The 461,373-nt window shown below is 57.6% G+C and carries 392 protein-coding genes, 3 tRNA genes, 2 pseudogenes and 1 riboswitch (2 of these 398 only partly in view); of the genes and pseudogenes, 191 read left to right on the top strand and 206 right to left on the bottom strand.

The genetic code is table 11. The annotated features are described in order from the left end of the window. The 3 genes in view from MNODULE_RS09275 to MNODULE_RS09265 are tightly spaced (each overlapping or abutting the next) and all read right to left on the bottom strand, a layout consistent with a single transcriptional unit that may run on beyond the window. Window positions 1-467: the beginning of an ATP-binding protein gene (locus MNODULE_RS09275; protein WP_168059143.1), read on the bottom strand. Its footprint begins 1,027 nt before the window's first position; the window shows 467 of its 1,494 coding nt (coding positions 1-467); its start codon is at window positions 465-467; its stop codon lies beyond the left edge, outside the window. Then, the gene (locus tag MNODULE_RS09270; protein ID WP_168059142.1) at window positions 452-1,717 is read right to left on the bottom strand and encodes a restriction endonuclease subunit S; all 1,266 of its coding nucleotides are present in this window, start codon (window positions 1,715-1,717) and stop codon (window positions 452-454) included. Before MNODULE_RS09270 ends, MNODULE_RS09275 begins: the two co-directional genes overlap by 16 nt. Then, complete coding sequence (locus tag MNODULE_RS09265; RefSeq protein WP_168059141.1) at window positions 1,714-3,333, bottom strand: class I SAM-dependent DNA methyltransferase; 1,620 nt, start codon at window positions 3,331-3,333, stop codon at window positions 1,714-1,716. The genes MNODULE_RS09270 and MNODULE_RS09265 overlap by 4 nt, the downstream gene beginning before the upstream one ends. Before the next feature lie 313 nt (window positions 3,334-3,646). On the opposite strand from MNODULE_RS09265, the gene MNODULE_RS09260 reads away from it, so the two are divergent. Further along, a complete protein-coding gene (locus MNODULE_RS09260; RefSeq protein ID WP_168059140.1) occupies window positions 3,647-5,038 on the top strand; it encodes a diguanylate cyclase in 1,392 nt (463 codons plus the stop codon). A gap of 86 nt (window positions 5,039-5,124) precedes the next feature. On the opposite strand, the gene MNODULE_RS09255 is transcribed toward MNODULE_RS09260, so the two are convergent. From MNODULE_RS09255 to MNODULE_RS09150, 22 genes are all read right to left on the bottom strand, one after another. Next, complete coding sequence (locus tag MNODULE_RS09255; RefSeq protein ID WP_168059139.1) at window positions 5,125-6,381, bottom strand: M16 family metallopeptidase; 1,257 nt, start codon at window positions 6,379-6,381, stop codon at window positions 5,125-5,127. A 91-nt stretch (window positions 6,382-6,472) separates the two neighbouring features. Next, window positions 6,473-8,563, bottom strand: a complete 2,091-nt coding sequence (pnp, locus tag MNODULE_RS09250; RefSeq protein ID WP_168059138.1) for a polyribonucleotide nucleotidyltransferase — start codon at window positions 8,561-8,563, stop codon at window positions 6,473-6,475. Between the two features lie 192 nt (window positions 8,564-8,755). Next, complete coding sequence (rpsO, locus tag MNODULE_RS09245) at window positions 8,756-9,025, bottom strand: 30S ribosomal protein S15 (protein ID WP_168059137.1); 270 nt, start codon at window positions 9,023-9,025, stop codon at window positions 8,756-8,758. A gap of 20 nt (window positions 9,026-9,045) precedes the next feature. Further along, on the bottom strand, window positions 9,046-10,032 hold the full coding sequence (gene truB, locus MNODULE_RS09240) for a tRNA pseudouridine(55) synthase TruB (protein WP_168059136.1): 987 nt from the start codon (window positions 10,030-10,032) through the stop codon (window positions 9,046-9,048). A gap of 3 nt (window positions 10,033-10,035) precedes the next feature. Next, window positions 10,036-11,001: a DHH family phosphoesterase gene (locus tag MNODULE_RS09235; protein WP_168059135.1), complete on the bottom strand. Its 966-nt coding sequence runs from the start codon at window positions 10,999-11,001 to the stop codon at window positions 10,036-10,038. Window positions 11,002-11,073: 72 nt separating this feature from the next. Further along, a complete protein-coding gene (gene rbfA, locus MNODULE_RS09230; RefSeq protein ID WP_168059134.1) occupies window positions 11,074-11,436 on the bottom strand; it encodes a 30S ribosome-binding factor RbfA in 363 nt (120 codons plus the stop codon). 26 nt (window positions 11,437-11,462) lie between these two features. Beyond that, window positions 11,463-11,765 (bottom strand): DUF503 domain-containing protein, encoded by a 303-nt coding sequence (locus tag MNODULE_RS09225; RefSeq protein WP_238339256.1) that lies wholly within the window; start codon window positions 11,763-11,765, stop codon window positions 11,463-11,465. Window positions 11,766-11,806: 41 nt separating this feature from the next. Next, window positions 11,807-14,341 carry a translation initiation factor IF-2 gene (gene infB, locus MNODULE_RS09220; RefSeq protein ID WP_168059133.1) on the bottom strand — a complete coding sequence of 845 codons (2,535 nt, stop codon included), beginning with the start codon at window positions 14,339-14,341 and terminating at the stop codon, window positions 11,807-11,809. Window positions 14,342-14,415: 74 nt separating this feature from the next. Next, window positions 14,416-15,768 (bottom strand): transcription termination factor NusA, encoded by a 1,353-nt coding sequence (gene nusA, locus MNODULE_RS09215; RefSeq protein ID WP_168059132.1) that lies wholly within the window; start codon window positions 15,766-15,768, stop codon window positions 14,416-14,418. Between the two features lie 110 nt (window positions 15,769-15,878). Further along, entirely contained in the window at window positions 15,879-16,349 is a 471-nt protein-coding gene (rimP, locus tag MNODULE_RS09210) for a ribosome maturation factor RimP (protein ID WP_168059131.1), read from the bottom strand. Between the two features lie 131 nt (window positions 16,350-16,480). Then, the gene (dat, locus tag MNODULE_RS09205) at window positions 16,481-17,326 is read right to left on the bottom strand and encodes a D-amino-acid transaminase (RefSeq protein WP_168059130.1); all 846 of its coding nucleotides are present in this window, start codon (window positions 17,324-17,326) and stop codon (window positions 16,481-16,483) included. Between the two features lie 13 nt (window positions 17,327-17,339). Next, entirely contained in the window at window positions 17,340-17,999 is a 660-nt protein-coding gene (locus MNODULE_RS09200) for a methyltransferase domain-containing protein (RefSeq protein ID WP_168059129.1), read from the bottom strand. A 146-nt stretch (window positions 18,000-18,145) separates the two neighbouring features. Then, window positions 18,146-20,677, bottom strand: coding sequence for a LamG-like jellyroll fold domain-containing protein (locus MNODULE_RS09195; protein WP_168059128.1), 2,532 nt, complete (start codon window positions 20,675-20,677; stop codon window positions 18,146-18,148). Next, a complete protein-coding gene (locus tag MNODULE_RS09190; RefSeq protein WP_168059127.1) occupies window positions 20,674-23,388 on the bottom strand; it encodes a hypothetical protein in 2,715 nt (904 codons plus the stop codon). Before MNODULE_RS09190 ends, MNODULE_RS09195 begins: the two co-directional genes overlap by 4 nt. Before the next feature lie 11 nt (window positions 23,389-23,399). After that, window positions 23,400-25,982: a tetratricopeptide repeat protein gene (locus tag MNODULE_RS09185; protein WP_168059126.1), complete on the bottom strand. Its 2,583-nt coding sequence runs from the start codon at window positions 25,980-25,982 to the stop codon at window positions 23,400-23,402. Between the two features lie 119 nt (window positions 25,983-26,101). Then, window positions 26,102-26,926, bottom strand: coding sequence for a hypothetical protein (locus MNODULE_RS09180; protein WP_168059125.1), 825 nt, complete (start codon window positions 26,924-26,926; stop codon window positions 26,102-26,104). An 11-nt stretch (window positions 26,927-26,937) separates the two neighbouring features. Further along, window positions 26,938-28,329 (bottom strand): DUF1302 domain-containing protein, encoded by a 1,392-nt coding sequence (locus MNODULE_RS09175; RefSeq protein ID WP_168059124.1) that lies wholly within the window; start codon window positions 28,327-28,329, stop codon window positions 26,938-26,940. A 106-nt stretch (window positions 28,330-28,435) separates the two neighbouring features. Continuing rightward, window positions 28,436-28,765, bottom strand: coding sequence for a hypothetical protein (locus MNODULE_RS09170; RefSeq protein WP_168059123.1), 330 nt, complete (start codon window positions 28,763-28,765; stop codon window positions 28,436-28,438). Window positions 28,766-29,039: 274 nt separating this feature from the next. Further along, window positions 29,040-29,633 carry a hypothetical protein gene (locus MNODULE_RS09165; protein WP_168059122.1) on the bottom strand — a complete coding sequence of 198 codons (594 nt, stop codon included), beginning with the start codon at window positions 29,631-29,633 and terminating at the stop codon, window positions 29,040-29,042. A gap of 119 nt (window positions 29,634-29,752) precedes the next feature. Then, the gene (locus MNODULE_RS09160; RefSeq protein WP_168059121.1) at window positions 29,753-30,505 is read right to left on the bottom strand and encodes a hypothetical protein; all 753 of its coding nucleotides are present in this window, start codon (window positions 30,503-30,505) and stop codon (window positions 29,753-29,755) included. Window positions 30,506-30,654: 149 nt separating this feature from the next. After that, window positions 30,655-31,788 carry a hypothetical protein gene (locus tag MNODULE_RS09155; RefSeq protein WP_168059120.1) on the bottom strand — a complete coding sequence of 378 codons (1,134 nt, stop codon included), beginning with the start codon at window positions 31,786-31,788 and terminating at the stop codon, window positions 30,655-30,657. A gap of 206 nt (window positions 31,789-31,994) precedes the next feature. Further along, window positions 31,995-33,611 (bottom strand): Ig-like domain-containing protein, encoded by a 1,617-nt coding sequence (locus MNODULE_RS09150; RefSeq protein WP_168059119.1) that lies wholly within the window; start codon window positions 33,609-33,611, stop codon window positions 31,995-31,997. 192 nt (window positions 33,612-33,803) lie between these two features. On the opposite strand from MNODULE_RS09150, the gene rlmN reads away from it, so the two are divergent. Further along, window positions 33,804-34,907 (top strand): dual-specificity RNA methyltransferase RlmN, encoded by a 1,104-nt coding sequence (gene rlmN / locus MNODULE_RS09145; RefSeq protein WP_168059118.1) that lies wholly within the window; start codon window positions 33,804-33,806, stop codon window positions 34,905-34,907. An 80-nt stretch (window positions 34,908-34,987) separates the two neighbouring features. Beyond that, window positions 34,988-35,143 carry a YHS domain-containing protein gene (locus tag MNODULE_RS09140; RefSeq protein ID WP_202882154.1) on the top strand — a complete coding sequence of 52 codons (156 nt, stop codon included), beginning with the start codon at window positions 34,988-34,990 and terminating at the stop codon, window positions 35,141-35,143. Between the two features lie 62 nt (window positions 35,144-35,205). Here MNODULE_RS09140 and MNODULE_RS09135 read toward each other — a convergent pair whose 3' ends face one another. Further along, on the bottom strand, window positions 35,206-35,895 hold the full coding sequence (locus MNODULE_RS09135; RefSeq protein ID WP_168059117.1) for a Spy/CpxP family protein refolding chaperone: 690 nt from the start codon (window positions 35,893-35,895) through the stop codon (window positions 35,206-35,208). A 191-nt stretch (window positions 35,896-36,086) separates the two neighbouring features. On the opposite strand from MNODULE_RS09135, the gene MNODULE_RS09130 reads away from it, so the two are divergent. The 6 genes from MNODULE_RS09130 to MNODULE_RS09105 all read left to right on the top strand — a co-directional run bounded on the left by MNODULE_RS09130 (window position 36,087) and on the right by MNODULE_RS09105 (window position 42,081). Continuing rightward, on the top strand, window positions 36,087-37,484 hold the full coding sequence (locus MNODULE_RS09130) for a M16 family metallopeptidase (protein WP_168059116.1): 1,398 nt from the start codon (window positions 36,087-36,089) through the stop codon (window positions 37,482-37,484). Then, entirely contained in the window at window positions 37,481-38,971 is a 1,491-nt protein-coding gene (locus tag MNODULE_RS09125) for a M16 family metallopeptidase (protein WP_168059115.1), read from the top strand. Before MNODULE_RS09130 ends, MNODULE_RS09125 begins: the two co-directional genes overlap by 4 nt. Next, entirely contained in the window at window positions 38,968-39,813 is an 846-nt protein-coding gene (larE, locus tag MNODULE_RS09120; protein WP_168059114.1) for an ATP-dependent sacrificial sulfur transferase LarE, read from the top strand. Before MNODULE_RS09125 ends, larE begins: the two co-directional genes overlap by 4 nt. Window positions 39,814-39,820: 7 nt before the next feature. Beyond that, window positions 39,821-40,402 (top strand): hypothetical protein, encoded by a 582-nt coding sequence (locus MNODULE_RS09115; protein ID WP_168059113.1) that lies wholly within the window; start codon window positions 39,821-39,823, stop codon window positions 40,400-40,402. A 122-nt stretch (window positions 40,403-40,524) separates the two neighbouring features. Then, window positions 40,525-41,949: a glutamate--tRNA ligase gene (gene gltX / locus MNODULE_RS09110; RefSeq protein WP_168059112.1), complete on the top strand. Its 1,425-nt coding sequence runs from the start codon at window positions 40,525-40,527 to the stop codon at window positions 41,947-41,949. 58 nt (window positions 41,950-42,007) lie between these two features. After that, window positions 42,008-42,081, top strand: a tRNA-Gln gene (locus MNODULE_RS09105). A 227-nt stretch (window positions 42,082-42,308) separates the two neighbouring features. Here the strand turns inward: MNODULE_RS09105 and urtE are convergent. From urtE to MNODULE_RS09065, 8 genes are all read right to left on the bottom strand, one after another. Beyond that, entirely contained in the window at window positions 42,309-42,998 is a 690-nt protein-coding gene (urtE, locus tag MNODULE_RS09100; protein WP_168059111.1) for an urea ABC transporter ATP-binding subunit UrtE, read from the bottom strand. A gap of 33 nt (window positions 42,999-43,031) precedes the next feature. Continuing rightward, window positions 43,032-43,781: an urea ABC transporter ATP-binding protein UrtD gene (urtD, locus tag MNODULE_RS09095; RefSeq protein WP_181070948.1), complete on the bottom strand. Its 750-nt coding sequence runs from the start codon at window positions 43,779-43,781 to the stop codon at window positions 43,032-43,034. A 13-nt stretch (window positions 43,782-43,794) separates the two neighbouring features. Next, window positions 43,795-45,003: an urea ABC transporter permease subunit UrtC gene (urtC, locus tag MNODULE_RS09090; protein ID WP_168059110.1), complete on the bottom strand. Its 1,209-nt coding sequence runs from the start codon at window positions 45,001-45,003 to the stop codon at window positions 43,795-43,797. 17 nt (window positions 45,004-45,020) lie between these two features. Further along, the gene (gene urtB / locus MNODULE_RS09085; protein WP_168059109.1) at window positions 45,021-45,938 is read right to left on the bottom strand and encodes an urea ABC transporter permease subunit UrtB; all 918 of its coding nucleotides are present in this window, start codon (window positions 45,936-45,938) and stop codon (window positions 45,021-45,023) included. Window positions 45,939-46,041: 103 nt separating this feature from the next. Continuing rightward, entirely contained in the window at window positions 46,042-47,229 is a 1,188-nt protein-coding gene (urtA, locus tag MNODULE_RS09080; RefSeq protein ID WP_202882167.1) for an urea ABC transporter substrate-binding protein, read from the bottom strand. 127 nt (window positions 47,230-47,356) lie between these two features. Continuing rightward, on the bottom strand, window positions 47,357-47,671 hold the full coding sequence (locus MNODULE_RS09075) for an FmdB family zinc ribbon protein (protein ID WP_168059107.1): 315 nt from the start codon (window positions 47,669-47,671) through the stop codon (window positions 47,357-47,359). Between the two features lie 28 nt (window positions 47,672-47,699). Continuing rightward, window positions 47,700-48,926 carry a formamidase gene (gene fmdA / locus MNODULE_RS09070; protein WP_168059106.1) on the bottom strand — a complete coding sequence of 409 codons (1,227 nt, stop codon included), beginning with the start codon at window positions 48,924-48,926 and terminating at the stop codon, window positions 47,700-47,702. 885 nt (window positions 48,927-49,811) lie between these two features. Continuing rightward, window positions 49,812-51,269, bottom strand: coding sequence for an MFS transporter (locus tag MNODULE_RS09065; protein WP_168059105.1), 1,458 nt, complete (start codon window positions 51,267-51,269; stop codon window positions 49,812-49,814). 146 nt (window positions 51,270-51,415) lie between these two features. On the opposite strand from MNODULE_RS09065, the gene MNODULE_RS09060 reads away from it, so the two are divergent. Then, the gene (locus MNODULE_RS09060; RefSeq protein ID WP_168059104.1) at window positions 51,416-52,342 is read left to right on the top strand and encodes a LysR family transcriptional regulator; all 927 of its coding nucleotides are present in this window, start codon (window positions 51,416-51,418) and stop codon (window positions 52,340-52,342) included. 133 nt (window positions 52,343-52,475) lie between these two features. Here the strand turns inward: MNODULE_RS09060 and MNODULE_RS09055 are convergent, their stop codons facing one another. The 12 genes from MNODULE_RS09055 to MNODULE_RS09000 form a co-directional block, all read right to left on the bottom strand. Then, on the bottom strand, window positions 52,476-53,801 hold the full coding sequence (locus MNODULE_RS09055) for an alginate export family protein (protein WP_168059103.1): 1,326 nt from the start codon (window positions 53,799-53,801) through the stop codon (window positions 52,476-52,478). A 39-nt stretch (window positions 53,802-53,840) separates the two neighbouring features. Continuing rightward, the gene (locus MNODULE_RS09050; RefSeq protein WP_168059102.1) at window positions 53,841-55,625 is read right to left on the bottom strand and encodes an ABC transporter ATP-binding protein; all 1,785 of its coding nucleotides are present in this window, start codon (window positions 55,623-55,625) and stop codon (window positions 53,841-53,843) included. Window position 55,626: 1 nt separating this feature from the next. Next, window positions 55,627-56,703 (bottom strand): glycosyltransferase, encoded by a 1,077-nt coding sequence (locus MNODULE_RS09045; RefSeq protein WP_168059101.1) that lies wholly within the window; start codon window positions 56,701-56,703, stop codon window positions 55,627-55,629. A gap of 96 nt (window positions 56,704-56,799) precedes the next feature. Continuing rightward, window positions 56,800-57,822, bottom strand: a complete 1,023-nt coding sequence (locus MNODULE_RS09040) for a hypothetical protein (protein WP_168059100.1) — start codon at window positions 57,820-57,822, stop codon at window positions 56,800-56,802. Between the two features lie 270 nt (window positions 57,823-58,092). Then, on the bottom strand, window positions 58,093-60,084 hold the full coding sequence (locus MNODULE_RS09035) for a glycosyltransferase (protein WP_168059099.1): 1,992 nt from the start codon (window positions 60,082-60,084) through the stop codon (window positions 58,093-58,095). Window position 60,085: 1 nt separating this feature from the next. Further along, window positions 60,086-61,456: a phosphotransferase family protein gene (locus MNODULE_RS09030; protein ID WP_168059098.1), complete on the bottom strand. Its 1,371-nt coding sequence runs from the start codon at window positions 61,454-61,456 to the stop codon at window positions 60,086-60,088. Between the two features lie 19 nt (window positions 61,457-61,475). Further along, window positions 61,476-62,801 (bottom strand): aminoglycoside phosphotransferase family protein, encoded by a 1,326-nt coding sequence (locus tag MNODULE_RS09025; RefSeq protein WP_238339253.1) that lies wholly within the window; start codon window positions 62,799-62,801, stop codon window positions 61,476-61,478. A gap of 75 nt (window positions 62,802-62,876) precedes the next feature. After that, window positions 62,877-64,925, bottom strand: coding sequence for an alginate lyase family protein (locus tag MNODULE_RS09020; protein ID WP_168059096.1), 2,049 nt, complete (start codon window positions 64,923-64,925; stop codon window positions 62,877-62,879). Further along, entirely contained in the window at window positions 64,922-66,268 is a 1,347-nt protein-coding gene (locus MNODULE_RS09015) for a glycosyltransferase (protein ID WP_168059095.1), read from the bottom strand. Before MNODULE_RS09015 ends, MNODULE_RS09020 begins: the two co-directional genes overlap by 4 nt. A 3-nt stretch (window positions 66,269-66,271) precedes the next feature. Next, complete coding sequence (locus MNODULE_RS09010) at window positions 66,272-67,549, bottom strand: glycosyltransferase family protein (RefSeq protein WP_168059094.1); 1,278 nt, start codon at window positions 67,547-67,549, stop codon at window positions 66,272-66,274. A gap of 195 nt (window positions 67,550-67,744) precedes the next feature. After that, window positions 67,745-68,845, bottom strand: a complete 1,101-nt coding sequence (locus tag MNODULE_RS09005) for a hypothetical protein (RefSeq protein WP_168059093.1) — start codon at window positions 68,843-68,845, stop codon at window positions 67,745-67,747. Window positions 68,846-69,584: 739 nt separating this feature from the next. Continuing rightward, window positions 69,585-69,743 carry a hypothetical protein gene (locus MNODULE_RS09000; RefSeq protein WP_168059092.1) on the bottom strand — a complete coding sequence of 53 codons (159 nt, stop codon included), beginning with the start codon at window positions 69,741-69,743 and terminating at the stop codon, window positions 69,585-69,587. Window positions 69,744-69,812: 69 nt separating this feature from the next. Here MNODULE_RS09000 and MNODULE_RS08995 point away from each other — a divergent pair, with 69 nt between their 5' ends. The 3 genes from MNODULE_RS08995 to MNODULE_RS08985 all read left to right on the top strand — a co-directional run bounded on the left by MNODULE_RS08995 (window position 69,813) and on the right by MNODULE_RS08985 (window position 71,618). Continuing rightward, on the top strand, window positions 69,813-70,088 hold the full coding sequence (locus MNODULE_RS08995; protein ID WP_181070946.1) for a TMEM165/GDT1 family protein: 276 nt from the start codon (window positions 69,813-69,815) through the stop codon (window positions 70,086-70,088). 121 nt (window positions 70,089-70,209) lie between these two features. Next, window positions 70,210-70,740, top strand: a complete 531-nt coding sequence (locus MNODULE_RS08990; protein WP_168059090.1) for a CDP-alcohol phosphatidyltransferase family protein — start codon at window positions 70,210-70,212, stop codon at window positions 70,738-70,740. Further along, complete coding sequence (locus MNODULE_RS08985) at window positions 70,737-71,618, top strand: NAD-dependent epimerase/dehydratase family protein (RefSeq protein WP_168059089.1); 882 nt, start codon at window positions 70,737-70,739, stop codon at window positions 71,616-71,618. Before MNODULE_RS08990 ends, MNODULE_RS08985 begins: the two co-directional genes overlap by 4 nt. Window positions 71,619-71,710: 92 nt before the next feature. Here the strand turns inward: MNODULE_RS08985 and MNODULE_RS08980 are convergent, their stop codons facing one another. The 5 genes from MNODULE_RS08980 to MNODULE_RS08960 are packed head-to-tail and all read right to left on the bottom strand — an operon-like array spanning window position 71,711 to window position 77,014. Beyond that, complete coding sequence (locus MNODULE_RS08980; protein WP_168059088.1) at window positions 71,711-72,385, bottom strand: tetratricopeptide repeat protein; 675 nt, start codon at window positions 72,383-72,385, stop codon at window positions 71,711-71,713. An 11-nt stretch (window positions 72,386-72,396) separates the two neighbouring features. Continuing rightward, the gene (locus tag MNODULE_RS08975) at window positions 72,397-73,215 is read right to left on the bottom strand and encodes a hypothetical protein (RefSeq protein WP_168059087.1); all 819 of its coding nucleotides are present in this window, start codon (window positions 73,213-73,215) and stop codon (window positions 72,397-72,399) included. A 58-nt stretch (window positions 73,216-73,273) separates the two neighbouring features. Next, complete coding sequence (locus MNODULE_RS08970) at window positions 73,274-74,626, bottom strand: sigma-54-dependent transcriptional regulator (RefSeq protein ID WP_168059086.1); 1,353 nt, start codon at window positions 74,624-74,626, stop codon at window positions 73,274-73,276. An 11-nt stretch (window positions 74,627-74,637) separates the two neighbouring features. Next, window positions 74,638-76,569, bottom strand: coding sequence for a sensor histidine kinase (locus MNODULE_RS08965; RefSeq protein WP_168059085.1), 1,932 nt, complete (start codon window positions 76,567-76,569; stop codon window positions 74,638-74,640). Between the two features lie 52 nt (window positions 76,570-76,621). Next, complete coding sequence (locus MNODULE_RS08960) at window positions 76,622-77,014, bottom strand: response regulator transcription factor (RefSeq protein WP_168059084.1); 393 nt, start codon at window positions 77,012-77,014, stop codon at window positions 76,622-76,624. Window positions 77,015-77,449: 435 nt separating this feature from the next. On the opposite strand from MNODULE_RS08960, the gene MNODULE_RS08955 reads away from it, so the two are divergent. The 5 genes from MNODULE_RS08955 (at window position 77,450) to MNODULE_RS08935 (ending at window position 82,406) form a co-directional block, all read left to right on the top strand. Then, window positions 77,450-78,796 (top strand): sensor histidine kinase, encoded by a 1,347-nt coding sequence (locus tag MNODULE_RS08955; RefSeq protein WP_168059083.1) that lies wholly within the window; start codon window positions 77,450-77,452, stop codon window positions 78,794-78,796. Between the two features lie 4 nt (window positions 78,797-78,800). After that, window positions 78,801-80,213 carry a sigma-54-dependent transcriptional regulator gene (locus MNODULE_RS08950; RefSeq protein WP_168059082.1) on the top strand — a complete coding sequence of 471 codons (1,413 nt, stop codon included), beginning with the start codon at window positions 78,801-78,803 and terminating at the stop codon, window positions 80,211-80,213. A gap of 281 nt (window positions 80,214-80,494) precedes the next feature. After that, window positions 80,495-80,857, top strand: a complete 363-nt coding sequence (locus MNODULE_RS08945; protein ID WP_168059081.1) for a hypothetical protein — start codon at window positions 80,495-80,497, stop codon at window positions 80,855-80,857. Window positions 80,858-81,064: 207 nt separating this feature from the next. Next, window positions 81,065-81,161, top strand: a riboswitch (cyclic di-GMP riboswitch). A gap of 55 nt (window positions 81,162-81,216) precedes the next feature. Next, entirely contained in the window at window positions 81,217-81,561 is a 345-nt protein-coding gene (locus tag MNODULE_RS08940; protein ID WP_320412453.1) for a PilZ domain-containing protein, read from the top strand. A 374-nt stretch (window positions 81,562-81,935) separates the two neighbouring features. Beyond that, entirely contained in the window at window positions 81,936-82,406 is a 471-nt protein-coding gene (locus MNODULE_RS08935) for a DUF3016 domain-containing protein (protein ID WP_168059079.1), read from the top strand. A gap of 449 nt (window positions 82,407-82,855) precedes the next feature. On the opposite strand, the gene MNODULE_RS08930 is transcribed toward MNODULE_RS08935, so the two are convergent. Continuing rightward, window positions 82,856-84,745: a cation:proton antiporter gene (locus MNODULE_RS08930; RefSeq protein WP_168059078.1), complete on the bottom strand. Its 1,890-nt coding sequence runs from the start codon at window positions 84,743-84,745 to the stop codon at window positions 82,856-82,858. A gap of 225 nt (window positions 84,746-84,970) precedes the next feature. After that, entirely contained in the window at window positions 84,971-86,332 is a 1,362-nt protein-coding gene (locus MNODULE_RS08925; RefSeq protein ID WP_168059077.1) for a diguanylate cyclase domain-containing protein, read from the bottom strand. A gap of 245 nt (window positions 86,333-86,577) precedes the next feature. On the opposite strand from MNODULE_RS08925, the gene MNODULE_RS08920 reads away from it, so the two are divergent. From MNODULE_RS08920 to MNODULE_RS08890, 7 genes are all read left to right on the top strand, one after another. After that, on the top strand, window positions 86,578-86,991 hold the full coding sequence (locus MNODULE_RS08920; RefSeq protein ID WP_168059076.1) for an OsmC family protein: 414 nt from the start codon (window positions 86,578-86,580) through the stop codon (window positions 86,989-86,991). A 4-nt stretch (window positions 86,992-86,995) separates the two neighbouring features. Further along, the gene (ppsA, locus tag MNODULE_RS08915) at window positions 86,996-89,443 is read left to right on the top strand and encodes a phosphoenolpyruvate synthase (RefSeq protein WP_422666750.1); all 2,448 of its coding nucleotides are present in this window, start codon (window positions 86,996-86,998) and stop codon (window positions 89,441-89,443) included. A gap of 52 nt (window positions 89,444-89,495) precedes the next feature. Beyond that, window positions 89,496-90,899, top strand: coding sequence for an MBL fold metallo-hydrolase RNA specificity domain-containing protein (locus tag MNODULE_RS08910; protein ID WP_168059259.1), 1,404 nt, complete (start codon window positions 89,496-89,498; stop codon window positions 90,897-90,899). Between the two features lie 314 nt (window positions 90,900-91,213). Further along, complete coding sequence (locus MNODULE_RS08905) at window positions 91,214-91,750, top strand: hypothetical protein (RefSeq protein WP_168059074.1); 537 nt, start codon at window positions 91,214-91,216, stop codon at window positions 91,748-91,750. Window positions 91,751-91,985: 235 nt separating this feature from the next. Then, complete coding sequence (locus MNODULE_RS08900; protein WP_168059073.1) at window positions 91,986-92,429, top strand: CBS domain-containing protein; 444 nt, start codon at window positions 91,986-91,988, stop codon at window positions 92,427-92,429. 78 nt (window positions 92,430-92,507) lie between these two features. Next, window positions 92,508-93,029, top strand: coding sequence for a universal stress protein (locus MNODULE_RS08895; RefSeq protein WP_168059072.1), 522 nt, complete (start codon window positions 92,508-92,510; stop codon window positions 93,027-93,029). Window positions 93,030-93,387: 358 nt separating this feature from the next. Beyond that, window positions 93,388-93,573 carry a hypothetical protein gene (locus MNODULE_RS08890; protein ID WP_168059071.1) on the top strand — a complete coding sequence of 62 codons (186 nt, stop codon included), beginning with the start codon at window positions 93,388-93,390 and terminating at the stop codon, window positions 93,571-93,573. A 12-nt stretch (window positions 93,574-93,585) separates the two neighbouring features. On the opposite strand, the gene MNODULE_RS08885 is transcribed toward MNODULE_RS08890, so the two are convergent. After that, window positions 93,586-94,263: a response regulator transcription factor gene (locus MNODULE_RS08885; protein ID WP_168059070.1), complete on the bottom strand. Its 678-nt coding sequence runs from the start codon at window positions 94,261-94,263 to the stop codon at window positions 93,586-93,588. A 175-nt stretch (window positions 94,264-94,438) separates the two neighbouring features. Between MNODULE_RS08885 and MNODULE_RS08880 the strand changes: the two genes are divergently transcribed. The 18 genes from MNODULE_RS08880 to MNODULE_RS08795 all read left to right on the top strand — a co-directional run bounded on the left by MNODULE_RS08880 (window position 94,439) and on the right by MNODULE_RS08795 (window position 116,428). Then, window positions 94,439-95,608 (top strand): sensor histidine kinase, encoded by a 1,170-nt coding sequence (locus MNODULE_RS08880; protein ID WP_168059069.1) that lies wholly within the window; start codon window positions 94,439-94,441, stop codon window positions 95,606-95,608. Window positions 95,609-95,637: 29 nt separating this feature from the next. Further along, window positions 95,638-96,093 (top strand): response regulator, encoded by a 456-nt coding sequence (locus MNODULE_RS08875; protein WP_168059068.1) that lies wholly within the window; start codon window positions 95,638-95,640, stop codon window positions 96,091-96,093. A gap of 84 nt (window positions 96,094-96,177) precedes the next feature. Further along, the gene (locus tag MNODULE_RS08870) at window positions 96,178-96,630 is read left to right on the top strand and encodes a universal stress protein (protein WP_168059067.1); all 453 of its coding nucleotides are present in this window, start codon (window positions 96,178-96,180) and stop codon (window positions 96,628-96,630) included. Between the two features lie 10 nt (window positions 96,631-96,640). Then, entirely contained in the window at window positions 96,641-98,350 is a 1,710-nt protein-coding gene (locus MNODULE_RS08865) for an ABC1 kinase family protein (RefSeq protein ID WP_168059066.1), read from the top strand. 187 nt (window positions 98,351-98,537) lie between these two features. Further along, the gene (locus MNODULE_RS08860; RefSeq protein ID WP_168059065.1) at window positions 98,538-99,011 is read left to right on the top strand and encodes a universal stress protein; all 474 of its coding nucleotides are present in this window, start codon (window positions 98,538-98,540) and stop codon (window positions 99,009-99,011) included. A 44-nt stretch (window positions 99,012-99,055) separates the two neighbouring features. Next, window positions 99,056-99,469, top strand: coding sequence for a CBS domain-containing protein (locus MNODULE_RS08855; RefSeq protein ID WP_168059064.1), 414 nt, complete (start codon window positions 99,056-99,058; stop codon window positions 99,467-99,469). A gap of 285 nt (window positions 99,470-99,754) precedes the next feature. Beyond that, complete coding sequence (locus MNODULE_RS08850; RefSeq protein WP_168059063.1) at window positions 99,755-102,430, top strand: cation-translocating P-type ATPase; 2,676 nt, start codon at window positions 99,755-99,757, stop codon at window positions 102,428-102,430. Between the two features lie 117 nt (window positions 102,431-102,547). Next, window positions 102,548-103,102 carry a QcrA and Rieske domain-containing protein gene (locus MNODULE_RS08845; RefSeq protein ID WP_168059062.1) on the top strand — a complete coding sequence of 185 codons (555 nt, stop codon included), beginning with the start codon at window positions 102,548-102,550 and terminating at the stop codon, window positions 103,100-103,102. After that, complete coding sequence (locus MNODULE_RS08840) at window positions 103,102-104,418, top strand: cytochrome b N-terminal domain-containing protein (protein ID WP_238339251.1); 1,317 nt, start codon at window positions 103,102-103,104, stop codon at window positions 104,416-104,418. The genes MNODULE_RS08845 and MNODULE_RS08840 overlap by 1 nt, the downstream gene beginning before the upstream one ends. An 88-nt stretch (window positions 104,419-104,506) precedes the next feature. Then, the gene (gene nirK / locus MNODULE_RS08835) at window positions 104,507-105,502 is read left to right on the top strand and encodes a copper-containing nitrite reductase (RefSeq protein WP_168059061.1); all 996 of its coding nucleotides are present in this window, start codon (window positions 104,507-104,509) and stop codon (window positions 105,500-105,502) included. 27 nt (window positions 105,503-105,529) lie between these two features. Next, a complete protein-coding gene (locus tag MNODULE_RS08830; RefSeq protein ID WP_168059060.1) occupies window positions 105,530-105,856 on the top strand; it encodes a c-type cytochrome in 327 nt (108 codons plus the stop codon). Between the two features lie 260 nt (window positions 105,857-106,116). Continuing rightward, on the top strand, window positions 106,117-106,503 hold the full coding sequence (locus tag MNODULE_RS08825; protein WP_168059059.1) for a tetratricopeptide repeat protein: 387 nt from the start codon (window positions 106,117-106,119) through the stop codon (window positions 106,501-106,503). 120 nt (window positions 106,504-106,623) lie between these two features. Next, window positions 106,624-108,003: a sigma-54 interaction domain-containing protein gene (locus MNODULE_RS08820; protein WP_168059058.1), complete on the top strand. Its 1,380-nt coding sequence runs from the start codon at window positions 106,624-106,626 to the stop codon at window positions 108,001-108,003. Window positions 108,004-108,180: 177 nt separating this feature from the next. Beyond that, a complete protein-coding gene (locus tag MNODULE_RS08815) occupies window positions 108,181-108,627 on the top strand; it encodes a DUF4149 domain-containing protein (protein WP_168059057.1) in 447 nt (148 codons plus the stop codon). A 334-nt stretch (window positions 108,628-108,961) separates the two neighbouring features. Then, window positions 108,962-113,854, top strand: coding sequence for a multicopper oxidase domain-containing protein (locus MNODULE_RS08810; protein WP_238339249.1), 4,893 nt, complete (start codon window positions 108,962-108,964; stop codon window positions 113,852-113,854). Window positions 113,855-113,923: 69 nt separating this feature from the next. After that, window positions 113,924-114,853: a carboxypeptidase regulatory-like domain-containing protein gene (locus MNODULE_RS25255; protein ID WP_168059056.1), complete on the top strand. Its 930-nt coding sequence runs from the start codon at window positions 113,924-113,926 to the stop codon at window positions 114,851-114,853. A 43-nt stretch (window positions 114,854-114,896) separates the two neighbouring features. Beyond that, the gene (locus tag MNODULE_RS08800) at window positions 114,897-115,745 is read left to right on the top strand and encodes a carboxypeptidase-like regulatory domain-containing protein (protein ID WP_168059055.1); all 849 of its coding nucleotides are present in this window, start codon (window positions 114,897-114,899) and stop codon (window positions 115,743-115,745) included. 107 nt (window positions 115,746-115,852) lie between these two features. Further along, entirely contained in the window at window positions 115,853-116,428 is a 576-nt protein-coding gene (locus MNODULE_RS08795) for a hemerythrin domain-containing protein (protein ID WP_168059054.1), read from the top strand. Here MNODULE_RS08795 and MNODULE_RS08790 read toward each other — a convergent pair. Continuing rightward, on the bottom strand, window positions 116,425-117,138 hold the full coding sequence (locus MNODULE_RS08790; RefSeq protein ID WP_168059053.1) for a Crp/Fnr family transcriptional regulator: 714 nt from the start codon (window positions 117,136-117,138) through the stop codon (window positions 116,425-116,427). The genes MNODULE_RS08795 and MNODULE_RS08790 overlap by 4 nt on opposite strands. Before the next feature lie 288 nt (window positions 117,139-117,426). On the opposite strand from MNODULE_RS08790, the gene MNODULE_RS08785 reads away from it, so the two are divergent. The 3 genes from MNODULE_RS08785 to MNODULE_RS08775 all read left to right on the top strand — a co-directional run bounded on the left by MNODULE_RS08785 (window position 117,427) and on the right by MNODULE_RS08775 (window position 122,482). Next, window positions 117,427-118,008 (top strand): NAD(P)H-dependent oxidoreductase, encoded by a 582-nt coding sequence (locus MNODULE_RS08785; RefSeq protein WP_168059052.1) that lies wholly within the window; start codon window positions 117,427-117,429, stop codon window positions 118,006-118,008. Between the two features lie 238 nt (window positions 118,009-118,246). Next, on the top strand, window positions 118,247-121,372 hold the full coding sequence (locus tag MNODULE_RS08780; RefSeq protein ID WP_168059051.1) for a PAS domain S-box protein: 3,126 nt from the start codon (window positions 118,247-118,249) through the stop codon (window positions 121,370-121,372). Between the two features lie 312 nt (window positions 121,373-121,684). Beyond that, complete coding sequence (locus MNODULE_RS08775; protein WP_168059050.1) at window positions 121,685-122,482, top strand: outer membrane lipoprotein-sorting protein; 798 nt, start codon at window positions 121,685-121,687, stop codon at window positions 122,480-122,482. Between the two features lie 157 nt (window positions 122,483-122,639). On the opposite strand, the gene MNODULE_RS08770 is transcribed toward MNODULE_RS08775, so the two are convergent. Further along, window positions 122,640-123,185, bottom strand: coding sequence for a hypothetical protein (locus tag MNODULE_RS08770; protein WP_168059049.1), 546 nt, complete (start codon window positions 123,183-123,185; stop codon window positions 122,640-122,642). A gap of 695 nt (window positions 123,186-123,880) precedes the next feature. Here MNODULE_RS08770 and MNODULE_RS08765 point away from each other — a divergent pair. The 5 genes from MNODULE_RS08765 to icd all read left to right on the top strand — a co-directional run bounded on the left by MNODULE_RS08765 (window position 123,881) and on the right by icd (window position 133,977). Continuing rightward, window positions 123,881-125,089, top strand: coding sequence for a putative porin (locus MNODULE_RS08765; RefSeq protein WP_168059048.1), 1,209 nt, complete (start codon window positions 123,881-123,883; stop codon window positions 125,087-125,089). Window positions 125,090-125,266: 177 nt separating this feature from the next. Beyond that, window positions 125,267-126,268, top strand: a complete 1,002-nt coding sequence (locus MNODULE_RS08760; RefSeq protein ID WP_168059047.1) for a PstS family phosphate ABC transporter substrate-binding protein — start codon at window positions 125,267-125,269, stop codon at window positions 126,266-126,268. A gap of 587 nt (window positions 126,269-126,855) precedes the next feature. After that, entirely contained in the window at window positions 126,856-128,562 is a 1,707-nt protein-coding gene (locus MNODULE_RS08755) for a PAS domain-containing sensor histidine kinase (protein ID WP_238339247.1), read from the top strand. A gap of 257 nt (window positions 128,563-128,819) precedes the next feature. Then, complete coding sequence (locus tag MNODULE_RS08750) at window positions 128,820-132,521, top strand: DUF4091 domain-containing protein (protein ID WP_168059045.1); 3,702 nt, start codon at window positions 128,820-128,822, stop codon at window positions 132,519-132,521. 202 nt (window positions 132,522-132,723) lie between these two features. Continuing rightward, window positions 132,724-133,977, top strand: coding sequence for an NADP-dependent isocitrate dehydrogenase (gene icd, locus MNODULE_RS08745; protein WP_168059044.1), 1,254 nt, complete (start codon window positions 132,724-132,726; stop codon window positions 133,975-133,977). Window positions 133,978-134,006: 29 nt separating this feature from the next. Here the strand turns inward: icd and MNODULE_RS08740 are convergent, their stop codons facing one another. The 4 genes from MNODULE_RS08740 to MNODULE_RS08725 form a co-directional block, all read right to left on the bottom strand. Further along, a complete protein-coding gene (locus MNODULE_RS08740; RefSeq protein WP_168059043.1) occupies window positions 134,007-136,139 on the bottom strand; it encodes a tetratricopeptide repeat protein in 2,133 nt (710 codons plus the stop codon). A 152-nt stretch (window positions 136,140-136,291) separates the two neighbouring features. Further along, window positions 136,292-136,444, bottom strand: a complete 153-nt coding sequence (locus MNODULE_RS08735) for a DUF5989 family protein (protein WP_168059042.1) — start codon at window positions 136,442-136,444, stop codon at window positions 136,292-136,294. After that, complete coding sequence (locus MNODULE_RS08730; protein WP_168059041.1) at window positions 136,444-136,887, bottom strand: SxtJ family membrane protein; 444 nt, start codon at window positions 136,885-136,887, stop codon at window positions 136,444-136,446. The genes MNODULE_RS08735 and MNODULE_RS08730 overlap by 1 nt, the downstream gene beginning before the upstream one ends. Beyond that, window positions 136,856-138,700, bottom strand: a complete 1,845-nt coding sequence (locus MNODULE_RS08725; RefSeq protein ID WP_168059040.1) for a carbamoyltransferase family protein — start codon at window positions 138,698-138,700, stop codon at window positions 136,856-136,858. Before MNODULE_RS08725 ends, MNODULE_RS08730 begins: the two co-directional genes overlap by 32 nt. 153 nt (window positions 138,701-138,853) lie before the next feature. Between MNODULE_RS08725 and MNODULE_RS08720 the strand changes: the two genes are divergently transcribed. The 6 genes from MNODULE_RS08720 to MNODULE_RS08695 all read left to right on the top strand — a co-directional run bounded on the left by MNODULE_RS08720 (window position 138,854) and on the right by MNODULE_RS08695 (window position 146,969). Beyond that, window positions 138,854-140,110: a hypothetical protein gene (locus tag MNODULE_RS08720; protein ID WP_168059039.1), complete on the top strand. Its 1,257-nt coding sequence runs from the start codon at window positions 138,854-138,856 to the stop codon at window positions 140,108-140,110. A gap of 363 nt (window positions 140,111-140,473) precedes the next feature. Then, the gene (locus MNODULE_RS08715; RefSeq protein WP_168059038.1) at window positions 140,474-141,610 is read left to right on the top strand and encodes an ABC transporter substrate-binding protein; all 1,137 of its coding nucleotides are present in this window, start codon (window positions 140,474-140,476) and stop codon (window positions 141,608-141,610) included. 122 nt (window positions 141,611-141,732) lie between these two features. After that, window positions 141,733-142,794 carry an ABC transporter substrate-binding protein gene (locus tag MNODULE_RS08710; protein ID WP_168059037.1) on the top strand — a complete coding sequence of 354 codons (1,062 nt, stop codon included), beginning with the start codon at window positions 141,733-141,735 and terminating at the stop codon, window positions 142,792-142,794. 12 nt (window positions 142,795-142,806) lie between these two features. After that, on the top strand, window positions 142,807-144,333 hold the full coding sequence (locus tag MNODULE_RS08705; protein WP_168059036.1) for a sensor histidine kinase: 1,527 nt from the start codon (window positions 142,807-142,809) through the stop codon (window positions 144,331-144,333). Then, window positions 144,306-145,823 (top strand): methyl-accepting chemotaxis protein, encoded by a 1,518-nt coding sequence (locus tag MNODULE_RS08700; RefSeq protein ID WP_168059035.1) that lies wholly within the window; start codon window positions 144,306-144,308, stop codon window positions 145,821-145,823. Before MNODULE_RS08705 ends, MNODULE_RS08700 begins: the two co-directional genes overlap by 28 nt. 9 nt (window positions 145,824-145,832) lie before the next feature. Further along, the gene (locus MNODULE_RS08695; RefSeq protein ID WP_168059034.1) at window positions 145,833-146,969 is read left to right on the top strand and encodes an ABC transporter substrate-binding protein; all 1,137 of its coding nucleotides are present in this window, start codon (window positions 145,833-145,835) and stop codon (window positions 146,967-146,969) included. Window positions 146,970-146,992: 23 nt separating this feature from the next. Here MNODULE_RS08695 and MNODULE_RS08690 read toward each other — a convergent pair whose 3' ends face one another. From MNODULE_RS08690 to MNODULE_RS08665, 6 genes are all read right to left on the bottom strand, one after another. Next, the gene (locus MNODULE_RS08690) at window positions 146,993-148,234 is read right to left on the bottom strand and encodes an aminotransferase class V-fold PLP-dependent enzyme (protein WP_238339245.1); all 1,242 of its coding nucleotides are present in this window, start codon (window positions 148,232-148,234) and stop codon (window positions 146,993-146,995) included. Window position 148,235: 1 nt separating this feature from the next. Beyond that, a complete protein-coding gene (locus MNODULE_RS08685) occupies window positions 148,236-148,601 on the bottom strand; it encodes an iron-sulfur cluster assembly scaffold protein (RefSeq protein WP_320412461.1) in 366 nt (121 codons plus the stop codon). A gap of 36 nt (window positions 148,602-148,637) precedes the next feature. Beyond that, on the bottom strand, window positions 148,638-149,780 hold the full coding sequence (locus tag MNODULE_RS08680) for an XdhC family protein (protein WP_168059033.1): 1,143 nt from the start codon (window positions 149,778-149,780) through the stop codon (window positions 148,638-148,640). A 3-nt stretch (window positions 149,781-149,783) separates the two neighbouring features. Continuing rightward, a complete protein-coding gene (locus MNODULE_RS08675; RefSeq protein ID WP_168059032.1) occupies window positions 149,784-150,392 on the bottom strand; it encodes a nucleotidyltransferase family protein in 609 nt (202 codons plus the stop codon). Between the two features lies 1 nt (window position 150,393). After that, window positions 150,394-152,586, bottom strand: coding sequence for a xanthine dehydrogenase family protein molybdopterin-binding subunit (locus MNODULE_RS08670; RefSeq protein WP_422666749.1), 2,193 nt, complete (start codon window positions 152,584-152,586; stop codon window positions 150,394-150,396). Between the two features lie 133 nt (window positions 152,587-152,719). After that, complete coding sequence (locus MNODULE_RS08665; RefSeq protein WP_168059030.1) at window positions 152,720-153,175, bottom strand: (2Fe-2S)-binding protein; 456 nt, start codon at window positions 153,173-153,175, stop codon at window positions 152,720-152,722. A gap of 343 nt (window positions 153,176-153,518) precedes the next feature. Here MNODULE_RS08665 and MNODULE_RS08660 point away from each other — a divergent pair, with 343 nt between their 5' ends. Beyond that, window positions 153,519-153,656 carry a hypothetical protein gene (locus MNODULE_RS08660; protein ID WP_168059029.1) on the top strand — a complete coding sequence of 46 codons (138 nt, stop codon included), beginning with the start codon at window positions 153,519-153,521 and terminating at the stop codon, window positions 153,654-153,656. A gap of 61 nt (window positions 153,657-153,717) precedes the next feature. Here the strand turns inward: MNODULE_RS08660 and MNODULE_RS08655 are convergent, their stop codons facing one another. Further along, window positions 153,718-153,924 (bottom strand): CsbD family protein, encoded by a 207-nt coding sequence (locus MNODULE_RS08655; RefSeq protein ID WP_168059028.1) that lies wholly within the window; start codon window positions 153,922-153,924, stop codon window positions 153,718-153,720. A gap of 419 nt (window positions 153,925-154,343) precedes the next feature. Here MNODULE_RS08655 and MNODULE_RS08650 point away from each other — a divergent pair, with 419 nt between their 5' ends. Both MNODULE_RS08650 and MNODULE_RS08645 read left to right on the top strand, forming a co-directional pair. Continuing rightward, on the top strand, window positions 154,344-157,025 hold the full coding sequence (locus tag MNODULE_RS08650) for a beta-propeller fold lactonase family protein (protein ID WP_168059027.1): 2,682 nt from the start codon (window positions 154,344-154,346) through the stop codon (window positions 157,023-157,025). 243 nt (window positions 157,026-157,268) lie between these two features. Next, entirely contained in the window at window positions 157,269-159,425 is a 2,157-nt protein-coding gene (locus tag MNODULE_RS08645; protein ID WP_168059026.1) for an ATP-binding protein, read from the top strand. Window positions 159,426-159,445: 20 nt separating this feature from the next. Here the strand turns inward: MNODULE_RS08645 and MNODULE_RS08640 are convergent, their stop codons facing one another. The 6 genes from MNODULE_RS08640 to MNODULE_RS08615 form a co-directional block, all read right to left on the bottom strand. Beyond that, window positions 159,446-161,056 (bottom strand): peptide chain release factor 3, encoded by a 1,611-nt coding sequence (locus tag MNODULE_RS08640; RefSeq protein WP_168059025.1) that lies wholly within the window; start codon window positions 161,054-161,056, stop codon window positions 159,446-159,448. A 353-nt stretch (window positions 161,057-161,409) separates the two neighbouring features. Next, complete coding sequence (locus MNODULE_RS08635) at window positions 161,410-161,898, bottom strand: hypothetical protein (protein WP_168059024.1); 489 nt, start codon at window positions 161,896-161,898, stop codon at window positions 161,410-161,412. A gap of 158 nt (window positions 161,899-162,056) precedes the next feature. Next, on the bottom strand, window positions 162,057-162,695 hold the full coding sequence (locus MNODULE_RS08630) for a hypothetical protein (protein ID WP_202882150.1): 639 nt from the start codon (window positions 162,693-162,695) through the stop codon (window positions 162,057-162,059). A gap of 42 nt (window positions 162,696-162,737) precedes the next feature. Then, the gene (locus MNODULE_RS08625; RefSeq protein WP_168059023.1) at window positions 162,738-163,892 is read right to left on the bottom strand and encodes a zinc-dependent alcohol dehydrogenase; all 1,155 of its coding nucleotides are present in this window, start codon (window positions 163,890-163,892) and stop codon (window positions 162,738-162,740) included. A gap of 363 nt (window positions 163,893-164,255) precedes the next feature. Further along, window positions 164,256-169,763 (bottom strand): excinuclease ABC subunit UvrA, encoded by a 5,508-nt coding sequence (gene uvrA, locus MNODULE_RS08620; RefSeq protein WP_168059022.1) that lies wholly within the window; start codon window positions 169,761-169,763, stop codon window positions 164,256-164,258. 105 nt (window positions 169,764-169,868) lie between these two features. Beyond that, window positions 169,869-171,032 (bottom strand): hypothetical protein, encoded by a 1,164-nt coding sequence (locus MNODULE_RS08615; protein ID WP_168059021.1) that lies wholly within the window; start codon window positions 171,030-171,032, stop codon window positions 169,869-169,871. 262 nt (window positions 171,033-171,294) lie between these two features. On the opposite strand from MNODULE_RS08615, the gene MNODULE_RS08610 reads away from it, so the two are divergent. Further along, window positions 171,295-171,726: a CBS domain-containing protein gene (locus MNODULE_RS08610; protein WP_168059020.1), complete on the top strand. Its 432-nt coding sequence runs from the start codon at window positions 171,295-171,297 to the stop codon at window positions 171,724-171,726. A 109-nt stretch (window positions 171,727-171,835) separates the two neighbouring features. On the opposite strand, the gene MNODULE_RS08605 is transcribed toward MNODULE_RS08610, so the two are convergent. Continuing rightward, on the bottom strand, window positions 171,836-174,778 hold the full coding sequence (locus MNODULE_RS08605) for a PAS domain S-box protein (protein ID WP_168059019.1): 2,943 nt from the start codon (window positions 174,776-174,778) through the stop codon (window positions 171,836-171,838). A 342-nt stretch (window positions 174,779-175,120) separates the two neighbouring features. On the opposite strand from MNODULE_RS08605, the gene MNODULE_RS08600 reads away from it, so the two are divergent. After that, the gene (locus MNODULE_RS08600; RefSeq protein WP_168059018.1) at window positions 175,121-175,363 is read left to right on the top strand and encodes a hypothetical protein; all 243 of its coding nucleotides are present in this window, start codon (window positions 175,121-175,123) and stop codon (window positions 175,361-175,363) included. Between the two features lie 1,183 nt (window positions 175,364-176,546). Here the strand turns inward: MNODULE_RS08600 and MNODULE_RS24450 are convergent. The 7 genes and pseudogenes from MNODULE_RS24450 to MNODULE_RS08575 form a co-directional block, all read right to left on the bottom strand. Next, window positions 176,547-177,173 (bottom strand): hypothetical protein, encoded by a 627-nt coding sequence (locus MNODULE_RS24450; RefSeq protein ID WP_202882149.1) that lies wholly within the window; start codon window positions 177,171-177,173, stop codon window positions 176,547-176,549. A gap of 34 nt (window positions 177,174-177,207) precedes the next feature. Further along, the gene (locus MNODULE_RS24655; protein WP_238339241.1) at window positions 177,208-177,468 is read right to left on the bottom strand and encodes a hypothetical protein; all 261 of its coding nucleotides are present in this window, start codon (window positions 177,466-177,468) and stop codon (window positions 177,208-177,210) included. Window positions 177,469-177,621: 153 nt separating this feature from the next. Beyond that, a pseudogene (locus MNODULE_RS25430) lies at window positions 177,622-177,681 on the bottom strand (hypothetical protein); the annotation flags it as partial. Window positions 177,682-177,887: 206 nt separating this feature from the next. Continuing rightward, window positions 177,888-178,550: a hypothetical protein gene (locus tag MNODULE_RS08590; protein WP_168059017.1), complete on the bottom strand. Its 663-nt coding sequence runs from the start codon at window positions 178,548-178,550 to the stop codon at window positions 177,888-177,890. A gap of 320 nt (window positions 178,551-178,870) precedes the next feature. Then, window positions 178,871-180,052: a tRNA uracil 4-sulfurtransferase ThiI gene (thiI, locus tag MNODULE_RS08585; RefSeq protein ID WP_168059016.1), complete on the bottom strand. Its 1,182-nt coding sequence runs from the start codon at window positions 180,050-180,052 to the stop codon at window positions 178,871-178,873. Window positions 180,053-180,136: 84 nt separating this feature from the next. Then, the gene (locus MNODULE_RS08580; RefSeq protein ID WP_168059015.1) at window positions 180,137-180,589 is read right to left on the bottom strand and encodes a DUF5069 domain-containing protein; all 453 of its coding nucleotides are present in this window, start codon (window positions 180,587-180,589) and stop codon (window positions 180,137-180,139) included. A 15-nt stretch (window positions 180,590-180,604) separates the two neighbouring features. Continuing rightward, window positions 180,605-180,742, bottom strand: a complete 138-nt coding sequence (locus MNODULE_RS08575) for a hypothetical protein (RefSeq protein ID WP_168059014.1) — start codon at window positions 180,740-180,742, stop codon at window positions 180,605-180,607. Window positions 180,743-180,836: 94 nt separating this feature from the next. Between MNODULE_RS08575 and MNODULE_RS08570 the strand changes: the two genes are divergently transcribed. From MNODULE_RS08570 to mnhG, 14 genes are all read left to right on the top strand, one after another. Beyond that, complete coding sequence (locus tag MNODULE_RS08570) at window positions 180,837-181,217, top strand: sensory rhodopsin transducer (protein WP_168059013.1); 381 nt, start codon at window positions 180,837-180,839, stop codon at window positions 181,215-181,217. Between the two features lie 40 nt (window positions 181,218-181,257). After that, window positions 181,258-183,051, top strand: a complete 1,794-nt coding sequence (locus MNODULE_RS08565; RefSeq protein WP_168059012.1) for a thiamine pyrophosphate-requiring protein — start codon at window positions 181,258-181,260, stop codon at window positions 183,049-183,051. Next, entirely contained in the window at window positions 183,051-184,160 is a 1,110-nt protein-coding gene (locus MNODULE_RS08560; protein ID WP_168059254.1) for an enolase C-terminal domain-like protein, read from the top strand. The genes MNODULE_RS08565 and MNODULE_RS08560 overlap by 1 nt, the downstream gene beginning before the upstream one ends. 33 nt (window positions 184,161-184,193) lie before the next feature. Beyond that, window positions 184,194-184,634: a DoxX family protein gene (locus tag MNODULE_RS08555; protein WP_202882146.1), complete on the top strand. Its 441-nt coding sequence runs from the start codon at window positions 184,194-184,196 to the stop codon at window positions 184,632-184,634. 16 nt (window positions 184,635-184,650) lie between these two features. Further along, window positions 184,651-187,680 carry an FAD-binding and (Fe-S)-binding domain-containing protein gene (locus MNODULE_RS08550; RefSeq protein WP_202882145.1) on the top strand — a complete coding sequence of 1,010 codons (3,030 nt, stop codon included), beginning with the start codon at window positions 184,651-184,653 and terminating at the stop codon, window positions 187,678-187,680. Continuing rightward, window positions 187,677-188,108 (top strand): PPC domain-containing DNA-binding protein, encoded by a 432-nt coding sequence (locus MNODULE_RS08545; protein ID WP_168059009.1) that lies wholly within the window; start codon window positions 187,677-187,679, stop codon window positions 188,106-188,108. Before MNODULE_RS08550 ends, MNODULE_RS08545 begins: the two co-directional genes overlap by 4 nt. Window positions 188,109-188,439: 331 nt before the next feature. Continuing rightward, window positions 188,440-190,299: a glycoside hydrolase family 15 protein gene (locus tag MNODULE_RS08540; protein ID WP_168059008.1), complete on the top strand. Its 1,860-nt coding sequence runs from the start codon at window positions 188,440-188,442 to the stop codon at window positions 190,297-190,299. A gap of 100 nt (window positions 190,300-190,399) precedes the next feature. Continuing rightward, window positions 190,400-192,700: a putative monovalent cation/H+ antiporter subunit A gene (locus tag MNODULE_RS08535; protein ID WP_168059007.1), complete on the top strand. Its 2,301-nt coding sequence runs from the start codon at window positions 190,400-190,402 to the stop codon at window positions 192,698-192,700. Continuing rightward, window positions 192,697-193,110: a Na+/H+ antiporter subunit B gene (locus tag MNODULE_RS08530; RefSeq protein ID WP_168059006.1), complete on the top strand. Its 414-nt coding sequence runs from the start codon at window positions 192,697-192,699 to the stop codon at window positions 193,108-193,110. Before MNODULE_RS08535 ends, MNODULE_RS08530 begins: the two co-directional genes overlap by 4 nt. A 2-nt stretch (window positions 193,111-193,112) precedes the next feature. Beyond that, a complete protein-coding gene (locus MNODULE_RS08525; protein ID WP_168059005.1) occupies window positions 193,113-193,460 on the top strand; it encodes a Na+/H+ antiporter subunit C in 348 nt (115 codons plus the stop codon). Then, window positions 193,457-194,965 (top strand): Na+/H+ antiporter subunit D, encoded by a 1,509-nt coding sequence (locus MNODULE_RS08520; RefSeq protein WP_168059004.1) that lies wholly within the window; start codon window positions 193,457-193,459, stop codon window positions 194,963-194,965. The genes MNODULE_RS08525 and MNODULE_RS08520 overlap by 4 nt, the downstream gene beginning before the upstream one ends. Next, a complete protein-coding gene (locus tag MNODULE_RS08515; protein WP_168059003.1) occupies window positions 194,962-195,441 on the top strand; it encodes a Na+/H+ antiporter subunit E in 480 nt (159 codons plus the stop codon). The genes MNODULE_RS08520 and MNODULE_RS08515 overlap by 4 nt, the downstream gene beginning before the upstream one ends. Further along, complete coding sequence (locus MNODULE_RS08510) at window positions 195,441-195,728, top strand: MrpF/PhaF family protein (RefSeq protein WP_168059253.1); 288 nt, start codon at window positions 195,441-195,443, stop codon at window positions 195,726-195,728. The genes MNODULE_RS08515 and MNODULE_RS08510 overlap by 1 nt, the downstream gene beginning before the upstream one ends. After that, window positions 195,718-196,134 (top strand): monovalent cation/H(+) antiporter subunit G, encoded by a 417-nt coding sequence (gene mnhG / locus MNODULE_RS08505; RefSeq protein WP_168059002.1) that lies wholly within the window; start codon window positions 195,718-195,720, stop codon window positions 196,132-196,134. Before MNODULE_RS08510 ends, mnhG begins: the two co-directional genes overlap by 11 nt. A gap of 27 nt (window positions 196,135-196,161) precedes the next feature. On the opposite strand, the gene MNODULE_RS08500 is transcribed toward mnhG, so the two are convergent. Further along, complete coding sequence (locus MNODULE_RS08500; protein WP_168059001.1) at window positions 196,162-196,644, bottom strand: universal stress protein; 483 nt, start codon at window positions 196,642-196,644, stop codon at window positions 196,162-196,164. A 422-nt stretch (window positions 196,645-197,066) separates the two neighbouring features. On the opposite strand from MNODULE_RS08500, the gene MNODULE_RS08495 reads away from it, so the two are divergent. The 4 genes and pseudogenes from MNODULE_RS08495 to MNODULE_RS08485 all read left to right on the top strand — a co-directional run bounded on the left by MNODULE_RS08495 (window position 197,067) and on the right by MNODULE_RS08485 (window position 199,640). Beyond that, on the top strand, window positions 197,067-197,678 hold the full coding sequence (locus MNODULE_RS08495; protein WP_168059000.1) for an outer membrane protein: 612 nt from the start codon (window positions 197,067-197,069) through the stop codon (window positions 197,676-197,678). Between the two features lie 28 nt (window positions 197,679-197,706). Continuing rightward, entirely contained in the window at window positions 197,707-198,279 is a 573-nt protein-coding gene (locus MNODULE_RS08490; protein WP_168058999.1) for a vitamin K epoxide reductase family protein, read from the top strand. Window positions 198,280-198,290: 11 nt separating this feature from the next. Next, window positions 198,291-198,554 (top strand): annotated as a pseudogene (locus MNODULE_RS25425) (SPW repeat domain-containing protein); the annotation flags it as partial. Window positions 198,555-198,629: 75 nt separating this feature from the next. After that, window positions 198,630-199,640, top strand: coding sequence for an SDR family oxidoreductase (locus tag MNODULE_RS08485; RefSeq protein WP_422666748.1), 1,011 nt, complete (start codon window positions 198,630-198,632; stop codon window positions 199,638-199,640). A gap of 50 nt (window positions 199,641-199,690) precedes the next feature. Here the strand turns inward: MNODULE_RS08485 and MNODULE_RS08480 are convergent, their stop codons facing one another. The 8 genes from MNODULE_RS08480 to MNODULE_RS08445 all read right to left on the bottom strand — a co-directional run bounded on the left by MNODULE_RS08480 (window position 199,691) and on the right by MNODULE_RS08445 (window position 208,184). Then, window positions 199,691-201,001, bottom strand: a complete 1,311-nt coding sequence (locus tag MNODULE_RS08480; RefSeq protein ID WP_168058997.1) for a cytochrome ubiquinol oxidase subunit I — start codon at window positions 200,999-201,001, stop codon at window positions 199,691-199,693. Beyond that, a complete protein-coding gene (locus MNODULE_RS08475; RefSeq protein WP_168058996.1) occupies window positions 201,001-202,257 on the bottom strand; it encodes a cytochrome ubiquinol oxidase subunit I in 1,257 nt (418 codons plus the stop codon). The genes MNODULE_RS08480 and MNODULE_RS08475 overlap by 1 nt, the downstream gene beginning before the upstream one ends. Before the next feature lie 9 nt (window positions 202,258-202,266). Next, window positions 202,267-202,740 carry a c-type cytochrome gene (locus MNODULE_RS08470; RefSeq protein WP_168058995.1) on the bottom strand — a complete coding sequence of 158 codons (474 nt, stop codon included), beginning with the start codon at window positions 202,738-202,740 and terminating at the stop codon, window positions 202,267-202,269. Further along, on the bottom strand, window positions 202,737-203,312 hold the full coding sequence (locus MNODULE_RS08465; protein WP_168058994.1) for a quinol:electron acceptor oxidoreductase subunit ActD: 576 nt from the start codon (window positions 203,310-203,312) through the stop codon (window positions 202,737-202,739). The genes MNODULE_RS08470 and MNODULE_RS08465 overlap by 4 nt, the downstream gene beginning before the upstream one ends. Further along, entirely contained in the window at window positions 203,290-204,663 is a 1,374-nt protein-coding gene (gene nrfD, locus MNODULE_RS08460; protein ID WP_168058993.1) for an NrfD/PsrC family molybdoenzyme membrane anchor subunit, read from the bottom strand. Before nrfD ends, MNODULE_RS08465 begins: the two co-directional genes overlap by 23 nt. Before the next feature lie 87 nt (window positions 204,664-204,750). Beyond that, on the bottom strand, window positions 204,751-205,473 hold the full coding sequence (locus MNODULE_RS08455; RefSeq protein WP_168058992.1) for a 4Fe-4S dicluster domain-containing protein: 723 nt from the start codon (window positions 205,471-205,473) through the stop codon (window positions 204,751-204,753). Further along, complete coding sequence (locus MNODULE_RS08450; RefSeq protein WP_168058991.1) at window positions 205,474-207,657, bottom strand: molybdopterin-containing oxidoreductase family protein; 2,184 nt, start codon at window positions 207,655-207,657, stop codon at window positions 205,474-205,476. 14 nt (window positions 207,658-207,671) lie between these two features. Further along, window positions 207,672-208,184, bottom strand: a complete 513-nt coding sequence (locus MNODULE_RS08445) for a cytochrome c3 family protein (RefSeq protein ID WP_168058990.1) — start codon at window positions 208,182-208,184, stop codon at window positions 207,672-207,674. Between the two features lie 393 nt (window positions 208,185-208,577). On the opposite strand from MNODULE_RS08445, the gene MNODULE_RS08440 reads away from it, so the two are divergent. Continuing rightward, window positions 208,578-209,540, top strand: a complete 963-nt coding sequence (locus tag MNODULE_RS08440; protein WP_168058989.1) for a PKD domain-containing protein — start codon at window positions 208,578-208,580, stop codon at window positions 209,538-209,540. Between the two features lie 114 nt (window positions 209,541-209,654). Here MNODULE_RS08440 and MNODULE_RS08435 read toward each other — a convergent pair whose 3' ends face one another. Then, entirely contained in the window at window positions 209,655-211,877 is a 2,223-nt protein-coding gene (locus tag MNODULE_RS08435) for a GAF domain-containing sensor histidine kinase (RefSeq protein WP_168058988.1), read from the bottom strand. A gap of 163 nt (window positions 211,878-212,040) precedes the next feature. On the opposite strand from MNODULE_RS08435, the gene MNODULE_RS08430 reads away from it, so the two are divergent. The 14 genes from MNODULE_RS08430 to MNODULE_RS08365 all read left to right on the top strand — a co-directional run bounded on the left by MNODULE_RS08430 (window position 212,041) and on the right by MNODULE_RS08365 (window position 231,942). Continuing rightward, window positions 212,041-212,448 carry a hypothetical protein gene (locus MNODULE_RS08430; RefSeq protein ID WP_168058987.1) on the top strand — a complete coding sequence of 136 codons (408 nt, stop codon included), beginning with the start codon at window positions 212,041-212,043 and terminating at the stop codon, window positions 212,446-212,448. Between the two features lie 187 nt (window positions 212,449-212,635). Then, a complete protein-coding gene (locus tag MNODULE_RS08425; RefSeq protein ID WP_168058986.1) occupies window positions 212,636-214,708 on the top strand; it encodes a sigma-54 interaction domain-containing protein in 2,073 nt (690 codons plus the stop codon). A 421-nt stretch (window positions 214,709-215,129) separates the two neighbouring features. Continuing rightward, window positions 215,130-215,513, top strand: a complete 384-nt coding sequence (locus tag MNODULE_RS08420; protein WP_168058985.1) for a hypothetical protein — start codon at window positions 215,130-215,132, stop codon at window positions 215,511-215,513. Between the two features lie 97 nt (window positions 215,514-215,610). Next, window positions 215,611-215,988 carry a hypothetical protein gene (locus tag MNODULE_RS08415; RefSeq protein ID WP_168058984.1) on the top strand — a complete coding sequence of 126 codons (378 nt, stop codon included), beginning with the start codon at window positions 215,611-215,613 and terminating at the stop codon, window positions 215,986-215,988. Between the two features lie 58 nt (window positions 215,989-216,046). Continuing rightward, complete coding sequence (locus MNODULE_RS08410; RefSeq protein ID WP_168058983.1) at window positions 216,047-216,523, top strand: hypothetical protein; 477 nt, start codon at window positions 216,047-216,049, stop codon at window positions 216,521-216,523. A 32-nt stretch (window positions 216,524-216,555) separates the two neighbouring features. Further along, entirely contained in the window at window positions 216,556-217,617 is a 1,062-nt protein-coding gene (locus MNODULE_RS08405) for a CsgG/HfaB family protein (RefSeq protein ID WP_168058982.1), read from the top strand. Window positions 217,618-217,629: 12 nt separating this feature from the next. After that, a complete protein-coding gene (locus MNODULE_RS08400) occupies window positions 217,630-219,138 on the top strand; it encodes a S1C family serine protease (protein WP_168058981.1) in 1,509 nt (502 codons plus the stop codon). Window positions 219,139-219,149: 11 nt separating this feature from the next. Continuing rightward, the gene (locus MNODULE_RS08395) at window positions 219,150-220,427 is read left to right on the top strand and encodes a serine/threonine protein kinase (RefSeq protein ID WP_168058980.1); all 1,278 of its coding nucleotides are present in this window, start codon (window positions 219,150-219,152) and stop codon (window positions 220,425-220,427) included. Further along, complete coding sequence (locus MNODULE_RS08390; protein ID WP_168058979.1) at window positions 220,424-222,388, top strand: tetratricopeptide repeat protein; 1,965 nt, start codon at window positions 220,424-220,426, stop codon at window positions 222,386-222,388. Before MNODULE_RS08395 ends, MNODULE_RS08390 begins: the two co-directional genes overlap by 4 nt. After that, window positions 222,372-223,076, top strand: a complete 705-nt coding sequence (locus MNODULE_RS08385; protein ID WP_168058978.1) for a CsgG/HfaB family protein — start codon at window positions 222,372-222,374, stop codon at window positions 223,074-223,076. Before MNODULE_RS08390 ends, MNODULE_RS08385 begins: the two co-directional genes overlap by 17 nt. Next, entirely contained in the window at window positions 223,073-224,278 is a 1,206-nt protein-coding gene (locus MNODULE_RS08380; protein WP_168058977.1) for a CsgG/HfaB family protein, read from the top strand. Before MNODULE_RS08385 ends, MNODULE_RS08380 begins: the two co-directional genes overlap by 4 nt. 91 nt (window positions 224,279-224,369) lie before the next feature. Continuing rightward, window positions 224,370-226,271 (top strand): glycoside hydrolase family 43 protein, encoded by a 1,902-nt coding sequence (locus MNODULE_RS08375; RefSeq protein ID WP_168058976.1) that lies wholly within the window; start codon window positions 224,370-224,372, stop codon window positions 226,269-226,271. Window positions 226,272-226,379: 108 nt separating this feature from the next. Further along, a complete protein-coding gene (locus tag MNODULE_RS08370) occupies window positions 226,380-230,201 on the top strand; it encodes a DUF1565 domain-containing protein (protein ID WP_168058975.1) in 3,822 nt (1,273 codons plus the stop codon). A 199-nt stretch (window positions 230,202-230,400) separates the two neighbouring features. Then, window positions 230,401-231,942, top strand: a complete 1,542-nt coding sequence (locus MNODULE_RS08365) for a tetratricopeptide repeat protein (protein ID WP_168058974.1) — start codon at window positions 230,401-230,403, stop codon at window positions 231,940-231,942. 111 nt (window positions 231,943-232,053) lie between these two features. On the opposite strand, the gene MNODULE_RS08360 is transcribed toward MNODULE_RS08365, so the two are convergent. Further along, window positions 232,054-233,670 (bottom strand): sigma 54-interacting transcriptional regulator, encoded by a 1,617-nt coding sequence (locus MNODULE_RS08360; RefSeq protein WP_168058973.1) that lies wholly within the window; start codon window positions 233,668-233,670, stop codon window positions 232,054-232,056. Between the two features lie 333 nt (window positions 233,671-234,003). Between MNODULE_RS08360 and MNODULE_RS08355 the strand changes: the two genes are divergently transcribed. Together MNODULE_RS08355 and MNODULE_RS08350 are read left to right on the top strand one after the other, a co-directional pair. Further along, complete coding sequence (locus tag MNODULE_RS08355) at window positions 234,004-234,684, top strand: helix-turn-helix transcriptional regulator (RefSeq protein WP_168058972.1); 681 nt, start codon at window positions 234,004-234,006, stop codon at window positions 234,682-234,684. Window positions 234,685-234,898: 214 nt separating this feature from the next. Continuing rightward, the gene (locus tag MNODULE_RS08350) at window positions 234,899-235,492 is read left to right on the top strand and encodes a hypothetical protein (RefSeq protein WP_168058971.1); all 594 of its coding nucleotides are present in this window, start codon (window positions 234,899-234,901) and stop codon (window positions 235,490-235,492) included. A gap of 37 nt (window positions 235,493-235,529) precedes the next feature. Here the strand turns inward: MNODULE_RS08350 and MNODULE_RS08345 are convergent, their stop codons facing one another. The 5 genes from MNODULE_RS08345 to MNODULE_RS08325 all read right to left on the bottom strand — a co-directional run bounded on the left by MNODULE_RS08345 (window position 235,530) and on the right by MNODULE_RS08325 (window position 240,850). Further along, entirely contained in the window at window positions 235,530-235,769 is a 240-nt protein-coding gene (locus MNODULE_RS08345; RefSeq protein ID WP_168058970.1) for a hypothetical protein, read from the bottom strand. A gap of 205 nt (window positions 235,770-235,974) precedes the next feature. Further along, window positions 235,975-237,411 (bottom strand): DUF4382 domain-containing protein, encoded by a 1,437-nt coding sequence (locus tag MNODULE_RS08340; RefSeq protein ID WP_168058969.1) that lies wholly within the window; start codon window positions 237,409-237,411, stop codon window positions 235,975-235,977. A 146-nt stretch (window positions 237,412-237,557) separates the two neighbouring features. Beyond that, window positions 237,558-238,775 (bottom strand): ABC transporter permease, encoded by a 1,218-nt coding sequence (locus MNODULE_RS08335; RefSeq protein WP_168058968.1) that lies wholly within the window; start codon window positions 238,773-238,775, stop codon window positions 237,558-237,560. Between the two features lie 43 nt (window positions 238,776-238,818). Next, complete coding sequence (locus MNODULE_RS08330; RefSeq protein ID WP_272953226.1) at window positions 238,819-239,649, bottom strand: ABC transporter ATP-binding protein; 831 nt, start codon at window positions 239,647-239,649, stop codon at window positions 238,819-238,821. 7 nt (window positions 239,650-239,656) lie between these two features. Then, a complete protein-coding gene (locus tag MNODULE_RS08325) occupies window positions 239,657-240,850 on the bottom strand; it encodes an efflux RND transporter periplasmic adaptor subunit (protein ID WP_168058967.1) in 1,194 nt (397 codons plus the stop codon). Window positions 240,851-241,133: 283 nt separating this feature from the next. On the opposite strand from MNODULE_RS08325, the gene MNODULE_RS08320 reads away from it, so the two are divergent. Continuing rightward, window positions 241,134-242,882, top strand: coding sequence for a cytochrome c biogenesis protein DipZ (locus tag MNODULE_RS08320; protein ID WP_168058966.1), 1,749 nt, complete (start codon window positions 241,134-241,136; stop codon window positions 242,880-242,882). A 16-nt stretch (window positions 242,883-242,898) separates the two neighbouring features. Here MNODULE_RS08320 and MNODULE_RS08315 read toward each other — a convergent pair whose 3' ends face one another. Beyond that, the gene (locus MNODULE_RS08315) at window positions 242,899-244,803 is read right to left on the bottom strand and encodes a sensor histidine kinase (protein WP_168058965.1); all 1,905 of its coding nucleotides are present in this window, start codon (window positions 244,801-244,803) and stop codon (window positions 242,899-242,901) included. Between the two features lie 219 nt (window positions 244,804-245,022). On the opposite strand from MNODULE_RS08315, the gene MNODULE_RS08310 reads away from it, so the two are divergent. Continuing rightward, entirely contained in the window at window positions 245,023-245,625 is a 603-nt protein-coding gene (locus tag MNODULE_RS08310; protein ID WP_168058964.1) for a NifU family protein, read from the top strand. Between the two features lie 264 nt (window positions 245,626-245,889). Further along, on the top strand, window positions 245,890-246,699 hold the full coding sequence (locus MNODULE_RS08305; protein ID WP_168058963.1) for a class I SAM-dependent methyltransferase: 810 nt from the start codon (window positions 245,890-245,892) through the stop codon (window positions 246,697-246,699). A 21-nt stretch (window positions 246,700-246,720) separates the two neighbouring features. Here MNODULE_RS08305 and MNODULE_RS08300 read toward each other — a convergent pair whose 3' ends face one another. From MNODULE_RS08300 to MNODULE_RS08265, 8 genes are all read right to left on the bottom strand, one after another. Next, window positions 246,721-248,097: a dihydrolipoyl dehydrogenase family protein gene (locus MNODULE_RS08300; protein ID WP_168058962.1), complete on the bottom strand. Its 1,377-nt coding sequence runs from the start codon at window positions 248,095-248,097 to the stop codon at window positions 246,721-246,723. A 45-nt stretch (window positions 248,098-248,142) separates the two neighbouring features. Continuing rightward, the gene (locus MNODULE_RS08295) at window positions 248,143-248,994 is read right to left on the bottom strand and encodes an alpha/beta fold hydrolase (protein WP_168058961.1); all 852 of its coding nucleotides are present in this window, start codon (window positions 248,992-248,994) and stop codon (window positions 248,143-248,145) included. Further along, complete coding sequence (locus MNODULE_RS08290; RefSeq protein WP_168058960.1) at window positions 248,991-249,899, bottom strand: halocarboxylic acid dehydrogenase DehI family protein; 909 nt, start codon at window positions 249,897-249,899, stop codon at window positions 248,991-248,993. The genes MNODULE_RS08295 and MNODULE_RS08290 overlap by 4 nt, the downstream gene beginning before the upstream one ends. Window positions 249,900-249,998: 99 nt before the next feature. Further along, window positions 249,999-251,429, bottom strand: coding sequence for a dihydrolipoyl dehydrogenase family protein (locus MNODULE_RS08285; protein ID WP_202882142.1), 1,431 nt, complete (start codon window positions 251,427-251,429; stop codon window positions 249,999-250,001). Next, the gene (locus MNODULE_RS08280; protein WP_168058959.1) at window positions 251,426-252,808 is read right to left on the bottom strand and encodes a DUF3047 domain-containing protein; all 1,383 of its coding nucleotides are present in this window, start codon (window positions 252,806-252,808) and stop codon (window positions 251,426-251,428) included. The genes MNODULE_RS08285 and MNODULE_RS08280 overlap by 4 nt, the downstream gene beginning before the upstream one ends. A gap of 89 nt (window positions 252,809-252,897) precedes the next feature. Beyond that, entirely contained in the window at window positions 252,898-253,626 is a 729-nt protein-coding gene (locus MNODULE_RS08275; RefSeq protein WP_168058958.1) for a hypothetical protein, read from the bottom strand. Window positions 253,627-253,805: 179 nt separating this feature from the next. Next, window positions 253,806-253,979, bottom strand: coding sequence for a C2H2-type zinc finger protein (locus tag MNODULE_RS08270; RefSeq protein ID WP_168059250.1), 174 nt, complete (start codon window positions 253,977-253,979; stop codon window positions 253,806-253,808). A gap of 47 nt (window positions 253,980-254,026) precedes the next feature. Then, window positions 254,027-254,233, bottom strand: a complete 207-nt coding sequence (locus MNODULE_RS08265) for a C2H2-type zinc finger protein (protein WP_168058957.1) — start codon at window positions 254,231-254,233, stop codon at window positions 254,027-254,029. 174 nt (window positions 254,234-254,407) lie between these two features. On the opposite strand from MNODULE_RS08265, the gene MNODULE_RS08260 reads away from it, so the two are divergent. The 5 genes from MNODULE_RS08260 (at window position 254,408) to arsS (ending at window position 258,302) form a co-directional block, all read left to right on the top strand. Next, window positions 254,408-255,034, top strand: a complete 627-nt coding sequence (locus tag MNODULE_RS08260; RefSeq protein ID WP_168058956.1) for a sigma-70 family RNA polymerase sigma factor — start codon at window positions 254,408-254,410, stop codon at window positions 255,032-255,034. Continuing rightward, window positions 255,031-255,318 carry an anti-sigma factor family protein gene (locus MNODULE_RS08255; protein ID WP_168058955.1) on the top strand — a complete coding sequence of 96 codons (288 nt, stop codon included), beginning with the start codon at window positions 255,031-255,033 and terminating at the stop codon, window positions 255,316-255,318. Before MNODULE_RS08260 ends, MNODULE_RS08255 begins: the two co-directional genes overlap by 4 nt. A gap of 191 nt (window positions 255,319-255,509) precedes the next feature. Then, on the top strand, window positions 255,510-256,568 hold the full coding sequence (locus MNODULE_RS08250; RefSeq protein ID WP_168058954.1) for a hypothetical protein: 1,059 nt from the start codon (window positions 255,510-255,512) through the stop codon (window positions 256,566-256,568). A gap of 185 nt (window positions 256,569-256,753) precedes the next feature. Continuing rightward, on the top strand, window positions 256,754-257,086 hold the full coding sequence (locus MNODULE_RS08245; RefSeq protein WP_168058953.1) for an arsenosugar biosynthesis-associated peroxidase-like protein: 333 nt from the start codon (window positions 256,754-256,756) through the stop codon (window positions 257,084-257,086). Window positions 257,087-257,255: 169 nt separating this feature from the next. After that, a complete protein-coding gene (gene arsS / locus MNODULE_RS08240; protein WP_168058952.1) occupies window positions 257,256-258,302 on the top strand; it encodes an arsenosugar biosynthesis radical SAM (seleno)protein ArsS in 1,047 nt (348 codons plus the stop codon). Window positions 258,303-258,421: 119 nt separating this feature from the next. Here arsS and MNODULE_RS08235 read toward each other — a convergent pair whose 3' ends face one another. The 21 genes from MNODULE_RS08235 to MNODULE_RS08135 form a co-directional block, all read right to left on the bottom strand. Then, window positions 258,422-259,036 (bottom strand): carboxypeptidase-like regulatory domain-containing protein, encoded by a 615-nt coding sequence (locus MNODULE_RS08235; protein WP_168058951.1) that lies wholly within the window; start codon window positions 259,034-259,036, stop codon window positions 258,422-258,424. Window positions 259,037-259,809: 773 nt separating this feature from the next. Further along, window positions 259,810-263,505 (bottom strand): glycoside hydrolase domain-containing protein, encoded by a 3,696-nt coding sequence (locus MNODULE_RS08230; protein ID WP_168058950.1) that lies wholly within the window; start codon window positions 263,503-263,505, stop codon window positions 259,810-259,812. Between the two features lie 280 nt (window positions 263,506-263,785). Beyond that, entirely contained in the window at window positions 263,786-265,243 is a 1,458-nt protein-coding gene (locus MNODULE_RS08225) for an MlaD family protein (protein ID WP_168058949.1), read from the bottom strand. A 42-nt stretch (window positions 265,244-265,285) separates the two neighbouring features. Beyond that, on the bottom strand, window positions 265,286-266,080 hold the full coding sequence (locus MNODULE_RS08220) for an ABC transporter ATP-binding protein (protein WP_168058948.1): 795 nt from the start codon (window positions 266,078-266,080) through the stop codon (window positions 265,286-265,288). Window positions 266,081-266,103: 23 nt separating this feature from the next. After that, complete coding sequence (locus MNODULE_RS08215; RefSeq protein ID WP_168058947.1) at window positions 266,104-266,871, bottom strand: MlaE family ABC transporter permease; 768 nt, start codon at window positions 266,869-266,871, stop codon at window positions 266,104-266,106. Between the two features lie 43 nt (window positions 266,872-266,914). Then, window positions 266,915-268,069 (bottom strand): alanine racemase, encoded by a 1,155-nt coding sequence (gene alr / locus MNODULE_RS08210; RefSeq protein WP_168058946.1) that lies wholly within the window; start codon window positions 268,067-268,069, stop codon window positions 266,915-266,917. Continuing rightward, window positions 268,066-268,719, bottom strand: coding sequence for a tetratricopeptide repeat protein (locus MNODULE_RS08205; protein ID WP_168058945.1), 654 nt, complete (start codon window positions 268,717-268,719; stop codon window positions 268,066-268,068). Before MNODULE_RS08205 ends, alr begins: the two co-directional genes overlap by 4 nt. 5 nt (window positions 268,720-268,724) lie before the next feature. Continuing rightward, window positions 268,725-269,201: a C39 family peptidase gene (locus MNODULE_RS08200; RefSeq protein WP_168058944.1), complete on the bottom strand. Its 477-nt coding sequence runs from the start codon at window positions 269,199-269,201 to the stop codon at window positions 268,725-268,727. Window positions 269,202-269,343: 142 nt separating this feature from the next. After that, on the bottom strand, window positions 269,344-269,754 hold the full coding sequence (locus MNODULE_RS08195; protein ID WP_168058943.1) for a PA2779 family protein: 411 nt from the start codon (window positions 269,752-269,754) through the stop codon (window positions 269,344-269,346). A gap of 60 nt (window positions 269,755-269,814) precedes the next feature. After that, window positions 269,815-270,372, bottom strand: a complete 558-nt coding sequence (frr, locus tag MNODULE_RS08190) for a ribosome recycling factor (protein ID WP_168058942.1) — start codon at window positions 270,370-270,372, stop codon at window positions 269,815-269,817. A 54-nt stretch (window positions 270,373-270,426) separates the two neighbouring features. Next, a complete protein-coding gene (gene pyrH / locus MNODULE_RS08185; protein ID WP_168058941.1) occupies window positions 270,427-271,149 on the bottom strand; it encodes a UMP kinase in 723 nt (240 codons plus the stop codon). A gap of 114 nt (window positions 271,150-271,263) precedes the next feature. Continuing rightward, window positions 271,264-271,869 (bottom strand): translation elongation factor Ts, encoded by a 606-nt coding sequence (gene tsf / locus MNODULE_RS08180; RefSeq protein WP_168058940.1) that lies wholly within the window; start codon window positions 271,867-271,869, stop codon window positions 271,264-271,266. 52 nt (window positions 271,870-271,921) lie between these two features. Then, on the bottom strand, window positions 271,922-272,704 hold the full coding sequence (gene rpsB / locus MNODULE_RS08175; RefSeq protein WP_168058939.1) for a 30S ribosomal protein S2: 783 nt from the start codon (window positions 272,702-272,704) through the stop codon (window positions 271,922-271,924). Between the two features lie 253 nt (window positions 272,705-272,957). Continuing rightward, on the bottom strand, window positions 272,958-274,160 hold the full coding sequence (gene argJ / locus MNODULE_RS08170; protein WP_168058938.1) for a bifunctional glutamate N-acetyltransferase/amino-acid acetyltransferase ArgJ: 1,203 nt from the start codon (window positions 274,158-274,160) through the stop codon (window positions 272,958-272,960). A 23-nt stretch (window positions 274,161-274,183) separates the two neighbouring features. Continuing rightward, entirely contained in the window at window positions 274,184-275,221 is a 1,038-nt protein-coding gene (gene argC / locus MNODULE_RS08165; protein WP_168058937.1) for an N-acetyl-gamma-glutamyl-phosphate reductase, read from the bottom strand. 104 nt (window positions 275,222-275,325) lie between these two features. Further along, window positions 275,326-275,718: a 30S ribosomal protein S9 gene (rpsI, locus tag MNODULE_RS08160; RefSeq protein WP_181071007.1), complete on the bottom strand. Its 393-nt coding sequence runs from the start codon at window positions 275,716-275,718 to the stop codon at window positions 275,326-275,328. 2 nt (window positions 275,719-275,720) lie between these two features. After that, window positions 275,721-276,173: a 50S ribosomal protein L13 gene (gene rplM, locus MNODULE_RS08155; RefSeq protein ID WP_168058935.1), complete on the bottom strand. Its 453-nt coding sequence runs from the start codon at window positions 276,171-276,173 to the stop codon at window positions 275,721-275,723. Window positions 276,174-276,285: 112 nt separating this feature from the next. Next, the gene (locus tag MNODULE_RS08150; protein ID WP_168058934.1) at window positions 276,286-276,768 is read right to left on the bottom strand and encodes a bifunctional nuclease family protein; all 483 of its coding nucleotides are present in this window, start codon (window positions 276,766-276,768) and stop codon (window positions 276,286-276,288) included. Between the two features lie 71 nt (window positions 276,769-276,839). Continuing rightward, on the bottom strand, window positions 276,840-277,433 hold the full coding sequence (locus MNODULE_RS08145) for a hypothetical protein (protein WP_168058933.1): 594 nt from the start codon (window positions 277,431-277,433) through the stop codon (window positions 276,840-276,842). Window positions 277,434-277,463: 30 nt separating this feature from the next. Then, window positions 277,464-277,994: an MPN domain-containing protein gene (locus tag MNODULE_RS08140; protein ID WP_168058932.1), complete on the bottom strand. Its 531-nt coding sequence runs from the start codon at window positions 277,992-277,994 to the stop codon at window positions 277,464-277,466. Between the two features lie 83 nt (window positions 277,995-278,077). After that, window positions 278,078-278,533 (bottom strand): bifunctional nuclease family protein, encoded by a 456-nt coding sequence (locus MNODULE_RS08135; protein WP_168058931.1) that lies wholly within the window; start codon window positions 278,531-278,533, stop codon window positions 278,078-278,080. A gap of 183 nt (window positions 278,534-278,716) precedes the next feature. Between MNODULE_RS08135 and ccsA the strand changes: the two genes are divergently transcribed. From ccsA to MNODULE_RS08060, 15 genes are all read left to right on the top strand, one after another. Further along, window positions 278,717-279,583: a cytochrome c biogenesis protein CcsA gene (ccsA, locus tag MNODULE_RS08130; RefSeq protein WP_168058930.1), complete on the top strand. Its 867-nt coding sequence runs from the start codon at window positions 278,717-278,719 to the stop codon at window positions 279,581-279,583. A 59-nt stretch (window positions 279,584-279,642) separates the two neighbouring features. After that, window positions 279,643-280,962 carry a glutamyl-tRNA reductase gene (gene hemA, locus MNODULE_RS08125; RefSeq protein WP_168058929.1) on the top strand — a complete coding sequence of 440 codons (1,320 nt, stop codon included), beginning with the start codon at window positions 279,643-279,645 and terminating at the stop codon, window positions 280,960-280,962. Beyond that, window positions 280,962-282,176, top strand: a complete 1,215-nt coding sequence (locus tag MNODULE_RS08120; protein WP_168058928.1) for a ligand-binding sensor domain-containing protein — start codon at window positions 280,962-280,964, stop codon at window positions 282,174-282,176. The genes hemA and MNODULE_RS08120 overlap by 1 nt, the downstream gene beginning before the upstream one ends. Window positions 282,177-282,179: 3 nt before the next feature. Further along, entirely contained in the window at window positions 282,180-283,130 is a 951-nt protein-coding gene (gene hemC / locus MNODULE_RS08115; RefSeq protein WP_168058927.1) for a hydroxymethylbilane synthase, read from the top strand. Window positions 283,131-283,151: 21 nt separating this feature from the next. Then, window positions 283,152-284,699 carry a uroporphyrinogen-III C-methyltransferase gene (gene cobA / locus MNODULE_RS08110; protein ID WP_168058926.1) on the top strand — a complete coding sequence of 516 codons (1,548 nt, stop codon included), beginning with the start codon at window positions 283,152-283,154 and terminating at the stop codon, window positions 284,697-284,699. A gap of 36 nt (window positions 284,700-284,735) precedes the next feature. After that, window positions 284,736-285,716 (top strand): porphobilinogen synthase, encoded by a 981-nt coding sequence (hemB, locus tag MNODULE_RS08105; protein WP_168058925.1) that lies wholly within the window; start codon window positions 284,736-284,738, stop codon window positions 285,714-285,716. Further along, entirely contained in the window at window positions 285,713-286,666 is a 954-nt protein-coding gene (locus MNODULE_RS08100; protein WP_168058924.1) for a bifunctional riboflavin kinase/FAD synthetase, read from the top strand. Before hemB ends, MNODULE_RS08100 begins: the two co-directional genes overlap by 4 nt. Window positions 286,667-286,673: 7 nt before the next feature. After that, the gene (tilS, locus tag MNODULE_RS08095; protein WP_168058923.1) at window positions 286,674-288,155 is read left to right on the top strand and encodes a tRNA lysidine(34) synthetase TilS; all 1,482 of its coding nucleotides are present in this window, start codon (window positions 286,674-286,676) and stop codon (window positions 288,153-288,155) included. Continuing rightward, entirely contained in the window at window positions 288,156-288,698 is a 543-nt protein-coding gene (gene hpt / locus MNODULE_RS08090) for a hypoxanthine phosphoribosyltransferase (RefSeq protein WP_168058922.1), read from the top strand. Window positions 288,699-288,852: 154 nt separating this feature from the next. Then, on the top strand, window positions 288,853-290,661 hold the full coding sequence (ftsH, locus tag MNODULE_RS08085) for an ATP-dependent zinc metalloprotease FtsH (protein WP_168058921.1): 1,809 nt from the start codon (window positions 288,853-288,855) through the stop codon (window positions 290,659-290,661). Between the two features lie 10 nt (window positions 290,662-290,671). Beyond that, complete coding sequence (folP, locus tag MNODULE_RS08080; RefSeq protein WP_168058920.1) at window positions 290,672-291,640, top strand: dihydropteroate synthase; 969 nt, start codon at window positions 290,672-290,674, stop codon at window positions 291,638-291,640. After that, window positions 291,640-292,023: a PilZ domain-containing protein gene (locus MNODULE_RS08075; protein WP_168058919.1), complete on the top strand. Its 384-nt coding sequence runs from the start codon at window positions 291,640-291,642 to the stop codon at window positions 292,021-292,023. The genes folP and MNODULE_RS08075 overlap by 1 nt, the downstream gene beginning before the upstream one ends. An 18-nt stretch (window positions 292,024-292,041) precedes the next feature. Next, window positions 292,042-292,593, top strand: coding sequence for a DUF309 domain-containing protein (locus tag MNODULE_RS08070; RefSeq protein ID WP_168058918.1), 552 nt, complete (start codon window positions 292,042-292,044; stop codon window positions 292,591-292,593). Between the two features lie 107 nt (window positions 292,594-292,700). Further along, a complete protein-coding gene (locus MNODULE_RS08065; RefSeq protein ID WP_168058917.1) occupies window positions 292,701-293,087 on the top strand; it encodes a tetratricopeptide repeat protein in 387 nt (128 codons plus the stop codon). Window positions 293,088-293,193: 106 nt separating this feature from the next. Beyond that, on the top strand, window positions 293,194-293,556 hold the full coding sequence (locus MNODULE_RS08060) for a hypothetical protein (RefSeq protein ID WP_168058916.1): 363 nt from the start codon (window positions 293,194-293,196) through the stop codon (window positions 293,554-293,556). Between the two features lie 13 nt (window positions 293,557-293,569). Here the strand turns inward: MNODULE_RS08060 and MNODULE_RS08055 are convergent, their stop codons facing one another. The 33 genes from MNODULE_RS08055 to MNODULE_RS07895 form a co-directional block, all read right to left on the bottom strand. Beyond that, the gene (locus MNODULE_RS08055; RefSeq protein ID WP_168058915.1) at window positions 293,570-294,223 is read right to left on the bottom strand and encodes a response regulator; all 654 of its coding nucleotides are present in this window, start codon (window positions 294,221-294,223) and stop codon (window positions 293,570-293,572) included. Between the two features lie 61 nt (window positions 294,224-294,284). Continuing rightward, entirely contained in the window at window positions 294,285-296,450 is a 2,166-nt protein-coding gene (locus MNODULE_RS08050) for a GAF domain-containing protein (protein ID WP_168058914.1), read from the bottom strand. After that, complete coding sequence (locus tag MNODULE_RS08045; RefSeq protein ID WP_168058913.1) at window positions 296,432-297,625, bottom strand: phosphotransferase; 1,194 nt, start codon at window positions 297,623-297,625, stop codon at window positions 296,432-296,434. The genes MNODULE_RS08050 and MNODULE_RS08045 overlap by 19 nt, the downstream gene beginning before the upstream one ends. Next, a complete protein-coding gene (locus MNODULE_RS08040; protein WP_168058912.1) occupies window positions 297,622-298,344 on the bottom strand; it encodes an acyltransferase in 723 nt (240 codons plus the stop codon). Before MNODULE_RS08040 ends, MNODULE_RS08045 begins: the two co-directional genes overlap by 4 nt. A gap of 14 nt (window positions 298,345-298,358) precedes the next feature. Beyond that, complete coding sequence (locus tag MNODULE_RS08035) at window positions 298,359-299,591, bottom strand: glycosyltransferase (protein ID WP_168058911.1); 1,233 nt, start codon at window positions 299,589-299,591, stop codon at window positions 298,359-298,361. Between the two features lie 16 nt (window positions 299,592-299,607). Beyond that, entirely contained in the window at window positions 299,608-300,420 is an 813-nt protein-coding gene (locus MNODULE_RS08030) for a PHP domain-containing protein (protein ID WP_168058910.1), read from the bottom strand. Continuing rightward, window positions 300,404-301,642, bottom strand: a complete 1,239-nt coding sequence (locus MNODULE_RS08025; protein WP_168058909.1) for a carboxylate--amine ligase — start codon at window positions 301,640-301,642, stop codon at window positions 300,404-300,406. Before MNODULE_RS08025 ends, MNODULE_RS08030 begins: the two co-directional genes overlap by 17 nt. Beyond that, window positions 301,639-302,619: a polysaccharide deacetylase family protein gene (locus MNODULE_RS08020; protein ID WP_168058908.1), complete on the bottom strand. Its 981-nt coding sequence runs from the start codon at window positions 302,617-302,619 to the stop codon at window positions 301,639-301,641. Before MNODULE_RS08020 ends, MNODULE_RS08025 begins: the two co-directional genes overlap by 4 nt. Next, the gene (locus MNODULE_RS08015; protein WP_168058907.1) at window positions 302,603-303,343 is read right to left on the bottom strand and encodes a PHP domain-containing protein; all 741 of its coding nucleotides are present in this window, start codon (window positions 303,341-303,343) and stop codon (window positions 302,603-302,605) included. The genes MNODULE_RS08020 and MNODULE_RS08015 overlap by 17 nt, the downstream gene beginning before the upstream one ends. Continuing rightward, window positions 303,327-304,532 (bottom strand): hypothetical protein, encoded by a 1,206-nt coding sequence (locus MNODULE_RS08010; RefSeq protein WP_168058906.1) that lies wholly within the window; start codon window positions 304,530-304,532, stop codon window positions 303,327-303,329. The genes MNODULE_RS08015 and MNODULE_RS08010 overlap by 17 nt, the downstream gene beginning before the upstream one ends. A gap of 4 nt (window positions 304,533-304,536) precedes the next feature. Next, window positions 304,537-306,408: an asparagine synthase (glutamine-hydrolyzing) gene (asnB, locus tag MNODULE_RS08005; protein WP_168058905.1), complete on the bottom strand. Its 1,872-nt coding sequence runs from the start codon at window positions 306,406-306,408 to the stop codon at window positions 304,537-304,539. Window positions 306,409-306,417: 9 nt separating this feature from the next. Then, window positions 306,418-307,377, bottom strand: coding sequence for a hypothetical protein (locus MNODULE_RS08000; RefSeq protein ID WP_168058904.1), 960 nt, complete (start codon window positions 307,375-307,377; stop codon window positions 306,418-306,420). After that, complete coding sequence (locus tag MNODULE_RS07995; protein ID WP_168058903.1) at window positions 307,374-308,420, bottom strand: glycosyltransferase family 4 protein; 1,047 nt, start codon at window positions 308,418-308,420, stop codon at window positions 307,374-307,376. The genes MNODULE_RS08000 and MNODULE_RS07995 overlap by 4 nt, the downstream gene beginning before the upstream one ends. Next, the gene (locus MNODULE_RS07990; RefSeq protein WP_168058902.1) at window positions 308,417-309,628 is read right to left on the bottom strand and encodes a glycosyltransferase; all 1,212 of its coding nucleotides are present in this window, start codon (window positions 309,626-309,628) and stop codon (window positions 308,417-308,419) included. The genes MNODULE_RS07995 and MNODULE_RS07990 overlap by 4 nt, the downstream gene beginning before the upstream one ends. Before the next feature lie 14 nt (window positions 309,629-309,642). After that, the gene (locus MNODULE_RS07985; RefSeq protein WP_168058901.1) at window positions 309,643-311,229 is read right to left on the bottom strand and encodes a lipopolysaccharide biosynthesis protein; all 1,587 of its coding nucleotides are present in this window, start codon (window positions 311,227-311,229) and stop codon (window positions 309,643-309,645) included. Next, window positions 311,226-312,647: an O-antigen ligase family protein gene (locus MNODULE_RS07980; RefSeq protein WP_238339406.1), complete on the bottom strand. Its 1,422-nt coding sequence runs from the start codon at window positions 312,645-312,647 to the stop codon at window positions 311,226-311,228. Before MNODULE_RS07980 ends, MNODULE_RS07985 begins: the two co-directional genes overlap by 4 nt. 22 nt (window positions 312,648-312,669) lie before the next feature. Then, the gene (gene wecB, locus MNODULE_RS07975) at window positions 312,670-313,824 is read right to left on the bottom strand and encodes a non-hydrolyzing UDP-N-acetylglucosamine 2-epimerase (RefSeq protein WP_168058899.1); all 1,155 of its coding nucleotides are present in this window, start codon (window positions 313,822-313,824) and stop codon (window positions 312,670-312,672) included. A gap of 9 nt (window positions 313,825-313,833) precedes the next feature. Continuing rightward, window positions 313,834-314,976: a polysaccharide deacetylase family protein gene (locus tag MNODULE_RS07970; protein ID WP_168058898.1), complete on the bottom strand. Its 1,143-nt coding sequence runs from the start codon at window positions 314,974-314,976 to the stop codon at window positions 313,834-313,836. Next, window positions 314,973-316,253: a GNAT family N-acetyltransferase gene (locus MNODULE_RS07965; RefSeq protein WP_168058897.1), complete on the bottom strand. Its 1,281-nt coding sequence runs from the start codon at window positions 316,251-316,253 to the stop codon at window positions 314,973-314,975. Before MNODULE_RS07965 ends, MNODULE_RS07970 begins: the two co-directional genes overlap by 4 nt. Then, window positions 316,250-317,416 (bottom strand): aminotransferase class V-fold PLP-dependent enzyme, encoded by a 1,167-nt coding sequence (locus MNODULE_RS07960; RefSeq protein ID WP_168058896.1) that lies wholly within the window; start codon window positions 317,414-317,416, stop codon window positions 316,250-316,252. Before MNODULE_RS07960 ends, MNODULE_RS07965 begins: the two co-directional genes overlap by 4 nt. Further along, window positions 317,413-318,657 carry a GNAT family N-acetyltransferase gene (locus MNODULE_RS07955; protein ID WP_168058895.1) on the bottom strand — a complete coding sequence of 415 codons (1,245 nt, stop codon included), beginning with the start codon at window positions 318,655-318,657 and terminating at the stop codon, window positions 317,413-317,415. The genes MNODULE_RS07960 and MNODULE_RS07955 overlap by 4 nt, the downstream gene beginning before the upstream one ends. A gap of 40 nt (window positions 318,658-318,697) precedes the next feature. Next, a complete protein-coding gene (locus tag MNODULE_RS07950) occupies window positions 318,698-319,027 on the bottom strand; it encodes a hypothetical protein (RefSeq protein WP_168058894.1) in 330 nt (109 codons plus the stop codon). After that, window positions 318,999-320,051: a glycosyltransferase gene (locus tag MNODULE_RS07945; RefSeq protein WP_168058893.1), complete on the bottom strand. Its 1,053-nt coding sequence runs from the start codon at window positions 320,049-320,051 to the stop codon at window positions 318,999-319,001. Before MNODULE_RS07945 ends, MNODULE_RS07950 begins: the two co-directional genes overlap by 29 nt. Before the next feature lie 52 nt (window positions 320,052-320,103). Next, the gene (gene glmS / locus MNODULE_RS07940) at window positions 320,104-321,924 is read right to left on the bottom strand and encodes a glutamine--fructose-6-phosphate transaminase (isomerizing) (protein ID WP_168058892.1); all 1,821 of its coding nucleotides are present in this window, start codon (window positions 321,922-321,924) and stop codon (window positions 320,104-320,106) included. Window positions 321,925-321,980: 56 nt separating this feature from the next. Next, window positions 321,981-323,369 carry a TIGR03013 family XrtA/PEP-CTERM system glycosyltransferase gene (locus tag MNODULE_RS07935; protein WP_168058891.1) on the bottom strand — a complete coding sequence of 463 codons (1,389 nt, stop codon included), beginning with the start codon at window positions 323,367-323,369 and terminating at the stop codon, window positions 321,981-321,983. Further along, on the bottom strand, window positions 323,362-324,123 hold the full coding sequence (locus tag MNODULE_RS07930) for a CpsD/CapB family tyrosine-protein kinase (RefSeq protein ID WP_168058890.1): 762 nt from the start codon (window positions 324,121-324,123) through the stop codon (window positions 323,362-323,364). Before MNODULE_RS07930 ends, MNODULE_RS07935 begins: the two co-directional genes overlap by 8 nt. A gap of 10 nt (window positions 324,124-324,133) precedes the next feature. After that, the gene (locus tag MNODULE_RS07925; RefSeq protein WP_168058889.1) at window positions 324,134-325,204 is read right to left on the bottom strand and encodes a GumC family protein; all 1,071 of its coding nucleotides are present in this window, start codon (window positions 325,202-325,204) and stop codon (window positions 324,134-324,136) included. Window positions 325,205-325,266: 62 nt separating this feature from the next. After that, window positions 325,267-325,863 (bottom strand): polysaccharide biosynthesis/export family protein, encoded by a 597-nt coding sequence (locus MNODULE_RS07920; RefSeq protein WP_168058888.1) that lies wholly within the window; start codon window positions 325,861-325,863, stop codon window positions 325,267-325,269. 31 nt (window positions 325,864-325,894) lie between these two features. Then, the gene (locus MNODULE_RS07915; protein ID WP_168058887.1) at window positions 325,895-327,241 is read right to left on the bottom strand and encodes a sigma 54-interacting transcriptional regulator; all 1,347 of its coding nucleotides are present in this window, start codon (window positions 327,239-327,241) and stop codon (window positions 325,895-325,897) included. A gap of 289 nt (window positions 327,242-327,530) precedes the next feature. Then, on the bottom strand, window positions 327,531-328,733 hold the full coding sequence (locus MNODULE_RS07910; protein ID WP_168058886.1) for a porin family protein: 1,203 nt from the start codon (window positions 328,731-328,733) through the stop codon (window positions 327,531-327,533). A 71-nt stretch (window positions 328,734-328,804) separates the two neighbouring features. Further along, on the bottom strand, window positions 328,805-329,419 hold the full coding sequence (locus tag MNODULE_RS07905; RefSeq protein ID WP_168058885.1) for a polysaccharide biosynthesis/export family protein: 615 nt from the start codon (window positions 329,417-329,419) through the stop codon (window positions 328,805-328,807). Window positions 329,420-329,672: 253 nt separating this feature from the next. Next, window positions 329,673-331,058 (bottom strand): sigma-54-dependent transcriptional regulator, encoded by a 1,386-nt coding sequence (locus MNODULE_RS07900; RefSeq protein ID WP_168058884.1) that lies wholly within the window; start codon window positions 331,056-331,058, stop codon window positions 329,673-329,675. Window positions 331,059-331,192: 134 nt separating this feature from the next. Continuing rightward, window positions 331,193-332,842, bottom strand: coding sequence for an ATP-binding response regulator (locus tag MNODULE_RS07895; protein WP_168058883.1), 1,650 nt, complete (start codon window positions 332,840-332,842; stop codon window positions 331,193-331,195). A gap of 532 nt (window positions 332,843-333,374) precedes the next feature. Here MNODULE_RS07895 and MNODULE_RS07890 point away from each other — a divergent pair. From MNODULE_RS07890 to MNODULE_RS07725, 34 genes are all read left to right on the top strand, one after another. Next, window positions 333,375-333,722 (top strand): hypothetical protein, encoded by a 348-nt coding sequence (locus MNODULE_RS07890; protein ID WP_168058882.1) that lies wholly within the window; start codon window positions 333,375-333,377, stop codon window positions 333,720-333,722. 385 nt (window positions 333,723-334,107) lie between these two features. Next, window positions 334,108-335,235, top strand: coding sequence for a sensor domain-containing diguanylate cyclase (locus MNODULE_RS07885; protein ID WP_168058881.1), 1,128 nt, complete (start codon window positions 334,108-334,110; stop codon window positions 335,233-335,235). After that, the gene (locus MNODULE_RS07880; protein ID WP_168058880.1) at window positions 335,225-336,967 is read left to right on the top strand and encodes a hypothetical protein; all 1,743 of its coding nucleotides are present in this window, start codon (window positions 335,225-335,227) and stop codon (window positions 336,965-336,967) included. Before MNODULE_RS07885 ends, MNODULE_RS07880 begins: the two co-directional genes overlap by 11 nt. A gap of 225 nt (window positions 336,968-337,192) precedes the next feature. Next, window positions 337,193-337,561: an NADH-quinone oxidoreductase subunit A gene (locus MNODULE_RS07875; protein WP_168058879.1), complete on the top strand. Its 369-nt coding sequence runs from the start codon at window positions 337,193-337,195 to the stop codon at window positions 337,559-337,561. After that, entirely contained in the window at window positions 337,552-338,028 is a 477-nt protein-coding gene (locus MNODULE_RS07870; protein WP_168058878.1) for an NADH-quinone oxidoreductase subunit B, read from the top strand. The genes MNODULE_RS07875 and MNODULE_RS07870 overlap by 10 nt, the downstream gene beginning before the upstream one ends. A 38-nt stretch (window positions 338,029-338,066) precedes the next feature. Beyond that, window positions 338,067-338,546 (top strand): NADH-quinone oxidoreductase subunit C, encoded by a 480-nt coding sequence (locus tag MNODULE_RS07865; RefSeq protein WP_320412450.1) that lies wholly within the window; start codon window positions 338,067-338,069, stop codon window positions 338,544-338,546. A gap of 34 nt (window positions 338,547-338,580) precedes the next feature. Beyond that, window positions 338,581-339,798: an NADH dehydrogenase (quinone) subunit D gene (gene nuoD, locus MNODULE_RS07860; protein WP_168058877.1), complete on the top strand. Its 1,218-nt coding sequence runs from the start codon at window positions 338,581-338,583 to the stop codon at window positions 339,796-339,798. Between the two features lie 67 nt (window positions 339,799-339,865). After that, the gene (locus MNODULE_RS07855; RefSeq protein WP_168058876.1) at window positions 339,866-342,622 is read left to right on the top strand and encodes a molybdopterin-dependent oxidoreductase; all 2,757 of its coding nucleotides are present in this window, start codon (window positions 339,866-339,868) and stop codon (window positions 342,620-342,622) included. Window positions 342,623-342,708: 86 nt separating this feature from the next. Next, on the top strand, window positions 342,709-343,314 hold the full coding sequence (nuoI, locus tag MNODULE_RS07850; RefSeq protein ID WP_320412449.1) for an NADH-quinone oxidoreductase subunit NuoI: 606 nt from the start codon (window positions 342,709-342,711) through the stop codon (window positions 343,312-343,314). Between the two features lie 95 nt (window positions 343,315-343,409). After that, on the top strand, window positions 343,410-344,051 hold the full coding sequence (locus MNODULE_RS07845; protein ID WP_168058874.1) for an NADH-quinone oxidoreductase subunit J family protein: 642 nt from the start codon (window positions 343,410-343,412) through the stop codon (window positions 344,049-344,051). Next, on the top strand, window positions 344,051-344,353 hold the full coding sequence (gene nuoK / locus MNODULE_RS07840) for an NADH-quinone oxidoreductase subunit NuoK (RefSeq protein WP_168058873.1): 303 nt from the start codon (window positions 344,051-344,053) through the stop codon (window positions 344,351-344,353). Before MNODULE_RS07845 ends, nuoK begins: the two co-directional genes overlap by 1 nt. A gap of 19 nt (window positions 344,354-344,372) precedes the next feature. Continuing rightward, window positions 344,373-345,935 (top strand): monovalent cation/H+ antiporter subunit D family protein, encoded by a 1,563-nt coding sequence (locus tag MNODULE_RS07835; RefSeq protein ID WP_168058872.1) that lies wholly within the window; start codon window positions 344,373-344,375, stop codon window positions 345,933-345,935. Continuing rightward, window positions 345,932-346,192 (top strand): transglutaminase-like cysteine peptidase, encoded by a 261-nt coding sequence (locus tag MNODULE_RS07830; protein WP_168058871.1) that lies wholly within the window; start codon window positions 345,932-345,934, stop codon window positions 346,190-346,192. Before MNODULE_RS07835 ends, MNODULE_RS07830 begins: the two co-directional genes overlap by 4 nt. Then, window positions 346,185-348,050 (top strand): Na(+)/H(+) antiporter subunit D, encoded by a 1,866-nt coding sequence (locus MNODULE_RS07825; protein WP_168058870.1) that lies wholly within the window; start codon window positions 346,185-346,187, stop codon window positions 348,048-348,050. Before MNODULE_RS07830 ends, MNODULE_RS07825 begins: the two co-directional genes overlap by 8 nt. Before the next feature lie 97 nt (window positions 348,051-348,147). Continuing rightward, the gene (locus MNODULE_RS07820) at window positions 348,148-349,833 is read left to right on the top strand and encodes a complex I subunit 4 family protein (RefSeq protein WP_168058869.1); all 1,686 of its coding nucleotides are present in this window, start codon (window positions 348,148-348,150) and stop codon (window positions 349,831-349,833) included. Further along, a complete protein-coding gene (locus tag MNODULE_RS07815; RefSeq protein WP_168058868.1) occupies window positions 349,826-351,496 on the top strand; it encodes a complex I subunit 4 family protein in 1,671 nt (556 codons plus the stop codon). The genes MNODULE_RS07820 and MNODULE_RS07815 overlap by 8 nt, the downstream gene beginning before the upstream one ends. Then, the gene (locus tag MNODULE_RS07810) at window positions 351,497-352,957 is read left to right on the top strand and encodes an NADH-quinone oxidoreductase subunit N (RefSeq protein ID WP_168058867.1); all 1,461 of its coding nucleotides are present in this window, start codon (window positions 351,497-351,499) and stop codon (window positions 352,955-352,957) included. A 179-nt stretch (window positions 352,958-353,136) separates the two neighbouring features. Beyond that, window positions 353,137-353,640 carry a hypothetical protein gene (locus MNODULE_RS07805; RefSeq protein WP_168058866.1) on the top strand — a complete coding sequence of 168 codons (504 nt, stop codon included), beginning with the start codon at window positions 353,137-353,139 and terminating at the stop codon, window positions 353,638-353,640. Further along, a complete protein-coding gene (locus MNODULE_RS07800; RefSeq protein WP_168058865.1) occupies window positions 353,637-354,050 on the top strand; it encodes a hypothetical protein in 414 nt (137 codons plus the stop codon). Before MNODULE_RS07805 ends, MNODULE_RS07800 begins: the two co-directional genes overlap by 4 nt. 254 nt (window positions 354,051-354,304) lie before the next feature. Then, window positions 354,305-355,444, top strand: coding sequence for a restriction endonuclease (locus tag MNODULE_RS07795; protein WP_168058864.1), 1,140 nt, complete (start codon window positions 354,305-354,307; stop codon window positions 355,442-355,444). A gap of 1 nt (window position 355,445) precedes the next feature. Further along, window positions 355,446-356,111 carry a hypothetical protein gene (locus MNODULE_RS07790; RefSeq protein WP_168058863.1) on the top strand — a complete coding sequence of 222 codons (666 nt, stop codon included), beginning with the start codon at window positions 355,446-355,448 and terminating at the stop codon, window positions 356,109-356,111. A gap of 160 nt (window positions 356,112-356,271) precedes the next feature. Next, the gene (locus MNODULE_RS07785; RefSeq protein ID WP_168058862.1) at window positions 356,272-356,472 is read left to right on the top strand and encodes a hypothetical protein; all 201 of its coding nucleotides are present in this window, start codon (window positions 356,272-356,274) and stop codon (window positions 356,470-356,472) included. Between the two features lie 202 nt (window positions 356,473-356,674). Further along, window positions 356,675-357,634 (top strand): YcxB family protein, encoded by a 960-nt coding sequence (locus tag MNODULE_RS07780; RefSeq protein ID WP_168058861.1) that lies wholly within the window; start codon window positions 356,675-356,677, stop codon window positions 357,632-357,634. A gap of 39 nt (window positions 357,635-357,673) precedes the next feature. Next, the gene (locus MNODULE_RS07775) at window positions 357,674-358,006 is read left to right on the top strand and encodes a hypothetical protein (RefSeq protein ID WP_168058860.1); all 333 of its coding nucleotides are present in this window, start codon (window positions 357,674-357,676) and stop codon (window positions 358,004-358,006) included. 360 nt (window positions 358,007-358,366) lie between these two features. After that, entirely contained in the window at window positions 358,367-358,627 is a 261-nt protein-coding gene (locus MNODULE_RS07770; protein ID WP_168058859.1) for a DUF4160 domain-containing protein, read from the top strand. Continuing rightward, complete coding sequence (locus MNODULE_RS07765) at window positions 358,573-358,920, top strand: DUF2442 domain-containing protein (protein ID WP_202882141.1); 348 nt, start codon at window positions 358,573-358,575, stop codon at window positions 358,918-358,920. The genes MNODULE_RS07770 and MNODULE_RS07765 overlap by 55 nt, the downstream gene beginning before the upstream one ends. After that, complete coding sequence (locus MNODULE_RS25420) at window positions 358,895-359,068, top strand: type II toxin-antitoxin system HicB family antitoxin (protein ID WP_168058858.1); 174 nt, start codon at window positions 358,895-358,897, stop codon at window positions 359,066-359,068. Before MNODULE_RS07765 ends, MNODULE_RS25420 begins: the two co-directional genes overlap by 26 nt. A gap of 279 nt (window positions 359,069-359,347) precedes the next feature. Then, complete coding sequence (locus MNODULE_RS07755) at window positions 359,348-359,932, top strand: lambda-exonuclease family protein (protein ID WP_168058857.1); 585 nt, start codon at window positions 359,348-359,350, stop codon at window positions 359,930-359,932. Window positions 359,933-360,059: 127 nt separating this feature from the next. Further along, window positions 360,060-360,506 carry a DUF1801 domain-containing protein gene (locus MNODULE_RS07750; RefSeq protein WP_168058856.1) on the top strand — a complete coding sequence of 149 codons (447 nt, stop codon included), beginning with the start codon at window positions 360,060-360,062 and terminating at the stop codon, window positions 360,504-360,506. Between the two features lie 150 nt (window positions 360,507-360,656). Continuing rightward, complete coding sequence (locus MNODULE_RS07745) at window positions 360,657-360,893, top strand: hypothetical protein (protein WP_202882139.1); 237 nt, start codon at window positions 360,657-360,659, stop codon at window positions 360,891-360,893. A 315-nt stretch (window positions 360,894-361,208) separates the two neighbouring features. After that, the gene (locus MNODULE_RS07740) at window positions 361,209-361,730 is read left to right on the top strand and encodes a hypothetical protein (RefSeq protein WP_168058855.1); all 522 of its coding nucleotides are present in this window, start codon (window positions 361,209-361,211) and stop codon (window positions 361,728-361,730) included. A gap of 30 nt (window positions 361,731-361,760) precedes the next feature. Beyond that, window positions 361,761-362,303, top strand: a complete 543-nt coding sequence (locus MNODULE_RS07735; protein ID WP_168058854.1) for a DUF4123 domain-containing protein — start codon at window positions 361,761-361,763, stop codon at window positions 362,301-362,303. Window positions 362,304-362,317: 14 nt separating this feature from the next. Continuing rightward, on the top strand, window positions 362,318-363,094 hold the full coding sequence (locus tag MNODULE_RS07730) for a hypothetical protein (RefSeq protein ID WP_168058853.1): 777 nt from the start codon (window positions 362,318-362,320) through the stop codon (window positions 363,092-363,094). Between the two features lie 11 nt (window positions 363,095-363,105). Next, entirely contained in the window at window positions 363,106-365,067 is a 1,962-nt protein-coding gene (locus MNODULE_RS07725) for a hypothetical protein (protein ID WP_168058852.1), read from the top strand. Here the strand turns inward: MNODULE_RS07725 and MNODULE_RS07720 are convergent. Both MNODULE_RS07720 and MNODULE_RS07715 read right to left on the bottom strand, forming a co-directional pair. Next, window positions 365,064-366,182 (bottom strand): DUF362 domain-containing protein, encoded by a 1,119-nt coding sequence (locus MNODULE_RS07720; RefSeq protein WP_168058851.1) that lies wholly within the window; start codon window positions 366,180-366,182, stop codon window positions 365,064-365,066. The genes MNODULE_RS07725 and MNODULE_RS07720 overlap by 4 nt on opposite strands. 51 nt (window positions 366,183-366,233) lie before the next feature. Then, complete coding sequence (locus tag MNODULE_RS07715) at window positions 366,234-367,148, bottom strand: tellurite resistance TerB family protein (RefSeq protein WP_168058850.1); 915 nt, start codon at window positions 367,146-367,148, stop codon at window positions 366,234-366,236. 291 nt (window positions 367,149-367,439) lie between these two features. Between MNODULE_RS07715 and MNODULE_RS07710 the strand changes: the two genes are divergently transcribed. The 8 genes from MNODULE_RS07710 (at window position 367,440) to dtd (ending at window position 375,551) form a co-directional block, all read left to right on the top strand. Continuing rightward, a complete protein-coding gene (locus MNODULE_RS07710) occupies window positions 367,440-368,240 on the top strand; it encodes an alpha/beta hydrolase (protein ID WP_168058849.1) in 801 nt (266 codons plus the stop codon). A gap of 71 nt (window positions 368,241-368,311) precedes the next feature. Next, entirely contained in the window at window positions 368,312-369,172 is an 861-nt protein-coding gene (locus MNODULE_RS07705) for an alpha/beta fold hydrolase (protein WP_168058848.1), read from the top strand. Window positions 369,173-369,577: 405 nt separating this feature from the next. Then, entirely contained in the window at window positions 369,578-370,099 is a 522-nt protein-coding gene (locus tag MNODULE_RS07700; RefSeq protein ID WP_168058847.1) for a hypothetical protein, read from the top strand. A gap of 174 nt (window positions 370,100-370,273) precedes the next feature. Next, window positions 370,274-371,107, top strand: a complete 834-nt coding sequence (locus tag MNODULE_RS07695) for a hypothetical protein (protein WP_168058846.1) — start codon at window positions 370,274-370,276, stop codon at window positions 371,105-371,107. Window positions 371,108-371,549: 442 nt separating this feature from the next. Then, window positions 371,550-372,074, top strand: a complete 525-nt coding sequence (locus tag MNODULE_RS07690) for a hypothetical protein (RefSeq protein ID WP_168058845.1) — start codon at window positions 371,550-371,552, stop codon at window positions 372,072-372,074. An 83-nt stretch (window positions 372,075-372,157) separates the two neighbouring features. Then, window positions 372,158-373,705, top strand: coding sequence for an eCIS core domain-containing protein (locus MNODULE_RS07685; protein ID WP_202882138.1), 1,548 nt, complete (start codon window positions 372,158-372,160; stop codon window positions 373,703-373,705). A 183-nt stretch (window positions 373,706-373,888) separates the two neighbouring features. Beyond that, window positions 373,889-375,061, top strand: a complete 1,173-nt coding sequence (locus tag MNODULE_RS07680; protein ID WP_168058844.1) for a hypothetical protein — start codon at window positions 373,889-373,891, stop codon at window positions 375,059-375,061. A 52-nt stretch (window positions 375,062-375,113) separates the two neighbouring features. Further along, on the top strand, window positions 375,114-375,551 hold the full coding sequence (gene dtd, locus MNODULE_RS07675; RefSeq protein WP_168058843.1) for a D-aminoacyl-tRNA deacylase: 438 nt from the start codon (window positions 375,114-375,116) through the stop codon (window positions 375,549-375,551). A 72-nt stretch (window positions 375,552-375,623) separates the two neighbouring features. Here dtd and MNODULE_RS07670 read toward each other — a convergent pair whose 3' ends face one another. From MNODULE_RS07670 to MNODULE_RS07660, 3 genes are all read right to left on the bottom strand, one after another. Then, complete coding sequence (locus MNODULE_RS07670; RefSeq protein WP_168058842.1) at window positions 375,624-376,742, bottom strand: 3-deoxy-7-phosphoheptulonate synthase; 1,119 nt, start codon at window positions 376,740-376,742, stop codon at window positions 375,624-375,626. Window positions 376,743-376,959: 217 nt separating this feature from the next. After that, window positions 376,960-377,838 carry a multicopper oxidase domain-containing protein gene (locus MNODULE_RS07665; RefSeq protein ID WP_202882137.1) on the bottom strand — a complete coding sequence of 293 codons (879 nt, stop codon included), beginning with the start codon at window positions 377,836-377,838 and terminating at the stop codon, window positions 376,960-376,962. 55 nt (window positions 377,839-377,893) lie between these two features. Further along, complete coding sequence (locus MNODULE_RS07660; protein WP_238339239.1) at window positions 377,894-378,511, bottom strand: MarR family winged helix-turn-helix transcriptional regulator; 618 nt, start codon at window positions 378,509-378,511, stop codon at window positions 377,894-377,896. Window positions 378,512-379,103: 592 nt separating this feature from the next. Here MNODULE_RS07660 and MNODULE_RS07655 point away from each other — a divergent pair. The 4 genes from MNODULE_RS07655 (at window position 379,104) to MNODULE_RS07640 (ending at window position 384,351) form a co-directional block, all read left to right on the top strand. After that, complete coding sequence (locus MNODULE_RS07655) at window positions 379,104-381,209, top strand: tetratricopeptide repeat protein (protein WP_168058840.1); 2,106 nt, start codon at window positions 379,104-379,106, stop codon at window positions 381,207-381,209. Window positions 381,210-381,456: 247 nt separating this feature from the next. Next, window positions 381,457-383,187, top strand: a complete 1,731-nt coding sequence (locus MNODULE_RS07650; RefSeq protein WP_168058839.1) for an Eco57I restriction-modification methylase domain-containing protein — start codon at window positions 381,457-381,459, stop codon at window positions 383,185-383,187. Continuing rightward, the gene (locus MNODULE_RS07645; RefSeq protein WP_168058838.1) at window positions 383,184-383,927 is read left to right on the top strand and encodes a PaeR7I family type II restriction endonuclease; all 744 of its coding nucleotides are present in this window, start codon (window positions 383,184-383,186) and stop codon (window positions 383,925-383,927) included. The genes MNODULE_RS07650 and MNODULE_RS07645 overlap by 4 nt, the downstream gene beginning before the upstream one ends. A gap of 181 nt (window positions 383,928-384,108) precedes the next feature. Next, entirely contained in the window at window positions 384,109-384,351 is a 243-nt protein-coding gene (locus MNODULE_RS07640) for a hypothetical protein (RefSeq protein WP_168058837.1), read from the top strand. Between the two features lie 151 nt (window positions 384,352-384,502). Here the strand turns inward: MNODULE_RS07640 and MNODULE_RS07635 are convergent, their stop codons facing one another. After that, window positions 384,503-384,715 (bottom strand): cold-shock protein, encoded by a 213-nt coding sequence (locus MNODULE_RS07635; protein ID WP_168058836.1) that lies wholly within the window; start codon window positions 384,713-384,715, stop codon window positions 384,503-384,505. Between the two features lie 266 nt (window positions 384,716-384,981). Between MNODULE_RS07635 and MNODULE_RS07630 the strand changes: the two genes are divergently transcribed. Then, complete coding sequence (locus MNODULE_RS07630) at window positions 384,982-387,006, top strand: hypothetical protein (RefSeq protein ID WP_168058835.1); 2,025 nt, start codon at window positions 384,982-384,984, stop codon at window positions 387,004-387,006. Between the two features lie 106 nt (window positions 387,007-387,112). Here the strand turns inward: MNODULE_RS07630 and MNODULE_RS07625 are convergent, their stop codons facing one another. The 4 genes from MNODULE_RS07625 to MNODULE_RS07610 all read right to left on the bottom strand — a co-directional run bounded on the left by MNODULE_RS07625 (window position 387,113) and on the right by MNODULE_RS07610 (window position 390,261). Then, complete coding sequence (locus MNODULE_RS07625; protein ID WP_168058834.1) at window positions 387,113-387,628, bottom strand: hypothetical protein; 516 nt, start codon at window positions 387,626-387,628, stop codon at window positions 387,113-387,115. A 161-nt stretch (window positions 387,629-387,789) separates the two neighbouring features. Beyond that, window positions 387,790-388,665 carry an MBL fold metallo-hydrolase gene (locus tag MNODULE_RS07620; protein WP_168058833.1) on the bottom strand — a complete coding sequence of 292 codons (876 nt, stop codon included), beginning with the start codon at window positions 388,663-388,665 and terminating at the stop codon, window positions 387,790-387,792. 154 nt (window positions 388,666-388,819) lie between these two features. Further along, the gene (locus MNODULE_RS07615; RefSeq protein ID WP_168058832.1) at window positions 388,820-389,497 is read right to left on the bottom strand and encodes a peptidoglycan-binding domain-containing protein; all 678 of its coding nucleotides are present in this window, start codon (window positions 389,495-389,497) and stop codon (window positions 388,820-388,822) included. Window positions 389,498-389,874: 377 nt separating this feature from the next. Further along, window positions 389,875-390,261 carry a globin domain-containing protein gene (locus MNODULE_RS07610; protein WP_168058831.1) on the bottom strand — a complete coding sequence of 129 codons (387 nt, stop codon included), beginning with the start codon at window positions 390,259-390,261 and terminating at the stop codon, window positions 389,875-389,877. Between the two features lie 171 nt (window positions 390,262-390,432). On the opposite strand from MNODULE_RS07610, the gene MNODULE_RS07605 reads away from it, so the two are divergent. The 3 genes from MNODULE_RS07605 (at window position 390,433) to MNODULE_RS07595 (ending at window position 393,113) form a co-directional block, all read left to right on the top strand. Further along, window positions 390,433-391,365, top strand: coding sequence for a glutathione S-transferase family protein (locus MNODULE_RS07605; RefSeq protein WP_168058830.1), 933 nt, complete (start codon window positions 390,433-390,435; stop codon window positions 391,363-391,365). 302 nt (window positions 391,366-391,667) lie between these two features. Continuing rightward, the gene (locus MNODULE_RS07600) at window positions 391,668-392,537 is read left to right on the top strand and encodes a hypothetical protein (protein ID WP_168058829.1); all 870 of its coding nucleotides are present in this window, start codon (window positions 391,668-391,670) and stop codon (window positions 392,535-392,537) included. 39 nt (window positions 392,538-392,576) lie between these two features. Then, entirely contained in the window at window positions 392,577-393,113 is a 537-nt protein-coding gene (locus tag MNODULE_RS07595) for a hypothetical protein (protein ID WP_168058828.1), read from the top strand. A gap of 38 nt (window positions 393,114-393,151) precedes the next feature. Here the strand turns inward: MNODULE_RS07595 and MNODULE_RS07590 are convergent, their stop codons facing one another. Next, window positions 393,152-394,759, bottom strand: a complete 1,608-nt coding sequence (locus MNODULE_RS07590) for a cation:proton antiporter domain-containing protein (RefSeq protein ID WP_168058827.1) — start codon at window positions 394,757-394,759, stop codon at window positions 393,152-393,154. A 203-nt stretch (window positions 394,760-394,962) separates the two neighbouring features. Between MNODULE_RS07590 and MNODULE_RS07585 the strand changes: the two genes are divergently transcribed. After that, window positions 394,963-397,698 carry a CHASE domain-containing protein gene (locus MNODULE_RS07585; RefSeq protein ID WP_168058826.1) on the top strand — a complete coding sequence of 912 codons (2,736 nt, stop codon included), beginning with the start codon at window positions 394,963-394,965 and terminating at the stop codon, window positions 397,696-397,698. 157 nt (window positions 397,699-397,855) lie between these two features. Here MNODULE_RS07585 and mddA read toward each other — a convergent pair whose 3' ends face one another. From mddA to MNODULE_RS07530, 11 genes are all read right to left on the bottom strand, one after another. Then, window positions 397,856-398,629 (bottom strand): methanethiol S-methyltransferase, encoded by a 774-nt coding sequence (mddA, locus tag MNODULE_RS07580; protein ID WP_168058825.1) that lies wholly within the window; start codon window positions 398,627-398,629, stop codon window positions 397,856-397,858. 298 nt (window positions 398,630-398,927) lie between these two features. Next, the gene (locus MNODULE_RS07575) at window positions 398,928-399,515 is read right to left on the bottom strand and encodes a DUF2628 domain-containing protein (protein ID WP_168058824.1); all 588 of its coding nucleotides are present in this window, start codon (window positions 399,513-399,515) and stop codon (window positions 398,928-398,930) included. Between the two features lie 177 nt (window positions 399,516-399,692). Further along, window positions 399,693-401,645, bottom strand: a complete 1,953-nt coding sequence (locus MNODULE_RS07570; protein ID WP_168058823.1) for a sigma-54 interaction domain-containing protein — start codon at window positions 401,643-401,645, stop codon at window positions 399,693-399,695. Window positions 401,646-401,712: 67 nt separating this feature from the next. After that, complete coding sequence (locus tag MNODULE_RS07565) at window positions 401,713-402,705, bottom strand: ATP-binding cassette domain-containing protein (RefSeq protein ID WP_168058822.1); 993 nt, start codon at window positions 402,703-402,705, stop codon at window positions 401,713-401,715. A 58-nt stretch (window positions 402,706-402,763) separates the two neighbouring features. Next, window positions 402,764-403,054, bottom strand: a complete 291-nt coding sequence (locus MNODULE_RS07560) for a GIY-YIG nuclease family protein (RefSeq protein ID WP_168058821.1) — start codon at window positions 403,052-403,054, stop codon at window positions 402,764-402,766. Between the two features lie 48 nt (window positions 403,055-403,102). Next, the gene (locus tag MNODULE_RS07555) at window positions 403,103-403,951 is read right to left on the bottom strand and encodes an ABC transporter permease (RefSeq protein WP_168058820.1); all 849 of its coding nucleotides are present in this window, start codon (window positions 403,949-403,951) and stop codon (window positions 403,103-403,105) included. Then, window positions 403,932-404,720: an ABC transporter permease gene (locus MNODULE_RS07550; protein ID WP_168058819.1), complete on the bottom strand. Its 789-nt coding sequence runs from the start codon at window positions 404,718-404,720 to the stop codon at window positions 403,932-403,934. The genes MNODULE_RS07555 and MNODULE_RS07550 overlap by 20 nt, the downstream gene beginning before the upstream one ends. Before the next feature lie 85 nt (window positions 404,721-404,805). Next, window positions 404,806-408,174 carry an InlB B-repeat-containing protein gene (locus MNODULE_RS07545; protein WP_168058818.1) on the bottom strand — a complete coding sequence of 1,123 codons (3,369 nt, stop codon included), beginning with the start codon at window positions 408,172-408,174 and terminating at the stop codon, window positions 404,806-404,808. A gap of 372 nt (window positions 408,175-408,546) precedes the next feature. Beyond that, window positions 408,547-411,303, bottom strand: a complete 2,757-nt coding sequence (locus MNODULE_RS07540) for a PAS domain S-box protein (RefSeq protein ID WP_168058817.1) — start codon at window positions 411,301-411,303, stop codon at window positions 408,547-408,549. A 308-nt stretch (window positions 411,304-411,611) separates the two neighbouring features. Beyond that, window positions 411,612-412,505: an NAD(P)-dependent oxidoreductase gene (locus MNODULE_RS07535; RefSeq protein ID WP_168058816.1), complete on the bottom strand. Its 894-nt coding sequence runs from the start codon at window positions 412,503-412,505 to the stop codon at window positions 411,612-411,614. Window positions 412,506-412,591: 86 nt separating this feature from the next. Beyond that, a complete protein-coding gene (locus MNODULE_RS07530) occupies window positions 412,592-414,739 on the bottom strand; it encodes a carbohydrate binding family 9 domain-containing protein (RefSeq protein WP_168058815.1) in 2,148 nt (715 codons plus the stop codon). A gap of 185 nt (window positions 414,740-414,924) precedes the next feature. On the opposite strand from MNODULE_RS07530, the gene MNODULE_RS07525 reads away from it, so the two are divergent. Next, window positions 414,925-416,748: a patatin-like phospholipase family protein gene (locus tag MNODULE_RS07525; RefSeq protein ID WP_168058814.1), complete on the top strand. Its 1,824-nt coding sequence runs from the start codon at window positions 414,925-414,927 to the stop codon at window positions 416,746-416,748. A gap of 50 nt (window positions 416,749-416,798) precedes the next feature. Here MNODULE_RS07525 and MNODULE_RS07520 read toward each other — a convergent pair whose 3' ends face one another. Further along, complete coding sequence (locus MNODULE_RS07520) at window positions 416,799-417,224, bottom strand: OsmC family protein (protein ID WP_168058813.1); 426 nt, start codon at window positions 417,222-417,224, stop codon at window positions 416,799-416,801. 348 nt (window positions 417,225-417,572) lie between these two features. Here MNODULE_RS07520 and MNODULE_RS07515 point away from each other — a divergent pair, with 348 nt between their 5' ends. After that, window positions 417,573-419,042, top strand: coding sequence for a tetratricopeptide repeat protein (locus MNODULE_RS07515; RefSeq protein ID WP_168058812.1), 1,470 nt, complete (start codon window positions 417,573-417,575; stop codon window positions 419,040-419,042). Beyond that, window positions 419,039-420,211, top strand: coding sequence for a tetratricopeptide repeat protein (locus MNODULE_RS07510; RefSeq protein ID WP_168058811.1), 1,173 nt, complete (start codon window positions 419,039-419,041; stop codon window positions 420,209-420,211). Before MNODULE_RS07515 ends, MNODULE_RS07510 begins: the two co-directional genes overlap by 4 nt. 85 nt (window positions 420,212-420,296) lie before the next feature. Here the strand turns inward: MNODULE_RS07510 and MNODULE_RS07505 are convergent, their stop codons facing one another. The 13 genes from MNODULE_RS07505 to MNODULE_RS07445 all read right to left on the bottom strand — a co-directional run bounded on the left by MNODULE_RS07505 (window position 420,297) and on the right by MNODULE_RS07445 (window position 431,918). Beyond that, complete coding sequence (locus tag MNODULE_RS07505; RefSeq protein WP_168058810.1) at window positions 420,297-420,686, bottom strand: hypothetical protein; 390 nt, start codon at window positions 420,684-420,686, stop codon at window positions 420,297-420,299. A gap of 500 nt (window positions 420,687-421,186) precedes the next feature. After that, complete coding sequence (locus tag MNODULE_RS07500; protein ID WP_168058809.1) at window positions 421,187-421,612, bottom strand: hypothetical protein; 426 nt, start codon at window positions 421,610-421,612, stop codon at window positions 421,187-421,189. Window positions 421,613-421,689: 77 nt separating this feature from the next. Beyond that, window positions 421,690-422,151 carry a hypothetical protein gene (locus tag MNODULE_RS07495; protein WP_168058808.1) on the bottom strand — a complete coding sequence of 154 codons (462 nt, stop codon included), beginning with the start codon at window positions 422,149-422,151 and terminating at the stop codon, window positions 421,690-421,692. A gap of 153 nt (window positions 422,152-422,304) precedes the next feature. Continuing rightward, on the bottom strand, window positions 422,305-422,775 hold the full coding sequence (locus tag MNODULE_RS07490; protein ID WP_168058807.1) for a hypothetical protein: 471 nt from the start codon (window positions 422,773-422,775) through the stop codon (window positions 422,305-422,307). Between the two features lie 143 nt (window positions 422,776-422,918). Then, entirely contained in the window at window positions 422,919-423,848 is a 930-nt protein-coding gene (locus MNODULE_RS07485) for a hypothetical protein (protein ID WP_168058806.1), read from the bottom strand. Window positions 423,849-424,010: 162 nt separating this feature from the next. Beyond that, complete coding sequence (locus MNODULE_RS07480) at window positions 424,011-424,754, bottom strand: hypothetical protein (RefSeq protein ID WP_168058805.1); 744 nt, start codon at window positions 424,752-424,754, stop codon at window positions 424,011-424,013. Window positions 424,755-424,994: 240 nt separating this feature from the next. Continuing rightward, complete coding sequence (locus tag MNODULE_RS07475) at window positions 424,995-425,357, bottom strand: hypothetical protein (RefSeq protein WP_168058804.1); 363 nt, start codon at window positions 425,355-425,357, stop codon at window positions 424,995-424,997. Window positions 425,358-426,049: 692 nt separating this feature from the next. After that, window positions 426,050-426,313, bottom strand: coding sequence for a hypothetical protein (locus MNODULE_RS07470; protein ID WP_168058803.1), 264 nt, complete (start codon window positions 426,311-426,313; stop codon window positions 426,050-426,052). A 372-nt stretch (window positions 426,314-426,685) separates the two neighbouring features. Continuing rightward, a complete protein-coding gene (locus tag MNODULE_RS07465) occupies window positions 426,686-427,621 on the bottom strand; it encodes a CPBP family intramembrane glutamic endopeptidase (protein WP_168058802.1) in 936 nt (311 codons plus the stop codon). A gap of 570 nt (window positions 427,622-428,191) precedes the next feature. After that, window positions 428,192-429,265, bottom strand: a complete 1,074-nt coding sequence (locus tag MNODULE_RS07460) for an Mrp/NBP35 family ATP-binding protein (protein ID WP_168058801.1) — start codon at window positions 429,263-429,265, stop codon at window positions 428,192-428,194. Between the two features lie 192 nt (window positions 429,266-429,457). After that, complete coding sequence (locus tag MNODULE_RS07455) at window positions 429,458-429,547, bottom strand: AURKAIP1/COX24 domain-containing protein (protein WP_168058800.1); 90 nt, start codon at window positions 429,545-429,547, stop codon at window positions 429,458-429,460. Window positions 429,548-429,581: 34 nt separating this feature from the next. Beyond that, entirely contained in the window at window positions 429,582-430,514 is a 933-nt protein-coding gene (locus tag MNODULE_RS07450) for a universal stress protein (RefSeq protein ID WP_168058799.1), read from the bottom strand. A 9-nt stretch (window positions 430,515-430,523) separates the two neighbouring features. After that, window positions 430,524-431,918 (bottom strand): DASS family sodium-coupled anion symporter, encoded by a 1,395-nt coding sequence (locus MNODULE_RS07445; protein ID WP_202882136.1) that lies wholly within the window; start codon window positions 431,916-431,918, stop codon window positions 430,524-430,526. A gap of 378 nt (window positions 431,919-432,296) precedes the next feature. Here MNODULE_RS07445 and MNODULE_RS07440 point away from each other — a divergent pair, with 378 nt between their 5' ends. Both MNODULE_RS07440 and nadB read left to right on the top strand, forming a co-directional pair. Beyond that, complete coding sequence (locus tag MNODULE_RS07440; RefSeq protein ID WP_168058797.1) at window positions 432,297-432,635, top strand: hypothetical protein; 339 nt, start codon at window positions 432,297-432,299, stop codon at window positions 432,633-432,635. 1 nt (window position 432,636) lies between these two features. Next, complete coding sequence (nadB, locus tag MNODULE_RS07435) at window positions 432,637-434,241, top strand: L-aspartate oxidase (protein ID WP_168058796.1); 1,605 nt, start codon at window positions 432,637-432,639, stop codon at window positions 434,239-434,241. Between the two features lie 8 nt (window positions 434,242-434,249). Here the strand turns inward: nadB and MNODULE_RS07430 are convergent, their stop codons facing one another. After that, window positions 434,250-434,927, bottom strand: coding sequence for a transglycosylase SLT domain-containing protein (locus MNODULE_RS07430; RefSeq protein ID WP_168058795.1), 678 nt, complete (start codon window positions 434,925-434,927; stop codon window positions 434,250-434,252). A gap of 135 nt (window positions 434,928-435,062) precedes the next feature. On the opposite strand from MNODULE_RS07430, the gene clpB reads away from it, so the two are divergent. From clpB to rplT, 7 genes are all read left to right on the top strand, one after another. Next, on the top strand, window positions 435,063-437,678 hold the full coding sequence (gene clpB, locus MNODULE_RS07425; protein ID WP_168058794.1) for an ATP-dependent chaperone ClpB: 2,616 nt from the start codon (window positions 435,063-435,065) through the stop codon (window positions 437,676-437,678). Between the two features lie 76 nt (window positions 437,679-437,754). Beyond that, on the top strand, window positions 437,755-438,336 hold the full coding sequence (locus MNODULE_RS07420) for a helix-turn-helix domain-containing protein (RefSeq protein ID WP_168058793.1): 582 nt from the start codon (window positions 437,755-437,757) through the stop codon (window positions 438,334-438,336). A 117-nt stretch (window positions 438,337-438,453) separates the two neighbouring features. Continuing rightward, a tRNA-Val gene (locus MNODULE_RS07415) sits at window positions 438,454-438,528 on the top strand. A 118-nt stretch (window positions 438,529-438,646) separates the two neighbouring features. Beyond that, entirely contained in the window at window positions 438,647-440,554 is a 1,908-nt protein-coding gene (gene thrS, locus MNODULE_RS07410) for a threonine--tRNA ligase (protein WP_168058792.1), read from the top strand. 57 nt (window positions 440,555-440,611) lie between these two features. After that, a complete protein-coding gene (gene infC / locus MNODULE_RS07405; RefSeq protein ID WP_168059244.1) occupies window positions 440,612-441,136 on the top strand; it encodes a translation initiation factor IF-3 in 525 nt (174 codons plus the stop codon). Continuing rightward, a complete protein-coding gene (gene rpmI / locus MNODULE_RS07400; RefSeq protein WP_168058791.1) occupies window positions 441,133-441,336 on the top strand; it encodes a 50S ribosomal protein L35 in 204 nt (67 codons plus the stop codon). The genes infC and rpmI overlap by 4 nt, the downstream gene beginning before the upstream one ends. Window positions 441,337-441,372: 36 nt before the next feature. After that, on the top strand, window positions 441,373-441,732 hold the full coding sequence (gene rplT, locus MNODULE_RS07395; protein WP_168058790.1) for a 50S ribosomal protein L20: 360 nt from the start codon (window positions 441,373-441,375) through the stop codon (window positions 441,730-441,732). 51 nt (window positions 441,733-441,783) lie between these two features. Here the strand turns inward: rplT and pheT are convergent, their stop codons facing one another. From pheT to def, 7 genes are all read right to left on the bottom strand, one after another. After that, entirely contained in the window at window positions 441,784-443,502 is a 1,719-nt protein-coding gene (pheT, locus tag MNODULE_RS07390) for a phenylalanine--tRNA ligase subunit beta (RefSeq protein WP_168058789.1), read from the bottom strand. Window positions 443,503-443,507: 5 nt separating this feature from the next. After that, window positions 443,508-445,079 (bottom strand): phenylalanine--tRNA ligase subunit alpha, encoded by a 1,572-nt coding sequence (pheS, locus tag MNODULE_RS07385; protein WP_168058788.1) that lies wholly within the window; start codon window positions 445,077-445,079, stop codon window positions 443,508-443,510. A gap of 10 nt (window positions 445,080-445,089) precedes the next feature. Continuing rightward, on the bottom strand, window positions 445,090-445,779 hold the full coding sequence (gene rpe / locus MNODULE_RS07380) for a ribulose-phosphate 3-epimerase (protein ID WP_168058787.1): 690 nt from the start codon (window positions 445,777-445,779) through the stop codon (window positions 445,090-445,092). A gap of 9 nt (window positions 445,780-445,788) precedes the next feature. Continuing rightward, window positions 445,789-447,093, bottom strand: a complete 1,305-nt coding sequence (rsmB, locus tag MNODULE_RS07375; RefSeq protein ID WP_272953224.1) for a 16S rRNA (cytosine(967)-C(5))-methyltransferase RsmB — start codon at window positions 447,091-447,093, stop codon at window positions 445,789-445,791. 69 nt (window positions 447,094-447,162) lie between these two features. Further along, on the bottom strand, window positions 447,163-448,023 hold the full coding sequence (gene htpX / locus MNODULE_RS07370) for a zinc metalloprotease HtpX (RefSeq protein ID WP_168058785.1): 861 nt from the start codon (window positions 448,021-448,023) through the stop codon (window positions 447,163-447,165). 12 nt (window positions 448,024-448,035) lie between these two features. Further along, on the bottom strand, window positions 448,036-448,995 hold the full coding sequence (gene fmt / locus MNODULE_RS07365; protein ID WP_168058784.1) for a methionyl-tRNA formyltransferase: 960 nt from the start codon (window positions 448,993-448,995) through the stop codon (window positions 448,036-448,038). A gap of 1 nt (window position 448,996) precedes the next feature. Beyond that, window positions 448,997-449,524, bottom strand: a complete 528-nt coding sequence (gene def, locus MNODULE_RS07360) for a peptide deformylase (protein WP_168058783.1) — start codon at window positions 449,522-449,524, stop codon at window positions 448,997-448,999. A 293-nt stretch (window positions 449,525-449,817) separates the two neighbouring features. On the opposite strand from def, the gene MNODULE_RS07355 reads away from it, so the two are divergent. Then, entirely contained in the window at window positions 449,818-450,429 is a 612-nt protein-coding gene (locus MNODULE_RS07355) for a hypothetical protein (RefSeq protein WP_168058782.1), read from the top strand. A gap of 93 nt (window positions 450,430-450,522) precedes the next feature. Here MNODULE_RS07355 and MNODULE_RS07350 read toward each other — a convergent pair whose 3' ends face one another. Continuing rightward, window positions 450,523-451,899: a glucose-6-phosphate isomerase gene (locus MNODULE_RS07350; RefSeq protein WP_168058781.1), complete on the bottom strand. Its 1,377-nt coding sequence runs from the start codon at window positions 451,897-451,899 to the stop codon at window positions 450,523-450,525. A gap of 57 nt (window positions 451,900-451,956) precedes the next feature. Between MNODULE_RS07350 and MNODULE_RS07345 the strand changes: the two genes are divergently transcribed. The 5 genes from MNODULE_RS07345 to MNODULE_RS07325 all read left to right on the top strand — a co-directional run bounded on the left by MNODULE_RS07345 (window position 451,957) and on the right by MNODULE_RS07325 (window position 456,866). Next, window positions 451,957-452,033 (top strand) — tRNA-Met (locus MNODULE_RS07345). Between the two features lie 474 nt (window positions 452,034-452,507). Then, window positions 452,508-454,520: a diguanylate cyclase gene (locus MNODULE_RS07340; RefSeq protein WP_168058780.1), complete on the top strand. Its 2,013-nt coding sequence runs from the start codon at window positions 452,508-452,510 to the stop codon at window positions 454,518-454,520. Next, complete coding sequence (locus tag MNODULE_RS07335) at window positions 454,517-454,867, top strand: transcriptional regulator (RefSeq protein ID WP_168058779.1); 351 nt, start codon at window positions 454,517-454,519, stop codon at window positions 454,865-454,867. The genes MNODULE_RS07340 and MNODULE_RS07335 overlap by 4 nt, the downstream gene beginning before the upstream one ends. Window positions 454,868-454,923: 56 nt before the next feature. Continuing rightward, window positions 454,924-456,150 carry an EAL and HDOD domain-containing protein gene (locus tag MNODULE_RS07330; protein WP_168058778.1) on the top strand — a complete coding sequence of 409 codons (1,227 nt, stop codon included), beginning with the start codon at window positions 454,924-454,926 and terminating at the stop codon, window positions 456,148-456,150. Window positions 456,151-456,167: 17 nt separating this feature from the next. After that, window positions 456,168-456,866, top strand: coding sequence for a YqgE/AlgH family protein (locus MNODULE_RS07325; RefSeq protein WP_168058777.1), 699 nt, complete (start codon window positions 456,168-456,170; stop codon window positions 456,864-456,866). On the opposite strand, the gene MNODULE_RS24440 is transcribed toward MNODULE_RS07325, so the two are convergent. Continuing rightward, window positions 456,863-459,637: a PKD domain-containing protein gene (locus tag MNODULE_RS24440; RefSeq protein ID WP_202882135.1), complete on the bottom strand. Its 2,775-nt coding sequence runs from the start codon at window positions 459,635-459,637 to the stop codon at window positions 456,863-456,865. The two genes, MNODULE_RS07325 and MNODULE_RS24440, sit on opposite strands and share 4 nt — an antisense overlap. Before the next feature lie 342 nt (window positions 459,638-459,979). On the opposite strand from MNODULE_RS24440, the gene MNODULE_RS07300 reads away from it, so the two are divergent. Beyond that, window positions 459,980-461,167, top strand: a complete 1,188-nt coding sequence (locus MNODULE_RS07300; RefSeq protein WP_168059242.1) for an acetylornithine transaminase — start codon at window positions 459,980-459,982, stop codon at window positions 461,165-461,167. Beyond that, on the top strand, window positions 461,154-461,373 hold the beginning of the coding sequence (gene argF / locus MNODULE_RS07295; RefSeq protein WP_168058776.1) for an ornithine carbamoyltransferase. It continues 704 nt past the right edge of the window; only the first 220 of its 924 coding nucleotides appear in the window; the start codon lies at window positions 461,154-461,156; the stop codon falls past the right edge of the window. The genes MNODULE_RS07300 and argF overlap by 14 nt, the downstream gene beginning before the upstream one ends.

Here is a 461,373-nt window from a genome sequence, read left to right as displayed (position 1 = left end):
GGTTCCTGATCTCGGGCACGGCAAGCACGCTTGAGCACCCGGCCATAGCCAGACTTCCCTGAACCGTTATCTCCGTAAATGATGGTCAGTCCTGTTTCCGAGAAGTTCAGCGTTTGGTCGCTCGCTAGAGCATTAACGTTCTGGACGTATCCAATCGACTTTAGCGCGATTGGACCGGAAGAAGTTACGCTCGCCGGAACATGAGCAGACTCTAACGGCTGGGCAATAAGTGGAGTTTGCCCTTGTTCAAGAAGACCGTGAGACTGGAGGCAAAGCGTGTGAAGTTCGTCAATATCTGTCTGCGACAGATTACATTGTAAGTAAAGGCGCCGCAATGCATCCCGCTGCCAAGTAGGTAGGGTTTCTGACCAAGTCACCAAATCCCTGAGGACTGCTCTTATAGGGTCGGCAGTTTCTTGGTCTGGGGTACTTGTGTTCTCATCTGTAGAAGTCATCCCGTTTGACATCTGAGGCTTGAAGTCTCCCCCGATAGCAACCTTGGCAGCAGCAAATCTCTAGTGTCACGAAGGTTAGTGGTTTGATTTGAAAGGATAGCGATTTGGGCATGAATAGGCACGAAGTGGCTTGTCGCGTCTCGGATGATCGGATCAGGTGGACATATCAACTCGATCCCTTGCATGTCTTCCTTAGTAACGGCCGCAAAGATCGCGCCATTACCCATCATGTCCTCTTTCTGGAAACGGTCTCGCAACTGTTCCCAGAGTAATGCTTGGTAATTATCTTTATGACGTATCGCCGAGAGACCCCGACCAATTATGATTCTTTTATCGGCGATATTCATGCGTCCAACAGGAGCGCGAACGCTGAAAAGAATATCACCAGCCTCGGCTACTCGCCCCTCTGCTGTACAGAAAAGCCGATTTGTCGGGAATCTGTCTCCAAAGTCACTTACGCCTTGGTGGAACGGTTGACCCTTACCAATGTCATTGTAAAATTCTGACTTTGGCGATTGTCCCATTGTGAGGCGACATACATCTTTAAGCCTCTTAACCTCCCATCCTTGGGGAATGGGGCCAATGGGAGAGGAAACAAGTTTCACTTTTTCGTGGCCGGGGAAGCGGAAGTGGACGAACCACTCGCGGTAGAGGGCGCGGGCCATCTCCTCCAAGATCCGGATGCGCCGCTGGTTGTTCTCGATCAACTCGTCATAGGCTGACAGGATGCCCGCGATTCGGCGTTGGATAGGAAGCGAGGGTACACTAACTTTCACTTCCGCAATCCTCGACGGTGACGTATGGCGAACCTTCGTGCCACTAGCAGAACCACGAATCTGCTGCCGGACAGGACGCGAGTTAAATAAGTAGTAAAGGAAGTACTTGTCTACCTTCGAGTCGTCACGGACCTGCACAAGGCCAAGCCGCTGGTTGTGGAGATAAAACCCGCTGCGGGGGATAATTGCGCTGCTCCCGAGAAGCCCTTCACCCTGCTCCGTCATCGCCACAATGAGGTCACCTTGATTCAAAACAAAATCTGGAGGAACAGGTCCGTCATACCATTTTTCTTTATCACTTTTATCCTTGAAGCCACCTTCCTCAAAGAAGTTGCCCGGAGTCAGAACCACGTGAGTCCCAGCACCGGAAAAATATTCTCCTTGGAAGGCATAGCCGTGCTTGATTTCAAGTAGGTCGCTGAGCTTGCACTCCTGCCAGACGGGTGACGACGTTTTTTCACGGGCCGGTTTGGGGGGAGCGCTCATGTATCGAGGATCTCCGAGACATTCTTCGCAATGGTCGCCTCAAAGGCGCGCGCCTGGGCGTTGAGGGTTTCAAGCTCCTCGTTCAGCGTTGCAAGCTTCTCCTTGAAATCTTCATCGCTGACCGATTCTCCGGGAGCGACCCCGACATAACGACCCGGATTGAGCGACCAACCCTGGGCCTCTATCTCTTTGAGCGTCGCCGATTTGCACAAACCGGGCACGTCGGAGAATTTCAGCTTTTTTCCGAAAACTTCTTTCAGCTTCGCTTCGGCTTCTTTCCCGCCGAAAGTAAAATCGGCTGCCTCGCCGCGATAGAGGCGGACAATGTTCGCGAGAAAGCTGATCTGCGCCTCCGTCCAATCGCGGTGGGCGCGGTCGATCTGCCGGTAGATGTGTCGGGCATCGATGAAGAGAACCGTATCGGCCCGCGGCGATTTCTTCTTCCCTCGATCAAGGAACCAGAGGGTGCAAGGAAGGGTGACGGTGTAGAACATGTTCGGACCGACGGCGACCATCACATCCACCGCGCGCGCTTCGATGAGTTTTCGGCGAAGCTCCTGCTCGGAGGCGCGGGCGTCGGAGGCGGAGTTGGCCATCACGAACCCGGCGCGGCCCTGCGGATTCAGCGCCGAATAGAAAAGCTGAATCCAGAGGTAGTTCGCGTTGTCGGTGCGCGGCAGGCCGAAGGGAAAGCGGCGTCCTGCGCCGACTTCATCTTTAATCCGCTCCTTGTCCACCGCATTGACGTTGAACGGCGGATTGGCGAGGACAAAATCGAAGCGGCCGGTCGCCGCGTGGGGATCGTCATAGTAGCTGTTGACGTTGCCGCCGTGCTTGATATCCCCCTCAAGTCCGTGAACCGCCAGGTTCATCCGGCAGAGCCGGCCGGTGTCGTCGGTCTTCTCGACGCCGTGAACGGCCAGCTCGGCGGCGGGGTTCTTCCGGTGTTCGGCGACGAACCGGGCGCTCTGGACGAACATGCCGCCGGAGCCGCACGCCGGATCGAGAATGCGGCCATGATAAGGCTCCAGAACTTCGACCAGGAGGCGGACGATGCTGGAAGGGGTGTAGAACTCGCCCCCTTTCTGGCCTTCGGTGCGGGCGAACTCGCCGAGGAAGTATTCGTAGATCCGGCCGAAAGCATCGTAGTCCAGGCTGGCAGGAATTTCGGAGACCCGCTTGAGCAGCTCTTTCAGCAAAGTGCTTCGGAAGAGCTGGTATGTCTTCGGCAGCACGCCGGCGAGCTTTGGATTGTGTTTCTCGATATCGGCCATCGCGTCGTTCACCGCCTTGCCAGCATCCATCCCTTCGGGCAGACTGAGAAGATGATTGAAGCGGGCATTCGGAGTGAGGTAGAGAACGTTCTCGGCGTCGTAAGCGGTGGGGTCGTCAAGCCGCGAGCCGCGGCGGGAGGAAGCGGCGCTCTTTTCTAATTCATGCCGCCGCTTTACAAAACGGACCTCGGCGAAGCGAAGAAAGATAAGACCGAGAACCGGTTGGGAATATTGCGCCGCGGTGAGGCCAGAGTTGGCCCGAAGTTGGTCGGCCGCAGCCCAGAGGCGCTTCTCCAGCGTGTCGGTGGCGGTGTCTTTCTCCGTCGGGGCAACCCAATGCATAGACAACCCCTTTCTGCGAATCATTAAACCGGGCAGTATTTCTCTTGGAAGGAATGCGCCATCCCGGAAAGCCGCCATATGAAGGCAGGCAAGCTGAATCGAAGGGAATGCCCTTGCCGGGAGGGGAATCCCCCGGAGTATACGTTTTTCTTAGGAAGAGATCAATACCGGAAAAGCCTGGGAGGGTGGATCAATCAGGAACCTCGGGGAGGTCTCGGACAGGTCCGGCCCGGCTTTTCTCCACCTCCCCCGACCCCATTGACATCCGTATTTCCTTTAGGTATGATCCCCCGGTCACTCAGGAGACGCCGGGATGCGGATTGCGATTGTGGGCGCCGGGAAAGGGGGGACCTCCCTTCTGGAAATCCTCTCGGAAGACCCTCTCATTAAAATCACCGGGGTTGCAGACCGGAAAAAAGCCGCCCCCGGCATCCGCCTCGCCAGGGCCCTCCGCATCCCGACCACGGCCGACTTCAAAACCTTACTCAAGAAAAAAAACGACATCATCATCAACGTCACCGGCTCTCCAAAGGTCGAGGCCGCGTTGCAAGCCTCAAAACGGGATGGAATTGAGATCCTCAGCGGCCGGTCGGCGAAACTGGCCTGGACCCTCATCGACGAGCGGCAAAAAAGCCAGCGGGAAGCGGAGCGGCTCCTCTCCGAATACCTCTCCCTCTACGATCTGAGCTTGAAGCTTTCCTCCATCGAGAACATCGCAAAGCTCTATACCACGGTGATCGACTACGCCGCCGAACTGACCCGCACTCCGGCCGGAAGCCTGGCGATGTTCGACGAGGAGCGCGGCGAGATGGTCCTGGTGGCGTCGAAGGGGTTCTCCAGAGAGTTCGCCCGTGTCCGGCGCTGGCGGGTTCGGAAAGGGGGGCTGACGACCTATATTCTGAATCAGAAGGGGGTCGTCGCCATCGAGAGCTTGAAAAAACTTCCCAAGTTCAATAACCCGGTCCTCCTGGAAGAAAAGGTCGAGGCGGTCGCGGCCATCCCCCTTTGGAACGAAGGAAAGATCTTGGGAATTCTCTATGTGAACGATTTCAAGCCGCACCTATTTTCCGAGAAAGAAACCTCTCTCCTCTCCCTCGTCTCGACCATCGCCGCCACCTCCATCGGAAAGGCCAAAATCCTGGAGATGACGCGGCTGATGGCGATCACCGATGAGCTCACCGGCCTCTTCAACCATCGCCACCTCTTGCAGCAGCTCTCCTCGGAGCTCTCCCGGACCCAGCGCTACGGCCGCGCCCTGACGCTGGCGATGCTCGACATCGACCACTTTAAACAGTACAACGACACGCACGGCCATCTGATGGGGAATGAAGTCCTCCGGACCTTGGGAGATCTGATCCGGAGGAATATCCGGGAGACCGACATCGCGGCCCGATACGGGGGGGAAGAGTTCTCGATCATTATGCCGGAGACGAATCGGACGAGAGGGAAGCTCATCGCGGAGCGGCTGAGGAAGGCGATCGCCGACTATCCGTTCAAGAACGGGAAAACGCAGCCGGGCGGCGCCCTCAACGTGAGCATCGGGCTCGCCACCTATCCGGAGAACGCCGCCTCGCCGCACGATCTGATCGAAGCGGCCGACCGCGCCCTCTATCGCGCCAAATCGACCGGCCGGAACCGGGTCTGCCTCTCGACAAAAGACGGGGGCCAGGGGTCGGGGGCCGGGGGCCGGGGAAAAACCAAATAAAAAAGGTCTTTACGAATCCCGTAAAGACCTCCTGTTTGAATCCTCTTTATTCTTTTCTCCGATCCCCGACCCCTGGCCCCCTTCTTTTAAAGGCTCAGATCGTGCGGCAGAAGAGTCGGATCGATTTTTCCGAGGGCGGTCAGGGAGAGATATTTCGAGTCGAAGAGAAGCTTGGCGAGCTGCTGGACCTGATCGAGAGAGACCCGGTTGATCTCGCGGACCACCTCTTCCAGGGAAAAATGCCGGCCGAAGTAAAGCTCATCCTTCGCCAGCTTGCTCATCCGGCTGCTGGTGCTCTCCATGCTGAGCATCAGGCTCCCCTTGATGTGGTTTTTCGCCTTCTCCAGCTCGACCGGATCGACCCCTTTCTCTTTGAGGCGCTTGAACTCTTTCAAGATCAGGCCGATCACCTTCGGCGCGTTTTTGGCGCCGGTCCCGGCGTACACCGTAAAGAGCCCCCCGTCCTGATAAGAAGAGGGATAGGAGTAGATGGAGTAAGCGAGGCCCCGCCGCTCCCGAACCTCTTGAAAAAGACGCGAGCTGACGCTTCCGCCCAGGATCGTATTGAGCACATAGAGCGCATACCGGTCGGGATGGCGGTGCGGCAGCCCCTGTGTCCCGATGCAGAGGTGGACCTGCTCTAAATTCCGCTTCTTCACCTGGAAATGGGGGCTCATCTGGGGCGCCAGCCTCGGATGGAGATCGACTTCTTTTGCGGAATACTTTCCGAAGGCCTTCTCCAGCGCCTTCATCAGCGGCGGGAGATCGAAGTGGCCGGCGACCGAGACGACGATTTGCTTCGGATCGTAGGCGCGCTTGAGAAAACGAAGGATCTTCTTGCGGGTCATGCCGGAGATCGTTTCGACCGTTCCGAGGATCGGCCGACCTAGGGTGTTTCCCTTCCAGATATCTTTCGTATAGAGATCATGGACCAGATCTTCCGGATCATCCTCCACCATTTTGATCTCTTCCATCACGACCTGCTTTTCCTTCTCGATCTCGCGCGGCTCAAAGGTGGAGTGATGGAAGTTGTCGGAGAGAATCTCGACCGCCTTGGAGAGATGGTCGTCGAGGACCTTGGCGTAGAAGGTCGTCGTCTCACGGGAGGTAAAAGCGTTTAACTCGCCGCCGATGGCATCGATCTCCCGGGCAATCTCTTTTGCGCTCCGCTTCTCCGTCCCTTTGAAGAACATATGCTCAAGGAAGTGGGAAATGCCGTGCTCGTGCGCCTCTTCGTCCCGGGAGCCGACATTCACCCACAGACCGATCGAGACCGACTTCACGGAGGCCATCTTTTCCGCGACAATCCGCATTCCGTTATCTAAAACGACTTTCCGAACCATAAGGAGATCCCTCGTTATCCGTTAAGGGTTAAACGTGGAACGGAAGGCCCTGAACCTTCCGTTCTTACGTTTAACGAATAACGATTCACATTTAACTTTCTTTCGCAGGGGGAGGAAGGGTCTCCTTGCGGGAGAGGCGGATCTTTCCCTGTCTGTCGACTTCCAGAACTTTCACCGTGATCTCATCCCCCTCTTTCACCTCATCGGTCACGCTCTTGACCCGATGATGCGCCAGCTGAGAGATGTGGACCAGGCCGTCGACCCCCCGCCGAAGCTCGACGATGGCGCCGAAATCCATGATCCGGGTGACCTTTCCGACATAGACGCGGCCGACTTCGACCTCTTCGACGATCATATTGACCATCTCGATCGCTTCTTTGGCCGCGGCGTCATCCATCGAGGCGATATGGATCGTCCCGTCGTCTTCGATATCGATCTTCACGCCGGTCTTCTCGATGATCCCACGGATGACTTTTCCGCCCGGTCCGATGACTTCGCGGACTTTGTCGGGCTTCACCTTCATCGTGACGATTCGCGGCGCATAGGTGGACAGCTCCGGCCGGGGCGCTGCAAGCGCTTCCAGCATTTTCCCTAAAATATGCTGCCGTCCTTGCCTCGCCTGTTCCAACGCCCGTTTCATGATCTCGATGGTCAACCCGCCGATCTTGATATCGAGCTGAAAGGCGGTGATCCCCTGCGCCGTTCCGGTGACCTTGAAATCCATATCCCCCAGATGATCTTCCAGTCCCAAGATATCGGAGAGGATCTGAACCCGTTTGCCCTCCAGGATCAGCCCCATCGCGATCCCCGCGACCGGACGGACGATCGGCACCCCGGCATCCATCAGGGCGAGGGTTCCGCCGCAGACGGTCGCCATGGAAGAGGAGCCGTTCGACTCCAGGACATCGGAGACGATCCGCAGGGTATAGGGAAAGGCCTCTTTGCTCGGGATGATCGGCTTCAACGCCCGCTCGGCCAAGGCCCCATGACCGATCTCGCGACGGCCGGGTCCCCGAAGCGGCCGGGCCTCGCCGACGGAGAAGGGGGGAAAGTTATAGTGAAGCATGAAGGTCTTCTTCCACTCCCCTTCCAGAGAGTCGATCCGCTGCTCGTCGTCGGAGGTTCCGAGGGTCACCACGGCCAAACTCTGGGTCTCGCCGCGGGTGAAAAGCGCCGACCCGTGTGTGCGGGGGAGAATCCCCACCTCGCAGGTGATCGGGCGGATATCGGCCGGCCCGCGGCCGTCGGCCCGGACCCCTTTGGTCAAAATCATCTCCCGGACCGCTTCCCGCTCCAGCTCGTGAAAGAGCGCTTTGATCTCCCGGGTTCGATCGACCTCGCCGGTATTGATCGACGCGATCTTCTCCTTGAGAATTTGATCGAGACGCTCCTGCCGTTCGGTCTTGTTCGAAATCAGGATCGCTTCTTGAATCGGCCCGACGAGGGTCTCCCTCAATTGTTTCTCAAACGCCTCGTCCCGATCGATCGCCACGGGGGAGCGCTTCTGCCTGCCGACCTTCGCTTGAAGCTCCTTCTGCAGTCCGATCAGCGTCTGGAGCGCTTGATGCCCGAAAGCGACCGCTTCCAAAACCGCCTCTTCGGGGAGCTCTTTGATCTCGCTTTCGACCATCATGACCGCCTCGGCGGTTCCTGCGAGAACGATGTTCATGTCGCTCTTCTCGATCTCCTCCAGGCTCGGCATGGCGACGAGTTTTCCGTCGATCCGGCCGACGCGGATCGCGCCGATCGGGCCGTTGAAGGGGATGTCCGAAATGGTCACCGCCGCGGACGCGCCGACCATCCCGAGAATCTCGGTCGAGGCGGAGAGATCGCTCGAGAGAACAGAGGCGATGATCTGGGTTTCAAAATACCAATGATCGGGGAAGAGCGGCCGCATCGGCCGGTCGATCAACCGGCTGGTCAATGTCTCTTTTTCGCTCAGCCTCCCTTCTCTTTTGAAAAATCCCCCCGGGATCCTTCCGGCGGCATACGCCCGCTCCTGATAGTCGACCGTGAGCGGAAGAAAATCGACATCTTTCGCTTGTTTGGAAGCGACGGCCGTGGCCAGGACGAGGCTGTCGCCATACTGGACAAGAACCGCTCCGTCCGCCTGCCGGGCCATCCGTCCCGTCTCCAGGACGAGCTTTTTCCCTGCAATCTCTGCTTCTACGCGATGAACCATACTCTGTGACTCCTCCACTAGGGCAGCAGGCCACAGAACTACAATGAAAAACCAAGAAAGAGAAGTAACGCGAGGCGCGCGGCGCCTCACTTCATCTCGCCTTATTGGCTCTTCATTGTATTTCTGTGCCGGCTGCGATACGTTATTTAGGCTGGACCTTCACACCGTGGAAGATCCACTGCATTGGCTGAGTTACTTTCTCAGCCCCAACTTCCCGATGATCGCTTGGTACCGGGCAAAATCGTTCTGCTTCAGATAATCGAGCAGCTTCCTCCGACGGCTGACCATGTTGATCAGGCCGCGCCGGGAGTGGTGATCTTTCTTGTGGGTCTGAAAATGCTCCGTCAAATAAGTAATCCGATTCGTCAGAAGGGCGATCTGAACCTCCGGCGAGCCGGTATCGTTCCCATGAATCGCATTTTCCTTGATGACACTTTGCTTCTTTTCCTTAACGAGCGGCACGTGATGTTCCTCCTTATTTGTTAGTATAATGAACTCCGGATCGATCCTTCCACCCCTGCGCCGACTTCCGGTTTGGAGAGGTCGGAAAGAACCGTTTCCGATTTAAAGAAAGACTGTCGATTTTCCCTCACCTCATCTTCATTCATAACGGCGCGGCCGATCGCTAAGAGACGGCCTTCCGGATCGAGAATGCGAAGCGGCTCTCCTTTTTTAAAAGAGGATCGATTCAAGACCCCCTCGGGGCCGATCGGCGCGCCATGCAGAACCTTCTCTCGGTAAGGCTCTTTCACCCAAACCGCGGGAAGATCCTTCAACACCTCGTTCAACGAGTAGACTTCCTTTTCCCAATCCCCCTCGGCGTACAGTTCGCAAAACCGGTTCAGCTCGACCGAATCGACGATGGGGAATTGACCGGCGCGGGTGCGGCGCAGCCGGAGGAGATGTCCCCCCACCCCCAACTTTTCGCCGATGTCGGCGCAGAGGGTCCGGATGTAGGTCCCCTTCGAGCAGACCACGCTGAAGGAGGCGTCCCTTCCCTCAAAACCGTTGAAACGGATCTCCCGGATCGAAACGGTCCGGGCCGTCCGTTCGACCACTTCTCCGGCGCGCGCCGAGCGATAAAGGGGGACCCCCTTCACCTTAATGGCGGAGTACATCGGCGGCATCTGCGCGTAGGTTCCGACGAACGATTCCGCCGTCTCGCGAACCTGCGCCGCCATCCCAGCGGGGATGTCGACCGTCTTGAGAACCTTGCCCGTGGCATCTTGCGTGTCGGTCTCCTCTCCGAGGCGGAGGACCGCATCATACTCCTTCTCGGCGTCCATCAGAAAAGGAACGACCTTCGTCCCCTTTCCGAAGCAGATCGGAAGCACCCCGGTCGCCTCCGGATCGAGGGTCCCCGCATGGCCGACCTTCTTGATCCGCAAGAGGCCGCGAATCTTCGCGACCACATCATGCGAGGTCCACCCGGCCGGTTTATCGATATTGAGAATCCCGTCTCTTATCATGATTTACGAAACCACCGCATAAATCGCTTCCTGCACGGAGGTGAGGACCCGCTCTTTCACCTTCTGCCAGGAACCGCCGAGGGTACATCCGGCCGCATACGTATGTCCCCCTCCTCCCCAGCGTTTCGCCAGGAGGGCAACATCGACCTTTCCCTGCGATCGGAAGCTGATTTTATATTGCTCAGGACCTGTCTCGCGAAAAAAGACAGCCACCTCGACCTTTTCGATCGAGCGGGGGTAGGTCACAAAATCCTCCGTATCTTCGAAGGTGGTCCCTGTTTTTCGAAGCTGTTCATCCGAAACATGGATCCATGCAATCCGCTCGTCTGCGCTGACCTCCATCTTCATCAGCACTTCAGCGAGCAATTTCAACCGCCCCGCCGTGTTCGCCTCAAAGAGGGCGGTGGCGATGCGGAACGGATCGGCCCCCTTCTCGATCATCTCCCCCGCGATCTGAAGCGCCCGGGAGGTGGTGTTGACGAATCGAAACGAGCCTGTCTCCGTAATGAGGGCGGTATAAATGCACGTGGCGATCGGAGGGGTGATGGGGGCCCCGATCGTTTTGAGCAGATCATAAATCATCTCCCCCGTCGCCATCGCCGTCGGCACCACCCAATTGATATTTCCAAATGAAGGATTGGTGATGTGGTGATCGATATTGATCACGGTGGGAATGGAGGTCGGGCGGGTATATCCGGTCCGCTCGAAGCTGCCGGAGTCGACCACAATGAGCGCGTCGGCTGTTTGTGTAATCGCTTTCTGCCGGGTGAAGAGCCCTTCATGGGGGAGAAAAAGAAGTTGCTGCGGAATCGGATCGCGGTTGACCACCTCCGCTTTTTTTCCCATGTCCCGGAGGGCCAGCGCCAGCGCCATGCCGGAACCGATGACATCTCCCTCGGGACTGACATGCCCCGTAATGACAAATGATTTCTTCTCCTGGAGAACCGAAATCACTTCAGCGAGGTTCATTCACTCTCCCAATGCGTACCGTCGTCAAGACAACCTCCCTCCGGAGGGTTTGGTATGCTCCTGCTTGATGCGTCACCGCTTTTCCTTCTCGATTCGGTCGAGAAGATCGAGGATGTGGGAAATCTTTTCGGTCGACTCGTCCGGCAAGAAGGCCACTTCCGGAACGCGCCGAATCTGCAGCCTTCTCGATAATTCCGCCCGAACGAAACCGGTCGCCTTCCGAAGCCCCATGAAGGCCTGCTTCGCATCCTGGTCCTTCTGGACCGTCACAAAAATTTTTGCATGCTTCAAATCATCGGAAACTTCAACGGAGGTGACGGTGACGAACCCGATCCGGGGGTCGCGGATCTTTGTCGTCAAGATGTCGGCCACCTCCATCTTGATTTGATCTCCGATTCGATTCGTTCTCTTGTACTCTTGCACGGCGAAAGACACCTCCGCCCCCCTCTCCAGCGAGAGACTTAAATCAGCTCTAGTTGATGATGAACGATCTGGACCTGCGGAAAGCTCGAGACAAACCCGACGACCTTATCCATCACCTCGTTTACGAAACTTCGATCGTTTGCGACCGTCGTCACACCGAGAATCGCCTTTTGCCAAAGATCCTGCTCGCCCACCTCCGCAACGGCCACATTGAACCGGTTCTTGATCTTCGTTTTAATGCTTTGCAGGACCTGCCGCTTTCCCTTCAGAGAGCCGTTCCGGGGAATGTACAGCTCGATGACGCAAATTCCGACGACCATTTTCGTATCAAGCGACGCCATCTCGCATTAAGCCGCTCGGCCGTAGACCGAGCCCTCCCTCATTACAGTTTTGCCGCAATCTTGTCGTGTGTGTAGACTTCGATCACGTCGCCGACTTTGATGTCGTTGAAATTCTCGATCCCGATACCGCACTCGTATCCGGCCTGGACCTCTTTGACGTCGTCTTTGAACCGGCGCAGCGAACCGATCTTCCCCTCGTAGACGACCGCGCCGTCCCGAATGACGCGGGCCCCGGCGCTGTTTCGGGAGATCAGGCCGCTGCTGACATGGCCTCCGGCGATCACCCCCTGCTTCGGAATCTGGAAGACCTGCCGGACCTCGACCCGTCCGAGCGTTCGCTCTTTCAAGGTCGGCTCCAACAAACCTTCCATGGCGGCCTTCACGTCGGCAATGGCGTCATAAATAATGGTGTAGAGACGGACATCGACATTCTCCCGCTCGGCCAAAATTTCCCCCTTCGTTTCCGGCCGGACGTTGAACCCGATCACAATCGCGTTCGATGCCGAGGCGAGGAGAATATCCGATTCGGTGATGCTCCCGACCCCGCGATGAATCACGCGAAGCTTCACCAACGGGGAGGTCAACTTCTCGAGCGACTCCTTGATTGCTTCCGCGGAGCCCTGGACGTCGGCCTTGACGATGATATTCAGCTCCTTGACCGTTCCTTCCTGAATCTCTTGATAGAGATCGTCGAGGGTGACGCGCCGCGTCTGGGAAAGCTCGGCGAGCCGCTGCCGGTGGGACCGGCCCTGGGCCACTTCTTTGGCGGTCCGCTCATCGGCCACGACCACAAAGGTATCCCCCGCCAAGGGAACGCCGTCCAAACCGATCACCTCCACCGGGGTGGAAGGTCCGGCCTGATCCACTTTTTTCCCTTTATCGCTGATCAGGGCGCGGACTTTTCCGAAATGGGCGCCGGTCACGAAAATATCACCCACTCGCAACGTCCCTTGCTGGACCAAGACGGTCGCGACCGGTCCGCGGCCGCGATCGAGTTTCGCTTCAACAATCGTCCCGAGCATCGGCCGGGTCGGATTCGCCTTGAGCTCAAGCACCTCGGCCTGAAGGAGGATCATCTCAAGCAATTCCTCCAGACCGATCTTCTTTTTCGCGGAGACCTCGGCAAAGATGGTCTTGCCCCCCCACGCCTCCGGAATCAGCTCGTACTCCGCGAGGGCGGTCTTCACCCGATCGGCATTCGCTTCCGGCTTGTCGATCTTGTTAATGGCGACGATAATGGGGACATTGGCCGCTTTGGCATGATTGATCGCCTCGACCGTCTGGGGCATCACCCCGTCGTCGGCCGCAACCACCAGGACAACGATATCGGTCACCTTGGCGCCGCGCGCCCGCATGGCGGTAAAGGCCTCGTGGCCCGGCGTGTCGAGGAAAGTGACCCGTTTTTCGCCGACGGTGACCGTGTAGGCGCCGATATGCTGCGTGATGCCCCCCGCTTCCCCTTCCGTCACCTTCGTCTGCCGGATGGAGTCGAGCAGCGAGGTCTTCCCATGATCGACATGCCCCATGATCGTGATCACCGGAGAACGCGGCAGCAGGTCGTTCGGATCGTCCGGCATCGACGGGCTGAGGATTTCCTCCTCGGTCTTCTCCGAAACCAATTCGGCCTTGACCCCGAATTCCTCCGCAATCAGCGACGCCTCATCGAGCAAGATCGGATGGTTGATCGTCGCCATCTTTCCCATCGACATCAATTTGGAAATAATGGAGGGAACCTTTTGTCCGATCAGCTCGGAGAACTCTTTTACTGTCATTCCTTCGTAAAGCTTGACCACTTTCCTCCGCGGCTTGGTGATATCGGTTGAGACCGCCGGCCCCCTTCGGAGCCCCCTTCGGTCTTCTTTGCGATGGATCGGCTTGAAGTCTTGCCACTTCCTCGCCTCGACCGGGACCTCGGCGATCGCTTCGGGCTCTTCGACAACAACATCCGAATCCCAGCGCTTTTTCGGTCGTTTTGCTTTCTCCTTGAACTTGGAGGCAAAATCTTTCTTCAATTCGGGGCGAAGCTCGATTTTCCCCTTCTTCTTATCTTTATCGGTTTTCTTCTCAGCCGCCTCTTTGGCTCCGCCCGGCGAGGGAACCACCTTGAGGACGCCGGGGGTCGGCGCAGGCTCCGCGGCGGGAGAAACCGGTTTGACCTCTTCGACCGGGGGGGAAACCACATCCGAAGGGGCCGATGTCGCTGCCGCTGCGGGAGCGATCGGCTCCATGGTTGGGCTGAGCGGCGCCTCTGTCTCCGGAGTCTCTACGACCGGCGCTTCCGGCTGGACCGCCACAGGAGGAGGGGCCATCTCTTCCGGCGTCGGCTTTCTCTTAATAAGGACGCGTGATTTCTTTTCGACGACGGGCGGGGGAGGAGGGGCCGCTTTGACAGACTTCGTCCCCTTCGACGTGGTCTTCGTCATCGTCGATTTCTCCATCCCTTTCATGACCGCTTGGATGTCGCTTTCCTCCAAGGCGCTCATATGATTGCTCGCCTTGATTCCCATCCTTTTCAGGAGCGCCATCATCTCCTTGGTCGGGATGCCGATTTTTTTTGCAATCTCAAAAACTCTCATCGTCTACCTTCTTTCTCTGGAAAAGAGATTCGCGGGCGATCCACCCTCCCGAACAACCGGAGTTCTCCGATCGGTCAGGCTCCCTCCCCTTTCTTCTCCATTTTGAGAAGGTCCCTCGCCTCCTCAATAATCTTGGCGGCTGTTTTCATTCCGATCATCGGAAGATCGGAAAGGGCCGCTTCATTTGTCTCAGCTAACTTTTGAACGCTGTCGATTCCTTGCTCCTTGAGCGCTTCGACCATATTCTCTCCCAGACCGGGGACATCGGAGAGGGTATACTCTCGTTTCTCGGCCGCTTGCCGCTGCTCTTCCACAATCTGCGCATCGGCCTGGATTTTCTGCTCATGAGAGATCGCCGCCGCAATTTCCTGCTCGCGCTCCTTGGCCCGCTCTTTCTCGTACTCTCCTTGATTGATGATGTCGATCTTCCAGTCGGTCAACTTGGCGGCCAGCCGGACATTTTGTCCCTTCTTCCCGATCGCCAGCGAAAGCTGTTGATCGGAAACGACGACCAGGGCCGACTTTTCCGCTTCATTGATGCCGACCTTCTCGATGACCGCCGGACTGAGCGCCTCGCCGATAAAGGTCCGCGGATCGTCGCTCCAGGTCACGATATCGATCTTCTCCCCTTTGAGCTCACGGACGACCGCTTGAACCCGCGAGCCGCGAACCCCGACGCAGGCGCCGACCGGATCGACGGCCGAATCTTTGGAGAAGACCGCGATCTTGGTCCGATCGCCCGGCTCCCGGACAACCCCCTTGATGATCACCACCCCTTCGGCGATCTCCGGAACTTCCATCTCGAAGAGCTTTGCGACAAAATTGGGGTGCGTCCGCGACAGAACGATCTGCGGCCCCTTTGCCGAAGGCTTCACCTCCAGCAGATGGGCGCGAATCCGATCGCCGCGGCGGTAACTCTCCCGGGGGACCTGCTCCTGGTAGGGAAGGATCGCCTCGGTTTTACCGAGTTCCACGATGTAATTGCGACGTTCCTGGCCCAAGATCATTCCGCTGATGATCTCCCCCTGCCGAACCGAGTACTCTCGATGGACCGATTCCCACTCCGCCTCACGCACCCGCTGAAAGATCACCTGCTTGGCGGTCTGCGCGGCAATTCGGCCGAAATCTTCCATCTCAAGGAGAGAGCCGATCTCATCGCCCAGTTCCGCAGATTCATCGACCTTCTTGGCCTCCTCCAACGAAACTTCGGCGCGGGGATTGGTGACGGCTTCGACGATCTTCTTCAGGGAGATCACTTCAATCTCTCCGGTTTGAGAGTCGAGCCGCACCTGAATATTCTCGTTTGCGCCGTATCGCTTCTTCGCCGCCGTCAGGAGCGCGGATTCCACCGCCTTGATGATCTTCTGGCTCTCTATTCCCTTCTCTCTCCCAATCTGATCGATGACAGAGAGGAGCTCGCGATTCATTTTCTATCAACCTCCATTTTCCGACGGATCGGGCCAGGATCTTGGCACGGTCCGATCCATGATATCTCTTGAACCCGCCTGGTTTCCAGGAGGATCAGGGGCCTCTTCAGCTAAAACTCGACCTCAAGGCGGGCTTGCGCAATCTGGTCGAAGGGGATCTCGATCGCTTTTCCCTTCCCTTCCTCCAGATATAAAGTCACTTTTTCCTCTTTGAAATCGGCGAGCCGACCGGTGAACACCTTCTGGTTGTCGATTGGAGCGGATGTTTTCACCTTGATCTTCTTCCCGATCGACCGAGAAAAATCGTCTCTCTTTTTTAACGGTCGATCAAGGCCGGGCGAAGAAACTTCAAACGTATAGTGATGCGGAATCGGATCGTCGACATCGAGCGCTTGACTGAGATACCGGCTGACCTTTTCACAATCATCGAGGGTCACCCCCCCTTGTTTGTCGATAAAAACGCGAAGGGTGCCGCTCCTTGCGGAACCGGCATACTCGACCTCAACCAATTCCAATCCCAGCGACCTTAGCATCGGCTCCGCAATTTCTTTGACCCTGTCCACCAGAACCGTTCGATCCATCTGATCCCCATCAGGGCCGATTTCGGTCCCTTAAAACAAAAAAGTGGGCGGAAGACCGTGCCCACTTGAAAAGTAGACCAAATTCAGAAGTGTTTATAGCACAAATAATGACAAAATGCAAGACGAATCCCCTATTTCGAGGCAATCTGTTCTTGAAAGGCGCGGCATAAAAATTTCGTCTTTTCTCCGGGCCGTCCGTCGCCGATCGGCTTGCCGTCCAGGCGGACGACGGGCAAGACTTCCACGGTCGTTCCGGTAAGGAAGAGCTCATCCGCCGAGTAGAGCTGCGAGAGCTTCAGCTCTTTCTCGACCATTTCGAGACCGTTCTCCTTCCCGATCCGGAGAACCACCTCCCGGGTAATACCGGACAGGATGTAAGGGCCCGCCGGCGGGGTAATAATTTTCTTTCCAAGCACGGCAAAGAGGTTGCTCCCCGCCCCCTCCGTGACCTTCCCGTCGCGAATAAAAATCGCCTCAAAGGCCCCTGCACGGAGCGCCTGTTCCCGGCCCATCACGTTCGGCAAGAGGTTGAGCGATTTGACATTACACCGCGCCCATCGGATATCGGGGGTGGAAATAATCGCCACCCCCTCTTCACGGAGTTTCAGTGGAAGCGGCTCGAATTCCCGGAAGGTCATGACCACGGTCGGCTTCACCTTTTTGGGAAAAGAATGAAGGCGGGGGGCGGCGCCGCGCGTCACCTGAATATAAATCTTCACGTCGGTAAAACCGCTCTTGCGGCATCCGAGGCGGATGATCTTCTCCAACCGGCTTCCGGTGTACGGGAGGGTAATTTCAATCTCTTTGGCGCTGGCCTCCAGGCGGGAGAGGTGTTCATCGAGATGGAAGACCTCTCCTTGATAGGTTCGAATCAGCTCATAAACGCCGTCTCCAAATTGAAAACCCCTGTCTTCGACAGAAACTTTCGCCGCTGAAATTGAACTCCACTTCCCGTTCACGAATGCAATATTGGGCATGAACTTTCCTTTTCTAGGAGCGTGTTCCCTTCTCCTTTTTCCGCATCAGAACATGAAAAAATGCGTAGGTCGATTGCCGCTCTTCCTCGACATTCAGGACCTCGAAGTCCCGGCCGAAAATCGACTTAAAATCCCCCTTCCGAAAAAACCGGTCGTAGTGACCGTTGTGCACCATCCAATCCCGCTTTCTCTTTTCATCAGGATGGTGTTTGAAGTGCGTCGAAAAACAGGAAAGGAGAAAGTAGCCCCCCGGCTTGAGAACCGGGCCGACGTTCTCGAGATAGGCGTGGGTATCCCTACGGCGGATGTGATGGAGGCAGCCGTAATCGAGAACGACGTCGAATGTTCCCGGCCGGAAGGGGAGATGGAAAACATCTCCGAGCATGAATCGGAGGTTTGCCCGGGCCGATCCGTTCCCGGAGATCCGGCGCGCCCGCTCTAATGCGAGCGGCTGATAATCGAGACCGACCGTCCGGTAGCCCTCGCGCGCAAAGAGAGCGGAGTGTCTCCCTTCGCCGCAGCCGATATCCAACACGCGGCCTGCGGAGCGCTCTTTCTTAAATCGCGTAACGAAACGGGAAACCGGCAGAGAGGCCCCTTCCACGGGCCAGCCATGCTCGCCGGTCCGGTAGGCCTCCTCAAAATATTTTTTCTGGGAGGGATAGATGCTCACGATAGGCCTTCCGATCTGTTGAGGCGTTTTTAACCTATCATATTTGGAGAAGGCAATCAAGCGAAACGGCGGGCGGTTTCAACGGATTCGATGATGCTCCGGATTGGATTCCTGTCGGGGCGAGGCGCCTCCTCGCCCGGGTTGTTTTACGGGAAAAAAATCTCGATCAACGCTGTCGGCAATCCCGACGCATCCCCGCCGCCTATCAGAAGCACCCCCTCTTTCCCCAAAGCGCTCTCCGTCCACGGCAGGGCGACATGGCCGAATCGGGCCAAACCGAGAGAGTCGGAGAGGGGGGTAAATAGATTTTGGTCCGGATCATAGATCTCGGCCGAGGCAAGGCCCTGCCCCGACTGATCGAACCCGGCGGCGATCAAAATTTTTCCGTCGGGGAGCGGCGTGGCGGTATGTTCCGCCCGCGCCGAGTTCATCCCCGCCTGCAGCAGCGTGAAAAGGCCGGTGACGGGATCATAGATCTCGGCGCTGTCCAGAACACGGCCGCTCGCATCAATCCCCCCTGTTACAAGAATCTTCCCGTCGGGGAGACAGACCAGAGCCTGCCGGACCCGCTCGACCGACATCGATCCGGTCAGAAAGAACCCGCCGTTGGCCCCTCCCGAGTAGATTTCAGCGGTCTTGATCGGACGATTGGTCTCATCGTACCCCCCCACGACGAGGAAGCGATCGTCCTGTGCGTTCTGGTTACACTCTCTGAAAAGAATTGTCCGGTGCAGCTTGCGCCTCTGGACCAGCAGCGGGCCAGGAGTGAAAGCGAGCGTGGCCGGGTTGTAAAACTCCGTCCTTCTCAACGTTTCAATTGTCCCATCCGATAAGTCGGTCTCTCCCCCGACCAGCAGCACCCTCCCATCTGAAAGGAGCTGCGCCGTGTGGAAGCGCCGGGGGTCCTCCATTTCCGTCGTTTCAACGACGGAATTATCGATCGCCGGATCGAAGAGGAGGGCGCGGTCGATCAGATCCTCATCCTTATCGGCGCCGCCTGCAATCAGAACCTGGCCGTCGTCCAGTCTTGTCGCCGTGTGATAGAAAACGCCGGTCCCCCGGTTGTAAAAATAGTTGGCGACAAGCGGCGTCTGGTTGGCAGGAGGGGTTGCGAAAGTCAGCGAGATCGCCCCGGTCTCATAGTCGATCGTTCCCGATTCGGCGTCCCCCGTCCATCCGCCAAGCCCGTTATCGGTCGCGGTCAGATTCCCAGCGGTAATCACGACGCGCCGGTCGTCGCCGGTTTCATCTGGAGAGGGGTCCGACCCAGTATCACTGACGATAGGCGCCAAGGTTGTGCTGAACTCGAAGAGAGTCTTCGACCCGTCGCCTGTTTGTCCCGTATTTTCATTCGTCACCTTCACAATGTTGAGCGGGGCCAGATTATCGAGCTGGTCGTCGTCCCGGATCTGCTCCGTTTCGGAGACGGTGCGGGCGCCGTCGTCGATCCCGCCCGCGATGAGAAGGCTTCCATCCGCCAGCGGCGTGATCGTATGGAACCGCCGCGGGAAATCGAGCCGGCCGAAGGGCTGAAAGCCGACCTCCCCGACCAGGAAGAGATCGTTTCGCCGGAGCGAAAAGTCGGTGAAAAGCTCGGCCCCGGCGAACTCGTCGAAATGCCAGAGACCATGCACCGCAAATCGCGCCCCCGGCACGAAAGGAGAGTCTTGGATGAGACGCTCCACCGGCGGATCAAAGCCCCCTTCAGGGTAGCGGACATCCTGGGTGATCCGAATCTCATCGGCCATCCCCACCAGAAAAGCTTTGTCCGCCCCCCCGCCGATCGTCAGGCGATTTGAGTTATTGTTGAGAAGCAATCCCGTCAAATCGGCCGCGGCGACGGTTGTCCCGTCCACCGCAAGATAGGCGCGATGCTGACTTCTCCCGGCAATTACGGCGGCGATATGATGCCACTGGCCGATGCTGAACGGAGCCGGTCCCAGCGTGACGGTCTGTTCGACCCGTGTGGTTCTATCCAGCATAGTGATCCGCAAGAGAAGATCAGCATTGGAGGTGAGAACGATCTCGAAGAAATCGCTCTTCCGCATCAGTAGCGCCTCCGTCCCCCCCGCCGGCAGCGCGCCGGCGAAGAACCATCCCTCCGCCGTCATCTCGTTCAGCTGGGTATTCGCGCCGATCTGCAACGGATCCCCGATATCCAACACGGTGGTGGAGAGGGCAAAATGGCTTCCATCGAGGATCAGCTTATTCCCGGCATTTTCGAACGCCCCCGGGTCTCCGGCGATCACCATCACCTCGTCCGGCTCGCTGGTCGCGCCGGTATTCTCGATCGGGGCCCCTTCGGGAATATTCTGATCGACTTCTTCAACGACCTGAAGCGCGATCCGGTAGACCCCATCGGTATCGGCGACAAAACCAACCGTTGGAGAAGCGGGGGTGTCGAGCTGGGCGCTGCTCCCCTCCGGCGTCTGAACCATTCGCCATTCATATCGGATTTCATTACCGTCCGGATCGCTGCCGGTTCCCTCCAGTTGGACCCGCGCGCCGCTCGGAACCGTCTGGTCGGGACCGGCATTGGCCACCGGCGGCCGATTCTGATTAAAGAGACTGTCACTGTCCGGCTCGTGATTGACACATCCGCCGAAGAAGACGCCTCCCGCCAGCGTAATAATAAGAAGGAGGAGAAAGCTGCGTCCTCCATTCAAAAACCGGATCATGGTTCCCTCTTTATAGTAAAGCGTGAAACGGCGCTCGCATTGGACACCCGTCGCTGCGCAAGCTGGCGGAAAGTAAACTCTTGAAACGAGAGCCCCCCCGCCTGGATTGCATGCACTCTCCAGATAATCGGCCGCCCGTCCACAAAGGGGTCGAGTTGTTCCGGCGCCTCCTCCGGGAAAGCCGGGAAGGTGATTTCGGTCCGGCTGCCCGGAACCCAGGCCTCCCAGAGCTGCTCTCCCTCCTCCGTTTCAAGGGTCACCCGGTAGAGATCGACCGGCCCCGCATCCGGAGCGGCCCAGACGAGGTGCGGGGTGTTCTCCGAGACCACTGCCTCCTCTTCTGGGGCGGGAGGAACGGGCGAGAGAAGACGAGGCGGATCGGGCAGGGTCAGATCTTGGCGGATCGGGATCCCCGGAAGACCCTGCACCTGAATGAGACTGGATGCTCCGCCGCCGTTCCGAGCAGTCGCCGTCACGAAATAAGAGAGCGCTCCTTCCGGAGGAAGCGAGAGGGCCCGGAAACCGGGGCCGACCTTCCCCGGAAAGAACCCGATGATATCGGCGCCGATAAAAGCCTCTCCCCGAGGCGCGGCCGCTCCGATCAAAACCGCTTCTATATCGGAGTGGGAAAAACCGGGTGGAAGGGTGATCAACCCGGTCGTCTCGACCAGCGACACCGAAGGGGTAAAGCCGATATCAAAAGTCAGACGCCCTCCCACGGCGAGCGGGCCCAAGCCGGCGGCGAACGCCACGTTGTTCAAGGTCCCGTCCGGAGAGAGGCGGAAGGTCGACAATCCCAAAGCGCGCTTGGAGCCGGAAACCGGGACGGAATAATCGCCGCCCCCGGTCCGTTGCTCCATTCGAACGAAGTATTCCCCGGCGGCCGGGAGGGAACAGCCTTCTCCCAATTGGGAACAGTCGGGATTCCCCCCGATCAGAGAGAGCTGGGGGGGGGTGATCGGATTCCCTTCCGGATCGCGGACCGCCCCCAGGACGATCTCTCCGGACGCCTGGACCAACTCAACCAGGTGAACGCCGTTTGCATACACCAGAAGGCTCTTCCGGTCGATCGTCTCATTTGTAATCGGATCGGTCGCAATCACCGTGTAGACCCCCGGCGTGAGGCCAAAGGCGAGGAACGCCCCCTTTGCACCGGTCTGTTGGCGGTCGGGATCGACCTCCCCCTGATCATCAAAATAGGCGCGGGTCAGGATTTCGTCCCCAGAGGCGTCCACGACGGCGATCTCGACATTCGGGATCGGGGCGAGGATCGGATCGCCGTTCGGATCGATCTGGCCGGTCGGCGCCACGATCCGAGCGAGAATCTCCGCCGTGCCGGCCTCCAGGCCGCTGGTGTCGTCCTCTTTTGCCGCGCGCACCATTGCGACCAAATCCCCCAGCGGCACCACGGCCAAAGGATAATTTGTCTTGGAGCGGTTATTGAATTGCAGCTCCTGATAGGTTTGCCGGAAAGTCCGCCCCGCCAAAACAACGGCGATATAGCGGCTGTTCGGGAGGAGATGGCGCACGCTTCGATAATTTCCGCCGATCTCCGCTCCGCTGTCGGTGACGACGATCTCACTCACCGGATCCCCTGAAAAATTGATGAGCACCCCCTCCACCCCGACGTTTTCGCTCGAAAGGAACCCCTTGCGCTCCTCTTCCTGAAAATCGGGCCGATAGACGACGACCCGGCCGGAAAGATCGACCGCCTGCTCGATGATCGGGAGGACCGGGAGGGTGAAGACGGTCGTCCCCGCGGCCGGAAGATGGATATACCGGGCGCCCACTCCCACCCCGATCTGCCGCGCCGAAACAAAAACATCATTGTTCGACGAAAGCCGCAGGAAGAGAAATCGGCCGTCGGCCGTGGTCGCCTCCAAGCTTGGATCGATCCGGCCCGCTTCGTCAAAATAGTAAGGCCGGCCGGCATCGTTTCCACCAAAGTATCGCGCGCCGACCCGGACGCCGGCTTGGGGCTGCTTCGACACGTTGATCGCTTTTCCAATCAGCGCCACCTGATTGAACCCTTGACGTCCGCCGTCCGGATCGGCGGCCGCCCATTCATCCAGATCCCTCGTAAAAACGAACGTCAAATCGATCGGGGGAGGATCGGGATCATTCAGCAGCTGCGACTCGGCCGTCACCCAGTGATAGGTCGTCGAGCCGAGCGGCCCAAGAACTTCAAACACCCCCAGTTCATCAAGGGCGGAGACAAAAACCGATTCGTTCCGCTCCACATCGAAGACTTTCCCTTGAAGGGCGGCCTCCGTGAACGACCGGCTGCCCGGAATGATCGGGATGGAGACCTGGCTCGCGTTCACCTGATAATAAGAGCCGATCCGGTAAAAAACGGGGATCACCGGATTGGCGGCGTCGGCGTCGCATCCTCCGCAAAAGTAGACATGAACGTCCTGCGGCCCGATCACCCCCGTGAAGACGGCGATCCCTTGGTTATCTGTCCGGGTCGTGATTCTGCCAGAATCGCCGAGCGAGACGAGGACGTTCGGAAAAGGATCCCCGGTCATATCATCGAACACCTGCACCTCCAGACGCCCGTCGATCGGCCCCCCGGCGGTTCCCCCCCAATTGGAGGCAAGCAGCGGACGATCGTTCCGCTGCTCCCCGCCGCTGCAGGAGAGAAGGAGCATCATCAGAAGCCCGATCCATCCGCCCGGTGAATTCCAATGGCGATGTCCGTTTCGTTTCACTTTCTTCCTCGTTAAAAGAGCAACCGGATGCCGAATGTCGTGAGCCACTTTGTATATTCGCTCAATGAGTTCACCTTCTCGGCCGTCACGGCGGTCTGACGTTCCGGGGGGATTCCAGGTTGGTTTGACCGATTGGCCAACAAAGAGCCCCGCAGATAGAGCTGGAGTCCCCGCTCCAGCCCCACCGTCACCCCTCCATTGATCGCATGAGCATGGCTGACCCGTTTCTCCCCGAGAACCGAATCGGGATGCAAGTAGTGTAGATAGGAGTAGCTGTAAGAGAGATTCAGAATGACCCCCTGGATCAACGGACGATCAAAAGAGATCGACGGGGAAAAACCGACATAGGCATAGTCGTCCGCGGACTGGGCTGTATCATTGATCTCCTGTGTATTGAGGTTGGCATAAAGCGCCCCCGAGACCGCGAGCCGGCCCCCCAAGATGCCGTCGGTCGAAAAGCTGCTCGAAATCGACGGCTGAATCCCGTCATAAATATCGCTGTCGATCGTGTTGAAGTCGTTATCAACCGAGTCGAAATATCGAAGCCGAATGGAACCGCTGAGCGTCGAAGAGTCCCCCGCCGGGCGGAACCCGTCCAGGAAAAGCTCGTGTGATCGGTCCGAGAGAGAACCCTCGAACAATCCGACGCGAAAATTGTATCCGTATGAAATTCCTCTTTGGAGCCGCCTCCAGTCGCCGAAGAGGCCGACCTGTCCGGTGAAGACCGAGACCTGGTCCCGATGAAACATGGTCAACGAAGGGGTCAGGCGGAAACCGCTTCGCCAGCCCTCCCCGAACAGGAAGAACCGCTGATACTGCGAGAAGATCTCCGTTTTTAAGTCGCTCTCCTCGTTTTCGCTCAAGTTAATATTGCTGTCATACGTCACCTGATAGACGAAAGAAATCGTCCCGAAAAGAACGTTGATCCGCTCCTCGAACTCCTCCACGAGGGACGGGCTCACCCCTTCCTGCTCCAGCCCTCCTTGGTAGAGGTCGAGGGCGTCGTAGGGGCGTCCCAACTCTTCGTAAAGCTTGGCCAGCTGAAATCGAATGACCGTCTGCTTGGGATCGATCTCCAACACCTTTTTGAGATTTTCCGTCGCGGCGTAGGGATCGTTCGTTTTGATCTGAACCAATGCCAAATTGTAGTACCCCCTCATCTCCTGAGGGTCCAGCCGGATCACCGCTTCAAATTCGGCGCGGGCGTCGTCATAGCGAAGCTGCTTTCCGAAAGCGACCCCTTTGAGAAGATGGAGGCCGAGCTTGGCCCGGGTGGCCAAAGGCTCCGGACCGAGCGCGATCAGCCGCTCGTAAGCTTCGATCGCCTCCTGCTCACGGCCGCTCTTTTCAAGAATCTCCGCCAGCGGCAAATAGGCATCCTCTTCGGAAGGATCCAGGGTAATGACTTGATCGAAGGCCTCGGCGGCTTCGGCGAGCTCATTACGCCGAACATGGAGCAAAGCGAGATTGAAATAATTCGCCGGATTCTTCGGCTGCAGCGCCACGGCTTGCTTAAACTCCTCCAGAGCCTCATCCAGTTTTTCAGCCTCGATGGCCCTCTTTCCCCGCACGGTATGAGCGCTGACCGCCGCATTCACCCCGTCCGGGCTCGCCGGTTGGACATCGCGTGCATTCTCGTATGCGCGCAAGGCCTCCTCCAGCTTTCCCTGCCGCTCGTATAAAATACCCAGGTTCAAAAACGCCCCCTGATTTCTCGGATCGACTTCCAGGGTGCGGTTTAAGGCCGCTTCGGCATTCTCGAAGTCTCCGATCCTGAGGTAAACCTGAGCGATATTGAAATAGATCGGCGCCGGATCGGGCGAGATCCGGAGGGCCTGTTGAAACGCCCTCAAAGCCTCCTCCGCCCGTCCGCTCTGGGCCAAAAGGATGCCTTGAAGGAAAGGGATCTTTGCCTGCGCGTTCCTCCCCCCGGGGGTATTCGGGTTGATTTGGGCCGCGGCGATGAAGGCCTGGAGCGCCTCTTGGAATCGCGTTTGCCGCTGGTAGAGATCTCCGAGCTCCAGATAGGCCGGCTGATATTGCGGGGCCAACTCGATCACCTTTTGGAAAGCCTCCTCGGCCTTGGCCTCCTCTCCCTTTCTCTGATAAACCCGGCCGATGTTATAGTGGGGATCCGGGTTGCCGGGATCAATCTCCGCCGCCGACTTAAAAAAGCGGAGAGCGCCGTCAAAATCGCCTGCGCGCGCCGTGAGAATTCCTTGGACGAGGTACTTTTTAAAAAGCCCGATCTGTGCCCCTTCTCCGATCGGATCCACATGGATCACCCGATCGTAGAGATCGAGCGCCTCCTGCAGCCGTTGTGTCTGCTCATAAAGGCCGGCAAGTTGAAAATAAGGGCGGATATCCTCGGGATTGAGGCGGATCGCCCGCTTGAGGGCTTCTTCGGCTTTTGGGAATCTCCCCAGCTCCATGTAACTGACTCCGAGTCGGAAGTAGATCTCCTCCTGCTGTGGAGACTGTTTGATGATCTCCTCAAAAAGGCGGATCGCCTCTTCCCACTTTTTCTCCCGCATCAACCGAATCCCCTCCTCCATCCTTTTTTTCAGCCTCGATTCGGGGATTTTTTCCTTCATCTCTTTTTCCACAGAGGGCGTTTTTTCTTCCTCTGCCGGGGTCTCCTGCGCCCAGGAAAATGGGCTCCAGAGAGAGAGGAGGATCATGATGACGTAGATCTGCTTTATCATAATACCGTTTAAAAGAAAATCCTAATTCCGACGGCCGCCTGCCAGCCGCTCAACTCCATCTCGAGGAACTGCGCCCTGCTATTCCGGTCCACATAGGAAACGGGATCTCCGTCGTCGGGAAGGCGCGTTATTCCGAGGGCCTCCTCGATTGCGTCTTCCTCCAGAAAGGTGTGCCGATACGACTTGTAGTAGAGAGGGACCGCGTTTCCCAGCCGGTAATTCGCCGTCATGCTGATCGCCGCCCAACGGGTGATGTAGTAATCGCCCCCGATTCCCCAGGTGACAAGATAGCCCCCTCGGCTGGAGGCGCGGGAGAGGACATTTCGAAGGAACTGCTGTCCATTCGCCTCGAACACATAATTAAAGTCTTCCCGATAGGTCACCTTAACCTGATTAAAAAAACCAAGCTCGAGGTAAAGCCGATACCGCTGCGGCTCATCTACGAGATAGTATCGCCCCCGGAGGGCATATTCGTTGAATGAAACACGGGTGGTCCGGTCGGCTCGAAAAGGGACGATGCCGAAATCCTGAAAACGCATTTCGCTCGATTCACGCGCGCTGGACTCTCCCTCCCAGAAAGAGGTCAGCGCCACCAACGAGAAGCTGCGCCGCACGCGCCACTCCACCTCAATTCCAAACAGCGGTCCCCCCTCGATCGGAGGGCTTCCCCCCACTCTCGGCGGAAACGGTCCGCTCTGAGTGAGCTTTTCATTGTTGAGCGTCTTTAACAAAGCATCGTTATATCCGGTAAAAAGCTGGACGTTCCAATCGGACGCCCCCCAGGCCGGCTGCGCCGCTCCCAGCAAAAATAGAATCAGGACAAAAACCGGCACCGCTCCTCCCATCAGAAACTGTATTTCAACTCGACGAACACCCGATCATGGCCGACGAAAGTGCTCACGAATTTAAAGAGCCGGTCGCTCGCCGGCGCGGCGATATCGGGAAGAAAGGTCTCCTTTTTGCCGTAAAAAATATCGGCCCCGACCGCGACCTGGAACTGCTCCGAAATCTGGTAGGACACTTTCGGCTTCACCAGAAGTTCGCCGTTGTTGATCAGATAAAGGATAAAGAACTGTGCTTTCACCGAAGCGCTCCGAAACGACTTCTGCCCGAAAAAACTGAGAAAAGTGTCGTAATTGTCCTGAAAGAGGACCTCATCCCAGCCGAGAACGATCCACTGCGACACCGCGAACGAGAGATCCGCCCCCTTGAGGATCGTGTCGACCTCCACCCCCCACCGGATATGGTTCCGCTCCAAGGCGCCGCCGTGATCGAGCAGACCGTCCCCGTCCCGATCGGCCAAGCGCGTTCCAAAATATTTTCCCGTGATATAAGCGGCCTCCCCCTTGAGGATATAGCTCCCCATGTTGAGCACCGCCGAGGCGCCGAAGATATGCATCCGGTTAAAACGCGGGTGAAACACCGGCCCGCAATCGGGATCGGTCACCGGCTGATCGAACCGGACCTCCGTCGGAAGACACTTCGACGGAGGGGCGAAGAATCGAAAACCGGTATATTCCCGAAACGGGGTCGGAAAAGGGTCCCAGACATTGAGGTAGCTGACCGCCAGATCGATTCCGCCGAAGGTCCGGGAGAGCCGCGCGCCATATTCGGAGTTGTCGAGCGTCTTGGGAGGCTCCTCCTGTCCCGGAAGCCGCTGGAAGAGTTCCCACTCCGACCCGGGGGGAGCGGGACGGTGGGGCTCGAAGAACGGAATCCACAACATTTCCAACTGATATTGGCTGAAGTAGTAGTCGGCCTTTACGGTCCAGAGCGGAATTCGGAAATCGATCAGATCGGGAAGGACGAACTCCCGAAAGTCGAGCGGGTTGATTTCATCGATGATGCGAAATCCCAGAAGCTGCTCCCAAACGACGATCTGCTTTCCAACCCGAAGATCGAGGCTCGGAAATAAAAGATCGAAGTAAAGTTCTCGAAGCTCGGAAAAATAGCGGTAATCTTCTCGGTCTCGCTGAGAAAGGAATGGAAGGGGAAGATTCGGATCATTCGGGGGATTGATCGTATCATAATCGGCATAGAGATAAGCGGCGTCGTACCAAGCCCAAAAAGAAGCATAGAGATGGAAATTGGTCCGGGGATCGGCGGAAGCTTCTAAAAAGAGGATGTTTCGAATCTTGGTGAATGCGACCGGCTCTTGGAACCTTAAAGCGGTTTCATTTTTGAGATATCCGCCGAGATGCAGGTTCCCGACGAGTCCCGTTTCTTCGGCTAACACAGGGAGACTAAAAAAAAAGAAAATTAAAAAAGAAAGAATGAGGAGCCTAAGGTGCAATTGAACTTATCCTCTCCCCACTCTTTGAAGAATGCTCCATATATCCTATCTACATCGGCCGACACGAAAGATGATGTTCGTGTTGCCGGAGTAAGCCTATTGCCAGACCCATAAGGGGGCTTCGTGATTGAAGCTTCCCGCAGCTCGCTGCGGGAAATATGCCGGTACGAATTAAACCTAAAGCGCGCACCTTCAGATCGCAAGCAAAGTGAGCCACCTGATCGGCCGCGTGTTCGAGTAGCATCGTTCTTAATAGAAGAACCATCTCCGGATCCTTCTGCGGTGAAACACCTAACCAACAAATTGAGAATATCATAAAATTGTTGTATGGCAACTCTTTTTTGCACCCCCCGCCGACGGGAAAATCGGCGATGATCATCGGGAACGATCTCCGCGCCGAGCAAGAATTCCGTCCCTTCTGTGGCTTCGATCTCTCTTTACACGCGGCATACAGATAGCGACAGCGCCTCATCCCCTCTCGGGTGAGACACTCATCATTCGCGTGATCCATTCATGCATATCCGGTTTTCGGTGCGGAAGAAAAGAGCAGGATGGAAAAGAGGAGTACGGAGGAACGATACGCGAGGTAAAGTGAGGAGGGAGGCGGCGGGCCGCCTCCCTCCCCGTTTCCGTCGACTTCTTAAATTCCTTAACTAAAAGTTCTGATCGACGTTGGCCGGTGACCCGGTTTGGAATGTCATCGTCGATGAGAAACCGGGGGTCGTCGGATCGCTGACGGCCTGGTTGATCGAGGTATTGAAATCACCCAACGCCGGCGTGCTGATGTTCGGCGTGATCGTCACCGTGTTCACGTTAAGCCCCTGCGCCGTGTCGGTGATGCTCTGAGTAATGTTCATCTCGGTGCCGACCATGTTTTCTTGGCCGGTGCCGGTCCCCTTGTTAATGATGTTCAGATTGTCCATCCGGGCCAGCACGCTCACCGTGCCTCCGGTTGCATTCATCGTCTGCTTGAAAGTAAGCTGATCGATCGAGCTGGTATTCGTGGCCCCCTGAATCGCTCCTCCCGGGGTGAAGGTCTCCTGAATGAAGACCGAACCGTCGGCTGGATCGGGCTTGCTCCGAACGATCATGTGATTCATCTGCCGCCCGTTGATGACAATCGCCTCTTGGAAGAAGAAATTGTCGCCGCTGACCTCAGTCAACCGGTTGGTGCCTCCCGCCAATCCGCAGGTGGCCGCCGTGTTACAGGTCGGGCTGGCGAAATTCACGGTCGTTGTCTGAGCCATTGCAAATCCGGCAGAGAGAAGGACTCCTGCCATGGCCAGAGTCGTTTTTTTGTAAATTGATCTCATTTATCTCGTGCCTCCCTAAATTAAATTAAAATTCAATCCACCTTGAGACGCTTTTATGGACCTTGAACGATCGTCGGCAATCCCCCGGTGGTAAAATCCATATCCTGGGTGAAGATCACCGTGGCCCCTTCCGTAACCCTGACCTGCTGATCGATCGTGGTGCAGAAAGTTGCGGTCGTACCGCAGGACGGATCGGAGCCCTCTTGTGGTCCGTTTGGTCCGGTTCTGTTCGGAAGGATGTCGACGTTGCTAAAGGTGAGCCCTCCCGATTGGCCGTTGACCGGATCGGGCGATGCATTCTGCTGGTGGATGTGAATATCTTGTCCGGGATCGAGGCTGGCCGTGGTGGAAAACCCGTTGTCCTTGACCGACTGCCTGAAAGAGATCTGGGTATGGCCCGGCGGAGGAACAATCGGGGACGGGGTGTTGTTCTGGATCGTCGGAGGTCTCTGACCGCTCAGTAGAACGAACGACTCCTGAACAAAAGCTTTTCCGGTGCTGGCCCCTTCCAACATCGTGTGGATCGCCGCTTCGGGCCCGGCCCCTCCGGGTCCGTCCGGATCGATATTCACGAATTCCTGTTGGAAAAAGTTGCCGCTCCCCATGGTTCCTTGGAAGGTAATCAGCTGTCCCCCCGTCAGTTGGGTTCCCGACCCGCCGACTCCGGTATGAACGTACGGGAAGGGCGACGGGTTATCGGTAAAGGTGGGATTTCCCACCTGCGCCAGGGCGACGCCGCTCGCGATCGAGACGATCCCGAGCGCCGACATCATGATCGACCATGTCTTAATTTTGCCATTTCTCATCAATGTTCCCCCCTGTATCTTTATTAATATTCTTGAAGATTGATCGATAACCGGATATTTATGAAACCGGCAATCCGGCGAATGGCCTACTTACCTTTCTTTTTGTTTCCTGTTTCTCTTCCCTTTGCTTACCTTACCGACGTACTAAACTATCTCCGACCGTCACCATCGCCGCCGTTGCTTCCCGAACCGTCCGGGAAGGTGGTATTGATACCGCTGTTCAGCTCCCCGGAGCCGGGGCCGCCCCAGCGATCCCACCAGATCGGGGTCAACTGGAAGCTGTCGGAATCGTGGTTCGGAATCGGAGGTCGGCCCGAACCGCTTGAACGGGTTGCATTACATCCCCCGCGTCGTCCCGCGTCATCCCGAAACTCACCCTCCAACCGCCCGGTCGGATCGCCGAAATCGTTGCATCGGCTGAAGCTGACGATTTGGTTGGTGACCGGATCGACGACTTTAACGACCGTGAGATCGTTCCAGAAATCGATCGGCCCGCCATCGCCGTCGCGGCCGCCAAACCCGCCATCGTCGTCGCCCCCGCTCCCGATCGACCTGGCAATGACATGAGAAAGATCTCCGGCGCCGAGGGTAAAATTCTCGCTCTCGGTAACGTCATCGCCGTGGACCCCGTTGAAACCGGTAATCCAGACCCCGATATCCTGACGGACCCGGACCCTTCCCGTGGCGGTATCGAGAAAAGGCTGCTGTCTGAAAAACATGTCCATCTGGTTGAAGCCGCCGGACAATGCCGCGACCTTCGACTCGACGATATCGAAATGGAGCTGAATCGGCTGTTTGAAGCCGTTGATGAAGCTATGGTCGGTCAGTCCCCAGGCGGGATCTTTCAGGACTTGATTGAAGATGATATTTCCGGTCGGGTCGTTGTTCGCCCCTTCCGTTCTCTTGACATACGAAGCGACGGAGAAATCGGTCGTCGTGATGTTTTGAAAAAAGAAGCTGTTCCCATTCTGAAGCGAAACCGTCTCCTGCAGGAACCCATTTCCTGTAATCGTGTCGGAGATGGTCGCTCCGGGAATGGTCGCCGGATCGGTTCCCCAGGGGGCCGGGGCATCGGAAGGAAGCGGCGTCACGGTCGCCTGTGGAAGAGGACCGGGTTGAGGGGGCTGCGACCCGCTGTCGCCGCCGCCACCGCCGCCGCCGAATTGAGCCCAAACCGGCGAGGAACAAACAATGAGAAGAGCCGTAAAACTTAAGGTGGGAAGAATGTAGCGTATGCTTTTCGAGGATGGCAGTAAAGACTTCGAGCATCCAAGTATCTTCATAACGAATACTCCCGCTCCAAAATGGTGAAGCAACTGCCTTTTTGAATAAAACCGAGACTGTATATCTTATACTGCTATTTACGGAGACTTCACTCTACATAAAAAAAACTAACCTGTCAACAAAAATTTCAAATAAGAATTTAAATTTCATTAAGTATAAAACGAGACTATTACCTACCCGATCAAACCGCTATTTTCTAGAAACCTTAAGGAGTGCCTCGCGCATACCTAAGGTCGTCAGCATCACCCGCGGCCCGGTAGCTGATGTGAACCGTTCCGTTGTCAACTGCAAGGTAGGTGTCCAATCCGACTTCTCCGGGGGCATCAATCGTGTAGGTCGACCAACTCTCCGGGACGAGACAATTTGATGGGCAAACTGCATACTTAAGATCTTTGTTATCATCGTCCCGGTAGCTAACGTGAAGGACATTGCCCACAACTTTGATCTGGCTGCTTCCTCCCGCCGCATCTATCGCAATCGGATCCTCGCAACTCCCCTGGCAACGAGTATATTTTAGAAGACCATTCGTATTGTCTCGATAGGTGAGATGAGCCATTCCATTATTATCGACGGCGAGGGAATTCTCGGTTCCGACATCAAATTGGCCCGCCTCGCCGTCGTCAACGATGATCGGCGTCCAGTCCGCTAACTGAAGACAATCATTAGGTAAGGAGCAGGTTACATATTTTATCATTCCATCTAAGTAATAGCTGATATGGACGGCTGAATTCGTGACAACGATATGGTTTGGAGATCCTGCATGATTTCCGGGCTCGCCGTCGAGTATACCCCACCCTCCCGGAGAGTCACAAGAAGATGAACAGGTGGCATACGCGATGACATCATTACTTGAAACGGCGCCGACCTTCCGATAGCTGATATGGACTGAACCCGCGTGGAAAGCGATGTAGGTATCGGTCACTCCATTTTCGGTGTCGTCGACAATAACGGGAACCGGCGACCAGTCCCAGTCTTCTCCATTTTTTTCTCCTTTGGTGTACTTTAAAACCCCTTTATCGTCACCTAATGTCCCTGGTTTTGGTGGGTCCACGTCTCTGTAACTGACATGGAGGGTGTCGGTAATCATATCAATGGCCAAGTTGATGTCGCGGCCACGTTTTTCATTGGCTAGCGGAGCTTCTATAAATTGGACTGTCCAGTTTCCTGAGATAGTGCAATCCTCACTGTTAGGAGAACAGAAAGCATGTTTTGGAGAACCATCTTCTTCAGAGTAGTAAACGATATGGACCGTCCCGCTGCTGTCAACGGCAATGGCGGTGCATTCACCGGAATTCTTCCCATCGAAACCATCAATGGTGGTTCTGGCAAATGAAAGGTCCGGCACAAAGACTTCGGTTTCAAACGACCACACGTAAGGAGAAGAGAGGAGATTCCCCTCCTGGTCTCTCACCTGAGCTAAGAGTGTCAGTGTATAAGAAAAATCATATTCCAAATTGGTTGTACGGCTCAAGCGAATTATCTTGCAGTCCGCATCGACGCAGACCGCCGCATACCCGATGTTTCCCAAACCTTCCAGGCCCCCCTGAAAAGTAGCGACGTCCATTGATTTGTCGAAGGTGATCTCAATGAAGGCGCTGACTGAAACGGAATTCCCTTGGGGTGCCGCAGAAACGACCGACGGCGGGTCTGTGTTTGGATCTGCTGGATTTCCTCCGCCGGGCGGAGGATTATTCGGAGGAGGATTGGTCCCACCGGAGCCACCCCCACCCCCTCCGCCGCCGCACCCAAACAAGAGGGCAACAAGAAGGGGGAGGATGAAAAGGGTTTGTCCGGGTCTAAAGATGAAAAGACGGCGTTCCACGATCGGAGAATCTCTTTACATAAAGTTAGTGCCCTCTAGAGTGGATTACCTTCTTTTTAATGTCAAGCTTTTTTTACCTTCTGTGACATCCCTGTTCGATGCCTGAACACCCCGGAACGGGGACCCTGTTCGTCCCCGCGTTACACTCTCTCTCATTGCAGAAGAGGGGATCTCTATGATAGGGTAGGCAACATGACAGAGAGCAAAAAGAACATCCTCGCCTTCTCCTTTGAGGAGCTGGAAGCGTGGCTCCTTGACCTCGGCTGGAAAAAATACCGCGCCAAGCAGCTCCTCTCCTGGCTTTATCAGCGGCGGGCCGCCGATTTTGAAGAGATGACCGATCTCTCCAAGGCCGACCGCGCCCTTTTGGCCGAAAAGGCGTCTCTGCGCCACCTCGAGATTGTCACCCGCCGGAAGTCAATCGATGGAACCGAGAAGTTTCTCTTAGGGTTGGAGGATGGAAACCGGATCGAATCGGTTCTCATTCCGGACGACAACCGCCTCACCCTCTGCATCTCCTCACAGGCCGGCTGCACCCTCGACTGCGGCTTCTGCCTCACGGCGCGGGAAAAACTGAAGCGCAACCTGAAGGCCGATGAAATCGTCGGCCAGATCCTCACCGTTCAACGGACCCTGCCTGAAGAGAGCCGAATCACCAATATCGTGATGATGGGAATGGGCGAACCGCTGGCCAATCTCACCCAGGTGGTCGAGGCGCTCAAGCGGATGATCTCGCCGATCGGGCTCGGTTTCTCGCCGCGACGGGTCACCGTCTCGACGGCGGGGATGGTCCCACAGATATTAAAGCTCTGGGAAGAGGTGCCGGTCAACCTCTCAATTTCCTTAAACGCCACCACGAATGAGGTTCGAGACCAAATCATGCCGAAGGTCAACCGGCTCTACCCGATCGAAGAACTTCTGAAGGTCTGCAAAGCCTTCCCCCTTCCGTCTCGCCGGAGGATCACTTTCGAATATGTCCTTCTGGCCGGGGTGAACGACACGCCGGAAGATGCCGCGCGATTGGTTCGTCTGAGCCATGGGATCCGATGCAAGATCAACCTGATTCCTTTTAATGAATTTCTCGGTTCACCGTATCGCCGCCCGGCCGATCAGGATGTTTTGCGCTTCCAGGACATCCTGCACCACGCCGGCCTCACGGCCACCGTCCGGAAGAGCAAAGGGAGAGATATCCTTGCCGCCTGCGGCCAGCTCAACAGTGAAGTCGGCGCCGCATCCCTTCCTTTGGTCCAACCCGTTCGCCGGACGCAAACCCCAACCTCAGCGCTGCCCTGTTAAAACCACCCTCTTGAACCGCGGTTTTCTGAAACGCTACACTGGAATGGTGAGCGATTAGTCTAAAGCGAGGAGAGCGTGATATGGAAAAGTCGATGACCGATCCGGTCTGCGGGATGAAAGTGACGAACGAGAACATCTGCACCGATTTTGAAGGAAAGCACTACTGCTTTTGCTCGGAGGGATGTTTTCAGAAGTTTCAAAAGTCTCCCGAACAGTACGCCCGGAAGGCGGGATAAAGAAAAGGTCTCTGCTTGACCGGAGATCGCACGATCTCCGGTCAAGTCGAATACGAATCTATTTATTCATCGTCGTCTTCGTACGAATCCGACATTCCCATCGATCCGTGCGGGGATCCCATCCCCATGGAGCCGTGCGGCGAGCCTTTACCACCCCCCATCGAACCGTGGGGGGAGCCCTTCATCCCTTTTCCTTTACCCATTTTTCCGTGAGACATTCCGCCCATCATTGAATGCATCCCCCCGCCGCCCATCGACATCCGGCGCTCGATCATCGATCTAAACTTGTCGTATTGGGCGTCGGAGAGGAACTCTTTCGCCTTGGCCATGGAGCGGACCCGGAACATCAGCATATCGGTTTCCAGCCCCTCTTTCTCCTTCGCCTTTTTCTCGATCTTGGATAGATCCAGCTTCGGATCGGCGATCAGCTCCTCCAGCTCAATCTCGGCCACCTGGAGATTGGCCCGCTTTTGGATCGCCCCCTTGCGGTAATCGATAAAAAGATCGTGAAGCTTTTTCGCCTGCTCGTCGGTCAGGTTGAGTCCTTCCTTTAGTCCCTCCGCTGAAAAGAAACTTCCGCCGCGCATCCCGGAAGACGGTGGATGGCCCTTCGGCCGCTCCATCCGCCCCCCCTCCCCGCCGCGATGCGGGCTTTGGCCGGGCGATCCTTGCGCCATCACCGTCGCCGCGGTCAGAGAGACCACCAGCATCCCGATTCCGACTTGCCGGAACAGATTCCGTTTATTCATCATATCCCTCCTCAGATAATTTTTCGACTGGTCATCACAAGTGTCTATGATAAACGAAAATCCTTCATCAGACAACCGGCGGTTCTACCCACGCAAGCGTCGGGGTTCGACAGAGTGAACCCCGACGCTGCCTTGACACACTTTTTAAGCATCTGTTAAGATGGCCGAGTTTAGAAAATCGCTTAGGAGCTAGGATGCATCGAAGAGAAAGCTCGCCCCGCCTGAACGCTTCCCTCCTCTTCCTTCTTTTATTTTTCCTTCTCATCCCCGTCTTCGGCCAGGCCGCCAAGATCGAAGAGGTGATTCTTCCCAACGGCCTCAAGGTGATCTTGCTGGAGGAGCACAAAGCGCCGGTCGTCACCTTCCAGGTCTGGTACAAGGTCGGCTCGCGGAATGAAATCACCGGCAAGACCGGCCTCTCCCATCTCCTCGAGCATATGATGTTCAAGGGAACCCCGAAGTATGGAAAGGGAGAGTTCTCACGGATCGTCGCCAAAAACGGCGGGACGGAGAACGCCTTCACCGGGAACGACTACACCGCCTACTTCGAAAACTTCGCTTCGGACCGAATCGAATTGTCGCTGGAGCTGGAATCGGACCGGATGCAAAACCTCATCATCGATCCGAAAGAGTTCCAACTGGAGGCGGAGGTCGTGAAAGAGGAACGCCGGACCCGAACGGAAGACGACCCCTACTCCTTCCTGATCGAAAAGTTGTACGCCATCGCCTTTTTGGTCCACCCCTACCGTTCGCCGGTCATCGGCTGGATGAGCGATCTCGACCATCTCACGCGCGACGACGCCTTCGACTACTATCAACGTTATTACCAGCCGAACAATGCAACCATTGTCGTCGTCGGTGATTTCAACACCAAAACGCTCCTCCCCAAAATCAAGGCCGCCTTCGAGAAGATCCCCAAAGGACCGGAGCCGCCGAAATACATTCCGCCCGAGCCCCCTCAGCTCGGCGAGCGGCGGACCGTTGTAAAACGGGAGGCGCAGCTTCCGTTTGTCTTCGCCACGTTTCATACCCCCAACTACAAGAGTCCCGACACCTATGCGTTGAAGGTCCTCTCAAATATTCTTTCATCCGGAAAAAGCTCCCGGCTCTACCGCGGCCTCGTTTATCAGCAGCAGATCGCGCTCGATGCCGGCGGACATTACGACGGCCTGACCGCCGATCCGGAACTCTTCTACGTCTACGCGACGGCGCGCCCTCAGGTTTCGCCTGAAGAAATCGAAGAGGCCTTGACCGACGAGATCAGCCGGCTTCAGACGGAGCCGGTCTCCAACCAGGAGTTGCAAAAAGCGAAGAACCAGATCGAAGCCGAATTTATTTTGGGATCCGATTCCAACTTTTATCGCGCCATGCGGATCGGCACGGCGGAGACGGTCGGCGCGGGACATGAATACGTCACCCGGTTCGTCGACAACATCCGAAAAGTCACCGCGCAGGACGTCCTGCGCGTCGCCCGGAAGTACCTGGTCGAGGATCAGCGGAGCGTCGGCACCCTTCTCCCCCCTTCGGCCGACGAAGAAGCCGAAGCGGCGGAAAGCCCCGCTCCCGATGAGCCGGCAAAGGAGTCACGATGAGTTATTCTAGACAGCCGGTTCTCTTCCCGCGGCCTCTCTTTCTCCCGATCCTCGTTCTCCTTTTCGTTTCCATTTTTATGCCGGCCGTCCCTACTTCCGCCGCCGAGATCAAGCCGAAGCGAGTCGTGATGGAGAACGGGATCACCCTCTTGATCCTGGAGCGTTCTTCCCTCCCGATCGTCAGCGTCGAGGCGCTGATTCGGGCCGGCTCCCTCTATGATCCGAACGACAAGGCCGGCCTCGCCAACCTGACCGCTTCGCTCCTCGATGAGGGGACAAAAAAACGGAGCGCCACACAGATCGCCGACGCGGTCGATTTCATCGGGGCCAACCTCGCAGCCGGCGCCAGCGAAGATTATATGACCGCCAGCCTCCGGGTCATCAAGAAGGAGGTGGAGACCGGGTTCGACCTCTTGTCCGATATTCTCATCAACCCCGCTTTCGATCCGAAAGAGGTGGAGCGGGTTCGAAAAAACATCCTCGGCAGCATCCTCTCGGAAAAAGACCAACCCCAGGCGATCGCCGACCGGGCCTTCCGAAGCATCATCTTCGGCGAGCACCCCTATCAACATCCGGTGATCGGCCGGGAGGAGACGATCCCCGGCATCACGCGCGACGACATCGCTTCTTTCCATCAAACCTATTATGCTCCGAACAATTTGATCCTCTCGATCGTCGGCGACGTCACCGAGAGAGAGGCGGTCGCATTGGCCAAGAAGTATTTCGGGAAGTGGGAACGAAAACAGATCCTCTTTCCGAGGATCGGCCCGCCGGCCCCCTTTCAGACCAGAAAGATGGAGCTGATCGACAAGGAGCTGACGCAAGCGAGCGTCGTCCTCGGCCACGTCGGCATCGAGCGGGGGAATCCCGATTATTACGCCGTCACGGTGATGAACTACATTCTCGGCGGCGGCGGATTCTCTTCGCGGATGATGACCGATATCCGGGACAATAAAGGCTTGGTCTACTCGATCTACTCCCTCTTCGACGCCAACCGGTTCCCCGGCGAATTCGCCGTCTCGCTTCAGACAAAATCGAAGAGCGCCAACGAAGCGATCGAAGGGGTCTTGGAAGAAATTCAGAGAATCCGAAGCGCACCGGTCACCGAAACGGAGCTCGCCGAAGCGAAGGCTTACCTCGTCGGAAGCTTCCCGCTGCGGATGGAGACGACTGCCCGCCTTGCCTCCCTCCTCTCGGCGATCGAATATTATCAGCTCGGGCTCGACTACTTCGAGAAGTACCCGAGCTACATCAACAAAGTCACGGATAAAGATGTTCTGCGGGTCGCCAAAAGATATCTCGACCCGGAACACTACGCGCTGGTCGTCGTCGCGAAACAGAGCGAAGCGAACGTGAAAGAGCCTCCCGCTCCTCCGCCGGCGGAGTCGGGGGCGATGAGAAACGCCCCGGAACCGGAAGGGGGGATCCGGACCAGCGACCCGCCCATGATCAACCTCCCTGCTCAAAAAGAGGGAGCGGGCCGGTGAGCGACGCGCAGCCCGCATACAACCGTCTCTTTCAAATTCTACACGAGATGGAATCGGTCGCCGTCGCCTACTCCGGCGGGGTCGACTCCGCCCTCGTCGCGAAGGTTGCTCATGACGCCCTCCCGGAGACCGCCGTCGCCGTCACCTCGATCTCCCCGACGTTTCCTTTATCTCAACTGGAAGAGGCAAAACAGGTCGCGGCCGCCATCGGCATCCGCCAGATCTTCGTTCAATCGGATGAGCTCGAAATTCCCGGCTATGCCGAGAATAATACAAACCGCTGCTACCTCTGTAAGGGCGACCTCTACACCCTCCTGACCGGCGTCGCCGAAAGAGAACGCCTCCGGACGATTGTGGACGGAACCCATCTCGACGATCTGACCGACATCCGTCCCGGCCTGAAGGCCGCGCGGGAACGGGGGGTCCGCAGTCCCTTGGTCGAGGCGGGGTTGGACAAGGAGGGGGTCCGATCGCTCTCGCGGGAGCTGGGGCTCCCGACCTGGGACAAGCCGGCCTCCGCCTGCCTCTCCTCGCGATTCCCGCACGGAACGCCGATCACCTACGAACGTCTCAAACAGGTGGAGGAATCGGAAGAGGTTCTTCGCCGGATCGGATTTCGGCAATTCCGTGTCCGCTACCATGGCGAGACAGCCCGGATCGAAATCGCGGTCGAAGAATTCCCGGCCCTCCTCGATGCCGGGCGGAGAGAGGAGCTGGTCGCCCAGATTCAAGCCTGCGGGTTCAAATGGGTCACCCTCGATCTCGCCGGCTATCGACCGGGAGGCGCCGTCCGGCCGAATGGAAACCTGATCCTGCTGCATCGGTCCGATGATCAGAAATAGCCGATCGTTGTTTTTTTTATCCTTCTTCTTTTTCTTGCTGATCGCTCAGGCCCCCTCACCCCCGCCGATGTGGGTCGCCGACCTGACAGTGACCTTTCACTCCCCCTACCATGCCCCGATCACCGCAAAGGGGGTCTTCCACCAAACCGGATCAAAGATCCGATACGAGCCGGCCGGATCGGAGGAGATCGACCTCTACGACCTCAAAGAAATGGAAGAGCTCCGTCTTTTTCCCGCCGACCGGATTTACTTTAGGGCGAGGCTCGGTCCGGCGCGCATTCTGAAAGCGGTCCGAGAGGGATGGTTGCCCCCCCCGGCGCCACTGGAAGAGAAGCGGATCTTATTGAGGGAGGGAACACTCAAGGGAAGGGAAGCGCGGCTTTATTTTATTATTCTTGAAGAGAAGGGGAAAAAGTGGCACTCCCTTCGATGGACCACCGCCGACGCGTCCGAGTTTCCCCTTCGAGCGATCTACCCGGCAAGCGATTATGAGACGGTCGTCGCCGACTACGATTCCCTCCGGACCGAACCTTCCGACCCCGCCCGGTTCACCCCGCCCGCCGATTTTCTGGGCGTGAATCCGTTTTAAACACCGGCAGAGGATTTTCAGAGAGACAGGGCGGACACAACGGTCCGCCCCTACAACTTTACTTTCGCTCTCAAAGATGCCATAATTTCGCAACGTTTGTAGGTAGAAGGAGATTGCTCGATATGTCGTCCGACGTTCGCGTCCGTTTTGCCCCCAGCCCGACCGGCTACCTTCACATCGGCGGGGCAAGGACCGCTCTTTTCAACTGGCTCTTCGCCCGGCATCACGGCGGAAAATTTTTCCTCCGGATCGAGGACACCGACCGCTCCCGATCGACAGACGAAGCAATCGAGGCGATCATCGACGGGATGCGCTGGTTCGGTCTCGATTGGGACAAATGGGAAGGCTCCGACAAAGATCCGATCCGTCAGACCGACCGGTTTGATCTCTATCGGCAGAAGGTCCGGGAGCTGCTCGACCGCGGACTGGCCTACCACTGCTACTGCACCGCCGAAGAGCTGGACGCGCGACGAAAAGAAGCGATGGCCCAAGGGAAGGTCCCCCGTTATGACGGCCGCTGCCGCCTGCTGACCGCGCCGGTCCCAGGAAAGGAAGCCGCCATCCGGTTTAAGGCCTCCTCCGAGGGGGAAATCGTCATCGACGATATGGTCAAGGGGAAGGTCGTCTTCGATGCCGGCACCGTGGACGATCTGATCATCCTCCGCTCGGACGGAACGCCGACCTACAACTTCTGCGTGGTGGTCGACGACGTCGACATGCAGATCTCCCATGTCATCCGGGGGGACGACCATCTGAACAACACCCCGCGGCAGATCCAGCTTTATCAGGCGCTCGGTTATCCCCTCCCGCGTTTCGGCCATGTCTCGATGATCCTCGGTCCCGACAAGGCGCGTCTTTCGAAACGTCACGGGGCCACCGCCATTCAGCAATACCGCGAGGAGGGATATCTCCCGGAGGCGATGGTCAACTACCTCGTTCGCCTCGGCTGGTCCCACAAAGATCAAGAAATTTTCTCTCTGCCGGAGCTGATCGAGAAGTTTTCGATCGAGCAGGTCGGCGCCTCGGCCGCGGTTTTCAATCCAGAGAAGCTGATCTGGCTGAATGCGCACTACATTAAAACCGGCGATCCGAAGCGGCTCGCGCAGCTTCTGCTCCCCCACCTGGAGCGGCTCGGAGTTGCATCCGACCAGATCGACCTGGCGCGCCTTACGCAGATCGTGGTCGCATTACGCGAGCGCACCCGGACGTTGAAGGAGATGGCGGATTCGGCGGTCTATTTCTTTACGGATGAGATCACGATCGATGAGAAGGCGCAGAAGCTCCTCACGCCGGAAGCGTTGCCGGTTCTTAAGGCGGTTCGCGATCGGCTGGCGGAAACGCCGTTCGAGCATGCGCCATTGGAGGAGGCCTTTCGATCGATCAGCGAGGCGCTTGGGCTGAAGCTGGCCCAGATCGCCCAGCCGGTCCGCGCGGCGGTCACCGGGAAAACGGTCAGCCCGGGTATTTTTGACGTGCTGATGATTCTTGGAAAAGAAAAATCGTTGAAGCGGTTAGACCGGCAGGTGGCTCAATTCACCGCAAAATAGTCGCTTGACAGCAAAAGCGCTTTCCGTTAAATTCTTTCTACCTTCCAACCTTCTCTATTGGGGGATCGTCTAGCGGCAGGACAGCAGACTCTGACTCTGCTTACCGAGGTTCGAATCCTCGTCCCCCAGCCACCTCCAAAACCACGAATTGTAGACTTTAGTTAGTAAAAATAAGGGCTCTGATCCCGGGCGAGTCGTTCGAGAGTGAGGTGTCGGAAGGCAAGCACTTTCACGATATACTTCTGAACACTTGGGATTATATATGATACCCCCTCTTCTGACGTCGACGATACGGTCGTCTGTTATTTCCTTACTCTAACAATCCAACCTCTTTCTCTTTCATCAGACCTTGCGAAGGACTACACAGACAGATATTGCCGAATCTTAGCGGCATCCACCTGTTGGCGCTGATCTTCGTGAATGAACTGACCCGATTCGATCACGATGAGACGATCTGCGATCTCCAAGGTAAAACTGAGCACCTGTTCTGAGACAAGAATGGTGATTTCCCGCATCTTACGGATCTCGTTCAGCGTGCGGGCAATCTCCTTGATGATCGATGGCTGTATCCCCTCAGTCGGCTCATCCAGCAGCAAAACCTTTGGATTCGTCACCAGCGCGCGTGCGATCGCCAGTTGCTGCTGCTGTCCGCCCGAAAGATTTCCCCCCTTGCGGCGGCTCATCTCAAATAAAACCGGAAAGAGGCTATAAATGTCCTCCGGTATCTCCCTGGTTTTCGAATTCTCCAGGCCGGTTTTAATATTTTCCTCCACGGTCATGTTGGGGAAAATCATCCTCCCCTGGGGGACGTAAGCCAAGCCGCTGCTCACCCGTTGATAGCTTTCGAGGTGGGTGAGCTCTTTTCCCTCTAACGTAATCTTGCCGCCTTTACTTGGCAGAATGCCGATCAGCGCCTTGAAGAGCGTCGTTTTTCCCATGCCGTTCCGGCCCATGATCGCCACCGTTTCATTCTTTTTAGCGCTGAAGTTGATCTGATGGATCACTTCACTTTGACCATAACTGACTTGTAAATCGGAAACTTCAAACATCGTCTGCTCTACCTTTCTCTTTCTAATGATGATCTAATGACCTAAATAAACTTCGACAACACGCGGGTCGGACTGAACCTGATCCATCGTCCCTTCCATTAACACCTTGCCCTGATGGAGCACGGTGACCTTATGAGCAATCCGTTTTACAAATTCCATATCATGCTCGATCACGATCACGGAGCGATTGCGTGAAATCCTGTTCAGCAACTCTGCGGTTTGCTCGCGCTCCTTGACACTCATCCCCGCCACCGGTTCATCCAGCATCAACAGCTCCGGATCCTGCATCAGCAGCATGCCGATTTCCAGCCACTGTTTCTGACCATGACTGAGCAGGCCCGCCTCTTCGAGGTGGAGGGAATCGGTGAGCATCACCTGTTCAGCCACTTCATGGACACGATCGAGCACATCGTCGGTGCGGCGAAATGTCAGACAGCCGAATACGCTTCGCCCGCGTGGAAAGGACATTTCCAGGTTTTGAAATACTGAGAGATTTTCGTAAATAGAAGGGGTCTGAAATTTTCGCCCGACCCCCGCGCGGACAATGCCGTGTTCGGGAAGGGTCGTCAGCTCCTTCCCCTTGAACTTGATCGACCCTGACGTGGCCTTGGTCTTACCGCAAATCAGATCGAGCAAGGTGGTCTTGCCCGCGCCGTTGGGGCCGATGATGACGCGCAGTTCGTTTCTATCCATATATAAACAGATCGCATCAACAGCCCTGAACCCATCAAAAGAGACCGTAAGATCTTCGATTGAAAGCATATAATCATTGTTGGTAATCATCCATTCTCCCCGCTCAATGAACCGATTGCTTGCTGATCCCCATCCCTTTTGTCGGCGGGGAAACGGCGTCACCCACCGGCACCAGTTTCGGGTCGGGCAGAGTGCGCGACGGCATCACCGGACCGGAGCCCGTGTACTCTTTTCCGGCAACACGTTTTTTGCCGTACTTTTCATAAATTCCGGCAAGACCATTTGGGAAAAACATCACGACTGCGATGAATAATCCCCCCATGAGGAATAACCAGAGCTCGGGATAGCTTTCTGAAAAGGCGGTTTTTCCATAATTGACCAGCAAGGCGCCATAGACGGCGCCGATCAAAGACATCCGCCCGCCCACCGCCGCAAAGATCACCATTTCAATAGAGGGGACGATGCCGACAAACGAGGGCGACATAAATCCAACCTGCAAGGTAAACATCGCGCCGCCGATCGCAGAAATCATCGCCGCAAGACAGAACATGAAAATCTTGAAATTTGCGACGTCATAGCCGGAGAAACGGACCCGCTCTTCCTTATCCCGCATCGCCAGCATCAGCAGGCCGAACTTGCTGCCGAGGATCACCCGTGAGAGCAAAATCACGCCGACCAGCAACGTGCCGTTTATGAAATACAAAATATATTTTGCGGAATCGCTCCGGATATCCCATCCCCGCAGTGTTTTTAAATCGGTAATGCCGTTCACGCCGCCGATATAACCTTGCTGACCGACAATCAGGATGGTCAGAATCAACGCGACGACCTGGGTGATAATCGCAAAGTAGACCCCCCCGACACGGCGCTTGAACATGGCAGAACCGATGAGGAAGGCGAAGAGCGTCGGCACGAGCAGGATGGCGATGATCGTAAACGTGAGGCTATGGAACGGTTCCCAGAACCAGGGGAGCGCCGTCAGCTGGTTCCAGTCCATAAAGTCAGGAATCCCCGGCGTGGTCTGGATCTTGGTGCTGACCGGGTCGGAGGCTTCCAGCTTGAGAAACATCGCCATGCAATAACCGCCCAAGCCGAAGAAAATCCCTTGACCGAGACTCAGAATCCCCCCATAGCCCCATAACAAGACCAGGCTTACCGCAACAAACGCATAGGTCAAATATTTGCCGACCAGATTCAGGCGAAATAAGTCGAGACCGAGCGGCAAGACCAGGAAAATAATCGCCGCCAAGATCAGCAGGCCGGCCATGCCTGATTTACCACCCAACATCTTTTGAAAGATTGCCTTTATCATTAAAACTCCTTGAATAGTTATCTGCGCACTTTCGCCGCGAACAGCCCTTCGGGACGTATCATCAGAATGGTCACGATCACCAGCAGGGTCGCTACTTTCCCCATCGAGCTGGTAATGAAAAATTGCAGAATCGATTGGGCTTGAGCAATGCCGAATGCCGACACGACCGTCCCCATTAAACTCGCCGCCCCGCCGAAGACCACCACCATAAAACTGTCGACGATGTAAAGGGAGCCGGTGGTGGGGCCGGTTGATGCGATCGTGGTAAAGGCGGCGCCGGCCAAACCGGCAATCCCACACCCTAAAGCGAAGGTGACCCGATCCACTTTTTTGGTGTTGATGCCGACGGCGCCGGCCATCACCCGATTCTGCGTGGTCGCCCGCGCCTGCAAACCCCAACGGGCGCGGAACAGGAAAAGAAATACGCCCAGGCAGACGAACGCCGTTAAGCCCATGACAAAGACGCCGTTGATCGGAATGTCCACTGTTTCCGTCGGCTTGAACGAACCCATCATCCACGGCGGCAGTTCTGCGCTGACCTCTTTTGCGCCGAAGGTGGAGCGAAAGGTCTGCTGCATAATGAGACTGAGACCCCACGTCGCCAGCAGTGTATCGAGAGGCCGTTTGTAGAGATATCGGATGAGCCCGATCTCTACCAAATACCCGGTAAGAAACGCCATGGCAAAGGAGACCGCAATCGCAGGCAAAAAATACAAGTTACCGAAACCGTACTCTACCGCGACTTTCGACAGCATCACGGTGGTGTAGGCCCCGATCGCCATGAATTCGCCGTGCGCCATGTTGATCACGCCCATCTGACCAAAAATAATCGCCAGCCCCAAGGCCATTAAGAGCAACACGCTGAATAAGCTCAGTCCGGAAAACCCTTGCATCACCACAATGGACCATAATTCAGATGCGGAATATTCCCCCATGACCCTGCCTCTCTCAATTAAAAATCAGGTTAGTGTAAGCAATCGGTGGTCCTCCTCTAAACATTTGCGTCCCTGCAATGTTTAGAGGAGACGACGCATCCGTTTATTGGTAACCTTTGGGAAAGGGATCGGGTTCGATCAGTGGGGATTCGTAGACGACATCCGCCTGACCATCGCTGCGCCACTTGCCGACCCGCAGCTTGCTCCATAAGTGGTGATTGTTATGAATTTTGACATACCCTTCCGGTGCTGCCTTAAACTCAAGTCCGGGCGAGGCGGCCACCACTTTGTCGACATCGAAGCTCCCCGCTTTTTCGACGGCGGCTTTCCACAACCAGGGGCCAAGATAGGCCGCTTGGGTGACGTCGCCGACGACACTCTTCGGCCCCCACATTTTCTTGAACTCCTCTACGAAGGCTTTGTTGTTGGCGTTATCGAGGCTATGGAAATATTTCATGGCGGAGTAAAAGCCTTCCAAGTTTTCGCCGCCGATGCCGAGCACTTCGTCTTCGGTGACCGAAATGGTCAACATGGTTTGCGTCTTGGAGGTAATGCCTGCCGCCTTGAGCTGCTTGAACCAGGCGACGTTGCTGCCGCCGACCACCGCAGCATAAATGACATCCGGCTTCTTCAATCGGATTTTGTTGATCACAGAGCCGAACTGCGTATCGCCCAAGGCGACGTATTCCTCGCCGACCACTTTTCCCTTCAGCACATTTTCAATATGCTTCCTTGCAATTTTCATCGAAGTGCGCGGCCAGATATAATCGGAACCGATCAGATAGAACGACTTGGCTCCTTTTTCCTTGGCGATCCAATCGATACCGGCCAAAATTTGCTGTGTGGCTTCTTGTCCGGTATAAATCACATTCTTCGATTGCTCCAAGCCCTCGTAGAAAGTGGGGTAATACAACAAACCGTTTTCTTTCTCAAATACCGGCAACACGGCTTTGCGTGAAGCGGATGTCCAGCATCCCATAACCGCTGCCACCCTATCTTTGACCAATAACTTGCGCGCCTTCTCCGCAAAGGTCGGCCAGTCGCTGGCGCCGTCTTCCTGAATCACTTCGATCTTGCGCCCCAGAACTCCCCCCATGGCATTGATCTGGGCGATCGCCAATTTTTCCGCCTGGATCGATCCTGTCTCACTGATCGCCATCGTTCCGGTCGCGGAATGTAATATCCCGACTTTCACTGTGGTATCCGTCACCGCCAGATTGGTGGTGTTGACTTTCGCCGTCGGATAGTCGGCCGCCATCACGCTGCGAACCACCACGCCGGCTGCCATCATGATGATGCCGATGAAGATCGCGCTGATTTTGAAAAGTTTTTGTCCGTTCAATCTATCCATCGTTCTCCCCCTTACAGTTGTGAATGAAAACGGTTTCAGTCTGGATACAACCAACATATTGATGCTCTTAATGCCCCAACATCCATGGCCGTGCATTGACCTTGGTTTGAGCCTGTAACGCCGGCGTCCCCTTACGTTCAGGATCGGAAGAGACGCCGACAGCGCCACTTCGCCGCGCCATCCCCGGCTCATGGGCGGCCCGCTCATTGCGATGCATCGCTTTCCTGACATCGCCATTCATCCGCGACAGATTCGGCGCTGAGATGATCCGCCGGCCCGGACCGCTGCATCCCGGGCAGGGAAGAGGCTCGGCGGCCCGACTGACCGGCGCGTATCCCGTGAAACTTCCACAATCGCTACACTGATAGTCATACATCGGCATAAAATTCTCCTAATGTTCAGGTGAGCGATTACGACGCTTTCGCCAAATCGACACCCTTCATATTTAGCTTGACCGGCCCGGCGGCAGTCGGCTTGATATCGAAATCAAAGATGCCGGTCGGCAACCAGAGCGTTGCGCACGCATTCGGAATGTCGACGATGCCGCTGATGTGGCCCTCCACCGGCGCCGTGCCGAGAATGGCATAGGCCTGCTCACCGGTATAACCGAATTTTTTCAGATACTCGATGGCATTGAGGCAGGCCATCCGATAAGCGACGTGGGGGTCGAGATAAAACTGCTTTCCTTTTTCATCGACGGAGATCCCTTCGAAGATCAAATAATCGGTGTAGCGCGGCTCCATCGGACTCGGCTGAAAAATCGGGTTTTTGATGCCATATTTCTCCATGCCGCCTTTGATCAGATCCACGCGCAAATCGAGGTAACCGGCCATCTCGATGGCGCCGCAAAAAGTGATCTCGCCGTCCCCTTGTGAAAAATGAATGTCGCCCATCGACAAGCCGGCATTCTTTACATACACCGGGAAATAAACGCGCGAGCCGCGCGACAGATTTTTGATATCGCAATTGCCGCCGTGTTCGCGCGGCGGCACCGTGCGCGCGCCTGTCTTAGCGGCCGTCTCGGCGGCAGTACCGCGCAGCCCCCCCATGACCGCGGATTTCACATTCGGCAACGTGGCTAAGGGGGGAACACGGTCCGGGTCTGTTGCCACCAATGCGGTTTCACGTTTGTTCCATTCCGCCAGCAGCTCTTTCGAGGGCATACAGCCGATCAAACCGGGGTGCATAATGCCTGCGAACTTCACATGGGGAATCTGCCGTGAGGTTGTATAAATTCCATGAAAATCCCAGCAAGCCTTGCGCGCTTCGGGATAGTGATCGACCAGAAACCCGCCGCCATTCTCCCGCGCAAATAAGCCGGTGAAGCCCCACTCCGATTCCGCCAGGGTGCCGACATCGAGAATATCCACAACCAGCAGATCACCCGGTTTCGCCCCTTCCACGCCGACCGGCCCACTGAGGTAATGCACCTGGGTCAGATCAACGTCACGAACATCATTCGCACTGTCATTATTGGCGATCTGTCCACCCGTCCAATCGAGGCATTCGATGCGGAACTCCTCGCCCGGCTTTACCATCACCGCCATCGGGATGTCCGGGTGCCAGCGGTTGTGGATCACTTCCGATTGCTTCTCCGGTGTTTTGCTAAAATCGACTTTGATCAGCGTTTTAGGCATCTCTCCCCCCTTTATGAGCTTAAAATTTTACGCAGGATCATGCGCCGCGGGATGAATCGATGCGGCAGATTCTTTTGCTTGATTTCATCATGTGGTCTTCATAATGCGATTTTCATTTTCCTCCTCCATGTAAATAAAAAAGCGCTCCTTGCCATGAAGAAAATTTCACATCATGGAAGAAAGCGCCTTCGCTGCATTTCAGAATACAACGCTGTATCCTGCTTACACGAAGAGCAAATCAAATGCCATTCCGATATTGGCAATGTAAAACTCTGTAAGAGACCAATTTTCCAATTCATTTTTCAGATTAACGAGTAAAAATGGAAACGGAGCAGCGGAGAGGCTTCGCGACGGAATTGTCTGCTTTCAGACAAGGCCCTGTTTTTTTAACATGTAGACAGAATGAAATATAAAGTGATTCATTCTTGGAGGAGAGAGCAGTATGGAAGAGAGGAAGGTCTGGTTGTTTTTACATCAGAGCACAGGGTTTGAGACTCTAGATGAGATCCAAACATTGGAGCCGTCAAGGAGCATTGAACGAAATCCCGGCTTCAATATTCGATTGATGGAGTATGGACGCGGGAGCTGGAAGGGAGCGTTCCGGCTTCCCTTCTCAGCAACAAGCCGATCACCCCGCGGGCTTAAAGCGACTGGAAGCGGAACATCGGAAAAACTGAAAGAGGTCGTGCTCAATCTGTTCCTAATCATCAATAAGCTAAAAAAGAGACGAACTTGGATGAAGAGAAGAAACCCGATTGATACCCACGCACAAAGAAGAGATCATCCAGATAAAAGTTCTAAGATTGTCCACAAAGGCCAGCCTCCCCTTTTCTTCCCATCCAAAAACAGCGGTCTCGACGCCGGCGCGCGTCGCGTCGAGTAGGATCATGACGCGTATCCGGAGTGCGAAGGGCGTTTTGCGAGAACACGACTTCCAACCGCGATGGCGAGCGCGACGACGACCAGAATGGCCGCGACTGCGAATGTGATCCGCATGCCGCTGGCAACGGCCTCAGGACGCGCCGTGGTGATGTCGATCGTGGCCGATGCGAGCGCGAATACGGCGCCCATCGCGGATGCACCGGTGATGAGCCCGAGATTGCGCGATAGGTTGAGCATGCCGGAAATGACGCCCCGCTGGTCCGCGGGGATCTCTGCCATGACGGCGGTGTTGTTGGCCGTCTGGAACAGCGCATAGCCGACGGTGATGATTATGATGGGCGCGAGATAGCCGATGATGCCGAGCGTCGCCGGCATCATCGAAAGAATGAAGGAACCGGCCGCGATTCCGATGAGCCCGACGAGGGTCATGCGTTGCGCGCCAAAACGATCCGCAATGCGACCGGCCGGCACACCCGTCAGCGCGACGACCAGCGGACCGACCGATAAGACGATTCCAACCCTGGCCGCATCGAGCCCAAGCGCACGAGAGAGATAAAACGGCCCAACCACCAGCGTCACCATCATCACCGTCGAGACGAGCGCGCTCATGGCAAGGCTCGCACTCAGCACCGGATCGCGGAACATCTCCAATCGGATCAAAGGCGATGCGGCTCTCGCCTCGGCGAGCACGAAGAGGCCGGCTCCGAAGAGCGCAGCCGACAGCAATGTAATGTTGAGCGAACCGAAACGGCCGCGCCCCATCGTCATGGCGAGGGCATACGCCGCGAGCGTCAGCGCAAGCAGCAGCGTGCCCACATGGTCGAATCCGGCCCGATCCGCCTTCGGCTCCCGGCGATCAACAGGCAGGGTGCGATGGGCGAGAATGAAAGTCAGGAGTCCCAGCGGTAGGTTGACGAGGAAGATGGCCCGCCAACTGAGTCCTGCGATCAGAACGCCGCCGAGCGATGGACCGAGCGCAGTGCCAATTGCGGACATCGTTCCGAGCAGCCCCATGGCGCTACCGGTCTTTGCCTTCGGAACCGTCTCGCCGACAAAGGCCATGGTGAGGGCCATCATGACGGCTGCTCCCAGGCCCTGCGCCGCCCGGGCGGCAATCAGCATCCGGAGCGTGGGCGCGACGCCGCACAGGACCGAGGCGGCCGTGAACAGGAAGATTCCGGCCAGTAGCAGCCGTCGGCGGCCGGTGAGGTCGCCGAGCCGTCCGACGCTGACGATCAGGGTGGTAATGGCGAGGAGATAAGCGAGAACGACCCACTGGACTTCCTGGAAGGAGGCGTTGAACGCCTCTGCCAACGTCGGCAAACCGACATTGGCGATGCTGGTGCCGAGCGAGGAGAGCAACGTTGAGAGCGAAAGGGTGGCGAGCGCCCACCGAACCGAAGGGGCCCGTTCCGCACCTCCAGCAATGGCCTCATCTCGTTCTGCAATCATCGGCTTCATCTGAACTCCTTTTTCCGGCGGCTCCCGAAGCGGAGCTGTCATAAACAGAGTATAGTCATTTGCTTGATGCGGCGGAAGGCGCGCCACTTACACTTTATTCATGCGTTTGACGCCACATCACGATTAAACTGTGCTATATTCAACCGATGTCGAAACCCGATTTCAACTTACTTATCACCCTGGATGTGCTGCTCGCCGAAGGGAGCGTTGCGCGCGCAGCCCGACGATTGCGCCTGAGCCCGTCGGCGATGAGCCGGGCGCTGGCGCGATTGCGTGAGACGACGGGCGATCCGCTGTTGGTCAGGGCAGGACGCGGTCTCGTTCCCACACCCCGAGCGCTCGAACTTCGCGAGCGGGTCGGTCGGCTCGTGCAGGACGCAGAATCGGTTCTACGCCCTGCCGAGAAGCTCAACCTCAAACAGCTCGTCCGAACGTTCACCCTGCGGACCAGCGAAGGCTTTGTGGAAAACTTCGGAGCGGGCCTCATTGCTCGCGTCGGCGAGGAAGCGCCCGGCGTGCGGCTCTGCTTCGTGCAGAAGCCAAACAAAGAGAGCGCGCCGCTTCGCGACGGGACCGTCGATCTGGAAACAGGCGTTGTGGGGGAGACGACGGGTCCGGAGGTGCGTGCGCAGGCATTGTTCCGAGACCGTTTCATTGGCGTCGTGCGAAAGGGGCACCCGCTGAGCCGGGGCGAGATCACTCTCTCCCGTTATGTGACCGGCAGGCACATCTGCGTCTCGCGGCGTGGGCTCGACCGAGGACCGATTGATGACGCCTTGAAACCGTTCGGACTGCAGCGGGAGATCGTCACGATCGTGGGTGGTTTTTCGACCGCATTGGCGCTTGCTCGGACCTCCGATCTGATCGCCACTGTTCCCGAACGACACACCGGAAACCTGCGCGCCGGAATGCATAGTTTTCCCCTTCCGGTCTCCACGTCGGAGATCACGGTTTCATTGCTCTGGCACCCGCGGCTCGATGCCGATCCGGCGCATCGCTGGCTGCGCGGGTGCGTTCGGGACACTTGCGCGGAGCAACTCACCGAATCATCGACAAAGGGAACTTCTAAATAACCCTATGTCACTGAAACCTCAAAACAAAAAGCTCTAAGATCGTCCACGAAAGCCGGCCACCTCTTATCAACTACTTAATTTTATTTTTCGGGCTGCCAGTTATCTGCGAATTCTCAATGTTCTCAATAAAAATCTAGAATGAAACGCGGATTGTCACCTCCCCGGAATAAGCATTGCCTGCGCCGGGGAACGCCTTACCCGGCACGAAAGCAGCGGTCGAAACCTCCAACAGCATCTCAGGAGTCATCTTAAATCCGACAATCAGATCGACCTCTTTTCCCAGATTTTTCGACGTCCCTGACGGATCCTCCCGGATTCCGGTATCCCTCAACTCCACACCTGAATAGACAAGCGAATAAGAATGGAAAACAACATCGAAAGAGAACTTTTCAAAGGGGATAATTCCGAATCCCAAAGTGCGTATCCTCATGTTGCTTAGCTCCGGATCGAACAACTCACCATAATACTTGAACTTCCTCACACCGTTGAACTTTGCTTCATTGTCTTGAAGGCCGGTCTGCCGAAAATTCCGATCGACCCCGTCCTCCGGTTCCGGGTCGCCGGAGCCGAACGCGTAACCGATGGTAACAGAAGGCTCTAACGGCAAATCAAATTCCGAGGTCCATGCGAAATCGAATGCATACCCGCTAAGCCGCGTCGAATCCTCGCGCCCGGAGAGAGAGGCGATCTCCAGCCAGTATTTCTGATCCTCGATCGCCTTTCCCCGCCACAACAGGCCGACAAAATTCGGGTTCCTTTCCTCATCGGTCGGATCCCTTTGGGCCACCACGTAGACCGAAATCTTCTCCTTCCGGCCGAATTGATACGTCCCATATAAAACATAATTTCGAATTTTCTCCTCAGGCCCCTCGGGATCGAGGAGGTTTGTGCTCGCGGAAAGCTCCAGATCAAACGGCGCTTGGGTGTAAAAGAGCCGGACGGCGTCGAGCTCTTCATCGTAGAGCCATTCCCGCGCATCGTTAAACCGCTGGCGCCCCACCTGCAGGTCGAGAGAAGGGGAGAAAAAACGTTCCCAGAGAAGATACAGCCGATCGAATTGACCCTTTGTTTCTCGTTCCGCTTGCCCCTCACCGTCTCGAAAGAGACGCTCATCGGAAAAATCAAGATCGACAAAAAAGAGAATGTCCTTGGTCAAAATCAACTGCGCCGCCAGATCCAACGACGCCTCCGTGTCGATCCGGTCGTCCTCCTCCGCGCGATCGAGATCCCGATTGATCCTTCTGAGAAAATTGATTTCTATCTTCGCGCCGACCGAGAGCCTCGGCGTAATCTCAAAACTCAACGCGGGAGAGGCATCCGGATCGATCACGGGAGGAACCTCGTTTTTCCCATTCGGCGCCGGCCTCCCCTCCTTTGAAACCTCCTGGCCGTTTTCCAAAGCAAGCAAAGTGGAGCGATCGATCAAAAGAACAATCAAAACCAACAGAATACGTATCAAGATGAGAAACTCCTCTCTGAATGGAGGGGCGGATATCTCTTAGCGGAGCTGAAACTCGAAGAGCTGATGATAATGCCCCTTTTGCTCCAGGAGGGCATCATGGGTTCCCTGCTCGACCACCTCCCCGTCCTTGATCACGAAGATCTGATCGACATGTTTGATGGCTGAAAACTGATGAACGATCACCAGGATCGTCCGCCCCTTTTGGAAATTGATGAGGGCGTCTTGGATCAATGTCGCCGATTCGGCGTCGACCGCGGAGGTCGGCTCGTCGAGGACCAGAATCGACGGCTCCTTGATGAGGGCGCGGGCGAGCGAGATCCGCTGGCGCTGCCCCCCGGAAAGGGTGCTCCCCCGCTCCCCGAGGACGGTGTCGTATCCCTCTGGAAGACTCGTGATAAAATCATGCGCATGAGCCCGCCGCGCCGCGGCTTCGATCTCCTCTTGCGTCGCCTGCGGCTTTCCGTAAGAGATGTTCTCTTTCACTGTCGCGCCGAAGAGGATCGAATCCTGAAGGACAATCCCGATCTCGCGGCGAAGCGACTCTCGCCGGTAGCGTTTAATGTCGATCCCGTCAATCAAAATCGCCCCTCCCTGGGGATCGTAGAGGCGAAGGATCAGGTTGACGATGGTCGATTTGCCGGCCCCGGAGGCGCCGACTAGCGCGACCTTCTGACCCGGAAGGATTGAAAAAGAGACCTTCCTCAAAACATCTCTCCCCCCTCCGTAGTCGAAAGAGACCTCTTTGAAGACAATCTCTCCTTTCAAGTCAGATGCCTCAACCGCGTCCGGACGATCTTGAATCTCCGGCTCGATTTCCAATATTTCAGAAACCCGCTCCGCGCTCACCTTCGCTCTGACAAATTTGGCCGAAAGCCGGGCGAGATTCCGGATCGGTTTGTACATGTTGTTCAAATAAGCGATGAAGACCAATACCTCGCCGGGAGTCATCCGGCCTTGGAGGGCCTGAAAGGAGCCGAAGAAAACCACGGCGCAGACGCCGACCGCGCTGACGATCTCGACGGTCCGGGTGGTGGCCGCCTCCATCCGGGCGGTCCGGATGCTCTCTTCGAACGTTTCGGCGCTCTCGGTCTCGAACCGCTCCTTCTCATATTTCTCCCTGCCGAAGGCCTGAACCAGTGAGACCGATGCCAGGATTTCATTGAGCCGGGAGGCGACTTTTCCCTCCTTTCTCCGCTGCGTCTGGGCCGACGCTTTGATCTTGCCGTAAAGATAAAAGAGGGCGTACGATAAAACCGGAAGGGTCGCCAGGACGATCAGCGTCAATTTCCAGTTCATCGCCAGCATGATGGCGAACATTCCGATAATCGTGAACAGATGGGACGTGAAAGTCAGCGCCGACCCGGCGAAAACATCCTTCAGGATGTTGGTGTCGCTCGTCACCTTGGTCAGAAGCTCGCCCGACCGGGCCCGATTGTGAAAGGAGAGGGAAAGCCGCTGGAGATGGCCGAACAGCTCCCTCCGGAGGGTGTCGACCACCTGGTAGCCGATGCGTGATGTCATATAAATTTGGAGGTAGGAAAAGAGACCTTTGCAGATCGCAATCAGAAAAATCGAAAGAGAAAAGATGACCAGAGAGAAAATCTCTCCGCGCTGGAAAATTCCTTTTAAGAAGGAGAGAGAAGAAGGAAGCGGTTCGACCAACAGAATGTGGTCGAAGATGATCTTGAAGGGCCAGGGTGCGAGGAGCTCGGTCAGCGTGTAACAGATCATGCAAACAGCGGCGACGAAAAGGTTTCCCTTCACCTCGCCCAGTTGATTCAGCACGATCCGGTTAAATTTCGACGGTTCTTTTTTTCTCATCTTAAACGTAGACCGTTTCCAAATGCCGGCAAAAGCGCTCCGTGCAGGCGCCAAGCTCGAAATCACGCTCGACGAGCCGGCGCGCGGCCTTCCCGAATTTCATAGAGAGCCCGGGCGTACGAACCAGCGTTTCGAGCGCGCCGGCCAGCGCCGAGGGGTCGCCCGGAGGAAGGAGCATTCCGGTCTCTCCCTGCGCGACGGCGCTCCCGATCGCCCCGACATCGCTTCCGATGATCGGACGTCCGCTCGCCATCGCCTCGAGAACGACATTGGGCAGACCGTCCCGATCTCCGGCGCCGGTTTGGATCGACGGGACGAGGATGATATCCGCTTTTGCGTATTGGCCCGGAAGGTCGGTATGCGTCATGCCGCCGCAGAGTTCGACGCTCTCCGAAAGACCCGCCTCAAGAATAGCCGCCGCCAGCCGCGTGCGTTCGGGTCCCTCCCCGATGATCCGAAGGTAAAACGGGAACGGAAGCCGGCGGACCGCTTCGATCAGTATGTGAAACCCTTTTTTCTCGACCAGCCGGCCGACCGCCAGCAAACGCACCGGCTCACAAAGGGTCAACGGGGCCGGGCGGAAACGGTCGAGATCGACGCCGTGCGGGAGCAGTTTTACTTTCGCGCCGCGCCTGGAGAGATCGGCCGCGGCATCGGGATTACAGGCGATCACGCAGGCGGCGTTGCCCGCGCGCGCCGCCATTTCCTCACCAGGTACCTTGCGAAGATCGAGCGCATGCGCGCTGAAGCCGTATGGAATACCGATTCGCGCTGAGACATGAGAGGCGACCTCGGCGGGAGTATGGGCAAAGTAGCCGTGGATGCCGGTCACCGTTTTACGATCGAGACGCTGAACCAACGCCTCGGCCTGCTCGACCGAACTTCCGGCCGGAAGAAGCTGAACTTTGTTGAGAATTCTGTGACAATCGGGGTGAAGAGAAGAGCCGTCTCCCGGCTTCGTCGCAAAGATGGCGGCCAACAAACCACACCCGTCGAGAGCGAGCAGCTCCTGCAGCGCAAATGTCTCCGAACGGCGGGGAAAGCCGCTGACAACCATTACAATCCGACTGCGACCCATTTCATCCTCGTATCAGAGGCGGCCTTTTGTGCGTGAGACGGCCCCTCTCTCATCATCCCGGTCATGTCATTACAACAGTGCAGATGAATCCGTTCGCTAAGTCCCCTGCAGATCCGACGCCGAGGGATTGTCATCCGTAACGATCGTGGCGTCGGGGCGGATCGTCGGATCGGCCGAAAAGGTCCCGCCCTGCTGGACAAAGAGCTGCATTCGGGTCGGAAGCGCTACGGCCAATTGGCGGGCCTTCGGCGTGCCGAACCGGTCATCCTTGGTCCGTCCATCCAGGAATCCCGCCCCGAGCGGCTTTTTGGAGGAGGGCTGTCCCACCTCCGCTTCTAACTCCGCGGCCGTAACGCCTGACGATTGGAACGCCCCTTCCAGATCAAAAAAGATCACGGCGTCCACCGTGTTGGGATCGGCCGTCGCACCGCTGGAGAACGGCACCGTCACTTGCCATCGATGGTCGGTCACAAAGGTGAAGGGGGTGCAGCGCGTGAAGCTCCCCGGCGCTCCCAAACCGATGACCCCCTGAATCCAGACGCTCGGCCGCCGGTCGTCGTTGCCGCTGAAACCGAGTTTTTCAAGGAAGGCGGGAAGGTTTGAGACATTCTTCGGTTGTTCGGCGCGATCATCTTCAAGCCGTTTGATCTTGAACTTCACTCCATTGTAATTTTCAGTCGGAACCGAGATGGAGATTGCTTCGGGCACATTCGGATCGGTCCCGGTTAAATCCAATGCAAAAGGGCCGAATTCCGGCGAGGTAAATGACGAGGGTTGCCGCCGGAACTCGACTTCGTCCGCAATGACATACGCCTGAGAGAGCCAGAGGGTCCCATCGATCAGCGTAAATTGATGTTTGAAGTTTTCCGGCGGGCAACTGCTCTGCGCCAAGGCCTGGCCGCCGGCAAAGAAACGCCCGGCCTGAACCAGAACCTTGGAAAAAACGGACGCCGAAGCGCCGGCCGCTTGAGGAACGGCCGTCATCCCGAGCGTCGGCCCGGAAGGATTCTCGCTCCCCGCGGCATTACCCCCTCCTCCAGCCGCTCCGCCGCCTCCGCCACACGCAACCAGACCGAAAAAGAGTGCGACGATCGGCCACAACTTAATTGGATTTTTCATTATTCTCCTCCCTGGTTTCATCTGTTTGACCTCTTCCGATTGCGGCAAAGTCTTCAACATTGTCCTCTTTAGCCTCGCACGCTCTCGTTCAGGGGTCGGGAGCAAATCCCATGCCCCTACAAAAACGGGAGTGAAACTATCCGCCAAGCGGCGCTCCGCCGATTTCGCACCATGAAAAAGACGTTGTTGGCGGCCGTTCCCGATGGAATTCCGGCAGGCGCGCCGGTTTCTCCGCATTGTTCCATCCTCCACTCATTCCATACGGGAAGATCAACATAGGGGGGATAGCCCTTTCCGGTCTGGCAAGGTAGAAGCCGCTTCCGCGAGGCTCTGAAAAGTATGGAATCGGAGATTCGGATACCGACAGAGCGCGCCGAGCAGCGCGTCGAGAAACGCGAATGCCTCCTCGGTCATCACCTTATGGTGGAGGAGGATTCCGATCGGCCCGCTCCCTCTCATCTGGATCGCCAAACTTTCCACGATCTCGTCCGGCGATTTCATCGAGGGCTTTCCCTTCCAGCGATAGAGGTCGAGCGTCGTCGAGATCTCTTTGAAGCTGAATCGGGTGACCGGCCGTTCCCCTTTGTCTTTCGAGAAGACCCGAAAGCCGAGGCGGTCGAGGACGTGATAGGTCTCTTCGGTGCAGCGGTTCCAGGGGGGGGTAAAAACGGGATAGAACTTCTCCCCGAAGATCTTCTCCAGAAGCGCTTTCCCCTTTGAAATATCTTCCCACTGTTGATCGAAAGTGCGGCTGATCCCGAACTCACATTTCTTCCCTTCCATCTCATGGTTCCGATGGAGCCAGCCGTGCTGGTTCAGCTCAAATAGATTCGGGTGAAGATGCTTATGATGATCGAGCAGCTTGATCCCTGAATCGGTGAGCGCGCCCGGAATAATCTCCAGATTCAGAGGAACGTAATGCGCCAAGGTGATATCGAATAGTTGTTGGAGCGTTTCCTCATCCTCATCGACGTCATCGTCCCTTAAGAAGAGATCGATCTTCCTTTTGTCTTCCGCCATCTTATCGAGGAGCGGTCTGAGCGGCCGTTCGAGTGAATCGAATTTCCGCTTCGCCTGATCTTTCCCCCGTTGCCCGGACCGGACCGTTTCCCCAAGAAATCGGGCTGTCTTCTCGGCCCCCTGCATCTCCAAGCGGACCGAAACCGGCTCCGTTTTGAGGGCGCGGATGATCTGATCGGCGAGCGATCGCGGCTGCAGTTCGTCCGGACCAATCATCGCGGCGACACCGAGGGCTGCTAATTTTTCCGCCCGGATGGTTTGCTCCTCGTTTTGATTTCCCGTAAACGGCAAGAGCAACGATTTTGTCCCGGTAATCAAAATATTCATGCAGGTGTTATAGCCGGCCATGCTGATCGAAAGGTCGGCTCGCTTCATATACGAAAGAAAGTCGGTCGTATACCGCCTGATCGTCATATTCGGATTCTTTTCGACCCTCTTCTGAAGCCGCAAAAAGTGATCCTCTGGAAAATAGGGTCCTGTAAAAAGGAGCATCCGATGCGGCACCGTTTCTCCAACGATCGGCCCCGCGCCGATGGCGCACTCCAGCAATTCGATTCCGACGCGCCCGCCTCCGATGCTGACAAGGATCATCTGTTTTTCATCCTCCGCCAGAATCTCTTCGCGCCGATCACCGGAGGGTTGACCGACCTGCTGTGCGACAAAACCGGTATACCAGGTCGCCGCATGAATATCTTCCACCCTGGAAAATGTCTCATCCAATCGCTGAAACCTGGGATCGGAGTGGATCAGGATCAGATCGAAATAGCGGTTCACGATCCGGCAGACCTGATCTTCATGCCGCGCCTGATCCCGCTTGCCCACCAAAATATCTCGAAGACTGCAGACCACCTGGGTCGGATACCCGCCCAAACGAATCCGCGCGAGGAGGGGAACCAGCTCAAAAGCGAATTTTCTCCTTCCAAACGGGAAGAGCTCGACGATGAAAAGATCGGGCTTGAACCGCTCAAATTCCGAGAGGATTTTCAACCGCCGGGTCTCTTTAATCTCTTCGAGAGAATGTGGGCCGCCGGATCGAACCTCCTTGAAGTCCGCATCCGATGTGAGCGGCGGCAAATTCACAACGTCGACCGATGAAGGAAACTGGAATCCCGGGACGATTTCCCCGCCGTTTAAGAAACAGACTTCGAAATCGTTCAGCGCGCGGACGATCTCCATGCTCCGGATAAAGTGACCCATTCCAAGAACATGTTGACAGTAGAAGAGCACCTTTTTTCGGGTCATCTCACACCTTCTCCGAAGTTATTTTTTTCTGCGCGAGCGAGAGGATCGCTTCAATCTCCTTCTCGAGGCCGGGGGCTTGCTGAATGTAGATCCGGTATGCCTTGGTGACAAATTGAACCTGCAAATGCCAATGCAGCCGATCGTCGGAGAGGAGCCGGTCGCTCCGGCGTCGATAGGCGCGCAAGAAGACGACTTTCATCTCCTCCACAAGGCTTCGGTCGAACGGGCGAAAATGCAAATCGACCATGAAATTGGCGACATCCTGAGCGGGGTCTCCGATCGCGAACTCATCAAAGTCAAAAAAAGCGATTCTGCCATCACAAACCAGGAGCTGTTGGACGGTAAAGTCTGCGTGGATGATTCCTTCGAGGACCGGTAACAGTTGGTGAATCCGCTGTGCTAAGTCATGCTCGATCGATTGCAGCCATTCTCTCAAGCCGGGAAAGGCATGAATCAGCTTGGCGATTTTCTTTTTAATCTCTTCCAGGTGATCACCGAGCGTGATCCGAACGTTGCTGGAAAGGCCGCTTTTGTGGAAACAGGCCAGGCCCCCCGCGGCCCGCTCCAGGAGGGACCGGTAATTCGTTTCGTTAATCACGTCGGCGAATGGATCACCGTCCAGGCCGGACTGCCAAACCGTTTTGATTTCCTCGCAGTAGGCCAGCGGCGCTGCAACGATAAAGCGCTCCGTATTGTCGGCGCCGCTCCGCCGGAGGGCATTCATCCGCTGATATATTTCTTCTCCCCGAGCATCATTGAACGTTTTCCCATAGACGACGATCTCTTTCGGATCAGCAGCCGTTCCCGACTGTAGACGGTAACGGGTTGTGCAACGAACCTCCGGACGGTAATGCACTACCTCGCTGGCGAGGCCGGAAATGTCCGCCGGTCCATTGAGCCCGGAAGGAAGCCGGTCGTAAGGAAGATGCCGCTTGACCGCTTCCGGATGAATACACTCGGGCAGGTGAAGCAAAACCGGATCGTTTGGGAAAACCCAGACGATCATATCGAGTTCGGAGAAATGGAGAATCCCCTCTTCGCACGCGCTGGGAATAGACGAAACTCCCTTGATCTTTTGAAATTCGATCCGGCTGCGGTCTCCTAAAAAAGCCTTTGCATAGAGAATTTCTCTCCGGTTTTTCCGGGCCGATGGATCGTGAATTTCCAGGTGATAACAGACCGAGAGAGAGGAGTGACCCCAGGCCGACGGCTTCTTATAAGTCTTATATCGGGTATACCCGATGCGGCAGTCTGAAATCGCAAGGCGGCCCTCGGGAGATTCGAATAATTGCTCCTGGAAAACCATTTTCATCCGGCCCGGATCGAGGAAAATCTCAAATCCGTGTCGATCCGGCTTTAAAGAATTCATCATGAACAACGACCGCTCCCTTCTAGACCTGAACCAAATTCCCGTTTTCACGCGATTCGAAACTGATCCGATCGGCCAGCCGGATCAGCCGGTCCAGGATTTCCCGCCTTCCAGGTTTCAACCGCGTTAAGCAGCGAAAGGCGCGCTCATTGATCAGGGCGGCCGCCGTGTGCCATCCAAGCTCCGACCGGGAGACGGTCCATGGAACACGTTTCTCATAGTGTCGGACGAACAGGTCGCCGATTTTTTCGATTCGTTCGACCGGCGCCTGCGTCAGGATGCCCCGATAAAACAGGCCCGCAAGGAAGCTGCCGATATCCTGGAGCGGCGCCCCGTGACAAAGATTGTCGAGATCGATCAGTGAAACTTTTTCGCCGTCTACCAGGAAGTTTTTAAAGTGAAGGTCTCCATGAAGTGTGACGACCGGATGCGTCTTGAATTGTTTCGACTGGAGAACCAAACGATCGACCAAAGGAGCGAGCATTTCCCGACACGAAGGCCACGCTGTCGGAAGCACTCGCCTCATCTCTTCTAATTTCACGACCCAATCGCTTAAATCGACCGATCTCGAACAGGAAAGCCCGGAGCGATGCAGGGTCGCCACCGCCGCGGCTGCCCCCTCTAAAAGCGCCGGAAAACAAGGAGCGGTCATCTCCTGATCGAGAAGGGTTCCGCCCGGCAAGCCGATTTGCCAGAGGCTCTTTGTCTCCGGGTCATAGCCGAGCGGTTTTGGTATTTTTAAGTCTCCGGCCCGCCGTCTCTCGGAGTCCCACAACTGCGCCATCATCCGATGGGCTTCTCTCCCCTCTTCGTTGTAGTAGGTCTTTCCATAGAGGGTCATCACTTTCGTTCTGTTCGATTCGGAATTCTTCAGACGAAGGGAAACCCGGACGGTGCAGGTGTGTTCCGGAACATAATGGACCACTTCATTCGACAATTCGGAAATGATCCACTCCGGTCCGAGCGCCGAGCGCATCAGGTCCGGAAGCAGCTTCTCTTTCAAATAAATCGAATCGGTGATCTTCGGCAGCCCTTGAAGTTTACGGTCGTTGGGAAAGACCCAGACCACCATATCGAGCGCGGGAAGGTGACTCACCCCCCTTCCGAGAACCGGCATGACCCCGATTTGTAATTGCGCTTTTTTGAACCGGGAGATCGCCCCCCCCTTTTCGAAAATTCGGGTCGAAAGCCGCTGTGTGAAAACTTGTTGTGTCATCCGGTCCCGTATCTCCAATCGATAACAAACCAGGCAATTCTTTCCCGGTTTGTACTTCACCCGTTCGATCGAACACGCTTGAATCTGCAACCGTCCTTCCGGGAAAAATTCATCCTGAAATAACCTCTTCATCTTTGGCCGATTCAACACATCCGCCAATTGAGGGAGCGCTACATCATGTGGAATGTCTTTATTCCGAATCACCGATCACCTCTGATGATCTTCAGGAGAGATCGTTTTTCCCGACACTGATAACATTCGACTCTGTTCGGTATGAACCCTGACGATTCTTCCCTCCGAATCCTTTCTGACAAACGCGAACGTGCCGTTATACTGCAGGTCATCGAAGAGATACTCCAAACCGACCTCATTTCGAGCCGTAAAGTAGTAATCGCAAAACCGCTCGCCGTTTCGGGTCACGGTAATGCAGAGTGCAGATGCTCCCTCCGAGCAATGCCCCCCGGAACCGCCCGTGACAGAGAGCGCTTCCACGGATATCCCCGGCGCTTGATCTTTATAAGGATAGAGAACCGTGTGATAGGAGACATTCGTTCCGTGGCGCATAAACCGGAGGACCGGCGCCGGATGTTTCACCCCATAGGTCCGGGAGAGATATCCCTGTTCGACGTGCAGCTCGGCTTCGGGATCGAGCGCTTGCGCGACGACAAGATGGGGTGAATTCACAAGAAGCGTGCCGAGCTCAACGGAAACGGAGACCTTTTGGTGCGCCTCGTCCGAGAGATGGAACAGAAGGTCATAGTCATGAGGCTGTTGCGCGATGAGAAAATCGGAGACGATCCAGTACTCCGGACAGGCAAAAAAGACCTTCCGCTCATGCACCGCTTCATATTCATGGCTTCGAGCGATCCCGTGGAGATAATCGAACCCGCGGCCGCAGATAAAACGCTTCATCTCCCGATCCGGCGGGGGTCCTTTGATTTTGTATTTCTTTTTGTCGAAGCGATACGCCGTCTGGTTTCTTCCATCGACCATCACCGTGTTGTGATAAGCGGTGCCTCGGAAGCGGGCCCGCCAGTTCGTCTCGCCCGACTCATCATAGGTGTAGCGTCCCGGATCGACGATCAGCGACCGGCCGTACCCCGCGACCTCGATGCTCAGCAGATCGAGATGCCCGTGGTTTCCCTCCCCCAACGGGCCGCAATCGAAGACAAGGTATCGCTCGTCTTCATAAGGCTCCGCCCCGTTTCCCCGGCCGCTTCGGAGGATGTAATAGCCGGCGGCGGGAAATCCTTTTGATCGAAGCGCCGGCGGCCGTCCCCCCTTCCCCTTAGAGGCGGCATAAAGCAGCTCCTCCGAGCCGTAAAGCCGATACCCCTGGGCGAGAAGATCGAGAAAGCTCCGGACATCCCCGTCGCTCAGGGAAGGAATGAATCCATCCGGCTTGTGGACATAAAGGGAAAATGTGAGCGCCTTTTGGACGAGCGAATCGAACTCCCCCGGCATGCCGATCCCGTTCAGGGCCGCCAGCTTTCGAATCCCGAGGTAGTTTTTCAAAACAAGATGATGGTAGTCGGTCGAGAGCTCGCAGTGAACGCCGTCGGGGAGGAGGTCGGTTTGTATGTTCTTCAGCAGCTCGTTTTTAGAAAACGCAAGCCACTCCTCCGCCCCTTTCATCTCCGGAAAAACAACGGCGGCCAAAAAGATCGCGTAGAGCTCGAGCGTCCGGTGATTCCGCGCCGGGGTAAGATGCTCGCGGAGATGGTTCACCTGACGATAGATCGATTCGAGGAATTTTACGTAGAAATCGGGCGAGACGGCGGGGGTCGGACCCGACGTCACGAAATAATAATGCGCAAAGATCCAGTTCTGGATCCGGCGACCGGCGACGTCGCTCGGAAGGAAATCGAGCGGAACGGAGTCGATCCAGGAGGCGGTCAGCGCCATCCACTTCTCGGCGTATCGAGGATCCTGGGTCTCCCGGTAAGCCATGCCAAGGCCGACCGCGTAATAAAACTTGTGGAGGAGGATCAGCCATTCGACATCCCGGCTGGGGTTGGTCTTCCAGTCGATCGGATCGGACAATGGGTGCGACTCGTGATTGAACTCGAACCGGTTTCTCAGGATGTCATCTATTTTTTCCCTCGCCGTTTCATTCTCATCGGCGACCGGAAAATAGTCGATTTCCATCCGTGTTCGATAATAGGTGAGAACCTGTTCGGGCATCTCGAAGCATTGAGACCGGCGGAAAAAGCCGATCCCCTTTTTCGCCGGAGCCTGGTTTCCCCGATGGGTCATAAAGGTCGAAGCCTCCCCCCTTTGATCGACGAGAGAAACAATGCTCTCAGCGCCTGCGTTGTCTTTGTGGAATCAAAGTGTGTGCAGACCCTTCTGCGGGCGGCGGTGCCCAACAGCGTTCTCAGGTCGGGATCTTTGAGGAGCGTTTCAAGCGCCAGGGCCAATTCGGTGGGGTCCTTCTGAGGGACCAACAAGCCGTTGCGCCGATGCTCGATCAGCTCCGGAATCCCCGAGATCATCGTGGAGACGACCGGCCGCCGCATCGACATCGCTTCCACCAGGACATTCGGAATGCCGTCCCGATCGCCGTTCTCAACGATCTGGCAGGGGAGAACGAAGACGGCGCACTCCGCATAAATCCGCTTCAACGCCTCGTGGGTCACCGCCTCTTCCAAGGAAACAATCTTTTCAAGCCCCAAATCCCCGATCAGTTCTTTCAGCAGCGGGCTCTGCTCGTCCGCCTCCCCGATGATCCTGCATCGGAAGGGATGGCCGCGTTCTTTCAGAATCGCACACGCCCTGACCAGATGAACAAAACCTTTCTTCTCGACAAAGCGGCCGACGGAGAGAATCAGCGGCGTGACGAGGGGAGATCCCTTCTCCTCTTCCGGTGAAAAGAGGGTTGTGTCCAATCCATGGTAAATTGTGTGGACCGAGTTGCTCTCCGGAGAGAGACTCTTGAGATAGATCCGATTCGCCTCCGTGCAGGTCACCACAAACTCCGCCTCTTTTATTTTGATTTGCAGAAGGTCTCCCGGATTCAGCTTCTGCAGATAAATATCTTTGGCGTGGGCGGTGAAGCTGAACGGAATCCCGCTGAGCCGGCCGGCGAACATCGCGATGGTCGTTGCACCGTGGCAGAAATGGGCGTGCAGGTGCCGTATATTTCCAGCCTCGATCACCTGCCGCGCGATAAACCCCGCCTGAAGAAATTCTTTGATGAAGACCTTCTTGGGTCGGTCGAAAAACCAGGTCCGGTAGCGGAGGCTCATTTGAACCGCCTCTTTCAACGTCCGAAGATAATGACGCGGACGCAATCTAAAAAGGCGAACGTGGTCTTTGATAAACTTCGGGAAATGGACCCAAAGCCACCGGATAAAATGACTCTCCGAGAGGGAGCTCGCCTCCGGCAGATAAATGATCGGCGATTTAATTCGATCGACCGTTCCGTGATTCTTCCGTATCCCCGGCCTCTTCACCGAGAAGAGTCTCAGCCTCATCCCGATTTGTTCGAGCTGATAAATCTCATTCGAGATAAATGTCTCCGAGAGGCGCGGGAATTCCTTGATGATGTAGGCGATTTCAAATGGGTCGCTTCCATCTTTAGAAACTTTTTTCATCATGGTCTATAGAATCGAAATAGGTTGAACATGATCTCCCGCCTGAGCCGGACCACGACGATCGCGTCGGTATACCGGTCGGTCGGCACTCTCGTCCGATTCGGCTTCGGATAAAAGCCGCATGATCCGTTCCCGGATCTGGGGGAGCGCGTTCATTTCCAGAGGGAATCGGGGGACAGGTCCGGTCCCCTGCAGATCGAGCTCCTCCAAGAGTCCTTGAGCCAGCGATTGCGGCGTAAGGCGATCCGGATGGATTGTCCGAAGAAGTCCCAGTCGCGCCATCCGTTCGGCCCGAAGAAGCTGCTCCTTTACCGGGTGAACCCGGGGGACCACGATCGCCCGCTTCTGCAAAGAAAGGATCTCGCAGACAGTGTTGTATCCGGCCATCGAGAGAACGACGTCGGCCGCTTCCATATAGCTCATCAGGTCGTTTGTAAACTCGGTCATTTGAACCGACGGTCCCCCGGCCGCCGCTTGGAACAGCTGTTTTCGCTGAATCTCCGGCATCTCCGGCCCGCAGATAATCAGACTGCGGATGTTCAGACCGGTGGGGAGGCGCTCCAGAGCGGAGAGGTAGGCCTTTACAAGACGATATCCGTCCTCTCCCCCTCCCGGCGTGACCAGAACCAATCGCTCGTCAGTCAACTGAAGCTCCTTCCGGACGGCATCGCGCCCGGCGAGGCCGGCCTCCCGTCGGATATACCCGCAAAGCTGCACCTTCCCGGACACGGAGGGGGGCATCCGATATTCTTTCCTGGGATCGAAGACCTCGGACGAGCCGACCACCAGGACCAGATCGTAGAAGAGGCGGATCGCCTCTTGATATCGATTCTGCTTCCAGACTTTGATCGTCGCTTCCGGACTGTCGAGAATATCCCGGAGCAAGAGGACCTGTTTGGTTTCGGGAAGATGGATCTTCAAATAGTTGAGCACCCCCTTTAATTCTTTTTTCACGCCGAACGGCTTCTTGTCGACCAGGAGAAGATCGGGCCTGAAGTGGGTGACCGCCGAAAGGATCAGCTCGGACCGAAGCCGCATCGTCTCGGCCATATCGGTGCCGAGATACTTCACCGAATAACCTTCCCGCTCCGTCCGGCGAAGGCAGGGAAGTTTGATGTAGTCGAGCCGTTGCGGGATCCGGAAGGTGTGGACCATCGGAGAGCCGGAGACAATCAGAATCGAGAGATCTGGGATGGAATCGATCAGGTACTTGCAGATCGAGAGCATCCGCCGAATGTTCCCCAGGCCGAAGGTGTCGTGCGAGTAGACCATCAATTTTTTCATTCTCTTCCTACCATGGCTGTTTGGAGCGATGTCATCGCCGATCGGGCAAATAAATCCAAAAGTATTTGTTTGAATGTGAATGGCCGAAAAAAATGAAACTTGAGTCTAAGTAAAATGTGAGGGGAAGATTTTTAGGACCGGTCTGCTTTCCGGCGGCGGGAGAAATTTTCCCGCCGCCGGCTTCAGCAGGATGGATTACCCGGCGGTTTCGGCGAGATCCGAAACCGAGGGATTGTCGTCGCCGCTCACCCGGTTGGCGCTGTCGTCGATGACGGTCGTCCCGGCCGGGGCGGTGCTGTTCACCAGATCGGAAACGGACGGGTTGTCGTCGAATCCCCTTGGAGCGGCCACCGACTGCGAGAAGACCTTCACGTTCCCCGGAAGCGCCGCCGTGATCGCCTTCGCGATCGGGGTGCCGTGGTCTTCATCTTTTGTCCGGCCGTCGAGGTATTGCGCCCCCATGTTGTCTTCGTTCCCCCCGCCGACCTCTCCCGCGAGGCTTTGCGCGGTGGCGCCCGAAGCCGCCATCCCCGCCGTGAATGCCGCTTCAAGATCGAAGAGGAGAACCGCATTGGACGCCGTCGATCCTGCGGAGATACTTTGGAACGGAACCCGGACCTCCCAACGATGATCGGCGACAAAGATAAATTCCCTGCAAGAGGAGAAGCCTTGGGCGTCCGATCCGACGCCGATCACCCCCTCGATCCAGATACTCGGCCGGCGCTTCGGCTCGCCGACGAGTTTACCTCTAAACACGCCGACATCGGCGACGTTTTTAATCGGCTGGTTCAGGTCATCTTCGATCCGTTTGATCCGATACTTCACGCTGCTGTAATTCCCCTCCGGCACATCGACCGTGATCGCCTCTCCGACGTTGGCGTCGGTATTGGTCAGGTCGAGCGCGAAGGGGCCGAACTCGGGGCTCGTCGCGGTCGAAGGCTCCCGGTTGAATTCGACTTCATCGACAATGGCATAGGCTTGGTTGATCCACACCTTGCCGCCGGAAACCACAAAAGAGGTCGGCGCATCGGAAACGCAGGGCGCCGCCTGCGCGAAGGCCTGGCGCGGACCCAAGCGCCATCCCTTTCCGAAAAGATTCGACGCAAAAACCGGTTTCGAAGACACACTCGCATTGGGGATCGCCGTCGCCCCCAATTTTTGAATCGATAAGATTCCCAACGTCGGGTTCCCGGCGCCGCCTCCACTGCCGTCCGATCCCCCCTCGCCGCCCCCGCCGCAAGCGGCGAACGTCAGCCCGATCGTGATCAATAGCCAAGCTCTCAAAACGTTTTTCATTTTATGACTCCTTCTCTTAGGTAAAAGTGAAGTTCTATTCTCCGCCATGATCTGAAATCCTGTTATGCCGTTCATCGATGCTCTCTCATTCGGACCGCCGTCCCCGCATACGGGGCCGTAAAGCAAACAGCATGCCGGTCTCCTAAACGGGATAAATTATCGTCCTAGGGATCGATTACCTCGCTCAAAAAGACCACGCGACATCTTAGTAAAAGAAAGAAAACGCTGATCGTGTGATCCGCTTCAAACGCCGCACCTCCTTTGGCCCGGCCTTCGTCCCCGAATAAACGGATTACCGGCGGGGGGTGCCGGGAATCCGGCAGTGGTCGCACGATTTCACTCCTTCGAAAGCGTGAAGGAACAGATCCATCCTCTTTAGAAACTTAAAAGACCGGTATTCTTCTGGGGCATTTGCCCCAGCACTGGGTGAAAACTCCCACCGACCTCTTGATCCGAAACGATGGATGACAAACGGCCGGGGGATACCATCGTCGTCGTTCCTTTAAAATCGCTGATGGCACTCTGGTTGCACTGCCACTCCATTCAGAGTCAACGCTGAGGATAACGAGAGATGATCAGAATCGCGACATCCACGCTCTTTTCCATCGGTCTTGTGATTTTTTTTGCCGGGTCGGCCCTTTCTTGTTCGGCCATTCTGGACGGCACCTCATCCGGCTCAACACGATGGGGAAGCGGCTTGGTTGACGCCAATCAGTCGCCGTCCGAATCTTCATTGGAGTTAAAGCGCCGAAGGGGTGCCTCTAACGACGATCGTTCGGAGGATCGGCCCATTGAGGAAAATCGAAGGCGCTCTCATCGAAACCGGGGCCGCGACGATCGAGGAATCTTGACCCGGGATGATGACGACCGCGATGACGCTCGCAGTCGAGAGCATCATCGATAATCGAACGGCGCCTGCAGATCTGATTCAACCTTATTGACTTTTGTTAATTGATGCGGAGTGGAGATGCAAAAGCTAATCATCGTCTTTGTGACCGTCTTTTTGGCCGAATTGGGGGATAAGACGCAGCTTGCAACCCTTCTCTACGCGGCCGATCGGAATGCAAGCAAAACCGCGATATTTCTTGCTGCCGCCGGAGCGCTTGTCCTGAGCACCGGCATTGCGGTCGTCGCCGGCGCGAAGCTCGCCTCGATCCTCTCCCCCACGGCGCTGAAAGCCGCCGCGGGATGCGGCTTCATCCTCATCGGCCTTTGGATGGTGGCTCAAACGATTCGGCAATAAACGGATTTTAGAGAAGATGATCAAAACGAAGCATTCTCTTTTACCCCCTTCTCATCGGCAGGTGGTATCCCTGCGCGGACGCATCGCGAGGCTTCCTTTACTTGAGACCGCAATTTCTTCTTTGAAGCGGAGACTCGCCCGGCCCTTCGTCGCCCTGGCAATCTCTCCCAACACCGTCACGGCCGCGGGTCTGGCCTTCCTCGTCGGCGTCGTTTACGCTTTCAGCGTTCATGACTACTATCTCGCCGCAGGCTTCATTATCTTCAACGGGCTCTGCGATTTCATCGACGGCACCGTCGCCCGGGCGTCGAACGTCGAGACGCCGCTTGGTAAACTCTTCGACCGGACCGCCGATAAGATCAGCGACGCGATGATCTTATCGCTCTATCTCCTCTTCACACCCGTCCCTCTTCCCCTGGGAATCTACACGATGGCGACAATGCTGATCTCTACCGGCCTCTCTTCTAATATCGAAGCGATTCTCGGTCAACAGGTCAGCGATGGCCTCTCACTCCGCGCCGCGCGTTATACGCTCCTCGTCACACTGACGCCGTTCCAGCAGTTTCTTCCCCTTTTCGCTCTTCTCTCAATCCTCACCACCTTTGCATTGATGGAAAGACTCATCACTGCATACAGGCTTTCCGTCCGATGAATCGGATTTTTCTGACCGGGGGGACGGGATTCGTCGGATCGCGATTCATCGACCTTTATCAAACCCGCCTCGATATTACCGCATTGACAAGGAATGACCCCTTCGGGAACCAAGTCGGAACCGCAAAGGGGGATCTTCTTGATATCGACGGCTTGCTCCCGGCAACCAAAGGCTGTGATGCGATTCTCCACATCGGGGGGGCAACGCCGAATCGAGCCTACGCGGCGGGAAACTTCGACGCCACAACGGTCGGAACGAGAAACCTCATTGCCGCGGCCCGCGCCAATGGAATTAGACGCTTTATTTTTGTTTCTTCTCTCTGCGTTTTGTTTCCAAAGAAAGGCCCTTATGCTCGCTCCAAGATCGAGGCCGAAGAGGCCGTAATGCACTCCGGCTTAGAGTGGACCATTCTCCGGCCCGATACGATTGTCGGCCCGGGGGCGAAAGACCTCGGGAGAACCTTGCGGATTTGGAGAAGGGCGAGATGCATTCCGGTCATTGGAGATGGAACCTACACCAGCCAGCCGATCCATGTCGATGATGTTTGCGCCGCTCTTTGCAAGGCGCTTGAAACGCCGGCCTCGGCAGGCCGAGCAATCTCGGTGGCAGGCAATGATCTCGTCTCGTTCAACGAATTCGCGCGGCGGTTTTGTCGCTTGATCCGGAAAGATCGATGTCGCTTCGTCCACATTCCGAAGTCAGCCGTCTACCCGCTCGCCTGGATGGCATCGCTTATCCACCCACAATGGGGCCTGAACGCCGAGCGTGTGGACATCATTACCACTTCACATTCGGTCGACCTTTCTCTGATGAGAGATTTGCTCCGGATCAACCCGATGCCGTTCGAAGAAGCGGTCTCCCTCACCACGATGGAATAAGGCGCACCTCAACAGATCCAATGAACATCATTCGATCGGCAGTGAAGTTTCCGGGGCTGGAAAGGCAAGATTTAAAAGGCTGGATTCGGCCCCTACGGGGCGGAGGAGAACTGCTTTAATCGTGTAAGATGTTCCTCAGCCTCTTCTCTCCATCGAGGATCCCGCTGCTGGCCTAGAAATCGCTCTAGCAACGCCACGGCTTCCTTTCCCTTTCCTTCCTGATCATAGAGCAAGGCGAGGTTGTAGAGGGCACGCGGCTGATTCGGATGTGCGTGGAGGACTGCTTCATAAATCTCTTTTGCCTTTGTGGTCTCTCCCCGTTCGATATGCAGATGGGCAAGGTTTAATCGGGTGGGAAGGTGATCCGGGTCGATTTCCAAAGCCTTCTGATAGGCATTGAACTCCTCGTCGAGGAGACCTTTGAAATTATAGACTAATGCAATATTGTAATAAGCCCGGACATACCGGGGATCGGCGGCGAGAACCTTCTGAAATTCCAGAAAGGCGAGATCATACTGCGCGCTCCGAAGATAGGAGACCCCGAGATCGTTTCTGGCGCGGAGATCCTCCGGGTGGTCTTTCAAATGTTCCAGGTAAAAGCGAACCGCGTCGGCATGATCTTCCCGTACGGTCGCCTCCAGCCCCCGCTGGTGCAGGCTGGAAGCGCACGAGGCGAGAACCATACATGAGCAAAACAAAACGGCGGCTTTGCATCTCCCGGAAAAGAGTCCGAATCGTAATATTGTTCGAAGCACGCGCTGAAACATCTTCTTCGCCCTTACTTTAGACGATCTTCTTCCCGTTTCAATTTCTCTAGCATCTCGTCCGATAGCGTGAATAAAGCCCCCACCCGCTCCTTGTAACGCTCCACCGCCTCATCGAGGACCGCCAGGCCCTCTTCCAGGGCTCGAATCTGGCGGTCGATCGGCTCTTTTTCAATTCCTCTGGGGAATCCCTGAACCCGCGCCAGGGTCTGTTTGATCTTGAGCTCCTCCCGAAGAACCCGTCTCTCTTCTTCTATTTCTTTTCTTTTTTTATCGAGTGTTTCCGCATCATTTCGAAGTAAAACCGCCATCTCCCTCATCTCGATCAGGGAGGCTTCCTCCATGTCGGGCAGCTCAATCTTCGGAAGCGCGGTGATATGAAGCGATCGGGGTCGCCGCAGATTCTCTCTCATTTGCATTTTAGCCAGCATCGAGCGATGAATTTCGTCGGCCCGCTCCTGCTCCCCCCGTCGCACGGATGCTTCCGCCTCGCGAAGAAGCGACGCGATCTCCTCTCCGATCAGATCGTAGAGAAGCTGGGCCTTTTTCTCCCGCTCGGATTGGAGCGTCTGCTCCAATTTCTTTAACTCTCGCCGATCAAGGAGCATTTCCCTCAAGCGGGAGAGAAGCGCTTCGAGGCGGATCTGATCGAGAACGCCGGCTCTCCTTTGCGACTTGAGCGCCTGCACTTCACGAGAGATCTCCTCCGATTGCCGCGCCGACCGATCGAGATGATTCAACACCTGCTGGAACGTCGTATCGAGGGCGCGGATCTCCGAGATGAGCGCGTCGGATCGCTCCGCCGCGGCGGAATCTCCGACGGAGATCGTCATGCTCCCCCATATCAGACCAAAAAGAACGCCGCACCGCAGAAGTCCATGAATGGCTCCGCTAATCCAACAGCCCATACTTGCGCATCTTGTACTGGAGCGAGCTGCGGTGCAGGCGGAGCATCCTGGCCGCCTGTGTCTGATTTCCCGCCGTCTCCTCCAGTGTCTTCTTGATGATGTCACGCTCTAGCATCTCCAAGCGCTCGGTCAGGCCCAATTCGGCCCCCTCCCCGTTCGATTCCGTCGGCGTTGAAACCAGCTGGAGTTCCGGGGGAAGATCGCCCGCTCGAATGACCTCCCCCTCCGAAAGAACGGCGGCCCGTTCGATGACGTTCTCCAGCTCCCGCACGTTCCCGGGCCATGGATAGAGGGAGAGCAGATCGAGGGCTTCCGGGGCCATTTCGAGCTTCTTATGAAGCTCACGACTAAACTTTTGCAAGAAGTAAGCCGTCAGTTCCGGTATATCTCCATGCCTTTCTCTGAGCGGCGGGAGATGGATTTCAATCACCCGGATTCGGTAATAGAGATCTTCTCGAAAGCGGTGCGCTTGAATTTCCTCTTTTAAATCGCGGTTCGTCGCGGCGATCAAACGCACATCGACCCGGATGGTTTTTGTTCCCCCCACCCGCTGAATTTCCCGCTCCTGTAAAAACCGCAGGAGCTTGACCTGAAGGGAGAGGGGAAGCTCGCCGATCTCGTCGAGAAATAAGGTCCCCCCCTCGGCCAACTCCAGCCAGCCTTTCTTCTGGGCCGCGGCGCCCGTAAACGCCCCCTTCTCATATCCGAAGAGCTCGCTCTCCAGGAGATTCTCAGGGATCGCCCCGCAATTGACCGCGATGAACGGGCCGGCATGATGCGCGCTCATCCGGTGGGTCTCTCTGGCGACCAGCTCCTTTCCCGTTCCGGTCTCTCCGAGGACCAACACAGGGGAGGGATAGGGAGCGACCTTTTCAATGAGCCGATAGACTTGCTGCATCCGCTCCGAGCGGCCCACCATCCGTCCGACGGTGTGATTGAGTATTTCTTTCAGGTACCGGTTCTCCGTCAGCAGTCTTCGTTGCTCCAACGCCTTCTCCACCCGTGCTTCGATTTCCGTCAGTGAAAATGGCTTGAGGATGTAGTCGAACGCCCCCTGACGCATCGCTTCCACCGCGGTCTCCACCGTTCCGAACGCCGTGACCATCAACACCGGGGTCTGGGGCGACCTTTTTTTGACCTCGCAAAGGACCTGGAGTCCGCCGACCTCCCCCATCTGAAGATCGGTAATCACCAGATCAATCTCCGTCTCGTTGAAGCGCTCCAGCGCCTCCGCGCCGCTCCCCGCTTCGATGACTTCATGTCCTTTTTCAGAGAAAAGACGGACCAACGACCGCCGCATCGCCTCTTTGTCTTCCGCAATCAACATCCGAATCATCGTTCACTCCGCTATGAAATCAGGGTGGGTGTTTCTATCGGTTCCTGCAGAGGGATCTGAACGATGAAGGTCGTCCCCTTCCCTTCGCCGGTTTCAAAGGTCAGGCTTCCGCCGTGCCCGCGGATGATCCGCTCTGAAATCGCGAGGCCCAGCCCCGTTCCCCCCTGCTTTGTCGTAAAAAAAGGACGAAAGATTTTATCCCGGTGCTCCGATGAAATCCCGGGGCCGGTGTCCGAGACGCGCAGGACGAGATACCGATGTACAATTTCGGCATCAATGCCGAGCTCCCCCTCTTCCCCCATCGCCTGGAATGCGTTCTGGATTAAATTGAGGAGGACCCGCCGGAACTCAATCGGATCGACCGGCGCTTCGGGGAAGGAAGGAGGAATGTTATTCCGGACGACGACCCGCTCCGGCCTTCCGGACGGCGCGGCCAGCGAGAGGGCCGCATCGACAATCTCCCGAAGATCGCTCTTTTCAATACGAAGCAGCGGCATTCGCGCATAAATCAGAAATTCGGTGACGAAGCGGTTCAGATGCCTGATCTCGGCGACCAGGTCCCGGCTCAATTCCTCAAGGTCTCCCTCACCGGACGGAACATGACCTTGCTCATCGCGACCGGCCCTCCCCTTCACCCTTCGGCTGAGCAGCTCGCCGAGCGCCTGAATCGCGGCGAGCGGATTTCGGATCTCATGCGCCATCCCCGCCGAGAGCTCGCCGAGAATCGCCATCTGCCGCTTTAACGCGATCTCCTCTTGCAGGTTTTTCACCTCCGTGAGGTCGGCAAAAACCGCGGTGGCGCCGATTTCTCTTCCTCCCCCATTTTTAATCGGCGAAGCCATCGCACCGATCCAACGTTTCCCCCCCGATGGATCTTCGACCGGGGATTCTTCCCAGGCCGCCTCCCTTCCGGTGGTCACCGTGGTCATGATGATTTTCTCCAAAGGAGCGCAGACGCCGAGCGCCCCCTGAACCGGCCGATCAAGCAGGCTCAATGAGGAGAGGCCGAGTATCTTCTCGGCGGCCGGATTACACGAAGTGATCTCTCCTTTCAGGTTCACCCCCAAGACCCCGCTCGGGATGCTTTTCAGGAGCGTTTGGCTGTATCCTTCAAGGACCTCCGCGCGGGTTCGTTCTTCGTCGTACATTCGACGGAGCAATGCGTCTTTTGTCCGGATCTGATCAATCATCCGGTTAAAATGTTTTCCGAGGTCGCCCAGCTCGTCGTTTCGATTTAAATCGACCGTCGGGTAGCCCTCCTCATTTCCAAGCTCCTCGGTCGCGGAAGTCAGTGTCTGTATCGGACGGATGATCGATTGGGAGATCAGAAAACTGATCAGGAGGATCAATCCTCCGCTGGCAAGGGTGATTCCGATGAACTGGCGGCGGACCCGATCCATGATCTGCATGAAATCGACCCCCACTTCGACCCCGACTCCCGCAATGATCGCTCCCTGCTCATCCTTTAAGGGGGCATAACCGGCTTTATAAAACCGCCCGTCCCGTCCCCGGTAGAGAATGGACGAGACCGCCTGTCCGCGCCATACCTGACCAAGCTCATAGGCGTCGATCTGGAGGAGCAGATCCTCTTCTCCGATCGCTTGCGTTCCATCTAAATCGACGATGACCCTGTTTTGACGATTAAAAAGATGGATGTCTTTCACCTGAGCGGCCTCTCGAATCTTTTCCAACTCCCCCAGGATCAGCCGATAAAGAGAAGTGTCTTCATCCCCGGGCTGAATTCTCAAAATGAAAGCGGGATTCACCGTTCTCGAAGTCAGATCAGCCACCCCGATCAAGCGTCGGGACAATTCCGCGTCGAGTGCCTCGCTTGCAGAGGAGAAGAAAAGCCATCCGCTGAGGGAAAAAACGAGCACGATTAAAAAAATATAGGGGATGATGAACTTAAAAAAGAGCCGGCTGCGGAAAATCGGCCGCTTCATCTGAACAGTTCGGGAAAGCGCCGGCATCTTCGGCCCGCAATAAAAGTGTTTGTCATTGTTTGCTTTCCGGTTGTTGGCGATGTTTTTTTTCTTCGATGCTCCGGATCTTGGCTTTTAATACGCGAAGCGCAATCGGCTTTGCCAGAAATGCCGCTGCGCCCCATTTGATTGCCCGGTCTTGTATCTCCGGAGCGTCTCGCGCCGTCATCACAATGGTTGAAAGTCGCGGGTGGATTTCTCGGATCTCTTTCAATAGCTCAAGGCCGTTGTAATCGGGTAAGCCGACATCCAAAATAAGAAAGTCGATTGAAGAAACATCTAATATTCGCCAGGCGTCCGCTCCGCTACCCGCTTCCATCACTTCATACCCTTCGCGGCGAAGGCTGATTGCGATGTTTTTCTGCAAAACCGGTTCATCCTCGACAATTAAGATTTTATTTTTCAAGATGATGTTTCTCTCCCTCACTATCCCAAGGTTCAATGCCCTTTCAGCGCTACAGCGAAGGGCAAATATAATGCCGAAGCGCCGGACGAGGCATATTGATATATTCACCTGTAAATACGCAGAAAAATAATCGTTTACTTTTAGCCGTCGGAATTGTTCCGGGTCAATTCACCCACGATGGGGGATTTGCCCCACGACTTGGGGGAAATGTCCCAATGGTCGATCAACAACAAATCCGGGTGTTACCTTCAGGTTGAATTCGAACGCCCAGAATTGCGATGAATCGATGACCGCTGGAAAAGTCGATCGTGTTTGGAACATAAATTGCTATTCTCATGTTCTTAAGCGCATTGACTCGTTGCCGGCAATGGGCTAGATTAATCGGAGATTTTGAAGTGACTCGGATCTATTTCCTCTACCCGCGTTTAAAGTCTAATGGCGATTGAAAAAAAACGTTCATTTAATCTGCTCCGCCGGTTCGCGCTTCTGAGTTTCCTCTCCATTGGCCTGATCACAGCCGTCTCTTCTTTTCTCCTCTCGAACTTTCTTACGCACAACATGCTCCAGCGCGACGCCGTCGTGACGATGGAGTTTGTCCAGACCATCGCGCAAGCGGAGAACACGCGAAGCTATTTCGAGACGGATGATCCCGGAAAAACGAAAACCGTTTTCGAGGCCTTCTTCAAGCAGATTGCCACCATGCCGGAGGTGGTCCGGGCGAATGTTTACAACAGCAACGGATCGATTCTCTGGTCGGATGACGATCGCTTCATCGGCCATCGTTTCAGCCCCAACCCCCAATTGGAGACGGCGCTTTCGGGAAAACTGGCCGTCACGAGCGGGACTTCCGGGAAATCATCAAAACCGGAGCACGTTTTCGATCAGGAGGTTCCCTTTTTCGCCGAGATTTATATCCCCATTTGGAACATCAGGGAGAACAAAGTCGTCGGAGTGGTAGAAGTTTACAAAGTTCCGCTCACCCTCTTTCATGCCATCAAACAGGGAAACCGGCTGGTCTGGTTGAGCGCCGGTTTAGGAGGCCTCTTTCTCTATGCCTCTCTTTTTTGGATCGTCCGCCGCGCGGCGCAAGTCATTCGGCGTCAGCAGGAGCAGCTCGTCGAATCCGAAACGATGGCCGCCATCGGAGAGATGGCTTCGGCCGTGGCCCACGGCATCCGGAATCCGCTCGCCTCCATCCGCTCCTCCGCGGAGGTGGCATTGGAAGAGAGCCCCCCTTTTCGCGCCACCGCCGAGGAGATCATTCATGAGACGGACCGCATTGAGGATTGGATCCGAGAACTGCTCGTCTACTCCAAGCCGCCGAGCGGGAATCCCGCCTCCATTCAAATCAACGGCCTGATCCAATCGACGCTCGACTCCCTTGATCGGGAGATAAAAAAAAGGAACGTGAAGCTGACGCAAAAGCTCGATCCGGCTTCTCCCCTCGTCCACGCGGATGAGGGATTGATGCGCCACGTCCTCATCAGCCTGATCGCCAATTCACTCGATGCCATGCCGGACGGGGGGGAGCTAACCGTGTCGAGCCGAATCGAGAAAAGCGACAGCCGGGTGGAGGTCGTGATTAAAGACACCGGGTGCGGCATCCCGATCGAGCAGATGGACAAGATTTTTAAACCGTTTTATACGACGAAATCAAAGGGGATGGGGGTTGGACTCTCGCTGGCCAAACGGATCATCGAGCGGCACGGCGGAATCTTGCGGCTGGAAAGCGAAGCGGCGGTTGGAACCACGGTTTTTATGCACATTCCATTAGCGAGGTAGATCGATGTCGTACGCCACGCTCATCATTGAAGATGAAACGACGCTGGCAAGAAACATGAAGACGTATCTGGAACGCTATGGATACGAGGTCCGAATCGCCCAGAGCGCCGAGGAAGGATTCCAGCAGCTCGATTCGTTTAAGCCGGACGTCATCTTACTCGATCTACAGCTGCCGGGAATGAGCGGCCTTGACGCCCTCGCTCGGATAAAGGAACGCGACGCGCAGGTGAAGATCGTCATCATCACCGCACATGGGAACATTGAAACGGCAGTCGACGCGATGAAGGCCGGCGCTTATGACTTTATGAATAAACCACTGGTCCTCGCGAAACTGAAGGTCCTCCTGGACAAGGCGGTCGGCCAGTCCAAGCTGGAAGGGACCCTCTCTTATTACAGAGAAAAAGAAGCGGGTGAAAGCACCCTTTCCGCCCTGATTGGAGAGTCGCCCCCCATGCGCTCCTTGAAACATCAGATCGAGCAAATCATCGATTCGGAGCGGAAGTTGACGGAAGGAGACCCGCCGGCGGTTCTGATCACCGGTGAGACCGGCACGGGAAAAGAGCTGGCGGCCCGGGCGCTTCATTATAACGGTCCGCGAAAAAACGGCCCTTTCATCGAGATTAATTGCGCCTCCATTCCGACCCACCTTTTGGAGGCGGAGCTCTTCGGTTATGAACGAGGCGCCTTCACCGACGCGAAAGAGAAGAAGATCGGCCTTTTCCAGGCGGCGGAAGGAGGAACCCTCTTTTTAGATGAGATCGGGGAAATTGAAATTTCCCTTCAAGCCAAATTGCTCAAAGCGCTTGAAGACAAAGTGATCCGCCGCATCGGGAATATTCGAGAACAGAAGGTCGACGTCCGCATCGTCACCGCGACAAACCAATCACTGGAAGAAGCCGTCCGCCAAGGACGATTCCGCTCCGACCTTTTTTTTCGCCTTCGAATTATCAATCTGGAGCTTCCTCCCCTCCGCAGCCGCGGGAATGACATCCTGCTTCTTGCAGATCATTTTTTAACGATTCAATCGCGGCGCTACGGGAAACAAGGAATGCGCTTTAGCCCCGAAGCGGAAAAAGTGCTCCTCAATTATTCCTGGCCCGGCAACGTGAGAGAACTTCGGAACATGATTGAACAGACTGTCCTCCTCTCCCGTGACAGCGTTATCGCACCGGAGCAGCTCTCGCTCCTTACCGGTCTTATCAAAATGAATCAGGTCGATCGGCAAAAGGAAAATATGGACCGTTTCCCCCTTCCTCTCCAGGGCATTTCATTGGAAAAGGTGGAGCGCGACTTTGTCCTTCAGGCTCTTGAGCAAACTTCCTGGAATGTCACACAGGCAGCAAAGCTCCTGGGACTGACCCGCGATACGCTCCGATACCGGATGGATAAGTATAAACTTGAGCCCTCTTCTTCTTAATAGAACTCCGGTCCACATCTAAGCGGAACCGCCTTGATTCTTTCGCTGAAAAATTTACCAGTCCACCTGGACGGCCCGCACCCCCTGCATCAATAAATGGCTCAGCCGCCTAAAATTCCTCCTCGACGGATGAATTTTAGGCGGCTCCACGCACACAACATTCCTGTGAATGGGGCAATCCCCCCGTTTCGCAGCGATATCACCCAATGCTCCCGAAGAACGCTCCGATACACCCACGAGCGGTATAGTCCTTTTCTTAAAGATTTCAATCGGATCAACAATTGATCTTGATTTTCTCCCATTTTGGCATCCGGTTTGCTCTATACGGCGGCGTGATTGGAGTAATCGTAATTGAACCAAATCCAATCACCAAATCAAAAAACTGTATTCTGAAAAAGAAGGAGAATCCAATGTTCGATCTCTATTTTGGTTTTGGGGCAATTGTGTTGTTCGCGTTTTTCTACGTCAACCTCGCTTGGGCTCTGCTCTCGGCCCATACCCCTCCGCCCGGCATCATCGGGAATGACGGCAAGCCGGAACGGATCATTTCAGAGGTTTACACACGGGAGCAGGGAGTATCTGTTCTCAATGCCACACTTCGAGTTCCAGAGATGAAGAAGCAGACGGCTTCATCGAATCGCTGACGGCAATTCATCGTGAACGAAGGGAATGTAGAGGCAACTCGGCTTGTCGGCCAACGCCGAGGAGGATGGGGCCCCATCCTCCTCCGTTATGAACGGACCACGGAACACAGACGAAACATACAATGCCTAATTCGGCTTCCCTAAATATCAATCGTCATTGACGCTACATGCTTGAGTGGTATTATTTGAATTAACAATTGTATTTTGCTCCGATAATAGCACCCCTGACCGAAAGGCAGGCCCGCAAAGTCATTGGCCTACGTCTTGCCCAAGAAAGCAAGATATGGCATGAAGGACCGCCGAAGAGCTAAAAAGACGATCCCTATGCTCTTATCGGCAGAGTGTAGGGATTTTTATTTGTGGAGGAAGCAAAAGTGACGGACAGACGTTCACACCCGAGAAGGGCCATGACCGGTTGGGTTGAAATATGGGGACAGGGAGCCGATGACACTCTCAGTGGCTATGTAAGCAATGTCAGTTTGGGTGGTATCGCCGTTTACACCAAAGAGATCCTCTCGCCCGGCACCACAGTCCTGATTACAATACATTTTTTCGGCAAGCAGCGCCTAGAATCAGTAAGGGCAATCCGAGGGGAGGTTGTCTCTTCTCTGAAATTGGATAAAAACTTTCAATTAGGCATCCGCTTTCTAGAACCGATCTCAAAAGAAAATGGATCAGCTCTGTTTACATATCTTACTGAATAGTTAAGGCAACGAGATTCGAGGGGGGTTCATAACAGAAGAACATACACATCAGTCAACACGTTTGAGCTTAAAAGGAACTCTCATCTGGAATTACGACGACGGCAGTGATTCTTTTGACGGTCAGATCATCACTTTAACTCCCGCCGGCGTGGGACTTCATGCGACCAGGCCGATCCCGTCTGATACGCGAGTGCAAACCATTCTTACTTTTATGAATTCAGAAGGGAGAGAATACAGCGAATCAGTTTATGCGTGGGTGGTATGGCAACCTGTATTCATTTGGTTGAAGTCCAAGACGACTCACAAAACCATCGGGTCAGCTCTTGTACAGGAAGCGGTCGGTATTACAAACCCCATTGAGTAGGGAGGAAGCGATGCAAGAGATCATCAAACCGTTTCTGTTGTTCTCCGTGATCACGGCATTCTGGGCTTCGACCGCTCAGGCGGCCATCGACATTTCTTTCAAGAATCCGGAACGCTACACCGATGCGGGACGCTACCTGGGCGATCGGGTCTCCGAGCAGGTCATTCAAGAGCTTAAAGAATACCCGGAATCGCTTGGAGAGCGTTATCTCAAACCGAACCAGAGTCTAAAAATCGAAATCCTTGATATCGACCTCGCCGGCTGCTATGAGCCGTTTCACCAGGGCGGGTTTTCGGATGTGCGGATTTTGCGCGAGGTGACCTGGCCGCGGATCAAAGTCCGTTATGCCCTGGAGGAAAACGGCGAGGTCACGCTCCAAAAAAATGTCACTGAAATCTCAAAAACAAAGGTTCTAAGATCGTCCACGAAGGCCAGCCACCACCTTATTCTTGCCATCCAACGGTCGAATTCTACACTTTAATTTAACAATAAATAACGGGATTCTGATTCTCCAAATCCGATGTTGCAATTCGACCGACGATTGAGCCGACGACAGCCAAGATAATAAGACCAGTGAGATATAGTAGAACCAGAGGAAGAGGAATCCGCTCAACGCCCCGTAGAGAACGGTATAGCTTCGCGCCACCGAGATATACCATTCGAAAAACCTCTTCGAGAATTCGAGGAGGATCGATAAGTTGTCGATCATTAGCGGGATTGACCGAAAAATGGAACTGTTAATTTCTCAAAAGATTTTTGAAGATTTTTTCTTTGCAAAAACGATCGCCCTTATTGGTTCTTCCAGTTCGAGGGGTTTTGTGGAGTGACTGGGGATCGGAACATCGGATTGTGAACATGCTGAATAGGATGGGTCATTCGGATCCGATTTTAAGGTCCACAAAAATGATCGAAAATGCGTGTTAACGGAGATTAGACGGTGGAAGGGGTGGGTTCCACCTTGGTTTCGCTCTTCTCCCATCCCCATTCGCCAAGCAGCCGGAGCGCCGCCTCGCGCTCCGGAATGTAGAGGGCCACCGAAGCGATATCCCCATCACGCGGCGTATAGCTCAGAGACATCGGAAAGATCTTCTCTCCCCGCCGGGTCGCCAGGATTACGAACCGCTCGCCGTTCTTAGAGAGCGCGCTCTTGGCCGCAGCGGCCAGATCCTCCGCCTCTCTTGAGGGACGAAAGACCAGCCTCTCCACCACCGCATCCTTGTGCCGGAATCGGACATCCCAGCGCTCCGTTTCGTGGGGGCCGTCAAAAAGGACCTCCGCTCCCTGCCGCTGAACATATTCCGGTGTTTTCCCCCCTTCCAACGCGTCCACGGCGACATATCCTTTCGGAACCTCAAAGAACTCATTGGCTTGCCCGACGAACATGCTGTTGAGGTGTTCGTTCGAGGTAACCCCGACGGCGACGCCGACCAACTCGAATTGAGCCCGAAGCAGCGTCCGCTCCTCGAGCGCGTTCCCGAAAACAACCGGAAAGCCGGCCTCCTCCGCTTGTCGGCAGAATTTCGGATCGGAGTCGAGAAAAACGACCGGCAGTCCCGCGTCTCGAAGCTCGGCGCCGAGCACCAGCCCCAGTCCATGCGCCCCCAGGATGGCAACCCGATCCCTTCCGGGAAGCCGCAGCCCGAGGAGCGTCGCCACCGGTCGCGCGGTGAACCCTGCGAGAAGGACCGTTCCGGCGATGGTCAAGAACACCAGCGCCCGCAGTCCCGTGCTTCCCGGCATCCCGTTGCTCTCCATCGTAGCGGCGGTGAGGGTTGCAAGGGCCGCCGCCACGATGCCGCGGGGCGCGACCCAGGAGATAAAGAATCTCTCTTGCAGAGAGAGATTCGATCCCCTCGTTGAAAACCAGACGCCCAGCGGACGGACGGCAAAAATCAGCGCTCCCAGAACACCGAGACCTTGCCAGCCGAGGCCGCGCACATCCTCCAGACGGATATCCGCGGAAAGGAGAATGAAGAGAAGCCCCACCAGGAGCACGGTTAATTGATCTTTGAATTCGCGCAAGTCCCGGTCAACGGGGATTTGCGAGTTTCCGACGACGACTCCCGCGATCGTGACGGCGAAAATGCCGCTATGGGGAACGACATGGTCGCAGCCGTGAAAGATCAGAACGGCGGAGGCGAGGGCGAAAATATTCTCGTGTCCGTGCGGCACCACGCGCCTAAAGCGAAGCAGCCGGCCGATCAAGAACCCGCCCGCCATCCCGGACAGGACTCCGAAGCCGAGACGGAGAAGGGTGGTGGCCAACCCGCTCATGACGGTTTTCGCCTCCGGTGTCAAGACAATATCGAACACCAGCACCGCCAAGATCACCCCGATCGGGTCGATCAGGACCCCCTCGGCCTCGAGAATGGTTTTGATCTTCGGCCGAAGACGCATCTCGCGGACCAGCGGGGTGACGACAGTCGGACCGGTGACAACGACGAGGCTCCCGAATAAAAAGGCGAGATCCCAGGACCATCCAAGCAGGGCGCGTACGGCGACCGTTCCCCCGATCAGGCTCACCAGCGCGCCCCAGGTGATCAGCCTTCGGATCGGCAGTTCCTCCCGGCGAAGCCGGGAGAAGACCAGATTCAATCCCCCCTCGAAGAGGATGATCGCAACGGCAAAGTCGACGATCCCGAAAAGCCCGGCGCCCAGGGCGCGCGGCTTCACCCAATTGAGCGCCTCCGGTCCGAGAAGAACGCCAAGAGCGAGAAGCAGAACGATTCCGGGAATCCGCAGGTGCCGGCTAACGCTCTGGGCAAAAACACCCGCCGCCAACGCGACGGCAATAATAAGACCGATATGAGCGGTGTCCATGAAAACTTCTCATAAAGATATTGGAACAGATTTTTTCCAAAGAGCGGAGCGCTCTCCATCATATCCCCTCCGGAAGGAAGAGATTAAGGATTTTAGCACAAGCCGAGGGGGTAAGCTTCCCAAAAATGGGCGATTATCGGAAAAATGTTGCGGTTTGGGAACGTGGTGAAGGGAGGGGATGCGCCGTCGGCAGGGGGGAAATCACATTTTGTAAAACAGGCAGACTTACTTTTTTTGGAGGGAAGAATCGATTTCATAGCCGCTTCCGGACTGTTTTGCCCGATACATCGCTTCGTCTGCACGGCGGATGAGGGTCAGGGCCTCTTTGCCATGCTCGGGAAAGAGAACCATCCCGACACTGGCATAAACGAAAAGAGAACCTCCATCCAGGACAAAGGGCTCTTCAAGCGCCGTCCGAATTTTTCGGATCGCGGCGGGTCCCCCTTCACGGTTCACATTCGGCAATATCACGGCAAACTCATCTCCCCCAATCCGCGCGACGGTATCCGAGTCTCGGAGCGCCCGCTTCAGGCGCACTCCGACCTCTTGCAGGACGGCGTCCCCGACCGGATGGCCCAATGAATCATTGATCTCTTTGAATCGATCGAGATCGATGATCAAAAGCCCGAAGGACCCCTTTTCTCTTTGCGCGGCGAGGAGAGTATGGTTGAGCCGATCGAGGAACAGGGTCCGATTCGGAAGATTCGTCAACGGATCGTGCGTGGCAAGGTATTCCAGATTGGCCGTTTGCATTTTGCGATCGCTGATATCCCGGGCGATGGTCGAGAGAAACTCGACCTCTCCCCCCGACGTTCGATGGGCGAGGATCACTTGCGATACAGGCACCTCCCGCCCCGAGCGATCGATCAATGCCGTCTCCCCGCTCCACGATCCATGACGAATGGCCGATGGAATCGCTTCCCCGATAAGAAGCGTTCGGGTCCATTCCGGGACGACATCAGACAATTTAATAACAGGGAGGGGTCCGTCAGACTGAAGCCCAAGCAGCGTTCGACCGGTTTTGTTTAGATAAACGATCTCGCCATCGGCATTGGTAATCGCGACCAAATCGGTGGTCTCTTCCAGCGTTGCGACCAACCGCATCCGCTCCTCCTCTAAGCGCATCCGCGGGGTGATATCTTTTCCCGTGGAAACATAGCGGACAATGGCCCCCTCCGCATTGATAAGCGGCGTGATCGTTTTCTCTTCGTAATAAATCGAGCCGTCTCTTCTCCGGTTAATCAGCACCCCTCGAAACACGCGCCCCGCTCGAATCGTATCCCAGAGCTGCTTGTAAAACGCCGCGTCCTGCTTTCCCGATTTGACCAGTCGCGGCGTTTTTCCGACCGCTTCCTGTTTGCTGAAGCCGGTCTGCTTTTCGAAGGCCGGGTTGACATATTCGATCCGGCCCGCAGGGTCGGTGATGACAACCGAATCGGCGGTCTGCTCCACGACACTCGAGAGGATCTTTCCCTCCTTTTCATCTCGCCATATCGGTTCGATCCCCTTCTGCCCAGCCTGAACAGAAGATTCCTCGATGAGATCAACCTCCTTGAGAAGTCGTTCTCTTTTTGAATGTTTCTTCATGATGCACGATCCTATTTTTTACGCTGATCCGGCACTCATATTGAATATTTTCTCGCACCTCCCTGAAAAAGGGCAACCCCCCATATGGGGTATTGCGATGAAGACACCCCTTCCGTTCTTTGCAATGAAATACCACTTTCGGGGGGTTGTCCCCTTGCCGCCGCCTGGGTCAAAATGGCAAGAGGTGATGGATGATCTATCCTTACGAGCATTAGAATCGTTGAACCTTCGAGAAAGGAAATAACATGAAAGAGCTGCAAAAAGAATCGATGACGATCTCCTGGACCTCCGGCGTCCAACTTACCGTAGCGGTCCGCGGCCACCGGCTGATCATCGATCAGCCGAAGGAGGAGGGGGGCGACGATCAGGGAATCACGCCGGTTGAAATGTTCATCGCCTCGCTCGGTGCCTGCATCGGCTACTTCGCCGTCCGCTTCTGCCGGCGCCACAACCTCCCGACGGAGGGGCTCGCGGTGGCGGTGTCGTGGGATTACGCCGAGCAGCCGCACCGGATCGGGGCGATCAGCACGCGGGTCAATCTGCCGAAGGGGTTTCCCGCGGCAATGAAAGACCGGCTTCAGAAGGTCGTGGAGGGGTGCACCATTCACAACTCGCTGACCCATCCGCCGCAGATCGAAGTTCTGCTTCAGGAAGGTTGACCGGATCGGCAGGGTGATTGAAGCGAACTCGATAAGGGAGGTTAAATTGAACAAAACAGGTTACATCCGATGGTTTAATGAGATCGGGATCAACGATGTCCCCCTCGTCGGCGGGAAAAACGCGTCGCTCGGAGAGATGGTTCGGGAGCTGTCGGCCAAGGGGGTGAAAGTCCCGAACGGATTCGCCGTCACCGCCGAAGCCTACCGTTATTTCTTGCTGGAGGCGAAGCTCGATCAAAAGATCGCGGAGACTCTCCGCGGCCTCGACACCCACAACATCGGCGATCTTCGCCGGAGGGGTCTTCAGATCCGCCAGGCGATCCTCTCGGCCACCCTCCCCGCGGATCTCGAAGAAGAAATGATTGCGGCGTATGACGACCTCAGCGAGGAGGCTCCCCACCCGCTCGACGTCGCCGTCCGAAGCAGCGCGACGGCGGAGGATCTCCCCGACGCCAGCTTCGCCGGCCAGCAGGAGACCTATCTAAATGTGCAGGGGCACGCGGCGCTCCTTGACAGCTGCAAACGCTGCTTCGCTTCCCTTTTTACCGACCGCGCCATCTCCTACCGGGCCGACAAAGGTTTTGATTCGCTGAAGATCGCCCTTTCCATCGGGGTCCAGCGCATGGTCCGCTCCGACCTCGCCGCCTCCGGCGTGATGTTCTCGATCGACACCGAAACCGGCTTCAAAAACGCCGTCCTCATCAACGCCGCCTATGGTCTGGGAGAAAATGTCGTCCAGGGCTCGGTCAATCCCGATGAATACACCGTCTTCAAGCCGACCCTGCTTCACGGTTTCCGACCCATTCTTCAGAAAATCGCCGGAAATAAGGAATTCAAATTGGTATACGACATCGGGGGGGGAAAGATGACGAAGAACATCCCGGTCCCGGCGGACGACCGGATTCGCTTCGCTCTGACCGACGAGGAGATCCTCACCCTCGCCCGCTGGGCCTGCGTGATCGAAGACCATTACAGCGCCAAAGCCGGACGCGAAACCCCGATGGACATGGAGTGGGCGAAAGACGGTTTGACCGGCGAGCTCTTCATCGTCCAGGCCCGCCCGGAGACGGTCCAGTCGCAGCGGGACCGGAATGTCATGGAGATCTACCGGCTCAAGAAACGGGGACAGATCCTCGTCACCGGCCGGAGCGTGGGGGAGAAGATCGCGACCGGCAAAGCGCACGTCATCAAGAATGTGCAACAGCTGCATCAATTCAACGCCGGCGAGATCTTGGTGACCGACAAGACCGATCCCGATTGGGAGCCGATCATGAAGAGGGCGGCGGCGATCATCACCAACCGGGGAGGACGGACGGCGCACGCCGCGATTGTCAGCCGCGAATTGGGGCTCCCCGCCATCGTCGGGGCGGAGCGGGCAACCGAGGTATTAAAGGACGGCCAAGAAATCACCGTCTCCTGCGCCGAGGGAGAAACCGGATTTGTCTATGAGGGAAAACTCCCCTTCGACATCGACCGGATCGATCTCAAAGGAATCGGCCGGCCGAGAACGAAGGTCATGATGAACGTCGCCAATCCCCAGGAGGCGTTCGGCCTCTCGTTCATCCCGAACGACGGCGTCGGGCTGGCGCGGGAAGAGTTCATCATCAGCAACTATATTCAAATCCACCCGATGGCGCTGATCGACTACGACAAACTGGAAGACCCCTCGGTCAAAACCGAAATCGATCGATTGACCGCGGGATATGCCGACAAGCCGCAATTCTTCATCGACAAGCTCGCGCAGGGGGTGGCGATGATCGGGGCGGCCTTCTACCCGAACGACGTCATCGTGCGGCTCAGCGATTTTAAGACGAACGAATATGCCAACCTGATCGGCGGGAAAAAATACGAGCCGACCGAGGAAAACCCGATGCTCGGCTTCCGCGGCGCCTCGCGTTACTATCACCCGAAATACCGGGACGGATTTGCGCTCGAGTGCCGGGCGATGAAAAAGGTTCGGGATGAGATGGGGCTGAAGAATGTGAAGCTGATGGTCCCCTTCTGCAGGACGGTGGAGGAGGGGAAGAAGGTCATCGCCGAGATGCGCAAACACGGCCTCCAGCAAGGCAAGGACGGGCTGGAAATCTACGTCATGTGCGAGATCCCGAGCAATGTTCTCCTCGCCGAGCAGTTCGCCGAGCTCTTCGACGGTTTCTCGATCGGCTCAAACGACCTGACGCAGTTGGTCTTGGGAGTCGATCGCGATTCGGCGATCGTGGCGTCGATCTTCGACGAACGCAATCCGGCGGTCAAAAAAATGATCGCCACGGTCATCCGCGCGGCGAAAGCCAAAGACCGGAAGATCGGCATCTGCGGCCAGGCCCCCAGCGACTATCCGGAGTTCGCCCGGTTTCTGGTCGAGGAAGGGATCGACAGCATCTCGCTGAATCCCGATGCGGTGATGAAAACGACCCTGATGATTCTGGAAACCGAACGGGAAGAGGCCGCCTGACGGTGTAGTTTTTCTTCTTACCGACTGGAGGAATGTGAAACGATACAAACGATTGGATCGCGAGCCTGATTCCGTTTCGCCCGACAAAGAAGCGGCCCCGGCGCTCACTTTCCTGGGGGCGACCGGAACCGTTACCGGGTCGAAGTATCTCTTTTCGGCCGGCTCGAAAAAGATTCTGATCGACTGCGGCCTCTTTCAAGGGTTCAAGCAGCTCCGCCTTCGAAACTGGGAAGCCCTTCCGATCGAGCCGAGGGAAATCGACGCGGTGATCCTCACCCACGCCCATCTTGATCACAGCGGCTATTTGCCGCTTCTGGTCCGGGACGGTTTCGCCGGAAAGGTCTATTCCACCCCGGCGACGCGGGACCTCTGCCGGATTCTCCTCCCCGACAGCGGCTATCTTCAAGAAGAGGATGCGGAGTACGCCAACCGCCATCACTTTTCCAAGCATGCCCCGGCCCTCCCGCTTTACACTCGGGAAGACGCGGAGCGCTCGCTTCATTCGTTTCGGACCGTCGAATTCGGCAAGGCGTTCGATCTGGGAGAAGGATTGACGTTCCAATTCCTTCCGGCCGGACACCTCTTGGGCGCCGCGCTCACCTCCCTTCAGTTCAACGGAACCTCGCTTCTCTTCTCCGGAGACCTGGGACGTCCGAACGATCTGCTGATGGCGCCGCCGTCGGTCATTCGAAAGACCGACTATCTCGTGATCGAATCGACCTATGGAGACCGCAGTCACGATCCGGCCGATCCGCAAAAGATTCTCGCCGAGATCATCAACCGGACCGCCGCGCGGGGCGGGGTGGTCGTAATCCCCGCCTTCGCCGTCGGCCGCGCCCAGACCCTTCTCTACGCCATTCATCTTCTGAAAGAAGCGAAGGCGATCCCCGACCTCCCGGTCTTCCTCAACAGCCCGATGGCGATCGAGGCGACCGGCCTCTATTACGAGCACCTCGGCGAACATCGCCTGAACGAGGCGCAATGCCGGGCGATGGTCCGGACCGCGCACCTGGTCCACAGCGTGGAGGAATCGAAACGGGTAAACGCCCTCCGTGATCCGATGATCTTGATCTCGGCGAGCGGAATGGCGACCGGCGGCCGCGTGCTGCATCACCTGAAGACGTTCGCCCCGGACGAGCGAAATACGATCGTCTTCGCCGGATATCAGGCCGGGGGAACCCGGGGCGCCGCGATGGCGGCGGGGGCGAAGACGATCAAGATCCACGGCGAATATATCCCGATTCGAGCGGAGGTGATCGTCCTCGACCAATTCTCGGCGCACGCCGACGCCGACGAAATCCTCGACTGGCTCGGCCGCTTCGCGGTCCCGCCGAAAGAAACCTTCATCACGCACGGCGAGCCGGAAGCGGCCGACGCGCTCAGACACCGAATCGAAGAGAAGGTGCGATGGCGCTGCCGCGTCCCGGACTATTTGGAGTCGGTGGAATTGGGATAACCCTTCCCTGTGATGACGTGGCCATCCGCCCCTCTCCTTCAACGATTGTCCATTCCGTCTACTCCCTTGAACACCCGGACATCCCTGTCATTTGCCTCTTTACAGCCCCCTTTTTAAACCGCCCGTAATTGCTTGCAAAAAAGAAAAGCCGATGCCGCATCTGCCCGGCATCAATCCTGCTCTATCAAAAGGCAAGGGAGCGAACGGCGGGCAGGAAGACGAACCGATGGAGGGTTGCCCGGAAAGCGAGGGTTTGACAAGGAAAGCTCCCCCTCCATCCCACATCTACAGAAGGAAAGAGAGGAGGCGATAAGGTGAGACCGGCCGTGCGGAAAGGAATTCTGAGAGGGACGGGAATCGCACTTGTGCTGATCTTCCTTGCGACAGACGCAAGCGCTGTCGCGGCGGAGAATGCTCCGCCGTCCATTCACGGCGAAACGGAATATGTGATCCTCCTGGACCAACTCGCCCGGACGAGGCGGGAGGAGGAAACGCTCCTCGGAATGATGAGAGAAACAACAAAGGCGGCATCCCAACCTCATGCCGAATACCTTCTCTACCAGGGGAGTCTTCATTTCGCCGAGCAAGATGCACGGTTGGCTCAAGTAAAAATGGAAAAAAGAAAAATACTCCAAAGACTGGCCCTGCTGCAAGAGGCGACGGGTCGCTCCACCCGCCTCCTCTACGGATGGGCGGACGACTCCGCCGGCCGTGGTTCCCCCCCCTACAGCGGGGCCCCTCTTCTCTCCTTTTATGATGCGACTTATGATGCGACGCGGCCGGCTCCGGGCGCCCTCCCCTACTTCTCTTTGGAATCGCCCTCTTTCGCCTTTTTTTCATCGCCGCTTTGACACTGGCCATCTTTCTCCCCGTGATGGCGATTGAGAAGGGAACCGTCCGCCTGCGCCGCAAGGGGAGGAGATGGATCGCATCGCACTACACCCGAATGAAGCAAGGTCTCCGCGGAGATCCTCCCGGCGAAATCGTCAGGAGACGGATGGGAAGAGGACCCCATGGAAAAACACCCAAAACCGCTTGAGACCTGAAAAGACGATTGATGAAAAGATAAAGATAAGGAGAACGATCATGCGTGGAACAGACTATTGGATTGGGGGCAAAACACTTTGGGAAATGGATGCCTCGCATATGATGGAACGGGAAGTCGTCTCCTTCACATCCGACGCTTCCTGCCATGACCTTTCGGAAGCAATGATCAAAGGACGCTTCGGCGGAATTCCGATCGTCGACACCGAGAGACGGCTCATCGGGATCGTCACCGAATTCGACCTCCTCAACGCCCTGCTCGCCGGATTGGATTTAAGGGAAACCTCGGCGAGAGAGGTGATGTCGGAGCCGATCTGCATCACGGCGGAGATGGCGGCGGAGGAGATGATGGTTCTTTTTCAATCAGGCCATCTCATCCGTGTCCCGGTGGTCGACAAGGAGAACCGTTTAACCGGGATGGTCACCCGCCGGGATCTCCTGGCCGGTTATCTCGAATCGTCCTTGGGACCGCTCCCCGTATTTTAGAAGATTGCGGATCGGGAAAGAGGATAGAGACGTCCCGGCGGGACGTCTCTCATCTGCAATCGAATGGAGGAACCAGCCATGGAAAAGGTGAATAAAATTTTCGTGCCGACCGACTTTTCGTCGTGCTCACAAGCGGCGATCGCTTATGCGGTTTTTCTCGCGCAACAGCTGAACGCGACGCTCCTTCTGACCCATATTTTAACCCCGCTCAGCTACCCGCTCGATTTTGCGCTGATCGAATACTCCGAATTCGATCGGGTGCAGGCCAGCCAGGCGCTCGATCGGATCGCGCGCCCTTGGCAACAGAAGGGGATCCAGATCGAGACCCATCTCTTCAAGGGAGATCCGGCCACGGAGATCGCCGATAAGGCGAAGCGTCTGGAATGCGATCTCATCGTGATGGGAACCCACGGGAGAAGCGGCATGGCCCATTTGATGATGGGAAGCGTGGCCGAGAGGGTCGTCCGAACCGCGTCGATCCCGGTCCTGACCGTCCGGTCGTGGACAGAGAAAGAGGCGGAGAAAGTTCCCCAAGTAGAAAAGCTCGAAGAACAAATGGCGGCAGCCGGTTCCTCGGGCAACTGGGGAATCATGATTTGATTCGAATCGGTTGCCGCAGGGGCGAGGCGGCGCCTCGCCCTGATCCGTCATTAAAAGAAGGGCGACCCATCGGGTCGCCCCGACGATAAATTGTTCTCGCCTTCCTGAAACATCCAACTCATTCCCTTTCATTCCTCTTTCGCCGCATCATCTCATTCGATAGACCCCCCTCTTCTCCTCTACCGAAAACACCCCTTTCGGGCGAAAACACCCCTTTCGGGGCGTTGTGCCCCGCGCGATGATCCGGCAAAATGGCATCATGTTCAACAGAAGTGAAAGACGCTGAACTTCTTCAAGCCGTTTAAGACAAGCGCAAGGAACCGACAACCAGGAATACATCGCCAAGGAGGAGAATCCGATGAGATGTTTGAGATGCCGGGGGATGATGGTGGAAGAGCGGGTCTTTACAATGGAAGGGGGGATCGCCATGGCGCGGTGCGTCTGTTGCGGCGACCTGATCGATCCGGTCGTGATCCGGAATCGATCGGTCCCCTGCTCCGCTGAGGCACGAGGAGGGAGGCACTACCGGCTGGGGATTGCTTAATCGGCCGGAAGGTTATACGCCGAGCATCGGTCCGGACAAGATTTTGGAGACGAGGGTGGCCCGGTTGTGAACGTCCATCTTTTGATAGATCTTCTTGAGATGTCCTTTGACGGTCAGCTCGCTGATGAAGAGCCGGTCGGCGATCTCCTTGTTGGCGTCCCCCCGGCAGAGGCACTTGACGACGTCCACCTCCCGGGTGGAGAGATCGAACGTCTCTTGAACCTTCTTCATGTCGATGACCCGCTCGCTCCCCTCGGCCTGGACCACCCAGCGGCTCTGAAGCTGAAGGGCCCGCTTCTCGATTGCGAGACGGACCGCTTCGATCAGCTGCGGCAGATCGTCCTTTGACTTCTCAAGGTAATCGAAAGCCCCTTCCCGCCTCAAAGACTGGATGGCGGTCTTCATGGAAGCGTGGCTGGTCAGCATGATCGCGATGATATCGGGATCGATCTGTTTGGCCTCGTGCAAAACATCGATGCCGTTGATTTTTGGAAGATGGATATCGAGGATCAGAACGCCCGGGTGGGCAAACCGTTCGTGGAGAAAATCGACCGCCTCCTGACCGTCCCGCGCGATGTGGAGCGGATTCGAGATGCCCCCCTTCTTGAGGGAGCGCCGGATCACTTCGATGTCGGAAGGGCTGTCCTCCACCAGAAAGATCGGAATCGACTCTTTGTTGACGGTACTCATATGAGATATAATCCATTGAGAGGTGAACCGGTCATTCGAGATTATATTCTGGTTGTGAGCCGCTGTCAACGACGCGGGAGGGAGGGAAAAGGCCATTGCCTTCTCCCCTTCCCTCTGCTATCATCCGGGCCGATTCGAGCGGCGCGGCAAACATCAAAGATTAAGCCGGATTCGTATGAACGACAGAGAAAAAACGAAAGAACAACTTCTCGCGGAGATCGACCTCCTCCGTCGCCGACTGGCGCAGGCAGAGGAAACCGAGAGCACCCATCGTAAGGCGGGGTTGAAGTTTCAGCGCCTTTTGGAGGTGGCTCCCGATGGAATCATCATCGTCGATCGGGGCGGATTGATCACGCTGGTGAACGCCCAGGCGGAAAAGCTCTTCGGCTATCTCCGTGAAGAGCTGCTCGGCCAGCCGATCGAGATCCTGGTGCCGGAGCGCTTTCGGGGGGCGCATGTCGGCCACCGGGAAAACTATCACACCCAGCCGCGGACCCGGCCGATGGGGGCCGGCCTCGACCTGGCGGGCCGCCGCAAAGACGGGAGCGAGTTCCCGGTGGAGATCAGCCTGAGCCCGATTGAAACAGAGGAGGGGGCCCGGGTCATCAGCATCGTCCGCGACATCACCGACAAGAAGGGGGCGGAACAGAAGCTGCGCGAGAAAATCCGCGAGATGGACGACTTCGTTCATGTCGTCTCGCACGATCTGAAGGAACCGCTGCGGGGAATCGAGGCGTTCGCCGGATTCCTCGCCGAAGATTACGCTCATCTATTAGACAACGAGGGACGCCGCTATGTTCAATTTCTCAAATCTTCCGCCGTCCGGATGAAAGATTTAATCCACGACCTGCTGACGCTCGCCTCGATTTCTCGAAAGGCCCCCGCGCAGCAGAAGATCGATCTCAACCAGATCTTCAGGAAGGTCGAGGAAGATCTCTCTTATACAATCGAGCAGAAGAAGGTCCGGATCTCCCGGAAACATCTCCTCCCGACGGTCGTTTGCGATCCGACCCGGATGGGAGAGCTCTTCAAGAATCTTCTCTCCAACGCCATTAAATTCAATATGTCGTCCGTTCCGGAGATAGAAATCGACCTCAAAGAGGAGAAGGGGTTTTATCTCTTCTCGGTCAAGGACAACGGCATCGGGATCGATCCCCGCTATCAGGCTCAGATCTTCGGACTCTTCGAGCGGCTCCATCCCCAGGAGGAGTTCGAGGGGACCGGCGCGGGGCTCGCCATCTGCAAGAAGATCATCGAGGACTGCGGCGGGAAAATTTGGGTCGAGTCTGCGCCGGGGAAAGGAAGCACCTTCTTCTTTACCCTTCCCCAAAAGGACTCACGATAACATTCATTTTAAGTGGGAGCTGGAAGGCCATGTCGAGTCAAACGCTTCAACCGGTGAAGATCCTCCTGGTGGAGGACAACCTGCAGGATATCGAGATTACCCGGCGCGCCTTCGCCAGAGGAAAGGTAAAAAATGAGCTGATCGTGGTCAGAGACGGGCAGGAGGCCCTCGACTATCTCTACCATCAGGGAAAATACAGCGATCTCATCGCTTTCCCTCGCCCCGGCATGATCCTGCTCGATCTGAATTTGCCGAAGGTCGGCGGGATGGAGGTGCTCCAGCAGATAAAGAAGGATGAGGGGCTGAAATCGATTCCGGTGATCGTTCTGACCGCCTCCCCCCGAGAGGAGGATGTCGTGCGCACCTACAATTTGGGCGTCAACACCTACATCCAAAAACCGGTCGAGTTCGACAACTTCATGCGGGTCGTCCACGCGGTTCAGGAGTACTGGATCGTCATCGCCTCGCTTCCCCCCTCCGGTTAGTCGTCAAAACCCCCCTTTCGTGGGATTGCCGTCGATCCTTCCTGTAGCACACAATGAGCTAACAATAACGAAAGGAGGATCGCCATGAAGATCAATACCATTCTCGTCCCCACCGATTTTTCAGAGCTCTCCAACGAGGCGGTCGACTACGCCTTTTCGATGGCCAAACGGATCGGCGCAAAGATGGTTTTTATGCACACCCTCGAATGGCCCGATCATCCCGATGAGATGACCCCGATGGCCGATGAGGGATACGCCTTCATGAAAGACCGCGGCAACGCCATGCTCCATGATCTTGTGGAGCAGGCCGAAAAGGAAGGGCTGGAGGCAAGCGCGCTGTTGGCCGACGGGGTCCCCTTCGTAGAGATCATTCAGGGGGCGCGGAAGCACAATGCCGATCTGATCATCATGGGGACACATGGACGGACCGGGTTCTCGCACGTCATGATGGGAAGCCAGGCGGAGAAGGTGGTCCGGCAGGCCCCCTGCCCCGTCCTGACGATCAAGAGCCCGCAGCATGTCTTCACGCCGGCCTGACGGTCGTATAATGAATGACCGATCGCTCCAATTCAAATGGACCGACTTGAATCGCCTGCGGACGATCGTCGGGGTCGTCTTCGAATCGGGGGGGGACCTCCTCATTCAGCGATTGCGGCTGAAATACTTCATCCCCCTTTGGTTTCGGCTCCGGGCCGTTTTCACCCGGCGTCCCCCGGAAGCCCCCCTGATGAAAATCGACGGGAGCGGTCCGATCCTCTCCCCCGCCCTCCTCCGATCGGTCCTGGAGCGATTGGGACCGACCTTCGTCAAGTTGGGACAGGTCTTGAGCATGCGGGCCGATCTCGTCGGCGAGCCCCTCTCCCGGGAGCTCTCCAAGCTGCAAAGCGACGTCGCGCCCTTTCCGTACGAAGCGGTCCGCCGGATCGTCGCGGAAGAATTCGGCGCCCCCCCGGAGGCGCTCTTCAAATCGTTCGAGGAAAAACCGGCGGCGGCCGGATCGCTTGCCCAGGTCCATCGCGCGCTTTTAATCGACGGGACCGAAGTCGCCGTCAAAGTCCAGCGGCCGGAGATCGAGAAAATCATCCGGCAGGACATTCATCTTCTCTATTATTTGTCCCGTCTGGCGGAGCGCTTCATCCCGGAGTGGAACATCTACCGGCCGACCCGGATCGTGAAGGAGTTCGCCGACTGGACCCTGCGGGAGCTCGACTTCGAGGCCGAGGGACATCACGCCGAACGCTTCCGGGCGATCTTCAAGGAGAATCCGAACATCCACATTCCCCGGGTCTACTGGGAGTGGACGACGAAGCGGGTCCTCACGATGACCTTCTCGCATGGGGTCAAGGCCGACGACTTGGCGGGAATGGAGGCATTGGGAATCGATCGAAAACGGCTCGCCTCGATCGGGGTCGATGCTTTCTTCGAGCAGTTTCTGATCGCCGGGTTTTTCCATGCCGATCCGCACCCCGGCAATTTCTTCGCCACGCCGGAGGGGTCGCTCTGCCTGCACGATTTCGGGATGGTCGGTTATTTGGATGAGGAGGCGCGACGCACCCTGCTTCATGCCCTCCTCGCCTTCGTCAAAAAAGACATGGAGGGGTTCACCAAACACTTTCTCCGCCTGGCGTTGATCGACGAACGAAGCGACGTCAGCGGCTTCAAGAAAGATCTCTCCAACATTTTGAGCGAGTTTTTCTACTCGCCCCATCCGCCGAGCGCCGCCCGCGCCTTCTTCCGGGCGATCAATCAGGGAACGCGAAACGGCATCCGGTTCCCCTCCGACCTCGCCCTCTTCGGCAAGGCGATCCTGACCACCGAGGGGATGGGGCTGCTCCTTTATCCCGAATTCGACTTCAACCGGGAGCTGGAGCCGTTCGTCCAAAAAACGTGGCAGGCGTATTGGAGCCCCCGTCGCCTCCTCCGGACCGTTGAAACCGACCTCTTAGATCGCTTGGAGCTTGTCAAGAACCTTCCGGATCGAGTCGAAAAGGTCCTGATCAAGCTGGAGCGGGGGGAGATCGGCGTGAAGCTCGACGCCGGCGACCTCCATGGGATCAAGCAGGAGTTTGATCGGCAAAACGACCTTCGGATCTTGGGACTCGTCCTCACGGCCCTCTCCGTCGTCACCCTCGGCCTTTTCTATCTGGAAGGGAAACGGGTCCTCTTCGGCCTCTCCCTCAGCCACCTGAGCGCGGCAATCTGTGGAGCGCTCTTTCTCTGGTTTCTCTCCCGGCTCAGACAGACGCCCCTGCCGTGAAAAAGATAAACACGTTTATCTCTTCCCTTCCGCCTCCCTCCTCGTGATTGTGCTCTTGCAAAACGCCCCCTTTGGGGTGTTGTCGCCGCTTCTTCATTCGGTCAGAATAGGCTTACAAAGGCGACGATGAACATCACCGCCAAATCAGACAAGACGGAAAGGACCCTTTGCTTCTGGAGGAATCGAAATGAAGAAGATAAAGAGAATTTTCATTGCGACCGATTTCTCGGACACCTCGAAAGAGGCATTTAATCATGCGGTCCAACTCGCCCGGCAAATGGACGCGACCCTTCTTTTAGCCCATGTCATAGAGCCGATCGACATGGCCGCCTCCCACCTCGAACCATTCGGCTTTCATGAACTGAGGCTGCAACAGAGGCTCGATTGGATGGTTCAGCCGGTGAGGGAGGAGGGGCTCTTGGTCGAAACCCACCTTCTCAAGGGAGATCCCGCCGCCGAGATTATCAAAGCGGCGGGGGATCTTCAGTGCGATCTCATCGTGATGGGAACGCACGGCAGAACGGGGGTACCGCGCCTGTTGATGGGGAGCGTGACGGAGCGGGTTCTTCGCGCTTCTCCCGTCCCCATCGTGGCGGTGCGGCAGCCGATAGCGGCCGAGAGGGAAAAAGTAGAGGCGGAAGAGACGACCGAGGCCGCTTGAAAGCTGCCCGGGAAAAACGTCCTTCACATGAAAAGGAGAAAGTGATGATTCCCCTGGTGGAACGATTCATGACAACGAAAATCAACGCGATCGACGCTGAGAAAAACATCGCGGAAGTGGCTAAGGAGATGGCGAATCATCGGATCGGAAGCCTCTTGGTGACGCGAAAAGGGACCTACGTCGGGATCATCACCGAGACCGATATCGTCCGAAAGGTGATCGCAAAACAGCTCGATCCCTCCGGCATTCCGGCCCGGCAGGTGATGCAGTCCCCTCTCATCACCATCGAGGCCGACAGAACGGTGATGGAGGCGAATGACCTGATGGAGGGGAAGGGAATCCGCCACCTTGCCGTGACCCGCGGGGGAGAGGTGGTCGGCGTCTTTTCGGTCCGGGATCTCCTCCGGCCGCTCTACATGGAAGAGATGGCCGGATTTTTCCTCGGCCCGCCGGAATAACATTCCCATTGGGCAACCTCTTCCTGAAAATCGATCGAAGCACTCCCCTCCCCGGCTTCCATCATCGATGGGCCGGGCGGCGCTTCGACCCTCACATTCTTCTTGCCCGACAGCCGGTTTTGTGTTGGGCCGGCGCAAGGGCGTCTCTCCCGGTCGGGGTTGTCTTCCCGTTAAAAATACGCCAGAATCACTTTGCCAGAATTACTTTGATTGATCCAAAAGGCGTTGGGTTGAACCGATCCGGTTCCGTCGCGCTTCAGCTTGCAAATCGATGAGAGAGGGAAAATGGCTTGGTATCAGATCGATGTCGATGAGATTTTCAAAACCCTGAGAGCATCGGAGGAGGGGCTGCTGAATGAAGCGGCCGAGGCCCGTCTTGCGCAATATGGACCCAACCGGCTGGCGGAGGAGGAAAAGATCAGCCGGCTGAAGATCCTGATCCATCAGTTTACCAGCCCGCTTATCTATATCCTCCTGATCGCCGCCGTCGTCACCGCCTTCCTGGGAGAGCACATCGACACGGGGGTGATTCTTGCAGTCGTCCTCCTCAACGCCGTCATCGGCTACATCCAGGAGTACAAGGCGGAGGAGAGTGTCCGATCGCTCAAAAAGATGGTCGTTCCGAAGGCAAGGGTTTTGCGGGGTGGAAAGGAGAAGGAGATCCAGAGCGAGCGGCTGGTCCCCGGCGATATCGTTCTCCTCTCCTCCGGGGCTAAAGTTCCGGCCGATTTGCGGCTCTTTCGGGCGGCGGAGCTGAATGTCGATGAAGCGATGTTGACCGGAGAATCCCTCCCCGTCGCCAAAGCGACCGAGGCCATCCCTGCGGAACGCCTCACCCCCGGCGATCAGGTGAACATGGCCTTCATGGGAACCGTGGTGGTCAGCGGCCGGGGACGGGGGATCGTCGTCGAGACCGGCGCCAAAACCATTCTCGGAACGATCGCCCAGGAGGTGAGGGAGGCCGGCGTGGTCAGGGCCCCCCTTCAGGAGAAGATCGGACAGTTCGCCAAGGCGATCGGGCTGATTGTCCTGGCCGCTTCCGGCCTCCTCTTTCTGATCGGCATCCTGATCGGAGAGAAGATCGACACGATGTTCATGACAGCGGTGGCGGCGGCGGTGGCCGCCATTCCGGAAGGGCTGCCGATCGTCGTCACGATCACCCTGGCGATCGGGGTGGCGCGGATGGCCCGGCGAAACGCGATCATCCGGAATCTTCCGGCGGTCGAAACCCTCGGCGGCACCACGGTCATCGGATCGGACAAGACCGGAACCCTCACCCGGAACGAGATGACCGTCCGCCTGGCCTACGACGGGACGCACACGTATGAATTGACCGGGACCGGATACGCGCCGCGCGGGGAAATTCTGCAGGACGGGCTGCCGATCGAAGCGGGGCCGTTGAATCACCTCCGCCCCGTTTTGAGAATCGGCCTCCTCTGCAGTGAATCGGATCTCTACGAAGAAAATGGGGAATACAAGATCGACGGCGATCCGACCGAAGGGGCGCTGATTGTCGCCGCCATGAAGGGAGGGCTCGACCCGACGCAAGAGCGGGAGCGTTATCCGCTCGTTGCGATGATCCCCTTTGAATCGGAGCTCGGCTACATGGCCACACTACACCGCCGCGAAAATCGAAAATTCATCTTCGCCAAGGGGGCGCCCGAACGAATCCTGGACATGTGCGCCGGCGCTGGAGCGGCGCGCGGCGAGATCATGAAGATCGCCGATCAGTTCGCCGCGGAAGGGCTTCGGGTCCTGGCGATGGCCTCTCGGGAAGCCCCCCCGGATCAGGAGACGCTCACACACGATCATCTCGCTTCCGGGCTTCTCTTCGCCGGGCTGCAGGGGATGATCGACCCTCCCCGGCCCGAAGCGGTCCAGGCCGTCGCGCGGTGCCGGAAGGCCGGAATCCGCACCGTGATGATCACCGGCGATCACGCCGTCACCGCGCGGGCGATCGCGAAGCAGATCGGGATCGTCGAAGAGGGGGCGGAAGTCCTCGGGGGGAAAGCGCTTGAGGCGATGGACGATGAGGCGCTCTTTCAGAAAGTAAAAGGGGTCTCGGTTTATGCGCGGGTCGCGCCGCAGCACAAGCTTCGGATCGTCCAGCAGTTGATCCGGCACGGCGAGATTGTCGCGGTCACCGGCGACGGGGTGAACGATGCCCCGGCGCTGAAGGCGGCCCATATCGGGATCGCCATGGGGAAGAGCGGCACCGACGTGGCGAGGGAGGCGGCCGACATGGTCCTCACCGACGACAACTTCGCCAGCATCGCCCACGCGGTGGAGGAGGGGAGGGTCGTCTTCGACAACATCCGGAAGGTCACCTTCTTTCTCATCCCGACCGGGGTCGCGGCGATCCTCTCGATCCTCGGCGCTGTCCTCATCGGCGTCCCGATCCCGTATGTGCCGGCGCAGCTTTTGTGGATCAACGTGGTGACGAACGGCTTGCAGGACGTCGCCCTGGCCTTCGAGCCGGGAGAGCAGGGGGTCATCGACCGTCCCCCGCGAAACCCGAAAGAAGGGATCATGTCGCGCCTCTTGAAGGAGCGGACCGTTCTGGTCGGCCTGATCATCTCGGCGGGAATCATCTATCGATTTATCGAGACGCTCAACGACGGCGCCTCGCTCGAAAAGGCCCGGTCGGTGGCGGTGACGACGATGGTCTTCTTCCAATTCTTTCAGGCATGGAACAGCCGCTCCGAAACGGAATCGATCTTTCGAATTCCGCTGATGAGCAATCCGTTCCTCTTCTACAGCCTGATCGCCGCCTTCTTCGCCCAGCTGGCGGTCCTCTATGTCCCGGCCTTTCAATGGGTCTTTCGAACCGTTCCTCTCACCCTCACCGATTGGCTGGAGATTGCCGGGACGGCGGCGGTGGTCATCGTCGCCGTGGAGATTGACAAATGGCTTCGGAGAAGAAAGGGGGGTGATGACCTCCTCCAACCCGTCCCCCTTTAAACCCGATATGTCCCTCTTGGGGGTTGCAAATTTCGGTCAATTCCCTCAGAATCGCGGGATCACATCCTAACCTACCGGCTGGGATATCCCGATCAGTGAAGGAGGCTTCGGATCACGATGGTCAACGATAAATCGTCTTCCTCTCGACGAATGGGGGGGAATAAAAAGACGGCGGAGGTGACGCGAAGGGGGTTTTTCGGAAAGACCATCGCGGCGATCATGGGTTTGATCGGATTCGGATTGGGAATTCCCCTCTTCGGATATGCGGTCCTGCCGACGTTGAAGAAGCGGGAAGAGCCCTGGTCGGAGGTCGGACCGCTCGAACTGATCGAGCTTAACCGGCCGAAAGAGCTCGAAGTGGTCCGCTCCTCCTCCAGCGGCTGGATGAAGAGCAACACCGTCCGGTCGTTCTGGGCTTACAAAAAACCGGACGGCGAGGTGGTCGCCTTCTCCCCCATCTGCACCCATCTCGGCTGCGGTTATCGATGGTCCGACGCGGATCAGCAATTCCTCTGCCCCTGTCACAACTCTGTTTTTGACCTGGAAGGGAAGGTCCTCGCCGGTCCCGCCCCCCGTCCGCTCGACACCCTTCCGACGAAAATCGAAGGGGATCGGCTCTTCATTCTCTACCAGGAATTCAAAGCCGGTCTTCCCAAGAAAGAGGCGATCTGATGAATCGCCTCTTCTCCTGGCTCTCCGACCGTCTCAAATTGCCGCCGATCCTTCATCATCTCCTCGACGAGGCGATTCCGGGGGGCGCCAGCTGGATTTATATCTTCGGAAGCGTCACCCTTTTTCTCTTCCTGTTGCAGGCGACGACCGGAACCTTTCTCGCCCTCTATTATGCGCCGACCCCCGACCACGCGTATGAGAGCGTCAAGTTCATCCAAGAGGAGGTGCCGTTCGGCGGCTTCGTCCGGGGGCTGCACCACTGGGGGGCGAGCGCGATGATGGCGGCGATCGGCCTTCACATGCTCCAGGTCTTTCTCTATGGCGCCTATAAACCGCCGCGGGAGCCGATGTGGATCGTCGGTGTTTTTTTATTAATCCTGACGCTGACCTTCGGCTTCACCGGCTATCTCCTCCCGTGGGATCAAAAGGCGTACTGGGCGACCCAGGTCGGGATCAACCTCGTCGGAAGCGTCCCCTGGATCGGCGGAACCCTCGCGCGGATTCTCCGCGGCGGGGCGGAGCTGGGCGCCTTGACCCTCAGCCGGTTCTTCGCCATCCATACCCTCTTTCTTCCCTGGCTGATTATGTTCTTGATCGCCGGACATCTTTTCATCCTTCGAAGGGTCGGTCCAGCCGGGCCGTGGGACAAAGCGCGGGCGAAGCGGATCTCGGAGCCGTTTTATCCAAAGCAGGTCTTCATGGATGCAGTGGCGATGGGAGCGGTTTTTCTGGCGCTGGTCGTCCTGGTCAACCTCTTTCCGGCGCATCTGGGGGACCCCGCCGATCCGACCGACACCACCTTCCGCCCGGTTCCGGAGTGGTATTATCTCTTCTACTATCAGCTCTTGAAATACTCTGAAGGACCGTGGGAGCCGGTCGTCACCTTCGTCCTCCCGGTTCTCTTCTTCGCGATTCTCTTTGCCATCCCCTTTCTCGGCCGAAAGCGGGAGCGGTCGCCAGCGCGGCGTCCGATCGCGATCGGGGCCGGGGCGCTCTTTTTGGTTTTCGTCTTCACCCTTCTCGGCCTGGCGATGAAGGAGACCGCGGCCTTGAAGAAGACCGATCCGGCGGTCGAGCGGGGCCGTGCGATTTACGCCAAGCTCGCCTGCGCGGGATGCCACCGCATCCACGGCCAGGGGGCGCAGGTGGGGCCCGATCTCTCCTTCGTCGGCGATGCGCGCGACCGCGATTGGTTGATCGCTCATTTTAAAGATCCGCAGGCGCTGGTCCCCGGCTCGATCATGCCGCCGACCCGCCTTCCCGAACCGGAGCTGGAGGATTTAACGCGGTATATGCTGAGCCTGAAAAAGGGATAAGGAAAATCCCGAGGACCGGAAAGGTCCGCTCCGACATGTTATACTTCAACATCGTTGATCCGTTTCATGACTGTTGAAGGAGGCAGAGATGCGAATGACTCTTCGAGTAATCCTCTTTGTTTTGTGGGGGACCCTCACCTTATCGGGGCCGGCCGGAGCGAACGAACCGATCAAGATCGACCCGACGTCGCCGCCGAATGTTCCGCCGCCGCTCACCCGGACGATGCCGGCGAATGTCGTTGTTTCGCTTGAAACAACCGAGGAGAAAGGAACCCTGGCCGACGGGGTCGAATACACCTTCTGGACGTTCGGAGGGAGCGTTCCGGGTCCCTTCATCCGGATTCGTGTCGGCGATCAGGTGACGCTTCACCTCAAAAACAGCGAGAAAAGCTTCTTGCCCCATTCGATCGACCTCCATGCAGTCAATGGACCGGGCGGAGGCGCAGAGGCAACGCAGGTCGCCCCCGGAGAGACCAAAACATTCCGCTGGAAGGCGCTCAATCCCGGACTCTATGTTTATCACTGCGCCACACCGCACATCCCGACGCACGTCGCCAACGGAATGTACGGCCTGATCCTGGTCGAGCCGGAGGGGGGACTTCCCAAGGTCGATCAGGAATTCTATCTCCTTCAGAGCGAGTTTTATACCACCGGCGCCTTCGGGGAGAAGGGGCTGCAAGCTTTCGACCTCCGGAACGCCCGCGAAGAGAACCCGCACTATGTGGTCTTTAACGGAAGGGTCGGCGCCTTGAGCGGCGAGCGGGCGCTTAAGGCGAAGGTCGGAGAGACGGTCCGGCTCTTCATCGGAAACGGCGGACCGAACCTGACCTCGGCCTTTCATGTCATCGGAGAGATCTTCGACCGGGTCTATCCCGAAGGGGCGGTTGGAAGCCCCCCTCAGACGAACATTCAGAGCACGCTGATCCCCCCCGGGGGATCGGCCATCGTCGAATTCCGGGTCGATGTCCCCGGCCGATATCTCTTGGTCGATCATGCGATCTTCCGGGCCATCGACAAGGGGGCCGTCGGGGTATTGGAGGTCTCCGGCCCGGAAGTCCCGGAGATCTTCCGTCCGGGGAAATAATCAATTCTATTCGAGTGGAGGAGAAACATGCGAAAACGATCTCTTTTGATCTTCACGTTGCTGGCGCTCTTTTTAACCTTCGCGGAGCGAGCCTCGGCCGCCGACGCGGCGAAAATAAAACAGGGGGAGAAGCTTTTTGCCGAGCGCCAATGCACCGCCTGCCATGCGATTCAGGGGAAAGGAGGACCGGTCGGCCCCGATCTTACCAAGGTCGGAAGCCGCCGGGACGAGGCGTGGCTCAAGAAGTTTCTTCCCGATCCGAAGTCGGTCGCACCGGAGACAATGATGCCCCCCTTCCGCGGAACGAAGGAAGAGCTGGATGCATTGGTGGCTTATCTCCTCTCGTTGAAGTGAGGAGGGAAAGAGGCCGAGCCTGCCTTGAAGATTTCCGCTCCAACTGTTCAGATTGTCCGGCCGGTTAGTCGAATTGGACAACGGCTGCCCCTTTCTCCCAAAATAAAAAAGGGATTCACTCTTCCAGCGCTTTATATTCCTTGAACAATCGGCTTCGGATCGCATCGGACCCGCTCGGCACCTTCTTTGCTTTTTTTATGAGTTAGATGGGATGGAAGGTCCCAGCGTCGATCGGTAGGAGAATAAAGGAGGGAAGGGAGATGAAATCAAAAAGGAGTCATCGGCTCGGCGTGGCGGGATTGGTGATCGTCTCCTTCTTTCTAATCGGCTTTGTGGCTGCGCTTCAGCCGGAACCGGTTCCAGAGGAGGAGGTGGTCTTCGCCCAGGCAGCGCACCTGAACAACCGGGGGGTGGAGCTTTATCGACAAGGAAAAATCCAGGAAGCGCTTTCAAATTTCATCGTCGCCTCGGAGATGGACGATACCTTCTGGCAAGGCCACTACAACTGCGCGGTGGCATTAATTGCGATGAAAAATCCGAGGGAGGCGCTCCATCATCTGGAAATGTCGATCGAGATCGACCCGGAGAATCCGGTCTCCCGGCGTCTCTATGAAGATCTTTACTGGAGAGTCGAAATGACCGTCTAACGGCGGTCGAGGCGATCGGGGCAAGAGTTGATCTAGATCAACTCTTGCCGTGATTTATATCATTGTTACGAAAGGAGGGATCGGATAGTGTGAAATTACCAAAGACACAGGGCCAGCGCCGTGAACGAATCCGACTTCAAGAACGATCCTCACCCCGTTTTAGATGGAATCGCCGATCCGATTATCGTGATCGATCGGGACTTCAACCTGACCTATGCCAATAAGACGGTCCGGGGAAGAACGGCCGGAGCGAGCCCGACCGGTCAGAAGTGTTACGAAGTCCTCCATGGAAGAAACCACCCTTGCGATCCCTGCCCCTGCCTTCAGACATTCGAGACCAACAAACCTTACCGTGTGATCCGCAAAACCGAATCGACGGAAGGGGGAAGCCCCCTCCTCAAAGAATTTCGATCCTACCCTATTTTGGATCAGGAGGGGAAGGTCATCCGCACCATTGAAGTGATTCAGGAGCTCTCCCCTGCCGAAGCGCCCCCCTCCGAAGAGAACACCCCTGCACGAAAACGGAAAGCCTCCCCCGCCGACGAACGCTCCTTCTGCGGCATGATCGGGGGGAGCAAGAAAATCCGCGCCCTCTTTCAGATGATCCGGCTGATCGCCCCCAGTAATGCGACGATCCTGATCTACGGCGAGAGCGGCACCGGCAAAGAGCTCGTCGCCAAAGCGATCCACCAGAGCAGCCCCCGGCGCGACCGGCCCTTCATCGCCATCGACTGCGGCGCCCTTCCCGAGACGTTGCTGGAGAGCGAGCTCTTCGGCCATGTCAAAGGGGCCTTCACCGGCGCCATCCAGAACAAAAAAGGGCTCTTCGAAGAAGCCGAAGGGGGAACCCTCTTCCTCGACGAGATCGCCGACACCAGCTTGGCGTTTCAGTCGAAGCTCCTTCGGGTTTTGCAGGAAGGGGAGGCGCGGCCGGTCGGAGGCAATCGGAGCATCAAGGTGAACGTGCGGGTGGTGGCCGCCACGAACAAGCCGCTGAAGGAGGCGATCGCCCGAAAGAACTTCCGGGAAGATCTCTACTACCGGCTGGCGGTGATGCCGATTGTGATTCCCCCCCTTCGCGAGCGGCCGGATGATATCCCGTTGCTCGCCGAACACTTCATCGAAAAATATGCTCTCCCGAACGGAAGAGGCCCGATGCATCTGTCGGGAGAGGCGTTGAGCCTGTTGATGAAATTTCACTGGCATGGGAACGTCCGGGAACTGGAGAACGTCATCGAGCGCGGCGTCCTCGTCTCCCCCGGCCTCGAAATCCTTCCCGAATCGTTCCTGATCGACGAGGAGATCCCACCCCCCTCTTCCCCATCGATCCCCCTCTCCATCTCCCGCGATGAAGCGGTGCTCAAGGTGGAGAAAGAGCAGATCATCGACGCCATTAAAAGGCACAAAGGAAATAAGTCGCTCGCCGCTCGCTCCCTCGGCATTGCCCGCGCCAGCCTCTATAACAAACTGAAACGCTACCAGATCGAATCGTTAGGATAACTCCCCCAACGCGCATCGGCAACGCACTCATCCACACTTCGGGTATCGGCGCCGTCGCGCAATCGATCGCCCCGTTCCTCTACGCTCAGGCATGTATCTTGCGCGGCTCTCCTTCAAAAGTCCCGAGAAAGACCGGGGGGAGTTCCTCATGAGAAATTAGGAGTGTGTATGCTTTGGATGATCTTAATTTGGATTCATGTGTTGGCGGCGATGTTCTGGGTGGGAGGGATGCTCTTTTTCTCGATCGTCCTCATTCCTTCCCTCCGGAAAATGCCGGTTTTGCAGCGGGCCGAATTGATGAGCGAAATCGGAAGACGTTTTCGGTGGAGCGGATGGATCTCGCTGGGGGTTCTCCTGACAACCGGCCTGCTTCGTCTGTATTCTCTCGAGTTTCAAGAGATACGGATGGGGGGATGGCTCGGGACCAAGCTGGCGCTGATCGCCTTGATGATCGCGCTGACCCTCCTTCATGACATCGTCCTCGGCCCCCGATCAATCCAAATCAGCCGATCCGCCGCCGCCCCTCACCCGCTCCAACGGACCGTCCGCTGGATGGCCCGGCTGAATCTGGTGGTGGGGCTCTTCGTCGTCCTGGCAGCGGTCTACGTCGCCAGAGGATATTAAGGAGGCGCGATCCTGCGGGGCTCACCTGTCCAATCCGGCCCGCCGGTTGTGACCAGGACATTGGACAGTTGGACAGCGCCGCCGGACCACTCCTCTCCTCTGCTTCTCCGAAAAAATTCAAATCCCCCTGCATTCGGGCCTTTTTCAAACGTTTCCGTGGGAGGCATGTCTTTTGCTCTCGGAGAAACATTGTTCCGAACCGCAACAAAGGACAGCCGACGGGGTGTATTCCACCGAGCAATCCACATCCTGCTCAAACGTTGATCCGAAAAGAAAACATACAGGGGGAGAAATGATGAACATTGTACGAAAGGATCTTTGGAGGGCGGCGTCAATGGCCCTCTTGTTGATTCTATCGGGAAAAGAAGGGGCCGTCGCCGGGGGAGATCATACCCACCCCGAGGCGCAACCGGTCGCTTCTTCCGGATGGGAAGAAAAGCTGAAGGAACAGATTGCGCGGGAAGACCAAGCGGAAGGTCGCGCCGGCCATGCCGACCGGGTCGATGCGGCGATGAACAAATTGATGGATGAAATCTCCAAGGGAATGAAACAACATGCGGACCATACGGGGGGCTCGGGACCCTTCGAGGGAATGAGCATGATGCAGCAGATGGACCGAAGCTATTTCCTCGGGCCGGCGAGCACCGGAGAGAGCGTGACCGCCGGCGGCCGCTGCCCGAAGGGGGCGCCGGTAAAGGAGTACGACATCTCCGCGATCAACGTCGAGATCACGCTGAACCAGTGGCTCGACTATCATCCCGGCTACATGTATGTTTTGACCGAGAATATCGATAAGGTCCGGGCCGAAGAAAAAAAGAATGCGGCGGCGCGGGAGGCGGCAGGGTATGATCCGGGCGCCGTCACGACCGGTCTTCAGACCGATATGATCCAGCCGCTGAACATCCGGGGCAACCAGGGCGATTGCGTCATCATCACCCTTCGGAACGCGCTCGACGGGGAAGATGTCGGCCTTCACATCCACGGCTCCAGCACCATCGTGAAATCGACCGGACAGCCCGCGACCGCGGCCAACCCCGACGCAAACGTGACGCCGGGGAAGAGCCAAACCTTCGAGTGGTACATCCGTCACAATGAGCAGGAAGGGGTCCACATGCTCCACAGCCATGTCGGCCGTGAGCAGGCGAGCCTCGGGATGATCGGATCGTTCATCGTCGAGCCGATGGGGTCGAGCTATATCGACCCGCTCACCGGCAAAGAAGCCAAGAGCGGCTGGCAGATGATGATCACCCATCCGAACAAGCCCGATTTTCGGGAGTTCGTGATCTTCTACCATGAGATCGGCGACGAGTCGTTCCGTCCGTTGAACAAAAACGGAGAGATGATCCCGCAGCGCGACCCGAACACCGACGCCTACCGCCCCTCCGCCCGCGCCATCAGCTACCGGAGCGAGCCGTTCGGCGTGAACAATCTCGCCCTCCAGGAGAAATATTTTCACTTCGAGGACGAGTCTCTTTCCTACAGCTCCTACACCTTCGCCGATGTCCCGACGACGATTCCCCGGTCGTATATGGGAGACCCGATCAAATTCCGCCTGGTCCACGGCGGCGGCGAAGTGTTCCACTCGCATCATCCGCACGGCGGCACCATCCGCTGGCTGCGTCAGCCGAAGGCCGACGACAAAGCCGAGTTTCTGCTGAACGCCGCCTCGAACGGGCCGGTGAAATTCCCGGAAGTCCGAACCACCTCCGACCGGGTCGACGTGGAAGTGATCGGGCCTTCCGAGGTTCTCGACCTTCAGACCGAATGCGGCGGCGGGCTCTGCCAGCAACTGGCGGGGGATTTCCTCTTCCACTGTCACGTCGCCCATCACTACGTCGCCGGGATGTGGGGCTACTGGCGGAATTACAACACCCTCCAGACCGGGAATTATCCGTTCGGCAGCACCGATGTGATGCCGCCGCTGATGGAGCTCCCCGACCGGAAGGGGCGGATGAAGCCGGCCGTCACCTCCGACAAGCTCGTCGGCAAGACAATGGACTGGTTTGATAAAAAATGGAATGTGACCTCCAACAAAAGCGACTGGTCGAAGCCGATCCCCGATGTCTCGATCAAAGACTGGGTGAAGATGATGCTTCCCCCGGCGGGCCAGCCGGGTCACACCGCGGACGAGAAGGGGCAGATTCAAGCCTACGACGCCACCGTCTGGGACTGGGCATGGGAAGGCAGCAAGGCGATGGGCGAGCCGGAGGCGACCGGGAAATTCGACTTCCCGAAGTACAAATCGCCGATGCCGGGCAAACGGCCGCCGATTCTCTTCGAGGAGAAGACCGGCAAACTCGCCTGGCCGCATTTCAAACCGCACTTCGGTAAGCGGGTCCCCTTCGCCCGCCATCACGGTCCGGCCCCTTGGCTGGAGCCGATTCATATGGACAAAAACACAGGGTCGGTCGGCGCCGAGCCGGGCGGGTTAGGCGCGCCGGGCGAGGAGACCAACCAACCGGCGAGACCCGGAGAGCAGGGGCGTTGGAGCCTCTGTCCGGAAAGCGCGGGACGGAAACAGTTCACGATCCACTTCATCGAGACCCCGATCCAGCTCAGCAAAGGTCTGGGGAGCATCAAACCGGTCATGGACCAGAAAGGACTTCTCTATGTCCTCCATGAGGACGAGGCGGAGGTCCGGGCCAATCCGGCGGGGGACAAGACCATCCCGCTGGTCTACCGCTACAATGTCTATGATTGCGTCGATGTGATCTTGAAGAGCGAGTGGGAGGATAACGACACCACCAATTTCCAGATGTCGAAGATCAACATCCACCCGCACTTCATCCAGTTCGACAATCAGGCATCGGACGGCGTGATCAGCGGCTTCTCCTATGAGCAGTCGGTCCGGCCCTTCACCCAGATGAAGAAGGACAAACAGAAGGGAATGCCGGTCCCGATGAACTCGATTCTCACCGAAGATGCGAAAGCGGGAGCAACCGCCGTCAAGATCAAGATGCCGGAGGGGGCCACCCCCTTCCACGAAGGAACCGACATCATGATCGGGATGGATGAGGTGAAAACTTCCGAAGTGCGCTGGATCAACAAAATCGAAAAAGGAGCCGGCGCCGGCGAGTATACCCTGATCTTCAAAGAGCCGCTGAAACATGCTCACAAGAAGAAGGAGATCGCCTCGGTCGAATTCATCCGCTACCGCTACTGGGGCGACGCCGATGTGGGGACCGTCTTCTGGCACGATCATGCCTTCGGCGCCACCACCTGGCCGCACGGCGGGGTCGGGGCGATGATCGTCGAGCCGTACGGATCGACTTATCATGATCCGAAAACCGGCGCGCCGATCCGAAGCGGAACGGTGGCCGATATTTACGGCACCGAGCCGATCGGGTACGGGGTCAACGGCAGCTTCAGAGAGTTGGTCGTCATGCCGCACGACACCGTGCCGCATACCGCCCAGGTGGTCACCGAGGGAAATCCTCCCGGCCAGACCATTCAGGTGGCGATCGACGCGGGGCAAACCCTGTCGTTCCAAATGCCTTACGATTTGGATCTGACCGCCGCCAAGATGCTCAACGGCGGCACCCACACCACCGGCGGAGGATTCAACTTCCGGGCGGAATCGGTGGCGCGGCGCCTCAAAAACAATCCCGATCCGGCCTTGATCTTCTCGAGCAAGGCCCACCAGGATCCGAGCACCCCGATGCTTCGGGCGTATCTGGGAGACACCCTCGTCTTCCGACTTCTCCATGTCATGATGAATGAGACCCACGTTTGGCACCTCGGCGGCCACGCGTTCAGAACGGAGCGGTATGCGGAGCATTCCGATCTGAAGAACGCCTGGCATGTCGGGATCGCCGAGCGGTACGATCTCGTCACCAAAGCGGGGGGAGCGCAGCAGATCGCGGGGGACTACCTCCACTACAACGGCCGGCCTTCTCACCTCTCGGAAGGGAGCTGGGGGATCGTCCGGGTGTTGGACGAGGAGGTCAAAGACCTGAGGAGGCTCCCCGGAACGGGGGAGATTCCGAAATCGGCCAAGTCGGTCTGCCCGGCCGATGCCCCGGTGAAAACTTTCAATGTCATCGCGGCCGAGCGGGCCTTGAAATTCAACACCAAGGCCCCCGACTTCATCGAAGTCGACTTCGACCGCAAGCTGCAGGTGGCAAATCCTTCCGGCAAGATCTTCATGCTCGAAGGGGAGAAAACCAAAGTCGCCGACGGCGGTTTCCAGCCGATGCCGTTGACCCTCCATGTCAACGTCGGCGATTGCGTCAAGGTCAACCTGAAGAACGAGATGAAAAAAGACAAGGTCTCGTTCAGCGCCGACATGCTGGCGTTCGACCCGAAAGACTCTCACGGGGTGAACGTCGGGAACAACCCGGGCGATCAGATGGTCGCCCCCGGCAAGAGCCGGACCTACACCTTCTACGCCCATCCGCAATATGGGGAGACGGCGGCGCTAGTGTGGGATTGGGGGAATTTCATCAACAACGTTCGAGACGGCCTCTTCGGGGCGATCGTGGTGGGACCGAGAGGTTCGAAGTACCGCGATCCGGTGACCGGAGAAGATGTGTCGATGAAAAACGCCTGGCAGGTCGATGTGATCGTCGATCGGTCGCTTCCGGAAAATGCGAATCGGTCCGATTTCCGCGATGCGTCGCTCTTCTTCCAGGATGAAGACAACATCATCGGAACCTCCTTTATGCCGTACATTCAGCAGATCGGAGGACTTACCGGGGTCAATTACCGCAACGAGCCCTGGATGTACCGTGAAGAGAACGGGTGCGAGATCGGTCTGATGTTCACCCCCTGTGTTGCAGGGGAATCGGATCCGGCCACCCCGACCATCACGGCGCATGCGGGCGACCCGGTTCGGATTCATGTCTTCGGCGCTTTCAACGAACAGAACCAGGTGTTCAGCGTCGAAGGGCACGAGTGGCCGTTGAAGCCGGACATGGCGGGAGCCGACATGCTCAGCTCCAGCGAGTTCGGCTCCTCCCAAAATCTGGACGTCTTCATCAAGGAGGGCGCCGGCGGTCCGTTCCACCTCCCCGGCGTTTACGTTTGGCAGAATCACCGGATGCCGTACACAGCGGCGGGTCAGTGGGGATATCTGAAAGTCCTCCCCGCCGGGGATCGAAAGATCCAACCGCTGAACGGCGGCGCCGGAGTGGGATCTAAAACGGCGGAGCTTCCCGATCCGGAGGCTCCCGACACCCTCTCTCAACAGGGGGACGTTCCGGGACCGCTCTCCATGCTGGAGCGGTAACCCTCTCCAAAATGGGGCAGGAGGTCAAACCTCCTGCCCCATTCCTTTCTGATGGAGGAATCTGAACCGGTGAGCAAAAAAATTGTGATTGGGCTGTTTCTCTTTTTATTTTTGATCTCCCCCCTCCTCCCTTCGTATGGCTACGACGAGATCGAGGTGAGCAACGGCGGGACCCTTATCGGAAAAGTCACTTTAAACGGCCCGAAACCGCCCGTCCGCGTTTTCCCGCTGGTCCTCTATCCCTTCGGTCCTTTTTGCAAAATGATCTCTGACGGCGAGGGAAATGTCATCGTCCAGGAGTTCATCGTCGGCGCCGGCGGCGGGATGCAGGATGCCGTCGTCGCCGTCGTTGATGTTAAGAAGGGAAAACCTTTCCCCCCGATCCGGCCTCAGTTCGTCGCCGAGAACTGCATGTTTCACCCCCTCGATATCGCCCCCAGCGACCATACTTACCTCGACAAGGAGGGGCGGACCCGTCATGAGCATCCGCTGGTCCGGGTGATCCAAAACAACCAGCCGATCTCGGTCGTCAACCGGGACCCGGTCCTCCACAACGGCCAGCTCTTCCAGAGCGAGCGGGGGAACATCATCCTCAACTTCCCCCTCCCCGTCTCGAATGAGCCGAGGGGGGGGATGATCCGCCTCGACCCCGGAAAACGGATCATTCAGATGATCTGCGGCATGCACGAGTTCATGCAGTCTTGGATGTTTTCGGTCGACAACCCTTATTATGCGATGACGAGGAAAGACGGCGACTTCCAAATCGACCGGCTGCCGCCGGGGCGTTATCGGGTGATCGCCTGGCATCCGCAGATGAAGCCGATTGAAAAGGAGATCACCGTCTCGGCCGATGAAACGATCGTGTTGAACTTCGAATTCGACGCGGCGACGGTGAGGCGGCCCGAATACGAACGGCAGGAAAAGTTCCGAATCGGACCGGAAGCGCTCCCTCACGAACACCTGACCGGCGATAAAGAGAAGCTTTTCATTCAGGAGTGATTCGTCCATGAGCGAACCGACGCGAATAGAAAGAAGTAGATTCTTGGAGATCGTTGTCGCGCTGTTCACTCTTCTCGTCCTTTTCGAGGGAAAAGAAGGGTGGGGGTATGAGGAAAGCCCGGTGACCGAGGGAGGAACCCTCACCGGAAAAGTTCTCCTGAAAGGAACCCCGCCCCCGGCGCGGATCTATCATCTGATCTTCTCCCCGAACATCGATTTCTGCGGAAGGATCTCCGACGGAAAAGGGAACCGGCTGCTCAAAGAGTTTCGCACCGCGCCCGACGGCGGCCTGGAAAATGTAGTGGTCGCCGTGATCGGCGTCGAACGGGGGAAACCGTTCGATTATACCCCCGAGCTGACGATCGAGAACTGCCGGATCGGCCCCTTCGTCACACCGGTCCGGAACCACCATCCGGTCACCCTCATCAACAAAGATTCGATCACGCACGACGTTCAGGGCTACACGCTGAAGGAGGAGTACACCTTCGCGATGTTCAACAAGCCGCTCACCCCCAAGGCGATCGCCGCCAAGGAAATCCGCCTTCGAAAGGGACACTATCTCTTCCGCACCCAGTGCGGGGTGCACGATTTCATGCAGACATGGGGGATCGCGGTCGGCAACCCCTATTTCGCCGTGACCGGCGCCGATGGACGCTTCACGATCCCCGACCTGCCGCCGGGAGAATACGACGTGATCGCCTGGCATCCGCACGCGAAGGTGCGCGCGGGGTCGGTTAGGATCGCGCCGAATGGAAACGCGGAACTCGACTTCACATTCGACGCCGCGGAGATCGACATCCCGCTCCACGATCTTCAGACCCAGTTCCGGTTGGACACGGCGCTTCAGCCGCGCCACCTGACGCCGCCGAGCGTGGAGCTTCAGCGGGACTAAGCACTTTCATACCTTCGCGTCGGCCTTTCGACCGAAGTTGATTCGAATATGACGGGGGCACTCTCAAGATGTTTCAATGTGTCTGGTCCGATGCTAGGAGAGAATGGATGGAAGAGAGCAAACCGAAGAGTCATAGGATCGAAGAGAGCGACGGCCCGACACACCTTTTAAAAGAGGAGCACCGGGCGACGCTGCTGAAACTGGAGCTGATCGAGCGCTCCCTCAGCTACCTTCGCAAGCCGGCCGAAGAGACCCTCCCCGAGGGGGTAGCGGTTAATAAGGCCCTCTTGCGGGACCTGGCCGTCGCCCTGGAGAAGGAGATCGGTCCGCATTTTCGGAAGGAAGAAGAGGCGCTCTTTCCCGTGCTCGCCGAATACATCGGCAAAGAGTACGGCCCGATCGAGGTGATGGTGCGCGAGCATGAGAAGATCCGGGCGGCTTTCTTTACCTGGAAAAAAGCGCTCCCCTCTTTTTGCCGGAGCATCGCGCCGATCGACGAGGGGATCCGCAAAGCGGTCCTCGATCCGGGGCTTCGGATCGTCCACCTGATCCGGCTTCACATCAACAAAGAAAATCAGGTTCTTTTTAAGCTCTCCGAATCCTCTTTGACGGATGAGGAAAAAAAGAAGGTGACGGCCCGGATGCACTCCATCACCGATGCGTTGCGGGGGGAGGAATGTTAATCGGAGAGCTGGATCAGCTTTTCCTCATCGGTGATGTGAATCTTTCTTCCGTCCATCCGGATCAGTTTTTCTTTCTTCAAAAGCGCTAAAAGGCGAACCACCGTCTCGGGCTCTACACCGATCATCTCGGCCAGCTCTTCCCGTTTTAACTCAAGATCAATCGCGATATCCCGGTCGCGCCTCGCCCCATGTTTTTGTCCCAACGTAAGAAGTGTCTCCGCCAGCCGCTCCTTGGCGCTCTTGAAGAGGATCTGCCGGGTCCGCTCCTGGACGTTTTCGACCTCCCGGCTGAGGGTTTTGATCAGGTTCATGGCGAGGTGGTTGTTCGATTTCAACACCTCCATAAACGCGTCCCGGTAAAAGAAGCTGACCTCCGACCGCTCCAGTGTCCGCGCCGTCGTCGAATGCCTCCCGGAATGGAAAAGAAGGCTCTTCTCGATCAACTCTCCCGGAGAAACGACGCTGAGAATTTGCTGCTTCCCGCTTTTGGAAGATTGGCTTAGTTTAACGCTTCCGGAACAGAGGATATAAATCCCGGTGGAAGCGGTTCCCTCATAGAAGAGCGTGTCGTTTTTCTCATAAAGATGCGCTCGCTTCATCTTCATGAAAAGATCAATCTCATGCGACTTCAGCTCCCCGCAAAAAGAGGAAAGGACCCGAACCGCGCAATGGTTGCAATCGGTCTGCGGCATCTTACTGTACGAATCCATGATGACCCTCGTCTGTTTTGGCGAAGACTCCCTTCGGGATCTTTGCTTCGACTCCACTCTGCCAAAGGAAGCCCGTCCGCCGCAACCCCCCAAAAGGGGTAATTTGAGCGGAATCCTCCGTTTGGGGGGTTGTGCTCAAGGTGCGAACCGCTTCAGAATGAAATTGTGCTTCAGGAATGCGATGAAAGAGTCGACGGGGTCACTGAGGGTCGCGCGTCACAATCAGGAAGTCTGGGCCGAAGTAAAAAGATTCATCGAACGGGCCGGTCCATAAAAAGAGGAGCGGAAATGGCAAAACGGATTCTCATTATCCAGGGTCATCCCGACCCGGACGGAAAACGTTTCGGCAACGCACTCGCGGCGTCTTACGCCGAGGGGGCGAGAGAGGGAGAACATGAAGTCCGGCTCATCGACGTGGCGAAGCTCGATTTTCCGATACTGCGCACCAAAGAAGATTTTGAGCGTGGAACACCCCCTGAGTCGATCCGGGAGGCCCAGAATGCGATTACCTGGGCCGATCACCTGGTAATCTTTTTCCCCTTGTGGCACGGGACGATGCCTGCTCTTTTCAAAGCATTCCTCGAACAGGTCTTTCGGTATGGCTTCGCCATCGGCCAGCCAAATGGGGCCAAGATGGGAAAGCTTCTCACCGGAAAGTCGGCCCGCATCGTGGTGACGATGGGGATGCCGGCCTTTTTCTATCGTTTGTATTTCCGCGCACACGGTGTGAAAGGACTGAAGCGAAGCATTCTTGGATTATCGGGGATCAAACCGATTAAAGAAAGCCTGATCGGGATGGTTGAAGGGAGCCAAGCAGGCCGAGAGAAGTGGCTCGCCAAAATGCGCCGCCTCGGTTTGAAGGGAAAGTAAAACTCTCCGGATTCTACAAACGACGCTCCTCTTTCTCTTTTCTTTTCCACGAAGACCCGCCACTTCTTTTCTTCCCGTCCGGCACGACCCACTTTTAATACTTTTGAAGAAAATAATCGTTCCGCTTCAAAGCGGCGGTGGAAGACATTTGGGACCCTCAACCTTAAAGGATGACTTGCATCTAAAAAAGAATCTCTCCTATAATTAAAGAAGTTTTTTTACGCTGGAGGGAGACCTCATGAACGAGTTGACCGAACAGATCGGGAATCTACAGCCGGGAGATCATCTTTGTCTTATTTATGACAAGGATCCGTCCGAACAGATGCCGGCGCTGATCCTGTTTATCAAACAAGGTTTAGAGCAGGGAGAACAATGCGCCTACATCGCGGATGATCAGACCGTCGACCAGGTGACCCGCGCCCTTGAAGAGAGTGGGATCGAAGTTTCCAAGGAATTGAAAAGAGGCGCCCTCCTGCTCTGGACGAGAGCGGAATGGCGTCCGCCGGAAGAATTTGATTCCGACAAGAAAACACTGCAAGTGCGCCATTTCATCGATGCGGCTCTTTCAGCCGGATTTACAGGCATCCGGTTTGCCGTGGAGATGACCTCGGCGTTGGGACCCGATATCAGCGGGGAACGGATAAGAGATTGGGAGGCGACGATCAATCAAATCTTCACTCCCGGCTTCCCGGCGCGAATTATCTGCCAATACAGCCGCAGCCGGCTCACCCCGGATGTCGTGGAGAGTTCGTTGAGCACGCATCCTCTCGCCATCATCGGAAACGATGTTTATCCCAACCATTTTTATGAAACCCCTCCGATTCTTGACGGCAAAACAAAGAGAGGCAAACTTGACTGGATGATCTCTCAGTTCGAAATAATGCGCCGACAGGAAAGAGATCAGCGTTCGGAGCAGACCAGTAAACTGCAACACATCTTTCAACTCAATGATCAGGTTAACCGCGCCGAGGACCTCGAAGAAATTTACAAGACTTCGCTTGATATCATTCTCCGGGCGGCGAAGGCCGACCGTTCTGCCATTCTATTGATGGATGACAATCAAGTCATGCGATTTAAAAACTGGCGCGGGCTTTCGGAAGAATACCGCAGGGCGGTCGAGGGACATTCGCCCTGGCCGACCGACACATCCAATCCACAACCGATCTGCATGAATGATATCGACGCTGCGCCAATGGAATCCTCTCTAAAGGAGGTGGTGCGCCAGGAAGGAATCCATGCGCTCGGTTTTTTCCCATTGGTTTATCAGGGCCGCCTTCTTGGAAAATTCATGGTTTATTATAATCGGCCGCATCCGTTCCTTGAAGACGAAGTGAATCTGATACAAACCATTTCCGGCCATATCGCCTTTTCCATCCAGAGTAAACAGACGGAGGAGGCCTTACGTCAAAAACAGGTGCACTTGAACATCGCCTTGGAAGCAGGCCGGATGGGGACGTGGGAATGGAACATCCGGTCCGGAAAAGCCGCGTGGTCCACGGGGTTGGAAGCGATCCACGGGCTTGAGCCGGGAACTTTCGGCGGGACCTTTGAGGATTTCAAACGCGAGATCCACCCGGACGATCTCGGCCGGGTACTGGATACGATCGCACAGACCCTTGAAGAAAAGAGCGCCTACCATGTCGAGTATCGGATCATCCGACCAAACGAAGAGATCAAATGGCTGGAGGCAAGGGGGCGACTGTTTTTGGACCCATCCGGGAAGCCGGATCGAATGATCGGTGTCTGCACCGATATTACCGACCGGAAGAGCGCGGAGGAGGCCAGTCTGCATCTCTCCTCCATTGTCGAATCTTCGGAGGATGCGATCATCAGCAAGTCACTGAAAGGAGTGATTCAGAGTTGGAACAAGGGAGCCGAGCGAATCTTCGGGTACTCGGCCGAGGAAGCGATTGGACGCCCCATCACCCTCCTGATTCCGGCAGACCGGATCAGTGAAGAGGCAGAAATCCTCAGGCGGATCAACCGGGGAGAACGCATTGAACACTACGAGACGATACGGATTAGAAAAGACGGCAAGACGCTGTCGATCTCTCTTACCGTTTCTCCGGTGAAGGATCATTACGGCAGGATCATCGGGGTTTCTAAGATTGCGCGGGATATTACCCAGCGTAGGGAAGCCGAGAGGGAGCGGGAGGAATCGCTCGCCCGGGAACAGAAGGCGCGATCGGAGGCTCAGGAGGCGAATCGACTCAGAGATGAATTCTTGGCGACCGTCTCCCACGAGTTGCGCACGCCGCTGAATGCGATTTACGGGTGGGCGCGGCTTCTGAGGATGGGGGATGCGGATGATCAAATGTATGAAACTGCGCTTGAGACGATTGAACGAAATGCGCTCCTGCAGGCGAAGTTAATCGATGATTTGCTTGATGTCTCCCGCATTATCGCCGGGAAGTTTAATCTTCAAGTTTCTCCTGTGGACATCCCTCCCGTGATCGCGGCGGTGATCGATACGCTCCGGCCGGCCGCCTCGGCAAAGGGAATTCAGGTCCACACCGTGCTTGACTCCTCGATCGGTCCCGTTCTGGCCGATCCGGACCGGCTACAGCAGGTGATCTGGAACCTCCTTTCAAACGCGATTAAATTCACGCCGGATGCAGGGCAGGTGGAGGTCCGCCTGGAACGGGTCGATCCCTATGTTGAGGTTTCCGTAAAAGACACGGGGATTGGGATCTCCTCCGATTTTCTTCCTTATGTTTTCGATCGCTTCCGCCAGGCCGAGGGGAGCAGCATACGAAGCCAGGGAGGACTCGGCCTGGGTCTTGCGATTGTCCGGCATTTGGTGGAGTTGCATGGGGGAACGGTCTCTGCAGAAAGCCGCGGCAACGGGCAAGGAGCAACCTTCAAAGTAAAGCTTCCGATCCGCGCCGTTCGGATCAGACCCGCCGCGTTACAGCCGCCACATTCTTTAGATCAAATGGAAGGGTCCCGCCGTTATCCGAGGGTATTGGAAGGTCTCCAGGTCCTTCTCGTCGACGATGAATCGGACGCGCGTGACTTATTGACTGCGGTCATTGAACGATATGGCGCAAGGGTCGCTTCGGCCGGATCGGCGGAAGAGGCGCTGGAGAGCGTTATGCAACAGAGACCGGATCTTCTGATCGCCGATATCGGGATGCCGGGAATGGATGGGTATGTCTTCATCGATCGTTTCAGATCTTGGGAGAAATCGCACGGCTTCGAGCAGATTCCCGCGATTGCACTAACGGCTTATGCCGGGCCGGAGGACAGAAGACGCGCACTCTCGGCAGGCTTTCGGATCCATATCGCCAAACCGGTGGAGCCGACTGAGCTGATAACGGTGATGGTAAAGCTCATCCGCCGCTCTGGAGAGCCGGTACTATAAACAATTCCGCTTTCTTCAGCCATATCGAAGCTGGCCGGCATTGATCTGTTGATCGTCACCTTTTTCTTCTTCACATTCGATCATTGAGGTTGTCTTTTCAGTAATTTACTGATGCCGCTCTGCCGGCGCTTCCAGGTTCTGTTTGCGACCCGATCATCCGAATTCAACCGTACCGCTTCGATCGCGTTCTTCCTTTACAGTCGGTTTTTCTTTGTGACTCTCCTCATTCATTGAACCGTTGCATATATCGCTTGCAACTGGAAATCCGGATGGTAAACTAATCTAATCACCTTGTCAGCTTGGAGAAAACATATGACCCAAACAGTCCGTGGAATACTTTTATTCGTATTTATTTTTTCTTTTTCCTCCGTCGCAGCCGAGGAGACTTCCCCTCCGCCGGCTCCCTCGGCCGAAGCGATCCTCAAAGCGTCCATGGAGCGGATGTATCATCTGAAAGATCAGACCTCCAAGGTCACTTTCCGCGTCGTCCCTCCCGATGGAAAAGAAAAGAAGACCGTCTTTCGGCTTTACTGGAAGAACTATTTCGGAAAAGATAATTTAAACAGCAAATCGCTCCTGGTGACGGAGTCGCCGGCCAATAACAAAGGGGAGAAGTTCCTCCTCTGGGAGCGGCCCGAAGAGAAGCAGGCAGACATCTGGCTCTATCTTCCGGAGCTTCGCCAGGTGCGGCGAATCCAGGCGGGGGGACATCAGCACGATAAAGAAGACGACTCGGACCTGCTCTTCGAAGATATGCACCAGCGCCCCATTGAAAAAGACGAACATCAGTTGATGAACGAGGAGGAAGTGCGGGGGGAGGTGTGCTATGTCATCGAGAGCCGGCTGAAAGAGCATCCCGCTTACGGCAAAAAAATCCTCTATATCTCTAAAAACGAAGGGACGATTCGAAAGATCGATTATTTCTCCGACGAGGGAGCCCTGTTGAAGACCCAATGGATCGATTGGCAGCGGATCGGCGAGAGCTTTGTTTGGAAGGTTTCCCAAATAGTGGATGCAGCGTCTTCCCGCAAAACCGTCGTGGAGCTCAGCGAGGTGAAGGTCAATGTCGGCTTAAGAGACGATCAATTCTCCGAGCGGGCGCTCCGCTAAGGTATGGTGTCGCAGTCATACATCAACACAGCGGTCCGGCCTGTCTCCCATCAACAATCGTCTAAAAAATGGAACGGCGAACGGTAACCGATCGGAAACCTTTCGAAGGAAAGTAATGAAATAAGGGGGGGCTCAAAAGCCCCCCCTATTTTTTAGATCAGTGATTGATTCTGGGGGGTTTGTCGGTCATTTCTCGGTAGAGTTGATGAAACTGATCGTCGGTCAGCGACGGATCTGAAATCCGCTTTAGCTCTTCCGGGCTGACCGGGAATTGAAAGGCTTCATCAAAGATCGAAACGCCGATGCCGATATAATGAGCGGCCAGGCGCTTCTCGGGAAGGAGAAATTCGATTCCGTCATTATACTTCAGCGCCAACTGAATCGCCTGCCTCGCCACGTCGGCGGGGATCTCTTTTCCGAAGCCGATATTTCGAGGGGGATGTCCCTTCCGGAAAACCTGCGGGCGCACCTTGGTAATCGAGAGGGCTTCGAATTCCTTCTTAACGGCGGCGGCCTCATTCTTTCGCTCCGGCGCGAGAAAGATTTCAACCAGAATATCGCGGCGACCGGCCGCCTCTTTGGCGGCGGGTGCGGCGGGCGACTCGGACGAGCGGCCCGGCTCCGCGGGGGCCGGAGCGGCAAAAAGGGAGAAGAGCAAAATTCCCCCGGCGAGCCTGAAAAGGAGGGTCGCTTTCTTCATCATCGTTCCTTTTGGTTTGAGGTTCGGTAATCGGTCGGCGCTATTCTAACAAAAGAAACTTCCTTTGAAAAGGATGCTAAAAGAAGGTGACGGCCCGGATGCAGACCCTCACCGAAGCGTTGGGAAGGGGTCTCCGGAAGACGCTTCTCCCTGATTCCACTGCGCACCAGCTTCGCGGGAATCGCCTGCCGGGTCAGCCACACCACCTCCACCCGCTCGTCGACTCATTGGCCGGCATACTTCGCCGCCGGTTGATTCAAGATTGTTGTCTCCCCCCGTTCCTCCAAAACCCGGAAAAGGAACTTCGGCGCTCTTACAGATGAAACGTCGTGTCAAAACGCAGCAACCTTTGACGCGGCGGGTATTTCTGAAATCCATTCTCCCACGTGATTTAACAGCGATTTAACATCTCTGCAACGACACCGTGATTCCGGACCGATACGATGCGATCGTCTTTAAAAAATGTCTCAGGCAAACACCAAAGTCCATTTAAGACGACTCAAGAAAGGAAAGCGCGTCACCGTGGCACAAAATAATAAGAAGAAAAAAATCAGTTTAAGGAAAGCGATCCTCCGTGAGATCTCCCGGGCGATCGGATAATGCATTCCCTCAATCGGCGGGATCTCGAAAAGGGCAAAAAGAGAATCCCTCCTAAACCTAAATAAATCTCAAAAGACGAGCGAAAGGAGAAAGAGAAGATGTCCCGATTCATGGCAATCTTGCTGGTGGCGATCGGACTCGTGGGGCTGTCGAGTATGGAGAGCTTCGCGGACGAGCGTAAAACGTTGGAAGAGCTATTGGTTGATAAAGGAACCATTTCAAAAGAAGAGGCCGCCGCAATCCAGGCGACCCCGTTTTCGAAGTGGGTCGATGAGATCTCCTTTGGAGGCGATCTTCGCCTGCGGCACGAATCGTTCGAGAGAGAGGATCCGAATCGCGACCGCCATCGCCAGCGATTTCGATTGCGGATGGGAAGCAAGATCAAGATCAACAAATTTCTCGTCGGCATCCAGCTCGCCTCCGGAACGGGAGAGCAAGTTTCAAGCAATCAGAGCTTCGACAGTTTGTTCAGCCAGAAAGAAATCTGGATCCAGCAGGCCTATTTGCAATGGAAAGCGGCGTCATGGCTGAAGCTGACCGGCGGGAAGATGTCGAATCCATTCTTTCGGGCCTATACCTCGGATGTTGTTTGGGATGACGACGTGACCCCGGAAGGTTTCGCCCAGAATCTCACCTTCGAGGTGACGGAGATGATCGTTCTTTTCATCAACGCCGGGCAGTTCATCTTGGATGAAGATTCCAGCGACAACAACGACCAGTGGCTCTTCGGCGAGCAGGTCGGCGCTCAGATCGGACTCAGCAAGGAGACGAAGGTCACCTTGGCCGGCGCCTATTATAATTTCAAGAACGCCACGCGGGGGACCTTCGGCCAGCCGGCCGTCCAAAGCGGAAATACACGGGTGGACCTGGCCGGGGGGGATGTGACCCTGGTCAACAACTACCGCGTCCTGGATATTACCTTCGAGTTCGCCACCAAGGTGGGGAGCCTTCCCGTCGCCCTGCAGGGAGATTACGTGAAGAATCTCGCCGATACGACGACTGACAAAGACATGGGTTATCAAGCCGGTTTGAAGCTCGGCAAAGCCTCCAATCCCCGGAGCTGGGAGGTGGCCTACTTCTACAAGCTCGTGGAGACAGACGCCACCGTCGCCGATCTTGCCGATTCGGATTTCGGCGCCGGCGGAGGAACCAACCGGAAGGGGCACATCGTCTGGGTTGCCTACAACCCGATCAAGCCGCTCCAGTTCAAGGTCAAGTACTTTGTGACCGAGGTTGAAGACGAAACGCTTCCGCCGGGAGAAGACGACGTCAACCGGCTCCAGGTCGATATGGCAATGAAATTTTAAACGGTTGGGAAAACCGTTCACGAAAAGGGCGCCTCCTCCTGCCGCGTTCGAACGATGGGAGGGGGCGCCCGCACCTTAAAGGAAGGTGTGTAACAAAAACTTAACATCCTGCTAAAACCGGGGAAATGCGATTCACGTATAAACATCCTTATCAACACTAATATTAGGAGAAATGAGATGAAAAAGAAATGGATTCTCACAGCACTTTTGGGGGTCGGGCTGGCTTCCGTCCAGACATCCTGGGCGGAAACGACCCTGATCAAGGTCGACGGCTCAAGCACCGTCTTCCCGATCACCGAGGCGGTCGCCGAGGAATTTCAGAAGAAAAATCGCAATGTGCGGGTCACCGTCGGCATTTCGGGAAGCGGCGGGGGCTTCAAGAAATTCTGCATCGGCGAGACCGATATCTCCGACGCCTCCCGGCCGATCAAGGCCTCCGAGGTGGAGTTGTGCCGTAAGAACAAAATCGAATATATCGAGCTTCCGGTCGCGTACGACGGCCTCGCCGTGATGGTCAACCCGAAGAACACCTGGGTCGATCACTTCACGGTCAAAGAGCTGAAGAAGATGTGGGAGCCGGCCGCTCAGGGCAAAATCAAAAAGTGGAACCAGATCCGGCCGACCTGGCCCGATAAGGAGATCCATCTCTTCGGCCCCGGCGCCGATTCCGGAACGTATGATTATTTCACCGAGGCGATCGTCGGAAAGGAAGGCGCCAGCCGGGGCGATTTTACGGCGAGCGAGGACGACAACGTTCTCGTCCAGGGGATCGCCTCCGACACGCTGGGGGTCGGCTTCTTCGGCGTCGCCTATTATGAGCATAACAAAGAGCGGCTCAAGCTGATCCCGGTCGACGACGAAAACGACGCCAACGGCAAAGGGCCGATCCTCCCCAAGTACGACAACATCCTGGAGGGGACCTACCAGCCGCTGGCGCGGCCGATTTTCATCTACGTCAGCCGGAAATCGGCGGAGAAACCGGAGGTCCAAGCGTTCATCGATTTCTACATGAAGAACGGGGCAACGCTCTCTAAGGAGGTCGGATACATCGCCCTTCCGGACAAGGCCTACACTTTGGGACTCAAGCGATACCAGCATCGGATGGCCGGATCGGTTTTCGGCGCCGGATCTCAGGTCGGCGTCAGCATTGAAGAGCTGCTTCAAAAGGAAGGGAAATAATCGGACAACTCAGAATAGTATGGATAGGAGGGGGGCACTGCCAAGTGCCCCCCTCCGGTTTTTTTGCGCCTGCTCATTGCGAGAAAGCGGCTCGAATCGCTCAATGGAAGCATTCATATCAGAAGCAAGCCTGTCATGGGCTCCCCCCCACCGTCGGCCCGTCAACTGATGCGATGTAAAGAATAAAACAACGGCAAGCCTCGGTCGGCACTCACAACCCTAAAAAATACTTGCAATGGTCTAGGAAAAATGCTACATGTGCACCAATCATTATCGTGAGATTGTGACACTCCTACAGGAGGGTATCGATCTGATGCTCTCCGCAATCTCCCCTTTAAAATTTACCCTCTCTCATCATCATTGATGACGTAAAGGATCCGCCGATGGCTTGGATAGGGCGTATCCTTCCGACCTTCTGCACTCTCTGCGATTGCAGGACCGCTTTCTCTTTAAGGGAGATCTTCTGATTTTCCCGTCTTCACTTCGACCGGCCATCATTCGTGCCATGGCCCTTTTGATCTTCTCGATTTATCTTTGCCGTTCAGGTGATTTTACCAGCTTTATGGGAGCTTCTTGGAAAAATGGAAATGGAAGAGGAGAGTCGCATTCGAAAACAGGCCGAGGAGGAGGTGAGGGAAAGGAGTCCCTCTCTTCTGTCGCGCCATCTTGAGGAACTGCAGCGCCTGATTCACCAGATGGAGATCCGTGAAGTCGGGCACGCGCTTCAAATCGATGAGATCCGCCGCACCTTTCAGGCCCAACTAGAAGCGTCACGCAATCGGCATGCCGACCTCTACGACTCCGCGCCTGTCGGCTACTTCACTCTCGATCAAGGCGGTTTCATTATCGAGGTGAACCGCACCGGCGCGGATCTCCTGGGGATGGAGAAAGGATACCTTCTTAAAACCCCCTTTTCTCTCTACGTGGCTGACGAAGATCAGCCCCTCTTTCAAGATTACAGAACAAGGCTTTTCAAAACGGAGCGTCATGAGCGCTGTGAGGTCAGGCTCATCAAAGAAGATCGCTCTTTCTTCTATGCTCAAATGGATAGCCTTGTCGCGGTCGAATCCGATGGCACAAGGAGTTGCCGAAGCATCGTCAGCGAGATCGGCGAGCGCAAGCAGACGGAGGAGACGCTTCGGGAGATTGGAAGAAGATACCGGACCATTTTCGAGCGAGCGCCCGTCGGCATTGCGCGCGTCAATCGGGAGGGACGTCTGATCGAGAGCAATCAAGCACTCCAACAGATGCTTGGATACGGCGAGGAGGAGCTGCGCCGTATGGTTTTTACCCAACTGACATACCCTGAGGATGTGTCGAAGGAGTGGCTGCTTTTTCAGGAGCTCATTCAGGGGGGAAAGGATCACTACGAATTGGAGAAGAGATACTACCGAAGAGACGGCAGCGTCATCTGGGGCAACCAAACCGTCTCCCTCGTCCGAGATACGGGCGGAGAGCCGCAATTCGCGATCGCAATGGCACAGGACATTACCCATCAGAAACAGGCGGCGGCGGAAATAACCGCCATTGACGAGGCGTTAAGGGAGAGAACCGCGCGCATCGAGGAGGTCAGCCAAGCGCGAAACCGATTTTTCTCCTACATCTCCCATGAATTGAAAACACCGGTGAACAGCATCGTCGGATTTATACAACTGCTTCGCAATCGGACATACGGCTCATTGACCCCTGAACAATTAAAAACCTTAACCCGCATCCACGGATGCGCGGAAGATTTGGTTCGACTCATCAACAACATCCTGGATCTGGCAAGGGTCGAGTCCGGGAAAATGGACCCGAAGATGATGGAGACGAACCTTCCCGAGCTATTAGAAAGGGTCTCTATCACATTCGAGCCCTTTCTTCGAGAAAAGGGGCTGACCCTTGAGAGAAGGGTCGCCCCTTCATGCCCTCTTCGTTTTCTCACGGATCCCTCTCTCATCCGAAGCATGCTGACCAATCTGTTAAGCAATGCGGTGAAGTTCACCCATCAAGGGGTGATTCGGGTTGAACTCGATCAAACCACAGAAGACAAAGGGGTTCAGATCACGGTTTCCGACACGGGCATCGGAATAGAGCCCCAGCGTTTGGAGCGGATCTTCGAAGAATACCACCAGCTCGAGACGGGGGTAGAGGTTCAAGCCGAGTACGCCAAAGGAAGCGGCCTTGGACTTGCGATTGTCAAGAAGATCGTTGATTCTCTCGACGGGAGAATATCCGTTGAGAGCGCTCCCGGCCGAGGGACCACATTCATCATCCGGATTCCGGCGCCGCCCGCGCAACCGGCGGCCCGCTGACTTCCCGCGGGGGCCGCGACGCGAATCGCCGTTATCCCCTAATTGAAAAAAGTTTTTTCGTCTAGGGCCTTTTCCCCCTTCGATTACGTCGGATTCCCTATAGCCAATCGGAGAAAGATTGGTATACTTCCCAGGTCTTATCCCAGGAAAGTTCTCTCCGGGTAAGAGATACCCTTCTCGTGTCTTCCTTCCGGCGGCGCTAAGAGGCCTTCGTTCAATGCCTCCCTCTTTCAACCCTTTCTGTAGATAGGAAAATAATGGATAAAGGAAAACGATTCGACCTGCCTTCGGCAGGCTGGATAGTATTGGGCTCTTTTTTAATGCTGCTCTGGTCGATCCAGACCGCGGAGGCAATGGTCGTCTGGACCGACCATGCCACGGTCAAAATCCGAAGGGAAATCTCATTAACCGCGCCTAAAACGAATCAAACCTCCGCCGTATTAAAAGCGGCCAAGAATGAATTCGAGGCGTTTCAGCTCATCGTCTCGGCCGACTCGGGAAATCTCTCAGGGGTCGATGTGACCGTCAGCGATCTGGCCGGTCCGAACGGAAGCCTCATTCCGGGCAGCGCGGTCATGATCTACAAAACGGCCTTCATCAACATCACCACCCTCTCCACGACGGAAGGAAGGCTCGGATTCTGGCCCGACGCTCTGATCCCGAAGAGAGACGAATACACCCGGGAAGTCCGGAATGCGTTTCCCTTCTCGGTGACCTCCGGCCGGAACCAGCCGGTCTGGATCGAGATCTATGTCCCTCAGGACGCCGCTCCGGGTCTTTACAGAGGAACGGCGACCGTCACCGCGTCCAATCAGACCCCCGTCGTCGTCCCGATCGAATTGACCGTCTGGAACTTTATCCTCCCGTCGACCTCGACCGTGCGGACGGCCTATACGATCGATTATCATCTGATTCCGATCGGGCACGGGCTCGGCAGCGCCTACCTGAATTATCTCGACCTGATTAAAACCTACGCGAAGGCCAACCTCCTCCACCGGATCACCAACGATTACCTCCCGGGCCCCCACATCGTGCCGGGAGGATGGGACGCCTTTACCGATCGATTCGGCCCCCTCATGGACGGCACGGAGCGATTCCCGGGAGGAAAACTCCCCGGGGCGAAAATGACCAGCTACCGGATGTCGATTTGGGCGCAGGAAACCAATGTCGCCTTTTTAAGAGACATCGCGCAGCGCGCCGCGGCGAGAGGATGGATCGACCGTCTCTTTGCCTATACGTTCGACGAGCCGAAGCCGGATCAGCCGGCGCAGTGGCAGACGATTAAAGACCGGGCTAGGGCGCTTCATCAAGCCGATCCAAGGCTCCGCTCCCTGGTGACCACCAGCATCCAGGGGGCGGGCGATTTCGGCATCACCCAATGCGGTTCGCCCCGCGTCGAGCCGTGCATCGACCTCTTCACCCCGACAATCCGGTATCTAGACAACAAACCGACCGGCCGGGAGCCGGGAAGCGAGGTTCCCGGCGGCGCGGAGACGATCGGAAATCAGCGGAGCAAATACGGTCCGGAGACCTGGTGGTATCAGGCCTGCGGCTCGCACGGCTGCGGCATCATCGGCGGGGGACAATACGATCCGGAAGGGTATCACACCGGTTGGCCCGCCTTCATGATCGACCTTCCGGCGATGTTCAACCGGGTCATGCAGTGGCAGACCTTCAAATACAATCTTCAAGGAGAGCTCTACTTCGACATGGTCTACGCCTACGGCCGGAGAGATCCGTGGGTCGGCCAGTACGACTTCGGCGGCAACGGCGACGGCACCCTCTACTATCCGGGGACGCCGGCGAAAATCGGCGGGACGACCCACATTCCGATCGAGTCGATCCGCTTGAAACTCCTCCGGGAGGGGATGGAAGATTACGAATATATGAACCTGCTGGCGAAGCTGGGAGACGGCGACTATGCGGAAAGGCAGGTCGACACTGTCGCGAACCGGATCTATGATTGGAGCCGAAACCCGGCCGATCTCTACCGGGCGCGGGAAAACATGGCGCTGCAGATCCTCTCTCACGATGCGTCGGGAGGGCCGACGCCGGGGACGGCCGATTTTAAGCTGAGCTACTCCCCCGCTTCGGTCACGATGATCGAGGGGGGCGCCGCGTCGTCGCGGGTGACCCTCTCTTCCCTCTTTGACTTTAACGCGGCGATCGCGTTGACCTGTTCCACCTCCCACCCGAGCGTGACCTGCACAGTGAGCCCCGCGTCGGTCACCCCCCCGGTCAATGGAGATACGATCGCAACCTTAAACATGGCCACCCAAAGCGCAACGCCGCTCGGCGCCCACCCCGTCGTCATCCGGGCTGTTTCAGGCGGCCTGACCCGGGAAGGAACCGTCGCGCTCACTGTCACGGCGCCGACCCCGGTCGGCGAGCCGTTCGATCGCGCCGACGCGACCGATCTGGGACCGAATTGGAACGAGTATTTGACCGACTTCGGGATCAGCGGCAATCAGGTGTTGAACCTGGATGCCGCAAGCCAGGAGGCGCAGTGGACCACAAGCCTCGGACCCGATCAGGATGTCGCGGCCGATTGCAAAGTGGCCGCCGCGGGGAGCAGCTGCGGGGTGATGGCGCGATGGTCGAACGCCGACAATTTCTACTATGCGCGGCTCGACGCCGGGTTTGGGGATATCGCTCTCTTCAAGAAGGTCAACGGCGCCTACACGAAGTTGGGAACGGCGCTACGGCCGATGGGCTACGACACTTATTATCGGCTCCGCCTGGTCGTAGAGGGGAGCACCCTCAGCGTCTACTTCGCCGGAGAGAACACGCCGGCGATCATGTTAAACGATCCCTCCCTGAACACGGGAGATTACGCCGGAATCCGCTCCTATGCCGCGGCCGTGGGGGCGACCTGGTTCGACCGTTTCCATGCGGTCTCTTCGGGGAATTCGGACACGTTTAACCGGGCCGACGATACGAACTTGGGAAGCAATTGGAACGAGTATCTGGCCGACTTCGGGATCAACGGCAACGAGGTCGCCAACCTCGACGCCGCCAGTCAGGAAGCCCGCTGGACCGCTTCGCTCGGTCCGAATCAAGAGGTCTCCGCCGACTGTAAAACGGCCGCCGCCGGAAGCTCCTGCGGGGTGATGGCCCGGTGGGTGGACGACGGCAACTATTACTATTTACGGCTCGATCCCGGCCTGGGGAACATCGTCTTGTTCAAGAAGGTCGACGGCGTCTACACGGCGCTGGGGACCGCCGACCGGACGATGGCGTTTAACACCTTCTATCGCCTCCGGCTGGTGGCGGAGGGGAACACCCTCACCGCCTTTTTCGCCGGAGAGACCGCCCCCGCCATCACAGCAACGGACACTTCGCTGGTAGGCGCTTTTTCCGGAATCCGCTCCTACGCCGCCGCGGTCGGGGCGACAGGGTTCGACCGGTTCAACGCCGTTTCCCTCGGCGGACGCCTCGGCGACCCGTTCAACCGGGCAAACGGCACCGCCCTGGGGGGTGGCTGGAACGAATATCTTCTTGATTTCGAAGTCAACGGCAATCAGCTCCGGAACAGCGACACGGCCGGGCAGGAGGCGCAGTGGACCCCCGCGATCGGCGCGGACCAGGATGTCTCCGCCGACTGCATGGCGACGGCCGCCGGAAACTCTTGCGGCGTGACCGCCCGCTGGTCCGACCCGAACCACTTCTATTATGCGCTGGTCGATCCGGGCCTGGGGAGCGTCGTTCTATTTAAAAGGGTGAACGGCGTTTTCACCCGCCTCGCGATGGCCGGCCGGCCGATGAGCTATAATACCTTTTATCAGATTCGGCTGGTTGTGCAAGGGAGCTCGCTGCGGGTCTTCTTCAACGGAGAGAGCACCGCGGCGATCGACCTGAGTGACACCGGATTGGCGAGCGGGAATTATGCCGGGGTCCGCTCTTACGCCTCGGCGGCCGCCGCCACCTCCTTTGATAATTTCAGCGTCGGCCATCCTTAAGACCCGCCTCTCCTAAGAGAAGCGGACGGTAGCGAACCGGGGCGCCCTTTCTTTCCGAAGCGGGGGCGCCCCGGCCATTTTTCCCCAAAACCTCCCTTCCCCCCTTTTCATTCACCGCCGGACGGGTGGTCTTGATAAGCCCTCCCCGACCCCCTAAACTAAAATGATAGACTGAATAAAGACGGCTGAAGGGGATGAAACCATGCAGAGACGCATCAACGTCCCAAGCAAAGGCAAAAAAATAACGGTCAATTCGGACCACACCCTAAATGTCCCCGACTCCCCGATCATTCCCTTCATCGAGGGGGACGGCATCGGGATCGACATCGCCCCGGCGATGCGGCGCGTGGTCGATGCGGCGGTGGCCGATGCTTACGGGGACAAACGGAAAATAGCGTGGATGGAAGTGTATGCCGGCGAGAAGGCGGTACAAATCTACGGTGGGGAGGCTTGGCTGCCGGATGAAACGGTGGCGGCGATGCGCGATTATGTCGTGTCGATCAAAGGCCCGTTGACCACCCCGGTTTCCGGAGGGATTCGCTCCCTGAATGTGGCGCTGCGGCAGCGGCTCGATCTCTACGTTTGTCTCCGTCCCATCCGCTGGTTTCCGGGTGTGCCGAGCCCGCTGAAAGAGCCGCACAAAGTCGACATGGTCCTCTTCCGCGAAAACATCGAAGATATTTATGCCGGGATAGAATGGGAAGCCGGTTCGCCCGAAGCCGAGAAGCTGATCGCATTCCTGAAAAGTGAAATGGGGGTGACGAAAATCCGCTTTCCCGAATCGGCCGCCGTCGGCATCAAGCCGGTCTCCAGAGAAGGGAGTGAGCGGTTGGTCCGCCGCGCGATCCGGTACGCCGTCGACCATCGGCGCACATCGGTCACCCTGGTCCACAAAGGGAACATCATGAAGTTCACCGAAGGGGGGTTCAAGCGCTGGGGGTATGAAGTGGCCAAACGAGAATTTGGCGGGGTCGACATCAACGGCGGGCCGTGGCTGAAATTGCCGAATGGGATCGTGATCAAAGATGTGATCGCGGACGCCTTCCTCCAACAGATTTTGTTGCGTCCGGAGGAATACGACGTCATCGCGACGCTGAATCTCAACGGCGATTATATTTCCGACGCGCTGGCCGCGCAGGTCGGCGGCATCGGCATTTCACCGGGGGCCAACCTCTCCGACGAAGTGGCCATTTTTGAAGCGACCCATGGCACCGCCCCCGACATCGCCGGGAAAAACATCGCCAACCCCTCCTCGCTCATTCTTTCGGCGGAGATGATGCTGCGTCACATCGGATGGACCGAGGCGGCCGACCTGATGATAAAAGGGATCGGGAAAGCGCTCGAGGCAAGGTGTTTCACCCACGACCTGGCCCGGCTGACGCCCGATTCGAAGGGGGTGACCTGTTCTGAATTCAGCGATGCGATCATCCGTCGGATGCAAATAAAGACGCGATGAACGCCGTTCGTCGGACCTTTCTCGGGCGATTATTTTTTGCGGTCGGCCAGCGCCTCTTCCAGGTTTTTCTTTGCGACCGGGTCGTCCGGTTTCAGCCGCACCGCTTCGGAGAAGTGCTGAATCGCCGCTTCGGTCTTCCCCTGGTTTTTCAAGATCACGCCGGAATAAATGTGCGCCAGGTGCTGGGCGGGGTTCACACGAAGCACCTCCCGGTTGTGGGCCAAAGCCTCCTCGTACCGCCGCTCCTTGGCCAAGAGGATCGCCAGATTTAAATGGGCGAACTCGAAATCGGGCGACAGCTTCAGCGCCGCATCAAAATGGCCCCGCGCCGCCTCGTTCTCTCCCTTCCTTGCAAGCATGACCGCCAGATCGGTATGGACGATATAGTTGTTCGGAAAACGCTGAAGCTCCATTCGATAATGTTCGATCGCTTCCTCGATTCTCCCCTGCTGCGCCAGCAATCTCGCCAATTTGTGATGGATCTCTGGCCGGTCCGGTTCGAGGACGGCCGCCTGGCTGAGATAAAAGATCGCCTCATCGAACGCCCCGCGGCCCATCGCAGAGGTGGTCAGCCGCCGATAGATCTCCGCGTCGGGACCGAGCGCTTCCAAGGCCCGCAAGAAGACCGCGTTGGCCTCCTCAAATTTTCCGGCCCAATCGAACAATTTCCCAAGATTCTTCAGGGCCAACCCGTCGGCGAAGCGGTTGAGGCCCGACATCACCTCTTTCTCCACGGTCCGGATCGTCTCGGCCCCCCACGACGGACCGGGGGTGACGATTTTCTGTCGGGCCATTTGATCGAGCAGCGCCAGACCCAAGAGACGGTAACCCTCGATGTTGGTATGGACATGATCGACGAAATACTCCTTGCCGAAGACGGCGTGGTCGTATTGGCGCAGATAGGCCTCTCTGAGAAGACGGGGGAAATCGACCAGCGGCGCCCCTTCGTCCGCGGCCACCTCCTCGACGACCTGTTGCATCGATCGCAAGATCCGAAGCGGGACGATATCCTCCTCGACGGCGCGCCGGAAGGCTTTTTCCGCCTCGTCGTATTTTTTCATTTCAAAGAGAACCTGTCCGATCCGGTAATGGAGGTCGGCGTAACGATCGTCGATTTGAAGCGCCTCGCGATAAGCGGCCAACGCCTCGTCGAAGCGGCCTTCCTTCTGAAGTTCCCCGCCGCGCCGGTAGCGTTCCTCCCACCGACGGAGCCCCTCTTCGCCGAGCCCCTCCTTGTGCTCGCTCTTGAAAGGGGACATCTCTTTAAGATTGATCGCGGGTTGGACGAAGAGGATCTCCGCGCCGCTCTCCCGGGCAATCTGGACCATCCGGATCAGGTTCAGGCGGAAGTGCGCGATGATCCGCTCTTTGAGGGGATCATTGCGACGATAGGTCGTCGGGCCGAGGGTGTGGGTGAGAATTTCATTCACCTCGCCGCTCAGCTGATAGCGCTCTTTTGCCTTTTTGATCGAGTCGGGCCGGACCGCCTCGAGGGCCTGTTCTATCGCCGCCCAGGTCCGGGTTCGGCTGAGCAGGGCGCTTGCCCGAAGCGCCCAGGGAGGCTGTTCCATCAGGCCGCCGTAGGAGCGTTGTTCGAGGAATTCATTTTGTCCGGAGTAGACGATAAAGAGATCGGGGTGATATTGCGTCAGCTCGTTCATCAGGTGGGCCACGCGGTAGCTGGCGTAGCTGATCCCTCCGGCGTTGATCACCTCCCAGTCGCGCGACGGGTCGGCGGCGCGCAGAAACGCCCGCAGCCATCCGCAAAACGAGACCCGGTCATAATAGGGGTGACCGTAGGTCGTCGATCCCCCCATGCAGAAGATCCGATAGCTGTTTCCCGACTTCTCCTTGGGAAAAGCTTGATCTCGATTGAACCAATCCCACTTGTTCCGGGCCGTTTTGAGGAGAACCGATCCGTCCGGTTGGCGCTCTTCCACGAACAGGGGAATCTCTTCGGCGAATCCGACGAAGGGATCTTCGGTCACGAGAACCGAGCGGACGCCGATCAAGGCCAAGAGGAGTTCAAGGAGGCCGAAAAAAGCGGTGACGATGATGATCGTGAATAAAATGTTTTTCCAGAACGGGCGGGGGCGGCGTAGCGCGTTGCGAGGAATGGTTTCCGTTTCGGTCGGTCTTTCTTTGTGATCTTTCTCATCCATCGTGCTGCCGCATATTATAACATCGAAACATGACTATACAAAGACTTCTTGACTCCGTTCCGATGTTTGCGCGACCGTTACAAGGCTGGGGTTAAAGCGGCGACAGCGTTCTACGGTGATGCCGGGGGAAGGGATCTCTCTGAGGGCCGTTTTCAAAAAAGCGTATAGATAAACGGAGCGACCGCCGAGCTCTGCGTAAAAACGATCAGCGTTCCCAGCAAGACCAAAATCAGAATAATCGGCGCAAGCCAAAACTTTTTGCGTTCCCTCATAAATCCCCAGAGGTCTTTCAAAAATTCGATCATTAGAATGGTCTCTCCATCTGTTTTCGATCAAGCGCTTTGCTTTGGATCCGGTAACTGATCCCCTCCTTCTTCCAGGCGCGCCGCAGCGGGTCCCATCCCCACAGCCGCATGACGCGTCCGAGCGGAAAGAAGAGGAGATAAAAAACCAGCGCGAGAATGATCCGGGTGTTGATCCATCCGAGAATCCCCCCCACGATCATCCAACCCTGAAAAACAGGGGCCAAGGTCGCCGGCAGGGCCGAGGCCCAAAGGACGAAGACGCTTCCAACCACCCAAGGCCAAAGAACGAATTTCAGATTCCACAGCCAGGGAAAGAGCAAGCCGAAGAGCCCGGCGATAAAACACCCCATAAGGAGGCCGAACGAGCGCAGCTCCTTGACCGTCGGCGGGGGGGGAGGCTTTACGATTTGATCAATCCAGCTCGAACGTCTCTTTCCAGCCATCCTCTTTTTCCCAGACAGGTTGTTTCGATTTGGCCAACAAAAAATTTTCCAAAACAAGGTAATCCATTTCGGTCCGCATGAAACAGCGGTAGGCGTCTTCCGGCGTGCAGACGATCGGCTCCCCGCGAACATTGAAGGAGGTGTTCACCAGAACGGGACAGCCGGTCCGTTGCTGAAAGGCCTGAAGGAGTCGGTGATAGCGGGGATTCGTCTCTTTGTGGACCGTTTGAATCCGGGCGGAATAATCGATGTGGGTCACGGCGGGGATCGAAGAGCGCTTGACGTTGAGTTTATCGATGCCGAAAAGGCGTTGCTGCTCGGAGGTCATCGGAAGACGGTGCTCCTCGCGGACCGATGCGGTCAGCAACATATACGGACTCGGACGATCGAGCTCGAAAAACGTGGAGACCGATTCAGAGAGAACCGAGGGGGCGAACGGCCGGAACGATTCCCGGTATTTGATCTTCAGATTCATGACCGATTGCATCTTTTCACTGCGGGGATCGCCGATAATGGAGCGGGCGCCGAGCGCGCGCGGTCCGAATTCCATCCGCCCCTGAAACCACCCGACGACCTGTTCCCGAGCGAGAATCTCCGCGACCGATCCCATCAACGGCTCATCGTCCAGAAACTCATAAACGGCGCCGACGGAGTCGAGATAGCCCTTGATCTCGGAAGCGCTGAACCGGGGCCCCAAATACGCGCCGGCCATCCGATCGGTCCCGGTCGCGGTCCGAGGCTGCCCCTGATATTGGTGCCGGAAGGCGAGGGCCGCGCCGAGCGCGCCGCCGGCGTCGCCGGCCGCCGGTTGAATCCAGATCTCCCGCATCGGGCCTTCCCGAAGGAGCCGTCCGTTGGCGACGCAATTGAGGGCGACGCCGCCGGCCAGACAAAGCGCATCGACCCCCAGCTCGCGATGAATCGTTCTCGCCAGACGCAAGACGACCTCTTCCGTCACCGCCTGGATCGAACGGGCAAGATTCATCTCCCGTTGCGTTAATTTTTCTTCCGGGGCGCGCGGCGGTCCGCCGAAGAGCGCATTGAACTTGGCGTTCGTCATCGTCAGACCGGTGGTGTAGTGAAAGTAGTCCATGTTCAAACGGAAGGTCCCGTCTTCTTTCAGATCCAACAACTGCTTCAGGATCAGATCGACATACGCCGGCTCGCCGTAGGGGGCCAGGCCCATCAATTTATACTCTCCGGAGTTGACCTTGAAGCCGGTGTAATAGGTAAAGGCCGAATAAAGGAGGCCGAGGGAGTGGGGAAAATCGATCTGCCATTGCGGGGTCAGCGTATGGCCCTCCCCCAGCCAGACCGAGGTCGTCGCCCACTCTCCGACCCCGTCCATGCAGAGGACCGCGGCGCGGGAAAAGGGGCTGGGATAAAAGGCGGAGGCGGCGTGGGCCTGATGGTGCTCGGCGAAATAGAGGGGCGGAAGCGCCGGCGCCCCGCATTGTCCAAGGCGGGCCAGCTCCTTTTTCAGTTGGGGTTTCAGGAAGAGCTTTTCCTTCAGCCAGACCGGCATGGCGGCGGCGAAGGAGCGATACCCCCGGGGGGCTTCGGCGAGGTAGGTTTCGAGCAGCCGCTCGAATTTCACCAGAGGCTTATCGTAGAAGACGATCGATTCAAGATCGGTCAGGCGGACGCCCCCCTCCTTCAAACAGTAGGCAATCGCCTGTTCTGGAAACCGGGCGTCGTGCTTCCGCCGGGTGAAGCGTTCCTCCTGGGCGGCGGCGACGATTTCGCCGTCGCGCAGCAAGGCCGCGGCGCTGTCGTGATAATATGCCGAAATCCCTAAAACGGTTGACGCCATTCATCGGTCTTAACATCGATCCTGGTTTCTGTCAAGATAGAGGATCTTACGCTTGGAATATCGGCGGTCGCCTCGGGTGATTTTTATCCGTGAATGAAAACGGCCTGACCTATGATATATTCGTTCTGTTTATTCTTTGAAGAGAAAGCACGTATGAAAACGAAGCCCCGTTCGAAACCGGCTTCGCACCTGAGCCCCTCGCCGCGACTCAGCGGGTCGGAATCGCAGCCGGAGGGATCTGCATCGATCTTCGGGAGCGAAGAAAAACGGCTGACCTTATTGATCAGGCTTCTCGCCGTTTTCGTTTTGCTCTGCCTCGGCTTTTCCTGGAAGCTCTGGACTTCCAGCCGGCTCTATCCTCTGGTTCCCCTCTTTGGGCTCGTTCCGGCTTTTCCCTATCCGTTCGATTATTTGTTTCTCGCTCTCTTCTCCGGCCTCCTTCTCGCCCTGGTCATCCAGCCTCGGTCGAAAATGTGGGTCGGGTTGATCGTTGCGGCTTTTACGATTCTCTTTCTACAGGATCAAAGCCGCATCTGGCCGTCGTTTTATCATTTCTTTTTCTGTTTCCTCCTTCTGCTCACCTACAGAAGGGATGCGGGCGAGGAAGAAGCGCATCGCATTCTCACCGGATTTCGGTTCACCCTCGCCGCGGTTTATTTCTGGGGGGGGGTCCAGAAGCTGAACACCCATTTTTTCAACGAGGAATTCCCCTGGTTCCTCCGGCCGCTGACCGATCTTCTGCCGTTCGACATTCCCACCCTGCCGGCCCTCGGCGTTTTTGCAGCGCTCTTCGAAGTGCTCTTTGCGATCGGACTTCTGACGAAACGGTTTCGCACCTTCGCCCTTTACGAAGCGCTGTTGATGCACGCGCTTATTTTTTTCCTCATCGGACCGTTCAGAAACGACTGGAACAACAGCGCCTGGATCTGGGGCCAGACGATGGCGGCGCAGGCCTGGCTGCTCTTTTACAAAGCGCCGCCATTTGCGTTCAAAAAAATGTTCGGCGCCCCCCGTTTCTACAACCTCCCGCAGGCGCTCGCCGTCCTCTTGATTGGAATCCTCCCGCTTCTGAATAATGTGAACCGCTGGGATTCCGCCCTCTCGTTCAACGTCTATACGGGGAACGTCACCCACGGCCAAATCCGGATGCACCCCGATGCGGCGCCCCGTCTGCCGGCCGAGCTTTCGCCCTTTGTGACCGAGCGCGACGGTTGGGCGGTGCTCGATTTGAATGCCTGGACCCTCCACGAGTTCAACGCCAATCCCTATCCGGAAAAAAGAATCTTCAAAGCGGTGCTCGACACGATCTGTTCTCACGTGCCGGACAGATCGGTCCGCCTTTTCCTGACCGAAAAATCGGGATGGTTCTTCCCGAAATCGACGCATCAATACGGCTGCGGAGAAATATAAGGGCCGATCCGTCCCTCCCCTTTTTTTCCCGAAAAGCATCCATCCGCATCGCAGAGAAAGAACCGTGCGACGCGCCCGGGCGAATCATTTCCACCTCTATCGGGAGCTAATAAATCCGTGGTTGCGGGTATTTAATGTATTTTCCGCCGTCACGATCGATACCGTGCGGAAATATAGACAAGGTCCGTTTCGGTGCTATACTTTCGACTGATTGTCTGTCGACCAAGCCCTCGGAGATTTCCTTTTTTCTCTTGGAAAGGCGACGACAAATGCAACCGCATCAGAAGACGTCTCATTCGACGAGATTCTGAGATTCAGACCCCACTTTTCACAACCGTATGTTCTCTGCATAAGGAGCTTGTCATGTTGAGAGGCAAGGCATGGGGGTTCGTTCTTATTCTGCTTTTATCTGCGTCTTTCTCCCGGGCGGAAGACGGCGTCACGGAAAAAGAGATCCTCCTCGGCATGTCCAACGCCCAGACCGGACCCGTTTATGAGTTGGGTATCGCGATGAAGGAAGGGGCCACGGTTTACTTCAACAAGGTCAACGCCGCCGGAGGGATCCAGGGCCGCAAGATCAAGCTGATCGTCTACGATGATCGTTACGAATTCCCCAAGGTGATCGCCAACACCCGAAAGTTCATCGAGGAGGACAAGGTCTTCGCCTTATTCGGCTACATCGGCTCCGGAATCTCCGCCGCCATCGTGCCGACCATCACGCGCGCCCGCGTCCCCTATCTCTTCCCGCTCACCGGCGCGGAAGTCATCCGAAATCCGGTCAATAAATATATCTTCAACCTTCGGGCCAGCTACGCGGACGAAGCGGAAGTCTTGGTCGATCGGGCGACCCGGGATCTGAAGCTGACCAAGATCGGCGTCTTTGCCCAGGACGACGCCATGGGGGAAGCAGGCCGCGCCGGATTGATCCGGGCCTTGCGCAAGCGAAATCTGCCGCTGGTCGGGGACGGGAAATATGAACGGAATACCGAAGATGTCGAGGCGGCGTTGGAGACGCTCGTGAAAGCCAACCCCGAGGCGGTGATGCTGGCTTGTCCCTATACGCCTTGCGCTGCTTTTCTCAAAAAGGCCAGGGCGCGTGGATTCTCCCCCCTCTTCTTACACCTGGGGGTCGGTACCACCGCCTTAATCCACGAGGCGGGGAAAGCCGCCGACGGGCTCATCGTCACTCAGATTGTGCCGAATCCGAGCGACAGCGCCCTGCCGATTGTGAAGGAATTCGTCTCGGACATGAAAGCCGCCGGATTCACTCCCGATCTGGTGAGTCTGGAGAGTTATCTCGGCGCCAAGGTGTTGGTGGAGGCCTTAAAGAAGACCTCCACCCTGACCCGGGAGGCGCTGATCTCCACGCTGGAGAAGTTCAGCATGGAGGCGGGAGGGCTGGAGATCTCCTTCACCCCCACCGACCATCAAGGCCTCCACCAGGTCTTTCTGACAAAAATTGAAAACGGCAAAGTGGTGACGATCGGGAACCTAAAATAAAGCCTAAGAGAGAGATGACGTCCCGGAAATTTTTCAGATTAAACTCTATTATCAAGAATCCCTTCATCTCCAGCCTGATCCTATTGCTTTTGTCGACTCCCCCTTTATGGGCGGAGGACGGGGTGACGGAGAAAGAGATCCTCCTCGGTATGTCCAACGCTCAGACCGGCCCCCTTTCCGGGGTTGGCATTTTAATTAAGGAAGGAGCCGCCGTTTTTTTCAATAAGGTCAACGCCGCCGAAGGGGTCCATGGCCGCAAGATCAAGCTGATCGTCTCTGATGACGGCTACCAGCCCGCCAAAGCGATCGAGAATACCCGAAAATTCATCGAGGAGGAGAAGGTGTTCGCCTTATTCGGGTATGTCGGCTCACCGATCTCCGCATCGATCGTGCCGATCTTCACAAGAGCCCATGTCCCCTATCTCTTCCCGTTCACGGGGGCTCGATTCCTTCGCAATCCGGTGGATCGATATATCTTCACCCTCCGCGCAAGCTACGCGGACGAGACTGAAGTGATGGTCGAGCGGTTGACCGAGGATCTGAAGATAACCAAGATCGGCGTCTTTTCCCAGGACGACGCCCTGGGTGAAGCAGGCCGCGCCGGGCTGATGCGGGCCTTGCGGAAAAGAAATATGCCGCTGGTCGGGGACGGGAAATTTGAGCGGAATACCATCAATGTCGATGTCGCTTTGGAAGCGCTCGTCAAAGCGAATCCCGAAGCGGTAATTATGTTTTGTCCTTATACCCCCTGTGCGGTTTTTCTCAAAAAGGCCAAAGAGCGTGGATTCAACCCCAAATTTTTCCTCTTTGCGGGGGGCGTCACCCCGCTGGTCCAGGAAGCGGGGAAAGACGCCGACGGGGTCATCATGACCCAGGTTGTTCCGAATCCAAGCGACAGTTCCCTGCCGATTGTAAAGGAATATCTCTCGGATATGAAAGCCGCCGGTCTTGCTCCGGACCCGGTGAGTCTGGAGAGTTACCTCGGCGCCAAGGTATTCGTGGAAGCGCTGAAGAAAACCTCTCCGCTGACCCGGGAGGCGTTTATCTCTACGCTCGAAAAACTGAAGATGAACGCCGGAGGGCTGGAGGTGTGGTTTAGCCCGAACAACCATCAAGGCCTGCACCAGCTCTTTTTGACAAAAATCGAAAACGGAAAAGCAGTCACCATCCAAAACCTCAAATAATTTAAAGAACACATGGCGCTTGAAAAGGTTTTTCGACTGAATTCCATCAGCAAGAAATTCTTGATCTCGAATCTCATTTTCATGGTGATCCTGCTGGGCGGATTGGGCACCCTCATGATCCATCAGAATCATGCCACGATCCGATCCTTGATGGAATCAAAGGGAAACGCCCTGGCCAACAACCTCGCTCAGATCAGCGCCAATTACGTCATGAATTTCGATCTTCAGGCCTTGGAATTGTTCGTCAACGAAGCGTTGAAAGACCCCGATGTTGTTTTTGTTGTTTTCTATGACGCCGACAGGGTGCCGTTGACGGAGAACAGCAAGCCCCCGAGCGACATCTCTTCGCTGTCGATTTATGATCGGGAAATCCACAGCCTCCGGGAAGATCAAACGCCCGTCGGGCACCTTCAGATCGGCTACAGCCAAGAGACCCTCTCGAAAAACCTGCGCAGCGGCATCCAGACGGTGGCCGTGAGCAACCTGGTGGCGCTGATCCTGCTCATTCTCGGGGTGACGATCCTCTTTCGGGGAATCACGCGGCCCTTGACCCACCTGGTCGGGGTGATCGAAAAAGTCGCCCAAGGCGACTTGACCGCCCGCGTCGCCCCCCGCCTGGTCGATCGCCCCGATGAGATGGGGGTTTTGGCCCGCAGCTTCAACCGAATGAGCGAAGAGCTTGCTCGGTCTCACGACCACCTGGAGGAACAGGTGAGGGCGCGCACGGCGGAGTTGGAAGCGTTCATTTATACCGTTTCACACGACTTGAAGTCCCCGGTGGTCTCGATGAATGGAATGGCCGGCATGATGAAAGAAGAGTATGGTCAAGAATTAAACGATCACGCGAGGCATTACCTCGACCGAATCATCGGCAACGCGAACTACATGGAAGAATTGATCCAGGGGCTTTTGACCCTCTCGAGGATTGGAAAGATGCAGGAACGCCAAGAGATGATCGAGGTCAACGATGTCATCCAAAATGTCCTGGACATTCTTCAAAATCAACTCGCAGAGCGCAACATCGCGGTCTCCGTTCAATCTCCTCTCCCACGCATTATGTTCAACCCTGTCCAGCTGGCCCAAATCTTCCAGAACCTGATCTCCAATGCCACAAAGTTCATGGGGGATCAACCCCACCCTCGGATTGAGATCGGGGGGAAAGAGTCGAAGGGGGGGGTGGAGTGCTACGTCAAAGATAATGGAATCGGGATCGATCCGGCCTATCATGAAAAGGTCTTCGCCATTTTCCAGCGGCTGCAGGATGTGAGGGTCGAGGGAACCGGCGTGGGACTCCCCATCGTAAAAAAGATCGTCGATCTGAACGGCGGCAGGATCTGGGTGGAGTCTCAGAAGGGGAAGGGAGCAACATTCTTTTTCTGGCTTCCCCGGAAGAATAAACCTCAACCGACCGGTCGGCAAAACCGGCCGTCGACGGAACATCTCTCCGATACAGGGTCAAAAGGAAAAGCGGCGACCGTTCAAACCCCGCGCGATGAAAGGCGAAAGAACACATGGCGCTTGAAAAAGTTTTTCGGCTGAATTCCATCAGCAAGAAATTCTTGATCCCGAATCTCATTTTCATGGTGATTCTGCTGGGCGGATTGGGCGCCCTCATGATCAATCGAAATCATGCCACGATCCGATCCCTGATGGAATCCAAAGGAAACGCCTTGGCCGATACGCTGGCGCAAATCAGCGCCAGCTACGTCATGAATTTCGATCTTCAGGCCTTGGAGATGTTCGTCAAGGTTGCATTGAAAGATCCCGACGTGGTTTTCGTCGTTTTTTACGATGCCGACAGGGCGCCGTTGACGGAGAACAGCAAGCCCCCGAGCGACATCTCTTCGCTGTCGATTTATGATCGGGAAATCCACAGCCTCCGGGAAGATCAAACGCCCGTCGGGCACCTTCAGATCGGCTACAGCCAAGAGACCCTCTCGAAAAACCTGCGCAGCGGCATCCAGACGGTGGCCGTGGGCAACCTGGTGGCGCTGATCCTGCTCATTCTCGGGGTGACGATCCTCTTTCGGGGAATCACCCGCCCCCTGGCCCACCTGGTCGGGGTGATCGAAAAAGTCGCCCAGGGAGATATGACGGTCGAGGTTGAGCCGAGGCTCCTGCGCGCACAGGATGAAATCGGCATCCTCGCCCGGGCTTTCTCGAAAATGTCGGCCGGCCTTAAAAAGGTGATGCAGGAATTGGTCTATGCCGTTCGCGACAGCTGCAAGCAGATCACCCTCTCCTCCGAAGCGCTCTCGGCCGCCAGCCAGCAGATGAGCGCCAATTCCTCGGAGACGGAGCGTCTGGCCAGCATGGTTTCTTCGACCAGCCAGGAGATCAACAGAATGGTGGGGGATGTCGCGACCGCTTCCGTGGAGATATCGATCTCGCTCAAGGAGACCTCCCGCAACATCGTCAATGCAACGCAGATCACCGCCCAAGCGGTGAAAATGGCCGATTCGACCAACAAAACCATCTCCAAGCTGGGCGAATCGAGCATGGAGATCGGGCAGGTGGTCAAGGTGATCACCGCCATCGCCCAGCAGACCAATCTCCTGGCGCTGAATGCCGCCATCGAGGCGGCGCGCGCGGGGGAGGCCGGAAGAGGATTTGCCGTCGTGGCGAACGAGGTGAAAGATCTCGCCACGAGGACAGCCAAAGCGACCGAGGAGATCACACAAAAGATCGGCGCCATCCAGGGGGATACCAAGGAAGCCGTCTCGGAGATTGGAAAGATTGGGGAGATCATCGATCAGATCAATCAGATCTCGATCGACATTTCGGGGGCGCTGGAAGAGCAGACGGTGACGACAAACGAGATCAGCGGCAGGGTCGCCCAGGCGGCGCACGGAACCAAGGAGGTGAACCAGAGCATCGAAGGGGTGGCCGATGGGTCCAAAAGCACGGCGAAAACGGCCGAGGAGATTCTGGTCGCCTCGAAAAAGCTGGCCCGGATGGGGAGCGATCTGACGGCGCTGATAAACAACTTCCGATTTGAGCTCAACCGATCGGATCAGAATCCCGCCTGAGGGGCTGCCATGATGAAGGGGAAACGAGGATGGGTCGTTCTGGTCTTGCTTTTATCGGCGACCTTTTCCTCGGCGGAAGAGGGGATCACGGAAAAAGAGATCCTCATCGGGATGTCCAACGGCCAAACCGGACCGACTTCCGAGAATGGGAATATGATGAGGGAAGGGGCGGAGGTCTATTTTGATAAGGTCAACGCCGCCGGGGGGGTCCAGGGCCGCAAGATCAAGCTGATCGTCTACGATGACGGCTACCGGCCCGCCCTGACGATCGCGAATACCCGTAAATTGATCGAGGAGGAGAAGGTTTTCGCCCTCTTCGGATACATCGGCTCGCCGAACTCCGCGGCCGTCGTGCCGATCGTCACGCGCGCCCGCGTCCCCTACCTTTTCCCGCTGACGGGGGCGGAGATCATCCGCAATCCGGTGAATAAATATATCTTCAACATCCGCGCCAGCTACGCCGACGAGATTGAAGTGTTGGTCGAACGGCTGACCCGGGATCTGAAGGTGACCCGGATCGGGGTCTTCGCCCAAGACGACGCCATGGGGGAAGCGGGCCGGGCCGGACTGATCCGGGCGTTGCGGAAGCGGAACATGGCCTTGGTCGGGGATGGGAAATATCAACGGAACACCCTCGATGTCGGCGAGGCATTGGAAACGTTGATCAAAGCCGATCCGGAGGCGGTGATTCTCGCCTGTACTTATGAGCCGTGCGCCGCCTTTCTGAAAAAGGCAAGGGCGCGTCGATTCAATCCGAAACTTTTACATATTTCAGCCGGCACCCTCCCCCTGATCCACGAAGCCGGAGAGGCCGCCGACGGGCTTATTGTGACACAGATCGTGCCGAATCCAACCGACAGCTCCTTGCCGATCGTAAAAGAATATCTCTCAGCGATTAAAGCCGCAGGACTCACCCCCAACCCGGTCAGCCTGGAGAGTTATCTCGGCGCCAAGGTGCTGGTGGAAGCGTTGAAGAGAACCGCTCCCCTCACCCGGGAAGCGTTTGTCTCCGCGCTGGAGCATCTTAGCATAGACGCGGGGGGCCTGAAGATACGGTTCACCCCCGCCGACCATCAAGGCCTCCACCAGGTCTTTCTGACAAAAATCGAAAACGGAAAAGTGGTCACGATCGAAAACATTAAATAAATTTGGGATTCTGCCGATCGGCCTTACGACAAAAGCGCAATCGCTCGTTGAACGGACTGAACGAAGGCTTCCACTTCGCTACGGGTATTATAGAGATAAAAACTGGCACGCGCCGTTCCTGCCACGCCGAGGCGCTTCATCAAAGGGTCGGCACAGTGCCGTCCGGCGCGGACGGCGATCCCCTCTTCGTCGAGCGCGGCGGCGAGATCGTGTGGATGGATGCCTTGACAGTTAAAAGAAACCAGCGGAGCCCGCTCTTCCGAAGCGGGCGGACCGTAAACCGTCACCCCTTCCAACGTTGACAGGGCGGTCAACGCCTCGCGGACCAATGCCTGCCCGTGCGTACGGACAGCCTCCATGCCGAGTTGATCGAGATACTTGACAGCGGCGCCGAGGCCGATCGCCGAAGCGATGTTGGGGGTGCCCGCTTCGAACTTCCAGGGAAGCGCGTTCCAACTCGCCCGGTCGGGCCAGACCTCCCGGACCATCTCTCCGCCGGCCAAAAAAGGAGGCATCTTCTCCAGCAGCTCCGGTTTGCCGTAAAGCACGCCGATCCCGGTGGGGCCGAGCATCTTGTGCCCCGAGAAGGCGAAGAAATCACACCCCATTTCCCGAACATTGACCGGAATGTGAGGCGCCATCTGAGCGCCGTCCACGAAAACCGGCGCCCCGGCCGCATGCGCTCGTTCTACAATTCGACGGAGGGGGATGACCGTCCCCATCACGTTCGATGCCGCTGTCACCGCCACCAAACGGGTCCGGTCGGTCAAGAGACGATCGAGCTTGTCTAACCGGAGTCTCCCCTCTTCATCCATATCGAGGAAGACCAATTTCGCCCCTTTCTCTTCAGCGAGGAGTTGCCACGGAATCAGGTTGCCGTGGTGCTCCAAAACGGAGAGAAGGATCTCGTCACCCGGTTGAATGTGGGTTCGCCCCCAACTTGCGGCGACGAGGTTGACCGCTTCGGTCGTCCCCCTTGTGAAGATCACCCCTTCGCGGCTCGGCGCATGGATAAACCGGCAGACCATATCCCGGGCCGCTTCATAAAGGGCGGTCGCTTCTTCACCGAGCGTGTGAACGCTCCGGTGGATATTGGCGTTGGATCGTTCGTAATAAGAGGTGATCTGCTCGATGACCGGATAGGGCTTCTGCGACGTTGCGGCGTTGTCGAGGTAAATCAGCGGCTTTCCCTGGACCGTCCTGCCGAGAATCGGGAAATCCTTTCTGATCGCCTCGCTATTCAATAGCGCGCCGGGAGCAGACATTTTAGGATACCGCGTGAAGGCGCCGATAGGAGGCGACGCCCGATTGGAGGATTTCCAGAGGGAGCAGCGCGCATTTGATGCGGGCCGGACGGAGGGGGGCTTCAAGGGCCTTCAAGAGGTCGGCCTCTTTCAACCGCTCGATCGCCTCGATCGGCCACCCCTTGATCATTTCGGTGAGAATCGAGCCGGCGGCCTGACTGATCATACAGGCGTCTCCGCGAAACCGGATCTCGGCCACTCTCCGATGACAATCCAGGATCGCCTCAATCCGAATCCGGTCACCGCAGAAAGGATTCACCTCTTCATGCCGGATATCGGGATTTTCCAAGGAGCCGACATTCCTCGGCCGACGCGCGTGTTCTTGGATGACCCCTCCGTAAAGAATAAACCGCTCCTTCCCTCTTCAACAGAGAGGGCTCGATTTGACCATTCCCGTCGGGATTCGGTCCGCTTCACTCAGCGATCCGCCGAATCGGCCGTTCCGGACGGCGAGAATTTCTGAAAGGATGCTCAGAGCGATCTCCGGCGCGGTCTGCGCGCCGATATTCAGGCCGACCGGCACCCGCACCCTCTGGAGCCGGCGCTCCTCAACTCCCTGCTCGCGCAGCAGGTCGAGAATCGCCCTTCCCCGCCTTCGGCTGCCGAGCAGACCGATATAGCCGCAATCGGTCGCCAGCGCCCATTTCAACACCGGCACCTCGTATTTATAGTCATGGGTCAGTAGCACGAGGGAGGCCGCGGCATCCAGCGCGAAGCTTTCAACAACCTCGGAAGGAATTCCGATGATGACTTCGTCCGCTTCCGGGAAGCGCTCCCGATTTGCGAAGCGGGGCCGGCCGTCGACCACCACGGTCCGCAAGCCGACGATCTTCGCCATCGATACCAACGGGATCGCCACATGACTTCCGCCGAAAATGAAGAGGGGGAACGGCGGTCCGAAAACTTCGATGAAAACTTCGACCGCCTCCCCTTCAACCCGGTACGATTTCATCCGGGAACTTCCGGACGACATGAGGGTTCGGGCGTCGACGACGAGCCGTTCACGCAGGGTCTCCAGCAGGTTCCCGAGAGTGCCGTGCGCCCTTCCATCACCGCCGATCAGCATCCGCGTCCGGGAAGAGTTCGGGCCGCCCGAAGGGGCGACCAGCGTCACGAGGGCCGACCGTCGTCCCGCCTGCATCTCCTGACGGGCCAGCTCATGCAGCCGGACCACCGGGTCGCCCGGATCGGAGAAATCGATGAAGTCGATGAGGACATCGACATTTCCGCCGCAGGTGAGGCCGAGCTCTCCCGCTTCTTCATCCCCCAGCGCCATCCCGATCCGCTTCGAGACGCGGCGGGTCAGGATCGCTTCGGCTTCTTCAATCACACGGGCATCGACACATCCCCCGATCGTGACCGATCCAAGAATGCGCCCCCCTTCGCCGACGAACATCCGGGCCCCCGCTTTACGCGGGGTGGGGCCTTTGGTATTGATCAGCGTCGCCATGACGGCCCTTCCGCCGACGGCGCTCGCTTTTTCGAAGAGTTCAAGCGACTCGATCATCCTTCATCTCCTTGTCCGGCGGACACTTGCCTGAACGATTTCGTAATCCTCCCAGGTATCGACATCCTGCGGCGCGAGGTCCGATGCAAAGGCGACGGTTTCCACCCGACCGGAATCCCGCATCACCACGTCGCGTCCCCCCCGGTCCCCCTCCACCGTCATCAATTCGGAAAAGAGCGACCGGGAGAAAAGGACCGGGTTTCCCCTCGCCCCGTCATAAACCGGGACGATGATCGGCCTCCCCCTTTTTCTGAAGGCGGTCAGCATCGGCCGGACGACCTCCGCCGAAACGAGCGGCTGATCGCCGAGGAAGATCATCGCCCCTTCTGCTCTCGGAGAGACCGCCTGCAGCCCGGCAATCAGGGAAGCACTCATCCCGGCCGCAAACCGGGGACTGAATGCCGTTCGAACGGCTAATCCCTCCAGTTCCTGCCGAATCCTATCCGCCTCATGACCCAGAACCACCACCACTTCCTTCCATTGACTCTCCCCGGCCGCAATCACCTGCTCCGTGGTCCGCCGAATGAGGCTTCTCCCTTCCAACGGGAGAAGAAGTTTCGGTTGACCGAGCCGGCGGGAGAGTCCGGCGGCCAAAATGACGGCGGCGACCATTTTATACCGTCCTTCTCAGCTCCTCGGGCTTCACCGGTATTTTGCGGAGCCGCTTGCCGGTGGCGGCGAAGATCGCGTTGGTAACCGCCGGCACCACCATCGCCGTTCCGGTTTCGCCGATGCCGCTCGGCGCCTCGCCGCTGTCGATCACGAAAACTTCGATGTCGGGCGTGTCGGACATACGGATCAGCCGGTAATCGTGGAAGTTGGACTGCTCCACACGGCCGTTCTTGATGGTGATGGCGTCGAGAAAGACCGGCGCCAGGCCGAAGATAATGCCGCCTTCGATCTGGCTCTTGACGTGGCCGGGATTGATCGCGATGCCGCAGTCGACCGCGCAGAGGACGCGCTCGACCCGGACGTCGCCGGCTTTGGAAACGGAGACTTCCGCAACCATTCCGAGATAGCTCCCCCAGACACGACTCACCGCGATGCCGCGCCCTTTTCCCGCCGGCATCGGTTTTCCCCATCCGGCCTCTTTGGCGACCCGTTCAAGAACCGCCTTGGCGCGTTTGTCCTTCGAGAGATGCTGCTTTCGGAATTCGACCGGATCTTTTCCCGCGGCGTGGGCCAACTCGTCCATCAAACTCTCCTGGACGAAGGTGTTATGCCCCACACTTACGCCGCGCCAGAATCCGGTCGGCACACCCGGCGGCTCCTTGGCGACATAGTCGACCTTCACGTTCTGAAGGTCGTAGGGATACTGCCGCACCCCATCCATCGCGTCCGGATCGATCTTATCCTCCAAGATCAATACCGGCGCGTAGCGGGCGACGACGCTCGAACCGACCAGCCGGTGGGTCCAGCCGACGATTTTTCCATTTTTGTCGACACCGGCCGAGACCTTGTCGTAATAATAGGGCCGGTAGAGGTCATGCTGGATATCCTCCTCTCGTGTCCAGACCAGTTTTACCGGGCGATCGAAATTTTTTGCGATCAGGATCGCCTGGACCAAAACGTCCATCTCCAGCCGACGGCCGAAGCCGCCGCCGAGCCAATGGTTGTGAACCGTCACCTGTTCCGGCTTCAATCCGGTGACTTGCGCCGCCACGATCTGGGTAATCGATGGGGTCTGGGTGCCGGTCCAGACCTCGCAGTGGTCAGGCCGAACATGAACGGTACAGTTCATCGGCTCCATCGTGGCGTGAGCGAGAAAGGGAAGCTCGTAGGTGGCATCGATCCGTTTGGCCGCCCCTTTTAACCCTTTGGCAGGATCCCCCTCGTTGCGGATCACCAGCCCTTCCGACTCCGCCGCCTTGGCGAGATCACGGACAATGTCGGCGTTGCTTACGTTGGCGTGCGGCCCTTCGTCCCAGGTGATCTCCAGCGCCTGGAGCCCTTGTTTGGCCGCCCAGAAATGATCGGCGACCACCGCCACCGCATTCTCCAGCTTCACTACCTTCTGGACACCCTTGATCTTCATTGCTTTCGCGTCATTCACCGACTTCAGTTTCCCTCCAAAAACCGGAGAGGCCTTCACCGTCGCGACGAGCATCCCGGGAAGACGGACATCGATGCCGTAGAGCGGCGCGCCTTTGACCTTTTCCGTCGCCTCGATTCGGGGGATCGACTTGCCGATGACCTTAAAGTCCTTCGGGTCTTTCAGCTTGACCCCATGACGGACTTCCGTCGGCGGGGTGTTTCCGTCGAAGAGGAAGAAGTATCGGGGGGGCACATCGGCTTTCGGCGGGTCCATCTTCGCGACCGCATCGACAAGCCCGCCGTAGGCGGCCTGGCGCTTGCCGGCATCATGGTAGACGACCCCCTTCTCGGTCCGGAGGGTCGCGGGATTCACTTTCCATTCCTTTGCGGCGGCGGCAACGAGCATCGACCGGGTGATGGCGCCGACCTGTCGCATCGGAAGCCAGAGGCCGGCGATGGAAGACGACGCCCCGGTCAACTGGACGCCCGATGGAATGCCGTAAACCGGATCATTCGGCGGGGCATGCTCTATCTTGAAATCGGCCGGATCGACGTCGAGCTCCTCCGCGACGAGCTGCGCGGTCGACGTATGGATGCCCTGTCCCATGTCGGCCCGCGGCGCGATGAAGGTGATCTTGCCGTCGCGCCCGATCCGAAGATAGGCATTCGGCGTCAGCGGAAGACCCGGGGGCGCCGCTGGCTCCTCCGCCCATGCGGGAAGCTCTCCAAAATGCACGGCGAGAACCAAACCGGCGGCGCTCAGGCCGAACATCTGGAGAAAGACGCGTCTTGATACCTCTTTCGATCCCTCTTTTTCCGAAGCGGTCGCCTTCGGCGGCGACTGGGTCTCTGTCGGTTTGTTCGGCGGTATTGTCATGCCATCTCTCCATATATTAGGTATCTTCTCAGATGCTTTTCCCGGCCTGCTTGATCGCGGCGCGGATTTTTGGATAGGTCCCGCATCGGCAGATATTGCCCGACATCGCCGAATCGATCTCCGCATCCGACGGATTTTTTTTCTGCGTCAAGAGGGAAGCGGCCTGCATGATCTGGCCCGGTTGGCAGTAGCCGCACTGTACGACATCCAAATCGAGCCATGCCTGCTGCACGCGCTGTCCTACATCGGTGCCGCTCATTCCTTCGATCGTGAGAATTTTTTTGCCGGCCGCCTTGGACACGACTGTTTGACAGGAACGGACGGCGGCCCCGTTGAGATGAACGGTGCACGCCCCGCAGAGGCCGGCCCCACAGCCGAATTTCGTGCCGGTCAGACCGAGAACATCCCGAACGACCCAGAGCAGCGGCATGTCACCGGGCACATCCGCTTCAATATTCTTGCCGTTAATATTCAGTGCAACCATTGCCGTCTCCTTTTCTATTCTGTATGGGGATGATCTATTTGTATGTGTTGTATTATGGGAGCCATCTCGCTCGGACGGGAACCGAACAATAAATTCCCTGAAAGTATATCAAAGAAAGTCCAAACCGGCGGCAGCAAAGCAACCAGGAAAACCTGCCTAAATAAAATAGCGCAAACACCGCGGGTCAAAGGGGGCTACTACGCTGGTCGCGTATGATACGGGATCGGGGAATCGGATTGCGACGCTTCAGGATGGACCGTAGGATACCTTGAGAGGGTGGCGGACTTCTCTCCTGTTCCAGGAGATTTTCGTCCGGACGCGGGATCGAAGTTTATGAGAAGAGATGAGATCGCTTGGCAAAAAGATCGAAGTGCATTGGATCGAGGCGGGATATTTCGACGGCGCAGCCCAGGTGAAACAGCTCTGTCAAGAGCGAATGCTTCAATTCGCCCATGCCGCTTTGGGCTCCGCCGAAAGGTAAACCTCTTCGAATGGGGCAAGGGGCCGAAGCCCCTTGCCCTCTCCGCGGGACGGCGATCCGCTTACGCCGCTCGGCTCTGGTCCTCGAAATTCTTCAACTGCTTTTCAGCTTCTTCTTTCGCGATTCCATATTTCTCTTGCAGCTTGCCGATGAGTTTTTCCCGGTTGCCGCCGATGACTTGAACATCATCGTCCGTGAGTTTTCCCCAGTTCTCTTTCACCTTGCCTTTAAACTGCTTCCAATTTCCTTCGATCTGATCCCAGTTCATAAATCCTCCTTTTGGTTTTGAATTGCGTTGCGTGACAACCTATCGATCGCCGATCGGACCTTAGAGGCGCCGCGTCGGGCGTCGGTAATGATCGAGCGGAAAAACCGGTAGGATGATCAAAACGGCATTCGCATTTCCTTCTCTTAATTGTAGCCTTGCAGAACTTTGAAATGCAATTCGTGCAGGCCTTTAAGGAAATCGGGGCCGATCTATTCTGAAGCGGTGTGTGTAAAAATTTCACGGAAATCCGGGGGGCACCCTTTTTGCTCTTCTTATGCTTCCGATGACTATACCTTCCATAAACATGCATCTCTATGGAGGGATATGCTTGAGGAAGCGAAGATAAACCTTCCCCTCACGCGCCCGCCGCAACCTTCCCGGGAAAAAGGCTGCAACTTTATTGCAAAGAGGGACATCCCATGAAATCACATTTTAGAAAATGGGGATGGCTCTTTTTTCTCCTCGGCAGCGCGCTGACACACGAAACGGGCTATGCCGCCGCGCTCTTTAATGATGAATTCAACCGGACCGCCGGGTTGGGCTCTTCGTGGAGGGTGACCGCCGGAAGCTTCGGCACCGACGGCAATGCCGCGCGCTCCCAAGGGAGCGCCAATGCGGCCGCGATCACCCCCGGTTTGGGAACCGATGACTACACCGTCGAATCGGTCATCCTGATTCCGCCCGGCTCGGCCTACTCCGGGATCATCGCCCGGGGGAGAACCGATGCGAACTTCACGTTCGATCTCTATTCGGCTCAGCTCTCGACCACAGGGACGGTCAATCTTTACAGAAGGAATGGAGGCGCCTGGACATTGTTGCGGTCGGCCGCCGCAGGGATTGTCGCCGACAGAGCCTATACGCTCGGATTGAAGGTCGCCGGCGGCAGTCCGGTCGATCTGACCGTCTTCCTGGACGGGGCCTCGCTCTTCACCTTCAGCGACAGCGCCGCTTCGCGAATTACCTCCGGTGTTCCGGGGATCATCAACTACAACGCCGGGGTGCGATACGACCGGTTCACCGTTTCCGACAATGGAGCCTCCCCTCCGGCCAACCGGCCTCCCCTGGCCGCCTTGTCCGCCGGCCCCGGCTCCGGGGCCGCCCCGTTGACGGTGCACTTCGATGGGAGCGGCTCTTCCGATCCGGATGGAAGCATCTCCTCCTACGCCTGGGATTTCGGCGACGGATCGAACGGCGCCGGACCGCTCATCGATCATTCCTATTCAACGGCCGGCACGTTCACCGCCACCCTCACCGTCACCGACAACCAGGGGGCGAGGACCTCCGCGCAGCGGACCCTTTCCGTGACATCGGGGAGCGCAACGCTCTTTTCGGATGAATTCGATCGAACGACCGGCCTCGGCGCAAACTGGCGGCCGGCGGGGGGGAGCATGGCGACCGATGGAAACGTGGCCGTCTCGACGGCGGGAACGAACGCTGCGGCGATCACCCCAAGCTTGGGGAGCAACGATTATATCGTGGAATCGGTCCTGATCGTCCCCGCAGGATCGCTCTACTCGGGAATTGTCGTCCGCGGGAGGAGCGATTCGAACTTTACCGCCGATCTCTATTCGGTTCAGCTCTCCACCAAAGGGACCGCCGCGCTCTATCGTAGAAATGCGGGGGTCTGGACCTTGCTCAGATCGGCCCCGGCCGGCATCGTCGCCGGCAAACCTTACACCGTTCGCGTGAAGGTCGCCGGGAGCAATCCGGTGGTCCTCGACGTCTCCGTCGACGGCGCCCCCCTCTTCAGCTTCAACGACGACGCCTCCGCGCGGATCCTCTCCGGCGTTCCGGGGATCATCAACTACAACGCCGGGGTGAAATATGACCGGTTCACCGTCTATCCCGCCGCCAATGCCTTCCCGACGGCGCGGATGACCGCGACGCCGACCGTCGGCCCTCCCCCGCTGACGGTTCGATTCGACGGTTCAACCTCTTCCGATCCCGATGGGGTCGTTTCAAGTTATCTCTGGAACTTCGGCGACGGCGCAAGCGGCACCGGCGCCGCGATCGAACATACCTATCCCGCCGCCGGGACCTATGTCGCAACGCTCACGGTCACCGACGAGGGGGGGGCGAGCGCGGCCACCCAGAGGAGCATCCTCGTCGGCGCCGACACCTCCACCCTCCCCCGCTTTGCCTACGCCGCCAACTCGGCTTCGAACGATGTCACAATGTACACAGTCGACCCCGCCTCCGGTCTTCTGACGAAAATCGGATCGATCGCCGCCGGGACGGCGCCCTACTCGGTCACGGTCGACCCGAAGGGACGGTTTGTTTATGCGGGCAATTTCGGGTCGAACAATATCTCGATGTATCGGATCGATCCGAACAGCGGCCGCTTGACCGCCATCGGAACCGTACCGACCGGCATCGGGCCTTATTCCGGCGCGGTCGATCCGGCCGGCCGCTATCTCTATGTCGCAAATGAAAACTCGTCGACCGATGTCTGGATCTATCGGATCGATCAAACCAGCGGCGCTTTATCTTTGATCGGAACCGTCAACGCGGGGGTCAGCCCGATCTCCATCACGGTTCACCCTTCGGGCGAGTTCGCCTACGTCGCCAACACCATCTCCGACAATATCTCGATGTACACGCTCGACGGATCGACCGGAGAGCTGACCCTCCTCGGGCATGCCCCGGGGGGATCGGGGGCGAATTCCATCGTCATCCATCCTTCAGGCCGATTCGCCTACGCCGCCAACTACAACGCCAATAATGTCTGGATCTATTCCGTCGACGCAACCACCGGAAGGTTGACCCAAACAGGCGCGATCGCCGCCGGGACCCGTCCCTTCTCCATCACGGTTGATCCCTCCGGCCGATTTGCCTATGTCGCCAACTCCGCCGACACGATTTCGATGTACCGGATCGACGGCACAACTGGCGCGTTGACCGCGCTGGGAACGGTCGGCGGCGGGTCGGGGCCCCGCTCCATCACCGCCGATCCCTCGGGCAAATTCATCTACGTCGCGAATTTGAATTCCAACGACGTCTTTGTCTATTCGATCGGCCCCGACGGACGCTTAACGCCGGAGGGACGGTTCCCGGCCGGGACGACCACTCGATCGATCCGGGTCACCCCCGTCCAGCCGTAACGATCTGACCAACGGCGGATGGCGCTTTATCTTACCCATTCTGAACCGTTTCGTCCTACTTGCGAACGGCGATACACTTCGTTTAGAATAACCTCTGTTTTGATGATGACATAGGAAAGCCGATCCCCACGCCATGGCCAAACGTTCAGATCCGATCCTCCGTTTCGTTCACCATTCCATATTTCCGCACCCTGCCTCCTTTGAGGCCGACCCCCTTTTTATCAGGAGCCGCCCTTTCGGAAGATGAACGCTGAGGAAAAAATAAACATCTTACTTGTGGATGACCGGCCTGAAAACCTTCTCTCTTTGGAGGCGATTCTCGACTCTCCCGATTACCGGATTGTCAAAGCTCAATCGGGCGAAGAGGCATTAAAACAGCTCCTCCTTCATCCCGATTTCGCCGTTATTCTGCTCGACGTCCAAATGCCGGAGCTCGACGGGTTCGAGACGGCGAAATTGATCAAGCGCCGGGCGAGGCTGAAGTACATTCCGATTATTTTTCTGACCGCCATCAGCCACGATGAAGCACATCTTTTCAAAGGCTACTCCGTCGGCGCGGTCGACTATGTTCTCAAGCCGTTCAACGCGCATATTCTCAAATCGAAAGTCTCCGTTTTCGTCGCGCTGTATAAAAAGAATCGGGAGCTGCAACAGGAGCACAAAGCCAGGGTTGACGCCGAGGCGGCCCGGAACTATCTCTCTTTTTTGGTCGATGCAAACAGTCTGCTCGCCTCTTCTTTGGACTATCGAACCACGCTGAGCCGGGTGGCTCAGTTGGCCGTCCCCAAAATTGCGGATTGGTGCGTCGTCGACATCCTCGAAGAGGATCAATCGATTCAACGGCTCGCCACCGCGCACATCGACCCGGCAAAAGTGAAGCTGGCCTATGAGGTCGAACGCCGATATCCCTCCGATCCGAACGCGACACGGGGGATTCCGCAGGTGCTTAGAAGCGGCACACCGGAGATTTATGCTGAGATCAGAGATAATGTATTGGAAGAGAGTGCCCGGGATCCGGAGCATTTACGCATTCTCCGGGAACTCGGCCTTAGGTCGGTGATGATCGTTCCATTGATCGCCCGCGAACGAATCTTCGGCGCTATTACATTCGTCACGGCGGAGTCGGGCCGCCACTATGCGGAAGAAGATCTCCTCTTCGCTCAGGACCTGGCCCGGCGCGCCGCCCTGGCCATCGACAATGCGCGGCTTTACTCGATCTCCCAGCAAGAGCTGGCCGAGCGGGAGCGGGTGGAGCGGGCGCTCCAGCAGCTCAATGAGCGGATTCGCGAACAGGCCGGTACCCTCAATGGGATTCTCTCCGCCTCGGTCGACAATATCTATGTGCTCGATCACGAAGGCCGCTACAAATTCGTCAGCGACGGCGGGGCGGCGGTTTTGGGATTGGACGCATCCGACATGGTCGGAAAGAATTGGCGCGACTTGGGGCTCCCCGCCGAGGTGATGGAACAGTTCGATCGGAAAAGAGAGCAGGTCCTGTCGACCGGCCGGCCGGACAAAAGCGAGGTCCACTTTATGGCGCCGTCGGGGATGCGCTTTTATGAGTATATTCTCTTTCCGATCTCGACCGAAGGGGGACGGCCTCATGACGTTGTGGTGATCTCCCGAGACATCACGGAGCGCCGCGCAGCGGAAGAAGCGCTGAAACGGAAGACCCTTGAAGCCGAAGAGTCGAGCCGCCTCAAATCACAGTTTGTGTCGAATGTCTCCCACGAGCTCAGAACCCCGCTGAATGCCATCTTCGGATACACCGAGCTTTTACTCAATGAAACCTACGGCGCAATCGGCCCTGAACAAAAGGGGCCGCTGAAAGGGGTGGCGCGGAATGCCAAAGAGCTCCTCAGCCTGATCAATCATGTTCTGGATTTGTCGAAAATCGAGTCGGGCAAGGAGACGGTCTCTCCGGAACCGCTCCGGCTGCCCGATTTACTGGAAGAGATCGTAGAAGGGATGAAACCGCTCTTGGAGAAAAAATCGCTCACGCTTCGCTGGGATGGAATCGAATCGCTCCCCCCGATTGTGTCGGACGGGAACAAGGTGAAGCAGATCTTGACCAACCTTCTCTCCAATGCAATCAAATTCACACAGAGGGGAAGCATTACCGTCTCTGGAAAGAATCATCCCGAGGCGGAGACCGTCGAGATCGCCGTTCAGGATACCGGCATCGGGATTCGTCCGGAAGCGCTTCCGAAGCTCTTCACCGCCTTTCACCAGATCGATGCCGATCTGACCCGGGAATACGAAGGGGTCGGCCTCGGTTTAAAAATTGCGAAAGATCTCTCCCTCCTGCTTCATGGAGAAATCCGGGTGGAGAGTCGATACGGCGTCGGCTCCACCTTCACCCTCTCCCTCCCCTACCGATGGCAGGAGAAGAACGGATGATTTTCGCCTTCTGTCGGAAACTACTTTAATTCCTTGAACTCGATTTCCGGATAATGTTTCTGATGGAAAGCGCATTCTCGCTCCGTGGAAAATAGAGCGACCATCTGCCCGTCCCGGTCCTGCAAGTGCATCCCCTCCCATCGGAGCCGAATCATCTTGTCGATCGCATCGGCGTCGCCGCTGATCCATCGGGCGGAGGTATAGGGAAGCCGCTCCACCGATGTCTCGACGTCATATTCATATTGGAGCCGCGCCTGAACCACATCGAATTGGAGATTCCCCACCACCGCCAGAATCGGCTCGCGGCGGGCCCCGTCGGGGGAGAAGAGAACCTGCATCACCCCCTCTTCCTCCAGTTGCTGAAGCCCTTTTTGGAATTGTTTGTTCTTGGACAGGTTCCGATTGATCAGAATGCCGAAACACTCCGGGTGAAACCGGGGAATGCCGTCATACTTGAGCGGCGCCGCGGAGCAGAGGGTGTCGCCGATGGCGAAGAGGCCGGGATTGACCAACCCTACCACATCGCCGGCGAAGGCCTCTTCGATCGTCTCCCGCTCCCGGCCGAAGAGGCGGTGCGGCCGGGTCATCCTGACTTTCCGATCGAGCCGGGAATGGTAGACCAGCATATCTTTTTCGAAGCGCCCGGAGCAGACCCGCAGGAAGGCCATCCGGTCCCGGTGCCGGCGGTCCATGTTGGCCTGGATCTTAAAGATGAATCCGGAGAAGGCCTCGATCCCGGGCGCGACCAATCCATGGCTGCTCATCCGGGCCCCCGGGGGGGGCGCCAGTTCCTTAAGACCGGCGAGGAACGGCTCCACGCCGAAATTGTGGATGGCGCTTCCAAAATAAACCGGCGCCACCTCTCCTTTTAGAAACCGCTCCCGGTCGAACGAAAATCCGGCCCCCGCCAAAAGCGCCACATCTTCGCAAAGCTGCCGGTAGGCCGGCCCGCCGATCTCTTCCGCAAACTGAGGATCGTCGATTTCGCCGACCCAGACCGGCGCCCGCTGCTGACCGCGGACCGTCCTCTGAAAGCGGAGGACCTGTTTCTGCTCCAGATCGTAGACCCCCTGAAAATCGGGTCCCTCTCCGATCGGCCAGTTCTTCGGCACCGCCCCCATCCCGAGGACTTTTTCGATTTCGTCCAGCAGGTCGAGCGGAGGCCGGCCCGGCTGGTCCATCTTGTTGATGAAGATCAGGATCGGGATATGCCGCATCCGGCAGACATCAAAAAGCTTTTTCGTCTGCGGCTCGATCCCCTTGGCGCCGTCGAGCACCATCACGGCGCTGTCGACCGCCATCAAGGTCCGGTAGGTATCCTCGCTGAAATCCTGATGGCCCGGCGTGTCGAGGAGGTTGAATCGGCAACCCTGGTAGTCGAATTGAAGCGCGGTGGAGGTGATGGAGATCCCCCGCGACTGCTCCATCTCCAGCCAGTCGGAGGTGGCATGGCGCTGGTTCTTGCGCGCCTTCACCGCGCCGGCCAGCTCGATCGCCCCCGAGTAAAGCAACAGCTTCTCGGTGAGGGTCGTTTTGCCGGCGTCCGGATGGGAGATGATGGCAAAGGTCCGCCGGCGCGCCACCTCGCGCTTGATTTCTTCTATGACAGCCATCTCGGCCAGTTCAAACATGCGTTCACTCAAACAATATTAAAGGCGAAAGTGAGAAGAGATAAAGAGGATGCGGGGTCCGCCCGGCGCTCTGGTTCTCCCTGCGGAACGGCACTCCAGACAGGAGGAGGACGGGCCCTTCGCTTCAGCAGCGGCCTTTCCCGTCACCCGCGCTTTTCCTTTGCTCATCGGCTCACAAGAGATTAAAAATACAGAATAATTCGACTCCTGTCAACCCGAGGAGGGACTTGGGAATGGGATAGGATACGGAGCGGGATTCCCCCCTCCGCGGGAATGACGGCCCGGAAGGGAGCCCGCGTTGGGCTGGGGCTTTTGCGGACGGTTACGAAATGCTCGCGGGAAAACGGGACCTCTTATCTGAAGACCTCGGTCAGAATTTTAATGATCTTTTTGTGAATGAGCTCCTCGGTCACTTCTGTCAGCGGCGCCTCTCCGGCTGCGCCGGAACGGCCGCTCAGGCCGGGAGAGATCGTGCTTTCGCTAAACCGCGCCCGCTGGGCATGTTTATCGCAGAAAACAGTAAAATTGGGATACTCATGAGAGGGCCGGAGCGGGTCTCGGCCGACGAGAAAACAGATCGAGATCGAGGCGCCCCGGCGTTTCACGTCATGGGTCATTTCGTCTTTGCTCTCGTCAATTCTGTATGAATAGCCTTTTTCTTCTACATACTTTCCGATGACCTCCATCGCCGGCCTGATCGTCGTTTTTTGGTGAAGATAAAACTGGGACAAGAATTCCTCTTCCCGGCGTCCTTTTTCCTCTTCAAGCTTCTGTGCGTTGTCTCTCTTTTCTTGGTGCGTCCGAAAAATCGTATCGAGGTCGGATTTGATGTCGTCCTTCATTCGTCTTCTCCGTTATTGGGGAGCCACCCGCCGATGAGGCAAAATTCCTCTTCAACCCCCGCGGGGAAGGATGAATCTCTGCGGGAGTCGTCGCAGGTGATTCTAAGACCAATGGCGAACAACTGTCAATTACGATTATTAAGAACAGATCCCTCGACCTATTTTGCCGTACGGACGCTTCTCCACAAAGCCCCCAAACCGTTTGATTCAATCTCCTCCGGCTCGCTGCCGGAGCGGCCGTTCCCCGCAATGGCGCGGCCCAGCGCGTAGACGGCGCGCCCAATAATGAGATAAGTAGCGGCAAACAGGAGCAGATCGACCGCCTGGTGCTTTACGTCGGCCCGGCGCCGTCCGAACCGCGCACGGAGGCCGTTCCGTTTGAATTCGCTCAGCACGCCGGTTTCGGTGATCGGATTGTCCGGCCGGCCTCTCAAAAGCGCTCCCAGCCGGCTCTCGATCACATCGACGCGATCGGCGCCGAGGAGAAGAAGCCAATGCGCCGTCCGTCCTTCGCTGAGCGTATAGGCGTATCGCCGGATCGCCCCGGAGAGCCCTTTCGGCGGGCACGCCGTGCCGAACACGGGGGTTAGGAACTTATGCTCGGGCGATTTCTCCCGCGGCCGGCGTTCGACCTGCCGCTCGGGAAAGTCCCAGTGGGCGCCGGTATTCGGGTTGAATTTCTCTTTCGGAACGGCCGGCCGGTCTTTCGGATCGAGATCGACCCCCCAACCGGGAATCCGGTTGCGAAGCGCCTCCGTGTCGTATGCGATTTTCGGTTTTTGCGCGGTATATCCCATGACCCTCTCCTATTTATCTTCTCTATTTTATGCTGCTCGAGTCTATGCTGCTTGAGCGTGAGGTTGAATCAACGGTTTGATGCAGTTGTCGAGCTTGCTCGAGAAAATGTGGTAGCCTTCGGCGATCTCTTCGAGCGGGATGCGGTGCGTCACAATCTCGCTCGGCTTGAGGACGCCGTTCCGGACGTGCTCGAAGAGGCGCGGCCAATGCCGCTTGACGCTGCATTGGTTCGTGCGAATCGTCAGCCCTTTGTTCATCGCATCCCCGAATTTGACCGCGGAGAAAAGCGGGCCGTAGCCCCCGATCGCCGACACGTTGCCGGCTTTTCGTACGGAGTCGATCGCCCAATTGAGCGCCACCGGCGAGCCCCCCTGCAGTTTCATCTTGCTCGACGTCAGCACCTGGAAGAAGCTTCCGTCCGATTCACACCCGACGGCGTCGATGCAGACGTCCGCGCCGAGGAAGTCGGTCATCTTTTTGAGATGCATCACGATGTCGTCGTGCTCGGTGAAATTGATCGTCTCGGCTTGCGCGAAGTCTTTGGCCTTCTCAAGGCGATAATCGAGATGATCGACGACGATCACGCGGCCGGCCCCCATCAGCCATGAAGATTCGGCGGCGAAGAGCCCGACGGGACCGGCGCCGAAGACGACGACCACGTCGCCCTCTTTGATGTCGCCCAGCTCGGCCGCGAAATACCCCGTGGGACAGGCGTCGGTGAGCAGGACCGCGTCTTCTTCATCCATCCACTCCGGAATCTTGCTCGGACCGACGTCGGCGAACGGCACGCGCACATACTCTCCCTGCGCGCCGTCGTACCCTCCCGCGGTATGCGAGTAGCCGTAGATGCCGCCGACGGCGCTCGCGTTCGCGTTCGTGTTGTGGCAGTTGCTGTAGAGCTCTCTGACGCAGAAGAAACAAGAGCCGCAGGAGATGTGGAACGGCACCAGAACGCGATCGCCCCGCTGCAGGTTCTGGACCGACGCGCCGATTTCTTCCACGACGCCGGTGAACTCGTGACCGAACGTCATCCCGACGCGCGTGTCGGGCATCATCCCGTGATAAAGATGAAGATCCGATCCGCAGATCGCCGACAGCGTGACCCGGACGATCGCATCGTTCGGATGCTCGATCGACGGCCTCTCCTTCTCCTCCACGCGCACCCGGTAAGGGCCGCGATAAACCATTGCACGCATCGGTTTCCTCCTTAAGAAAGGGCTTAAACTCAGGACCGGAAGTGATGCAAGAAGGATTGCAAGCGAGATGCCGCCACAGGAACACTGCGGTGAGGGCTTTTTCTCTCTCTGTTTAGACGCTTCGCAATCTCTGATACGTGGGCCGCGTTACCCTACCCAAGATCTTTCCAGGATGCAGTGCAGAGATGCGCCATGATCAAAGAGGGAATTTATAAAAAGCGGGCGAAAAGGGAACAAATTGAATATTTCATCAGAGCGATGCTGAGCAAAATGCGGCGTGGTCTGTTTGCAGAGGTCTTGGAGACGGGTTCGACGTCTCTCGTAAAAGCTCCAAGAGCGAATCGGTCCAAATGCGATCTTGTACTAATTTTTGAGAAACTCCGCCAAGATCTTCGCCGTATGCGATCCGTTGCGGGCGCGGATGATCTTCTCCGGCGGTCCCGCCGCGACGATCCGGCCGCCGCCGTCGCCTCCCTCCGGCCCCAGGTCGATCAGCCAGTCGGCTTCGGCGATGATGTCGAGGTTGTGCTCGATCAGGACGACGGTATTTCCCGCCGCCACCAATCGGTGCAACACCCGGATCAGTTTTTCCACGTCGGCCATGTGCAGGCCGATCGTCGGCTCGTCCAGAACATAGAGCGCGTGGGAAAAGGCCGCCGACTCGGCCTCCACCGGCTTCGCCTTCGCCAGCTCGGTCACCAGCTTGATCCGCTGCGCCTCCCCGCCGGAGAGGGTCGGGCTCTGCTGACCCAGGGTCAAGTAGCCGAGGCCGACATCCTGAAGCAGCCGCAGCGCGTGGTGGATCCGGGCGTGGGCGGTGAAGAATTCAGCCGCTTCATCGACGCTCATGGCGAGCACCTCGCTGATGTTCTTCTCTTTGAAGCGGACCAGCATCGTTTCGGGGGTGAAGCGGGCGCCGGCGCAGACCTCGCAGGCGACCGTCACGTCCGGAAGGAAGCTCATCTCGATCTTCCGCGCCCCCTGCCCCTCGCACGCTTCGCACCGTCCCCCTTTCACGTTGAACGAAAACCGGCTCGGACCGTAGCCGCGCATCCGGGCTTCCGGGGTCGCGGCGAAGAGGCGGCGGATCTCGTCCCAAAATCCGACGTAGGTCGCGGGACAGGAGCGGGGGGTTTTTCCGATCGGGGTTTGGTCGACTTCGAGGACGTTTCGGACCGACTCCCAACCGCGGATCTCATCGCAGCCGACGAGACCCGGCGCGCCGCGGCCCCGCTTGGCGGCGAGAAGGTGTCTCAGACTGTCGTGCAGGACGCTCCGGACCAGGGTGCTCTTGCCGCTGCCGCTCACGCCGGTGACGCAGACGAGCCGCCGGAGCGGAAGATCGATCTTGAGATTTTTCAGATTGTTCAACCGGGCGCCGACGATCGTCAGGCGCGGCTCCCCCGCGTTGAGCGGCGGCCTCCGCTCGATCAACGGATGCCGGAGCGGCTCGGCCAGAAATTTCCCGGTGACCGATTCGGGACGACGTATCAACTCCTTCACCGAGCCCTGGGCCACCACATGCCCGCCGTTGCGTCCGGCGCCGGGACCGAGATCGACCACATACTCCGCGCGGCGGATCGTCTCCTCGTCATGCTCGACCACCACCACGGTATTCCCCTTCGCTTCGAGCTCGTGGAGGGTGTCGAGCAACAGGCGGTTGTCGCGCGGATGGAGGCCGATCGTCGGCTCATCGAGGATGTAGCAGACGCCGCGCAGGTTCGATCCGAGCTGCGAGGCAAGGCGAATCCGCTGGGCCTCGCCGCCGGAGAGGGTCGGCGCCGCCCGGTCGAGCGAAAGATAGCCGAGGCCGACCTGTTTTAAAAAGGCCAGACGGGATCGGATCTCCGCCAGAAGATCCCGGGCGATCTCCGCTTCCCGTCCCTTGAGCTTGAGATCACGGAAAAACCGCTCCGCCGCTTCGACCGGAAGGGCGGCCATCCCGGCGATATTTTCATTTCGGAAACGGACGGCGAGCGCCTCCGGGCAGAGGCGCTTCCCCTCGCAGGCGGGGCAGGTCGCTTCGGCCCCTTCCCACCAGGCGTTCCACCAGATCTCCTCCCCCGTCTGCTCCTGATCGAACCCCGGGAGAACGATTCCCGTTCCATAACAGCGCCCGCACCAGCCGTGCTTCGAGTTGTAGGAAAACAGGCGCGGATCAAGCTCGGCGAAGCTGCGGCCGCAGCGGGCGCAGGCCCGCTCGATCGAGAAAATTTTCTCGGAGGGGGCGATCTGGACGACCCCCTTCCCGAACGCCAACGTGCGGGTCAGCAGCGCGCGCAGCGCCGCCTCCGCCGACGGCTGGACCTTGATCTCGCCGATCGGCAATTCAATGTTGTGCTCCTTGAACCGGTCGAGCCGCGGCCACGGCGCAACCGGCATCATCACCCCGTCGACCCGAAGCTGCGTAAAACCTTTCGCCTCCGCCCACTTCGCCAGGTCGGTGTAATAGCCTTTCCGGGCCACGACGAGCGGCGCCAGCAGACCGATCCGTTTCCCGCGTTCATCGCGCATCAATCGGGCCAGGATCGCTTCGGGCGTCTGCTGCTCGATCTCGATGTCGCAATCGGGACACGATTGCGTCCCGAGCTTCACGAAGAGGAGCCGGAGAAAATGGTAAATCTCGGTCATCGTCGCCACGGTGCTCTTCCGTCCCCCGCGGCTGGTCCGCTGCTCGATCGCCACCGTCGGCGGGATGCCGAAGATCGCATCGACGTCGGGCCGGGAGGAGGGCTGGACGAATTGCCGGGCGTAAGCGTTGAGCGATTCGAGATACCGCCGCTGCCCCTCCCCGAAAAGGATATCGAATGCCAGCGTGCTCTTGCCGCTCCCGCTCACCCCGGTGATGACGGTGAACCGGTCGCGCGGAATTTCGACATCGACCCCCTTCAGGTTGTGCTCCCGCGCGTTATGGATCCGGATCACATCGTTCTTTCCCGATCCATTCGCGCGGCGCGCCGGACGGGCCGGCGGCACGACCAAGCCGACCGCCTGCGCATACGCTTTCAAAGCGACGCCGGTGTGGCTCCGGTCGCACTTGACGACCTCCTCCGGCGTCCCGGCGCAGACGATCTCTCCGCCGGCATCGCCCCCCTCGGGACCGAGATCGATGATCCAATCCGACGCCCCGATCACATCGAGGTTATGCTCGATCACCACCAGCGAATGTCCCTCGGCGAGCAGCCGCCGAAAGGCGCCGAGGAGCTTGGCGATGTCGTGAAAGTGGAGTCCGGTCGTCGGCTCATCGAAAAGGAAGAGAAGGCCTGTTTCACCCGCTTTTCCGCCGTGGGCTTCGGCGAGAAACCCGGCGAGCTTCAGCCGTTGCGCCTCGCCGCCGCTCAGGGTCGGAACCGGCTGGCCGAGCCGAAGGTAATCGAGCCCGACCGCCTGGAGCGGCTCCAACGATCGGGCGACCTCGACATCACCCGCAAAAAAAGCGAGCGCTTCGGAGATGGTCATTTCAAGAACATCGGCAATCGATTTGGGATTTTTCTTCTCTCCATTCGAAGGAGCGAGCTTCACCTCCAACACCTCCGGCCGGTAGCGGCGGCCGTCGCAGTCGGGACAGCGGAGGTAGACATCGCTCAAGAACTGCATCTCGACATGCTCGAAGCCGCACCCGGCGCAGGTGGGACAGCGTCCGGTCCCCGCGTTGAAGCTGAAGGTCGCCGCGGTATAGCCCCGCTCCCGCGAGAGCGGCTCGGCGGCAAAAGCTTTGCGGATCGCCTCAAACGCCCCGACGTAGCTCGCCGGGTTGGAGCGGGTCGTCCGCCCGATCGGCGATTGGTCGACGAGGACCACGTCGCGGATCTGGTCATGGCCCCGGAGCGCCCGATGCCGGCCCGCCGGTTCGGTCGGCTTCCCCTTGATTTTGCGGAGCGCCCGATAACAAACATCCTGCAGGAGGGTCGATTTTCCAGAGCCGCTCACCCCGGTCAGACAAACCAGCCGCCCCAGCGGGATCTTCACATCGACGTTCTTCAGATTGTTTTCGGCAGCGCCGGCGATTTCAAGAAAAGCGGACGCCGGCGGCTTCGGGACGCGATCTGCTTCCGACGCGACGGCGCGTTTTCCGGTGAGGTATTCGGCGGTGAGAGAGCGGCGCGCCCGCAGGAGTTGTCCGGGGGTGCCGAAGAAGACGATCTCTCCGCCCCGCTCCCCCGGCCCCGGACCCAAATCGAGGATCCGATCGGCGGCAAGCATCACCTGCGGGTCGTGCTCCACGACGATCAGCGAATTTCCGGCGTCGCGAAGGCGTTGGAGGACGCCGATCACCCGTCCCATGTCGCGGGGGTGCAGCCCGATGCTCGGCTCGTCGAGGACGAAGAGGGTGTTGACGAGCGACGTGCCGAGGGCAGTCGTCAGATTGATCCGCTGGACTTCGCCGCCGGAGAGGGTCCGCGACTGGCGGTCGAGGGAGAGATAGCCGAGCCCGACCTCGACGAGATAACGGAGGCGTGTCCGGATTTCTTTGAGGAGGAGATCGGTCGCTTCATCCAACGGTGCCGGAAGCTGAAGCCGGTCGAAAAAGCCGGCGCAGCGCTCGATCGGGAGGAGCATGACGTCATGGATCGTCAGCCCCGGAAGCGCGGCGAAGGCGGCGGGATCGATCGAGACGGAGGCCGGCCTGAACCGGCGCTCGGGCGGAAGCGCCCAATCGGCATCTTCCCCGGTCCCGATCCGCCAGAGGAGGGGGTCGGGTTTGAGCCGGGCGCCGAGGCAATCGGCGCAGGGAAGATAGGCGCGGTACTTCGAGAGAAGGACCCGGATGTGCATCTTGTAGCTCTTCGTCTCCAGCCACCGGAAAAACCGGCGCACGCCGTACCACTTTTTATCCTCCCACTCCCCCTCTCCTTCGATCACCCACCGTTTCTCCTCTTCGCCGAGCTGTCTCCAGGGGGTGTCGATCGGAATCCCGCGGCGGCGCGCCAGCCGGATCAGGTCGCTCTGACACTCCCGGTAGCTCTCGGTCTGCCAGGGGCGGACCGCCCCCTGCGCGAGGCTCTTCCCTTCATCGGGGATGACGAGGCCGTCGTCGATCCCCATCGTCCGGCCGAAGCCGCGGCAGGCGTCGCAGGCCCCGATCGGCGAATTGAACGAAAAGAGGCTCGGCGACGGATCGCGATAAACGAGGTCGCAGTCGGGGCAATGGAAGTCGGAAGAAAAGCGACGGGGCGCGCCGGTCTGGCCGGCCTCATCGAGCGGATAAATCGAAACACGGCCCCGTCCCTGGTGAAGGGAGATCTCCAGCGCCTCGACCAGGCGGGGGCGGCGATCGGGAGTGAGCCGGACGCGATCGGAGATCACTTCGAGAAGCCCGTTCCGCTCCCGGTGAATCCGCGTGTAACCCTGTCCGGCGAGCAAGCCCTTCATCTCTTCCGCCGAGAAGTTCTGCGGAATCGGCACGGGGAAAACGATCAACGCCGACCGATCGGCGTCTTTTTCCAGAAGCTGCTCGGCGATGCTGTCGGCCGTGTCGCGCCGGACGATCCGGCCGCAGCCGCGGCAGTAAAGCCGGGCGGCGCGGGCAAAGAGGAGCTTGAGGTGGTCGTTCAGCTCGGTCATGGTTCCAACCGTTGAGCGCGAGGTCCGGACCGGGTTGGTCTGATCGATCGCGATCGCCGGCGGAATCCCTTCGATCCGGTCGGTCCGGGGTTTGTCCATCCGGTCGAGAAACTGCCGGGCGTACGGCGAGAAAGTTTCGACGTAGCGGCGCTGCCCCTCGGCATAAATCGTATCGAACGCGAGCGACGACTTCCCCGAACCGCTCACCCCGGTAACGACGATCAGCTCATTGAGCGGAAGCTCCAGTTGAAGCCCCTTCAGATTGTTCTGCCGGGCCCCTTTGATGGAGATAAAATCTTTCGACATGTGTCATCTTTAATGAAAAGGAGGCGCTGCCATCCGCGCCAAACGAACGTCGCATCTTATCACGATTCGCATCCGGAAACACGGGGGTGGAAGTCATTAGGGCGGTCAGAAGATCCGCCGGACCCGCCCGGTCCCTTCCATCCAAATCCCCGTCAAGCAGCGCTCCAGGGCCGGCTCCTCGACGGTAGTCGCCAGGATCGCGGCCGGAACGTTTTCCCAGTGCCGCAGGTCCGGTTCGATGGTTTTTCGAACCACCCCCGGAGATTCTTTTATCACTTCAAAGCCGGTCCGAACCGAGCCCTCGCAAAACTGACCACTTCCCTTCAGCATTCCATCCAGGAGGCAGCCGCCGACAGCAATGCCGGTCCCAAAAGCAAAAGTCGTCGCGCCGTAAACGAGACCGATCGGAAGCCGAACCCAGCTCTGAAGGTTTAAAAGGGGGTGATAATCGTGATGATACCTCCCTGCAATTTTGTCGAACCAACTCTCAGTGGAGAGCCGGACACCGGTGTCGGAGGCGCATGCTTCAAGGAAGCGCGAGGCCGGTTTGACATCGAAATAACCGCCCGTTGTATCGGCCCACTTCACCTGCCACTCCACCTTCGGGAAGAAGTCGACTGCATAGATCTTCCACTCCGACCGGAGCGCCTCTCTCCGGTCGATCGACTCCATTCGTCCGACGGCAAAGGCGCGGACCGATTCATCAATGTTTGCCTGTCCATGCAGACGGTTCCAATCGACCCGCGATTCCGGGACCTCGCCCAGCCGCTCCCAGAGCACCGCTTGAAGCAAGATGTTCACCGGGTCTTCTCCGAAATTGTAAAGCCGGGTCATCAACTCATGGTCGAGCCGCCTCAGCTCCACTTTGGCCGCTTCGGTTTGGCCGAGCTGCGCGTAGCTGGCCGCAAGAAGGAAAGAGAAAAAAGCGCGCTCGTGACTTTCCAAAACATAGTCGATCAAGATCCCATCGGGGAAAAAAAGATTGCCGGTCTCTCTGACGATCGAAAAGGTCTTTTGGCGATAGGCGCTCTGGGCCTGGGGACCGTACTGAATGACCTTCTCGTAGCAGCGATTGTAGTAGGCCTGCGCGATCAGATTGAGCGTCTCGATCCGGTTTTGGAAGTCGATTCGATGATCGATCTCACGGCATAAAGACGGATCGGCCGATTGAAGCGCGTACAGACCGTTTCCGTGCCGGCTTTGGCAACCGTATCCGACGAATAGGAAGAGGACCAGATAGGAAAGAGCGAATCGACCCCGCTTCAGCAAATAACGGCCTCCCCGTCACATGATTTGGAGAATTCTAGCCGGAGGTGCGCCGAAGTTCAATCTTTATCTACCTCTTTTTTGGAAGGGTAATCCCTTTGAATTATTGACTCGCTGATAGGCCTCCCCTTTATACTGATATTGAAGCGATCATTCGCTATGAAGGCCCATCCTCAACCCTCGCTGATTTACCCGCTTCGTGAGGGTAGATGAAGAGGGCCTTCAATTTTTGAATTCATCTGAGTCTAAATGATAGGAGGAAAAAATGAAGTGTAAAGATATCATGACGCAGAATCCGAGCTACTGTTCACCCGAAGAGATGTCGGTTAAAGCGGCCCGGATCATGCGGGATGAAGATGTCGGGATCGTGCCGGTCTGCGAAGAAGACAAAAAGCTCGTCGGGGTGGTCACCGACCGGGACCTCTGCCTGACCGTCGTGGCCGAAGAGAGACACCCGCGGGAGGTGAAGGTCTTAGAGTGTATGAGCGAAGACCTCGTCACTTGCAAGCCGGAGGACGATGTCCAGAAAGCGGCCGACTTGATGAAGGAGTATCAGGTCCGGCGCATTCCGGTGGTGGACGATCAGGGGCGCATTCTCGGGATGATCGCGCAGGCCGATATTGCCCTCAAGGTCGGAAAACCGGAAGAGGTCACCGAAACCGTTCAAGAGATCTCCAAACCGAGCAAAGCGGCGTAAGTCTTTTAGCTCTAATTTCCCACAAAAGAGGGTGCGGAGAGAACGTCCGCACCCTCTTTGAATGATCTAAGCCGGGCCATCCGGGGATGGAGCGGCCTGGCTCTGTCGATCAATTTTTATCCGAGACGTGCGGCGGAGAATAAAATCGGAAAAGATTTCCCCCTTGTTTTTTAGCGCGGTACATCGCCTGATCGGCTTTTTGCAGCAATGTTTCGGCATCCGTTCCGTCACGCGGGTAAAGAGAAATGCCGATGCTCGCCGTCACTGAAAAAAGATACCCCTCCAGGCTGAACGGCTCGGCCAATGCATTGACGATATTCTGCGCGATGATCGTGACGTTTTGGGCTTCCGACAGATCGGGGATGATCAGGGTGAATTCATCCCCTCCCAGCCGGGCAACCGTATCGCTTCGACGGGTAGAATGGGTCAACCGCTCGGCCATCTCTTTGAGCAATCGATCTCCGATCGCGTGCCCGAATGAATCATTAATTTCCTTAAACCCGTCCAGATCGAGAAAAAAGACGGCGATCAACTTCGGATAACGCCGGGCCCGCTCGACGGCTTGGTTCAGCCGATCGGTAAAAACGACCCGATTCGGCAAGTGGGTCAATGCGTCGTGACTCGCCAAAAACTGAAGGTGATCCTCCATCCGTTTTCGTTCCTTGATCTCCTCTTGAGCCGCCCGATAGAGTCGGGCATTGTCCACCGCCATGCCGACCCGGCGGGCCAAATCTTCCGCCAGCGCCAGATCGGCCGGACAATAGCGACGGCCCGAATCGGTCAACACAAACGAGATGGCGCCGAGCGTCCGCTCCCGGGCTAAAAGCGGCACGATGATCGCCGATGTCAACCCAAGCGATCGGCCGATTTTCAGATGCGCTTCATTCTGCGCGACGGACGCCAACATCGCATCGGTAATCTCCGGGAGGAAGATCGGCTTTCCGGTCCGCAGAACCCGTTGAAGAGGGTGTTTTCCGCCCGGGTCGGGCGGATAGCGGTGGATCAGCTCTTTTCCGATCTTCTCTTTGGAAGGGTCGGTCGCGGCCACGGCCAGACGGCGCACCGTTTGATCTTCTTCCAAAATATCGACCACGCAACCGTCGGCCAGATAGGGGACCGCGAGGCGCGCCACGCTGGAAAGGGTCGCCTCATAATCCAAAGAGGAGGAAAGAAGGGTGCTGGCCTCCGCCAGAAAGGCCATGTGTCGGCGCGCTTCCTCCGCTTGGGCGCGCGCAACTCGCTCTTGAATTAAGAATCGGTCCCGTTCTTCCTCCGTCCGTTTGCGCTCGCTGATATCCCGAATATAGCCGGTGAACAGGGGGGGCCCGTCCAGATGAATGCGGGTAATGGTCAGCTCAACCGGAAACTCGCTCCCGTCGGCCCGCATCGCCGTCATTTCGATCCGGCGGTATAAGACCTTCTTTTCTTTGGCGGCAAGATAGTGGGCCAGACCGGTCCGATGCCGTTCCCGGAGAGAGGGGGGAATGATCAATTCCGCCATCTCCTTTCCGATCACATCGGCGCGGCGATAACCAAACGTGTTCTCGGCGGCCGGGTTGAATTCAACGATCTTCCCCTCATGATCGATGGTGATAATACAATCGAGCGACGATTCCAGAATCGCCCCCTTGCGCGCCTCGCTCTCGCGGAGCGCCTTCTCCATCTCTTTTCGCCCGGTGATATCCCGCTTGATCGACGAGACGCCGACGACCTTTCCCGCGTTGTCTCGAATCGGTGAAATCGTCATGGAGACGTCGATTCGCTTGCCGTCTTTTCTCACCCGTATCGTCTCGTAGTGGGTCACCGATTCCCCCTGCGCGATTCGATCCTGGATCTCCTGAAATTCATTCAGGCGCTCGGGCGGGAAGAGAATCGAGATCGGCTGGCCCAGAACCTCCTCCGAAGAATAACCGAAGATCTTCTCGGCCCCGCTGTTCCAGCTGGTGATGATCCCGTCGAGGGTCTTTCCGATGATGGCGTCTTCGGACGACTCGACAATCGCCGCCCATTGAACGAGGGTCTCCTCGGCCTGTTTCCGCGCCATGAATTGACCGATCTGGCTTCCTACGTTCGACATCATTTCGAGCAAGCTGTCGTCCGGCTTCCTTTTCCCGGAGCAAAAGAACTCCATCACGCCGAGAATTTTATTCTGGCCTCGAACCGGAAATGCGAAGGCCCCATGCAGTCCCTCCTTTGCCGCAAGGGAGGCTCGGGCCAACAGCGGCTCCTCAGCCGCATCGATGATCCAGGCCGGCGCTCCATGGCTCCAGACCTGTCCGGGAAGGCCCTCGTTCGGCTCAAAAATCATCTCTCGACTCAACGCTTCAAAATCGGAGCGATTCGCGGAAGGGGCCTGCCAAGTTTCAACGCAGGTCAGGGCGCTGACCTGATCACTGACTCTCCAGAAAATACCGATCGTCCATCCCAGACTTTCACAGACGATCCGAAGGATTTTCGGAACGGCGTCCGACAGGGTTTTGGACTGGGCCAACACATGTGTGATGGCATGCTCCGCGGCAAGCCGCTCTCTGAACAGCTTGCCTTCTTGGGTGTTCTGTTTTAATTCGGCAAGTTGAATCCTGAGATTAAAACGACAGGTCACCTGCCGAGCCGCTGTTCGCAGGGATTCGATCTGATCGGGATGGAGCACTTTCGGAGACGGACCCATCACACAGAGCGTTCCCACAACCTCTCCCCGGTCGGTCATGAGAGGCACGCCGGCGTAAAAGCGAAGCGGACCGGAGAGGACCCGTGGGTCCGTTGAAAATCGCGGGTCGATCGACACATCCGACACGATAAAAACATCGGATTGCAAAATGGCGTGGGAGAAAAACGGCAGGTCAGGCGGATTCGCTTGCGGCTCCAGGCCGATGCCCGACTTGATGTAGTGTTGGTTGTTCTCGATGACGTGGATAAATGCGATCGGCGCGGAACAGAGTTGAGCGGCAAGACGGGTGAGGTCGTCGAAGGTTTCTTCGGATAATATGTTTACGATCGCCGGTCCATGACGGGCGTTCAACCCCGCGCCCTCTTCCGACCTAGGTCCCTTCATTGTTTCTCCAATAATTTGAACACGCACGCGCGTCGCATTCCTCGCAGCTTGCTGCGAAGGTTAGACGCGCGAATACAAATAGAGTCTTTCCATCCTTTCGGGTCGAAGATTCCCCGCAGCTTGCTGCGGGGAATCTTCAATTTCAAAACACTTGCGCGCACTCATTCAGTCAACTCTTATGGCAAAGGATCAACGATCTTCCAGATCTGCTTCTCATCCAATTCTCATCTAATTATGCCACTTTTTATTCAATCGGTATGACATAAGTCCATGTTTTAATTAATATTTTTCTAAATGATAACGTCTAGGCATAACAGTTGCCGTAAAAAATATGTTACTTTATTGGGGTATGGAAGGAGCGGTCCAAAGGAAAAATTCGGAGACTTCGGAGACGATGGAAGGGAGGAACTTGAAAGGTTATCGCCCGATTTCGCCCTGAAAACGGAACTCTCGGACCACAACCCCCTCTACGCCGAGCTTGATGAGAGCGTCGATGTCGGGCTTCGCCTCGGCTTGATGGATCGCCTCCAGGCGGGCGCGGACGGCGGGGTGCGGCGGAGGATCGGAAGCGCGGCCACTTCCTGAATCACGGCGAGACTAGAAAATGGGAATGAGAAAATGGGGACTGTCCCCATTTTCCAAACAGTTCATGCTTCAATGTCCCCTTAGATCCTTCGTATTCAAGAACATTGGTGGTGCCGGACACTGAGCCTTCACCACTGTTGCCGCATTTCCGGTTCTTTCGCGTATTAGACTCTCGAGTTCATCCATATGTCGCTCAAACTTGCTGCTTTCGAGTGGTATGCCCATTGCGGTGTAACAGACAACGATTGTATCGCCGTATGTAACCGCCCAGATGCGAATGGGCTGCCGCCAGCACTCAATGGGAAGCTGCCCCGTATCTTTACAAGAAATGTCTTTTCGGCCTGCGTACTCCCGGATGGCTGCAAGCACCGCACTGTCACTGTCCTTTGGCAGCGCTACCGCAGCTTCTGGACCGCTTATGTCAATGCGACGATGAAACCAGGAATCGCAACCCGCCACGATCCCTATGAACAACGCTAGTAAGATTGTTCGAATTCTCATAAGTCCCAACGCTCGCGCCGAGCCGCCGCCTCGGAGCGTAGTGACGAGGGAACCGCCAGAAAGAGAAGCGCGCTGGCAGCGGTCGGCTCGAGCGTATTGTTGTGCAGCGGGCACTGGCTAATCAGTGTAGAAGGTCCATGTGACCCGTGACACAATGCCATCTTGTACTTCGAGTTCAAATGCATCTGATTCGCACTGGTACGAAAAGCGGTTGTTGTGGGTGTCGGTTTCCTTTCCGAGTACACGCTGAAATTCTGCAAGGGGGCGACCGACCCGAAGTCCAGATACCAGGGCAACCGTTGACGTTTCGACCACGAGTTCTTGTAGGAGCAGCCGTTCGGGCGAACCTGGGACGATGAGTACTGTGGCGCGTCCGCCTGCAAACTGCGCAGACCGTTTGGTGATGTGGCTACCTGAGAGATGAGGGTTGGGAAATGTCTGGGTGTCTTCGCGGAGGGGTTCACCGAGAGCAGCGTGAATCTGAGCCCACGAGTTAGTAGGAAAGCCCCATCCTCCCGAGCAGAATTGCTCGACCACAGGCACCTGGGCACTCGCAGCACTACCGAGCACTAGAGAAAAGAGCCCGATAACTAGGACCGTCTTCATTTGGCTGCCCAATGACCAAGCTCACGCGCCGGCGTAGCCGGTCGCGTGTAGCACCGTGTTAGGCTTGTTCGTTTTTCTATCCATTCGGACCAAAGGGTTCAACGGGTTTGAAGATACCGGTCTTTGTCATGCTTCTCTTCAGATCAAACTGCGCAAGGACCTCAACAATATCTAAGTTCTGTAAATTGTCAAAGTTTATATGAGACCAAGAGTCCCGGTCTACCCGGACCGAATAAAGATACTCATCCGTTACATGGCCAGTTGCTCGATCCGGGCGTTGCGAATATGCGGAGAGCACCAATTCCTGTGCGTTGGGTAAAGCACTAAATGTCTCTCCAATAATCCTGAATCCAATGCCATGCACATGACGCATGTACAGTCGTTGAATCTGCGTAGCTGACATTTCCTTTACGGACAGCTTATAGCCTCGCTGCGGAGCCGAAGCTGTTTTCCTCGGCATATCTTCTAGTTCCGGAAGATCGACATCGACGAACACTCTTTTTCCGTCATCAAGAATCTCCGTTGATACAATTGTCTCGCGCGGCCAAACAATGCTCTGTAGATTCTCTTCCAGAAAGTCTTTCATCAGTTCCACATTGGAGTAGATGCCTCGTTCGATTACATCCTTGCGACGTTCCTCGGCTTCATCAAACTCGCGTTTGGCCGCTCGCCAATTTTCAAGGTCTTCCTCGAACTGACGCACTCTTTCTTGGTTTTCTCTTTCTATCTTTTCGCGTTTAGAAAGAGCATGCCGATAGCCCAGCTTTCTTTGGAACCGGCTTTGCGGGAGAGGATTCTGGAAACTCTTGAGGTTGATATTGCGGCTTTACATTGGGGTTCGGAGTATCGACATGAATTTCCCCGAGTGCTTCGATTTGTGCATTTATCTCATCACATTTCTTTTGAATAAGATCTCGTATTGCGTCGCCTTGTTGTTTTTTTGCTGCACTGATCAGATGTTCTGCAAGAGGGTTTCCATCTGCATCCCTGAAATACACCGTTCCATCATCTGTTACTCCGATAGTGACAGACATACTTGAGTAGGATGACGCACTTGAGCGACTGCCCGCACGCGAACCTCCTATACGCTCCCGGGCGTGGAATCCTGTTCCGGGAATACCGGAGTTAAGGTATGTGCCTCGCTTCCCAATACCAATAGACGCGCCTCTAGAGCCAAGAGTCCAGCTTACGCCACTGCCGCTGAAGTTCATTCGGATACCGGGGGCGAGCTTTACTGACCTTCGAAAACGGAGCCCCATACTGTTCCTCCCGACTCTGTTGAAAGTCCTCGAACAAGCCTAACGAAAAAGCTGAGCCGCCGCTGAAACGACCCTCACCAAAATAATGCGGGCTCTTTAGCGGTTGGGCTTGGAAGATCATACCAACAGTAAATAGGGATGTGTCCCTCATTTTGTTCCTAACCGTGGAAAGACCACTCAAATTGAATGACGAGATGATCCGTTTGTCCAACAGGCACGTTCTGTGACAGAACACCGTCTTTCTGCATCTTAAGGATCAGGTTTTTCCAGATATTTTGTCGTACTTGCTTAGAAACGTTGACCATGTTCTGAAATGGAAAGACCAGAATCATCGGAAGCCACTGAACTGTTGTCATCGCATCCGTAAGCTCGTATATATGCTCTTTTCCATCCTGTGTTGTCACCTTCGCCGTAACGGTGTAGTGATCTGTCGCCCATGATGGGATAGTGTAAAGACTGAAACCTGTAATCATGGCTGGAATCATTGCGGCAGGTGTTCCGGAGTTGACCAGACGGACTTCTATATTCATTTCAGCTTGTCCTCCGGGAGTCAACGAGGCAAAGTAACCAGATTCCCTGAACACAGAGATAAACTCGTCTTCTAGCTTTTTGCGCACATTTTCTTGGTGTTCTTGCTTCCCAAAAAGGTCAATCCCAGAAGAAAAAGAATACGATGCGGTTGGTTTACTATTATTTTCACTAAGCTGGAGAAGATTTGCCGCATTTGGTAGCTGATTTCTAGAAAATGACGCACATCCTGTGAACAACAGTAACAATATTACTGCCATACTCGCGGACTTTACTTTACTTCGAATATTCATCTTTAATTCTCCATCTATGTCCTCGCCCAAATTATATTAGACAGAATCTCTTCCGCCTTTAATTACAGAAGTTTTTCTGCCTTTCATTGCAGAACAGCTCATAACCTGTTGAGAAGGTTTAACCCCATGAAGTCATGAACCGGGTTAGACGGAAAAGTTTATGTTTTAAAATGATAAACGGATGGGATATATCATAAGGGGAACCCTAAAAGCAATATCATAGGGACAAACCTATTTCAGTCGGCTCATCGGGGGAAGATGATCCAGGCTCGAAGTGGAGGGAGTCGGGTTCCACCGCCCCTTAAAAGAGCGAAGCGTGGCTATCCTTCTCCAAAACGAAACTCCCGCATCACCACCCCTTCCACCCCCATCTTGACCAGCCCGTCGATGTCGAGCTTCGCCTCGGCTTGATGGATCGCCTCCAGGCGGGCGCGGACGGCGGGGTGCGGCGGGATGAAGAGACGGCAGCAGTCTTGATCGGGCTGAATCGAAATCGGATAGGTTCCGATCTCCTGCGCCACGGTAATAATCTCATCTTTGTTGAAGCCGATCAGGGGGCGGAGGATCGGAAGCGCGGCCACTTCCTCAATCACGGCGAGATTCTCCAGCGTCTGCGAGGCGACCTGCCCCACGCTCTCCCCGGTCAAGAGCGCTTTGGCCCCCTCCCGCCGCGCCAATTCCTGGGCGATCCGAACCATGAACCGGCGGTAGAGGACGACCCGAAGGGCCGGGGGGGCGCTCGTGACGATCTGGCGCTGGACCTCTCCGAAGGGAACGGCATAAAGCCGCGAGTGGAACTGATACGCCGTGAGATGCTCCACCAGTTCCTCCGCCTTCTCCCAAGAAGCCTTGGTGACGAAGGGGTAACTATGAAAGTGGATGAAGGAGACGGTGCATCCCCGCTTCATCATCTGGTAGGAGGCGACGGGAGAGTCGATCCCGCCGGAGATCAACGCGGCGACCGGGCCGGAGACGCCGACCGGAAGCCCGCCGGGTCCGCGATGTTTCTCCGTATAGATCAACGCCTCCCTCGGAAGGATTTCGACGTGAAAGGTCCGCTCCGGATTTTCCAGATCGACCCGCGCGCCGCTCTTCTCTTCTACAAATCGGCCCAGTCGCTCATTCAACTCCTGCGACCGGATCGGGTAGCTTTTGTCTCCGCGCCGCGCCGACATTCGAAAGCTCGCAAAGGCTTTTTCGGGAATCAGCGCGGCGATGGTCTCTTCAATCGCTTCGTAACCGGTCGACCGCCGCCAGGCGGGTGAATAGTTGGCGATCCCAAAAACAGATTTAAGCCGTCCGACGATCTCCGTCCAATTCGCCCCCTCCTCCAGGAAAAGGATAATTCTTCCCCGCGGCGCGACGATTTTTTGAACGCCGAGGCGCAAGGTGGCCTGTTGAATGTTTTCGATCAATTGGCGGACAAAGAGCGGACGGTTATCCCCTTTGAGGGCAATCTCGTGGTAGTGAACGACTAAACTGTTGGGTGGCATTTTTGACATAACGGGGCATCATAACATGGGCGGAGAACGAAAACCAGCAAGAGAGTGGCGCACGCTTCACCCCCTACTCTCCACGCTTCGCTCTTAACGCTTCACCGTCCTCTGAGGCACTTCCCTTCCCTCTTCCAGATCGAGCAGATCGATCCAGCTCGTGACGTCGGTCCGGTTGGGGGCGACCCGCTCCCGCGTTTTGAGGAATCGCCAGCGGCTCTCCTCGTCCTGCGGGGTCCGGCTCAAAAACTCCCGATTCCAGGCATCGATCTGCTCGGGCGTATGGACCTTGGCGTTGTGCTGAAACCACTTCAGGAGATCCTGATCCCCCAGCTCGACCGCCGCTTTCTGGAACAGATCTCCGTCGAGGCCGAGAAATTTCAAGAGCGCCTGATCAAGCGGACAGGGATAGAGATACTCTCCCAGGGTGCCCGCCCCCTTCGCCCGCGCCTTGTCGGCCATCCGGGCCAGATGCGCGTAGCCGCCGAGCTTCTCTTTGGGGCTTCTCGGAAACGCTTTCGTCAAATCGGGCGCTTTTTCCTTCATCGCGATCTCCTCCACTCACAGGTGATTGATTTTTCCAGTGTAACCGATCCGATCTTTTGCTTCAATTCGGATCGGCGGCAGGCGGACCCCGAATTGGGCGCCGACGCGCCACACGCTTCCGCGAATGGAGATCATCCGGATGGATGATTGCATCGCCGCCGCCGGTCTCTATACAATTTTTCTTATCGGGAGCCGGGCCGCATAGAATGAAAGCCGGCTTTCACAACAACAAGCGCCTAAGGAAGAGATGCGCTCACCCATCGGAAAAAGACATTGGGCGATTGCGGAGGGGTACATCCCCGGCTGGAGTCACGGGCCGGAGCCGCAGTTCACCAGCCATGAGACGGCCTGTATTCTCAATACCGCCGATCAAGAGGCGCACGTGGAGATCACGATCTATTACGCCGATCGGGAGCCGGTCGGACCCTACCGGGTGACGGTCCCCGCCCGGCGCACCCGGCATCTTCGCTTCAACGACCTGAACGATCCGGAGCCGATCCCGCGCGACACCGACTACGCCAGCGTCTTCGACTCGGACGTCCCGATCGTCGTCCAGCACACCCGGCTCGACTCGCGCCAAGCGGAGAATGCGCTGCTCACGACCATCGCATACGCCGGCAACGAATAATCGACAACATCGTCAATCTCAATGATGAGGAGGGGTTTTCATGGCTGAGACGGTCAGCGATTTTATGGTGAAACGGCTTTTGGACTGGGGGATCAAACGGATCTACGGCTATCCCGGCGATGGCATCAACGGCATCATGGGGGCGCTCAACCGCGCCTCCGATTCGATGGCGTTCGTCCAGGTCCGGCACGAAGAGATGGCCGCCTTCATGGCCTGCGCGCATGCCAAGTTCACCGGCGAGGTCGGCGTCTGTCTCGCCACCTCCGGACCGGGAGCGATCCATCTGCTCAACGGCCTCTACGACGCCCAGCTCGACCACCAGCCGGTGGTGGCGATCGTCGGACAGCAGGCGCGGACCGCCCTCGGCGGGCACTATCAGCAGGAGGTCGATCTGATCACCCTCTTCAAAGATGTGGCGCACGAATATGTCCACATGGCGACCGATCCGGCGCAGGTTCGCCATCTGATCGACCGGGCGATCCGGATCGCCAGGTCCGAGCGCTGCGTCACCTGCGTGATCGTTCCGGCCGACGTTCAGGAATTAGAGGCGGTGCCGAGCCCCGAGCGCAAGCACGGGACGATCTTCTCCGGCATCGGCTACGCCGACCCGCGGGTCGTCCCGGCCGACGCCGATCTGCGCCGGGCCGCCGACGTTCTCAACGCCGGGGAGCGGGTCGCCATCTTGATCGGCGCAGGGGCGATGGGGGCGGCCGACGAGGTGACCGAGGTCGCCGATCTTTTGGGAACCGGCGTCGCCAAAGCGCTCCTCGGGAAGGCGGCCCTCCCCGACGATCTTCCCTTCGTCACCGGTTCGATCGGCCTGCTCGGCACCCGGCCGAGTTGGGAGATGATGGCGAACTGCGACACCCTTCTGATGATCGGAAGCCGCTTTCCCTACTCCGAGTTCCTCCCGAAAGAGGGACAGGCGCGCGGCGTGCAGATCGATCTCGACGGGCGGATGCTGAGCATGCGCTATCCGATGGAGGTCAACCTCGTCGGCGACAGCAAAGAGACCCTCCGGGCGCTGATTCCTTACTTGCAGCGGAAGCGGGACCGGCGATGGCGGGAGTGGATCGAGGGAACCATCGCCGAGTGGTGGCGGGTCCTGGAGGCGCGCGCCATGAACGACGCCGACCCGCTGAATCCCCAGCGGGTCGCCTGGGAGCTCTCGCCGCGCCTGCCGGACAATGCAATCATCGCCTGCGACACCGGCTCGGTCACCAACTGGTATGCCCGCGACATCAAGCTCCGGCGCGGGATGATGGGCTCGGTCTCGGGAACGCTCGCGACGATGGGACCGGGGGTCCCCTACGCCATCGCCGCCAAGTTCGCCTTCCCCGACCGGCCGGTCTTCGCGCTGGTCGGCGACGGATCGATGCAGATGGCCGGGAACAACGAGCTGATCACCGTCGCGAAATATTGGAAGGAGTGGCGCAATCCACAGCTCATCGTTCTGGTTCTCAACAACCACGACCTGAACCAGGTCACCTGGGAGCAGCGGGTCTTGGTCGGCGACACCAAGTTCGAGGCGTCCCAAAACGTTCCCGATTTTCCCTATGCGGGCTACGCGGAGTCGATCGGCCTGAAGGGGATCCGGGTCGATTCGCCCGACGCCGTCGGCCCCGCCTGGGAGGAGGCGCTCGCCGCCGACCGTCCGGTCGTCGTCGAGGCGATCACCGACCCGAACGTGCCGCCGCTGCCGCCGCACATCACCTTCGAGCAGGCAAAGTCGTTCGCGATGTCGCTCTTCAAGGGAGATCCCGACGCGGTCGGCGTGATCCGGCAGTCGTTCAAGGATATGGTGGAGTCGTATCTTCCGCGCCGGGGGAAATGATGGCGACGCGATTCGCCGCCGGCCGCGTCCCCATCGACCGGATCGACGTCTCGGCCTATCGGATCCCGACCGATTTTTCGGAATCGGACGGCACGTTCGAGTGGACCGAAACGACGCTGGTGGTGGTCGAAGCGACGGCGGGAGAGGTCCGCGGCCTCGGATACAGCTACGCCGCCGACGCCGCCGCGCGATTGATCCGGGAGCGCCTTGCCCGGAGCGTTGAAGGGGGCGACGCGATGGCGGTCGCGGGGAGTTGGAGCGAGATGGTCCGGGCGGTCCGCAACCTCGGCCGCCCCGGGATCGCCTCGACGGCGATCGCCGCCGTCGACAACGCCCTCTGGGACCTCAAGGCGCGCCTCCTCGATCTGCCGCTCGTCACCCTGCTGGGGGCGGTCCGCGACGGCGTTCCGGCCTACGCGAGCGGGGGATTCACCTCCTACTCGATCCCGCAGCTTCAAAAACAGCTCGGCGGCTGGATCGCCGAGGGGTTCTCGCGCGTCAAGATGAAGGTCGGCCGGCACCCGGCGGCCGATCTCGACCGGGTCCGGGCCGCCCGGGAAGCGATCGGTCCGGGTCCGGAGCTCTTCGTCGATGCCAACGGCGCCTACGGTCGGAAAGAGGCGCTGGCCATGGCCGAGGCGTTCGCCGAATTCGGCGTCACCTGGTTCGAGGAGCCGGTCTCCTCCGACGATCTGGAAGGGCTCCGCCTGCTGCGCGACCGCGCCCCGGCCGGGATGGCGATCGCCGCCGGGGAATACGGTTATGACCTTCCCTACTTCGCACGGATGCTGGAGGCGGGAGCGGTCGATATCCTTCAGGCCGACGCCACCCGCTGCGGCGGAATCACCGGATTCTTGCAGACCGGACCGCTCTGCGACGCCCGCTCGATGCCGCTCTCGGCTCATACCGCCCCGTCGCTCCACACCCATCCCTGCTGCGCGCTGGCCCGGACGGTTCACGTGGAGTATTTCTATGATCACGCCCGGATCGAGCGGATGCTCTTCGACGGCGCGATCTCCCCGTCGGGCGGAATGCTCAAACCGGACCTCTCGCGTCCCGGATTGGGATTGGAATTGAAGCGGGCAGACGCGGAGAAGTATGCGGTGTGAAGGGATACGACCGCTAAAAAAATGGAGGTTCCCATGAAAACGGATTGGCACGATTATCTGGCGTTATTCGGCCGCATCTTCATTGCGGCGATTTTTTTCATGTCGGGGATCAATAAAATCCTGGCGCCCGGCGCAACGCAGGAGATGATGGCCCAGGCCGGCATGCCGCTCCCCGGCCTCTTTCTCGTCGGGGCGATCGTTCTCGAAATCGGCGGCGCCCTCTCCCTCCTCTTCGGAGCGTTCACCTTCTGGGGGAGCCTCGCCCTTTTGATCTTCATGATTCCGACGACCTTGATCTTTCACACCAACTTCGCCGACCCGAATCAGATGATCCACTTCATGAAAAATCTGGCGATGATCGGCGGCATTCTCTATGTGATGGGGGCGGGTCCGGGACGGATCAGCGTCGACGCCAAGCGGAAACCCGAATCATACCGTCGCACCGAAGCCGATGCGCGCCGGAGGGCCGCTTGATCGAAGAAGGAGAGAAATGCGGATGACAAAAAGGGTCGAGACCGATCACGCAGAAGTCCTGGCCGAAGCGATCCGATCGCGCATCAACGGCGAGGTCCGGTTCGACGCCGGCAGCCGCGCCCTCTACGCGGCCGACGCGTCGAACTACCGGCAGGTGCCGATCGGAGTGGTCATTCCAAAAACGGCCGAGGATGTGATCGAGACGATCGAGATCTGCCGCCGATATGGCGCGCCGATCCTCCCCCGCGGAGCCGGCACCAGTCTTGCCGGGCAGACCTGCAATGTCGCGGTGGTGATCGACTTCAGCAAGTATATGAACCGGATCATCGAGATCGACCCCGATCGGAAACGGGCCCGCGTCGAGCCGGGGGTCGTCCTCGACAACCTTCGGAGCGCCGCCGAGCGATTCGATCTCACCTTCGGCCCCGACCCGGCGACACACCGGTGGTGCACGCTGGGGGGGATGATCGGCAACAACTCCTGCGGCATCCACTCGGTGATGGCGGGGCGGACCGCCGACAATATCGAGACTTTGGAAATCCTCACCCACGACGGCCTTCGGATGCAGGCGGGAAAAACCGGCGACGATGCGCTGCAGAGAATCATTCAGGAGGGGGGGCGGCGGGGAGAAATTTACGCCAAGCTGAAATCGCTGCGGGACCGCCATGCCGGTCTGATCCGAGAGCGCTTTCCGCGGATTCCGCGGCGCGTGTCGGGGTACAGCCTGGAGCAGCTCCTTCCGGAGAACGGCTTCGACGTCGCCCGCGCGCTTGTCGGCTCGGAGGGGACCTGCGTGACCGTCCTGGAGGCGGTGGTTAAGCTCGTCCCGAGTCCCCCCAAGCGGGCCCTCGCCGTCCTCGGTTACCCCGACGTTTTCACCGCGGGGGACCATATCACGGAGGTGATGGCCCACGGGCCGGTCGGCCTGGAGGGGATCGACGACCGTCTGGTCGGCTATATCAGAAAGAAACACCTTCATGCGGAAAATGTCGATCTCCTCCCCGAGGGGGGGGGATGGCTCCTCGTCGAGTTCGGCGGCGAGGATCAAAAAGAGGCGAACGCGCGGGGGCGGGAGATGATGGAGGCGCTCCGGAAGGGGGAACGTCCCCCCGCCATGCATCTGTATGCCGATCCGGAAGATCAGGAGCGGATTTGGGAAATCCGCGAGTCGGGGCTCGGCGCGACGGCGTTTGTCCCCGGCGAGAAAGACTCCTGGCCCGGCTGGGAGGACTCGGCGGTCCATCCGGAGCGGCTCGGCGACTATCTTCGCGACCTGCGCCGGCTGCTGGACCGGCACGGATATCAGTGCGCCCTCTACGGCCACTTCGGACAGGCGTGCGTCCACACCCGGATCGATTTCGATCTGATCACGAAGGAGGGGATCGACCGCTACCGCGCTTTCCTCGACGAGGCGGCAGAGACCGTCCTCCGGTACGGCGGCTCTTTCTCCGGGGAGCACGGCGACGGACAGGCGCGCGGGGAGCTGCTTCAGAAAATGTACGGCCCGGAGCTGACGGCGGCGTTTCGGGAGTTCAAATCGATCTGGGACCCCTCGTGGAAGATGAATCCCGGAAAGGTGATCGAGCCCGATTTGATCACCGAGAACCTTCGGCTCGGAACCGGCTACAACCCGCCGGCGGTTGAGACCTATTTTCAATATCCCGAAGATGGAAGCTTCGCCCACGCGACCCTCCGCTGCGTCGGGGTCGGCAAGTGCCGGCGGGAGAGCGGGGGGACGATGTGCCCCAGCTATATGGTGACCCGGGAGGAAAAAGATACCACCCGGGGGCGGGCCCACGCCCTCTTCGAGATGCTGCAGGGAGACCCGATCACGGAAGGATGGCGGGACGATCATGTGGAGGAGACGCTCGATCTCTGCCTCGCCTGCAAAGGGTGCAAGGGGGACTGCCCGGTCAATGTCGATATCGCCACCTACAAGGCCGAGTTCCGCGCCCACTACTACAAGGGGAGACTCCGTCCGCGCTCCGCCTATTCGATGGGGCTGATCTACGGGTGGTCGCGGCTCGCCTCGACGGCGCCGCGGCTGGCGAACTTCGTCATGCAAACACCCTGGCTGAGCGGTCTGGCGAAAGCGGTCGGGGATATCGCCCCGGAGCGCCGGATCCCCGCTTTTGCCACCGAGACGTTTCGAGATTGGTTCCGCCGTCGGGAGGCCAAAAACGCCGCGGGCCCTCGTGTTCTCCTCTGGCCGGATACCTTCAATAATTTCTTTTATCCCGATACGGCCAAGGCGGCGGTCGAGGTGCTGGAAGGGCTCGGCTATCGGGTCGAGATTCCGCGGCGAATCCTCTGCTGCGGACGGCCGCTGTACGATTTCGGCTTTCTCGATCGGGCCAAAAAACGCTGGCGGCAGACGCTGGCGGCGCTGCAACCTGAAATCGAGGCGGGCATTCCCGTGGTCGGCCTGGAGCCGAGCTGCGTCGCCGCCTTTCGCGACGAGTTGGTGAACCTCTTCCCGCGTGACGAAGACGCGCTCCGCCTCAGCCGCCAGACGTTCATGTTGAGCGAATTTCTCGAAAAGAAAGTCGATCATTTCCAGCCGCCGCGGCTTGCGCGCAAGGCGGTGGTCCACGGGCACTGCCACCACAAGGCGATCATGAAGCTGAACGATGAGGAGAAGATCCTCGCCAAGCTCGGCCTCGATTTCGAAATTCTCGATTCCGGCTGCTGCGGGATGGCCGGGGCGTTCGGCTTCGAGAAGGCGCATTATGATGTCTCAATCGCCTCGGGGGAGCGGGTCCTCCTCCCCGCCGTCCGCGAAGCCGACGCGGAGACGCTGATCCTCTCCGACGGCTTCAGCTGCCGGGAGCAGATCGCCCAGACGACGAACCGGCGGGCGCTCCACCTGGCGGAAGTCCTTCAGATGGCGATGCGCCCCGCGCCGTCCGAGACGCCGAGCGAGAACGGGGGGGGAAAACACCGGCTCCCCGTGCGATTGAAGAAAACGGCCCCCCTTTTGGGGGCGGGCGCCCTGCTCGCCGGGGCCGCCTTGGCCTGGGGGCTGAAGCGAAGGAGCGCCGCATGAAGGAAAAGTTGATCCGAAACCGGGAAGAGCAGGTCTACGTCTTGGTATTCGACAAAGGAGACGCGGTGATGGAGGGGCTCTCGAAATTCGCCGAGACCCACCGGCTCGCCGCCGCCCAATTGACCGGGATCGGCGGGTTTCAAGATGTCTCCCTCGGCTTCTTCGAGCCGGACCGGAAGGGCTACAAGGCCATTCCGGTCCGGGAACAGGTCGAAGTTCTCTCGCTGACCGGCAACATCGCCCTGCATCAAGGCGCCCCCAAGGTCCACGCCCATGTCGTGGTCGGCAAGGCCGACGGCACGGCGCACGGCGGCCACCTTTTGGAAGGACATGTCTGGCCGACCCTGGAGATCGTGGTGACCGAATCCCCCCGCCACCTCCAGCGCCGGACCGATCCGGAGACCGGGCTCCCGTTGATCCGGCTGTAAGCGGCCCGATCGGTCCCCCGGATCGGGGGCCCCTTCCCCTTGGACCAAACGATCCCGGCGCGGCACCTTACCCTCCTGCGGGAAATCCCCACATTGACTTTCTCTCCCGGCTTGTGAAAAGATACGGCTTGATCGTCGCTGTCGTCTTTCGTCTCAAACGTCCTCCTTTCCGCATTAGAATCAATATGCGATCGATGCCCATCCGATGGCATCGCCCGCGCGCTGCGTAGCGAGAGGCCGACCGGTCCGGAAAGGCTCGGCCCGGAACGATCGAAACTTTCTGAAGAGGGGTTCTCCCCTTCTTCCCGTCTTCCGATTTGGAGAATCGAAATTGGGCCCTTATCAGGCAATCTCGGATTACGGTGTCGTCGGCAACCTCCATACGGCGGCGTTGATCTCTTCGGAGGGATCGATCGATTGGGCCTGCTTCCCTCATTTCGACTCCCCCGCCGTCTTCTGCCGGCTCCTCGATATCGGGATCGGCGGCTATTTTCAGATCAATCTGCGCGGTCCCTACAAGGTGGAGCGATCCTATCTGGAGCGAACCAACGTCTTATCCACCACCTTTTCCAACGGCTTTGGGACGATCCGGGTCATCGATCTGATGCCGATTCCGGCAAAAGACGAGCGGCCTGAAGAGATCCTGAGGAAGATCGAAGGGGTCGAAGGGGAGGTCGATGTCGAAATCCGCTTCAAGCCGACGCCCGATTATGCGCGGCGGAACGCCGATCTTCATCCGGACGGGGAAGGGGCCTTAATCGACCGACCGGGATCGCTCATCCTCTTTTCGATCAGCCGGACGGCGACGCTCCGGAAGATCCCCTGGCGGATTGAAAAAGGGAAAGCGGAGGCGGTCATCCGGATCGCGCGAGGGGAAATTCTCTATCTCCTCTTGGATTATACCGAGGAAGCGGACCGGCCGCGCGCGGAAGAGCGCACCCCCGAGGGGATGGAGGCCCGCATCGCCCGGACGGTCGATTACTGGCGGCGCTGGGCCGGAAAGTGCCGGTATGCGGGCCCGTACGAAAAAGAGGTCGTTCGAAGCGCGCTGACATTGAAACTGCTGACCTTTGCGCCGGCCGGCGGGATCGTCGCCGCCGCGACCACCTCGCTTCCCGAGTCGATCGGCGGGGTGCGCAACTGGGATTACCGCTTCTCCTGGTTGAGAGATGCCGTCCTCACCCTCTACGCCCTCCTCGTTCTCGGCTATCGGGAAGAGGCCGCCGCCTTCTTCATCTCGACCTTCTCTTCCTCGACGCGAACACATCGATTTCAGATCATGTACCGGATCGACGGCGGAACCGAGCTTCCGGAGGAGACCCTCCCCCATCTCGAAGGATATCGGCGGTCCCGGCCGGTCCGGGTCGGCAACGCGGCGGCGAAGCAGCTTCAGCTCGACACCTATGGGGCGCTTCTCGACACCCTCTATACCTTCTACAAGCGAAAGGACCATCCGCACGCGGCGGAGCTCCCCCGGGAAGAGCTCCGCGCTTTCCTGAAGGAGGTCTGCGAATTCGTCGTCGCCCATTGGAGAGAGCCCGACCACGGCATCTGGGAGTTCCGGGACAGGAGACGCCATTTCGTCCATTCGAAGGTGATGTGCTGGCTGACGCTCGATCTCTCGATCAAGCTGGCGCGGGAGCAGGCGTTGAAGATCGAGACCCGGGGGTGGGAGCCGGTACGGGATGAAATCCGGGAGACGATTTTGAAGGAAGGTTACGATCCCGAGCTGGGGAGCTTCGTGCAGGCCTTCGGCGAGAAGGCGCTCGACGCATCGGCCCTTCTTTTTCCCATCCTCGGGTTTATCGATCCCGCCGATCCCAGAATGGTCTCGACGGTCCGGGCGATCGAGAAACATCTGATGAGCCGTCATTTCGTCTACCGCTACATCATGGAGGACGGTTTGCCGGACCGGGAGGGGACCTTCCTCCCCTGCTCGTTCTGGCTGGTCGACGCCCTCAGCTTGATGGGGGAGATCGAGGAGGCGGACGCGCGCCTGAAGCACCTTCTCTCCTGCGCGAACGATCTCGGACTTTACGCCGAGGAGATCGATCCGATCACCGAGGAGCATCTCGGCAATTTTCCCCAGGCCTTTACCCATGTGGCGCTGATCAGCGCCGCCGTCGACCTCGAGAAGGCGAAGCGGGGACAGGTTGAGAAAGAAATCGGATCGCGGGCGGAGGAAAGATAACGGAAGATCCGGCCGGTCGAACGGCGCGGGCTCCCCTCCGCGCATTTCAAAAGAACAGGCGACAACAGATGCAACCCCTCGATAAAATCAAAGGATGTGAATGACGGTTGCGGTTTTATCTGGCTTTTTCCTTGCTGCGGCCGCCCCCTGGCTGCACCGCTTCTTAAAAGGCGCGATTGGATGGATCACGGCCCTTCTTCCGATCTCCCTTTTGATCTATTTCCTCTCCCACGCCGGCACCGTCGCCGCGGGGGAGACGGTCATCGTCTCCCACCCGTGGGTCCCGCAGCTCGGTCTCACCCTTTCGTTTTATCTCGACGGATTGAGCCTTCTCTTCGCCCTCCTCATCAGCGGGATCGGCGCCCTGGTCCTGATCTATGCGGGGGGCTACCTCTCGGACCACCCCCAGCTCGGGCGGTTCTACCTTTTCATCTTAATGTTCATGGCCTCGATGCTCGGCGTGGTCCTGGCGGGGAACCTGTTAACCCTTTTCGTATTCTGGGAGCTGACGAGCTTCAGCTCTTATCTTCTGATCGGCTTTGATCACGAACGGGAGGCGGCCCGGTCGGCCGCGCTGCAAGCACTCCTGGTCACCGGCGGAGGGGGGCTCGCACTGATGGCCGGCCTGGTGCTGATCGGCCAGGTGGGGGAGAGCTTCGAATTCTCCGTTCTGCTCCAGAAGGGGGACCTCTTTCGCAGCCATGCGCTTTATCTCCCGATCCTCCTTCTGGTGCTCCTCGGCGCCTTCACCAAATCGGCGCAGGTCCCGTTCCATTTCTGGCTTCCGGGGGCGATGGAAGGGCCGACCCCCGTCAGCGCCTATCTTCACTCGGCGACGATGGTCAAGGCCGGCATCTACTTGATGGCGCGCCTGACGCCGCTCCTCGGAGGAACCGACCCCTGGTTTTACATCGTCTCGACCGTCGGGGCCGCGACGATGCTGATCACCGGGGTCCTGGCCTTTTATCAAAATGACTTGAAACGGGTTCTCGCCTACTCGACCGTTAGCGTCCTGGGAACGCTCACGATGCTCCTCGGGCTCGGAACGGCGGAGGCGATCAAGGCGGCGGTCGTGTACCTCTTCGCCCACGCCCTTTATAAGGGGGCGCTCTTCATGGTCGCCGGAGCGGTCTATCATGAAACCGGCGATCTCGATTTGCGCCGCCTCGGGAACCTCGGCAAGAAGATGCCGATCACCGCCGCGGCCGCCGGGCTGGCGGCGATCTCGATGGCGGGAATTCCCCCCACCTTCGGCTTTATCGGCAAGGAGATGCTTTACGCAGCAGGCTGGGAGGCGCCGTCGGCGCGCCTCCTCTTGATCGGCGTGATGATGTTGGCGAGTCTTTTATTCGTGGCGGTGGGGGGGATGGTCGGCTTCGCGCCGTTCTTTTCCGGGAAACGGAACGGGGCCGAACCGGCGGCGCATGAGGCGCCGGTGAGCCTTTGGCTCGGCCCTGCGTTGCTGGGCGGATTGGGCCTCCTCTTCGGGCTTTTTCCCGGACCCGCCGAGCGCTTCGTTCTTTCTCCGGCCGCCGCGGCCGTTCTCCGTCGGCCGGCCGAGCTTCATCTGGCGCTCTGGCATGGGCTCAATCTGATTCTCGCATTCAGCGCGGCGGCCGTCGCGGCGGGGATCGGCCTCTACGCCGCGCGGGACCGGATTCTTGCCGCCACCCAAGGGCTCAAAGCGCTCTCGCGGTGGGGACCGGCGCGCGGGTACAAGGCCGCCCTCGACGGGATGATAATGCTGGCCAAAACCCAGACCCGCCTTCTTCAGAACGGCCGCCTCCGGATTTATCTGATGATCGTGGCGGTCGCCGCCGTGGGGCTGACCGGTTTTACCCTCTTGAGCAAAGGCGGCTTTCTCCTCCCCGACCGGTTGTCGGAGGTCCGTTTTTACGAAGCGGCCGTCGGCGCAATGATCCTCGCCGCCGCGTTGGTCGCCACGCAGACCTCGTCCCGCCTCGGCGCCGTCACCGCCCTCGGCGTCGTCGGATACGGGGTGGCGCTCATCTATATCCTCTACGGCGCGCCCGATCTTGCGATGACCCAGTTCTTGATCGAGACCTTCACCGTCCTCCTCTTTGTCTTGGTCTTCTACCATCTCCCCCGGTTCACCCCGATCTCCGATTGGAAGGCGAGAGCCCGGGACGGAGTCCTCTCGCTCGGCGTCGGCGCCTTGATGTTTGCGCTGGTTCTGATGGCCTCCCATCCCCGGTTTCATCCGCCGATTTCCGAGTTCTTTGCCGAAAAGAGCGTCCCGATGGCGCACGGCCGGAATATCGTAAATGTCATCCTGGTCGATTTCAGGGGATTCGATACGCTGGGGGAGATCACCGTCTTGGCGGTGGCCGCCTTCGGCGTTTATGCCCTCTTGAAACTGCGCCTGGAGGGAAAGAAATGATTTCTCTCATCCTCCGGACCGCGACAAATTTCCTCCTCACCATCATGCTCCAGTTCTCCATTTTTCTTCTGCTGCGCGGCCACAACGAGCCGGGAGGGGGATTCATCGCCGGATTGATGGCCGCGGGGGCCTTCGCCCTCTACACCATCGCCTACGACGCCGCTTCGACCCGCCGCGCGCTCCGGGTCGATCCGCACACCCTGATCGCCTCCGGGCTGGCGGTCGCCGCCGGAAGCGGGCTCTTTTCCCTCTTTCGAGGAGCGCCGTTCATGACCGGCGCATGGGGACACCTCTCCCTCCCCTATTTCGACCGTCTCGATCTCGGCACGCCGTTGCTGTTCGACGCCGGGGTTTATCTGACCGTCGTCGGGGTCACCCTGATGATCATTCTCTCGCTGGCGGAGGAGTAAGAATGGAGCTGCTCTTGGCGTCGGTGATCGGCGGGCTTTACGCGGCGGGCTTCTATATGATGCTCCGGCGGAGCCTGGCGAAATTGATCCTCGGATTGGCTCTCCTGGGAAACGCGGCCAACCTGTTGATCTTTACCGCCGGGGGATTGACCCGCGCCGAGCCCCCCCTGGTCCCGCCGGGGGCCGGCGCTCCAACCGGCCTGTTCGCCGATCCGCTCCCGCAGGCGATGATTCTCACGGCGATCGTCATCGGATTCGGCGTCCTCGCCTTCGCGTTGGTCCTCGCCTACCGCGCCTATCAGACCGTCGGCAGCGAAGATCTCGATGCCATGAAGGGAACCGACACATGACCCTTTTGCTGATTCTCCCGATCTTGATCCCGTTTCTGGCGGCGATCGCCGCGCTCATGGCCTGGCGGAGACGCGCGCTCCAGCGCGCCTTCGGCGTCGCGGGGAGCATCGGTCTCCTCTTCGCGGCGGTCGGGCTCTTCGAGTCGGTCCGGCGCCACGGGATTCAGTCGGTCCAGATCGGGAACTGGCCCGCCCCTTTCGGGATCACCCTTGTCGCCGACCTTTTCAGCGCGGTGATGGTGGTCGTGGCGGGGGTCGTCGGCGCCGCGGTCATGTTCTATTCGCTCGGGAGCATCGATCCGGAGCGCGAATCGTTCGGATATCACCCGCTCGTCCAGATCCTTCTGATGGGGGTTTGCGGGGCTTTTCTCACGGGAGATATCTTCAATCTCTACGTCTGGTTCGAGGTGTTGTTGATGGCCTCCTTCGTCCTGCTGGCGCTCGGGGGAGAACGGGCGCAGATGGAGGGGGCGATCAAATATGTCACCCTCAACCTGATGTCGTCGGCCTTCTTCCTGGCGGCGATCGGCATTCTCTACGGCGTCGCCGGCACCCTGAACATGGCCGATCTCTCGAGAAAGCTGGCCGGCCTCCCCTCCCCCGGGCTGGCGACGACGCTGGCAATGCTCTTTCTCGTCGCCTTCGGGATCAAGGCGGCGATCTTTCCCCTCTTCTTCTGGCTCCCGGCTTCTTATCATGTTCCGCCGGTGGCGGTCACCGCCCTCTTCTCCGGTCTGCTGACCAAGGTCGGCGTCTATGCGTTGGTCCGGGTCTTCACCCTTCTTTTCGTTCAGGACATCGGCTATACCCACACCCTCCTCCTCGTCGTCGCCGGGCTGACGATGGTCACCGGCGTTTTGGGGGCGGTTGCGCAGATGGAGTTCCGCCGCCTCCTCTCATTTCACATCGTCAGCCAAATCGGCTATCTGTTGATGGGCCTGGGAATCTTTACCCCCTTGGCGCTGGCGGGGACCGTTTTCTTCATGGTCCACGTCATCTTTTCCAAAGCGGCCCTCTTTCTCGTCAGCGGGGTCGCCGATCGGCTGGCCGGGACGACCGATCTGAAGAAGCTCGGGGGCCTCTATCGGGCCGCGCCCGGCCTGTCGATCCTCTTCCTGATCCCGGCCCTCTCCCTCGCCGGATTGCCGCCGCTTTCCGGTTTTTTCGCGAAACTGACCCTCGTCCAAGCCGGTCTCGGAAGCGCGCGGTATCCGATCGTCGCCGTCGCCCTCGGCGTCAGCATCCTGACCCTCTTCTCGATGGTCAAGATCTGGACCGAGGCCTTCTGGAAAGACCCGCAGGCGTCCGCCGAACGAACGGGTCGAGGCGCCGTCGGCGCGCCGCCCGCGCAGCCGCTTCTCTATCTTCCCATGTTGATGTTGGCGATCCTCATCGTTCTGCTGGGGTTGGGGGCGGAGCCGATGATGAACATTGCAATGCGGGCGGCGGAACAGCTGCTCGACCCGTCGGAATATGTCCGATCCGTATTAGGAGGGGAACCATGAACGGCCTTTTATGGAATCTCTTGCTGGCGTTTTCCTGGGCGACGATGACCGCGGAGTTCACGATGGCCAATCTCGCGGTCGGTTTCGTCCTCGGCTTTTTGATCTTGCTCTTCGCCCGGCGAGTCGTCGGCCTGGAGAGCTACGCTCGGAAAGTACGCCAGGCGATCGACCTTTTTTTCTTTTTCATCTGGGAATTGATCCAATCGAATCTCCGGCTGGCCCACGATGTCGTCACGCCGAAGCACTACATGCGTCCGGCGATCGTCGCCGTCCCTCTGGATGTCCGATCCGACCTGGAGATCACCCTGTTGGCGAACCTGGTCTCGTTGACGCCGGGGACGTTGAGCCTCGATGTCTCGACAGACCGCCGCGTCCTCTTCCTCCATGCGATGTACGTCGATAACGACGACATCGAAGCGGTCCGAAGGGGGATCAAAGAGGGGTTCGAGCGAAGGATCTTGGAGCTGTTGCGATGATGGAAACGCCTCTTTCATTCCTGAGCCATCCGGCCAACGGAGTGATGATCATGCTGGTCGTGGCCCTCCTGATCGCCTTTTACCGGCTGGTCCGCGGGCCGAGCCTTCCCGACCGGGTCGTGGCGCTCGATCTAATCGCGATCGTCGCCGTCGGGATTCTCAGCCTCTATGCGATCACCACCGACCATCCGGTTTTCCTCGACGCCGGGATCGTACTCTCCATGGTGGCGTTCCTCGGCACCGTGGCCTTTGCCCGCTACCTGGAGAAGAGGGCGCATGATGAGTGAAGGAATCGCCTGGATCTTGATGTACGCCGGCGCCGGCTTCCTCCTTTTGGCGGCGGTCGGGATTTTCCGCTTCCCCGACCTCTACTCCCGGATGCAGGCGGCGACCAAGGGGGCGACCCTCGGCATCGCCTTGATGCTCCTGGGGGTGGCGGTCTACTTCGCTGAGCTCGGCGTCACGACCCGCGCCCTGTTGGTGATCGTCTTCTTTTTTCTGACCGCGCCGGTCGCGGCGCATATGCTCGGCCGCGCCGCCTACATCCTGGGGGTGCCACTCTGGGAGGGGACGATCGGGGATGAGTTGAAAGGGCGCTACAGTCTCGAAACCCGCGTATTGCGGTCCGAGCAAAACAGCACCTCCGCCTCCTCTTCTTCCGAAGCCGGAAGAGATCCGATCCCACCTCCCTGAGGCTGACGCCTGGGATGTAATCCCCGGCTATGAGCCCATCTTCTTTTTTCTTCCACCCCCCCGGGCTTTCGGTCTGGCGATAAAGACCGGGCACGGAGCGCTTCGCGCCACACGCTCGGCCACGCTTCCCATCATGAAGCGATCCAACCCGGTCCGGCCGTGGGTGCCGAGGACGATCAGATCGGCCGAGATCTCGTCGGCGGCCTTTAAAATCTCACGGAACGGCGTTCCTTCCTTGAAAAAGGAGCGCACTTTTATCCCCTTTTCGCGGACTTCTTTTTCAAGATCGGCCAGTCTTCTGCGTTCTTCCTCTCTGAGATTTTTCATCCACACGTGGACTTCCGGGCCCATCCAGCGCATCACATCCTGATGGTAATAACGGGGCTCGAATACATGGAGCAGAGAGAGCTCTGCCCCCAATGACTTCGCCAAATAGGCTGCGTAATCGAGGGCCTCTTTCGAGTGATCCGAAAAATCGGTCGCCGCCAAGATTCGACGCAACGTCGCCATGTTTCCTCCTTTCCGAAAGTGTCGTTCACATCGGGCTCCGCGCCAAACTTATCCTAATCTCGATCAAGTTGCAATGAAAGAACAAACCTTGTTTTCGCCGCCATCGATAAATCTCCTTCGCTGAACGGCTGGTCTTCTTTTTGCACTTTCAACCTTTCCAGAATCGTTCGCTCCCCACCGGCATCTTCGTGTCCTTGGGACGGGCTGCATTTTCAAATGAAATATCGACCTCCTGAGGCGGGAGATCGATAAGAGGAATATCCTGATCCTAAGAGGGACCGTGATCCGTTGTAGAAAGATTTCACACTCATGCCGTCCCCCTCACACGATTGCTCAGTTTCAGCATGCTTTCGGATCTGTCCGAGGAACGCCGGCGGGGCAGCCGTGAAAACTTTTCACACGTCCGCACGAAAGGAGGAAAAATGAAACGATTTCTTTTTATGTTCCCGCTCATCGCCACCCTTTTTACGGCCGGCCTCGCGGCAGCCGAGATCCGGCCGGGAAGCCGCGAGTTCGGGATTCACGCCGGCGCCTTTTTCGGAGACGACCTGACCGATCAATCGATCCTGGGCAGACGCCCCGAGTTGGATGACGCTTTTGTCCTGGGAGCCCATTATCTCTACCATCCCACCATGGCCTTGGGGGTCGAGGGCCGCTATACGTTTGTTCCGAGCGAGGTGAAGAATGCCCCCGGCGGCGGAAGCGATATGAATGTCCACCTGCTCGATCTGAATCTTCACTGGAACGCCAATCCGCGAGATCCGATCAATTACTACTTGATTACAGGAATCGGCTGGGCACGAGGGGACCTGGACGGCGACATTATCCTCGGATCGGTCGCGGGAGTTCCCGCCAGGATCAGCGATGACAGCGGGTTTACTTACAACGTCGGGCTCGGCGCCGCCACGCAGATGACGGAGCGGATCTCGCTCAAAGCCGAAGGGCGCTACCGCTACATCGACCGGCTGGTCGATCGCTTTGAAGAATCATTGAATACCTGGGAGGCGACGGTCGGCATCGGGTGGGGATTTTAAATACAACCGTGAAAAGAGATCGAATACAGTGAAAAACGATATCCCCCCGGGGTGGGACGACAATCCGTCGAGTTGGCCCCATCGATGGCCGATCATCGCCGTGGCGATGGTCGGCTTCGGCATCGCGACCTATCTGGCGCTCTTTCAATACGGCGTCGTCTCCTCCGTCTGGGAGCCGTTTTTCGGAGGGGGAAGCGAGCGGGTCCTCACCTCCTGGCTCTCCCGCGTCTTTCCGGTGTCGGACGCCGCCCTCGGCGCTTTCGCCTACCTGCTCGACGCCGTGACCGGAGCGATCGGCGGCGCCCGGCGATGGAAAACGATGCCCTGGATGGTGATCCTCTTCGGAATCGCCGTGGGGCCGCTCGGGATCGTCAGCCTCTTTCTGGTGATCGCGCAGCCGGTCCTCCTCGGCGACTGGTGCACCCTCTGCCTCGTCACCGCCTTCATTTCAGTCGTCATGATCGGGCCGGCGATGGACGAAGTCCTCGCCAGCTTGCAGTTCCTGCGGCGCGAGTATGATCGCGGACGATCGCTCTGGCGGGCGTTCTGGGGCCTGGAAGAGCGGGATGAAAAAACAGAGCCGCTTTCGAAAGCGGCTTAAGGGAGAAAACGATGTCGGCCCGAATATTCAATATGCTCCTCGGAGTCTGGCTGACGGCCGCGCCGGCGCTCCTCGGCTACACCGGCGCCGCGCGCACGAACGACTCTATCGTCGGGCCGATCGTCGCCAGCGTCGCCCTCATGGCGATGTGGGAAGTCCTCCGGCCGCTCCGATGGATCAATTTCGCCTTCGGCCTCTGGCTGATCGCGGCGCCGTCGATTTTCGACTATGAAGGGAGCCCCCTCTTCAACAGCCTGATCGTCGGCGCGCTTCTCTCCTCCTTCGCCTTGGTCCGGGGCCGGAGGACAAAGCGGTTCGGCGGGGGGTGGTCGTCGCTCTGGCGGCATGCCATCCCCTCGGAGGATCAGGACGGCCGTCCGGAAGTCGTCGTCGTCACCGGGGCGTCGGCCGGCGTCGGCCGCGCCGTCGTCCGGGAATTCGCCAAGAGAAAGGCGAAGATCGGTCTGCTGGCGCGAGGAGAAGACGGCCTCGCCGGGGCGCGCAAAGAGGTCGAAGCGGCCGGAGGGAAGGCGTTGGTGATCCCGATCGACGTGTCCGACGCCGAACAGGTCGAAGCGGCGGCGGCCGCGGTGGAGGAGGCGTTCGGGCCGATCGACATCTGGGTGAACAACGCGATGGTCTCGGTCCTCTCCCCGGTCAAAGAGATGCCCCCCGAGGAGTTTAAACGGGTGACCGACGTGACCTACCTCAGCTATGTTTACGGGACGCTGGCGGCGCTGCGCCGGATGCTCCCGCGCGACCGGGGGACGATCGTCCAGGTCGGCTCGGCCCTCGCCTACCGCTCGATCCCGCTGCAATCGGCCTACTGCGGCGCCAAACATGCGGTCAAAGGATTCACCGACGCGCTCCGGTCGGAGCTGATCCACGACAAGAGCCGCGTCCGGATCACGATGGTTCAGCTTCCCGCCCATAACACCCCCCAATTCAGCTGGATCAAAACCCGGATGCCGAACCACCCTCAGCCGGTCCCGCCGATCTTCCAGCCGGAGGTCGCGGCGGAGGCGATCTATTGGGCGGCCCACCACAATCGCCGCGAGCTGACCGTCGGATGGCCCGCCGCCAAGGCGATCTGGGGGAACAAGATCATCCCGGGCTTCCTCGATTGGTATCTGGCGCTGAAAGGCTACGGCGGGCAGCAGACCGGCGAGCCGGTCGATCCGAACCGCCCCGATAACCTCTGGCGTCCGGTGCCGGGTGATCACGGCGCGCGGGGGATCTTCAGCCATCGGGCCAAGCCCGACAGCATTCATCTTCGGCTGAATCTCCACCGGGGGACGGTGATCGCGGCGGGGGTGATCGCGCTGATGCTTCTGGCGACCGGAATATTCATCTGGTATTAAGAACGCCTTCTATCAATTCCTGATTCCACATTCCTCATTCCTCATTGAATCTACTCCCCTTGATAGGTCGGCGCTTCGTCTTCGATCGAAACCATTCCATAAATCAGGTAGCCGTTGGCGGCGCGCGCCGTCTCCCGGACCCATCCCATCGAGAGATAAATCATGATCGAGAGAAGGGCGAGGGAGATCAGCAGATAAGGGGCCGGCCGCCCCGCCGGCCCCTCCCATCGGTCCCGCTCCCAAATCCGCCGCCAGGGAAAGGCGCGGATGAAGTAGACGAGGTTGAAGAGGCCGAGGAGGATCAACAGGGCGAGGGCGATGTATTTGTTCGGCTGCATCTTCCCGAGCGGGTTGATCCGAAGATCGGTGAAGAGGGAAGCGTACGGGATGTTCTGAATCTGATACGGCATCGCCAGGAGAACCGCGGCGAAGGCGACCGCCGCGAGCGAGACCGGCATGAAGCTGTCGAACGTGGCGGGGCGCGGCGTCTTCGACCGGACGGTTTGATAGATGTGGAGCGATCCGACGGCGACGAGGAGCCCGTAGAGCAGCGCCACCAGATCGAAGAGAGCGGAGCGATCTCCGAGCATCAGGGTGAAGAAGGCCTGCGGCTGGCTGTACCGGACCTGGCGCAGGTAGAGAAACCCGCTGATCGGCATGATCAGGAGCGCCGCGAATCCAATGACAAAAAGAAGCCGCCCCGCCCACTGATAGTGGGCGCGGTCTTCGGGGGCTTTGGCGCGGAGAAACCCGATCGCCGAAAGACCGGCGAGGGCGAATCCGGCCCAGGCGAGGTTTCCGAAGAAGCGATGGATGTCGAGATGGAGGAAGGTGGGGTTGAAGAGCTTCGCCCAGGTGCTCTCCGGAGGGGCCGGGGTCAACATGAAGGAGGCGGTCATGTCGATCATCACCATGGCGATGAGGGCGAAGAAGGCCCCGGTCCAGACGAACGAGAGATGGGCGCGCCGCCGCCATCCGTCGAGGGCGCTCCAGGCCCAGGTGTAATACCACGCATAGATAAAGACCGCCTCTCCGAGGAAAAAGGTCGCCTCCAGGATGAACGGCCAGAACATGATCCGGAAGATCGTGCTCCAGAAGCGGGGCCAGTAGATATTCAGCATGAAGACGAGGACCACCCCCATGAACGAGACCGTGGCGGTGGTCAGGACCAGCGTAAACGCAAGGGTCCGGGAGAGGCGCATGTAAGGCTCTTTCCGGTTGAAATAGGCGACGGTGGCGATGATCGCCCCGATCAGGGTCGTCCCGACGATAAAGGTGGCGAAGAGCCCGTGCGTCAGGGCGGACGTAGCGATGGCGATCTTCCCGGTCAGGATTGAAACGTTCAACGGCTCTGTTTGCATCAGGGTCCTCCCGCTCCGATCTCTTCAGCATCCGGCGTTGAACCCGGCCGCGCATAGCTCGGCGTCCGGGCCTCGTCGTAGAGGGAGATGATGTCGCGGACGGTGTCGGGCCGCCGGGCCGTCTCCCGGATCGTCCCCATCGTCCAGTAGGTCAAAAGGGAGACGATGCCGAGCCCGATCGCCAGGCGGCGGACCGGCGATCGGTTGAGCTGATCCCCTCCCGCCGCCCGCAGCCCCTCCCGCCACTGATAGAGATAAAAAAAGCTCAGTCCGACCAGCGCAAAGGTAAAGAGGCGGCGAAGGGTCGGCCGCTCGACGAAGAGGACCATCAGAAGCGCGCTGCCGAAGAGAATCCACTCCCCGGGGAGGGTTCTCCCCCGCTCGGTCCGAATCGATCTTAAAACCAGATGGCTTCCGATGAAGAGAAAAGCGATCAGGACGAATTGAAGATAGACCAGCCACCGGTAGCGCCCCCAAATCAGCTGCGCATAAGCCTCCGGGGAGGCGCTCCGGATCTGCGTCGCGTAGAAGAGACCGGTGAACGGCTGAATCAACAGGGCCGCCAGTCCGATCAGAAAACCGATCTTCAACAGAGGCGCATAGTAGGCTTCCCCTTCCGGATCGCCCCGCCTCCTCCCGAGCATCCAGCCGGCGTAAGCCGCGATCGCAAACCCGGCAAAGACGAAGTTGCCGAAGAAGCGATGAATGACCAGCGGCATCCAGGTCGGATTCAACAGGTTCCCCCAGGTCCCCTCGGCGGAGACCGGCGTGAGCATGTACGATCCCATGCCGTCCAAAACCGCCACCCAGACCAACACGAAAAAGGCGGCGAAAAAGCCGAGCGCGCGGTGCAGCGCGGGACTCCGCCGCCGGATCGGCTCCCAGAAATGATAGTACGGATAGAGGGCGAAGAGCTGGATGAAAAAGGCGGCGACGGCGAGATAGATCGGATACCGGAATTGGTTGAACATCCAGGAGTTGGTCCGGGGGAAGAGCCCGACGAAGAGCTCGATCATAAGCACCGCCAAAACCAGGCTCGCGGTGAAGGTGACGAGGGTGAATCGGGTCAAGCCGTGGGCCACCTCCGTGTAAAAGCGATCTCCCCGGTCGATCCCCTCGAAGATCGGGGCGAGAATCATGAAGCCGACCGCCAGGCTCGCGAACGCGATGTGCAAAAGGCTGAAGAGTCCGATGACCAGGCTGTTGCCGATCAGGGGGAAGTTCACCCGGCCGAGCGGTTCGAGAATTTCAGGCAATGTGGTCTCCTATCCTTGATCCCCCCCGAACGATTTCACGAAGTACGCCACCGCCCATCGCTCCTCCGCCGAGAGGACCCCTTTGAAGGCCGGCATCACCACCCGTCCGTCGGTGACGATCTCGTAAATCTCCTTCGCCGGACGCTGCTGCGTCTGATCGGCCTGCAGATTGAAGGGGGGGAGGACGAGATAACGGGCGACCGGGCCGTCTCCCAACCCGACCTTCCCGTGGCAGTGGGCGCAGTTGACGTCGAAGAGGGCCGCTCCCCGCGCGACCCGATCGAGCGTTTCCGCCGGAGGAGAGATCAGCACCGACCGGCTCTTCCGGGGGATGCTCCCCTCCGGGGAGTGGAGGCGGGGGGCCTCCTGCGGCTGAAACGACGGCTGCTCGACCATATCTTCCGAGCATCCCGGCAGGCCCAACATCATCAAAGCGATCCCGGCAAGGAGCGCGGCGCGGGCGGGATTCGAGCGCACGTTCATTCGGTCTCCACCTCCACCGCCCCCGCCTCCTGAAAAAAATCCCGGACCGTCCCGCTTCTCGGATCTTCCCGGTCGATCCGAACCGAGACGCCGACATACCCCTCGTCGATGCGAGGATCGTATCCCGCCCCGGCCCGGCGGCTCCGGACGATCTGGACGGCCATCGTCACAAACGTCGTGACGATGGCAAAAAGCATCATCATCTCATAGGAGATGATCCCGACGATCGAGGGGGAGACGATCGGCTTGCCTCCCGTCCGGAGGGGGTAGAGAAGCGCCGTTCCCCCCGCCAGCAAGATCCCGAAGAGGATCCCGATCGCCCCCGCGATCATCGTCACATGAAAAAGATGGAGCCGCCCCCATCCGACCCCGACCGGTTGGGCCATGATCGGAACCGTCGAGGAGATCTCGACCGCCCCCGCCGGAAATTTCATCTCGTTCAGCCGGTCGATAATCGGGCGCATCGGCGTCTTCGGCTCGAAGAGGCCGAAGATCACCTTCTTTCGTCTTTTCTCGGGGTCGCCCGAAGGCCGCCCCTTCGTTGCCTCTTCATCGCTCCTCGTGTCGGCCATGAAGGATCCCCTCCTTCTCTTCCCAGATCGAAATCATCGGGACGAACTTGATCGCCAAGACATAAAGAAGCAGGAAAAACGCGAACGATCCGACCAGGATCGTCAGTTCCACCCAGGAGGGGAAATACCGCCCCCAGGCGTATTCGAGGCGCGGGTGCGCCAGCGACGGGACGATGATCAAGATCCGCTCGATGTACATGGCGATGTTGATCATCACGCCGATGACGAGCAGCCCGAGCGGCCACCGCCGAAACCGGGGAATGCTCAGGGCGACCAGCGGAATAAGGAAGTTGAAGAGAATCATCACCCAGTGCTGCGGGGCGTAAGAGCCGTAGAGAATGGCATCGAGCACCGTCATTTCATCCGGAATCCCGCCGAACCAGACCACATGCCGCTCGACATAATAGAAATAGCCCCAAAGCAGGGTGATCACCAGCATCAGCTTTCCCATCTTGTCGAAATGCTCCAGACGAATGTAATCGTGAAGCCGGTAGGTCTTTCGGAGAAGATAAAGCCCCATCACCACCGTCGCCATCCCGGAGTGGATCGCCCCCACCACGAAATAGGGGGGGATGATCGTCGAGTGCCAGCCCGGCACGAGCGAAACGGCGAAGTCGAACCCGACGATCGAGTGGACCGAGATCATCACCATGACGATCAAAATCGTGATGATCCGGATCGCCATCCCGAGCCACCGCCACTCGGTCTGCGTCCCGCGCCAGCCGAGCGAGAGGATGCGATAGAACGGCCTTCTCCAGCCGGTCACCCGGTCGCGCATCAGGGCGAAATCGGGAATCAGCGGGATGTAGAGATAGATCAGGCTGGAGGTGGCGTAGGTGAAGATCGCGGCGGCGTCCCACATCAGCGGCGAGCGGAAGTTCGGCCAGATCTCCCGCTGGTTCGGGTAGGGAATCAGATAATAAAACCGCCAGACCCGCCCAAGGTGGACGAAGATGAAGAGGGCGGCGACGATGACCGAGAAGAGGGTCATCAACTCGGCGATTCGGGTGATCGGACGGCGCCATTCGGCCTTTGAAATCCGCAGCACCCCGGAAATGAAGGTGCCGGAGTGGCTGACGCCGACCCAGAAGACGAACGAGGCGATGTAGATCCCCCAGAAGATCGGCGGATGCAGACCGCTCTGCCCGATCCCGGTTTGGATCTGATAGGTCCAGGCCGCCGCGCCCGCCACGACCAGCAGGGCGAGGATCGCAACGACCAGGTAGTAGGCGAGGCCGGTCTGGAGCATCGGGGCGAGGAGATCGCTGTTGGTCTTCTGGATCAGCTCCCAATGGGCCTTCTCGCCCGCCCGCTTCTGTTTTGTCAAAAAGAAATCTTTTCTTGCTTCCATCGGTTTTTAATCACTGGTAGGGGCGGCCCCCCGCATTGATGATTTTGATGATGAAGACAGGGGGCCTGCCCCTACATTGAAAAATTTTTATTTTATCCTCTTCAAATACGTAATCGCCGGCTTCGTTCCGAGCTCTTCCAGCAGGCCGAAGCCGCGGTCGCTCTCGGCGAGCTTGGAGACCCGGCTTTCGGGGTCGTTCCGGTCGCCGAAGACGAGCGCCTCGGTCGGACAGCTCTGGACGCAGGCCGGGGTCACCTCGCCGTCTTTTACCCTTCGACCCTCTTTCTGGGCGGTCTGTTGCGCGCCCCGAATCCGCTGGACGCAGAAGGTGCACTTTTCCATCACGCCGACCGAGCGGACCGTGACGTCGGGATTGAGCTGCTCGTTGAGCGGCTCGTCCCAGTGCGGCTCGAACCAGTTGAAGTAGCGGACGGTGTAGGGGCAATTGTTCCCGCAGTAGCGGACGCCGACGCAGCGGTTGTAGACCTGGGCGTTGAGCCCGTCCGGCGTGTGATACGAGGCGTAGACCGGACAGACCGGCTCGCACGGGGCGTTGCCGCAATGCTGGCAGAGGACCGGCATGAACTTGAGCTGCGCGTTCGGGTACTCCCCCTCCCAGTAGCGCTCGATCCGAATCCAGTAGACCGCCCGCCCCTGGGCCGCTTCGTCCTCCCCGGCGATCCGAATATTGTTCTCCGCTTTGCAGGCGACGACGCACGCTTCGCAGCCGGTGCAGCGGTCCAGGTCGATCACCATTCCCCATTGATACGGTCCTCCCGGCGGCGCATTCTGATCTCGATATTCCACCATTTAAGCCTCTCCTTCTCCTCCTTCGGTATGTCTTCTCGTTCCCTGTCCCGTTTGGTCGACCAGAACCGGCCGCCCCTTTCTTCCGGTCCGCTCGATCCGGACGCGGGTCGCTCCCGTCGCCAGCGCCCCCGACGGAGCATCGATGAGCGGCGCCAACAGGGCGAGCGGATTCACCCCCCGCCCCTCCGCATAACGTCCGTAGGCGCGGTGGCCTTGCCCAATCGGGACGCTGATCAGGTCGGGCGGATTTCCCGGAAAGTAGACCACCGGGGCCTCGATCTCGCCGTAGGGGGAGATCACCCGGACCAGATCCCGCTCGGCCAATCCATACTCCTGCGCGGTCTTCGGGTTGATCTCCACCCAGCTTCCCCAGACGACCGTCGTCATCGGGTCGGGAAGTTCCTGAAGCCAGGGGCGGTTGGCGCCCTGTCCGTAATGGAGTCCCATCGACGGGAAGGGATAGAAGTAAAACGGAAACTCCTTCTCGCTCCCCTCGAACCGGGCCGGCTCCGCCGCGCTCGGCGCCCCCCGTTGAGAAATCGAGACCGGCTTCCCCTCCGGTTTCCACCAGCCTCCTTTTTGAAGCGCCTCGACCCACGCGGCCTCAAACGGCTGCCCCGGTTGCCGGCGGTCGAAGAAATCCCGCCACTGCTCCCGGACCATCGTCCTATAATCGGTCCAGGAAAGCCGCTCCTTCACCCCTCCCCCGAAACGGTTCGCGGCGCCGAGGAAAAGATCGCCGACCGGGCGGGTATCGTAGCGCGGAATCACCACCGGCTGCGCCAGCCCCGCCGCCGGAGCGATCCCCTCGGTGACATGATCCCCCCACGACTCCAAAAAGAAATGGTCGGGGAGAATCAGATCGGCCATGGCGGTCGACTCATCGAGGAACGGGCTGAAGCTGACGACCAAGTCGGCCTCCTCGAAAACCTGCCGGAATTGCGTCGAGGGAGGAAGGGTATAGAGCGGATTCGCCTGATAGAGCATCAAAACGGAGCGCGACGCTTTCTTGGACGGCCCCTTCAGATCGAGAAGCGCCTGCTCCCCGACGACTTCCGCGCTCGAAGCGGGAAAATCGGAAGGCCGGAAGAAACGGATTCCTCCCGGTCGATTGATGTTCCCGACCAGGAGGTTGAGGGCATTGATCGCGACCAGGGTGTCGGTCCCGTTGGTCTGCTCCGAGGCGATTCCCCCGCCGATCGCCAGGGGGGAGGCGGCGGTGTAGAATTCGCGCGCCAGCCGGACGATCTCCTCCTCGGCCACCCCCGTTTCGTTCGCGATCCGGTCGATTGAAAAGGAGGCATAAAACTTTTCAAAACGGCTTCGATCACCCCTCGGCAGATTCGTCCGCCCCTCCTCCAGAATAAGCCGGCCGATCGCGACCGCCAGGAGCCCTTCGGTTCCGGGGCGGATCGGAACCCAGCGGTCGGCGCTGGCGGCGGTCAACGAGAGACGCGGCTCCACCTGAACGAACCGGCCCCGGACCTCAGGCCGGCCCTGGCGCATCCGACCATAGGCCGCGCCGAAATGAACCGGGGAGAGCCAATGAGAGAGAAACGGCGCCCCGAAGGAGAGAAGATAGGTCGTGTTCGCCAGATCGTAGTCGGGAAGAAAATCGATCCCGAAACTTTTCCGATTCGCCGCCCGCAACGGCCGCTCCGCCGACGGTTCATAAAAGAAAACCGTTCCCGAAATTTCCTTCATGAAGGTGGAGAAGAGACCGGCCAGCGTCCCCGGGACCGGCCGGCTGATCAGAACGGCGCCGCCCGGATGTTTTTGAAGCGCCGACACCCAGCGCGACATCGCCTCTTCCCAAGGGATCGGCTTGAAACGCCCCTCCCCCCGTTCGCCGTCGCGCTGAAGGGGGCCGCGGATCCGATCGGGGTTGTAGAGACCTTGCAGGCTCGCCTGCCCCAGGGCGCAGAGCTTTCCCCGATTCAACGGATGGTCGGGATTCCCCTCGATCTTCCTCGCCCGCCCCTCCATCACCCGGACGATGATCCCGCACCCCGCCTCGCATTCCCGGCAGACCGAGGCGTACCAGTTGGCGACCCCCGGAACGATTTCCTCATCCGGCAAGACATAGGGGATCAGCTTCGCCGTCTCTCCCCCGCATCCGGGAAGCATCGACCCCGCCGCCCCCAACCCAACCACCTTCAAGAAGTCACGCCGCTTCAAATCCATCTAGACGATCCGTTCTAATAATGACAGGTAAAACAGTCGAGCGAGGCCCCGTTCCGCTCGTGGCAGTCGATGCACCACCCCATTTCAAAGGTGGCGGCCCGGGGCGTCTGCGACATCCGCTCGACCTCTCCGTGGCAGTCGGCGCATTGAAAGCCGGCGTCCAGGTGCATTTCGTGCGTGAATTGGACAAAATCGGGAAGACGCTGCAGCCGGACCCACGGAATCGGCTCCTTATCGTTCCAATAGGCCAGCAGTTTTTCCGTCTCCGGGGTCTGCTCTTTCAAGGACCGATGACAGGTCATGCAGAGATAAACGGAAGGAACCGATGCGACGGGGGAGATGCGGGCCCCGCGATGGCAGAAGAGGCAGTCGATCTGAAGCTCCCCCGCGTGGCGTTGATGGCTGAAGGCGATCGGCTGGCGATCGTGCCCCATAAAATCGGCGGTCGACTGCGCGTATAAAGCCCCCCAAATAATCGCCACCCCAATTACCAAAAGCGCCAACAGAACTCCAACCCACTTCCGCATGATGGCCGAACCTTCACCTCTATCAATCGATTGCGATGCGCCTCTCCCTTCATCAGTATTACCTTCCACGATACGATGTTGAGTTCTCCGGCAGCAATTCCTCTAATGGGTTAGGCCGCTCTCCTTCCGTTGGGTAATGACGAGAACTGACCAGAGATCGAATGGAAGAATGCGCCCCCCCTTTCTTCTCCGTGAAGCGGTTTGCAATTCGTTTGCAAAAAAGAGGGGATCGACCTTGAAGAGGAACAAACCATCGCTTCTTTTCGGCTTTGATCGGCGGCACCATCCTTGCTCTTTCTCAACCGTAGGCTTTCTCACGGCAGCGCCACGAGCGGATGTAAAACCTTCTTCCAAGGAAGAAAACGCGTGAACCGGTTCGGATTGCTTCACTCGATGAGCTCACCTCGAATGGGTCTGCTGCAACCGCTTCGAACCGCCGTTCCCCTTTTCCTTTTCTTGTTTCTCATCGGCTGCGGCGAGGATTCTTCCCCCCGGCCCGCCCCCCTGCAGGAGCTCGCCCCCCCGGACATTGCGCAGATTCATATTGCGCCGAATTCGGCTATTCTCGGCATCGGCGGCGAGGAGCAATTCGCGGCAACCGTCCTCAACGGCCAGGGGGAGGTGCTGACCGGGATCAACCTGATCTGGAAGATCGACAACCCGACGGCCGCGTCGGTTTCGTCCGACGGTTGGGTAACGGGACTGCAAGAAGGGACGGCGACGCTGACGGCGTCTTTTGGGGACGATGTCAGCAACCCCGCCGCCCTCACGGTCGTCGTCCCGCCCGAAGCCCCCCCCATCGCCTCGATCGATGTGACCGGCACACATCGGATCCTCTTCGTCGGCAACCAGGCCCGGTTCACCGCGACGGCGAAAGATCCCGACGGCAGAACGCTTCACGGCATCCTCTTCTCCTGGAGTTCGAGCGCCCCGGAAATCGTCTCGGTCGATCAGCGCGGGCTCGCCACCGCGCTGGCGCCCGGAGAGGCCGCCGTCACGGTGACGGTCGCGCCTCCCGACCCTCCCGTCTTCACGCCATTGGACGATGCCCCCCCGAGCCAGTCGGCGGTCCTGACCGTCACCGACGACAATTCGCCGCCGATCGCTCAAATGACGACCACCGCGAGAAGAGGGGCCGCGCCGTTTACGGTCGCCTTCAGCGGCACGAGATCGGAGGACCCCGACGGGTGGATTACTTTTTATACTTGGAATTTCGGGGACGGCTCCCCGCCGTTCTACGCGCCGACCGCCCGACACACCTACGAGCGCCCCGGCGAGTTCGTCGCCACGTTGACCGTCACCGACCCGGACGGGGCGACGACGATCGCGTCGGCCGCCATCACGGTCGATCCGTGAGAGGGATCGTGAAACGAAAAAGACGCTATTCGTGAATGGTTATTCGTGACGTAAATCTTTTCCGTTTACGAATAACGAACAACGTATAACGAATAACGTCTTTGGGATTTTTGATTATGCGGCTTGAAGCCGGGGGAAGGAGACGCGGAAGGTGGTTCCGATGCCGACCCGGCTCTCTACGTTGATCTCGCCGTGGTTCGCCTCGATATACTGCTTGGCCAGGGGGAGTCCCAAACCGACCCCGCGCGCTTTGGTGGTGAAGAGGGGCTCGAAGATCCGTCTCATGTTCTCCGGCGCGATCCCCTCTCCGGAATCATGGATGACCACTTCCACCGACTTGCGCGTCAGGTGGGTGGCGACTTCGAGCGTCCCTCCCTGTACCATCGCCTGAATCCCGTTGAGGATAAAATTGCCCAAGGCGCGCGAGACCTGGATCGGGTCGATAAACACCATCGGGATTTTTCGGCTGAAGCGCCGCTTGATCCGGACCGTCTCCGGAACGGGGGCCCGCTGAAGAAGACTCTCCAGGAGCTGGTTCAGATCGACCCGGATCGATACCGCTTCTTTTTTGCGCGTGAAGTCGAGCAGCTCGTTCACCAGATCGGTCGCCGACTGACACTCATCCGAAATAATCGTGAGAAACCGCTCGAACTCTTTTTTGATCGGCCCGATCTCATTCCGGTCGAGCTGCATTTTAAGGTAATAGGCGGCGTTGGTGATCACTTCCAGCGGCTGCCGGAGCTCGTGATTGACATTTCCGACGATCTGCCCCAAGGCGGCCATTTTTTCCTTCCGGGCAAGTTCTTGCTGGAGCAGGTTCAACTCCTCCAGACGCGCCTCCAAATCCCGCCGATACTGTTCTTTCTCGCCGCGAAGCGACTCGAAAAGCGAGACGTTCGCAAGGGCGGGCGCTGCGTGCTGGCAGAGCGCTTCCACCGTTTTACGCGCCTGCTGTGAGATGCGCCGATCCGGGTCCCGCGTGCCGAGACAGAAGGCGCCGAGGATTCTCTTTTTCCAGAGGATGGGGGCCGCGATGACCGATTCCAACGAAAGCTGGCGGGTCGCTTCACAAAGCGGCTCCCCTCCCTGTAGATCGGGATCGACGAAGAGGACCTTCCGTTCCTGAACCGCCCTTCCGACCAGCCCCTCCCCGATCTTGATTTTTTTCCCGAGAAGGGCCGGGGGAAGATGAACCCCCTTCTCGACCTTCAGACATCCCTGCTCCGAATCCCAGAGAGCGATCCAACCGATGTCCAAACCGGAAAGTGATAGAGCCCGATGTAAGATCGTCTCCAAGAGCCGTGAGCGATCCAACCCGGCGCTCAGTTCGATCCCGGTCTTCCGAAGCATCTCCGCCTCGGCCAGTTCCTTTTGATTCAAATCAAGGGACCGCGCATTCTCAACGGCAATGGCCGCCTGATCCGCCAGGGCCTCCAGGAAAAATCGGTCCTGATCCGAAATGCGCTTTGCAGCCGATTTGGCTTGGAGGCTGAGGGATCCGAGGGTGCGTCCTCCGATTCGGAGCGGCGAGGCGACCTTGACTTGATAGGGCGGCGCCTTTGCCCCCTTGGCCGGGGAGGAGGAAGCGCGTTCCCGATGTAAGACAATCGTCCTTCCGGTCCGGGCGGCCATTCCGTTGATCCCTTCTCCCATTCGGAAGGTCGCCTTCTCGGAACCGGCCGGCATGTTCACAGCAGCCTGAACGATGAGGCGGCTCTGGGCCGGATCCCACAGGGCGATTTCGCCCGAATCGAATCCCAAAAACGCAATCCCCTGCCGGACGATCTTTGTAAAAAGGGACGTCGGCTGCCGCTCCGCAGAAATTTCCGCAACGATCCGTCGAAAACGATCCCATCGGAGGAGGGCCCGTTCTTTCTCTCTTAATTGGCGTAGGGTCTGAATCGCCGTCCCGGCCTGCCAGGCGATTTCCGACGCGGCCGCAAAATCGGCGCGATTCCAGACAGCCCGCTCGAGAATGAGGCAGAAAATGCCGAAAGGAACGATTTTTCGGGAAAGTGGAATTAAAACGGAGGGGGCCTTCGGGTCGGCCCGGAAGATCGGCTTTCTTTTCTTTTGGAGTTGATCGATGAGCGACGCGTCGGCCAAGATGCGCTTCGCCGCCCGCCTCGCGTCGAGAGGAGAACCCGACGCAATCCAGAGGGGAGCAGACGATTCGGAATCAAACGTCATAAAAAGCCCGAACGCAACCCCCCATCGTCCATCGGCGACTCTCACCGCTTTCTCCAGGATCTCCTCTTCTGAATACCCTCTTTGAGGAGAGGCTCCCGGGACCAGACTAAAAGCGGAGGTCGATCTGCTCGGATGGGATTTCTTCATCTTTATCAATCACGCCAACCGTTTAAAACGGGCTGACTTTAGCATATCTTCCTCGGAATAACAAGGGAGGAAGCCGATGATAAATTGCGGCCCTTCCTCTTGTCGATCCGCTTTGAAAAGGAGTATATTGAGTTTGACCATGAAAGAATAACGCGAGAGGGCGATGGCTCATTTTCAGCAATTATCTTTCTTCAAGCGTTTTCAAAAATCAAACCGAAGGGCCCTCTTCTTCTTTTTGATCCTCTTCCAAACCGCTTTCCCGGTCTGGGCGGCTCCCCCTTCGGAACCGGAGCCCCCTCCCTCCGAAGCGGAGCGGATCGAGCGGGCGCTGGACGAGGCGTTGAACACCCTTGCCGACGGCATGCAGGCCCTGGTCGGCCTGGCCGAAAAGAGCAAGGAAAAATGGGAGCAGTGCCAATCGGGCGAATCGAAAGAGGAGTGGTGCGTGAAGATGAAAGACGCGCTGGCCCGGCTGGAACGTTTGGATGAAAAAGGATCTCCCGCGCCGCCGGAATCCGAATCGTCCCCCCCTCCCGACCCTGAACCGACGTCGGAAGAAGAGACCCCCTGAACCCTCGCCGATCCGCCCCCCCTTTATCTTTCCTCCCGTCGACCGCGATTTGTTCGTTCGCGGAGAAATAAAAAAAGGGCATCTTATTTCGTTGACAAACGGTCCGATTTTGAGGTAGCTTCACGCCGACATACCTTAAGTATTTCGTAGGTATTTCCCGATCCCCTCAACAGGACCACAGGACCAGATGATGGACCAAGAAACCCCCTGGACGACCTGTCTTCTCACCCGAATGCTCATCCTTCATCTGGAGCGGATCGGGAAAGGGGACGACATCGACTACCACGAGATTTTATCGGGGGAGAACCGCCTCAATCCGATTGTCGACCCAAAGGCGTTTCTGTCTGACCACAACAACTGGGTTCCGCATCACATCCTCAAGAATTTAATTTTCGCCGCCGAAAACGCCGGCGGGACCAAAGAGATCACCTACCTGGCGGCCAAAGAGTATTTCCAATCGGGCTACGGCCCCTCCGTCCTGGAGATTATTGCGAAGCTTCAGAATCAGATGGAGCAGGCGCTCTACTGCTCCAATCTTTGGGCCACCGGCTTCGCCAACTACTTCAAGCTGCAGTGTCTTCCCCCTTCCGAAACCCAGCGCCCCGAGGCGATCTTGCTCTCCCAATTCGGACCGAACGTCGAGCCGATTCTCGGCAACTTCGGGTTTATCCGCGGGAACTATGAGGGGCTCACGAAGCTCTTTCCGGTCGTCGAGGAGGCCCGCTGCACCGAGGAGGTTTCTCAACTCAAGCTCCAGAACCTTGTCCGGGAATTCGGAGGATACCAGATTCAAAAAAGAGACGGCCGGCTCGCCGTCATCGAAAACGTCTCAAAAAGGGAGGTGATCATCGCCAGGCCGGTCTCCCTTCGGACGGAGATTTTCTCAACGCCTCCCGATCACCCCGCGATGATGGAAGGGCTGATTCTCCAGCCCCACGAGGGAGAACTCAAGATCCTCGCCCCTGAAGTGGAGGAGGATCCGGAACGGTATCAAAAGGAAAACAGCGCATATGAAATCGTCAAGGGGGGAACCCTTCAGTCCGGTCCGCTGACCGTCACCCTGGAACGGGGGCAATTCTTCAACGCCCCTTACTCCCGCTACCGCTTCACCTGGAAGTCGAAACCCTCCCGGAGAGAGTCGCCGGAAATCGTCCAGGCGCGACTGGAAATGATTCCGCCTCTGTTCAATCACGTCCGGGAATTACGGGAGACCCATCGGCAGCTCCTCCGCTACACGATGGAGAACAAAGCGCTGGCCCAGGCGAACGAGGAGCTGAAGGGGGCGATCCAAAGAGAATCGGACTTTCACGGCATTATCGGGAAAAGCCCCAAGATGCAGATCCTCTACGAGCAGATCGAGCGGATCGCTCCCGTCGACTCGACCATCCTCATCGTCGGGGAAACCGGGACCGGCAAAGAGCTCTTCGCCAAGGCGATCCATCAATGCAGCCTGCGGCGGGATCAAAAGTTCTACGCCATCAACTGCGCCGCCCTCTCCGAGACCCTTCTGGAGGCCGAACTCTTCGGCTACGAAAAGGGGGCCTTCACCGGCGCCCTCGCTCAGAAGAAGGGGATCTTCGAAACGGCGAGCGGCGGCACCCTCTTTTTAGATGAGATCGGAGAGGTCTCCCCGACGATGCAGGCCAAACTTCTCCGGGTATTGGAGGAGCGGGAGGTGCAACGGGTCGGCGGACGGGAAGCGATTCCGATCGACGTGCGCGTCGTCTCCGCAACCAATCGGGATTTAAAAAAAGAGATCGCATCCGGCAAGTTCCGGAGCGATCTCTTCTATCGCCTCCATGTCATCTCCCTCACGCTTCCACCCCTCTCGGAACGCTTCGACGATCTTCCCCTGCTGGTCGACCACTTCCTCGCTTTCTTCAGCATGAAATGCAAAAAAGAAAAGCCGGCGATCACCCGGGAGGCGATTACCCTCCTGGCCGAATATAGCTGGCCGGGAAACATCCGCGAGTTAAAGAACGTCATCGAGCGGGCGGTCGTCCTGGATCGAGACCGGATCATCACCCCCGACGACATTATTCTGCCGGAGGAGGAATCGACCGCCAAGGTTCTGGTCGGCGGAGAACCGCAGGCCTTTCATGAAGCGCTGGAGCAATACAAACGGTCGGTCATTCAAGACGCCCTTCACAAAACCGGCGGCAATCAGACCAAAGCCGCCGAGATATTGGGACTTCAACGCACCTATCTCGCCCGGCTCATCCGGACCTTGAATTTACGGACCGGGCGCGACATCCGTTAGCCCCATTTAGCAAATCCCAAGGAGACCTTCGGCAGATGAAAGAGGGCCTTCCTTCTTAGGCTCGTGATCGTAATGAGGATGAACATCTTCAGATACACTGTATCTTCCGTGCCAAGTGGAAACCGACGCGCGACCGCTTTCCCTGATCCTCTTCCTCTCCCCTCTCTTCTTTTTTCCGGAATCCATAATTTTTCTTCCAGGAACCAGAAAGTCCAAGCGGGGATGGACGCCATCGATGGAGCCGCAAAATCGAGACGACCCGTTTTTCGCCTCCCTTTCACAAAAAAGCATCTTCAAAGAAATTGGCACACCCCTTGCTATACCCCCTGTCCGTGAACGCAAAAAAGAAAGTGAATGAGGAATCGGCGGATGGGCCGCCGGCGCTCTTCACAAAATCAACATCCACAGGGGGGATACAAAAATGAAGAAGTCAACATTAGTGGCAACCGCGATGGGACTGGCTTTGGTTTTCGGAACCGCGATGGAGAGCAAGGCGATCTGCCTCATCGGATGCGATGACAGCACCACCGTGAATCAGACCGCCAAAGGGGCCGGCCGCGACATTCGCGAAGCAAGCGACAACGTCAACGGCGACCAGGCCAAGGGAATCGGCAACCAGGTGATCAAGGACATCAAAGACAGCGCCGTCGTCACCGGCAACACCACGGTCCAGAGCAACTCGGTCGGCAGCGTCTTCTTCAACAAGGGCGACATCACCCAATCGAACTCCGCCAACATCACCGGCAAAACCGAAATCAACAACAGTGATCTGAGCACGGACAACTTCAACAGCAACAACAAATAGTCCGGCGCGGGACCCGGGCGCGGCGCCCGGGTCTCTCCGATCAAGCGGGAACGACAACCTAAAACAACGACTTCTAAAATAAAAGGGGGAAATGAAAATGAAGACATTCGTAGCGACAGTGATGGGATTGGCCCTGGTTTTCGGGACGGCGATGGAAAGCAAAGCGATCTGCCTCTTCGGCTGCGATGACAGCAAAGAGGTCAATCAAACCGTCAAGGCGGCCGGTAACGACATTCGCGAAGCAAGCGACAACGTCGGAGGCGATCAGGCCAAGGGAGTCGGCAACCAGGTGATCAAGGACATCAAAGACAGCGCCGTCGTCACCGGCAACAAGACTTTCCAGAGGAACTCCGTCGGGAGCGTGGTCGGAAACAGCGGCGATATCGCGCAATCGAACTCGGCGAACATCACCGGCAAGACCGAGATCAACGGCAGCGATCTGAGCACCGTCAACCGCAACAGCAACAACAAGTAGGAACCGGGAGGGGCGTGGGATCATCCTCACGCCCCTCCGGACGCGGGAGGGGAATCTCATGGAAACGAAAAAAATCGTCGCCTCGCTCGGATTCGCGCTGATCGCCCTGCTGCTCGGGGGGAAGATCGGACCGACGCACGGCGCCCCTCCCATCCAGAGCGAGGAGAGGGATCGGGAAGAGGCAAAAAAAGAAGCGGAAGAGAAACAACCGAAAACCCCCGAACAGGAACAAAAAGAAAAGGAAGAAGAAGAGTTGAAGGCAACCATCCGCGACATCAAAAGGCGCCAGCAGCGGGATGAGGAATCGATCCGGGTGCGGGCGAACATCTTCCCGTCGCTTCCGCCCGAGGCGGAGTGCACGGCGGCCGACCGGGCCCGAAGCCGGCTGGAAAAGGTCACCGACGACGGCGGCCTGATCATCGCGGGGGATATCTTGATCGATTCGAGCAACGAAGCGAATGTGGAAAACAACGAGGGGAGCATCAACAGTCAGGTCAATGTCAACATCATCAACGAATCGAATAGACGATGTTAGGCGCTAAGGCGTTTCCAAAGGGAGAGATCATTATGAAGACCCGATACCATTTTAAATCCTTCGTCATCGCCCTCCTCTGCTCTCTCAGCCTGGGGCTTCCGCCGGCCTGGGCCGAGCCGATCGCCGCGGGTCCCGCGGGGAAGGTCCGCGTGGCGGTCGCCCGGTTCGGCGCCACCGACCGGTTCGCTCAGGTCTACGGGGGCTGGGACATCGGCGGAGGGCTGGCCGCCCAGGTCGTCACGGAATTGATCAACACCGGAAAAGTGGTCGTCGTCGAGCGGGCGATCCTCTCCCAGATCATGCGTGAGCAGGAGCTCTCCGCCTCCAAATTGGTGACGAAGGAGACGGCGGCTCAGGTGGGGCAGCTGTTGGGGGTCGATTATCTGATTGTCGGCGAGGTGACCGAGTTCGAGCAGAAAGCGGTCGGGGCCGGCGGACGGGCCGGCTTTTTCACCTGGCTCTTCCCGAAAGCGTCGGCCGAGTTCACCGCCGCACACGTGGCGATCGATCTTCGGATCATCGACACTTCCACCGGGGAGATCCTTCATTCCTACCGCTCGGAAGGGCGGGCCTGGGAGAAAGCGATCGCCGTCGATCTGAATTTTCCCACCCTCACTTTCGGCGGAGACGCCTTTCACAAAACGCCCCTCGGCAAAGCAACCCGGCAGACGATTCAGGATTCCCTCGGCTTTATCATCGGGGCGGTCCAGGAACGGCTCCGGACCCATTCGACCGGATTGGGGAAGGTGATTCACCTGGAAGAGAATTTGGTCTACATCAACGCCGGCGCCAATGCGCAGGTCCACGTGGGCGATCGGCTCTCGCTCTTCTCGGTCAAGAAGGTCCTGACCGATCCGGAGACCAATCAGGTCGTCGGGGTCATCGAGAACCCGATCGGAGAGCTGGCCGTGGTCTTCGTCTCGGAAAAATTCTCGAAGGCGCGCGTCCTGGGAAACACCCTCCCGCACAAGGGGGACATCGTCCGCTTCTCCGATAAGAGCCCCCGTCCGGGGATGAACGGCGAAGGCCCGAGCCCCTACGGCGACGTGAAGGGACTCGCCGTCGCGAAATCGGGTTACCCGATCTTGGATTAGAGAGGTGAATTGATGGAACAACTCTTTAGAAGCATTCTTCTTTTTTTGGCGGCCGGAATTCTCTTTACCGGATGCAGCCGGCAGCTTCGGCCCGACGCGGTCGGACCGACCCACCTCGAAGAGGGATTGATCGCCTACGACCAAAATCGGCTGGACGATGCCCTCCAATCGCTCGACGCCGCCCTCAAGCTCGATCCGCAGAACACCGAGGCGCTTTTCCGGCGGGGGGTCATTCTCCAGAAACAAAACAAGGTTGAAGAGGCGGTCGCCTCCTACCGGGAGGTGGTCCGGATCGATCCGAACCATTTCAAGGCCCATCACAACTTAGCGAACATCTACTCTTATGAGAAGGCCAACAACGTTCAGGCGATCTTTCATTACCGCCGCTTCCTCAGCCTCGCCCCGACCCATCCCCTCGCCCCCCGGGCGCAGATGCGGCTCGCCGAACTGACCGACGTCCCGGGGGACAAGCTGGCCCGGGGAAAAGGAATTGCGGAAGAGGAAGGGGACGGCGACATTCACCTTACCGGAGAACTGGCCGGGCCGCCCCTCCCCGTCCCGATGCCTCCCGCGCCGGTCGCTCCGGCCCTGGCTCTTCCGCCGGGGGGGATCGCTCGGACGGCCCCCCCGGAACCGGTCCTCTCCTTTCCTCAGGTGGTCTGTGTGCAAGGCGAGACGACACAGGGGAAGATCGAAGGAAGCGGCTTTATCGTCGGAGCGGGATATATCCTGGCGAGCGGTCATCAGGCCAATCGGGCAAGCCGCCTGACGGTCCAATTCCAAAACGGCGCGAAATATCCTGCAACGGTTTTATCGGTCAGCAGCGCGCTCGACCTGGCCCTCCTTCAGATTGCGCTTCAAGAAACCGAACCGCTCTCCTTCGCTCAGTCCGACAACTCCAAAGCCGGCGCGTCGGTGATGGCGGTCGGCTGTCCCTTCGGTCTCAGCCACTCGGCCTCGCAAGGGATCATCAGCGCGCCGGAGCGGGTTCTTGGGAATCGCCCGGTCCTTCAGACCGACGTGGCGATCAACCCCGGAAACAGCGGCGGCCCGCTTCTGAATAAACAGGGAGAAGTCGTCGGCGTGGTGTTGGGAACGCTCCAGGACGCGCGGGGAATCGCTTTCGCCGTCCCCAGCCGGGAGGTGAAGCGATTCCTTGGAGAGACCTTCTTTCAGATGGGGACCCTCCTCGCCGAAGCAAAGCGGTATCCCGAGGCGTCCGATCTTCTGGCGGAAAGCATCCGGTTCTGGCCCCAATCGGCGAAGGCCCACAACAACCTCGGTGAAGTCTTTCGGAGGATGAAAGAGATGAAGAAAGCCGAGCAAGCCTACGTCAAGGCATTGGAGGTGAATCCGAAATATGCCGACGCCCACTTTAACATCGGCACTTTTTATGATAGTGTGCTGCGGAATCCTCGAAAAGCGGCGCTGCACTACAAAAGATACCTGGAATTAAAACCGGCCTCCCCGGAGGCGGTCCAGGTGGCGCAATGGCTGAAAGCCATTGAGGGGAAAAAATAACGGATCAAACAATGAAATCACTCGGACGTTACGAAATTTTAATTGAAATCGGACGGGGCGCCATGGGCATCGTCTACCTCGGCAGCGATGCCAAGATCCACCGGCAGGTCGCTCTCAAGTGCCTCCGCCCGGAGCTGTTCGAAGCATCGGAGGAGACCCGCAAGCGCTTCCAGGGGGAGATCCTCGCCTTGGGTAGGCTGGTCCATCCGAACATCGTCACCATCTTCGATACCGGAGAGGACACCGCCACCGGCACCTCCTACATTGTCATGGAATATGTCGAGGGGACTTCGCTCGGCCAGCTTCTCAAAAAAGGGACGCCGCTGACCGTCGATCAGATCGTCCGGATCGGAATCGACATCTGCCGCGCCCTCGACTTCGCCCATTCCAAAGGGGTGATCCATCGGGATATCAAACCGGGAAATATTCTTTTGACTTCGGAGCAGCAGACGGTTAAAGTGACAGACTTCGGGATCGCGCGACTGGACGGAGGGGGCCACACGCAGACCGACCACCTCCTCGGCACGCCGCAGTACATGTCCCCGGAGCAATGCAAGGGAGAGCGGGTCGATGGACGCTCCGATCTTTTCTCCGTCGGCGCCCTCCTTTACGAGCTTCTGACCCGTCAAAAGCCCTTTCCGGGGGACAACGTCGCCGCCATCATGCACCAGGTGTTGACCAAAAACCCCGCTCCGCCGGCGAGCCTCTCCCCCGACATCCCAAAACCGCTCAGCGACATCGTGATGAAAGCGATGGAGAAGGAACCGGGTCAACGCTTCTCCACCGGGGCGGAGATGGCCGATGCGCTTGCCGGGCTGTCGACGCATCGGGAGCAGGCCGCGGAGGAGCGTCCGACCATGGCCCTCTCCGGGAGCCAAGAGGCGCCCCTTCCAACTCCTGCGGGCCGGGGCCGGTATTGGGTTTGGGCGCCCATCGCCGTCATCGGGCTTCTGGCTCTGATCGGTTGGTGGCGTTTGGCTCCCAATCAAGCGCCGGCCGATCCGACGGGCGCCGGCGCCAATAGCCTAGGAAATGGAGCGGCCACCAGGGCGGTCGCCGCCCCTCAGATCGGCCAGGTCGATCTGACGACGACGCCGATCGGCGCGGAGGTGCTCATCGACGGCGAACCGAAGGGGCTCACCCCGCTGATGCTCGATCTCCCCGCCGGCTCGCATGAATTGGTCTTGAGGAAAGAAGGGTACCACCCGCTGGAAGCGACGATCACCGTCGTCTCCGGAGAGAAGGTCCCGGTCGATTTAAAACTCGCAGAAGAGGAGAAGACGCCATGAAGACAATGAGCCGGCCTGGAAAAAAGAGCGGCCACCGGAAGCGCGTCGTATGGGGGATGGTAGCCGCGCTCTTCCTCTTTCTGATCGGGACGGTCGGAACCGCCGAAGCCGCCCTCAAGAAGGGGGAGACCGCCCCGGGCTTCGCCGCGTTGGAATCGGTGAAGAAAAAACCGATGGTCCTGGTTTATTTCTTCAAGCTCGGCTCCAAGCCGGCGCGGGAGGGGCTCGATCACCTCAAGGGGCTCTACGCGCAATACGAGAAGGCGGGGATCGCCATCCTCGCCGTAACGCAAGACAATGCCAAGACGCTCGATCCTTATCTGAAACAACATCCTCTCCCCTTCCCGGTGGTGCGGGATGACGGAAAAGTCTTCGGGGCGTATGAAGTGAAAGTGATCCTCCCGACGACCTATATCCTCGGCCCCGGCGGCCGGATCACCGACGTGTTGGAGGGAGGAGGCCCCTCTTCCGCCCGTTTCATCACCACCGTGGCGCAGCGGGGACTTCAGGCGAAGAAGACCACCCTGGCGAAGGCGCTCTTTGAAAGCGCGCTGAAGTCGAACCCGAAGGATGCGCAGGCGGCAGCCGGCCTCGGACATGTCTTTTTGAAAGAAGGGAAGCTCGACCGCGCCGAATCGGAGTTCTCCAAGATTGCCCAGCTGAAATCGCCCGAGGCGATCCTGGGGAAAGAGGGGCTCGCCGAAGTCCATCTTCAGAAGGGAGAGACCGACAAGGCGCTCTCGATCGCCGAAGCAGTCGAAAAGGAAGATCCGAACAACGGCCTGGTCCATCTGGTAAAGGGGAATGTGCTCGCCATGCAGGGGAATCAGCAGGAGGCGCTGACCGAGTTCACCCGCGCCGCCGAGGGGAAGCTCTCCAGCGACTGGCAACGGGCGACCGCTTTCAACAACGCGGGGCGGATTCACTCCGAACAGGGACAATATGCGATGGCCGAGAAGATGTACCAGGAGGCGGTCGTCCACAACCCCTACTCTCCCGAGATCCTCGCGAACCGCGGCGTTCTTTACGAGAAGCAGGGGCAGCCTCAGAAGGCGCTCGCCCTCTATCAGGAGGCGTTGAGCGTCGATCCGGAAGACGAGATCGCAAAACACCTGATGAAGCGGATGGAGCAACACCTCGCCTTCAAGGAGGATATGGAACGGCAGAAGCGGGTCGACGGTCTGGTCGCCGATCTGGCCGAGCGGTTTAAGAAAGGGAAGGTCTCGGAGGTTCCGCCGACCGATCCCTGGTCGTCCAAGCCGATGACGGTCGCTTTCCTCGGGATGAAGCGGGTGGGAGGGGGGCTCCTCCGCGAGGGGATGACGGAGCTCCTACAAGCCGAGATGACGCAGCGGCTCTCCGCCGGCGGCCGGGTTGCGGTGGTGGAGCGGGAGATGCTCGACAAGCTGCTGACCGAGTTGAATCTCGGCTCCTCCGAACTGGCCGATCCCGAAACGGCCCTCAAGCTCGGGAAGCTCCTTTCGGCCCGTCTGATCGTCACCGGCAGCCTGGTGCAGATTCCGGAGGGGGTCCGGCTGAGCCTTCGGCTGGTCGATCCGGAGACCTCGGCGATCAAGATCACCCATGCCGACGAGATGGGTCCGCAGAAGAATCTGTTGGCCCTCGCCGATCAGACGGCGCAGGCGCTCGGCAAAAAGATCAAGGAGCAATATCCGCTGAAAGGGAAGATCGCCTCCGTCGAGGAGGGGAACCAGGTCATCATCAACCTCGGAGCCCGCCATGGGATCCAACCGGGAACCAGATTGAAGATCATCGATGAAGGGGAAGCGATCGTGGTCGATGGGAAGACGATTGGCCACAAGAAAAAGCGGGTCGGCCTTCTCGAAATCGTGGAGGTGGAGGAAGGACTCTCTTACGGAAAGCTGACGGAGCGCACGTCCGCCGTCCAGAAGGATCAAAAAGTGTTAGAGGAAGTAGGGGGAAATGAAACGGCGTTTTGATTTTCTGATTCCACTCTTGTTTGCGTTCACCGCCTGCGCTTCTCCCTCGGCGCCTCCGGTCCGTCCGGAGGCGCCTCTCCTTCCGGAACGAAACCTGCTGACCGTGGCCGTCCTGGAATTCGAAGACCATGGGATCGGCCAAACCGCCGCGACACAGGGGCTCGGCCGCACCCTGGCCGATCGGATCTCGGAGCAGCTCTCGGGGCGCCCCGACCTTCGCCTGATCGACCGGGAGTCGCTCCAAAAAATCTTGGAAGAGCTCTCCCTCGCCAGCCTCGACATCGCCGACCGGGAAAGCCAGCTTCGCCTCGGGAAATTGCTCGGGGCCCAATACCTGATCATGGGGGGGTATACCTCTTTGGCGGGGGGGCTCCGGATCGACGGCCGGATCGTGGAGGTCGAGCGAGGGATCGCCGAGGGAAGCGCTCTCGAAGGGCGCGCCGCCGAGCGGGCGATTCTTGAGAAAAATTTCTCGAAACAGATGGCCGATTTATTGATTGCCAAAGTCGGCCTCCCCCAGGGGATGCCGAAATCAAGCCACGATTTTTTTCTGCAAGGGTTGGCCCTTGAACAATCCAACAACAACCGGAAGGCCTTGGAGATGTATCAAAAGGCCCTCGCCATCGACGCCCGGCATCAGGAAGCGCGGGAGCGGATGGAGAACCTCCTACTAAAGGAACTGCAATGAGACGACAACTAATCTTGTTCGTGTTTTTCATATGGGTGACGCCGATGCTGGGATGGGCTCAGGAGATCGGCCGGCCGGAGTCGGCGGTGAAGGCCCTCTACCAAGAGGGGCGCTATGCCGAGATCATCCAGGCCTACGAGGGGAAAGAAGCCGGCGCGCAAGAGGCGCTTTATCTCGGTCTCAGCCATCTGCGGGCCGGGGACCCGTCCAAAGCGATCGCCGCCTGGAAACAATATGTCCGGCTCGATCCGGGAAGCGAGGGAAATCGCGAGGTCTCGAAATATCTGACGCTGCTCCTGCAAGAAGAGGCCAAACGGACCGCAAGGGAGATCCTCCAGCAGGAAAAGGAGCTTACCGGAAAGATCGACGCCAGGGCGATTGCGGTCTCCCCCTTTCAGAATTTGGGGCAGCAGACCTACGCCCCTCTTTCGAAGGGACTGGCGGCGATGATCATTACCGATCTCTCGAAGGTCAAGACGCTGAAAGTGGTGGAGCGGGTCCAGCTCAAGGCCCTTCTCGATGAATTGAAGCTCTCGCAATCTGGATTGGTCGATGCCAAGAGCGCCCCCCGCGTCGGGAAACTCCTCGGCGCCGGGAAGATCACCACCGGCAGCTTCCTCGATCTCGATCAGGAGAAGATCCGCCTCGACGCCGCCGTCACGCAGACGGAGAGCGGGAAATCGCTCACCAACTCGGAGGTTCAGGGAGACCTGCCGACCTTCTACCAGCTGGAAAAAGAATTGGTCTTCAAAATCCTCTGCGGGATCGGCCACTGCCCGGAGAGCCTCGACAGCCAGACCCGGGCGGCGGTCGGGACGATCCATACGAAGAACTTCAAAGCGTTTCGTCTCTACTCCCAGGGGCTTGAGTATCTCGACCAGGGCAAGTATCGGGAAGCCTCCCGATCCTTCTTCCTGGCGGTGGAAGAAGATCCCGAATTCGAGCTGGCCCGCAAAGCGCTTCTCGATACTCCCCTCTTTCCGCTCGATCTGACGGCGATGATCTCGGGGGCCGAGGCGATCGGCGACGGCGGCGCGGCGATTCTTTCGACCGGGACGATTTTTGCCGCCCCGCAGATCCCGCAGGGCTCCGCCGGACATCAGGTGATGGCCCCGTCGATGGGAATGTTGGTCCCTCCGACCCCTTCCGGATCTGCGGGCGCGCCGCCCACGGTCCCGGTTCGGATTGATGTGCAGTTTTAGGTAGGGGCGGACCTGCGTGTCCGCCCTGGCCGTCCACAAAATAACAAGGGCGCACACATCGGTGCGCCCCTACAAAACAGGATTATAAAAAATGCGATCAGGAATATCGATTCGGAATCAGATCAGCCTCTTTTCGGTGGCGGCTCTCGTTTTATTCCTCGCCGGCTGTCAGGGCTCGGACACCGCCGGCACCGCGTCGGTTCGGATTACTCTCAACACGAATACCGCGGAAAAAGCGGCGGCGCGACGCGCGGCCCCCGCCCCTTCCGGGATCGTCTCGGTGACCGTGGATGTGTCCGGGCCGGGGATGGAGCCCCTTTCCACCGCGTCCGACGCCAATCACGATGGAGTGACGACCCTCGCGCTGGAGGTTCCCGCGGGGCCCGCGCGGCGCTTCGACGTCACCGCCTTCGACAACACCGGCGCCGCCCGCTATCAAGGAAGCGACACGGTCGATCTCGTCTCCGGCGCCTCGGTGACCCTCACGATTGAGATGGTGGTGATTCAGATCAATCCCTTGCAGATCGACCCGCCCGCAGCGATCCTTACCCGCGGCGCCACTCAAACGTTCACCTTGGGGGAAGATGCCCCTTCTCAGGTTGACTTTTTCGTCAATGGAACTGCGGGGGGGGACGACACCGCCGGCCGGATCGCCCCCGACGGCACCTACACCGCTCCGGCCGTCATTCCGATCGATCGGACCAACCCCAACGACATCGGCGTGCCGACCGCCATCACCGTCGACGCGGTCGATAAAGCCGACCCCGACCGCCGCGACGCGGCGCAGGTGAAGGTGGTGACGGGATTGCAGTTGGAATTTGGACAGAACGTCCCGGTATCCATTCCTGACTCCGTTTCGACTCATTCTTCCGGTCAGCGGAGCGTTGCATATCACAACGGAAAGGTATACGCCGCGTGGGCCGCCGGCTGCTCAGAAGGCTGTTCTCAGATTCTTTTCTCGGAGACTTCGGAGAAAGATCGATGGCCGGAGGAGCCGGTCATCGTCGGCACAAGCGATGGCGGGGTTGCCGATCCGTCGCTGGCGGTCGGGCCGGACGGGAGTGTTTATATCGCCTACGTCGCCTGTTTATTCTGCGACAGCGCGACGATCTGGCTGTATGTTCGGCCTTCCGGAGAAACTGACTTTCAATTCCTTCCCCTCACTATGGTCGGCTCGTTTCCACAAGACCCGACGGTGGCGGTTTCCCCGACCGGTGTCGCATTCGTCGCCTGGTCCGATGTATCATCCATCTCTCCCAATACGGGGACCGATATTTTTCTCCAAAGAGTGCAGGTGGACGAAGAGCCAAAAAGGGTCAATACCGATGACAGCCCTTTCGACCAGACCCGGCCGGCCATCTCGATTGCTGGTTCCGGTGAGGTTTTCGTGGCATGGGAGGTTTCCGGATTTATCAACGACAACTTCTTTCTGAACATCGCCGCCACCGCTTCCACCGATGGGGGGGCGACCTTTCTCCCCGCCGCCCGGGTAGATGATCCGACAGAAGACCCCTTTGACTTCACCTCTTCACCCACGGTCGCTGCGGGTCCTCAAGGAAATGTATATATCGCCTGGGAGCTTGATTGGTGTGGCGACGGCTGCACCCTTGTCTACTTCGCGAAGGGAACCCTGGACGCCGAAGAACTTGTCTTTGGTCAGAACCATTCTTTCGGAGAAATTCGAACGAGTCCCGATCAGGAGAGTCCGAGCATCGCATGGGATGGCGCCAACGGCATTTACGTCGCCTTCCGGGAACTGCCCCGGGGTGAAAATCTGATCAGGCTCGCCAAGAGCATCGATAATGGAAGCCCTTTTACATTTACATTCTCGCAGATTAATTCACTCGCAGGTACATTCGTGAGTCGACTTTCTCCTTCCCTCGCGGTGGACGGCGCGGGCCGTGCTTTCGCGATTTGGACAGACGAAAGAAATCAAGGCCTTCGCACTGTTTTCTTTGCAATGGGAGACGACTTCACAAACGATGACGAGTAGGGGCGGACCTACGTGTCCGCCCCTCTCTGGGCACCTGGATTGCGACAGATACGAATGCGAAAACGGGGCGCACCCGTGGGTGCGCCCCGACATCAACAAAGGCAAACAATGTTCTCTCAAGGCCGCTCATTTTTCTATTTCACGATGCTCTTTCTCCTCGCCGCTTGCAGCGGGGGGGGAGAGACCGGATCGGACGGAACCGCCACGGTCGGGATCACGATGAAGGTCCCCGCGGCTTCCGCCCGCGCGAAAGCCTTCGCGCCGGCCCCCGGCGCGGTCTCCAAAATCGCGATTCGCGTGACCGACGACGCGGGGGCCCCCCTCGCCGAGCAGACGTTGGATGTAACCCCCGGCGAGACCGTCACGATCACCCTCCAACTCCCTGCCGGACGCGCCCGTTATTTTCTCATCGAGGCTTCCGATTCGGAAGGAAATCTTCTTTTCCTCGGCGATGCGCGGGCCGATCTGGAGCCGGGAGGGTTCGCGTCGGTCGTCATCAAGATGGTGCCGGTCGACACCCCCGCCCCGCCGAAGATCACCCTTTCGCCGCCGGCCGCCTCCGTCGCGGCCGGAACCGGGCAGACCTTCACCGCCGAGGTCACCGGCCTCGAAGACCCGACCGTCGTCTGGACCGTCAATGAGGCAGAGGGGGGGAACCCGACCGTCGGAACGATCACCCAAACCAACCCGGCCGTCTACACCGCCCCTCAGAATCTTCCGGCCACGAACCCGGTCACGATTAAAGCGACCAGCGCTTCCAACCCGGCGATCTTTGCCACCGCATCCGTGACCCTTCTTCCACCGCCGACCCTCCGGATCGATCCGGACAACATCCGTGTCCTCACCGGTCGGACACAAATATTTACGGCGACAATCACCGGACTCGACGATCCGTCCGTCACCTGGTCCCTCCTGGGAGACGGCCCTTTCGGAACGATTGAACAGATCGACGCCACCCATGCGGAATATACCGCGCCTGAGGGCGTTCCTTTCCCCAATCAGGTCCGGGTCCAGGCGACCAGCGTTTCCGATCCCGCCCTCTCCGGAACGGCCGCCATCACGATCATTACGCCGCAGACGACCATTTTCGTCGACGCCGCCGGCCGGGACAGCGCCGGCTGCGGAAGCGACACCGACCCCTGCAAAACCGTCACGCAGGGGGTGAATCGTGCAAAGCAGCTCGAAACCGTGACAACCGTTCTGGTCGCTGCCGGAACCTATTCCTTCGGGGGACAAACAGGAGAGCCCGCTCCCCTCGCGATGCCTCAGGGGATCGCCCTTCAGGGGGCGGAGCGAGAATCGATCCTCGATTTCACCAACGCGACCGGCACCGGGATCGTCGGCGCCGACAACGCCTCCTTATCGGGATTCACCGTTCGCGCTCTCGATAGTCTGACAAACCATATCGAGATTACGAATGCGTCGCCGACCATTCAGAACAACCTGTTCGTCGACTGCGGATGCAATACGGGAACCGGGATCTTGATTCGCGGCGCGTCAAAGCCGCTGATCACGAAAAACAGCTTCGGCGCGGCGAAGCAAGGGCTGCTCACCGCAATCCGCATCGAGAACGGCGCCGCGCCGCGGGTGGTCGACAACAGCATCACCGACAACAAAACAGGGCTCGAAATTCTCTCCGGAGCCTCCCCCATCGTCCAGGGGAACATGATTTCTCGAAACAAGACCGGCATTTCGGTGGACGGCCTCTCCAAGCCCGATCTCGGCAGCAGCCAAGGGAGCGCGGGCGGCAACACGATCAGCTGCAACGCAGATGTTGACCTGGTCACCGCCAGCGCTATCAGCGCCCGCGGGAATGCCTGGGATCATGTTCCACCCAAGGAAGGAGCCCTCGTCGGAAGAGGAATCGATCTGGTTCGAGGCCGATCGACCGTCGATACCGTCAACGCCTCGCTCGCCCCCAAGGCGTGCCGGATCACCCTCACCGCCCCCTCGGACGGCGCTCTCGTGAGGGGAAGGGTCACCGTCACATCGGCCGTGGCCGATCTGCCGGCCGCCCTCGGCGTGACCTATTCGGTGGACGACGCCGCGATCGGAAACAGCGATCTTCCCCCCTCCTTCCCGTTCACCTGGGACACGATCGCGCTTCAAGTGGAAGGCCCCCATACCCTGCGGGCCGACCTGATCGATTCTTTGGGCGTCACCGACTCGGATTCGGTCTCCGTCACGGTCGACAACACCCCGCCCGTCGTCGGGATCACCTCTCCGAAGCAGGGCGACCTGCTCGGATGCGGCGGCGTCAGCGTCATCGCTTCGGCCACCGATGCGAACGGGATCAGCCGCGTCGGTTTCTTTGCCTCCGGCGCGCCGATTGGAGAAGATACGATCCCAAGCGGCAATCTCTTCAGCATTTCCTGGTCGCCGCCCGCCAACGGGCCTTATACCCTGACGGCGCAGGCATTCGATCGGGCCGGAAACACCGCACTCTCGGCGGGGATATCTGTTCGGGTTTCCTGCATCACATCGATCCAGGTGAATCCTCCGTCCGTGATTGTTCCGAAGGATCAAAAAACACAACCGTTCACACTCGAGGGCGCCACCAATGCGGATGTCGTTTGGCGGGTGAACGGAGCGCCGGGCGGAGACGATCGGTTCGGGAAAATTTCCCCCGATGGGATCTATGTTCCGCCCAAGACAATCCCCACCGATGACCGCGGCGTCGCGGTCGGAGCAACGGTGGAAGCGGTCGGCCTAACCGACCCCGCAATCTTCGACAGCTCCGACGTGACCTTGGTCACCGGAAAGTCGTTGATCTTCGATCCGAACATACGGGTCACGACCAAGAGCGACTCAATCTCGACCGTGTCGTCCGGTCAGCGGAATGTCGCCTTCTTCAAAGGGAATATTTATGCGGTCTGGTCGACCGGCTCCTTAGTCCTTTTTGCTGAAAGCAAAGATGGCGTAACATGGGCCGAAACGCCCCTTGCCTCAGGGACGGCGGGAACCCTTTCGCAGTCCACTTTGGCGGTCGCCCCCGATGGGACTATCTACGTCGCTTACCGTCAGAGGATACTGCTCGGCCAAGGAGCCGTCCAGACCATCCACCTCACAGTGCGCAGAAAAGAAGGAGAACCGTTCCAGATGATCGACGCGCTAAAGACCGGCACCACCGCTCAGGACCCGACGGTTGCCGTCTCATCCAAAACGGGAAACGTTGTCGTGGCCTGGTCGGAAACGCCCGGAACCGCCGGCAGCGACATATTTCTCCAAAGAATCGATCCAGCCGGAAACCCGATCGATGGCGCACCCCGAAATCTCACTGAAAAAATTGGCGCCTTCAACGACACCCGGCCGACCCTTTCGATCGGCGCTGGAGATGAAATTCTCCTGGTTTGGGAACAGACGGGAAACAGCCTAAATCTCTTGGCAACCGCTTCCCGAGACGGAGGCCAATCGTTCTTCCCTCCGGTTCAGGTAAATGAACCCGATCCTGATCTTCCCCGTGCGGCGGCGAGACGCCCCAGCGCAATCGTCGGTCCGGAGGGATCGGTATATGTCGCCTGGGAACAGGATCAATGCGGAGATGGTTGTACTTTTATCTTCTTTAACGCGGGAGAAATCGGATTGACCGATCTCAAATTTATAGGGGCCAAAGCCCTGAGGGGCGGCGATAAAACGGTCCAGACGCTCCCCAGCGTGGCGCTGGATGAAGCGAACGGTCTTTATATCGCCCTGCACGAGAGGGTCTCTTTGGCCGACCTCCAACACCACATCCTTCTCGCAAAGAGCACGGACCGCGGAAACAGCTTTGTTTTTTCACAAATCAGCAAGGAAGATCCGGCGCCTGTTTCGATCAAATCGGCTCCGTCGATCGCGGTCGATACCGTCGGGAGGGCCTTCGCGATATGGACCGATCAACGCATCACCGGTTCGACCGGCACCGCCGACGTTTTCTTCTCGATGGGAGAATAAGAATGCTGAATGGCCTTCACAAATAGGATTGTTTCTATTATTGAAATCGTAGGGGGGGGTCAAAGCCCGCCCCTACAAGAGACCGCGAATCGTTCCGACCGGCCCGATGGGCGGGGGATGAAGAGAACCCCATGAACCAGTGGCCGCGGAAACATCGCCCCTGCAACCGACCACAACCATACGACCATAGGAGACCGTCTTGAAGAACACGTTCCTTCTCGGCATACTTTTTTTTGCTCTGTTCATCGGAACCGCCACGGCCCGCGCCGAGGAGCCCCAAGGCTATCACGACCTCCTCTCCGCCGGGATCGTCCGGTTGAATCAGAACGATCTCGGCGGCGCGATGAAGCGCTTCAAACAGGCGCTCGACGAGAATCCGCAGGGGGTGGAGGCTTTCTACTACATCGGCGTCACCCAAGCCCGGGCCGGCCGGCTCGACGAGGCGGAGAAAAACTTCAAAGAGGCCCTCGCGCGGGACGCCGCCTTTATCCCAGCCCATTTTGATCTGGGGGTGCTTTATTATCAGCAGGATAAGGATGACGAAGCGTTAGAAAAGTTCGATCTCGTCCAACGGGTCGACCCCAGCCGGGCGCGGGTCTACTACTATCAAGGATTAATCCTGCGGCGGATGGGAAAACCGAAAGAAGCGGCGGCGAAGATGGAAAAGGCCGCCTCGCTCGATCCGGAGATCGCGCTGGAGGCGAACTATCACGCCGGATCGGCCCACTTCGAAGCGGGGGAGATGGGACCGGCCCGGAAGTCGTTTCAAAACGTCCTGACCCTTCTCCCCGAAGGGGAAACGGCCCAATCGGCCAGCGATTATCTGGAGCGGATTGATCAGCAGGCAAGACATCAAAAACGTTGGGACCTCTCTTTCTCCGCCGGGGTTCAGTATGACGACAACGTCATCCTGGAGCCGAGCCGGACGATTCCGTCCTCTCCCCAAGCAATCACCGAAGAGAGCGACCTGCTCGCCCTTTTGTTTCTGCGCGGCCGTTATCAGTGGCTCAACACCCCCGAGTGGACCGGCCGGGCGGAGTACAGCTTTTATCAAAATCTTCATAAAGACGATCTGTTGAACGACTTTAACATCCAGAGCCATAACGTGATCGTGAACGGCGGAAGGCGGTTCGGCGCGGCGGAGATTCTCTTGCAGTATGAATTGCAATTCGCGACGCTGGGAGGAGACCGCTACCTTCTCCGGCAGAACGTCGGACCCCGTTTGATTCTTCAGGAGACCAAACGGAATGTGACCGAGTTTTTATACCAATTCGGGTCGAAAAACTTCGACGATATCGAGCCGCTCTTTCCGGACAATTCCGACCGGGACGTCCACACCCACAAAGCCGGGTTCACCCACTACTTCGTCTTCCGGCCGAAAGCGAACATTCACTTCGGCTACTACTTCGAAAGGGAAGAAGCGGGCGACCGGCCCGCCGAGGATGACTGGACCTTCGACGGCCATCGGCTCGGCGCCGGGGTGGTTCTTCCCCCCTGGAACAAAATCACCCTTGCGGCCGACACCGAGTATGTGATCCGCCGGTTCGACGAAGAGAACCAGCAGCCCCCCGGAGCGAAGCGAGAAGATGATGAATGGCTGGCGATCGTCACCCTCTCCAGGGCGATCACCCGGAATGTCGATTTTGCATTGCAGTACCTGCACCAGCAAAATGACTCGAACATCCCACTCTTCGAGTACAGGAGGAATATTTACGGCGGCATCGTCACAGTGCGCTTTTAACGAATCGTTGACACGCTTCCCCGTTGTTTGATCCTTTTCTCCCCCATGGAATCATTCCCCACGTCGGGGCGCACACGCCGGTGCGCCCCGACGAAAGGAAAGAAAAGAATTCTAATCGGCAATCTGATGGCGTTTGATTTTTTCATAGAGGGTGGAGAGGGCGATCCCGAGGACCTGGGCGGCGGCCTTCTTGTCTCCCTGGTGGGTTTTGAGCGTCCGCTGGATGACCTGCTTTTCGATCTCCTCCAGCGATCCGGTCGGCGGGGTGGTTTTTTGATCCTCCCAAGACATCGGCGGCCCCTCCCGCTCCGGCGCTTGGAGAAAGAGGAGATCCTCCGGGGACAGAAGGCTCCCCTCCATCATGACGACGGCCCGCTCGATGACATTCCTCAGTTCCCGGACGTTGCCGGGCCAAGTATGGGCAAGGAGCTTTTCCATCGCCGAGGGGGCCACCTGCACCGACCTTCCCTTCAGAAAGTGTTCGATGAGAAGCGGGATGTCGTCTTTTCTTTCCCGGAGGGGGGGGAGGAAAATCGGCAAAACATAGAGCCGGAAATAGAGATCCTGCCGGAAACGCCCCTGGAGCACCTCTTGATCGAGCCAACGGTTCGTCGCGGCGATGATCCGGAAATCGGATCGGAGGGTTTCATTGCCGCCGACCCGCTTGAAGGTCCGCTCTTCGAGCACCCGCAGCAGTTTCGGCTGCATTTCCAACGGCAGCTCCCCGATCTCGTCGAGGAAGATCGTCCCGCCGCGGGCCAGCTCGAACGCCCCCTTCCGCTGAGCGACGGCGGTCGTAAAGGCCCCCTTCTCATGTCCGAAGAGCTCCGATTCGATCAGCTCCTTCGGGATGGCGCTGCAGTCGAGGGTGATGAACGGGCCCTGGGCGCGGGGGCTCAAGCGGTGGATCTCCTGTGCGACCAGCTCCTTTCCACAGCCGGTCTCGGCCTGAACGAGGACGGCCACCTCTCCCTTTGCCCCCCGCCGGATCATTCGAAAGACATCCTGCATCTTCGGGCTCTGTCCGATGAGCCGGCCGAGGGAAGGGGGGGCGATCGGTTCGGTCGGCTCCTCCGGGTGAATCTTCAGCTTGGTCTGGCCGACCTGGATCTCGGAGCCGATCTCCGCGACGGAGCTTTGAATCCGCTGCCCGTTGATCCGTGTCCCGTTCGTGCTCCCCAAATCGCGCAGCTGAATCGCAGACGGACCCGCCTCGATCTCCAGATGCAGGCCGGAGACCGACGGATCGGAGAGAACGACATTGTTTCGGCCGCTTCGGCCGATTCGGGTCACCCCTTCCGGAAGGGGAAAGACCTTTCCCTCATCGGGGCCCGATACGATATGGATCTGGCAGCGGACGATCCCCTTCTCTTTTTGCCGCGCCGCGCCGGGAAGATTGAGGGTCGGCTCGCGCGTGATCGTTTCGGTGAACGGCTCTTCGTGCTCGTCCAGCTCATAAATGAGACGATAGGAACCGACCCGAAGGACATCCCCATGACGGAGGGGGGCTTCGGTCACCGTCTGGAAATTGAGGTCGATCCCCCGGCCGCTTTTGTCCTCCACGATGAATTTTTTTCCGTCGCGGCGGAGGAACGCATGCTGGCGCGACACCTCCGGCTGGGGAAGGACGATATGATTCTCATGGCTCCGCCCGATCCGGATCTCCTTCTCCAGGAGGGTAAAGACCCAGCGAAATTCATCTTTAAGGTAGATCCTCAAACTTGGCATCACTCAACTCCCGTGCCGATTGTAATGATAATTTCGAAAAGTTTCAACGTAGAAATGAGTAGGAGGGATCACGCGCGCCCGTTTTTGTTTTTCGTTTTGTGAAGATTGAGACATAAATGAATACATATTTTTGTTCCTCTTTTCCGGGAATCAAAACCGAATTCCGGAAATCGGAAAAACCAGAAGCGCAGATATCGAGTGCATCTTTAAAAAACCGACTTTTCTTTATTAAAAAAGGCCTATGGGCTGTATTCAGAAATATGGCATCCCCTTTGCTTTGTATGGTGGCAGGATTCACGTTGGAGCAAAGCAATCGCAAGAGGGGGGAAAGCAATGGCGCACGAAGTGAAGCATGAGATGGAATATCTGGCCGCATTCCCGTTCAGAGAAGAAACGCCGCCCCAAACCGATGCCCCCGAGATCATGTCGTTGATCAACCGGCGCTCCTCCCCCGGCGTCGTGGTGATGGGACCGAGAGGAGAAATCCTCCTGATGAACCAGCAGGCGGACGAGATTTTGAAAAAGATCCGGGGCGGACGGGGATCCTCTTCCAGAGCGGAAGAGGGAAAACTGGTCAAGCGACTTCACCAGTTCCGAGCCAAGATTCTCGATGCGCTTTCGAAGCCGAACGGTCAAAGCCAGGAAACACCGCTCTGCGAGCTGCTTCCCCTTCGGGGAACGACCTTTTCCCTCCGGGGGATCGTCCTGGAAGGGGCCGGACAGGAAGAGGCGCCGGTGATGATCCTGATTGAGCCGATACAGGAGCGAGCGGGGTCCTCTTCCTCCGCTCCGGCCGATGAAGTCAAATTGACAAAGCGCGAAGAGGAGATCTGCAATCTGATCAGCCGGGGATTGATCAACAAAGAGATCGCATCGGCGCTCGGCATCGGCGTCCATACCGTGAAGGATCACGTCAAAAACATCATGAAGAAGCTGAAGGCGAGCACACGGGCTGGCATTGTTGCAAAGATCGCGGCCGGAAACCGGACGAACGGAAAGGGTCGGGCAAGGTAAGGGCAGGCTCCTGTGTCTTCGCCGCTGCTTCGTTTTTCGCAACGGACCGAACTTCCGAACGGAAAATCGGTTTATCCTACCATAGGATCTCTCCTCCAACAATCCGATTTCGAGGGTTGTCTCGATCTGATTAGCAAAATTCTTTTATCAAACAGGGCCGGGATTGATCGTCGGGGAGAAATCGACTAAGATCTCTCCAAAGAGAGGAGGAACGATGCGTCCGGAGCAAGAAGCGTATCTCATCGGTTTTTTGCATGCCGCGCGGGTTCCCGGTCATCCGACGATCCGCCATCGGGATCGGGAGGTGATGGAAGAGACCGCCGTTCTTCTCGATTTAGCCTGCCGCTACCGAAAGATCCCACATGTCCGGCTCCATCATCCGGAACGACCCCTTCATGGAACACAAACCGAAGTGATCTTGACCCTCCCAGAAGAAATTCTCCGGGAGATCGACCCGCCCCTTCCGGCGGTTTTCGATCGGTATCGACCGGATCAACCCCACCTGGAACGGGGAATTCTGGAGGGATGCGGCACCCTCTGCTACAAAAAATCGACCCGCGGCATCGGAATCAGCTTCACCTCTTTCGATCCGGAATGGCTTTCGGCGCTGCGCGATGAAATCCGGAAGCACCATCCGTGCGGGCCGATCGCGGAAACGGCGCGTGGAAGCCGCTGGTTCAGCATTGAGGATGAAGCGACCCGATCTTACGCCGATCGGCTCTACGGCGATCCGGCCGCCCCGCACTCCAGGACCCGGCGGAGAAAACTCCGCCGGGTCCTGGGGCAGATCGGAGCATCCGCGACGTAACCCCTTCCATGTCATACGGAACCCCGGAAGATCCCGGTTATCCGGATCCGGCCGATGAATAATCCATCGACCAGAGGACCCATCCGAAGTAGGTCAGCGATCCGAACAGAAGCAACGGGAGACCGAGTCGATAGAGAAACTCATAAAACAGATCGAGACCCGTCTTGAAGGGTGACAGGGCTCTCCTCTTTTGGAATGGAGCGGTCCCTGATACCGCCTCTCCAGGACGGCCGGCACGACCGGCGCCGGCAGATGAGGCTGCCATTTTCCGCCACATAACTCTCCCCTCCTTAAAAATGAGGTTAACATCCCTGACCTCGGCGTCTACCGCATGGCTCCGCTTCGGTCAGGCCCCCAATTTTCTTATTCTCCTTCATTCCAGCAATTATTTATGTAAGGAAGCTTACATTCGGAAGCGCTGAACATCGCGGAGGAAAGAGGCGCACCGGCATGAATTTCCATGCCGGTGCGCCAAAGAGAAACTACGAAATGGAAAGGAGAACGACTTCCGCCGCTTCAATCGTCGGCGGGGTGGTCCCGGCATCGAGGGTTCCCTCGACACGAACCCGCTGATTGAGAAGGGCATTCGGCGCAACCGGATCTCCGTTTTGATCCTTGATTTCGGTCTGAGCGTCGATCGCGATGGTATACGACTGGCCGCCGTCGGCCTCCAGAACGAACCCGGTGACCTCGGTCCCCGTCACACTGATCGATTCCACCGTCCCCGCCGCGCGGGTCGGCATGGAAACAGGGGCCTCGGGCAAAAGGGTGATTTCGGCGGCGATGACCTGATTGTTCTCCACCTTCCCCGCCACCTCGATCCGCTTCTGAACCGCTTCGCTCAATCGCTCGCAGACCTCCGCCGCCGGAACCGCTTGGTCGTCGGCCGTAAATAGTTTGGTCTCCGGAAGGAGGGTCACCTCGATCTCCCCGCCGCTGAAGGTGACGCGGAACGTCTGTTGGTCGCAATCGGCCTCCAGGAGGGTTCCGGTGAATTCGAGACGGTGTGAAGCCGGCTCCTCCGTTTTGATCAGCACCACCGAAGCGTGAATCACCCCTTCTTCGTCGCTGCTGCCGACCACTTCCACATTCTGTCCCTCCTGGAGCTGCTGGCAGGAAGCGACTTGCGCCGCCTCTCTTTTCCGTTCGTCATCGTCATCGTCGTCGCCTCCTCTGAAGAAGGAGCCGTCCTTCAGAACGATCAGCGCATCCTCCAGGTTGACGGCAATCGGCTCGCCATGTCGTGGATCGAGCATCAATCGGTTCTCGCTGCAATCGACCGAGACGATTTGCCCCTCGATCTTGACGAACTCCGTGACCTCTTCCCCGAGCACCCGCACGCGGACCACCGGACGGAGGATGAATTTGCCGCTCTTTCCGGCCTCGATCAGATGGATCGATTTTCCGGGAATGAAGTCGAAGAGGACCTCGGTTTCATCATTGGCCCGGATAATGAGGTGGCGCTTGAATTTGATCGTGATCTTCCCCGAAGGAACGATCACATCATGCCGGACCCCTTCCGCATCGACAAACCAAGCGTTTTCGACCTTGATGCGCGCTTTATCATAAGCCCCGACCGGAAGATCGACCACATCGATCAGATCGGCCTTCCCCTGAAGCGCCAACAGATTGACCGAAATATCGGGCGGTCCGTTGAAAACGGAAACCCATGGCCCTTTTACCGGCTTCAACGCCATTTCGCTGAAGGTCACCCCGATCTCCTGGGCCGAGGTGATGACATTCCCCTCGCGATCGGTGATCTTCTCTTCAGCGCGGTCGGTGAGAAGGATGGCGGCCTTTCCCGTGCCGGAATCACCGGAATCTGACGAAGCCCCTCCCCCGCCGCCGCAGGCGGCCGTCAACGACATCAACAGAAAAAGCGACAGAACAAAACGAATCGGTTGCAGCATGTGAAACATCGGAGACAAATACTCCTTTCTTGGATACAGTGCCACACCGGGCCCATCCCGGTCGGCCAATTCATGCTAACCGAAAGCGTCTGAGCAGTTCAAGAACAAAATAGGTATTTTTTGGGACTGTTCATGCATCCGTCCGGAACGATTTCTCAGTCGTACCGCAACGCCTCGATCGGATCGAGCGCGGCCGCCCGGCGGGCGGGATAAAGCCCGAAGAAGATCCCGATGGCGATCGAGAAAACCGAGGCGAGGAAGATCGATTGGAGGGAGACGATCGTCGGCCACTGGACGACGGTGGAGATGATCTTGGAGCCGGCCATCCCGAGGGCGATGCCGAGCAGTCCGCCGGTCAGGGAGAGGACGACCGCCTCCATCAGAAACTGAAGGAGGATGTCGCGCCCGCGCGCGCCGACCGCCATCCGGATGCCGATTTCTCGGGTCCGCTCGGTCACCGAAACGAGCATGATGTTCATAATCCCGATCCCGCCGACGATCAATGAGACCGAGGCGATGCTGCCGAGCAGCAGAGTCATCACCTCCGAGGACGATTCCGCGGCGCTGGCGATCTCGGTCATATTGCGGACGAGGAAATCGTCTTCCTCTCCGGGGAGAATGCGATGGCGCTGCCGGAGCAGAAGGCGGATCCCTTCTTCCGCAACCGCCGTCTCTTCCGGAGAATTCGCGGAGACCAGGATCATCCCGATATGAGTGACCCCCATGATCCGCTTCTGCTGCGTCGAGAGGGGAATCACGACAGTGTCATCCTGATCTTGCCCCTGCGTCGATTGCCCCTTGGGAGAGAGGACGCCGACTACTTTGAACGGAACATTCCCGATTCGGATCGTCTCTCCCACCGGATCTTGCATGCCGAAAAGATTCAGAGCGACTGTCTTTCCGATGACCGCCGCCTTCGCCGCGCCGCTGAGCGCCGATTGGGTAAAAGCGCCCCCCGACTCAAACGACCAATCTCGGATAATAAAGTAGTCGGGGGTGCTCCCGATGATCCCCGTCGACCAGTTCTGGTTTCCGCTGACCACCTGGGCCGAGGTGCGAAGCGACGGGGCGGCCCATCGGACGGCCGACACCTCTTCCGCGATCGCCTTCGCATCCGCTTCGGTGAGGGTCGTCATCGTCCCCGATCCGCCGCGGACCCCGCCTTGCCGCGTGCTTCCGGGAAAGATCATCAGCATATTCGACCCGATCGTGGCGATCTGCGCTTCGACCTGCGCTTTGGCCCCCTGCCCGACGGAAACCATGGTGATCACCGCGCCGACCCCGATGATCATTCCGAGCATCGTGAGCGCCGATCTCATCGTGTTTCGGGCCAGGGCCCGGCCTGCAATCTTCAATGCGCTTGCCGAAGTCATTCAATCTCCCTATGGAATGGAGCCGACCGACGACGGCGCGGCCTCATGCGATATCTCCCGCCATCGACGTTAACGCCTCCCGCGCGCTCGCCCGCCCTTCGACCGGCTGATCGCTCTGAATCTGCCCGTCCCGGAAACGGATGATCCGGGAGGCATATTGCGCGATATCCTGTTCGTGCGTCACCAGAAGAAGGGTCATCCCCGCTTCATTCAGCTCCTGAAAAAGCGACATAATTTCGATCGAGGTGCGGGTATCGAGATTTCCGGTCGGCTCATCGGCCAGGATGAGAGGAGGGCGCATCACCAGCGCCCGGGCGATCGCCACCCGCTGCTGCTGCCCGCCGGAAAGCTGGTTCGGATAGTGATAAAGCCGGTCCGCCAGCCCCACCCGCTCCAACGCCTCCCGCGCTCGCGCGAGCCGCTCTTTTGCGGAAAGAGAGACAAGCGAGTGACTGGCTGTGCCAGCACGAGCGCGGGGCGTGGGGGCATCGGAGGAATTTTCTTTTTCTTCATCCGCACGGGCCCCCACATATGAATAGAGCATGGGGAGTTCGACGTTCTCCAGGGCGGTGGTCCGGGAGAGGAGATTGAATCCTTGAAAGACAAAACCGATTTTCCGGTTTCGAATTCGGGCCAGCTCGTTCGGCTGCAATCCGCCGACCTCCACCCCGTCGAGCAGATAACGCCCCCGGGTCGGGCGATCGAGACAGCCCAACAGATGCATCAAGGTCGATTTCCCCGAGCCCGACGGCCCCATCAACGCGACAAACTCTCCCCGGGAGACGGAGAACGACACCCCCTTCAACGCGGCCAGCTCCATCTCGCCGGTCCGGTAGACCTTCCAGAGAGCATCGATCTGAATCAACGGATCCATCTTCGGATTAAAACCTCATCGAGGGAGCCCTGCGGCCGCCGGGAGCGGAGGTGGCGCCTCCGAGCCTTTCGGTGATCACCCGATCCCCCGGTTTGAGGTCGCCCGAGAGGACCTCGGTAAAACTCCCGTCGCTCAATCCGAGGGTCACCGGCACCGCGAGCTCTTTTCCCTCCCGCAGCACCCAAACGTCGGTCGTTCGCCCTCCCCCCTTTTTTACGGGAACGGACCGGCCCGATTCACCCTCAGGCCGGTAACGAAGGGCCGCGTTCGGCAGCTTGAGCACATTCTCTTTATGCGCGACCCGGATCGTGACGTTGGCGGTCATCCCCGGCCGGAGCTTCAATTCGGGATTCTTTACGCGGATGATGGCGGCATAGGTGACGACGTTTTGGAGCACGACCGGCTGATTGTAGATATCCTGGACCGTCCCGCGGAAGGGGGTGTCGGGGTAGGCATCGACGGTGAACTCCGCCTCCTGTCCGATCGCGACCCTTCCGATGTCGGCTTCATCCACGCTGGTATCCACCTTCATCTCCATCAGGTCCTGGGCGATGGTGAAGAGGGTCGGCGCTTGAAGCGAGGCGGCCACGGTCTGTCCTACGGAGACATTCCGGGAGATGACGATTCCGTCTACCGGTGAAAGAATCGTGGCATAGCGGAGGTTCTCCTCAACAAGTTTGAGAGAGGCCCGGTCTTGCGCGATCTGGGTCTCGGCCGCCTTCAAATTGGCAACGGCCGAATCATGGGCGCTCTGCGCCGCCTCCTTTTCGCTCTCGGAGACGAAGTCGCGGGCGAAAAGGGTCTCCATTCTTTTAAGGGCCCGTTTTGCATCGGCCAGGAGAACGCGCGCCTTTTCTGTATTCGCCTCATCGTTGGCCAGCTTCGCCCGCGCCTGTTCGACCTGCGCCTCAAAAAGGGACGGATCGATTTGAGCGACCACCTGTCCTTTCTCGACGCGCGAGTTAAAATCGGCAAAGAGCTTCTGCACCCTCCCGGAAACCTGGCTCCCCACCTCCACGGTGACGACGGCGTCGACCCTGCCGGTGGCCGAAACGCTGGTCGTGATCTCCCCTTGCTCGACCTTCGCCGTCCTGTACTCCGCTGCTTTTTCCCCCCCGCGGAAAAGGGTCACCCCCGCGATGATCGCGACCAGAGCCGCAACCCCGAGAAGACCTTTTTTCCATTCCCGGAACAACGCCATTGAATCCATCCATATTTAAACGCGAACAATTGATTATAGGGGGAGGGACCCGCTCTGTCAATCAAGCCGGTTCCAGTTCCTTGAGGGCAAGGCGATGAATGGTACGCCGGGGTCTGAATCAAACCGAACGATATAAAGAAATATAAAATTGTGCTAATTTAAAGGGCAAGCGTCCTTAAATCTGATCTGTCATGCTGAGCCGAAGGCGAAGCATCCGCTCTTCAAGGGACAGGGGCAGAGATCCTTCGCGTTGCTTAGGACAGAAGGCCTTATCGGAATTTTTATGAGCTGGACCCTTGGAATTTTAGCGGTCGTCGCGGGCGCCTTAACCGTTTTAAGCCCCTGCATCCTGCCGATTCTTCCCCCGCTCTTAAGCGCCTCGATCTCCGGGGGGGATCGCCGTCGCCCGCTCTGGATTGTCGCCGGTCTTGCAATCAGCTTTACCCTTTTCGGCGTCATCTTTGCGTTCTTCGGAAGCTTCCTCGGTCTCAGTAACAACACCCTTCGACACGCGGCCCTCCTCATTTTATTCTTCCTTGGCCTCAGTCTTCTCTGGCCCTCGCCCTGGGAGCGAATCGGGACGAAAATCAGCGCCCTCACCCGACAGATCCCCGGAATGAATCGATCCTCCATCGAGAAAACGCCCCTCTCCTCCGCCTTCCTCGGCGCGTCGCTCGGACTGATCTGGGCCCCCTGCGCCGGGCCGGTCTTGGGGATCATTTTGACCTTGGCCGCCGCGCAGGCCTCGTTCGGGCCGACCTTGATTTTGATGAGCGCTTACTCCCTCGGCGCCGCGGCGCCGATGCTTTTAATCGGGTACGGCGGGCGACGGATCTCGGACCGGATCACCTCCCTTCGCCGGTGGGGAGCGTTGACACACAAAGCGCTCGGCGCCCTGACCATCGCAACGGTCGTCGCCCTCTTCTTTCAGTTCGATACCCTCCTCCTTGCCAAGCTGCCCGGTTCGCTCTTCGTCGCCAATCAAATCGAGAAGCGGCTGGTCGAAGCCAAACCGCCGTTCGATGCCGGCAACCGCTCCGGCGCCGAGAACGCCCCCGGCGCCGGCAAGAAATCCCCCTACCCTGTCCTCGGAAAGATGCCGGAGTTCACGCAGATCACGACCTGGCTTAATTCATCGCCCCTGACCAAAGAGAGCCTGCGGGGAAAAGTAGTACTGGTCGAATTCTGGACCTACTCCTGCATCAACTGCATCCGGGCGCTGCCGGCGGTCATCCGCTGGGACGCAAAGTACCGCGACCAGGGTCTGGTCATCGTCGGCGTTCACACGCCGGAGTTTCAGTTCGAGAAGGAGATTGAAAACATCAAGCGGGCCATTGCGCGTCACGGGATCAAATATCCGGTCGCCGTCGACAACGACTACGGCACATGGAAAGCCTTCCGCAATCAGTTCTGGCCGGCGAAATATCTGATCGACGCGGAGGGAAGGCTGCGGCTGACGCACTTCGGCGAGGGGGATGAGGATATCTTCGAAGGGGCGATTCAATCGGTCTTGATGGAGGCGAAGCTGCTTCACGCGCCGGTGACGATCGAGAAAGCGGAAAAAACGGTGAACGTCTTCAGAATCCGCTCCCCCGAAACCTACACCGGCTACAACCGCGCCGGCAATTTTTTCTCGAAAGAAAAGATGGTTCCCGACACGACAATTAACTATACCTCGCCTCCTTCCCTTCGACTCAACCAATGGGCCCTCGGCGGCACTTGGAAAGTCATCGGCGAAGCGGCGATCCTCCAGGCCCCCGGAGGCAAAATCCAATTCCGCTTCCAGGCGCCGAAGCTGAATTTGGTGATGAAAGGGACGGAGGAAGGCATTCCGGCGAAGATTCTGATCGACGGCGCGCCGCTCCCGGCGAACATGCGCGGCGTCGATGTCGGAGCGGACGGCAAAGCGATCATCAACGATGCCCGGCTCTACAATCTGGTGACGCTCCCGAAAGAAGATGAGGGAGAGCATCTCTTTGAAATGATTTTTGAAAGGCCGAGCGTGGAGCTGTATGCGTTTACGTTTGGATAAACCAAGATGCGGCGGATCACGAAACGTGGTCATTTACACTCTCTTTCGGTATCCTGAAGAAGAACGTGGCCCCTTCTCCTTTTCTCGATTCCAGCCAGATCTTTCCGCCGGACATTTCCAGGATCTTTTTCACGATCGCCAGCCCCACACCGCACCCTTCCACTTCAACCTCCTTCAACCGTTGAAAGATACCGAAAATCCGTTCGTGATACTCCGGATCAATTCCGATGCCGTTGTCTTTCACGTAGAACTCCACCCATCCGCCCGCCTCTCTCCCGCCGATCTCCAACCGCGGCGCCGCCGGACTCCCGATGAATTTGATTCCGTTTCCGATCAGGTTGAGGAAGATCTGCTTCAAATGGGTCGGATCGAACACCACCGCGGGAAGCGGGGTGAGGACCGCCACCTCCACCCCCCGTTTCCGAATCATCATATCGCACTGCTCCAAGACCGCCCGCACCAACGGCTCGCTCTCCAAATGCTCGGGTCGCTTCTCCCGTCTTCCAACTCTTGACAATTCTAATAAATCGCCGATCAGCTCTTCCATAAAACCGGCGTTGGAGAGGATCCGCTTCAGGTAGTGCCGACCGTTCTCGTCGAGCCTCTCCCCGCACTCCTCCATTAACAACGAGGCCATTCCATGCAGCGACACCACGGGCGCCTTCAAATCGTGGGAAACGGTATACACAAACGCCTCCAACTCCCGGTTCGTCTCCTTCAGCGCCGTCGTCCGAGCCTTTACCCGGTTTTCCAGCTCTTCGGTATAGGCGCGAAGCTGGCCGACCATTTCCCCGACGGCGGCATGCAGCGCCTTGACTTCCCGGGGCGACCAAAAATCGGGTTCGGGCGACGGCATCCCAAAATCGCCCTTGCCGACGGCGATCGTCAGCCTGGCCAATCTTCGGATCGGCCGCGCCAGCCACGACGCGAGGAATCCGGCCAGCAACAGTGCGGCGGAAAAAGCGCCGGTCACGGTGATCAGCGTCTGCCGCTGCGCGACGGCGGCGTGTTGCTCGATGACCGCTTGTGGCCGGCTCACCACAACCGTCCAGTCGAGCCCTTGCGCCGAGATCGGAACCGCTGCCGCCCGTACGGGAACTCCCTCTTCGTCTCGCTCAACACGGATTTCCCCGAGAGATCGGATCGCCGGCTGATAGAGCGGGAGATGCCCCAGCGGGCGCATCTCCCTTCGAAGCGCCGGATTCGGATGGGCGATCACCCGGCCCTCTTTGTCGAGAACCGCCAGCCGCAGATCGGCATCGGACGAAGCGATCTGCTCCGTCAACGATTGGATTTCGGTTAAATCGACCGATCCTTCTGCAAAACCGGCCAACATTTGCTCGGGCCCCCAAATCGGCGTTGCAATCTGTATATTAGGAACGCCCGATCGCCTTCCCAGCTGAACCTGGGAGATCACCGTCTTGCCCGTTCGGAGCAGATCCTTGTAATAATCGCGGTCGCTATAATCGACGCCGGCGTTCGCCCGTCCGTCGGTGAAAGGAGGGTCGGCGACGATCGATCGGCCCTCCGCGTCGGCGACATACATAAACGAAAGCCCTCCGAAGCGGCTGCGCTGCGTGCTGACGAGCGCCTGGAGACGCTCTTTTTCCATCGTCTCCTTCACCTCCACCTGCCCCGCCAAAACCTCCACCCCGCGGAGCTGCATGACAATCGTCTGCCCGATCTCGCGCGCCAGCGCCTGGGCCACCGACATCCCTTCACGGTCGGCCTGTTGCAACTGGACGACCTTCCACTGCCGCGATTGCGTAAGACCGAACATCAAAACGGGAAAGGCGGCCATCACACTCAGGCAGACGAAGAGAATCGCCTGGAGGCCAAACCCGTCCGCAGGTTCGGTCGCTTTTCGGGGCGGGGTCGGCTCCGATCCCTCCTTCTCTCTCCCGAGACCGTTATTCTTCATCGTAAGGTTTCACGCCGCTTCTTTTTCCCCGATCTCCGGCGCAACGCAGGAGTGTTTCTGATCGGCGCGGAGGTCGCTTTCGAGCGCCAACCATGAATCAAGGCTAACATAAGATCCGAACCTGTCAATGAATCTCTCACAAATACAAACAGTTGAAGATCGTTTCCCAGCCGTGTTATCGTAAGGCTTCCAACAACATCCTCCTTGAGGAGATCGCGCATGCCCAATCATCCCATCGCCACCCTCACCGAAAAGGCGGTCCAAAAGGTCCGCCAGGCCCTTCAAGGCCGCAGCGACATCGGCGTGCGGCTAACAGTGATACGCGAAGCAGGCGACTTCAAATACAAGTTCGACTATGTCGCGCCGGGAGGGGCCGATCCGCGGGACTTTGCCCTGCCGTGCGGAGAGTATCAGTTTTTCATCAACCGGGAATCGGAAACACTCATCAAAGGATCGACAATCGATTATTCGAGCACCGGGCTGGCGCAGGCGTGGGTGATCGACAATCCGAATCCGGCGTGGGACAGCGAGTTGGCGCGCGAAATCTCCAAGGTCTTCAACGAAACGATCAACCCCGGCCTTGCCGAGCATGGCGGGCACATCAAACTGGTCGACCTGAAAGAGAACATCGTCTACGTGGAGATGTCGGGCGGCTGTCAGGGATGCGCGATGGCCGGCAAGACCCTCTACCACGGGGTCATCCGAATCCTCTCCGAAAAATTCCCGCAAATCACCGGTCTGGTCGACACCACCAACCACACCGCCGGGGCCGCCCCCTTTTTCACCACCGAAACAGGGACCATCCCCACATTTAAAAACTAATCCGATTCTCAACCTCCCAAAACTGTAATCACCATCACATTACAAACCAATCATCCTTATCAAAGCCGAACGCCGTGCCATGTCTTGTTAAAAAGTGATAGATCCTTGCCTTTTTTTGACATTCACGCCGGTAAGGAAATCTACCTTTATCAGCCGCCAAACAGACACAAAGCCTCCCAAGCGCACTACCCTGCCGGCTAAATAAAGAGGCATAAAACTTGCCCTTTCATCCCGGTCAAACAATGAGGGTGAAAGGAAAAGGCCATGGCTTATGGATGTGAACAAGCACTCATGGAAACCAACCCGGTCAAACGTCTCGCCTTTCGATGGCTGGGAGCCACCCACCTCGGAGACCGATCCCGCAACCATTACCTGATGCGGGCGCTCCGGAAAATTACCCTTCCGGAAGATGCGAACGTCCTGAACGCCGGATGCGCGAACGGCGCCCACTCCTTCTACCTGTCGGAGAGGCACCCCGGCTGGAAGATCACCGGGATCGAAATCGAGCAGGAACCGATCGCGCGGGCGATCGCCATTTCCGAAAAGAAGGGAACCGGGAATCTCTCGTTCCACGCAGGAGACCTCCACCAGATCCGATTTTCCGAGCTGTTCCACCTGATCTTTTCGATGCACGTTCTCACTTACCTTAAAGACGACCTGGAAGTCTTAAAGCGGTTTTCCCGCGCGCTCAAACGGGACGGTTATCTGATCCTCTCCATTCCGACCCCGCCGGCCCCTTCCGCCCTCCCTCGTCCGCTCCAAAGACTCTTCCAACCCGCCGCTCCTCCGGCGGGCGCCCCCCCCATTTCGATCGAGCGGAGCGGCTACTCGAATGAGGAGATCACCCGCAAGCTCAATGAAGCCGGATTCCGCCCCCTCTCCATCACCCATCCGGCGGGACCGCTCTGGCAATCGGCTTGGGAAATTCATACGTTGATCGAGAACAAACGGCTCCTGCGGGCCATGGCCCATCCGTTTCTTCTCTTCCTCGTCGATCTGGACCAGTGGCTTTGTAAAGAGTACCCTTATCCGATGGGGAGAGATTCTTTGATCATTGCGCAGAGATCCGTTTGAAATGTGATCGGAAGGGATGCCTCAAGCCGCCTTGGGGTAGGACTCGGCCGCGCGCAGGATCGATTCGGCCACGGTGGGATAAACATGAATCGTCCGGCAGACATCCTCGACCGTGAGACCGTTCTTGACAATAAAGATCGCCTCATGGATCGCCTCCGCCGCCTTGGCGGCCAGGAGATGGACCCCCAAAATCCGATGGCTCCCCTTCTCCACCACCAGCTTGACCCATCCGCGGTCGGCGATCGCCTTCGGCAGCTCTTCCGGCAGGGAGAGATCGACCTGCCGCAACGCGAAACCGGCGGCGCGCGCATCCGCCTCTTTTAATCCGACGCTCGCCACCTGGGGAGAGGTCAAAATCGCATAGGGGACGCCGAGATATTCCATCGTCTGCCGGCTTCCTCTCAAGGCGTTTTCGGCCGCCAGCTCCCCTTCGCGATCGGCAACGGTCGCAAGCTTGCGGACATGCCCGCGGATATCCCCAGCCGCAAAAATATGGGAATGCGACGTTTCGAAAGAGGGGGTCGTCTCAACCGCGCCGTCCGGACGGCGCTTCACGCCGGCCTCTTCCAGGCCGAGGCCGTCGGTGTTCGGACGCCGTCCGGTGGCGACGAAAACGGCGGACCCTTCCAACAGGAGGGTCTCTCCTCCCTTCCGAGCCGCGACCCGATAGCCCCGCCGGCGGGGGAGCGGCTCGACCGCTTCGATCTCGACGCCGGTATGAATCTCCATCCCTTCTTCTCCCAGGTAACGGCGCAGCGCATTCGAAATCTCCGGCTCCTCCCGCGGCAAAATCCGCGCTTCTTTTTCGAGGACGATCACCCTTGCCCCGAAATGGAGAAAAAGCTGGCCGTATTCGAGGCCGATCTCACCGCCGCCGATCACGATCAGGCTTCGCGGTAAACGGGTGATGACCTGAACGCGGTCGCTGTTCAGAGGGGAAATGTCGGCCAAGCCGGGAATCGGCGGGGTGATCGGTGAAGAGCCGGTCGCAAGAAGCGTTTTATCGGCCGTAACCGGTTGACCGTCGATGGCGACATGATGCGGCGAGACAAGACGGCCCCTCCCCGGGAGAAACGTGATGTTCGGGTGGGCCGCGATCATCCGCTCCTTCTCCTTCCGCGCGTGTTGAACCACCGCTTCTTTCTCCCTCATCACCGCCGCAAAGTTGAGCCGGGCCTTGCGGGGCGTCACCCCCCGGAACGCAACCATCTGTCCGTAATAGTAACGCTCCGCCGCCGTCACCAAATGTTCGGTCGGAAGACAGCCCCGGTTCGGACAGGTTCCGCCGATCTCGCCCCCCTCGACCAGCGCCACCCGGGCGCCGAGCTGCGCGGCCTTGATCGCCCCGTAAAGCCCGGCGGAGCCCGACCCGAGCACCAGGAGATCGTAACGCTCCATTCCCATTCTCCAGCCTCTATAAATATATGGAAATTTAGATCCCGATTACGCCGCCAACCGTTCGACCTTGGCTCCGCCGAGAAAGGGGATCAGATCCCTTTCAACCTCTCCCGGCTGGTCGATCATCACGAAATGGGATGCTTGTTCGATCCGGATCAGCCGGGCTCCGGGGATGTCCCAGGCGAGCCGCTCGCCATAATCGACCGGCTGCAACCGGTCGTCCTCTCCCCAGAGGATCAATGTGGGTGCGGTGATCCGTTGGAGGAGCGGAACGATTTCCATCGTCTGATTCGTGTCGACCGCCACGGCATCCCGGATGAGCGACAGCTTTCCCGTCTCGGTGGCATAGGGGATGAGCAGACTGTCCAATAGATCGTTGGACGGAGAGGAGGTAAATCCCATCTTGAGGCCCTGTTTCATCAGCAGGATCGCAGTCCGGACGGAGAGCCGCCGCCGCGTTTCGGGGTGGCCGAGTTGCAATATCGCTTCCACCGGCCAGGAATCGTAGCAGACCGAGTTCATCAAACAGAGACGGTCAACCCGCCCGGGAAAGAGGGTCGCCAGCCGCAGGGCCACCCCGCCGCCGATGTCGTGCCCGACGAACGTCGCCCGCCTCATTCCAATCTTCTCCATCCAGACATGGATCGCCTCGGCCTGTTTTGCAATGGATCGATCGAACCCATCCCGCTTGTCCGAGTAGCCGTAGCCGATCAGATCGGGAATCAGGACGCGGTGCGATCCGGAAAGAGAAGAACGGAGGGGATGCCAAAGAAACCCCCAGGTCGGCATCCCATGAAGGAGGATCACCGGATCACCCGATCCCTCGTCGACATAGCTGATGAAACGATCTCCGATCTCGGCCACCCTCTGCTTTGCCTGATACTCTCTCCAGTTCACGCCATCCCTCCTGCCGCGACAACCTGTCGCCGGGAAGGGGCGGGAAAAGGGGAGGAAGCCAACGCGTCGGGGTCTCTCCAATCGCATTGGAGAAGGGCGATATTCAGGATGCAGCGGGCGTATGCGCGCTCGAAGTCCGACGTCAGCGCAGTGATTTCTCCAACATCAGGGACAACCCCCTTCACCTCCTCCCTCGGGATCGATACCGGATAGGGAAGGTTGCCCGCCTCTTTTCGCGCCGTCTGCTTCAGGCGCTCTTCGGCCTGTTTATACTCCGGGCCGACGATGATCGGCATCAATCGCTTCCGGGCTTCAAACAAATAGTCGGGCCAGAGCGCCAGGGTACGGATCTCCATGACGACGCTCGGAAGCTTCGAGGTTTTTTTTATCTCTTCAAACAACGCTCGAAGGCGGGGGTCTTGCGGCTCTTCCGGCGCCAGCTCCATCGCAATCATTCCGGCAGGGGCGCCGCGTTCGATCCGCTCCAATTCCCGGTTCTCCTCTTTCCCGATCCGCTCGCCGGCGAGAGCGCGTTGAACGGCCGAAGTCAGCACAAGCAATTTTGGGTAGAGATAGTGATAAAGATCGAGGGAGGCGCGAAGGTGATACGTTTGACTCTCTCCCAGTCGCACGCGCGCAGAAACATCCGGTTTTTCCATCGGCTTGATCAGACGAGCCCCTTCCGCGCGAAGCCGGTCGGATGCTTCTTCATAGAGACGGGTCTCGGCATTCGGCCGAAGGGCGCTCCAGACCAAGGGAAGAAATTTTCCGTAGCCCGCCCAGCTGCAGAACAGTTGAGGAACGCCGGTGGAACGAAGGGTCTGGCGGATCTCATAATAGATCCGCTCGGTCTCTCCGGCGCTCTCCTGTTCCGGAATCGGCTTGGTTTTATTGAAAATCGCCATCCGCGCACTCCAAACCACTTTTTCTATTTTAGAGAGTTCACCCGGCGCGGACAACCTATCCGATAGGATTATCCCGGCAAAAGAAGGGCAACGGGAAAATCAAAAACGAATCAGCCATCGGGCCAGCTTCGGGAACCAGCCGGTGAAGAGTTTTTCGCGGAAGTATTGATCGGCCGCCTTCTTGACCCCCTGGGAGAGGGTCGGATAGACATGGATCGTGGTGGAAAGGGAGGTGATTTTCAGATCGGCCTTCATCGCCAGAACATATTCATGGAGGAGATCTCCGGCGCTCGGGCCGATCAGGTGGGCGCCGACGATCCGGAGCCGCCGGTCGGCGATCAGCTTGATGAAGCCGGCCTCCTCCCCTTCGATGATCGCCCGATCGACCTGCTTGAAGGGAAAGCGGTAGACATGCACCAGACCGGCCTTCTCTCTTGCCTCCGCCTCCGTGAGGCCGACCCGCGCCACCTCCGGATCGGTGAAGGTCACCCGGGGAACGACCCGGTAATCGACCTTCCGGCGGACGAACGGGAAGAGCGCATTGGAGACGACGATCCCCCCCTGGTATTCCGCCATGTGGGTGAACTGATACGGTCCGACCAGATCGCCGCAGGCCCAGATATGCCGCGCCGTCGTCCGGAGGGTCGCATCAACCTTCACCCCCTGCCGGTCATAAACGACCCCGGCCGCGTCGAGCCCCAGCCCTTCGACGTTGGGCGCGCGGCCGACGGCAACCAGGATCTCCTCGGCGGCCATTTTCCGAATCCCCTCTTTACCTCCGACGAGAAGAACTTTTTGATTCCCTTCCCGCCGGACTTCTTGAACCGAAGCGCCGGTCAGAAAATCGATTCCCTCTTTTCGGAAGATTGCTTCGAGCGCTTCAGAAATTTCTTGATCCTCATTCGGCAAGAGATGATCGGCCTTCTCAATGACCGTGATCCGAACCCCCAGCCGGTGGAAGATCTGGGCGAATTCGAGACCGACCGGTCCCCCCCCGATGATCGCCATCGCCTCGGGACGCTGTTTGAGCGCCAGCGCGGTGACGTTCGTCAGAAAACCCGCTTCAATCAAACCGGGAATCGGCGGGACACCGGGTCGCGAGCCGGTGGCGAGAACAAAGCGGCGCCCGGCAATCCTCCGGCCGGCGACTTCGAACGTCTTCGGATCGACAAAACGCCCCTCTCCGAAGAAGAGCCGAATCCCCATCGCCTCAAACCGTTTCGGATCGTCATGCTCGCCGATCCGCGCGACCATCCGCCGCATCCGTTCCATCGCCCCCGTGAAGCTCTCTTCGGGCGGAACCATCCGGCCAAGGCCGAACTCCTCCGACCGCCGGATCAATGAGAGGACCCGCGCGGAATGGACCAGCGTTTTCGTCGGGACACACCCGTAATAAAGGCAATCTCCGCCGAGGCCGCGCTCTTTTTCAACCAGCGCCACCCGCGCCCCGAACTGCGCCGCCCCGCTTGCCACGACAAGCCCGCCGGCGCCCCCTCCGATGATCACGATATCGAATGGGTCAGACATCATTTCGCCTTTAGAGAAATATCCGAATAAAACGCCGTCGCCTCTTCACCGGTATCGTCGGTGTCGGTCATCACGGCGATGCCCGAAAGGCGCGGCGGCTCTTCATCGAAGAGCCATCGATAGTCGGCGTAAAGGCTCCGCGCCTGGCAAACCCATTCGCCGATTCGCTCGGCCCCGCTCTCGACGGCGACCATCCGCGCCCGGTCGGTGTAAGCGTTTGCGATCGCCTCCCCCTTCGGAAGCCGGTTCGCCCAGATGTAGTTGATCGCCGCCTTCGGCGGATACTCCCCGTAGATCCGCTTCAGGACGCTGAACTTAGTCCGCTCCCAAAAGGTCGCCTTGTCCGGATCGAACCGAAACGTGACGTAAACCCGCGCGGCGTAATCATCCCCCTTCTTCTCCGTCTCATCCCCCTTCGAAATGATCCGGTCGACCTTCCAGCACCAAGAGAGGGTTTCGTAGCGGCGAGGGTCAAGATCGAGCGGATGGATCAAACCGGAGGCCGACCGCCGGCTGACCGCCCGGATCACCGGTCTTCCGTCTTCTTCCAAAAGCTGATAGTCGGTGTGGCGGGAGATCCGCTGGAACGTCAGCGGCCGCCATCCCTCCGGAAGGCCGCTCTCACCCTGCCGATTCGTGAGGAGGTCGATCCGCTCCTCCGCATCGGCTTTTTGAATCGCAAGAAACGGCAGAAGGAGCGCCGCCCCCCAGATGATCACTTTTGGAAGGGAGTCTTTCGATCCCTTCCAGCGCCGATAAAAAAAGGGGATAACGGAGAGGGCGACCAGCAGGAGCAGCCCGATGAGAAACGCCGGCGAGAGATCCCCCTTGATCAGATCGAGGAGCGAGCTGGAAAAAATCACATAGGCGGCGGTCCCGGGGAGCATGAAGAGCCAGGAGGTAAAGAGATAAATCGCAAAAGGAATTCGTGTCAGGCCGAAGGCATAGTTGAGAAGATTAAACGGGAAAAGCGGGATCAAGCGGGTAATGGCGACAAAGACCCAGCCCCGCTCGGCCACCCCCGCGTCGATCCGCTTCCATCGCTCCCCGAGCATTTCTGAAACAGCTTCCCGCGCAAAGTAGCGGGCCACCAGGAAAGCGAGCCCCGCCCCCAGCGTCGATCCGATCGAAGCGTAGACCGTCCCCCAGAGGGGGCCGAAGGCCAATCCCCCGGCGACGGTGATCGGGAGGCCCGGCAGAAAGAGGACCGGGGCAATCGCGAAGATCAGAATATAGAGAAGCGGTCCCCAAGCCCCCCATCGATCGATCCCGCTCCGGAGCCGCTCCTGATCGAGCGCGTCGTGCAACCCGAGCAGCCGGACGGCGGCGACTAAGACGATAAGGAGAAGCAAAAATAAAAAGAAGCGTCTCTTCGAGGCCATACCCCTCCTGTTCTTGCAGATTGTATCGAATCCGGCGCGGAAGCGCCAGGGCAAAACAGGGGAATGTCAAACAGGGAGATCGGCTTACCTTAGAAAGATGCCTCGTTGTTTCGATCGGGAGGGGAGGAGAAAAATGCCTCAATGCATCCGAAGAGAAGAAGCAGGTAGCCCAAAAGCTCGCCGCTCTCCTCGACAATTCGAGCGGCCGGCCGGATATAATTCTCCTGGAGCGCCGCCTTCCAGAAACGCTGCTGTCCCAGGAAGGGGGCAAAGAACGTCAAGACCAAGAGTCCGGCCAGGAGCAATCCAAAGGAACGGGAAAAAAGGAGAGACCGAAGCTGCGTCGCGATCTTCCGGCGTTGGGGCCAGGCATAGAGCAATCCGGAGAAGATCAACCCCATGACCGTCAATTGCCAGGCGCCGTCGAAAAGATAACGGTCGAGATTGGCGTCCATTTCGCGAACGGCGACCATCAGGATGAAAAAAATACCGAGACGGAAGATCTCGCGCTGCGAGCCGGAGCGGATCGCGATCGCCTGCAACCAGCCGCAGCAAGTCAGGAGGAGTAGGAATTGGAGCCACTCCACCGGGCCGTTTTCGGAAAAAAGGCGTTTCACTTCGACCGAATAAGACGCGAAGACGAATCCCTGAAAGAGGCCGGCGGTGACCAGACCGTAAAAACCCCAGCGGACCACCGATGAAAGAACCCGGCGATCCTCTCTCCCGGTCCGGTCGGCGCCCCGGCGAGGGTCTCCGCGTCGCTCTCGGCTGTCGGTCCGTCGCTCCCGCGATAAGGGGAGATCGAATACACGCGCCATCGTCTTCTCCGTTTTTCCGGAAGACTGAATTGTGGGACGAAGCCCCTTCCTTTCCTTTCGCCCCGGCGAAGGCCCGATCGGCTTCCTCTTTCTTCTATACGCCAAACGCCCCGCCGATTTCAAGCGATCCCTTTTCCAAGGACTCACCGGCCTGCAGCGCCCGGCAAACCGATCCCCGGTTACGCGGCCGCCTCGTGCTCCTTTTTCTCATGGGCTTTCAACTGTTTCTCGCTCTTGAATTCAGCGCCGCAGGTCGGACATTCGAATTTCGAATGGATCATCTCCCTGTGGTCGATCAGATCGACCTGCGTTTGAAACTTCATCTTACAGATTTCGCATTGTAATTCTTCCATCGCCGTTTACCCCTTACACGCCGTTCGATCGGATGAGAATCAACCCCTCAGGCGGGCCGCTTTACGGGGACCGGGTCGGTGGCCGGAGGCCGCCCATGTTTGCCGACCTCATGGAGGTATGCCTCCTCTTTCGTTTTAAATTCCTCCCCGCAGACGGCGCATTCATAGCGGGGGACATGTTCGAGCTCGTGGGACAGCAGATCTTGCTCCGTTTTGAACACCTTGCCACAGTCCTGACATTTCCACTCGGCCATCTTCATCCCTCCCCTTGTCTTGACGATGCCTATATCGGCTGTTATGAAAAGGATAGTCTGTTAGCGGAATTTTGAAAGTAGCCCCGCTTACACCTGCCGGAGCGCCACCTCAGCAAATATATTTGCAAGAATCAAGGAAACATGCTAAAAAACTGGCCAGGTGAGGGACCTTCTTTGATCAGCGAACCCGCCATTGATCGAAAACCGGACGAGGGGGTTCCATCGTCCGACCCCGAGAAGTGGGTCGAGATGCATGGCGATGCCCTCTATCGGTTTGCGCTTCTCCGGCTCCGCGATCCGAAGCTCGCCGAGGACGCCGTCCAAGAAACCCTTCTCTCCGCGTTTCAGGCCCGGAATCGTTTTTTAGGACAAGCCTCGGAGCGAAGCTGGCTGATCGGGATTCTCAAGCACAAGGTGATCGATTATTTCCGTAAGATCAGCCGGGAAACACCGATCGAGGACCTCTCCCGGTTTGAAGATCAGATGGAAGGAGCGTTCGACGAGAACGGCCATTGGAAGCGGGACGGAACCGGCCCGTGCGAGTGGAACGCCGACCCGGAACGCCTGCTTGAGAGAAAGCAGTTTTGGATCGCATTGGATCGATGCCTTTCCAAGCTTCCTTCCCGAATGGCCCACGTATTCTCGTTAAGAGAAATCGACGGCGTCAGCAGTGAGCAGGTCTGTGAAGTACTGAACCTCACGGCCTCGAACCTCTGGGTGCTGATGCATCGCGCCCGGATGCAACTGAGGCAGTGTCTGGAAATACACTTCTTTGGAAAAGAAAAACAGGTGAAAGAATGACCCGATGGTTCACGAATTTGCTGGCGCGTCATACCCCTTCCTGCAAGGAGATCATTCAGTTGATTTCCAATTCAATGGAACGGCCCCCCTCGCTTCGGCAGCGGCTCTCCATCCGGCTCCATTTTCTGATCTGCAAATGGTGTTTTCGTTATCAAAAACAAATCCGCTTCATCCACAACATCCTGGGCGGTAATCCCGAGAAAGTCGGGGAGACCGCCCCCGGCGCTCTCTCCCCTGAAGCCCAGGAGCGAATCAAACAGGCCCTCCGTCCAAAAAGCAAATAACCTCCGTTCCTTTCCTGAGTATCTTTGTAAGGATTTCATTTTTCCCGACTCATTTTCCCCTGATCATTTCCAAAGCGCTTTCTAAAAACCATTTCTGTTTTTTTCCTATTTGAAATGTAAGGATTTCAAAATGGGGCCGACATACGTCCGTGCAAGCTGTAGATCACCCAACTCAACATAGGAGAAGAACAATGAAGACAACGAGACAAGCACTTGCCGCCTGGACGCTCCTCCTCTCCCTCTCCGCTCTTTCGCCGACAGCGCCGGCGTCGGCGATGGATGGGATGATGAAAGACGACATGATGATGAAGAAGGGACACACCCTTCTTCTCCAGAGCGCGACCGAAAGCGCCGACCTGAGCAGCGTGACCCTGCCGATCTTCGAGGGAAAACGCGGGACGGAGACGGTCTGGTTTGTCGTGACCGAATCATCCAACAAAGAAGACGCCGCGCGGCGGAAGGTTCACTATTCGCCGAAGATGGCGAACGCCAAAGGAACTAACGCCGTCGAGAAGGTAAAAATCGTGAATGGGAGGATCGAGTTTACCGGGAGCGTCATCTTCTCTCCGGTGCGCAGCGTCGTTCCGGGGCCGACCGGCTTTCCTCCGAAAGAGGCGAAGCCGGGGGCAATCGCCGAAGCCGGTTATACTCCGCTCATCGAGCTTCCGGACGGAACGGTCTTGAACGCCCCCCACGTCAAGAACAGCACGGGAGAACATGACCGGACCGTCTCCTTCGATCTTAAAAATAAAAAAGCAACGTTCAAGATGACCCAGGGCTTCTTTGAAGGGAAGGTCGTCCACTACACCTCGTTTAATGCCTCCGACCCCGGCGTCGCCGCGGTGGAAGCGGCCACCTACACTCCCCGTCTGGCGGCGACCCCGATGAAAGGGTCGAGCGGCCCCGGCTCCGCCTTGATCGGACTGATCCCCTTTGCGAACGGCCAGACCGGAAAAATGAACCCCGCCCGCCAGGGGCTCGCCTCGGCGCTGATGGGTGAAGGCGATCCGTTCAACATCGTTCAGGAAATCCCCTTCGGCGCTCGCGCCGAACTTTACACCCCCATGTGGGATGTCCACATCGCCGTCTGGAAAGCGGAGGCGATCGGCGCCAAAACAAACGCCGCCCAGAAGGACTTCAACACGGTCGCCCGACTCGCCGCGGAAGGTCGCGTCACCGGACCGGACGGCATGCCCTGGGGGGCGATCGGGGTCGTCGTGAATTGCCCGATCGTCAGCATCGATCAGTAAGATAAACAAGCTCGCCCCGCCGAGGAAGTGACTTCGTTGCTTCTCCGGCGGGGCTTTCCATTTTCACCTTCCCGAAACGGACACCGAAGAGGATTGCAAGAACGGCCGGGACATGGTACACATCATCAGAATGCATTCTTCATTAGTCCAAATGATCGGACGACATACATCATAAGGGGGAAGAAATGGAGACCTATTATCACCCGGGGGATCTTGGGAAATTTGCAGAGATGGGAAAAGGAAACAAAGAATTGTGGGAGAAGTTCACCAGCTATTACAACGCCGTTTTCGCCGAGGGGGCGCTGACCGAGCGGGAGAAGGCGCTGATTGCCCTGGCGGTCTCCCACGCGGTACAATGTCCCTACTGCATCGATTCCTATACGCAGGCCTGTCTTGAGAAAGGCTCCAACGTCGAGGAGATGACCGAGGCGGTCCATGTCGCCTGCGCGATCCGCGGCGGCGCCTCGCTGGTCCACGGGGTCCAGATGCGGAACGTGGCTCAAAAATTATCGATGTAGGGCGTGTGGGGCATGGCGCACCGGGTGATAACATCAGAAATCAATAGACATCTTCTGGCGCCGGCCCCCACATGCAAGCAGACTGGGGCATGGCGCACCGGGTGTGAAGATCCACAATCAACAGAGTTCTTCCAGCGCCGGCCCCACATACAAAAAATAGGAGAAAAAAGTGTCGGAAACAAAGCTTAGCCTGAAAGCCCGAGGAAGTGTATTGACATCGGAGAACGAGCAGCTCCGGATTCTCTCGGAGATCAAGGGGTGCCCTCCCTTCGAGGCGCCGATGGGACGGATCGGCCTCGATCCCCTCTACGCGACCGGCATTTCGATTTTCCAGATGAATCTCGGAAAGCTCTGCAACCAGGCCTGCCGCCACTGCCACGTCGACGCCGCTCCCGACCGCCGGGAGATGATGACGCGGGAGACCGCTGAGGCCTGTATCGACGCGCTGGCGCAGACCGACATCCCGACCGTCGATATCACCGGCGGCGCCCCGGAGTTGAACCCGCACTTCCGATGGGTCGTCGCAGCGGCGCGCGCCCTGGGCCGGCACGTGATCGACCGATGCAACCTGAGCGTCCTGCTCCTCCCCTCTCAGGCCGATCTTGCGGCGTTCCTGGCCGATCATCAGGTCGAAATCATCGCGTCGCTCCCCTACTATCGCCCCGCACAAACCGACGCGCAGCGGGGAGAGGGGATCTTCGAAAAGTCGATCGCCGCCCTGCGGCTCCTCAATCAAATCGGCTACGGCGTCGAAGGAAGCGGGCTGATTCTGAATCTGGTGCATAATCCGGTCGGCGCGTTTCTTCCCCCCAAACAGGAAGCGATCGAGGCGCAATTCCGGAAGGAGTTGAAACTTCGCTACGGCGTCGTCTTCAACCGGCTCTACACGATCACCAACATGCCGATCAGCCGCTTTCTGGAATTTCTGATCGAGACCGGCAATGTGGGAGGCTACATGGAACGGCTCGCCAACGCCTTCAACCCGGCCGCGGCGGCGGGGGTGATGTGCCGTTATACGCTCTCGGTCGGATGGGACGGCACATTGTACGATTGCGACTTCAACCAAATGCTCGATCTGCCGGTGGACGGCGGCGCGCCCCGGCATCTCTCCGATTTCGATCCGGCGGCGCTTCATCACCGCCGGATCGTCACCGGCAACCATTGCTACGGCTGCACCGCCGGCGCCGGCTCCTCCTGCGGCGGCGCGTTGACCTAATCCCCTTCATTTCAAATCGACCCCGCCAGCAAGCTGCTTGGAATAAGAGAATGGGAATTCGGAAAAAAAAAGGGGGAAGCGTTGACCGCTTCCCCCTTTCGCTTACGCTCCGTCTTTTCTTATTTGGAGAACTCGAAATTCGTCGTTGCCTTTCCGTTGGCCGCCACCTCGACCTGCCCTTTCTGGAAGCCCAAAGCAGGATGGAAGGCTTTGATGGTGTATTTACCCGGCGGGACCTGATCGATGGAAAAGCTTCCATCGTCGCCGACGATCGCATAATAAGGATTGTCGACCGGAAGCGCCCAGGCGTTCATGTAGTTGTGCTGATCGCACTCCACCTTCAAGAAAGATTCCGACTTCTTAAACCATCTCGCTAAAACCTCAAGATCAAGCGTCTGGCCCTTTTTCGGAACAGGCTTGTTGAAGATGGTGGTGTTCATCGAACCTTTCACGTCATAACCGTGCGGGTTGTGGAGCACCCCTTCCGCGGTTTTCGGGTCGCTCGGGTCGGCATCCAGGTTGGTCACTTTCAGAACCCCTTTCTTGCCGCTGTCCTTCGTCAAGATCACGCCGACCGCCTTGGAAGGACCTCCGTCGATCAAGAACCGGCAGTTATCCGAGACCATTTTGGTCTCCTCCGCACCTGCCGGGAACGGCTTTCCTTTTTCGATTTTCTCGATAAATACGACCACGTCGGCCAAGGCGCCGTCTTTTACCTTAACATCCTGTCTCATTCTTTTTCCGTCTTTGGAATCGACCTTGCCGCAAAATTCCGCTTGAGGAAACTTCGCAAGATCAAACATTTCCGGCGGAGGCTGCGGCCCCTTGAAAGTCACCTTTCCGGTGACCGTTCCGCCGCCGGATACGGGCGCTTCCGAGTATGATGCTGCGAAAACGAACGTCGCAGACAACAGACTGACAGCAACTGTGGTACCGAATAGCCTGACAAACCTGTTCATCTGTTTATCTCCTTTTTTTGAAGTATTAATCATCAGAGAGCCCCCCGGCTCCCCTGTTACTTGATTCATATTTATTGACTGTTACCAAGTAACGGTGGGAAACGCTTGAATATTGTTGCTTATTGTGCTTCCACAGTGAAGGGGGATTCTTCCCCATATAAAACAATTCCAAATAAGCCCCACTTCCCCGCCGCCGTGGAAGGCATTTCTAGTGTTGTTGTGGCATGCCTTCTGTCTTGCATCGTACCCTGATGACTCAGGTCGGATGCCGCGTCCGAAGAAGCGCGCGGCCCGAATAAGGGTATGAAGCTGCCCCATCATATTTAAAATGGTTGACACTTGTCAAGAACCTTTTCAAAGATTTCTCGTAAAGGATGCAGACAATCTATCGCTCCTGAGTTCAGCTCAAGCGGAGACCGGAAGGGAAAAAGACCTCCTTGGTAAAGCGATCCGAGAATCTGCATGACGATTGAGAATTGAGTGAAGGGACCGGGAGATGCCGTCGCGAGGGGCATCTCCCGGGATGAGAGGTCCGCTCTTTACAAGGTTCACGGAGCGGCGGTGACTTTAAAGTGATCAAAAGCGGTGGCGAACGCGGAAGCCGCATAGGAACGGATTCCGGCGTGATTTCCGCTACTCAGGGAGGTGTCGGTGAGGGTGATGGCCGGGGCGCTCTCCCCGGCGAAGTAAACCTGAATCGTGCTCCCTTTGGTAACCAGGCGAACCCGATAATACGTATTGAAGCTCATGACCCGATTCGCTGTCGCCAGCCGCGTGAAGACGCCATTCACCTTTTTGAAAAGGGCCGTACTCCCCAGCCCCGGATCGAGCAATGCATAATAAAAATTATTCGCATTCGACCACCGCGCCATCACCCCGCAGCTGCTGCCGGCGGCAGTCGTCTTGCAATCGGCCGAGACATCCTGGTCCGCGCCGATCGAAGGGGTCCAGCGCGCCTCCTGGGCGGCCGTATCTACATTACGGACCTGATTCCCGTTGATCTCGAAATCGACCATATACTCGCTCCAATTCACTCCCAGGCTCGTGCCGTTGGCCCGATCGAACGAATCGCTCAGAGAATTACCTGAGGCGGAGACCACATGGAAATGATCAAACCAGGTGGTCCCGATCGCGGAGGCGTAGGAACGAATCCCGGCATACGCTCCCGTGGCAAGAGAGGAATCGCTGACGGCGATCGCCGGCGCCCCTTCCCCGGCGAAGTAAACATTGATCGTGCTCCCTTTGATCACCAAACGGAGCCGGTAATAGGTGTTGTAGCCGATCGGCCGCGCCGTCATTGCCAGTTTCGTATAGACGCCGTTCACCTTCTTAAAGAGAGCGACATCTCCCATTCCGGCATCGAGTCGAACATAATAAAAATTATTTGCATTCGACCACCGCGCCATCACCCCGCAGCTGCTGCCGGCGGCGGTCGTCTTGCAGTCGGCCGAGACATCCTGATCCGCCCCGATCGATAGGGTCCACCGCGCCTCCTGGCTGGCGGCATCAAGGTTGCGGACCTGATTCCCGTTGATCTCGAAATCGACCATGTACTCGTTCCAGTTCGCCCCCAAGCTCGTGTTGTTGTCCCGATCGAACGAATCGCTGACGTTCGCGGGAGGAGGGGCGGTCACCGTCAGCGCGAGGGTCGCCTGACGGAGCAGGTTCCCGGAGGTTCCTCTCACTGTGATCGAATAACTTCCGGCCGGAAGGGTGGCGCGCGTCCGGAGATTCACCGTGGTCGAGCCCGATCCGTCGGCCGGCGGGGTGACGGCGGCGCCGACATCGCTGCAGGTTACGCCGGGATTGGAGGTCGTGCAGGTCAGGGAGACCGAAGAATTAAAGCTGTTGACGGATGAAACCGTCAGTGTAGAAGCCGCCGTTCCTCCCGCCGTTGTGCTGAGTGAGGCGGGGGAGGCCGCCAACTGAAAATCGGGCGCCGGTTTCACCGTGAGGGTGAACGTCGCCGGGTGGGAGAGATCTCCCGCCGCCCCGTTCACCGTGATCGTATGGTTTCCGATCGGCGTCGTCGCTTGCGTTCTCACCGTCAGGGTGGAAGAGGCGTTGCCGTTGATCGGCGGGAGGATCGAGGCGGGATTGTACCCGCAGGTCACGGTCGGATGGGAAGCATCGCAATCGATTCCGACGGAAGCATTAAAGCCGTCCTTCGAAGAGATCGTCACCGTCGATGTGGCCGTCCCTCCGGCCACCACCGAGGCGGAGGTGGGAGCGGCGGCGATCGTAAAATCGGGCTGTGCGGAGAGGACTTTGGCTAATTCTTCCCTCGCCCGCAGGAGTCCGTTGCTAGATGTAGGGCTGCCCGGATTTTTGTTCCAGACATAGGTGATCAATTTTCTCGCCCCGTCCGCCGGATCGACCGCCGCCATGTAAGGATCGAGGATGTTTTCTTTGATCCAGGCCTTTCCGTCGGCTCCTTCCTCTTCCTTTTTTGTCTCGACGAGGGTGAGATATTCGTAATCCTCGATCCCTTCCCGGAGCATCTTCAGCCGGATGCTCGGGATCGGAATGTGCCTTGTCCCGCCGATCTTGTCGGGACGGCCCGGATAAAAGAAGGTGCCGTCGCCGTTGCCGCTGAAGTAGTAGATGTTTTTCCACGGATCGTTGGCCGGGAATTGATAGGCGTAGACCGTATCGAAATAGAGTTGAGTGCCGGGACCCGGCGCGGCGTAGCCGATTTGGTATTGATAGGTCAGCCACTCAAAGGCGCGGCTGTAGATCGCCGGCAGGTCGGCCATCGGGGTGGGATATCCGGTCTCCGACCCGCCGCAGCCGTGGCTGCCGCAGGCGTGATACCACCAGAGCTCCTTTCCGGGGGCGATGATCGTGTCATAGCTGCGCCGAAGGTTGGTGTTGAAAGGGAAACCGCCGGTCGGTTTTCCATTCATCCAAACGTTGGGGACGGTCCAGATGTCGAGATAACGGGTATAATCGGGAACGTTCAAATAATTCGTAAAGCAATCTTCGCTCGCCTGCCGGCTGCTGGTGATCATGATCGGAATGTCGATGGCGTTGTCCTTGAAAAATTTCGCCTTCTGGTAGACCTCTCTCCAGGCGGTCGAGGCGCCGCCGCTGTAATTCTGGTCGCACCGCCGGACCCCGCTCACCGAGGGATAAGGAGGCTCATCCCAGAGATAATAGAAAAGCTGCGATTTCCATCCCTTGTCGGCGATGTACCGGATGTAATCCCGGTAATAAGCGACCGTTTCCACGCCGGTGGCGCTCAACCCCGTTCCGTCCCGCATCCGGGCCCGGGTCAGCTTCGTCCCCGGGAGCTTTCCGTTCGGAAGGAGGTTGGGATCCCCGCCGCTGAGAAACTCCGGATACCGCTGGTTGCAGGTGGTCGAGATCGCCGGGAGCGACCAATTGATCCCTCCGAGGGAGTTGCTCCAGACCGGCCTCGGCCAGATGGCGTTTTCGTTCGAGACCCGATGGAGCAGCATCTCCTTTGTATAAAGACAGATGATCTCCCAGTACTTGTCGTCCCCGACCTCGGCGGTGCCGTAATGGCCGGTCTTCGCCTCGCCGATTCCGACCGCATAGGCTGTTTTTAAAGTAGGAATGGAGGGAAGGTCAAAATTTCGGACCGTCAGCCGGATCGGAATCGTGGCGGCGACGGCGCTCCCGATCGTCACCTGGGCCGTCCCCCGGTAGAGGCCGGCGGGGCTCCCCTGCGGAACATACAGATCGACCCAGATCCCCTGCTTCTGATTCGCGGCGACGTTAAACGGAAAGGCCGGCGCGGTCTCCCCCGGCATCCGCCGGACCTCGCCGAAATATTCATCGACCTTGGGAACCAAACCGTCCGGCCAGAGTCCTAATTTTCCTTCCGAAGAAGAGGCGGAAGTGACGGGGAGATAATGCTCGCGGTAAATAACGATATTTTTAGGACGGCCGTTGGCAAGCGCGGCAATGACGTTCCCCCGACCGTCGGTGAGGTCGGTGATTGTGACGTTGACTTGAGAGAGCGCGGAAGAGGAGGCGGCAATGAAAATCTGAAAAGGCTCGAACTCGTTTCGCCCGGCGGAGAGGGTCACCCCTCCCTCGCTGCATCCCGCGGCGGCGCAGAGATCGATTCCGGCAGGGACCGGATCTCCCGTCGCGCCGCCGTTGGCTTGGCGGAGCTTGACCATCCCGGTGTCCCACCAGATCGTCTGCGCCTCTGCAACACCGACCGATAGAAAAAAAGAACTGACCAGAATCGCCCATTGCCGCCATCGGTACATGCCGCGCTCCATCCATAAAGGGTCGTGATAAAGACAAAGCGCAAGCATACCAAAACGTGATCCATCGGCCATAGGGCAACCGCTTTAATTCCTTTTGATATTTTCCTTAGATCGGATCAATCGGAACAAAAGAAGGGAGACACTCTAATGGAAAGTCGGACTGGGATGACGGAGATGAATTGAAAAACGTGCCGAAGATTTCCTTTCGCCTTTCGTGTGACCGGAATCACACAAGCCGAAAGTGATTCATCTCTTTTTCGAAGACCGGCGCAGGCGTCCTTTAAAAGGCCGCGGTGGCCATGGAGCCGATGAGATATTTCAGATCATCATCTTCAAACCGAAGCCCGGCGCCGATGAAAAAGGTATTCAGATCATTGTTGAGGATCTGGTCATAGCCGGCTTCGAAAGTGATGTATTTAAAGAGGGTATAGGCGGTGGTCAACTTCAGATGCGCCCGCTCCGACAAGGGATCGTCGCTGTTGAAATCCCAAACGTCGACGCTGACCCGGAAGGCCTCATTAAATAAAAAGTAGTCGGCCCCGGCGCCGAAAGTGTTCTCAACGAGACCGATCCGGAGACCGAGGTTGGAAACCCGCTTTCCGAAGAGGGCGGAGAGCTTTAACCGGCGCTGCGTCTCCAGCTCGGTGACGGTGGTCGGCACCCCGTCGGTGGTGATGACCGTGGTTTTCTCGCGGACGCTCCCCCGCGGATCATCCACAATCTCCACCCGGTAGAATTTGTCGGCGCGGGGTTGAAGTTGGAGCGTGAAATAGCCTTTGTTTTGGCTCTCCTGAAGCTGATATTCGTTTCGGAAGCCGACATAGGTCCGGAATTTTTCGATCCGGCCGACCGCGTTGCCGATCCCTTCCAGGGCGCTGTTAATATTTTCGTAGGCGCTCTCATCGGTGAAGAGCTTTCCGATGGTCCCTTCGCCCCGCTCGACCTTGGCCGTGATCGCCTCCACCCCCTTCAGCGAATCGCCGAGGTCATCCAGGGCGCGGGTCAGCTTCTCATAGGCCTCTTCATCGTTGATCAACTTGCCGAGGGTTCCCTCCCCCCGCTCCATCTTTTGGGCCATCCGGGCGAGGCTCTCCACGAGCTCATTCCCCTCCTCTTTGAGCGACGCGGAGAACGACTCGAAATTAGCGATCGAGCGGCTGAGCGGCTCCTGATTTTTCTGGACCCACTCGTTGATCCCTTTCGTCAGCCCTTTCGCGTTCTCCAAAACTTCTTTCAGGTTCTGTTTTCCCTCCTCGCTCCCGAGAACCTCCCGGAGCGACGTGGTGACCGCTTTCACATCGTCGGCGATGCTGGAGAAGCGGGTCATTAAGTTTTCAAGGTCCGCGGAGGCCTCCTGGACCGGGATCGTCTCCCCGTCCCCCCAAAACGTATTCTCCGTGCCGGGGACGATCTCCACATAGCGATCCCCTAAGAGCCCTTCCGACCGGATTGCGGCGTATCCCCCCTTCCGGATCTTAACCTCCGATTGGATCTTGAGGGTCACCTTCGCGCCCCCGTCCACCAGCTCGATACTCTCCACCTGTCCGACCTCGACCCCCGCCACCCGGACGGGAGCCCGTCGATCAAGACCCGAAGCGGAGCTGAATGTGGCATTGAGGCGATACCCCTCTTCCTGAAGAAAGGCGAATCCGCCGACCTTGAAAGTCATATACGTGAGGAGAAGAAGACCGACAAGGACAGCGATTCCGACCTTTGCTTCAGTGGTGATTCCCTTCAATGGATCTCCTTATCGAAGTAAGTAAAAATGAGAGATAAGTGTTTACGCTTCCTTATCCTCGCTCTTTGGACCGCCGATCCCCTCCCCCACGGTGATCGGGCCGACCGCGCTCCCGGTGATGAACTGTTGGACCACCGGGTTGGGGCTGTTCCGAATCTCCTCGGGGGTGCCGACCTCTAAAATTTTACCCTGATAGAGCATCGCAATCCGATCGGCGATTTTATATGCGCTCTTCATGTCGTGCGTAATCGAAACCGAGGTCACCTGAAGCTGTTTGTTCATCCGGCAGATCAGCTCGTTGATGACGTCGGACATAATCGGATCGAGTCCGGTGGTCGGCTCGTCGTAAAGAATAATTTTCGGATCCATCGCAATCGCCCGCGCCAAGCCGACCCGCTTCTTCATCCCTCCGGAGAGATCGGCCGGCATCCGATCCTCGATCCCCTTCAACCCCACCATTTCCAGTTTCTTGCGGGCGATCTCCCGGATTTTTTCAGCCGGAAAACTGGTATGCTCCCGGAGCCCGAAGCCGACATTCTCCCAAACGCTCAACGAGTCGAAAAGGGCCGCCCCTTGGAAGAGCATCCCGAACCGCTTCCGAAATTCGCTCAGATCTCTCTCGGGGAGGGTCTCGATTTCGACCCCGTCGATGAGAATGCGTCCGGAATCGGGCCTCATCAGGCCGATGATGTGCTTTAGAATAACGCTCTTCCCGGTTCCGCTCCCCCCGATGACAACCATGTTCTCGCCGGCCTCGACCTGGAGGTTCACCCCCCGCAAGACATGGTTGTTGCCGAAACTTTTCTTTACATCGATCAGCTCTATCATCGGTTTCATGACCTTTCCCCTCCTAAATCATTCTAAAAGAGAAAGGCGGTCAGGAAATAGTCGGAGATCAAAATGAGCATCTCCGCGATGACGACGGCCCCGGTGGTCGCCCGCCCGACCCCTTCGGCCCCCCCTTGCGTATTAAATCCCTTATAGCAGCTGATCGTCGCGATGAGGGTGCCGAAAACCATCGCCTTCAAGAGCCCCCCCCAAATATCGTTCGGCTCCAGATACTGAATCGTCCGGCGGATATAGATCCCCGGATTCGCCTCTAGCATCTGCACCGAGATCAGGTATCCTCCGATGATGCCGATGAAATCCGAAAAAACGGTCAGGAGCGGAAGCATCAACATCCCCGCGAGCAATCTCGGCGTAATCAGATATTGGACCGGATCGACCGCCATCGACGCCAGGGCGTCGATCTGCTCGGTCACCTTCATCGTCCCGAGCTCGGCGGCCATCGCCGCCCCCGCGCGCCCCGCCACGATCAGCCCCGTCAGGACCGGCCCGAGCTCCCGCGTCATCGAAAGGGCGACGACCGTCCCGACCAGCCCCTCGGCATTAAACCGCTGGAAACCGGTGTAGCTCTGCAGCGCCAGGACCATCCCGGTGAAGGTGGCGGTGATCAGGACGACCGGGATCGACTCGACCCCCACCGCCTCCATCTGCCGGGCGATGTTCCGAAAACGAAGCGGGGGCCGGAACGTCCAAAGGAACGCCTTGATGAAAAGGAGGGCGATCGCCCCCACCTCCGTCAAAAAGCCAAGAAGCCAGCTCCCTATTTTTTCGAAGTAGCGCATAAGAGTATCGGTCTTATGGGTCTTATACGACCTATATTTTGCCTCACCTCTCCTTGTATATTCTCGGAACCCGCTCCCCGATCCCGCAGAGAATCTCATACGGGATGGTCTCGGCCTGGCGGGCGAGTTCGTCGGCCCAGACCGCTTCGCCACCTTCTTCCCCAATCACTGTGACCCAGTCGCCGACGCTCAGGGAAGGGGCCTCGGTGACATCGAGCATCGTCATGTCCATGCAGACCCGGCCCACCACCGGCGCCCGTTGCCCTTTGGCGATCATTACCCCGCGGTTGGAGAGAAGCCGCGGATAACCGTCTGCATAACCGATCGACACGGTGGCGATGAGGCTCTCCCGCCGGGTGAAGAAGGTGCGCCCGTAGCTGATGGAAGTCCCCGCGGGAACTTTTTTCACTGCGATGACGCGGGCCCGAAGCTGGAGGATCGGCTTCAGCGGGATCTCCGTTTCCTCTTCCAAAGGGGAATACCCGTAGAGCATCAACCCCGGCCGGACCAAGTTAAAGTGCGCCGCGCCGAAGTGCATAATAGCAGCGCTGTTGGCGAGATGGCAATAGCGGACTTTCATTTTCGCCTTCTGAAGCGCGGTCCAGATTTGCTTCAGCGCCTCAAACTGTTTCTTGGCAAAAGAGAGATCCTTCAGATCGGCCTCGGCAAAGTGGGTCAGAATTCCTTCCACCCGAATCCCCTTCTGTTCCATCGCCGTTTGAATGAACGGGAGGGCTTCGGAAACCGGCAGGCCGATGCGTCCCATGCCGGTATCGAGTTTGACATGGACGTTCACCCGCTCCCCCCGCCGCGCGGCATACCGGCTCAGGGCGGCAAGCGACGCCGCGTCGAAGAGAAGAGGGGTGAGCTGATATCGGACGATTTCCGGAATCTGCTCGATCGGGCAGCCGGTCATCAACAATATCGGATGGGTGATCCCGGCCTTTCGAAGCTGGATCGCCTCCTCCAAATAAGCGACCCCGAGCAGGCTGATCTCCATCGACCGTTTCTCTCCCACCAGAAATTGCGCGATCGGGACGGCGCCATGGCCATAGGCGTTCGCCTTGATGACCGCTAAGATCTCCCTCCGGCCGATTCGCTTCTTGACCTGCTGAAGATTGCGGCGCAACGCCGAGAGATCAATCTCCGCCACGCCGGCTGCGCGTCTTCGAACATCCATCTTTATTCCCTCGCTCAATCCTCTTCCTCGTCGGCCCGGCCGTCCGGATTCGATTCCACCGGAGCGGCCGCGCCGTTCGAGTTTTTTTCTTCGAGCAATTCTAGCACATGATTCTGCTGTTCGCTCAGCTGTTTCAGAAGAAGCGGATCGGAGGGAGACAACGCCTTCGCCTCCCGGACCGCGGCGAGGGCCGGTTCGTATTCGGCGCGCGCCAGGTAAATGGCGGCGAGGGTGTCGAGATAGTAGGGCTTTCGCGCCGGGTCGACCTCGATCGCCTGCTGAACCCAGCGCTCCGCTTCGAGCAGATCTCTCTCTTCGATCAGATAAAGCGACGCCAGATTATTGAGAATGGGAGCGTTCCGAGGGTCGAGACGGAGCGACTTTCGATAGGCCTGTTCCGCGGCGGCGTAATTTTTCTTTGCGTAGTAAACGTTTCCCAAGTAGCCCTGGATCACCGAGGGGGATCCTCCCTTGTCGAGCGCCGCTTGATATTCCACGATCGCCAGGTCCCACGCCCCCCGCGCTTCATAAGAAAGCCCGAGTTGAAGATGCTCTTCACCGGAGAGCGGGTCGTTGAGAATGACGACTTTGGGAACGGCGCCGCAGCCGGCGAGCCCGAAAAGGAGCCCAAACCGGAGAAGGAGAAGCAGCGTCCGTGCGAGTCCCATCGGGGTTAACTTGCGCTTCGGGGAACGACTTGAAGCGTCCAATAATTCGTCTTCTCCCAGGCTGCGACAAAGGTTTGATACGGAATCGGTTTGTTCTCTTCTAATCCGGAGTGGACGATCACCTCTTCCCGCGTTTCATCCAGGCCGGTAATGACGACAAAATGACCGACGGGGAAAACGCGTCCCCCCAGATTCAAAAATGCAATCAGGGGAATGCCTTGCGAGAGATGTTTCTTGACATCGGGGAGGCTGCCGGCGTAGCTCTCGGCCCGCATCCCCTTCTTCCGCGCGAAATGGGTGAGATCGATCCCCAACGCCCCGTTTAACTCCGGAAGATAGACGGCGCGCGTCACCTCCTCCACCGAAATCTCCTCCCGCCAGTAGTGCAAGACGGAGGTCAATGACGCCGGACCGCAAAGGCCCACCTGCTGGGGGAAATAAGGAACGTTTAACCGAAGCGCCTCCGGGGAGGGAGAACGCATTTGACCCGCCGGGGCACAGGCTGAAACGAGTGCAAAGAAAAGAATCGCCAGAGAAGATCGCAACAGAACCGGGATCATCCCGGAAGAAATCGGCTGGATCTCATCAACAGGCCCCGTACGATGAAGTCGGCTCACATTCGATCTACTTTGTGATGATGACTTTGTGCCCGGTCAGTTGAAGTAGAATCACCACGAGGATCGCGATCACCAGAAGCGCGATCACCACCCCGAGCCCGTCCCCCCCGGCATAAAGGGAATCGATCTGACCGGCGACTTGATGGACTTCCTGATCGGAGAGCTGCGCCAGCCGGGAAGTGATTTCTTCTTGGCTTAAACCGAGATCGGCCAGGCGTTGGTGAATCATTTTTGATTCGAGAACGGTCTGTATCTTGGAAAGATCCTCTTGGCGGATCGAAGAGGTCTGATTGGAGGGGAGAAACATCGCCCAACCTTCGGAGGTCGGGAAAGCGGAGAGGAGTCCAAGAACCACTGTGGCAATGACCAAATAACCGACTAAGGATCGTTTAAAGAAAAGCTGAACCCGAAAACCCATCGACGACCTCCTATCCGCAACCATGAGAACCGTGAAACGACACGCCGTCTAGACTTTCACTTAAACTTCCAGAATCTCCGCTTCTTTCTTCTTTAAGATTTCATCGACCTTGGTGATCGTTTGGTCGGTCATTTTTTGAACTTCATCCTGCGCTTTGCGGAGCGCATCCTCCGTCAGTGTTCCGTCCTTCTGCAGCGATTTGAGCTCTTCGTTCGTATCGCGCCGGATGTTTCGGATCGCCACCTTCGACTCTTCCCCGATCCTTTTCACCAGCTTCACGAGATCTTTTCTTCGCTCTTCGGTCAGAGGAGGGATGCTGATCCGGATGACCTTTCCATCGTTGGAGGGGGTGAGTCCCAGCCCGGAGCCCAAGATCGCTTTTTCCATCTCGGGAAGCTGGCTGGTATCCCATGGCTGAATGAGGACCGTTCTGCTGTCGGGGATGGAAAGGGTCGCGATCTGCTTTAAAGGAGTGGTTGCTCCATAATAATTGACCTGAACGGAATCGAAGAGGACCAAGGAGGCGCGGCCGGTTCGAACGCCGGAGAGCTCCACCTTCAGGTGTTGGAGGGAAGCCTCCATCTTCTCGAGCATTTTCTTTTTCGCGTCAGAAAACATGAAAATCCTTTTATAGGTCTTATAGGTCCTATAAGTCGTATAGGACCTATAAAATCATCGCGACTTTCTAATAATCGTTCCCACACGCTCGCCGGTGAGGACCTTGCGGATGTTTTCTTTTTCTTTAACGTTGAAGACGATCAGCGGAAGATTATTATCCATGCAAAGAGTCACCGCGGTGGAATCCATGATCTTCAATCCCTTCTCGATCACCTCGAAGAAGGTCAGCTCGGAGAACTTGCGGGCCGCCGGATCTTTCATCGGGTCCCGGTCGAAGACACCGTCGACCTTGGTTCCCTTTAAGATTACTTCGGCGCCGATTTCCATCGCTCGGAGCACCGCCGCCGTATCGGTCGAAAAATAAGGATTGCCGGTCCCGGCCGCGAAGATGACCACCCGTTTTTTTTCCAAATGACGGATTGCCTTTCTTCGAATGTATCCCTCGGCCAGCTCTTTCATCTCGATCGCCGACTGAACGCGGGTGAAGACCCCCTTCTTTTCGAGGATATTCTGGAGAGCAAGCGCATTAAGAACGGTCGCCAACATCCCCATGTAATCGGCCGAGGTCCGCTCCATTCCCGCGGCGCTCCCGGCGATGCCCCGAAAGATGTTTCCGCCGCCGATCACAACCGCCGTCTCAACCCCCATCGAGGCGATTTCTTTGATCTCCTCGGCGATGGTGTCGAGCATCTTGGGATCGATCCCGTACCCCTGGTCACCCGCCAATACCTCCCCGCTGACTTTCAGGAGAACTCTTCGATATTTGGCGTCGGACATGGGCGGCGATCCTATTAGGCGATCCTATTAATAGATGGAAAGGGCAACACCGCCGGAGCGAACGGCAAAGGCGCCGTTGGCTTCGTTCGGCATGGAATGGATGGAGCGGAGGCCCTAAGCCTCCCCTTCACCCAACTGATATCGCGTAAACCGTCGGATGTGCATGTTCTCCCCGACCTTCGCAATCTTCTGTGCCAATAGATCTTTGATCTTGGTCTGAGGATCTTTGATGAACGGCTGCTCCAGCAGGCAGATCTCCTCAAAAAACTTCTCGAGTTTTCCTTCGGCGATTTTAGCGATCACCCCCTCCGGCTTTTTCGTCTCACGCGCCTGAGCGATATAGATGTTCCGCTCCTTCTCGATCACCTCCGCGGGAACCTCCTCGCGCCGGATATACTGAGGCGGGGGGGTCGAGCCGGCGATCTGCATCGCGATATCTCGAACGAACTCCTGGAACTCCGGATTTCGCGCGACGAAATCGGTCTCGCAGCTCACCTCGACCAAAACGCCGATTTTTCCGCCGAAGTGGATGTAGGAGCCGATGCTCCCTTCGCGCGTCTCCCGCCCCGCTTTTTTGGCGGCGGTCGCAAGCCCTTTCTGCCGGAGATAATCAATCGCCTTGGAGAGGTCCCCTTGCGACTGCGCCAGGGCGGCCTTGCAATCCATAATACCGGCCCCTGTCTTCTCGCGTAACTCTTTAATCGTATCGACTGCCGACATTCCGTTTCCTTTCTAAAATATCTCTACAAGAAATCAGAGCCCGAGGTGGCGCTTACGAGGCAGACGCTCCCGGCTCTCCCTCCGCCGCGGCCATCACCGGTTCCGGCTTCACCTCTTGCTGGGAAGCGGAAGCCGGCCGCTCGGTCTGCGTCTTCTCCCGAATACGCCGACCCTCCAAGACCGCATCGGCCATCCGGCTGGTGATCAAACGAATCGCACGGATCGCATCGTCGTTGCCCGGGATGACATAATCGATCTCATCGGGATCACAATTCGTATCGACAATGGCGATGACCGGGATCCCCAGCCGGTTCGCCTCTAACACGGCGGTTCGCTCTTTCATCGTATCGATCACGAAGATCGCCGCCGGAAGGTTCCGCATATCCTTGATTCCGCCGAGATTCCACTCGAGGTGCTCCCGCTCTTTCTCCATCTGGAGCACTTCTTTTTTCGGCAGCCGCTCATGGGTCCCGTCTTCGCGCGCCGATTCGAACTTTTTTAACTTTTCAATACTCTTCCGGATGGTGGCGAAATTGGTCAGCATCCCCCCCAGCCACCGATGGTTCACATAAAACATGCCGCACCGCTTCGTCTCGGCCTCCACGATCTCCTGCGCCTGCCGCTTCGTTCCGACGAAGAGGATCGTCTCTCCATGCGCCACAAGGTCTCGGACGAAATCGGTCGCTTCCGCGAACTTCTTAACGGTTTTCTGAAGATCGATGATATAAATATCATTTCTCTCCCCGAAGATATATTTGGCCATCTTCGGATTCCAACGATTGGTTTGGTGTCCAAAATGAACACCCGCTTCAAGTAATTCTCTCATTTCAGTCATTGCTTCTCCTTATTTTGGTCTGAGCCTCCGCTCCCGCTTTTACGCACTGATTGCCTCATGGACAAAAAGGGCGACCCGACCTGCGCTTTTTTCGGTCGGGGACCGAGCCCCAGCGGGGAGCGTGTGAATTTTGTGTTGATTGTTGAAGGTGTTACACGATCTCGATCACAGGAATTTCAAATGATGAGATTTTAAAAAGTAACATAATTATAGCCGAATTTGCAATAGGAAAAAAGGATCTCTTCTCCTCATCTTAGCTCCGGTACGCCGCATTGATCTTGACATAGTCGAGGCTGAGATCGGATGTCCAGAAGTCGGCGCGACCCCTGCCGGAATGGAGGTGAACCGTCAATTCAATCTCCTTTTGTTTCAAGAGGACCGCCACCTTCGATTCCGCATCCTTTCCTTGGTAGACCCCCTTACGGACGAGCGCCACCGGGCCGAAGGAAAGATCGACCTGCTCCGGATCGACCGGAACTCCGGCATTGCCGATGGCCGCAACAATCCGTCCCCAGTTGGCATCCTCTCCGAAAAAGGCGGTTTTGACCAGACTGGAGCAGGCGATCGACTCGGCAATCCGTCGGGCCGCCGAATCGCTCCGGGCGCCGGTGATCTTAATCTCGATCAGCTTCGTCGCCCCCTCCCCGTCCCGGACGATCATCTTGGCAAGCGAGAGGCAGGCCGCCTCCAACAGGACGACAAACTGGCCGTAGGCCGTCCCCTTGGATCGGATCTCTTTTCCCCGCTGTCCGCTGGCGAAACAGAGGACCATGTCGTTCGTGCTGGTGTCGCCGTCGACGGTGGTGCGGTTGAACGAACGATCGACCGCTTGCCGGAGCGCCTCCTGAAGCAGACGGGGCTCCATCGCTACATCGGTCGCCAAGAAGGCAAGCATCGTCGCCATGTTCGGATGGATCATTCCGGAACCCTTGGCGATCCCACCGACCCGGACCTCTTCTCGACCGACCTTCCCGGTGAAGGCGACCTCTTTCGGAAAGGTATCGGTCGTCATAATCGCTTCCGCCGCCGCGCGGCCGCCGTTTCGCGAAAGCTGCAAGGCCAACCGCGGAACCGCGCCGGTGATCTTCTCGATCGGCAGGAACTCGCCGATGACCCCGGTCGAGGCGACGTAGACCGACGCGATCGGGACATTCAATGCCCGCGCCGCCGCCTCGGCCATCGCTCCTGCATCCCGGCCGCCCCGCGCCCCCGTGAAGGCATTGGCGTTGCCGCTGTTGGCGATGATCACCCGGCCCTTTTTCTTTCGAAGGTGCTTTCGATCGAGCAGAAGCGGGGCGGCTTGGAATCGGTTCTTGGTAAAGACCCCCGCCACGTTGCAGACGCTCTCGGAGAAGATTAATGCGAGATCGGGCTTCTCCATCTTCTTGATCCCGGCAAATGTTCCTGCCGCCGTAAAGCCGTCGACGGCGGTGATCCCCCCTTCAATCTGTTCCATCGTTCATCCAAAATGAAAAGCGTTTAGGGGAAGATCCCCGGCGACATCAGGCCAAGCCGCTCGTCCCATCCCATCATGACATTCATATTCTGAATCGCTTGTCCCGACGCCCCTTTGACCAGGTTATCGATCGCCGACATGAGGATTGCCGTCCGACCGGAGGGGGTCGCAAAGGCGCCGATGTCGCAAAAGTTCGATCCGCGAATCTGACTCAGGTTCGGCGCGCCGTCGAACCTCCGGATAAAGGGCTCGCCCCGATAGAGGTCCAAAACCGAATCGATCTTCTTCTGTGTGAACTTTTCGTTTAACGGAAGATAGATCGTCGTCAATATCCCCCGGTTGACCGGGAGAAGGTACGGGGTGAAGAGAGCGGTCATCTTCTGTTGGCCGATCCGCCGAATCTCCTGTTCGATCTCAGGGAGATGTCGGTGAACACCGACGTTGTACGCCGCCATTCCTTCGTTGACCTCGGTAAAGTGGGCCTTTGCGGAGGGAGTCCGTCCCGCCCCCGAGATTCCCGACTTCGAATCGATGATGATCTCCCGGCTTGGATCGATGCACCCGGCCTTTAAAAAGGGATAGAGGAGCAGCAGCGCCCCGGTCGGATAACAGCCGGGATTCGCGATGAGATGGCTTTTTGCGATCTCGCTTCGGTAGACCTCGGTCAGACCGTACACCGCCTCCTTCAAGAGCTCGGGGCGGGAGTGGGGCAACTGGTACCAGCGCTCATACAGCGGGGCAGATCGGAGGCGAAAATCAGCGGAGAGGTCGATCACCCTTTTGCCGAGATCGATGAGCTGCCGCGCCGGTTCCATTGCTTTTGTGTGGGAGAGAGCGAGGAAGACCAGATCGGCCTTTTCGGCGATCTTCTTCGGATCAAAGGATTCCAGCGTCAGGTCGTAATACCCTTTTAACGAGGGGAGCCGATGAACGAGCGGCTCTCCGGCCGACTGCTCGGAGGTCGCACTGACCACCTCGACATGGGGGTGTTGAGAGAGAAGCCGGAGCAATTCTCCCCCCGTATAACCGGTGGCGCCGGCGATGGCGACTTTGAGGGTCATCTCATCACTTATCTTTATGCAAGGGACCTCTGGTCCCGATGTTTACTTAAAAAAAAGGGAAGGTCTTTCGACCTTCCCGATCAAGTGCGAGGTGAAAAGAACCTTTACCGTTTTGAATATTGGAACCGCTTGCGGGCTCCCTTTTGCCCATACTTTTTTCTCTCTTTGACCCTCGGATCGCGGGTGAGCAATCCTTCTTTCTTTAAAGCGGTCCGTGATTGGGGGATCGCTTCCAAGAGGGCCTTGGAGATGCCGTGACGGAGCGCGCCGGCCTGGCCGGTCAGTCCGCCGCCATGAACCGTGGCAACGGCGTTGTATCGTCCGACCGTCTCCGTCAATTGGAAGGGCTGGATGAGGAGATACTTCCAGGCTTGGCGGGGGAAATACTCATCCGACGGCCTGCCGTTCACCAAGATCTTCCCCTCTCCCGGCTCCAAATAAACCCGCGCGGTGGCGTTCTTTCTCTTTCCTGTGGCAAAATAACGGGTTGCCGCCATGATCATGAACCCCTTTCTTTTTCTTTTACTGCAAAAGCTTGTGGTTGCTGCGCCTGGTGCGGATGGTCGGGCCCGGCATAGACTTTCAATTTCTTCGCCATCGCCTTGCCAAGCTTGGTCTTCGGGAGCATTCCGGCAATCGCGTAGGTGACAAGCCGTTCCGGCTTCTCCCGCAGCATCTTCTCCGCGTTTGTCTCCTTCAGTCCCCCCCGCATATAACCGCTGTGGTGATAATATTTCTTTTTGACCGCTTTGCCGGCGGTCAAAACAACCTTCGCCGCGTTGATGACGACCACATGATCTCCGAGGTCCTGGTTGGGAGTAAAAACCGGCTTATGCTTTCCACGAAGAACCGCCGCAACTTGCGTCGCCATGCGACCCAAGACCTTGCCGTCCGCATCAACGACGAACCACTTTCTCTGAATATCGGACTCTTTCACTGCCGTTGTTTTCATCTTTATCCTTCATTTAAACGCTGTAAAGTAGTGTATTTTTATACAATGATCGGTCTTTTGTCAAGGGGAAAGATTGAAACGGGGGGTATTGGGGGCGACCCGGCGGGTCCCCTCACGCATTGTAGGAGCCGAAATCTTTCGGTTTGAGTCTTTCGAGCCACTCGTCCAAATTTTCCGACGACTTCTTTCGGAGCACCTCTTCGGTGACATAGATCGGAACCCCGGCGCGAAGGGCCAACGCAATGGCGTCGCTCGGTCGGGCATCGATCGTAAACTCTCCGGAGCCTGTTCCCTCTTGCTCCGATGTCCGCCGATGCACCAGATAAAGGGTCGCGAAATAGGTATTGTTGTTGAGATCATGAATGACGATCTTTTCCATCTGAATGCTCAGATGGGTCAACAGGTCTCGCAGAAGATCATGTGTGAGAGGACGCTGCGGGACGATCCCTTCCAGCGCAAATCGGATCGCGTTTCCTTCGGTCGTCCCCACCCAAATCGGAAGAAGCTCCACGTTCTGTTCATCCTTTAAGATGACGATCTGTGCTTCCGTATTCGGATCGGAGACCACCGCGTGCACTTTCAGTGGGATATTCATCTCTGACTCCCTGCCTTCCTAGGTTCTTTGCTCATCGACGTCGCCAACCCGGCGCCTTCCGTAATGATCGCTTACGGCAGCCGCTTAATAAGACCTCGGCTCGCCACCTCCGCCGCTTTTTCGAAACTGGCCGGAATGCGCGGGAAAAAGAGAAAGAGATATCCTCTCGATTCCCCCGTTCCCTCCCAGATGATATCGCCCATTTCAATATCCCACAACCGGCCTTGGAGGCGAACGTGTGTCGCCCCTTCAATCACCTCTACCTGTTGCAATTCGGTCTGCAGGAGAAAGCGCGTTCCGAAGACCTTCTTTAGCTCGGCGACATCCTTCTCTTCGGCGACCTTTTTAAACGACAATTCTTTCTTCAGTCGTTCCAGCAATGGACCGAGATTGCTCGCTTCAACTCTGGCGCGCCCCTCTTCAGGTGAAATCAACTGTGTTTGCTGCCGCATTTCGGTCAGCGCCCGGTAGAAGATCTTCTCGGCCGTTTTCGTATAGTCGCGGTTCGCCCCCCGTCCGACCATCGGCATGACGGCGATCGTTTCCGTTGAAAGACTACTGGTATAAAGAACCCCCCTGCGGTAGTCCTCCCGGGAGAGGTCGTCGATGCCGACGCACCCGAAAAATAAAAAACCAAATATAAAAAAGAGGAATGTTCGTTTCATGATCGGAGGATTTTCCGGTGAAAGTCTCATTTATACCCGCTCTATTCTTGTGGAGAGAGGACCCCATATTTCCGCAAGCCTGGGACGGCTGTTCCCATTCTTGCGGCCGTTTTCAAAATAATAGGCTGCAATCTTAAACTGATACTTGTCGAGCGAGCCCGAGACCGTGTGGTCAAACTGAAAAAGTCTCGACCGCGACCGCTTGTTCTCGTTGATTGCAATGACGATCTGGAGATCATCGTCGGCCATGTATTGGATATCTTCCGAGCTAAGGGTGACGTGCGCCCGGATATCGCGGTACATTGTATGAGAATGGAAGTCCCCGATGACATCCAATTTCGGAAAATTCTTCAGGACCTCCGTAATGATTCGCCACTTTTCAGGCCGCAGCTCCGTCCAGCTATGGCCCCGCTTGACGCTTTGATAGGGGATCGCATGCTCGACAATGAACTTATCGGGGTTACGATAGCCCAAGAGGAGACCGAAGCATTCTTTCTTGTACACTTCCACGGCAGAGAGGATTAAACCGATGAAGACATTTTCGTTGAGATAGACCTGCACCTTTCCCCCCTCTTCCGCTGATCATCATACCACTCTTTATACGATCATACATTTGAATTTGATAGGAGATCGATGCCGCCCGCTTAGGTGTCGTACTTCCCGAAATCTTCAGGCCGGAGATTCTCCAGCCAGCGGTCCAATTCCTCGGAACTCTGCTTTTTGATGACCCCTTCGGTCGCAAAGATCGGGGCATCGACGCGAAGCGCCAGGGCAATGGCATCGCTGGGCCGGGAGTCGATCGTGAATTCAGAATCGCCGTACATGAGATGAATTTTTGAAAAATAGGTATTCTCTTTTAGGTCGGTTACAACGATGCTGATGATCTTCGCATCGAGGGAATCCAAGACATTTTTGATGAGGTCGTGGGTCATCGGGCGGGGGGTAAACACCCCTTCCAACGCCAGGCTGATGGCGTTGGCCTCCGGCTTTCCGACCCAAATCGGCAACACTTCGGTATTCTCTTCGTCTCGAAGAATAATAATATAGGCATTATTATAGGGGTCAAACATGAGACCCCGCACCTTCATCTGGACCAACATGATTGATGTCCTTCCCATCATTACCGAAAGATTTATTTTTAAATCTATCACTTTCACCGATTCTTTGTCAACGAACAACCCGATCCACCGGATACACAAACCCTTGTTCTCTCTTGGAATTAAGCTTGACACCCTTTTGACCAACGGCTATAATGTGTCACCCTTAAAGCGAATCTGATTTCGATGCTAAATGTTTTATTTTTTAAAGTCACCCTCCTTTTTTATTTCCTCGGCACCACCTTTTTCTTGTTTAACCTCTGGGGTCGAAAAGGAGAACGCCTCCCCAAAAAACCGATTTTCGGAAACTCGGAAACCGATTCCGCGACCGGATCGTTTGCCGATGCTTCCTGGAGTCAAAAGCTGGCCGTCGTGGTGACAGGCGCCGGGTTTATCTTCCACACCCTTGCCCTGGTCGCCCAAATCAGGGAGGCCGGGTACATCCCCTTCACCAACCTCCATGAAGCCATTTCCTTTTTTTCCTGGGCGATCGTTCTCGCTTTTTTCCTGGTGGAGTTCCGCTACGGGATCGACATCCTCGGATCTTTTATCCTCCCGCTCGCCTTTCTCTCCCTGGTCTCGGCGGCGGCCCTTCCGGATGAAATCCGCACCCTCGACCCGACGCTGAAGACCATCTGGTTCGGCATCCATACCACCCTTTCTCTGCTCGGCATCGTCGCCTTCGCGATTGCATTCATCGCCGGAATTATGTATCTTCTCCAGGAAAGTTTCCTGAAATCGAAACAATTCAGTCCGCTTTATTATAAGCTCCCCTCCCTCGATCTGCTCGACGAGTGGAACAAGAAAGCCATCCTGCTCGGATTTCCGCTTCTGACCCTCGGCATTATTTCGGGAGCGCTCTGGGCGCAGTATTCGATCGGTTCGTTTTGGATCCAGAACAATCCAAAACAGGCGCTTTCTTTGGGAACCTGGCTTTTTTACTTGATGGTCCTCCACGGCCGGATTACGATTGGATGGAGGGCGAAGAAAGCGGCCCACCTCGCCATCATCGGCTTTGTGGGGGTCGTTTTTATTTTCGTCACCCTGGCTTAAACCGCCTCTGATCGCTTTTGGTCTGATGTTTTGAAGATGGCGCAACGGAAGAAAACGTCATGAATATCGTGATCGTCGGTCTCAACCATCGCACCGCGCCGGTTGAAATTCGGGAGCGCTTTTCGATCTCCGAAAAACAGATCGGAGAGGCCCTCTATCGACTGAAGTCGAATCCCGTCATCGAGGAAGGCCTGATCTTATCCACCTGCAATCGGGTGGAAGTCTGCGCCATGGTCAAGGAGACGACGAAGGGTTTCGAAGCGATCAAAAATTTCCTGATCCATTACCAGCCGGGCATTTCCCCCGACGTCCTCACCCCTTGCCTCTACATGTATGCCGCCGGGGACGGTCTTCGCCACCTCTTCCGCGTCGCCTCCAGCCTCGATTCGATGATCATCGGAGAGCCTCAAATCTTGGGCCAGATCAAAGATGCCTTCGATCAAGCGATCCTCCATAAAACCACCGGGGTCGTTCTGAACAAGGTTTTCAAAAAGGCGATCTCGGTGGCGAAACGGGTCCGGACCGAAACGAAGATCGCCGAGAATGCCGTCTCCATCAGCTTCGCGGCGGTCGAGCTCGCGAGAAAAATTTTCGGGAAACTCGACCGGAAATCGGCCCTTCTGCTTGGCGCCGGTGAGATGGCCGAGTTGGCGGCGCGCCACTTCGTCGGCAACGGCGTCCAGTCGGTCGCCATCGCAAACCGGAGCTACGAGCGCTCCCTGGAGCTGGCGAAAGAGTTCAACGGCGTCCCGGTGAAGTTCGAAGATTTCGTGGCGCAAATGGCCGAATCGGATATTGTCCTCTGTTCCACCGGCGCCCCGCGCTACTTAATCGGGGTTGAAGAGGTCTCGAAGGTGATCGCCATCCGCCAGAACCGGCCGATCTTCTTCATCGATATCTCCGTGCCGAGGAACATCGACCCGGCGATCAACAAATTAGACAACGTCTTTCTCTACGATATCGACGATCTGCAGCTGGCGGTGGAGACCAACCTTCGCGCACGGGAACAAGAAGCGCTCAAGGCGGATCAGATCATCGACGAGGAGATCGAGCGCTTCTCCCGCTGGTTCAAGTCGCTCGATGCCGTTCCGATGATCGTCGCCTTAAGAGACCGGGCCGAAGAGATCCGCAAAGCGGAGATCGAAAAAATCGTCGGAAAGCTCGGACCGTTGACCCCGGCCCAACGAGAGATGCTGGAGGGGCTCACCAGCTCGATCGTCAACAAGCTCCTCCACAGCCCTCTGACCGTGTTGAAGGAAGAGGCCCACTCGACCAACGGCAATATGATTCTGGAGGCGACCCGAAGGCTCTTCCATCTCGAGGAGGTCCTCTCCAAGCTCGATGAGGAGAAGAAGGTCCCCCCCGAGGAACCGTTGTAATGAACCGGGGCATCGGACTTCCCCTGTTGCTCGCCTTTCTGATTCTCTCCCTTATCAGCTGTCGACGCGATCCCAATCAGGTCAACCCAAAACCGACTCTTCCGCAGGCGGCCCCTGTTACGGAAGAGCGGAAAGTCGCTCCGTCGTTTCCTCCGGGAGTTCCGCCGCATGGAAGGGGCGGCCCCTACCTTTTGACGGGGAGTTTCAGCACCGGTGAAGGAAGTTACGTCCGCTCGCTTCTGGCGGACGGTGATTTTCTCTGGGTCGGGACCTCCGAAGGGATCATCAAGGTCGCCCGGCGCACCGGAGAAGCCCTTGGAACCTACACGACGGCGGATGGATTGAAGAGCCCCTATATCTTCACGATGAAGAAAGACCCGAGGGGGGTTCACTGGTTCGGGACCAACAATGGGGGAATCAGCCGCTTTGACGGGAAAGATTGGAAGACCTACCTTCCCTCCGACGGCCTCGCCGACTTCTGGGTCTACGGAATCGACTTCGCCGCGGACGGGACGACCTGGATCGCCACCTGGAACGGGGTCAGCCGGTTTGATGGAACCACGTTCAAAAATTACAACACCAAAGACGGCTTGGCCGATCGATGGGTCTATGCGTTGGCGATCGATCGGGACCAATCGGTCTGGTTCGGAACGGAGGGAGGGGTCAGCCGCCTCGACCCGCAAGGAAACTGGAAGACATGGCGCCACGAGGATGGTCTCGGGGCGCCCAATAAGCTGGGACTGACCCGGAGCGAGAACACCGGTTTCGGCACCCTCTCCAAATCGGAGATGGACGACTACAAACACCGGCACGACCTCTCGATCCTCGATCCGGGCGGCAACGAAACCTACAATGAAAATTATGTCTTCTCGATGGCAATCGACCGCGACGGGAACAAATGGTTCGGAACGTGGGGAGGGGGCGCCGCCCGCTTCGACGGCGCGACCTGGAAGAACTACACGACGGATGACGGTCTCGCCGGCAACATCGTTTATGCGATCACGGTCGATCCGGCCGACGGGGCGATCTGGTTCGGGACCAACCACGGCGTCTCCCGCTTCGACGGCCGAGAGTGGATGAACCTTACCCCCCGCGAGGGGCTGACGAACGAACATGTTTATGCGATCGCCATCGATGCCGACCGGCACCTCTGGCTGGGAGAAAAGGGGGGGGTCGATGAGTGGACACCGAAAATGCAGGGGAGAATGAATTAGACAATGGCGAAGAGCGTTTTAAAAATCGGGAGCCGCGGGAGCCAGTTGGCGCTCTGGCAGGCGAATTGGGTGAAAAGCCAGCTCGAGCAGAAGGGGTTTCAGGTCGAGATCGTAAAGATCAAAACCACCGGCGATAAAATCCTCGACGTCCCCCTCGCCAAAGTGGGAGGGAAGGGACTCTTCGTCAAAGAGATCGAGGAGGCGCTCCTGCGAAACGAAATCGATCTGGCCGTCCACAGCATGAAGGACGTTCCGAGCGAGCTCCCCGAGCCGCTCCACCTGGCAGCCATCCCCAAACGGGAAGACCCGCGGGATGCGTTGATCAGCCGCCGGAGTCTTCGGCTGGCCGATCTCCCCTCCGGGGCGAAGATCGGGACCAGCTCTCTTCGACGCCAGGCGCAGCTCTGGGCCTATCGCTCCGATCTCGATTTCGCCATGCTCCGCGGGAATCTCGACACCCGCCTGCGCAAAGTGGCCGAGGGGGAGTTCGAAGCGATCATCCTCGCCGCCGCCGGTCTTCACCGGATGGGATGGAGCGATCGGATCACGGAGTATCTTTCGACCGACATCAGCCTTCCGGCGATCGGACAGGGGGCGTTGGGAATCGAGTGCCGACGAGAGGACCGGGAGGTCAATCAACAGATCGCTTTTTTGAACGATCCGGAAACCGCCTGCACGGTCACCGCCGAGCGGGCCCTCTTGATCCGGTTGGAGGGGGGCTGTCAGGTTCCGATTGCAGGTTATGCCACCCTCTCTGGGGAAGAGATCACCCTCGAAGGACGGGTCGCCACGCTGGATGGCCGGGAGATGCTCCGGGAGCGGCAACGGGCGCCGATTTCCGAGGCGGCCCGGCTGGGCACGCAGGTCGCCGAATCACTCCTGGGCAAAGGGGCGGACAAAATCCTCAAAGCGGTTTATGAAGGGGGACGACCGCCGGCGCCCGGAACACCCTGACATAATCGATTAGGAAACAACGTGGGACAACATCCCTCCAACAAAAAGAACGGAACCGTCTACCTGGTCGGCGCCGGCCCGGGCGATCCAAAGCTGATCACCCTGCGCGGGAAAGAAATATTGGAACAGGCGGATGTCATTATCTATGACTATCTCGCCAACCCGAAGCTGCTCGAATTCGCAAAAGAGGGGGCGGAGAAGATCTACGTCGGGAAAAAAGGGGGCTCGCGAAGCTCCCTTCATCAAGAGCATATCGATCAGCTGATGATCGAGGCGGCGAAGGCCGGAAAGTGCGTCGTTCGGCTGAAGGGGGGCGACCCGTTTATTTTCGGACGTGGGGGAGAAGAGGCGGAAGCGTTGGTCGCGGCGGGAATCCCCTTTGAAGTGGTCCCCGGCGTCACCTCCGCCGTGAGCGTCCCGACCTATGCCGGCATTCCGTTGACCCACCGCGACAAGGCGTCCACCGTCGCCTTCGTCACCGGCCACGAGGATCCCGCCAAAGAGGGAAGTCTTGTCGACTGGGCCAAGCTCGCCGGCGGACCCGACACCCTCGTCTTCCTGATGGGAATGGGGAACCTCGCCGGAATCGTCTCGGAGCTGGTCCGGCACGGGAAAGACCCGAAGACGCCGATCGCCCTGATCCGGTGGGGAACACATCCCTTTCAGAAAACGCTGGTCGGCCGGCTCGACAATATCGTTGAGAAGGTCGGCATCGAGGGGATGAAGCCGCCGGTGGTGATGGTGATCGGCGAAGTGGTCTCGCTTCGAAACCGGCTCAATTGGTTCGAATCAAAACCGCTTTTTGGAAAACGGATCATCGTCACCCGCGCCAAAGAGCAGGCGCCGGAGTTCATCGATCTTCTTTCTTCTTATGGGGCGGAGGCGGTCTCCTTTCCGACCCTTGAGATCGCGCCGCCGCCGAGCTGGGCCGAAGCGGATGCCGCCATCGAACGGATCGAACGTTACCATTGGATCATTTTCACCTCGGTCAACGGGGTGCAGTCATTCCGGAAACGGCTCGCCGCCCTCCGAAAAGACCTCCGGCTGCTGAAGGGAATTTCGCTCTGCGCCATCGGCCCTCGAACGGCGGCTGAGATTGAGGCGTGGGGGCTGCAGGTCGATCTGGTTCCAGCCGAATTTAAAGCAGAAGGGGTGCTCCAGGCACTGGATGCGCGCGGGATCGCCGGAAAACGCTTCCTGATTCCCCGCGCCATGGAAGCCCGGGAGATCCTACCGGAGGAAATTCAAAAAAAAGGGGGCGAGGTCGATGTCGTCCCCGTCTACCGGTCGGTCCGGCCCACTCCTGTTCCCGCAACCCTGGAGACCATCCTTCATGCGAAACGGGTCGATATGATCACCTTCGCCAGCTCGTCCACCCTTCGCAATTTCATGGAGATCCTCGGCCCGCAGCGGCAATCATGGCTGACCGGGAGCGCCATTGCCTGCATCGGGCCGATCACGGCGGAGACGGCGCGGGAGTTCGGATTGAAGGTCGATGTCATTCCGGGCGAGTATACCCTTCCCGCCCTGGCCGAATCGATTGTAGACTATTTCGGGAAAAAAGAGTAAATTGGAACAGAAAATGACAAGCCTTTAGGAGTTCTTATGGGATTTCCAACGCACCGGCCGAGGCGGCTTCGGGCAAGTGAAGCATTGCGCCGGATGGTCCGCGAGACCGAGCTTTCGGCCGGCCACCTGATTTATCCTCTTTTTGTCACCCAGGAAAAGAAAGGGAAAAGCGAAATCACGTCGATGCCGGGGCAGTATCGCCTGTCGATCCCCGAGCTTCTTAAGGAAACGACGGAGGCGGCCCGGCTGGGCATTCCGGCGGTGATTCTCTTCGGCATCCCGAAGACGAAAGATGACTACGGATCGGCCGCCTGCGACCCGCGCGGCGTGGTCCCGCAGGCGATCCGGGCGATCAAAGAGAAAACGCCCGATCTTCTCGTCATCACCGATGTCTGCATCGATGAATACACTTCTCACGGACATTGCGGCGTGGTGAAGGAGGGGAAAATCCTCAACGACGAAACATTGGAGATCCTCTCCAAGATGGCGCTGGCGCATGCCGAGGCCGGAGCCGACATGATCGCCCCCTCGGACATGATGGATGGCCGGGTCCGGACCCTCCGGAAGACGTTGGATGAAAACGGACAGACCGAGATCCCGATCCTCTCTTACGCCGCCAAATATGCCTCCTGCTTCTACGCCCCTTTTCGGGATGCGGCCCAATCGGCCCCCCAGTTCGGAGATCGGAAGAGCTACCAGATGGATGCGGCCAACCGGCGCGAGGCGATCCGGGAGGTGGCGCTCGATATCGAAGAAGGGGCCGACATCGTGATGGTGAAGCCGGCCCTTCCCTACCTTGATATTATTCGGGAAGTGAAGGATACTTTTAATGTTCCGGTGGCGGCGTATCAGGTCAGCGGGGAGTTTTCGATGATCAAGGCGGCGGCGCAGAAGGGATGGATCGACGAGACGCGCGCCATGATCGAATCGCTCCTCTCGATCCGGCGAGCCGGCGCGGATATGATTTTAACTTATTTTGCAAAAGAAATGGCGCACATTTCGGGGGAAAAGAGATGAGAATGTTTATCGGCTCGGCCAACATTAAACCGATCGAGGCCTATCCGGTGGTTGCCATCGGCAACTTCGACGGACTTCATTTGGGACACCAGGCGATTCTGGCGGAGGCGATCCAGCGGGCCCAGGAAAAAGAGGGAACCTCGGTCATCCTGACCTTTGAGCCGCATCCCGTGAAGGTGTTGCATCCGGAGCGGGACCTTCGATTGTTGAGCACCTTTCAGGTGAAGATGCGGCAGATCGAGGCGACCGGGATCGATGTCGCCTTCAGCGCCGAATTCAACAAAAACTTCGCCGAGTTGAGCCCGTATGATTTCGCCAAGACCTACCTGCACAACAAAATCGGCGCCAAAGAGGTGGTGGTCGGCCGCAACTTCCAATTCGGGAAAGATCGCGCCGGAAAGGTGGAGGATCTGATCCGATTCGGCAAAGAGCTTGGATTCGAGGTGGTGGTGAAAGATCCGGTGACCGTCGACGGCATCCCCGTCAGCTCCACTAAAATCCGTGAGCTGATGAAAGAGGGAAACGTCTACCTGGCCGCTCGAATGATGGGCCGGTATTATACGATGGAAGGAAAAGTCCTTCCCGGAGATGGGATGGGGAAAAAGCTCGGCTTCCCGACCGCCAACTTCCGGCTCCCCAATGAACTGGTGCCGAAGGAGGGGGTCTACGCCGTCCGGGTGGCCACCCTCAAGGCGGAGGGGTATGTCACCCTCGATGGAATTGTTTATATCGGATCGCGGCCGACGTTCGGCGAACATGAAAACCGGATGGAGGTCCATATCTTCGACTTCAATGAAGATATCTACGGCAAGCGTCTGCTCGTCACCTTTATCGACTGGATTCGGGGCGACCAAAAATTCGAATCGTCCGAGGCGCTGGTTCAGCAAATGAAAAAGGATTCCGAGCAGGCACGGGCGGTCTTAAAAGAGAAGGGAGCCACGCCGGGGTAACGTGGAGATGCTCTCAGTTCGTCGGAACCGATCGATTCTTAAATCGTTTGCGTTATCCTTCCAACGATTTCCTCGCCAGCCCGGAGATAAGATCGTCGTCGGCGTTTCCGGCGGGGCTGATTCGGTCTGTCTGCTTCACCTCCTCCGGCAACTCTCTTCGCGTTATCAGTTCACCCTTCATGTGGCCCACTTAAATCACGGCTTTCGAACCGAGGCGGAGAAAGAAGCCGATTTCGTCAAGCGGCTCTGCGCGGATTGGGACATTCCGATGACCCTCTCTTCCCTTCCGGTCCCGCGCATCTGTAAAGAGCGGCATCTCTCAAAACAAGAAGGGGCCCGTGAAGTCCGCTATGCCTTCCTCAAAGAGGTCGCCGGAGCGGTCGGCGCCCGATGGATCGCCTTAGGCCACACGGCCGACGACCAAGCCGAGACTTTTCTCATGCGCCTCCTCCGAGGGGCCGGATCGAAGGGACTCGGCGCGATTCCCCGGATGCGCGACGGCATGATCATTCGTCCTTTGCTGTCCATTTCGCGGAAGCAAATCGTCGATGCGTTATCGCGGGAGCAGATTCCGTATATCGAAGATCCATCCAACCGGCAGGAGATCTATCTCCGGAACCGTGTCCGCCATCGGCTTCTTCCCCTTCTCGAGGAATACAATCCGAACGTAAAGGAGGCGCTCAACAAAGAAGCGGAACTGCTGCAGGAAGAGAATGATTTCTTGACCCGCTACACAGAGGAGATGATTCCGCGCCTCGGCGTCGAAAAAAAGCAGACCTCGGTCTCCTTCAATCTCGAACGCCTCCGGCCGCTTCACCCCGCCCTTCAACGCCGAATCGTCCGGTGGGGGCTCGACCAGCTCCATCCCGGCCTGAAAGGAATCGGTTTTCATCATATTGAAACCGTTTTGTTGAAAGCCCTCGCCGGCCGGACCGGGAAAGCCTATCCGCTTCCGCATCGTCTTTGGGTCGAGAAGGGCTATACCCAACTCGTTCTCCGAAAGGAGCCTTCGAAAGAGGAACAGACGGAGGCCTCTTTTCAATCCGCGCGACCGGAGACGATCCTCTTTCCCTCCCCGGACCCGATCGACCTTCCGGAGTGGGGCTTGCGCCTGAGCGTCTCGCTCCATCGGAACCGAGAAAACCGGCCCGCTTTTTCCACTTGCGCCGCTTCTTTCGATTTTGATAGAATTTCCAATCCTTTCACCCTTCGTAGCTGGCGGGCGGGAGATTCTTTTGTTCCGGCCGGTATGAGGGGCAAACACAAGAAACTTCAAGATCTGTTTGTTGACGCAAAAGTTCCAAAATCGCAAAGGGCCTCAATCCCCCTCCTGACCTGTCCGGAGGGAATCTTGTGGGTCGTCGGCCTGCGGATCGACGACCGGTTTCGGGCGACGGAAAAATCAAAAGAGGTATTGATCGTGGAAGCGCACGCGCTGGATCGACCCGCTTCTCTGCCGGGCGTGAAGCCGTTCCCTGGGGGCACCTGAATGGAAGGACGGATCTTTGGAAAACCGATGATTACCCAAGAGGAGATGCGAAAACGAATCCAGGAGCTCGGCTTGCGTATTGCCCAAGATTATCAGGAGAAAGATCTTCTGATGATCGGCGTTCTAAAAGGGGCCTTCGTCTTTTTTTCCGACTTGGCGCGGGCCGTCCCCCTTCCGCTCCATGTTGATTTCCTGGTCGTTTCAAGTTATGGTGAAAAGAAAAAAAGCAGCGGGGCGGTCAAGGTTATTTCGGATACCACACAAAATCTAAAGGGAAAAGATGTCCTCGTAGTCGAGGATATCGTCGACTCCGGATTGACGCTGACCTTTCTGAAAAAGAAGCTCATGGCGCGAAAGCCGAACTCGCTCCGTTTCTGTACTCTGCTCGATAAGCCGCAGCGCCGGAAAACGGAAGTCACCATCGATTATGTCGGCTTTACCATCCCCAACAAATATGTCGTCGGATACGGGCTCGATTACGAAAACAAGTACCGGAACCTCCCCTATATTGCCGTGCTGGAAAACGTTCGAGAAGATGCATGAAAGATCGGCCCGGCCGGCTGAAACGATCTCTTTGCTCCACGAATTGTATGGAGGCGTTTTCTCAATCAATTCCACCCTTGCAGAATTGATTGTCACCGCCAAAAAACTATGTTAGAATGTGGAGCAATATTTTTTTGATTTTTAGGAGGATTAAATGAACCCTCGTTTCAAGAACTTAGCCCCCTGGATCGTGGTGGCCCTCTTTATGATCCTGCTCTACAACCTCTTCAATACCTCTTCACGGCCGATTGAAGATGAGATCATCTTCTCCGATTTTATGGCGAAGACCGAAAAGGGCGAAGTCTCCGAGGTGACGATCAAGGACAACTACATTTCGGGAATCCTGAAGGACGGAACCAAATTCAAAACCTACTCCGCCGCCTATCCCGACCTCGTTAAAAATCTCCGGGAGAAGAACGTCCGGATCACCGCCAAGCCGCCCGAAGAGCCCCCTTGGTACATGACCTTCCTGATGACATGGGGTCCGTTTATCCTCTTTGTCGGCCTCTGGATCTTTTTCATGCGCCAGATGCAGGTCGGCGGGAACAAGGCCCTCTCCTTTGGAAAGAGCCGCGCGCGCCTTCTTTCGGAAGACCGGAAAAAGATCACCTTCTCGGACGTCGCCGGTATCGATGAAGCAAAAGGAGAGGTGGAGGAGATCATTGAATTCCTGAAAGATCCTCCGAAGTTTCAGAAACTCGGCGGACGGATTCCGAAAGGGGTCCTGGTCGTGGGGCCTCCCGGAACCGGAAAGACGCTCCTCGCCAAGGCGATCGCCGGGGAAGCGGGGGTTCCTTTCTTTTCGATCTCCGGCTCCGATTTCGTTGAAATGTTCGTCGGCGTGGGCGCCTCGCGGGTTCGCGATCTTTTCGAGCAGGGGAAGAAACACGCCCCCTGTATCATCTTTATTGATGAGATTGACGCCGTCGGTCGCCATCGCGGCGCCGGGTTGGGCGGCGGACACGACGAGCGGGAGCAGACCCTCAACCAGCTTCTGGTCGAAATGGACGGTTTTGAAACATCGGAGGGGGTCATCTTGATCGCCGCCACCAACCGGCCCGATGTGCTTGACCCGGCGCTTCTGCGCCCCGGACGGTTTGACCGTCAGATCGTCGTCGGTCGTCCCGATCTGAAAGGGCGGGTTGAAATCCTGAAGGTCCACACGAAGAGAATCCCGATCTCTCCCGATGTGGGGCTCGAAATCATCGCCCGGGGAACACCGGGATTTGCCGGCGCCGATCTTGAGAACTTGGTCAACGAGGCGGCTCTTTTGGCTGCCCGGAGGGGGAAAAAGACGGTCGAGATGAACGATTTTGAAGCGGCCAAAGACAAAGTTTTGATGGGAGTCGAGCGTCGAAGCATGGTCATCTCTGAAGAGGAGAAACGGATCACGGCGGTGCATGAGGCGGGGCATACTCTGATTGCCAAGCTGTTGCCGGGAACCGATCCGATCCACAAGGTCACCATTATCCCGCGCGGTCGAGCCTTGGGTGTGACGATGCAGCTGCCCACCGACGATCGGCACAACTATCACAAAGAATACCTCTACAACACCATCGCCATCATGATGGGGGGCCGCGTCGCCGAGGAGCTGGTGCTCAACAACGTGACCACCGGCGCCGGAAACGACATCGAGAAAGCGACCGATCTGGCCCGGAAGATGGTTTGCGAGTGGGGGATGAGCGAGAAGATGGGCCCGCTGACCTTCGGGAAGAAAGAGCAGGAAATCTTCTTGGGACGGGAGATCAACCAGCACCGCGACTATTCGGAGTATACCGCGATTGAGATCGATAATGAAGTCAGACGCTTGGTCACGGAAAACTACGAACGGGCCAAAACCTTGATCACGAACAATATGAAGGCGCTCAAAGCGTTGGCCGAGGCCCTCCTGGAGAAAGAGTCGTTGGATGCCCCGGAAATCGATCGGATCCTTCAGTCGTCGATTTCTCCCTCTCCAGCTTAACGGTTAAAGCATGTCAAACGAAGAACCCGTCTCATCTCCTAAAACGAAGGGGAGAGACGGGTTCTTCGTTTCTTCCCCGCAAAAAGGGGCTGCTCTCAATCATCGCCGTTCGCCCCGATCCAAAAAACAAGCGGGTATCTGGCACTGCGGCGATTATCGACTGAATTACGCCCGGCGGCCGTTGATCATGGCCGTTTTGAATGTCACTCCCGATTCCTTCTCGGACGGGGGACATTTCTTCGATCCGGATCAGGCGGTCGAGCAAGCGCTCCGGATGGAAGGGGAAGGAGCCGACCTGATCGACATCGGAGGGGAATCGACCCGGCCCGGCGCAACCCCGGTTTCAGTCGAAGAAGAGGCCCGCCGTGTGGTTCCGGTCGTAGAGCGGCTGGCGAAACAACTTGCGATCCCGATCTCGATCGACACGACCAAATCGGAGGTGGCGCGGCGGGCGATTGAGGCGGGGGCTTCGATCATCAACGATGTCAGCGGTTTCATGCGCGACCCCCACATGTTGTCCGTGGCCGCAAGCGGTAAGACCGGTCTCGTCATCATGCATACGAAGGGAACACCGCAGACTATGCAGCGCCGTCCCCGCTACCATGATCTGATCGGGGAGATCCGCCGGTTCTTAAACGAGCGGATCGACGCGGCCGTCTTCCACCGGATTCCACAAAACCGGATCGCCGTCGATCCCGGGATCGGATTCGGGAAGACCGCCAATCACAACCTGAAAATTCTCCATCGCCTCGGCGACTTCGCCGATCTCGGGGTCCCGTTGCTGGTCGGTCCTTCGCGTAAATCGTTCATCGGACGGATTCTCGACCTTCCTCCTTCGGAACGGTTGGAAGGAACCGCCGCCGCCGCCGCGATCGCCGTGTTCCAAGGGGCACGGATCATTCGGGTCCATGACATCAAACCCCTCGCGCGGGTTGTCCAGGTGGCGGAGGCCATCCGCAGGGAGGAAAGGAATCGATAATGGAAAACAGTCCCGACAAAAGAAAATCGACCCGCCTGGAAGGGGTCACCTTGCCTGTGGAGTATGCCTTGTCCAATCAGCACTTCCAGCGAGCCCGCGCAATGGGCATCGGCGAGGCCGGCTTCATGCTCCTGCTTGAAGAGGCGCTTTCGATGGGAACGCCGGTTCAGGTGAAGCTCTATCTTCCGAAAACGCTCTTCCCCTTCTCCAATTGGCAGACGATTCCACTGGAGGCACAGGTCGTTCGGGTCGACAGCCAAACGGACCCGGACGGCTGCTATCGCCACGGGCTGCTCATCACCAAAATTGCGGACCAGGACGGCCTGACGCTGAAGCGGTATGTCCACCTCTCTCACTGGATGAAAGAGAAGATCCAGAGCTAACGGATCGACCCGACAGACATGCCGGCGCTCTCTCCCATTCCCGATCCCCCCCGCATGGAGACCCTTCCCTGGTATGCCAAGGAGCGGACCCTCCCCGCGTATCGATTCGTCCCCGGCCTCCTCCCCCACCCGATCCGCGACCCGAGAGGACATAGCCGCCGCGCCGTCCGCACCCAGGCCCACCCCTTCTGGACGCCCGACCGATGGAGGACGAACGAAGCATACCTGCGCGGCGTCGATCTCTTCAACCGGTTCTACTTTTGGGAAGCGCACGAAGTCTGGGAAGCGCTCTGGAAGAGCCATCCGCCGCAGGACGATCCGGCCCGGTTTATTCAGGGATTGATCAATCTCGCCGCCTCGCTCCTTAAACTTCATATGCGGGAGGCGTCCTCCTCCCGAAAACTCTGGCGCGCCGCATCGGAGCAACTCAGCCCCTTTCGGGATCGACACTGGATGGGGGTTGATGTCGTTCGGCTCCGCAAAGAAGCCGACGACTACCTCCGTCCGATCGATCAGGGAAAGATTCCCATCCTGGGATCCGAAACCCCCACGATCCGCTTGGCGGATTAGAATTTCACGAAGCCGCCCTGTCGGGAACCTCACTTGAATTCGGAACAAAATTGACCTATAGTATCCGGAGATCGTTTACCGCCATCCATCAACCCAGGAGGTGTAAAATGAAGATGAAATCCCTTTCAATCTTATTCGTACTATTGGCTCTCACCGGTTGTTACAGTTCAGGGGGAGGAGGAGGCGCCTCAAGCGCCCAGATTCCGGCGATCATGTCGCCGGCGGACATTGGCAATAAAGACGCGGCGGCCAAGAACAACGAAGGGGTTGATCATCTCGTTCAGGGGCATTACGACGTGGCGGCGCCGCTTTTTCAAGAAGCGCTGGGGATGAAACCCGATTTTGCCGAGGCCCATTTCAACCTGGCCATCGCGCTGGATGGAAAAGGAGATCACGCCGGAGCGACGGAGTCGTTCAAAAAGGCAAAGGAGTTCGGGGGGAGCAACCCGAAGATCGCCGAAAACGACAATCTGAAGAAACATTTGGGAATGTGATGTTAAAGAAAGGTGTCGGGTGTCGGAGGTCGGGGAAAAAACGTTTGTCCTGTGTTTTTATCCGGTCCCTGGCCCCCGGCCCCCGACACCCGTTTTTGGAGGCGCTTTGAAGAATTCGTCTGCGCGGAAGGGGACGCTTCACTTCACCCCGGAAGATCACCAGAAAATCGCATCGTTGAAAAAAACGGCCGAGAGCACCCCCTGTTGGGACGGCGCGCCGCCGGCCGATTGCCATCGCGCCGTCGTCTGCGGGGTCGATATCGCTTTTTTTCTCGCGGTCGATCGGGAAGATGCGTCCGGTCAGTATCAGCTTCATATTACCGGAAAAGAGGGGCAACCGGCCCTCGAGGTGGTTCAGGCGATGGCCGTCCCCTTTTTCGGAGATCAACCATTCCAGATCCTCCCCGATGAGCGCCATCCCGCCCGCATCCGCGTATTAGGATTATTCTTCGATCACGCGGGAAAATGATTCCGAACCCGTATTACACCTTGATGATCTTTCTTCGGATGGCATATTTGATCAGATCGGTGCGGGAGTGGAGTCCCAGCTTCTTCATGAGGTTGGATCGATGCGCGTCGACCGTTTTGGGCTGAATGTTGAGAAGGCGCGAGACCTCTTTTGCGGAATGCCCCTCGGCCAGCAGCCGGAGGATTTCCCGCTCCCGAACGGTCAATTGCTCATAAGGGGTCTTCGGCTCCGGTCGTTTCGTCCGCTGAAGGTAACCGGTCACGATCTTCTTAGAGACGCCGGGAGAGAGATACGTATCCCCCCGGTAAACCGAGCGGATCGCCGCGATCAACTCGTGGGAAGCCGAATCTTTTAGCATGTAGCCCGAGGCCCCCGCGCCGAGCGCCTCTTCGACATATTCCTCGTCGTCATGCATCGTCAGGATGATGAGCTTGGTCTTCGGCTCCATCTGCTTGATTCGAACCGCCGCCTGCGGTCCGGTCAATCCCGGCATGGCGTAGTCGAGGACCACCACGTCGGGGCGAAGCTGCTCCGCCTTGTGAATCGTCTCCAGCCCCTCGCCGGCCTCTCCCACAATTTCGAAATCGTCTTCCGCTTCCAACAATCGCCGCATCCCCTGCCGAAGCAAGGTGTGGTCATCGGCCAACAGAACCCTTATTTTAGCCATTTTTCGTCTCGCATTCTTCGTTAGGAAACATTCTTCAGTGAAACAGATTCCCGCTCCGAAATCAATGGGGCGGGAGCCGCCGCGGCCTGCGGATCGAGAGAGGGCGCTTTGTCGCCTTGGTCGAGATCGGCTCCCTTCGAAGCTCCGGGCCGGAGGGGGGAGGCAGCCACTCCGGTCTCTGAACGGCCGGTTCAAAGGGAAGCTCGACCCGCAACTCCGTCCCCCGCCCTCTGCAAGAGAGGATCTGAAAGACCCCCCCCATTAAGTCGACCCGCTCCTGAATCCCGACCAGCCCAAACCGGCGGGCGCGCCGCCGGGCCAGGGTGGTCGCATCGAACCCCACCCCGTTGTCGATCACCCGGACCCGGACCTGCTCTTCAATCCGCTCCAGCCAGATCGAGACCTGCGTCGCCCGGGCATGTTTGGCGACATTGGTCAGCGCCTCCTGAACGATCCGGTAGATCATCGTCTCCATGTCGGAGGGAAGCCGCCGATATAGCTTCACCCGCTTCAACGTGGTCCGGATCTTAAACTTCCTGGAAAAGTCTTTGATCAGCCCCCGCAGCGTGGGGACCAGTCCGAGATCGTCCAGCTTGAGCGGCCTCAGATCGGCGACCAGCCTTCTGATCTCCTCAATCGTCTGGGTTGCAATGGCGTGGGCCTCCCCGATCTCCTCCCGCTGGCTCGCCATCTCCGGAGGGATCTGGTCGGCCAGGATCTCCAGGTGAAGTTTGAGCGCCAGCAGGCCCTGCCCCATCGCATCGTGCAGCTCCCGCGAGATCCGCCTCCGCTCGTCCTCCTGCGTCGAGAGGACCTTCAGCGAGAGCTGCCGCAGCTCCTCTTGATGCGCCCGGTTCAACTTGTAGAGACGCACATTCTCGATCGTCAGCGCCACCTGGTGCGCGATCGAGTTCATCAACGCGATCTCGCGCGGAACGAAGCTGCGCGGCTGCCGGGTCGCGATCGAGAGAATTCCCCGCGTCGTTCCCTTATAGACCAACGGGACGCCGAGATAGGAGGCCCATCCTTTCAGCCTTCCCCGCTCCGACGGCGGGAGCTTCTTCTCCGATCCGATATTCGGAATCGCCCACGGTTTTTGAGAAAGCGCGATCATCCCTTCCAGCCCCCGCGGGGAGAGCGGCTTCGGCCTCCCGGTCGGCGCCAACGACGGCCCGCGCGAAACCGAAAGGGTCGGGATCCAACGCTCCGGATCGATCAGAAAAACGGTCCCGGCATCCACCCGCATCAGCGAAACGGCCTTCTCAATCGCCAGATTCAGGATCGCTCTCTCCTCGTGCAATTCCGTCCCCGTCGTCGCAATCTCCGCCAGGAGACCGAACTCTTTCGCTTTGTCCCGCTCACGCTGGCAGAATCGTATATTCTCAATGCCGACCGCCGCCTGATCGGCGATAAAGCGGACGAGCTTGACCTCCGATTCGGTAAAACGGTGAGGGGCTTCGCCCGAATCGACCGAAAGGACACCGAGCAAGTTCCCCCGAAGAAGAATCGGAACAATCAGCATCGAGCGGAGATGCAACTTTTTCAATAAAGAAGGAAGCCGTCGATCCTTCTGTGCATCGTCGATGACGACCTCTTTCCCCTCATGAAGAAGGTCGTAGATCACCCCTCTGCGGACCGGAATGCGGACCTCCCGCTCCACCGGAACATTTGAAGCGTTGAGCACCAAGGCCTCCCGCTCCTCGGTCAAAAGAAAGAGCAGACAGCGGGGAAGGGCCAGCACCTCCGAAAGTTTTTCAACCAGATTTTTCAGGAAGGCGTCGGACTCGGTCTCTCCGGTAATGGAGCGGCCGACCTGATAAAGCAGCTCCATTTTTCTTTGAAGCGTCACCGCCTCCGAGATCTTCTTCCGCTCCAGCGCCTGCCGGACCGACCGCTTCAACTCCTCCGGATGGGCCGGTTTGAAAAGATAATCGCTCACCCCGCGTCGAAGCGCCTCGATGGCGGTCTCGATCGAAGCGTAGCCGGTCAGCAGGACCGTGGCGGGAGTGGGCTGGATCTTTTCAATTTCGCTCTGGAGCGAGAGTCCGGTTCCATCCGGGAGATGATGATCGATGATGGCGACGTCATAGGGCGCGTGGCGCAGCTTCTCCAGTGCCTCTTTGCCGGTCCTCGCGGAGTCGACCTCATACCCTTCCTGCCGCAGAATCTCCTCGAGCGTAATGACGAGGTGCGGTTCATCATCGATGATTAAGATTCTTTCCGGCATCGTACCGACATTGCGGCGCTCCCTTCATCCTCAAGGTGCTGGTGAAACCACTCGATCAAGAAGCGGCGGAAGGGAACGGCATAGAGTGATTGATAATAGGAGCCCGCGGGAATACAAAAGATAGATTGCGCAAAGTAGGTCATGTGCATCAATCGAAAAGCCTCAAACAAGGGGAGGGGCTGCTTCAACTCCAGAAAACCGGCTTCTTCATGACCATTGAGATAAGCATCGACTAAAACCGACTGCATCCGGGACAAAAGCGCCCCGTCCACGGTTCGATAACGGTAGAGGAGGTCGAGGGCACAGTAGAAGAACGCCAGATCAAAGGAGGCAAAACCGGGGGTGAAGTTTTGAAAATCGGTCAAATAAAGATGCCGATCCCCCACCATCAGATTCCAGGGGGCGAAATCGGAATGTTGTAAAACGATCGGTGGAAAGGATTGGCTTTCAAGCCGATGGAACACGGCAGATTGGATCCGCCGGATCAGATCCTCCGGGAAACCCCCTTTCCGGCAGATGCCGAGATGACGCAAGAGCTGTTTTTCATAACGCAGTACGATTCCCTCCGCCGTTTCCCTCTCGCCCGCCGGGTGGTGATTGAGCGGAACGCGCTGAAAGTGCGACAGGAGTCGGCCCGCTTCAATCATATATTCGAGCAGTCTCTCACGCTCCCTGCCCAAAAGCAACAGGCGCGAAAAACGAAGCGGCCGGAAAAGCACTTTTTTCAGGCTGACGGAGGGACAATACTCCATAAAAAGGATCTTCTCGTCGAGCCGGCAGCTGTAAGGCTGGGGGGCGCGGAACCGGTCGGTCGGCTGAAGCGCCTGGTGTGTGATCTGAATCCCGCAAAATTCATTCTCCACCATGGCGCTGTCGATCTGCGGATGGTGATACTGCTTCAGAAACACCTTCCGCTGCGGTTTTTCATCTTTTGAGAAAAAGGTTGCAAGATATTTGGCGGCGTTTTCTCCCTCGGCCTCGATCGGCGCGAGGGTGAACGACCACTCGGGCGAGAAACCGAACGCCCCCCATCGGGTCTGTTGCTCCCGGAAAACCATCGCGCGTAGACGCGCGAGGGAATCCCCGTTCGTCTTGCCCTTTAAAAACCGTGAGACGTCCGGCGTGGGGGAGGCGTAAATGATCGGCGCTTGGCGCTTTGACTCCTTACGCCTCACGCCTCACTCCTCACGGCGCTTGAGAGCTGTTTCACCACGCGCGCCGGATTCCCGGCCACCACGGCGTAGGAAGGGACATCGGACGTGACGACCGCGTGCGCGGCGACGATCGCCCCCTCGCCGACGGTGACCCCTTTTAATATCGTCGCGTTCGAGCAGATCCAGGCATTGTCCTCGATGACAATCGGCCGTCCATCCTCCCTCGGCGCGGGCCGGTGGTTTCTCCGCTCGACCGGATCTTGCGGATGGCCGTCATATCCGATCAAGCTGACACGGTCGGCGATCAAGACATGCCGCCCGATCCGAACCCGCGGGCCGACGGTGATCGTCACCTGATAACCGATGTAAGAATCATCGCCGATCTCCAGGGCCGGCTTTTCCCACACGGTCGCCCCGGCGAGCGTCGTGATGCCGTTGAGCGTCACATCCGCCCCGATCCGGATATCGAGATATCCCTCCACCCAGGGGATGCCGCTGACCAGCCGGAACCGCGGTCCGACCTCTCGACAGATGCTCTTGAAGAGCGGCTCCCAATAGAAGACCCGCCGGAGATAATGCCACGCCGATTTCCTTGAGAGCCGTTCATAATAGAGGAACCGGTGCAAAGGGACAAACACCGGACAAGCCAAATGCCGGACCCGGATCGCGAGTTGATAGAGCCCCTTGTAGAAGGTCCCCTCCCTCTTCCTGATTTTCAATGCCAGCTGTTGTAAACCCATGTTCTCCCCCAAACTCACTTCATCGGTCTTATACGACCGATCGGACCTAAATGACTGATAGGACTTATTACTGACGCGCGGGAATGATCTCCCTCCCGGGATAAAGCCCCCTTCTCGATCAGCATCGAGAGAAGCTCCACCTTGTGATCCCAACTCTCCTGCGCCATGCTCTTGGAACGCGCAAGAGAAGGACCCGTCCCTTCTTTCTGAACGAGATCGGCGACCTGCTCGATGAAACCGGAGTGGCTTCGGCCGATCCGGATGTCTCCCCCGAGGCTCCGCACCTCCGGAAGATCGGTCGAGACCACCGGCAGGCCGGCCGCCAGATATTCCCGGAGCTTGAGAGGATTCGCATACAGCGTCAGACGATTCACCACAAAGGGGAGAATCGCCGCATCGAATCCCTTGCAGTAAGAGGGCAAACTCTCATAGGGACGCTTTCCCAGGAGATGGACATTTTTGAATCCGGCGATCTGCGAGAGGTCGGTCGTGGCCGATCCCAAGAGAACAATTGACCACTTGGGATATTGGATCGCCATCTTCCGGATCAGGGGGAGGTCGATCCAGTCGGCCACAAGCCCGTGAAACCCGATGATCGGCCGCGGCAGGGCCGCGAGTTCCGGAGGAATGGCCGTTGCAGGATCGAGCGCCTTTCTGAAGTGATCGTACTCGACGCCATGGCGAACGAGGTGGGTGTTCGGATTCCACCGCCGTTTGCTCTCCTGGAGGGTGCTCGCCGAAACGATCACCACATCGGACTTCTTCAGAAGGGTCTCCTCCATCTTTTGAATCGCCGTTTGAGGCGCATCCGAAAAAGCGGAGAACTCGTCGACGCAATGATAGATCACCTGGGATTCGCCGAGCCGTCCCACCACATCGGCGGAGGAAGGGGCGAAGGTCCAGGTGATCGGCTTGGAGAAACCGAGGCGCTTCAACTGCCGCCGGATCATCGCGGCCAAGAGGAGCTGGTTCGCCTTTCGGAACGCCATCGAATGGTAGAAGGGAATCATCACCGGCGAGAAGACGTAGATATTCTTCTCTACCTCGCGGACCCCCTGGAAAAATTGGTTCGCCTTCCTGAAAATCCGGCCGAGATCTTTTTTATTGATCTTCGGGCTCCGATTTCCGATCGAGTTGACCCAGAGGATGCGATTCTGCTGCGCCAGCCGTTTCATAATATGTTTCTTGCTCAATGGATCGCCGTCCCAATCGTTCGCAAAACAGATGATCTCTTTTCCCTGAAGCATGATAACCCCCTATGAATTAGAGCACTTTCCTTGCCATCGCCTTGAGCCGCTGCGGGATCGGGAGACGAAGGGCCTTGAAGGGGCCCCGCGCGCCGACCACCATCTTTCTCCAGAGCCGATAAAACCGCTCCTTTCTTTCGAAGGAAGACTTCTGATCGGAGGTGAGGGAGCCGTCCGGGGTAAGGCGCATCCCCTCTTTTTCCGCATAGAACTTTCCGTTTCGAAGCGCCGCCAAAAGGGATGCCGGGGTCAGCGCGTCGGCCTCGATCCAGACCGCCAGCCCGGCGTATTGCGTCTTCCAATGAAAGTCGGTGCCGTAGAAACCGAGGACTTCCGGCCGGAGTCTCCTCACCTCCTTCAAGAGCTGGTAATTCCAAAGCGCGGGGGCGATCCGGCCGTTGTACTTCGTGTTCCAGAGCTCGATCCCATCGATCGTCCCTTTCATCGGAGCGATTTGAGGCAACAACGGCGGATAAGGATGGGCTAACACCGCGACCCCTCCCAGTTGATGAATCGTGTTGACCATCTCGACCGGTTCCTCCTCGCGTCGGTGCCGACTGACACCGTAACCGAGCAGGTGAAGACTGCCGCTCTCAAATGGATATGCAAACTCAAGACCTGGGACGATGCAGAATTGATCGTCGGAGAGGGCGCGGCATTGAGCAACATACCTTTCCATCCCTTCCGGCGTCATCGATTCGGCATGATCGCTCATCATCAAGCATTGAAACCCCTCCTTCTGGAACCGGGCTTTCAATTCTTCCAGGGTCAGCTCCCCATCCGAATAAGTAGTATGAAGGTGAAGGGCGGCCTTAAACCGGTTCGGCATGTTTGGCGAGCCTCCTCTTGGAGCTTCGAAAATATCCGGGCGCTTTCGTGAAAGCAAAATAGAGCCACTCGATCAATCCCGGCATCGGATCTTCCCATCGGAAGGTGTCGGAGACGATCCCCCGCCGGTGTGATTTTAAAAAGTCTAAAAGAGTCTTCCCCCGCCCCGGAAAAGGGACTGGCCATCCCGGCGGCGCCCCGCGCAAAACGGAGAAGAGATGGCGGCAGTCGCCGAGAAACCACCGGCAGAGGAGGTCGGTTTGATACGCCGGAAAATCGTCGAACGGCTTTCCTTGGGCCATCTGCAACAACAGCCAGGGGAAGTCGACCCCCGCGGCGATCGCCAGCGGAAGGGAGTTCCAGAAACGCCCGTTGATTTCCATGAGAACCGGCTCGGAGCGCTCCCGCTCCCACTTGAATTCGACCATTGCCACCCCGTGCCACTTCAGCGCTTTGAGGAGCGATACGGCATGCTTCGTCAACAGCGGATCGGGGGGGATGCTCCGCCGCAAGGCGCTCCCCGAGCCGGTCGGCCGGACATCCCGCAGCCGCTCATGGGCGAACAAGACCCGCGGCCGTCCCTCCTCGAAGAGGGCGTAAAGCCCGTATCCTCTTCCGGGAACAAACGACTGGATCAACGGGAACGGAATTTCTTGATGGACGCGCCGGAACTTCTCCACCAACTCCTCCGGCCCGAAGGCATACGCCGCCCCTCCTCCCGACATCATCCGGTCTCCCTTCCAAAAGGAAGACCACTTCGGCTTGATCACGACCGGATAGGGAATCGTTTTCGCAAGCGCCGGCAGCTCCGTCAGCTCCTCCACGAACCAGGTCTGCGGAATCGGAACCCCCTCCTGCTGCGCGAGGGCGAGGGTGTCTGCTTTGTTGCAGGCCTGAAAGATCGCTTCATGCGAGGGGAGCGGAAGACGGACATAAGGAAGAAAACGATCCCGATTCGCCGAGATCGGCAGCAGGCATCCCTCCGTCATCGGCAGGAGGAAATCATACTCCCCTTTTTTCATCTCCTCGACCATCCAGGAGAGAAAGCCGCCGACACTCTCCGCCGGGGAGGGATAGACCCGACGCTGCCGGCAATAGCGGGAGAATCCCCCCTTGGAAAGCACGGAAGACTCCCCGACCACCACCTCGACCCCTTTGGCTCCCAGCGAGCGGGCCACCGCCAAGGCATGGTTCTGTGCGCCGTCGGTCACAAATACCTTCATGACGATCTCTCCGTGTTGATGGAAATCTCTCTTCCCTCTTCTCGGACCGTCGGGATGAACTCGGTTTTATCGTCCCGCCGGAATCTCTTCTGCCAGCCATCCTTCAACCATCCGACCCAATCGGCCGCGCCGACCACCTTGCACTTGAAATCGAAGAGGGTGTCATGGTCATAAACCGGAATTCGCTTGAGCCGATAGCCGTTCTCCCCAGCCAGGTTGGCCCCCCATTTGGTCGTGCAGGCAAAGCGGTATCCCGCCTCTTTCAATGCCTCTTCCGTCCCCTCATTCAAATCGCCATAGACTGCGGAACCAAAAGGATAAGAAAAGAGAGTGATCGCCGTCTGCAGGCCCGACTCCAACTCTTTCTTCGACTGGGCGACTTCGTCCAAAACCTCGCTCCGGGTCAGCCCGGCAAGTGAGCGGTGGGACCGGGTATGGGATCCGATCGCATGGCCCTGCTCTTTCAACCCGCCGAGCATCCCCCAGGTCATCGGGAGCCACGGCTCCGGGTGCGCCGCATGATCGGCCAACGATGATTCATCCCATTGAAGGTGATCGAAAGGGGCATTGCGTCCGATCGCCCCGGTGATCACGAAGAAGGTCGCCGGCAACCGATGCCGCCTCAAAATCGGCGCGGCATAAAGATAGTTATCCTGAAAACCGTCATCAAAGGTGATCACCACTTTTTTCCGTCCCCTTCCGAAAGACCCTCCTTCCAGCCGGCCCCCGAGATCGTCCAATGCGACCACCTCCAACTCGCTCTTCGCCAGAAAACGCATCTGCGCCTCGAAGGAGGCGACCGGGACATTGCAATAGGGAACCTCCCGCTCCGGCGGCAAGTTGGAGACCTTGTGGTACATCAAGATCCGGACCTCTTCTCGTCTCCTGAAAAAATCGATCAGAAGATAGAAGGGATAAAAGAGGCGGACCATCCACTTGATCCCCCGCTGCAATTTTCGCTTAAGAAGAGACCGCATCCGATTCCATCCGCGAAAAAGAGGTTTGAAGCGCGAACTTGATCTGCTCTCCCAGCGAGAGCGACCCGGTCGCAGGGATCGAAACGGGACCCCGTTGGATCGTAAACTGTCCGGCCCGCAGGGCCGCCAGAATGCCGTCCGCCGTTCGGGGCGATTCGACGGCGACGGAAAGCCGCCGGTCTTGCGTCCCTTTGTGAAAATCGATCCCGGCAAAGCCGTGAAAAGCGGGCCGCGTCTCTCGGAGCTGCTCCAGCGCCCGCAACAACCGGAGCGGCAGACGGCTTCCTTTGTGATAGCGGGTGTTCCAAATCTCCATTCCATCGAGCGCTTCGGCCGCGGGATAGATCAGGTTGAGCGCCGCCGGGGTCGGATGGGCCAAGACAGCCACCCCCCCCGCCTCATGGATCTGATCGATCAGCGCTTCGATCGACCTGCCGCGGAGCAACTTCCGGATGCCGAACCCGAGGAGATGGATATTCCGTCCGACCGAGAACTCGAATCCCGGGAGGAGCAGACAGTCCGAATCGGAGAGGCGATCACACGCGTCCAGCCAGGCCGCCACCCGCTCCGAGTCGAGCCCCTCCGCATGTTCGGTCATCGCCAGGAAGTGATACCCCTCCGCTTTGAAGACCGTTTTGCATCGCGCCAGCGGCCACTCGGCGTCATACGAAGTGTCCGAGTGAATATGAAGCGCCCCGATCTGTCGTTCAGACGGCCGGTCCATGGCCCCCCTCTTTTTTCGGCGGAATGTCCGAGAAGGCAAAAAGCAGCCATCCAAGCTCATAGGGGCGGCACTCGCGATCGATCATCATCAGCGACGGGTGATCGAGGGCCGAGATCCAGCCGGTGGGGCCGACGAAGCTTGCGACCTTATTGATGTAGATCGCCTTCGCCATCGGAGATCGCCGCTTCATCGATCGCCAGATCACCGAATGCGCCTCATCGACAAATTGAAACCCGAGGGGATTCTCGCCGAAGAGATACCGAAGCCCCCGGGTGATCTCAACACGGTAATCGCCGGTCGAGATTTCGGAGAGCCCTTTGAGGGCGAGCGGCGCCATCCCATGCTGATGGACGGCGTAGACCGGATAACGGTCGACCATTTTTCCCCGCAGGACATTGTAGTGCCAGGCCCACTCCCCCCGCCCCCCCTGGAAATCGCAAATCCGCTCGGCGCAGCGCTTCGCATGGGAGAGGGCCTCCCCGTCCGAGAAATGCCGCGCATACTGCGCGAAGGAATAAATTCCATAAACCTGCCCGTCGAAAAAGCCGAGCCGGCTCCGAAGGGGCCGCGTCCAGCTGCTGGAGAGTTGCATGGAGAAAGCAAACAGCGAACTCCTCGGATTGAAATTCCGCTTCAGAAGCCGGTAAGCGAGATGGGCCGTCTCTTCAAACCGGCGCCGCTCGGCCCCCGTGGTGACCTCCGCCGCCTCGATCATGGCGATCAACAGCCAGGCGAGCTCGGTCGTTGCATAGACCCCGTTGCCCGCTTCTTGATAAAAGGGGCCATGCGACCGGATCGCCGCCTCGACCTTCGGATCGACCTTTTGCGTCAGAGCCGCCCCCGCCCAGAGGATCAGCGCCAGGGTCCCGATGTTCCGTGTCGTCGGCGCGGCCTCGATCGTCTGACGGAGGATCGACTTCAGATCGAGCGGAACCGGCCAGCCGTTCGTTGCAGCGCGATGCAGGCCGAGAAGAGTGATCGCCGTATAACGGAGGGAGACCCCTTCCGGCGCCGGACCGTTTTGGCCGTCGCGCACCGTAAAGCAGAAGAGTCCTTGATCTTTCATCCACATCCGCTCCAATCCTTTGATCGACAGTTCAATCAAAGGGCGGACGGTCTCCTCCAGGGTTGTGGAGCTGCCCACCTTACCCGACAGATCCGACGGAACACGAACGGCGCTCTCCTTCATTTGTTCAACTCCCTTTTTGTCGAATAAAAATCCGGTGCCAATAATCGAGGATCACCAATGTCCAGATTTCCTTGTGACGGGTGTAAGGATGCGCTTCCTCTTCCGCCAACATCTGCGCCACCTTCTCTTTTCGCATCACCTCGCCGATGAGCGAGCCGCGCTCGGAGAAGAGCGCGCGCGCCGCCGGCAGGACCTCCTTCCGAAACCAGACCGCCGGAATCGGAAATCCTTTTTTGGACCGGGTCAGGATCCGCTCCGGGAGACGATGGGCCATCGCCTCGCGAAGAAGGCGTTTCCCCACCCCCTTGGAAAGCTTCCGGTGGATCGGGAGGGTCGCCGCGAACTCGACCAGTTTGTGATCGAGGAACGGAACCCGCAGCTCCTGCGAATTCGCCATCGTCATCTTGTCGGCCTTCAGCAGGATCTGGTCGGGAAGCCAGACCTTGGTGTCGAGATAGAGCATCCGGTTGAGCGGATCGAGGCCGGCGCTCTTCCGGTAATACGCTTTGAAGAGGGCGGCGACCGATCGACCTGGGTCGGGATGTTGAAGCAGCTCGCGCTTGGCGCTCTCTGTAAAGACCCGCGAGACCCCCCAATACCGATCTTCCAGCGGGCGATCGATCCACTCGGCATATTTCCGCCAGCGGGCCGCCCGCCGTGTTGATAACAACCACGCGGCACCGCCCAGGAGCCACGCGGGCACCTTTTTCTGAACCTGATCGATGAGGCGCATTTTTTGATAAAGTCCATACCCCGCCAGGATCTCATCGGCCCCTTCCCCGGAAAGAACCACCGTCACCGATTTCTTCGCGTATTCCGAAATGAAAAAGAAGGGGACGCAGGAAGGATCGGCCATCGGCTCATCGAGATGCCAGACCATTTTGGGAATGAAATTATGGAACGCATCCCCTTCCAGGAGAAACTCGTGGTGATCGGTTCCAAAATGTTTCGCCACCTCCCGGGCGTAGGCGAACTCGTTCGCCTTCGGATCGTCGTACCCGATCGAAAAGGTCTGGATCGGCCGGTCCCATCCCCCCTCTTTCGAAATCTGGGTCATCTCGGCGACGATGGCGCTGGAGTCGAGTCCCCCCGACAGGAAGACGCCGAGCGGCACCTCGCTCATCAACCGCATTCGGACCGATTCTTTCAGGAGCGCTTCGAACTGCTCCTGCAGATTTTCTCTCCCGTCCCCCTCCTCTCGAAACGCCACATCCCAATAGCTCTGGACCTTCACCTCTCCCTCTTTAAAGAGAAGATAGTGCCCCGGCATCAGCTTGGTGACGTCTTGAAAGAGGGTCATCGGACCGGGAACGTAGCGGAGCGAGAGATAGGGATCGATCGCCTCCCAGTTCACCCCCCGGGTCACCCCCGGCACGGTCAGAAGCGCTTTCACCTCCGAAGCAAAGAGGAGCGCGCCGTCGCGCCGCGTGTAGTAGAGCGGTTTTTTGCCGAGGCGATCGCGCGCCAGAAGAAGCTGCCGTTTGGCGCGGTCCCAGATCGCGAAGGCAAACATTCCCCTCAGCCGCCGGAGACAGTCGGGGCCGAACTCTTCATAGGCATGGAGGATCACCTCGGTGTCGGAGCGGGTGGCGAACCGATGTCCCCGCTGGATCAGCTCGGGACGAAGCTCCTGGAAGTTGTAGATCTCCCCGTTGAAGACGATCCAGACCGATCCGTCTTCGTTGGTCATCGGCTGCCGGCCCCCTTCCCGATCGATGATCGAGAGCCGCCGATGCCCCAGACCGATTCCCGGCTCGGTAAAGAGCCCCCCCGCGTCGGGACCGCGATGCCGGATCAGATCGGTCATTCGCTCAAGCAGACTGCGGTCGACTTCTTGTCTTGGATCTCTTTCAACCCACCCTGCAATGCCGCACATCGTCGCCCCTCAAAAATGGAGAATCAATCGATCCCTGTCCCGCGTGAAATAGCTCTTCTCTCCATTCACATGCACCTCCTCGACCCCGTCGGCATAAAAGGAGATCGGTCCCGAGAGGGTTCCCCGAACGTGCAAAATTTCTCCGCGATAAGAGAGTTCGAGGAAGGGGACCGGCTGCGCGCTCTCGAAAAGGGTTTTTCCTTCCCAGTAACAGAATCGGCCGGAGAGGGCGAAGAGCCGCGCGATCTCCCCGACATAGTCCCGTCGCACAAAGAGCTGCTCCCCTTCGAACCGGACGTTGGAAAGGGCAAGCCGTTTCCGGGCGGGTGCGAAGAGGAACGTATCGGTGTGGGTCGCCGTCAGAACCTCAAAGGCGCTCCCCCCCTCGATCGAAGGAAAGTAGAGCGATTTGAAATCGTACCGGCTCTGCGAGGAAGCATCGTCCGGATAGAGCAGCGTGGTCAGGGAGATCGGGAGCGGCCCCGCGCTCCGAACCACCACCTGCTTTTCCGTCGACTTCAGTCGCGCCTCGACCCCCTTCATGTGCGTTCCGAAGGCGACCAGCCAGAGGCGTCCGTCGGGGGTAGTGATATGGAACCCCTCTGCCAGATTCCCTTCGATCCGCGCCTGCGGCGCGAAGGAATGAAGCCAGTCGATATTCACGACCCCCTCCCCCGAAAAAAGGTCCCGAACAATCGAGTAGTCCGGCTTGACGAACAGGACCGAGCGTTTCTGCCTGCAGGCGGGGGAGGCGCGGTCGATCGGCTCCTCTCGCTCGACATAATCGACCTCCTCCCCCAAGAACGTGCGGGTCCCGGGAGAAGGGGGCGCCCCATTCTTGGAAAAAACGGTCTGAAGCGGCCGGCTTGGACGAAGCGGCTCTTCGCTTTTCTCACGCCGGAGGGTGATCAAAGGGTCCTTAAAGAAGAGGGGTCGCCCCTTTTCTTGTTGCTCTACCGATCGCTTCATCGTCTCTCCTTTACCGCGCGCTCATACACCCCCCGGAGGAGGACCAGATTTTCTGGAATTTCCTCCGCCGCGGCGGGGGGCCGCCCCTCCTGCAGCGCCCGATCGATCTGAAGCGCCAGGTCGGCGACGTCCCCCGGCGTGAAGCGCCGCGTTCCGTGAGGCCGAAACCCGACGTCGCTCGCCACGGTCGGGACACCGAGCGCCAGCGCCTCCCGAACCGAAATCGCATCCCCATCGAAGAGGGTCGGACGGACAAAAAGATCGGACCGCTCCATCAGAGAGAGACAGAGATCATGAGGAACGTTTCCGAGCAGGAAGAGAAAATCTTCCCCTTTTTCCCCCCGGATCTGGGATCGAATGGCTTCTTCCTCCGAACCGGAGCCCATGATGATGCAGCCGAGGCGCGGATATTTTTCCCGAAGCGCCGCGCAGGCGCTCACCAGCAGATCGGTCCCATATTCCTTTTCCAGATACACCGCCGAGGCGATGAGGGGAGAGAACCGTTTTCGATAATCTCCGGCCCACCCCGGCACCACCTCGGCGCGCGGCCCGAGGGCGAAGGCCGGGAGGACCGAGATGCGCGACGGCGGAACACCGATCTCAAGAAGCGCCCGCTCGATCTTTTGATTGACGGCGATCACCCCTCCCAGCGGCCAAACGGCGGCCCGGATCAAAAGTTTGCGGCGCCGACCCCCGGCGGCATATTCGGGCATCAGTCCGGAGTGAACGGTGGCGATGTTCCGTAGGCCGAAGAAAAAACCGACCCAGGCGGTGACCGCGATCGCCAGCCAGCTCTTGAAATTGTGGCCGTTGGTATGGATGTGGCTCACATACCCCCGTCCGGAAAAAAGGATCAACGTCCAGAGGAAACCGAGATACCCATTGAACCGAATCGCTCCCGGTTTGGGATCGGTCCCGCGCTCGATGTCAAGCACGACACACTCGGAACCCTGCCGCCGGAGGAAGTCGGCGAGTTGCTGCACATGCACCGAGATCCCGCCGTAGGGGGGGGGATAATCACCGATCAAGAGGACCTTCATCATGGAGATACCTTCACGCGCGAGAGATCGGCTTCGATTTTCTGACCCTCCGGCCCCCGGCCCCGGGCCCCCGCCCCCCGTTCTTCCAGCAGCCGTTCATAAAAACGCTCCGTCTCGGTCACCATCCGCTGAAGCGAGAAAGTCGTCTCGATCCGCTCCCGCCCCGCTTTTCCCATCCGTTGTCCCCGTTCCCGATCGCCCAGGAGTCGGAGAATCCGGTCGGCCAGCGTCTCCGGATCGCGCGGCGGCACCAGAAAACCGGTCTCCCCTTCCACGATCGCTTCGCGGTTGCCACCGACGTCGGTCGCCACCATCGGAAGGCCGGCCGCCATCGATTCGAGAATCGCATTCGAGAAACCCTCCGCCAGCGAGGGGAGGACCGAAATTTCCATCTGCGGCAAAATCTGAGGAACGTCCTGCCGGGGGCCGAGAAAGAGGACCTGTTTGTCGATCGCGAGTTCCCGCGCCCGCGCTTCGAGAATCGCCCGGCGCGCCGCCCCCGTTCCGACCAGGACGAACTTCGCCGTCGGGTAATAGGCGGTGACCCGAACCGCCGCCTCGAAGAGAATCTCATGCCCCTTCACCGGCCAGAGATTCGCCACCACGACGATCGGCCGGTCCCCCGGCTCAAGGCGGAGATCACGCACAAGGGGGACCGGTCCTTTCTCCTTCGACGGAATCTGGAATTGATCGAGGTTGACCCCGTTGTAGATCAATTCGATCTTCCCCGGATCGATCTTCTCCTCCTCGATCAGCATCGTCCGGACCCCTTCGGAATTGGCCATCACCCGGGTGATCGCGAACGACAGCAGCTTCAGCGCCAAGCGATGCCATCGCTTCATCGTGTGCCCCAAATCGAGCCGGTTCGTGATCACGACCGGCACCCGCGCGATCAACGCGGCGGGGATGCCGACAAGGTGGGAGTAGAGATCCTGCGTATGGACGATCCGCACCCGCTCCCTGCGCATGAACCGGGCCAGACGAAGAATCTCCCGGATCGAGCGGGGGTAGAAGAGCTTCCCGCGGACCGGAAATTCTTCGACGACGATCCCGGCCTCCTCCAGAACGGGAACCAGCTGCCCCTGCTTGCGAAGACAGCCGACCAGCGGGCGAAATTTTTCCCGGTCGATCCGCCGGAGCAGATCGGCCATCTGCATCTCGCCGCCGCCGATAAAGAGGCAATCAATCAGGTGGAGCACGGTCGGTTTCATCAATACAACCCTCACTACGATTTGGACGCCGCCGGAAGAATCGATCCCATCCGCCGGACCATTCGGGCGATCTCTCGCTTCTCATCAAAGGTGATCAGGTGCGAGGTGAAGAGGAAAATCAGATAAAAGAGAGCAAAAACCGCCGCCGACACCCCCAGAAGAAGGAGCGGCGAGGCGATCTCGAAACTTTTGACAAAAAGAACCGGAATCCCGCAGAGGAGCGAAAAAAAGACGATGCTGAAGAGATCGCGCCACGGGAGAAGGGCGGCCAGCGGGAGCGGGATCAGACGCGAGACCTTCCAGAGCATCAACGTCTTCGCCGTCGCCAGCACCACGATCAGCGTGACCACCCCCCCGGAAAGCCCGAACCAGGCCAGAAAGGGGAAGATCAAAATCAAGGTGAGCACCAGCTTCATGAAGGTGGTCTTGAGAATGAACTGGGTTTCCGCGTAGGCGCGAAGCACCCCTTCGGTCAGGATAATGGCGGTCAGCAACGAGAGGAGGGCGACGCGGAAGAGGGGGACGCTGGCAAGATAGGTCGGCGTGAAGAGAAGAACGATCAGCTCGCGGGCCATCAATTGCAAAAAGACAAAGACGGGAAAAAAGACCATCGCCAATTTTCGGGTGATATCGAACCAGAGGGAGATGATCTCTTCCCGGGTCGCCCGCTGCCGGAGCGCCGCCATCCGAACGATCAAGAGCTGCGACATGGGGGTGTAGATCAGCTCGACGATCGGAAGCTGGAACATCCCGACCGAATAGACGGCAAAAACGGCGGCGCTGTAGGAGTAGGCGACGACATATTGATGGAACTGGTCCTGGGAGACCTGGAGAATCACCGCCAGGCCGAACGGAATCGCATAGACCATCTGCTGCCGGAAGGCGGGCCACTGGACGTCCCTCCAGGAGAGGGAATAGCTCCGGAAAACATAGACGAAGACAAAACAGAACCGGCAAAAAGCGAAAAGGTTCATCCCCCACATCAGGTCGGAGAGACGTCCGGTCAGGGTCAACGGGATCAACATGCTCGCCGTTTTGGTCGCTTCCGAGACAAAGCCGAGCAGCGCCGCCTGGCCGATCTTTTGAGAAGAAATCAGAAGGGCTTCGAAATAAGCGGAAGAGAGCATCAAGAAGATGAACACTCCCATCTGGAAGAGATACGGCGCGAGGCCGGGATTGCTGAGCTGTAGGGCGATGCTCTCCCTAAAAAAGGCCAGAAAGAGAAGGGCGATCAGCCCGGACCCCTGCAGGAAAAGAAAGGCCTGGACCAGGTACGCTTTCATCCGCTCCGGCTCCTTCGGCACGAAATAGTAGAGACTCTGGATAATCCCGAACGGAAGGATCGAAAAGAGGCTCGCATAGATCAGGAAAATTTGCTTGTAGGTGCCATATTCGGCCGGGGCCAAATAGCGGGCGAGGATGATCGGAATCAAAAAAGTAAAACTGGAGGAGAGACCCCGCCCGAAAATCAACGTCAGCGCCTGCTTGTTGATCGAAGCCGGTTTGGCTTCTCCTTTCGGAGGCGACGGGGGGAGATCGATCGACTCTCCCGATCCCGCCTCGACCCCTTTTAAGATGTCGTTCTGCCGGGGCGGCTTCATTTGAATTCTCCACGCGCTTCTCTAACGCCGGCCATTCTGAGGGTGTAAAGGGCCACGGCCAGGCCGGCGAAGAGGTAAGGGGGCCAGCTTCGCGCGATCCCGAGCGTCAAGCTGCACGCCAGGAATCCCCAAAGGGCGATCTCCACACCGCGCGCATAAAGCGCCGCCCGCCGATTTGCTTCTGTCACGGAAGGGGCTTCGGCCGGTTCTTTCTTTTCGATGGAGGGGGAGATGAAGAGCGGCCGCGGCGCCGGGCGGGCCAAACGGTTGACTTTCTGCGCCCCCCGCAAGGTCGTTCCGATAAAGGCGCCGAACGCCGCCAGTCCGAGCAGGCCGGTCTCCCCCATGACCGCCACAAAGGTGTTGTGCGCCGCCCGCCACTTCGTCCCCGCTTCGGCGGGGGCGTAGATCGGCCAGCCCATGACAAAACAGCCCAGCCCCACGCCGAGGAGCGGCCGATCGGCCACCATCGACAGCCCCGCTTGCCAGGCATAGACCCGCCCCATCGCCGATTCGTCGTGGCGGAACTTCAAGATCGTCTCGGCCCTCTCCCAATACCGGGCCGGCGCCACCGCCAGGAAGACCATCAAGAGAATCGTTGCGAGCGAAAAATGGAGCATCCGATTCCGGGAGCGGAGGATCTGGAAGAAGAAGACGGCCATCAGCCCGACGAGCCCTCCCCGGGAAAAGGTCACATAAATGGCCACCATAAAGACGGTCAAGATGCCGAAGACAAGACCTCTTTTGACAAACGATCGCTCCGCTTCCAGAAGAGACAGGCCGATCGGAATCAACACGATCAGGTTATAGGCGAGATCGTTCGGATCGGCGTAAACCCCCCGCCAGGCGCCGCGATACCCCTCGACCAGATCGATCTTCAGGAGATAGTGCGCCAGCGTCCCGGCCGCAGGGACCATCCCCGCCCAGAGCATCACCCAGAAGAGGCGGCGGACCCGCTCCAGGCGATCGACGAGATGGAGGACCAGGAGATAGACCAGGATCAGCTTCAAGAGATCGAGAAATGCATTCAAGGAATAGATCCGCCAGAGGGAGGTGGCAATCGACAATCCTCCGATCGCCACAAAGGCGATCAGCCAGAGGGTCGCCGGATCGGAGAGCCTCCAGGAGACCCCCTTCGCTCGCAGGGCGGAGAAGAGAAAGAGAAAAGAGATCACCGCCACCCCTTTGGCGATCGGCACCGCTTCCAGCGGCGGATAAAGGGTCCCGGGGGTAATGTAGATGAGGGCGACAAACAAGAGGAGCGCGCCGTAGGCGATCCGCTCTTGCCGCGAGGGGGCCTCCGTTTCCTGAAACGATCGGCCTCCCGTCGCCGAAACCTCCGCCGTTTTCCTCCAGCCGAGAGCGGTCATCGATCCGCCGAAGCGCCCTTTCGGAAAAGGGGTTCGAGCTGTTTCCATCTGCGCCACGTCACAGTCTCCGCTAAGAACGGGGGAGGGTCGTCGAGAGAGGAACCTCTTGGCTCGGCTCCCGACGCGTCGATTGACCCTGTAAAACCCGGACGATGCGACGGGCCGCCTGGCCGTCCCAGAGGGTCGGGATCTTCCCCCGCTTCCCGCGCCCCTCCAGGATGTCGATCACCGCCGCCAGGACCCGCTCCGGATCGGTTCCGGTCAGGAGATTGGTTCCCTCCGTGATGGTGACCGGCCGCTCCGTATTCTCTCGAAGGGTCAGGCAGGGAATCCCCAACGCGGTCGTCTCCTCCTGGATCCCCCCGGAATCGGTCAATACCATCTTGGCGTCGCGCATCAGCCGGATGAAATCGAGATAACCGACCGGCTCGCAGAGGGTCAGATTTTGAAGGGCCCGGATCTCGGACGCCAGACCGAACTCCTCCATCCGCCCGCGGGTCCGCGGATGGATCGGGAAGAGCACCCGCGTCTGCTTTTCCACCCCCGAGAGAATTCTCAAAATTCGGCCGATCCCCTCCGGAGTGTCGACGTTGGAGGGGCGATGCAGGGTGACCAAGGCATACTGCCGGGGGGCCACGTTCATCTGATTGAGAATCGTCGATCGCTCGGCTTCCTGCGCATGACTGATCAAAGCGTCGATCATCAAGTTCCCCACCCAAAAGATTCGATCTTTCTCGACCCCTTCGTTTAGCAAGTTTTGAACCGCGCTCTCCTCCGTGGCGAAGAGAAGATCGGAGAGCCGGTCGGTGAGGACCCGATTGGTCTCTTCCGGCATCGCCCGGTCAAAACTGCGGAGCCCCGCCTCGACATGCGCGAGCGGGATCCCCATCTTCTCCGTCGCCAGCGCGGCGGCCAACGTGGAGTTGACATCGCCGACCACGACGACCCGGTCGGGTTTCTTCCAAAGGAGGACCTCTTCAAATCGCTGCATGATTTCGGCAATCTGCCGCGTCGCCGTCCCGGAGCCGACGCCGAGGTTCACATCGGGCTGCGGGATGTGAAGCTCTTCGAAGAAGACCTGAGAGAGCTTTTCGTCGTAATGCTGGCCGGTATGGACCAGCGTCGCCTCAAACGTGTCGCTCCATTCTTCCTTGATGTGCCGGACCAACGGGGCGATTTTCACAAAGTTCGGCCTCGCGCCGACCACACAAACGATTCGAATCATCTTTTTCTCCTACCCTGTTTTAAAAAGTCCCTTGATCTGCGACGCCACCATCGCCTTCGAGCAGTTCGACGACCATCCCAACGCGCTGTTTTCCCAGAGCAGCTCCCGTCCGAGGAGATGGAGATTCCCCCCGATCCGGTTGACGCGGTGGGCGGTGGTGCAGGCGGAGCGATAGCCGCAGGCGCGCGCCGCTTCGACGATAAACGGGTTCACCCTCCCGTCGGGGTAGGCGAGATGCTCGATCTTCCGATCGAGCCGCGCCTCCAGCGACGCCTTGGAGCTTCGGAGCTCCTCCATCACCACCTTCGGATCGACTTCGGTCAAAAGACAGTGGCTGGCGGTGTGCGATCCGAAGGTCATTCCCCCCTCCGCCATCTCTTTCACCTCGTCCCATCCGACGATCGCCGCGTCGGACGGAAAATCGGCGCCGCCGACGGCGAGCTTCTCCTGGAGCAGCCGGATGAAACCGTCCAGCTCGGTTTTAGAGCAGATCTCCAGCAGGCGCCGCGTCACCTCCAGCGGGGCGCCGCGCGTGATCGGATTCGCCGAATCGAACGGGACGTCACGTTGAAGCAACAGCCCCTCGATCGGCAGGGAGGCATTCACCGCCCTTTGGATCAGATAAAAAAGCCGGTCATGATCGAACAGAAGGGAGGTGCCGACATAATCGCTGCAAAGATAGAAGATCGCCGGAACCCCCTTTTTCCTCAAAATCGGGTAGGCATGATCGTAGATCCCCCGGTATCCGTCGTCGAAGGTCACCACGACGCTGTCTCGCTTGAGATGGACCTTCCCCTCCAGGAAATCGACCGCCTGATCGATCGAGAGAAAGTCGAACTGCGCGCCGATTTGGTCGATTTCCTTCTCAAAAAGCGATTTGGAAATCAGCTGCTGCGGCATCATTCCCGCGTCGATCGCCCGGTCGGTCTCCTCGACGACGGCGTGATAACCGACGATAAAGAGGCGGCGCTGGGCCGGACATCGATCCCGAAATTGAATATAGAGATCGAGCAGCCCGCTATAATAGGCGGTCCCCGCCACGGTCGATTTCAACAGTCGGCGGAAGCGGGAAGTCCGGGGACGGGGGGAAGCCGCGTCTCCATTCCCGGTGAAGGGATGCCCGTTGCGCTGTTTGAACTTCATTCCATTCATTCCGATTCCTTTTCCTTTGCGTTTTTCTCGATACCTGGCTCGATACCCGGCTCGACACCTGCAACCCGGTTCCCCTTCAGCCGTTCCACCCAGGCGTCCGGAAGGTAGCGCCGCGCCAGACGGCGGCCGGTCTGCGACGAGGCGGCCAGAAACCGGTAGAGGTCATTTTTCATCCCGGGCGGAGAGAGGATCCAATGCTGCGTCTGCCGCCGATCGGAGGTCCAATGGGATTTGTACTCCTCCGGCCCCCTTAAGAAATCGAATTCGCTCCATCCCTGCGAGATCGCCGCCTCGATGCACTTCGCCATCAAGACCATGCCGACGCTCTTCCCCTTCCAAGCGGGATCAAAGCCGGCCTGGTAATAGAAAAACCGCTGTCCTAAGATAAAGCCGTACAGCGCGGCGACCGTTTCGCCGTCGGCCTTGAGAAAGAAGAGGCGGGCCGTTCCTTGTTGGAAAAATGCCTCGGCGGTCTCCCGATGAAAGGGAAGCTTGATTTCGCTGACAAAAGCATCCGATCCCCCGCGATCCCCCCATCGTTTCTGATGAAGGGCGAGCAACCGCTCCATCGCGGGCCGGCCTTCGTTGAAATCATCGATCGCGATGAATTCCACCCGGTGCCCCTTCTCGATATTTCGGATTTTCCGGCGGACGGTGTAGCGCATGCTGGCGCTGAGCCGGTTGAGAAAAGCCTCCCAAGTCGGCGCCAGGGGAAGATAGGGACAGACCTCTCCATCCCGCCGCTGAACGCGCCACCCCCGCTCGGTGAGACGGAGGAACCGGTCCGCGTGAGGCGACTCCTCCGCCATATGCCGGAGGGCGATGAAATCCCAGCCGCGGCGATCGTGCAGCCAGGCTTGAACAACCGCCTCCGCCACCTCGTCCTCACATCCTTTCCGGGAAAGAAAATCGAGGTGGTCCGATCCGACCGCCTCGTCCCCGAGAAACGAGAGGGCGCGGAACGAGATCCCACCCAATCGGATCTCTCTTTGATAGAAGGGGGCGAGGCCGATCAACGCTCCCTGACGCCGGACAAAGAGAAGATGGAGCTTCCCGGCGCCCAAATGACGCCACCAGGCCGCCATCCACTCCCAGCTTAAGAAGGGATTCTGCGCCGACGATTGCGCGAAGAGTCGTTCCCAATCGGCCTTCGATTCGAAAAGCCCCTCGTCAGTGCAGACCCGCTCCACCGCAATCGACCGGTCGGAAAAGACCGTTTCGACCAAACCCTTGTTGAAAGTGGGGGTCATTGGCGAGGGGGCTTCTTTCGAGATCATCGAAGCGTCTCCTTGAGAATCTCGATCATATAATCCAGGTGGCCCTGGTGAAGTCCTTGGTGAATCGGCAGCTCCAGAAGGCGCGCCCGAACGTATTCGACCTCGCCGTAGATTCCTTTTGGGACCGAGGGGTGAGAGATCCCCCAAAAATCGACCGTCTCGATCCCCCGCGCCATCAGATTCCGGCAGACCCGCTCTTTTTCCTCGACCAAAATCGGGAAGAAGAGGGGACAAACCCCCGGCGGGAGGGCGTCGAAGACAAAACGATCTTTACAATCGAGCCGAGCGAGGAGGTAGCTGAAATTCTCCCTCCGCCGCGAGACCACCTCGGCGGGATCGATCGTTTGAAGGATCGCTTTCGACAGCCCCGACATCCCCCAATCGACCTTGTTCAGATTAAATTCCATATTCGCCACGCTGGTCCGATCGACCTTTCCGATCCTCAGAAGGGTCGAGACGAACTCCCGTGAAAAAGCGTGGAGAAACGCGCCGGTGGCGGGATGCGACATCTTCAACCGGTTCATGATTCCGCCGGTCAAATGGCTCAATGTGGAGACGAGCGGCGGTCCGATCCGTTGCGGAGGAAGCGGCCGGTCGGTCCGGTTGACGACCAATCCTCCCCCGTTGGGAAGGGGAAGGGTCTTATGAAAGGAGAAGATGCCGACATCGCCGAAAGAGCCCATCGGCTTTCCGTCAACCTCGCTGAAGAGCGAGAGGGCGCAATCTTCCGCCAGGGCAAGGCCGTGCCGCTTGCAGAGCCGGACGATCTCCTCAACCGGATGGGGAAATCCGATGTAATAAATGAGGTAGATCATCCCGGTCTCCGGGGTGATCTTCTTCTCCAGATCCTCCAGATCGATCTGGAGCTTGAGGTCGACCCGGTAAAAATCGACCTGATAACCGGCCTGCAAAATCGCCTCGACCTCCACCCCGTGGTGGTAGGCGGGGACCAAAATGCGGCGGTTCTCGGGAAGGCCGATCTGCTTCATCCCGTGCCAGACGGCGTTCCGCCCGAAATAATAATCGTAATAGCGCGGATGGCTGAACGGAAACGGAAGCGCCCCCTCCCTCCGCCGGAGAGAGGTCGCCGACGGCGCCGGAAGGACCGGGATGAAATAGCCTTTGGACCGAGATTTTCCTTTGATGACGATCGCCGGATTCATGCTGCTTCTTTCCTCGCCTCTTCGAGCGAATCCTGTTGAGGTAACGCGGTCGATGGGGGCTTCGCGAAATGCTCGGACAGCCCTTTTGCAAAGAGCCTCCGCTGCAACCGATGCACCCAATCGATCTTTTTAAAATAGGGGAACAGTTTGAATTTGATCAAATAGATCATCTCCGGAACGAACCCTCTTTGAAAAAGGTAGACCCAGACATGAGGGCGGACCCCTTTCGCCCAATCTTGCTTCCACGCCATCATCGGCCCCAGGAAGTCGAGCTCGATGAGCTTTTGGTCGAAGGCCGAGGCGAGGATCTCCTGGTGAAGAAGAATGCCGGGAGAATACCTCGCGAACGCGGGATCGTATCCCAATTTCAAGTAGTAGAGCTTCCGCCCATAAACCAGGGTGTAGTAAAAAGCGATCGGCTGATCGTTCAGCTTCAAAAAATAGAGACGCAGCCAGCCCCGCTCCGCCGCCGTGCGGGCCCACTCCTGATAGAAGTCGGCCCAGCCTTCATTTTCGCGAATGGCGGTCCCGGCCGATCCCTTCCAGGCCATCGCCTCGATCCGGAATCCCTCCCGAAGATGATCGGCCAGCCGCGCCGGCCCCCCGGAGATCTCCTCTCCGGTCACGCAGATCACCTCGACCTTTCCTTGCTCCTCCAGCTGTCGCCGGCGGCGGCGCAGGTTGCGCCGCAGATGCCCGGAGATCGATTCGTAATAATCGGGCCATTTTCCTTCGATCGGGATGAACGGCGTTTCCAATTCGGGGCGGAGGCCGACCTTCCGCCCCGACCGGACGACCGTATCAAGAAGAAGGCTCAGGGCCGGAGAGTCGACGGGAAAATCTTGCAACTCCAGAAGATGAACCCGAGGGGTTCGCCGCGATAAGAAGGCGGCCAGCGCCGCGACAATCCGGGCGCGCGCCTCGTCCGATGCCTCACCCATAATAAAATCGAAACGGGAGGAATGGTCGTTGCTCATGGAGGTCCAGATCCGGCAAGGAATCCCTACTCGGAATCCCCGCTCCTCCATGAAGGGGACGATCGCCGCCAGGCGGCCGTCGCCGGATCGGACCGTGAGGATCGCGAGCCGCTTTCCGCCGCCGAACGCCTTCCACCAGACCCGAAACCACTCGTGCCGCAGAAAAGGGGCATTCACCGGCGCCGCGACCAAAAGGGCGTTCCACTCCTTCTCCAATGAGATAAACGCATCAATATCGGAGATCTCTTCCACTTGATAATTCAAATTTCCCCCCCCACGCCTACGCCTCCCGTCCTTTTGCTTTTTAGGCCGCTTTCCTCGCCGAGTGGGGGCGCGCCGTTGACAACGAAACGGTCGGCTCCGGCAGGGTTTCCCATGCCTCCACATCGGCCGTGCGGACCCAGATGTCTTTGCGATTTCGAAGGAAGGCGTAGAGGCCGACCACCGCCGCCCCGTTCATCGCAACGAAGGTGTAGGGGAATTGAACCGCTCCCCTCAGCAAGCGAAGCGCCCGGCCCTGTTTTCGCGCCGGGATTTCGGAGACCGCTTCGGCCGATCGAATCGGAGTCGCGGCGGTCTTCTTTCCCGTGACGTGCCGCGCGCCATCACGTTGTTTTCGGATCGATCTTCCCATTCGACACTCCTCCTAATAACGCCAGTCCGTACCAAGCGAGTTGAAGCCAGAGAAAAATCAAGTAAACCCCCTGCATCAGAAATAAATTCGAGAACAACAGGAGGATCAGCATGAAGGGAACCACCAGCCGCGCCACTTTGTGCGAGAAATACTGGATAAAGACGCGGTTCCTTCGCCACGACCGGAGCGCGTCGGTTCCCCAAAGGAGCTGGTAGTTCCCGGCGAGGGTCCTCACTTTCCGGGCGAATTCGTTTTCCGTCCGCTTGGCGATGAAGTCATAGGCCAAGGCGTTCGGCTCGAAGACGGTCCGATATCCCTTGAAAACCGCCTGCATCGGGATGAGGACATCGTCCAGAATCGTCTCCGCCGGAATCGGATCGTAGAGCGACTTGCGGATCGCGTAAATCGCTCCGGTCGCCCCCAGCATCGAATCGACGTCGCTTTCCATTTTTCGAAGCCACTTCTCGTACCGCCAGTACAAACCGACCCCCGACGCCCCCTCCCCTCCCGGGCGATCGACCAAGATCAACTCTCCGCTGACCGCCCCGACCCGGTCGTCGGCGAAATTGGAAACCAATGCCGCGGCGGCCTTCCGATCGAGCGTTTGCCGCGCGTCCGTGAAGACGAGAATCTCTCCGCGGGCACGGGCGACCGCCCGGTTGAGGGCCGCCGCCTTCCCCACGTGGGCCGGCGCCGTCAGCAGGAGGAGGGAGGGTCCGTTCGGATACTGCTCTTTCCATCGGCTTACCTTCGCTTCCGTTTGATCGGTCGAGCCGTCGGAGGAGACGATGATCTCCATAAGAGAGGCGGGATAGTCGAGGCCGAAGAGGTTTTTCAATTTTCTCTCGATGACCCGCTCCTCGTTATAGGCGGCGACAATCACCGAAACCGAGGGAAGGATCTCTCTTTTATTCACCTTCTGTCTTCTCAGAGAGCGCCAACCGGACAAAACCAGCGGATACCCGATATAGGTATAAAGAATCACGAAAAACGAGAGCCAAAAAACGAATTTAACCAGACTCACTTCACCTTCCTTTATTGTAAAAGAGAGGGGGGATTTTACGCTGTGAGGCCCCTTACTCCACGGTCACGCTCTTAGCGAGATTTCTCGGTTGATCGACGTCGCACCCTTTCTGAAGCGCGACGTGATAAGCCAAAAGCTGCAAGGGAATCGTCATCAACACGGAGTTCAAAAACGTGTCGTTCTTGGGAAGATAAATCACATGATGGGCCTTGGCGGCGATCCGCTCGTCTCCCACCTGCGCCAGGGCGATGATCCTTCCCCCCCGGGCCCGAACCTCTTCGATGTTTCCGAGGACTTTTTCATAAACGGCGTCCTGCGGCGCCAGAAAGACCACCGGCATCTCCGGATCGATGAGGGCGATCGGCCCGTGCTTCATCTCTCCGGCGGGATATCCTTCCGCGTGAATGTAGGAGATCTCCTTCAACTTGAGCGCTCCCTCCAGGGCGATCGGATAATGAATCCCCCGGCCCATGAAGAGGAAGTCCCGTTTTTGATAATATTCAATCGCCAGCGCGCGGATCTCCTCCTCCTTTTGGAGGATCTCCTGAATCTGCTTCGACAGCGCCGAAAGCCGGTTCTTGCGATCTTCCATCGAGGAAGAAACGATCCCCCGCGCCTCCGCGATCCGGCTCGCCAACTGATAAAGCGCGACCAGCTGACAGGTAAACGCCTTGGTCGACGCGACCCCGATCTCCGGACCGGCATGGGTGTAGAAGACCGTCTCCGCAAGCCGGGTCATGCTGCTTCCGGCGACGTTGCAGACCGCCCAGACCGCGCTCCCTTTTTCCGCCGCCAGCTGCAGCGCCGCCAGGGTATCGGCGGTCTCTCCCGATTGGCTGATCCCGATCGTAAGCGTCCCGGCGTCGAAGATCGGCTCCCGATATCGAAACTCGGAGGCGATGTCGACCTCCACCCGTATTCCCGTCATCTTTTCGATCATCCGCTTCCCGACCAGCGCCGCGTGCCAGGAGGTGCCGCAGGCGACAAGATACATCTGCGAGACCGCGCCGGCCCCGGCGAATCGGCGCTCCGGCGGCGCCCCTTGAAAAAGGACCTCCCGCCGCCCCATCTCCATGATGACGTCGGGCTGCTCGTGGATTTCTTTGAGCATGTAGTGCGGAAACCGTCCCTTCTCGACCTGCTGCGCATCCCAGGGAACGGACTGGATTTCTTTCCGAACCGGATTCCCGGAAAGGAGATCGATCACCCGGACCCCCTCCGGACGAACGACCGCCAGCTCTCCCTCCTCCAGCCAAAAAACCTCCCGGGTATAAGAGACGAGCGCCGGGATATCGGAGGCGACAAACTGCTCCCCCCGCCCGGTCCCGATCACCAGGGGGCTTCCCCGTCGGATCGCGACGATTTCGTCGGGCGCGAGGGTGCTCATCACTTCAACGGCGAAGCTCCCCTCCAGGTCGAAAGAGGCCCTGCGGACCGCCGCGGCCAGATCGCCCTGAAAGTATTTCTCGACCAGATGGACGATGACCTCCGTGTCGGTTTCGGAGAGGAAGTGATGCCCTTCTTCTTGTAACCGCTTCTTCAAGATGGTATGGTTCTCGATAATGCCGTTGTGAACGACCGAAAAACGTCCGGAACAATCGCGGTGCGGGTGGGCATTTCCCACGCTGGGCGCCCCATGGGTCGCCCAGCGGGTGTGCCCGATGCCGGCGCCGGACGCGGCGTCCACCTTCTCCTCCGCCAGCCGTTTCTCCAAATGGATCAGCTTTCCCACCTCTTTCGTGACCGCCATCGTCCCTTCGATGAAGTAGCAGATGCCGGCCGAATCATAGCCGCGATACTCCAGCCGTTTCAGCCCTTCCACCAAAATCCGCACCGTATTTCGATTTCCGACATAACCGACAATCCCGCACATACAGACCCCCAAACAACCTGGTATTGATTCCTCATTTCCAGATTCCTTATTGTCCTTTAGCGTCCTCCCCTTCCAAACAGAACGATCTTCACCGTCTGAAAAATGATGGAGAGGTCGAAGAGAAGCGACATGTTCTTGATGTAATAAAGGTCATACCTTAGTTTTTCCCGCGCATCCTCGACCGAGGCGCCGTAGGGGTAGCGGATCTGGGCCCACCCGCTCACCCCCGGCTTTACGGCGAAGCGGAGCGCGTAAAAAGGGATCTGCTCCGAGAGCTGCGCGACGAAGAAGGGTCGCTCCGGCCGCGGGCCGACGAAGCTCATCTCCCCTTTCAAGACATTGAAGATTTGCGGGAGCTCGTCAAGCCGAAGCTTTCGCATGATCCGCCCGATGCGGGTCACGCGGGGATCGTCCTCCACCGCCCAGACCGGCCCGCTCGCCGCCTCGGCGTCCTCCCGCATGGAGCGAAACTTGATCAGCATAAACGGCTTTCCCTCCTCCCCCACCCGCTCCTGCCGAAAGAAGATCGGCCCGGGAGAATCGAGCTTGATCAGAATCGCCAATAACATCATCAGCGGAAAGGTGAGGATCAGGATCGCCGAGGAGGCGAGAATACCGGTCAGCCGTTTGGTCCAACGGGTGATACCCGACTTGTTAAACCCCTCCGCGTAAATGAACCCGCTCGGCTTGGCGTCTTCCAGAAAAACCTTGCCGCTGATCTGCTCATAGAAACGGGTCCCCTCGATGAATTCGACCCCCTGCGCGCGGGCCCCCAGGATCTCTCGAATCGGCAGCCGCCCCCGCCGCTCGAGCGCGGCGATCACCACCTTGTCGACCCGCTCCTTTGCGAGGACCGCCTGGAGCTGCTCATAGGTCCCGATGATTTTCGGATTGATGAGACTCTGTCCGAGGCGGCTTCCGTCTTCATCCAGAAATCCGACCACCTTCATCCCGAGCCCCTTCCGCTTCAAGACCTCCTGCGCCACAAGACGGGCCACATCCTGCGTTCCGAGAATCAAAATCCGGTCTTCCATTTTCTCCAGAATGCGGCTGTAAAAAGTCCGCCAGCCGAAGATCAGAAGGAGGCTCAGAATGACGGAGAGGCGAAAGCTCTTTCCGGGAGGAAACCAGGCCGGGAAAAGAGAGACCATTCCTCCGAAGACGATTAGACCGATTCCCCCGGCCCGGACCAGCCGGATTAGATGGACCCGGTCGGGAGGGAAAAGGGAAAAATCGTACAGGTCGCTGTAGTACAGGGTGAGATGGAAAATGGCGGCCAGGATCAGCCCCTGGATCAGGATCAGCCGCCCTCCCATTTGAAGCGGCTCTCCCGGAAGGGGAAAAATCAGAACACTGACGACCACGGCAAGCCAGATCAGGAGATCTTCCGCCAAGCAGAAGAAGACGCTTCGGGTGGGGAGCGATCTGTTGCAGAACTTAATCATTGATTTCCCCTCTTCCTTCAATCGCGTGGGCCGAGTAGGTCTTTTGGTAGGTGGCGTAGATCCCCCCGTATTGCGAAGAGCGCTCGAAATCGACGCCGTTGAGAATCACGCCGACCCAATTCTGCAGATCGACGCTCTGCATCGCCAAAGAGAGTGTTTCCGTCGACGTCCTCCCGGCGCGGAGGACCAGAAGCGCGCCGTCGACCTTCCCCCCCAACACCGCCGCATCGGCGAGGGGGAGGATCGGCGGGGTGTCGAAGAGGACCAGATCAAACCGCTCCGAGAGGAGGGTGATCAGCTTGTCGGTTTTGGAAGAGCCGAGCCATTCCGGCGAGGCGGCATTCGCTTTCCCCGCCGGAAGAAACGAGAGCGCGCCGGGAGGAAGGAGAGGATGCTCGATCGGAACGAGTGCCGTCTCCAGCGGGGTCCGTTCCTCCAGAACGTCGATGAACCCCTCCCTCATCCGCATGCCGAACAAACGATGAAGCGTCGGACGGCGCAGATCGCAATCAACCAGCGCCACCCGCCGGTCTCTCGACTGGGAGAGGCTGATGGCGAGATTGGCGGTGGTCATCGACTTCCCCTCCCCGACCACCGGGCTGGTGACGATGAAGGTCCGGGCGCCTTTCTCTTGCGACAAATGCTCCATGCGAGACCGGAGAACGCGGTACTGCTCCGCCGCAATCGATTTTGGATCGGTCAATACCACCAGGTGTTCGTCAAAACGGGCGCTTCCAAAAGATTTCCCGCGCATCTCGCTCTCCTCACCTCTCTTGGAAGCCGATCGTCGCCGCATCCAAACGACCGAGGCTCACCGGGTTTTGGTAAAAATAGAACAACGTCAGACAGATCAGGATCAGGCTGACCCCCCAAAGGAGGCGCCGCCGGATCCGGACCCTTCTCAAGTCCCCGGCGGTCTCCACCTGAGGAATGCAGACCAGGACCGGGAGGCCGACATAACTCTGAAGATCGCCCGCATACCGGAAGGTCCGGTCCGAGATCTCCGCCAACACCGCCAGGCCGACGCCGGCGCCGAGGCCGATCAACGACCCGATCAGGACGAAGAGGGTCCGATTCGGCTTGAACGGCTTCATCGGCAGGGTCGCCTCGTCGATGATCCGGGCTTCCGCGCTCTGAAACTCGGCATCGACCGCGGCGCGCGCCTCCTCCACCGCGCTCTCCCGGGCGGCCCGCTTCTCCGCCCTTAGCACCGCTTCCACCTCGGCGATTTTCTTTTTAAGAGCGATCAGCTCCGGATGCACTTTCGTATAGGTCGATTGAAGATCGGCCTGCTCGCCGTAGAGCTCCTTCAGCCGGCCCTCCAGGAATTCGATTTGGGGGTTGACGGGGGTCACGGCGACCTGCTGCTGCAGCAGGGAGATGAACTGTTTCGCGATCCGGTTGGTGGCGTTCATGACCTTTTCCGGCTCCGTTCCCTCATACGAGATGCCGAAGACGTCGTTCGCCGTAATGTCGATCCGAATATCCTTGCGCATCTGCTCGATGATTTCATGCGGGGTCCGCTCCCCCGCCATGTCGGCGTAAAGCGATTCGGCGTCGATGATCGGCTGCAAGAAAGTGCGGCTGTAGATCACCTCGCTGAGCGCCTTGAGGCGATTTTCCATTCTGGACAGATCGAAGGCCCGCCCGATCTGTTCCGGGAAGCGGTGCGGCTGGACAAGAACCATCGAGGTGGCCTGATAGATCTTCGGCATCCGAAGCGCGATCGCCACCGAGGCGGCGGAGATGATCAGCGCCGTCAGCCAGATCCAGTGTTTCCTTCGATGAAACGATTCGAGAAGATAGCCGATTGAAAAGGAGCTCTGTTCACGCATTGTTGTCCCTTATACAAGTTCGGAGCACTGTGAAATGAAACATTCCTCATTCCTCATTTTCTTTACGGCACCACCAACGTGTCTCCGGAGGCGAGAAAGAGCCGATCCTCCGAGATCCTCCCTTGAAGAATCTCGTCGTAGTTGACCTTGATCCAACGGGTTTCGTTTCCGTTTTTTCGAATAATCACCATCCGGTCCGGCGCCGCAAACTCGTTAAATCCCTCCGCCATCGCGATGGCATCGAGGACGGTCAAATCGCTCCGGAGCGGATAAATCCCCGGCTTCCTCACCTGCCCCAGGACGGAGACCTTCGAGCTGTTGATCTCCTTCACAATGACCGTCACTCCCGCCACCTCGACAAACTTTTCCAGCCGCGTCGAGATGACATCGCGAAGATCCGACGGCGTCTTCCCCCCCGCCTGGATATCGTTGATCAGGGGAAGGGTGATCTTCCCGTCCGGACGGACACGGAGTTCCCGGGAAAGCGACTCGTTTTTCCAGACGACGATTTGAAGCAGATCGTCCGGCCCGATCACATAGGAGCGCGCTTCAGAGGTCGGAACCCGTCTGAAATTCGGCACTTCGGTCATCTGATCGGCGCATGCCGTGAAGACCAAAGAAGAGAGCAATAAAGCCGCGATCAACACACCCGCGCGCATTCGAGGAGTCCCCCGGTTGGATGAAAAAAGATTAAGAAGAGGAGGTCTCGAGACCTCCCTCTTTGATTTTATAGAGCAAGGATCGATAGCTGATCTTCAAAATTTCGGCGGCCTTTCGCCGGTTCCAGCGGGTCTGGTTCAACACCTTCCGGATGACCTCGCTCTCCAACTTCTTGGCCACGTCGCGGCTGACCTGCTTGAGGGAGAAGGGAGAGGAGTCGGTCTGTCCGTTCGAGAGGGTCCCTTTCGACAAAAGCAGCGGAAGGTTGCAGTGTTCTTCTCCCAGGATCACTACCCGCTTGATGAAGTTCTCAAGCTCCCGCACATTCCCGGGCCAGTCGTAGTGAATAAAGGCCGCCAGAATCTCCGGCGTGAGCGGCCGATAGGTTTTGTTGTACTCGTGGTGATACTGACGGAGAAAATACTCCGCCAACAACGGGATCTCCTCCTTCCGCTCCCGCAGCGGCGGAATCCGGATGGCGACGACGTTGAGCCGATAGAAGAGGTCATCACGAAAGAGTCCCGATCGGACGGCCGACTCGAGATGGCTGCTCGTGGCGGCGATGATCCGGACATTGACCTTTTCGTTCTCTTCCCCTCCGAGCCGGGAGAACTCGCCGGTCTCCAAGACGTGGAGGAGCTTGGCCTGGAGGGAGGCGTGCATTTCGCTGATTTCATCGAGGAAGATGGTCCCTTCGTGCGCCAGACCGAATTTGCCGGCCTTCCGTTGATAGGCGCCGGTGAAGGCCCCCTTTTCATATCCGAAGAGCTCGCTCTCGAGCAGCTCCTTCGGAAGGGCCGCGCAATTGATTTTGACGAAGGGCATCTCGCGCCGTCTGGAGTGAAGATAAATCGCGCGCGCCACCACCCCTTTGCCGGTTCCGGACTCCCCCCGGATCAGAACGGTCACATCGGTTCCGGCGACCTGTTCGACGATTTTCTTCACTTCATTCATCGCCGGGCTGCTGGAAGAGAGAAGCCAGGAGGGCTGCTCCTTCGCAATTTCGTTCAAGGCGGCGATCTCGGAGACGAGATGATGCTCATCGATGATGTTCATCAACACGCTCTTCAGATCCTGCGCGTCGAACGGCTCGGACATGTAGTTCGACGCCCCCATTTTCATCGCGGTCACGATGGAGTCGATCTTTTTCTCTCCGACCACGATGACCGGGGTTTCGCCCTGCTCCTGTTTCAAGGAATGGAGCCGCTCCCAACAAGGGGGCTCTTCCCCCCGCATATCGAGCAGAACGAGATCGGGCGCTTCGGAATGGATCGCCCGGCCCGATTCCAGGACCGCGTACTTGAGGCGAACCAACATCGACTTAAGCTGGGCCTGTTTTTCCCACGCCCCTCCCAGCAGGAGCACTTTCTTCTTCACGGTCGCCTCGATTCGATCAAACGATGAGAATGGAACGATCCTTAAATTTTCCTACATGAGGAGCAAAAGCCATGCCGCTTGCGCCATCGGAGCGGAACGCGTGAAACCCACCCGACGAATGTTTGCAAAACCGATCGATCCGCCTCTGTTTCATTTCTTGCACATCTTCTGCAAAGAGTTGCGAAGAAGAAAGGAAAACGGAATAGTACGGTCAGAAATCAGAAGCCCACAGGAAAAGAAAAATCCTTCTCTATCTGAATTCCGTTTTCTCTATTTTGTATTCCGGATTTTATGGCGCGGGCGGATAGGTGGTATACGCGGTGAGGCCGATGAAGAAGCGGTTGTCATAGATATCGCGGACCCCCTCTTCATGGAAGTTCTGACGGCGATAGGAGTAACTTGCCACTCCCTTGAGCCAAGAGGTGATATCAACCTGCTCTTCGATCCGCAGCCAGAGGGTGTCGATGTCGGATCGCGTTGAGAGCATCGGCTGCTGGGAGGTCCAGGTCGCCGCGAAGATCGAGTCGAACCACTGCGTCACATGGTAAGTGGCCGAGCCTGATACGGTATCGGAGATGAAGGTTCCGGAGAGGCCGCCGACGACGGAGACGTCGCGAAGATAATCGGCGCGGAAAACCACCGTCGGGCTGTATCGCTGCTCGGCCCCCAAGCCGAGGAGCAGCTCGCTCTGCGCCGTTCCGCGATCGACGATCACCACCCCGCCGACCATCGCGCGTCCTGTCAACGTTTCGGTGAACCGATATTCTTCCCGGAGGCTCACTGTGTGCGCCTCGGTATGTCCCCGGTTCTCGAAGTAGAAATTTCTGTAACGATATTCCGGAAAGAGGGTGACCACCGGCGTGAGACGATAGACCAGGCCGCCGCGAAGCGCATCCTCGGTGACATCGATCAGGGTGGGGTCTTTAAACTGGGTGATCCGGTTGATCGCCTCTCCCTCCATCGTCAATCGTGGCGACAAGCGATACCCCGCTTTCAGCGAGAGGACGTTCGAATAATATTCGCTCCTTCGGAAGAGAAGATCGAGCTGCTCGGTCGGATCGTTCGAGTGGGTGAAGGTGTCGCGGAATTCGAACGTCCAGACGCCGGAGGGCCGGAGGGTCAAATGGGTGTCGATGTTCTGGGCGCGATCGAAGGTCGACAAATCGGGATGGTTGCGATAGAAGGCGAACTCCACCTTCAGATCGGTCACCCATTGCACCCGCTCCTGCTCCACCAGAAGATTGAACCCCGGCCGCACCCGCGTAATATGATCGGAGATCCGGTTCACAGCCCGGAGGAGGATATTGTCGTCGTATTCGTAGGTGACTTCGAGCGAAGGGGTGAACCGAAGCCGCGGCGGCTCCGGGTCGGAGGGGGGAATCGGATCGCTTTCCAGGGAGAGCTGGGCGGCGACCGGATCGGCCTGCAAAAAAAAGATCGGGAGGGAAAAAAGCCGAAGGAAGAGAACCAACGCGGCGCGAGAAAAAATCAATCGCCCACAAAGCCTCCATGCCCCTCTTGAGTGAACGAAGAGAGGCTCATTTCCAGACGGGTTTGCGCTCCTCATCTCACGATGATGGTATCGCCCGGATCGAGATAGACGTTTTGGTCGAGGTTTTCGCCGTTGACAAAGGCCCGGTAGTCGAAACGATACCGCTGGCCGTTTCGCCGTTTCATCAGGAGGATATTGTTGGTCGTGGCAAACTCGGTGAACCCCTCCGCCATGGAGATCGCCTCCAGGACGGTGGTCCTTCCCTTGAGGAGATAGACCCCCGGCTTCTTCACTTCCCCGAGCACGGAGACTTTATAGTTGTTCACCTCCGAAACGATGACCGTGACGATCGGGTTGTCGATGAATTGCCTCAGCCCTTTGGCGATCATTTCTTTTAATTGCGACGGGGTGACCCCCGACGCCTGAAGATCATCGACCAGCGGCAAGGAGATCTTCCCGTCCGGGCGGACCGGAAGGGTCTTCGAGAGATGCTCGTTTCTCCAGACGACGATCTGAATGACATCGCCGGGTCCGAGAACATATTCATCCGATCGCTTGGGGTCCACTTTGTTGGCCCCCATGTCCCCCCCGCGCCCGCCTGGAGACTGCGCAAATGAAGACTGAGCCGTCAGGAGCACTGCGATAAAAAGAAAACACCATCCGTTGATCCGTCTTCGCCCGAACATAAATTCCCCCTCCGTGAGCCCTTTTGTATAGGCTCGGGAAAGAGCAAAAGCTGTGCCTCAACAAAGCGCAATCCTGGATGGCGGAAAAAAGGGAGGGTGAATCGATCGATCCAAATGATGCAGGGAATTCGGAAAGAGGCGCAAAAAGATGCAACAATTTAATTGCTGATTTTTTGAAACCGGGCTGGAAATGTGTAGAGACGTCCCGGCGGGACGTCTCTACCGTGGGAGATCGGCAACCGATCTATCCGCTTTAGCGATCGATGCCGTACTCTTTAATTTTATACTGCAGAGCGCGGTAGCTGATGTTCAGCGTCTCCGCCGCCCGCTTTTTGTTCCAGTTATTTTCGACCAATGCTTTGAAGATAGCGTCGCGCTCGACCTCGACCGTCTTTCGCTTGCTGATCTCTTTGAGGGAGAGCGGTTCGAGGGAAGGGGCTTTTTCCTGCTCGGGCCGGGCCTCCACCGGAAGGACCATCTCCTTGAGGACATATTTTTCATCTCTCAAGACCACCAGCCGGCGCATCATGTTTTCCAACTCCCGGATGTTTCCGGGCCAGGCATAGCTCATGAAAGCTTCGAGAATCGTCTCCGGAACCTTTTCCATATCGCTGTCGTACTGCGCCCGAAATTTTTTGAAGAAGTGCTGGCAGAGGATCGGGATATCCTCCTTCCGCTCCCTGAGCGGCGGAACGAGGATCTTGACCACGTTAAGCCGGTAGTAGAGATCTTCCCGGAAGCGTCCTTCTTTGATCGCCCGCTCCAGATTCTGGTTGGTGGCGGCGACGATCCGGACGTCGACCTTTAAATCTTTTTTTCCTCCGAGCTTCGAGAACTCTCCATCCTGGAGAACATGGAGCAGCTTCGCCTGAAGGCCCGGGCTCATCTCCGCGATTTCGTCGAGAAAGATCGTCCCGCCGTTGGCCAGCTCGAATTTTCCCATTTTCCCCCGCATGGCGCCGGTAAAGGCCCCCCGCTCAAACCCGAACAGCTCGCTTTCGAGCAGCTCCGACGGCAGGGCGGCGCAGTTCACCCGGACCATGATTTTGTCGCGCCGCAGCGATTGATCGTGAATGGCGCGGGCGATCAGCTCCTTTCCGACGCCGCTCTCGCCGAGGACGAGGACCGTCGCATCGGTTCCGGCGATCTTGCGGATCATTTCTTTAATCCGAATCATCTCGTCGTTGATGCTGATAAAATCGCTCGTTTTGTTGAGCTGGTCCCGCAGATCTTCCACTTCCCGGACCAGCGTCATCCGATCAAACACCTTTTCGAGAGTAATCCCGAGCTCTTCATCCTCGAACGGCTTGGTCAGATAATCGGAAGCCCCCATCTTCATCGCCTTGACGATCGTGGCGGTCTGTCCGACCGCCGAGAGCATGATGACCGGCAAGGCCTCGTCCATCTCGCGGATTCTACGGAGGGTCTCCAGCCCGTCGACCTGGGGCATCATGACATCGAGAATGACCGCGGAGGGGGAGAGCTGCTGTTTGATCATGGCGAGCGCCTCCTCTCCTCCTTCCGCGCAAGAGACCTCATATCCCTCCGAGGTCAGGAGGGTCGCGAGATAGCGCCGGACCGACTCCTCATCGTCCACCACCAGAACGTGCTTCTCTTTAGGACCTATTTCGGTGTTCATGGCTTCTCCTTCACACTTTCGCACTTGCACACTTGCTTTGAAGCTCCCCCGCAGGCTGCAAGGAAGCGACCCCCAACGGGAATTCACAACCCGAGCGGAGACGACCGCCTCCCCGGCGCATCCCCCGCAAGGACTCACTCTTGTTTGGGAAGAGAGAAACTGAATTCCGTTCCTCGACCCGATCGACTCGTCACCCGAATTTTGCTTCCGTGGCCTTTTACGATGTCCTGGGCGATCGCCAGCCCAAGACCGAAGCCGCCGTAACGGCGCGATTCGGACGACTCCACCTGATAGAAACGATCGAAAACCTTTCCCTGCTTTTCCGCGGGAATTCCGATCCCGGTGTCGGAGACCGAAATCAGGATTTTCCCTTTCTTCTGATCCTTGAACCGAACGGTAATTTTCCCCCCTTTGGGGGTAAACTTGACGGCATTCGAAAGAAGATTGTCGAACACCTGACCCATTTTTTTCCGGTGGCACCGAACCCAGCAGGGGGCCGGCCCGATCGAGGTCGCGAGGAGGATCCCTTTTTCCTCCGCTTTGGGCCGGATTAATTGCAGGCTTTCATCCAGAATCTCGACCAAATTCATCCGATCGAGCAAGAGGGTCTGCTCGTTTGTCTCCAACTTCGAGAAATCGAGAAGGTCGTCGATCAGATCCAGCTGTTTGTGAATATTCCGGACCGCAATCTCCAAATACTCCTTCTGAAGGGAGGCCAGCGGGCCGGCTTTCCCTTTCAGGACCAGGCTGGTATATCCCTTCACCGCCACCATCGGCGTCTTGAGCTCATGCGAGACGTTCGACAGCAGATTCGTCTTCATCTGATCGAGGCTCTTCAACTCCCGGTTCGCCTCTTCCAAGGCCAGCTTCGTCTTGCGCAGGCTTCGGTTCATCCGTTTCAGCTCTTCGAAGAGGCTGGCGTTTTGGATCGCGAGGGCCGCCAGGTCGGCCAGGCCGACGACCAGCCGGAAATCCCTTTTGGTGAAAGCCTGCGTCGCGATTTGGCTGTCGAGATAAAGCGCCCCGGCCAGTTGTCTCTGATAGGTCACCGGAACGGCCAAGAGCGTTTTGATCCGCAGCCGCTTCAGGATCGGATGCGGCCGGGTTTCTTCCGCCTCGGCGTTCGGCAGGAGAACGATTTCCCCTTTTTCCAGTTGAGACGAAATCTCCTTGTCTTCGTTCAACAGGGCGGTCACGGCGTCGGCCCACTCCGGATCGGCCTCCTTTTCACCGGTCACCCGGTGCGTCTCGCCTCCTTTATAGAGGAGAAAAAGACTCCTTGAAAAGCCGGTCCGGTGCGACGCCTCGCGAAGCACTTCATTGAGAATGGAATCGAGCTGAAGGGTGGAGATGAGCGTTCGGGCGATCTGATAGAGGACTTCGACCTCGGAGAGCCGCCGCTTTTCCAGCCCCTGGCGGATCGACGTCTTCAGTCCCTCGATGCCGAACGGCTTGACGAGATAGGCGTACGCGCCCCGGTTCAACGCCTCCACCGCGGACTCCAGCGAGGCGTAGCCGGTCAGAAGCACCGTCACCGGCCTCGGCCAGAGTTTTTCGGCGTGGGCCAAGACATCCAGGCCGCTCATCCCCTTCATCTTCAGATCGGTCAGGATGAGATCGAAAGAGGTCCGCTCCATCGCCTGAACGGCCTCTTCGCCGCTGGAGACGGTCACCACCCGGTACCCCTCCAGCTCCAAAATGCTCCGGAGGGTTTCCAGAAGGGCCTCTTCATCGTCCACCAGGAGGATCTTCTCGTTGAATTTTGCGGAGGGAGTCTGAATCATACTTCTTTGTCCTTGGATCCCTCGAATTTCTTTCGAAAGAACTTCATGAGCCGGCCCGGACGGCTCCGGATTTCATCCCATCAAGGGATTGAGAGGGGCCGATGCGTAGAGAACAGCGCGGAGCAGGTTCCGATCCGGCCGCGTCGGCTGCACGTAAGTCGATTTTCCTTTGCTTTGAGGGGCGCCCTTGCCGGTTCAGTGGAGGAGAGAAGAAACGGTTCATGGATATCGTGGGACAAGCCCCCTTCCCCTCGAAAAAATCTAAATTTATTCTACTCTAAAGAAAATTTATGAATCAAGTTTTTTCCTGAAAGAGTTTTTGCATGAAACCTGCAAGCTTTTTCGCTCCTTCCTTGGAAGACCTCCGTTGTCGAATGGTAAAGGGAAGACCTGCCGCAACTTCCTCCCCTATTTCCCCCTCTGGCATTTAATTTGCTCCTAGTCACGGCGACGCTTGAAATAAAGGCGAGCGTCTTGCTCCTAAAAATACAAGGCCAAATCTACATTAAAGAAAGAAGGGAGGTGATACGGGATGAAAAAATTACTAATGATCGGAATGCTCTCCATTGCCCTCATCGGAGCGGGCTCACTGACGCCGATTTATGCGGCGGGCGAGCAAGATCAGGGCGCGGCCCAGGGCGACCAGGGCGCCGGCGGAATGGCTCAGGGAGAAAAACTGACCGGGGTCGAGGTCACCGAGATCAACAAGGATCAGGGGACCGTCCAGATCAAGAAACAAGAGGGAGGTCAGGAAACATTGAAGCTTGACCCGAGCCAAGCGGCACAACTAGATCAAATCCAGAAGGGTGACAAAGTGGATATCACAATGGTCGAACGCGGTGGTGAAAAAGTCGCAACCTCAATCTCGAAGAGCGGTTAGACCTTTCTGGTACAAAGGGGAAAGAGAGGAGCGATCCTCTCTTTCCTCTCCGCCTCCAAACGAGGAGAGGACGGGACGCCGAATGGATCGATCCACTCTCTCCCGATTATTTCAATTCCATTGGAAAGGGCGTTCAGCGTCCTTCCCAGTCAGCCGGGGAAAACGTGCTTAAGAAGTTATCCGTTCCATATATGATCGTACTCCCTGTAGGTATCGTCTTATTTTATAGACCGATCTGGGGCCTTTCGGAGACGCTTTTCTTTCTCCTTGCTGGAACGTACCTCCTCATCGCCGCCGAAGTCGCGAGAAAGGGGGGAGCCGGGTGAAACCGGCTCGCCTCCTCCCGAATTCGGGAGACCCCTTCACAACTGATTCCACGAAAACAATGTCGAGAAAACCGCCCCCGAAGGTAGATACGTATTTCGTCAAGAAACCGCCCGAATTCACCAAAGGGATGGCGCAGCAGCACTATCATGCGATGAACGTGCTTCTTCGCGTGCCCCGGATCACCGGCAATCATGCCGACATGGAGATCTCGCTCACCACGCTGATGGATCTGGCCGCGGAGATCGCTCCGTACGATTGGGGGCTCTTTTACCTCTGGGACGACCACAAAAACGCGCTTCAATTGCGGGTCTCGAGAGGTTTCGGGAAAAGCTTCCCCCCTCTCTTGGAAAAGGGGAATCTCATCGCACGGTGGACCTTCCAATATTCCAAGCCGATTTTTATCCGGGAAAACGCCGGCAAGGAGATGGAGCGCTATTTCTCGCTGCTCAAGACCGACTCCGTCATCTCTATCCCCATTCTGGTCAACAACCGGCTGACGGGCATTCTTCAATTGGGGGGATGCCGGCAGCGGCGATTCGCGGAAGAAGATGCGCTGCTGGTCTGGATGCTGGCGATGCAGTCGGAAGCCCTCTTTCATAACAGCCAGACGGAGCGCGAATTCCTCCGCCGGATGGCGATGACCGACGGACTCACCGGCCTCTTCAATCGGCGCTATTTCGACGAGCAGGTCGACCGGGAGATCCAACGCTCTTATCGAACCGGCAAGCCGTTCGTCCTGATGATGATGGATGTCGACTTCTTCAAAAAGTACAACGACCGCTACAGGCATCTCAAAGGAGACCAGGCCCTCCGGGAGATCGCGATGATCCTGAAGACCCGGCTCCGCCAAATCGACACGGTCTCCCGATTCGGAGGGGAAGAGTTTTCGGTCTTGCTTCCGGAGACCGATGAAGCCGGCGGCCTCGCCGTCGCAAAACATATCAGCTGCTCGGTTAAAAATCATTCATTCGCAGGAAAGGAGAAAAAACGCGACGTCAGGATGACCATGAGCATCGGCTGCTCGATCTTCCCCATTGACGGGAAAGAAAAGGAGGAGCTGATTCATCGCGCCGATCTCGCCCTGTACCACGCGAAAGAGTCGGGACGCGACCAGGTCGTTCTCTTTTCGCAACTCAAGGGCAAACCACACGATCAACAACTCAAGGAGGAACAAAATGTCTTCTAAAACCAGCATAAAATGGTTTTGGCACTTCATCCTCCTGTTCGCGATGATCGCGACAGGATTCGGATGCGGAAGTGGAGGGGGGGGAGGCAATTCAGGTGGAAACAATGATCCGGGGCAAAACGATGCAAATCCGCCCCGGTTTGCAGGATTGACCGGAATTGTCAGTCCCAGCAATACCGGTAACGTGGAATTGACCGCCGATGAAGCCTCGGATGGGGAAACTCCCAAGGAACAGTTGGTCTATCTGATCTACGCGTCGACCACTTTTCCTGTAGATCAGGCTGCAATCACCCCGTATACTTTCAACGGAGTCGATAGCTGCAGCGGCGGACAATGCCGCTTTGTGGTGACTGACCTGAACAAGGACGGGAACACGACCTATTATTTCTCCAGCCGCGCAAGGGATGGAGCCGGAAACGTCGACCGGGATCCACATCCAACTGAGGAGAACAGCTCATTTTCAGTAACTCCCTTGAAGTTTTCGGGGATCGGGGATGACGGGGGAAATCCCTTGGGATCGAGTCTGAATGTCGATCCTGCTAGACATGCCGTTCACCCGGCGCTGGCTGTCGTTCAAGGAACGCCTTACGTCATTTGGGAGGAGTGCGCGCCGCCCTCTCAACCCAACCCTTCCGGCCTTGCGTCGGATCATCCCTGCAACCTGGATGAACCGTCCAAGATCTACGTTAAGCGCTGGAACGGGTCTTCTTGGGAATTAGTGACCGAGGGCACCGGCCAGGACGATCTGAACAAAAACGACACCGCCCATAGCCACTCCCCAACGATCACCGCCGATCAAAATGAAATCTACGTCGCTTGGCGCGAGATCGGACAGAATCTCTTTATTCAGAAATTCAATGGAACGCAATGGACTCCCATCAGTACATTGGGGAACACCGGCTTCGGTGGAGATCGTCCGGCACTGACCAGGCACATCGCGATGGGAAGTCTCCTGGGAATCGCCTATGAGTTCTCCCCTCAGACGGTCGATCATCGTCAGATCTTCTTCCGGCAATGGGACGGTTCCGCCTGGACACCGAGCGGAACGACCCTCAACAAAAATCCGGACGAAGCGGGCGAGGCCCCGATTTTTTCTCGGAACGGTCAGGAGCTTTATATGACCTGGAAGGAGTCAACGGTGACGACGCCTCTCGCAACAGGGGGACATAGCCATACGATTCCCAATATTTTTGTGAGGAAATTAAACGGCGCGAATTGGGATCTGATCGGCGACAGCCTCAATATCAATCCGGCCAACGAGGCGAGATACCCTAGCATCGATCTGAGGGACAATGTTCCGTATGTCGCTTGGCATGAATGTCTTCAGGCCTCTTGCAGCGATGAGCATATCTTCGTGAAACATTGGGATGGGGGTCAATGGGTCCAAGACAAAGATACCGGAAACTGCCCCAGCATACCCGACTGCGGGAGCCTAAACCATGTCAGCGACGGAAATAAAATCCCGAGCCGATTCGCTATGACTCCCTCTCTCAGCACCTTTGGAAACCGGATCTTTGTCGCCTGGTCCGAGCGGGATGATGACACCAGCCCGCCGACCTACAAAATTCGGCTAAAGAGCCTCAACGGCGGCGGCAAGTGGGATTTCAACGGAACCCTTTCCAGCCGGAATTCTTATTCTCCGGCCCTCTACTCGGACGGTCAAGGCCTCTTCGTCGCCTGGGTTGAGGAAAACGAAGCGGGTCGGTTGCAATTACACGTTGCACGGAATTAACCCATTTATTCTGCCGGGCCCTATGTACGGGCCCGGCAGAATAGTCCGAAAGACCCATCCCGCCCGACCCATTGGTAGGTCCTTTTATCTATTGAACATCCGACACTCCCCACGTTAAGATGACCACTAATCCTTTGACAAAAAACATAAATTATGAAAGAATAGCGCCTCGCTAACGCGCCAGGGCCCATTAATAACGGCGATTGATTTAGGCTGGTTTATTTGATGATTGAAGCCCCGCCCATCAATTATATTCCGATCTTTCTTTTTATCCTTGCTTCGATCGTCTTTGGGGTCGGAACGCTGGTCATCAGCTATTTTGTCCAGCCGCGGGTCTACAACAAAGAGAAGCTGACCACCTACGAATGCGGCAGCGAGCCGATCTCCGACGCCCGGATGCCCTTCCCCGTTCGCTACTACATCATCGCCATGCTTTTTGTGATCTTCGATATCGAAATCGCCTTCCTCTACCCCTGGGCGGTCGCCTTCAACAAGCTCGGCCTGTTCGGACTCATCGAAATGGTGATTTTCATCGCCCTTTTTCTGATTGGGTATATCTACGCCTGGAGAAAGGGAGGACTGGAATGGGATTAACCGGAAAATTCGAGGCGAACTTCATCACGACGACCCTCGATCAAGCGGTCAACTGGGCCCGAAAAGGCTCCCTCTGGCCGATGACCTTCGGGCTCGCCTGCTGCGCGATCGAGATGATCGCCGCCGTCGCCTCGCGGTACGACATCGACCGCTTCGGAGCGGGCGTTTTTCGCGGCTCTCCCCGGCAGTCGGATCTGATGATCGTCGCCGGAACGGTCTGCCGGCGGATGGCCCCGGTGATTCGGAAAGTCTACGATCAGATGCCGGAGCCGAAATATGTGATTTCGATGGGCTCCTGCGCCACCTCGGGAAATATTTACAATAGCTACAGCGTGGTGCAGGGGGTCGATCGCTTCGTTCCGGTCGATATCTACGTCCCCGGCTGCCCGCCGACCCCGGAAGCCCTCTTAGAGGGCGTTTTGCGTCTCCAGGACCAGATTATGAAGAAGAAGGTCTTCACGAAATGAAAATTCCCTCCGGAATGGAAGAGGGCGGAGAGCACCCGGTGGCCCGGAAAGTCCAGGCGCAGTTTCCCGCCGCGTTTATCGGCGCCGCCCTCTTCCGAGGCGATCTCTCGATCCACCTGAAGAAAGAGGGGTTGTTCGAGGTGGGCCGGCTGCTTCGGGACGATCCGGCGCTCGATTTCGACTATCCGGTTCATGTCTCTTCGGTCGATCATATGGGGGAGCGGGAGCGGTTCGAGGTGGTCTATGAGTTTTTCTCCATTCGGAAAAAACATCAGGTCCGGCTGAAGACGCGCGTTTCGGAAGAAGACTGCACCGTCGACTCGTTGACCCCCCTCTGGGAAGGGCTCAATTTTATGGAGCGGGAGGTTTACGACATGATGGGGATTAAGTTCAACAACCATCCCGATCTCCGCCGGATCCTCCTGCCGGATGAATATGACGAGGGCTATCCCCTTCGAAAGAACTTTCCGATCGAAGGGCGGGGGTGGAGAGACACTTTTGAATTTTTAGAATCATAGGTCCTATAGGACCTATAAGACCTATAGGTTGTACATGGAATTAAAAGAAGCACCGACTACGGAAAACAAAGGCCTTCCCCTTTTGAGGACGGAGGAGCTCCTCCTCAATCTGGGGCCGCAGCACCCGTCGACACATGGGGTGCTGAAGGTCGTCCTCACCCTCGAAGGGGAGAAGATCATCAAGTCGGAGCCGGTCCTCGGCTTTTTGCACCGCGGGGTCGAGAAGATCGCCGAGTCGATCACCTACAACCAGTTCATCCCCCACACCGACCGGCTCGACTACGTCTGCGCGATGTACAACAACTTCGCTTATGTCCGGGCGGTCGAGAAGCTGTTGGGAATCACCATTCCGGAGCGTTCGGAATATCTTCGAACCATCGTCGCCGAGGTGCAGCGGATCATCGGCCATCTCTTCTGGCTGGGGACGCAGGCGCTCGATATCGGCGCGATGACCGTCTTCTTTTATACCTTCCGCGAGCGGGAAATCCTGCTCGACATTTTCGACGAGCTCTGCGGCGCGCGGCTGACGACCAGCTGGTACCGGGTCGGCGGGGTCGAGCGCGATTTTACGACGAAGATCATCGACGACCTCTACCGGTTCATCGCCGATTTTCCATCGAAGATTGTAGACTATGACACCCTGTTGGTGAACAATCGGATCTGGCTCGCCCGGACGCGCGGCATCGCCGTCATCTCGGGAGAAGACGCGGTCCGCTACGGCCTCTCCGGATCGACCCTGCGCGGCTCCGGCGTCGACTACGATCTTCGGAAGATCAGCCCGTACGGGGCCTATGACAAGGTCAAATGGACCGTCCCGATCGGAAAAAACGGCGACACCTACGATCGGTACTGGGTCCGGATGATGGAGCTGCACGAGAGCACCAAGATCATCAAGCAGTGCCTCGATCAGCTTCCGCAGGGAGATTACAAAGCGTATGTCCCGCAGGTGGTCGCCCCGCCGAAGGAGCGGGTCTTCACCGACATGGAGAGCATGATCTACCAGTTCAAGCTCTACAGCAAGGGCTTCAACGCCCCGCCGGGAGACATCTATTGCGGCACCGAAGCCCACAAAGGGGAGCTCGGCTTTTACATCTACAGCAAAGGGGACAGCAAACCCTATCGGATGAAGATCCGGGCCCCATCCTTCATCCACATGGGCGCGTTCGACCACATGGCGAAAGGCTACATGATCGCCGACGTGATTACCATCTTCGGAACCTACGACATCGTGATGGGAGAGTGCGATAGATGACCGTTAAACGGGAATCGTGAATCGTTAAACGTCAATTCTTTTACGATTAACGAATAACGAGGTTTTAATGAGCGACGAAATCAAAGCGAAGATCGAAATCCCGACCGCCCCGGAACCGGAGGCGGCCCCGGCCAAAAAGATGTTGGACGTGACGATCGACGGGAAAAAGATCTCCGTCCCCGAAGGCTCCCTTCTGCTCGATACGATGCGGGGCCTCGGGATGGAAATTCCGGCGATGTGTTATCACTACACCTTCTCCTCGTTCGGCTCCTGCGGCGTCTGTCTGGTGGAAGTCGAGGGGAAGAACAACAACGTCCGCTCCTGCACCGCCAAGATCACCAATGGGATGGTCGTGAAGACCAGCACCGAGAAGATCGTCGATGCCCGGAAAAAGGCGATCGAAAAACATCTGATCGTCCACCCGCTCGACTGCCCCGTCTGCGACGCCGACGGCAAGTGCGAATTGCAGGACATGGCCTACGACCTCGGCGTCTATGACATCAAGAAAGGGACCCGGAAGGAGATCCCGGAAGACACCCGGAGCCTGGTCCTCGACTTCAACATGAACCGCTGCATCCTCTGCGGGCAGTGCATCAACGTCTGCAAAGAGGTCCAACTGGTCGACGCCCTCTGCTTCTACAAGAAGGATGGGAAGACCCACGTCGGCGCGCACGACGGGGTCCCCCTCTACTGCGAATTCTGCGGCGACTGTTTGGCGGTCTGCCCGGTCGGCGCGATCGTCAGCCGCTTCTCCAAGTACGCCTTCAAGCCGTGGCAGCTGAAGAAAACGGTCACCACCTGCGGCTACTGCTCCGACGGCTGCACGCTGCACCTGGAGAGCGAGGCGCAAAAAGTCGTTCGGGTCACCTCCAAGCTGTCGTATCTGAGCAAGTTCGGCAAAGAGGTCGAGCTGGGGGACGATCATGGCGGGACCTGCGTCCGGGGCCGGTTCGGATTCCAGTACACCCAGAGTGAATCGCGCCTCTCACGGCCGCTGATGAAAACCGACGGACAGTGGTCCGAGGTCCCCTGGTTCAAGGCGACGGCGATGATCGGCAAACGGCTGATGGAAATCAAAACGCAGCACGGCGGAGAGGCGATCGCCGGCCTGATCACCGGCCGCTGCACCAATGAAGATGTCTATCTCTTCCAGCGCCTGATGCGGTCGGTGCTGGGGACCAACAACATCGACACCGCCGCCCGCTACGGTCATATGAACTCGGTCACCGCCCTGCAACAGACGATCGGGATCGGCCAGGCGACCACCTCCGACAAGGCGATGACCCTCTCGGATGTGATCCTGGTGATCGGAAACGACATGACCGAGACCAACCCGGTCACCGCGCTCCGCCTCAAAGAGGCCAAATCGAGATTTCAGGCGAAGCTGATGGTCGCCCACAACTTCCAGACCAACCTGATGGCGCTGGCAAGCCATCCGCTGCAGGTTGTGGTGGGTGGCGAGACGGCGTTGATTCAGGGGCTGGTCAAGTCGGTCATCGACAAGGGGCTCGCCTTCCCCGCCTTTGTGCAGAAATACCCTGCCGCTTATGAAGCGCTTCGTCAAGGCGTCGCCGGACTTTCCGAGGAAAACCTGGCCCGGGAAAGCGGATTGCCCTGGGAGAAGATCGCCGAGGCAGCCGAGCTGCTGGCGAAATCGAAGCGGGGAACCTTGATCTGGGGCGAAGGAATCGTCTCCAAAAAAGAGGGCTATCACAATGTGCTCCGGCTGATCGATCTTGCCCTGCTGACCGGCCTTCTGGAAAAAGAAGGGGCCGGGATTCTGCCGATCTGCGAAGAGAACAACGAGCAGGGGGCCGTCGACATGGGAGCGGTTCCCGAATTTCTCCCCGGCCAACGCCCCTACGCGTCGGAGAGCGAACGGGCGCGGTTTCGGTCGGCCTGGAATACGGAGCTCCCCGAAGGAATCGGCGCCACCCTCCCCGAAATTTTGGAGCGGGCCGAACGGGGCGAGATTAAAGCGCTCTATCTCGTTGGAGAAAATCCGCTCGGCACCCTGCCGAATGCGATGCGGGTCCGCCAAGCGCTGGAGAACGTCGATTTTATCGTCTGCCAAGACCCTTTTATGACCGAGACCGGCGAGATGGCCGACTTCGTCCTCCCGGCCGCGGTCGCCGCGGAGAAAGAAGGGACCTTTACCGACGTGGAGGGGAAGATCCGCCGCGTCGCGCAAGCGTTCGATCCGCGCGGCGAAGCGCGCCCCGACTGGAAGATCTTCTGCGATCTCGCGAAGGGGATGAACCACCCGCTCCAATACAAAGGACCGGAGGACATCAATCAGGAGATCGCAAAGCTCGTTCCCGGCTACTTCCGCGATGAGCGCCCGGCCCCCCGTCCGGAGCGTTATTCAGACGGTGCCTTTATCGCCGAGATCGCCGGACGATACCGCGCGACCGAACGGAAAAAAGAAGCCGCCTTCCCCTTCTCGCTCGATCTCATTCAGGTCCTCTACCACTCCGGGAAGCTCTCGACGCGCGACCCCGGCTTGATGAAGATCGAAGACAAGGCGGTTCTATACATCGGCGCGGCCGATGCCGAGGCAATGGGGCTGAAGACAGCCGACACGGTGAAGATCAAATCGTCGCTCGGCCAGGTCGAAGTCCCGGTGGAAGTGTTGGAATCGCTCCCGAAGGGGGTGGTCCACTTCCCGAACCACTTCAACCGGCCCAACGTAAAAGACCTTCTGACCGGCACAATCGATCCGGCGACCCACGTCCCCTATTTCAAACAGGGAGAGGTGGCCCTGGAGAAGGTCTGGAAGATCCAATTGACGGTCATGCCGGCGGCGGCAGAAGAGACGAAATAACGTAGGGGCGCAATTCATTGCGCCCTCCTCTGTCCGAATAAATTCAGGGCGTGATGAATCACGCCCCTACAGCAAGCGGAGAATCCGTGAAATTCACCGAGCTGCTCGACAAAATTATTTTCAAAGAAATTCTGAAAGGGCTGAAACTCACCTTCACCCACATGTTCGTTCGAGAGGTGACGCTCCAATATCCCCATCAGAAGCTCGCCCTGCCCGATACCCACCGGGGCGCCCTTTGTCTGTTGAAGTATGAAGACGGCGCGGAGCGGTGCGTCGGGTGCGATCTCTGCGAGGCGGCCTGCCCCTCCCACTGCATCAAGGTGGTCAGCGCGGAGGTCCAGGACGGTCAGGTGCTTCGGCGGATCGCCACCTCGTTCGACATCGATATCACCAAGTGCGTTTTCTGCGGCTTCTGCGTGGAGGCCTGCCCCGTCAACGCCCTCGGGATGACGAAGCTTTATGAATATTCGACCGACAATAAAAGAAACTTGATCTTCGACAAACCGAAGCTGTATGAGATCGGAGAGAAGTACCACTCCGAGGCGAAGGCGTACCTCGTGGCGCACAATCAGGAGAAAGCCGACGAGACCGCCCGCGAATACCGGTATAAATTTCCGGCCTACGTGAACGGAGAGGCGGTGAAAACGGAGGCAAAAAAGGAACCGGCCGCCGGGACCCCGAAGGCGGAGTAGGGGCGAATCTTGTATTCGCCCTGAAACTGCGATCAAAAAGCCGGGCGATCAAAAGAATCGCCCCGATATCAAGAGATTCAAGGCACAAGGAGTTCATGGCACAGCTTTTATTTTTTCTTTATTTTTCAGGGATGGCCCTCTTCTCGTCCGTCTTGACGATCGGCCTTCGTAATCCGATCTACTGCACCCTCGCCCTCCTTTCTACTTTTCTTCACGTCGCCGGCTTGTTCGTATTGCTCCATGCCGAATTTCTCGCCGCCATTCAAATCATCATCTATGCCGGCGCGGTTCTTATTCTTTATCTATTCGTTCTGATGCTCCTCGACTTGAAAAGCAGCGAAGGGGTCCTTCACCGTCAGACCTGGCTCGCCCTCTTTTTCGGCCTGGTGATCCTGGCGGAAATTTTGATCGTCCTCTTCAAATCGCCGACCCTGGAAGGGAGCGCCCCCGGGGCGGCCGCCCTCCCCGCCGTCGGGAACACCGAGGCGATCGGCCTCTCCCTCTTCAATGAATATCTTCTCCCGTTCGAAATGGTCGGGGTGATCCTCCTCGGCGGCATCATCGGGGCGCTCGTCTTGGCAAAACAGCCCCGTCCCGACGCAAAGATGGGGGGGAACGGCGCGCACGCGCTGGAGGTCCCCCTTCCCCGGACCGGAAACGGCCACCCGGAAGGGACCCCCGACTCGGTTACGGAAGAGGCCCGGCGCGGCGCGCTCGATAAGATAGGATCGTCCTGATGATTCCCCTCTCCTATTATGTGATCGTCTCCACCGTCATGTTCGTCATCGGCCTGATCGGCGTCTTGATCCGGAAGAACTTTTTGATTATCCTCTACGCCATCGAATTGATGCTGAACGCCGCCAACATCAACCTGGTCGCCTTCTCGCGCCATTTCGAATCGGTCAACGGACAAATCATCTCGCTCTTCATCATCACCATCGCCGCCGCGGAAGCCGCCGTCGGCTTGGCGATCATCATCGTCTTCTTCCGGAAAAAGGCGACGACCAACGTCGATGAAATCAGTTTGTTGAAATGGTAAAGAAAGCAAAGAGGTTTCCTTGGAAGCAATGAGCGACATCCGCCCCCTTCTCGCCATCCTTGTTTCAATGGTGGCCGTCGGCCTGATTCTCGCCTCGGACAAAAAACCGAACGTCCGGGAGGGATGGTCGATCGGGGCCGGGATCATCAAGTTTCTGATCGTCCTCTCGATGGCGCCGACGATCCTCTCGGGACAGATTCTCGAATATACCCTCTATACTTTCGTTCCGGGGCTCGACATCAAATTCCGCGTCGATCCGTTCGGGATGGTCTTCGCGACGATCGCCTCGGGGCTCTGGATCGTCACCACCTTCTATTCCATCGGCTACATGCGAGGGACGAATGAGAAGAAGCAGACCCGCTACTTCGCCTGCTTCGCGATCAGCGTCGCCTCGGCCCTCGGCGTCGCCTTCTCCGCGAACCTCCTGACCCTTTTTATCTTCTACGAATTCCTCAGCCTCGCCACCTTCCCGCTGGTCAATCATAAAGAGACGCCGGAGTCGTTCCTGGGGGCCCGGAAATATCTGATCTATCTCGTCGGCGCCTCGAAGACCTTTTTGCTGGCGGCGATCATCCTGACCTACAGCGTCGCCGGAACCCTTGAGTTCTCCAAAGGGGGGCTCTTCGCCGGAAAAGGGGCGCCGTGGATGCTGGTTTTGATCTACCTCTTCTTTATCTATGGTTTTGCCAAAGCGGCGATCATGCCGGTCCACGCCTGGCTGCCGGCCGCGATGGTCGCGCCGACCCCGGTCTCCGCCCTGCTCCATGCGGTGGCGGTCGTGAAGGTCGGCGTCTTCTCGGTCTTGCGGGTGATCTTCCACGTCTTCGGCCCCGAGCTGATGGGCCAGCTTCATCTCGGCGTCATGACCGCCTATCTCGTCTCGTTCACGATCATCATGGCCTCCATCTATGCATTGACGCGGGACAATCTGAAAGCCCGGCTCGCCTACTCGACGGTGAGCCAGCTCTCCTATGTGATTTTAGGGGCGGCGCTTCTCTCCCCGAGCGGGATGACCGCCGGGGTCATTCACATCGCCAATCATGCGATCTCGAAGATCACCCTCTTCTTCTGCGCCGGCTCAATCTATGTCGCCTCGCACAAAACCAACATCAGCCAGATGCGGGGGATCGGGCGGAAGATGCCCTGGACGATGACCGCCTTTTCGATCGGCGCGCTCAGCATGATCGGGGTGCCGCCGGTGGCAGGGTTCGTGACGAAGTGGTATCTCGCCCTCGGGGCGATCGAGGCGGGCCAGATTCCGATCCTCTTCGTTCTGATCGCGAGCACGATCCTGAACGCCGGCTACTTTGTCCCGGTGATCTACACCGCCTTCTTTCATGCGCCGGAGGGGGAGGCGCACGGTCACGGCCCTGCGCTTCACCCGGCGCCCCAGAGCGTCGGGGCGATGGCGGCCCACGACGACCATACCCTAGGACATGGAGCGGGCACCAGTCATGACGAAGATTTCGGCGAGGCCTCCCCTTTCGTTTACGTCCCGTTGATGGTGACGGCGATCCTCTCGGTCCTGGTCGGTCTTTTCCCCGACTATTTTCTGGCATTGGCAAAATTGGTGATTCAATGAAGAAAGAGAAGCTGATCCTTTATACGGCCGTGCTCCTCGTCCTCCTCGCGGCGGTCGAGTTTTTCCTGGTCCACAAACACCACGCGGTTTTCGCGCTGGAGAACTTTCCCGGCTACACCGCGGTTTTTGGATTGCTCGCCACCGTCGTGTTGATTCTCGTCTCGAAAGGAATCGGCCACTCCGTACTGATGGTGCGGGAAGATTATTACGAGAACCCCGCCGAACCGGCCCACGAAGGAGAGGCGCACCATGATTGAGTGGGTTCACCCCGGACTGCTCCTGATCCTCGGCGCCGCCCTGATCCCCTTCCTGAAAGGAAAGGTGAAAGAAGGTTATCTCGTCGCCCTCCCCGCCGCGGCCTTTCTCCTCGTCGTCTTTCTCGATCCCGGCCGCTACGGCGTCTTCAACTTTTTAGGGAACGAGCTGGTGATGGGGCGGGTCGACAAGATGAGCCTCGTCTTCAGCTACATCTTCACATTGATGGCGACGATCGGGATGGTCTACGCCCTCCATGTGAAGAACGACCTGGAGCATATCGCGGCGCTCACCTACGCCGGAAGCGCCTTGGGGGTCGTCTTCTCCGGCGATCTCTTCACCCTCTTTCTTTTCTGGGAGATCATGGCCTTCGCGTCGGTCATGCTCGTCTGGGCCCGGGGAAAAGAAGGGGAGGCGCCCGGCTTCCGGTATCTTCTGGTCCATGTCTTCGGCGGGGTGGCGCTTTTGGCGGGGATCGTCATCCATGCCACCGAGACCAAAACCCTCCTCTTCGACGCCCTCCCGCACGGCGGATGGGGAGGATCGCTCATTCTTCTGGGATTCCTGGTCAACGCCGCCGCCCCCCCGCTCCACGCCTGGCTCCCCGACGCTTATCCGGAGGCGACCGTCACCGGGACCGTCTTCCTCTCGGCCTTCACGACGAAGACGGCGGTTTATGTGCTTGCGCGAGGGTACGCCGGGATGGAGCTGCTGATGTGGCTCGGCGCCTTCATGGCCCTCTACGGCGTCGGCTACGCGATGATCGAAAACAACATCCGCCGGCTCCTCGCCTACCATATCGTCAGCCAGGTCGGCTTCATGGTGGCGGGAATCGGGATCGGAACGCAGCTGGCGATCAACGGCGCGGTGGCGCACGCCTTCGCCCACATCCTCTATAAAGCGCTCCTGATGATGGGGATGGGGTCGGTGATCTTCATGACCGGGAAGCGAAAAGCGACCGAGCTCGGCGGCCTCTATAAAACGATGCCGATCACTTTCGTCCTCTTTATGATCGGCGGCTTTTCGATCTCCGGCGTGCCGCTGATGTCGGGCTTCATCAGCAAATCGATGACGATCTCGGCGGCGGGCGAGGCGCACCGGATCGCAATCTACGTGATGTTGATGCTCGCCTCTTGCGGGACCTTTATCTCGACCACGCTGAAGCTCCCCTACGCCGTCTTCCTCGGCGAGGACAAAAAGATCCCGGCGAAAGACCCTCCGGTCAACATGATCTGGGGGATGGGGCTCGCCGCCTTCTTCTGCATTCTGCTGGGGGTCTGGCCGACGCTGCTCTATCAGCTCCTGCCGAACGCGGTCGAATACCACCCCTACACCCTGGAGCATCTCTTCCAATCGTTCCAGCTCCTCGCGGCGACCGGCCTGGTCTTTCTTCTTTTCTTGAAGAAGCTCCATCCGGAGCCGACGATCTCGCTCGACACCGACATTGTTTACCGGAAGGGGGGAGAGGGCCTCCTGTGGGCCGCGAACAATCCGATCGCCGAATACGAGGCGTTCGTCACCGAGGCGTACAACAACGTCATCATCCAGCCGATGAAGCGTTTCGTCGCCGCCTGCCGGCGGTTCGACGTCGGCGTGATCGACGGCGCGGTGAACGCCATCGGACGCGGGATCTTCGGCGGGAGCTGGTATTCGAACCTGATCGAGAATTATGTCGTCTACGGATTCATCAATATGGTCGGCTACTCCAACCATGTGCTGGCGCGGATCTTCCGCCGGCTGCAGACCGGCTCGGTCCACAATTACGCGATGGTCATCATCGTCGGGATCTTCTTCCTGGTGAACATCTATTGGATGTTCAAAGAGCAGATTAAAGGCCTGATGATGGTGATGTTGCAATGATTTGTAGGCGAATTGCATTCGCCCCTTTTCGGGATTTAAGACAGGGCGATCGGCCGATCGCCCCTACAGGGAACGGATCAAATTAATGATAGGCACGATGGATCAAATCTTCGCAAGCGACCAGATCGGGTTTCCGGTGCTGACGTTGCTCCTTCTTCTCCCGGCGCTCGGGGCGCTGGCGATTGCGTTTTTGAAGGACGAGCGGCAGATGCGGGTGACGGCGCTGGCGACCACGTCGGTCGTCTTCGCCCTCTCGCTCCTCCTTCCGCTGCTCTTCCAGCGGGGAACGCCGAACATGCAGTTCGTCGAGGAGCTGAACTGGATCCGGCCGCTCGGGGCCGCCTATCACCTCGGGGTCGACGGGTTCAGCCTCTTCCTCGTCACCCTCACCACCTTCCTGATGGTTCTTCTGGTCCTCTTCTCCTGGAAAGGGGTCGAGCTGAATCTCAAACAGTACCTGATCTGCCTTCTGGTATTGGAGACGACGGTCGTCGGGGTCTTCATGGCGATCGATCTGCTGCTTTTCTTCCTCTTCTGGGAGATCATGCTGATCCCGATGTATTTCCTGATCAAGATCTGGGGGGGGGCCAACCGCGACTACGCGTCATTAAAGTTCGTCCTCTACACCCTCCTCGGCAGCGTCTTGATGCTGGTCGGCTTCGTGATCCTTTATTTGAATTACCACGACTATGCCTTGGCGCAGAACCTCTCGCAGAGTTACTCGTTCAGCATATTGGATCTGTTGAAGGCGCCGATGTCGGAGACGAAGCAGAACATCGTCTTTCTCCTCCTCTTCTTCGGCTTCGCTTTTAAAGTCCCGATGTTCCCCTTCCACACCTGGCTGCCGGATGCCCACGTCGAAGCGCCGACCGCCGGGAGCGTCCTCCTGGCGGGGGTCCTCTTGAAGATGGGGACCTACGGCTTTGTCCGCTTCTCCCTTCCGCTCCTGCCGGAAGCCTCGATCAACTTCGTTCCGATGATGACGATCCTCTCCGTGATCGGGATCGTCTACGGGGCCCTCCTGGCGCTGGCGCAGGACGACATCAAGAAGCTGATCGCCTATTCTTCGATCAGCCACCTCGGTTTTGTCGTCCTCGGGATCTTCGCGCTGAACCGGACCGGCATCCAGGGGGGGATGATCCAGATGTTGAACCACGGGATCTCGACCGCCGGCCTCTTTTTGGTCGTCGGATTCCTCTATGAGCGGCGCCACACCCGCGCGATCTCCGAATACGGCGGGCTGGGGCGGCGTCTTCCGATTTTCGCCGCGTTCTACATGATCATCTCCCTCTCGTCGATGGCCTTCCCGGGAACAAACGGCTTCGTCGGGGAGTTGCTGATCCTGGTCGGCGCGGCGCAGCTCGACTGGCGGCTGACCGTTACCGCGATCGTCGGCGTCCTTCTCGGCGCCGCCTATCTTCTTTGGCTCTATCAGCGGATCATGATGGGGCAGATCACCAACCCGAAGAACGAGAAGATCCCCGACCTCGACCGGCGGGAGATCGGCATTTGCGTGGCGCTCGCCGTGATGATTTTTTGGGTCGGCATCTATCCGATGCCCTTTTTGAAGGCGATGGACGGCTCGATCGACTTCGTCGCCCAACGGGTCGCGGGCAGCACCCCGGCGGTCACCGAACCGGCGGTCGAAGTCACCCCGGCCGGGCTGTTCCAGTTCGATTCCATCGAAGAGCTTCTCCCCTCCTTCCCCCCTTTCACCAATGAGAACCTCCCTCCGATTGCGGACAAGGTTTCTCTCGCCGGAATGGAGGCGCCGAATGACTAATCATCTCCTCTCCTTCATCCTCTTTACGCCGTTTATCGGGGCGTTCCTTCTCTTCTTCGTCTCCAACAAACAGCGGGAGATTGTCCACGGGATCGCCGCGACCTTCGCCGGCCTCTCGCTCCTCGGATCGGCCTACCTGATGTTTGTTTACGACCATGCCGCCGGCGGCTTCCAGTTCCAGGAGCAGACCGTCTGGTCGTCCGAGCTCGGGATCTCCTTTTTCTTGGGGGTTGACGGGATCGGGGCGCCGATGGTCCTCGCCTCGGCGATGTTGATGTTCGCCGGGATCTTCGTCTCCTGGCACATCAAAGACCGCCTGAAAGAGTTTTACATCAACCTCCTTGTCTTGGGCTCGGCGACGATCGGGGTCTACATGTCGCTCGATCTCTTCTTCCTCTTTTTCTTCTACGAGCTCTCGGTGATCCCGATGTACCTCTTCCTGGTGATCTGGGGACGGCACACCAAGGGCTACCTCGACATGAAAAAAGCGGGCGACCCCCTCAGCGATTCGGTCGCCCACTTCTTCAACTTCAACCGGTCGAGCAAAGAGTACGCCGCGATGAAGCTGACCCTCTACCTCTCCCTCGGCGCGGTCGTCGCCTTGCTGGGGCTCCTGTTGGTCTACGTCGATTCGGGGCTGCGGACCTTCAACATCATCGAGATCGCCGAGAAGGGACATCTTCTGAAGTCGAAGGAGAACCTCTATTTCTGGCTGATCTTCTTGGGCTTCGCGCCGATCGCGGCGATCTTTCCGTTCCACTCCTGGTCGCCGGTCGGCTACGCCGCCGCGCCGGCCGCTGCCAGCATGATGCACGCCGGGGTCTTGAAGAAGCTCGGGCACTTCACGATCATCCGGATCTGCTTCTATCTCTTCCCCACGGCGACGCAGCAGTGGATGCCGATCATCGCCGTCATCTGCGTCATCAACATTTTCTACGGCGGGCTGGTGGCGTTTCTGCAGAAGGACACCAAGTTCGTCGTCGGCTACTCGTCGGTCGCCCACATGGGGTATATCTTCCTCGGGATGGCGTCGTTGAACCAGATCAGTCTGACCGGGGCGGTTTTCTTTCTCTTCGCCGACGCGATGGCGATGGGGCTTCTCTTCGCGCTGGCCGGTTACATCTATTATCAGACCCACACCCTCGATATCCCATCGATGGGAGGGGGGTTGGCGTCGAAGATGCCCTTTATCGCCACTGCTTTTGTGATCGGCTCCGCGGCCTCGTTCGGGATGCCGGGGGCGATGAACTTCATCGGGGAGCTGATGGTCTTTTTGGGAAGCTGGCGGGTCTATCCGGTGCAGACGGTTTTAGCGGCGATGGCGATCACAATCACCTGGGCCTATTATTTCCGGATGATCCGCGACATGTTCTTCGGCGCGCCCGATCCGCGGATGGCGCATGTGGTCGACGCGCGAAGCCTGGTCGACCGTCTTCCGCTGGTCTTGCTGGCGTCGATGACGATTTTCTTCGGGTTGTACCCCGCGCCGTTCATCAATGTAATCCAATCGGGGGTGATGCCGATCCTGGCCCGGATGGAGGCGCCGGCCGCGCCGTCGCTCCCGGCCACCGCCGCGGAGCCGGCTTCGTTTTCGATCGAGATCGATCCGCCGAAAGATGATGACACGAAACCGGCAGCGGACCCTGTTTTAGGAGGAAAGTAAATGCAGCCGTTGAATTGGGATGACCTTAATCTCATCTTGATGGCGCCGGAGCTCTGGATGACGCTCCTTTCCTGCGTCGTCCTCGCGATCGATTTCATCTGGCCGAAGGTCTCCAAAGCCAAGCTCGGCTATCTCTCGATCGCCGGGATGGCTCTGATCACGCTCCAGCTCGTCGGCTTCGCGATTCAGGGTAAGAGCGGCACCCTTTTCAACGCCATGTTCGTCCTCGATCCGCTGGCGATCTTCTTTAAGATTTTTATCCTCGTCTCGACGATTCTGGTGGTCCTCGTTTCCATTAATTATGTCGAGAAACTGCCCCTCTTCAGGGGAGAGTACTACTATCTGGTTCTTTTCGCCGCGCTCGGGATGATGTTCATGGCGTCGGCGAACGACTTCCTCTCCCTCTTCATCACCCTGGAGTTTTCGACCTTCGGCTTCTACATTCTGGTCGCCTATCTGCGCGATAACTTCAAGTCGAACGAGGCGGCGATCAAGTTCTTCATCCTCGGCGTGTTGGCCGCGGCGCTGATCGCCTACGGCATCAGCTTGATTTACGGCGCCACCGGGACGATCTATTTCCGCGAGATCGCCGCGATGCCGAACAAGAACTCGGTCGGCATGATGCTCGGGCTGCTCTTTATCTTCGTGGGGCTCGGCTTCAAGATCGGCGCGGTGCCGTTCCACAACTGGATTCCCGACGTGTACGAAGGGGCCCCGACGCCGGTGACGACCTATCTCTCGATCACCCCGAAGGCGGCGGCCTTCGCCCTGATTCTCCGTGTGATGTTCTCCACCTTCGGCGACCTGCGGGCCGAATGGACCTGGTTCATCGCCGCCCTCTCGGTCCTCTCGATGACCTACGGCAACATCACGGCGATCGCCCAGACGAACATGAAGCGGCTGTTGGCCTACTCGGGGATCGCGCAGATCGGGAATCTTTTGATCGGGATGGCCGCCGGGACGAAGATGGGAAGCGACTCGCTGCTTTTCTACATGCTGACCTATCTCTTCGCCAACCTCGGCGCCTTCGCGGTGGTGATCATCTTCTCGAACCTGACGAACACCGACGACATCGACGACCTCGCCGGACTCAACCGACGCTCCCCGCTCTTGGCTTTTGCGATGTTGGTTTTTCTCCTCTCGCTCGCCGGGGTACCGCCATTGGCAGGCTTCATCGGAAAGGTCTACATCTTTGCCGCCGCCGTCCATCAGAAGATGTTCTTTTTGGTGACGGTCGGCCTGATCAACGTCATCATCTCCTTCTACTACTATCTGATCGTGGTGAAGAAGATCTACACCCTCGAACCAAAAGAGACCACCCCCATTCATCTCTCGATGCCGCTGAAAGTGGTAATCTACGCCGGGATTGCCGGCGTGATCCTCCTCGGCGTCTGGCCCCAGCCGTTTATTGAATTCTCCGTCGCCGCGACAAGTGTGTTCACGGGCTTGGCTGCGCGGTAGAGACTCCATCCTTAATTTTTCGATCCTAAAACATTCCCATACCAGATCTGACTATCTCCATCGTGTGCATTCGTTAGATACTCTAAGAACAATTGCAAATTTTCTCAAGGAAGGGTAACATCCATATCCTGAGCAGTATAGCCATCCAACTCTGATACTGGAAAATTGACGGGGAGAGTATGAACGAAATACCAGAACCGACTGAGACTGGTTCTGCAGGAACTCAACAGCCAGGCATCGAAACGGCAGTCTCCGCCGCTCAAGAAAGCCCACTGGATGGATTACCGATAGCCCGCGCCGTCGAGGGTTTGGCTGCAACCCGTTCTCGAAGCATGGGAGGAGAAGTCGCAGCTAATCTTATTGCCGGATCATTTAGCCAACTCTCATACGATCTTCAAGAAACAAAGCAGGAGCTACGGAGTACTCGCCAAGAATTAGAACGGACAAGAGAAGAGCTATCCGACTATAAAACCAAAGCTGCCGTATTAGAGGAACGCGTTTCTACTTCCTTTAAAGGTAGACACCTTAGAAATTTGAGCATCACCGTAGGAACTTTCATCATTTACCTTGGTATCGAATTATATCGGAATAATATAGACAAATACCCTTATATCCTCGGAGGACTTGGAGCACTCTTGGTTTTGCTCGGTTGGTTCTCAAAGGAAGGAGGACCCGACAAGTGATCGTTAATGACCTTTACGAGCTGACAATTGTCGGGGTTTATGATCGCGGCGTACCGAACCAAGAGCGAATCGTTATTCGTGCCAATCAATCTGTCAACTTGGGGCAATATGGTGTGATGCTTGGCATTCGCGCCGCCGGGAATTCCGCATTTCCAATTCGAGATAACCTACTGTGGTTCGGTGACGCATTGATCAACACCGGTGATTGGATTTTTATTTATACTGGGATAGGAGAAGCGAAGGTAACCACTCTGCCTAATTCACAGGAGCGTTTGTACTCGATCCATTGGGGGCGGGATAAGACTATCCTACACCATCCAGATTTAGTTCCAATTCTCTTTAGAGTGGATGCTGTTCAGGTTCCGTATGAGCTGCCAGCGCTCCCGCAAAAACCAAAAATGAAAGTTTAATAATCAATTCACGTTCGAAAGTGGGTCGGGATCACATCTTTACTTTTGACATTTCGCTTTTTAAGTTGAGCGAGGTAGCGTGGCGCAATCATCGAGGATTGTTATCCGGATACCCTCAATCACGTGACTCGCAAGGCAACGAGTAAAAGCAAAGGGAGCTGGAAATATTTTTGAAAGTCAAAAGTAAAGATGCGACCCCGGCAACCCCTTAAGCGATCCACTCAAAACCTAGCTCGGCTCCGCGACCTCACGAAATGAAAAAGAAAAAAAATAAAAATGTCTCAAATCAAAAAGGCCGAATCGTAGAAGAAATCGTTAGTTTATTACATGAGCAACCGGGAATATCGGTTGAGCGTAATGTATGGTTACCGACATCAGACGGTAAAGATAAACGTGAGATCGATGTACTTATCTCTGGAACAATCGCAGGCTATCCAGTACGTCTTGCCATAGAGTGTAAGAATTATGGACGGAGAATTGAAAAGACAGATATTGATGCATTTATAGGCAAACTATTTGATTTGTCGTTTCCATCGCAATATGGAATATTTGTAAGCACGTCAAAATATACAAAAGGCGCAATTAAACGCGCCGACCACGCAGGCATAAGGGTACTTTCACTGAATGGCTTAACTAAAGATCGTTTAAAGGAAGCCATTTATAATGCGCTTCAATCTGTAGTTTATTTGCTTCCAGTTATCGCCCGTCTGGCAATCTTTAACGAAGTGCCAACTATGACAGCTGAAGATTTCATGAAATTTACAGACGAGTCAGGGCAAAGCTTTATTCTCGTTGATCTGCTTTGGCAAAACTGGTGCAGTGGTAAATACCCGAAAGATGTAGGCGAACATGAAATTCAGGTCGATATCCCGGTTGGATTTACACAAACTTTAAATGGGAGAAGACTTAATCGACCTACTATCGCTTTAACTCTTCATGTATATGCTGTAGTAGTCGAGATTCCAGGCATTGCAAAACAACTCGAACTACATAACTCTTCGACATCGAACATTGAGAAAATCAATATCAAATTGTCATTTGAAACTCCCAATGGTCCACTCCCTCTTCATATATTCAAAACAGAGGATAGTTTAAAGACATTTATGGAATCTAGATCGGAAAAATATAAGCTAACAGTTGGAAGAATCATGATTCCAAGGATTCTTACACCAGGATTAGTTTTTTGGCCTCCTTCTCAAAAGTGGGTCGACAACCTGAACAACTTAATTCGCGAGAAGGGAAACGACTTCAATTCTGAGAAGATTGACCTCTCTTCACTCCAAGGAAATGATTTACTCGGCGCAGCTTATGATGCAATATGGCAGGGACACCCAGCAGCGCGTCAAAAAAGTGATCATTCCGCTACAGACAAAAACAACACTGGTGTAACCTAACATGGGAAAAAATAAACCAGATAAAGAAGTGACTAATATAGACGTCGAGGAGATCAAAAGCCAGTCTGTGGATATTCTCGCGAACTTGGGTGAAGTTGCAATCGACTCTTTCTTAAAGGAGGGCCCCATAAAGGACATTCCGATTATTGGTACTATGGTTAATGTCATGCGGAGTGGCAAAGCAATAAAGGATTTTATCTTTATGAAAAAATTAGAGGAGTTCGTCTTTAATGGCCCAAATATTAACTCTGAAAAGGGCCAGCAATTCCGTGAGAAGATGGAACGAGATCCCGATTTTGCAAAACGCACTGCAACTCACCTTATAGTCATTTTGGATCGCATCGATGAGTTAGAAAAAATACCAATATTTGCAAAAATATTTGGCTCATATATTAATGGAATTATCGATCAAGAACAAATGAGACGTTTTGCTTCTGTAATTAATCGTACTCTGCTGGCGGATATAATTGCTCTAAAAAATCTAAAAATAAATCAACAACCTTTAACTCGAGAGAACTTTTATGGACTTGAAGGTGTAGGGTTAGCTTCGGTTTATCACAGTATTACACGTCCTCTTGAAGCAGAAGACGTCCATGGAGAAATTGGAGAATTACACTTTGTTATTAACCCAACTGCCGTCCAGCTTATCAAGATCGTCTTCGAATAACATCGATATTGTTTTTACTCGATTGTGTAGATAACCACTTGTTAGGACCTTGATCTAAATAGCTTAAAGATCTCAAAGGATCTTACTTTGGGATCGCGGGGATTCGCAAGATCCCGCCGTTGAGCCGAAACAGTAATTCGGCTTGGAAAGATCCAGATCCGTGAAGCCCTTCGCGTTCGACATCGCTCTCCTTTTTCTTTTCGGCCTCCTCGTCCTCGTTCTGCGCTACACCGGGGGAAAAGGGTTCGGGGTGATCTCCGGAGAAGAGCAGAAGCGGGTGGTTCACTGGGCAAGGCTCCTCGTGCTGATCGCTTTTGCAACCGCCTTTTTGATCTTCTTCATTCTCAATAACCGCGACTGATGCGCCGGAATCTCCGGCGTGATCCCTTCCCCTGCAGCCGTCATGGATATTTCCGTCCAAGATCCTCTTCCCAATCGATAAGCATTCATCACCTCAACTCCGCATTTTTCATCTCCAGATGCTATACTTTCCCTACGGAAGCAATACCGCTGTCGGTTTCGTATCGAGGATGAATCCAGGCCGGCGAACCGGATCGAATGACATGGAAAACAGAATCCAGCTATCCTTCCAGTGGACAGAAGAAGAACTCGGACGGGCCGTCCTGCAACAATATACATTCGGCTATCGGAGATATCAGGGGTTAATATTTCTATTTTCACTAATCGCCAGCTTCATCTTTTTCTTCGTTGTTGCTCTCATAGAGATCGAATCCACCTCTAACATGCTATTTAACTTTTCGCTTCTATTCATCGTCGCCTGGTCGGCCATTCAATTAAGTCCGACTTTTCAAGCGAAAAAGCTCAGACGACATCAGAAACATCTTATTGGAATGAATATCGTATGGACCATTTCCGAAGAAGGGTTATCTTTTGAGGACACGACAGGTAATAAGAGCCATTTCCAATGGAGCGCTTTTGTAAAGATAGTCAAAACGTCAGGCGGCTTTTTGTTTTTTCAAACGCCGGCCCTTTACCAATGGCTACCTCTATACGCATTCCCATCCAGGGAAGATATCGATCGATTGATCGAAATGTCCCGAAGGAAAACAGAAAAATATATCGAATTCTCGCCCTCTCCTAATCCCAATATAATTGCTGGCTTTATTATCGCTCCACTCATCGTTCCATTTATTTCTGTTTTATTCACCGTATTCTGGCTTGGCTATCCTCTTGCGTTAGCCGGGCCCTTGTTTATACAAGGATACATGTTAACCGGCCCCCTCTCTTATGGTTTCAGCCTGCTGCTTGGACTCCCTTTTTTCTTGTTCCTTCGAAAATCACGCCGCCTTGAACTCAAGACAATTCTTGCCGGAGGAGCGGCCATTGGAATGGTGCCGCCCCTCCTTTTTTTCGGATGGTCCTTTTATCGAGGAGCCGTTAACAGCCAATCTTTCATTCCATTTACTTATTGGCTCTCCGTATTGGCGCTTTCCGGAATGGCGGCTGCGGCTTTATTTTGGTTTATTGTCGTAAAGATGAATGTAGTCGATCAGTCGCACTGAATTGATCGATTCACTTGCTGTACTCGTTTCGGTAGAGCGATGGAAACAACAATCTGGCAACTGCGATTTGATGTCGCCTGGGTTCACCTCCTTCGCTGGATGATCGATCCGGCAGGACAGCGCGACCTCAATCCGGAATTCCATCTCTACCTTGCAGACCGCTACGCGCGGCTGGCCCAACACTACGACCGTGTCGGCAATCGTAAGAAAAGAACGCGCTTCGAAGAAAAGGCAAAGCACCATTATCGTCTCGGCGGAGGCGGAAACCTACCACCGGCCGTTGCAATGCGCGCTTCGATACCCCAACCTCCAACCTTCACGAAGGCCATCGGGCAACCACCTGAATCGGATGGCCCGGATGATGCGGCTTAAAAATAAAGTTTATAAATGGGGCGGGTAAGAGAAAAGGGACGGATTTATTTATCACACCGGGAGAATAGGGTTCGGGGTGATCTCCGGAGAAGAGGAGAAGCGGGCGGTTCACTGGGCAAGGCTTCTTGTACTGCTCGCCTTTGCATCCGCCTTTCTGACCTTCTTCATCCTCAATAACCGCGAATGACGCGCCGAGGCTGGTGCCGCAGTAAAACTCGTGGCGACTTTTCTTTCTTCATTATTATCATTGATCCTGATCGATACCCCAGTCACACCTGGTAATAATTGCAAAATTCCTCAAAGAAGGGTAAATTTCTATCCAAAGCGGAATAACTTGATCGCAACGATGAGCCCCTAACAATGCCTGAAATCGCCAGATTTTTTGGAATTATCATCAGAATGTTTTACAATGAACATAACCCACCGCATTTTCATGCTGAGTACCAGGGGAACAAAGCGGTTTTTGATTTTCATGGCAATATTATGAAAGGTGATTTGAATTCCAGAACAGCAACGAAACTGATAAGAGAATGGATCGATCTTCACGTGAATGAACTTGAAGAAGATTGGGCATTGGCAAAAGCGGGCAAGGAAATAAAGAAAATCGCCCCTTTGGATTGAGGTCAGTAATGTGGAATATGAATGATGTGAAGCAAATCAAATATAAAGAGAAGTTTATCTATCATATTGTTTTCGATGACGGTAAAAGCGGAGATATCGACTTCTCGGAATATATCGGCAAGGGTCCTATTTTCGAGCCGCTGAAAGATATCGGCTTTTTCAAACAAGCGACGATTGAAGGAGGAACAATCGTTTGGCCGAATGGCGCCGACATCGCCCCGGAAACACTATATGAAAAGATCGCGAATGGAAAAGATCCTTATCAGCATGCGTCGGATAAAAATAATAATTGAAGAACATCCGAACGCCTATGTCGCTTACTCCACAGGGCTCAAAGGAGTTGCTGTCGGAGAGGGAGCCACATATGAAGCGGCGCTTGCAGACGTAAAATCGGCCATTCGGTTTCACTTTGAAAGCTTCGGAGAAGAAACGACCGGTTAGCGTTTGCAAAAGGCTTTTCGATGTACAACGAATTTACTGCAATCGTCGAGCAAGATGGTGAGTGGCACATCGCCTCTTCTCCCGAGATTCCGGGAGCGAACGGTCAAGGGCAAACAAAGGATGACATTCTTCTGCAAAGAAAGGCAACTACCTAAGAAAGAAGCCGCTTTAGAAAGTAGTCATAGGAAAAAAGGGTGGGTAAGAGTACAATGAAGGGCAGTGGCCGAGCCATCAGCCCAAACGTACTCTCACCCATTTTGTTTTTAGAGGAGCCGCTGCATGCCGTATGTGACCATCCACCTTCAACAAGGGACCCCGGAGTGGCTGGAATGGCGCCGCCAGGGAATCGGGGCCTCCGATGCACCGACGATCATGGGGGAGAATCCCTGGAAGAGCGCCGACGACCTGCTGCAGGAAAAATGCAGCGTGGAAACTTCCATCCCCAATGCGGCGATGGCGAGAGGGAACGCGCTGGAGCCGGAGGCGAGAAAACGCTATGAGACCAAGGTGGGGGTCGCCTTCATGCCGGCCTGCCTGCAAAGCGTGAAAGAGGAGTGGCTGCGGGCCAGCGTCGACGGCGTGGCGGCGAACGGAACGGCGGTGGTGGAGATCAAATGCGGAGAGAGCGTCTATCGCAAGGTGGCGGCCACGGGGGATGTCCCCGGTTACTACTATGGCCAATTGCAGCACATCCTCGCCGTCATCCCCCTTGAATCGATCGACTTCTACTGCTATCTGCCGGGGCGGCCGGAGCTTCACCTTAAGGTGGCGCGAAACGAGCGGTACATCGGCCGTCTCCTGGAGACCGAGCACCTCTTCTGGCAGAAGTTATTAAAAATCAGACAAGAAGCGGTGCAACGATAAGGGTTAGGACAATAAATGACAGCGACGACAACGGCAAAGAAAGCTCATCGCCCCTGCCGAGGGTCGGGGCGTTGCGTCGATGGAAATGGAATCACCCTCAATGAGAATTTGATAGGAGTGGGCAAGAATGGTTTCAAGTCAGGCAAAAACGATAGAAGAATATCTCAGTGAACTTCCGGCGGACCGCCGGGCGATTGTAATGAAAGTCAAAAGCGTCATCCTGGAAGCGCTTCCCGAGGGTTATGAAGAAGTGATGAACTGGGGAATGATTGCTTATCAGGTTCCGCTGGAGCGTTATCCCAAAACCTACAACGGACAGCCCCTTCTCTATGCCGGCATCGCGGCGCAGAAAGGGTACTACTCCCTCTACCTGACCAACATCTTTCAGGACGCCAAGCTGGGGGCGAAGCTGCGGGCCGCCTATAAACTCTCCCGAAAAAACCTCGACATGGGAAAGTCGTGCATCCGCTTCATGCGGATCGAGAACCTGCCGCTGGAAGTGATCGGCGAAATCGTCGCGAGTGTGTCGGTGGAAAAGTTCTTGGAAACCTACGAAAAAGCGCGCGACCGCTAATAACCGGCCTCCCCTTTGTTTGGGGCGCGGGGCGAAACCCCATTTCCTGAAATGTAAGCCAGACCCTTGTTGTCCAAATGATGGGGGGCTTAAAGTAGGCAGAAAAGGAACAGTAGGATCATAAGAGAATTTCTCAGGCAAGGAGACCCCATGAAAAACATCCTCCCATTTGCGAAAACGAGCGGTTTGACGAAAATCGATCTCACCTTTCCGGAGATCGGACTGATCAGCGGAACACGCGCCCTCATCGGCGCGGGGGCGGCCTTGTTGCTCGCCGATCGATTCAACCTGAACCAGCGGAAGGCGATCGGATGGACCCTCCTCCTGGTCGGCGCGGCCACCACCATTCCCCTGCTGATGAACGTCTTAAGCAAGCGGCAACCTTGATCGCGCGTTCTCCCCTGTCGTAGGGGCGTATGGCCATACGCCCCTACAGACGACGCGGGAAATGAAAAATCCTCCCTTGACAAAGAAAGAAGAGTGGTCTAAGTTAACGCGACTTCTTTGAGCCGGAACGGGATCTCATCGGACCGCTCGGTCCTTTTCCTGAACGGGATACCGAACAAACAAATTTCATCTCGATTACTGAAACACTTCCAGTTGTGAGAGGCGTCATCCAAGGATGGACAACCGCTTTTCCAATACCGATCTCCCTTCAGCGCTCGAACATAAACCGGCCCTCCTGAAAACCGGGGTCCGCCGATGAAGACCCTCCTCCACGACGGGCAACGGATGATCGAGCTGCGCCGGCGGCAGGACTGCAGCGCGTCGGACAGCGTGATGAACTTCGGCAGCCCCGACCTAGCCCTTCTTTTTCTTCGAAAATGCAAAAGCGACCCCGGCAGCATGGCCTTGTTGCGCCGGTTCGTCGCGTACCATTCCGATCAGGCCGGCCTGAAAAGAATGAGCGATCATCAGGTGCTCCAGCTCCTGGCGCGGAGCATCTCCGACCGACAGGTCAAAGTCGTTCTGCACAAAGGGAGCGCCCCCCTCAAGGGGGGCGCGGCGCAGCCGTCCATTCCGAAACCGGAGCCGCCGCAGCCGAAGGGATCGGCCGCGCGGCCCGCCCCGCCGGAGCCGATCAAACCGGTCGCCGCCCCTCCTCCGATCGAGGAAGCGGTGTTCGCGTCGGTGGATGCCGCGGCGCAGGCCGCGACCCTGAAGTCGGCCGCGCAGTCGGGCGCGCCGTTTTGCGAAGAGTGCGCGAAGACGCGATCGGCCTGACAGGGGTGACCCTCCCGGAGAAAGATTTCGATGCTCGGAATATCGTCTGAAGAGAAGGTGGACCGGCTCTGGAAAACGGTCGCGCCGGGCCGGCATGAGCGGATCTTCGCCCTGCTGGATGCGGCCCGCCACGACAGCATCTTCCCGGCGGTGATGGGGGCCGACTGCCTGATCGCCTGTCTTTATCGGGATGTCCCCGACGCGCTGGTCCGGGTCGCCCCCTACCTGGTGGAGATTCAACCGAAGAGCGCCTTCGCCGATTGGCTCTTCCGGCGGTGGGGCGATCACTGGGGGATTCTTCTCGCCACCCGGGCCCGATTAGACGAGCTCTACCGCCATTTCCGCCGGTTCCTGATCGTCAAAGATCCCGCCGGGCGAAGACTCTATTTCCGCTACTACGATCCGCGGGTCCTCCGGACTTATCTCCCCACCTGCAACGCGGCGGAATTGGAAACCCTCTTCGGGCCGGTCGAGCATTACCTTGTTGAGGACGAGAACGGTTCCGGCCTGCTTCGCTTCTCGCGCGATCAGGGGGCGCTGAAAACAGAAAGAACCCCCCTTCTCCCAGGATAATTACGGAGAAAGCGATGTTGACGATTCGCAAAGAGCAGATGGACGTTTTGAGCGCATCGATGCGGCCCGGTTTGATCGATCCGCTCGCCGCGCATCTGCGCGACCATTTCCCCGGCCAGTGCGAGATTCTCGGCGACGTCCCGCTTCGCAAAACCGTCGCACTGGGGCTGGAGAACGCCGCCGGGTACGGCTTGCTCTCCGAACGGGACGTCTTTCTTTACCTGAGCGTCATGTTCATGCTCGGGAGCTTCTTCGATGCCGACCTTCAGTTCCCTTGGGCCGGCCCGATCCTGAATCGGAACAACTTTCCGGACGGCTACACGAAAGTCCAGGCGCTGTATGACGCCGCGATGGATTATCTGGACCGGACGGTCGGCGAAAACGAGGAAGAGCACCTCAAGGTTCTCCTCCGGGTAAGAAGGCTCGATCCCGACGGCGCGGCGGAGCGGGTCGGACCCGATTTCACGCCGGGAATGATCGGACTGTTCCGGGAGATCCATCCGAGGAAGGCCGCGCATCTCGGAAACGACCTTCTCGAAAAGTTGATCGCCGCCGGCGCCGAATCGGCCTCGAAATATGGAATCACCGGGGAGAGAGGCCGAAAGGTCACCCTGCTTCACATGTTTCTTATCGGGAGCGGCTTCGACAGAGACCCGCAGTTTCCCTGGGCCGAAACGATCCTCAACGACGCGACCCTCTCCGGAGAGGATGAAAAAGCAGACCGCCTCTATCGGGCGGCGATGGATCATTTAAACCGGTCATTGGAATTTTCGGAAATTTCGGAATTATAAGGAAGCGATCGATGTGTTTTCCAAAAACACAAAACCAGCCGGCCGCCCGACCCGCCCCCCCGCAAGGGGGAATTCCCCCTCAGGCGCGGAATCGGCCGGCGCCCCCGCCTGCCCGGCGAAGACTCCCCGACGCCGCGCAGCAGATGAACGGCGCGCCGCCGCACCGGGCCCCCTGCCAACAACAGCAGCAGCGGTTCCGGGTCCGCGTCCGGTTCCACCAGAACCACGGACACCCGATCGGCGGGGCGAACGTGGTGATCGACAACGCGCCGGCGGTCCAGACCAACGCGCAGGGGCTGACCGATTGGAAAGTGAAAGCAGGCGACGGCCGCCACCGGATCCGCGTCACCGCTCCCGCCCCGAACAACGGCCTCTACGTCGAATGCCGATGCCAGCCCTGCACACAGGGAACCCCGCTCCGCTACTGGCCCTGGAACGATCAGGAATATATCGCCGGGCAGATCAACGGGGCCGACCAAACGGTCGACGTTTATGTCGATCAGGTCGTCCGGGTCAAGGTGGGATATCCCGACGAGGATTCGGTCCCCGGTCCGAACACGGTCGACCGGACCTGGGTGATCTTCTACCTCCCCGAAACGAAGGGGGGGGCCCGGAACCAAGGCTCCGGTTTCTGGAGCTGGCTGGGGATGACGACGAACCGGGGGACCGTCGACTACTTCGGAACGGACCCGGCGGGGGCCGCCGTCCAGCAAGGGGGCGCCTTTGATTTCGTCCTCGGCGCGAAGGGGGCCGGCTGGCACTATGCGCGGGTGGTCGGCGGCGGGGCGGGACCGGCGCGGGTGTCGGTCCGGCTTGTCGAGGAGGCCTACGCCCGGGAAGAGCCGGCGTACAATGCGGCGCCGCTCATCCCCTGGACCTTTTACTTCTGGCCGACCGGCACCGGCGCAAACACCACCTCCCTCCAGCCCCGAGCCGACCGCGACGTCTTCTCCCCCCTCTGGGCGTTCGACGTCTGGGCGGGGCGCGACCCGACGGCGGCGAACAGCGCCTTCGGGTGGGAATCGAACCCGGCCAACGCCCACCACGACACCGAAGGGGACTGGTCGGGCCATTGCAACCAGGCCGCCACCGCGACGATCATCTTCAAGGAGCCGCCGGCGAATATCGACTGGCGGTGGGAGGACGCCGCCCGCGGAAACCGCCGGCTTTCGCTCGACAGCGAAGGGCTGAAAGTCCTCGCCACCGAGTTCGCCGGGCACCGGGTCCGGACCGAGACCCTCTTCACCATCTTCCCGGCGATGATTCCGGAGGGGGCCGGGCCGGGGGAGCAGGCGAAGCTGATCCGGGAGCTGAATGGCCTGATCCCCGACCGGGTTCCGCGGAAGTTTCCCGAGCGGGGAACTTACGCGGCGCGGATCTTCAGCGCGATGCAGACCGAGCTCGGCGAAAACGGCCAGCCGCTCCTCACCGACGTCCGCGCGCCGGCAGGGGGCGGGGCGGCGGCGATGAACCAGGTCTGGAACCAGGCGATCTACCTCTACCGCGCCTATTACAGGGAACATCCCCAGGCGCTGCAGACCGACTCGGAAGAGCGCCGGGCGCAGGACATGCAAGTCACGCTCACCGTCTTCTGGAATGAAGATTACCAGCCGACCTATGGGCCCGGCAAGGCGACGGCGGCGGTGGACGACCGCGGGGGCGGGGTCTTCACCGTCACCCCGCGCGACATCGACGGCCGCGGCTTGTCCCTCTGGCGGAAGATGCTGCTCCGATTGCAGTTCAGCAGCGGCGGGCGGTTGAACGCGGCCGATGCGCGCAACAACATCGAGACCTCCACCGGTCTGAACAACTCCCCGTTTTACCTGCTCCGATATTTGCAGCGGATCACCCAGGTCACCGCCAACACCGTTTCGACCGACGGGAACCCCTTCGTCGACGACACCCTCTTCAACCTGGAAGAGCCGGCGGGAACCCAGGTCGTGGAACTTCGCCGGCGATACCCGATCACCTAAGGAGACGGGGGTTTGTCCTTTCCGGGCCCCTCGGCGAGAGCCGATTCGATCTTCGCGATCAATGCCGAGAAAACCGCCTCGTCCCCTTCGAGCCGCTTCGCGATCATCTTCATCGACGCGGCCTCCTTCACCCCCAGCCCAATCGTCTGCGCGTAGCGGATCTGCCGCTGCGCCCAGACGCTGATCTCGCCGACCCCTTTCCAGCGGTTGAAGTGTTTAATCAATCCGAGCCCGACAACGTCGGCGGCGATCCGGTCGCCGCTGGCGAAGATCATGTTCGTCTTCTCCGCCGGCCCTTCTTGCGGGCCGCCGGCGACCATGATCGTCGTGGCATCGACGATGTTCAGGTCGGGATGGGCCGCTAAATTCATCTCCGCCACCACCTCCTCCCACCGCGCCGGATTCACCCGGTAGGGGCGGTTCCGGGGGTGGGTCACCCCGACCAGGTTTTTGAGGCAGATCGAGTAGGTCGCGCTCTGATGGGTCTTCACCACCGGGACGTTGACGAGAAGATCGGCCTCATAAACCGGCCGGGCGACATAAATCTTCCCGCTCAACTGCGCCTGCGGCGGCTTCACCTCGATCCACTCGGCGTCGTCGAAGTCGATCACCTCCGCCCCCGCCTCCCGCGCCGCCGCCTCGATCCCGGTCTCTTTCAGGTTCTTCCGGGTCGGCAGCCGGATCACCCCCGACATATCGCCGACGATCACCTTGCCGGCCCCCCCCTCGTAAAGGAGCTTCACCACGCTCCGGACGACCTCCGGGTTCGTCGTCGCCGGCGGCGGGTTGTGCGAGACGACGTTCGGTTTCACCAGAACGGTCTTCCCTTTCAGATCGAGCCGGTCTATTCCGCCGATCAGATCGACCGCCTCCCGGACCATCCGGTCGATATTCTCCCCCCCAACCACGCCGACCAACGCCTTTCCGTCCTGAACGAACCGGTTCGGTTTGGGACGCGGGACCGGCCGCAGTTCCCCGTCCGGGGAGGTGAGCGAGCGAAAGAGGTTGAACGGGTTGGCGAGGAAGATCGGAAGCAGCGCCCCGGCCATTTGGATGAACGAGCGGCGGGAAGGGGAAATGGGATCTGATTCCTCGTTCAAATTTTCTTCCTTCATTTACAATCCTTCTCACAACGCTTTTTTATTTTGATTCCTCATTCGTCATTCCTAATTGGTCTTTTTTTCGCTCTCCCGCAGATGTTTCACCTTGGCGTTGATGAAGTCCGAATGGGTCAGCCTCAATCCGTATGCGATCGCCCGGACCTCCTCCACCTCGGAATGGGTCAGATCGGTATCGACCCCGGCGATGTCGAAAAGACACTCGATCAGCTGAAAGCGCTGCGCCGGGGCGCTCTTCTCGTAAAATTCCCGGGTCAGCCGGAACCGGTCGAGGCTCCCGGCCGCCTCCCGGATGACCGACTCGATCACCGCCGTCCCTTCATTGTCGAATCCGGCGATCTCTTTCAGATGTTTTTTTAAAACGGCCATTTGGGTCTCGGTGAGCGGCTGGTGGAGCGACGCCACGTAAGCGAGCAGCCCGCCGAAGAGCGACGCATAGGTCAGCGCCTCCGGATCGGCCTCGATCGAGAGCTTATCCCGCTCCAGCTTCCGCCGCACTTTAAACAAAACCCGGTTGTTGAGAAACTCATGCAGCTCCTCGCTCCGCTTCGAGCGGCGCGCCGGTTTGAAGACCGTCTCCTGGAAAAGCCCCCGGATGCGCCCGAACAAGGCGGGAGCCGGCCCCGCTTCATTGATGATTCCGGAAAACCGCTCCAGGAAAGCCTTCTCCTCGGGGGTGGTCACGCCGTCCGCCGCCGTCATCTTTTGAAGCGCCTCGATCACCTGCTGGCGCTCCCGGGCGCCGCCGAGGTGCTGAACGAAATCGTGAATCAGCAACTCCGCCTCCTCCTGGGTGACCGGGTCTTCCATATACATCTCGATCTTGGCCCATTCGTCCCCGGTCAAATCGAACTTGAACATAAAATCCTTCAGAAAATTGAGCTCGTCGTGGCTGATCTCGCCGTCGGCCCAGGCAAGGGCGATCAGCACCCGAACCAAAGAGATTTTCTTTTCGTTTGGCATAAGGGTCTCTCTCCTTTCTCTTTAGGGTCTCTCCGGCTTTTCCGGCTGCATCTCGATCTCTCGGCAAGGTGACAATAACGATCTTTTTTCCGACTGTCAACGGCGACCCCCGCACCTTGCTTTTTTATTCTGAATCGGAAACAGCGTTATCCGCCTTACAGAAGAAATCCCTCACGGAGGGGTAAGATCAGCATTCAGGCGACCCATCTATTTGTAGGGGTTGTAGGGGCGTATTGCAATACGCCCCTACAGCGTCCCCGACACCCGGAAAGAACAAATGGAGAAAAAGAAATGCCGAGCAAAACCATTGTGCTGATCCATGGGAACTTCGTCACCCGACACTGCTGGAATGGATGGGCCGCGCGATACCAGGCCCGCGGGTATAAAACCGTCCAGATTGCCTATCCGGGAAGAGACAAGCCAGTGGAGCTCCTCAAGCAAAACCCATCCGATCCCATCCTGCAGCAGCTCACGATCGGTGAGGTGATCGACCATCACGTCCGGGTCATTCGCTCCCTCCCGGAAAAACCGATCATCATAGGCCACTCGTTCGGCGGGCTGCTGACGCAGCTGATGTTGCAGCGGGATCTGGGGGTGGCGGGCGTCGCCATCGATTCGGTCCCGCCGCAAGGGGTGCTCACCTTGAAGTGGTCCTTCCTCCGCTCTCTCTGGCCGGTGCTCAATCCATTGATCCCCGTGTCGAAGCCGTACTACATGACCTTCGAACAATTTCAATATACCTTCGTGAATACCTTGCCGCCGGCGGAGCAGCGCGCGGCGTATGACGCGCAGGTCGTCCCCGAGTCGCGCCGGCTCGCCCGCGGCGGCCTCTCAAGCGCCGCCCGCGTCGATTTCAAGCGGGCGCGCGCCCCCCTGCTGATGATCGCCGGCGAGAAGGACCACCTCATGCCTGCGGCGCTGAACCGGGCGAATTACGAGCGCTACAAAACGTCCCCCTCCATCACCGAGTTTAAAGAATTTCCGGGGAGAGACCACTACATCATCGGAGAACGGGGCTGGGAAGAGGTTGCCGATCACGCCCTCGATTGGGCGATCCGGGCGCAGGCAAGCCCCGCGGCCCGCGCCGCATAGAGAACCTTCTTCATCAATGTGACCAATCCTCATCAACGCGCATACAAACCGACACGCATAGGAGAATTCAGATGCCGTACATCACCGTCGACAGGGAAAACTCGGGCAACATCGATCTCTATTACGAAGACCACGGTTCGGGCAGGCCGGTGGTGCTGGTTCATGGCTGGCCGCTGAGCGGCGCCTCCTGGGAGAAGCAGGTGCCGGCCCTGCTCGATGCGGCCTGCCGGGTCATCACGTATGACCGCCGGGGCTTCGGAAAGTCGAGTCAGCCGACGTTCGGCTACGATTACGACACGATGGCCGAGGACCTGCACAAGCTGATCACAAAGCTCGACCTGCGCGACATCGCGTTGGTCGGCTTCTCCATGGGGGGAGGCGAGGTGGCCCGCTATCTCGGCGTCCACGGATCCGAACGGGTGAGCAAAGCGGTCTTCATGGCGGCCGTTCCACCCTATATGCTCATGACCACCGACAATCCGGATGGGATCGACGGCGGCGTCTTCGAAGGGATCAAAAAAGCGATCGTTGCCGACCGGCCGGCGCTTCTCTCCAAATTCCTCTCCGATTTCTATAACGTCGATCTCTTGAAGGGGAAAAAGGTAAGCGACGAGGCGGTCCACCTCAACTGGATCGTCGCCGCGGAGGCCTCTCCCAAAGCGACGCTCGATTGCGTTACTGCGTTTTCGTCGACCGACTTCCGAAAAGACCTGAAACGGATCGACATCCCGACGCTGGTGATCCACGGCGATGCCGACCGGATCTGCCCCTTCCCCGCCACCGGAAAGCGCATACGTGAGATTGTCAAAGGAAGCAGGCTGATCGCAGTGGAAGGAGGACCGCACGGCATCAATTGGACCCACGCGGAAGAAGTCAACCGCGGCCTGGTGAATTTTCTCGGGGAGGCGGCCCGGAAGAAGGCCGCCGCATAAAACCGAACCGGGACCATTCGATTGCCTTGATCGTCCTCGTATGACGTTTACGGAAATAATTGTAAACCGCATTACAAAAGCGTAAGATCCTATCCGACACCGGAGCGGCCGCTCCAGGCGCATTGTTGATTATTGCTCCTTCACAGGCACCCACCCTCACATGAAGAACAGGTCGGGATCGAGCTCATTCACCCTGATGGAGTGCGACGAATGCCGCAGGCGGTTCGACACGGCCGCCGGCGGCATCTGCAGCCGATGCCGGCGGCTTCTTTGCAATCGTCATCTGCACGGTTGGTTTCAGGGGTGGAGGGCTTTTAAGGCCGGCGAGACTCTTTGTGTGAATTGCCGGAAGACGGAAGGTGTTCAGAAAAACTAAATGTATCATCCTTGATCATTTCTCAAAACATGCAGCCGGAAGAAAAACGCAAATCATCCTCCTGGCCGAAACGGCTTCTTCCCCCGCTCATCCTGCTCCTCATGGGAATTCTGGTAATCGGCATCGCTCTCACTTTTATCTTCCCGACCGGCGTTCTGACCCCTTCCTCGTTCGTGGCGCTCGATTTGATCCGGGCCGATTATCAAGCGATGCTCGACGAAGCGACACGCGACTTTCCCCCGGAGACGACCGTCTATCGGGAACGGGATGAATGCTGGAAGCCGGGAAAGACCCTCTGCGTCTACGGCTGGTATACCGAATGGAGAGACGGGGTCTATCTCGCCAGTTATACGATGGCGACCCTGGAAGACGAACGAAGCGGCGTCCTGCGGGGATGGTGGTGGGAGGTCGATGTTCCCTCGGAGCAGGTCCGCCCCGTCTGGCTCTCCGAACCGCTCCAAGCATTATATCGACTCCGCCGGTCCGATCCCTTCGCAAAACAGACCCCGCCGCCTCGCCCGACCCTCCCCCCGCTGCTGAAAGCGCCATAGTCGCATCACCGGAGAGAAACGTCGCTCATGAATCGCGTCGACGCGGATCCTTCGACATGCCCCACACCAAGATGGGATAATAAGAGCCGCGCTTCCTTGACCGTTTTCGGACCCTTGGATATACTCCTCATCAGGATGATGATCGGTGATATCAACCGCGTTGAGAGGGGACCTATGCGTCGCTTTTTTTTGTTCCTGTCGCTCCTTGCATTTTATCTTTCATCCACGACTGCCTGGGCGGATCATCACACCGAGTTTGTAAAAACCTCTCCCACGGTATTCGGACCGAGCGGGCTCCTTTTCACCCAATCGGCCGATACGTTGGCGCCGGGACAAATTGAAATAGGGTTCAGCCTCGCCAACGAGCAGAGCGACCGCCCGGACCTCACGTTAAACGAATTGATGCCCACGGTCACCGTCGGCCTTCTCGACCGCCTGGAGTTGTCGGCCCGCGCGGATTATCTGTTCGTGAATGTCGTCGGAATGGAGGAACGGACCCTCCAGGACGTCGATGTTTCCCTGAAGTGGCGTTTCATTGACGAGAACAAAAAAGACAACCTCCCCGCGGCCGGACTTTCCTTCACTTATTTTAAGCCGACCGGCAAGGACGAGCTGCGGCAGTTCGGATCGTGGGGATTGAAGGCGCTGCTCGTTTCGTCTGCGGAGGCCGAACTCGGAAAACCCCATAGCATCCTCGTCGGCTTTTATTTCGACGCCGGAATCATGATCTCCGATTTCGGAAAATCATACGAGGAAAGACACACGCTGATCGACTTCGGCGCCCTCTTCCCCCTGACCGAATCAAAACAGCTGCAGCTCCTCTTAGAGGTAAACACCACCCAAAACAACGACACCCTGCTCGAAGGAGACTACACCGGCCTGACGGCCGCGCTCCGCTATGTCACTTCTCACCTCAACGTCACCGGCGGAATACAGAAACGGATCCGGAGCGAATCAGGCGTCGAAGATACGAATCGACTCGTCTTTCAGGGAAGTCTTCAGTTCTAACCCGGATGAGACTTCTCCGCCGGCCTCCAAGCAAACAAGACCCCGCCCTAAAACGATCGGAAGGCCCCCCGATTTCTATCTTTCCTTTGACAAATGCATGCCGAGGAGCGAAAATAGCCGAAACCGCGAGAAAGGCGATGCGACTCTCTCTCCCGAAACGGAATCCACGGCAAACCACCTCCAGTCCGACCCGCCCGCGTAAACCGCCACAGGCACTCACCCTCACATGAAGAACAGGTCGGGCTCGAGCTCATTCACCCTGATGGAATGCGACCAATGCCGCGGGCGATTCGACACTGCAGACGGCGGGATCTGCAGCCGATGCCGGCGGCTTCTCTGCAACCGGCATCTGCACGGCTGGTTTCAAGGGTGGAGGGCTTTTAAGGCCTGCGAGACTCTATGTGTAAATTGCCGGAAGACAGAAAGTATGCGGAAACATTAAATGTATAATCCCTGGTCATTCGTAAAATATCCTGAAAAAGAAGTGTCTCCCTCTACCGAAGAAGAGGTTATTCGAAAAATCGGCCGACTGACCTCTACGAAAACACAATTGATTATTCTGCGTGAGAACGGTTTCAAAGAAAAATTTCGACTCAACGAAATTACCTCGGTTCGCCTGCATCAAAAATCACGCGTCAAATACCCGGCTTTAGGACTCGCACTGGCGTTGATCCTGATCCTCTCCTTCGGGACTTTCGGCTATTACTTCATTCCCCGCTTGGTCGACACCCAGAATCCGATGGTCATCGGCAGCCAAGGACGGATGGCCGGAATGCTCCTCATTGCCGTCCTTGGTTTCAGCGCCGTCGGCTTTTACTTGCTTTTCACAACGACAATGGGGGGAGAATGGTGGTGGCTTGAGCTGACCGCTTCAGGGCGGACCTACGATTTTCCTCTCGCAAAGACGAAAGCAATCCAAGAACAAGACCTCCTGGCAGCACTTTCCGAGATGCACCTGCCGCTTTGACATGTCATCAAGAGGCGAATGAATCTTTACTTTGACATTCCCCCTGCCGGCAGGCGAAAATATCTCAGGATCAGAGGAAGGCGATGCGCATCTTCACACAGAAACAGAAGCAACCTCCACGGCGAACCTCCAACGACCTCCGATCGCATCATCCGTCTCAACATCCTCATTCCCTGCTCGAGTTACAACGCACCCTCGGAAACCAAGCCGCACAACGCCTGCAGACGAAACTGAACGTCGCCCCCCCGGGAGACCGACACGAACAGGAGGCCGATCGGGTCGCAGCGCAAGTGATGCGCATGCCGGAGCCGAAGAAAGCCGCTCCCTGTTCCTGCGGCGGCGAATGCGCCCCCTGCCGGACGAAACAGGCCGGACAGGCGGATCTGCAAACCCAACGGGCCGAGACGGCCGACGCCACCCAAAGCACCGTTCCCCCCATCGTCCACGAAGCTCTCCGCGCGCCGGGCCACCCGCTCGATTCAGGGACCCGCGCCTTCTTCGAGCCGCGGTTCGGCTACGACTTAAGCCCGGTGCGAGTCCACACCGACCGGCAAGCGGTCACGTCGGCCCGCGCGGTCGATGCGCTCGCCTACACCGTCGGGCGGGATGTCGTCTTCGCCGAAGGGGAATATGCGCCGCACACTTCTCAAGGAAAAAAGCTGCTGGCGCACGAGCTGACCCATGTGGTCCAGCAGGGGGGGGCCGCCTCGGCGCTTCAACGGCAAGCGGGAGGGGGAGGCGCCGCCGCGCCGGCGCCCCGTTATTCGGTCACCACATCATCCGGGTGCAACACCGCCCCTTACAACAAGGCGATCGTCGAAGCGGCGGCCCAAGCCGCCTTCAACCAAGTTCACACGAGCAACTGCGTGAAAACCAAGTCGTTGAAAGAAAACATCCTCGATGAATTCAACGGCCTGACAATCAAATGCAACCAGGGAACGGGCAACCCGTGCGGCCGGGCGAATCGCTTCTTCAGCTCCACCGTCAATCTCTACCCGGATGCGATGAACGCGATCTGCGGTCCGCTCGAATCGACCATCCTTCACGAAGTGATCCATCTGACCGAGTGGGCCCCGTTCGGGCATGGCCCGCTCGCCGCCGGGTGCGAGAAATCGTGTTTCGGCTTCGGCAGCGGAGATGCGGCCAAATGCACCTACGATGCGGGCTTCGTACCGGTGTTGAGCGTGTCGGGCGGAAAAGCATTTCCGGAGGAAGGAACCTCCGCCTCGTACGCGCGCCTCTATCTCGGTCTGGAAAAACGGGGGCCGGTCCTCAGCTTTGTTCACCCCTCTCTCGGGATCGGCGTCGGCCTGATCGGTGAAGCGACGGGAGAAACCGGAGCGGCTCCGGCCGGAACGACCATGCTCGTCTCGTTACTCGGCGGCCTTCGATTCGATCCGAGCAAGCCGGGCGGGGGCTACCTCTCCTTTTCCGGCGGTCCGGCGCTCGCCCTCGGCAGCGGCAAAGAGAAAATCGGCTACGAAGCGGGGGCGGCGCTCGGCTACCGCTGGCGCTGGCTCGATTTCTCGGTGAATGCCGGGCGGACCTATGACCCGACCCGAGAGGCCGGAATGGACCGGCTCTTCACCGTCGGCGCCACCCTCCAAATCGGACCAAGCGTGCCCCGCTGAGGGCGATCATTCGCTTGATCCTTTCAACAAGCCGGCTCTTGAAACATCCCCTTCCTTCTGATATTCTCCCGTTTCATGACGACCGCCAACCGTGGAACATCTAGGCAATATCCATCACCTGAGATGAAAAAAACCCGCCACACCGTTTCTCCACCCGTCGATTTAAGAAGGAATAGATAGCGAATGAAAAAGAAATCGAAATTAAGCAGTCCCCTCTTACACCTGGTTTTGGGCGCATTGCTCCTTTTGGTTTTAATGCTGGTGCGCGAGTTCAGATCGGGGGAGGCTCGGAAGAGACCGGCCGCTCCCTCGCCCACCGCGGCGTCCGCTCCGCTCGCCAAGCGGGCCGAGAACGCCGATCCCTTTTCTCCGGAAAGATTGGTCGATCTGGGAGAGCGGGTTCTCTTCGGGAACAACAATCCCCGCCTCGATTCGGATCAGGGCCTGCCGGTCGGCCCGGGCCAGTGCCCCTCCTGCCACAAGATTCTGCCGGAACAGCCGCCGAATCGCTTCCCGCCGTTGATCGGGGTGATGGCGCGCGCCGGCGAGCGAATCAAAGAAGAGCGCTACCAGGCGTTTGCCCGGCGGCACACCGAGGCCGGGGAGCCGAAAACGGGAATCCGGCCCCATGCGAAAACCGCGGGCGAATATGTCATCGAGTCGATTTATTGCCCCAGCTGTTATGTAGTGGAGGGACTCGGCATTCATGACTCGAACGACACCGTCAGCATGATGCCGCTCATTCCACGCCCGGATCTCGGGCTGAGCGACTATGAGATGGCGGCGGTCGTCGCCTACCTGCAGGCGGTCGAGGCGCAGGGGGATCTTTCGAAGGTGACGGCCAAAGAGGACTGGGAGAACTATTTCGGAAGGCAATTAACCCTCCCCGAAGGAGCCGACAAAAAGCCGCTGTCGGTCGCCGTTCCGCAGGACCTTTCGAAGGTCGGTCTCTCCAAAGAGCCGCCCGATGTGATCATCGAGAAGCTGGCGTGTTATGTCTGTCACAAAATCCCGACGGTCCGGATCGCGCAGGTCGGAACGATCGGTCCCGTGTTGACCCTCAAGACGACCGCCGAGAAGCGGATTCAATCTCCGGAATATCAACGCGCCTTAAGCGAGGGGAAGGTCCGGGCGACGACGCCGAAGCAATATGTGATCGAGTCGATCCTGAACCCAAGCGGGTTCATCGTTCCCGGCTTCGACGACGCCATGCCGAAGAACTTTAAAGAGCGGTTGACCTTCGGCGCGGCGGAAAACCTGGCCGAGTTCCTCCTGACCCTCGACGAGGGGGCGATGGAGAATCAGTTTCAGCCCGCTTCCGACGACGCCGGGAGCGTCTCGAAAATGAGGGACTAAGGGGAAGCCTTTTCGATCGCTTCTCTGCAGTTCATCCGAATCGACTTCATCGATGCGAATTCTCATCCAACGGGTCATCGAAGCCCAGGTCGCTGTCGATCAAGAGGTGATCGGCCGGATCGGTCCCGGCCTGGTCGTCCTCCTCGGCGTCGCGAAGGAAGACACCGCCGCGCAAGCCGTTCGTCTCGCGGAGCGGCTGCTCGCCTACCGGATCTTTGAGGATGAGGAAGGCCGGATGAACCGCTCCATCCAAGAGATCAAAGGCGCTTTCCTCGTCGTCTCGCAATTCACCCTGGTCGCCGACGTCGCCAAAGGAACCCGCCCCGGCTTCTCCACCGCCGCGCCCCCCGATCTCGCCGAAGCCCTCTACCGCACCTTTGTCGACCGCCTCGCCGCCTCCGGCCTCACCGTAGAGACCGGCCGGTTCGGCGCGCACATGGTCGTCTCGCTTCATAATGACGGGCCGGTGACGTTTTTGCTGGAGGGGTGACTTTCCGCCGATCAAGAGACCGGGTGAGATTTGAAAAGGGGAATGCGGCTCGGCTGGAGGGAAAACGATTCGCTAAATTGTCATTGCGGTTTTTGCAAGGCGGCGGCGCTTCTCGTACGCCTCGCGCGCGATCTGCACATCTTCCAGGAAATGCGGCAGCTCCTCCAAACGGAGCGCCTGCGGGCCGTCGACCAGCGCCTTGAGCGGCTCCGGATGGAAATCGACCAGAATCAGGTTGGCTCCCGCGATCACCCCTTGCGCCGTTGCGTGGAAGAGATCGAGCAGTCCGTCGGGGGAGCGGTCGCGGCCGCCGATCGAGTGGGAGGGGTCGATTCCGACCGGCATCCGGGTGAGGCGCTTCACCACCGGGATCTGGGCGAAGTCGACCAGGTTTCGATGCGGCGCGGCGAACGAGCTGTGCATTCCGCGAAGGCAAAAGATCACATTCGCGTTCCCTTCGCTCGCCAGATACTCGGCGGCGTTCAGCGACTCGGTCAGCGGAATGCCGTAGCCCCGCTTGATCAGCACCGGGTATTTCGCCTGCCGGCCGATCGCCTTGAGGAGCTCGAAGTTCTGCGTGTTGCGGGTGCCGATCTGCAGCATCACCCCCGTCGGCCGGCCGGTCTGCTCCAAACAGGTGTCGATCTGCTCGACATGGTCTTCATGCGTCACCTCCATCGCAATCACCTTAATCCCGTATTTCCCCGCCAGCTCGAAGGTATACGGCAGACACCCCTTGCCGTGCCCCTGGAAGGAGTAGGGATTGGTCCGCGGCTTGTAGGCCCCCATCCGCGTGCAGCGCTGGCCCTGCGCGGAGAGCGCCTTCAACATCGCCTCGACGTTCTCCTTCGTGTCGACGGCGCAAAGCCCGGCGAAGATGTGGAGACGGTCCTGGTCGAACTGGATGCCGTTGTATTCGAACCCGATGGCGCGGCGCTCGTCTTTATGCCTTCCCAGGATGCGGTACTCCTCCGAGATCCGGACGACCCGCTCCACCGCCGGGAGGGCTTCGATCAGCTCCCGGTCGATTTTGGCGGTGTCTCCGATCAGATAGATCTCCGTGAGCCGCTGCGCCTTTCCTTGAACGATATGTTTCTGGACGCGAATGTTCGGAAGAGCGGCCAGGTAGGCCCAGGTCTGTTGGAAAGCGGCGCTGTTCTCGTCGATATGGGGGTGTAAAATGAGAAGCATTTGTAGTATTCCTCTTTTATGATCACAATGATTCCGGCGATCCCCGAGCGGGTGGATGACGTCCGGATTCCACGGGCGGTTGATTTTTCCATGAAGGAGGGGGTTCTGTCAATCCCGTCGTCTGATGAAAAGAGGAAAACGGAATCGTTTTGAAAGGTGATCGGCGGCCCCGCGATGGAATACGGGGCCGCCCAAGCCGACTGCAAGTTGGGGAAGGTTACGGCACCAGCTCCGTCTTGCCGTCGGCATCCTTGGAGACGTTGATCACGCCGATGGCGCCGCTCAGCGCGTCGGAAAGGGAGTGGGTGACGATCGGGTAGCTCCCCTCTTCCGGGAAGGTCAATTCGAAGATGGCGCCGCCGGCCGGCGGAATGGTCCAGGTCTGGACCCCGCGGACCGCGTTCGCCGGATTTCCGCTTTCATAAACCGCGTCGAAAATTCCCCCGATCACATGGATCGCCGAGAAATTGTTCGGCCCGATGTTCACGATGTAAAGCCGAACCAGCTCGCCCGGCTTGGCGGTCAACGGCTTTTCGATATATTGATTGGCCCGGCCGTTGAAGACGACATGCTTTCGCCGTTTTTCCATCATGGCGGGGACGTCGGGGTAGAACTCGCTCTGAACGAGGACATATTCTCTCGCCGGCCGCATCGGCTTTTGCGGATCGACGATGACCACCCCGAACATGCCGTTCGCGACATGCTGGATCATCGGCGAGGTCCCGCAGTGGTAGGCGAAGAGACCGGGATATTCAGCCTTCCAGGTAAACGAATTCGTCTCTCCGACCCCGATGCTCCGGTAGGCGACGCCGGGATTGATCCGGGCCGCGTGGAAGTCGATCGAATGGGGCCGGGCCCCTTTGTTCTCCAGCGTAAACTCGACCTGGTCCCCCTGCTTCACGCGAACCACGGGGCCGGGGACTTTTCCGTTGTAGGTCCAGGCTTCATAGGTTTCCTCGGCGGAAATCGGAAGGGTCTTCTCCTCGGCCGTGAGGTGAACTTTCACGGTGGCGGCCGACGTCCCGCCCGGCAGGATCATCCAGCCGATCAAAACGCCCGCGGCGCCGATGGCGGCGGCTTTTTTCAAACGTGTCATGCACTGCTCCTTTGTTTGTATGTTTCATTCCGCCGTAACCTTCCCCATGTTCAATTTAATCTTTCAGCACATTCAGACCGGCCGGCGCCGCGTAGTCGGGGCATTCGATCCGCAGCTCGCGATCGCCGAAAGGGGCCTCCACAAATCCGCAGTGGTGCGGCTTCTTCGAATCCGGATAGGCGTTCGGGGAAAAGAAGCGGCAATTGGTGCACATCCGCGCGATCGGAATCATCCCCCGCTCCTGAAATCCCCGGATTAATTTGATCAGGACGAGGAGGAGCGACTCCTGCTCCCCTTTGGAGAGGGTCCGAATCAAGTCGATCAACTCGTCGGGAACGGTCTGCGACACGGCCAGCCGCTTTCCCCGCGCGCTGAGGGCGAGATGGGCCACCCGTCCGTCTTCGGTTCCCCGTTTCTTGGCGAGCAGTCCCTTTTTGACAAGCGAGGCGACCGCGTCGCTGACCGTCGCGGGGGTTACCGACAGCTCCTCGGCCGTTCCACCGACGGTGTGCTTCGCCCCCGTCTTCAGCAGGGTCAGGAGGATCCGAAGCTGCAGCGGGCTGATCGCCGAATCCCGGCTGCGGCGCTCCAATAAAAACCCAACCGCCTGGACCACCTGCTCCAGGCCGAAGAGAAGCCGCTCTTCGATGGGAAACGATTCGTCGTGCTGCATACTGCTCCGAGTCTTTGTCTGAGATGGCACTGCCATTTAGTTAGGACTCCTAAATATCATGCCGCCTTCCGATCTGTCAACAAAAAAGAATGCTCGCCTTTAAACAAAAAGCAACAGACGGTGAGAATATCGCCCCGAGTTGAGCGGACTCTCTCTATAAAAATAGTGTTTGAACGGATAATGCTTCCCTTTTAATTCCGGCTTGGTTATGATGAGGCCGTTCCATTCCATACGGGTTTATGATGAGGAGATAAGGCCAGGAAGTTACGCGGGTTCAGGGACGGATAAAGGTGTAAACCCGCGGACTGACCAGCCCTTGCCTTCGTAGCTTCGTCGTCGCAAGAATCAACCCGATCCGATTCCGGCCCAAGGACGCGGAGCCGCTTTCATTCAATGAAACGCTGGAGCGGATGAACAAGGCGTTGACGAAGTTTAATCCGGGGAAGATTAAGATGGAGGATTTGGCGAAGACGGGTGGGGTGCTGGAAGAAGGAGAGTAATGCGCTGATTGTAATAGTAATTCGTATCTTAAAGCCTTTTTTTCTTCTGTAGTATTTCGGTTGGTAGTGAATGAAACATAGGAGGTCGCGCTATGCTCGGTGAAATAGTCATATCATATTGTGCCACCAATATTGGCGATGCAATATTAAAGGCTGTTCGCGATCGATATAACCCAATTGTAACAAGTGCAGCTAAGACAACTGCTGAACAGTTGAAACAAAAATACGGCAATGGTTTTGAAGATATTTGGGGAAGTCAGAACTTTATAGAGATGCTTCCTTCTCTGGGTTCTACCGAGTTAGATACTGCAATTGAGTCCACATACCAAGGCAAATGGGATATTGAGGAAGCGAGGGTGGCGCAGGCGATTAGTAATAAGTTAAGTGAAAATATGCCTCAGCTAAAGACTTATGCACTTGAGTTTGTACAGTGTTTCCTTTCTAACCTTACCCATTTATTAAAAGAGAAAGACCATAATGCTCTAACGAAAAGACTTTTTGTTCGGCAGGAAGAAATTGGAATTATGGTGCAGGAGACACATAAGTCCACAAGAAAAATTCTTGAAATGTTCCCAATATTTCAAGCGTCATTACAAAAAATTGATTCATTTATTAGCGATATAGATTTAAAAGATAAATTAACTTTAAGTGAACGAAAGAGATGTGAAGAGGTTCTTAAGAGATGCGATTTACTGATTTCTAGATATCAATTTAATGAGGCGAGAGAGGCGGCATTTGAGATAAAAGAAGTTGTCCATAGAATAGCTGAATTAAAGGTCCTCGGACGATTTTATAATACTCTAGCTCAAATTGAATCATATGGAGGAAATAAATCTTCTCCTGAGGCATTAGATTATCTAAATAGGGCTGCAGAATATTTGCCAGATAACGCAGTTATAAAAACTAATATTGGCGTACATTATTACGCCGCGGGTGAAATTAATAGGGCTCGTGAAATACTATCTTCATTTTCTCCAGATAAAAAAGGTGCGTCAAATTATTATAACCTTGAGGGGCTAATATGTGTTTCTGAGAAGAACTTAACAGGTGCAGAAACAAGCTTCAGACGTGCGATCGAGAATGATGAGACACATTGGGAAGCTCGATTCAATTTAGGCCGCACACTTGCGGAACTTGAGAAGCTACTTGAAGCTGAAACTGTCTTCTCTAATTTACACGAGGCTCACCCGCAATTCCTCCCTGCATATACGGGGTTGTGCAACGTTTTTTTCGAACTGTCTACACGTGAGGTTTACGGGTCTGAACAAGAAAAAAGATATCTGGAAACTGCAAGAAAGTGGATTAGCGATTGTTTGCAGGTTTTGAAGGTACTTAAAATCGATGAACGATACATCATAAATGACATTGGGAATATTTTAGGCAACTTAGGCGCTGTCGAGGCTGCTTTAGGGAACATCTCCGAAGCCCAACGACATCTCTTAAGGAGCATTTCGCTTGTTCCAAGTAGACAGGATCCTCATTATAATCTAGCACTCATTTATCATAAATTAGAGCAATTTGATAAAGCTACCTCCGAGCTTGAAGAAGCAGTAAAGCTGGGGCGCAATGACGAGATGACTGAAACTAACCTAGCCGCAATGTACTTAGCCATGTTTAACCAGAGTAGAAATATAGAGTATCTTCAAAAAGCATTAAATTTATCTAAAGAATTAGTTGATAAAAATGGATGTTCATTAGCACTAAATAATTTATGTATGGTCTATTTTATGATGAAGGAGGAATATAAGGTTAAAGAAGTTTGCGAAAATGTCTTGGCCAAGAACCCAACCTGTCTACAAGCACTTTCAGAACTGGCGCTCTATTATGACCGAACTGATAATGCCGCTGAAGCAATAACGATTCGTGCCAGAATATTAGAGTTTGATCCTGATGATTTCGACACCAACTATGCTTTAGGATCAAAACACTATGAAGCCCAGGAATGGGATAAAGCTATACCGTTATTAATCAAGTGTATTAAGCCTTCTCCGCTGAGTTCTAATTTATTGCCGAATATATATATTATGTTGGCTCGCTGTCATAAAGCCATGGAAGATGATATTAAGCCATTCGACGTCTTACAAGCGGGGCTAAAACGCTATCCTGAAAATATAGAACTTAAGAAAGAGGTTAGCAGATTGGCTGAAGTGAGCCCGGAAAGGTCACCGCGTCTTTTTGTGCCGAAAAAGCCGAGTTAGGCAAAAGGTTCGAATTTAAGTGGCCGTATAGAATAGAAAGCGCGGGGGGTCAAGTCTTTACCTTGTCATTCAGGCAGCTACAATTACTCCATAACTCCTCAATGAATCCAATATCAACACGGTAATGAAATTGATCGCAGCAAGGGGGATTGATCTCAAGCCCCCCAGCATGCTATACCATGGCTCAATCGGTTGAAGTGACCGCTTTTCCGACGATCCGCATGGCTGCTCACCGTCGAAAGCAAAAATGAACATCCGCCCCAACAAAGCAAAACAACTCTCCTTGCCGATCCTCGATTTTTCAGAGGCCGTCAACCGGCTTGCGCAAAGCAGCGTCGAAGAGCGCGGCGCGGTCTTCACGAAGCGCGTTGTCGTTGAGTTTATCCTCGATCTGTCCGGGTACACGATCGATCGACCCTTACACCGGTTCCGGCTCCTCGAACCTTCGTTTGGGGATGGAAGCTTTCTTCTGGTCGTTGTGGAGCGGCTGTTGATCGCCTATACAAATCAGGCTTCGGACCGCGCCAGAATTGTGGAAGATCTCTCGGACGCGATCCGGGCCGTCGAGGTCCACCGCGCCAGCATGGAAAACACTCGCGCCAAACTCCGCGATCTGTTTCAGGCGCATGGAATTTCCGAAACGGACGCGCAGAAACTCCTTACAACGTGGTTCATCGAAGGCGACTTCCTCCTGGTTGATCTTCCCCACTCCTTCACGCATGCCGTCGGAAACCCTCCCTATGTGCGCCAGGAGTTGATCCCCGATGCACTGCTGGCGGAGTACCGGAGCCGCTACGATACGATCTACGACCGGGCCGATTTGTACGTCCCTTTTATTGAGCGGTGTTTGACCGGCCTCGAACCGGGAGGATCGCTCGGCTTCATCTGCGCGGACCGGTGGATGAAAAATAAATATGGCGGGCCGCTTCGAGCGATGGTGGCCGACGATTATCATTTAGCCTACTACATCGACATGGTCGATACCCCCGCCTTCGATTCCGAGGTAAGCGCGTATCCGGCTATCACGATCATCAAGCGGGAGAAACCGGGACCGACCCGGATTGCTCACCCTCCCCAAATTAACTCGGCAGCCCTTTCAAAGCTCGCCCAAGCGATGCAGGCCGATACCCTCCCCAAGGGAAGCGGCGTGTTGGAGACGATGGTAGTCGCTCAAGATCAAGCCCCTTGGATCCTCCAGTCGCTTGACCAACTGGCGGTGATCCGCCGCCTGGAAGCGGAATTCCCCACCCTTGAGGAGGCCGGGTGCAAGGTCGGAATCGGCGTCGCGACGGGGGCCGATGCGGTCTTCATCGGGCCGTTCGAAAGCCTCGACGTGGAGCCGAGCCGGAAGTTGCCTCTGGTCATGACGAAGGATATCGAGGATGGAACCGTGCAATGGCGGGGTCTCGGCGTCATCAACCCGTTCGAAGAAGAGGGCCGCCTGGTTCATCTTGCAGACTATCCCAAGCTTGCACGGCACTTCAAACTGCACGCCGAAGCGATCCGAAACCGCAACTGTGCAAAGAAAAACCCCAAGAGCTGGTATCGGACCATCGACCGCATCTATCCAGACCTGACGCACCGCCCCAAGCTCCTGATTCCGGATATCAAAGGCAAAGCCCACATCGTATATGAAGACGGCCGCCTCTACCCACATCATAACCTCTACTTCATTACAACAGAGGAATGGGACTTGAAGGCCCTTCAGGCAGTGCTCCGCTCCGGTATTGCCAAACTGTTCGTGTCGCTTTACTCGACCCAGATGCGCGGAGGCTATTTAAGATTCCAGGCCCAGTACTTGCGCCGGATCAGACTCCCCCGATGGAACGAGATCCCGGAAGCAATCCGCAAAGCGCTTGTGGACGCGGCCAATACAAGGGATGTTGAGGCATGCAATCGCGCTGCGATGAACGTGTACCGGCTCACCCCCCGAGAGCAAGCCGCCATGGAAGGTGCGGTCAATAAGGATCGCTCGTGAGCATTGACTTAGCCGATTACCAGATCCAGGCGAAAGAAGCTGTCAAAGCATTCTGGGGCAACCGAGAGGCCGCGCGCCGGAAGCAAATCGAGAGCGGTAAAGCAGATCAGGGTGAACGGGCCGGCGTGACCGCCGGGAAGAACATGGACGGCTTCTTGGCTTTAATGAAGGAGATTGTGCGGCGCAATGGCCTGGTGGATGCGGAAATCTGCTTGCAGCGGCAACTTCTCACTCTTCCCGGTTATTTCCGCCCGACCAAGCTGTGGGACATGCTCGTGATGAACCACGGGCGGCTTGTGGCGGCGATGGAGTTGAAGAGCCAAGTGGGACCGTCGTTCGGAAACAATTTCAACAACCGGACAGAAGAAGCAATCGGAACCGCCGTCGACCTCCGGACCGCCTATCGTGAAGGGGCCTTTGGAGAGAGCCCGCGTCCGTTCATCGGCTGGCTCATGCTGGTTGAGGATTGCGCTGCTTCCCGGACCCCAGTCCGGGACAAGTCGCCGCACTTTTCGGTATTTCCGGAGTTCAGCAATGCGTCGTATGCTGATCGGTACAATATCCTTTGTCGGAAGCTTGTACAGGAACAGCTCTATACGACGGCCTCCGTGCTTTTGTCACCCCGTTCCGCGGTCAATAGCGGAGAGTACACCGAACTTTCCGAGTTGACCAGCTTAAAAACTTTCGTCGCCACACTTGCCGGGCATGCGGCTGCAGAAGCGGCAAGATCTAACGGCTAACGGTCGATAAATCAGATTTTTTCAATTGATTCGTCCCGTTCAAATGAGATACGATCCAAAAAGTAAGTCCGAATTTCGAAGATCAAAATCCCTCGACAAAAAACATCAAAACCGTACCGGCCCTCTGCACCGCGCAGAGGCGTTTCGTCCTCAAATCGCTCACGGAAGAGAAGGAGGCACCATGGCCGTCTACACGATCGAAAACTACGTGCTCAGATATGATCTGGATCAGAACCGCCCTTGGGTGATCTTTCACTATCAAGTCGGCGGGAATTGGAAAAATGTAAACTGGTTTCCCCCGAAAGAAGACGCCGTCTATCTCGCCGACATGCTCCGCAACGAAACACCGATCTACTACGTCGAAAGCGGCGGGAAGAAGTGGATTACCACCGGCGCCGAACAGATCGGAGAAGAAGAGTCTTAGACCGATCGATCCGACGGCTCTGAATCTCGGCCGGCCGTTGGCGCGGGCGCGGCCCTGATCGTCGCCGGAGATGAAGGTGACATCCCCGCGCTCCGAACAGGACCGAAGCCCCGCGCGATGCTCCGCCGTTCTTTAAGAAAGCCCGAGCAGCTCAGGCGGCTTTTGAGATCCGCCGGACGTTTGTCGCTTGCAGGCCCTTCACCCCCTGAGTAATGTCGAACTCGACTTCTTCCCCTTCATCGAGATTTTGGTACCCCTCCCCGCTAAGACCGCTGTGATGGACGAAAACATCCTCCCCGTCCTCTTGAGAAATGAAGCCATATCCCTTCTCACGGCTAAACCATTTTACACGTCCCCTTGCCATTGGTTCCTCCTTTGGTAATAAAGTGTCCGCCAAACCGCCCTTCAAACCGGCCTCAACCGCCGGCGTAAAGTCGGAATACAGACACACGCATATCGATACTACTAAGTTAACATTCCAAGGGAGGAAGAATCAATAAACCCCATCCTCTCACGCGCTTTGCATCTTGAAGTCGAAAAAAAGTATCATGGATTATCATGGATAAGGTGGCTTCATTCTAAAACAGCGCAGTGACCCAGGCTTCAAACGCCAATATAAGGAGCAAGCCGATGAGCATTCGGGGGATGCGGTGGGGGGGGTGGCTTCTGTGGGTGATTGGAATCGGGCTGACGGTGGGGGGGTGTAGCGACGAGAACCCCGAGAACAGAAGCGGGGCGGGAAGCCCCGGAGCCGGGATCGCGAACATCGGGGCCGATGGGGGAGCCGTGACGTCGGCGGACGGGATGGTGACGTTGACCGTCCCGGCCGGCGCGCTCGGGAATACGGAGACGATCGTCATCCGATCGATCCACCCGGCCTCCCTCCCTCCTGAATTGGCCGGCGCGGAACTCGCCTGGGAGTTGCGGCCCGACGGCCTCCAGTTCGCGCAGCCGGTGCAGGTGTCGGTCACCCTGCCGGAGTCCCCCGCTCAGGCCGACGGGACCTTGCGCGTTCCCGTCAGCTTCCTCCGCACGCTCGCTGGCGCGGCGCCCGAAGCGATCGGCGATCAAACCCTCACGGTCGACGGCGCGGCAAACAGGGCGGCGATCGACGGCACGCTGACCCATTTCTCCCCCCTGGCGGTGTATTCGAGCCTCACCGATTCGTCTGATGACACCCCCGGAAAAATCTTCGTGGAATTGATCCCCTTGCCGGAAAAAATAACCGTGGGGCAACAATACCAGGCCGGCCTTCAGGTTTCGGTCGACGGATGGGGTGATGAAGCGCCGGTCGCCGGCTCGTTCGACTATCGGGATCGGAGTCCGGCCCCGCTCAAACACCTCCCCCTCGGAGATCCCGATCCCCCCGGCTTTCGAGCGCTCCAAGGCTTTTCTCCGCTGCCGGCGCAGGGCGCCTTTGTTTTGGGCGGGGTCGGGTCGTACCTCTGTGAAGCGGCGGCCCCGGCCGCGATTTTCTCCCTCGATGTCCGCCCGGCGTTGGCGGCTTCCGGCCGCTTTCTCACCCCCGATCTTCTCATCACCTTCCGCACGGCACACACCTGTGCGGCGCCGACCCTCCTCCCGGCGCCGGAAGCGGAGGTCATCGCGGTTCCCTTCTCTCAACCCGAGGCGATCTTTAACCTTTCCCGCGCGATTCCTCCACCCTTCCTCTCCCTCTTCGGCCTGGATGAAAACCGCGCCTACGCCACGGTCGGCCACAATCCCGGCATGAGCATCCTCGACCTCACCACGAACCGGGTGGTCCTCACCAAGACGCTGGCGCCGGACGGCCTGGGGCCGCTGCTCGGGGGGGTGGCTCACCTGCGTGACGGGAGGGGATGCCTCTTCGGATATCGAGAGCGCCGGTTCCTCTCCTGCCGGATTCCGGAGATCAACGACTTCGGGCCGCCGGAGAGCAGCGACGACGGCCCGTATCACGACGCCGGGCTGGTCTCGGAGACGCCGGTCGAGACCCCGTCGGGGACGCGGCATCTGCTCTGGTTCGTCGAAGCCGACCGGGTCCATCAGGAGCATCAACCCGGCGGGTCGGGCTCCCTTATCTTCGAGCGAAAATTGGAGCGGGCCTGGTTCGCGACCGGCGGCCCGCCGACGGGAACCGCCAAAAGCGCCTTCTTCACCGGCGGCGGCGCCCGAACGCTGGCGCTGGTGGCGCGGGGAGAGCCGTCCGGACCGGGGCAGCTTTGGTGGGGGAATCCGGCCGAACTCGGAGGGGGAACTTTCGTCGGGACGCTGGAGAACGACACGCGAAAGATCCGCTGCGTGATTCCGATCTGCGCGGTGAGCCATTTCGGCGGCCGGGTCACAATCCTCGTTTGGGATGGGATCACCGCGCCTCGGATCATCGACGCGATTCCGGAGGCGACCCACGCCGTCGGCATCGACGTGCGGGCGGCGGGGGGAGATCGGGAGATTCTCTCGACCGATTTCGTCAACAACAGCTGGACCTTGACCCGAGTCGGCCGAACCGGCCGGATACTCTCCTCCGCCACGCGACCGGCCCCGGAAGGCTGCGCGAATCCGGGGCATGCCCTCTTCGTGACCGATCCGCAGACCGATCAGCTCTCCGCCGTCCTCTCGTGCAACGGGGTGAACGCGGAGGGAGACAGCGCGATTGCGAAGATCCCGTTGCGGTGAGTTCTCCGCGCCCCCTTTGCTTCCCAATCTCAAAAAGAGGCCGCGGCCGGGTTGGTCCCGGCCGCGGCCATGACGTCAACATGAATCAATGGCGTGATTCTCCGGCCTACATTGCGCCGCCGGAGCCGCCGGTGCCGGAATCTCCCAATCCACCCTCGGGGCTGCCGCCGTGCGGCCCGCCGGTCCCGGTATCTCCGCCCGATTCTCCGCCGGGAGGTGTCCCGGCGCCTTGATCCCCTTGATCGGTCGATCCCGGCGGGCAGGGTTCTGTTCCAAGACCGCCGGCGCCCTGGTCGGAGCCGGAGCCGCTTCCACCGTCGCCTAAGTCTCCGCTACCGGAACCCGAACCGCCTCCGCCCGCGCCCAAATCTCCACCACCCGAGCCGGAGCCGCCTCCGCCGGCACCGAGATCACCCTGGGGCTGCTGTTGGTCTGATGCGCCCGGAGGACAATCGGTCGTTCCTCCCCCTCCCCCTTGATCTCCCATTTCCGGGCTCGTCTCTCCCGGAGGGGTCGAGCCTCCTCCCCCCCCTTCGGCCGTTTGTCCGAAAGCCGATATCCCTCCAAACATCACCAGGGCCGTGATAAAAAACGCCGTTCCGAACAGTTGAACTTTCTTCATTCTACTACCTCCTGATCACAACTCGATTTCTCGGTTGAACGTGTGCATTGCGCATGATAAACAACCCCCTCCCTCGCGATATTTTCTGGGAAACACTTTCATCAACAGATCAGACGCGTCGTCCGACGGATCAACCGATGCGGACCGACGCGGGCCGGCGGCTAAGCGGCCCGTCGAATCCGGTTCTCGGACACTTCAAAATTGTAAAGATGGCCGTGTTCCAAATAAATCACCCGGTCCTCAAATCCGGCATCGGCCGCGGCCTTTTTAAAATCCTCCAGCGGCGACTTGAAAACGGTGTAATCGTTGTAGTGGATCGGAATCACCCGGCGCGGCTGAATGATCCGGACCGCTTCGACCCCCTGCGCAGCGTCCATCGTCAGAAGCATTCCCATGATCCGCGTCCCCCCCAGATGGAAAAGGGCCAGATCGATCTCGGGGAACTTCTTGGGGATTTCCTTCAAGCCGTCAAAGACAAGGGTGTCTCCGGTGATATAGAGCCGCAGAGCGGTTCCTCCCTCTCGCGGCTGAAACTCGAGGAGGCTTCCCATCACCTCGGGCAGAAGCCTTGCGACGACCGGCGGGCCGTGCCGCCCCGGCATCGAGGTAATCTTCACCCGCGCGCCGTCCTTCTCCAGCGTCACCGACTTCCAGGTGTCGAGCGCCCTCGGCGCCGTAAAGCCTTTACCACTGAGCGCGCGGGCGGCTTCTTTCGTGGTGACAATCGTCAGCGCTTTGCTCAGCTTCTCCTCGGCGATCCGGTCGAAGTGATCGCCGTGATAGTGAGAGAGAATGCAGAAGTCGACCGGCGGCAGCGCTTCAATATCGAGGGCGGGTTGGGTCAATCGCTCCGAGGTCAATCCATAGCCGAGATAGACATGCTCCCCGGCGTGCAAAAAATTCGGGTCGGTCAGGATGGTGAAGCCGGCATAACGGAGCAACACCGTCGCGGTGCCGACGAAAAAGACGGAGCCCTGCGCAAAATCGGGGCGGACCGTTTCGAAAGAAGGAAGGTGAATTTCATCGCTATTCGGCATCTCGCCTCTATTTAGAGATTGGATCGTTCGCGAACCGGTGAACTGAAAATCAACCGGATGTAAGAAGAGAAGGCCGAGTGTGAGTTCAGCCTTCTCTTCTTTTTAGGACACAAAAGCGGGTTTCCCTCTTCTGCATCCAACTGATCTCGGATCGCTACTGCTGAAGGGCGCCCGCGTCGGAGCCTTGCTCTTCGGACCCCTGCGCCCCGGCATCCGGCGATTGCGTTCCGGCATCGGGAGAAGCGCCGCCGCCCAGATCCGATCCCGGCTGATCGCTTCCCTCTATACCGGTATCAGGCTGAGGTTGTCCTGCGCCCATGTCGCCCGGCTGGCTTTCCGGGACCCCGGCATCCGGCGGCTGACCGGCGCCCATATCGCCCGGCTGAGCGCCCCCTTCCTCTTGGATACCCAGAGCGGCCATTGTCTGCTGGTCGATTTGACCGGTCGGTTGAACCCCTTTGTCTTCCTGGAATTTACGCAGTGCCTGCTGCGTCTTCGGTCCGAAGATGCCGTCGACCGGGCCCACTTCATACCCTTGCTGGCTCAATTTTTCCTGGACCTGCTTCACCGAGGCCTGGTCTTGCATCCCTCCCTGCATCGCGCCGCCCTGCTGGCTGGTCCCGCTGAGGTCGGAACCCTGCTGCTGTTGGTCCGGGCTTTGGATTCCCCCTTGGGCTCCGCCGGCTCCTTGGTCACCCCCCGGCTGGCCGCTCTGCTGCTGCTCCATCCCCTGCTGGCCGCTTCCACCCTGGCCGACCCCTTCGTCCGCGTGAAGAGAGGAAACCAACAACATCCCTGCGATAACGCTCATTCCGACTGCTTTCAATCTCATTATCTACCTCCTTGACCCTTCTTCATAATCGGGAACCATCTTTATCTTATCGACGCCTTGCTTGCTTCCGAATTCCGCATTCATATTAAATGGATTCGACGCCAACCTGCGGAGCGGCCGCCCGCATCGAAACGGCGGCCTCTTTCTCTCCATTCGGGATTGCATTACAAAGTGTAACAATATGTCTCAGAGGGGATCAATTAACCTGAATGGGGTATAGAAGAAACACTGCGATGGGATTAGATAGGAATGTGGACGAGAGGATGAATGTGTAGATGAATCTTTAATAGAGACGATGGAAGATGTGCCGTCCGGTCGCCGGAAGCGGAAAAGGGGATATCCGCTCTTGAGCCCCGTGAGGCGCGCAGACCGATCCGTTAATACATCCGGGTCATGACATCGAGCCCTTTTTGCAGGGTCTCGCGCCATTGCCGGTCGAGCGCGGGAGAGAATTCGGGATCGAGCTTGGCCAGCGTCTCGACGAGGCAGTTGACCCAGATCGGATAGAGATCGGGGGGCACACTCATCTTTCTCCGACTGTGAAGCTCGCCGAGACGTTTAATCGCCATCTCTCCCAGCGTCTTTCCGTTGGCGTACTCGATCAGCATCAGAACGCCATGGACGAAGAGCTCCCGCTGCCGCTCGAAATTCGTATTTTTAAACATCATCTTGATCCGGGGATCCGCCTGGAGCAAAGCCTCATAAAATTTCTCCGCCAATCCTTGATGACGAACCCGCTGAAAACTCTTGAGCACGTCGCTCATTTCATCTTCCTCCACACCTCGATGTAGTATATCGCGCCCGAAGGACGCGTCAAGAAACCGGAAGGCCGTTTGACTTGGCTCAAGAATCTGGTTATACCTAATCTGACCGTTCTTCGCGGAGATCTGAAAACAACTTTACCATAAGCTGAATCAAACAGAAGGAGGAATCGGATGCCTTTTCCAAAAGAGCAAAGCAAAGAAGGAGAGTTCGTCCGGCAGGAAGATCGATTTCGGGGGTGGGTGACCGCCGACGGTTCCTCCGGTTATCCGGCGGAGCCGGGCCGCTATCATCTCTATGTCTCCCTCGCCTGCCCCTGGGCGCACCGGACGGTAATCCTCCGCAAGCTGAAGCGGCTGGAAAACGTCGTCGGGATGACGGTGGTCGATCCGATCCGCGACGAAAAGGGGTGGGCTTTCCGCAACGGCCCCGGTTATTCGGAAGATCCGATCAACGGCTTTCGCTACCTGAGCGAAGCTTATAAGAAGACCGACCCGACGTTCAACGACCGGGTCACCGTCCCGGTCCTTTGGGACAAGAAAACCGGTCGGATCGTCAGCAACTCCGACGACGATATTATGCGGATGTTGAACAGCGAATTGAACGCCTTGACCGACGTGAAGACCGACTTCTACCCGGCGCCGCTTCGCGCCGAGATCGATGAAATCAACAACTTCATCTATCCGAACATCAACGACGGCGTCTACCGGGCCGGCTTCGCAACCACCCAGGCGTCGTATGAGCAGGCCGTCCGCAACCTCTTCGACGCCCTCGACCGGATCGAAGCGCGCCTCTCAAAGCAGCGTTATCTGGTGGGACAACAGATCACCGAGGCCGACTGGCGGCTCTTTCCGACGCTGATCCGCTTCGACGCCGTCTACCATGGGCACTTCAAGTGCAATATTCGCCGGATCGTCGACTACCCCCACCTCTGGGGATACTTGCGGGAGCTCTATCAGCATGACGGGATTGCCGAAACGGTGAACTTCGATCACATCAAGCGTCATTATTACGTGACGCACGACGACATTAATCCGACACGGATCGTCCCGGTGGGGCCGGCGCTCGATCTGACCTCTCCACACGGCCGGGACCGCCTTAAGTAAAAACAGTCTAATCCAGTCATCCACTCACCCCTTCCGAGTGTGATTCCCCCCACAGACCGCCCTCCCTGTTCGATGCGATAATCATCTCGAAGAGGTCCGGCATTCTTTCGCGCCCTCTTCGATCGGTCGATCAGGCAGCATCAACGTAACCTCGCGAACGTTCGAAGTCTGCCTTGAGAAACCTCCCAATCACCTATAAACGAAATGACTCCCACTCTTATTGGGTAAACCGTGCATGAGAAAGGTCCACGATGAAAAAAAAGAGAGCGACATTCTGGCTTATCCTGTCTATTACAGTTGTTATGGCTTTAGGGTGGGCTTCGCCGATTCTTCGGAGCGAAGCCCAAGACCGGGGGCCGAAAGAGAAGCCGGTCGAGAAGATGGAAGACAAAGCCCCCAAGGAGAAAAAGCCCGCCGGAAAAACGACCCCCGCCATTGAAGAGACCAAGAAAAAGGGGTTCGACGGGGTCGACTTTTATTATGACGTGTTCGGCGCCCCGCCGGGTCAAGACCCGCAGGAAAACTTCCGCAATGTAAAGGAAAAGGATATCGCCGACAAACCGAAGGTGATGGCGCGGCAGAAGAAGCTTCTGAACGATCGCTATCAAACCGACTGTAAAACCGTCTCCGGGATCGTGATGACGAAAGGAAAGCCGCAGCCGATCGGCCCGGCCGTCCGGTTGAAAGAGGGGGTCACCTGGGAGACGCTCGGACAGATGACCCCTGAAGAGATCAAGGAGAAAAATCTTTTCCCGGCCGGCTTCCGCCGTCTCCCCCATGTGAAACACGAGGTGGGAGGAATGGTCTTCCCCCAAATCCAGATCGAGGAATTCCCCCGCCTGGAGCGCTTTGATGTCGACTTCGATCTTCCCGAATGTTTCCTCCCCGAATTTCCTCCCCCGATTTTTCTCACCACCCATCCGGAGCTCGGCGACGTCTCACAGGGAGAGGTCCTGAGTATTGAGAACATCGACCGGCTCTTTCGAGGGCTGGTCACGGCGGCGCAGTTCGATGGCCTTCGGATGCTGGCGACGCAATTCGCGCAAGAGGAGTTCAACGCGACGCACGACCGAAAATCGGACAAGCCGAGTCTGGGGATTACCTGCCTCGATTGCCATGTGAACTTCCACACGACCGGCCAGTTCCATCTCAACCCCGACACCCGCCCTTAAAAAGACCGGCTTCGAATCGAAACACCGAGCCTTCGCGGGATGTTCGCGCAGCAGATCCACGGGTCGAAGCGGAGCATCCGGTCGGTCGAAGACTTTACCGAATTCGAGCAGCGGACCGCTTATTTCAACGGCGACCCGATTCGGGGGATGAAAAAAGGGCTCAATTTAATCGATCGGCTGCTGGTCGCTCACATGGGGCAGATGCAGAGCATGATCGACTTCCCGCCGGCGCCGAAGCTCGATTCCTCCGGACGGCTCGACAAGCGAAAAGCGTCCCCTCAAGAGATCCGAGGAGAGGCCCTCTTCTTCGGAAAGGCCCGCTGCGTCGAGTGCCATTCGCCCCCCGCCTACACAAATCACAACATGCACGATCTTCAATTGGAGCGATTCGGGGCGGAGGCCGACGGTCCGATCAAATCGTTCGCGCTTCGGGGGATCAAAGACTCTCCCCCCTACCTGCACGACGGAAGGCTGCCGACGCTGGAAGATACCGTGGAATTTTTCAACCTGGTCTTGGAGCTGAAATTGAATCAGGAAGAGAAAAAAGAGCTGGCGGCCTTCATGAGGGCATTGTAGTTCGGATGGAGGGATCTCTCGCGATTGGGGAGATCCCTTCACTTGCGTTCCACCGTCGGAAGCCCGCTTTTCTTCCAGGCCTCCCATCCCCCTTCGAGGGCGCGGGCGCGGGGCCATCCCGCCTGCCGAAGCTCCTGCGCCACACGAATGCTGGTTTGATCGTTGGGGCAGGCGCAGAACGGAATCAGCAACGCTTCCCGCGGGAGACCGAGCGCTTTGGCCTGCGGCCCCACCGCTTGTTCGGGTAGAAAACGGATCGTCCCCGCCGCATTTTCATTGTTCCCTTGATAGGATCGTTCCGTCCGGGCATCGAGGATGACCACCGGCCCTCCGGCCTCCTGAATCTGCCGCATCTCCTCGATCGAGATCAGATCCCGACCAGGTTGCTCTTCCAATCCCGCGGAAGGAGGGGGCGCGGGGGCCATCGGTTCGATCGCCGCTTGAGGCGCACGCGACGGGCGCGCCCCCTTCCCAAGCCACATCAACGAGCCGCCGTGCAGGACGATCGACAGCAGCACCACCGCGCAGGTGATGGAAAAGAGTCGATCGCTTCCTGGAAGACCGGCAAACACCGGAAGCAGAACAAGAAGAAGCGAGCTTAACCCCCGCGGCCCGAACCAGGCGATCGTAAGGCGATCTTTCCAAGCCAATCGGAAGCCGGCGAGCGAGGAGAGGAAAGCGACCGGCCGGATCAGAATCGTCAGGGCGGCAAAGACGAGGATTCGCCCATCAAGAACGGTAAAGCCGCTCCAAATCAGCGAGGTTCCAAAGAGGATGAAGGTAAAGAGGAGGGTCATCTCGGCGGTCGTCTCCCCGTATTCCAGAAAGCAGTCGCAGAGCTCGACGTCCAGGGCCGCGATCGTCATTCCGGCGGCGAAGGCCGCAAGAAATCCGCTTCCATGGACCGCTTCGGCCCCGGCGTAAGCCGCAAAAACCACCCCCAACGAATAGATCGATTCGTAGTCGCGCCGGACGCCGAACCGGTTCCGCATCATCACCAACGCGCTGACCGCCAGAAAACCGACCGCCATCCCGGCGACGGGACCGAGCAAGAAAAGCGAGAGGCCGAAACTCGCCCAATCGGACGCGCCCAAAGAACGATCGCCGAGAAAGACCATGCCGATCAACACCACCGGCAAGAGCACCGCATCGTTGAGCCCGCTCTCCAGGCGAAGCGCCTGGCGGACCGGAGCGGGAAGAAACTCCCCTTTGAGCACCCCCCGCAGAAGCACCGGATCAGTCGACGCCAGGGCGGCCCCCAGAATCGCGGCGGCAGCGAAGGGAAGATCGAGCAACCGCCAGGCGGCATAGGCAACGAGGAAGGCGGAGAGCAACGTCCCCGGACCGAGCACCAGCAGGACCAAATTCAGATGGCGCCGGACCTCTTTGAGGTTCAGCGAGACCGCATCGGTAAAAAGAACGAGAACCAGGCTGAGGGTCGCCACGATCTGAAGAAGGGGGGACCCTAATCTTACGTCGAACAAATTCAACCCGCCCGGCCCCAACACCGCCCCCAAGCCGAGAAAGGCGGCCACCTGGGGAAGGCCGCTTCGCTCAATGAGCCCGGAGAGAAGCGCGGCGATGATGATCACCGTCCCCACCAGGGCGAGCATCGCCGTTAACGTCGCATGACTGAAGCCATCCACGCACCTTTCTCCCGTTTGATCGAACCACCCGCCGCTCGATAGAGGCCCAGTATAACACTCCTTTCCACCGATCATCCATAAGGAAGACCGGTTTAACGTAGGGGCGACGCATGCGTCGCCCGGCCGTAGGGCGAGGCACCGCCTCGCCCCTACAGCGTCTGGCTTTACTTCTCTTTCGCACACGTATTATGATGGGGGGTCCGTTGTCGATTAAGAACTTAAACCCCTTATATAAAGTGAACTTAAAAAATCAACTTTATGGCGATCTAAAATCAAAAGAGCTCCCCTCTGATCGCGCGTTCCTTCCCGGGTGCGTCCTCTTTATTTCGCTCGCCTTGACCGGCCTGGCGACATGGTATGTCTTCTCGCTCGCGGAGACCAAAGACCGGGAGCGCTTCCAGAATATCGTTCAACGCTCCCAAAATGCCATCGCCGTCCGGATCGACACCTACATCTCCTCGCTTCGCGGGACGGCGGCGCTTTTCACCGCCACCGGCCGGACCGACCGGGAAACGTTTCACAGCTACATCTCCCGGCTCGAATTACAGAGCCACTATCCCGGCATCCAGGGGATCGGCTTCACAAAAAGGGTCCCGCCCGATCAGGTCGAAAAAACGGTCGCCGAAATCAGACAAGAGATCCCAAGCTTCAAAATCTGGCCGGAGAGCCCCCGCGACGAATACCACACCATTCTCTACCTGGAGCCGCAAGATCGCCGAAACCGGGCGGCGCTCGGTTATGACATGTTCACGGAACCGGTCCGCCGGGCCGCGATGGAGCGCGCCCGCGACACCGGCCTCGCCGCCACCTCCGGAAAAGTGACCCTGGTTCAGGAAATCGATTCCGAAAAACAGGCCGGCTTTTTGATCTATCTTCCGATCTATGAGCCGGGAGCCGCCCCGGAGACGATCAATCAACGGAGAGCGGCGCTGAACGGTTTTGTTTACAGCCCGTTTCGCGCCGGGGATCTGCTGGTCGGCATTTTCGGCGGGGAGACCCGCCCGCGGGTCGACTTCGAGGTCTTCGACGGTCCGGAGCCGCGCCCGGAAAACCGCCTCTACCGCTCCCGCGAAGCCGATCCGGACGAACGCCGCCCCCGCTACAGTACGACCACCCGCCTGAATGTGTGGGGACAGACCTGGACGCTGCTCTTTACGACGCGTCCTGCGTTCGACCTCGGCTCAAACAGAGGGGTGGCCCTCCCTATTTTCATCGTCGGATCGATCGTCAGCTTCACCCTCTTCGGCATCACCCGCTCTCAGGTGAAGGCGCGCGCGGCGGCCGATCGGAACGCAGCCGAATTGGAAACGCTGAACCGGGTGGCGATCAGTCTGTCGGCGGAGACGGATCTGCAAAAACTGGTTCAGATCGTCACCGACGCCGGAACCAAGCTCAGCGGGGCGGCGTTCGGCGCCTTCTTCTACAACCTCATCGACGTAAAGGGGGAGACATACACGCTCTACACCCTCTCCGGCGTCCCGCGAGAGGCCTTCGCCAAATTTCCGATGCCGCGAAACACCGCCGTCTTCGGCCCGACCTTTCGCGGCGAAGGGGTGGTTCGGCTCGACGATGTCACGAAAGACCCCCGCTACGGGAAGAATGCCCCTTACGCCGGCATGCCGGAAGGGCATCTGCCGGTCAAAAGTTATCTCGCCGTTCCGGTCCTCTCCCGTTCCGGGACCGTCCTCGGCGGCCTCTTCTTCGGGCACAGCGCCCCCGGCCGCTTTACGGAGAGACACGAACGTCTCCTTCTCAGCATCGCCTCCCATGCGGCGATCGCCATCGATAAGGCGCGGCTGATCGAAACGGCGGAGCAGGAGCAAAAGAAAGCGGAAGAGAGCGAGCGGCAATACCGGCTCCTGGCCGAGGTGATGCCACAACTGGTCTGGACCTCCACGCCGGAAGGGCGGGTCGATTGGTGCAATCAGAGATGGTACGAGGCGACCGGCTTGACGGCGGAAGAGACGCTCGGGTCGGGCGGGCTTAAAGCGATCCATCCCGACGACCGGCAGAGGACACGGGATCGATGGAGAGCGGCCATTCTGACCGGAACCCCCCATGAAGTCGAGTTCCGCCTTCAAAGCCCGTTCGGCGGATACCGATGGTATCTCTCCCGGGGGCTTCCATTAAAGGACGCGAGCGGCCGGATCATCCGATGGTTCGGCACCTGCACCGACATCGACGACCGGAAACGCGCCGAAGCCGAGGCGCGGGAAGCCAGCCGCGTCAAGTCGGAGTTTGTGTCGAACGTCTCGCATGAACTCCGAACCCCGCTGAACGCCATCATCGGTTATTCGAGCCTTCTGCGGGACGAAACGTTCGGCGCGCTCATCGATGATCAAAAACAGCCGGTGGAGGGGGTCCTTAAAAACGGGAAGGAGCTTCTTAATCTCATCAACAATCTTCTCGATCTGTCGAAAATCGAATCGGGAAAGATGCCGGTCGATCTAGAGAAGATCGACTTGGTCCCCCTGCTGGAGGAGATCGTCTCCGGGATGCAGCCGCTGATCGACGAAAAGTCGCTTTCAGTCGTATATCGGATGACGCCGCTTCCAGAGATCGAATCCGATCCGAATAAGCTGAAGCAGATCTTCGTCAACCTGATCTCGAATGCGATTAAATTCACCGAGAAGGGAGAGATCATCCTTCTGGCGACGGAGAAGCCGGAGGAGGAAGGGATCGAAATCGCCGTCCAGGATACCGGCATCGGCATTCCGCCGGACGAGCTCGCCAGGATCTTCGACGCCTTTCATCAGGCCGACGCGACCTCCACGCGAAAATTCGGGGGGACGGGGCTCGGATTGGCGATCGTGAAAGAATTGACCGGCCTGTTGAACGGCCGGATCGGCGTCGAAAGTGAATTGGACAAGGGAGCAACCTTTACCCTCTTTTTGCCTTATCGCTGGAAAGAGGACGACAAAGACCCACAGAAAGGATAAACGTATCCGCCCTGCGCTTCCTACCCCCCTCCCGGCCCAGTAACGAACCTGCGCCAAGGTTGAATCGGAGAGGCCCAGGAATCCCCGGGCCTCCCCCCTGTTTCGAACTTTTTCTGAAATCATCTTCATGATTCTCTCCTGTTCTATCGGATGCAACTCACGCCGCTCTTTCTTCGGAGGGGGACGCCGCCGCTATCGGCGCCGATTTCTTCATGAACCGGGGGATCAGCATCGGCACCCGCCGCCGGTAGCCGGCGTACTCCCCGTGCGCCGCAACCAGATCGCGCTCTTCCAGCTGAATGGCGATCAGGATATAGGCCGTGGTCGCGAGGGCGAAGACGAGGTGCGCGACAGTCATCGTCGGAGCGGCCCAGAAGGCGAAGAGCCAACCGACGTAGAGCGGGTGGCGGACATGCTTATACGGACCCGGCGTCTTAAATTGGAGCGGCGTATATTCGCGGCCCAATAGATAGAGCGTAACCTGTCTCAGGCCAAAGAGATCGAAGTGATTGATGAGAAATGTCGTCACCAGAACCAGCAGCCATCCGAAGGCAAAAAGTCCGTGAAGGATCGCGCGGCCGGCGGGATCTTCGACATTCCAGATCACCCCCCCCATCGGCTCCCACTGCCAGAACATCAAAATCAGCGCCAGGCTGGAGAAGAGAACATAGGTGCTCCGCTCGACCGGCTTCGGAACAATCCGGGTCCACCACGCCTTGAAGGCCGGCCGGGCCATGACGCTGTGCTGAAAGGCGAAAAGCCCGAGCAATAAGAGATTGATCAGAAGCGCTTGACCGATCGGACGCGTCGGCGCCGAGTCGATCGACTTCGGAACAAAGAGATTCCCGACGAACCCCGCCGCATAAAGAAACGTGACAAAGAAAACCGCATACGCCGCCACGCCATAACCGAATGCAATGATCCTTTTCATGACAACCCCTCCTCTGTGAGATGTTCGTTGATCTGATCGATTTCCGATTGGAGATCCGCTCCAATCAACCTCGCAGAACGCTTTTGCAGAGGCCATGCCGGGAGGTCGGTCTTTTTATTTGATTGAAATGAAAGGAGTTCTATCGGATTTGCCAAGACAGGACGATTTACGAGATTTCGCGATTTACGAGATTTCACAAGCGGCATCGTGAAATTTGGCGATTCCTTCTTGGCGATTCTTCCACGATGGGTGAAATGGGTGAAGAGGAGGCGCTTGCCGATGAGTCGCAACGCGTCGTCTAGGGGATGGCGAATGGGTTCCGGGAATAGGCGGCAGCCAGAATCATCACACCGACCAAAAAGGCAAGAAAGCTGGTCCCCCCTTTTTTTCGGAGGCGCTCTAAATAGGCGGAGCGGTCAGGGACCGTCTCGCGCAGCTTATTGATCGTTGCGAGGGCGCGGCGCAAGTAAAGCCTGTTGGCGGCCACCCCCAACGCAATCTGGACAACCAGCAGCCCCGCCCAGGCGACGTCTGTGACCAGCAACACGGCGCGAGGGTCCTGCGCCGGATTGATGGCCCGGAAGAGATGTGCGAGGAAAAAAGAGACGAGGAGGTACGCGGCGAGAACGGCTGCCCCTACTAAGTAGAGCTTTCGCCAGAAGCACCAAGAGAGGCCGAAGAGGGCGGCCGCCCAGTTGAAGCTGGAGAAACGGGAGGCGCCGTCGAGAATGTGCGTCCAATGGGAGAGGTAATAGTTCTCCTTCGCTTCATCGGTATATCCTTTGCCAACCGCGAACGCGTTCAGCTCTTCGGCGGTGACGGGGGTTTGAGAGGCAACCCCCGGCACGCTCGGCCAGCTTGTTGCCGAGGGGGATTCTTCAGACATCAATTTCTCCTTTTCATATCCTGAATGTTGATCTCCGTATAAAGTATTGAAGATCGACCGATTTGTCAACCGCCGGTCGAAGGAGACCGGTGCAGGAGGGGACGTAGCGTAGGGGTTCAACATGTTGAACCCTATACGAGGGACCCGATGCTTCTGTACGTTCCCTGAGAAATGAACTCACGGCTTTTCTGCGTGCCGGGGGCGGGTAATCCCGAGCGCTTTGATCCGGGAGCTGAGGGTCGAGGGGTTCATTCCAAGGAGTTTTGCCGCGCCGTTGTCGCCGGAGACCCGCCATCCGGTCGCCTCCAGGGCGAGGATCAAGTTCTTTCGTTCCAAATCCTCCAACTCCTGAATGGTCCGGATCTCCGCCAGGCGGTCTTGGATCGAGGCAATTTCAGTCCGCGGCGGCGCTTGCGCCACCTCCGGAAGGGCCCGGTCGAGACTGAGCCGGCCCTCCTGCGCCGTGATGACGGCGCGCTCGATGACATTCGCCAGCTCCCGGACGTTGCCCGGCCAAGGGTAGGCCTTTAACTTCCGGAGGCACTCCTCCGAAAGCGGCTCGATCCTCCGTCCCAACCGTTGCGCGAACCGCTTCGCAAAGGCGGAGGCAAGAAGGACGATATCCTCTCCCCGTTCCCGCAGCGGCGGCAGCTGAATCGGAAAAACATTCAGCCGGTAATAAAGATCCTCCCGGAAGCGGCCTTCCTTCGCCGCTCTCTGAAGATCGCGGTTCGTCGCGGCGATGACCCGCACATTCACCTTTCGGGTCTGCGCGCTTCCCACCGCCTCGAACTCTCCTTCCTGGAGCACCCGGAGCAGCTTCGCCTGAAGATCGAGCGGAAGCTCGCCGATCTCGTCGAGGAAAATCGTCCCGCCGTCGGCCAAAGCAAACCGGCCGTCGCGCCGCTTCAACGCCCCGGTGAAGGCTCCCTTCTCATGGCCGAAGAGCTCGCTCTCGATGAGGGCGGCGGGAAGGGCGGCACAGTTGACCCCGATCAACGGTTTGTCGTTTCGACGGCTCGCGGCATGAATCGCCCGGGCGATCAGCTCCTTCCCCGTTCCGGTCTCTCCAAGGATCAGGACGGTGGCGTCGGTCTCGGCGACCTGTTCGACCTCCCGGAGAACCCGGACGACCGGCGCGCTGCGGCCGACGATTTCATCGAAGTTGTGGAGCGACTTGATCTCTTCCCGGAGATATTCGGCTTCGCCGGTGAGCGAGATAATTTTCCGCTCCGCCTCCAACCGCTCGTTGACATTCCGGAGAATCAGCGTGTGGAAGGTCCGCCGCCGGACCTCATACCGCGACAGTGTCGCCTCGGCCTGGAATCCCTCCCCGTCGGCCCGGACCGCCTTGAGGCCCCCCGGAATCCAGAGGTATTGGTGTCCCTCCGGACGGGCATCGAGCTGCCCGATCAGGCTTCGGAGCGTTTCCTCCTCCCCTTTCGCCAGAAACCGGAAGAACCCCCGCCCGACCACCCGGCTTGCGGGAGAACCGAAGACCTTCTCGGCGGCGGGGTTCAGGCGCGTCACACGGAGCGCTTCATCAAGCTCGATGAACGCGTCCATCGCGCTGTCGAAAAGCCGGCCGAGCTTCTCCTCCCGCTCGCGCACCTCCGATTCGGCGCGAAGCCGCCGGAGCTCGGCCGCCGCGCGGGCGGCGAAGATTTGAAAGAGCGCCATCGCCCGCGGCTCCGCCGGCATCGGCCGCTTATCCATCACCGCCAGGTGTCCGAGAACTTCTCCGCTCACATCGAAGAGCGGCGCCCCCATGTAGCTGACCGCTTCGATTCTTTGGACGTCGGGATCATCCGGGTAGAGCGCCAGCACGTTCTCGGGAAGATGAAGCAGCCGCGCCCCTTCCACCACCGCCTGGCAGGGGGTTCCGTCGATTTTGTGTTCGTAATGCTCGATCCATTGATTCCCCAGCCGGAAGGCGAGGGCGCGAAGGCGGCGCGATTCCGGAAGGTACTCGGTGACCCAGGCGCCGTGCGTCTGGAGCGCTTTGGCGAGATTTTCGACGAGGGAAGAGAAGAAGCGCTCGCCCGTTTCGGTGGCGGTCCCCTCCAGAATCATCCGAAGGGCGGTCGTTTCATCGAATCCTTGCAGCGGTTTTTGATCGGAGGGGTTCATGGCATCCATGAAGGGGGTCGTGTCTGGCCCATTTTACTCATCATGCAGGAAAGGTTCAAGCGCTTCTTTATTCACCCTCCTTCGAAGGCTGCTCGTCGAAGATCCGCCGGATCACCTCCTCCACTTCGACCTCTTCCACCGAGAGGTCGTCGATCGGAAGTTGTCCGAGGAGACGGTGGGTCGTCTGGGCGATCTCCTTCTTCTTGACCTTCAAGACGGCGTGGTGCTCATCGAGCTCCACCACCCCTTCCTCCCCCGAGAGGACGGCGGCCGCTTGGGGAGAGGCGAACCGGATCTTGACCACCTTGTGGTCGATGTAACGCTGGGAGAGGTCATTGAGCAACCCGTCATAGACGATCCGGCCGTGGTTGATCACCAAAACCCGCCGGCAAAGCTGTTCCACGTCGCGCATGTAGTGGCTGGTCAGGAGAACCGTCGTCTTTTTGAGCCGATTGTATTCTTGTATGAAGCTTCGAATCTTCTCCTGAGAGATCACATCAAGCCCGATCGTCGGCTCGTCGAGAAAGAGAACCCGCGGCTGATGAAGCAGCGCCGCGACCAGCTCGCATTTCATCCGCTGCCCCAACGAGAGCTGCCGGACCGGCACATTCAGAAGATCTTTCAGATCGAGCAGCGACACCATCTCGTCGAGCGTTTTCTGGAAGGCCTTCGGATCGACCTCGTAAATATCCCGGTTGAGCGCAAACGACTCCGCCGGCGGCAGGTCCCACCAGAGCTGATTCTTCTGCCCCATGACGATGGCGAACTGCTGTTGATAGGCCCGCTGCCGCTCCCACGGGACAAACCCCATCACCCGCGCCTCGCCGGAGGTCGGGTAGAGAATTCCGGAGAGCATTTTCAGGAGGGTCGTCTTTCCCGCGCCGTTCGGCCCGAGAAAACCGACCAGCTCCCCTTCTTCCAGGGAGAAGGAGACCGACTTGACCGCCTCATTATAAAACGCCTCGCGCCAGAAGAGCCCTTTGATCGACGCGAGCAGGCCCGGCTCCTTGCGGTGCGTCTTGAATGTCTTGGCCAGGTTTTTGACTTCGATGATCGGCACTCTAGATCCTTCCGTCGTTATTCCCGCGAAAGCGGGAATCCAGTCATTTGTCTTCGCATTACGAAACCTCTTCTGACAAATCTCTCCAATCAGAATTCTGTTTCTCAATCATCTCCAACTTCCAGGCTCTCTTCCATTTCTTTATCTGCTTTTCTCTGCTGATCGCTAATTCCATCTCTTCATGCAACTCGTAATAAACCAGATGATGAACACGATATCTGTTCGTGAACCCCTCGACCAAAGCGTTTTTATGCTCCCAAACGCGCTTAGCAAGGTTGCTTGTGACTCCAACGTAAAGAGTCCCGTTTCGCTTGCTGGCAAGGATATAGACCGCCGGCTGTTTAAACATCTCAAACCTCTGGATTCCCGCTTTCGCGGGAATGACGAATCAAAGGTCTTAACTGCTGGCCGAGCTGTAGTGGTGCAGGCTCCAGTTCCAAACGACGAGCGCCAGCGACAACGAGATGACCGTCACGCCGATCGTCAGCCCGATCAGCGCGGCGTCTGCCCGGCCGGTGAGGACCGAGGCGGGGACCGTCGCGATCAGGCTGCTCGGAACGATGAAGGTGAAAAACGCCTTCCCCAAGCCGCGATAAATCTCCCGCGGGTAACGGGCCGTGTCCATGAAGTAATAGACAATCGTATTCAGCTCCTGCGACTTCACCAGCCAGAAGACGGCGCTGTTGATCATCAGGGAGAAGGCGTAGTAGAGCAGAAGCGAGACGGCGATCATCAACAGATAGAGCGGAATGCTGCTCCAGGCCGCGTTCTCAAGATGGGCGAAGCCATACGCCACGAGCGCAAACCCCATCAGCCCCTCTCCCAGGCTCTCGGTCAGCGAAACATGCCGGAAGGCGAGATGGGCGTTCGCCGCCATGGGAGAAGTCAGCATCGCATCGAACCGTCCGGTCCGGACATAATCCCCCAGTTCCAGAAACCCCTGCCGAAAGGTCAGGTAGGCGATCTCGCGGACCACCCCGACGCTCCCGACGAGGACCAGCGTCTGGTGAAAGGTCCATCCCCCGATCGTCTCCACGTTCGCGTAGAGGATCGCGAAGAAGACGACGTTCACCCCCATGAAGAAGAGATCCATGATGACTGCCAAGACGAAATTCGCCCGGTAGATCATCTCGTTCTTCAGGTTGTGGACCAGAAACGACCGATAGAGAAAAAGGTAGCGGCGAAGCGAACGGATTAGACCCCGTTTTGACGGTTGCGTTTTCACTTCAGTGGCCGACCGCTTCATATCGTTTGATCCCCCGATTCAAAACAAACCGCAGAAAGAGGTAGAGGCCGACCGACCAGGCCAGCGCCCCGATCAGCCCCGCGACCGGATGGGCCTCCTTTTCCAGAAAGATCTGGCTGGGAAAGAAGGCGAGATACCGAAACGGCAGAACGTTGGCGATCGCTTCGATCGCCTTCGGAAAAAGATCGAGCGGCAGCAGCGCTCCGGCGAAAAAGAAGACGACGTATTGCAGCATATATTTGAACGCGTTCGCCTGCACCAGCCAAAACGCGAGGAGGGCGATCGCAAAGTCGAACTCGAACGCCAGGACCATCCCGAGCAGCAATGAAAGAAAAAAGAAGAGGTAGGTCGATGGCCGCGACGGGATCGAGATGTAATCGATGAGGATAAACGAGAGCAGACCGACCCCCACCGCCACCATCAGCCCCTCGAAGACCTTCCAGGAGAGGTTGAGGGTGAACCAATAGTGCAGGTAGTTGACCGGCCGGATGAGGAAGCTGGAGAAGGTCCCCTCCCGAATCTGGTCGACGATCTCCCAGCTGGCGTAGGAGAGGACCGCGCTGCCGATGATCAACTGCAGCAGGTAATAGGTAATCAGGTCCGGGAGGGAGTAGTCGCCGAGGCGGCCTTCGCTTTGGTAGATGGCGTTCCAGAGATAAAGGAGGACACCGATCCGAAGGATGTTTCCGAGGACGGAGATAAACGTCGGCCCCCGATATTGCAGGGCGTTCTGCCAATTGACCCAAAAAACCGTCCAGTACTTTCGCATCGGGGCAATTATAACTGATCGAGGGCGGGAGGTCTACGGCTTACACGATAGACGTAGGACAAACAAACGAGGCCGAAAGGTGCGTCTATGGCAGCAGGTCGAAGCGCGCCTGGGCCGACTGATCGGAAATCATCTCCAGAACACAGGTTGGATCAGTTCCCGTGCAGGCCCCGGCGGTCCAACCCGCGAAATGGGATAGGAGACCTTCTGTCGCCGTAAGTGTGACGACGGTGCCGAACGTATAGACTGCCGAGCAGGCGGCTTGACCTGAAGCGGTACAATCAATCCCGGCCGGATTGCTGGTCACCCCTCCCGTGCCGGTCCCTGCCGGATCGACCATCACTGTGAGAGTGAATGTTCTTGTAAACTTCGCCTCCACCGACTGGATGGCATCCATCGTTACCACACAATCCCCGGTAAGATTTGTGCAAGCTCCGGCCCAGCCAGCAAAGACGGCATCTGCGTCCGGTGTTGCGGTCAGGGTCACAACGGTATGGATGGTGTAATCCTGGGAACAATCTGTCCCGCAATCAATCCCTGCAGGACTGCTGACGACGGCGCCGGTCCCCGTTCCCGACTTCATGACGGAAAGGGTAAAGGTCTGCAATGTAAACGTAGCGGTGACCGACTTGGCCGCATCCATGGTGACGACACAATTCCCAGTTGTCGCCGTGCAGGCTCCAGACCAACCTGCAAAGATCGAGCTGTCGTCTGGGGTCGCCGTGAGGGTTACCTGAGTCGTCAAGTTGCTGTATGTCTCTGTGCAGTCGGTCCCACAGCTAATACCCGGTGCGCTAACCGCCCCCCCTCCGCTCCCCTGTTTAGTCACAGTGAGAACCGGCTTCAGGATAAAGGTGGCCGTCACCGACTTAGCAGCGTCCATTGTCACCACACAATTGCCTGTGCCGGAACATTCCTGATTCCACCCGGTAAAAATTGAGTTTGCGGCGGCAGTAGCAGTGAGTGTAACTTGGGTGGAAAAGTTGTTATAAGACTGCGTGCAGTCGGTTCCACAGCTAATGTCGCCGCTGGGAGTGGTGCTCGTAACAGTACCCGTTCCCGTCCCACCTTTGGATACGGTGAGAACCGGCTTAAGGGTGAAAGCAGCCGTTACCGTCTTTGCAGCATCCATCCTCACCACACAGTTACCGGTACCTGCGCAGCTTCCCCCCGACCATCCGGAAAAGATCGAATCTTCCGCGGCGGCAGCCGTGAGGGTCACCTGTGTGGTTAAATTCGTGTAAGAGTGCGTGCAATCAGTCCCGCAATTAATCCCATTTGGGCTGCTTGTTACGGTGCCGGCTCCTGTCCCAGATTTCGTCACGGTAAGAACCGGTCTTCTGGTAAATGTAGCCGTTACCGTTTTGGCAACATCCATAGTGACAACACAGCTTCCTGTTGCGTTGCTGCAGGCCCCGCTCCAACCGGCGAAGAAAGAGGTGGAGTTGGCCGTGGCGGTCAGTGTGACCTCTGTGGTGACATTATCATACGTCTGCGTGCAGTTACTCCCGCAGCTGATATCAGTATTATTCGGAACAGTGCTCCTCACGGTTCCACCGCCGGTCCCCTGCTTGGTCACGGTGAGAATCGGCTTGAGAGTAAAGGTGGCAACGACTGAACTTGCCCCCTCTATGCTGAAATTACAGGCCGCATCGTCTCCCGAACAGGCGCCGCTCCAACCGGTAAAGATCGAATCTGAGTCAGCCACGGCGGTCAGAGTGACGGTGGTATGGGCTTCGTAAGACTCGCCGCAATCAGGACCGCAGTTAATTCCCGGTCCGCTTACCGTTCCACTTCCGGTCCCCGGCTTGCTCACCGTGAGTGCATACGCATTCAGGGTAAAGGTGGCCGTCACCGTTTTGGCAGCGTCCATCGTGGCAACACAGGCATTCATCCCACCGGCAACATTGTCAACAACGACGCAGTCGCCTCCCCAACCTGCAAAGGTAGAGTCGTCATCCATAACCGCCGTCAGCGTAATAGTATCTCCGACCGCAAAAGGAGCCGAGCAAGTTGTGCCGCAGTTGATTCCGGGGAGGTCGCTCGTTATGGTTTCATGGCCGTTCCCCAGCTTCTCAACCTGTAACGTCTCTTCCGCCTGATCCCGCTCCCCATTCTGCGTCGCCACGTAAAAGAGGGCCTCGGGTAAAGCATTCGGGTCCAGCTCTAAAATCTGCGTCGGTGAGCGGTCGCCATCCTTCTGATCGGCTTGATGCCACACCCGGATCTCTGTTCCCGCCACATTGAGGGCCATGAACACATTGCCGGCCAGGGTGACCGCCGCGGTTTGGTCAAGACCGGTCTCGGGCCCGGCCAGCGTCGCGGCAGGCACAACCTCTTCGGAAGCAGTGGAGGCTTCCGCGACCCGATAGATCGTCCCATTCGGATCGCGAGAGGAGATGAAGAGAAGATTTTGACTATAATCGAGGACAAGCCCTGGCTGAGAAAGGCCCTCCCCTGCAATCCGGATCGTCGGGACCGGCGTCACATTTTGAATGTCTCCGGTCAGCCCGCTTAGTTTCTCGAAGACACTGATCTCTCGGCCGTTGGCCACATAAAGGGTATCTCTCTTCACATCGAGAAAAACGGGATGGTCGCCTGCAACCAAACTCCCCGTGAGGACGGCCATGGGTGGGATTTCCCCTTCGAGTGAAGAGAGATTCCAGATAAGGATTTCACCATTGTTGTTGACGACATAGAGGCGGTTGCGAAAAGGATCGACCGCGATCCCGGTTGGGTGGAGCAGCCGGGTTGCCTGTCCCTTTAGGACGAGATCGGGCGGGGTATCCCCATTCACCGTTGCGGCATTGTTCCAGACGCTCACCGAATTGTCCGCCGCGTCGGCGAAGTAAAGGCGGCCGCCGATCGAATCGACAAAGAGACTTCCGGAAGACGGCCCGACGATTCCGGTGTTCTCCCCCCGAAGCGCGCGGGTCGGAACGAGCTGAACGACCCCGCCCTTCAGATTAGAATAGCGATCGAAAATCTGGATCGACGGGTCGGCGGCGTCGGCGACGAAAAGGGTGTCCGAGACCGCCTCGACATACCGGATCGCCGCCGGGGCGATTTCGGCCGGGTTGTTCTGTCCGGGGACGACATCGATACTCAGCGTGACGGCCGCGACCTGAAGCTGGTTGATGAAATACCGGATCTCGACGGTGCGCCGTCCGGCGGGAACCCCCTCGATCGCGCCCGCGACCCGGTTCGTCGAGAGATCGACCGTCAGATCGACCGTTCGTTCTCCGGCCGTCCCCGGGTCGACCACCGCGCGGGCGGTCATCACCAGATCGGAGTCGGGCAGAGGGGCCCACATCCCCTTCGGGAGCGGCATGGAGAAGGCAGGGTCCGATTCGACGGGTGCGGCGGGTCCCTTCGAGTCGCCTCCGCCGCACCCGCCGATGACAAAAAGGATGAGAAGCAGCGCGAAGCGTCCGAGCAGGTAAAAGCTATTCATTTGCGTTGAAGACATCGGAATGATGGGACCGGTCCGAGAGGAACAGCCAGCCGGGCATGGAGCAACGTTCGGGGCAAAAGAAAAAAGGGAAACATAACGATCCAAAAGAAAATCACGGTCTTATTTGCATCAGTTCGCGGAATTTCGAGTCGGTTAGAAACAGATTTCAGAGTGTAACTTTCTGCCGGAGCAGGTGTCAACAAATAATTTCGGTTTTGCCGTCTAGGAATTTTCTATTTCAAATTAGATATGGGCTGATTTGCGAGGTTTGTCGAAAAGCAGGCAAAGGACCGAAGTCGGCCGGCACGGATAGATGAGCCGACAGTCGAGAACAATGCGGTTTGCGAAGCGGAGTATCGCTTCGGGCCGGCGTTAAGGTTGATCTTCCCCTCCTCGGGGCGCTTCGTTCCGGTCCCGTGCCGCCCGACCGGGCCGGGAATTGCTCACCGCCACGCCGACCCACCGGGCCAAGTCCTCGGCGAGCGCCAGATCCGTCGGACGGTAGCGCCGGTTTGAATCGGTCAGCAAAAAAGAGATTGCGCCGAGGATGCGCTCCCCGGCGAGAAGCGGCACGATGATCGCCGATTTCAAACCGAGAGACCGGGCCATTCTGAGATGATCTTCATCTCGTGCGATGGAGACCCGCATCTCATCGGTAATCTCCGGCAGAAAAATCGGTTTCCCGGTCTGTAGAACGCGCTGCAGGGGATGATTCTCGTTTAGATCGGAAGGGTAGCGGCGGAACAGCCCCCTTCCAAGCGCCTCTTCGGCGGGGTCGGCGGCGGCGACCGCCAAACGGCGCACGGTTTGGTCTTCCTCCAGGAGATCCACTACGCAGCCGTCGGCCAGATAGGGAACCGCAAGGCGCGCCAGACTGCAGAGAAGGGTCTCATGGTCAAGCGAGGAGGCAAGAAGCGTGCTGGCCTCCGCCAGGAAGCCCATGTGCTGACGGGCCTCTTCCGCCTCCGCCCGTGCCATCCGCTCTTGAAATGAGAGGCGGTGTCTCTCTTGCTCCGTCCATTTGCGCTCGCTGATATCCCGAAGATAGCCGGTAAAAACCGGAGGCCCGTCCGCAAACGTACGGGTCACTTTGACCTCTACAGGGAACTCGCTCCCGTCCGCCCGCATCGCCGTCATCTCGATCCGGCGATACAAAACCTTGCTTTCCCCGCTGACAAGATAGTGCGCCAGTCCGGCCTGATGTCGCTCCCGAAGAGAGGGGGGAATGATCAGCTCCGCCAGTTTTTTCCCGATCACGTCGAAACGGCGATAACCGAATGTGTTCTCGGCGGCCGGGTTGAACTCCAGGATCTTCCCCTCATGATCGATGGTAATAATGCAGTCGAGAGAAGACTCCAAAATCGCTTCCCGGCGCGCTTCGTTTTCACGAAGCATCTTTTCCATTTTTTTTCGATCGGTGATATCGAGAACAACATAGAGGCCTCGGTCTTTGGAAGACTCGAAAAAAGCCTCCCCGATGAGAATCGAAAGGCGGCTGCCGTCCTTTCGGATGTACTCCTTCTCGTAAGGGGTGCAAACGCCCGTAGTGATCAGATCTTGAAGCGCTTTGTCATCGAGGGGACGATACTCCTCCGGCGTCATGTCGCGCCACCGCAACCCCCCCGAGAGGAGATCTTCCCGCGTGTAGCCTACCATTTTGAGGAAAGTATCGTTGGCATCGGTGATGTTTCCATCCGCATCCCAGAAGATGAATCCCAGAATGCTCGACTCCGCCACCCTCCTAAACCGTGCTTCGCTCTCCGCGAACGGCTCTTCCGCCGATTTTCGATCGTTGATCACCCGCATGACGGAAGAGGCGCCGATGAGTTTTCCCGTGCTCTGCCGAATCGGAGAAAGCGTCACCGAAAGATCGACGCGCTCGCCGTTTGCTCTGACATGGACGGTTTCATACCGATCGACTCGTTCCCCTCGCTTCATTTTCTCGAGAACGTCCGAAAACGCGCCGAGGCGATCGCGCGGAAAGAGAATCCAGATCGGTTTGCCGAGCATCTCCTCGGCGGGACAACCAAAGAGTTTTTGAGCGCCGCTATTCCAACTGGTGATGATTCCATCCAACGTCTGCCCGATGATGACATCGTCGGACGATTCGACAATCGCCGCCGATCGGATCACGCTCTCTTCCGCTCGCTTTCGCTCAATGAATTGGCCGATCTGCCTCCCCACCTTTGTCATCATTTCAAGCAGACTGTCATCGGGCTCCTCCCTGTTGCGGCTGAAGAACTCCATCACCCCAAGCACCTGGTGATCGCCCCGGATGGGAAACGCGAACGCCCCATGCAGCCCCTCTTTTACCGAAATGGAAGCGCGTTCGAAAAGCTCCTCATCCGCCATATCACAGACCCAATCGACCTCCCCGCGGGTCCAGACGCGACCCGGAAGCCCTTCGCCGGGCCATAAGATACTTTCCCGATTCATCCTTTCAGATTCGGAAATAGATGTCGAAGGAGTCCGCCAGATCTCAGCGCACGTGAGCACATTCACCTGATCGTTCACCTGCCAGAATATCCCCATCTTCCATCCGAGGCTTTCACAAATGACGCGAAGGACGTCTGGAAGCGCGGCGGAGAGCGTTTCGGCGTGAGCGAGAACGTGCGCGACGGCATGTTCCGCAGCGAGATGCTCCTCTAAAATTCTGTGCTCGTGAACGCTCCGTTTCAATTCGACAAGATCGCCCCACAGATCAACGCGCCGAACAACCTGCTGCGCAAGCATTCGAAGCGACTCGATTTGGTACGGAGTGAGCACTTTCGGAGAGGGGTTCATCACGGAGAGCGTTCCGACCACTTCGCTCTCGGCGCTGATCAGCGGCGCCCCGGCATAGAAACGAATCCGAGGACCGGAGGTCACGAGCGGATGATGGGAAAATCGCTCATCATCCAACGCGTCCGGTACGACAAAAACGTCCCGCTGTAAAACGGCGTGCGAGAAAAAGGGCAGATCGGACAATTCGACTTGTGATTCCAAACCGACCACCGATTTGACGGCATGTCGCTTGTCCTTGATGAAGTGGATCAGCGCAACCGGCATCTCGCAGAAATGCGCGGCCAGACGGGCGAGATCGTCGAATGACTCTTTAGATAATATATTTAATGCGGCGGTAAATCTCATGTAGGGGGTCTTCTACTGTCTTACATAACTCATCACGCATAAATGCTTGATCGCTCTTCCACCCTTCCGGATCGCCGTATCCCTCTCGACTGAAAGAGTCAACTGAATCACACGCCAGTCTCAAGTATGCCATATTTTTTTAGAATTATTCATACAAGCTATTGTTTTTGCTTTAAAATGAATAAATATCACTAGTAACAACAATCGTTCGTACGGAAACATACATAATTGGGGGCAATTATTATTAAAGAAAAGATCCAGCTAAAAGCGGAGGAGGAAACCGAAAGATTCTGTTTGCCGGGACAAGATCAACCTCGCCCCGGAAAGGTCAGCTCCGCCACCGCCGATTTGTCCAACTCCCCTTTTCCAATGTCGATGAGGCGGCGGTACTGCGCATAGGTCGCCTTGGCCAGCGGGAGGTCGATGCCTTGCGCTTCCGCAAGCGTCAGCGCGATCCCCGAATCTTTCGCCGCGTGCGCGGCGGAAAAATAACAGTCATGTTCCCGGTTCTGCATGTCGGTGCCGTCGGTCTCCAACACCCGGGAGGCGGCGCCGGTCTGCGAGAAGACCTCCCGCAGCAGGGTCAGATCGAGCCCCAGCGCCGCGCCGAGCCCCAACCCCTCGGCCAGGGCGGCGGTGTTGATGTTCATCACCATGTTGACCAGCGCTTTGACCTTGGCCGCCTCTCCCGCCTTCCCGATGTAGCGGATCGACCGGCCGAGATCTTCGAGCAGCGGCTTCGCCCGATCGAAAACCGCCCGCTCCCCCCCGCACATCAGATAAAGGGTCCCCTCCCGCGCCTGGGGAATGCTGCTCGCCATGCAGGCCTCCAGCGTCTGCGCCCCCTGCTTTTTGGCGCGCTCTTCGATCTCAACATGGACCTCCGGGGAGAGGGTGGCGCAATTGATGAAAAGGCGGCCGTCGCCGAATGGAAGAAGGCCGGCCGGGTCCGACTCCGAAAAAAGGACGCGCATCGCCGCATCGTCGGTCACAACGGTCATGACCGTATTCGACCCCTTCGCCACCTCCGCCGGGGTCGAAGCCGGTGAACACCCCAGCTCCTTCGCCAGGGAGGCCGACCTCGCCCGATCGATGTCGTAGACGGCGGTCAGCCGGTATCCTTTGTCCTTCAACCGGCGCGCCATATTGGCCCCCATCCGGCCCACGCCGACGAAACCGATTTGAAATGCAGATGTCGTCATCTTCGATCCTCCTAAAGAATTCGGATAGAGGAGAGATTAACCTGTCACTACATTCCAATGCAATCGGAGAATAACTTCTGTTTATGTTAAAGCGGCTGCCAGAGCCAGGTGAGCTTCGTCAGCACCAGCAACGCATTCTCATCCCCCTGGTGCGAGGGATTGACGATCAGATAAAGCCGGCTCCCCTCCCGGTATTCCCAGGAGAAGCGGACGTTCGCGGCGAGCAGACGCGCCTCCCTGTCCCACTGGACCAGCCCTTGAAGCAGCATCCAGTTCGTCAGAGACCAGGAAAAATCGCCGTTGATGATCTGGGTGGTGAACTCCCCCTGGGGCAGATCGACCCAGTTGATCTGCCATCCGGCCCCGAGCTTCAACCCGGCGCCGGGGGCGGCGGTCAGGTCGAGGAGAAGGGAGGTCCGGCTTCCATCGTAAAACCCGCCCCAGAGCAGGCTGACAATTCCGGAGACGGGCCGGCGCACGTCTGTGTTGAAGTAAATATTGGTGTGGGTGTAGTGATAGGTCCCCGCCGGGATGACGATGCCGGGGCGGATCTCGAAATCTTCCGGCAGCCGCTCCCGCTGCGGATCGACGCTGATCAGGAGGAAATCGCCCGACCAGAAGTCGGCCTGCACCCGATTGTAGTTGCTCTTGTAGAGGAAGTCGCCGTCGGTCTCCATCTGATAGGTCATCTCCGTCTTCAGGCCGATCTCACGGATCGGGCCGGAGGCGGGGCGCGGGCGGATATCGACGTAACCGAAGCTCTCGTCGAGGTCGGTCTGCTGGACGAACCCGAGCGCCGGATCAAACGCCTCATCGACGCGGAGGTGGCTGACATTGATCCGCCAGAAGGGATCGCGCCAGATGAAATTCTGGTAGTGCACCTGGCCCGGCGCCTCTCGATCGGCCCCGCCGGAGCGGGCCCAGAAGCCGTCGAGGCTCAGCCGTTCGTTCGGAGCGAGGGTCGTATCGAAGCCGAGCGTTTGGCTCCCCGAGTGGGTTCGCTCGGCCCGGTCGGTCGCAATCAGCCCGACGTTCGATCGCACGCCGAGATCGCGCGAGAACCGGACCACGCCGAACCGCTCGGCCGGAAGACCGACCGCCTCGTCGGCCTCCGTTTGCATATAAAGCGACCCGATCCCATACGGCCCGACCTTCCCGGTCAGCTTCCCGCCGCCGAGGATCGGGACGATTTGACCCCGCGCTAACCCGATCCGCCGGCTGAAGAACGGCTGGACGCGGCCCGAGAGGCCGAAGTCGTAGAAGTTTTTCCCTTCCAAGAAAAACTCCCGCTTCTCCGGAAAGAAGAGAGGGAAACGGGTGAGGTTGGTCTGGAAGAGGTCGGCCTCCGTTTCGGCGAAGTCGGTCCGGTAGGTCAAATCGAGGGTGAGGTTGGTCCGAAACTTATAGCGGAAATCGCCGCCGGCGTCGGTGTCGATGTGCCGATCGTCGTTTAACTCGGTCCGGTTGATCTCGTACGATCCCCGCCCGTACGGCTTGATCCAGAGGCGGCGCTCCTGATGAAACGCCTCAATCCCGGTGAGGTGTCCCGCGAGGGCGATTTCGAAGTCGGGATGCTCGCGGCTCACCCGGCTCCAGAAGGAGGTTTCTTTCAGATGGGGAACGCGCCGTCGGAATTGAAGCCCCCAGATCTGGGAGGCGCCCGATTCGAAGCGGATCGTCGAGAAGGGAATCCGGAATTCGACCGACCAGCCGGTCTCGGTCCGCCGCGCCGCCGCCTCCCAGAGGCCGTCCCAATCCCGATCGATCCGCTCCCCCTGCTGGCTGACGAGGGCGTCCGAGAGGGCCGAGAGAGGATTCGTCTCGAAGAGAAACGCGGTCTGGTGGTCGTGATAGGGATCGATCAGGACGGAGAAGGCGTCGCTCCGGTCGAAGAGGGCGTCGCGCCGCCGCTCATCGGCATAGACCAGGAGAGGATCGGGATCGTGGAGGTCGGCCCCGATGTAGAGGTTGTTCTGATCGTAGGCGACCCGGACGAACGACTCTGCAGTGGCCGGAAGACCGTCGACCGGCTCCGATGCGATGAACCCGGTCGCCTCCTCCGCCGACCGCCAGACCGGCTCGTCGAGCGCGCCGTCGACCGTGATCGTCTCTTCCCTCAATGGGATGGCGGTCAAAGCGATTTTGGGAAGCTCCTGTCCCGCGGCGGCCCTTGCGATCAGGAGCGCCAGGATCAGGAAGAAGAGCCGATAAAATCGATGTGGTCTTTGCGGCATGCAGCTCCAAACCGGCCGATCGAAATCAATCACGCTTTTAAAAGATATGCGGAGGAAGGATCGTTGTCAAACCAAATCCTCTTTTGTAAAAAAAGATCTGGAGCAAATGGAGCGATTTGTGATACATCATCGGTGCGGGAAATGGATTCTCCTTAAGAAGATCGGGAGCGGAGGGAGGTGCGGTGATGGAAAAGAAAGAAGAGAAAGATACCCCGAAGGGGGAGAGCACGCAGAGGCAGGATCGGCTGGGACTCGCCTTATCGGGAGGGGGCTTTCGCGCCTCCTTCTTTCACATCGGGGTGCTCGCACAGATGGCGCGGCTCGGCCTGCTCCGGCATGTGGAGGTGATCTCGACCGTATCGGGCGGCTCGATCGTCGGGGCCCTCTACTACCTTCACGTGAAGCGGCTCCTTGAAGCGAAATCCGACGAAGAGGTGACCGACCAGGACTATGCCGCCATCATCGAACGGATCGAGCAGGACTTCCTGCGCGGCGTTCAGAAAAATCTCCGGATGCGGACCTTTCTCAACCCCTTCAAGACGCTCCGGATGGCCCTTGCGAACTACTCCCGGAGCGACCGGATCGGCGAGCTCTATGACGAGCACTTCTACCGCCCCGTATTCGATCCGAACCGCACCCGGCCAATCGAGATGCGGGAGTTAAAAATTCAGCCGAAGGAGGGGAAGCCCGACTTCAACCCCCTGGACGACAACGGCGGCCGCCGGGCGAAGGTGCCGATTCTCCTTCTCAATGCGACCTCGCTGAACACCGGCCACAACTGGCGGTTCGAGGCGATCCGGATGGGAGAGCCGCCGCGGGAAGGGATCATCGCCCGGGAGATCGACAAGAACCTCCGGCTGCGCCGCCCCCCCTCCTACGACGCGATCACCGAAAAGCAGCAAAACATCGAGCTTGGCCTGGCGGTCGCCGCCTCGGCCTGCGTTCCGGGACTCTTTCCACCCCTCGCCGTCAGCGGCCTCTACCCGGACGACATTCGGGTTCAGCTCGTCGACGGCGGGGTGCACGACAATCAAGGGGTCGGGGGGCTGCTCGATATGGGTTGCACCCGGTTCGTCGTGAGCGACTCCTCGGGACAGATGCGCGATGAGGACCAGCCGACGACGTCGATCCCCGGGGTGCTCGGCCGGGCGAACAGCATCTTGATGGACCGGGTCCGGGAGGAAGAGCTCTTCCGCCTGATCCAGCACAAAGATGCGCCGGTCGCCTTCATGCACCTCTTGAGGGGACTCTCGGGGCGGGCGGTGTCATGGATCGGCCCCGACGGGAAACCGGCCGAGGCCGACAAAAAAGAGCGGCAGCCCGAGCTCTCCTCGGAAAGCTTCGGCGTCGCCTGCGAGGTGCAGGATCTTCTCTCCCGAATCCGGACCGACCTCGACTCGTTCAGCGACGTGGAGGCTTACGCGCTGATGTACGACGGTTATAAGATGAGCGAGCAGGAGATTCCGAAATGCAAGGCCTTTAAGGAGCTTCTCTCCGGGCCGGCCCCGATCGCTCCTCCCCTCTGCCGTTTCTTAGAGATCGCGCCGCTGATGGCCAAGCCGACGCCGGCCTTTCTCCAACAGATCAAGGTCGGAGGGGAGCGGGTGCTGAAAATATTCAGGCTGAGCAAACCGGCCGCCGCCGTCACGGGGATTGCTCTGGTCGGCCTTCTCTTCTGGCTCTGGAAGGTGTTGGGGCCGACCATTCTGGCGCAGCTCGCCCGGCAGGTGACCATTGGAGGCCTCCTTCTCTCGGGCGCCATTTTGGCCATCGGATTCATCCCGATCGTGAGCCGGGTGTTTCATGTCTTCCGATTTCTTCGAGGTCCGGCGAGCTTTATCGTTCGCTTCGTGGTGAGAGCGCTCATTCCGGCGCTCGCCTCCATTCCGATCGCGATTCACCTTTTTATTTTCGATCGGCTCTTTCTCAAACAGGGAACGCTGGAACGGCTGGGGCTTTCTTCGAAAGCAGGGGCCGGGGGTCAGGGGCCGGGGATCAGGAAAAACTAGGGGGAAAAAGGGGCGGGCGCCCGGACGGGCGCCCGCCGATCAAAACAAAATTAGAGAAGTTTCGCGTTCAAGGTGATTTCGGTCCCGGCGAGCGCCTGGGAGACCGGGCAGCCCTTTTTGGTCGCCTCGGCGATTTCATCGAACTTCGCCTTGTCGATTCCGGGAACCTCCGCCTCGGAATTCAATTCCATCCGGGTGATCTTGAATCCCTCGCCGACCTTTTCCAGATGGGCCTTGGCGACGGTCTTCACCCGCGTCGGGTTAAAGCCGTTCTTGCCCAAACCGGCGGAGAGCGCCATGGAGAAGCAGCCGGCGTGGGCCGCGGCGATCAGCTCCTCCGGGTTGGTCCCGCCCCCCGACTCGAAGCGCGAGGCAAAAGAGAACGGCCCCTCGTAAGCGCCGGCGCCGACCTTCATTTTTCCCTTTCCTTCTTTCAAATTTCCTTCCCAGGATGCTTCAGAAGTGCGTACCGCCATAATCAGTTCCTCCTTTAATGTGGGTTTGTGGTGCGTTTCGAAAAATCCCGCCTTACGGGTTGGTAGAAATGGATCATCGGGATGATCTGTTCGAAGAATTCCGGCGATTCGAACAACAGGAATACTATGTTACGTCGCTCTATCGCATGTCAAGACTTAAATGCAGCACCTGGATTCCCCCCTTCCGCCCGGAGGGTGCGGTGATGGAGCCCACGGGACCCGGGAGGAGCATCCGGCAAGATTGTCCTCAATGAATCACCTGGAAATAGGATGCCCTCCGGATTTGACAGAACGGACTTTCCTGATACCTTTTCGGTCATGGGGAAAATTCCTTTCTTTCCGAAAAACATGAGCGTTCAATCGCAGGTCATTACAGCCCTCTGCTTCGTTGTGATTTGGAGCATGATCTACGGCCATTTCTCACAGATGGACGGGCGTTTTTTTCATTCCTCTCTCTCAGGAACAAAAGGGTTGGTTCTCTACGAGATCGGCCATTATCGTGCGGCCGCGGAAACATATCGATCCCTCCTTCGAGAAATTTATGCGGAAGAAGAGACGTCCGACCCGGCCTGGGATGCGCTCATGCGCGGTGATCTCGAAACGGCCGAATCGCTCTCCCGTGACGCGCTGGAAAAAGATCCGTCGAATATCCACCCGCTTTTAAATCTGGGTGAGATCGCCCTCGAACGAGGCGCCCTCGACGGAGCGCTCCGACATTTCGATCAGCTCCTTCGCAGGGAGAGCGACCAATTCGACGCCCTTCTCCTCTCCGCCGTCGCTCGAGCGAAGGGAGGCGCCTATCCGGAGGCGATCGACCTCCTCAACCGTGCCTTGCGAACCCCGAACACCGAAGATCGCATTACCTCGTTTCTTTGGGCATTGAAGACGACTGGAGAGTTGACCGAGCTTCCGAGATGGGAGCGCCCCCTCGGTCTCATCGCGCATCTTTATCGCTACTTGCGCATTTATGATTCGTCGAATGAAAGAAAGGCGATCTCCTATGCAAAGTGGGCGATTGATGTGGGGGACCGTCCCGACGATGCCTACCTGACACTGGGGGTGATTGCATTCAAGAACAGAAAAAACGAAGAGGCGCTCGCCTCCTTCCTCAAAGCGATCGAGACCAACCCCTACAATGCCGAAGCACACCGACGCGCAGCCCAGGTCTACTCCGACCGAGGCGATCTCGCCAACGAATACCGGATGACACGCGAAGCGTACCTCAAAGCGCCTAAAGATGAATTTTACGCCGATGCGTTGAGTTCCTTTCTCACGGAAAAGATCGGTGACTACCATCAAGCCCTCCTACTCGCCGAGCACTTCCTCAGAGGACAACCGGACAATGTCACCCTGCTCGATCGGGCGGGATATCTCTCCGGAATGATCGGAAACCGGGAACAAGCGCTGGAATACTTTCGACGAGGACAGCAACTGGAGCCGGACAACCCCCGCTTCTACGAGGCGATTGGATTTACTTTGAACGAATTGGGGAGAACCGAAGAGGCCACCGAGGCCTATCAAACCGCATTGTCGATCGACCCCCGACGGCCGAAAGCTTATATCGGTCTGGCCACCTTATATCAGAAGGAACAGCGGTATCCGGAGGCGATTGTAGCTTACGAAACGGCGTTCCAGCTCGGATATGACCGCTCCAAAATGCTGACGAATCTCTGCACCCTTTATCATCGGATGTCGAACTTCGCAGAGGCCGTCTCCTGCCTCAATGCCGTTCTTTCCGAAGATCCGCGCAACGCCTTGGCGGAACATCTTCTCTCATACGCCATGGCCAATCTTCCCGCCGGGAGGTCGACGGAATGATTCTATTGTGGCTCCGCGCGATTTGGGGAAAGATCTGGGGGAAGGTTTGGTGGAGATTCTGGGGACGACTTTGGAACCGGGTGACCTTGAAGCATGCCCTTTTGGTTTTCGTTTGCTATTGGGCCCTCATCGTCCAGATGTCCTATCGTGTCCCGAGCCGTCTTCTCTTTCTTCTCATCCCCTGGATCGGGACCGCCATCGGTCTCCTCAGCCTCTTTTTTTTCTTAAAACATCTCTTCTCCAACAGCCATACCCATTCTCCGTTTTATTCCACCCTTCGCGTAATCGAACAGGGAACCGCCTTGATGCTTCGGGTCTTCATCTATTACAGCCTCCTCCTTTACCTGAACGCGAAGCTCGATACATCACCACGGATCGATCAGGTCGCGGAGATTGAAACCATTACTTTAGGAGAGATCCAACTCGATATCCCGATTCCGCTTCGATGGGCAAACCTGAAATCGGCTAGCAATTCCGAATCGGTCACCCGTCTTTTACTCAGGTGGGACGAAGCAAAAAAATTATGGGGAGGAGAGTCCGTTGTCGTGCAGAGCCGCCGCGGTTTTTTGCGTATCCCGTGGATCGTAAAAATTGAGCGGAACGAAGAAAAATACAGCCGTGAAGCCCTCGCGCTTTCTCCTACGGCGACGGCAGCCTGGAGGAAACTGATCAATTTCTATCTCGATCATGAACGCTGGAAGGAGGCGAGCGCTGCCGCGCAGGAATACATTAAAATTTATCCAGCCGATGATGCCTATGCATTAAGCGTCGCAGGCGCCTTGAACGTCAGCGGCCACTATGCGGATGGAATCGCCATTCTTAATCCGATTGTGGAAAATCGTCCGACTTACGAAGCTTATCAGTTGCTCGGATGGGCCCTCAGCTTTAACGGACAGAGGCCCCGCGCAGCGGAAGTCCTAGAAGCCTCCATTCCGCTCCGTCCCGAAGACTGGGAAGCTTATTACCACCTGGGATACGTCTATAACGATATGGGAAAGGTGCCTGAGGCGATCGTCAATTTCGAGAAGGTGCTGGAGCGCCGGCCTCACTTTCCGGAGGTGAAGAAGCAGCTGGCCGATCTTCGCCACCTTGCCGAGCTGCAACGGAAAATCGCTGCAAAACGGGCCGCCGCTTCCTCGCCCTCGGAACAACCGGCCGCCGCTCCTTAAAAACAAAAAGCGGGAGGAAACCTCCCGCTTTTTGTAAAAAAGGGGGTCGCTCAACTTGACCCCTTCTCTATACTAATGACCCCGACTAACGAAGATGGTTGATAAACCTGCCCCAAGCTTCAGCAGGGAGATCCTTTGGTCTTTTGACTGTGTGAATATACTTTTGGCAGGCTTCGACAAGAGAGGGTAAGTCACTCTCTCGGTCATAGGCTTTCGTTTCATCCATTGCCTTTAAGAATTCTCTAATAGCAACTTCAAAATCACCCGCATGGCTGGGTTGAATCTCAGCCAAACTAATTTTCACTCGTTTCCGATCTGTTTCTAGTTTAAGAAGCCTCCCTTTGGCATCATATGCTTTGTAACTTCCTTTCTTAACGTCAATCGGCTCAAGTTGTAATTCGGTATCCTCCACCGACTTAAAAATTCCAATATCAAGATCTTCAACAACGAAAATTGGAGACATTGGCTTATCCATCTAGAAACCCCTGTGCCATTTAATACCCTCCTGGAACGGTCTTTCCATCAGGCACTGCTCACCGCTGAATAACCCGACACTCCAAAGGCTGCTGCAATTTCCCCCTGCCTCATCCCTGCCAGTCTCCGGCACAGTAGATTGCAATTGCCCGCGCCTCATTCCGCTCGCCCCGCCGACTCCGCTTTATCTCTGCTTCGCTCTTCCCATACACGCGCATCACGGCCTGAAGACACGCTTTAGCCTCGGTTCATCAGGTGGTAGTAGGCGCCGGGGAACTCTATGGGCAGGGGTCGGGACATACGAATCGTTTTATCCTCTCTTCGACTTCATGATGACTAAAAGTTGAGCCAAGGGCAGACTTGACCCCTTCTTGATATCCTCTCTTCACCTTCGTGATGGCTAAAGTTGAGCCATGAGCAGACTTGACCCCCTTCTCTCTCATACTCTCATCTTCTCTTCGCCTAAAGGCGAGGGGGTTTCTATCATCCCCGAATGAGACACTAACAATTTTTGCACTCAACTGTGGGATTAATCGATTTAATAGTAGAAATAAAATCGTAGAAACCATCCATCTTATTAATCAACTGTATTGCCCCTCTAGAATAGCGAAGCCTTATAAAACCATAGCTCAAATAAACTCCTTTGATGCTTTTAATCTCATGTGGAGAAATAACCGTTCGCTTAAGGAAACTTCGGAATTCTATAGAATTATGATCATAAATTTTAATTTCATAGGGTATCTTTAAATATCCCCACCATACCCACAATAACGCAAGCAGACCAAAAACCGTAAATCCCCTCTCCGTTAGACCTGATGAAGATCTAGTCAGTTCAGAAATGGCAACAAATATCCAGAAAAGCGTTGCCAAACCTAAAACGGAAAAATTAAAAACCAAAATTATTTTTGATAATTTATAAATTTTCATAAATAAGATTACGGCAAATGATCATGACGTATCTGAAAAAAGGGGACAAGCTGACCCAACTCGGCTTCACTAAAGGGCTAAATATATGGCTCATACTCAATGAATTGTTTCTTCCCTATTCCCAGAATCCCTCTCCAAGAATTAGACCCACGATCCGACCACCGACCAGACGAAAGCTCTAATTCCCCATTTGACCGGACACATTTATTTTTTGATATCCATACTTGTTCTTTAATTCGTCCACTTGCGACTGACTTACATATGTCGATTACTTTATCAACAGATATTGGAATCTCATTAAACTGCATTCCCATTCCCATAGCCACGTCAAATGTCCCATAGTTTCCAATCCTAAATTCCAGAGGGCTTGCCTTGCTCTTAAAAGGCTTAATCTTCACTACGGATTCGTATTCTCCATGCTCTTCCTTAACATCGACGACACCTAGGGGTAAACTTGATAACCAATCGTGTATTGCGTTTAAAACAATTTCTTTGTTTTCTTTACTAACATCCATAAATTCTTCTCTCTCCGGGACCATTTACCACAAAGGTCCTCTTGGGCCAGGGATTCGAGTACGATGCCAATGTCCTGAAGTTCCTGGAATCCACAGCTCCCTCAATTCAAAAAATCAAAAGTAAAGATACGACCCCCCTTATCTGCACTTTCCCTTCTACTTCTGCACTCCTTCCCTTTAATGATCTGAAACCACTTCAAATGTAGCTGTATTAGATTTCACCTCCCCTATCCAGGCATCTACACCAAACTCTTTACCAGTATGATTGTTCTTATAAGTAGCTGTGATCTTATATGTTCCAGTTTCCTTTGTAGATAGGTAGAGCCACCGGACATCTTCAAACGCCTCGAATGTTTGGCCGCCTTGGACTTTTACAAAGTCTTGTTTATTTAAGTCAGGTCTCCGCGGTTCGAAACGAATCGGTTGAGGAATTGACTTCCCACTTGGGGAAACAGCATCCACATTCAGATCAGAAAGAGAGGGAGAGTAATTGTATCCTCTATTGAGCCACACGGTATACGGCGAGAGATTCTTAAAAAGAATCTTGATGTGAAAGAGTCGATCGCTAGCAAGAAACTTCGGCATTGTGGGTGCAATTTCTAATTCAATTGCTGTTTTTAATTCTTCTGGACTTGGTTTCGGGCTCACTGAACAACCTACCAGACTCCAGACACAGATAAGAATAATAAATAGGTAGTATTGCATTCGAAGATGATTCATTTGACCTATATATAGTTGAGCCGTGAACAGACTTGACCCTCTTCTATTGTTTCAGAACTATTTCAACAGAACTATGGGAATAGTTTCGCATTGCTATATGGGAAACGGATCGACTTGGCTCTAGTCGTATGCCATTCTTCTTTTTTGAACGAATAGCATATATCGAATGATCTGTTGTAAATACCCGCTCGTTCTGGAAAACCTTGCCAGCAAGTCATAATCAACTCATCATCTTTCAGTTGGATATCGTGCCGTAAGCAGGTAATACCTTCTTTCATAATCATTGATCTTAAGGAACTCAGTGTTTTTTGTGTCATGGTAGCAAGAACCGGAGAATAAGAGGGCTTCATCTTCTTGGCCAGTCGTTTTAACTCCTTTTTCGCCACGCGGGTAATGAGTCTCTCAATGATAGCTGCCCCTAATCTTCTGTTGCGCACATACATCCCCGTAAACTCATCGTCATGCGAATGATAGCTAACACTTGCACCCAACCCTGAGGGCACTACTGGTTCCTTTTCATATGAAAACCTGAGGTTGTGAATATTAAGTCTCGTTTTAATTTCAGCTGTCGGCTCAAAATCACAGTCAAACCACTCTAAGTCTCCACCTGATATCTCTCTTCTAAGGCGCTTCTCCATTCGCTGAAATTCTTGAAAGCTTAAAACCACACTGCCTTGTCGCAATGTTTTAAAAGAAATACCTTTTTTTTCGAATACCTGTCGGAGGTTATTGCTGTGATCCTGACCCCCATAGAATTCGCCTTTGTGGATTACGATGAACTTTCCATCTAAATGTTCTTTCAACATATCTATAACATCACGTAGAGGCAAAGGTCTGTGATAAATAAGTGACCACGTAGGATACCTCTTCAAATCCAAAACAAAACCCTTTGAAAAACTACTCAATGTGGCTCTCCTCCATATTAATTTAGTCAAAGGGGTCAAGTCTGCTCTTGGCTCATCTTTGGAGCCTTTGCTGAATGCGCCGATACCGGCTGACAATCTCTCTTCCTCTCCGCCTGTCCCAAGCTGTCGTAGAAGTAGCGCTGCTCGGCGTGGGCGAGGGAAGAAATAAGAAATACGGCTAGAAAGGTTATTGGTGCTTTTAGCATAACGGGTTCCGAATATTACTTTCTATGGCTACACAGACCCATTTCTCGACGGTCACTGCTTTTCCTCTTGCATCGGTGCAGAAGACTCAGGCAAGGGAACTTCAACATTGAATGGGTCACGAATGCCTAGAATCTCGACAACAACATTTCGACTGGCATCATAGTGAAGCTCACCACGTGGACAACGCTGTCCTAGAGGACAGGAAGGATCATCCGGATTAAACTTGTAGCTCAGATGCTGAAGCACTTCAGTTGCTGGTACAGGGATTGATTTGAGCGTTTGAATCTGTTGGCGATTATCAAGGTTCCGTAAAATGAGACGGAATTCCCAGATTGGGTATTTTTCTCGGTCATACGTAGGCTCTATAGCCCCAATAGGAGGGAACATAAAGCCAGGAGATCTTTTTATAGTTTTTTTAGAATAAAGTTGTAATATACCTTTTTCAATACTAACCTCCGCTTCTAAGCGCCCTTCGATATCCCATCCCCCTCCCTCAGATAGACCAAAGAATCCCCAAAGGAAGCCCTCTCTCCCTTCGCGAACAAAGATTGTTTTGTCATTGCTAAGCATATCGGTCGTTGGCTTCAAATATTTTCTGTTGAGATACTCTATTATTCTGTATTCCTCTTTTCGAAGTAGCTCCTCCCAAGTCGCTTCAACCTCTTCCTTTGAAAGAGTCTTTGCCGAGGAGGTTCCAATCATCAGATAAAACCCAAAAATAGAGATAAAAACAATCACCCAAATTCGCATGGGGTTGAATTCGCATGGGGTCGCATCTTTACTTTTTACTTTCAAGCAATTGCTCCACCCGTTTTGCCGCTTCTTCGATCTTCGGTTGCGTCTGCATCCACCGCTTCAAATCCGCTCGGGCGCGACTGACTCGACTGTAACCATAAAACAGACAAGGAATTCGATTTCTGCTCGTTGCCCCTGAAAGTCACATGGTAGAGGGGATTCGAATAATTAATCCTCAATGACCGCGCCATGCTCCCTCAATTCAAAAAGTCAAAAGTAAAGATACGTCCGATCACACGATTAAGTTTTAGCCGACTCTCCCCTTTCTCCTTTTTCAGCTAGCAACTTGAGCAGGGTATTAAAAGCTTCCTCTGCATCTACGATGTGCATTTTAATCTCTTGTAGTGCTCCGCTAACTCCTCCAATATCATAAATACGATCATGTATTTTTTCATAGTCATCCGTCGGAGTTTGAAGCAATGCTGGCAAAATTTCATAGTATATTTCATAAAAGTTTCTAAAACAGTGTGGAATAGATGAGTAAAGTGCGCTATGCTCCAGTTTACTCAACTTCTGAGAAAGCTCCTCGTGCCAAGGAGCCAGAATGGTTTCCTCCCATTCTTTGACTATCCTGTTGAATTCTTTTTCTTTCTCGGTTTCCATCAGTAGCTCCTACTAATCAGCATGAAGTATCTTTTAGATTCTTCCAATGTCAGAGCGAGACGAGGTTAGCATTTTCGTCCACATTGGAGAAACGGTAGATCCAGGTTCATATCAGGAAAATGATGCAAATACCCGTCTAGGGGGTCAAGTCTGCTCTTGGTTCATCTTTGGAGCCGTTGCTGAATGCGCCGATACCGGCTGACAATCTCGCCTCCTCTCCGCCGCCAGCTGTCCCAAGCTGTCGTAGAAGTAGCGCTGCTCAGCGTGGGCGAGGGAAGCCGCAAGAAGTACGATTAGGAAAGTGATTAGCACTTTAGGCATAATGATTTTTGAACTTACTTTCCCCGTGTTTTAATTAGCTCAAATGTCTCGAAGAGCGCTGGATCATCATCCCAAGTGTGGCGCTCCCCATTAGCCTGGCGAAACCAAACAATGTTAGGCTCTTCTATTGAACCTGGCAGTACAGTCCAGACCTCCCCAGAAAGATAACGATTACCCGTAAAATGTCCCCTATGATCTCTTACCCGGATGTCTTTCCTCAACCGAACCTGATCTCCCCCTTTAAGACCACATCGATAGTTCTGAACTGAATAATCAGTTATAAGTCGAATTTCCCTTTTGCTTTTTTTATTCCTTGCCATACCACTCCTTAAAAGACTTGACCCCTTCGACAAATCCCTTCACTTTGTGGATTAGGCATTACCTCGTTCATCTTGCTCGTCTTCTCCATACCAGGTGAACCCTCCTCCCTGGGAAGGATTACGCTCGGAAGGATCAACAACAGAAACGCTTTCAACAATTATCTTTGGGGGATCAGAATGCTTATTCAATACAAGGTCTTGTAGCTCACTCTTAATTAATTCAATGGCTTGCCTTTTAGCATCTTCGAGACTGAATGAGTCGATCCATCTAGTTGTAAAAAAACCTACTTTTTCGACTTCATCATCAAACCTCATGAGATAATTCCGTCCCGCGAGGAAAACCTTATATTGTTTTATTACCATTTCAGCGTACCTCATAAAATTAACAAACTGACTGCATCCGCACGTGCTCGCATCTTTACTTTTTACTTTCAAGCAATTGTTCCATCCGTTTTGCCGCTTCTTCGATCTTCGGTTGCGTCTGCAAATCCGCTCGGGCGCCACTGACTCGACTGTAACCATAAAACAGACAAGGAATTCGATTTCTGCTCGTTGCCCCTGCAAATCACATGGTAGAGGGCGTCCGGATAATTGATCCTCAATGACCGCGCCATTTCCCCTCGCTTAATTCAGTAAGGCAAAAAGTCAAAAGTAAAGATACGCCCCCGCGACTATTGATTCATGTGATTATTTATACGCATACTCATTAAAAGATCTTTCAAAGCATCCATTTTTTTTCATCCGACGATATGCAATTTCAATAATGATGAAAAATATTACTAAGGCAAAAAAGATTTGACCTATTTCCATCCTAAGTTCAGAAATAGATGTTGGAACATCGCCTTTGAAATAAAAAATAACATCAATAAGATTCATGGCAACATGAAATAAAATACTCGGAATCAGTGATTTTGCGTGCTCATATAAATAAACAAGGATCATTCCCAACACAAAGAGACGTATATAGTCTGCACCGTGTATTAGCGCGAATAAAAATGAGGTAAGGAAACTAGCCACAAAGGGGCCGACTTTCTGTCTCATTGGACCATAGAGCAGCCCTCGGAAAAGAATTTCTTCAAAGACTGGCCTAAAAATTACAATAAAAAAGATGGGCAGCCATAATGACCATATGCCCCACTCATTTTTGAAAAATAGAAATTCTACGAAACTCTCTTCGGTAGCCTGATTCAGCAGTAAATCTTGTTGTCCATGTGATTCAAGAAAAAGTAAAAGTAAAAATAGTCCCTGTCCAATTAAAAGATATCCAACGATCCACCTCATACCGAAAACAAGACGAGGACCGAGATGGTTTAAAGTTAGTCCAAAAGCCCTGTAAGGTTGATAAATACCTATCTGAGGGAAAAGGAAAATACTGCTAAAGATAAAAAACTCTAAAAGAATAGAGACGAAGATCACAGTGGATTGCCTCAATAGCAGCCCCAATGCTGACACGAGAAACAACGCTATTAATAAGCCAGTTAAAACCCAGATTCCGGTCCAAATACTCCAACCCTGATGGTCAAAAAGAGTTTCCTGACTAGGGTGTTTACCTTTTTTTAAAGATAAAACCCAGCCAACTCCCCAAAGAGCCGCCAAAAATATCAATAATTCATGCCATTCCATGAAAAATTCCTTGATTACTCTCTACCGCACAAAAATATCCATCCAAAGGGATCCAGTCTGCTCTTGACTCATCTTTGGAGCCGTTGCTGAATGCGCTGATACCGGCTGATAATCTCTCCTCCTTTCCCAATCTCTACAAACTTCCCCACTGCACTGCTCACCGTGGGACAACCCGGTTCAACTCAGAAATCCCATTCAAGGATATCGGCGTAGCCAAAAGGTGTCAAGGAAGGTTGGGTGCTTAGGTGGGGGCTGAAACGAGGAAACAACACACAGCAATAAAAATAAAAAAGGGCAGGCCCGCCGGCCTGCCCTTACGAAACTGTGATCGATCAGATTATTGGCCAAGCATCACTTCCCGCCAGAGCATGGCCGACATTTCTTTGACATTCTTTTTTCTCTTTTCGCGTTCCGTGAAGGGCGGCGGGAAAAACGAGTCCGGCATGAAAAAATTGAGGAAGGGCGGACAAATAAATTCGGGAGGGACCTTGGAGGGGAATATGCGAACATCCAAAAAAAAGCGAGAGGAAGAAAATTCCTCTCGCCTTCGTTTTTAAAGGAAAAATTTCTCTACTGAATAATCGTCAGCTTAATCTCATTCGAATTCCGCACCGAGATCAGCCCCGCCAGTGTCTTTGCAATATTCATGAACGTCTGGGCCTGAGGGGACTTCGGATCGGCCACCACGATCGGCATGCCGGTGTCTCCCCCTTCTCGAATGGCCGGATCGATCGGAACCTCTCCTAAGAAGGACACCCCCAGCTTCTCCGCCGCCGCTTTCCCGCCGCCGCGGCTGAAGATCTCGGTCTTCTCATGGCAATGCGGACATTCGAAGAAGCTCATGTTCTCGACGATGCCGAGAACCGGCACATGAACCTTCTGGAACATCGCCAAGCCCTTTTTGGAATCAAGCAGCGCGACCTCCTGAGGGGTCGTCACGATGACGGCCCCGGTCAGCGGGACCAGCTGCGCGATGGAGAGCTGCGCGTCGCCGGTCCCCGGCGGAAGATCGACCAGGAGATAATCGAGATCCCCCCAAATCACATCCCGGAGGAACTGCATGATGGCGCCGTGGACCATCGGCCCCCGCCAGATCATCGGGGTGTCTTCCGGAACGAAGAAGGCCATCGAGATCAGCTTGACCCCATGGCTTTCCGCCGGGAGGAGCTTCTCCCCCTCCGGCTTCGGAGGAGACTTGATCCCCATCATCAACGGCACGTTCGGGCCGTAGATGTCGGCATCCATCAACCCCACCCGGGCGCCGGTCTGCGCCAGGGCCACCGCCAGATTGACGCTGACGGTCGATTTGCCGACCCCCCCTTTCCCGCTGCTGACGGCGATCGTATTCTTCACCCCCGGGATGAAATTCTCTTTCACCTGGCTTTTTCCGGCGGTCACGTTGGCGGTGTAGTTGACGTCGATCTTGCCGACCTCCGGAACGTGTTGCCGCAACGCCTTCTCGGCGCGGTGGGTGATCTCATCCTTCAGCGGGCAGGCGGGGGTCGTCAGGACGACGGTGAAGGAAACATTGTTTCCATTCACTTGGACCTCTTTGACCATGTTCAAGGTAACGATGTCCTTGAACAACTCCGGCTCAATCACATGACTGAGCGCTTTCATCACTCTCTCTTCGGTAATTGCCATACTTCCTCCCGCAGCCAAAAAAGGCCAAATTTTTCCTCAGTATAACACACGCGGAGACGCGTTTGTCAAAGAGGGAGAATCCGATCCGAAATCGAGGTCCGGAAAGCTGGAGCGTGATTTGCCATCGACCTTCAGCGTCCCTGATGACCCACTCATTGGCCAATCCGACAGGTTCGCCGGGTCGGCGAAGATTTATCTCCTGGAATGCCTCGTTCTCTTCCGCAGCTTCCGGTACTTGTGTTTTCGCATCTTCTTTCTTCTCTTTTTCACAACACGCGACATACAGTCTCCTTATTTGATTAAATTGCGGATCTCATCAACCCGCCTGTAGCGGAATTTTTCCTCGCTTTTCCCGGACGATGAGGACCGGACACGCGCCATACTCCATCACCTTCAGAGGAACACTCCCCAGAAAAAACTTTCTCACGGCGGAGCTGCCGCTCGCCCCCATGACGACGATATCATGGTCTTTCGCCTCCGCGATGATCTCTTGCGAAGGAGGACCGACCCGGACCTTCAATTTCGCTTCAATGCCCATCTGCGCCAAGATCATTTCGGCCCGGCGCGCGCTCTGCAGCGCCTCTTCGCGCCGGCTCTCATCCTCCGCCACCGAGAGGACCGTCACCTTCGCCCCCAACACCCGGGCCATCTCGGCCCCCGCAATCTCCGCCTTCTCGGCCAGATCGGAACCGTCGGTGCAGAGAAGGAAGTTATGATCCTGCCGTATGTTCTTCGCGATCAGAACGCTGCAGGCGGCCAGATCGGCGACGCGGAGCGCGGTGCTTCCGACGAAATAACTGCCGATCCCGCGCCCCCCTCCGGAACCGAGAATAATCAGGTCGTAACCGCCGACCTGGGCCTCTTCTAAAATCTGCTCGACCGGATCGCCCTCCCGGAGACGAAGCCGGACGTTTTCGCCGCCGGCCCCGACCAGGTAGAGCTCCGTCGCCCCCTGGACCCCTCCCTCAAAGGCCCGGCTGTGCTTCTCTTTGGACAAGGGAACCTGGGTGAGTCCGACTTCATCCAAGATTTCCCGCGCCCGGGTCAAATAATCGACGCCGGGAATATCGAGGTCCCACGACGACAGCTTCTTACGTGTGGCGGTCAACTGCACCCGCTCCGACGAGGAGATCGGTCTTCGGACGTGCAGCACGCTGACGTCGGCATTCATCCCCTTCGCCAGCCTTCCGCCGAAACGGATCGCCGCTTCCGCCAACTCTTCCCCGTCGGTGCACATTAAAAATTTCATGATCGACCGTCAAATCCCAAGCATCCTCCAGTATCCCGCGCTGATCAACAGGAGGAGAAGGAAAGAGACCAAAACCAATTTCCATCCGGCCTTGAGGAAATCGGTCCGATTCAGATAGCCGCCGCCGTAGATGATGTTGCATGCCGGCGACGCGACCGAGGTCAAATAGACGAACGACGTCGAAATCACCGTGACAAATCCGGCCTGGACGATCGAGGTCCCCGAAAGGCTCGCGATCTGGAGGGTGATCGGGCCGAGCATCCCCACCGTCGCCCCGCTGCTCATGAAGGAGGAGAGGACCACCGTCATCAGACTCATCGCCGCCAGCAGGGGGACACCCTGATGGATGCCGATCGGCTCCACCCAGGTCAGGAACGACTTCGCGATCCACTCCGCCACCCCGGACTGCTTCATCATGATGCCGAGGGAGATCGCCCCGCCGTAGACTAGGATCGTTCCCCAATTGACGTTGTTATTCAGATCCTCCCAGCGCACCACCCCGGCCACCATGAAAAGAAGAACACCGATCAGGGCGGTAATGCCGAGGCCGATTTGATCCGAGATCGTCATCCACATCACCACGGTGATCAAAAAGATGCCGATCGTCACCCAATCCTGCCGGGTCAGTTTCCCCTCTTCCTCTACCTTGGCCCGAAGGGCCGAAATCGCCGGGGAGAGATCCTTCACCTCCGGCGAAAAGGAGCGATAAAGGACATAGGCCACGAACGGAATTTCCAGCAGGATGATCGGATAAGCGGCGACCACCCATTGAAAATAGGTTAAATTCAACCCGAAGAGCTCTTTCCAATAAGCGAGCATGATCGCGTTGCGCGCCCCTCCGGAAGGGGTCCCGATCGCGGCGATCATCGCCCCATACGCGATGGAGAGCATCAGGAGAATCGAAAGATTCTTCACTTTCTTCCGATCGTCCGATGTAAACTTGATCAGGGCGACCCCGACCGGCAACATCATGGCCGACACGGTATGCTCTCCGATGAAAGAAGCAATAACGGCGGAAACGGAAACCAAGCCGAGCACAATCCGCTCGATCCGGGGTCCTGTCAACCGGACGATCGCCAGGGCGATCCGCTTATCGAGGTTCTGCTTGACGATCGCCGCGGCGATCATGAGCGACCCCATGATAAAAAAAACGGAGTCGCTCATAAACGACTGAGCCACGCCGGTCGGTTTTTCAAGCCCCAGGAGGACCTGAGAGACCGCAATAAAGAGGGCGACCCCCGGGAGCGGCACCGGCTCGGTCATGAAGAAGATGAAGGCGACGACCACCAAGGCCAGCGCCTTCATTCCGACCGGCGTCAGGCCCTCCGGAACCGGGATCATCAACATTACAAAACCGACAGCAAGACCGATGAAGATCCATTTCCGTTTCAGGAGTTCCGACACCAATGCCATTCAAATGACCAAGAAACGCAGGAAAATTTTTTTTGTAACAAGAATGGCCGAAAAAGTCAACCGACAAAGATGACTTGACCCCCTTCTCCATCCCACATTATAATCGGACGATTATCAACAATATAGCGAATTCATTACATTGAGAGGAGGAAGACCATTCAGAAGTATCGGCGTTCCCTAATCCAACCCATTCGGACCAAAGATCACCCTGCGCGCGACCGCCGCGATGCGACGTTCGCGCCCGTTCTGCTTGTTCGCCGGGCCGGGTTTTTCCTCTCCCTGCTTTTCTTCTTCCTTGCAGGGTGCGCAACCACCCCGACGCAGCCCTCTCCCGTATCCGAGCAGGTCGACCGGATCCGGCAAGCCGTCGTGAGTATAACAGAATCGTATGAGAAAAAAGATGAAAAAAAGTTCCTCTCGAGCCTCGACCCTTCCTTCAAGTCGCTTCCTTCCTTCAAGGAACAGCTCCTCAGAGACTTGGCGACATTCTCCGAAATGAAGATCGACATGAAGATTGACCGCGTTGAAGTGCGCCAAGAATCGATCTCGACCGCCGTCCATTGGGGAGGGGTCTGGAAGAGGGAACCGGGTGCCCCTCCCCTTGAGAAGAAAGGGCACGCCCTTTTTGTTTGGACCACCGGAGAAACCCCGCTTCTTTTGGAAATCCGGGGCGATCCCCCCTTTGGGATTATCCAAGGAGGGATTTAAAGTGGCCGGACCTTCTAAATCGCCCCCCCCGATCACCACCGATTTCTTAATCATCGGAAGCGGCGTGGCGGGCCTTCGCGCGGCCATTGAAGCGAGCCGATATGGAGAGGTGATCGTTCTCAATAAAGGGTGGGGGAATGAATCGAACTCCGCCTTCGCGCAGGGGGGGATCGCCGCCGCCCTCAGCGAAGAGGGGGAGGAGATCCAGTCCCATATCGAGGACACGATCGACGCCGGGAAGGGGCTCTGCCGCCCGGAAGCGGTCCGGATCTTGGTCGAAGAGGGGCCCCAACGGATCCACGAGCTTATTGCGTGGGGGGCCGAGTTCGACAAAGTGGGCGATCGATATGCCTTCGCCCGGGAGGGGGCGCACCGGCAGAGCCGGATTCTGCGCGCGAAGGGAGACGCCACCGGAAATGAAATCGTCCGGGCGCTCGTCGAGGAAGCCAAGAAGCGGCCGAACATTTCCGTCCGAAACGGCCACTTCACCCTCGATCTCTTCATCACGACGAAAGGCCGAAAACGGGTCTGCGGCGGCGCCTGGGTCCTGGATGAACGGGCGGCGCGGCCGGTGCTCTTCAAATCACGCGCCGTCATTCTGGCCACCGGGGGAGCGGGCCAGGTCTACCGCCGCACCACGAACCCTCCGGTCGCCACCGGAGACGGCCTCGCGATGGCGCTTCGGGCCGGCGTCTCCCTCGAAGACATGGAATTCTTCCAATTCCACCCCACCGCCCTCTCCCTTCCCTCGGCCCCCTGTTTTCTCATCTCCGAGGCGATGCGGGGAGAAGGGGCGGTCCTCCGGGACGCCGACGGAAAGCCGTTCATGGATCGGTATCATCCCGATAAAGAGCTGGCCCCGCGCGATGTCGTCACCCGCGCCATCTGGGATGAAATGCAACATGGGAAAATTCAAAACGTCTTCCTCGATCTGACCCATCTGAAGGCAAGCTTCGTCAAAGAACGCTTTCCGATGATCTATGCGACCTGCCTCCAGTACGGCATCGATATCACGCGTGATCGGATCCCGGTGGCTCCCAGCGCCCACTACCTGATGGGAGGAATTAAAACCGGCCTTTCCGGAGAAACGTCCCTCCCCGGACTCTGGGCGGTGGGGGAAGTGGCCTGCACCGGCGTTCATGGCGCCAATCGACTGGCGAGCAACTCTCTTTTGGAAGGATTGGTCTTCGGCATGCGGGTCGGTCAGGCGGTCGCCCAGACCCCTTGCGCCGCGGAAGGGCCGGAGATCCCGCCGAAGCGCTTCAAACCGGCTTCCGACGACCGATACCTCCTGGTCCAAAAGGAGCTTCGGGAAACGATGTGGAATCACGTCGGAATCATTCGGAGCGAATCCTCTCTCCTGGAGGCGATCGAGAGATGGAAAAGATGGGATTGGGTCTTAAGGAAACCGGCTTTTTCCAGGTTGACATTGGAAACCCGGAATATGCTGATCGCCTCCGCTGCCATGATGGAGGCGGCCTTGAGAAGAAAAGAGAGCATCGGCGCCCACTATCGCGAAGACTTCCCTTCCCCGAAGGAAGGGCCTTCACGGGGCCATATCGACCTGACCCGCGCCTCGTTGAGAAAGCGATTCTCGGAAATCTAAACGATCGGTTATTCGCTGAATTGCTTCAGAGGAAGGTTGGAGTATTTCTCCGGACGGTTGGTATAAACGATCTCTCCGGTGGGTCGCGTCCCTTTGAAGACCGGCAGCCCTTGCGCTTTCTTTCCTAAATAACCTTTGTAGAAACGCAGAACCCGTTCCACATAAATCTGTGTCTCTTCAATCGGGGGGATGCGGCCGTGTTTCAAAACATTCCCCATCCCGGCATGATAAGCGGCCAACGACAGGACCAAATCGTTGTTGAAGGTGCCGAGCAGATATCGAAGGTACCGGATTCCCCCCCGAATATTTTCCTCCGGATCGAACGGATCGCTCAAACGGAGATCGGCCGCGGTCGCGGGCATCAATTGCATCAATCCGAGCGCGCCGGCCGATGAAACCGCAGAGGCATTAAAATCGGACTCCGCCCGAACGACCGCTTTGATCAGGGCCGGCTCCATCCCTTGTTCCCTCGCCTCTTTTTCAATCAAACCGAGGATTTTTTGCCGCTGATCTTTTCCGATATAAGATCTTTTCTTTTGGCCGCCTTGGAGTCTTCGGTATCGGGGATCGGTCGGAACATTCGTAAAATGGACGGTGCCCGACTCATCGACGTACTGGAAGACCTCCATGGAAAAAACCTGGGTGGGAACCAGCAATAAAATCAGTAGAAGAATCCGCAACTTCATCTCGTTCAGCTTGACCTCCGTAGTGTTGAAAAGGGTACCATTCGGCGATCCTTCTGTCAATTCAGGTTGACCTTGAATTGACTCCGGGAGAAGCTTATATTGAAATTAAACGGTTGATTCTACAAGGAGGTTCCGATGCGCTTAGACCGGTTGACGACGAAGGCCCAGGAGGCGTTTCAGGAGGCACAAAAGAAGGCGGAATCGTCTTATCACCAGCAGATCGACGAGGTTCACCTGATACTCGCCCTCATCGAGCAGAAAGAGGGGATCGTTCCGACCCTGTTGAAGAAAATGGGTACTCCCTTAGAGGCGCTCCGGGCCAAGTTGAATGACCGGCTGAAGGCCATTCCCGAAGTCCGCGGTCCCGGATCGGTCGGCCAGGTCTACATCACGCAGAGCCTCGCCTCCCTGGTGGAACGGGCGGAGAAAGAGGCGGAACAGCTGAAAGACGAATACATCAGCACCGAACATCTCTTTTTGGGCCTCCTCGATCCGAAGAGTTCGGTCTACCCGATCCTCTCCTCGTTCGGCGTACAGCGGGACAAGGTTCTCGCCGCCTTGGTGGAAGTCCGCGGATCCCATCGGGTCACCGACCCCAATCCGGAGGAAAAGTATCAGGCGCTGGCGAAATATTCTCGAGATTTAACCGACCTGGCCCTCCGGGGGAAACTCGACCCGGTGATCGGCCGGGACGAAGAGATCCGCCGGGTGATCCAGGTCCTCTCGCGCAGGACAAAAAATAACCCGGTCCTGATCGGAGAGCCCGGTGTCGGAAAAACCGCCATCGTCGAAGGGCTCGCTCAGCGGATCGTCTCGGGGGATGTCCCGGAAAGCCTCAAGAACAAACGGGTCCATGCGCTCGACATGGGGGCCCTCATTGCCGGCGCCAAATTCCGGGGGGAATTCGAAGAGCGCCTGAAGGCGGTCATCAAAGAGGTGGTCGACTCCCAGGGAGAGGTCATCCTCTTCATCGACGAGCTCCACACGCTCGTCGGCGCCGGGGCCGCAGAGGGGGCGATGGATGCCTCCAACATGCTGAAACCGCCGTTGGCGCGCGGCGAGCTTCGGTGCGTCGGGGCGACGACGATCGATGAATACCGCAAGCACATCGAGAAAGACCCCGCCCTGGAGCGACGGTTTCAGCCGATTCTGGTCCAAGAGCCGACGGTCGAGCAGACGATCTCGATCCTGCGCGGCCTGAAGGAAAAGTATGAAGTCCATCACGGCGTACGGATCAAAGATACCGCGCTGGTCGCCGCCGCCGTTTTATCCCATCGGTACCTCACCGATCGCTTCCTGCCCGACAAGGCCATCGACCTGATCGATGAGGCCGCGTCACGGCTGCGGATGGAGATCGATTCGATGCCGACCGAGCTTGATGAGATTTATCGAAGGATCCGGCAACTCGAAATCGAGATGGAAGCGGTCAAAAAAGAAAAAGATCAGGCCTCGAAGGAACGCCTCCAAAAAATCGAGAAAGAGCTCTCCGATCTGAAGGAGGAAGCAAACCAGCTCTCGGCGCACTGGAAAGCCGAGAAGGAGGCGATCCAAAAAATCCGCTCCCTAAAAGAAGAAATCGAGCAGACCCGAATACAAGCGGAGCAGGCCGAACGGACGGGCGATCTCGGCAAAGCGGCGGAGCTTCGCTACGGCAAGCTGATCAGCCTGGAAAAGCAACTGGAGGAGGAGAATCGTCGTCTTCGGGAGACACAGTCTGAAACGAAAATGCTGAAAGAGGAGGTCGATGAGGAGGACATCGCCGAAATTATCTCGAAGTGGACCAACATTCCGGTCTCCCGATTGCTTCAAGGCGAGGTGGAGAAGCTCATCCATATGGAAGCGCGCCTTCACGAACGGCTGGTCGACCAAGAGGAGGCGATCGCCGCGGTCTCGAATGCGATTCGACGTGCAAGGGCGGGGATTTCGGACCCGAACCGCCCGCTCGGCTCCTTCATCTTTTTGGGACCGACCGGGGTCGGTAAAACCGAGCTGGCGCGCGCGCTGGCCGAATTTCTCTTCGATGACGAACAGGCGATGATCCGGATCGATATGTCGGAGTATATGGAGAAACATGCCGTCGCCCGTTTGATCGGAGCCCCTCCGGGTTACGTTGGATACGATGAGGGAGGGCAATTGACCGAAGCGGTCCGGCGAAGGCCTTACGCCGTCATTCTCTTCGATGAGATCGAGAAGGCCCACCCCGACGTCTTCAGCATTCTGCTTCAGGTTCTGGACGATGGACGACTCACCGATGGAAAAGGCCGGACGGTCGATTTCACCAACGCCATTCTGATTATGACCTCGAACATCGGAAGCCAGCAGATCCAGGAGCTGACCGGAAATGAGCGGGAGATGAGAAACGAGGTCCTTCGCATCCTGAGAGCCGCGTTCAAGCCGGAGTTCCTCAACCGGGTCGACGACATCATTATTTTCCATCCGCTTCAGAGGGAACACCTGGAGAAGATCATCGACATTCAATTGAAACGATTGCAAGAGCGCCTCGCTTCAAAAAGGATTACGCTCACCCTCACCCCATCGGCCAAACAATATCTGGCCCGGGAGGGATACGATCCGGTTTTTGGGGCACGGCCGCTGAAGCGGGTCATCCAGCGGGATATCCTCAATGCGCTCTCCGTCAAAATCCTGGAAGGGGCCTTCAAAGAAGGGGATCATATCGAGGTCGACGTCGCGGATGATAAAATTGTATTTCGTACCGTTTCGGAATATGATAAATCTGTTGACAAGAAATAAAGGGCTGTGGTAGACAGGGAGGTCACTTTCGCATCGTTTCAATCCGGCATCCCTCAATCCCCCACGCGGAGCACCCATGGCCCCTGATATTCTCCTCGTCCACAAAGATGAAGCGCTTCTCGCGCTCTTTCAAAAAGAGGTCAGTAAGAACACCACCGTGACCTCTTCCACCACTTCGTTGAAATCCCACGCCAGGAACGGCCATCCCCTCATCATCATTGATACGGAAGGAGATTGGGACCGGGAGATCAAAACACTTGAAAAATTAAGAGGAGAAGGGAAAGAGTTCTATGCCATCATTGCTTCCCCTTCCCTCCTAATGAAAACCCTGAAACAGATTCGTGAGACGGCCCTCAATCTTCACTCCAAAACGCTCAACCAACGGGAGAACCCCCTTGAAAAGTCGAACGGACACGAACCCAATTTGGCCGAGCTCGTGGAGAGGAAATTGGGCGACTTCGTCCGGAAAATCAAAAACTGTGAGGTCAAAAACCTCTACAGCCTGCTCATCCAGGAATTTGAAAAGCCGCTGATTACGCTCGCCCTTAAAGAGACCAATGGAAACCAGATCCAGGCGGCCCTTTTACTGGGGATGAATCGGAATACCCTTCGAAAAAAAATCAAGGAACTCAAAATCACAGTAACGAAGAAGAAATAACCGACGGATCGGCCTCGCTTTCGGTTGGTCTCACGCGGGTTACCTCTCCCAACTGCCCCTTTTCACTTGACAATCTGACCTCGTTTCTATAGGATTAGGTAAAATTTTGTCTCAGATAGGCGCGTAGCTCAGGGGGAGAGCGCTTGCTTGACACGCAAGAGGTCGGCGGTTCAAAACCGCCCGTGCCTACCACTTTCTGGCCTTTCGATTTCACCGCCTCCATTCGAAAGACCGATTCCTTTGCAAATAAAAGGCATCTTTAACAATGCGGATGCCTTTTATTTGTTTTTTATTTTAGAGATGTGTCTCGATGTCTGAAGCAACACTTCGTTTAGAAAACCAAACCGAGAAAAAGGTCCCTCTCGGAACCACCTTTTTTGATCTGGTCAAATCCCTCGGCAAACTCAAAGAGGTGATCGCCGTCCGCGTGAACGGGCAGCCGCGGGACCTTTCTGCAAAAGTCGAGGGAGATGCGGAAATCGACTTTCTGACCTTCGATTCGACGGAGGGGAAAGAGGTCTACCGCCATAGCTCCGCCCATCTGATGGCGCAGGCGGTGAAAGAACTCTTCCCGACGGCGAAGATGACGATCGGCCCCCCTATCGAAGACGGCTTTTATTACGATTTTGATTTCGAGCGGCCCTTTACCCCCGAAGATCTTGAGAAAATCGAAGCAAAGATGGTGGAGATCACCAGACGCGATCTTCAGATTTCCCGCATGGAGCTCTCGAAAGAAGAGGCGGTCCGGCTTTTTGAGGAGCGGGGTGAGTCCTATAAAGTAGAATTGATCCAAGAGATCGAACCGCCGATTTCGGCTTACCGCCAGGGCGATTTCATCGATCTCTGCATGGGTCCGCATCTCCCCTCCACCGGAAAGGTAAAAGCGTTTAAGCTGATCTCCAGCGCCGGCGCCTACTGGCGCGGCAGCGAAAAGAACAAGATGCTCCAGCGGATCTACGGAACGTCATTTGCTAAAAAAGACGCGCTCGACGCCCATCTGAAGAAACTGGAAGAAATCAAAAAACGGGACCATCGGAAGCTCGGCAAAGAGCTCGACCTCTTCTCTTTCTCCGACGAGATCGGCCCCGGATTAGTCCTCTGGCACCCGAAGGGGGCGATCATTCGAAAGACGCTGGAAGATTTCTGGCGCGAGGCCCACGTCAAGTCGGGTTATGAGTTGGTTTATTCGCCCCATATCGCCCGGCTCGATCTCTGGAATCAGAGCGGCCATCTCCAGTTTTACAAAGAGAACATGTACGCGCCGATGGACATCGACGGGATGCCTTTCGAACTCAAGCCGATGAACTGTCCGTTTCACATCATGATCTACAAGTCGCACCTTCGAAGCTACCGGGACCTTCCTTTTCGCTGGGCCGAGTTGGGAACGGTCTACCGATACGAGCGCTCGGGGGTTTTGCACGGACTGCTCCGGGTGCGCGGGTTTACGCAGGATGACGCCCACCTCTTCTGCCGTCCCGACCAGATCGAGTCGGAGATCTTGAAGGTCCTCGACTTCACCACTTTCGTTTTGAAGACGTTTGGCTTTGAGAGCTACGATGTCTATCTCTCGACCCGGCCCGAGAAATATGTCGGAAGCCTTGAGCGGTGGGAGCAAGCGACCGCGGCGCTCGAAAGCGCGTTGAAGCAGAAAGGCCTGGCCTATCAGATCGACCCCGGAGAGGGAGTTTTCTACGGCCCCAAGATCGACATGAAAATCAAAGATGTCCTCGGGCGGTCGTGGCAATGCACCACCATCCAGGTTGATTTTAATCTCCCCGAACGATTCGGCATCACCTATCGCGGGGAAGATGGGAAAGAGCACCAGCCGATCATGATCCACCGGGCCCTGATGGGATCGATCGAACGCTTCTTCGGCATCCTCATCGAACACTATGCAGGGGCCTTTCCGACCTGGCTCTCGCCGGTTCAGGCGAAGATCCTTCCGATTACCGAGCGGCAGCGGGACTATGCGGGGCAGATCCAGCAACGGCTCGGTGAAGCGGGCGTCCGATGCGAGGTCGATGATCGGAACGAGAAAATCGGATTGAAGATCCGCGAAGCCCAATTGATGAAGGTTCCCTATATGTTGGTGGTCGGGGATCGGGAGGCGGCCGATCAGACCGTCGCCGTCCGAAATCGCGCCGGAGAGAGCACGACCATGACGTTGGACGCGTTTGAGAAGAAAATTTTAGAAGAGATCACAACCCGAACCACGTAGGGGCGTATTGCAATACGCCCCTTACGGCGACCAAACGAATAATCTAAGGAGGCTTCTATCGTCGCAAAATTAAGGGTCAATTTAGAAATCCGGGCAAGAGAAGTTCGGGTCATCGGCCCCGAAGGGGAGCAGTTGGGAATCATGTCGTCGCGCGACGCCACCAAGAAGGCGGAGGAGTACGGACTCGATTTGGTTGAAGTCGCTCCCACCTCCGCGCCCCCTGTCTGCCGGATCATGGACTTCGGCAAGTACAAGTATGAGCAGAGCAAAAAAGAGCATGCCGCAAAACTCAACCAAAAAGGAACCCACGTCAAGGAGGTGAAATTCAGACTCTTCACGGGGGAGCATGATCTTGACTTCAAAATAAAACATGCCAGAGACTTCCTCTCCTCGGGCAACAAGGTGAAGACCACACTGATGTTTCGGGGAAGGGAAATGGCTTATCAGCAAAAAGGACGGGAGATCATGGCCCAGATCTTACAGCAACTCCAGGATGTGGGGGCGCCTGAAAATCCCCCGAGGATGGAGGGGAACAGTATGGTGATGCTCTTGATCCCCAAATTAACAAAGGAGAGTAAATGAGAACCAAATTGAAGACACATCGGGGCGCAGCGAAACGTTTTAAGATCACCGGGACCGGCAAAATTATGCGGAAGCAGGCGGGAAAGCGACACCTGCTCACCCATAAAGAGGCCAAGCGGAAGCGGGGTCTGGGAGGGGATGCTCCCGTTCACCCCGGAGAGGTCTCCGCGATCGCGCGACTGCTCCCGTACGGAAATTAGTTTCACTTAGAAAATCAGAACAGAAGGAGTTATAAAATGCCCAGAGCAAAAGGGGGTCCCAAAACCCGACAGCGCCGGAACGATCGCCTCAAGATGGCGAAAGGTTATTACGGCGGCAAAAGCCGGCTTTACCGAAGCGCCACGGAAGCCGTCGACAAATCACTTCTCTATGCCTACCGGGACCGGCGAGCGAAGAAGCGTGACTTTAGAGCCCTTTGGATTGCCCGGATCAACGCCGCCGTGCGAAGCGAGGGGATGACCTACAGCCGCTTTATGGAGGGGTTGAGGAAAGCAGGGATCTTGCTGAATCGAAAGATCCTCGCCGAAATGGCGGTTCACGATGCAACCGGGTTTAGCCGAATCCTCGCAACCGTCCAGGCAAAGATCAAAGGATAAAAAGGATCTCAAGAGAGATTTTAAGGGAAGGGGTGATGGATCGATCGTCCATCATCCCTTTTTATTTTGGTCGAGAGATTCAATGTCGATCTCAAACGCCGCCGCCGGCATTCCGATCTGCCACCGGGTCAGGACCTCAGGATCGATCTCACCGATAATTCCAGCCTCCCGCTCCCCGACGAAAATCGCCCCGGCCCGCCCCTCGATGAAGGTCGGGTGAGAGATCGCCTCCAATCGATAGCGAAGCGAAAGGTTGTAACAGAAGGCCTCCAGGACGGCGTGCAGTTCGGAGAAGTTGGCGGTCGGATGCGCCATCAACGCCGCGAGATGAACGCGGGTCTCCGTCTCTTCTCCCGACGCCGTGAACCGCGCCACCTCGCCGACCTCGAAAATCCGATGGGGATAAAAGGCCTTGGAGCTGGCGTTCTCTACCCGCAGCAACGACGGCAGAAGCCAAGGGCGCAAAATGGAAAAACGCTCCGTCATCGGATTTTTGATCTCGATCAGACGCCCTTCCGGCCGCTCTTTCCCCACCTGCTCGACTCGCATCCGCTCCACAAACTCCTGGCGGGAACCAAGGACATTCGAGAAGACCTCTTGAAGACCCAAGCCGACCATCTCCTCTCGAAGTCGGTCGGAGAGCCGCTCCAGCGGCGAAAGCGATCCGACGGTGAAGGTCGACGGCATCTCCGGCTCAAAATGGGCAATGCCGCGGCTGATCACGAAATCTTCGATCACATCGATCGGGTGCATCATGTCATCCCGATAGGGCGGGGCGGTCACCCGAAACGGCTTCCCTTCGCCGGAAAGGGTATAGCCGTAACGAGAGAGAAGAGAGGTCACCTCTTCCCGCGTCACCTTCTCCCCGAGCACCTGGTTGAAATCATCCAGGGTCACCTCCAAAGGAGCGGAGAAGTCGAGCGGCATCACGATCTCTCTTCCGAACGCGGTCTCCTCCGGGAATTGGACGGTGACCGGCTCGATCGTCGCCCCGCGGTCGGAAAGGTTGGCGGCAAAGATATTCAGCGCCAGCAACACCATCCGCAGATCACTCCCGGTCACTTCGACAAAAAGCTCGGAATCCCCCACCTGGACCTCCCCGATCTCGCGGCTGTTGATGATCGGCGGGAAGGAGAGGATCTGCTCTTTCGCATCGATCAAGATCGGATAACGATCGGCCCCCTTCAATGTGTGGGCGTAGGCCACTCCTTTCGGATGGCGTGCGAGGATTTCGGCAAGACTCATCGGTTGATCGAAGCCGAGCGGCGTGAAGCGGGTTTTCACCGGATCGGCCACTTCGTACCGGACCGGGAAGACAATTTTCGGAAGACGGTAAAGGCCGATCGAAACCGTCTGGCGTTTTCGCCCGAAGATCTCCGCCAGCTTCTCCTGAGTTTGGATGAGCTGAACCAGGATCGGATCGGTCACCCGCATCCCCCTCGCCACACAGGCCGCCAAATAGGGGCGGATCGACTTTAATTCCTTCGCCACCGTCACCTTCCGATCCGCTGTCCCCTTCCGATCGGTAAAAAATGGATGGTTCTTCCGCTTCGATTCGATCAGGAGGACCTGGCGCGCAATGCCCTCCGAGCACCAAAGGTCGGGACGGTTGCTGTCGTTTAATTCGATCTTGGCGGTATCTTCCTTGGGAAGAAAATCCTTCACCTCCCCCTTCACATACTCCAGGAGCGATTCAAGTTCGGCCTCGCTGATCTTTCCTTTTCCCAGGAGCGATTCAAAATCGCTGATTTTGATCTCAATCGTCGGCATCGCGTCTAACCCAGTCCTTCCTGTACCGTTCGTTTTTCGCGGATCAATCCAAGGTCGGGCGAGAAGAGATCCCGAATATCGGAGATCCCCAGCGCCACCATCGCCATCCGATCCAACCCCAGTCCCCAGGCAATCACCGGAACGTCGACCCCCAGCGGGTTCGTTACCTCCGGGCGGAAGAGCCCCGCGCCGCCCAACTCCATCCAACCGAGCTTCGGATGCCGGACGTGCATTTCGACCGACGGCTCCGTGAAGGGGAAGTAGGCCGGAAGAAACTTGATCTCCTCCGCCCGCGCGACCTCTTTTGCAAAGAGGGTCAGAAGCCCCAGCAGGGTGCGGAAATGAATCTCCTGTCCCAGAACGATCCCTTCCACCTGAAAGAAGTCGGGCGCGTGGGTCGCATCGACCTGATCGTACCGGAAACAACGCGCAATCGAGAAGTACTTCCCGGGAATTTTCGGCTTCCCCCCGAGCGTCCGGGCCGAAACCGCCGTTCCCTGGCTCCGGAGAACCAACCGCCGGGTCCGCTGCACATCGAAGGGATAACGCCAGCCGCGCGAGCCGGTCTCCCCGCCGTTTCGATGCGCATCGGCCACCCGCGCCACCACCTTCTCTGGAATTTGTTCGTCGATCCCTTCCACGAAGTAGACGTCGTGAATCTCCCGCGCCGGATGAAACTGCGGCATGTAGAGGGCGTCCATGTCCCAGAACTCACTCTCCACCAGCGGGCCGCGCATCTCTTCGAACCCCATTGAGATGAACTTCTGTTTCACCTGATCGAGGAAGCTTCGATAGGGATGCTTCCGGCCGCCGACGATTCGGGGAGGGGGAAGCTGGATATTATATTTTCTGAATTTTTTTCCCCTCCAACTCCCCTCTTTCAGCATTTCGGGGGTGAGGGTACCGACCTCTTCGGCCCCCCCCACCGACTGACTCCGCTCGTAGAGCGGACCAAAACGCTCCGTCGGCGCATAAATCCGGGTGATCCGCTCATTGACCCGGAAAATCCCCTTCGACTTCCCCCGCTTCCGATGATAGGCCGCAATCGTCGCTTGGTCTTCAGAAGAGAGGGCCGTCATCTCCGACTCTTCCGAGGTCTGAGAGAGTCGACCAATCACTGCCTGAAGTTGCTCGAACTCTGCAAGCTTGGAGGGATCGGCAATCTCCAACAGTCCGCCGGGCACCACACGGACCGCGCCGGTCTCCTTGAGGGCGCCGATCGCCCCGCTCTTCTCATCCGGCTCCATGTCGGTCCGCTGCTGAAGCTCCCGGATCGGAACCTGGCCCCGCGAGCGGATCTCGTCGGCCATTCGGAGCGCCGGGTTTTTCTGCGCGGCATACGATCGGCCGACCTCGGTCAACGAAACCAGCTCCTGCCGCTGCTCCTCAATCACCTTGATCACTTCTTTCGAAAGGAGCCATCCGAGCGCCATCGACAGCTGGGAGGGTTGCAGCGACGGCTCCTTCCGGAGGATCTCTTCTTCATCCAGGCGCGCTTGCCCCTGAAAAATGGGCAGGACCTTCCGCTCAAGGGGATGGAGGCTCTCCGCCAGCTTTAAAATTTCATTCTCTTCCACAAATCACCCTTTATGTAATCTCTTCGCGAAATTGACGGATCGTCGCTCGATAGTCCTCGCTCTCAAAAATCGCAGAGCCGGCGACGAAAACATCGACCCCCGCCTCGGCGAGCTGACGCGCGTTAGTCGCCTTGATTCCGCCGTCGACTTCCAGATCGATCGCGAGTCCTCGCGCATCGATCATCTTCCGGGCGGCCCGAATTTTATCGAGAACCTTCGGGATAAACTTCTGCCCTCCGAAGCCGGGATTCACCGACATCAACAGGAGAAGATCGATCTCGTCGATGATCTCTTCGATCGCCGAAATCGGGGTCGCCGGATTCAACGAAACCCCCGCGCGCGCCCCTTGTTGTTTGATCAGCTGAATCGTCCGGTGAAGATGCGGACAGGCTTCTACATGGACCGTGACCGAAGTGGCTCCTTCTTTGATGAATTCGGGAATGAGATGATCCGGCTCGACGATCATCAGATGAACATCGAGCGGAAGTGCCGTGACCTTCTTCGCCGCCTCGACGATCAACGGCCCGACCGTCAGATTCGGAACGAACCGGCCGTCCATCACATCGATATGGATCCAGTCGGCCCCCGCCGCGTCAACCGCCTTGATCTCTTCCCCCAGCCGGGAGAAGTCGGCCGACAAGATCGACGGCGCGATCTTCCTTCCCTTGTTTCCAGAACCGGATCGACCGGATGGTGTCATCTTTCTCTCCTACGCGATGCGGATCCAACGGACGGCGAAAAACTGGTCCATTTTATCCGAATTGAAGCGCGTTGTAAAATGATTCCGCTCATCAACATACTTCCGGGCACCCTCGGGAAGACTCTCCCGGGGATCTTCTCTCTTTAGCTCCGGATGGGCCGCTTCAAAGGCCGCCGTCTGCTCTTCATTCTCTTCCGGCTCGGTGGAGCAGGTCGCATAGATCAATCGGCCGCCGACTTTGAGATGCTTCAACGCCTGCTCCAGAATCTGCCGCTGCTCCTTGGCATAGTCGGGGATGATCGACGGCTTCTTCCGCCACTTCCCTTCGGGAATCCGCCGCAGAATTCCAAGAGCCGAGCAAGGGGCATCAATTAGAATGCGGTCATAACGCCGTTCAGTGGCTGTTGCCTGAGCGAGCGTTTCTATCTCAATACCGGGTGTCTGCAGACGGCTGAGATTCTCCCGAATGAGATGAAGCCGATCGGCATGGATATCGGTCGCCGTCACGTGTGCCCGCCCGCCCGCTAACTCGGCCAGATGGGTCGTCTTTCCTCCCGGCGCGGCACAAAAATCGAGGAGGCTCTCTCCCGGTTTTGGATCGACCAGATCGGAGATCAATTGTGCCCCTTCGTCCTGAACATAAAAAAGCCCCTCCCGATAAGAAGGAAGGGAGGAGACAGAAATACCTCGAACAAAAAGTGTGTGGGGAGAAAGCGTTGAGAGGGCGACCGTCGCCCCTTCCGCCTCCAGCCGCTTCACCAGCTCTTCTCTTCTGATCTTTAAGACATTGGTTCGAAGCGTGGTCGTTGGGACTTCGTTATTGGATTGGCAGAACTGGAATGTTTTTTCTCGGCCCCAACGGGCGAGCCATCGGCGGACCATCCAATCCGGGTGAGAAGTGGCGACCGAAATGAACACGACCGGATCTCCCTTCGGATCGGGAGCGGGGAGATGATCTTTCTGCCGGAGGATGTTTCTAAGTAAACCGTTGACCAGCCGGGAGGCGGCGATCCCCTCTTCCTCCTTCGCCAGCTCTACCGAAGTGTTCACTGCTGCGGAAGGAGGAATCTTGTTAAGAAACAGAAGCTGGTAAAGCCCGAGTCGAAGGATGTTCCGAATCGCCGGGTGGATTTTTTTGACTTTGGAGAAATGATCGATCTGCCAGTCGAGATAGCCTCGCTGGCGGAGGATGCCGTAGACCAGCTCGGTCAGCAGCGCCCGATCACGCCGCTCCATCGGATGAGCCGTCAGATAACGATCGATTAAGGCGCTCAGATCGTCCTGGCGCAATTCCGATTCAGCCAAGAGAAACAAAGCCCCCGGCCGGGCGGCCGGGGGCTTTTTCTTAGAACGAATGAGTCTTTGATTCGAGATAGACTACCCTTATCTTCGGCCGTAGACCATTGCTTCCAGCCGAGCAATCCGCTCCTCCATCGGAGGATGGGTCGAGAAGAGCGACATCATCCCGCCCCCTCGCAAGGGGCTGACGATGAACATATGCGCGGTCGCCGGGTTGGCATCCATCGGTACCCGCTGAACACCGACATGCAGCTTCCGCAGCGCCTCGGCCAGCCAGAGCGGATTGCCGCAGAGCTTCGCCCCGCCGGCATCGGCTTCGAACTCTCTGGAACGGGAGACCGCCATCTGGATCATCATCGCCGCGATCGGCGCCAGGATAATCATGACGATCGCCCCCAATCCGCTCATCCCCCCTTCGCGGTCACCCGACCGACCGCCGAAACCGCCGAAAATCATCGCCCACTGCGCCATGTTGGCCAACATCGAGATGGCGCCGGCCACCGTCGCCGCGACGGTTGAAATGAGGATATCGCGATGCCGAACGTGAGAAAGCTCATGCGCCAAGACACCGGTTAATTCTTCCCGGTTCAGAATCCGCATGATCCCGGTGGTTACCGCCACCGCGGCATGCTCCGGATTACGGCCGGTCGCAAAAGCATTCGGGGTCGGATTGTCGATGAGGTAGACCTTAGGCATCGGCATCTTCGCCCGCATCGCCAGGTCGGCGACAATGTTGTAGAGCTGCGGCGCGTCGGCCTCGGTGACCGGTTGAGCCCGATACATTTTCAAAACGATTTTATCCGAAAACCAATAGCTGATACCATTCATCACCAGAGCAAAACCAAACGCCAGGATCATCCCCTGATTTCCACCCAACGCTTTCCCCGCAAACACAAGCAGAACCGTTAATAGGGTCAGGAAAAAGGTTGTTTTCAATGCGTTCACGTAGACACCTCCTTATCGGTGTAGAACAGTCCGTTCTTGGATCGGGTGACCTGCCGCATACTCCCAAGCGGTCATCCTCCGACCCCCTTCCGGCTGCAATTCATTGATTAAGATATAACCCATCCCCGCGGCCACTTCAAGTCCTTTCTCGGAAAGACGGATGATTTCACCCGGCCGGCCCCATTCTCCCTCCCGGCTTCCGATATGAAGTTCTGTGATCTTCCAGCGTTTTCCCTGATAGAAGGTCGTCGTCCCCGGCCAGGGATCGACCCCTCTTGCCCGATGAGAGATCGCCTCGGCGCTCTCCTCCCAACTGATGAGGCCGTCTTCTTTTTTAAGAAGGGGCGCCAGAGTCGCCTGCGAATGATCTTGCGTGATCGGAGCGAGCTTCCCCTCCTTCAAAATAGAGAGGGTTTCGACCAACACCGACGCGCCGATCTTCGCCAGGCGCGGAGAAAGGGTCGCCGCCGTATCGCTTGGCTCGATCGGGACAGAACGCCGAAGCAACATCGGTCCGGTATCCATTCCGGGGTCCATTTGCATCGTCGTCACCCCGGTCTCCCGCTCTCCCCGGATGATCGCCCACTGAATCGGCGCCGCCCCGCGGTACTTCGGCAAGAGGGAAGCATGGACATTGATGCAGCCGAATCGCGGGATCTTCAACACCGACTCCGGAAGAATCTGGCCGAAGGCGACGACAATAATGACATCGGGCGCGAGTTGAGAGAGATGTTGGATGAAAGCGGGATCTTTTCGAATCCGCTCCGGTTGTGAAACCGGGATCGACCGCTTGAGAGCAGCTATTTTAATCGGAGGAGGGGTTAAGATCTCGCCGCGTCCCTTCGGACGATCAGGCTGAGTGACGACGGCAATGATCTCTTCAGACGCGGCGAGCGCCTCGAACGTGGGAAGAGCGAAGTCGGGAGTCCCCATGAAAACAGCGCGCAGCCGCTTCGGGTTTGTTGCGGGCATATCAAAAGGACTCTCCCTGCTTCAGCATTTTTTTGAACTTGCGGAAGAAGATATCTTTTTTGAGGCTGCTGAAGCGCTCGACCATCAGAACGCCGTTGATGTGGTCCACCTCATGCTGAAAGAGCCGGGCGAGAAGCCCCTCTCCTTCAATACGGATCTCTTTCCCCTCCCGATCAAGCCCCCGGAGAAGAACACGATAGGCCCGTTTTACCTTTTCATGATAGCCCGGGATCGAAAGGCACCCTTCATCGGAAACCTCTTCCCCCTCCATCTCCAAAATCTCCGGGTTGAGAACAACCAGCGGTCCTTTGCGGGCAACCGGCTCTTCCTCTTGAACCGAAAGATCGTAAACAAAAAAACGGCGGGAATCGCCTACTTGAGGGGCGGCCAGCCCGAGACCGGGTGCGGCATAGAGGGTCTCGATCATCTCGTCGATTTGCTTCTGAAGCGCGCCGTCGACCTCTCGGACCTCTTCGGCCCGCTGAAGCAGGACCGGGGCCGGGTATTTTACAATTTCCAGAACCGGCATTGCGAAGAACTCCTATCCATCCGAAAATAAAAATTATACCGGCTCTCTGAGGCCTAATCAAGCCCTATCTCAGCGATTCGATCGGCCGCCCAACATAAAAGAATACGATGCGTCAGCCGTTATTACCTAGGATATAATTTTGCTTGCAATTACTTAAGTTAACAGATAATATCCCGCCGTGTTCCACAGGAAAATAAAGTCGCCGAGTACCTTCCGGAAATGATCCGGGGCCTGGAGAGTTGGGGCGCCTAAATCAAATAAACACTTATCAACCAAACCGCTAAGGAGGGAAAATGATGAAGCGTCTTCTCATTGCAATCGGTATCGTCGCACTCGCTTTCAGTTTTACCCTTTCTCTTGATGCCGCGGAGAAGGAAAAGGGGGGAGGAAAGAAGGGGAAAAAGGGAATCAAGGAGATGTCTCAAAAGCAGTTGGTCAAGCTGGCACTGAGCGCCGCGCCCGGCCATATCTCAAAAGATGCGACGATCATGGTGCCGGGCGCGGACGGCAAGATGGTCGAGGCGAAGAAGGGAACCAACGGCTTTACTTGTATTCCCGATGTCGATGGAATGCCGGTGCCCGATCCCATTTGTTACGATGAGCAATCGGGCAAATGGATCAATGATCTGATGAGCGGGGCGCCCAACCCGACCAATACCGCGCCGGGTGTCGCCTACATGGCGCGCGGGGGTTGGCACTTTGAAAAGGACGGAAAGATTCTCATGAAAAATGAAGCGGGGGCAACACCAATCGAGGAGCCTCCCCACTGGATGCTCCTATGGCCGTTGGATTCGAAAACATCCGGAATTCCGTCCATGCCGAACAAGCTCGGCACCTATGTGATGTGGGATGGAACCCCTTACGCCCATCTGATGGTCTATCAAGATCCCAAGAAGATAAAATAGGTTTTCCGTCAACGAGGCGTCTGAATCCGTTCGCCTTATGTCTGCCGCGCCGCTGTACCGTCGGCGAGCGCGGCAGACGAACAGACCCCCGGCTCAGCGTCGCTTGGAGGTCTCTTTGGTGCGGTTCTGTCCTTCTTCCTTCAACAATTTATGAATGATCCTTTTCCCCGCCTCCACACCCGGCTGATCGAACGGATTGATTCCGTAGAGCTTCCCTGCAAAAGCGGTCTGAAATTCAAAGAAATAAAAAAGAGCCCCCAAATAATAGGGGTTGATCTCCGGGACGATGAGTTTACAATTCGGCCGCCCCGACTCCACAAGCGACGCTTCAATCGCGCGCTGTTCGATCTTCAAAAGACTTCCCAACGTGTGACCGGCAAGCAGCCCGATCGGGGTGTCGGACCGAACCGTCGGAAAGGGGAGATCCTTCCCGAACGATCCGACAACGAGAAACTGAATCGTCTTATCAACCGGCCCCTCCATGTAGAGTTGAAGCTGAGAGTGTTGATCGGTGGCCCCGACCGCGACCACCGGGGTCTGCCCGACGGAAATCCGCTTGCCGCTGATATCCTTTTCCTTTCCTAAGCTTTCGGCCCAGAGCTGTACAAACCACTGAGCCACTCCCACCAATCCCTCCGAATAGGGCATCAGCACCAGGATATTCCGGCGCTTGATCAAGTAGGCCCAATGATGCACGAAGGCCCCCCAAACCGCGGCGTTTTCGTGGGGAGGAACTTTTTGAAACTCCTGATCCAGGTCGGCCGCCCCTTGCAACATCAGATCGATGTCGATCCCGGAAACCGCCGCCGGGAAGAGCCCTACCGGCGTTAAGACGGAAAACCGCCCGCCGACCGGCTCCGGGATTTCGAGGGTCGCATATCCTTCTTTTTGGGCGATTTCACGCAGCGTTCCTTTTTTGGGATCGGTGGTGACAATGAAATGGGCCGCTCCCTTCTCTTTCCCAACCTTCTTGTAAATCCACTTTTGAAAGATCAGGAACTGCGCCAGCGTCTCGATCGTCCCCCCCGACTTCGTTACCACGTTGACCGCGGTCTTGGAGGGATCGAGCACCTCAAGAAGAGAGGCCACTTCGGTCGGATCGACATTGTCGAGGAAGAACATCCTCGGCCCGCCCCGCTCTTTTTTCGAGAGGAGATTATAATAGGGGGAATGGAGCGCCTGTTGGATGGCGATCGGCCCCAGCGCCGATCCGCCGATTCCAAGAAGAACAAAGTTCTCGAACCGGCCTTGGACCTTTTTGGCGAGTGCCTTGATTTTCTCTGTCGGTTGATAGGGGAGATCCAGGAACGCCAGGTTCCCTTTGTTTCGGCTCTCCCGAAATGTGCGGTAAACATCATCCAACAGAGGAAAGGCGCGCGCGCATTCCTCTTCTCCCATGCCGTGCACCGGTCCGATCTGGTCGGTCATCATGTTTTTGAAATCGAATGTCAGGGATGGAACGCGCTTCATGTCTCCTCCTCAGAGATTCAACCTTGACTTCACTATCCCCGTCTGTTAGGATGCAGTTGCGGGGTGGAGCAGTCTGGTAGCTCGTCGGGCTCATAACCCGAAGGTCGTCGGTTCAAATCCGGCCCCCGCAACCAACTAAACCGGCAAATTTTAAATTATTTGATATAGAGGTTAGCTGAAAAGCTAGCCTTTTTTGTTTCCTAAGGCCGAAGTAAAGAACAAAGCGGACCATCGCGTGTCGCATTCTTCATCCCCGCTTCGTTTCTACACCAGATCCCGTCAAGACGACCATCGTCTTCCTTAGTTGCGCATCACTATAGAATAATGTTTCACAGGATTCAACGAAAAAGCGCAATTTGTCATAAAGATTGGAAGAAAGAGTCGATCTAATTCACATTGAGGAGATCTTACTCGTGGAATCAGAACCGCTCCATACGGCCGGTTCACTTCCATTTTACCCCTTGATCGATCAAAAACTTGTTTTTTAAGCGGCCAATTGCTCGCAATGAATTTTCCATCAGCAGCGCCTCTCCCCTCGTTCCTTGACGAAACAGCTTTAGCCGATATACTTAAAAAAACAATTGGCGACTTATGTCCGCTCAACAAAAATGACGATTTGTAAAAATTCGGTCTATCGCTACGGCTTTGCTCTTGCCGTCGTTGCCGTTTCCTTTCCTCTCAAAACGACTTTGATCCCCCTGATCGGTCGAGAGGTTTCCTTCCTTCTTTTCTCTGCAGCCACCATCGTCAGCACCTGGTACGGAGGGGTCGGACCGGGTCTCCTCGCCTCCTTTTCATCCATGCTTCTTCACGGAGGTCTCACCCCCCCAAGCGACCCTCTTCCAACATCCGAGTGGTTCTTCTTCAAAGCCTTTTTAATCACCTCTCTTTCAGTCGCATGGGGATCGGCGCGACACCGGGCAGAGGCAACGAAAGAAGAAAATCGACAGCTTCTCAGAAAGATGGAGCAATCGATCTCGGAGCATGCTGGAACAGTTGAAACGACCGGCAAAGATCTTGAAAATAAAATGCGCGATCGAATACAAAAAGAAGAGGAGCTGAAGACCGCTCTTTCATTGGTGAACGCCGCCTTGGAGTCGACGACCGACGGACTCCTCGTGGTCGACCAGACGGGAAAAATCAGAACATTTAACCGAAAATTCGTCGATATGTGGCAGATCCCCCGCGAGATTATCGCTTCCCAAGACGATAACCAATCCATCAACTATGTCCTCGGGCAATTGAAGGAGCCGGAACAGTTCATCGCCAAAATCCGGGAGCTTTATGCTCAACCGGAGGCGGAGAGTTACGATATCCTTGAATTCAAAGATGGAAAAATCTTCGAGCGTTATTCCAAGCCGCAACAGATCGAGAAGACGAGCGGCCGCGTCTGGAGCTTCCGCGATATCACCGAGCGCCGGCGGAACGAGAAGGCGCTGCAGGAGCAAGCCATCCGGGACTCCCTCACCGGCCTCTACAACCGGCGCTACTTCGACCAGCGGGCCGAAGATGAAATCGCACGGGCGAACCGGGAGAAATATCCCGTCGCAATTTTAATGTGCGACCTCGATTTCTTTAAAGTACTGAACGACACCTTGGGCCATCAGGTCGGCGATCGCATGTTGAAGGCGGTGGCGTTAAGCATCCTTGACTCCACCCGCGGCATCGATTTAATCTTCCGTTGGGGAGGAGATGAGATCGTGGTGGTCCTTTCGAAAGCAACCCGTGACGGGGTTCTCACGGCGGCGAACCGGATCAGGGAAGGAATTCTCAAAATTGGGAATGAAGCGGATATTCCCCTCGACGTCAGCATCGGCATCTCCCTTTATCCCGAACACGGCCGGACGGTCGACGAATTGATCAGCATGGCCGACCGCTCCCTCTACATCGCCAAAAAGGGGGGAGATAAGATCCACATCGGGGACAAAGAGTATGATCTGGATGAAAACGCGGTGACGACCGTCTTTCAACCGGTGATCGAGATCTCCTCCCATCGGATCATCGGGTATGAAGCGCTCAGCCGCGATCCTCAGGGAAAGTTAAGCATCGCTGAACTTTTCAAAAAGTATCAGGCGATCGGCCAGTTGAGCGAGTTAAAACGGATCTGTTTTCAATTGCAGCTCAAGGCGGCGCAACGGCTCCGGCTTCAGCGCGTCTTCATCAATGTCGATTTCAACCTCCTCGATCAGGTCGGCCTGATTTCCAAACCCCCAGACGTCGAAGTCATTTTGGAGATCTCCGAATCGGAGGCCCTCCATAATATCGACCAACGCCTGCAAATCGCTCGAAGCTGGAAAGAACAAGGATTTAAATTTGCCATGGATGATTTCGGAGCCAGTTTTGTCTCCCTTCCCTTTATCTCCCAGCTCGTTCCCGACTACATCAAAATCGACCGATCGGCCATCCTCCAGGCGGTCGAATCGAAGGTGTTCCGCCAGTTTCTCAAAGAGTTGGTCGGGGCGCTGCGGAATCATGAGCCCTCCGGAATCATTGCCGAGGGGATTGAAACCGAAGAGGAATTGAGCATCGTGCGGGAGATGGAGATTCATTTTGCGCAAGGTTTTCTGTTCGGAAAGCCGCAAGCGATCCTCTCCCCTCCTCCGCCGGAGGCCGTTCGATGACCGATCGAAACCTCCCCTCGTCCAACCGTCCCGCCTCGGAGACCCTCCGAAAAAAAATCATGGTCGAATTGGAAAGCCGGATGATGACCGCGCGCGATCTCTCGAAGCGCCTGCGCGCCACCGAGAAAGAGATCATCGGCCATCTGGAGCACGTGGCGAAGAGCGTGCGGCCGCCGAAGCGGCTGATCATCGCCCCTTCTTTTTGTAATCAATGTCAGTTCACCTTTTCCGATCGTCGAAAATTTTCGAGTCCCAGCCGATGCCCCCAATGCCGGCATGAAGGGATTTCCCCACCCGCCTTTCGAATCGAGGGGGGGCTAGAAAGCGGGAAGGTCGATCCGACTTAAGGCTTGACCCCTCTCCGGTTCCATGGTATCCCTTGAAACGGTCCTGGAGGTAAGCGGTGGAAATCTTTATCGCCCGCCAGCCGATTTTCGATCGGCAACAGCAGGTCTACGCATACGAACTCCTCTTCCGGTCCGGCCTTGAAAATATTTTCAACCACACCGACGTTGAACACGCCTCGAGCAAAGTCGCCCTCGACAGCTTCTTTATCCTTGGAATTGATACCATCACGGGAGGGAAAAAGGCCTTCATCAACACCAGCCGTGGGATGCTCGTCAACGGCTACATCGCCCTGCTCCCCCGGGAAATGACGGTGGTTGAGATCTTGGAAACGGTCGAGCCCGATCGGGAGGTCATCGCCGCCTGCCGAAAATTGAAGCAAGCGGGATACCTGATCGCCCTCGACGACTTCATCGACGAGGAGCGATACAAGCCGCTGGTGGAGATGGCCGATATTCTCAAGATCGACTTCTTGACGACGAAGAAAGATGAGCAGAAGCGGCTGATCGAACGATATGCTCCCCGGGGGATCCGCCTTGCGGCGGAAAAGGTGGAAACACGCGAGACGCTTCAAGAAGCGATGGAGATGGGATACAGCTATTTCCAAGGCTTTTTCTTCAGCAAGCCGACCATTATTTCAGGGAAGGAGATTCCCGGCTTCAAAGTCAATTACCTTCGAATCCTCCAGGAAATCCATCGGCCCGACCTCGACTACGAAAAGGTCGAAGAGATCATGAAGATGGAGATGTCGCTCTCATACAAACTTCTACGTTATATCAACTCCGCCTTTTTCGGCTGGCGGGTCGAAATTCGCTCGATCAAACATGCCCTCGTCATGTTGGGCGAGAGCGATTTCAAGCGTTGGGCTTCGTTCATCTCCCTCTCGAATATGGCGAAAGACAAACCGAACGAGTTGGTCTTTCAAGCGATCTTGAGGGGAAGATACATGGAGGAGCTGGCGCCGATGGTCCGCCTCTCCGAACGCGCACAGGATCTCTTTCTGATGGGGATGTTCTCCTTGATCGATGCCATCGTCGACCGGCCGCTTCTCGACATCCTCGTCGAGATGCCGATCGCCGAAGATATCAAGGCCGCCCTGATGGGAGAAAAAGGGCCGCTGGGCGACATTTATGAATTGATGCGCTCCTATGAACAGGGGGAGTGGAATCGATTCTCGGAGCTGGCCGCCTGGAAAAAAATCGATGAAGAAAAAATCCCCCCGCTCTATCGAAAGGCATTGGAGTGGGCGAGCGAGAGCTTTTCAGCCGCGCAGATAGTCGGCTGACCCAAGAGAAAAAGGACATGTCTAGCTGGTATCGGATGATCTCTTTATCCCTTCTGCTCTCGACGCTCTTCGTCACGGCGACGCCCCCCTCCCTTCTCGCTGCGCGGCAACAAACGAAAATCAAGAAAGGGGTCTTCCTCGTCGCCGATCTCCGGTTGCTCGACCCGAATTTTTCGAAGACGGTCGTGCTGATCACACAGCACGGACCGGGAGGGAGCGTCGGGGTGGTCATCAACCGGCCGACACGGACGCCGCTCTCACGCGCCTTTCCCGAGATCGAGAAATTTGAAAAACGGCCTGACACCCTTTTTATCGGAGGGCCCGTTCAGCGGGAGGTGACGATCCTCCTTTTGCGGACGGAGAAGCCGCCCGAAGCGGCCGTTCCGGTTTTTGAAAAAGTCTACGTCGCCCCCCCGGTTGAAACACTCACCGACCTCCTCTTGCACGACGATTCTAAAGATCCTTTTCGGGTCTATTCCGGCTATGCCGGCTGGGCGCCGGGTCAGCTTCAAGGCGAAATCGATCGCGGCGACTGGCGGATCCTGCCGGGGGATGCCGATCTCGTGTTCCAGGAGGAGACCGCCTCGATTTGGGAGGAGATGTTCCGGCGATCCTCACAACAGTGGGTTAATTGTAGGGGCGACGCATGCGTCGGGGTCCCCCAAAAACCTGCTTTTTGGGGTGAATACGTCGCCCCGGCCCTGTCGTCGGATTAGCGCCCTCCGCTCGTCGTTCGGGTGATCACCCCCAGATGTCCCGCCGCCCAGCCGAAGAAAGCATCCACAAACGAAACCCGGTGAAGCCGGTTTGTGGTGTTGCCGTCCTGCTTCACCCAGGTGGTTCCGCCGTCCGCGCTATGGAGAATTAGACCGCCGGTGCCGACGATCCAGATATGCTGCGGATCGGGGAAAGCCAATCCCCAGAGCGAGATGTTTCCGGCCCCGGTGTTCGTCACCTGCCTCCAGGTGGCGCCATGGTCGGTCGTCCGAAGGACCGCCCCGATCTCGCCGACCGCCCAGCCAAGATTGCCGATCAGATGAAGATCGTGGTACCGGCCGCTCCCGCCAAGGCCGCCGAATTCCGGCAGCTCGTTTTGATATATCCAGGTCGCCCCGCCGTCGGTGGTGTGAACGATCACTCGGTTCCAACCGGGACAGCCGGTCCCGTCGTCCATCCCGCCGGAGATCCAGATTTCATTCGTGCTCACCATATCGAGACCGAACCAATGAGGGGTGTACGCGGTCCGTGGCGGACAGGGAACCGGAAGGGGCCAGTTCTGCCGGATGAACGTCCAGGTCGTTCCGCCGTTCGTCGTCCTAAAGATGTAGCCGTACCGCCCGACCACCCAGCCGTTCGACACATCGGCAAAGCGGACGCGGCGCATGTACGGCCCTTTTTTCCTCAGACAGGTCCCGGCCGCGTCAAACGCCTCACAGTAATTCGTCGGGGTGGTGTAAGCGCGGTTGAGGTGCTGCTCCCGCCAGGTCGCCCCGCCGTCGGTGGTCCCCAGAATCAGCTCCGGCCATCCGGCAACCCAACCGACCTGGCTGTTGATGAAGAACACATCATATACGTCGGGGAGGATCTCCGGAGGGGTGCTCTTCCAGACGATGTTCGTCTGCTTCGTCCAGCTCTTCCCGCCATCCGTCGTTTTGAAGATTCCCAGATCCATTCCGGTGGCCCAGCCGATGTTTCGATCGACGAAGTGGACCCCCTTTAAATCACCGGGCACCCTGGAAGCGGTCCATCCCGTTCCCGTGGCCGGATTAACGGTGATCGTTCCGCTCGCCGTCCCCCGCCCTCCCATTGTGTCGGTCACGACCAATGTAACCGTATAACTGCCGCTGTTCTGATAGGTATGGCCGGTCGTCACACCGCTTCCGGTCGTTCCATCGCCGAAGCTCCATGAGAAGCCCGCGATCGAGCCGTCCGGATCGGACGACGCCGACGCATCACAAGTCGTCGTCAGCGGCCCGTCTCCGCTGCTGGGAGTGCAGGTGAACCGGGCGACCGGATTCTGATTGCCGCCGCCTCCGAGCCCCGTCACGCGGAAGTGGTCGTACTTCACCCCGGCATTATAATTCGAGATCCCGGGTTGGCCCGAAAAGAGCTGGCCGGTGGAATTGTCGGCGTAGGTGAAGAGAAGGACATCCTGAAATGAGACCTCCAGGCTCGTTGGGTTCGCGCCGCTCACTTTGAGTTTGAGTTTATAAGGGGTCCCCGCCACGATCCCGCCGGGCGCGGCCATCGACCTAAGGAGCGTCCAGACGCCGGCGTTTCGGCGGTAGAGATTGACGGTGCCTTGGGTGCTGATCTGGAGGTTGTAGTTGTCGCTGTTGACCGCGGCGCTCTTTCCCCGCGCGGCAATCCCGGAGTAGAAACTCCCCGCCGGAACGATCAGAATTGCCTCGACTGCATAGTCCGAGGTGCCGATCGACGTCGTTACCCCCGCCCAGTTGGCCGAGCCGCCCGAAACGGCCATCGTCCCGTCGGTCGAAAAACTTCCCCCGTCGAGCCGCCAGTTCGTCCCCAGGGTGCTTCCGGTCCGGTTGAAGTTGTCTTCGAAGAGGATCGTCTCCCCTCCCCCTCCTCCCGTAGATTGGACCGAGATCGTCCTCGTCGTGCTGTTCTGGGCGCCGCTGTTGTCGGTCACTGTCAGTGTGGCTGTGAAAGTTCCGGCGGTCTGATAAGTATGCCCGGTCGTCACGCCGCTCCCGGTTGTCCCATCCCCGAAATTCCAGGAGAAGGTCGCGATCGAGCCATCCGGATCGGAAGAAGCCGAGGCATTAAAGGAGACCGACAACGGCGCGGTCCCCGACGTGGGGCTGGCCGAAAAAGAGGCGACCGGCGGCTGATTGCCGGTGGGAGGGGTCAAGGAAGAGACGACGAAGTTGTCATATCTCACCCCGCTGTTATAGTTCTGAATTCCGGGAGCGCCGCTCAGGATGCGGTTTGCGGCACTGTCGCTGTAGGAAAAAAGAAGGGCTCCCTGGAAAAGAATTTCCAGTTGAACGGGATTGCTTCCGGAGACTTTCATCGCCAACAGGTAAGCGGTTCCCGCAACGATCCCCCCCGGGGCCGGCATCCCCCTCAGAAAGGTCCAGCCCCCGCCGTTGCGGCGATAGAGATTGATCGTCTGCCTCACCACGTCGATCTGAGCAGCGTATAGATCCATATAGAAAAACCCGGCATCCCCCCTCGCCACCAGACCGGTATAATTGCTCCCGGCCGGCGGGGTGATGCGCGCTTCGACCTGGTAATCGTCGGTTCCGATGGCGGCGGTCACCTTTGCCCAGTTCTGACCCGACTGGGAGACCGCCTGCGTCCCATCGGTCGAGAAGCTTCCGACGACGGCAGACCAATTCGGTCCCAGGTTGCTTCCGGTCCGGTTGAAGTCATCCGAGAAGAGCGGCGTCTGCGCACCCGCCGCTATGACCCACCCCAGCATCAAAAAAAAGAGAAAAAAACCGCACCAGCGCCGTTTCATTCCGAGTCTCCCTACAGTAAGGTTTGAATTCGCAAAATCTTGTCAAAAGGTTGCAAGCGCTTACCCGCGCATCTGATCGTTGAAATCGGCGGTCCACCCCCTCTCTTACCGAATCGCGCTGTGAAGAGCCCGTCATTCGAATCCGACGATCATCCCGAAGGAGGCTTTGAGCAATTTCCGTACCGCTTCCGGAAAGGGATGCCGGAGTGAAAGGCCGGCATCCTTCGCCGCAATCTATCAATATTTATTGCTTCCAGCGGGAACTCTGTGTTATATAAGAATTTTCCTATTTTGCCGAGGGGAGCAAGCTCCTTGAAAAAGCGATCAACAACTTCATCGTGGATGAAAGAGGGCGACCGGTATTTGATGTCGACCTATGCCCGCTTTCCACTCGTTTTAAAGCAGGGAAAAGGGGCAACGGTCGTCGATGTGGATGGAAATCGCTATCTCGATTTTGTCAGCGGAATTGCGGTCGACAGTCTCGGCCATTGCGACCCGCGCCTGGTGAAGGCGCTCCAGAAGCAGGCGGCGCAGCTTCTCCACGTCTCAAACCTCTACTACAACCTCCCGCAGATCGAGCTGGCCAAGCTCCTCGTCACCCATTCGTTTGCCGACAAGGTTTTCTTCTGCAACAGCGGCGCGGAGGCGAATGAAGCGGCGATCAAGCTCGCCCGAAAGTTCGCCAAAGAAAAGCGCGACCCTTCCCGATTCGAGATCATCGCGGCGCAAGGCGCCTTCCATGGACGGACGCTTGCCACGGTGACCGCCACCGGGCAGGAAAAATATCAAAAAGGATTCGATCCGCTCCTCCCCGGCTTTCGGCATGTCCCCTACGGAGATCCGGAGGCGATGGAGAAGGCGATCACGCCGCAAACCGCCGCCATCCTCCTCGAACCGATCCAGGGAGAGGGGGGGGTTCGGGTCCCCCCGAAAGGCTATTTGACGAAAGTCCGAGAGATCTGCGACCGGCACCGCCTTCTACTGATCCTCGATGAAGTCCAGACCGGCATCGGACGGACCGGACGGCTCTTTGCGTATGAGCACGAAGGGATCGCCCCCGACATCATGACCCTGGCGAAAGGTCTCGGCGGGGGGGTTCCGATCGGGGCGATGCTCGCCGGCGCGGAGGTCGCCGCGTCATTCACCCCCGGAAGCCACGCCTCGACCTTCGGTGGAAACCCGCTGGTCTGCGCCGCGGGGGTCGCCGTGATGAAACAGGTGACGCAGGGGGCCTTTCTCAAAGGGGTCCGCGACAAAGGGGCTTATCTGATGAAGAAGCTCGCCCAGCTTCAGCGGAAGACGCCGGTCATCAAAGAAGTCCGGGGCGTGGGGCTGATCGCCGCCGTCGATCTGACGATTCCGGCCGTCGATGTCATCAACAAAGCGATGGCGCAAGGGCTTCTCCTCAACAGAACCTCCGATCAGACCCTCCGGTTCGTTCCCCCCTTGACCATTCGCCGGACCGAGATCGATCGGATGATTGCTTTGCTGACCGACATTTTCACGGAGCTTCCCCATGCCGAAGCGTGATCTCTTAAGCCTTGCCTCCCTCTCGGTCGAGCAGATCGAGTGGCTCCTCCGACGGGCGCAGTATTATAAAAATCGCTCGCGCGCGGCCAAGGAATCGCTCCCTTTGGTGGGGCGGTCGGTCGGACTTCTCTTTGAGAAATCATCGACGCGGACACGCGTCTCTTTCGAAGTCGCGGTCACGCGGCTCGGGGGGCACCCGATTTTCC

This window comes from Candidatus Manganitrophus noduliformans (genome assembly GCF_012184425.1).
Classification (GTDB): Bacteria; Nitrospirota; Nitrospiria; order SBBL01; family Manganitrophaceae; genus Manganitrophus; species Manganitrophus noduliformans.
The sequence above is the reverse complement of the archived record's forward strand: the minus strand, read 5'-3'. Positions and strand labels throughout refer to the sequence as shown.

Bases quoted from the DNA above. Each gene is read 5' to 3' on its own strand.
- MNODULE_RS09270 (WP_168059142.1), bottom strand. From the start codon at position 1,717: ATGAGCGCTCCCCCCAAACCGGCCCGTGAAAAAACGTCGTCACCCGTC.
- MNODULE_RS09265 (WP_168059141.1), bottom strand. From the start codon at position 3,333: ATGCATTGGGTTGCCCCGACGGAGAAAGACACCGCCACCGACACGCTG.
- MNODULE_RS09260 (WP_168059140.1), top strand. From the start codon at position 3,647: ATGCGGATTGCGATTGTGGGCGCCGGGAAAGGGGGGACCTCCCTTCTG.
- MNODULE_RS09255 (WP_168059139.1), bottom strand. From the start codon at position 6,381: ATGGTTCGGAAAGTCGTTTTAGATAACGGAATGCGGATTGTCGCGGAA.
- pnp (WP_168059138.1), bottom strand. From the start codon at position 8,563: ATGGTTCATCGCGTAGAAGCAGAGATTGCAGGGAAAAAGCTCGTCCTG.
- truB (WP_168059136.1), bottom strand. From the start codon at position 10,032: ATGATAAGAGACGGGATTCTCAATATCGATAAACCGGCCGGGTGGACC.
- MNODULE_RS09235 (WP_168059135.1), bottom strand. From the start codon at position 11,001: ATGAACCTCGCTGAAGTGATTTCGGTTCTCCAGGAGAAGAAATCATTT.
- MNODULE_RS09225 (WP_238339256.1), bottom strand. From the start codon at position 11,765: ATGGCGTCGCTTGATACGAAAATGGTCGTCGGAATTTGCGTCATCGAG.
- infB (WP_168059133.1), bottom strand. From the start codon at position 14,341: ATGAGAGTTTTTGAGATTGCAAAAAAAATCGGCATCCCGACCAAGGAG.
- nusA (WP_168059132.1), bottom strand. From the start codon at position 15,768: ATGAATCGCGAGCTCCTCTCTGTCATCGATCAGATTGGGAGAGAGAAG.
- rimP (WP_168059131.1), bottom strand. From the start codon at position 16,349: ATGGATCGAACGGTTCTGGTGGACAGGGTCAAAGAAATTGCGGAGCCG.
- dat (WP_168059130.1), bottom strand. From the start codon at position 17,326: ATGCCCAATATTGCATTCGTGAACGGGAAGTGGAGTTCAATTTCAGCG.
- MNODULE_RS09195 (WP_168059128.1), bottom strand. From the start codon at position 20,677: ATGATCCGGTTTTTGAATGGAGGACGCAGCTTTCTCCTCCTTCTTATT.
- MNODULE_RS09185 (WP_168059126.1), bottom strand. From the start codon at position 25,982: ATGAAGGAAAAAATCCCCGAATCGAGGCTGAAAAAAAGGATGGAGGAG.
- MNODULE_RS09170 (WP_168059123.1), bottom strand. From the start codon at position 28,765: ATGATCATCGCCGATTTTCCCGTCGGCGGGGGGTGCAAAAAAGAGTTG.
- MNODULE_RS09165 (WP_168059122.1), bottom strand. From the start codon at position 29,633: ATGGCTCAGACAACGACCGTGAATTTCGCCAGCCCGACCTGTAACACG.
- MNODULE_RS09160 (WP_168059121.1), bottom strand. From the start codon at position 30,505: ATGAGAAATGGCAAAATTAAGACATGGTCGATCATGATGTCGGCGCTC.
- MNODULE_RS09155 (WP_168059120.1), bottom strand. From the start codon at position 31,788: ATGAAGATACTTGGATGCTCGAAGTCTTTACTGCCATCCTCGAAAAGC.
- rlmN (WP_168059118.1), top strand. From the start codon at position 33,804: ATGACAGAGAGCAAAAAGAACATCCTCGCCTTCTCCTTTGAGGAGCTG.
- MNODULE_RS09140 (WP_202882154.1), top strand. From the start codon at position 34,988: ATGGAAAAGTCGATGACCGATCCGGTCTGCGGGATGAAAGTGACGAAC.
- MNODULE_RS09135 (WP_168059117.1), bottom strand. From the start codon at position 35,895: ATGATGAATAAACGGAATCTGTTCCGGCAAGTCGGAATCGGGATGCTG.
- MNODULE_RS09130 (WP_168059116.1), top strand. From the start codon at position 36,087: ATGCATCGAAGAGAAAGCTCGCCCCGCCTGAACGCTTCCCTCCTCTTC.
- MNODULE_RS09125 (WP_168059115.1), top strand. From the start codon at position 37,481: ATGAGTTATTCTAGACAGCCGGTTCTCTTCCCGCGGCCTCTCTTTCTC.
- gltX (WP_168059112.1), top strand. From the start codon at position 40,525: ATGTCGTCCGACGTTCGCGTCCGTTTTGCCCCCAGCCCGACCGGCTAC.
- urtE (WP_168059111.1), bottom strand. From the start codon at position 42,998: ATGTTTGAAGTTTCCGATTTACAAGTCAGTTATGGTCAAAGTGAAGTG.
- urtD (WP_181070948.1), bottom strand. From the start codon at position 43,781: ATGATTACCAACAATGATTATATGCTTTCAATCGAAGATCTTACGGTC.
- urtC (WP_168059110.1), bottom strand. From the start codon at position 45,003: ATGATAAAGGCAATCTTTCAAAAGATGTTGGGTGGTAAATCAGGCATG.
- urtB (WP_168059109.1), bottom strand. From the start codon at position 45,938: ATGGGGGAATATTCCGCATCTGAATTATGGTCCATTGTGGTGATGCAA.
- urtA (WP_202882167.1), bottom strand. From the start codon at position 47,229: ATGATGGCAGCCGGCGTGGTGGTTCGCAGCGTGATGGCGGCCGACTAT.
- MNODULE_RS09075 (WP_168059107.1), bottom strand. From the start codon at position 47,671: ATGCCGATGTATGACTATCAGTGTAGCGATTGTGGAAGTTTCACGGGA.
- fmdA (WP_168059106.1), bottom strand. From the start codon at position 48,926: ATGCCTAAAACGCTGATCAAAGTCGATTTTAGCAAAACACCGGAGAAG.
- MNODULE_RS09065 (WP_168059105.1), bottom strand. From the start codon at position 51,269: ATGAAGCCGATGATTGCAGAACGAGATGAGGCCATTGCTGGAGGTGCG.
- MNODULE_RS09060 (WP_168059104.1), top strand. From the start codon at position 51,416: ATGTCGAAACCCGATTTCAACTTACTTATCACCCTGGATGTGCTGCTC.
- MNODULE_RS09050 (WP_168059102.1), bottom strand. From the start codon at position 55,625: ATGAGAAAAAAAGAACCGTCGAAATTTAACCGGATCGTGCTGAATCAA.
- MNODULE_RS09045 (WP_168059101.1), bottom strand. From the start codon at position 56,703: ATGGGTCGCAGTCGGATTGTAATGGTTGTCAGCGGCTTTCCCCGCCGT.
- MNODULE_RS09040 (WP_168059100.1), bottom strand. From the start codon at position 57,822: ATGAAAAATCCAATTAAGTTGTGGCCGATCGTCGCACTCTTTTTCGGT.
- MNODULE_RS09035 (WP_168059099.1), bottom strand. From the start codon at position 60,084: ATGACCCGAAAAAAGGTGCTCTTCTACTGTCAACATGTTCTTGGAATG.
- MNODULE_RS09030 (WP_168059098.1), bottom strand. From the start codon at position 61,456: ATGATGAATTCTTTAAAGCCGGATCGACACGGATTTGAGATTTTCCTC.
- MNODULE_RS09025 (WP_238339253.1), bottom strand. From the start codon at position 62,801: ATGAAGAGGTTATTTCAGGATGAATTTTTCCCGGAAGGACGGTTGCAG.
- MNODULE_RS09020 (WP_168059096.1), bottom strand. From the start codon at position 64,925: ATGACCCATCGGGGAAACCAGGCTCCGGCGAAAAAGGGGATCGGCTTT.
- MNODULE_RS09015 (WP_168059095.1), bottom strand. From the start codon at position 66,268: ATGATGAAAAAAGTTTCTAAAGATGGAAGCGACCCATTTGAAATCGCC.
- MNODULE_RS09010 (WP_168059094.1), bottom strand. From the start codon at position 67,549: ATGAAAAAATTGATGGTCTACTCGCACGACACCTTCGGCCTGGGGAAC.
- MNODULE_RS09005 (WP_168059093.1), bottom strand. From the start codon at position 68,845: ATGAAAAACGTTTTGAGAGCTTGGCTATTGATCACGATCGGGCTGACG.
- MNODULE_RS09000 (WP_168059092.1), bottom strand. From the start codon at position 69,743: ATGATGCTCTCGACTGCGAGCGTCATCGCGGTCGTCATCATCCCGGGT.
- MNODULE_RS08995 (WP_181070946.1), top strand. From the start codon at position 69,813: ATGCAAAAGCTAATCATCGTCTTTGTGACCGTCTTTTTGGCCGAATTG.
- MNODULE_RS08985 (WP_168059089.1), top strand. From the start codon at position 70,737: ATGAATCGGATTTTTCTGACCGGGGGGACGGGATTCGTCGGATCGCGA.
- MNODULE_RS08980 (WP_168059088.1), bottom strand. From the start codon at position 72,385: ATGTTTCAGCGCGTGCTTCGAACAATATTACGATTCGGACTCTTTTCC.
- MNODULE_RS08975 (WP_168059087.1), bottom strand. From the start codon at position 73,215: ATGACGATCTCCGTCGGAGATTCCGCCGCGGCGGAGCGATCCGACGCG.
- MNODULE_RS08970 (WP_168059086.1), bottom strand. From the start codon at position 74,626: ATGATTCGGATGTTGATTGCGGAAGACAAAGAGGCGATGCGGCGGTCG.
- MNODULE_RS08965 (WP_168059085.1), bottom strand. From the start codon at position 76,569: ATGAAGCGGCCGATTTTCCGCAGCCGGCTCTTTTTTAAGTTCATCATC.
- MNODULE_RS08955 (WP_168059083.1), top strand. From the start codon at position 77,450: ATGGCGATTGAAAAAAAACGTTCATTTAATCTGCTCCGCCGGTTCGCG.
- MNODULE_RS08950 (WP_168059082.1), top strand. From the start codon at position 78,801: ATGTCGTACGCCACGCTCATCATTGAAGATGAAACGACGCTGGCAAGA.
- MNODULE_RS08935 (WP_168059079.1), top strand. From the start codon at position 81,936: ATGCAAGAGATCATCAAACCGTTTCTGTTGTTCTCCGTGATCACGGCA.
- MNODULE_RS08930 (WP_168059078.1), bottom strand. From the start codon at position 84,745: ATGGACACCGCTCATATCGGTCTTATTATTGCCGTCGCGTTGGCGGCG.
- MNODULE_RS08925 (WP_168059077.1), bottom strand. From the start codon at position 86,332: ATGAAGAAACATTCAAAAAGAGAACGACTTCTCAAGGAGGTTGATCTC.
- MNODULE_RS08920 (WP_168059076.1), top strand. From the start codon at position 86,578: ATGAAAGAGCTGCAAAAAGAATCGATGACGATCTCCTGGACCTCCGGC.
- MNODULE_RS08900 (WP_168059073.1), top strand. From the start codon at position 91,986: ATGCGTGGAACAGACTATTGGATTGGGGGCAAAACACTTTGGGAAATG.
- MNODULE_RS08895 (WP_168059072.1), top strand. From the start codon at position 92,508: ATGGAAAAGGTGAATAAAATTTTCGTGCCGACCGACTTTTCGTCGTGC.
- MNODULE_RS08890 (WP_168059071.1), top strand. From the start codon at position 93,388: ATGAGATGTTTGAGATGCCGGGGGATGATGGTGGAAGAGCGGGTCTTT.
- MNODULE_RS08885 (WP_168059070.1), bottom strand. From the start codon at position 94,263: ATGAGTACCGTCAACAAAGAGTCGATTCCGATCTTTCTGGTGGAGGAC.
- MNODULE_RS08880 (WP_168059069.1), top strand. From the start codon at position 94,439: ATGAACGACAGAGAAAAAACGAAAGAACAACTTCTCGCGGAGATCGAC.
- MNODULE_RS08875 (WP_168059068.1), top strand. From the start codon at position 95,638: ATGTCGAGTCAAACGCTTCAACCGGTGAAGATCCTCCTGGTGGAGGAC.
- MNODULE_RS08870 (WP_168059067.1), top strand. From the start codon at position 96,178: ATGAAGATCAATACCATTCTCGTCCCCACCGATTTTTCAGAGCTCTCC.
- MNODULE_RS08865 (WP_168059066.1), top strand. From the start codon at position 96,641: ATGAATGACCGATCGCTCCAATTCAAATGGACCGACTTGAATCGCCTG.
- MNODULE_RS08860 (WP_168059065.1), top strand. From the start codon at position 98,538: ATGAAGAAGATAAAGAGAATTTTCATTGCGACCGATTTCTCGGACACC.
- MNODULE_RS08855 (WP_168059064.1), top strand. From the start codon at position 99,056: ATGATTCCCCTGGTGGAACGATTCATGACAACGAAAATCAACGCGATC.
- MNODULE_RS08850 (WP_168059063.1), top strand. From the start codon at position 99,755: ATGGCTTGGTATCAGATCGATGTCGATGAGATTTTCAAAACCCTGAGA.
- MNODULE_RS08845 (WP_168059062.1), top strand. From the start codon at position 102,548: ATGGTCAACGATAAATCGTCTTCCTCTCGACGAATGGGGGGGAATAAA.
- MNODULE_RS08840 (WP_238339251.1), top strand. From the start codon at position 103,102: ATGAATCGCCTCTTCTCCTGGCTCTCCGACCGTCTCAAATTGCCGCCG.
- nirK (WP_168059061.1), top strand. From the start codon at position 104,507: ATGCGAATGACTCTTCGAGTAATCCTCTTTGTTTTGTGGGGGACCCTC.
- MNODULE_RS08830 (WP_168059060.1), top strand. From the start codon at position 105,530: ATGCGAAAACGATCTCTTTTGATCTTCACGTTGCTGGCGCTCTTTTTA.
- MNODULE_RS08825 (WP_168059059.1), top strand. From the start codon at position 106,117: ATGAAATCAAAAAGGAGTCATCGGCTCGGCGTGGCGGGATTGGTGATC.
- MNODULE_RS08815 (WP_168059057.1), top strand. From the start codon at position 108,181: ATGATCTTAATTTGGATTCATGTGTTGGCGGCGATGTTCTGGGTGGGA.
- MNODULE_RS08810 (WP_238339249.1), top strand. From the start codon at position 108,962: ATGGCCCTCTTGTTGATTCTATCGGGAAAAGAAGGGGCCGTCGCCGGG.
- MNODULE_RS08795 (WP_168059054.1), top strand. From the start codon at position 115,853: ATGGAAGAGAGCAAACCGAAGAGTCATAGGATCGAAGAGAGCGACGGC.
- MNODULE_RS08790 (WP_168059053.1), bottom strand. From the start codon at position 117,138: ATGGATTCGTACAGTAAGATGCCGCAGACCGATTGCAACCATTGCGCG.
- MNODULE_RS08785 (WP_168059052.1), top strand. From the start codon at position 117,427: ATGGCAAAACGGATTCTCATTATCCAGGGTCATCCCGACCCGGACGGA.
- MNODULE_RS08780 (WP_168059051.1), top strand. From the start codon at position 118,247: ATGAACGAGTTGACCGAACAGATCGGGAATCTACAGCCGGGAGATCAT.
- MNODULE_RS08775 (WP_168059050.1), top strand. From the start codon at position 121,685: ATGACCCAAACAGTCCGTGGAATACTTTTATTCGTATTTATTTTTTCT.
- MNODULE_RS08770 (WP_168059049.1), bottom strand. From the start codon at position 123,185: ATGATGAAGAAAGCGACCCTCCTTTTCAGGCTCGCCGGGGGAATTTTG.
- MNODULE_RS08765 (WP_168059048.1), top strand. From the start codon at position 123,881: ATGTCCCGATTCATGGCAATCTTGCTGGTGGCGATCGGACTCGTGGGG.
- MNODULE_RS08760 (WP_168059047.1), top strand. From the start codon at position 125,267: ATGAAAAAGAAATGGATTCTCACAGCACTTTTGGGGGTCGGGCTGGCT.
- MNODULE_RS08755 (WP_238339247.1), top strand. From the start codon at position 126,856: ATGGAAGAGGAGAGTCGCATTCGAAAACAGGCCGAGGAGGAGGTGAGG.
- MNODULE_RS08750 (WP_168059045.1), top strand. From the start codon at position 128,820: ATGGATAAAGGAAAACGATTCGACCTGCCTTCGGCAGGCTGGATAGTA.
- icd (WP_168059044.1), top strand. From the start codon at position 132,724: ATGCAGAGACGCATCAACGTCCCAAGCAAAGGCAAAAAAATAACGGTC.
- MNODULE_RS08740 (WP_168059043.1), bottom strand. From the start codon at position 136,139: ATGGATGAGAAAGATCACAAAGAAAGACCGACCGAAACGGAAACCATT.
- MNODULE_RS08735 (WP_168059042.1), bottom strand. From the start codon at position 136,444: ATGATCGAATTTTTGAAAGACCTCTGGGGATTTATGAGGGAACGCAAA.
- MNODULE_RS08730 (WP_168059041.1), bottom strand. From the start codon at position 136,887: ATGGCTGGAAAGAGACGTTCGAGCTGGATTGATCAAATCGTAAAGCCT.
- MNODULE_RS08725 (WP_168059040.1), bottom strand. From the start codon at position 138,700: ATGGCGTCAACCGTTTTAGGGATTTCGGCATATTATCACGACAGCGCC.
- MNODULE_RS08720 (WP_168059039.1), top strand. From the start codon at position 138,854: ATGAAAACGAAGCCCCGTTCGAAACCGGCTTCGCACCTGAGCCCCTCG.
- MNODULE_RS08715 (WP_168059038.1), top strand. From the start codon at position 140,474: ATGTTGAGAGGCAAGGCATGGGGGTTCGTTCTTATTCTGCTTTTATCT.
- MNODULE_RS08705 (WP_168059036.1), top strand. From the start codon at position 142,807: ATGGCGCTTGAAAAGGTTTTTCGACTGAATTCCATCAGCAAGAAATTC.
- MNODULE_RS08700 (WP_168059035.1), top strand. From the start codon at position 144,306: ATGGCGCTTGAAAAAGTTTTTCGGCTGAATTCCATCAGCAAGAAATTC.
- MNODULE_RS08695 (WP_168059034.1), top strand. From the start codon at position 145,833: ATGATGAAGGGGAAACGAGGATGGGTCGTTCTGGTCTTGCTTTTATCG.
- MNODULE_RS08690 (WP_238339245.1), bottom strand. From the start codon at position 148,234: ATGTCTGCTCCCGGCGCGCTATTGAATAGCGAGGCGATCAGAAAGGAT.
- MNODULE_RS08680 (WP_168059033.1), bottom strand. From the start codon at position 149,780: ATGATCGAGTCGCTTGAACTCTTCGAAAAAGCGAGCGCCGTCGGCGGA.
- MNODULE_RS08675 (WP_168059032.1), bottom strand. From the start codon at position 150,392: ATGGTCGCCGCCGTCATTTTGGCCGCCGGACTCTCCCGCCGGCTCGGT.
- MNODULE_RS08670 (WP_422666749.1), bottom strand. From the start codon at position 152,586: ATGTTCGGCCTGAGCGCCGCCGGTTTGGTTCTCGCCGTGCATTTTGGA.
- MNODULE_RS08665 (WP_168059030.1), bottom strand. From the start codon at position 153,175: ATGGTTGCACTGAATATTAACGGCAAGAATATTGAAGCGGATGTGCCC.
- MNODULE_RS08660 (WP_168059029.1), top strand. From the start codon at position 153,519: ATGAGATCGCTTGGCAAAAAGATCGAAGTGCATTGGATCGAGGCGGGA.
- MNODULE_RS08655 (WP_168059028.1), bottom strand. From the start codon at position 153,924: ATGAACTGGGATCAGATCGAAGGAAATTGGAAGCAGTTTAAAGGCAAG.
- MNODULE_RS08650 (WP_168059027.1), top strand. From the start codon at position 154,344: ATGAAATCACATTTTAGAAAATGGGGATGGCTCTTTTTTCTCCTCGGC.
- MNODULE_RS08645 (WP_168059026.1), top strand. From the start codon at position 157,269: ATGAACGCTGAGGAAAAAATAAACATCTTACTTGTGGATGACCGGCCT.
- MNODULE_RS08640 (WP_168059025.1), bottom strand. From the start codon at position 161,056: ATGTTTGAACTGGCCGAGATGGCTGTCATAGAAGAAATCAAGCGCGAG.
- MNODULE_RS08635 (WP_168059024.1), bottom strand. From the start codon at position 161,898: ATGAAGGACGACATCAAATCCGACCTCGATACGATTTTTCGGACGCAC.
- MNODULE_RS08630 (WP_202882150.1), bottom strand. From the start codon at position 162,695: ATGGGATATACCGCGCAAAAACCGAAAATCGCATACGACACGGAGGCG.
- MNODULE_RS08625 (WP_168059023.1), bottom strand. From the start codon at position 163,892: ATGCGTGCAATGGTTTATCGCGGCCCTTACCGGGTGCGCGTGGAGGAG.
- uvrA (WP_168059022.1), bottom strand. From the start codon at position 169,763: ATGTCGAAAGATTTTATCTCCATCAAAGGGGCCCGGCAGAACAATCTG.
- MNODULE_RS08610 (WP_168059020.1), top strand. From the start codon at position 171,295: ATGAAGTGTAAAGATATCATGACGCAGAATCCGAGCTACTGTTCACCC.
- MNODULE_RS08605 (WP_168059019.1), bottom strand. From the start codon at position 174,778: ATGAAGGGACCTAGGTCGGAAGAGGGCGCGGGGTTGAACGCCCGTCAT.
- MNODULE_RS08590 (WP_168059017.1), bottom strand. From the start codon at position 178,550: ATGAATATTCGAAGTAAAGTAAAGTCCGCGAGTATGGCAGTAATATTG.
- thiI (WP_168059016.1), bottom strand. From the start codon at position 180,052: ATGTCAAAAATGCCACCCAACAGTTTAGTCGTTCACTACCACGAGATT.
- MNODULE_RS08580 (WP_168059015.1), bottom strand. From the start codon at position 180,589: ATGAAGGAAAAAGCGCCCGATTTGACGAAAGCGTTTCCGAGAAGCCCC.
- MNODULE_RS08575 (WP_168059014.1), bottom strand. From the start codon at position 180,742: ATGCAATCATCCATCCGGATGATCTCCATTCGCGGAAGCGTGTGGCGC.
- MNODULE_RS08570 (WP_168059013.1), top strand. From the start codon at position 180,837: ATGCGCTCACCCATCGGAAAAAGACATTGGGCGATTGCGGAGGGGTAC.
- MNODULE_RS08565 (WP_168059012.1), top strand. From the start codon at position 181,258: ATGGCTGAGACGGTCAGCGATTTTATGGTGAAACGGCTTTTGGACTGG.
- MNODULE_RS08560 (WP_168059254.1), top strand. From the start codon at position 183,051: ATGGCGACGCGATTCGCCGCCGGCCGCGTCCCCATCGACCGGATCGAC.
- MNODULE_RS08555 (WP_202882146.1), top strand. From the start codon at position 184,194: ATGAAAACGGATTGGCACGATTATCTGGCGTTATTCGGCCGCATCTTC.
- MNODULE_RS08550 (WP_202882145.1), top strand. From the start codon at position 184,651: ATGCGGATGACAAAAAGGGTCGAGACCGATCACGCAGAAGTCCTGGCC.
- MNODULE_RS08545 (WP_168059009.1), top strand. From the start codon at position 187,677: ATGAAGGAAAAGTTGATCCGAAACCGGGAAGAGCAGGTCTACGTCTTG.
- MNODULE_RS08535 (WP_168059007.1), top strand. From the start codon at position 190,400: ATGACGGTTGCGGTTTTATCTGGCTTTTTCCTTGCTGCGGCCGCCCCC.
- MNODULE_RS08530 (WP_168059006.1), top strand. From the start codon at position 192,697: ATGATTTCTCTCATCCTCCGGACCGCGACAAATTTCCTCCTCACCATC.
- MNODULE_RS08525 (WP_168059005.1), top strand. From the start codon at position 193,113: ATGGAGCTGCTCTTGGCGTCGGTGATCGGCGGGCTTTACGCGGCGGGC.
- MNODULE_RS08520 (WP_168059004.1), top strand. From the start codon at position 193,457: ATGACCCTTTTGCTGATTCTCCCGATCTTGATCCCGTTTCTGGCGGCG.
- MNODULE_RS08515 (WP_168059003.1), top strand. From the start codon at position 194,962: ATGAACGGCCTTTTATGGAATCTCTTGCTGGCGTTTTCCTGGGCGACG.
- MNODULE_RS08510 (WP_168059253.1), top strand. From the start codon at position 195,441: ATGGAAACGCCTCTTTCATTCCTGAGCCATCCGGCCAACGGAGTGATG.
- mnhG (WP_168059002.1), top strand. From the start codon at position 195,718: ATGATGAGTGAAGGAATCGCCTGGATCTTGATGTACGCCGGCGCCGGC.
- MNODULE_RS08500 (WP_168059001.1), bottom strand. From the start codon at position 196,644: ATGGCGACGTTGCGTCGAATCTTGGCGGCGACCGATTTTTCGGATCAC.
- MNODULE_RS08495 (WP_168059000.1), top strand. From the start codon at position 197,067: ATGAAACGATTTCTTTTTATGTTCCCGCTCATCGCCACCCTTTTTACG.
- MNODULE_RS08480 (WP_168058997.1), bottom strand. From the start codon at position 201,001: ATGCAAACAGAGCCGTTGAACGTTTCAATCCTGACCGGGAAGATCGCC.
- MNODULE_RS08470 (WP_168058995.1), bottom strand. From the start codon at position 202,740: ATGAACGTGCGCTCGAATCCCGCCCGCGCCGCGCTCCTTGCCGGGATC.
- MNODULE_RS08465 (WP_168058994.1), bottom strand. From the start codon at position 203,312: ATGGCCGACACGAGGAGCGATGAAGAGGCAACGAAGGGGCGGCCTTCG.
- nrfD (WP_168058993.1), bottom strand. From the start codon at position 204,663: ATGGAAGCAAGAAAAGATTTCTTTTTGACAAAACAGAAGCGGGCGGGC.
- MNODULE_RS08455 (WP_168058992.1), bottom strand. From the start codon at position 205,473: ATGGTGGAATATCGAGATCAGAATGCGCCGCCGGGAGGACCGTATCAA.
- MNODULE_RS08450 (WP_168058991.1), bottom strand. From the start codon at position 207,657: ATGGATTTGAAGCGGCGTGACTTCTTGAAGGTGGTTGGGTTGGGGGCG.
- MNODULE_RS08445 (WP_168058990.1), bottom strand. From the start codon at position 208,184: ATGCGGAAGTGGGTTGGAGTTCTGTTGGCGCTTTTGGTAATTGGGGTG.
- MNODULE_RS08440 (WP_168058989.1), top strand. From the start codon at position 208,578: ATGAGCTCACCTCGAATGGGTCTGCTGCAACCGCTTCGAACCGCCGTT.
- MNODULE_RS08435 (WP_168058988.1), bottom strand. From the start codon at position 211,877: ATGAAGAAATCCCATCCGAGCAGATCGACCTCCGCTTTTAGTCTGGTC.
- MNODULE_RS08430 (WP_168058987.1), top strand. From the start codon at position 212,041: ATGGCTCATTTTCAGCAATTATCTTTCTTCAAGCGTTTTCAAAAATCA.
- MNODULE_RS08425 (WP_168058986.1), top strand. From the start codon at position 212,636: ATGATGGACCAAGAAACCCCCTGGACGACCTGTCTTCTCACCCGAATG.
- MNODULE_RS08420 (WP_168058985.1), top strand. From the start codon at position 215,130: ATGAAGAAGTCAACATTAGTGGCAACCGCGATGGGACTGGCTTTGGTT.
- MNODULE_RS08415 (WP_168058984.1), top strand. From the start codon at position 215,611: ATGAAGACATTCGTAGCGACAGTGATGGGATTGGCCCTGGTTTTCGGG.
- MNODULE_RS08410 (WP_168058983.1), top strand. From the start codon at position 216,047: ATGGAAACGAAAAAAATCGTCGCCTCGCTCGGATTCGCGCTGATCGCC.
- MNODULE_RS08405 (WP_168058982.1), top strand. From the start codon at position 216,556: ATGAAGACCCGATACCATTTTAAATCCTTCGTCATCGCCCTCCTCTGC.
- MNODULE_RS08400 (WP_168058981.1), top strand. From the start codon at position 217,630: ATGGAACAACTCTTTAGAAGCATTCTTCTTTTTTTGGCGGCCGGAATT.
- MNODULE_RS08395 (WP_168058980.1), top strand. From the start codon at position 219,150: ATGAAATCACTCGGACGTTACGAAATTTTAATTGAAATCGGACGGGGC.
- MNODULE_RS08390 (WP_168058979.1), top strand. From the start codon at position 220,424: ATGAAGACAATGAGCCGGCCTGGAAAAAAGAGCGGCCACCGGAAGCGC.
- MNODULE_RS08385 (WP_168058978.1), top strand. From the start codon at position 222,372: ATGAAACGGCGTTTTGATTTTCTGATTCCACTCTTGTTTGCGTTCACC.
- MNODULE_RS08380 (WP_168058977.1), top strand. From the start codon at position 223,073: ATGAGACGACAACTAATCTTGTTCGTGTTTTTCATATGGGTGACGCCG.
- MNODULE_RS08375 (WP_168058976.1), top strand. From the start codon at position 224,370: ATGCGATCAGGAATATCGATTCGGAATCAGATCAGCCTCTTTTCGGTG.
- MNODULE_RS08370 (WP_168058975.1), top strand. From the start codon at position 226,380: ATGTTCTCTCAAGGCCGCTCATTTTTCTATTTCACGATGCTCTTTCTC.
- MNODULE_RS08360 (WP_168058973.1), bottom strand. From the start codon at position 233,670: ATGCCAAGTTTGAGGATCTACCTTAAAGATGAATTTCGCTGGGTCTTT.
- MNODULE_RS08355 (WP_168058972.1), top strand. From the start codon at position 234,004: ATGGCGCACGAAGTGAAGCATGAGATGGAATATCTGGCCGCATTCCCG.
- MNODULE_RS08350 (WP_168058971.1), top strand. From the start codon at position 234,899: ATGCGTCCGGAGCAAGAAGCGTATCTCATCGGTTTTTTGCATGCCGCG.
- MNODULE_RS08345 (WP_168058970.1), bottom strand. From the start codon at position 235,769: ATGTGGCGGAAAATGGCAGCCTCATCTGCCGGCGCCGGTCGTGCCGGC.
- MNODULE_RS08340 (WP_168058969.1), bottom strand. From the start codon at position 237,411: ATGTTTCACATGCTGCAACCGATTCGTTTTGTTCTGTCGCTTTTTCTG.
- MNODULE_RS08335 (WP_168058968.1), bottom strand. From the start codon at position 238,775: ATGACTTCGGCAAGCGCATTGAAGATTGCAGGCCGGGCCCTGGCCCGA.
- MNODULE_RS08330 (WP_272953226.1), bottom strand. From the start codon at position 239,649: ATGGATCCGTTGATTCAGATCGATGCTCTCTGGAAGGTCTACCGGACC.
- MNODULE_RS08325 (WP_168058967.1), bottom strand. From the start codon at position 240,850: ATGGCGTTGTTCCGGGAATGGAAAAAAGGTCTTCTCGGGGTTGCGGCT.
- MNODULE_RS08320 (WP_168058966.1), top strand. From the start codon at position 241,134: ATGAGCTGGACCCTTGGAATTTTAGCGGTCGTCGCGGGCGCCTTAACC.
- MNODULE_RS08315 (WP_168058965.1), bottom strand. From the start codon at position 244,803: ATGAAGAATAACGGTCTCGGGAGAGAGAAGGAGGGATCGGAGCCGACC.
- MNODULE_RS08310 (WP_168058964.1), top strand. From the start codon at position 245,023: ATGCCCAATCATCCCATCGCCACCCTCACCGAAAAGGCGGTCCAAAAG.
- MNODULE_RS08305 (WP_168058963.1), top strand. From the start codon at position 245,890: ATGGCTTATGGATGTGAACAAGCACTCATGGAAACCAACCCGGTCAAA.
- MNODULE_RS08300 (WP_168058962.1), bottom strand. From the start codon at position 248,097: ATGGAGCGTTACGATCTCCTGGTGCTCGGGTCGGGCTCCGCCGGGCTT.
- MNODULE_RS08290 (WP_168058960.1), bottom strand. From the start codon at position 249,899: ATGGCGATTTTCAATAAAACCAAGCCGATTCCGGAACAGGAGAGCGCC.
- MNODULE_RS08285 (WP_202882142.1), bottom strand. From the start codon at position 251,429: ATGATGTCTGACCCATTCGATATCGTGATCATCGGAGGGGGCGCCGGC.
- MNODULE_RS08280 (WP_168058959.1), bottom strand. From the start codon at position 252,808: ATGGCCTCGAAGAGACGCTTCTTTTTATTTTTGCTTCTCCTTATCGTC.
- MNODULE_RS08275 (WP_168058958.1), bottom strand. From the start codon at position 253,626: ATGGCGCGTGTATTCGATCTCCCCTTATCGCGGGAGCGACGGACCGAC.
- MNODULE_RS08270 (WP_168059250.1), bottom strand. From the start codon at position 253,979: ATGGAAGAATTACAATGCGAAATCTGTAAGATGAAGTTTCAAACGCAG.
- MNODULE_RS08265 (WP_168058957.1), bottom strand. From the start codon at position 254,233: ATGGCCGAGTGGAAATGTCAGGACTGTGGCAAGGTGTTCAAAACGGAG.
- MNODULE_RS08255 (WP_168058955.1), top strand. From the start codon at position 255,031: ATGACCCGATGGTTCACGAATTTGCTGGCGCGTCATACCCCTTCCTGC.
- MNODULE_RS08250 (WP_168058954.1), top strand. From the start codon at position 255,510: ATGAAGACAACGAGACAAGCACTTGCCGCCTGGACGCTCCTCCTCTCC.
- MNODULE_RS08245 (WP_168058953.1), top strand. From the start codon at position 256,754: ATGGAGACCTATTATCACCCGGGGGATCTTGGGAAATTTGCAGAGATG.
- MNODULE_RS08235 (WP_168058951.1), bottom strand. From the start codon at position 259,036: ATGAGACAGGATGTTAAGGTAAAAGACGGCGCCTTGGCCGACGTGGTC.
- MNODULE_RS08230 (WP_168058950.1), bottom strand. From the start codon at position 263,505: ATGTACCGATGGCGGCAATGGGCGATTCTGGTCAGTTCTTTTTTTCTA.
- MNODULE_RS08220 (WP_168058948.1), bottom strand. From the start codon at position 266,080: ATGAAACCGATGATAGAGCTGATCGATGTAAAGAAAAGTTTCGGCAAC.
- MNODULE_RS08215 (WP_168058947.1), bottom strand. From the start codon at position 266,871: ATGCGCTACTTCGAAAAAATAGGGAGCTGGCTTCTTGGCTTTTTGACG.
- MNODULE_RS08205 (WP_168058945.1), bottom strand. From the start codon at position 268,719: ATGGGACTCGCACGGACGCTGCTTCTCCTTCTCCGGTTTGGGCTCCTT.
- MNODULE_RS08200 (WP_168058944.1), bottom strand. From the start codon at position 269,201: ATGCGTTCTCCCTCCCCGGAGGCGCTTCGGTTAAACGTTCCTTATTTC.
- MNODULE_RS08195 (WP_168058943.1), bottom strand. From the start codon at position 269,754: ATGGGTTTTCGGGTTCAGCTTTTCTTTAAACGATCCTTAGTCGGTTAT.
- frr (WP_168058942.1), bottom strand. From the start codon at position 270,372: ATGTTTTCTGACGCGAAAAAGAAAATGCTCGAGAAGATGGAGGCTTCC.
- pyrH (WP_168058941.1), bottom strand. From the start codon at position 271,149: ATGTCCGACGCCAAATATCGAAGAGTTCTCCTGAAAGTCAGCGGGGAG.
- tsf (WP_168058940.1), bottom strand. From the start codon at position 271,869: ATGTCGGCAGTCGATACGATTAAAGAGTTACGCGAGAAGACAGGGGCC.
- rpsB (WP_168058939.1), bottom strand. From the start codon at position 272,704: ATGACTGAAATGAGAGAATTACTTGAAGCGGGTGTTCATTTTGGACAC.
- argJ (WP_168058938.1), bottom strand. From the start codon at position 274,160: ATGGAACAGATTGAAGGGGGGATCACCGCCGTCGACGGCTTTACGGCG.
- argC (WP_168058937.1), bottom strand. From the start codon at position 275,221: ATGACCCTCAAAGTCGCCATCGCCGGCGCCACCGGTTATACGGGGGGA.
- rpsI (WP_181071007.1), bottom strand. From the start codon at position 275,718: ATGGCGGCAACCCGTTATTTTGCCACAGGAAAGAGAAAGAACGCCACC.
- rplM (WP_168058935.1), bottom strand. From the start codon at position 276,173: ATGAAAACAACGGCAGTGAAAGAGTCCGATATTCAGAGAAAGTGGTTC.
- MNODULE_RS08150 (WP_168058934.1), bottom strand. From the start codon at position 276,768: ATGAATATCCCACTGAAAGTGCACGCGGTGGTCTCCGATCCGAATACG.
- MNODULE_RS08145 (WP_168058933.1), bottom strand. From the start codon at position 277,433: ATGAAACGAACATTCCTCTTTTTTATATTTGGTTTTTTATTTTTCGGG.
- MNODULE_RS08135 (WP_168058931.1), bottom strand. From the start codon at position 278,533: ATGTTGGTCCAGATGAAGGTGCGGGGTCTCATGTTTGACCCCTATAAT.
- ccsA (WP_168058930.1), top strand. From the start codon at position 278,717: ATGCTAAATGTTTTATTTTTTAAAGTCACCCTCCTTTTTTATTTCCTC.
- hemA (WP_168058929.1), top strand. From the start codon at position 279,643: ATGAATATCGTGATCGTCGGTCTCAACCATCGCACCGCGCCGGTTGAA.
- MNODULE_RS08120 (WP_168058928.1), top strand. From the start codon at position 280,962: ATGAACCGGGGCATCGGACTTCCCCTGTTGCTCGCCTTTCTGATTCTC.
- hemC (WP_168058927.1), top strand. From the start codon at position 282,180: ATGGCGAAGAGCGTTTTAAAAATCGGGAGCCGCGGGAGCCAGTTGGCG.
- hemB (WP_168058925.1), top strand. From the start codon at position 284,736: ATGGGATTTCCAACGCACCGGCCGAGGCGGCTTCGGGCAAGTGAAGCA.
- MNODULE_RS08100 (WP_168058924.1), top strand. From the start codon at position 285,713: ATGAGAATGTTTATCGGCTCGGCCAACATTAAACCGATCGAGGCCTAT.
- tilS (WP_168058923.1), top strand. From the start codon at position 286,674: ATGCTCTCAGTTCGTCGGAACCGATCGATTCTTAAATCGTTTGCGTTA.
- hpt (WP_168058922.1), top strand. From the start codon at position 288,156: ATGGAAGGACGGATCTTTGGAAAACCGATGATTACCCAAGAGGAGATG.
- ftsH (WP_168058921.1), top strand. From the start codon at position 288,853: ATGAACCCTCGTTTCAAGAACTTAGCCCCCTGGATCGTGGTGGCCCTC.
- folP (WP_168058920.1), top strand. From the start codon at position 290,672: ATGTCAAACGAAGAACCCGTCTCATCTCCTAAAACGAAGGGGAGAGAC.
- MNODULE_RS08075 (WP_168058919.1), top strand. From the start codon at position 291,640: ATGGAAAACAGTCCCGACAAAAGAAAATCGACCCGCCTGGAAGGGGTC.
- MNODULE_RS08070 (WP_168058918.1), top strand. From the start codon at position 292,042: ATGCCGGCGCTCTCTCCCATTCCCGATCCCCCCCGCATGGAGACCCTT.
- MNODULE_RS08065 (WP_168058917.1), top strand. From the start codon at position 292,701: ATGAAGATGAAATCCCTTTCAATCTTATTCGTACTATTGGCTCTCACC.
- MNODULE_RS08055 (WP_168058915.1), bottom strand. From the start codon at position 294,223: ATGGCTAAAATAAGGGTTCTGTTGGCCGATGACCACACCTTGCTTCGG.
- MNODULE_RS08050 (WP_168058914.1), bottom strand. From the start codon at position 296,450: ATGCCGGAAAGAATCTTAATCATCGATGATGAACCGCACCTCGTCATT.
- MNODULE_RS08040 (WP_168058912.1), bottom strand. From the start codon at position 298,344: ATGGGTTTACAACAGCTGGCATTGAAAATCAGGAAGAGGGAGGGGACC.
- MNODULE_RS08035 (WP_168058911.1), bottom strand. From the start codon at position 299,591: ATGCTTCAGGGAAAAGAGATCATCTGTTTTGCGAACGATTGGGACGGC.
- MNODULE_RS08030 (WP_168058910.1), bottom strand. From the start codon at position 300,420: ATGCCGAACCGGTTTAAGGCCGCCCTTCACCTTCATACTACTTATTCG.
- MNODULE_RS08025 (WP_168058909.1), bottom strand. From the start codon at position 301,642: ATGAAGGTATTTGTGACCGACGGCGCACAGAACCATGCCTTGGCGGTG.
- MNODULE_RS08020 (WP_168058908.1), bottom strand. From the start codon at position 302,619: ATGCGGTCTCTTCTTAAGCGAAAATTGCAGCGGGGGATCAAGTGGATG.
- MNODULE_RS08015 (WP_168058907.1), bottom strand. From the start codon at position 303,343: ATGGACCGGCCGTCTGAACGACAGATCGGGGCGCTTCATATTCACTCG.
- MNODULE_RS08010 (WP_168058906.1), bottom strand. From the start codon at position 304,532: ATGAAGGAGAGCGCCGTTCGTGTTCCGTCGGATCTGTCGGGTAAGGTG.
- asnB (WP_168058905.1), bottom strand. From the start codon at position 306,408: ATGTGCGGCATTGCAGGGTGGGTTGAAAGAGATCCAAGACAAGAAGTC.
- MNODULE_RS08000 (WP_168058904.1), bottom strand. From the start codon at position 307,377: ATGAAGCGATCGGTAGAGCAACAAGAAAAGGGGCGACCCCTCTTCTTT.
- MNODULE_RS07995 (WP_168058903.1), bottom strand. From the start codon at position 308,420: ATGATGAAGGTCCTCTTGATCGGTGATTATCCCCCCCCCTACGGCGGG.
- MNODULE_RS07990 (WP_168058902.1), bottom strand. From the start codon at position 309,628: ATGAAACCGACCGTGCTCCACCTGATTGATTGCCTCTTTATCGGCGGC.
- MNODULE_RS07985 (WP_168058901.1), bottom strand. From the start codon at position 311,229: ATGAAGCCGCCCCGGCAGAACGACATCTTAAAAGGGGTCGAGGCGGGA.
- MNODULE_RS07980 (WP_238339406.1), bottom strand. From the start codon at position 312,647: ATGGAAACAGCTCGAACCCCTTTTCCGAAAGGGCGCTTCGGCGGATCG.
- wecB (WP_168058899.1), bottom strand. From the start codon at position 313,824: ATGATTCGAATCGTTTGTGTGGTCGGCGCGAGGCCGAACTTTGTGAAA.
- MNODULE_RS07970 (WP_168058898.1), bottom strand. From the start codon at position 314,976: ATGAATGGAATGAAGTTCAAACAGCGCAACGGGCATCCCTTCACCGGG.
- MNODULE_RS07965 (WP_168058897.1), bottom strand. From the start codon at position 316,253: ATGATCTCGAAAGAAGCCCCCTCGCCAATGACCCCCACTTTCAACAAG.
- MNODULE_RS07960 (WP_168058896.1), bottom strand. From the start codon at position 317,416: ATGAATCCGGCGATCGTCATCAAAGGAAAATCTCGGTCCAAAGGCTAT.
- MNODULE_RS07950 (WP_168058894.1), bottom strand. From the start codon at position 319,027: ATGGGAAGATCGATCCGAAAACAACGTGATGGCGCGCGGCACGTCACG.
- glmS (WP_168058892.1), bottom strand. From the start codon at position 321,924: ATGTGCGGGATTGTCGGTTATGTCGGAAATCGAAATACGGTGCGGATT.
- MNODULE_RS07935 (WP_168058891.1), bottom strand. From the start codon at position 323,369: ATGATTAAGTTCTGCAACAGATCGCTCCCCACCCGAAGCGTCTTCTTC.
- MNODULE_RS07930 (WP_168058890.1), bottom strand. From the start codon at position 324,123: ATGCGCGGGAAATCTTTTGGAAGCGCCCGTTTTGACGAACACCTGGTG.
- MNODULE_RS07925 (WP_168058889.1), bottom strand. From the start codon at position 325,204: ATGCGTGAACAGAGCTCCTTTTCAATCGGCTATCTTCTCGAATCGTTT.
- MNODULE_RS07920 (WP_168058888.1), bottom strand. From the start codon at position 325,863: ATGCGCGCGGGTGTGTTGATCGCGGCTTTATTGCTCTCTTCTTTGGTC.
- MNODULE_RS07905 (WP_168058885.1), bottom strand. From the start codon at position 329,419: ATGTTCGGGCGAAGACGGATCAACGGATGGTGTTTTCTTTTTATCGCA.
- MNODULE_RS07900 (WP_168058884.1), bottom strand. From the start codon at position 331,058: ATGAACACCGAAATAGGTCCTAAAGAGAAGCACGTTCTGGTGGTGGAC.
- MNODULE_RS07895 (WP_168058883.1), bottom strand. From the start codon at position 332,842: ATGATTCAGACTCCCTCCGCAAAATTCAACGAGAAGATCCTCCTGGTG.
- MNODULE_RS07890 (WP_168058882.1), top strand. From the start codon at position 333,375: ATGAAAAAATTACTAATGATCGGAATGCTCTCCATTGCCCTCATCGGA.
- MNODULE_RS07885 (WP_168058881.1), top strand. From the start codon at position 334,108: ATGTCGAGAAAACCGCCCCCGAAGGTAGATACGTATTTCGTCAAGAAA.
- MNODULE_RS07880 (WP_168058880.1), top strand. From the start codon at position 335,225: ATGTCTTCTAAAACCAGCATAAAATGGTTTTGGCACTTCATCCTCCTG.
- MNODULE_RS07875 (WP_168058879.1), top strand. From the start codon at position 337,193: ATGATTGAAGCCCCGCCCATCAATTATATTCCGATCTTTCTTTTTATC.
- MNODULE_RS07870 (WP_168058878.1), top strand. From the start codon at position 337,552: ATGGGATTAACCGGAAAATTCGAGGCGAACTTCATCACGACGACCCTC.
- nuoD (WP_168058877.1), top strand. From the start codon at position 338,581: ATGGAATTAAAAGAAGCACCGACTACGGAAAACAAAGGCCTTCCCCTT.
- MNODULE_RS07855 (WP_168058876.1), top strand. From the start codon at position 339,866: ATGAGCGACGAAATCAAAGCGAAGATCGAAATCCCGACCGCCCCGGAA.
- MNODULE_RS07845 (WP_168058874.1), top strand. From the start codon at position 343,410: ATGGCACAGCTTTTATTTTTTCTTTATTTTTCAGGGATGGCCCTCTTC.
- nuoK (WP_168058873.1), top strand. From the start codon at position 344,051: ATGATTCCCCTCTCCTATTATGTGATCGTCTCCACCGTCATGTTCGTC.
- MNODULE_RS07830 (WP_168058871.1), top strand. From the start codon at position 345,932: ATGAAGAAAGAGAAGCTGATCCTTTATACGGCCGTGCTCCTCGTCCTC.
- MNODULE_RS07825 (WP_168058870.1), top strand. From the start codon at position 346,185: ATGATTGAGTGGGTTCACCCCGGACTGCTCCTGATCCTCGGCGCCGCC.
- MNODULE_RS07820 (WP_168058869.1), top strand. From the start codon at position 348,148: ATGGATCAAATCTTCGCAAGCGACCAGATCGGGTTTCCGGTGCTGACG.
- MNODULE_RS07815 (WP_168058868.1), top strand. From the start codon at position 349,826: ATGACTAATCATCTCCTCTCCTTCATCCTCTTTACGCCGTTTATCGGG.
- MNODULE_RS07810 (WP_168058867.1), top strand. From the start codon at position 351,497: ATGCAGCCGTTGAATTGGGATGACCTTAATCTCATCTTGATGGCGCCG.
- MNODULE_RS07805 (WP_168058866.1), top strand. From the start codon at position 353,137: ATGAACGAAATACCAGAACCGACTGAGACTGGTTCTGCAGGAACTCAA.
- MNODULE_RS07795 (WP_168058864.1), top strand. From the start codon at position 354,305: ATGAAAAAGAAAAAAAATAAAAATGTCTCAAATCAAAAAGGCCGAATC.
- MNODULE_RS07790 (WP_168058863.1), top strand. From the start codon at position 355,446: ATGGGAAAAAATAAACCAGATAAAGAAGTGACTAATATAGACGTCGAG.
- MNODULE_RS07780 (WP_168058861.1), top strand. From the start codon at position 356,675: ATGGAAAACAGAATCCAGCTATCCTTCCAGTGGACAGAAGAAGAACTC.
- MNODULE_RS07775 (WP_168058860.1), top strand. From the start codon at position 357,674: ATGGAAACAACAATCTGGCAACTGCGATTTGATGTCGCCTGGGTTCAC.
- MNODULE_RS07770 (WP_168058859.1), top strand. From the start codon at position 358,367: ATGCCTGAAATCGCCAGATTTTTTGGAATTATCATCAGAATGTTTTAC.
- MNODULE_RS25420 (WP_168058858.1), top strand. From the start codon at position 358,895: ATGCGTCGGATAAAAATAATAATTGAAGAACATCCGAACGCCTATGTC.
- MNODULE_RS07755 (WP_168058857.1), top strand. From the start codon at position 359,348: ATGCCGTATGTGACCATCCACCTTCAACAAGGGACCCCGGAGTGGCTG.
- MNODULE_RS07750 (WP_168058856.1), top strand. From the start codon at position 360,060: ATGGTTTCAAGTCAGGCAAAAACGATAGAAGAATATCTCAGTGAACTT.
- MNODULE_RS07745 (WP_202882139.1), top strand. From the start codon at position 360,657: ATGAAAAACATCCTCCCATTTGCGAAAACGAGCGGTTTGACGAAAATC.
- MNODULE_RS07740 (WP_168058855.1), top strand. From the start codon at position 361,209: ATGAAGACCCTCCTCCACGACGGGCAACGGATGATCGAGCTGCGCCGG.
- MNODULE_RS07735 (WP_168058854.1), top strand. From the start codon at position 361,761: ATGCTCGGAATATCGTCTGAAGAGAAGGTGGACCGGCTCTGGAAAACG.
- MNODULE_RS07730 (WP_168058853.1), top strand. From the start codon at position 362,318: ATGTTGACGATTCGCAAAGAGCAGATGGACGTTTTGAGCGCATCGATG.
- MNODULE_RS07725 (WP_168058852.1), top strand. From the start codon at position 363,106: ATGTGTTTTCCAAAAACACAAAACCAGCCGGCCGCCCGACCCGCCCCC.
- MNODULE_RS07720 (WP_168058851.1), bottom strand. From the start codon at position 366,182: ATGAAGGAAGAAAATTTGAACGAGGAATCAGATCCCATTTCCCCTTCC.
- MNODULE_RS07715 (WP_168058850.1), bottom strand. From the start codon at position 367,148: ATGCCAAACGAAAAGAAAATCTCTTTGGTTCGGGTGCTGATCGCCCTT.
- MNODULE_RS07710 (WP_168058849.1), top strand. From the start codon at position 367,440: ATGCCGAGCAAAACCATTGTGCTGATCCATGGGAACTTCGTCACCCGA.
- MNODULE_RS07705 (WP_168058848.1), top strand. From the start codon at position 368,312: ATGCCGTACATCACCGTCGACAGGGAAAACTCGGGCAACATCGATCTC.
- MNODULE_RS07700 (WP_168058847.1), top strand. From the start codon at position 369,578: ATGCAGCCGGAAGAAAAACGCAAATCATCCTCCTGGCCGAAACGGCTT.
- MNODULE_RS07695 (WP_168058846.1), top strand. From the start codon at position 370,274: ATGCGTCGCTTTTTTTTGTTCCTGTCGCTCCTTGCATTTTATCTTTCA.
- MNODULE_RS07690 (WP_168058845.1), top strand. From the start codon at position 371,550: ATGTATAATCCCTGGTCATTCGTAAAATATCCTGAAAAAGAAGTGTCT.
- MNODULE_RS07685 (WP_202882138.1), top strand. From the start codon at position 372,158: ATGCGCATCTTCACACAGAAACAGAAGCAACCTCCACGGCGAACCTCC.
- MNODULE_RS07680 (WP_168058844.1), top strand. From the start codon at position 373,889: ATGAAAAAGAAATCGAAATTAAGCAGTCCCCTCTTACACCTGGTTTTG.
- dtd (WP_168058843.1), top strand. From the start codon at position 375,114: ATGCGAATTCTCATCCAACGGGTCATCGAAGCCCAGGTCGCTGTCGAT.
- MNODULE_RS07670 (WP_168058842.1), bottom strand. From the start codon at position 376,742: ATGCTTCTCATTTTACACCCCCATATCGACGAGAACAGCGCCGCTTTC.
- MNODULE_RS07665 (WP_202882137.1), bottom strand. From the start codon at position 377,838: ATGACACGTTTGAAAAAAGCCGCCGCCATCGGCGCCGCGGGCGTTTTG.
- MNODULE_RS07660 (WP_238339239.1), bottom strand. From the start codon at position 378,511: ATGCAGCACGACGAATCGTTTCCCATCGAAGAGCGGCTTCTCTTCGGC.
- MNODULE_RS07655 (WP_168058840.1), top strand. From the start codon at position 379,104: ATGCTCGGTGAAATAGTCATATCATATTGTGCCACCAATATTGGCGAT.
- MNODULE_RS07650 (WP_168058839.1), top strand. From the start codon at position 381,457: ATGAACATCCGCCCCAACAAAGCAAAACAACTCTCCTTGCCGATCCTC.
- MNODULE_RS07640 (WP_168058837.1), top strand. From the start codon at position 384,109: ATGGCCGTCTACACGATCGAAAACTACGTGCTCAGATATGATCTGGAT.
- MNODULE_RS07635 (WP_168058836.1), bottom strand. From the start codon at position 384,715: ATGGCAAGGGGACGTGTAAAATGGTTTAGCCGTGAGAAGGGATATGGC.
- MNODULE_RS07630 (WP_168058835.1), top strand. From the start codon at position 384,982: ATGAGCATTCGGGGGATGCGGTGGGGGGGGTGGCTTCTGTGGGTGATT.
- MNODULE_RS07625 (WP_168058834.1), bottom strand. From the start codon at position 387,628: ATGAAGAAAGTTCAACTGTTCGGAACGGCGTTTTTTATCACGGCCCTG.
- MNODULE_RS07620 (WP_168058833.1), bottom strand. From the start codon at position 388,665: ATGCCGAATAGCGATGAAATTCACCTTCCTTCTTTCGAAACGGTCCGC.
- MNODULE_RS07615 (WP_168058832.1), bottom strand. From the start codon at position 389,497: ATGAGATTGAAAGCAGTCGGAATGAGCGTTATCGCAGGGATGTTGTTG.
- MNODULE_RS07610 (WP_168058831.1), bottom strand. From the start codon at position 390,261: ATGAGCGACGTGCTCAAGAGTTTTCAGCGGGTTCGTCATCAAGGATTG.
- MNODULE_RS07605 (WP_168058830.1), top strand. From the start codon at position 390,433: ATGCCTTTTCCAAAAGAGCAAAGCAAAGAAGGAGAGTTCGTCCGGCAG.
- MNODULE_RS07600 (WP_168058829.1), top strand. From the start codon at position 391,668: ATGGCTTTAGGGTGGGCTTCGCCGATTCTTCGGAGCGAAGCCCAAGAC.
- MNODULE_RS07595 (WP_168058828.1), top strand. From the start codon at position 392,577: ATGTTCGCGCAGCAGATCCACGGGTCGAAGCGGAGCATCCGGTCGGTC.
- mddA (WP_168058825.1), bottom strand. From the start codon at position 398,629: ATGAAAAGGATCATTGCATTCGGTTATGGCGTGGCGGCGTATGCGGTT.
- MNODULE_RS07575 (WP_168058824.1), bottom strand. From the start codon at position 399,515: ATGTCTGAAGAATCCCCCTCGGCAACAAGCTGGCCGAGCGTGCCGGGG.
- MNODULE_RS07570 (WP_168058823.1), bottom strand. From the start codon at position 401,645: ATGAACCCCTCCGATCAAAAACCGCTGCAAGGATTCGATGAAACGACC.
- MNODULE_RS07560 (WP_168058821.1), bottom strand. From the start codon at position 403,054: ATGTTTAAACAGCCGGCGGTCTATATCCTTGCCAGCAAGCGAAACGGG.
- MNODULE_RS07555 (WP_168058820.1), bottom strand. From the start codon at position 403,951: ATGAAGCGGTCGGCCACTGAAGTGAAAACGCAACCGTCAAAACGGGGT.
- MNODULE_RS07550 (WP_168058819.1), bottom strand. From the start codon at position 404,720: ATGCGAAAGTACTGGACGGTTTTTTGGGTCAATTGGCAGAACGCCCTG.
- MNODULE_RS07545 (WP_168058818.1), bottom strand. From the start codon at position 408,174: ATGAATAGCTTTTACCTGCTCGGACGCTTCGCGCTGCTTCTCATCCTT.
- MNODULE_RS07540 (WP_168058817.1), bottom strand. From the start codon at position 411,303: ATGAGATTTACCGCCGCATTAAATATATTATCTAAAGAGTCATTCGAC.
- MNODULE_RS07535 (WP_168058816.1), bottom strand. From the start codon at position 412,505: ATGACGACATCTGCATTTCAAATCGGTTTCGTCGGCGTGGGCCGGATG.
- MNODULE_RS07530 (WP_168058815.1), bottom strand. From the start codon at position 414,739: ATGCCGCAAAGACCACATCGATTTTATCGGCTCTTCTTCCTGATCCTG.
- MNODULE_RS07525 (WP_168058814.1), top strand. From the start codon at position 414,925: ATGGAAAAGAAAGAAGAGAAAGATACCCCGAAGGGGGAGAGCACGCAG.
- MNODULE_RS07520 (WP_168058813.1), bottom strand. From the start codon at position 417,224: ATGGCGGTACGCACTTCTGAAGCATCCTGGGAAGGAAATTTGAAAGAA.
- MNODULE_RS07515 (WP_168058812.1), top strand. From the start codon at position 417,573: ATGAGCGTTCAATCGCAGGTCATTACAGCCCTCTGCTTCGTTGTGATT.
- MNODULE_RS07510 (WP_168058811.1), top strand. From the start codon at position 419,039: ATGATTCTATTGTGGCTCCGCGCGATTTGGGGAAAGATCTGGGGGAAG.
- MNODULE_RS07505 (WP_168058810.1), bottom strand. From the start codon at position 420,686: ATGGATAAGCCAATGTCTCCAATTTTCGTTGTTGAAGATCTTGATATT.
- MNODULE_RS07500 (WP_168058809.1), bottom strand. From the start codon at position 421,612: ATGAAAATTTATAAATTATCAAAAATAATTTTGGTTTTTAATTTTTCC.
- MNODULE_RS07495 (WP_168058808.1), bottom strand. From the start codon at position 422,151: ATGGTCCCGGAGAGAGAAGAATTTATGGATGTTAGTAAAGAAAACAAA.
- MNODULE_RS07475 (WP_168058804.1), bottom strand. From the start codon at position 425,357: ATGGAAACCGAGAAAGAAAAAGAATTCAACAGGATAGTCAAAGAATGG.
- MNODULE_RS07470 (WP_168058803.1), bottom strand. From the start codon at position 426,313: ATGAGGTTTGATGATGAAGTCGAAAAAGTAGGTTTTTTTACAACTAGA.
- MNODULE_RS07465 (WP_168058802.1), bottom strand. From the start codon at position 427,621: ATGGAATGGCATGAATTATTGATATTTTTGGCGGCTCTTTGGGGAGTT.
- MNODULE_RS07460 (WP_168058801.1), bottom strand. From the start codon at position 429,265: ATGGCAATTACCGAAGAGAGAGTGATGAAAGCGCTCAGTCATGTGATT.
- MNODULE_RS07455 (WP_168058800.1), bottom strand. From the start codon at position 429,547: ATGTCGCGTGTTGTGAAAAAGAGAAGAAAGAAGATGCGAAAACACAAG.
- MNODULE_RS07450 (WP_168058799.1), bottom strand. From the start codon at position 430,514: ATGAAATTTTTAATGTGCACCGACGGGGAAGAGTTGGCGGAAGCGGCG.
- MNODULE_RS07430 (WP_168058795.1), bottom strand. From the start codon at position 434,927: ATGAAGTTGCGGATTCTTCTACTGATTTTATTGCTGGTTCCCACCCAG.
- clpB (WP_168058794.1), top strand. From the start codon at position 435,063: ATGCGCTTAGACCGGTTGACGACGAAGGCCCAGGAGGCGTTTCAGGAG.
- MNODULE_RS07420 (WP_168058793.1), top strand. From the start codon at position 437,755: ATGGCCCCTGATATTCTCCTCGTCCACAAAGATGAAGCGCTTCTCGCG.
- thrS (WP_168058792.1), top strand. From the start codon at position 438,647: ATGTCTGAAGCAACACTTCGTTTAGAAAACCAAACCGAGAAAAAGGTC.
- rpmI (WP_168058791.1), top strand. From the start codon at position 441,133: ATGAGAACCAAATTGAAGACACATCGGGGCGCAGCGAAACGTTTTAAG.
- rplT (WP_168058790.1), top strand. From the start codon at position 441,373: ATGCCCAGAGCAAAAGGGGGTCCCAAAACCCGACAGCGCCGGAACGAT.
- pheT (WP_168058789.1), bottom strand. From the start codon at position 443,502: ATGCCGACGATTGAGATCAAAATCAGCGATTTTGAATCGCTCCTGGGA.
- rpe (WP_168058787.1), bottom strand. From the start codon at position 445,779: ATGACACCATCCGGTCGATCCGGTTCTGGAAACAAGGGAAGGAAGATC.
- fmt (WP_168058784.1), bottom strand. From the start codon at position 448,995: ATGCCCGCAACAAACCCGAAGCGGCTGCGCGCTGTTTTCATGGGGACT.
- def (WP_168058783.1), bottom strand. From the start codon at position 449,524: ATGCCGGTTCTGGAAATTGTAAAATACCCGGCCCCGGTCCTGCTTCAG.
- MNODULE_RS07355 (WP_168058782.1), top strand. From the start codon at position 449,818: ATGATGAAGCGTCTTCTCATTGCAATCGGTATCGTCGCACTCGCTTTC.
- MNODULE_RS07350 (WP_168058781.1), bottom strand. From the start codon at position 451,899: ATGAAGCGCGTTCCATCCCTGACATTCGATTTCAAAAACATGATGACC.
- MNODULE_RS07340 (WP_168058780.1), top strand. From the start codon at position 452,508: ATGACGATTTGTAAAAATTCGGTCTATCGCTACGGCTTTGCTCTTGCC.
- MNODULE_RS07335 (WP_168058779.1), top strand. From the start codon at position 454,517: ATGACCGATCGAAACCTCCCCTCGTCCAACCGTCCCGCCTCGGAGACC.
- MNODULE_RS07325 (WP_168058777.1), top strand. From the start codon at position 456,168: ATGTCTAGCTGGTATCGGATGATCTCTTTATCCCTTCTGCTCTCGACG.
- MNODULE_RS24440 (WP_202882135.1), bottom strand. From the start codon at position 459,637: ATGAAACGGCGCTGGTGCGGTTTTTTTCTCTTTTTTTTGATGCTGGGG.
- MNODULE_RS07300 (WP_168059242.1), top strand. From the start codon at position 459,980: ATGAAAGAGGGCGACCGGTATTTGATGTCGACCTATGCCCGCTTTCCA.